Source organism: Bacillus sp. FJAT-45350 (assembly GCF_002335805.1).
Taxonomy (GTDB): Bacteria; Bacillota; Bacilli; order Bacillales; family NISU01; genus FJAT-45350.
The window spans coordinates 1,697,867-2,159,239 of record NZ_NISU01000001.1; the positions used below are offsets into that span (position 1 = coordinate 1,697,867).

The window sequence follows — 461,373 nt, forward strand, 5'->3', positions numbered from 1 at the left end:
TATTCTCATGATCGGTGATGGTATGGGGTTTGGACAGATTGAAATCGCAAGACTACTTGAGCATGGAAAAGAAGGTACGTTATTTATGGAGACCCTCCCCTACTCTGCTTTAAGTAAAACTCATTCAAACGACAATATGGTTACTGATTCAGCTGCAGCAGGTACTGCAATTGCAACTGGTCAGAAAACGAATAATGGAATGGTTGGTATAAATCCAAATGGAAATAAGCTAACAAGTATATTAGCTGAGTTTAAGAAACAAGGCAAAACTGTTGGTATAGTTAGTACTAATTCAGTGACTGACGCTACACCAGCTGCTTTTGTCGCAAATACAACTCACCGATCACATGATGCTAAAATTGCTCGTCAGATTTTTGATAGTCGTATAGATATTATCCTCGGTGGCGGGGCAAAGTTTTTTGAACCAAATGCTCAAAACGGAACTGACTTATTAAAAGAATTTGCTCAAGATGGCTATGAAGTAGTACGTACTAAGGATGAATTGAATCATTATTCACCGAATCATCTTTCAAAATTAATCGGTTTATTTACTTCGAGTCATATGAACTTTATCGCTGATAAAAAGATAAAAAATAGTATTGAACCCACTCTCTTAGAGATGAGCAAAGCAGCGATTGAAACAGGAGCTCAAGACAAAGATGGCTTCTTTTTAATGATTGAAGGAGCAAGAATTGACCATGCCGCTCACTCCGCTGATTTTACAAGTATTTGGAAAGAAACTATCGAATTCGACAAGACAGTCGAATTTGCTGTTAATTGGGCAAAGGAAGATGGCGATACATTGGTTGTTGTTTTAGCTGACCATGAAACGATGGGTACTTCAGCTACAGAAATGATGGATCTTGAGGGATTAAGAAATATTGCTGTTTCAACAGACTACATGGCTAATCAATTCGAAGTTGATAAACAAACAAATACGTATACGAAAGAAAGTATCCGAGATGTATTTCTTGAATACGCAAATATAGAAATAACAGATGCACAAATGAATGAGCTAAAAAGAGCAATTGCTCAACTAAGGAGTTTAAAAGGTGAAATCGTTCCCGAACGATTAGTCGCCTGGGAGCTAGGTAGTATTATTGCCAATCACTACCGAGGAGGAGTGCTTGATAGTCAATATCGAAAAGAAAGCGCTACTAATGGACATTCAGCTAATATGGTCCCTATTTTCAGTTATGGGATAGGTGCTGAACGCTTTCAAGGAGTACTAGATAATACAGATATACCAAAGTTGGTAAGGGAGCTAGCAATTTTAGAATAGGAATTATCGTATTATATTTTTCATATTCGTTGCTTCCCTTTTCGGATGAGACTTGATGATTTAGTCATACTAGCGAAGAATAACTTGTGTGAGGTGAATTGTATGAATTTAAAATCAGGTACATATTATTGGTCTAGCACCTTCCCTGATGCACCGAGCTCTCCTTCAATAAATGAAGATAGTAATTGTGATGTATTGATTGTCGGCGGTTGAACAGACCCTACTTAAATAAATAATAATAAAAACAGCGCCTTGCTCTCTAAATGAGCAAGGCGCTATTCACTCGATTACCTTTATCTCAATAACTAGTGGTAACACTGGTGTTCACAGGAATCTCCCGCTTCAAATTTCGTTAGAATTTAAGCGGTGAGTAGTTCAAAAAAACAATGAAAATACAATTCCGACAAATCCTAATAAAGCTAATACGTACACTGGTTTCACTGGCATTTCACCGTTGTTCTCCATTGCCCTACCGAACATAAAGAACACGAGCGGATGGACGAGGAACGGCATGGAGAAAATGAATGGAATTAATAGTGCTGCATCCATTCCAAACATTCCTTCTTGAGTGGCAGCAAACAATCCAAAATGCGAAATCGCAGAAGCTTGCGCCATAGCCGAATACTCCATCGTAAGTGGACTTAATGTTAAGAAGGCAAGCCCTCCAAAGACCGCACATATTTGCCAACCGAATGAAAATTGCATAAGGGCAGTTACTTCATTTCGGTCCTCCCCATTCGCCTTTCGAAGGTTTTTCAACGATAAGACAGTTAAGAAAATCCCTATTGCAACAAGAATCAGTGACGGTCCAATCCATAGGCTCCCCCGTTCAGCACTTATTGCTAATATAGAAAACACAAACACATGTCCAAAGAATGGAATATTTATCATAATTGGCGCGCGTGTTGCGGCAACTTTACCAAAGTCTCCAGCGGTACAAGCACCCGTTAAACCCGAGTGTGATAACGCTCCTGCCATACCCGGTGCTAGATTTCGTGCATTGGCTGTTCGTGCAAAATACATAAGAAGTGCGATTCCACCGAACATCCATAAGAGTTGACCGAAAAATGCATATACTAAGACTGCATTGATTCCTTGAATGGCAAAAGCATCTCCAATCCGCGAACCACCAATTAAGAAGTTTGCTGCAAGAACTATTGGTATCCCCGCAAACAATAATGACCGTAATGTCGGACCAAACGACCACTTATAAAAAACAGCTCCTAACCCTGCTGCAATCATCATTGCAAAGAAAATTTGTGGTAACGCAATAATTGGAGCAACCACCTGAGCTACATAAAAGGAACCTAACAAAATTCCGATTATAGCTACTATCTCAATAACACCTTTTCTAAGGTATAGATGTTTATTTGAAATTTGTGCTTTATTATCAATCAAGATGATCGAGCCAACTAGTCCAATATAAGCAACAACAGGATAATAAGAAGCAAAAATATCCCCTGTGTTCGTTCCAAGTAAAACACGGCTTACCCCTTCAATACCAAGAAGTAAAAAAAATGCTCGTACGATGAAAAAGAATTGGGTACGACCTGTTCCAAGAAGAAACTCTTCTTCTGAAGTCACAACCATATCATCAGCTTCTAACGGCTTTTTTCCTAGAATTTTTCGTAGTTCTTGTCCTCCAACAAAGAAAGAAACGGTAAGAGCGATAATTGTCGTTTTTGCCATTAAATCAATGAACGGGAAATTTTCAAGTCCTGGTGTAGACACGCCACTTAGTTCGAGTAAATACCCCATTGTTAGTCCAAAAATAACAATAATCAATATAGGTGAATATCTCGTTCCTGCAACAACTGTTCTAGATATAAGAACCATTGGAACTAGAAAGAATAAAATAATCCAAAACTGATTAAGTAGATGTAAACTCGTTAGTTGTTCAATATTCTCCATGTATAAACTCCTCAATTTCTAAAATTACTAGCTGTATAGATAAGAAGTTATCTTACCTTAAATATGATACAGAAACAATTTAATTTTGGGTTACAGTCAGATGTTCCATTTTTCTTTAAATTTTGCCTACTATTAAAATCCCACTAATGCACATTATTAGTCAAAATCGACCAAACTAGGTATACTAATTTTGATTTATTATGAATGGAGGTATTTTCTATGTTAATTGAAATGTGGACAGACTTCGCTTGACCATTTTGCTATATTGGCAAAAGGCGTCTGGAGGATGCCCTAAAAAAAATAGAACACCCTGTAAAAGTCGAATACCGTTGCTTTGAGTTAGATCCAGCAGCGGAACGAGATGTGTCATACAATATGTACGAAAAGTTAAACCAGAAATATGGTATGAGTATTGAGCAAGCGAAGACAAACTGTAATAGCATGGCACAATCGGCGAAAGAAGTTGGCTTAGATTTTCAGTTTGACACGCTGAAGCTAACGAATACATTTGATGCTCATCGCTTAGTTATGTTTGCAACCGCAAAAGGATATATGCATGAAATGACAGATAGAATTCTAAGAGCGTACTATACAGAGTCTAAACATATAGGTGATCATGCTACTTTAATTGACTTGGCTGTCGAAGTTGGATTAGAGCGTGATGAGGTTACAGCAATGTTAGCGAGCGATGACATGAGTGAAGTCGTTCGTAGTGATGAACAACAAGCAGAACAATACGGGATTAGAAGTATCCCCTTCTTTATCGTGAATAAAAAATATTCGATTTCAGGTGCACAACCATCAGAAGTGTTCCACCAATCTTTACAACAAATCTTCGACGAAGACGGTCCTTATACTGTAGAGTAGTTGACGGACTGACAATCCTTTAAACATGCGATTACTGCTTGTTCTAATAGGGATACGGACTTAGATTCCGTTATTACGTCTATTACTAAGCCAAATTTCATGTATAACACTAAATAACTGATTCCATGTCCTATAAATTCTTTTTTTAGCTTAGTTTTAAAACATAACGGATTCTATGTCCTCCAGTTCTTAATCGAAAGCAATGAGCGTAACCGCCACCATCTTTTTAAAGCTCGTTGTGAGTGGATTTCTCACAACGGGGGCTTGTAGCGAGTGAAGCCATTGCTATTATTTTAACTTGTTTTGTCCCAACCTCCTACTAACCATTCTCTGTTCTTCACGTACGTAAGCATATGTTTAGACAAAACAGTACAAACACTTTAAAATGAAACTTGGTAATATATCTCACATTCAGTTATCTTTAAATCGAGATAATTTATCTTAAGGGAGTTGGCAATAATACACTTGATGGAACTCTATAGAGCTCTCTGCAATTATAGTCCTCTCACCTATCAAGGAAAAAAAGGAGCGATTACATTGAAACAAACACTCACAGTTCAAGAAGCAATTGAATCTCGTCACAGTATTCGAACATTCGTTCAGGAACCAATACCAAAGGAAGACATTACGCAAATTTTTGAACTTGTACGTTTATCTCCTAGTGCATGGAATCTTCAACCTTGGCGTTTTCATGTAATTACAGATAATGAACTGAAGGAAAAATTAGAGGCAGTAGCGTACGGACAAAAACAAGTCACTTCTGCCCCTGCAGTTATCATTGTAGAAAGTAATATGGAAGATACACTTGAAAACTTGCCAGAAACTGTTCACCCTGGTCTATCACCTGAACAAAAGGAAGATTCAGTTACTAATTTAACTGGAATCTTTGAAGGAATGAGTGTTGAAGAAAGAGCTCAATGGGCACTTGCTCAAACAAATATTGCGCTTGGCTTTCTGTTAATTAGCATTCAAGGACTCGGATATTCTAGTGTACCAATGCTAGGGTTTGAAGCAGACAAAGTGAAGGAACTGCTAAACATTCCTGCCCACTCAAAACTTGCTGCCATGGTCCCATTTGGTCGTCCAGCTGGCGAGGGACATCCGCATCACCGTTTTGCGCTAGATAAAATTGTAAATTATAAATAAGAAGAAAGGGTTGTTGCACTAATGCAGCAACCCTTTCTTCAATTAATAATCACTTAAGTCAATTTTCTCGACCATTTAACTCCTATCTATTATTATGAAAAAAAGGAGTGTGTGTAAACCAATGTCAAAACTTTTTGAACCTTTCACTTTTAAAGGGTTAGAATTAAAAAATAGAATCGTCATGCCACCAATGTGTCAATATTCAGTAGCAAACAAAGACGGTTCTCCTACTAACTGGCATTTCGTTCACTATACAAGCCGAGCAATTGGCGGAGCTGGTTTGATTATTATCGAAATGACAAATGTGGAAGACCGCGGTCGAATCTCTGATCGTTGCTTAGGTTTATGGAGCGATAATCAAATTCCTGCATATAAAAGAATCATAGACCAATGTCACCAATATGGAGCGAAGGTTGCTATCCAAATTGGACATGCTGGACGGAAAGCAGAGGATGCCCCTGATTTAGTGTCCTGTTCTCCGATTCCTTTCAATGAAAATTCGAGAACACCTCAAGAATTGACTACCGAAGAAGTAGAAGGATTAGTTGTTAAATTCCGTGAATCTGTTGAACGCGCTATTAAAGCAGGCGTTGATACGGTTGAACTTCATGGTGCTCATGGGTATCTTATTCATCAATTTTCCTCAAATTATTCAAATAAAAGAACAGATAAATATGGTCAGGATAAATTTTTATTTGGGGAAGAAATTATACACGCTTTAAAGCGTGTGATGCCAGATAATATGCCTCTATTGATGCGTCTTTCTGCAATTGAATACGTTGAAGGCGGATATGATTTAGACTATAGCACAGAAATGGCCAAGCGCTTCCAGCAAGCTGGAGTGGATATGTTTCATATTACATCTGGCGGCGAAGGACCAATTGGGTCTGTTGGAAAGCCTGGAGTTCACCCCGGATATCAAGTTCCATTTGCAGAACGAATCAAAAAAGAAACAGGAGCTCCAGTTATTGCTGTTGGTAAGCTAGATAACCCAATGTTAGCTGAGTGTACACTTGGAAACGAGCAAGCAGATCTAATCGCAGTTGGTCGAGGCATGCTCAAAAATCCATATTGGGCAAACGATGCTTCCCTACTATTAAATAAGAAACCTCTTACACCTTTTCAATATGAAAGAGCCTATTAATACACAAAAAGCCACAGTAGATTTCATCACCTACTGTGGCTTTGCTTCTTTATCAGTAATTTTAATGACAGCTTCTTCATATTCAACTGAATAAAAAGCTTTGGCAATTCCTTTTTCTCGTACTAATTTTTTTGGAACCGACTTATATTGAACCTTCAAATGAAACTTTCCTTGAAATGGAAAAGAATGAACTGCTACAGTATTCTCATTAAGCCATTGAGCATTTAATCGCTTATTTTCCTTGCTTAAAGTTTCTGAATTTGCCATCCCATTTTGAAACCACGGATGTTCGTTTTCCTTATCTATTCCACGTTCATTCAAGCAAAGATACAATGATAGATCATCGCAAAACTGTAGTAATCTAAAATGCATCAATAGAAGCGCTTCATCAAGTTGAACTAGCTGATTTTTGATTTCTAGCTGTCGTTTGTTTTCTTTCTGTAAAAACTGTAAAACACTCTTATCATTTGACTGCTTGAAAAATGAGCAATAATGCATACTACATAAAAGGGCTGCATAGGGGCTCATTTGTTGAACTTCATCAATTGCTATTTTATAGAAAGCTAATTTCAGTATTAGAGGATAATCGATGAATGAATATGGAACGTGTTTTTCATCATTCCAAATCAGTGTTTCGTCTAACCCTTTCCAGCTCCGATCATGTTCGTATACTGCTAATACAAGTTCATCATAAAAATCAGTAGACTTTAATAAATTTCTATTAAATTTTTTTGCCATTTCACCAGATAAAAAAGCATGATGATGTTGTTCATAGATGATGTATTCGTTTGCTTTTTCACGTAATATCACATAATCACCTCTAACTGTAGACTCCATTTCAATTTTTGACTTTAAAATCAATAAGAGCGTTTAATTTATAAGTACCATTCTCATTCTCTGAAATCTCTACAAAAAACTCAGCTGAACCAAGAACTTCATAATAACCAACTGGAAACTTATTTTTCATAATTTTCTTCATGAAATTAATATAATCTTTATCGTCATTTGAGCCATAGCCACCGCTACCTTGGTAGTATTCCTGTAGCGGTTCTCCTTTGGTTAACGTCGTGCTTAATAATGGTTCGTTCATCGCGTACTCAATTGAATACTCCCGTGTTTTTTCTTTCATCGGAAAATAAAACGGTGATGCTGCGTGATAGATTGTGATTTCTTCTTTGTCACCTATATATTCTAGTTCAGCGTATATCTTTACCTCCTCCCTTTGAAGATACTCTTCTTCTTCTGATACTAGACGATATACAAAGTCACCTTCCACAGTCTCTGAGCTTGAATTTGCAACTACATAGTCATCAGTACCAGAAGTACCATTTTCACGATTCTCTCCTAACCCGCAACTAGCTAATACGAATGTTACAAAACTTACTAATAAAATCATTCTACGCATCTAAATCCCTCCTAATAGGTTAGACGCTAAAAATCAATAGAAGTTACAGCTTTCACAGTGTTTAATAATCTCTTGTGCCGTCAAGAATGAGTACGAGGTGTTTTGTAATGAAATTTATATTAATTCTTGGAAGTATGATTGCCCCTGTGTTAATGGTGTTCATCCAAAAACGATGGTTCGTGTCTCGCTTTATTTTTGATATTATAGCTCTTATTTCATTATTGGTTTTTGGAAATATTGCTTCTACTTCTATATATGAAATCATCAAAAATGAAACAGTGTTCATGACAAATATTCACGGAATACTACTGAAACCTTTATTTTTGTATACTGGATCATACATAGGCGTTTATTTGTTGTATACTATTTTATTAAGGATACTAGTTGATTTGAGAGTAAAAGGATAACTCAGTCTATTATCCTTTTTTTAATATTACATTATATAGCCGCTTTGGAAGACTTCCCTCTTCAAATTCAGTTAAACTTTGAAGCTCGTATCCTTTAGAAAGACTTTGTACCATGTATTTATCGAAGAAGTTAATAATAAAGCCATGGATTTCGAACATGTTTCCTTCTATATGAACACCTGTTTTATACATTGGGTCATTTGTATTTCGCACCGTAAACATATTCAAACCGTCTTTCTTCAAAACTCTCTTAATTTCTTCTGATAAAAAAGCAAGTTCATCATTCGTGAATGCCATGCAATACAGCATATGAGAAAAGCATCCTTCAAAAAAATTATTCTCAAAAGGGAGAGCATCTCTGACGTCGTGCTGTAATGCAAAAATTGAGGAAGAAACTCCTTCTTCTATTGCTTTTCGTTGTATCGTCTGTACCCCACTTTCTGCATATTCAAGTACATATACTTGAAAGCCTTCTGTCGCAAAGTAGAGCGTATCTCTTCCTAAGCCCCCTCCTAATTCTAGAATCTTCGTTATCCCTTCTTTCTTAAATTCCTTTACTGCCTGTTTAGCAGCTTCACTTGGTGGCTCTGACAAAAGTTCTGGATTTTGTGAGCTTCCCCAAAAATTTTCCCAATGGGGATGCTGTAAATCTAGGTCTTTCTTATTTTCCTTTTCCATTGAAACTCCCTCCTATTAACAAAGTTTAAACAAAATTGTAACCTTTTCTGTATCATAACGTCTAACTCTTTGACAAACCAAAATTATCATAAGGGAGTTATCGACATGAAAAAGATTTTACCAATCGTAACAACAACATTAGCCATCGGATTTATTTTTAGCAGTAGTACAGTACTTGCCTCTACACCAATGAATGACAGTACAAAACATCCTATTAACGAAGTACAGCAAGAGATTGAAGCTTCTAATTTTATTAATTTCAAAGGAACCATTACTGATATTAAACAACATCATAATTCGATTATATTAATTGCTGAAAACAAAGACAATTCTTCTATTATGCATTTACCACTTACTGAAGACGTACTATTAGTAAATAACGAAACAACTGAAAGTTTTTCGAAAGACGTTTTTGAAGAAGGATTAGAAATCAGTGTTTATTATGACAAATACAAACCAGTAACGATGATTTATCCACCATCGATACCACCAGAAATTATCGTTATTAATGAAAACAAAATGGGTACAGTTAAGGTTTCTAAATTTGATAAAAACCTAGTAAGCCTAGACAATAAACTTCAATTACATTTGTCTGATGAGACAGTGCTTATTGACCAACAAGGAAAGGAAATAACGGAGGACGAATTGTACTATAAAGAATTGCTTGTTTTTTATACGATTTCTACAAAAAGCATTCCAGCACAAACTACCCCGTCTAAAATCATTGCATTAGATCAAACAAATGAACAACTGTTAGCTGAAGTGCAACAGATTATCGAAGAAGATTCATACTTGAAAGAAGGAACAAGGATGATTCCAATTAGACAAGTAGCTGAGCATTTAGGCTATGAGGTAACTTGGGACAAAGGGGTACTCGTAAGCAAAGAAAATCTTTCATATACAATCTCAATCGGTAAAAAAGCATTTGGTTTTAATCGTAGTTTACGACATTTTGATGTAGCACCAGAAATTATTTCAAGCAAAACATATGTGCCAGAAGAATTTATATATATGCTTTTAAATAAATAAAAGCCTCGAATAGTAATACAAGAAGGAGGACTAAAATCTACCAGTCCTCCTTCTTGTGAATTATCTATTAATTAGTACAACAAGATAGTGCGTTCTAACCTCCAACTAAATTAGCTATTGCAATTAGAAGTACTATACCGACAATTCCACCTATTAGAAACGGCTTTAAGCGTTTCAAATTAATGACTCTCATTCCGTTCCCTCCTCTTGTGTATGACCTGATAATTATACGTATGTACAAGTTTCAAACTATATCACAAAAAATGAGGCTATGTTTGAGGAATAAATCAATTCTTTCATAGCCTCTTTGTATTTATTGATTCGCTACCTTTTCAAAATAAATCCCCTCGTACTTACCCTTTCTGAAGAAGCTTATTAGAATAGTTACAATCGGTCCAAGCCATAAAAACACCGCAAATAAAGCATACTCTACTGTTGACACACCAATTGCAGCAGCTGATAAAATTGCAACCATATTCCAAGGCACTAAACCAGATATTACAAGAGCGGAATCACAGACAACTCTTCCAAGCTCCTCTTTTTTATAGCCAGCCTCTTCCCACGTACTCTTCAACGAACGGCCTGTGAGCATTACAGGAAAAGCTTGATTACACCCTACAATGGCGAAAATGATTCCTATGGATGCTGTTCTTGCAGTATAGCTTGTGAGAGAACAAGCCTTATCAAACATTTTTTTCATAAACACTTTAAACAATTGCGTTCTATCCAGAATTCCGTTCATCATACTAGCAAGCGTTATAAAAAGAAACAGCTGACCCATTGTTAAAATACCACCGCCTCTTAAAATATCTTCTAGCCCTGTACTTGAATGACTGTAACCAAACCCTAAATTTCTTAAAATATCAACAATAGAAAGGTCTTGAAGAGTTACAGCTATAAGAATTCCAGTAATGACTCCCAGTCCTAATGAGAAAATTGTTCGGACCTTTAATAGGATGCTCCCAAATAAAACGACAATCGGTAATAAAGTAACAATCGATATATGAAAGTTCTCTTGTAATAAATTCGTAACAACCATATTCTCAGTTATTCCTTTTGGTTGAATGAAAAAACCAGCTATAAAATAAATAAATGAGGATAAGAAAATCAACAAAAGTGTTGTTGGAAGCATATTTCGAAATAATTTTTTCGGATTAACTTCTACAGAATTAGCAGCTAAATGAAATGCTGATGATAAGGGCGAACAACGGTCCCCAACAAAAGCCCCAGAAACTAGTGCACCTGCCACTAATGCAATTGGAACATCAACCGCAATTGCTACTCCAACGAGAATAATCCCAAGAGACCCAAGTGTACCAATTGCAGTTCCTAGAATAAACGATGTAATAGCCGTAATAAAGAAGGCAAATAACAATATCCAGGTAGGTTCTATCCAATTAACAATATAATATATCATTGTCGGTACTGTTCCACTCATAATCCATGATGGAATAAGTAAAGAGATTAATCCTAAAATATAGATTACTGGTTTTATCCGCTTGAATCCATCATAGCTAGCTACAGTTATTTCTCTCCAAGTATAGCCTTTACATATAACAAGTATAATTACTAACATCAAAGCAACGGCAAATCCAATCACTAATGGGATTTTGAAGATTGCTGCTAATAAGAGACTCGTAATAATAAATAAAAATGTTAAAATAGCGTCCTTCACCTAGTATTCCTCCATAGAATATACTAACAAAAATAATAAGCCAAACGAAGTAACGTCTGACTTAAAATCATACCTATTTATTTTACTCGTTATACTAATATATGACCACACTGAGAGTAGAAATTACTTTCACCCTTTATCTACTTATCCAGGTTACAACATACTCTATCTGTTCATTTGGAATTTCAATAGTAGGTTCCTCTATAATCCATTGACCATCAATCTCTAATTCCTTACACGCTAATTCAAACTGACACATGGCAATCCCCACATCTAAATATTGCATCGTATAACCTAATTTATTACTATAGTTTGGTGTATGCTCAATATAAAAATGACACGTTTTACAGTCCTGTGATAAGACTAGTCTCCATGGTTGCTTATTAGATGCTGATGGTCCAAGTCTGACCATTTCAATTGGCTCACGATAAACACCAGCAGCTTCAGCAGTTAATTTACTATCAAAATTCGTATCACAAAAAAGCTGCTCCCACGGTTTCTTGTTATCGGCCTTAACTACATAACGAAGGGCCTTATCAAATATTCTTTGCTTCTCTTTCGGGTAACCTATAGGTGTTATACAAGGTATAAATTCACCGTCACTAATCGCCAATTCTTTTTCAAATGACTTTCGATTAAAAGTGCCGCCAATCCAGCATGTTCCGATTCCTAACCCTGTCAAATATAAAACTAACTTTTGAAAAGTATAAGCAAATTCTATAAGTGAATATTTATTATTTACAGTGATTCCGACTAAATATGCCCTAGGGTTCTTAATAAACCCATAGGTTCCTAGCTTTAGCCCTTTGTCCGTTACATTATTTGTTACTCCAACAAGCTCTATTTTTCCTTTCGTTCCAAAAGGCCCGATTAAATTCTCTTCCTTTTGAATAAACGTTTGGATCTCCTTACTATGCGTCTCCTTAATCGACTGCACTTCATAAGTCCTTATCGACTGTCGCTTTTTCATCGTTTCAATTACTGATTTAGTCGAGCTCATCTATATCCTCTCCTCCACTGTTCAATAAAGTCTATTATTATAACTATCTTGTAGATTTTTATGAATTGTATTAACAGCTACTCCAGGAAGCTTACTATGCTCAGAGAGGATTTTTGCAGGTGATGGTAGCTTTTCTGTTTCAGCCCATGAACTAGGCTCCCATAATCCAGATCGTATAAAAGCTTTTGCACAATGTAAAAAGCATTCCTCAACTTCCACACCAATCCCTATAAGTGGTCTATGTCCATTTACTTCCATCTTCTCAAGAAGCTTTTCATCTTTTACAATTGTAGCCTTACCATTAACTCTTAATGTTTCTCCTAATCCAGGGATAAAGAAAAGAAGTCCTACTTTGGGATTAGCTAGGATATTACGTAGAGAATCAAGTCTTTTATTCCCCGGTCTTTCAGGTATAACTAAATGCTGTTTATCTAACACTTGAACAAAACCAGGCATATCTCCACGTGGTGATACATCACATCCATACTGATCAGAAGTAGACAATACTAGAAAGGGAGATTTCGAAATATAATCAACACAATGTTTATCTAAAAATGTTATGACCTTTCTTTTTGCTAGTTCACTTGGTAGACCAATCATTAAACTTAGTTCTTCTTCGGTCTCAACAACATCTGAAAAAATATTTTGTAACAACGCACTACACTCCTTCATATAAGAAAATAGCTTTACCCCTTTTGAAGTAAAGCAATTTATTGGTACGTTTTATTTTGCTTCGTATTGGCTTGCTTTTCTATCAATATCCTTTATATACTCGTCTTTCCCAGCAATATAAAGAGTAATATCTGTAGGGTATTCTTTAGCTAGCTTTTGTTTTAATAGACTATACATCTGTGCTTCTTCCGTATGGTCAATCATGTAATTTCTAAATGCTAGATGACGAGTAATTTCTTCGTTACCTTGTTCAAAAATATGAACGTGGTGAGTCCGATTTACTCCACCTTTTGTAAAAAAACGTCTGTTCAAAATTCCAAATTCCCCTAAAGCTTCATACCCTAACTTTTCCATGTCATCTATATACTTGTCAACATTTTCAATTTTCTTCACTTCGACTAACAGGTCAATTACTGGTTTAGCGTATATATTCGGTATCGCTGTACTGCCAATATGATGTATATCTTCAATTTCATTACCAAGAGCTCGCTCAATTTGTTTTCTTTCTTCCTGAAACATCACAGCCCACTCTTGTTTATACGGAACAACTTCTACTTTTCTCATGTTAATCTCCTCCATACTAAAGTAAAATGGAATGAATATACATTATAACATTATTATTACTCTAGTTTCTTCGATTTTTATATATCTTTATTTCAAACAGGAGGTTAACGAATGAAAAAAAGCACCATACTATTTACTTTATTATTCATCGTCACCTTTTTTATATTAACTAGAATTGTAAACTTTGTCAGTATGTCGTTCGTTCAATTATGGTTTACTGACCCAACAGGGATACAATTATTAATCATGATTTCAGTAACCATTTTTCTCTTTCTTGGAACATTCCTTACTGCCAAAAAGCTTACTGACTACTTTAATCCTAGATAACCCTTCTTTTTTTGCAACCAGAATAAAGAAATATTTCATTCTAAAAAAAAATAAGGATACAAATCTATCGCGATTTGTATCCTTATTTAGCGTTAATTCTATTTCGTTGTTTTGAACATAGAGATAACACTTTGTAATTCTTTTGCTAATTCAGCTAAGTTTTCAGCATCACTAGCTATTTGGTTCGCAGAAGCTGCTTGTTGGTCTGTTGTCGCACTTACTTCCTCAGCTCCAGCAGATGCTTGTTGTGTTACTGCTGAAATACTTTCCATGTTACTACCAATCTCCGCACCAAGTCTTTCTAATTCATGTACAGATTCAGCAATTGACTTGTTCTTTGCTAGTACTTCTTCCACAGAAGAAGCAATCTCGGTAAAGGCTTGGCTTGCTTTTTGAACTGTTTGCGTACCTTCCTTTACAACTGCTTCTCCTTTTTGAATGGAGTTAACAGCACGTTGACTTTCATTTTGTGTATCTTTGATTAGAACAGAGATTTTCTCTGCTGATTCGCTCGTTTCACTTGCTAACTTTCGAACTTCATCTGCAACAACCGCAAACCCCTTTCCATGCTCACCAGCTCGTGCTGCTTCGATTGATGCATTTAAGGCAAGTAGATTTGTTTGTTCGGCGATGCTCGTAATCATCCCGATAATATGTCCAATTTCTTTAGACTGATTATCTAATTTTCCAATTGTTTCAGATGTTTCTTGAACAGTGCCATGTACATCATTCATTTTTTCTAATGCCGATTTCGCTGAATGTAACCCTCTTTCAGCAGATTCCTTACTAATAGATGAAGTTACGACTACTTCATTAGTATATTCAGATATTTTCTTTACTGTATCAACCATTGAATTCATTCTGTCTGTTGTACTTGTAACAGAATCAGCAATATCTGTTGTACCTGAAGCTAATTCAGCAATTGTGACTGCTACTTGCTCTGAAGCTTCTTTAGTCTCTGAACTTGTTTTCAATAACGTATCTGATGATTCTTTTACAGTTGTTGAAACATTATTAATTTTATTTAATAGCTCTTGTATCTTTTTAACCATTTTATCGAAATTACTACTTAACACACCGACTTCATCTTTAGAGTGATTAGAGTCAGAGCTTACTGTTAAATCCCCTGATGCCACTTGAGAAGTTAATTCACTTAATCTTTGGATCGGCTTCACTAGACTCCTAGCAAAAATAAACACGATAATTACGCTAAAAATTAAGACAACCCCAGCTGTTACAAATGAAAGCATCGCTAAGTATGAAAGATTCCCTGTAACTTCTTTTACAGGTGCTGAAATCACAAAGCCCCAATTAGTCGACGGAATCATAGTATAATAGGCGTAATTTTCTTGCTCAGTTTGAAATATGCTAGAACCTGTTTCGTCAGCAATTGCCATCGAAACAATGTCTCGCAACTCAGAATTTTCACTTTCTAAAAAGTTTGATTCCATGATTAAGCTTGAATCTGGGTGGGCAATTACAGTACCTTTCTCATCAACTAAAAAGGCATAACCGTATTCACCTAAAGTAAATTCACTTACTAATTGAACAATGTCTGAAATCGGAATAGTTGCAATTAGTACACCTGAAATTGCACCTTCAGAATAAATAGGTGTTCCCATTCCAACTATCATTTCTTCAGTTGCTCTTGATATTAGTGGTTCTGAAATAGTTGTTTCTTCTTTTGTTGCAGCATCTATAAAATACTGTCTATCACCAATATTAAATAACTCTCCCCAATGAACGACTGCATCACCACTTAATTCAGCCAATGCAAACATTTCATAATCCCCTAAACGTTCATATTCACTTTCAAGATATGGAATCACTTCTTCTATTTCCATTGATTGAATAATACCAGTATTAGCTAGTAACTCTAACTCCCTAACTTTTTGTGTAAAGAAATGGTCAATTTCTTTACGTGCATCTTGTAAACTAATTTCTGTTTTATCTGCAAATTCAATTTCTAAAAACTCTTTCGCTTTATTGTGATTAATAAAAGCGACAAGCACCAGGGCAACAACCAATACTGGCAAAACCACGATTAATAGCTTTGAGCGCAAACTGTTCATAACAATCTCCTATCTCCTATTTAATACTTTTTTATATTTATCTATTTACATCTATATAAAATCCCTTATATTATTGTTGTACAAAGGAATAGTGGGCAGATGGAACTAAATTATTAACAAAATTTATATATAATAAATATATATACAGTTATATATCATATCAAATTTTGTCAGAACCTCAAGGGAAATGTAGAAAAAAATTAAAAAAGTCAATTAATTTTATATTTAACAGATGCATAGCCTTATGACTAAGCCATTTATACTATTTTAATATTCTAAAAAACTATCTCAAAAGTAGTAAACTCATTAGCATTGGACAAGTTCGCTACTCATCCTACTCTTATAACATATTTCTCCCCTTAAAATTTACTTCCTTAACTCCATAACCCTCCTTTCGTCTATTCCATTTTTTTCTGGAAGCATACAATGTCATCATGTATAAAACTTAAGGAGGTAGTTTCATGTCGTTTCTTAATACGAAACTAATAGCAGGTGACTTAGAAGCATTTCAATCTGATCCACTTGGCTTTTTAACACAGTTGTCAAAGGAGAACGACGTAGCATCCTTTCGACTTGGTCCCTTCCACAAAGTTCGGCTTATATCAGATCCGAAAATCATAAAAGAAATTCTCGTAACAAAACAAAAATACTTTGTAAAATCACAAGACATGAAAGTCCTTAAGTCTGTTGTCGGAAACGGATTATTAACAAGTGAAAAAGACATTCATCAGCGTCAAAGAAGATTAATTCAACCTGCATTTAAAAAGAACCATATCTCTTCATATGGAGAAGATATGATTCAGACAACTGACGATTACATCCAACAGTGGAAGGATAATGAGCAACGAACGATTTCTGAAGATATGATGAATATAACACTTGGGATTATAAGCAAAACAATGTTTGGCATGCCTTTTAAAGATGGACATAAGCAGATAGGCGTACCAATGGAAACGATTATGCGACAGGCAATAAAAAGAATGAGGACAATTCTCCCTCTACCTTTATGGGTACCAACGAAAAACAATAAGAAATATACTCAAGCCGTAAAATCGTTAGATAATGTGCTATACGAAATCATTAGTGAACGTCGTAAAAACGGAGAACAAAAAGAAGATTTATTAGGAATATTAATGGATGCCAAAGATGAAACAGGTATCAATCAAATGAGCGATAGGCAATTGCGAGATGAACTTATGACAATTTTTCTTGCTGGGCATGAGACAACTGCCAATGCTTTGATTTGGACATTTTATTTGCTCGCACAGAATCCAGAAGCAGAAAGAAAACTATATGAGGAGATTGATGGAGTCATTGGTTCAAGAAAACCATCCCCAGATGATTATATAAACCTATCATATACGCAGAATGTGTTTTCTGAAGCCCTTCGGCTGTACCCACCTGCTTATGTAATTGGAAGGAAAGTAGACAAAGATGTAGAGATAGAAGGACACCATTTTAAAAGAGGAGACATGATTCTCATTAGTCAATATGTGATGCACCGTAAACCTGAATACTTTGAAAATCCAAACTCCTTTATTCCAGAACGGTTTGAAAAGGAGCAACGAAAAAAATTACCAGAATATGCGTACTTTCCCTTCGGTGGTGGTCCACGTGTTTGTATTGGTAATCATTTTGCGATGATGGAAGCTGTCCTAGTTATTGCGACAATTGCCCGAAGATTCCGTTTAAAACTAGCAGAAGAACCCAAAAAGGTAAAGCCTCAACCAGTCATTACACTTAGACCAAAGCATGGACTACAAATGTTTATTGAAGAGCGCATGCAAGATAATTAGACACCTTTTTTCAATATAGGATAAACGTTTATATTTCTCACAATTTCTAGTAGTACGTATACACTATAATATGGTATTTTTTATTTTCTAATTGTACGAAAGGATGATGTCATGATGAGCGATACCCCTTCAACTCTATTTGAACTAATTAAACGTCTAGGTGTTCAAGCAGAAGCTGAAATAAATCAATTTATAAAAAAAGAATTAGATGATAAGGACATTATTCATCTACTAAATAAAGAACTATTACAACACGCTGAACTACGTCGATTGTTCCAACGACTTCAAAAATTATTGTTATCGCAATTACACTTGCCTAACAAAGATGATGTCGCAAACTTATCTAAGTTAATTATTCAACTAGAAGAAAAGATTGATAATTTAGAGGAAAGAATAGCAAATGCCGAAGAAGAGCCTACTTTGAAAGAATATAAACCAATAGAAAGCGCTATAGAAAGTGTTCCTTCAACACCAAGTTTGCCAACTCAGTTAGAAGAAATCAACAAGAAAAAGTTAGAAAAACTCCAATTAATTATGCAACTACCAGATATGATTGGAAAGTTTAAAAATGAATAATCAAGACCGCTGGAAGCAATTCACATCGATTTGGAAAGAGCCAGCTCCCTCAGTCGGACAAACACCTAGGCAAGTAGTATGGAAAAAAAATAAAGCTGCTCTTTATTATTATCGTGCTAGAAACAAAAAATTTCGAACCCCGCTATTTTTAGTATATTCACTTGTCAATCAAGCATTTATTCTTGATTTAGGACCGGGGTCAAGTATGATTGAAGCTTTTACAGAGGAAGGCTACGATGTTTATTTACTAGATTTTGGTATTCCTGGTTATGAAGATAAAGATATTACACTAGATGACTATATAGATAAGTATATAAAAAAAGGAGTACAACGAGCACTCCGACACTCAGGAACAGAAGATATTACGATAATCGGTTATTGTCTTGGTGGTACTCTTGCTACTATCTATGCTGCGATAGCGACAGAACCAATTAAAAATCTTGTCTTATTCGCAACACCGCTCGACTTTAGCGAACAACATTTCGACAGTAGCCTGATTAATGCTTTGAAAAATGGTGACCTCGACCTCAACCCTGTTATTGACTCATATGGAATCATCCCAGGAAAAGCCATGGAGTTTATTCTAAGGATGGTTACTTCACCTATTTTCTACAGTCAATATCTAGCACTATATGAGCGAGCAGATAACCCTGAATATGTCTTACGTTGGCGCCGTTTTTACTCTTGGGTAAAAGGGCATGTTCCATTTGTTGGAGCAACATTAAAGCAATTACTTTTTGACATTGTCAAAGACAACAAACTAATAAATAACAAACTAGTGATTAATCATAAAAAAGTAAACCTTGAACAAATCAAAAGTAATCTATTAGTTATTTCAACGAAAGAAGACCAGCTGATTCCTGAAGCGTTGACTAAATCAATCATGAATAGAGTATCGAGTAAAAATAAAACGTACAAACAAATTAAAGGTGGGCATGCTACGATAGCTTTACGAGGGTCCATTCCTGAAGTCTTATCAAGCTGGTTGAAAGAACATTCATAAAAGAATAGAGCATAGTCTTTTTTCGACTATGCTCATCTTAATACTATACAAGCCAGATATTATTGATTCTTCAATTCTAATGCACGGTCATATATTTCTTGACCTGGATACCCATTCGCTTCCATGTCTTCTATCCACGTTTGTGCAATTGTTCCTAATGCTTCTTCCCAAGGGATCAATTGCTCTTCTGTTAGCTCTATAAACTCTGCACCACTTTCACTAGAAAGCTCTCGCCCTTTTTCACCATCTACGTCAAACACACTACCTGCCTTTTTAGCCATAGTAGCACCTGATAAACTATTAACAATTTCTTTATCTGACTCTGACAGACTATTATAAAATTCTAAATTCATAACAGAAAAGAAAGGTGTTGCTGAGAAATTTCCAACAGTAATATAATCTACAACTTCATGGAAACTATAATTATATAGTGTTTCTAAAGGAGCCATAGCTGCATCAATTGCTCCTCTTTCTAACGCTTCATATACCTCACCCATTGGCATTGATACAGGTATTGCTCCAAGCGCTTCTAATATAGAATTTGCAAGTGGTGAAGGTGAGCGTACTCGTAGACCTTGTAAATCTTCAGGAGTTTCAATTCTATGATTTTTACTTAGGATTTGAGCTGGTTCAGCTGTAAATAAGGAAAGAGGATGTATCTCTTCATGCTCAGCTTGAACTTCTTGAAATTCTTCATACAGTTGCATCATTATACTAGAACCGTGTTCAGCTGATTCTGCTAAAAATGGTAATTCAAGAATAGATACGAGTGGGAATCTCCCTGGTGTATAACCATAAACACTTAAGGCAATAGACACTTCACCAGTTACTGCCATATCATATTGAGATCCTGCTGCTCCTAAGATGTTAGAATCATAAAGCTCATACGTAATTCTTCCATCGGTTTGACTTTCTAATTCAGAACCAAACTCTTCGAATATTACCGTTTGTATAGGATGATTACCTGGTAAAAAATGCGAGATAATTAAGTTATGAGATTCACCAATTGCTCCGTCAGACGACTCTGTCCCTTGTTCTTGCGCTGTATCTTGCATTCCACCACAAGCAACCAACGTCATAAAAGCAAGTAAACAGACAACCATTCCAACTTTCCTACGCATGCAGAAGTACTTCACATTGATTCCCCCTTTTACTTTTCTAATTAGTTGATAAACAAGGTTTGCCCTTGGAATATCTAGTAAAGAAAAAAATATATTTTTTGACTACTTCGAAATTAAAGTGCGGACTTCTTCGTTTCATACTTACATATGTACGCTTTTTCAAACAAACTCAGCTTCCTAGATAAGATAGCGCTTACAAAAGAGAGTGAAATTGAATTCTTTTCTAAGCTTTACCCTTTGCTAATTTAGTTTAATAAATTAGCATTGATATATCTAGATCTATTAATGTCTAATAAAAATTCCTTTTCAAACACTTTTTATCTAATTTTTGTAAAAAACAAAAAAATAGACTGTTGTGCTTACCTTCTCACAACAGTCTATCTCTTAGCTTCTATAGCTCTTACTCTAATGCTTTCTTTAAAGAAAGTGCCGCATGTTCAATACACTCTTTTCCTTTGTCTAACACACCTGGCATCCAGAAAAATCCGTGAATCATTTCGTCATACCGCTTTGTCTCTACTGTGACTCCAGCTTGTTGAAGAAGTTGAGCATACTCTTCTCCTTCATCACGCAACGGATCAAAACCTGCTGTAACAACTAATGCTGGAGGTAATCCACTCAAATCTTCCGCAAGTAGAGGCGAAACATATGGATTTTTCCCGTCATCTGCATTTCGTAAGTAATGGTCCCAGAACCATACCATGCTATCTTTCGTTAATAGATAACCATCTGCATTTTCACGATATGATGCTGTTTCGTACGAATGATTTGTTACTGGATAAATCAACATTTGATAGGCTATGGAAAATTCCTTTTTATCTCTTGCCATTAATGAAACAACGGCTGCTAGATTTCCTCCCGCACTATCTCCACCTACAGCAACACGTTGACTGTCAACTCCGATGGAAGGACCATTTTCCACAACCCACTTTGCAGCTTCATAGGCATCATCGATAGCTGCCGGGAATTTATGCTCAGGTGCCAACCTGTAATCGACTGAAACAACAACACAGTTTGAGCGATTTGTAAGTAGACGACAAGGTACATCTACACCATCAAGGTCACCAATTACCCAGCCTCCGCCATGGTAATAAACTAACGCTGGGAATGGGCCTTCTCCTTCTGGCGTATAAATACGAACCGGTATGTCTCCTCCTGGTCCTGGTATAAACCGATTTTCTACTTTCTCTACTTCCTCAGGCTCTCCTGCTAGCGCGGTAAAATCACTTGTTGCTCTCGCTTCTTCAGGTGTCTGCTCATGCATTGGAGGTGCACCCGCTGCTTCCATTTGTTCTAAAAGAAATTTTGCTTGTGGATCAAGTCCCATAATAATTCCTCCCTCAATCAATTTTATGTTTAGTAGTTTTAAAATTAAAGCCACACCTGATGTAAGCGTTTACAAAAAAATGAATAATTTAATCAAGTATCTCGCTTACTGAAGTGAAAAACCTTCATAACCTTTAGACGCTATGTCATCACATATTTGGCGATATGGTCCATACCCACCAACATATATTTGAAATCCTCTTGCCTTACCAGCGATATTAGCACCTGTATACCAAGAGTCTGTTTTCGTGTATAACGTTTGATCCGCTAATTCCTTACAGTGGTTACTCCACGTTTCTTCTGCTTCAATTGCTGCTTCAATTGTACCAACATTATTTTCTTGCAAATGATTTATGCACTCCATTACCCATTCCACATGCTGTTCAATTGCAGCAGGCATGTTTCCTAATACTGAAGGACTTTCTGGGCCAGTAAGCATAAACATGTTAGGGAATCCAGCAGTTGCTATTCCAAGATAAGTTCTAGTACTTTCTCCATTTTCCCATTTTTCCTTAAGTGAAACACCATCTCTACCACGAATATCTATTTTAAATAATGATCCGGTCATTCCGTCAAACCCTGTTGCAAAAACGATTGCATCTAATTCATACTCTTCATCAGATGTACGAATTCCATTTGGTGTAATTTCCTCAATAGACGCTTTCTTTACATCTACTAAACTAACATTTTCACGGTTATACGTTTCAAAATAATCTGTATCAATGATTGCACGCTTCGTTCCATAATAATGTGTAGGGGTCAATTTCTCAGCTGTCTCAGGATCATGAACTACTTCTTTTATTTTTGAACGGATGAATTCAGCAACAAGTTTATTCCCATCCTCATTCATTAGAAGATCATTATAGGCAAATAAGATCGCCCATCCACCTTTATCCCAAGCTGCCTGTAAAACTTTTTCCCGTTCTTCAGGTGTATCATCAAGCACCGAGCGTTCACTATAACCTGCTGCTAGCCCAGCAACTGATTCTTGGAATTGGCGCCTAATATGACTATAATTGTCCTTTGAATTCTTAATGAATTCTGGGTCATACAAGAAATTTTTCGCTGGTACACTAAACTGTGGTGTCCGTTGAAAAACAGTTAGTTGCTCAGCTTCTTTTGCTATGACAGGTATGGACTGTATACCACTTGAACCAGTTCCAATCACACCAACCCGCTTACCAGTAAAGTCTACTTTTTCATGTGGCCAATGTCCTGTGTGATACCACTCACCTTTAAATTCGTCTAAGCCCTTTATATTAGGTAAGTTTGCAGTAGAAATACATCCTACTCCTGTTATAAAATATTTAGCGGACACTGTCTCACCCTGTTCCGTTTGCACCTGCCATCTATTTGTTTCTTCATCATAATAAGCAGATGAAACTCGCGTATTAAACTGGATGTCTGGTCGTAATTCAAACTTATCTGCTACGAAATTGAGGTAACGTAATATTTCTGGTTGTTCAGGATATCTAGAAGTCCATGACCATTCTTTATAGAGTTCTTCAGAGAAAGTATAATTATAATAGAGACTCTCAGAGTCACAGCGCGCTCCAGGATAACGGTTCCAATACCATACACCACCGACTCCACCTGCAGCTTCGTAAACACGGGTTGTTAAACCAGCTTCTCGTAACCGATAAAGCATATAAAGCCCTGAAAATCCTGCACCAATTACCACCGCATCAACAGATTCAATCGAATTTTGCTGTTCATTTGAAAAAGTCATTAGTATTACCTCCCTTTATCTCTAATCTGTTAAACCTAACTTCACACCAAAAAGAGAGACTATGAACTCTATTACTTTAAAGGTTGACTTCTATGAAATTTTTAAATCTATTTGTATGACCCAACCTTTGTAATTTAATATATTGACTATTAGACAATGTTAGAACGATAAAATAATAATTAACCATTAATATTATTATAAATTCAGATAAACCCTCATTCAGTACCTGAGGGTTTATCTAAGACGTAAAACAGTAATTTTTTATACGTCTATAACTAATTACTAACAGTTCTTTAAACTTTGTAAAATCTAATTGTTATTTATATTAATCTATAAACTTTTCATACCTTGCTTCTTAGCCTCTGCATATACCGTACTTCTCGGAACACCCGTTAGCTTTGCAATGTCGTTGACACTCATACCATTTGTTTTTCTCTCACTAAACAATTCTATTGCACGTTTGACATTTTGCTTTGGCTGACTCGGTCTTCCCATATGCTTCCCTTGTTTCTTTGCCCGCTCTCTTCCCTCCTTAGTTCGCTCTTTAATTAAATCCCGTTCAAATTCACCAATTGCCCCTAGCATTGTAAACATTAGCTTTCCTGCTGAAGTAGAAAAATCAATTTGTTCTTTTAAAAATACTAGTGCGACACCCCTATTAGATAAATCGCTTGCAATATTATGTAAATCTTTTACACTTCTTGCAAGGCGATCTATTTTTGTTACAATTAGCTTGTCACCCTCACGTAAGTAATTTAATGCATCTTGTAGTGCTTTTCGATCCGAGATTGCACCTGATTGTTTTTCCTCAAAAATTTTCTTACATCCATATTCGTTCAATTGCTCAAGTTGGTTTTCTATTGTTTGTCCAACAGTCGACACTCTCGCATATCCAACTAATTCCATTATTATCACTCTCACTATCTAAAATTCTTGAATATTGATCACACTATATAATATAGAGACATTATAGATAACTTTATAGGAATATAGCAAAAAAAAGATCCTCGAATTTCTCGAGAATCGTTCACTTGTCACAATATAAAATTAAGAACTAATTTCCTTCATAAATTGACTATGATGAAGGTCATAATAAAAGCCTTTCTTTTGGAGTAATGTTTCATGGTTGCCTCTTTCAATTATTACACCATTTTCTAACACAAGGATTTGCTCTGCTTGTTGAATCGTATTTAGACGGTGTGCAATTACGAAACTCGTTCTTCCTTTTAATAATTGCTTCAATGCTTGCTGAATTTTCACTTCAGTTACTGTATCGATCGTACTTGTCGCTTCATCTAATATTAAGATAGATGGATTAGCAATAAGTGCTCTAGCAATCGATAAAAGTTGCTTTTGTCCTTGACTAATTCCACCACCGTCTTGATGAAGTACCGTATCGTATTGGTTTGGTAATTTCATAATAAAAGAATGGGCATTGGCGAGTTGAGCTGCGTCTTCTACTTCTTTATCACTTGCTTCTAATTTGCCATAACGAATATTTTCTCGTATTGTCCCTTCAAAAAGAAATGAGTCTTGTAGTACAAATCCTATATGGCTACGAAGACTTTCCCGTTTAATCGATGTAATATCTGTGCCGTCTATGAGAATCTTACCTTCGTCAGAGTCATAAAAACGTGAAAGAAGGTTAATCATACTCGTTTTCCCCGCTCCAGTAGGACCTACTAATGCAATTGTTTCTCCTGGTGAAGCGAAGAAACTAACATCTTTAATCGTGTCAATTTGTTTATCATAGGAAAAACCTACATGTTGGAATTCCACTTCTCCAATAATCTCTCTAACATCTATCAATTCATCCGTATCAGTTTCTTCATTTTCCTCATCAATTACTTCAAACACTCTTTCTGCCCCAGCAATTGCTGATAAAATCGTATTAAATTGATTTGCTAAATCATTAAGTGGGCGAGTAAACTGTCTTGCATATTCAGCAAAGATAACCATGACGCCAATTGAAACAATGCCTTGAATCGCTAAAACGCCTCCTACACCCGCAATAAAGGCAAAGCTTAAGTTATTTAGTATATTCATTAGTTTTGGTATAAATCCTGAATACGTTTGAGACCAGAAACCAGACTCTTTTAACCTTTCATTTTTAACTAAAAAATCTGATAGTACCATCTTCTCTTTCGAAAAGGTTTTTATAATTCGTTGTCCAGAAATTGTTTCTTCAATAAATCCATTTAACTCTCCAAGATTTTTTTGCTGTTCCTTAAATAATTTTCCCGTACGCTTTGTTATCCATTTCATACCCAAAAACATAAGTGGAATAATTGCCATCGTTATAAGAGTTAGTAATGGGCTTAACCAAAGCATGACAATTACGATACCCACTAAAGTAATAATACTAGTAAACACTTGAATAACTGAACTATTTAATGTAGAGCTTACATTTTCAATGTCATTCGTGACCCGACTCATCAATTCACCTTGTTGACGCTGATCAAAAAATGAAATTGGAAGTTTATGCAACTTGCTAAATAACTGTGTTCTTAACAAATGAACTGTATTTTGTGCAACTCTCACCATCCAATAGCTTTGTAGCCATTTAGTGAGTGAAAGAAAAACATAGATGATACCTAATGCAAGTAACAGTTTGATAATATCGCTGTTCTCATTTGTTACAATATATTCATCAATTGTCATTCCAACTAGAAATGGACCAAGTAATGCAAGGAACGAGCTAATGAAGACCATAAAAAGAATTAGAAACAGTTTATTTCTATTTTCAGCAAGGTAACCCCACAACCTTTTAACTGTTCCCCGCCAGTCTTTCACTTTTTGTTTGTTCTTTCCCTTGATACTATTGTCTAACGGTACTTTTTTATGTTGGAAAGGCTTTGCCATTTGCTTAAACATGATGGGCATGCTCCTCTCCGAACTGAGATTTATAAATATCCTGGTAAAGTGAATTAGATAATAGCAACTGTTGGTGATTTCCTTGAGCAATGAGATTTCCATCCTCTAGTAGCAACACTTTGTCAGCTACCATAGCCGTACTTATTTTTTGTGTGATAATCATAGTCGTACACGTGTACCTTTTTAAATTATCTAGCAAACTGGCTTCCGTCTTCAAATCTAATGCACTTGTACTATCATCTAGTAAAAGGATTCTCGGTTGCCTTATTAATGCTCTTGCAATTGAAATTCGTTGCTTTTGTCCACCTGATAAATTAACGCCTTTTTGTCCAACGACTGTTTCATAGTCGTTTGGCATTCTCATGATAGCATCATGAATTTTTGCCATTTTCGCAGCATCAATAACCTCTTCCATTGATGCGTCTTCTTTACCCCATAGAATATTTTCTTTAACTGTGCCAGTAAATAATAAAACATCTTGTGGAACATATCCAATTTGTTTTCGTAAATGCTCTACGGCTATATTTTGTATATCTGTCCCATCAATTAAGATTTTTCCATTCGTAATATCATATAATTGTGGAATCAACTGAAACAATGAAGACTTTCCTGAACCTGTTGCACCAAGTATTGCTACAGTTTTTCCTGGCTCAGCTAGGAATGAAATATTTTTTAAGACAGGTTCTTGCATTTCAGGGTAATTAAAAGATACATTATTAAATTCTATTTCCCCTTCCATTATCGAAGCTGAAGCTTCTGTAGATGAAGCTTTTTCAATCTTAGTATCTAATACTTCTGATACCCGCGAAGCAGATGCCTTTCCACGAGAAAACATCATTATAATCATTGAAAATATTGAAAAAGCTGCAGTGATTCTTGTCGCATAATTGACAACAGCTACCACTTCACCAACATTCGCGTTACCATTTGCCACTCCAATACTACCAAACCATAATACCCCCAAAATACTAAGATTCATGATTAGGAGAAGAAGAGGCATTGTAATTTCCATTAGACGTAAAGCTGATACAGTCTTACCCCTTAATTCATCATTCACATCCTTAAAGCGACCTTCTTCATACTGTCTTCTTAATAATGCTTTAATGATTCTTATCCCTGTCAAATTTTCTCTCATGACCTTATTAACGCCATCAAGCTTGATTTGCACAAGAGCAAAGAGCGTTCTTCCTTTTTTTAACACCCATATAAGGAATAACAAAAGTATTGGTACAGCAATAATTATCATCATAGCAATTTGAGGATTTACTAGAAATGCCATAATCGTTCCACCAAGAACAATTAAAGGAGCTCTTAACATAATCCGTAAACTCATAAATATCATCGTTTGTATTTGAGTAATATCATTCGTCATTCTAGTAATTAACGATGACGTAGAAAATCGATTTAACTGGGCAAATGAAAATGCTTGAACTTTTTCATATAAATGTTTTCTAATGTCGTAACCATAATTTTGACTTACATGTGCAGCGAAAAATGAGTTGATAATCCCTGCAATAAATGCAAAAAAGGACATTCCAACCATAATACCACCCCAATAAAGCACAACCGAAAGATCCTCTTGCATAATTCCATCATTTATTATTTTAGCCATAAACAATGGCTGAATAAGTTCTACTATTAATTCAATAAAAAGCAAGAAAAGTGCTACTATTATAAAAAAACGATAAGGTTTAATGTATGTAAAGACTGTTGACATGAAAACCTCCTCCAAATTCAGAACATCTATTTAACATTATTCATCTAATTCGTTTCATATCCCTTCCCTTCTAATACTAGCGTATGTATGAACAAGTTACTCGAATTCTACCTTAATTTTTTACTTAGGGTACCTTATTAAATATCAACAAAAAGTACCCCTAAGTCATATTACAAATTAGGGGTACTCATCTAACTATATCTTCTGAAAAAACATTCTTATTTGAGTTCCTTCATGTAACTTACTCGCTACTTCAAACTTACCACTCATAATTTCAATAATTTGGATCGCTGCCATCATTCCAAGACCAGTACCTTCTCGACCCTTAGTTGTATAATAAGGTTCGCCAAGTCTGGCAAGTTGTACACTTGTCATTCCAATCCCAGTATCTGCAATCTCAATCATTACTTTATCAAATACCTCTTCTGTCCTTATTGAGAGTGTTCCTCCATCTGGCATTGCCTCAATGCAGTTTTTCGTAATATTTAACAAGCACTGCTGAAATGTTTTCGGGTCTCCTTTAATATAAAAAGGTTGAATATCGGTTTCAATCGTAACACTATTCATATTAAGAAGCGGTGTTATTAAATCTATTGAATGAACTAATTCACGTTTAATATCTAAAATAACATTTTCCTCAGGTGTAGGCTTTGAAAAACTTAAATAATTTCCTATTATATCATTGGCTCTCTCAATTTCTTGGAGAGACAATTCGATATACATTTTCTTTTTGTTTTCGGGTAATTCATTATTATTTAACATTTGCAAAAAGCCTTTCACTACTGTTAGTGGATTACGTACTTCATGTGAAATGCTTGATGCTAGTTGACTTACTACTTCGAATTTTTCTGCTCTAATAATTCGTTTATTGAAATAAACTGTTTCTCTCATAAGCTCTAAAAAATAGATAATACAAATTGTACTTATTAAAAAAATTAATGTGTAGGACAACAAAAAGTACGGACTAATAAATTCTATCGCTATATATACAAGAACTACCAATAGAATTAATGCGATAAACAAAGACAAGCCAATCCCAATAAGGAATCTACCTTTCTTTGTAGCCTTATTAAAGAATCCATATGAAAAAATTATAGCAACTAGTATTATAAATGCAACTAGAGTTGCATTGTAAAACCCTATATCAGCACCACTTGTTAACAAGCGATATGTGAGAGCTACACCGACTAAAATAACACTTGCTTTTCTCCCAATGTAAAGTCCACTAATAATGATAGGTATCCAACGCAAATCCATTATAATCTCGTCGTTCACATAAAAAGGGAATGATATACAACTTATAACAGCAAATGCTGACGAAAATAATTTAATTATGTTTTTCTTATTTTCCGAAGTATGTTTAAAGTTTGTATCTACAATGTGTGGAACAAACAATAGGAATACCACTAAAAAAAGCATGTTTAGTAATAATGGTTCTATGTAATTATGCATTGTTGTGAACTCCTATCAATTCTCTTAACCTAAAGATTCAACGATTCTATTCTTATTTTTAAAAGACAATCTTTATATCTATAATAACCTAGAAATTGTTTAAATAGAAGAATGTTATTCAGAAATATCAAAAAATACCTCTTGCTAGATTTTAATATTTTTTTACTATATAAAAATATGGTATGTGAAATTTTATAAAAGATTGAAAAGTAATCCCTTCGTTATAATAAAAAACCGATCGAACCGCATATATCATCGGTTCAATCGGTCTATTAATTTATTATTCTACAGCTTGAATTCTTTCTACTAAATCTCCAAATTGGCTTCCAAACTTATCATATACTGGTTGAACAGCCTCTCTAAAGCTTTCTACATCAACTTCATCAAATTCAAGAATTTCAAGACCATCTTCTAATACGACTAGTTCTGCTTTTTGTTTTTCTTCATCGTCTGTTGTCATTTTACGTTGAACATGTGCGTATTCTTGACCTAAGCGTACAAACACTTCTTGGATATCAGCAGGAAGTGAATTAAACTTATCTTCGTTCATTATTAGTACAGCTGCAGCATAGTAAAGTCCTACTTCACTTAGATACTCTTGTACTTCATAGATTCCAGTTGAATGGATAACACCGTAAGCATTGTCAAGTCCATCTACAACACCTTGCTGAAGTGAAGTATGTACTTCAGGCCAAGCGATAGGTGTAGGGTCTGAACCTAGTGCACGATAAGTTTCTAACACAAGGTCATTTTCAATTGCTCTCATTTTCATACCTTTTATATCCTCAGCACTACGAACCTGTACTCCATTTGTTATAACGTGTCTCATTCCATTTTCCCAGAATGCTAACCCTTTAAAGCCTGCATTATCAATAAGACCTAATAATTCCTGTCCAACTTCCCCATCAAGAGTATCATAAGCATGTTGATGATTTCTAAATATCATTGGAAGGTCAAGTACTGCTAATTCCTTAACAAAGTTAGATGCAGGTGCAGACGTGTATACTCCCATATCTAATGAACCTAATTGAACCTGCTCAACCATGTCTCTTTCTCCACCAAGTTGTCCACCAGGATAAATTTCAAATTTGACCTGACCATTCGTCTCTTCTTCAATCGCCTCAGCAAGCGCTTCAATTCCAAGAGTATATGAATGTGTCGGCGGTCCAATATGACCTATTTTAATCACAAATTCTTCTCCTGTATTTTCTACTGGGTCTTGCCCTTCACCCGCCGGAGCAGTTGATGCATCATCACTCCCACCACAACCAGTTAACGCCATCATACCGATTACTGCCGTTCCTAAAACTTTAATTAAATGTCTCTTCACTTTCATAATCCCCCTTTTGACTATTTTATATTTTTTTACAATACTAACAAAAATAAAAACTTTGTTTGTACTATAAATTAAAAATTATCATAATATTCAGATTTGGTCAACTGTAGAATTTCTAAATAAAGAAAAATAATTTACAGTTCCAAGATTTCTAATACAGATGTTTATTATACTGATATAATAACTTAGAGTTAACTTTATTCCTCTCGTCCTATGAATGCAATTTTGACGTTAATTTTGTTAACCATTATTTCAACAAACCTAAGCTAATAGCTGGTACGAATGAAATAATAAGTACGTTTACAATTAGAATTAACAAAAATGGGATAATCGCTCGCACGAGAGCTTCATAGGAGGTGTTCCCTACCCTCGCCCCTATGAATAGCGACACTCCAACAGGAGGAGTAATTAACCCAATGGATAAGTTCACAATCATAATAATACCGAAGTGAATTGGATCTAATCCAATCGCTGATGCTACAGGAAGTAGAATTGGTGTTAATATGATAATCGACGCAATCGTTTCCATAAATGTACCAACGGCTAGTAATACTAAGTTAATTATTAATAGGATAATAACTGGTGACGTATCCATTGCAGAGATAAAATTCGCAACTGATTGTGGTACTTGCTCTCGCGTTAATACCATTCCAAATAATCCAGCTGTTGCAATAATAAATAAGATAACAGAGGTTGTCACAACCGATGAAACTAAGATTTCTCTCATTTGTGCCCATTTAATTTGCTTATAAACAAATGCTCCTACAACAAAACCATACACGACTGCAACTACTGACGCTTCTGTAGGAGTAAAGATTCCTCCGTAAATACCACCTAATATAATAATAGGCATAATTAATGCTAGAACTGCTCTCTTGAAAGAAACCCATACTTTCTTTAAATTTGTTTTCTCAAGGTCGCTACCATATCCTTTAATCGTAGTAATCACAAATGCTAAAAGCATAAGAGATACACCGATCATAATACCTGGTAAAATACCTGCGATAAATAATCCACTAACTGAAACTCCAGCAGATACTCCATATAAAACTAATGGAACACTCGGAGGGATGATAATTCCAGTTGTACCAGCTGCTGAATGAATCGCAGTCGCAAAGTTTCGATCATAGCCTGCTTTCACCATAGCTGGGATTAATAGACTTCCGATTGCTGCTGTTGTTGCTGCCGCAGAACCAGATAACGCCGCAAAGAACATACATGCAATGATTGCAACGTGTGCCAAACCACCTTTGACTTGACCTACGATACTTTTCGCAAAGTCTACTAACCTTTCTGAAATTCCACCATGCTCCATTAATTTACCTGCTAAAATAAAAAACGGTGCTGCCATTAGAGGAAATGAATCTAATGACGCAAATAAGCGTTGAGGTAGTGAGATTAAAGGCATATCGGTCATAATAATTAGGTATAATACAGATGCTAAACCGAGAGCAATGGCAATTGGTACACTTATTATAAATAACACTAGTAAAATCACAAATAATAATAAAGAGCCCATACGTTATAGTCCTTTCTTACGTATCTTCATTGATAAGTTCGTTGCCTTTAAGAGACTTCAACGTTACATCTAATAGATTAATGAACATTAATACTCCACTAATTGGAATAACTAGATATGCATACCCCATTGGGAGGTTTAATGCCGCAGATGTTTGCCCCATTTGTCGTTCAACAATTGCTACTCCATGCACGAGCATAAAATAAAAAAATGTAGAACCGCTTATAAAAGCTAAAATTGTAAAGATTTTTTGCAACAGTAATGGTAGCTTTGATTTAAAATACTCAATTCCAATATGTGCACCATGCTGGAAAGCAAAAGATGCTCCTAAAAAAGTAACCCAAATCATTAAATAACGAGAAACTTCCTCTGTCCAAGCATAGGAACTTCCTAAAAGCTCTCGCGAAACAATTTGAAGAAAAATGAGGATAACCATAGTAGCTAACATAACTGCAGTTAGATTTTCAATACTGCGATTTAAGACTCGTAATCCTTTAGACCACATTTTCTTCCTCCTGACAGATAGTGAAGTAAAGCGGGAATAGTTTCCCACTTTACTTGATTAAACTTTTTCTACAGTTATCATTCTTTCAACTAAATCTTTGAAGTGTCCTGTGTTTACTTCAAGGTGATAATGTATTGTATTTGCATTCTATGTCCATTTCAAATCGTTCAGCTATTACACTCCAGCTGCTTCTTCACGTTTCGCAATTCCATTTCGACCTGGGAAGTCAGGAGCGAGTTCTCTAGCATTAGGCATTTTCAGCCATAATCTTAATAAGTGACGTCTGAGGTCTAAATCTTCGTGATCTTCGAACTGAGTACGAGAATGGAAAACTGTATAGTTATTCGCAAATTGTATATCACCTGGTTCAAGCATCATATCTACTCGAATATCCTCATCATGAAGAATCGAATCTATAATATCAAGAGCTTCCACTTCCACTTTCGATAATGGGTGACCTGCATTGTCTTGTGCAATCTCAATATATTTACGTAGGTAACGTGCGCTTAGTTTACTATCGTGGTAGCTAAAGATCGGAGTAAACGCTGGCTCTCCGTCACCAAGATGTTCCATTAGGAAATAACGGTAAAGAATCGCTAAGTACTCTGGATATTTTTCTTGAATTTCATTATAAAGAGTCATGGCACTTGCAAGGCTGCTTAAACCACCTGATTTCGCTTTACGAAGAGAAAGTAATCCGACTACATCAGATAAATCGGCATGATATGGTAGACGTTCATTCGTTTCGTACACACGAACATTTGATGTATCTACTGCTCCAATATTCCTTACATGACCTAATAGGTCACCTTTAATGTTTTGTGAAACTGGAATACCCATATGTAACCCAATACCATAATAAATGATGCTCGCTTGTTCTTCCGTATATTTTTCTACTGGCAATCCGCGAAGTAATAGAAATCCTCTTCCATTTTCTAATTCTTCAACAAAGTAAGCGATTTCATCAACAAGGTCAGGAATCGGGAAGTCCTCCTTAGTAAAGTCTGGTGCTTGGAGTCCCTTTTGCTCGACATTTTTTAAAGCGCTTTCAAGAGAAGCAATCGCTTCTTCTGACCAAAAATATATCCATGATTCGTCTTTTAATAGTTCTTTCCCTTTCCATGCTGACGTTCCTTGTACTTTCCCATTTAACATAACTCCCATAATTCTTCCTCCTTTAATAAAAATAGAAATTTATTATTCTACTAAATCTGGTTGTTCTTTTGTAATACGATCCCATAATGGTTGGAAACTATACCACCCAACGTGACTTGTTCCAATTTGGCCTCGAGTCATTCGAGCTATTTCTGGGTCAATAAGTTTCGGTTGACCTGCTGCCTCGACCATTAATTGAACTTGGCAACATTTTTCCATGGTTATAAACCACCATGCAGCTTCATCCACTGTCTTTCCAACTGTAAGTAATCCGTGACTCTGTAAGATAATCGCTTTCTTCTCTCCTAAAGTAGAAGCTAGTTGTTCGCCTTCACTGTAATCCAAGACGACTCCGTTGTATACATCTAACAAGCCATGATCATCATAGAAAGCACAAGCATCTTGAGAAATCGGATCGAGTAAACGGCCAAACGATGACCATGCCATTCCATAAGTTGAATGCGTATGAGCTACAGCATCTACATCAGGGCGAGCAAGATGGACTTCAGTATGAATCGCAAGTGCAGCTCCGTTAACAACGCCGTTACCTTCTAGAATTTCTCCCTTATGATTGACTAATAATAAATCGGATGCTTTGATTTGGCTAAAATGCATTCCAAATTTATTTACCCAAAAGCAATCTGTAAATTCAGGATCGCGTACTGTAATATGGCCTGCTAAACCATTATCGAAGCCAAATCTAGAAAATAATCGAAAGGACGCGGCTAACCGTTCTTTTCGGTGTTGTCGTTCTTTAGCAACAGTATCAAATATTGGTGGTTTAGGTAATACCAATTCAGCTTTCATTTGTTTAAATGCACCTCCACGTAAAATTCTTCTAAATTATATGATTACATCTAGAACCTGCCAAGCAAAGATGTGTAACCTCTCTTTGCTCTCTTCACTAAAACTTCCAAACAAAACAAATATTTTGTATATTCAGAATTTAACATAGATTTAGTTTACTTGTCAACTGTTAACAGTCAACAATTAAAACTTAAAAATCTTATGATTGCTTCCTCCGCTTTGTTGAGAAAAAATGCTTTTCAAAAATGAATTGATTACTACAGTCGATTTTTTAATATTGTTACTAGTCTAAATTCCAAAAAAGCTACTGATTAAGTTTGTATAACTTTTCAGTAGCTTTATAATAAATCATCTAGGATTTTCTGCTAATTCATACCTTACGATCATTGGAATAAGTGCAACAATAAGCATTAGATACACAAACACGCCAAGTAATGATTGATAGGCTGTTAAGCCAAATGCTGAAGCAAGAACTAAGATAAAGAACACAGGAGGAAAGGCTACAAGTACCGCAACAATTAGCTTTGAATGTTCCTTAACTTTATGCTCTGTACCGCACTCTGGACAAGAGATAGGACGATATCCTCTTAAAAATGAACCTTGTATTGCCTTCCAAGATAAATCATGTTCACATTTTGTACATTTTTGTTTCGACATATATATAAGCCTCCTAACAGACATAACGTACTTGTCTACCATTTTATTATAATGTACTTCAATTCATACTTCCATTATTGTACTACATAATAAGCGGATAATAAGTGACAATACACCAAATTTCGAGGGAATTGAAAAAGTCCAATCTAGACGATTCGAGAAGTGGTAATGGTCCGCACGTTGCGCGCTTGCTATGAGAAAACCACTCATAGCGCGCTTTTTTTTGAAGAGGCAACGGCTTCGTACATTACTTAGAGGCCGCTGAAAAAGTGAAAATCACACTTTTTCAGCGGCCTCCAAATTCAGAGTATTTCTCTAAAAACAAAGCTACCTTCTCACATTAAAGTGATAGGTAGCTTTGTAGTAATAACTATTTTAACAATCCTAAACTAATAGCCGGTACGAATGAAATAATTAATACATTCACTATCAGAATTAATAAGAATGGAATAATCGCCTTTACTAGAGCTTCGTAGGTAGTGTTACCTACCCTAGCACCAATGAACAATGATACCCCCACTGGTGGAGTAATTAATCCAATCGATAAGTTAACAATCATAATAATACCGAAGTGAATTGGGTCTAATCCAATTGCTGTTGCTACAGGAAGTAGGATTGGTGTTAATATGATAATCGACGCAATCGTTTCCATAAATGTACCAACGGCTAGTAATACTAAGTTGATAATTAATAGGATAATAACTGGTGACGTATCCATTGCAGAGATAAAGTTCGCAACTGATTGTGGTACTTGCTCTCGCGTTAAGACCATTCCAAATAATCCTGCTGTTGAAATAATAAATAAGATTACAGACGTAGTGACAACTGAGGAAACTAAGATTTCCCTCATTTGTGCCCATTTAATTTGCTTATAAACAAATGCCCCTACAATAAAACCATAAACTACTGCTACTACAGATGCTTCTGTAGGAGTAAAGATTCCTCCGTAAATACCACCTAAAATAATAACAGGCATTATGAGTGCCAAAAATGCTCTCTTGAAAGAAACCCAAACCTTCTTTAGATTTGTTTTCTCAAGGTCACTACCATACCCTTTAATCGTAGTAATCACAAATGCTAATAGCATAAGCGATACACCAATCATAATACCTGGTAAGATACCAGCAATAAATAATCCACTAACCGATACACCTGCAGATACTCCATATAAAACTAATGGAACACTCGGAGGGATGATAATTCCAGTTGTACCAGCTGCTGAATGAATCGCAGTCGCAAAGTTTCGATCATAGCCTGCTTTCACCATAGCTGGGATTAATAGACTTCCGATTGCTGCTGTTGTTGCTGCCGCAGAACCAGATAACGCCGCAAAGAACATACATGCAATGATTGCAACGTGTGCCAAACCACCTTTGACTTGACCTACGATACTTTTCGCAAAGTCTACTAACCTTTCTGAAATTCCACCATGCTCCATTAATTTACCTGCTAAAATAAAGAATGGTGCTGCCATTAGAGGAAACGAATCCAATGACGCAAATAAGCGTTGAGGTAATGTGATTAAAGGCATATCCGTCATAATAAGTAAAAATAGTACAGATGCTAAACCGAGAGCAATGGCAATCGGTACACTAATTACAAATAACACTAGTAAAATTACAAATAATAATAAAGAGCCCATACGTTATTGTCCTTTCTTACGCATCTTCACTGCTAAGTTCGTTGCCTTTAAGAGACTTCATCGTTACATCTAATAGATTAATAAACATTAATACTCCACTAATCGGAATAACAAGATAAGCGTAACCCATAGGAAGGTTTAATGCCGCCGACGTTTGTCCCATTTGTCTCTCAACAATTGCCATTCCATGCACGAGCATAAAATAGAAAAATGTAGATCCGCTTATAAAAGCTAATATTGTAAAGATTTTTTGCAACAGTAATGGTAGCTTTGATTTAAAATACTCAATGCCGATATGTGCACCATGCTGAAAAGCAAAAGATGCTCCTAAAAAAGTAACCCAAATCATTAAATAACGAGAAACTTCCTCTGTCCAAGCATAAGAACTTCCCAAAAGCTCTCGAGAAACGATTTGAAGAAAAATGAGGATAACCATAGTAGCTAACATAACTGCAGTTAGATTTTCAATACTGCGATTCAAAACACGTAATCCTTTAGTCCACATTTTCTTCCTCCTGGTAGATAGTGAAAGTAAAGTGAGAAAACTAGTTTCTCACTTTACCCCGTTAAAGTTATTCTACTGCATTAATTCTTTCAACTAAATCACCGAATTGTCCTGAGAATTTCTCGTATACTGGTTCAACAGCTGTACGGAAGCTATCTAAGTCAATATCGCCAGTTTCAATAATTTGCATGCCATGTCCAGCTAAAAGTTCTAATTGCTCTGCTTCTAAGTCAGCTGTCATTGAACGTTGAACATCAGCAAACTCAGCACCTAAACGAACGAATACTTCTTGTACATCAGATGGTAAAGAATTGAACTTATCTTCGTTCATCATTAGAATAGCTGCTGCATATTGAAGTCCTACTAAGCTTAAGTGATCTTGTACTTCATACATGTTTGTTGATTCGATTACTCCAATTGCATTATCATGTCCATCTACAACACCTTGTTGGAATGAAGTATAAACCTCTGGCCAAGCAATTGGTGTTGGGTCAGCGCCTAATGTACGATATGTTTCAAGAATCATGTCATTTTCTAAAGAACGCATTTTTAAGCCTTTCATATCTTCAACAGAACGAATTTCTTGCTTATTATTTGAAAGATGTCTCATACCATTTTCCCAGAAGCTAAACGCTTTGAATCCTTGGCTATTAACTGAAGCCAAAATATCTTGTCCAACTTCTCCGTCAAGCGTATTGTAGATATGGTCTCTATCTCTAAATAGCATTGGCATGTCTAATACTGCTAAATCATTAACAAAGTTAGAAGCAGGAGCAGTTGTAAATACCCCCATATCTAATGAGCCTAACTGTACTTGCTCAACCATGTCTCTTTCTCCACCTAATTGTCCACCACCGAAGATTTCAAATTGAACTTGTCCATCAGTTTCTTCAGTAATTGCTTCTGTTAATGCTTCCATCCCTAACGTGAATGAATGTGTAGGGGGTGCAATATGTCCTACCTTTATAGTAATTACTTCACCATTGTTTTCTACTTCAGTTGGCTCAGAAGAAGTTGATGTATCACTTCCACCACCACATGCAGTCAATGCCATAGCACCAATTACAGCAGTACCTATTACTTTAATAAAATGTTTGTTCAATTTCATGACCTCCGCTTTCTTTATCTGTTTTTTTTGAATATTCGCGTTAAAAATTTAACGCTTTATATTTAAGTGACAGACAATACGATATAAGAATATGGTTTACCGCTTGTCTACACTAAAATATCAAAATAATAAAAATATATCCACTAACATTACTAGAGTACTTTTTAAATAGTTTACTACCTTTCATAACTATTATTATCAAATACCTCTGTATAAGAGTTAGCTATTTGTTATGAAATTGTTCTGCAAGTTCGACTTATTTGAAAACCAATGCAAACGCTTACAGACAACACGAAAAAAATAATGAAGCGTTTAGAACAAGGTTAGTAACTTAGTCGTAGTGCAAATTCATAACGTTTTAATAACGTAATTATATCAGTGGGATATACAAGATAGCAAGAGTTTTTTATATATAAAAATAAATATTTTCATTTTTTAAAATAGTATTACTCTCTTAATCTTATGTACTACGGTTTCCTCCTATATATGTTAATGAAAATTATCTCCATTTTTTTACTATGTCGTAATAACAATATTAAAAATAAGGACCAAACCTCATGACGACAGTTCGGTCCTTTTTAAATATCATGATTGATGTTTACATTGCAGTTTATTGTTTTCTAATTAAAAATTATGGCCCTTAATTTTCTTCACAGGATTAATCAATAAAAATCTTACCTGGATTAAGGATTCCATTTGGGTCTAATGATTTCTTAATCGTTTTCATCACGTCATAAGCAAGACCATGTTCTTGACGCTGGTATTTCGCTTTCCCGACTCCAACTCCGTGCTCTCCAGTACATGTACCCCCACGCTCTAGTGCATAGTTGACGATATGAGCATTAATTGCCTTTGCTTCTTCAAGTTCTTTTTCATTCGTAATATCGACCATTAAAAGAACATGGAAATTACCATCCCCTACGTGTCCTTGAATAGCCCCATCTAAAGATGATTCATCTACGACTTTTCTTGCATCAAGAATTGCCCCTGTAAGCTCCGAAACAGGAAGACATACATCTGTCCCCATTAATTTTCTACCAGGAAAACCATGAATAAATGCATAGGCTAGGTTATGGCGAACTTCCCATAATTTATTTCTTGCCTTAGTATCTGTTTCAAATTGAATATCTTCACAACCTAAGTCAGCAACAATTTCTTTTGTAAATTCAACATCCTGAGCTAATCCTGCTTCGTTTCCATGAAACTCTAAAAACAATGTAGGCAGTTCATCATAATCAACTTCACTATACTCGTTAACTTGTCGAATCGAACGAGCGTCCACTAATTCTATTCGAGCAATAGGAATTCCCGCTGATAGAATTGCTGTCACTGAATCAACAGCAGCTTCTACGGATGGAAAAGAAGCTCTTCCTGCCATCACACACTCAGGTATTCCATATACTTTTAACGTTAACTCTGTAATAACCCCAAGTGTACCTTCAGATCCTACCATTAAACCATTTAAACTATAACCAGAAGAAGATTTAGCTGCTAGTCCTCCTGTATGAATAACATCACCATTAGCTAAAACTACTTCAAGATCCCTGACTTGATCTCTCATAATACCGTATTTTACAGAAGTCGTACCACTAGCATTCGTAGAAGCCATTCCACCTAAAGTGGCATCTGCTCCCGGATCCACGGAAAAGAATAATCCATATTTTTTTAGCTCTTTATTTAACTGGTCTCTAGTTACTCCTGGTTGGATTTTCACGAGAAAATCCCCATCCATTACCTCTAGAATTTGATTCATCTGCGACATATCAAGTGAAATTCCTCCATGATAAGGAATTACATGTCCCTCTAAACTCGTACCAAGTCCAAAAGGTACAACTGGAATTTTATGTTCATTTGCAAAAGCAACGACTTTACTAACATCTTCTTTCGTCTTTGCAAAAACAACAACATCAGGTAGGCTCGTAGGATTATATCCCTCATCCCTACTATGTTGCTCTAACATAGTTTCATTTGTTGACACTTGTTCTTCTGGAATAATTTTCTTTAGTTGTGTAATATAATCCATAATCAATTTTCACGCCCTTATCGATATATTAAAATGATAAAAATATCATTAATTACTTACTCGAATACTAGTTTACTATTTTTTCATTTTTCTTGCATTATTTTTATAATTTTGCCGAATTGCATTATTGTATGTTATCCAAATTAAGAAGGACATCCTCCTATTTTACAATAGTCAGACGTCCTTCTTTCTATTTTAAAGTTGGTTAAACTGGTTTCTTGCTATTTTTGTAATGTCTTCGGGGGATTTATACGATAATGATTCCTGCTGTAATGCCTGAAAGAAATTAATATCACTTGTTCCAATTTGTCCTAATGTTAACCTCGGAATTAACCTAGCATGTATAGGTTGTCCCGCAGAATCACGCGTAAAGTTCAGCATCATGTTAAAACTAGCTAGTCCTTGTTCACTTAACGTAGCAAAAATACCTTTTAAACTTAGTGCAAAGTCACGCCAAACTTCTTCAGTACATTCATTAATACTTGTTACCTTTGGAAGGACTGCCATGAAATCATTATGACTTTTCGGAGCAAATGCATGGATCCAGCCAACATGTCCTTTTTCTCCAATCCATCTTTCTCCTACTTCCTTTTCACTCTTATATAACGTTTCGAAATAATCTTCACCATTGTCATTTTTGAAAATTGTCGACAGTTCATTTGTGCGATTTTGATACGTAGTAGCAGTTTCTGAAACGATAATATGCATATGCGGATGAAGAATACTACCTCCCGAATGTGGCAAGTAATTCCAATTAATAGATGCAAACCTTGCCTTAGAATCATTTTCCATCACACGTTTAATATACATTTGCGCAGCAATCAGTGCATCTTTTATCATTGTTTCCGTAAATTCTTCTAACCGAACATAATGTTGACCAGAAAAAATAACGACACCATTGTGCTTACTGTAAGGAAAGAGATTTGGAAATAGTGTTGCTTCACCTTTCGTAATACGTCCGTCTTTTGTAATATCGTTAGGAAAGACAGGAGTCATTTTTAATAAATTTTCTTCACAAAAAGGGCATTTATCCCCACGTGTTTGTTCCGAAACTTCTGTATAATCAGGCGGTGTAAATGACATACCAGGATCAAAAACGATTCTTGACGACTCTTTTGTTAAAGGGTCAAAACGAATTTCCGTTTTTCTTTCTATTGCTTGTCCTTGTCCATCAAAAAAATGAAACCACTCTTCTTTTTTATGTAAATTAACCTTCATTATTATACCCTCTCCTCCCAAAAATTGTTCTCCTAAAATATAACACCTCCGGGCTCAAATGTCAGTAAATTCAGAGTATTAAACAAAAAAGCATCCAAAACAACCGTTTTTATAGAAACGAATTAGAAGAATATTATTTTATTTTAAAAATACCAGAAGAAAAAAGTAGGTTTTTTCGCCATTTTTCGATATTATTAAATAGATAGCTAGATTAGTCATATATTTTTAACAAGTTAAAGGGGTGAAAGGATGCTTTTATTTCTTAGTTTCTGTATCCTTGCATATATAGTAGGTTCGATACCAACAGGAAAAATAATTGCAAAAATGAAAGGTGTCGACATTCAAGCAGTAGGTACGAAGAATATTGGTGCTAGTAATATGTACCTTAGTGTAGGTAAAAAATTAGGTTTTGTTGTTCTTTTAGGTGACCTTGGAAAGGCATTTTTTACACTATATGTTGCTCTAGAATTGTTAAGTTATAATCAAACGATGGTCGTTGCTCTTTGTCTATTAATCGGTAATGTGAAATCTATCTTCTTAAACTTCACTGGTGGTAAAGGGATTGCAACAAGCCTTGGCATATTTATGGCAACACAACCATGGGCTTTATTAATTTTAGCTATTCTCTGGTTTATTGGTCTTTTCTTTAAGAAATCTGTTCTATTAACTACCATTAGTGCTATGATTCTTATTCCTTACCAATTCTCTACACACGGTGAAGTAGCGATGGTCGCCTCGTTCTTAATCATTCTTCTTTTACTAGTAAGGCATAGAGAAAATATTGCAAGTGCAACTGTTGACCAATTAATAGAAGAAAAGAGTAAAACAACTTAATGTTACAATTAACTCATAGCTAAGTACAACAAGCGCGATGACATTCATCGTGCTTGTTTTTGTATAGATGTAAACGTCGTCATACTAACACACCAAGGAAACTAATACCTTTTCGTTGTATTAAAGCATATAAATTATTATTTTACATACCATTCCCCTCCAACACTACTAAATTAAATTTCAATAATTTTCATATTTTGGGTTGCACTATAAAAAATAACCAGTATAATAGGTAACTATAAAATACGATAATTCCTATACACTTTGTAGGGATTACGAAAGGTGGAGAAAAATGAAATTACGTATCATTTATTTGTCTATTTTATTGCTATTTGTTGGGATGTTAGCAGCATGTGGAGGTAATGAAACATCAGCACCTGAAGACAGCTCATCAGTTAATAGTAATGATATTGACGAAGAAGTAGTTACAGTACCTTCATATGAATTAACATTAGCAACTGTTGTATCACCACCACATCCGTGGATTGATATGGCGGAATCTTTTGCTGAGGAAGTTGCAGAGAAAACAAATGGTGATGTGAAAGTAACAATTCATCATACTGGTACATTAGGTAATGATGAAAGTGCGATTGACGAAATGCGATTAGGTACAGTTGACTTTGTTATTGGTGGTGTGCAAAACGCTGCTCCATTCTTACCAGAGTATCAATTATTTAGCTTAAGCTATTTATTCGAAAATATGGACCACTTTGAGGCTGCTATTGCTCATGATAGTGAATTAACACAAAGATACCAAGAGTTACATGAAGAAAAAGGTCTAGATTTCCGCTTACTTTCCTTTGCTGGCGGTGGAACTAGAAATGTTGCTAATAGTGTTAGACCAATCAATACACCTTCTGATTTAGAAGGACTTCAAATGAGATTGCCAGGTTCACCGTTAGAAAGTAAGATTTGGTCTGAGCTTGGTGCTGTACCAACATCTTTACCGTGGAATGAAATTTATTCAGCTTTACAAACTGGAGTAGTTTCTACTTTCGAAAGTACGCTTAGTGGTTATAAAGGAAGTAACTTATATGAAGTTACCGATTACTTAAGCAGAACTGAACATCAATTTATGGTGTCTCATTTCTCTATGAGTCTAGTCACTATTGATAAACTACCTGAAGACTATCTTGATATAGTTAATGAAGCTGCTGTTAATGCAGGCTACTTAGGAACTGAAAAAGGAAACGAATATGATGAAGAAGTACTTGCAGAATTAGAGGACTTAAATGTAGAAGTGAATGAAGTAGATAAAGAGAAGTTTATTGAAATTTTAAAACCTCTTCATCAAGAATTAGCGGAAGATATTAAAGCTGAAGAAGTTTTAGAAATTATTCAACAAATGAATCCATAATTATCCTTCTTTCAGAGGAGAGGGTTTAAATGAATGGTTTAAGAAAAGTTAATAATGTTATCGAAAAAGGACTGATTTCCATATCAGTCCTCATGTTTATAACGTACATAGTATTAATATTACTTCAAGTAGTTGCGAGAAATTATCTGCACATACCTGTTTTGTGGGCTCAAGAAGTTGCCCTATTTTGTTTTTTATGGACGATTTTCTTAGGTGCATCAATTGCTCTTAGAAAAAGAAAACATTATCTCGTAGAAGTGTTCCCAGCAAAAATGAAAAAAACGAATCAAACTCTATCACTAGTAGCTGATATATTAGTTCTTGGATTTATTTACGTTTTAATTGTTGGTGGATTTGACTTTGCAAAAATGGGATTAACAAGGCTCTCTACTGCATTAGAGATTCCCCAAGTTTACTTGTTTGCTAGTATACCTATCGCTGGAGTTGCGATGCTATTCTTTGCAATTGAAGTAATAGCTGAAGATATAAAAATACTATTAAACAAGGGGGAAATTGAATAATGGACCCTTTAGTATTACTGTTGGTAAGTTTTTTAGTTCTGATAGTCATTAAAGTACCAATCGCTTTTGCCCTTGGATTATCATCGATGATTACAATCTTTTACTTGGGCTTACCTATGGCTACAATCATTAATCAGATGTTTTCAAGTGTTAACTCTTTTCCTCTATTAGCCGTTCCTTTGTTTCTATTATTAGGAAGATTAATGAATGATGGTGGAATTACGGATAAGTTGGTCCACCTAGCAAGTTCTTTAGTAGGTCACATACGTGGTGGCCTAGGACATATTAATGTATTAGTAAGTATGATGTTTGCCGGTTTATCTGGTTCAGCTGCTGCTGATACAGCTGGTGTTGGCGCAATGATGATCCCAGCAATGAAACGTGCAAGGTTTGATGCTCCTTATGCTGTCGCTATTACAGCGATATCATCGACGTTAGGGGTCATCATCCCTCCTAGTATTTTAATGGTTATTTATGGAGCTATCGGCCAAGTGTCAATTGGAGCCCTTTTCTTAGCTGGTATTGTTCCTGGTATTCTCATTGGCCTAATGCAAATGGTTTATACGTACATACTAGCTATAAAAAAAGGATTTCCATCCTCACCTAAAACAACTGTCAGTGAAAAAGGAACGGCGTTAATCAAAGCGATTCCCGTTTTATTACTTCCGCTTATTATCTTAGGCGGTATTACTGGTGGAATCTTCACAGCTACTGAAGCGGCAGGAATCGCAGTTGCTTACGGTTTGATTCTGATGATGTTTTATAGGTCTTTAAATCTTAGAAAATTACCTGGCATTCTAGCAGACTCCATTGTGAACTATTCACTACCAATGTTAGCTGTAGCAAGTGCAGGGATTATGGGCTGGTTAATTGCTAGATTAGGTGCACCAGAAATGATTTCAGGTTTTGTTATGAGCATTACAACAAATCCATTAGCCGTATACTTGCTAATTGTGGTAATACTACTTATTGTTGGAATGTTCTTAAGCCCAGTAACAAGCATCATTATTTTTATGCCGATTATTCAAGAGCTAGGCCAGGCCGCACAAGCTGACCCTGTTCATTTAGGTGTAATTGTCATTCTAACGTTATCATTAGGAATGGTTACTCCTCCTTATGGTATTTGCTTGTTAATCGCTACTCAAATTGGAGAAATCAGCGCACCACGAGCGTTTATGGCGATTCTACCGTTAATCGGAATATCATTAGCAATTATCATAGTTGGCGTTCTTTTGCCAGATATTTTCTTGCTACTACCTAAGTTATTAATGCCTGATGTGATGTTATAGATAAAAAGAATTAGAGGGGGTACGACAAATGGACTTGAGGTTGCTTACAAGTACCGAAGAACGACTGCAAGTATTAGAAGAGAAAGTAAAAATTTTTAGCGAAAGAGCATGGAAACATGATACTGAGTGTACGTTTCCACATGAAAATATTAATGATTTACGAGAGATAGGTTATCCTTCTTTAACAGTACCCAAGAGGTATGGTGGATTAGAGGTCTCTCTCCTTGAAATGGTTCAAATGCAAGAGACAATCGCAAAATATGATGGTTCAACTGCCCTTTCCATAGGGTGGCATATGGGAATTGTTAAGCATCTTAATGAACAGCAATCTTGGGATGAAGAGACATATAAAACGTTTTGCGAGGACGTTATTAATAGAGGTGCGTTAATAAATAATGCCGCTTCAGAGCCAGCTACAGGTAGCCCAACAAGAGGTGGTAAACCTGAAACAGAAGCAATAGACACGGGCCAAAAATGGATAATAACAGGGAGAAAGAATTTCACAACAACCTCCCCTGCTCTTGACTATTTTGTAGTTAGTGCATCTATAAAAGGGACAGACCAAGTAGGAAACTTCCTTATCCCGAAAGAAAGCACAGGATTAACCATTGAAGAAACGTGGGATTCGATTGCTATGAGAGGCACAGGCAGTCACGAACTTGTATTAAATGATGTTGAGGTTGAAAAAGATAACTTAGTCGAATACCTCACACCAGGAAATAAGCCAGCAGCGGGATGGTTATTACATATCCCTGCTTGTTACCTAGGAATCGCAAAAGCTGCCAAACAATATGCAATCAAATTCGCAAAAAGTTATTCTCCAAACAGTATTGAAGGTACTATAGCAGACCTTCCATACGTGAATCAAAAAATTGGTGAAATGGAATTACGTGTTTTACAAAGTCAACATTTCCTATATTCAGTAGCTAACAAATGGGATACGCTTAATAATGAAGAACGACAGTTAATGAAACCTGAATTAGGTGCAGTTAAGCATACTGTTGTAAATCAAGCGCTTGAAATTGTTGATTTAGCAATGAGGGTTACTGGAGCTAGAAGTCTATCACAAAAAAATCCTTTACAACGTTATTATCGTGATGTTCGTGCTGGGTTGCACAATCCACCAATGGATGACATGACTATTGGCCTTTTAGCAACAGATGCTATTAGAAGAATCGAGAGCACTTCTTAAAATCTAGAAAAACTTGAATATTATTCTATTACGAGGCTGTCTCAAAAGGTAAAATCCTACCTTTTGAGACAGCCTCTTTAGCTATTACTTTCAAGCCTTGAATTTCAGCTGCATCATATGGAATAAGTGAATAGAAACGGAAAAATTTTTATCCATTATAACTTCACAAGGATGTTCAGATATATAAGCTCTCTTTCTTAGCTAACCATTTAATTAAAAAAGGAAGAGCAAATAATACCCCTAATACTCTCAATATTTGTAGTGTGGCAACAACAGTTGGATCGATTCCTAATGCAGCAGCTGTTGAAGCCATTTCACCTGAACCAGCAGGAACAGTACTTAACAAACTAGTCATAAACCCGAGTGGAGTTATTAAATAAAATATTGTAGAGAGAAACAAGCTCATACCAAAAAATAAGATGATAATTACAACACTCACTAAGCCTATCTTTTTTAATTCTATAAACGTCTTCTTGTCAAACTGAATTCCTATAATTGCACCCATTAACGATTGTGCTATTCCTGTCATAATGCTAGGTACCCCATGTGTTGGTACTATCCATTGCACTGCTATAAAGCCTAGAATTATCGAAAAAACTAATGGAGAACCTGGAAACTTAAATCTTTCTGAAAGCCACAACGTACATACCACTATGGTAGCTATAATAAATATAGAGCTAACAATGAAACTAATTTCAAAATTCTTTTCTGCTATAACAGGAGGCTTTTGAAAGCCATATATTCCTACAATTAATGGAATTATTAAAAGAAAAACAGTAATTCTAGTTGTATGGAAAGCTGCTACCATTCTTTGATCAGCACCATATTCTTTACTTATCGCAATAACTTCTGCAGCTCCTCCAGGTAAGCAACAAAACATCGCAGTATTCGGATGTAAACCTGTGTATTTTTTTAGTATAATCCCGAGTAGCAAACTGCTAAACAAAGTAAGAATAAATATCATAAGAAAAGGACCAATAATATATTGAATGCTTAAGAATTGTTCGGGTACGATCATAAACCCAATAATACATCCGACAATTGAAAGTGCCAATTTAAAGGCATTAGTTGAAAATATGATGTTTTTTACACAAAAAGCCCATGCAATACCTGTAACTAAAGATCCTAAAAGCCAACCAGCTGGAATTTTTAAACTTGCAAAAATCCATCCGATAACTATTGCGGTAATTAGATAAAGAATTTTTTGCATACCCTTCATCACTCCCTACCAACCAATGTTAAAAAGGTTAGCTTTGATTTGATACTTATTTTAAACAAACAAAGGTTGTCTCGAAAGGTTGAGAGTACCTTGAGACAACCTTGAAGCACATTACAAACTTACTAGCTCTTCACTTCTCTATTAATACTATAAATAAGACCTTGTGCATTTAACTCTAGATCTAAATTAAAACAACTTAAATCATCTACTTTAAACCCTTCTTTTGCGTATTTTTGTTTAATAAATTCTTGTAATTTATCTTTAATCACACTTATTTCTACCTCAGGAGAGTATAGTTCACGGACAAGTTTCTCAAATGCTTCAACACCTTCTTTCATTTTTTCAAAAGCAGTTGAAGCAGGTTCCGTTACACCAAAATGTCCATGGAAGATTTTCTTAGGTTGTAGTTTTTCTAGTTTTGCAATTGATGTTAATGTAGCTTGTTTATCAAATTCCGGTGGTGACGCTATCGGTAAGATAAGTTCATGGTCAACACCTGTATATTGCGTTACATATCGAACGCCTACTGTATCTCCGGTAAAAATCCCACAAGAAACCGAATCATAGATTGAAAAGTGATGCCTTGCATGACCTGGTGTATCATAAAATGTTAACGTTCTATTACCACCGAGATGTATTGAATCGTCCTCACCTTTAATCATAATTTTATCCTCTGGAACAGGTATAATCTCACCAAATAAGCTTTCAAACTCATCTCCATATACAACACGTGCCCCAGCTATAAGCCGACTTGGGTCTATTAAGTGTTTTCCTCCTCTTTGGTGTACGATAACCTGTGCATTTGGTAAAGACGGAAGTAATGTGCCAACACCACCCGAATGGTCAAGGTGAATATGAGTCACAATGATATATTCTACCTCATTTGGATTAATACTCAACTTTTCAAGTCCTGCTAGAATAGTAGGTACGCTAAGTGATGTACCAGTTTCAACTATTGCTATTTTTTCTGCTTTTATTACATAACATCCAGTTCGTCCTTCTGTACCTCCCTCCATAAGATCAATAAGACTTATGGAGTCTCCTAGATGGTGTATTATTGGTTCTTCATTTTGCATACTGTCACCTCATATTATTTTTTTAATAAATTGCACAAGTTTAGCGATAGATTATATTAACAATCTTGTTACTTAAAGTTAACACTAACAAGTTACGTATTTACTATATGAATCGCATGCCCAAGAGCTGCTTCTGCTGCTTCTAACCATCCTTCCGATAATGTAGGATGGGGATGGACAGATAAAGCAATATCTTCTACTCTAGCGGCAAGTTCTAATGCTAGCACTCCCTCTCCAATTAAGTTGGAAGCATCAGCACCTACTACATGCATTCCAAGAAGAGTATGAGTATTCGCATCCACAATTACCTCTGCAAATCCACCTGATTCATTTGTCGCTAGTGCTCTACCATTTGCCTTGAAAGGAAACTTTCCTGTCTTCACTACAAAGCCTTGTTCCCTTGCCTCTTCTACAGTGAGACCAACCCCAGCAACTTGTGGTTCTGAGAAAATCACATAAGGAATAAATGATGAATCTATTGCACTAGGAAGTCCACCAATGACCTCTGCTGCTACTACGCCTTGTTTTGAAGCTTTGTGCGCTAAAGCAGGACCAGGTGTTATATCTCCAATCGCATAAATATGAGATAGATTCGTACGACACTCTGAATCTACTGATATTAACCCTCTTTCATCCTTGTTAATACCAGCCTGTTCAAGACCTATTCCTTCCGTATTCGGTAGTCTTCCAATGGTCACTAAAACCTTATCACTCTCAATAATTTCCTCGTTTCCTTTTGAAAAAACATGTAGATGTACTTTTCCATTGTCGATGTTTGCTTCTTCTACTTTCGTAGCTGTTTTAATTTTCATTCCTAATTTCTTAGCATTACGAGTAACTTCTTTTACCAAGTTAGGTGCAACCTGTGGCAATACACGATCTGCCATTTCAATTATTGTTACCTTCGTTCCTAATTTAGCAAAAGCCATCCCCATTTCAATCCCAATATAGCCACCACCAATAATGGACAACGTATCAGGAACTTCTTTTAATTCTAAAGCAGAAGTAGAGTCTAGAGTAAACTCATCATCAACCGTTAAAAATGAAGGAATAAACGGTCTAGATCCTGTCGCGATAATAGCCTGCTCAAACTTATATGTTTCAAAGTCTCCGCCCGTTTCCACACCAATTCGGTTGTCTGAAAGGAAGTTTGCCTTACCTTTAACAACATTAACGCCATTTTTTTCACATAAATGAGCAACCCCTTGGTTTAATTGAGAGACAATTCCTCCCTTCCACTCTTGCCAAACTTCAAGAGCTACAGGCTGTACTTCTCCAGAAAAGTGAATACCCATTTTTTCAAAGTCATTAATTTTGTAGTATTGGTCAGCAGTATGAATAAGGGCTTTTGAAGGAATACATCCACGGTTAAGACAAACTCCACCCAATTTATCCTTTTCAATAAGTGTTACATTTTTCCCTAATTGACCTAGACGGATGGCTGCGGCATATCCACCAGGTCCTCCTCCTATGACAACAACGTCTGTTTCAACTGCAACTTCTCCAACAACCATTTTAGTTCATCTCCATGAATAATAAATTTGGATTCTCTAGTAATTCTGTGATTCGATTCGTAAATTTAACTGCTGTCACTCCATCAATAATTCGGTGATCGAAGGATAAAGACATGTTCATCATTAAGCGGATAACACCTTCCCAGTCGCGAACAACCATACGAGGCTCCATTTTATGTAGTGCCAAAATTGCAACCTCTGGATGATTTATAATTGGGGTTGCCTGCATTCCACCAATTGGTCCTACGTTGCTAATTGTAAATGTACTACCAGTGATTTCATTAAAAGTTAATTTACCTTCTCTTGCTTGTGTAGCTAAATGACTAATCTCACCCGCTATTTGGAAAATACTTTTCTTATCTGCATCCTTTAATACCGGTACAACAAGACCTTCTTTTGTATCTGTTGCAATTCCGATATGGTAATAATTTTTCAAGACAATTTCATTTCTTTCATCATCAATGGATGCATTTAATGATTTAAATTCTTTTAAAGCAGTTACAATTGCTTTAATACAGAATGGTAGGAACGTTAATTTCACATTCTTTTGCTTTGCATACTCTTTAAGCTGTTCACGGATATCCTTTAAAGGCCCCATCTCCATCTCATCTACATGAGTAACATGAGGAATAAGGGTATATGATTTAGTCATGTGTTCTGCAATTTTCTTTCGAATTCCTTTCATCGGAATTCTTTCTTCTAATTCTTGATTACCTACAGTCTTTTGACTTGCTTCATCTTGCTTTGTGTTTGATTGTTTAATAGTTTCATTGCTACTCAATTCTTGTTCCGTTTCTACTTTAGGGCTATCAACAAACAACAGTAAATCTTGTTCAGTAATTCGGCCTACCGGACCTGTTCCAGTTACTTCTTCAAGATCAATTTGCATTTTTCTAGCCATTTGACGTACATATGGTGTCGCTAAAGCGCGAGTAGGACTGATAATAGAAGCAGTACTCTGTGGTGTTGAATTAGCAACAACCTTTTCACTATTTTTAGATTTAGCAGTAGGCTTTTCTTCTCCCACTACTTCTGTTCCTCCCTCTGCTAAGACAGTAAAGATGGTCGTTCCAACTTCTACTACTTTTCCTTCTGGAAATAAGATTTGCTTAACTATACCTGTCACAGGGGATGAAAGTTCAGCATTTACCTTATCTGTCTGTACTTCCACCACTGGCTGATCCTGTGTAACTGAATCTCCTTCCTTCACTAACCAGCTAATTATTTCTCCTTCATGCATACCTTCCCCAACATCAGGGAGTTTAAATTCAACCATACTTTCCCCTCCATTTCCTTCAATTAAATAGTACTGTTTCTTCAATTCCTTTTTTTACTCTCTCTATTGTTGGTAGATAATCATCTTCTAATGTGAACGATGGTACTGGTACATCGTAGCCTGCGATTCGTTTGATTGGTGCTTTTAGATAAATTAAAGCTTCTTCATTAATCATCGAGATAATTTCGCCACCTAGACCTGCTGTTTTGTGCGCTTCATGAACCACGACTGCTCTCCCAGTTTTCTTAACAGACTCTACTATTGTGTCTTTATCTAATGGATATAAAGAACGTAAGTCGATTACTTCACAATTCCATCCTTTTTCAGACTCAATCTTCTTGGCTGCATTTATGGCTTCCTTCATCATAGAACCCCATGCAAAAATCGTTAAATCGCTACCTTCTTTTACTACTTTTGCTTTACCAATCGGAACTCGGTACAACTCTTCAGGCACTTCCTCTTTAGTCGCACGATACAACCTAGTCGGTTCTAAGAAAATGACTGGATCTGGGTCTTCAATCGCTGAAATTAATAATCCTTTTGCATCAAATGCATTACTTGGTGCAACTACTTTTAATCCAGGAGTATGAGCAAAAAAGCTCTCTACACTTTCAGAATGTAACTCAGGCCCTCTAATACCTGCTCCATATGGAGTACGAACGACTAATGGTACAGTAAACTGACCTTGAGAACGGTATCTCATCCGAGCCGCATGAGATACAAGCTGTTCGAACCCTGGATAAAGAAATGCAAGAAATTGAATTTCTACAACTGGGAGTTTACCATTGAGAGCTAAACCGATAGAAGAACCGATAATTCCAGACTCTGCTAATGGTGTATCCACTACACGTGTTTCTCCGTGTTTTTGAACCAACCCTTCCGTTGCTCTAAATACACCACCATTTACTCCGATATCTTCTCCTAAAAGCATGACGCGTTGATCTTCTGTTAGCTTTTGATCAAGTGCTTCCGTAATTGCTTGAATCATCGTCATTTTTCTGGTCATAACCTATTTCACATCCTTTGAGAAGAATTTTTGGAATTCCTCTTTCTGTTCTTGAATATGCCATGGAGTTTCTGCATACACGTGGTCAAACATTCGAACTGATTGAGCTTTTGGATAGTTCTCAGCTAGCTTTAAATTTTCATCAATTTGATTATTAACTTCTTTTATTAACAACTCCTCTTGTTCCTCATTCCATAGACCTTTTTTTGTTATAAATTTTTCAAGTCTTGTTAGTGGATCTCTATTTTTACGCCATTCTGCCGATAACCTTTCTTGGTCACGGTATTTTTTCGGCTCATCTGCTGTCGTATGTGCACCGTAGCGGAATGTCATTGATTCAATTAACGTCGGACCTTCTCCTCTATTAGCTCTTTCAGTTGCTTCCTTAACAGCCAAATATACGGCAAAGATATCATTCCCATCCACACGTATTCCTTTAATATCATACGCTAATGCTCTCTGGGCAATCGTTTCTGAAGCAGACTGCTTTTCGAAAGGTACGCTAATGGCAAACCCATTATTTTGACAGAAGAATATCGTTGGTGTTTTAAGAACACCAGCAAAATTTAATGCTTCGTGAAAATCTCCTTCTGAGGTTGCCCCATCACCGAAATAAGCAATACTTACACTTTTCTCTTCATCAAGCTTACTTGCCCACGCCGTACCCACTGCATGAAGCATTTGAGTAGCAATTGGTACAGATGCAGGAACAATTTTCTTTCCTTCTGGACAAGCGCTACCATCAATATGACCCATCCAATAAAGGAATGTACGATACATATCTTGACCATGTATCATAGTAGCAGCATGATCACGATAAGTAGGAAACATCCAGTCTTGAGCAGATAGCGCCATAGCACTTCCAACTTGAGAAGCCTCTTGACCTTCAAACATAGCGTAGGTACCCATTCTTCCTTGTCTTTGAAGATTTACACATTTTCTATCAAATGTTCTGACAGTTAACATATTTTCATACATCTTTACCATTAACGTTTCATCAATTTTTCCACTTACCGAACCGTTCAGTTCCCCTTCTGGAGTTAATACTTGAAATAAATCATATTTATTTTCTAGCTCATTAATCATTTGCTTACGTGTTAAATTAGTCATTTAAGCCTCTCCCTTCTACTCTACAATTTTTCTTATTCATTGAACGACCACACCTTTCATTAAAGTCTAGCAATTTCTATTATTAATTTTCAGAAAATTCATTTAATGTATACAATCTAGTTTATAAATTTATAATCTAGTCAATTCCATTAGTATATTGACTAGATTATCGTCACAATTCCTAGTAATACCGCAACAAATAATAAAATAATACTTAATCCCCAAATCCAGCACAATGAATATCGAATATGATGTACTAAATCAACTTTTGCTAAACCGATAGCAAGATATGTTGCAGGGATAAGTGGGCTCACATATCCTCCAATCGTCGCGCCTATAATAATCGCATACACTGCAGATTTAGGAGGAACACCATATTGACCTACTACTTCTACAATTAAGGACACGAACGCGAAAAGATACGCATCAGGAGGCAATATGAACAGTAATGGGACTGAAAAGATACCAATAATAATGTGAAGATAAGTTGATAATCCTTCAGGAATAATAGAAAGCAGTCCTATAGTCATTTGCTCAACCATCCCTGTACCATTGATAACCCCTAAAAAAGCACCTGCAGCTAACAAAATCGTCGTTAACATAAAAGCTTCAGTAGCGTGTGCACGTATTCTGTTTACTTGTAAAGCCCCATTCGGATAGTTAACAAATAAAGCGATCGAAAAACTCATCATAAAAACTGTACTAAATGGGATAGATGTTAGAACTAAAGTAATAATCGTAATACTAGTTAAGGTAAAGTTAAACCACCAAAGCTTTGGCCTGACTAATGTACTCATTTCATAATTTTCATCTGATGCTGCAGTAACATGCTGATTACTTACATTCTGTAAATATGTAACTCTCCTTTTTTCTTTGATTCCTAAATAAATTGCAATACATAAGACAAGTATTATTCCTGTAATTTGCACAGGGATTAGTGGTACCCATAATTCACCAGGATCTACTCCTAACACAGCTGCTACTCTAGCAAGAGGCCCACCCCAAGGAACTAGATTCATAACACCCGCACTCAGAGCAACTATTAATAGTAGTAAAAGAGGATTCATTTGTAGCCGCTTATATACTGGCAACAGAGCAGGTATCGTGATTAAAAGAGTTGAAGCTCCTGATCCATCCAGATGAGATACCATCGCAATTAATGCAGTAGCTATTGTTATTAAAATAATATTATTACCTGCCATTTTCTTTAATTTATCTGTTAGAGGATTAAATAGTCCTGCATCAGAAATGATTCCAAAGAAAAGCATGGCAAAAATAAACATAATACCAATATTCATTACTTGCATGAGTCCGCTTTCAATCATTTCACCAATTTCCTGTATACTAAAACCACTAACTAATGCACCTAGTACAGGGACAATAATAAAAACAGGAACTGGGGATACTTTAAACACTAATAATAAAATTATTACAAAGAAGAAAATAGTAAAACCGATATATTCAAGCATTGAAGTTCCCCCATTTTGCGAAATGATTCTAAAAGAAAACATCTCGTAACCATTTGTTATTCATTATTCACAATCATCTAATTTAGTTATTGATTATAACTAAACTATTCTAATAGAACAATACATGGGGATAACAAATGTTAATCCAAATGTCCTATACTTTACTTTGCATTATAAAGTAAAGTATAGGGTATTTATAAACTTCATTGCAATCGCTTTCAATACTTTTTTACTTTTAATTCTAACCCAAGAAAAAGTTTGGTAGGAAGGTTACTAGTTGAGGGAATAAAATAAGTAATCCAACTATGGCTAAGAGCGGGACCAAATACGGTGTAACCCCTCGAACCAATTCTGCATACTTTATATTTCCAACTCTGGTAATTGCAAACAACACCATACCAACAGGTGGAGTAAGTTCACCTATTATTAAAGTAACTACCATAATTATCCCAAAATGTAGAGGATCTCCACCTATCGCAATAACTAATGGTACCAAAACAGGAGTGGCAATTGCGATACAAACAATTGTTGATAAGAACATCCCCATTAACAGTAAAAATATAACTAATAGACCCATAACAATATAATAGTTTTCACTAATGCTAGTTATTAGACTAGCAAATAAACCTGGTACTTGTTCTCGAATTAAAATCCAAGCTAGTACATTTGATACAGCAATCAAAATCATGATAATCGCGCTATCCCTCATCGCACTTTTGAAAATAGAATAAAGCTTTTTTAGAGAGATAGATTTGTAGACGAAACAAGCAAGTATTATCGCATATAAGGAACCAATAGCTGCTGCTTCAGTCGCTGTGAATATTCCTGACAATATTCCACCAACAAGAATAATTGGTGTCATCATCGGTAGGAATGCTTTTCTACTGGTCTCAAAGATAATTTTAAAAGAAGCTCTTTTTTCTGTCGGATAGTTATATTTGATAGCTTCATAAGCAACGAAAATACTTAGTGCAAGCCCCATCAAAATACCTGGAATAATCCCGGCAATTAATAAATTATTTAACGAAACATTAGCTAATATAGCATACATTACTAGTGCAACACTTGGTGGGATAATCGGCCCAATAACTGCTGAAGCAGCTGTTATACTACAAGCAAATTTCGTTGGATAGTTTGCATCTTTCATAGCTTTGATTTCGACTGCACCTAACCCTGCTGCATCAGCAGTAGCAGATCCACTCATTCCAGCAAAGATTACGCTTGCAGCAATGTTTACTTGCCCTAGCCCTCCCCTAAAATGTCCAACAAGAGCTTTAGCAAAATCAAACAATCGGTCGGTAACACCAGACTCATTCATCACTTTACCAACTATTAAAAAGAGCGGTAGGGCAAGTAACGCAAATGAATCCATCCCAAACACAGTCCTTTGTGCTACTGTTGCATCAGGAATTAAAAAAAGTCCTCGCTCTAATACAAAGTAAACTAGTGTCGATAATCCCATTGAAAATACTGCTGGAATGCCTATTAACAGCAGAACTACTAGTGTGATAAGCATTATTATTATAGTCATTACTATTCCGCCGTCCTTTCCTCACCTTTTACATATAAGCCAACATTCCCTTCTCCACTTTTTTCTAATTTACCCGACTTCCCCCCACTTTTAATAAATAAAATAATATGCTCAACGAATTGGTGTATTAAAAACCACAACATTAAACTTGAGGAAACTACTAGTCCTAGGTAGATGACACCTTGAGGTAAAGGAATAAGTGGAAGTTGTACTGCCCATCGATCTACTGTCATTGCGAATCCACCTTTTAAAAAGACTATTACTAACAATAAAGGTAAAAAAGTTGTTACGGCATTGAATGCTGCTTGTGCTCGAACACTCAACTTTTCTAATACAAAATCAATCAAATCGACTCGTAAGTGGTCTTTAAGATATACTGCAAAAGCCATTCCTAACAAAACAGCCCAAATGTTTAGGTAACGTGCAGCTTCTTCAGTCCAAGGTAATGGAGCATTTAATACGTAGCGAAAAAACACTTGTAACAGAACAATAATAAAGAATAAAATCAAAATGCATGTTGCCAGATGTTCTATTAAAGCGTTTACACCTGAGTACAACCGTTTATATGCTTTGCCAATCACTTAGTTCATCTCCTTTACCTTAGCGAACTCTAATCTTGTGCACGAGGAAGCTATTACTAAACTACCTCGTGCATAATATTATTTAATTAATTCATAGCTTTCTTAATTTCATCAAGAATTCCAGGAGCTAAATTATCTTCAATAAAACTTTCTACAGCTGGTACAGCATTCTTTCGAAACGACTCTTTATCAGCCTCAATAAATTCCATCCCTTCTTCTTGCAATAGCTGTATAAAACGCTCATTTTCTTCATCAACTATTTCTGCTACATAAGCTACTGTATTTTGAACAGCTTGTTGTAAAGCTTCCTGTTGGTTTTCGCTTAATTTATGCTCCCAAGCGTCTACACTAACTAACCAAGAAAAGATGGCGTGTGAATGTCCTGTGTCAATTAAATAATCTTGATATTCCCACATTTGTCTTCCAAAAATATTCGTTAAAGTATTCTCTTGTGCGTCTACTGTCCCCGTTTGTAAAGCGGTTACAATTTCAGATGCAGCTATTGGTGTTGGAGATGCACCTATTGCTTGAAAAGAATTAATCCAAGCAGCCATTTCAGGCATTCTAATTCTCAAACCTTTAATATCATCAGCAGAAGTAAATGGCTTATTAGAAGTAACGTAACGTGTACCAATGTTGTGATCACCTAGTTCAATTACTCCACCTACATCTCTATTTAATTGGTCAATTTCGTCTCTAACATCATCTTTGTAACGTTGAACTGACTCAAAATCCTCAAATAGGAATGGAATATTAGCAGCATTATACTTTGGATAGTATAACTCAGCGTGAAGTACCTCAATAGACATATCCAATTCGCCAACCTTTAATTGCTCTAGGGTCTCTCTCCCACCACCAAGTTGACCACCCATAAAAAATTGCATTTCTATTGAACCGTCACTTAATTCTGAAATTTGCTCCGTGAAATATTCACGAATTGCTTTATCAATCCCCGCATCATCGTTAGTAGCAGCAAGTGTAAGAGTGACTGAATTTTCACCGCTATTGTTAGTATCTGATTGTGAATCACCACCAGATGATGTCGATTGTTCACCACCGCAAGCGGCTAACGCAAGTGTTATGAATGTAATAAAAATTCCTAAAGAAAATGACTTTTTCAATTTCATAATTAAACCCCCTAATATAGTTGTTTAGAGCTACGTACCCATTACATTGCAAATATCTTGTTACAATTATCCGTTCTAATGTGACAACCAATTTTATTTGCTTTTTTAATAAGATTCCACCTTATTAAAACGCTTTCAAAAAGTTTTACATTTTGAAATTAGATTTAATGATTAGTAGCATTTTACTAATCAGTTTTAATTACTACCATGAACTTTGTTTCCTATTACTTCCTCATTGTGCTGTCCTAGTTGAGGTCCAATCCATTCAATTCCACCTGGGGTTCCTGAAAGCTTTGGTACAATTCCTGGAACCTTTACTCTTTCTCCTGTTGGTAACGTAACCGTTTCCAACATATTACGAGCTTTATAGTGTTCATCATTTGCAATATCCTCAATACTGTATATTGGACCAGCTGGGACTCCTGCTTCATCAAGTTTTTTCTGTACTTCATTTAAGGACTGTTTTTTCGTCCATTCACTTATGAGGTTATCTAAGAAGTCAACATTATCAGCTCTTCCTTGGTTACTTGAATATTTAGTGTCTTCTCCTAACTCTGGCATTCCCATCGTTTGCATTAAACGTTTAAAAATGCTATCTCCATTAGCACCTATGATGATGTACTTTCCATCTAAAGTAGGATAGGTGTTAGAAGGAGCAATTCCTTTTAAAATAGAACCAGTTCTTTCTCTTACTACCCCCTTTAAATCAAACTCAGGAAGCATACCTTCCATTAGTGAAAATACTGATTCGTATAGAGCTATATCAATTACCTGACCTTTTTGCTCTGGGTCTGAATCTCTTGCTCTTAGTGCCATTAGCGTTCCAATAACAGCGTACAGTGCTGATACTGAATCACCAATTGCTACACCCATACGAACTGGAGGTCTGTCAGGGTCACCTGTTATATAACGTAATCCTCCTATTGATTCAGCGACACTTCCAAAGCCCGCCTTATCTCGGTATGGACCAGTCTGCCCGTAACCTGAAATTCGAGCCATGATAATACTAGAGTTAACCTTTTTTAAATCCTCATAACCAATCCCCCATTTCTCTAGTGTTCCTGGACGAAAGTTCTCAATAATTACATCAGCATCTTTCGCTAGTTCTCTCACTAACTCTTGCCCTTCTTTTTCACGAAGATTAATGGTAACTGATTTTTTATTTCTAGCATGAACGTACCACCACAAGGAAGTACCTTCGTGCATGATTCTCCAATTACGTAAGGCATCTCCTTTAGTAGGGTCTTCAATTTTAATCACTTCAGCGCCAAACTCTGCAAAGAGCTTCCCTGCAAACGGTGCTGCAACAAAATTTCCAAGTTCCAATACCTTTATCCCTTGTAATGGTTTACTCATGAACAATCGCACCTTTCATTTAATCTATAGTAATTAATTTTCAGAATATTCAGTTAATGTATACTGTTTATACCAAAAAAATATTTTTATCATAATTATCCTACAAACTAGTTTCATTTCCCTGTTTAGTATTACGCTTCCTTCTTAATTCTTTCGGAGTTTGCTAGTAATTTAGGGAAATCGTAATCAAATTTTTTTAACATATCTAAATTAACACCTGTATTGATCCCTTGCTTTTCCAAGAAGTCTACCACACTACTAGCTTGAACATTACCTGGAGAGCCTGGTGCATATGGACATCCTCCAAGTCCACCCTGTGCTACGTCAAATATACGAACACCTGCCTGTAACCCTACTAATATATTTGCTAAAGCGTAACCGTATGTGTCATGAAGGTGAAGGCTTAACGTCATATCAGGGAATCTATCCACTAATCGACTACAGTACTCATAAACAAGTTTAGGTGTTGCTTGACCAATTGTATCAGCTAATCCAATTTCATCTACTCCATTTTCGACTAGGCGTTCTGTCACTCTTTCTAGCTCCGAATAAGGCACAATTCCAGCATATGGACATACAAATGCCGTTGCAACCCCACCAATGGTTTTCCTACCTTGACCATTTGCCTTCTCAATAAGCGTTCTAACTTCTTCCAAGGAAGTGTCAGTACTCTTATTTAAATTAGCCTGATTATGATGAGTACTAGCAGAGAGAAAGAAAATGGCGTTATGAATTTTCGTTTTCAAAAATCTATCTAAACCTCTACTATTCGGAACCAATGCATCGTACTCTACACCTTCTACCATCGGTATCCGTTCTGCTAGTTCATCAGCATCTTGAAGAGTTGGAACCCATTTAGGGTGAACAAATGATGTTACCTCTATCCGTTTAAATCCTGCACTTATTAAATTTGTAAGACTATTAATCTTTTCATCCGTTCTTACAAATACTTCCTCGTTTTGAAATCCGTCTCTGATCGTTACATCACGTATTTCTACTTCTTGTGGAAATATCAATTTACTCACTCTCCGTTACAAATTTAATAGTTTCAATTACTTAGAAAAAATCAATTCTCATCCATTAACATATCTGCCCTTGATGATTCAGGGTACTTCGAAATGTAAAATTGGTAATCGGATTTAATATGTTCTCTCATAAGAGTCTCAGCAGCTTTAGCATCTCTCTCGCAGATTGCTTGCCAAATTGCTTCATGTTCATCAGAACCAGTTTCTAGACGTTGTGATGAATTAAGTATAAGATTTCGATAAAACAAAATTAAAGAATTCAACTGATTCATTAATTTTTTCAAATATGGATTTCCACTAATTTCTAAAATCATGTCATGATAACCACTACTTAGCTTTTTCAAATTATGGAGGTCGTTCCCTTCTATTGCAACTTTCATTTCTTTCATTAGCTGATTAAATTGCACTAGCTGAACATCATTAATTCGAATGGCTGCTAGATATGCTGCAGTAGGCTCCAAACTTAATCGGCATTCATAAAGATACTTAAAATCTGAATTGGTAGCTCTATAAACTCTTACCCCTCCACGTGGGTGTACCGTCACTAAACCTTCACTTGAAAGTCGACGAATTGCCTCTCGAATTGGACTACGACTAACTCCAGTTTCTTCTACAATTTTCTGTTCAACCACCCGCTGCCCAGGTGGAATGTCACCGCTTACAATTTTATTGTGTAAATATTCATATACTTGTGTTTGAAGAGTTTGTGATTGATTACTATTATTTATCATTAATACCACACCTATTATTATTATGAAAACACATTAATTATAGCACAATTACATGTTTCTGGTTTCATTTTCCATCATACAACTTCCTCAATAGATATTGCATGTTTAGTAATAGTAAAAGGTAACCCTAACTTTTTTAGTACATTATAACTAATTGAATATTTAAACAATGTATACATTATTACGCACGAGTTAACTTCCCTTCTTAGTTGCTAACCTCCTTTTTCAGAATATTAAAATATTGTATACAAATAGAATAATAAATTAAATACTGCTTTATTGCAAGTGTTTTTATAAAAAAATGAATTTTTAATTTTTTAAAACCTAAAATGTTGTTTAATGCGTGTGAAAGAAATATATCAGTAGGGGGATTTATTATTACTTGAAGTATATTATCTCTAGCTATAAAGGAATAGAGAACAGTCCTCTATTCCTTATATTGGAACACGACTTTTACTTCCCACCTAATTCTACTGCACGCTCATAAATCTCTTGTCCTGCAAACCCTTTCGCTTCCATATCATTTATCCATTTTTCAACTAAATTCTCGACAGCTTTTTCCCATGGTGTTAAATCATTTAATTCAATTAACGTAATCCCTTCTTCATTTATTGTATTAAGTGCACTTTCACCAGAAGCATCAAAGGCAGCTCCGGCTTTTGTTGCGTAGTCACTTCCAATGCTTGAAATTAGCTCTTGGTCAGCTGAAGAAAACTCATTATATGCATCAGTGTTCATTACTGTAAAAAATGGTGTTAACGAAAAATTACCTACAGTTATATAACTGACTACATCTTTAAATGAATAATCATCGATTGTAGAGAGTGGTGCCATAGCTGCATCAACCGCCCCTCTCTCTAATGCTTCATAAACCTCCCCCATTGGCATTGAAACAGGAGTTGCACCAAACGCTTCAAGAATCTCATTTGCTAAAGATGACGGTGAACGTACTCGTAAGCCATTTAAATCTCCTACTGATTCAATCGGTTTATTGGCACTTAAAATTTGTGCTGGCTCAGCTGCAAATAACCAAAGAGGAGTTGTATCACCATGTTCTTCTTGTAGGTCTGAGAATTCGTCATATAAAGTCCAAAGTATGCTTGCACCTTCCTCAGCTGAACTTGCAATAAATGGGAGCTCAACTACAGAAACGAGTGGGAAACGACCAGGTGTATAACCGTGAACACTCAATGAAATCTCCGCCGTCCTTGTAACTGCCATATCATATTGTGATTCAGGATTACCTAATGCTCCTGTCGCATAAATTTCTGTAGTTATTCTGCCATCTGAAGCTTCTTCTAATTCTTCAACAAATGGTTCAACTACATTTGCGTGAATTGCATGCTGTGGTGGAAACAGATGTGAAAAGATTAATTCATGCTCTTGAACTTCCTCAACTCCACTATCATGATTGCTATCCACACTAGTATCTCCGTCTTTTATCGTGCTTTCAGATCCACAGGCAGCTAGCATGAGCATTGTTAAAAAAGAAGCCGAGATTGTAAATATTGTCCTTTTGCTTTTTTTATACATACCTTCTATCCCCTTTTTAATTTACTAGTACAAAGTATAATTAGTAGATTAATTTTATAAAAACATGCTAATATTCATCACACCAAGTACTGCCTGGTCTGGTATAATCGTCCGAGATATTATTTTCCACTCTCCATTTTCGTTCCGAATAATATCTTCACGTTCACCGCATAATTCCTCAATAGTTGATTCAAAAGCTCTGCTTCTCTTAAATAAGAAATAGCTTCTAACCTTATATTCATTAGAGTTATCACCTGGAAACGCGATAATATTACTAATAAAATGCCTTTGCCTAGGAGCAGGGTTTTCAACCCATGCTGATTTTGAATAAAGTCTTTCTGCTCTCGTCGTAAGACTTGCTTTTGTTTCTTCATAATAGCAAAAATCATCAAGCAAGTTTTCTCCCCTCTTGTTATCTGTCGTCACACGAAGAGGCATCCGGTAAACAATCTCTTCACCTAATAAGTTAAGCCATTCCCTATATTTTCGTTGGTCAAGTAAGTGGGCTTCTTGATAGAGAAACATACTTATTTTATGTTGCAATTCATATCCTACAAATTCATCTTGTAATTGGGGGTTCATGTAAGCTTTTCCTCCTTTGTATCTGACGTTTCCTTCGTTAAGAGCTCAAGCCAATATTTATGCATACTCCTTGCTACTGCATCCATATATGCAGAAGGATAAGCCTTACCTGGTCCAATAAAATCCTTATCAGGCTCTACCTCATCAATCCCAATAAGATAGTTTAATATATTGTTGTAGCTTAGCTTTTTATCTCTTGACATTAAGCCTTTATTTGCATCTACAATTCGTGCCCAGTTTTCTGTATCGTCTTGTTCTAACGTTCCAGAGGCACCAAAAGTCGTAACAAATGCCCGATATGATTTATCTTTGTATTCTTGAGGAAAATCTTTATCTATCAAACACCAAACCCAGATTTCAACTTTATCAGGTCCAAGAGGTCGCCAAACCCTGAAATTAATATGGTTGTAACGATTTTCTTCAGATCCATTTACTGATGAGATAAACGATAAATTTGGGAAGACTCCGCCAACAAAGACAGTTGTTTTTTCTAGCAACTCATATTGAGAGGGACTTAAGTTTCTCTGAAACATTGGTCGTAATTCTTCTGGTGTTCCCATAAACGGTACCTTAGATTTCCCTGTTTTGGAGGTGATTACATTAATCCCATGTCCATGCTCTAATACGACTTGATGTCCATATCCTGCATAAAATGGATCAGGTTGAGTTACACCCATTTCTACGACAGAACGATGAGTTGTTTGAACGTGATAAGGATCAGCGGCAAAGTTTTCACTTGTCATTTTCCAGTTAGCCTTTGCTACCCATCGGTGTGGTACTCCTATTACTTCCATACCACTATCACTTCTACCAAGAAAAATATCTAAATACCATTTCATGTCACCTAAATATTCTTCTAACGGCATTGCATTTGGATCCAAATTTGCAAATATCAAACCTTGGTAACTTTCAATTCTAGGAACAGGACGAAGACCCCACTCTGTTTTTTTCATGCTATCTCCATAGATTTTTTCACCTGCAACGACACCGACTAACTCACCATCTAAATTAAAACTCCAGCCATGGTAAGGGCATGTAAACGTTTTCTTTTTTCCGTAATCTTCAGTGCATAGATGAACTCCTCGATGAGGACAGGAGTTAAGAAACGCCTTCACTTCCCCTGACTTTGCTTTGACAACTAAAATAGGATCTTGAACCAACCACCTTGTTACATAATCACCTGGTTCTTTCAACTCTGATTCATGTGCTAAAAACTGCCATGTATATCCAAATACTTTTTCCTCTTCTAACTTGTAAACATCAGGATCAGTAATCGCCCACTGTGGTAGAAACCCTTCTCCCATCTTTTCTTTCAATTGCTGTAAATCCTTGTCTCTCACAATTCGTACCCCCTTTTAATCACTAAATCACACTAATAACCGTAAAATGAATTTTAATATTTTAAATATTCCGTATAATAAATATAGCACTTAGAACTGAACGATTAAATCACATAACCACTTATTGATTTGACAAATCTTATTATTATCGTTAATAACTATCTAAATTTACTAACCAAAAATCCTATACAATCAATAATTAGAAGTATTATTTATAAGATTAATTACTTATCTAGATTTGACAAAAGGAAAGCTCAATCTAATATTGAATTTATTACAGTATAGTTTTTTACTCGGAGGTTTAATAAAATGAATACAATAGATAGTATGAATGAATTAAATCAGCTCTATTTATATGTTCACCGAACTAATGACACTGTTAGGTTACCAGATTGGTCTGTTGATAGAGTCGATCGTCCTTACACTGTATTTTGGTATGTTTTTTCTGGAGAAAAATCTATCAAAGTGAATGATATACAATACGAGGTTCAAGCGGGAGATCTTGTTGTTTTTCCTTCCCAACTTCCATTTGAAGTAATAAAAAATAATAACTCAATTACAATGCACCATTATGATATTGCAATCGAGAACAAGTGGGGGCCATTTAATCTTTTTTCATTATATAAGTTTCCCATTATTACAAACCTAGAAAAAAATTCAATTCCCTCTTCACGTTTACTTCAATTGTGGTCAAAGCTTATTGAACAATGGAACCCAAAACAAATGACTCAGTTTACCCCGACAAATGGGGAAATTACCTTCGATTTGTCAGAAACGATTGATTTACTTAAATTTAATTCTTTATCCATTGAATGGTTTGCTGAACTCTTAACTATCTTAAGCCCATTCTCTGATGAATTATCGCCAACATTTGATTCAAGGCTTCAATATCTCTTTCACTATATAAGCGACCATCTAAGTGAAAAGCTAAGCTTAAATACCCTGGCAAAGCAAGTATACTTAAGTGAAAGTCACTTAAGCCTACTATTTCGGCAAAATGTTAACATATCACCTATGGAATACGTTAGACAGGTTCGAATGCAAAAAGCACGTGAACTATTATTAACTACTAATCTACCTCTAAAAGAAATTACTGAGATTATTGGATTTGATGGACAAAGTCAACTTAGCAGAGCCTTTCGTCAAGCCACTGGATTAAGTCCAAGCATTTACAGGCAAAAAGGCACTTACTTCTAAACTATAGAAGAACAAAGCCCACCAAGCGGAATTTGTTATTCTTTGTTTATACTTTAACTTGTCCACAATGAGTTTATAGTTAAGTAATTAAAAAAGGTCGAAACCCCTAGATTGACTAATGGTTTCGACCTTTACTTATATTTTTGTAAGGTTACTATTTTCAGTTATTACCCAATTCTACCGCACGTTCATACATTTCTCGTCCTGGAAAACCTTTATCTTCCATATCTTTAATCCAATTTTCAACAAGGTCATCCACTGCTGCTTCCCAAGGAGAAAGATCTTCTAACTCGATCATTGTAATTTCTGTTTCCAATGCAATTTTACGTCCATTTGCACCAGAAGCATCAAATGCAGCACCTGCTTTTTTTGCGTAATCACTTCCTATTGTTGAAATTAATTCTTGATCACTTTCTGATAGGCTATTATACGTATCTGTGTTCATTACTGCAAAGAATGGTGTTAAAGAAAAGTTCCCTACTGTAATATAGCTTACAACATCACTGAATGAGAAATCACTTACTGTAGAGATAGGAGCCATTGCTGCATCCACAACGCCTCTTTGTAACGCTTCGTATACCTCACCCATTGGCATTGAAACTGGTGTTGCACCAAACGATTCAAGGATTTGATTGGCTAGTGGAGAAGGTGAGCGAACTCGTAAACCATTTAAATCTTCAACTGATTTAATTGGGATATCAGCACTTAATATTTGAGCAGGTTCAGCTGCAAATAGCCAAAGTGGCGTCGTATCACCATGTTCATCCTGTAACTCTGGGAATTCCTGATAAAGTGTCCAGAGAATATCAGCTCCATTTTCCGCTGAATCTGCAATAAAAGGAAGTTCTACTACTGATACAAGTGGGAATCTTCCTGCTGTATATCCATGTACACTAAAGGCGATATCTGCAGTACCGGTTGCAGCCATATCATATTGATTTTCACCTAGTGTATTAGATGGATAAATCTCACCAGTAATTCTACCATTTGATGCTTCTTCTAAATCCGAAACGTATGATTCTGCTATATTTTTATGAAGGACATGAGAAGTAGGAACTAGATGAGATATAACAAATTCATGACTTTGTTCTTCTACTGCATTACCACTATCGTTAGTTGTATCAGCGTCTGAACCGTCCTCGGTAGTTGTATCCAGTGAACCACAACCTACTAATAGCAACATAACCATCAATGTAAAAAGCGTAACCAAGATACTTTTGTGTTTTAACAATGAATTACCCCCTTTTGACTCTCTAAATATATTTTTATTCCTCTATTCAACATACGATAGTATTGTTTCAATAGGTAGCTTATCAACATCAGGTACCATACAGAATGGCTCTGGATAGCCTACTGGAAATACCATTAATGGGACATATTTATCCTTAGGCTTCTCTAATATATCGCATAAGAATCTATTAGGTGCAGGTGTTTGTGTTAATGTTGCAAAACCCATAGTATGAAGACATGCGAGCATCACACCACACCGAATACTTAGGTCTTCCGTAAGTAATTCTTGTTCGATCCGACTTTCATTATTATCTTTTAACTGTTTAAAAGGAATAATTAAATGAGGGACGACATCGACATGCGTTTTTATCCAACTAGTACCTAAAGGCAATAAATCTACTTTCCACTCTGGATTCATCCGTTGGTCGTATAACTTCTTTGCCTCCCTTTCACATCCAATCCGAATCTCACGTTTTATAGAACCATCACTAACAACTTCATATTCCCACTGCATATCATTTCTTACCGATTTTATTACACTAGCTGCCTCAAGTGCCATATCGATAAATTTCTTTGGTATTGGTTCAGGAGTATAATGTCGTACATTCCTCCTCTTTTTCATTGTTTCATATTGTTGTACAGCAAGAGACTTTATATGATTTTCGTTTATTTGTTCTATACTTCTGTATCCTATCGGTATCGTAACAAAAGCTTCTTCATTTTCAGGGCGATTTAATAATTCAACAGAATTCTTTATTGGTGGGAGTAATTCATAGCTAATTCCTACATGTTTCATAGCTGTAACTAGAATTCCAACAGACAACCCCACTGACTCTGGGACATAATAGTGTTGTTTCTTCTTTCTTTCACCGTCTTCTATTTTATATCCATGGTTTTGTTTATAAACCATTATCCAATGCGGTGCATGATGAGCATTTGTATTATCAAACTTCGAACGTGCCTGTTCGTCAATAGAATGATACAAGTGTTCTTTTATTTCCTCCGAACTAACGATGACATATGACCATGGTTGCATATTTGCTCCTGAAGGCGATGTACCAGCTGTTTTTATTAATAAATCAAGTGTTTCTCTATTAATAGTATTATTAATAAACGTGTTTCCTTCATCTTTCCTATTAATTATCGATAAAAATTCGTTTCCTCTTTTTTCACTCTCTTCTAATGATATTCTATTAAATTGTAGGCGAACTGGCTCAAAATCCTTTGTTTTATGCGTCAACCGTTCCATTGTCTCATCTCCTTCTTATAGTAAATAAATGAATAAAATAAGTCGCCACACAAACCTATTTAATTATTCTGAATCTTGTTAATTTTATTTTAACATGTGGTATAATTCAACAAAAATACAATAAAAGTATTCTGTGTATTAAAAAATTGTATACATGTTTATAAAGGAGGAGAACACCATCGACATTAAACAACTTCGCTATTTTCTAACTATAGCAAATGAAGGACAAATTACTAAGGCTGCCAAGAAACTTCATATGGCACAACCTCCATTAAGTTATCAGCTTAAGCTATTAGAACAAGAAATAGATATGCCTTTATTTGAAAGAAACAAAAAACAAATGGAGTTAACCCCTGCAGGTAAGCTTCTCTATAAAAAAGCACTAGAATTAATCGATAAGTTCGATGAAACAATGGTAGAGGTAAAGGAATTAAAAGAGGGACTAAGAGGCACATTAATCATTGGCTTTGTTAAATCTTGTTTTTCTTACCTTCCAGAAAGAATTCGTCATTTTCAATATAATTATCCCGATGTTAACTTTCAATTAAGAGACGGTGATCCATATTTTATTGGGGAACTATTACGTAATCGAGAAATTGATGTGGGGATAGTTAGAACTCCTCTAGACATGCAAGGTTTTTCAAGTATAGAGCTCCCGAAAGAATCGTTTGTCGCAGTAATACCAAAGGAATGGCGGAAAGACACATTCGATAAAACTATTATGGTTAAAGACCTTGAAAATCTACCATTACTTATATTACAACGTATTAGCGGGGCGGGCTTTTATGAAATGATTAATGAAGAGTGTGAAAAACATGGATTCCTTCCAAATATTATTTGCCAATGTCCAGATTCGAATATCCTTTTAAATCTTGCAGCAAGTGGGATTGGTGTAACAATTATTCCAGAATCAATGATATTACCCTTTCATAGACATAATTTGAATACATATAGAATAGAAGACTTTTCTCTAGTATCAGAAGCTGCTGTCATTTGGTCAAAAGAACAGTATCTATCAAAAGTAATTGCTCACTTTATTGACACCTTTCGGATAGAAAACATTATTTTGCAACACAAATAATTACGACCTGTATTATATCCAAAAAAATAGCACACGCATGTAGCGTGTGCTGAAAAGTATATAAAAAGGGGGTCATTTATTACCCTAATAATACTATCTTTTTATTACAAAAGTGTTAAGAACTCACTTCATTTATATTAAGTATTTACATTTCTTTTTCAAATCAATTTTAATTACTAAAAAGGTTCTTGAAACAAGACTTCTCTTTATAACATCACAAACGTAGAAAGCTTGTAACAACCTACTAGATGTAAGATGTAAGCCATTACAAGCATAACATTATTAATTAATGGTGATGGTCTTCTTCTACAGCCATGGCAATTGCTTTCGTTTCATGAACTGTACCAAATGGATGCTCTGGCGGAGCATAAATGGAGTAAAGTTTAATTGGCTTAGTACCTGTGTTAGTCAAATTATGCCATTTTCCAGCAGGTACCATTATCGCAAAATCATCAGAAGCTCTTGCTTCAAAATCTAATCTGTCTTTGCTATCCCCCATTTGAACAAGTCCTTGACCTTCTTCTATTCGGATGAATTGGTCCAAATTTGGATGGACTTCTAGGCCAATGTCGTCACCTACATCGATACTCATCAAGGTGACTTGCAAATGCTTTCCTGTCCATAAAGCTGTACGGAACGCATTATTTTGCTTCGTAACCTCCTCAATATCAACGACAAATGATGTCGACCCATAATCTTTTATTGCTTCCTTATTTAAAGAACTTAGTCGGGACACATTCTCTTGTTCACCAGTACACACCTGTAAAAAAACATTTCGAACGAGTGGATGCTGAGTAAGCAAACTACTGTTACGATACTCCTCAAACCCCTTTATTTCTTCTTCATACGCCCTTTGTAAACCTTCTCTATAGCTTGATAAAGGAGCTTTGTCGATTTGATAATCTGGCTGACTTCCAGTAAGAGTCGTATAAAGATTACTAAACTGGTTCATATTTATCTTTTTATTTTCTACAGCATGAAGAATGTGTTGTTTATGTTTTTGATTTGGAGCAACATCAGCCAATCGACTGTAAAAATCAATAGCGTTAGCTTCTCTTTTGACTCCATCAGAGATTGCTTTAACTACTTGTTGGTCTTCACCTTGATAATTCCTCGCCATAAATTCTGAGTTATTCATTACAGGATAAACATTAGTGTAATAATGATATGGATATGCATTTGGTACATAATACAAATTTTCTCATTCCCTTCAAATGATTATCCACATATCATATGCCTACGTTTAGAGAATGGTACTTCATCTTTTCTGTCCTTACTTAAATAAGCGCAATGTGTTTCCTATCCTTACTCCAATAGTTTATATCATAGGTTGTAATTATGTATTGCATATATTCTTTTTCCTTTTCAAAAAAGCTGTCACTTAGTGAAATCATTTTCACCTTGTAACAGCTAATAATTATCTTACCTCTTATACTGTAATACCTCTCCAATATACCTTCCAAGTTTCGTTAAGCTTATTTTCAAAGGTTTCTACATTCCCATATATTAACTCCACTAATAGACCTTCAAAAATTGTTATAAATGAACTCGTCGCACCTGCAATACTTATTGAAAGTTGTGGCACCATTGATAATACAGCTTCTATACAATCTTCTAGCCTGTTAAAATAGCTATGGAACTCGGTAATGAGATCTTCTTTGAAATCATTTGGAGGCATGAATGCCATTCGTAGCATAAAATTTACATTGACGTCTTTTTCATTAGTAAATCGTTCTTTTATTGATAAAATAAATTGATAAAGTAATGTTTCAGTAGATGTCGAATGATCAATCTCAAAGTAGTTGTGTATAAATTCTATTTCATCTCTAATTACCTGATTTGTTACTTGAAAAAATAAATCTTGTTTACTTTTATAATGGGTATATATGGATTGTTTCTTTATCCCCACTTCCTCTGCAATAATTGCCAGAGAAGCACCTTCATACCCTCGCTCAATAAATTGATTAAGGGCTACTTGTTTAATTCGTTTTGCAGTCGTCATAATGTTATCACCTTACCTTACGTTCGGTCCGGTTAATTGTATGCAAGATTACCAAATAAGTCAACTATTACCTACTAGTGAAAACTGCATTTACTTATTAAACACACATGAAGGCTTATTTTCTGTTACTAAACCAATAAACTATTACTTATCACTTGATCTATTGAAACAAATTTATAATTCAAATCTTTTGCTACTGGTTCATAAGTGATGTACCCATTACATGTATTAATCCCTCTTTGAATAGATAGATCTTCAATTGCTTTTGTTAGACCTTGATTTGCTAACTTCAAAACGTATGGGATTGTTGCATTTGTTAAAGCAATTGTTGACGTTCTTGGGACTGCACCTGGCATATTTGCTACTGCATAATGAACCACACCATGTTTTGTGTACGTAGGGTTATCATGTGTTGTGATATGGTCTACCGTTTCAAATATTCCACCCTGATCAATTGCAACATCGACAATGACAGCTCCTTCTTTCATCTGTTTTACTACTTTTTCTGATACAAGTTTAGGTGCCTTTGCTCCTGGAATTAGCACAGCACCAATTACAAGGTCGGCTTCCTTACAAGCTTCTTCTATATTAAGTGGGTTTGAAATTAATGTCGTAATGCTTGCACCAAAAATATCATCCAACTCTCGTAAACGTTCTGGATTTAAATCGATAATTGTGACATTTGCACCTAATCCAATCGCGATTTTCGCAGCATTTGTTCCTACAACGCCTCCACCAATAATCGTTACCTTACTTCGCCTAACACCTGGAACGCCAGATAATAATACACCCATTCCACCCTTTGTTTTTTCTAAAAACTGAGCTCCAATTTGAGTCGACATTCTACCAGCTACCTCACTCATTGGTGTCAATAATGGAAGTCGACCGTTAATTTCAATTGTTTCGTAGGCAATAGCTGTTACTTTCTTTTCGATGAGTGCATTTGCCAACTCTGATTCTGCTGCTAAGTGTAAGTACGTAAACAACAAAAGGCCCTCTCGAAAATGTCGATACTCCGATTGTAACGGTTCTTTTACTTTGATAATCATGTCAGCATTATTCCATACCATTTCTGGCTTCTCTACAATAACTGCACCTGCTTCTAAATATTCTTCATTACTAAAACCACTGCCTACACCTGCATTTTTTTCAATAAATACAACATGACCACAATTTATTAATGAAACAACCCCAGCTGGAGTAATTGCTACACGATTTTCATTGTTCTTAATTTCTTTTGGAATCCCAATTTTCACTTCTACTCCTCCTGTCTTAATTTGATTAAATTGAGGATGTCTCAAGTTGTTCTTTTGAAGACATCCTCATAGAAATTTTATTTTGTTTCTACTGTATCTGAAGCTATTTGAGAGGCTGCAACTGTGGACAAATCTAGTGAAACTTCCTCCCTTTCTTGAGATTCAGCTATAAAGATAGAAGCAATAACAAGTAGTAATGCAATCATGTCAACCATTCTTAATGGTGCACCGTAAAATAGCACAGCAACAACTGTTGCTACAATTGGAATAACAGCAGTAGCCATACCAGCAGTACTTGCATTAATTTTTGGTATACCTAGGAATGTAAATGAGTAAGCTAACGCCCACCCAGTCAATCCATAGAAAAACGTTACCCACCAATCTCCTGCAGTTACAACAGCCATATCAAATGCAGCAAATTCGTAAATAGCCATTGGAAGTGTCATCAATAAACCCATTACACATAAACCTGCAGCTAGTGTTAATGGCTGTAATTCAACTGCAAACTTCTTAGCGTAAATAAAGAATAGACTTAAAGACACCACTGCTAATAACATAAAGACAGTACCTAGAAAACTAGAGTCACCACCCGGATTGACACCAGCAATATTCATAATTAGAACAGCAATTATCGCTAGACCTATCGCAACTAACTTCCTAGCATTCAAGCGCTCTTTTAGTAAAAAGTATGCTAGCACCAGAACTACTGCAGGCGTAATACTCGTAATAATCCCAACTGAAATTGCATTTGCATATGTCAGACCATACATCATAAAGACAGTGTATAATGTACACGTTAAAAGGGATTGCATGAAGATTCCATAATAATTCCGCTTGCCTAATTTAAACCACTTTGTTTTTTCATAAAACGATGCTAATGGAACTAAAAGCACAACCGCCACCGCTAGTGTAGCAAATGTAAAAAGCCATACCGGGAATTTCTCCATCGCTCCGTCCCCAATAACAATACTAATTCCAATAAAAGCCATGGATATAATAAAATATATCAACCCTCTATTCATGAATAAGCCCTCCTATTAAAATATTTTCATAAAACCAACAGACAAGAAAGAACGAAAAGTAAGCGCTTTCAAAAATGTAATAAAACGTCACTTTCTTAAGTGAGGATATCCCAAAAGCGAGTTCACTAAAAAAGTGTGGTTTTCACTTTTTTCAGTGGCCTTAAAGTAATGTGCATAACCGATGCCTCTTTTTAAAAGCTTGCTACGAGTGGTTTTTTCGTAGCAAGCGCGATCTGGGAAGCCATTACCGCTTCTTAAATCATCTATTTGGGATTTTTTCATTGGTCCTCAAAAGGTCGTTTTACCTTTTTAAAATCTCATATCAAGTTTATTTGTACTAAAATAAATAGAAAGGAAAATTCATAAATAGTGCCGTATTTACTATAAGGCTTACTTAAGTTAGTTCTACTTCTTACACTTCATACCAATTTAAACCTTTTTCATTTAAGTCTACCCAAACATGTTTTGTTTCGGTATACATATCCATTGCTTGAACACCTAGCTCCCGTCCAAACCCACTTTGTTTTGTGCCTCCAAATGGCGCTGTACTATCAAGCATACTAAACGTATTGACGTACACGGTACCAGCCTTTAACCCTTTTGCCATGCGGTGGGCACGTTTTAAATCATTTGTCCATAAGCCAGATGCTAAGCCATACACCGTGTCATTTGCTTTTTGAAGAGCATCTTCCTCATCTTTAAATCGGATAACAGATAGCACCGGTCCAAAAATTTCTTCACGGGCAATCTTCATTTCATTTGTTACATTCTCAAACACTGTTGGAGTATAGAAATAACCATCACCTGCAGCTTTATTTCTCTCACCACCAGTTACTAATCTAGCACCTTCTTCTAAACCGGATGCAACATATTGTTCAATTTTTTGAAGTTGTTCTAAGGAAACTTGTGGTCCCATTTGAGTTGTTTGCTCTAATGGGTTTCCAACACGAATCGTTTGTGCTTTTTTCACGAATGCATCCATAAATTTATCATAGATACTTTCTTGAACAAACAGTCTTGAGCCAGAAGCACAAACTTGACCTTGAGCAAAATAAATCCCAAACATTGAACCATTTACAGCGTTGTCAATATCCGCATCATCAAAAACAATATTTGGTGACTTTCCTCCTAGCTCAAGGCTAACAGGTTTAAGGTTTTTACTAGCCGACTGCATTATTAGTCTTCCTGTATTTGTTGAACCAGTAAATGCAACTTTATCTACATCAGGATGTGAAGCTAAAGCATCACCTGCTGTTTTACCGTAGCCTGGTACAACATTAATAACTCCATTTGGAATTCCAACCTCCTGAAAGATTTTGACCATTTCTAATATACTAATAGGTGTTTGTTCTGCTGGTTTGATGACGATTGTATTTCCAGCTGCAAGAGCAGGGGCCAGTTTCCACATCGTTAACATTAATGGGAAGTTCCACGGCACTATCGCACCGACAACGCCAAGTGGCTCTTTTAATGTATAGTTTAATCGATTGCCCGGCGAAGCAAGAGTCTCCCCCTGAACCTTGTTCGCAAGCCCCGCATAAAACTCAAGAACATCAATCATTGCTGGCATAGCAATAAATTTTGTTTCATTAATAGGTAGGCCGTTATCCCTTGACTCAACTTCAGCTAACATATCTGCTTTATCCCATAAAGCTTGAGCAGCCTTATATAAGAGTCGCCCTCTATCACCAGGTGCCATATCCGCCCAAGGTCCAGTTTCAAACGCTTGCCTCGCTGCTTTTACAGCACGATCCACATCTTCTCCTTCAGCTTCAGCTATCACCCCATTAACTTCGCCCGTCGCTGGATTAAAGGACTTAAACGTTTTCCCCGAAGCAGCTTCAATCCATTCCCCATTAATAAAAAGTTGATATGATTTCACCATCAATTTTCTCTCCTTCTATAATAAATTTCATTACTTTATCTTTCATACATTCTACAAAATTTGTTTTTCGTAAGCTTTAATAGAATCTGAGAGTTTCTCTATAATTGTTTCCACATCTTGTTTTGTCACTGTAAACGGTGGTGCGATGGCAACAACATTTTGACCTCCAAAAATGAGTGGGCGTAAGATTAAATTTCGTTTCATGCATTCTTCTACGACTGCTGGAGCAGCATACATTCCTGGATCGAAAGGTTTATTCGATTCTGGATCTGCTAATAATTCAATTCCACCCATCAATCCAATTGCTCTTGCTCTAGCAGTAATTTTATGAGTTTCTTCTAAATACTTTAGACCTTTCAGTAACTCATCACCCATCCGTTTCGCGTTACCTACTAAGTCTTCATTTTCAATAATCTCAAGGTTTTTTAATGCGACGGCACAAGCTGTTGGATGTCCGCTATAAGTAAATCCATGAAAGAACACACTATCTGATAGTGCAGCCATCTCATCTCTTAATCCTTCTCTTATCATTACAGCCCCTAGCTGAATGTATCCACTCGTAATTCCCTTAGCAACTGACATTAAGTCTGGTACAACGTTCCAATGGTCAACTCCGAACATTTTACCAGTACGACCAAATCCACAAATAACTTCATCTGTCATCATGAGAATTCCATTTGCATCACATAAATCACGAACTGCTTTTAAGTAGCCTTCAGGTGGGATCTTGATTCCGCCAACTCCTTGAATCGGTTCAAGGATAACTGCTGCAATGTTTTCTGCCCCTTCTTTTTCAATAATTCCTCTTATGCTACGCCCATAATCTGGGTCAGATTTATCTCCCAATTCACAATTTGTTTTATGTGGTACAGCATGTAGAAACCCTGGAGCATTAGAAGTTGTCATATTACCGAATTCAGGGATTCCTGTCGCACTCGTTGCTCCCATCGTGACACCATGATAACCAAGTTCGAAGGCAATGACCTTTGTCTTACTCGGTTGCCCTTTAAGCTTCCAATAATGACGGGCAATTTTAATTGCACTTTCATTCGATTCTGAACCTCCCGAAGTGAAGAAACTTACATTTAAGTCTCCTGGGGCTATACTAGCTAATTTTTCTGATAACCTGATTACAACATCATGTGAGTTATTAAAGAACGAAGACGCATAGGAAAGTTTCATCATTTGCTCACTAGCTGCATCAGCAAGTTCTTTACGACCATATCCTATATTTACATTCCACAGCGAGGATACACCATCAATGTATTGATTTCCTTGTACGTCCTTTACGTGTATACCCTTTCCTTCTGTAATAATAATTGCTGGCCCATTACTTTGCTGTTCTGGAAGCGGTGTTGTCGGATGGAAATAATGTTTCTTATCAAGTTCCTTCAAACGCTCAACATTCACATCATCTTTCATTAAATTCTTCGCCATCATAATCCCTCCAATTAATTGACTCATATTTAATCCTTATAGATTAAATGAAACTAAGCTAACAATATAACTTGTAACCGCTTACAAAATAAAATTAAGATAAACCTTTTCCACCTCCAAAACCAGCAACTGATTTACCGAACGTTCGTAAGGCAACTAACATAAAAGATGGTATATAAACAAGCTATTGATAAACTCTTATTTATATACCAAGTTTCCGAACGTTTGTAAGGTTAATTTTATTGATTATTCTAAATATTGTCAACACCTTTTTATAAAAAAATTACATAACTACCGTCCTTTTTTGAATTCCTTTATCCTAAGCTACTTACATGTTAAAATGGACGACAAATATTGACCTTTGGTAATGTTTTAGGAATGTTTAATTGGGGAATTGCATAATGGTACTACAACAATCATCATGGAGTCGACAGAACTTACATATAATCCTATTTGTATCTACTTATTTCATTATCTCCTTTGTCCATTCCATATTACTGTAGAAAGAGATGATATATATGGAGAACAAGCATGTGAATGAAATATCCTTTCTAAGGGGCATCGCATGTCTTAGTATCGTATTTCTTCACTCAATAGTTTGGGGTGTTGATAATATTGGCTATTTATCAAACCTCTCTACCGATACACAAACTATATTAGATGCCGTTACTATATTACTCTATTATGGGACACCTACTTTTATCTTTATAACTGCCTTCATTTTCGGTTATAACTATAAAGATAAAGAGACAATTTCTTTTGATTTTATTAGAAAAAGAGTTAAATTTATTCTAATCCCTTATATTTGTATGGGGCTCTTTTATTCCTTACCTTTTGTGTTGATATCAGCAGAACAATTTATAACAACGACTTTTTTAAATATTTTTATAGGTGACTTCCACGCCTACTTCGTTTTAATCATCTTTCAATTTTATTTACTGTTTGTTATCGGGAAAAGGATGTTAGACCGCTTTTCACCGCTAAAAGTTATAGTAGTTTCATTAGTTATAAATGTACTCTATTTATCTATTTTTAATTTTACCGAACCAATAAATATCCCGTTTAGTACGTATATTTGGGAACGATATTATTGGGTGCCTTTCCCTGGATGGATCTTTTACTTCACTGTCGCATATTATATTGGGGCAAATTACAAAGTATTTACTCAATACCTGACTAAATTTAAGTATTTTGTTATGTCTGCCCCAATAGTTACTGGACTTCTTCTCATGTCTTTATATTATAGTGAAATTATTACCATCCATAGTTCAAAGAGAATTGATATTTTACTCTACACGATCAGTATCATTGGATTTGCCCTTTATTTTTCAAGAAAAATGAATAGAATTCCTACATTGTTCTTAACAATCAATAAGTATTCCTATGGGATTTACTTACTGCATACTTTTTATCTAGCAGTAATTATTCTTTTATTTAACTTGTACTCCTTTAACTTTGGACTACTAACGATTTTCGTATTGTTTGTCTTTAGTATAATGAGCTCGATACTGACGATTTATGTTTTAAATAAATTCTCATTCGGAAAGTATATTGTAGGGAAGGTTGATGTAACACCGTTAGAATTATCATCAATTTCATCTAAACTCCGAATGAAAATTAATTCTTATTTTGTTAATTTTAAAAGTTAGGGTGATTACATGGTTCGCAATAATAAGAGGAGAGTTCTTCTACTAACAGGACTTTTTATTATGTTAGCCTCCTCTTTAATAGGCTGCAAAAAAAATACAACATCTACAGTAGAGACGACTTGGGAAACTTATGAAACCCCAGAAGAAGCCGGGTTTTCCAGCGAGAAATTAGAAGAAGCAAGATTGTATTATAATTCTCTTGGTTCTACATCAGCAATGGTAATTTATAAAGGGAAAGTCCTTCTTTCATGGGGGGGTGTGACAAAAAAAAGTAATGCCCATTCGGTAAGAAAAAGCTTCCTCAGTGCCTTATATGGTCAACATGTTCAAGAAGGTACAATCGATATTAATAAAACATTATCAGAACTCGATGTAATTGATAATACATTACTTTCAGAACAAGAAAAGCAGGCTAGAATTGTTGATTTATTAACCTCACGTTCAGGTGTATTTTTACGAGCTGGTGAAGAATCATTGTTGATGAGGTGGAACCGTCCAGAGCGCGGCATCCACCTTCCTGGGATTTATTTTTATTATAATAATTGGGATTTTAATGTGTTAGGGTCGATTTATAAAGACCTAACAGATGCTGATGTGTTTACTGAGTTTGAGGAGCGACTTGCAACACCACTTGGAATGGAAGATTATACTCCTGAAGATTCCTATTATAAGTATGAACTAAAAAGGTCATTACACCCTTCTTATATATTTCGAATGTCCACTAGAGATATGGCTAGATTTGGACAGCTTTATCTTCAAAACGGTGTATGGAATGGTAAGCAACTAATCCCGGAGCAATGGATTAAAGAAAGTACATCGCTACATGCACATACCCCTATCTCTCTATATGGGTATGGATATATGTGGTGGGTTGCTGATTCAGGGAAATGGTATGATCGCGGTCTCTATTCCGCCATTGGTCGTTACGGCCAGTCAATTGATGTCGTACCTGAAAAAGAACTTGTTTTTGTACACCGTGTTGATTCCGATAGTTTCTTAAATAGAAACTTATTGTATAAGCATGTGAATAATAGCGAACGTTTGAAATTGTTAGATATGATTTTGGACGCAAAGGTTTCTGTTACTCCACAATAATTAGTTATCAAAAAGAAAACACCCCACTGAGATGAAATCAATGTGGGGTGTTTCTTCTTACTGATTAGTAACCATAACCAACGTAAGAAGCTCCGATGATGATTAATAAGATGAACAATACTACTACTAGCGCGAAACCACCAGTGTGTCCGTAACCTGACATGTTATTCACCCCTTTAATAAGTCTTTAGTGAAGATGACTTCACATGAGTACTATATGCAAAAACGGGTTGATTGTTTGGGCTGTTTAACAATTTCTCTAGAAAATCTTAGTTTCTTCCTATATAATAAGTTTCCAAAAATTGATAACTCTTCAAAAAAAACTGTAGCATTTACCTAGTTCGTGAATAGCTTATAGGTGAATACACATTTTGGAGGAATGATAAAATGCATCATCATCAACAACAAACACACATGCCAATGGCACACCAACATGGGATGCAACCCCAGTACGGATTACCACAGCAACACATGGTGGCTCCTCAGCACGGATTACCACAACAACACATGATGGTACCTCAACACGGATTAGCTCAGCAACCTACAATGCCACATCAACACGGGTTAGCTCAGCAACATACAATGGCCCCTCAGCACGGGTTAGCTCAGCATGGGGTTGCTCAGCAACATGGAATGCCACATCAAATAATGGACCAAGAGAAACATAAGAAACAATTGTTTGATATGTGTAATGATTATCATTTACATTACATGCAAGCACAAACAACAGACGGGCAAATGTATGAAGGAATTATTGAGGACGTAGATGATGATGGTGTCACATTACTAATGCCATATGGTGATGAAGATAATATGGAAAGAGACGATGACACGAACGAGCGACAATTTGGGTACGGGTACGGCCCTGGCTATGGATATGGACCTGGATATGGACCTGGCTTCGGATATGGTTATCCAAGAAGGTTTCGACGATTTAGACGTCGCCGATTCCCATTTTTCGGGCTAGGAGGATTATTCTTCCCACCGTTTTTCTTTTAAAATAGTCTAAGTACTTGTTAATAGAACTAGACAAAATGAGTCCCACTACTTCTTTATAAGGTTATGGATTGAGGACACTGAAAAAACACCAAATAGATGATTCAAGAAGCGGTAATGGCTTCGCACGCGCTTGCTACGAGAAACCACTCGTAGCAAGCTTTTAATAAGAGGGAACGGCTACGCGCATAACTTTAAGGTCATATAAAAGTGAAAACCACACTTTCAGTGACCAAGTCTAATGAATTTTTTAGTGTCCTCCATTTACTTTTTTATTTTAAAACTTACTAAAATTGGGTGCTATCACTATAACGTTTTCTGTGTAATTACATAGTGTAAAGTAAAGAAGATTTGATGTCTTCTTTTAAATATCTTTTTAGGAGGTTTTTCATCATGACACACGGATATACTGGCGGTTTCGCGTTAATCGTAGTGTTGTTCATTCTATTAATCATTGTAGGTTCTGCTTACGTAGGTGTAGGCTACTAATTACCTCACGTAGGTCTAACCTACACGTATCCCTTTAATGATTAGCTTTTCCGAATAAGAAACCTGCTACGGGGCAACCTAGCAGGTTTTTCGTTTGTGTCATCATGTACAAATCCTCTCATAACAATTAAATCTATTAGACCACCCAGCCATTCCCTCTTTTTGATATAGAACATCTTAAACACCCGATACATAGCTAGGGGTGCCCTAAAGGTATGTATCTACCTTTGGAGCACCCCATATTAGGCGATTCTATTTTAATATCCTACACCTGGTCCGAACCCGTGGCCGGGACCGTAGCCAAAACCTTGACCTTGACCTGGACCTGGACCTGGACCTGGACCAAATCCATGACCTGCTCCAAATCCATGACCTGCTCCAAATCCATGACCTGCTCCAAATCCATGACCTGGACCAAATCCATGACCTGGGCCGAATCCATGACCTGCTCCAAATCCATGACCTGCTCCAAATCCATGACCTGGACCAAATCCATGACCTGCTCCGAACCCATGACCTGGACCAAATCCATGACCTGCTCCAAATCCATGACCTGCTCCGAATCCATGACCTGCTCCGAATCCATGACCTGGACCAAATCCATGACCTGGGCCGAATCCATGACCCACACCACCTAATCCTGCACCTAACCCTACACCCGCAGCAGCCGCTGCTAGCGGTAGAAGTACTCTTTGATTACTTGTATCCGCTCTATATCCTGTAGGAACATTTGCATAAGAATAATTTCCGTACATATGATTCATGCTATCTCCTCCTAACATTACATTCTCATTGTATGTAGGGTATATATACTTGAGCATGTACCCATTAAGTTTAAAAAATCTATAATAGGAAAATAAAAACAAAGAGGGTGTATCTAAGGAAAAACCTTTAGATACACCCTCTATCAGTTATTTCTTAGTAACCATATCCTACATATGAAGCACCAATGATGATTAATAGAATGAATAGAACTACCACTAACGCGAATCCACCTGTATGACCGTAACCTGACATTCTAACTCCTCCTCGTTTTTAATTATTGTGAATAACCATCACACAGTCACTATATGCATGAAGGCTATGAGTGTTTGGGTGTCTAACTATTTTGTAAAAAAATTTATAAAAAGCATTTCAAATATGCTAAATTATACAAATAAGGGTAAAATCATTATTTTATATACGATAAACTAGAAAATAAGAATACTAACATTAAGATTGGTGATAGCAATGCATGACATATTTAAATTTAAATTTATGGGAGCCCGTGTTATTAAAACCGGTTTAGCTGTGTTAATAACTGCTTGGATTTGCTTGCTGTTAGAATTACCTGCCATCTTTGCTGTAATTACTGCCATCGTTTCTATTGAAAGAACAGCATCTGATTCGATACGGAAAGGTTTAATTCGTTTCCCAGCATCTGCGATTGGTGCTGCTGTTTCAATTAGTTTCGCTTACATGTTTGGTGAATCAGCTATGACATACGCATTTGCTGCAACGCTAACGATCATTATCTGTAATAGCTTAAAATTACAAGAAGGAGCTTTAGTTGCCGTATTAACTGCAGTAGCAATGGTCCCTTCGATTGAAAGTCAATATTTATTAACATTCTTATCACGCTTAGGAACTACATCGATTGGGTTGTTCATCGCAACAATTGTCAATATCGCAATTTTACCACCAAAATTTACTGGGCTTATCAATACGAAGCTTGATTCACTTTTTATCGCAAGTAGTACTGTGTTAAAAGAATCGATCGAACAGATCCTAAATCAAGAAATTAAATACACGAAGTCCGCTTCAAAAACATACTTAAAGCTAAGAGAAGGTGGCGATGACGTTCTTAAACTCTCTCGTGCCCAAAGACAAGAATGGAAATACCATAAAGTGAAGAAAAAAGACCTAAGAAAATTTTATGACTCTCAAAAAAGACTTAACCTTCTAGAGCGAATCATTCTACATCTCGGCAACTTACAATACATGAATCAAAAAGTTGAATTTACCCCTGAACAAAAGAATCTTATTGAAAACCTTTTAGAATCAATGGTGAAAATTCTTCAAGATGAAAAACATCAAATACCTGATAACCATTATTTATATATTGATGAGCTAGACATCCGATTCAAATATCAGAGTAATAAACAACCAAGTAACCAAGAACAGTTTTACCATCACTTCACACCTATTGTCATCATCTTCTACGAACTACTTTCCCTTCATGATACACTTGAGGAACTAGAGCAACTGGTGAGGAGTGAGTAATTATTAATTATGAGTTATGAGTTATAAATTTAAATTCCAATTAATAAATCATAATTCATAATTCAGCATTCTATAGTATACTTGTTGTTAGAAATCATAATAACGAACATAAGTTTTTGTTTTTAGTGGGAGTGGAATTGATGAACAAGACGAGTAATTTACAACCATTTTTAAAATGGGCAGGAGGAAAAAGGCAGCTTTTGCCTGTATTAAGACAATATCTCCCCGAAGATTATAATCGATATTTCGAACCGTTTATTGGTGCGGGAGCATTACTTTTTGATATAGCACCAAAGGAAGCTTATATAAATGACGTCAATCAAGAGCTTGTGAACGTTTATCAGACGATTCGTGACGATGTTCACAAGCTTATTACTTATTTAGAAATACATGCTGAAAAGCACGGACAAGATGAGAATTATTATTATATAGTGAGAGAATGGGACCGTAATGGAACAATTGAGAACATATCTCTAACTGAACGAGCTGCTAGAGTGCTCTACTTAAATAAAACATGCTTTAACGGCTTATACCGAGTAAACTCTAAAGGTCAATATAATGTACCAAAAGGTAGCTATAAAAATCCTAATATTGTAAATTCAGACGTCCTTTTAACTGTCCATGACTATTTAAATAAGAACAACGTAACAATAACAAACGAAGATTTTGCAAAGACTGTATTAGAAGAAGCGAAAAAGGGAGATTTAGTCTATTTTGATCCACCATATGATCCTGTTTCTACTACTTCTTCTTTTACAAGTTATTCCCAAACGGGTTTTGGAAAAGAAGAACAAGTACGTTTGAAGGATGTTTTTGTTGAGCTTGCAGATAGAGGTTGCTATGTCATGCTTTCAAATTCATATACGGACTTTATTCGTGACTTATATGGACAAGCTAACTTTGAAGCGATTCCAGTAAAAGCAACCAGAAGCATTAACTCGAAAGCTACATCCAGAGGGAAAATAGATGAGGCGGTGATACTTAGCTATGTCTCAAAAGACAAAAAATGATGTTGCGTGGGAGTTTCTTTTTGATAAATATAATATTGTGCAGCGTATTGAGCGAGATGGATTTTATCGTATAGCAGCGAATGACATACGTGAAGTACGCGAACCTCGATTAATGTGTAAATTCGATCATAGGACGAGCTTACCACAACCGTTTAAAGAAACGAAATTATCGATTCTTCCTCTCTCTCGGAGCGAATATGTAATCGGCAACTTCGAGATTTTCGAAAAGGTTAAATACAATAAAGATCAAATTCCTACCCGTGTTAGCATTCCTGATTTTATTGATACAATTAAACGTGATGACTTGTACTCTGAAAGCGCAGCTCTCCATGCAGCTCATGTTTCAGGAATGTTTCAACATGTACTAGAACTAAATAGAAACGCTCCTCTTTTACAAACTGTGTCAGGGAGAATGGGTTCAAAGCATTTCAACTATGAAGTTAACCTTGCTCATGAAGGTTCCTTTTCAATCAACGTAGAGGGTTCTCAAATTGAGATTGATGGAGGATATGAAACGAAAGACTCCTTTCTAATCGTTGAGGCCAAGAAGGAAACTGTGAAGGACTTTAATATTCGCCAATTATTCTATCCTTACCGTGTTTGGAAGAACAAAACGAATAAAAATATTATACCAATATTCTTCACACACTCTAATGACATCTTTAGTTTCTTTGTCTATACATTTGACGACGACCAAGTGTTTAATTCTATTCGCTTACTGAAGCAGCAAGATTTTATTATTGATAACGAGAAAATAACAATAGAAGAAGTCCTACATCTCGCACACTCCACACCCCTTGTCGAAGAAAGAACGGATATCCCCTTTCCACAAGCGGATACATTTGAAAGAGTCGTAGATTTATTAGGGTTACTTTATGAACGAGAAATGAGTCCCAACGATATTGCTGAGAATTACGACTTTAATGGTAGACAATCTTATTACCACGCAGATGCTGGAGTTTATTTAGGCCTCATTGAAAAAGTCAAAAAGAATAGAACCACTTATTTCAAACTAAGTAACAAAGGTCGAAACATTATGTCTATGTCATACAAAGCAAAATATATGTCACTCATCTCTTCTATATTAGAACATGCTCCATTCAATGTTGCATTTCAAGAATGGGTTCCTAACCAGTTCCTAAATAAGGAAAGACGAATCGAGATTATGAAAGAAAATAAAGCAAATGTAAATCCAAATAATAGTACGATTATACGTAGGTCGCAGTCTGTTCAAAAATGGTCAGAGTGGATATATCGATTAACACAAATTTAAAAAATTTTCTCAATATAATTTGATATCTCTGTTTATCTTACCTAATCTTTCAACTTGACCATATTTATATTACTGATATAATAACTAAGGCGTTTACAATTTAATATTACCTTGTCTTTCGATGAGGTAGAGGTGCGAAAACTATAAGTATACAATGTGAGGCTGACAACCATTGACCATTGTAAAAAGGAGTTTTCGCCGAAGCAGGGAAAATGTCAATTTTTTCTGTTGGGGTTGCCTTAAATAAGGGTAACACTGTCATTATGAAGATGAATTTATGTTCATAATGGAGAACTACTGGTCGTGGCAGATTTACTACATTACAGAGTAATGATAGATATGTCTATCACTTCTCTGTTTTTTTGTGTTCTCTATTATTGTATGGATCATCTACACATTGTTAAGGAGGAAGAAAATTGATAGGAACTATTTTTTCATTAATCCCCCCTCTTCTTGCCATTGTGATGGTTCTCTTAACAAGAAGAGTAATTTTATCATTGGGTGTCGGGGTTATATCTGCAGCCTTACTACTTGAGAGCTTTTCTCCGGTTGCTACAGTCTCAACAATCCTTGCTAGTATAAGAGATATTTTCATCTCTGATGGTGGGTTAAATACATGGAATGTCTACATTCTATTATTCTTATTTCTATTAGGAATTATTTCAGCATTTATTACGATTTCAGGCGGAAGTCGTGCATTCGGGGAATGGGCATTAAAGAGAGTCAAAACAAGAGTTGGAGCGCAAATTGTTACAGCATTCCTTGGCATTATCATTTTTATTGATGATTATTTTAATGCATTAGCTGTAGGACAAGTTAGCCGTCCGATTACTGATAGACACCGTGTATCTCGTGCAAAATTGGCCTATATTATTGATTCAACATCTGCCCCAATCTGTGTTGTTTCACCTATTTCAAGTTGGGGAGCATATATTATCGGGATTATCGGGACGATCTTTGCTACACATCAGATTACTCAATATACTGCCTTTTCAGCATTTATTCAAATGATTCCATTAAACTTCTATGTTATTACTGCTATTTTATTAGTTTTTGTTACAGCAATTTTCAATATTAATATTGGTAGTATGAAAAGACATGAACAAATGGCAGTGAAAACTGGTCAAACGTATAATACTGATAAGGGTAAGATTCCTGGTGAATTATCTGAAGACTTACCAGTAAGCAAAAAAGGAACAGTTCTTAATCTGATTGTTCCTATCATAGCACTAGTTATCGGTACAGTTGGAGCTATGATTTATACTGGAATTGAAGGTACTGATGGTACTGCAACCATTCTAGATATTTTCGAAAATACAGATGTAGCAACGGCTTTACTTTATGGTGGTATATTTAGTGTAGTGATTAGCTTTATTTTATTCTTAACTCAAAAAGATTTGTCGGCTGGGGTATCCGGTCTTGCTGTTAAAGCAGGGATTAAGAGTATGCTTCCTGCCGTGTATATCCTTATTTTCGCATGGAGTATCGTTGATTTAATTGGTCAGTTAGAAACGGGTCAATATCTTGCAGGATTAGTAGAGAATTCTAACATTAACATTGGTTGGTTACCTGCTATCCTATTTGTTATCGCTGGAATTATGGCATTCTCTACGGGGACGTCATGGGGAACATTTGGCTTAATGCTACCAATCGCTGGACAAATTATGGCTGTTATCGATGTTTCTCTATTATTACCAGCATTAGCTGCTGTCCTAGCAGGCTCTGTATTTGGAGACCATTGTTCACCAATTTCTGATACAACGATTCTCTCTTCTACTGGCGCAGGCTGTCATCACGTTGATCACGTAATTACACAGCTCCCTTATGCTGTTATTGCAGGAGTGATTTCAGTAATTGGATATATTGTTCTTGGATTAACAGGAAGCATGATAATAAGTTTAGTGACATTATTAGTAACCTTTGTCATCGTCATGATTGCTCTCATTACGTTAACTAGAAAACAATCATACTAAACAGAACAAAATCCACATAGAGGAATTTGTTAAAAGCAATGTGCGAAGCCACTACATGTTTAAAAGTTCAGTGACAAGTGATTTTCTTATCTCTGAACGAGTAGTGCGCGAAGCCATTGCCCTACTTATCCACATTGAAGTATTTTAAAATCGTTCGAGGCCGCTGAAAAAGTGTAATTTTCACTTTTTCAACGGCCTTTAATCGTTCGTAGAAACTTTTTTGTAATAAATGAATTCACAATTCAGACTTTTCAATCCGATGGTGTTATAATCATTTTATTTACTATAGATTAAGAGGAGAATATTTTATATGCAAGTTCAAACAAAAAACGTTACAACGCCGGTACCACAAGAAAAAACAGCATATCGAATTTTACTTATCATAGGTTTTGTCCATCTATTAAATGATGCAATTCAAGCTCTCGTACCTGCAATGTTTCCTATTCTCGTACAATCAATGGGATTAACCTTTACACAACTTGGACTAATTGCATTCGCACTAAACTTAACTTCCTCCCTCATTCAGCCAGTCGTTGGAGCATATACCGATAGAAAACCATCACCGTATGCACTTCCAATAGGACTTTGTTTTACGTTGGTTGGTGTACTTGGAATAGCCTTTGCTCCATCTTTTTGGTTAGTAATGTTATCCGTTATTTTTATCGGCCTTGGCTCTGCTACCTTCCACCCAGAAGGTTCACGAGTAGCTTATATGGCAGCTGGAAATCGCCGTGGCTTTGCTCAATCAATCTATCAAGTTGGTGGAAATGCCGGCCAAGCACTAGCTCCGTTAATTACCGCTTTGATACTCGTTCCACTTGGACAGTTCGGAGCGATATGGTTTACCTTTGTGGCAGTACTTGCCATTGGTCTTTTATTTTATATCGCTAGATGGTATTCAGAACAAGTGACGATTACAGCAAAAGCGAAAAAAACAGCTAAATCAGTAGATAAAAGCCAATCAAAAGTTCATCGCAAAGTAATTCTTTCGGCTATTAGCTTGTTAATTTTTCTAGTCTTTGCACGTTCATGGTTCCATGCTGGAATGACAAACTACTATGCTTTTTATTTAATTGAGCAATACAATCTAACGATTAGTCAGGTACAAGTATATCTATTTATTTTCTTAGCAGCAGGTGCTTTTGGAACATTTGCCGGTGGACCTCTTGCTGACAGATTTGGAAAAAGAAACATCATTATGCTTTCAATGCTTGGTTCTGCCCCGTTAGCATTGTTGCTACCGCATGTAGGTCCAGTACTTGCCTACCCTTTAATTGCTATTATCGGCTTTATTATATTATCTAGCTTTTCCGTTTCTGTTGTCTATGCCCAAGTTCTCGTACCAGGAAAAATTGGTACCGTCTCTGGTTTAATTGTCGGTCTCGCCTTTGGTATGGGAGCAGTAGGATCAATAGCACTTGGAATATTAGCAGATACAATTGGTTTAAGTAATACAATTCTATTTACTGTCGCTCTCCCATTACTAGGAATTGTGACGTTCTTTTTACCATCAGATAAATGGATTTCTGACAATATTTCGTAGCTTGTTAGTTAAATAGTATTGACTTTACGAATGAACAAAGGTAGATTATTATCCATAGAAAACAATTATATACCTATATACCTTTTATTCGCTGAATCATGATGAGCGGGGGAACCATTTCTGACAAACTTAAATTTGTCTTGGGGTGAATCTTTTTTTAGAGGGGATACTCTCAATCCCTAATCCGACAGCTAACCTCGTAAGCGTTACAATTTCTTGAGAGAAAGGTCTAGGTTTAATCCTAAGACCATTCTTATTTGTAGTGGTCTTTTTTTGTTCGATTTTTTCGTACTTATATACGCTTTGAAGGGAATTGAAAGCAATGAGAAAACAATTTGCAGTAATTGGGTTAGGGAGATTTGGTAGCAGTGTCTGTAAAGAATTGTATAACTTAGGTCATGAGGTTTTAGCAATTGATACAAACGATGAAAAAATAAACGAAATGACAAAATATTCTACACATGCTGTTATTGGAAATGGAACAGATGAAAAAGCGCTACAATCAATTGGTATTCGAAACTTCGACCATGTTGTTGTGGCTATTGGAGACGACATCCAATCTAGTATTCTATGTACACTTGTCCTTAAAGAAATGGGTATTGCAAATGTATGGGTCAAGGCCCAAAATCACTATCACCACCGAGTGTTAGAAAAAATTGGCGCAGACCGTATAGTCCATCCAGAAAAAGACATGGGTATCCGAATCGCTCAACACTTAGTGTCTGAGAAAATCATTGATTATATCGAGCTTTCTGAGGATTATAGTATAGTAGAGTTAATTGCAACAGCAAAAATCGCTAACCAAACATTAATCCAATTAGACGTTCGTGCAAAATACGGCTGTACGATTCTAGCTATAAAACGAGGAGAAAATGTAAATATCTCTCCTTTCCCAGATGACAAAATCCTAAAAGACGATATCCTCATTGTTATTGGGCATAAAAATGACTTAAAGAGATTTGAAGAAGAGGGAATGTAGAACAAAGAACGGCTTTAGGAATTTTCCTGAGCCGTTCTTTGTTTAGAAACACATTGTAGTTATTGACTTGACTTGTAGTAAGCTGAGCGATTGTTCTTCTCTTAAAAGCTATACACTTTCCTAGAAGCCTTACTGAAATGACGGGCTCATTTCAGCTCTTTAACGTATCCTGACTTAAATTCTTTTTAGAGGCTACTAATAGATTTGCAACTAGAGCACCTAAAGAAAGATTAATTACCATATTTACAACTGAAGGTACCGCTGCTAATGGATCAATATGATTCATAGCTAATGTTGCTGATAATGCCGTATTACAAATACCCACGTGGAATAAAAGTGCCCGACAGGTTGCTTCAGGAAACTTACAAAGGTATTTTGCAATGAGATAACTTAGCACCATAGGTAGTGCTACTTGTATGAATACAACTAAAAATAGTGATGGTAATGCCCACATATATTGAATAATTGACTCATACGCATTTGATGTAACACTTACGACAATAACTAGTAAAGCAACAACTGAACAAAGTGGAAAAAAAGGACGTATTGATGTAATTTTATTCCCCCATCTCCACTGAAGGAAAACACCTATCGCAATCGGGACAAATACGATATAGACAATATTTAGAAATAACGTCCAAAATGATACCGGAATAAATTGCCCAGCAAAGAGTTGCATTAAATACGGAGTCATAAAAGGAGCAATAAATGTATCAATCGTTGCTAATGCAATACTTAATTCAACAGTACCTCCAGCGAGAAGTGTATATACATTTGCTGATGTACCACTAGGTACTGTACCTGCTAAAATGATCCCAGCTGCTAAGCTAGCATTATCTCGAAAGAAAAGATAGGCTAGCAATACAGAAATACCTACTGTAATCATCCACTTCATTGCCATCCCAAGTAAAAGTTCTTGTGGCTTTTTTAAGACAGCCATAAAGCTATCAAATGATATAGACATCCCCATTAATAAGAAAATAAATGCAAGAGCCCACGGGGTTACACTACCTAAGAATGAAAATAATGATGGAAACACAAACGCAATAACTGAGCAAAGTATTATCCAAATAGGTAGAAATCGTTGTAGTACAAAAATAACCTTACGTAAGAAACTATTATTCAATTTATAATACTACCTTTAGTAGGTTGAACCAATAAACTGAATCCCTTAGTTCTTTCAATTCAACACTATCACCAATTTTCACTGTACTTTCTAGTAACCTACCCGTAACTCGTAATCCATTTTCGAGTTCCACTAAAATAACTTGATATGGCACATCCTTTGAAAATGGATCAGGTGCGATTGAAACAGTCGTATGGGAATAAACCAAACCATGCCCATCAATGACACTTTCAGTCAACTCATTACTTAAACATGCTGGGCATGTATACTTGGTAGGAATCATTTTCTTACCACATGACGTACATGTGAGAACTCTCATTTCCATATCCTACACTCCTTTCTTCGCAAATAGATGGACAGTTGAATAAGCACCGGTACCACCTAAGTTTTGTGCTAACCCAATCTTTGCTCCATCCACTTGATTGGCTGCATTTCCTCTTAACTGAGAGACAATTTGATAGATTTGAGCTACTCCAGTTGCACCAATTGGATGCCCTCTCGAAAGTAACCCGCCACTCGTATTTACTGGAAACTGTCCACCATGTTTTGTTAATCCCTCCTCTACAGCCTTATAACCCTCTCCACGTTTAAAAAATCCAAGCTCTTCAATAGCAATAATCTCAGTCATCGTGAAACAGTCGTGAATTTCAACAACATCAATATCCTTCGGCTCAAGATTAGCTTCCTCATATGCAAGACGAGCAGATTCACCAATCGCTGATATTTGTAAAACATCTGGTATTTCCTGAAGTAATGTAGGTCCTGATGCTTGACCAGATGCTAAGATTTTCACACCTTCATTCCCACGTGTGATAACTATAGCTGCAGCTCCATCCGTTATTGGTGAACAATCAAATAAGCCAAGTGGATCAGTAATCATTCTAGCATTGATAATTTCTTCTAAACTTGATTGTTTTTGAAACTGAGCCTTTGGATTTCCAGATGCATATTGACGGTTTTTCAATGCAACCATCGCTAAATGCTTCTTTTCAGCCCCATACTCATGCATGTAACGATTAGCAGTCACTCCAAAAAACGCAGGAAATGTTAATCCTGAAACACCTTCATTTGTATCGCTGTCCATCGCTGTGTTAATAGCTGTAGTAACTTTTTCCGTTGAAGCTTGCGTCATTTTTTCAACACCGGCTACAAGAACCGTGTCATAGACACCATGCTTAACCATCAAATAAGCTTGTCGAAAAGCAATTCCTCCAGATGCACAAGCTCCTTCGATTTTGGCAGTAGGTACACCTTGTATGCCAAGTTCATTAGAAACAATCGAGCCTAGTATTTCCTGTCCACTTAACATACCACCCATAAAGTTCCCAATATATACAGCATCAATCTTAGGCTTTCCAGCATCAATAATTGCTTCACGACATGCCTCTACCAATAATGATTTCATTGTTCGGTCATGTTTACCGAATTTCGTCATGCCAATACCCGTTACTGATACATCACTCATTTATTCTCACTCCAATACTCTTTCCGTATTTCTTTTTTTAAAATCTTTCCATAAGAGCTTTTTGGTAGTTGTTCAACAAATTGAATGCCCTTAGGCTTTTTGAAGCTAGCTAGATGTTTTTTACAAAGCTCCACTAACTCTTCTTCACTAACTGTTTCATCTTCTCGCAAAACGACATGGGCGTATACTACTTCTCCCCACTTGTCATCAGGTATACCGAATACTGACGTTTCTTTCACCGCCTCGTGCATACTTAGCACTTCTTCCACTTCACGGGGATATATATTGGCGCCACCACTAATAATCACATCTTTTTTTCTATCTACTAAATGAAGATACCCTTCTTCATCTATCCAACCTAAATCTCCTGTATGCAACCATCCATCTTTTAACGTATCCCTTGTAGCTTCTTCATTGTTCCAATATCCTTGCATTACTAATGAGCCAAAGCAAATAACTTCACCTACATCACCTTGTCCAACTTCTTCACCATCATCATTAACAATCTTCATGTCAACAAACGGTCCCGTTGCCCCACATGATAAAGGACGCTTAGAAAGTTCATGTCTAGGCATACATGTAATCGCCATCGGTGCTTCAACTTGCCCATAAGTTTCAACAAATATAGGACCTAGTAATTCGAGAGCCTTTTTAAGCTTTTCCTCAGCAATTGGCGCCCCTGCCATGTTAATTGACTTTAATGAAGCTAATAATGAAGGATCACACGAAGGGTCATGAATCATCAAATTAACCATAGTCGGAACAAGGAAAATAATATTTACTTGTTCCTCATGTATATCCTTAATAAATTCCGGTGGGTTAAACTTTGAAAATACGACCTGCTTATTTCCAAGAATATAGGAGCATTGAGCTAAAAAATTACTCCCGTGGGTCAATGGAGCAACGTGACCAATTACATCTTCTGTAGTAATTTCACATGACATAATTAGAGATAACGCACCAGCAATAAAGTTACGGTGTGATAACATAACCCCTTTTGGGCGCCCTGTTGTTCCTGATGTATACATAATGGCATACAAATCATCTTCTAAGACCTCAACATTTACTCGACTAGAAGAACTAGTAGAAACTAAATTTTCATACTGCTCACCAACGTTTATTACTGGAAGTGATGTTTCTATTGGTTGAATCAGTTCCTTCTCTCCGATAATGATTGACGCACCCGATTGTTCAAGAATATATTCATGCTCCTTCGGGTGAAGTCGATAGTTTAATGGAACTTTCACCAACCCACTGAATGCTACCGCTAAATCAAGCTCAATACATTCATAACGGTTAGACATCAAAATGGCTACCCGGTCCCCTTTAGAAAGTCCTTTTGCTAGTAAGCCATTCGCAATTCGCTGTGCACGATCAGATAGTTCAGAAAAAGTAAAAGATTGCTCTCCAGCAGTAACTGCAACTTTATTAGCATATTGCTTACACGTTTTTCGAGCTAATAAGCCGATTGTTTCCATAACATTTCACCCCTTATTTCTGATTAAACGTTGTTAAACGGAACCCAGCCTTTTCATTAAAAGCTCTTTTTGCTTCCACATTGTCTGAAACATGAATACAAAACTCAATAGTTACTAAGACTGGGTTTTTATTTTTCAAAAAATGGCCTCCTAAAATTGTTCCATCTTCATTAACTATCAATCCATGAAAATGAATATCTAGTTCACCTGACTCATCTTTAGCTATAACCCCTGTACCACTTAATAGCTCAATCGCTCCTACTACTTCCTTCTCTTGACTATATGTTGGCTTCCCTTGAGCATCAGACGCACCATGAATATAGCAAACTTGACTAAGAGAACCCATACATGTAACAAATCCTGAGGTAATACCATGAACTTCACACTGAGCAATCAGTCCAGCTAACAAATCTTCGCCACTAGCTAAACAACCAAACAGTTTTCCCTTTTCTTTGTCGTATACCGAATGACTCGATTGTGTCAATTTTTTCACCTCTACTTAACTTGTAATAAATCTGGTAAAAACGTAGAAATTTGCGGAACAAACGTTACTAACAGTAATACAATTACAGCTGCGAATACAAATGGTAATACTGCTTTTGAAATGTCTCGTAACGATATCTTTGAAATACCACAAGCTACATATAAATTGACCCCTACTGGTGGAGTAAAAAGACCAATAGCTAAGTTCACAACCATGAATACACCAAATACTGTCGGATCGATACTTAAGTGAATCATAATTGGGATTAAAATTGGAACAAATAAATACAGAGCAGAAATTGCATCTATAAAAGCACCTGCAATAATTAAAATTAGATTAATTAATAACAATATTAGAATTGGGTTTTCGGTAATACTTAATAAGCTATCCGCAACGGTTCTTGCAATTCTCTCTTTCGTAATGATATAAGCAAAGACTGAAGCAGAAGCAACGATAAACATAACAACTGCTGTTTGAACCGATGAGTCTACTAAAATATTTTTAAAATGAGGGATTTTAATTTCTCTATAAATAAAGATCCCTACAAATAAACCATAGAATACAGCAACTACTGCAGCTTCAGTAGCCGTAAAAATCCCACCATAAATACCACCGATAATTATAAATGGCATTAATAAGCCCCAAAATGCACTAAAAAATGATTTGATAATTTCTTGAGGCGTTGATTTTTTCCTCGGTTTATATTCAGACGTTACAGATAAATCAGAAAGTCCTTTGTTTTCACGTTTCAGTACATAGTAAGCTGCGAGCAAAAATCCAATTCCAAGAAGGATACCTGGTACTATACCTGCGATAAAAAGACGGCCAATTGAAACAGGTAATCTATCTCCTGCCACAACTGCAAATACAATAAAGGCAATACTTGGAGGAATGATAATCCCTATAGAGCCGGCACTTGCTAATAACCCAGAAGCGGATTCCTTGGAAAAACCATTTTTCACTAGGGCAGGGATTAATATCGTACCTAATGCAGCAACTGTTGCAGGCCCTGAACCGGAAATAGCCGCAAAAAAGAAAGCTACCATAATTGTGACTAGTGCCATTCCTCCTTTGCGATGACCTAATAATGAGTCAGCAAATGCAATTAGACGCTTCGATATACCAGCATACTCCATAATAACTCCAGCTAGGATAAAAAATGGGATGGCTAATAGTGTAAAACGAGCCGAGGAAGCATACATAATATCAGTTAGTGTAGATAGTGCTCTTACACCATCAAATATAAAGAGGGTTGAAACGGATGCCGCTGCTAAGGAAATTGCAATGGGAACGTTAATTAATAATAGTAAAAAGAAAATACCAAACAATACAATTGCTATCATGTTGTCTTCCTCCCCTCTCTTACAATTGTAAGAATTTCAGCCACTGTAACTTGTATTGAACGGATCAAACATAATGCTCCTCCAACAAGCATTCCCGATGAAAAGATCCATTGCGGCCAACCAAGGGCAGGTGATTTTTGATTTAAACTCATTTGAAATTGAATCGTATCCCAAGTGTAATAAACGACCATTGAGAAAATTAAAATACTAATAATTCCAGTGATTGATACTAAAATGACTTTAATTGAATCTTTCGCTAAGTCATATATCAAACTAAAACCAAGATGAGATTTACGATGAATTCCAATTGCAGCTCCTGTAAAAATTAGTAATACAAATAGATTAACAGTCACTTCTTCTGTAAATGAAAGGGAATAGTTGATAAAATAACGGCTTATTACATTAGCAAAGGTAAGAATTGACATTACTGACAAGCTAAATATAACTAAACTGTATTCAAAATATGTAAGTAGTTTACTCATGTTCATCACCTTTTTCGTCTAGGTAGTAATTGAGACAGAAGCTATCGCTTCTGCCTCACAATTTCTTAGTTGCCTCTGAATGCTTCTAGTAACTCTGCACCCCAGACAGACTCATATTCATCATAGATTACTTCTACTTTTTCTCTGAAACCATCTAACTGTTCATCAGAAAGGTATGAAAATTCCATTCCGCTTTCCTTTAACTCTTCAATTAAGTCAGCTGAACGCTCACGGTTTAATTCTTTTTGATAAGCGTTTGCTAAAGCTGCAGCTTCACGTACAGCTTCTTGATCAGAAGGATGAAGTGATTCAAATAATTCTTTATTCATTCCAAGTACAAGTGGATCATATGAATAGTTCCACATTGAAATATATTGTTGAACTTCATTTAAACGAGACGAATGAATAACATCGATAGGATTTTCTTGTCCGTCAATTGTACCTTGTTGAAGTGATGTAAAGACTTCAGCAAATGCCATTGACGTCGGGTCAGCACCTAATGCTCTAAATAAATCAATATACATGCTAATACCAGGAATACGAACTTTTAAATCTTTAATGTCTTCTACATTTTCAATTGGACGAACATCATTTGTGATTTGACGGAAGCCATTTTCACCATAGCCTAAAGGCTCTACACCAATTTCACGTAAAATTTCATTTAATGCTTCTCCACCAGAACCTGCAAGAGCTGCATCCGCTTCGTCTAAATCTGTGAACAAGAACGGTGCACTTACAGCTCCAAAACGCTCATCAATAATTGAATAAATAATTGTTGAGTGATAAGAAAGATCTGTATTTCCACGTAATAACATTTCGATACCTGTTTGTTGATTTCCACCAGATAACTGCTCATCGCCAACAACATCAATCTCAAAACGTCCATCCGTCAGAGCACTTAACTCTTCAGCAAACTTCTCAGCACCTAAGAACCAAGTAGATGCTTCACCTGTAGTTACAGACATGCTTAGGTTATATGTATCTGTTGGTTCATCAGAACTAGTACCATCCTGACTTTCTCCTTGGTCTGGCTCAGCATCTCCACCAGTTGATTGCCCACCACATGCAGCTAAAACTAATAGCATCATAGCAACTAGTAGTGAAAGCCATAACTTTCTTTCTCTCATAATGATTTCCCCTTTTCTAACCTATATTTTTTTAATTATTAGTACAAAAAATATATTGGACTAATAAAATAAATAACAAATAGCAATTTTCAGAGTTTTAAAATTATAATGCTATTCTAACACCATTAAATATCAAGATCTATCTTTTTTACCTTTTTTATGTTGCTTACATTAATTCGCTAGTTTATTTCATCTAATTAAATCTCTTACTACTAATCTACGTTCTACGACTTAAAACTCTGAATCTGTATTGTTTGTTTATATATTTGCCTTGGTCTTCCCCTACTAATTGGCTGTTCTTCTCCAATTATTTTGACGAAATCATTTAATTCAAGCTTACTCAATATTCTCCTAGCACTTCGCAAGGTAATTCCAAAGCCAGTAGCTAAATCATTTGTTGTAAATTTTTTCTCCGTTGAAAACTCTGTAAAGGAAAGTAATTTATTAATTGTACCAACACTCAAACCAGCTTTTTTCGCAATTGCAATTAACTCTGGATCATCGCTTCTTATTGAATACCTTAGCTGAGATTTATCTCCTATTGGACCATGAACATATCCATCTATCTCAACAATAAAACAACTTCCATACTCAATGAACCTTGCCTTTGATAAAGCTTCATGTGCTTTTAGTTCTGCATCATAGGCAGTCTCTCCAAAGCCAATTCCTAAATACGTTTCCAACTGAAGTTTTTGTCGAATTTCTTGTAAAATACTAATTTCTTTGAAATGTTTAGTGATTCTTTCTATTTGACCTCTTGTTGTAATAAAGCGAATCTCACCACTTTCTGACCAATCAATTAACGCTTGTATTTCTTCTCCAAAATCTATTAATAGCTGTTGCAATGCAAGTTTTCGTCGCTTAACTTGATATTCAGAAGTATGGTTATTGTTTGATTCTTTCTGATTCTTCACTCCAATGATCCCTATCGCAATCTGACTTTGAGCATGTTGTAATGATTTCCCTTCTAATATCGCTCGTTCTAATGTATTTCGAATAGAAGATTTAGCTGGTGATATTCGATATACAGGTACGTTTAAGGCTAGTAATTTCTCATAAACAGTATAAACACTAGTAATGGCTGCCTCTACATGGTTATTTGACCATAGATGATAATGGAAGGTAACCAATTCATCCAAGTTTTGATTCGATCCACATTCTTTTGTAAATGTTTTTTCTATACTAATTTCTAATTCTTCTAGACATTCTCTTATCTCAGATTCTGCAGGATAATCAATACTAAATGTAATTGGTTGCTTTGAGCTCACTTTCATTCTTTCAACCATTTTAAAGAGCCCACGATAAATTGATATTTCATTATATGGTACATAAACCATTGGTTTTGTGCCTTGAATTTGATTTTCCTTTAAATAATTTAGAGCTACTAAATAAGGTATCGGTCCACCAAACAGTAGTATATCGTGCTCCTCCATATAGGTGTTTACAAGTTCGATAACATCTTCTGGATTTCGAAATATATCAATAGTAATTTCAATATCATCATACCTCTTAATTATTTCTTTTGTATTCCCCACCATATCAGGCGTGATTATCGCTGCAACTTTTATCATATGTAAAAGCTCCTTTCGATCTACTTATTGTTATAATTTTCAGAATTTTATAAAAGGTCTATTTACGGACATTGTAACAAAATGATAAATGGAATACTATAGCATTAAGAAAAGAAACTTAAAACTGTATTAACGATAAGAAAGGGGGAAAAGAAGTCACGGTGACGAAATGATACTAACTTTAGAAGGTAGTGAAACAAATGGAGAGTTTATTACTTGCCTCTATAATCGTTTTTTTTGCAGCTGTGTTGCAAGCTTGCACAGGCTTTGGATTTTCAATAATGGCCACACCTTTTTTACTCTTTGTATTTGACCCACGGACAGCAATCCAAATCAATATTATTCTCTCAATTGTTATTTCATTATTTATGGTTCCACGAATCGGAAAAGAAGTAGATAAGGTACTTCTAAAGAGACTCTTAATTGGTAGTGTTATCGGTAGTCCAATTGGTATTTTTGTATTTCTATATTTAGATGTTCAACTGTTAAAGCTTATCATTAGTCTACTAATTCTATTCCTTACTGCCTTATTAATCTTTAAATTCACAACGAATCGGACAGCTAAAAAGGATACTATTGGTGGTGGCTTATCAGGATTATTAACAACAAGTATTGGAATGCCTGGTCCTCCTTTACTATTATATTTTACAGGGGCGAATATCGATAAAGCTGTTTTAAGGAGCACTACTTTAGCATTTTATCTATTTGTTTATGTTGTCGGACTAGGAATGCAAATCACCTTTGGCTCTACCTCAAAAGAGATATGGATTTCTTCTCTAATGTTATTACCTGTTACCTTTGCTGGAATTTTTGTTGGTCAGTACGTTTTTCATTATATTAATCAACGAGTATTTCAGTTGATTACGTATATTATCTTAGCAATAACAGGTCTATATTTATTGTTCACATCAATCTAGCGCTTCTTACACTACGTAAGAAGACACTTACTTTTGTAAGCGCTATCATTTTAAATGCAATGAAATTCGTTATTTTTGTAAAGAATTCTTACTAACTAAAAGGAGGGCAGCTTATGCTATAATTTCTTTTATCATAAAACAATATACGTTTCCATTGTTAATTTTCTGAAAATTTTAAATAGTTAGTTTATCATTCCATTAAACAAAAGGGGGCTATAACGTGAGATTTATTTCAAAGTTATTTACTAGAATAGCAGAAAGATATTTGCCTGACGCATTTATTTTCGTTTTTGCTCTTACATTACTAGTATTCATTCTTGGTCTTTTTAAAGGATACGGGCCAGTTCAAATAGCGGACTTTTGGGGTAATGGATTTTTTGATTTATTGGCTTTTACAGCTCAAGCGATTTTAATACTTGTTACAGGATTTGCTTTAGCACATACACCTCTTATCAATAAATGGTTAAAAGCATTTGCTAGAATTCCCAAAAATGAAATTCAAGTCATTATCGCTACTACATTAGTAATGATGGTTTGTAGCTGGTTATCTTGGGGCTTTGGTTTAATTGCGGGTGCTATCGTTGCACGTGAAATGGGAATCGTTCACAGAGGAAAAATCCACTATCCTCTAGTTGTAGCTTCTTCTTATGCTGGATTTCTCGTCTGGCATGCGGGCTATGGTGGAGCAATCCCGACACTAATTGCTACACCTGGACATTTTCTGGAAGACCAAATGGGGATCATTGAAGTTTCGGAGACAATTTTTGCACCGAGTACATTTATTCTATTAGGGATTTTAGCTATCGTTATTCCTACTGCCCTTATTATGATGAGACCTAAAGAAAACGAAGCTAGAATTAGTCTACCAGAATCAGAACTAGCTAAAGAAGAAATTGCTTCTAGTCATGATAATAAAAGCTTAACTCCTGCAGCGAAATTAGAAGAACAACGCTTTATACCTCTTATTCTAGGAATACTTGGTGTATTTTGGTTAGGAGCATACTTTTTCAATGGTGGTACAGTAAACATCAACATTGTCATTATGAGTTTCTTCGCATTAGGACTACTATTAACCCCGAATGTTCGAAGCTACATACATTCATTTGAAGGCGGTGCAAAGTCATCATATGGAATTATTATGCAGTTCCCCTTCTACGCAGGTATAATGGGAATAATGATTGGTACTGGAATGGCAGCTGATATCGCTAACACTTTTGTTACGATTGCAACTGATAAAACCTTACCTTTCTGGGGATTCATTAGTGCAGGAATCGTAAATATGTTTGTTCCATCAGGTGGTGGACAGTGGGCAGTACAGGGGCCAATTATGGTTGAAGCTGCAAATCAACTTGGCGCTGATATGTCAAAAGTTGTTATGGCTGTAGCTTGGGGAGATGCTTGGACGAATATGATTCAACCGTTCTGGACACTTCCTTTATTAGCAATAGCAGGATTAGGAATTAGACACATTATGGGTTATACAGCTTTAATTTTGATTATTAGTGGCGTTGTATTAGGTGCAGGGTTACTTATTCTCTAAACAGCAATAATGACTAAACTATTGGGGTGAAACGTTTATGCATATATCCAAGTATGATGATATAACAAATTTGTCCGCTCTGAATATGGCAGAATTAGTTCAACAAAAAAAACTGTCAGCCGTTGAAATAATTAAAGCACACTTACATCGAATTGATGCTCTCAACCCTACAATTAACGCTTTCTGTACTATATTATCTGATGAGGCTATGTCTGCTGCTGCTGCAGCAGATGAAGCTTTCATGCGCGGGGAGAAAGTTGGCCCTCTCCATGGATTGCCTGTAGCACTGAAAGATTTGACTCCAACAAAAGGTGTTCGAACAACTCGAGGATCAAAATTATTCGAAAACTTCATTCCAGAAAATGATGCCCTTCTTGTAAAAAGAATAAAAGAAGCAGGTGGAATTATTATCGGAAAAACAAATACACCTGAATTTGGTCATAAAGGTATAACTGACAATCAACTTTTTGGTCCAACTCTCAACCCATGGGATACTAAACGAACTGTTGGTGGTTCAAGTGGAGGTTCAAGTGCCGCTGTTGCTTCAAGAATGGTCCCTCTTGCTGAAGGTAGTGATGGCGCAGGTTCAATTCGTATTCCAGCGAGCATGTGTGGCGTTTTTGGATTTAAACCAACTTATGGGAGAATTCCAGATGTTGTAGGTGCATTTTCAAGTCACACCCCCTTTTTCCATAACGGTCCTATTACTAGAGATGTTTCCGACGCTGCTCTATTTTATCAATCAATGGCAGGCGCTCATTATACTGATCCTTTCTCCATTCCAAATGATGAGAATATATTTGCAACATTGAATGACAGTATTAAAGGAATGAAAATTGCCTATAGTCCAAATTTAGGCTATTTCGATATTGCCCCTGAAGTCGAAGCAAGTTGTAAGCAAGCAGCTACTATATTTTCTGAGCTAGGTTGTGTAGTCGAAGAAATTGATATAGGTTTTGATAAAGAAATAGAAAACGACTTTATGATTTTGTGGTGTGGGAAAATGGCATCATTATATGACGACTTAACTGACCAACAACTTTCATTACTAGAGCCTGAGGTAAAAGAGTTAATCATTCATGGTAAACAACTGAGCGCTGTACAGTTTGGAAAAGCGAACTTAGCTAGAGAAAGGGTCTGGGAAAAACTAATAAAAATTCATGAAAAGTATGACTTTCTCATTTGCCCTACTACTGCAGTCCCAGCTTTTCCACTTGAACATGGAGCTCCTACTACTATAAATGGAAATCCTATTAACCCTTTAATCGGTTGGTTTTTGACTTATCCATTTAATTTAACTGGAAATCCAGTTGCTTCCGTACCATGTGGTTTTTCCAAAGATGGTCTACCAATTGGTTTACAAATTATTGGTCGTCATTTAGCTGACTCCTCCGTCCTTCGTTGTTCCAAAAGTTTTGAAAAGCAACTAGCCCTTGACACATTTGTAAAGGACATAGTAATAAATAGATAAGCCAAGTAATTAAGCCGTCTTCGTGTAGCAAGACGGCTTTAGCAAGATTCTATTCTCTTTTTAAAACTCTATAGCAATTAAACTCAATGTTCCTAAATCATAACTACGATGTAGGACTGTAGGTGTTTGTGCAGTACCACTTCCCATAGCAATGAACAATGGAACAAAGTGTTCCGCTCTTGGTACAGCTAAATTCGCATGAGGAGCAAGTGTATGATAGTTGAATAAAGAATCTACGTTTTGTGTTTTGATATTATCGAGTAACCAATCGTCAAATTCATTAGTCCAAGGCTCAACTTCAGTTTGACCCCATTTAAGTAATCGTAAATTATGTGATGTCCCCCCACTTCCGATAACGAGAATATCTTGATTACCAAGCCCACGCAATGCTTCCCCAATTTTATACTGCTCCTTAGGAGGTATATAAGGATTAATAGACACTTGAACAACGGGAATTTCTGCATTTGGATAAAGGTGCTTTAAAATTACCCAAGCACCGTGATCTAAACCTCTCTTTTCATCTCTCTTTGATGCAATTCCAGCACCTTTTAATAATTCTTCAACAATCGAAGCTACTTCTGTAGAACCTTTTGCTGGATATGTTACTTTAGATAATTCTTCTGGAAACCCACCAAAATCATATATTGTGTCGTATGGATCATCCTTAAAGGATATTGTTGTAGTTTCTTGTTCCCAATGCGCTGTAAATAAGACAATTGCTTTAGGTGCGAAACGCTGTCCAATTTGTTGTAATGTCTCAGTATATGTGTTCTCTTCTAATGCTAACATGGGAGAACCGTGACAAATAAAAAGTGATGGCATCATACTTTTACATCTCCTATTTAATGACTTTGATATATATACAAATCTTACAACCACATTATCATATTCCCACAATATCTCCCAACAACTTGCACCTTTCTTCGTTTCCGCACTATTAGGTAAAACTAGACAAAGGAAGCCAAAGGTTGTCAAAGGTTTCGACAAGCAATTAAAAGAATCTATTAAATAAGAGCAAGTATAGTCGACTTGTATCACTTTGAGCAGTTTTATTTAAGAATTGCTCAAAAAGTCATAGAATTTACAGAAAAAAGGAGCATGATAGTATGAGAACAAAACGTAGAGATGATTGGAAATCACATTGGAGAAAATATAAACATTTATATAAAGGAAACCGTAATGAAAGAAGAAATAAATGGAGAATAAAATGGGATAACCGTTTTAAAGCTAGTTAATTGAACTACTCACCGCTTAAATTCTAATGAAATTTGAAGCGGGAGATTCCTGCGAACACCAGTGTAACCACTAGTTATTGAGCAAGCTCTACCCGTAGTCCCTACGGTGAAAACAAAAAATATCTTATGTGATAGACCTACCACGCGCCCTACTTTTGCTTGGTTTTCACAACTTCGGTATGCGTGGAATGGATTGACCCTTCTTTGAATAAGCTTTCACTAATCCACTACTTAAGTATTTTTTAATTTCCTGAGCCACTAAAAAAGTGGAGACAGAACCTGACGTTCTGCCTCCACTTTAATTTTATCTTAGTTAATTAATTTTCTCCCATATATTATCGTTATATAGACGCTTGTCCTGTAAAATCAATTTTCCTGTGTGGTTTAAATTAACATCAACATTTATATTTCTTAATGAATCTTCGTTTAGTACAAATGGACCTTCTTTGTTTAACTTCTTCCACAGCTTTACGTCTCTACGATAAAGACGTTCGCGCAACTGATAGACATCTGCGCCAATTTTCAATCCTTCTAGATAAGTTTTTCTTACTTCTTCTTCTACTTCTTTCTTAATCCTTACCTTTACTTCTTCCTCAGTTATTGGCTTTATAACTTCTGATAAATTAGCCTCAAATACGAGATCTAAATCAAAAAACACTTCCCCATTTTGTTCTGTATACGTCACTTCTATATCAGGACTTATTAATGACGCAGTAGTTTTAGGTCTCTCATTATCGCCAAGAGCAACCCCAGAACGAAACGTTTCATCCTGTACCCACCGATAACCTGTAATCTGCTCTGCATCAAGCAATCCTTTATATCTTCCTTGTTCTATTACAAATGCTCCGTTGATTGAATACTTTTCTTTTGATTCTGTTTCTTCATAATACAACTCATCTGAAATTGCCAAGTTCGGCAAAATAAGAGTTGAGGCAGGTTCTTGAAGCCACGCAAAAAATCGATTCATCCGAACTCTAGGAATCATTGAACTTTGTTCAAATGTCGGTGTTGGATCATGTAGCATTGTTTGTAATGGTGAAAGTTCATACATTGATGTAACCGAAAAAATATCCATCATCGACTCTTCTGTCCCAAATACCCATGGTGTATAACGGAACTCTGGATAACGTATAAGAATATCGAGAGTATCACCTACTTCTCTTTTAAAAACACTTTCTGAAATAACTATCGCAGACATATGTCCCCAGAAAATACGTTGCTGCGCTTCTTCATAAATTTGCGATAATGCTAAATCAAGTGTCTCACCTGTACCGCGCCCTATCCAAGGTGGAAACTGGGCAGAAGGTTGTCCTACATCTGCTGCGGCAATTGCAGCAAAGTCAATAAATTGAGTATAGGTAATAAATTCCTCTGACTCTTCGTCATAGTCAACTCCTATTGCAACAACATAGTACATTTCATTCATTAATTTTGCATCCCAACAGCCTGTAAGTAGAAGTAAACTAATTAATATAACCGAAAAGCTCGTTCGTGAAAAAGGAAAACTCATGACGATTCCCCTTTTCTCGTTTGATCTTTCGTGTTCATGTTCGTAGGTCTTTTCTTCATCATAGACCAAGGTAAGCGTCCAAAGGTTGATAAGAAATCCTTAAAATTCGTTGTACCACCAGTTGATAAATAAGGAACATTAAATGACGTTAGTGTCGATAGATACCATAGAATGGAAAAAAGACTAATAATAAACCCAAAAATCCCTAGAAATGCGGCTAAGAAAAAGGAGTATAAACGTAGAATCGTTACTGTTCCATTCAATGACTGATTAACTAGTGTAAACGTACCCACTATTGATAAAGCAATTACAACAAGCAACGTTGCTGAAGCTAATCCACCTTGAATTGCTGCGTCACCAATAATAAGCCCACCAACAACCGCTACCGTTTGACCCACAGGCTTTGCCAGTCGAACAACAGCTTCCCGAAAAAGTTCCAAGAAAATTAACATCATGATTGTTTCAAGGGAAGTTGGAAAAGGGATTCCGTGCCTTGATAAAGCAACAGTTGTTAGAAATTGAAATGGTACCTGCTCTAAATGAAAGGTCATAATTGCAACCCACAAGCTAGGCAAAAAGATAGCTAATAATAACCCTAAGAACCGAAGCATAACCTCCATCGTAACAAAGTAATATGGGGTATGTAAATCTTCCGGTGTTTTTAATAACATTGTAAATGTAGCTGGTGCAATTATTCCATTTGGTACACCGCTTATAAGAATTGCAAACTTTCCTCGAGTTAGACAATTGACAACATAGTCAGGTCTACCTGCAAATTCACATAACGGAAAAATTGAATAAGGTGAATCTGCAAGTAGTTCTTCTAGTATGGAACTAGAATCTAATACGTCTATATCAATATCATTAATACGCTTCCTAGCTTCCTCGATGAGTGTAGGATCAACAACATCCTCTAGATATAACAAAGAAACCTTTGTTTTACTACGCTTTCCAACAATAAATGTTTCATTATACATACTATTTGTTCTTAGTCGTTTTCTCACAAGAGCCACGTTTGTGCTTAAGTCTTCAGTGAATCCATCTTTAGGACCACGAATGGAAATTTCCGTATTCGACTCTTCTGGTGTACGGTTTGGTTCTTCCGTAATTGTTAAAAAGAAAACTCGTTTACTATTTTTAAAATAAAGAACGAGCTCTCCAGAAAAAACATTGTAAACGAGTTCTTCCATTCCCTCTTCTGAGCCTAGAGCACGTATTGGTAAACGTTTTTGAAGCTGCTGATAAAACTGATAATCATTATTTGAATCATCAATGACAGCCTCAATATCAGGTAAAATAAATTGACTTAATTCCTTTGAATCCGCTAAACCCTGACAATAAATGACTAGAACGGGCTCATCAGATTTTCCAAGCATGTAATTATGCGTAATGACATCTTCGCTAGAAGAAAAGGTATTTATCATGTTTTCTTCTGTTAGTTTTTCAGGTAATAGTTCTCCCCCACCCTTTGTCAGAGTAGCACCTTTGTCTGTTTTACGTTGTTGTTTACGTAAGCTAGAGAGTCTGCTCGTGATTTTCATTTGCACTCCCCCTTTTTTTCTTAGATGCAAATTGACATAGTAGAAGTAGTACAAGCGTAAAGAGAAGAACGAACCCAATTACTATTGGATAAAACCAGTTCATTAATAAATTTAAAAACATCGGGTCACTTATTGGAAAGTAAGTCGAAATGATAAAAATCAGTGCAATACCTGCGATTACTTTTGTACGATGTCTTGATTTTTCTTGTAAAAATATATCACCTAATAAAAACAGTAGAAAAGAAAGACGAATAAATGCCCCAGACATCCACTGATAAAATGAAAGTACATCTAAATGGTCTACATATTCTCCCAATGTTAATAGTCTCCACTGCTCAAAGGCAGGGTACCGTTGTTTCATCGCTTCAGCAGGTCCAAATTCCGTAATCGCACCTATGGTAGGACCTAACGTAAGACCTATTAAAATAAGGCTTAGGATAACGAGATGAAAGAAGCGGATTTGTCCCTTTACTTTGTGTTGAACTAATAGGAGCATTATCATCTCAGCTAACCCACCAGTCACATAGATCATTCCGTGTAAGATAGGATTCCAGCCGTGCTCAACTATGGGAAAAAGCAATGAATGATCTTTTTCTGGCATGTTTCCTCCAGCTACAAAAAAACCAAAGATTACGACAAACGGGAGTACGACAACACCTGACATTATAAGGGGTTTCAAACCAGATTTAGCTACAAGAAAAATAAGTATTAAAAATACAAATGCGACGATTGTATTTGGTGTATATAACAAGTAAGATAAATCAATCCACATGACTGTATCTCGAAAGGTAATATAAAAGTTAAATGCTATGTAAATCAAAAAAGGAGCCATTACTATAATAGCAACAATATTTCCATATTTATTTTTCAACCAGTCAAACAATTTTTCTTGACCGAGCTTCTTTATTACAACAAGTAATACTACGAGCCATAAAATTACTGGAATAATGGACAAAAGGATCGCCAACCACGCATCTCGAGCCGATGCATTTAATAAAAGAGGAATAATGATAACGTGATTTGTAAGGCCAGTAGATAAAGTAAAAATAATAAGAATATGACGAACATTGAAAGACTGACTTGTCATAGCAAAGCTCTCCTCAACCTAAGACATCTTTCAATTAGTCTTTGGAAAACTTTCCAAAATATACTTTTAAATAGAAAATGATTAGTGATTAGTGATTAATGGTTAATGGTTATTTCAATTATGAGCTGAAAACTCAGCTATATTAATTAATCATTAACAATTACCAATTAGCAATTAATTAACCATTACCAATTAGCAATTATTAATGAATGAATATTCTCTCTCATATTATCGAACAATACAGTCAGGAATAATGTGGTGGTGAGTGAATTATGGATGAAAAAACATTAAAGTGGTGGCAATTATCCTTATTAGGTATTGCTTGTACAATTGGTACAGGTTTCTTCCTCGGGTCTGGGGTAGCTATAACGATGGCTGGTCCTTCTGTCATTTTTGCTTATATTATTGCTGCAATTGGTACATATATCGTATACGAAGCACTAGCAAAAATGACGGTAGCTGATCCTCAACAAGGCTCTTTTAGAACCTATGCCAAGCAAGCATATGGTCGATGGGCAGGCTTTACGAGTGGTTGGGTTTATTGGCTTTCTGAAATGTTAATTATGGGGAGTCAAATGACAGCATTAGCTATCTTTTCACGTTTTTGGTTTCCTGCGATACCATTGTGGGTGTTTGCCGCTGGTTATGCAGCTCTTGGGATTCTTGTCATTTTAGGTGGGTCTAAAGGCTTTGACCGTGTTGAGAATTTGCTAGCTGCGCTTAAATTTGCTGCAATTATTATGTTTATTATCTTAGCTGCGCTAGGATTATTTGGTCTATTTGGTAAACTAGGAACTGACCTAGCAATCCCACGCTCATATGAAGGCTTTTTTCCAAACGGGATTACAGGTTTCCTTCCTGCACTAATCTTTGGTTTTTACGGTTTTGCCGGTATTGAAATTATTGGACTTTTGGCCATGCGCTTAAAAAATATGGATGATGCACCTAAGTCGGGGAAAGTGATGCTTGCTTCACTAACCGTGATTTATGTGATGTCAATAGGACTAGCATTAACTTTAGTATCTTGGAAAAATTTCAAAACAGATGAAAGTCCATTTGTAACAGCCTTAAACCTATTTAACCTTCCATTTGTTCCAGATATATTTAATGGTGTTTTCATTATCGCGGGATTTTCTACTATGGTAGCTTCGTTATTTGCTGTCATAAGAATTCTTGTCACATTATCAGAGGACAAAGATGCACCGAAATTTTTATCGAAAAAGCTCAAAAACAAGATTGCACTGCCTGCCATACTCCTGACTGCAGGCGGTATGGGCGTTTCGATTATATTGGCTGTGTTAATTCCAGGTCGAATTTACGAATACATTACAACTGCAGCTGGACTTATGCTTCTATACAATTGGTTTTTTATCCTTGGCTCTTATAACCGATTATTTAAAGTCACAACTTTTGATAAAGTAAAACGAATTATTGGTTTTATTTTTATTTTATTGGCGGTATTTGGGACAGTGTTCCACCACATCAGTCGTCCAGGCTTCTTTGTAAGTATTTTATTCATATTCATCATTGGTCTAGTAACTTACATTATGACGAGAATATGGAAAAAGGGAACTGAAAAAAAAGACACAGGATCTTTATTTACCAAAATAAAGCAATAGCAGCTTGAATACCGAAATAGATACCAAAACCAATTAATGATAATCCAGAAACAACAGATATTCCTGTAAGCAGTCTATTTGTGAGATACTTACGTAGACTGCTTGCAAATCCAGCCATCGTTAAATCCCAAATTGTAATACCGATAAAAATTGCTGCACTGTACATTATGACTTGACTCGTCCCATATTTAGTCACCGTATTCGCTAGAATAGACCCAAAAATTCCTAACCAAAATAGAATTGTCAATGGATTAAATAAAGACATGAAAAAACCAGAAAAAAATGATTTTAGATGGGACTCTTTCCCCCTAGCTAATGTATCTTCCTTTGAAACTTGCGAGGCGCTAAATAGACTTTCAATACCTGTATAAACTAAAACGAAGAAACCAAATATCCATAGAAATGTCTGCATGAAAGGGATTTCAAGAAAATGTACAACCCCAACAAACACAAGTAGCATATATATTGCATCAGCTACAGTTGCCCCTAAGCCAACTAACCACGCATGGAAGAAACCATGCTTTATCCCTCTATCTAATTGAGCTGCATTAACAGGTCCGATTGGCGCAGCCAAAGACAAACCCAAAAAAATATAACTAAGAAATATCGCCATATGTTCTAGCCTCCAAAAGCAAAATTAAGACAGGACAAACCCACCGCTTGTACAGTCTATTCAGCTGATTTGGAATTTACTACTCAGATTTATATAACTTATTTCAAAGCAGAAGAATTGAAAAAGGATAGAGTTGCTTTACGAAGCCCCTTCTATCCCTGTGTATCTACTATTTTTCATTCTCCATCTCAAGTTCAACCTTTTTTCCACCTGCATTCAAATATGTGAGCACTTCTAAATCTGGTTTGATTTTCACTAAGCCCTGTATGTATGGCTTTACTAAGTCTTTAAAGTCTTCTAGTACACCGTCTTGTTCGACAAGTGCAAATACATAAAGCTTTTTCTCATCAATTAAAAAAGATAAATAGCCAATCGGTTCGTTTCTATCTGTAACTATATTAAGTAACTGAGCCTCTTCCTTAATAAACTCTGGGGAAAAATATATATCCACAAAAAACCCCTCCTATATTCAGTAATCATAGGAGTAGTATCCCTCAGTATTAAGTATCATATTACATTTATTGATAGTGTTTAATTATTTCTTGAAGCTTTAAAGCCAGTCCCATCTTCCCTTCCACTTTTAGGTTGCCTGTCATAAAACCCATTGTCGTATTAAAATCCCCTTTCAACAGTTTAGAAAAATTTTTATCCGAAAGAATTAACGTAACTTCTGAATCATTCGGAGTCCCTTCTACGACCTCTACTTTCCCATTTTCTAAGACAATTTGGAATTGACCGCTTTCCTTAAGATCAATTTGATAAGCTCGGGCTTTCTCTCCTTCAATATAAACTGGGTTTGCGTTAATTTTTTCCGAAAGTGTGATCATTTCTTCTTTTACTGACATTATATTATCCCCTTTTTTCGCGATATTTTCTAACTTTTTTAAATAGTAACACAACAATAAATGAATTGTCATTCATTATATTATTAAAACTACATGTCACTTGCTCATAACATGATTAATTTAGATGAATATAATATTTCAAGGTGTGTCTTAGAGGAGGTGGCTACCTTTGAGTAATATAGAAAAACGTCTAAGCGAACTTGAAACGAAGAATGAGCAACTTCGAAAATGTGTTAAAGCTCTTGAGAAAAATGCAGAAGAAAAAACTGATGAAAATGCTGTAAAGGTACTAGTTGACGAATATTTAAATGACAAAAATGTCCTTACTGAGAACCAAATAGATTCTATCATTGAAAAAATACTCACTGATAAAAAATATATGACAGAAACAGAAGTACACAATCTAACAAAGGAAACACACTTAACAATTCTAAGGTGGGTAATTGCAACCGTTTTAAGTGCCGGTGCAGTTACTTTTGGTTTCTTAAGAATATTTTTATAGCAAGAAGCCTACATTTAGCTTGCTAATAGTAATAAGAGGAGCTGCCACTTTTAAGCCAAATGACTATCTTCTTGTCATTTGGCGCGCAGCTTACATAGTCATTACTCACTTACGACTTTACTGACTTACACACTTGTTTAACTTTCCCTACTCTCAAAATGAGTTTCTGTAAACAAATTTCTCCCTCTATTTTCTTAGTTATAGATATTTCATATTTGCACATGATAAGACAAGATAGTTAATTATTGGAGGGCCTTTATGGTTACTTTTGGGACATTTCTTACCTTCTTTTCATTTACCTTTCTCGTCCTATACCTAGACACACAACTTTACGACGTATCCTTTGTACAAGCGCTACATTTGATGCTTGATGTACATATGAGTTTAGGAAGAGTCTACCTTTATGGGGCAGTTGCTATCGGAATTGGAGTAGCTTTCGTAGTTGACTACCGACGAAAAAAATCTCAAAGTCAATAAGTTGATCCGACCAATATTTTTGCTCGCTACAAAAAAGGAGGAGCAACGAGGTGAAACCTGTTTTAGTAGAAAAAATTAATTTATGGCAACTTTTCATACTCATTGTTCTGTTTGAATTAGGTTCAGTGTTAGTTGTTGGTGTAGCGTTTGAAGCGAAACAGGATGCTTGGATTGCCATTCTACTTGCAACCTTTATTGGAATTGGACTCATCCTTTTATATATTTTCATTTTATCTCTAGAGAAAGAAAAGAATTTATTTGAGATTATAGAGCTTACGATTGGTAGAATACCAGCTATAATCATCAGTTTCTCCTATGTACTTTATTTTCTATATATAGCATCGAGAGTATTACGAGATTTTATGGAACTAATAATCACTTTTATTTTTCCTAATACTCCAATTGAGGTATTGGCGCTTTCCTTTATGATTGTTGTGATCTATGTCATATATTTAGGGATTGAAGTATTTGCCCGAACAGTAGAAGCATTTCTACCTTATATCGTTATTTTCCTTATTCTATTTATCATTTTTTTATTTGCTTCTAATGAGATTGAATTCAATCATTTACAGCCTGTAATGGCTGAAGGGTTTCCACGAATTTTTGATGCTATTTTCCCTGGCTTAATTGGTTTTCCATTTGGAGAAACAATTGCCTTTACAGTAATCATGGCGCATGTAGCAAAATCAACAAAACTACCGAAAGTTGGCATCCTTGCGATGATTGCATCCGGGCTTAGTATTACCTTAATTACAATGATTGACCTTACAGTACTCGGGGTCGCAATGACAGAAAGAGCTAGCTTCTCTCTCGTGAATGTAGCAAGGGAGATATCTCTTTTTGACTTTATCGAAAGAATAGAAGCAGTAGTAATCTTTGCCATTTTGATTGGCGTCTTTATTAAAGTTGGCATATTCTTCTTTTGTGGTCTTAAAGGGTTAGAGTATATTTTTTCTATTCCTTACCGCCACTTTACAATTCCTATCGGTATGATTGTTACATTATTCTCCATTCTTATTGCTGCTAATTACGCTGAGCATATTGAAGAGGGAATACAATTTGTCCCACTCCATATGCATATGCCATTTCAATTAGGCTTTCCCGTTGTATTAGCAGCACTTATTTTTTGGACTAAAAAGAAAAAAGGGGGAAAGGTGAATGCTTAAAACACTTTATCTGAAACGAAAAATCAGAAATAAAATAGTACAAGCATCTCTCCCTTTTCCAAATAAAAAAGTTACGATTCACTCTAATATTGGTGAGATGAAAAAAAAGCTAGAGTCTACATTTGGAAAAACATATGATTTTATGATTGAACATATTGAGGTTGGTCATAAAATTGGAATTATTTGTTATTTAACATCAATGACTAATTCAAATACAATTGCTGAAAAATTAACTGTACCCTTAACTAATTCGATAAACAAAGAACATAACATACGCTCGGAGAAAGATTGGTACGATTTATTCCATACCGTATTCCCTGGAACGGACCATCAGATTATTGAATACGAGAATGAAGTCTATGAACAACTTCTAGATGGGAAAATCATACTTCTCTTAGATGGATTATCTAAAGCACTCTCGATTAAAGTCACAACCTCAAACTACCGTTCAATTGAAGAACCTAGTACTCAAACAATTATTCGTGGTCCAAAAGATGGCTTTGTTGAAGATATTGAAACAAATGTAAGTTTAATTAGGAGAAGAATAAAAAACCCTTCGTTACGCTTTGAACAATTTGTGATTGGCTCAGAAACACGAACCACAGTCTATATTAGTTATATGGAAGGAATCGTTAACCAAAGCATAGTAGAAGAAGTAAGAACAAGATTATCAGATATTAATACAAATGCCATCTTTGAATCTGCAAATATTGAAGATTTTATTACTGATAAGTCGTTAACACCCTTTCCGTTACTTTTTAATACTGAAAGACCTGATGCTATAAGCGCACATTTATTGTCAGGTAAAATTGCAATTATTGTTGATGGGACACCATTTACATTAACTGTACCCTGTGTTTTTACTGATTTTGTTACATCACCGGAAGATTACTACCAGCCCTTTATGATGGGAAGTCTCATACGCGCTGTTAGATATCTTGCTTTTTTTATAGCATTATTATTGCCAGCGGTTTATGTAGGAATTATTACGTACCATCACGAGATGATACCAACGGAACTCCTTATTAGTCTTGCTACTCAACGAGAAGGTATTCCCTTCCCTGCTGTTATTGAGGCATTACTGATGGAGGTCACATTTGAAATATTACGTGAAGCTGGAATCCGAATGCCACGAGCTGTTGGAGGAACGATTTCAATTGTAGGTGGTCTAGTTATCGGACAAGCTGCTGTAGATGCAGGGATTGTCTCTAACATTATGGTCATAGTCGTTGCATTAACAGCGATATCAAGCTTTGTCTCACCTGTCTATTCATTTGCTATTGCCACTAGACTATTACGGTTTATCTTTATTCTACTCTCTGCAGTATTAGGCTTATATGGGGTTTTGCTTGGACTTGTTCTCATGGTTGCTCATCTTGCTAGTCTACGTTCATTTGGAGTTCCTTACCTGGCACCAGTAGCACCAATGATTCCTCATGACCAGGAGGACGTATTAATTCGTCTTCCTGCTTGGATGATGAAGAAACGTCCAGAATTATTGAGAACAGAAAACAGCGAAAAACAATCTAACGCCGAATCGCCAACTCCTCCTCCAAACGGAGGTCGTTCCTGATGAAAAAGCCGTTCTTCATATTGATTTGTGTTACTTTGCTACTGTCAGTTGGATGCTGGGATCGTTATGAACTTAACGAAACCTCAATAGTAACAGGGATGGCTATCGATAAAGGTGAGAACTATAAGTACAAATTAACATTGGAAGTATTAAATATTACTGAGCTCGATAGAGAGGCAACAGTAAACCATAGTGCATCCGTTGTCTATAGTGAAGAAGGAGAAAGTATAGGTGAATTAATTAATAAGATGAACACAGGATATACAAGAAAGATGAACTTTTCACATATGCGAGCTGTTGTTATTAGTAAAGAAATAGCGAAGGAAGGTTTATTAGATTTCCTTGATTTTATGGAACGCTATCAAGAAATGAGAAATGACTTTAACTTTATCGTTGCCCAAAATACATCAGCTGAGGATGTTTTAAAAATTACGTACCATCTACAACGACTCTCTTCTTTTAAACTGAATACACAGCTACAAGCTATGGTTGAGGAATGGGGTGGTGATCCTGATATACGACTTAAGGATTTTATAAGGGCCTTACTTTCCTCAGGAAAAGAACCAGTATTAGCTGAAGTTAAGGTAGATGGTTCGATTGAGAAAGGTAAATCCATAAATAATATGGCAAAAACTGATCCAGATACAATGGTGCTTCTTGATGGACTTGCTATATTTGAAGGAGTTGAGTATAAAGGAGTTCTTCCATTAAAGGATGCTAGAACGTATTTAATTCTACGAGATAAACTAAACAAAACATCCTTCACATTCTCTTGTAATGAGAAAAACAAAATGTCAGCCGTACGTGTCTATAACTCTAAGACGAAAATTAATGCAAAATATAAAGATGGTGTTCCCTACTTCGATATCAAATTTGACTTTGACTCTCGATTAGAATCTAGTCAATGTGGTTCAGATTTTTCGAGTATTGAAACATACATTGAATATGAAAAAAGCTTAGCTAAAACCGTTAAAAAAGAGCTCAAAGAATCGATACAAAGAGTTCAAGAAGAGTTTGGAATAGATAGCTTTGGTCTAGGTACAGAAATGGAACGACAAGACTATCATAACTTTAAAAAAGTAGAAGACCATTGGAATGATGAATTTGCAAGAGCAATAATCAATATAGATGTCACAGCAAAAATACGTCGCACAGGTTTAATGACAAAATCCTTTTTACATGAATTAAAAAAATAGTAACCGTCCTCATTTGAGTGGCGGTTACTATTTAATTTACAATATCCAACTAGTAAATAGATACCGAAGAAATAATATATAGTATTTAATACATGAAGACTACTTTCCTTACATATAAATTTATAGGATGAATAGTTACGTCTGAACTATTTTCGTGGAAGGAGTAGTGTTATGCATCAAACTTATGAAATTAGTCCATGGGAGGAACATTCCTTCTGGTTGGAGATACTAGAGGATCATGCTTATTTTGTACAGGATCATCTTGCTGCTACTGAACAACAATATATAGATATTGCACAGCAATATATTCAAGCCTTTGGAATGTTATGTCAGCGACTTTCTCAAATTGACCGACACGCTTCCTATCAATCAAATGAGTTAATAGAATTTTCAAGAGAATCAAATAAAATCGTTTTTGGTTATTATCAATTTGAAGGTCAGATGCAAAGCCTCAGGGTACAAAACAAAATAAACCTAAATCTTTCACCTAGCTATTTAAATGGAACATTAAGTGAAAATCAAGAGTACTTACGCATCCTTAACTACTATTCAAATGGTCAAGACTTTCCTCCACTACCACTAGTGAACCTCTTAGATTTATGGCTAGAAGACCACTTAGGTCACGCAGTCCTACTGAGAAATGTTATTGATCCGGTTGAACTAAGCATTACTAATCAAACGGAACGTTTTATTACAATCTATCAGGGTTTTATCGTTCAAAATCAACAAATGAAAAGCTTATTACGCTTCTCTCCACCAGGTATACCAAGACAGCAACGTCTTTCTAGAGACATTGGTAAAACGACAATTGAAATGTATCATTTTGTTAATGAGGTCATTGGCATGTATAAGGAGACAGAGGTTTTATCAAGAACTACTCTCCGCTTCCTAGAGCACCACATTCCAGAAACATGCTACTTCATAAGGAAGCTAAGCTTGTTTGCTCCAGAGATACGACCACAAGCAATGGAGTGCCCACTTACTAAACCGTCCTTTTGTTAAAGTGCTAGGGGGGACTTTGATGAAAAGTTCCCCTATCTTACTAGATTTATATATGTTTGTAGATATAAAATTACTATACGCACTTTTCTTATTTCACACTTCCAAACCCCTTTAATTTCACATTAACTTGTACATCAATTTCAGCAGTAGGGTACACTTCTCTCCAGTTCAAATTCAGCCATTCCTGATAGCTTAGATTGTTCCGAACATACTGTCCTACACCTAAAGCATCTGTTCTGTTCGTTTGCATCTCTTCTATAAGTGTATTACTTATTGTCCTAATTTTTTTTGCTAGCTTATTCTCAATTTCTCGCTGTACATCGTCATTAGCTAAACTTAAATAACCTGTGTACTCTTCAATTGCATCCTGTACTTCCACCTCAATTTGAATTTTTGTTGGAGACAATGGTTTTATTTTCCGTTTTGATTCTAAAGTTGTAAAAGATATAAATAAATAATCTTCTTTCTCTTCCTGCTCTAATTCCATTTCAAATGTCAGGTCACCTCCTACATAATCACCATGGAGCATCTTAAAGATACGTGAATCTTTTGGATTTACTGTCATAGCCATTTGATCGTGTCTATATAAAGCAATTCCATCAATGATTATCTCACCTTCCCCCATTTTAATAATAGGAGTAATGGGATCAATTCCATCATCATAATAATCCCGAGTAAAATAGTGCAATGTTGTGTCTACAGTTGTATTAGTTTTTGCTTCCTTTTCTATCAGGTCGTATATATATCGGCTTGTCCTTGGATGCTTAGGGAAGTCTTCTAATAACAGCTCTTTCCCACTACCATTGATTGTAATAATTTTTACATTTAATCCAATTGCATTATCTCGCTTTAACGTATCCATCGTATCATGAATACCTTTCTCAGCTAGATTCATGCTAAATAAAGCTGTTCTTAATTGTCCACTGACTAATATCCGATCTGTCTTTCTTGATAATCTAGCTTTAGCCTCTTTACTCGTATGACCAATGGTTGTCAACACTTCTCTGTCTTCTTTTGCCGTAGGTGTAATCTGAGGAAGTGCCACTGTCATCACTAACACTCCCGCTTCCTCACTGTCCCTTTCTTCGTTTAGCTCATAGGCCACACTATGAATAAATCCCAATTCTTCAACAATTCTTTGTTCAGCACATCCTGTCACACAAATCACTATGATGAAAACAAAAAGACATTTAAGGAGATTTCCCATCTAGGCTTTCCCCCTTTTGTTTACGAGAGCTTCGAGCCAATAAATATAAAAGTAATAACGGCAATCCAGCAGCTATTACGATTTCTGGAATTGTAATGATGTTCACAATTTCATCTATCTCTCTTTTTATTTCCGGAACTAACGCGACCATAAATGTAACGACAACCAAGATAAAAAGTAACAAATTGTCCTTTGTTTTTTTAAAAAGTCGTTTTAAAATTTCTAGTGAAACCCAATAATAAAACACAATAGTAACTAAAATTTTTAATAAAAACACACTAAATACAATGCTTTCTATCCGTTCAATCATTGGTGTCTCCATGTACTTCAATATATTTAACGTAGGATACAGTAATTTATTTAATTGTTGAAAACTATAAAAACCAAATCCGGCAAAACTAACTGTCACATAAATAAACGTCGTAAATAAATGGCCAGTAATTATAGCTTTAGCAAATTTACCATCCTGTTGAACATACGGAATTAAAAAAAGGACAAGTTCAAAGCCTAGAAACGCAGCATACACCTCTAGTCCCTTATGTAGTAAATTCAGATTTCCCTGAAATAAAAAAGGTGTGAGCCTTACAAAACTAAATTCCGGTAGTATAAGGAATATTAAAAAGATTGTCCATATCGTCAAAAAGAAAACAACCAACGTTACTTTCGCAATATCATATACTCCCTTTGTCAATAAATAGAAAGTAGTTAGTAAGAAAATTGCTAATAAGAAATTAGGATTCACATCAGGAAACATAATCGTTTGTATTAGTAATACATAATTTTTCCCGACAAAAGCTGCAATGAGACCATACATGACTATCATGAAGACAAAAAAAGGGTACAAAATAAACTTCGGAAGACTCTCTTCTAATATTTGTAGAGGAGATTGTCCTCTTGCTTTTTTCTCTACAAGGATAATTAAGTAAATATTAACGAGGACAATTCCTGATACAATAAACAACCCTACCCAACCATTGGTCCCAAAGGCTTCTGCGACTAGACGGGGGAGTGAAAATAAGACGACCCCAGATTGAATTAGATAAACGATAACGGCTAGTTGGGTGAAGTGAATTTTTTCATGCATTGAAATCGTATCCTTTATTGTTTCATTTTTGTTCTAACTTCATTTTCCGTTCTCGTCTGCGTTGGTCTTTTCTTTACTAACCAATATGGTCCTCGAATAATCGTATCCGTTAAGCCTTTCCAATAAAATGGAGAAACAGGAAATAGATAAGGAGTCTTCAAGCTTGTTAGCGTCGTTACGTGAATGATTGTGAAGGCTAGACCAATCATAATTCCAAACAATCCAAGAAAACCAGCTAAGATTATTAAGCCGAATCTCACTATTCTAATCGCATTACTCATGTTATAACTTGGTAGAACAAATGATGCTATCGCTGATGTTGCGACTGCAATAATGAGGATGTTACTTGTCAGACCTGCATCCACAGCTGCTTGGCCGATAACTATTCCGCCAACAATCCCAATCGTTTGACCTACCTTTGTTGGTAGTCTCGCCCCCGCTTCACGGAGTAATTCTATCGTAAGCTCCATCAATAATGCTTCAAATACTGGTGGAAACGGAACCCTTGCTCTTGATTCTGCTAATGTTATTAATAAATCCTCTGGTAATACCTCATAGTGAAACGTAATAACCGCCACATATAATGCAGTTAAAGTGATTGTAATAGCAATCGCTATCCCTCTTAAAAAACGTAAGGCCGTACCGATTAACCAGCGTTGGTTGTAATCATCTGGCGATTGAACAAACTCAAAGAAGTTTGTTGGCGCCGTTATTACAATTGGACTACCGTCAAGTATGACTGCCATTTTTCCAGCTAGTAATTTGGAGCGAACAACGTCTGGTAGCTCCGTATTAAAGTACTGAGGGAAAAGTGAGTCTGGTTTCTCATCGATTAATTGAGCTAGCATATTTGTATCAAATACCGAATCCATCTCGATATTAGTAATTCTTGTCTTTAACTCTTCTACTAGAGAGTTATCTACAATTCCCTCAATATAAAGAACATAAGCAGCTATTTTTGTAACCTCACCAACAGGTATTTTTACAGTCTTTAATTTCGGACTTTTGATTCTTTTACGGATTAATGAAATATTCGCTGTCGCCTCTTCTACAAAAGCATCATGGGCACCAACGATGACCGTCTCTGTCTCACTTTGACTTACCGCCCTTGATTCAGGACTATATAAGTTGTAGTAGTATGCTTTATTTTGAAAGAATAGAATTACACTTCCATTAAGTGCTTCATCTGTTAGTTCTTTCATTGATTTTGCCTTGGTGATACTCTTTTTCTTAATCAGCTTGACTACATCCTCAGGTTTTTCTAATGTGGTAATAGGCTCTATAATCTCCATCTCTAATTTTTGTCGATCAATGATTGCAGAGAAATAGAGAACAGCTACTTCATTATTAAAGTACTGCTTATGCTCTAAGTCTGCACAATCACTAAATATATAGAGTAATTCACCTAGTGATGGTTCAACCTCGTCATAATTACTGGTCTCTGCTATTGATTCTTGATTCGTGTTTTGAACATTTTTTTGTATTTTTGATAATCGTTTAAAGGACATAGTAAAAACCCCTCATTTAGCTAAGCAGATACGTAATCTTACTTTTTACTAAAAGCAGGGGCAATATACTATTATTTCCATGAGGCTTCACTCATGCTTGGTTCAGATTCTTCAAATACAAGTTTACTAAACCATAAAGCAAATCCTATGTTTATAAAATAAATGACTGGTTTGTATTTGTATCCCTTTTAAAGCGAGACAACTATATAGTCAAATAAATACGCAAACCCTATATTAGAGAGTAGTAAAATGAATAAATTCTTCCTATCCTTGTTTTTGGAGAAGCTATAAATGAGTAAAACAGTATGAATGATGATTAACAAAATAAAAGGATACTTATTAAATTCCCTCTTACGCTTATGCATAATCATGGCCCTTCATTTGTGCTCCAATTACATTTTCGGTAAACTCTTTACCTTTATGAACTTTTAAAATACTTTGTCCATATTCTAAAAAATCCGAAATTTCTTCTTCTGATAGATGGTCTACCGCACAAGGAAATTCCTTCATTTCACTCACTAAATTCACTATCTCCAGTAATACCTCTTCTCCTTTAGTTAAAAGAGAGACATATTTAAATCTAGGCTTGTCTTTATCAACTGTTATTGTGATCAGCTCTTTTTCCAGTAATGGTTTGAGCAATCTCGTAACAGTAGAATTATGCCAGCATCCAAGTTGACTAATCTCAGTTGGGGTTAGCTCACCTTCACTCGTAGATAGTAAAAATAAAATATGCTGCTGTGCTGGTGTAATATTAAATTGTTTCCCTACCTTCTCCCATTTTTCCTCCATACAAAAATACAACGCTCGAATCATTAATAATAACTGCTGCCTTAACATTAGCCTCATAACTTTCTCCACCCACTTGTATTTACAATTGTACTTACAATTAAAATGTTGTCCGTCAAATAAAATATTATTCATTTCATAATAATTTGCCATAAATTGCGAAATGATATAAAAGATTTGTACACAAAACCAAAAGAAGGAGTTAGAAATGGCGACTTTATTTGATACTTATTTAGGATTTTTACCAAGACACTCAGTACTTTGGGTTTCACTAGGAACTGCTCTTTTTGTTCTAGTCATGCAAATTATCATGCAAAAGCTTAACAAAATTCTTGAATTACCATACATGAAGCAAAAGAACCAAACTGAACGAAGAAAACTAATGAAGGAAAAACAAAAAGCGGAAAGCTCAAATTCTTAATTACATTAGATAGAGTGAAGTATTTAGAGGGGGACTGAAGATGAATCAACCAGATCAGTATCAAATAACCCCGTTAGAAATGGCAGTTGTATTAATGTCGATGATTACCGGCGTTGGGATTTTAACAATTCCACGTAGCTTAACATCTGCTTTAGAAACCCCCGATGGATGGATTTCTATTATTATAGCCGGTATCATCTTCATGTTTATAGTTTATCTCTTTGTTAAATTGCAGCAACAGATACCCGGTCAAACTGTTTTTACCTATCTAGAACAGGGAAAAATCGGAAAATGGTTTGCTTTTATTCTTACACTCGGATTTGCTATTTATTTTATATCGTTATTAGCATTTGAAGCGAGAATTTTAGCACTTGTTGCAAAAATGTATTTACTAGATCAAACTCCTTCAGAAGCATTGGTTGCAATTATTTTATTAACAACTACTTACGCCGTAACAAAAGGCGTTCAAGGAGTTGTTCATCTCTGCCTGATGTTTACACCAATTATCTTATTACTTGGATTTGTCATGTTACTTGCAAACCTACCGAATGTAGAATTCGAGCGTATGCTACCGATAATGGGTGAAGGTATCACACCTGTTTTGTTAGGATTGTCGGAGATATCATTATCCTTTTTAGGTGTTGAACTCTTACTATTCTTGATGGTCTATATGAACAAATCCAAGGTTCGTGCATTACCATTTAACCTTTCTATTGGACTTATTACAATTAGTTACGTATTGACATTTATGGTTGTTGTTTCAATTTTTGGAGTGAATGGTTCACAAATCGTTACCTTCCCGACTGTTGAAGCCGTAAAGGAAGTGGAAGTACCTGGAGCCTTCTTTGAACGCTTGGAATCATTAATGATTACCATCTGGATAATGACTATCTTTAATACGATGACTGTTGCGCAGCTTTTACTAGTTCACCTACTAAAAGATAAGCTCATGACTAAGAAAAAAAAACTAGTATTACCTGTTGTTGTGTTCCTTACATATCTCATTGCATTTATCCCTAATTCTATTGCCGACCTATTTATGATGGGTGATTGGCTCGGTTACTTGGGGGTTGGGTTAATCTTTTTTAGTCTTGTTGTTGGCTTTTTAACTATATTTTTTAGAAAGAAAAAAATAGTCACTCAAGACGCAAAGGGGGTGTAGGATGAAAAAGACAATAATTTTTACACTATTAATCGTTCTTACCAGTTCTTTTCTTATCAGTTGTTGGGACATGACTGAAATAGAAGAAATTGGGTTTGTGATGGCTATTGCACTTGACCCTACACCAAATGAAGAAAAAAAACTAAAAGAAATAGAAAATGAAACGGGAAAGACCATAGGACGAAAGGGTGAGCATGACCAATTATTTAATGTCAGCTTCGATATAGCGATACCTAGTAGAATTGAGGCCCAAGAAGGAGGTAGAACCGGCCGTGCTTTTTTCACTAAAACAACATCAGCATTGACGAACTTTAAAGCGGTAAGACAACTTAGTACAAGAAGTAGTAGAAGACTGAACTTTGAGCACCTTAAGGCAATCATCATTAATGAAGAACTAGTTAAGGGAAAACCAATGCTTGAACACTTAGGTGATTTATATATACGTGACCATGAAATGAGACGACGAACCTTTATGTATATTACAAATAAAGAAGCACGAGATGTAATAGACAATAAGCTTCCCCTTGAGGAATTAATCGCTGAATCCATCGTCAGTATTAATGAGAATCACCGTGCTGCTTCCTCCATGATTCCTCCTACTACAATTGGTGACGTAGCAATAAATATCACAGGGAATAACAGCTTTTTAATTCCTCGTATTATCCCTTATGAGGGAGAATTGAAAATTACTGGTGGAGCTGTTTTCCTTGGAAAAGAGAATATTATGCTCGGATGGCTAGGGGAAGAGGATATTAGTGGATATAACTGGGTTATAGGAGAAGCAGGAAATTCAATTATAGAAGTCCAGTACGATGAAGATGAAGCAGAATTATTTGTATTTGAAACAATTACCGCATCATCTACGGTAAATTACGTACGGGATAACGGCAAAGATATATTCAATGTTCTAATACGGGCTGAGGGATCACTAGCTGAAAGCTGGTTACATGATGTTGAATTTAGCGATGAAGAAGTAATAAAGGAATTAGAAGAAAAAATAGAAAAAGCAATTGAGAGAAAAGCTATTCGTATATTAGATAAAATGCAAAACGAATTTCAATCAGATATTTTCGGATTTCATAAGAAAGTAAAACAAAAACAATACCCCTATTGGAAAACGGTACAAGATAATTGGGACGGTGAAAATAGTGTTTTCCAAGAAGCTGAAATCAATGTGAAAACTTCGGTCAAAATTCGACATTACATGCTCAATGAAGTGCTTGAATAATTTTGCTTTGGAGGTGATTTCTTGTATAAAAGACTATTTAGGAAGTTGAATGCAAATAAAGTCCGAGCAAATAATGAATACGAGTTTACACTTAGCCCTCAAATTGAGGAAACCGTAGCGTCCGTGAAGAGTATCATCGGAGAAAGTGATGATATTGTTCAACGAAAATTCTTAATTGGTAAGAAGTTTAAAGCAACTTTATTCTATATAGATGGCTTAGCTGATGAAACTGCAATTCAAGAAAATATCATTAAACCTCTTATCTACTTTTCAGAGGAAGGTATAAAGAATTTAGATGAAGAACAAACACTTCTGCAATATCTAGAGAACGAAGTCGTTACATTTGTAGAGCTTTCTGTTGTAACATCATTTGATTCTGCCATGCTTCCTTTTATGTCTGGAGAAACCCTCTTAATTATTGATGGGATCCCTAAACTAATTTTATTTGAAACTCGTAGCTTCAATCAAAGAGCGATTGAAGAACCTGTGAGTGAAATTACTGTCCGTGGTCCACGTGATGGTTTTAATGAAGTATTGCATACGAACGTTATGTTACTTAGAAGGAGAATCAGAGATCCTAACTTAACTATTCAGTTTGGACAATTAGGACGAAGATCAAAACATGATTTCGCACTAGTTTACCTTAAGGGGGTTACAAATGAAGATTTAGTTGAGGAGATGCGCTATCGTATTTCATGCATAGATACAGATGATGTAGCTGAAACAGGTAACCTCGAACAATTTATTGAGGATAGCGTCTGGTCTCCCTTTCCTCAGCTACTGAGGACAGAACGACCTGATAAAGTTGTGTCACATCTACTGAACGGTAAGATAGCTGTTGTTATGGATAATACGCCCTTTGTATTATTGGCTCCCGTAACATTTGAAGAATATTTTAAATCACCAGAAGATAATTACGACAGATGGCACATCGGTACACTATTACGAACTTTACGATATATAGCAGCTTTTATTGCCATATTTCTTCCTGCACTTTATATTGCAATGGTTTCATACCATCAAGGAATGATTCCCACTACACTAGCACTATCCATTGCTGGTTCACGTGAAGGTGTACCTTTTCCTGCATTTATTGAAGCATTTCTAATGGAAGTAACGATTGAATTGCTACGTGAGGCAGGAGTTCGTTTACCAGGGCCTCTAGGTCAAACGATAGGCATTGTCGGAGGCCTTGTCATTGGTGATGCAGCTGTACGAGCAGGTATCGTTAGTCCGATAATGGTTATTGTCGTAGCTCTAACGGTAATTGCTTCTTTTGCGTTACCTGCATACAATATTAGTATCACATTTAGAATGATACGCTTTGGAGTTATGCTCGCAGCAGCTAGTTTTGGCCTTTTCGGGATTGTAATTATGTATATTTTAATTAATACTCACTTAGTCGGTTTACGAAGCTTTGGTAGTTATTACACATCTCCCTTCGCTCCTTATCAGTTTTCAGACTGGCTTGATTTAGTTATACGTGCACCAGTATCGTTACAGAAAAAGAGACCTGCTGAGCCCAAAACGAAAGATACGAATAAGCAGGCTTAACTATGTTTTTGCTCAAAAATAATGCTGTGCAATTATCCATTGCACAGCATTTTTCTGCTTATTTACTTGATTCTGACTCTTCAGAAGAAGAATGTCCCTCTTCTTTTTCAGCAGCAACTTCTGCTTTTGCTGCACTCGTAGCTTGATCAAAATTTGCTACGTTTCCACGAGATACATAGCTCTCTAACATCGCTTTCAAATCCATACCTGTACTTTCTTTCAAGCTTTCCTGTAAACCTAGCATTGTTTTGGTTACATTGTTTGTTATTTTTGTGACACCTCCACTTGAATCTGAACCACCCATATCTATGACCTTCATTCCTTCTATTTTAGAAAGTGGTTGGGCAATTTCATGTGCGTACTTAGGAAGCATATTGATAAACATTTCGAGAACAGCTGCTTCTCCGTATTTCTCCATCGCTTGTGCCATTAGCTCTTTCGCTTCTGCCTCTGCACGTCCTCGTTCTCTAATAACTTCCGCTTCAGCAAGACCTTTTTGCTTCTCTATTGCAGCTTTTGTTTCCCCATCAATACGAGATTTTTCAGCTTCTGCTTCCGCTTTTGCTTTAATATCATACGCATTTGCGTCAGCTAACGCTTTACGACGCTTCTGTTCTTCTAGCTCCAACTCAACCTGTCGCTGACGTTCTATAAATTGAACCTTCATCTCTTCTTCTTTTACTTGTTGTGCTAATTTTGCTTTTTCTAACTCATAAGACTGCTCTGACTTTGCTCTTGCACGTTCTGTTTCTTCTTTAATTTGCGCTTCTTTAATATCCTTTTCTTTCTTAGATTCCGCAATAGCTGTTAAACGGATATTCTCTTCCTTTTGTGCTTCCTGGTCATTTTTCGCTTTGTAAATGCGTGTTTCCTTCTCAGCATCCGACTCTGCCATTTCCGCTTTCTTACGTATTTCAGCGATACGCGGACGCCCTAAATTATCTAAGTATCCATTTTCCTCATCTGTATCTCGTAAATCATCTAACCCAAAGGACGTAATTTTGAAGCCCATATTATCTAGTTCTTTCTGTGCAATTTCTTGAACCTGTAGATTAAAGGATTCACGATCATTATTAATCTCTGTTACAGTCATCTTTGAAAGTATTGCACGTAAATTCGTGCCAAGAACCTTTGATACTTCATCCTCAATTTCAGATTGCTTCTTCCCTAAAAACTGCTCAGCGTAATTCGCCACACCAATTAATGTGTCAGATATTTTCACTGACGTAATCGCATCGGCAATAACTGGGACACCTTGTGAAGTATACACTTTCGGTGTTGTTAGCTTAATTTGAAAGGAATTTAAATCTACTGGTGTACACGTTTGAAATAGCTTTAATCGAATCCCACCACCACGAACAATTTTCAAGCTTCTCCCATTGTCATCAACAAATATTCGTGAGTCATTCTCTGGATTACCTAAATTGGGTCCTGTAATAATGAGAGCTTCATTTGAACTTGCCGTCTTATATCGCTTCTTAAAAATGAAGAATCCAATCCCCGCACCAATCAATAATAAAAAAACTAAGATTCCAAGGACAATTAACCAAATAATGCCCATCATAAAAACATCACTCCTAAATAAAATTCAAGGGAAGCTCAAATGTAAATTCTCCCCTTGTTCTACTAATATCTACGAGCCAAAACTCAAAAAGTTTCATTTCTTTTAATATTTATTCAAATTTTTAGAGAAATACCTAGACAAGCGTCGAATCTTCTTTTTTTCCGTTAGCGTTGTTACTTCATAAAACTACAATAAAATTCGGTATGTGAAATTTATTTTTCTTTATCAATACCAATAATCGCTAATAAGAACAAGTGTATGATCATGTGTGGTGAACTTCGAATGCTGTACGAATTCCTGATTCAACTGCCCCTTCAATCCAAGCAGGACTAGTCGAAGTGTGCTCCCCTGCAAAGTGAATCCTTCCTTCTCGATTTGCGATATAAGGTGAAATTCGACTTATATCTTCATTTTTGAAGAAAGAAAAGCCACCTGATATATAAGGGTGTTGCATCCAACTAATTGAAACCCCCGTTGTAAATTTATCATATACGACATTCCCATGTATTTTCGCTAGAACATCCAATAAATTCTGAACTCTATCCTCTTCTATTTGACTATCCCATGGTAATGAATCAGCACCTAATGTATAACTTCCTGTAATTATTGCAGGACCTGCTGTTCCTAGTCCTTAACCCGGATAATATGTAAATCTACTTGGAAGATCTGTTATTGTTTGACCACCAAACATTCCTTCTTTTTCCCAAAAGCGCTCTTTAAACTCTATCCCGACTTTTGTTGCTGGTAAATAGCGGTGGTTGCGTATTGCTCTCCATTTATTATTTGTAAAGTACTGTCTATAACACTTAAAATGTTATATTCCGAAATGCCTTGGATATTAGACAAAACCTTTATCTTTTCTGCAGCACCAGATGATAATTGTTTACCGTATGGATTGTGTAGAAAAAAAGTGTCAGTAGAGTACGAATCCAATTCGCGTACCAAATCTTTTTTTTCTTAAACGGTCATTGACGAAAGGAACGGTGTAAGGAGCTCTTCAATTAATTCATTTATGGTTTTTCCCTGTTCATGAGAGTCTAGCCGATATCCAAGAGAATCTGGATTTTGTTCATAAAAAAATCTACTTGTCTTATACCCATTGACATAAATTACATCATTTAAAGTAGTACTTATGAAAGGATGAGTTTTCAACTTATGTTTTTTAATGTACTCCCCAACCAGCTTATGATTAGTTGAAATACGAAAAGCACCCGCATCAAAATACAGGCCTTCAGAGAAAGGTTTACGAATTGTAAAGATTCGTCCCCCTACTCTTTCATCTGCTTATAAAGTTACATTATGTCCAGCCTCTTTTAACAAGGATGCTGCAACTAATCCAGATATTCCTGCACCTATAATGATTACTTTTTTTGGATACGATGTTTTTTCTAATCCATTACGAATCACCCTCGTCATATCCTCTAGCTTCAAATGCATACGCATTCTCCTCCTTCAATTAAGTCGTAACAAGATAACAAATTGTCTATCTTGATTATTTATATGAAAAGAAGAGCACTAATGAACAGTAAGATCCTGAACAATCAATAAACTAATCAAAAATCCCCCTTAGTTTTCTGATACATTTTCAGTACCGATTACTAAGGGGGATTTTAATTACGGTTAAACTCCATTGAAATTTCTATTCTATTGTAAATACTTTCGTTAATCTTGTTAGTTCAAATAATTCCTTAACGTCACCTTTTAGGTTTTTGATCGTAATGTCTCCACCGTTTTGAACCGCTTTTTTCTGTATTCCGATTAATACACCAAGACCTGAGCTATCGATATAGGTTACTGGCCCTAAATCAACAATAAAGTCTTTATGCCCCTTTTCTAAATAAGGCGCGAGCTTTTCTCTTAAAATTGTTGCACCTTCTACATAAACCTTCCCTGATAAGCGTACTTGAACAACTCCATTTACTACATTTATTTCTGGTAACATTCTCTTATCCCCTCTCTTACACTCTAAAGCTTTCGACTGTTTCTTTTAATTCTAATGCAAGGGCACTAGATTGTTCAGCACTAGCAGCTACCGTTTGCATTGAGGCACTCGATTGTTCTGTTGCCGCCGCTACTTCTTCTGCATTGGCAGCAGTGTTCTCAATAACACTTGCTAAACGATTTATTACTTCTATAATTCTTTCAGACGTTGCCACTTCTGAATCTGTCACTTCTTCTATTTCTTTGATTTCTTTTACAGTTTGATCGACAGCTGAGAGAATATTCTCTAATGCTTTTCCAGCACTTGTTACTGAAATAACACCTTCGTCTACTTCTAACCGGCTTTGCTGAGTCACTTCAACTGCATTTTTTGTGCTTTGTGACACTTTACTTACCAACTCTGCAACCTGGCTAGCACCACGATTTGATTGTTCAGCTAGCTTACGTACTTCATCAGCTACAACTGCGAAGCCTTTCCCTGCTTCACCAGCACGAGCTGCTTCAATTGCAGCATTTAAGGCTAGTAAGTTTGTTTGGTCAGCTAATTGTGTAATCGTATCGGTAATGACACCAATTTCCTTTGAGTATTTATCAAGAGTGGCAATCATGTCTTCTGTTTCTTGAGTTTTTAACTTAATTGATTCCATTCTAGCAATCGTATCATTCACAGTTGCAGTACCTTCATTTGCAGCAGATAAGGTAACTCTCGAGCTATCTGTAGCAGAATTCGCCTTTTGCTTTGCAATTTGAATTAAAGATGATAATTCAAGTAAAACAGTTGTAGCATCAAGTGTTGATTGATTTCCTTCCTCTGCATCAGCTGCAACCTGTTGCGTATTTGTTGAGATTTCATCAATTCCAGCTGTTACTTGTTCACTTGATGCAGCTAGCTCCTGAGAAGTTGCTGCCATATCGTCTGACGCTCTTTGGACCGTTGTAACAATTTTACGAAGGTTAACCGTCATATGATTGAACGTACTTGCTAACTCACCAATTTCGTCTTTGTTTTTAACGATTATATCTTCTCCTGTTAAATCCCCATTAGCCACTCTATTTGCCTTATCAACTACCTTTTGAATTGGCATTGTAATGTTTCTTCCTGAAATAACCCCAATTGCGATAGATAAAATAATCGCAACCACAATAAAGATAATTAAGATGATAAGTGCATTATCGTAGGCTTTTTGATTCTTACTCATAATATCTTCTGCCACAGATAGATTAACAGTCATTAAACTTTCAAGATTTTCTGAGGCTGCTGTAAATGGAACTCCACCAGCTGCAAGACCTGCACTAGCACCCTCAAAATTCCCACTTCTAACTAGAGCTATATTACTTCTTACAATGTCACTAAACGCATTCCAATTTTCTGTAAATTCTTCAAAAACAACTCGTTCATTTGGATACATATGTTGTTCATCATAATGTTTAATATATTCTTGAATTTGTTCTAAATTGCTTTCAGCCCTATCAACAAAGGATTCATCTTCTCTTAATACAGAAGAAACCATATTTACCCTTGTATTTTCTGCTAGCCTACCAATATTGGCTACATCTCCCATTGATAGAAGTCGTTCTTCATACATTGTTTCACCGTTTTTATTCGTTTGGCCTATTGCGATGATTGCATAGACTCCTAGCCCAATTAGTAGCGCTACTATTACTAAATAAGATAGGATTAACTTAGCTGTAATCTTCATTATTAACTCTCCTTGTTTTCTTATATCTTACCTTCTTTAACTAGCTTCCTTTACTAGCATCACTTCAGTTCCTTGGCGATTAAATATCATATAATCGGCAGCAGCATCCATAATCAGAAGACCTCTACCACTTTCATCATAGAGCTTTTCATCAAAAAGATTTTCTTCAGACTTTCTTAGTTTTTGTAATTGCTCATTGCCTGGAAACCCTTTACCGGCATGCATGACCCTAACGATACATTTTGAGTTTATGTTTCTTATTTTTAAAGTAATTGGACTGACTTCTTCATTAGCATTTCCGTGTTTTATCGCATTGTTTATTGCTTCATTTACGGCGACTTCCATTAGAAAATGATTATCTGGTAAAGACTTTTTTATAAATTCAGCTAATGACTCACGAATTTTTTGATATCCCACAAGACCTGAAAATTGTACTTCAAAATGCTCCAATGTTCCGCCCTCCTTTTTTAGAATCTATTTAATCTCAATACATACTGCTGAACAATCATCATGACAACTTTCCAAATGCGTTAGTTCATATAAGCCCTTAATAGATTCTTTCATTGTCGGTCGCTTAACAAGAAAGTCTTTAGGCAGAATATCTAGTAAACCATCACTTAAAAAGAGGAAATAATCTCCTTTATTAATAGGTACAGTTTGTTGCTCAAACGATACTTCACTCAAAATCCCTAGGAATGTACCCTTTACTTTATGAACTTGACCACCATTATTTGTTTTTGATCCAAAGTAATTAATACCTGCAGCTGTATAAGTCAATGACATTGACTTAAAGTCAATTTCGAAAAAAATTGCAGCAACAAATGAATCATCACTAAAATATTTTAGCGATTCCTTATTTAACCATTCAATCTGTTTATTCAAAGGTACATTCATAGCAGTCATTTGATGAAACAATACCCGTACAGCAGAGGATTGAATTGCTGTTGATAAACCGTGACCCATAAAATCCATCACAAAGCCCGTAAGCTTTTGCTCGTGTCTATTAAACAAGTAATCGTAGAAATCACCGCTCACATATCGTTTCGGTCGATATATAGTCTTAATTTCAAACTGATCCTCTGTAAGCTCGGATGGAAGTAAGTTCTTTTGAATTTCACCTGTCAAAATGACATCCTTTTTTAGCTCTTCTTCCTCAGTGATGTCTACAAAGACACCAATAAAGTTCATGATCTTTCCTTTATTATCTTTAATAATATTAATTGTTAAGTGCTGACAATAAATTTCTCCGTTTTTTCTCCGATTCCAAATTTCACCTTGCCAGCTTTCTTCACTTCGTATTGCTTGCCACATTTTTATATAAAAATCTCGTTCATGAATTCCTGAGCTTAAAATATTTGGCTTTTCCCCAATTACTTCTTCCGGTACATATCCAGTCACTTTTGTAAAAGCCTCATTTATCGATAAAATCTTCCCACGTTCATTAGTGATTACAATTCCATCTCTAACATTTTGATAAGCTTTATCAGCAAGTAGTAAATCTCGCTCTGCTTGTTTTTGTTTCGTAATTTCCCGACCGATAATAAGCAAACCCTTTCGCGACTTTCCAGTTCCATACATTGGTATTTTCTTTATTTGATAAACATGTTCCTTATGATCGCTATCACAAATTGCTATCTCAAATTGAATCGTCTTTCCTTCATTCCAAGCTCGTTTATCTGATTCCTCACAGGTTAGAAGCATTTCATTCGTAAAACTTTTACTAATAGAAGCAATCTCTAAAGAGCACTTCCCCTTATAGTCATCTTCATTCAACTGGAATAATTCAAGACCTGACTTATTTACTTTTACCCAGCGCCCTTCACCATCTTTATGGATCAAAACGTAAGGGATAGTATGAAATAGTGTTGTTACATTCACTTCGGCAGTTTCCAAATTTCTTCAACCTCCCTCTATAAATATTGATATATCAACGGTTTGACCCGTTTGTGAGGTGTCAAAAAAATATTTTTCGACACGGCCTCTAACAGTAATTTAAAATTATGTGAAACTATTCCAATCTATGGGTGCGCTACGCGGTCACTACTGGATATTAATGTAAGTAGCGTTGAAGAAATATACGATGCACCATGGATCTCTGCGTAGCTTATGATGACGTACCCTCCCATGTCTCTGGGCATCTGTGTGCCTACATTCCTTCGTTCGGTCTAGTCATAAGGCAGAGGCTAGCGAAGCTCCTTTAGGGACTCTAGGTCGAATGGTGAAAATAGTGCCAGCTTCTCCGTGTCATCCAATTGTCTAGTTCATTCAAGGAGATGCAGACTACATAGCCTCTTCGAGACTAGGTACATCCCTCATCATTCTTTGTGCATCGAATGCTTTATGCTTCGTACTGATTCCATGTAATACTTTTAATAGTTTTCCGCAAAGGACCACAATTGATTGTTTCTTTCGTAACGGGTTGACTGTGCGATTTGTGTAATATTCATGTAGTTTACGAAAGGCTTCGTTATGACGGATCATTGGCATCATCACTCGAAACAGGAGGGCGCGTAGCTTCCTTCTGCCTCGTTTAGAGATACGTTTTTGACCTTTGTGCTGCCCAGACGAATTTTCACGCAATGTGAGTCCCGCGAGTTTGATAAGTTGGCGTGGATCCTCATAATGTGAAAAGCTGCCGATTTCAGCTAATAGATCAACGATGGTAGTGTCTCCGAGTCCATTAACTGTTGAAAGCCATTCATATTCTACAGACGTTTTGACGAGCTCAACTAAGCTTTGGGTGATGCTTTCAATTTCTTGTTCTAATTGGTGATAACGTTGAACGAGTGTGGCAATTTCAAAACGGGCCATCTTACGTCCTTCTGTTACTCCAATCGAGTGAGCTGCGACTTCAATGAGACGCACAGCTTTGGGCTTCTGAGGAGATTTCATCCCCTCTACTTGACGATACATCACAAGTAATTCATCAGGTTGTTTTTGGTAGAGATCACTTGGGAATGGCGTACATTCGAGTACGGCCAAAGCCATCTTTCCGAAAGAGGGAAAGACTTGAGTGAATTCAGGAAAATAGCGGTCCAACCAGCGAATCATCATGTTTTTAACGGCTCCCAGTTCCTCCGTCAACTTACTTCTAAACGTTGATCCGACGCGAAGTTCAGCTTCGACATCTTTTAGAATACGAGGATAACTAAAACGTCCGTCTTTTAATAGTCGAGCAATCACTAGCGCGTCTTTACGATCATGCTTTGTAGGCAGATTGTCATCTAACTCCTTTGAACGCTTAACGTGCATTGGATTGGTCATGACAAGCGGAATGCCTCGTTCCTCAAGAAAGTAGGCTAAGTTTAACCAATAATGGCCAGTTGGTTCAATTCCTACTAGAACTTCTGTTTTTCCATGCTCTCTTAATGCTTTGAGAATTCGATCATAAAATGACTCAAACCCTTGATGTGACTGTGTAATAGAGAATGATTTCTGGAGTATCCGTCCACGGTCGTCAACAAAGCAGGAGAAATGTGTACGCTTTGCGATGTCGATTCCGACAACGAGGGTTTCTTCAGTGACTTGATTTATTTTCTGATTTTGTTTAAAATCCATTGTGGAGTCCTCCTTGGTTACTAAATTAGGGGTCAATTCGTCCAGATTTGACACCCCGTATCATACCAAGAGGGCTCTTTTTTGTTCAAGTCCCCGAAAAACCTTCTAACAGGAATGCTCCTTTCTAGTAAACATTTATTTATGTGCTATTAACATTCATTTATATGTATAGTTCAATTATAAATATTTCCAACTATTACACTGTGATTTTTATCACTTTTTGGTCTTCATTAGCAAAAAAAGTTCTAACAAATTATAGTCAATAGTTCCTAGTTTTTATTAAACTACAAAAGAATTATACACATTGTACAGTGAAAATCATATAAAATTCCGAAAGTCTAATTTCAGTCTAAAAACTGATATATTTTAATATTCAAAGTAAAAACTTCCTATTTTCATCAAATTTTCGTCAAATACTTACCAAAGATGGAAGAATATTATTAGAACTACTTTTCAGTTAAATTATCCAATGTTATGATAGACACATGTAAAATAAGGTAAGAGGTGTAAAAATGATAGGACAAAAGCACTTCAAAAAAATAGTCGATCACATTCCAACAAGTTGTGCTTTACTACAAATGATTTATAGCGATAAAAATGAAATATGTGATTACCAATTTTTATACACAAATCAAATGTTTTTGAAACATTTTTCACTAACAGAAGATGAAGTTAGCGGAAAATCTATCTCAGAATGTTTAAGTGATATAAATATAGACACAGCTTTTGGCCCTTGCGTAACGGACAATACAGAATGTACTTACCAAGTTATAATTGACCAACGACCATTTCAGCTAAAATCTATCTTACTAGAAAAGGATATTATAGTTACATATTTTCATTTAGAAGAAGTTAAAAATAATCAGCTTAATCTCACACCTGAGACGATTAGTAAAATGCAAACATTTCTAGACCTTATTCCAAATCCACTCTTTTTTAAAGACTCTAAAGGAGCTTATACAGGGTGCAATAAAGCTTTTGAGATTTTTACCGGAAAAAAAAAGGAAGAGACGCTTGGAAAGACGGTCTATGAAATTAGTACGAAAGAAATTGCTGATGAGTATTATATAAAGGATAAAGAGCTGTATGATAGTGGAGGAACACAACGGTATGAATGGAAAGTAAAGGACAAGGAAGGTAACACTAAAGAAGTTCTCTTTAACAAAGTTGCTATTCCTGAGGGTACTGGGAATGCAAAAAGTATTGTAGGCGTTGTCTCTGACATTACGGAGATAAAAAAATACCAAAAACAACTAGTACAAGTTATTAATGAAAGAGCAAAAGTAGAGCAATCGTTACGAAGAGCAAAAGAGGAAGCAGAGCGAGCAAATAATGCGAAATCAGAGTTTCTATCTACGATGAGTCATGAAATCCGCACACCGATGAATGCAATAATTGGAATGGCAGACCTTCTAGAAGAAATAGTAGAAAAGGAAGAAGCCGTTTCGTATATTAAAACATTGAAGAACAATGGGAAAAACCTATTAAATATTATCAATAATGTTCTTGATTTATCTAAAATCGAAACTGGTCATATGAGTATTCTTGAAGAAAATTTTAACCTATACCAAATAGTTGAATCCATAAGCGACACATTTAAGTTTTTAGCTGAGAAGAAAAATCTAGCACTCTACACTACTATCTCTGATAGTGTCCCAGAGATGATCAAAGGTGACAAATCAAAGATCGAGCAAATCTTCGTGAATCTTGTCAGTAACGCGATTAAGTTTACTGATGAGGGTCACATTACAATTGGAGCCAAGGCTTTAAATGACGGGGATAAAGATGTTCTTATCTTTTCTGTTGAAGATACAGGTATAGGAATAGCACCTAATAAAAAGAAGTATATATTTGAGTCCTTTACCCAAGTGAATAATCCTAACTCTATGCTTTATAGTGGTACGGGATTAGGCCTATCGATTTCACAAAAGCTCGTCAATTTATTAGAAGGACAAATTTGGGTTGAAAGTAAGTTAGGAAAAGGCTCTACGTTCTACTTTACAATACCACTAAAAAAGGTAAAAAATAGTCCTACCTTTACTAATATTCTTACTCTAAAAACAAAAGGTAAGCTTTATACGCAAAACACTGAAACAAATAAACAAAAACGCATTCTACTTGTTGAAGACTATTTAGATAATCAGTTACTTATTCTGGCATTTCTTAATAAAAGTGCGTATGAAGTAGATGTAGCGGAAAATGGATTAGTTGGCTTTCAACAATTTGTAAGAAATGATTATGATGCAATCTTAATGGATATCAAGATGCCGATAATGGATGGGTATACTGCCACAAGAAAAATTAGAAATTGGGAAAAGTCCAATGGTAACAAACGTATTCCGATTTTTGCAATTACTGCTCATGCTTTACAAGGAGACAGAGATAAGGCACTCGAATCAGGCTGCGATCACTACCTTACAAAGCCAATTAAGAAACAAGTGTTACTAGATGCCCTAGATAGTGTTTTATTTAATAAAAATAAAAGCTAGAAAGCCCGTGTTCGGAGCTATTCTAGCTTTTTCATTATCATCCATTGAAACTTGTATATTTAATTAATTCATTTAATAGAATCTTCTTCTTAATCGGCTTTGTTAGATGAGCATTGCAGCCCGCTTGAATACTTTTAAGCTCATCCCCTTTTAATGCATGAGCGGTTAATGCCAATATAGGTGTAGGCTCTACTTTATTTTCCATTTCCCATTCTCTTATCTTTTTCGTTGCAGTATAGCCGTCCATGACCGGCATTTGCATATCCATAAATACCACATCGTATTTATTTTCAGTAAATAGCTCAAAGGCTTGTAGGCCATTTTCTGCTAAATCGACTTTGATATAGGAATGTTTCAAATATGCTTTTATCAGCACCTGATTATCTGGAGAGTCCTCTACAAGTAGTACATCGATTTTCTCTTTATTGAATGCTTCATCACTGCCTAGTTTTTTCATTTTATTTAGCTTGTATAAGGGTTTGCTCGACAAATCTATATGATGATTATTCTTATCGCTGTTTTTTAACATGATATGAAAAGAGAACGTGCTTCCTTTTCCGAGTTCACTTTCCACTGTTATCGAGCCCTCCATTTTTTCAATAAAACTTCGTACAATCGTTAAACCAAGACCAGTTCCCCCAAAACGTCTTGTAGAAGAATTATCTACTTGAGTAAAACGCTCAAAGATTGAATCAATTTTATCTTTTGGAATCCCGATACCTGTATCTTTAAAGATGAAACGAACAGACACTTTGTCACTTTCTTTTATTTCACTTGCATCTACTGTAATGGAAACTTCCCCTTCTTCGGTGAACTTAATTGCGTTTCCTAATAAATTGGAAACAATTTGCCTTAATCGATCACGGTCTCCAATCACAAAAACAGGTATCTTTTCTTTACCACCTAAATTTAAGTCTAAGCCTTTTTGTTGTGCTTGATAAGAAAAAATATTAACAACTTCATCTAATAAGCTTGGAAGATTAAATTCCTCCTCTTCCATCATTATATGGCCTGCCTCAACCTTCGATAAATCTAATACTTCATTAATTATACGTAGGAGGCTCTCACCTGATTTTTTGAAAATATTTACAAATACTCTTTGTTCTTCTGATAATTCAGTATCAATTAACAAATCTGCCATTCCTATTATCGCATTCATTGGAGTCCGTATTTCATGACTCATCATCGCAAGGAATTCTGACTTTGCTTGTGATGATACTAACGCTTTATCTCGCAAGCTTTTTAACTCTTCTTCAAACCACTTACGTTCTGTAATATCAATCCCTATTCCTAATAGATGTAAGCCTTCTCTCGTTTGTAATGGTAGTTTCACAGTATAGAACCAACGTAGGTCCCCTGTTAAAGCGTCTGGTACTGGTTGAACTTGGACATACTCAGGTTCACCAGATTCTATTACTTTTCTCTCGACTTCCTCAATCTTACTAGCTTCCTCCCGCATCGTAGGAAGGTCACGAACAGTTTTTCCTATAATTTGTTCATTTGTCAGATTAAAAAGATTGGATGTTGCCTGATTCACAAGAGTATATCTTCCATCTGTATCCTTTACAAAAACAGGATGAGGGATTGTTTCAATTATATTTGATAATAGATTGTCTTTGTCTTTAATTTTCTCTTGAGCTTCCTTCACTTGGCTAATATCTTTAGCAATCCCCAATATCCCAATCGTGTTACTTTCTACATCTTTTAAAGGTGTAATCGTTAGTTGAACCGGGAATAATGTTCCATCTTTTCTACAGTAATTCACTTCCTCAACAAAGGTTTCATTACGTTCTAGTAATCCTTTATTAAACTCTTCAATTACATTATCATAATTTACTGCTAGGTGTTCAGCCTTCTTTTCTAAGTCTTCTTTCTCATGAAATAAATTAGGAGTATGTTTGCCTATTACTTCATCTGCTTTATAACCTAAATACCTTTCGCCCCCCTTATTAAACGTTTGAATTAATCCTGTTTCATTAGTTGAAATAATCATACTATCAGCACTATTTAAAATCGCCTCTTGGATGTGTGTGACATGGCTTAATTCCTCTGTCATCGAGGCAGCTAAAAATTCTGCTTTCCTCAACATTTGTGACATAGAACGAATGACTAGAAAAACAAGGAGAGTAATAATAAAGCCGGCAAGTAATATGAAATAAGGTAATTGATGAATTAATCCTATGTTAAGAGCAGACGTGCTAGTAAAATCAATTGTCCATGTTAAATTTGAGAATGGGAATTCAACTCTTTTATTAAACTCATTTGTTAAACTAGTAGATTCCCCTTCATGTTCTAAGTCCATGCTATATAGTAATCTCTCTTGTAGTTCTTCTACAGTAGGATGAGATTCTATAACTCCATCATATATAGTAAAGTGCACACCAGTACTCAGTCTATTAGGTAATTTAGATGCTATTAATTCTTCTATGTAGAAAGCACCCAATACATTTCCAAACCATTCTTCTTTCACTTCACCATTTGACTCTACTATGTCATATACTGGTGCATAGACAATATATCCTGGTCCACTATCTCCCCCATCAGTAATTAATGTAATTTGAGAAGTGGCAGTGATATCACCAGTCTCTTTTGCTACTAGCGCGGCAAATTTACGCTTCTCCTCTGTGAAATGGTCGTATCCAATTCCAACACTCATATGCTTAGAAGGGGCAACAAATTGATTTAATAGATACTCTTCGCGCTCACCCTCGGGCCAAACATCGTAAACTTGATTATAATCGGATAATAATTCGTCATAATAATGTGCAAGGGACTCTTCATCATTAATGTATCTAGCAAAAGAGATGACATGAATTCCTGGATATTGCTCAAATAAATCGGAATGGTTTAAATAGCTTTTCCATTTCTCGTACGTAACTTCCTCAGGATCACTAGCGCTAAAAAAACTTTTGTGGTGTAGCAAGACATCATTATATGTCATGACTGTTCTTTCTAATTCATCTATCACGCGTTCTATTTCATGATTAAATCGTTCTTCCGATTGAGAATATAAAATATCATGGGTAATTTTTGACAGACTTGCTGTTGTTACTAAAAGAGTTACTATAATAATAACCATAGATGTACGATTACTAAGTAATTCTATCCATTTTCGTTTTTTCATTCATAGTTACCTTTACTCATATCGTATCTCGATAGTTTGTAAGTAGTCCTCAATTGATTTGATGTGAGTCTCTATTTCTTCTACTTGCTTCTGTTTTGCAGATTTTTCTAATTCGAAGCCGACTTCCGATATGAAATCAAAGCCGTATCCTGAGCCAAATCCTTTCATACTATGACCAATAATACGAATCGTTTCAAAGTCGTTAGCACTTAAAGATTCCTTTAGCTTAACTAAATCATTTTCCCTATTCATTAAAAATCCAGGTATAAGATCTTCTAGGTCACTGTCTACTATTACAATTATTTTATTCTCCATCATTTATCTCCCCTTACCTTAAATCAAGAATTAACAGGTATCTTACAAAATCTCTTTAACTTTTTTCATACCTGTCACTCTATTTCTACCAGTTTCTTTCGATTTATAAAGTGCTTTATCAGCCATTTCTATCAGAAAATGAGTAGAAACGTCCATTTCATTACTAGTAAATGATAGTGTCGATACACCAACACTAACTGTCACTACATTGCTAATTAAAGAAGTCTCATGCGGAATTCTACGACTCTCAATATTCGCTCGTAATTCATCTCCAAGCTTCAATGCCTCTTCATAACAAACATCAGGCAAGACTATGACGAACTCCTCGCCCCCGTAACGAGCAACTAAATCGGTTGGTCGCTTTAACGTCTGCGCTAGAGTCTTAGCGATCGTTCTAAGGCAATCATCCCCTTCCAAATGACCATACGTATCGTTATAATACTTAAAATGGTCAATATCAAGCATAATAAGAGATAAGCTAGACTGATTCTTTTTTGCTCTAGCTAGTTCCGTAGTATAATACTCATCAAACTTTCTTCGGTTTGCAATTCCCGTTAGACCGTCAAACATTGAGAGTTGTTCCAGTAATTGATTTACCTGTTGTAATTCTTTATTTACCTCCATTAACTGCTTCTCTTTTAATTTCCTTTTATCCATCTCTTCTTTTAATCTAAGGGCAAAACTTATTCTTGCTTTTATTTCAATTGGATCAATTGGCTTTTTTATAAAATCCATTGCACCAGCATTAAACGCCTGTTCTAGTACAGTTGATTTCCCTAGACCTGTGACCATGATGATTGGTATGTCCTCCAATTTATCATGTTCCTTTAGAAGCCTACATACTTCTATTCCATCCATTCCAGGCATAACGATATCAAGTAATATTAAATCGACGGAAAATTCACTATCCGATTTAAGTAACTCTAAAGCCTGTGATGCAGTTTCTTTAAGTATGACGTTATAATAGCCTTCTCTGTTCAAAAATTTTTTTAGTAATAATCGACTATCTAAAGAGTCGTCTACTATTAATATTGTTGGTTCCATCTTTACTCCCCCAAGAACAACCATTCTAATTATTTAGCTCTTTTTCTCTAGTGGATATAAGTTCCATATCCAATTATATATTACCATTAAATATGTAATAATTTGATAAAATACTTAGAAAAATGTTGATTTTTTTGTCAATAGTATTGAATGTAAAGGTTTTGAATCTTTAGACATACATTATATTTTGCGAAAAATGTGACCATACTGAACATATATGGGAGGTATGTGTCTTGTTTACTTTTTCAATCCCTTCATTAAAGTTTCGTTTTATCGCAATCAGTTTATTAATTTTATCCACTATTGATGCTGTGTTTACTGATATCGGTTTGCGGATGCTTCTAATTGAGGAAGCTAATCCAATTGTACGTAGAATTTATGAGGATAGCTTATTAGGTTTTTATTTTATTAAAATCGGGCTACCAGCTGCACTAGTTTGGTTATTACCACGTGCTCCTTCAACAAGATTAGTCAATAGTACATTAGTGGTTGCGCTCATGCTTTATTCATCGGTCTTTCTCTACCATCTCGTTTGGTCTACATATGCATACGTCTTATATGCAAGTTAAGAACAAAACTAGCAAAGCCGAATTTCTTGAAACAATGTGCGAGGTCATTTCACTTCTTTGAATTACACTTTCCCCCATCAATAAAAGGTCTAAGCGGAAAAGGTTATCTCTCTTTTCTACTTAGACCTCTTTTATAGTAATCAAGCTATTCACTTCCATATAACTACAACCGGCACTTCAGTAAGAGGTAATTTTTTTACTTTTATAGGATAGGTTATTACCTGAGTTACAAACTGATCTGGTGCAGGTTTCTCCTCAGTGGCATAAATAATAATTTTATCAGGTCGATAATCGATATGGTCAATAACAATTGAATAACCACCTGTTCTCCTTTTTCCAAGTGCTAAAACAGCGTATGAATAACCTTCATCACTGCAAATACCACATCCACCTTTCTTTTTAATGTCATTTATTATTTTATCAACACATTCAGGAAATTTTCTCACACCTTTCCCTCCTTTCAACCGTATTGTACAATCAGTAGTAACGATAACTTTGTGTAGGAAGTGACAGCATTGATAACATACGACCCAAAAAATAAACAATTGCTTACAGAATCTTGCAAGCAATGCCCAGAGCCCTATTTCACACCTCAGCTCACAGAAATACCTCGAGTCGGCTGTTGCAGTTATAGCCCTATTTACTCCTTGTTTGATATTCATAAGATGCTACAAAATGGGCTTGAAGAGTTCCTAATCGAATCGATTTACAACAATTCAAATCATACAATTAATCCATACGAAATTATCATTCACGCTAACGTTCATCCGAAATTTAAAGAGCATGAGTTAACAGGTAAGAGTAAAATACAAATAGAAGATATAAAAATTAATTATTCAATCTGTCAATTTTTCCAAGAAAAGAAAGGGTGTACGTTAGACCCGCTTTTAAAAAATTATGTTTGTCGTTCGTTTATATGTCCCACTGTTGAAGACTTACTGCCTAAAGACCTTATCGCAATAGTTGAAGAAGGAACTACTTCCATAACAAAAGAAGTTCATCAGTTTAACAGTCTTCATAAGCAAATATTAAAGGAACGAAAACTAAATTTCCAAACAGATTTCACTATGACTTGTGACTACCTAAAATCTTTATAAAAAGCACCTTTTTATCTTAAGACCCTTATTCGGGTCTTTTTTTCGTTTTTATTATATCTATGTATGAAACAAGCTTGCTCATTCCATTTTAAACACATAAATTATTCTGTTATAATACAACTATTTTTTATAGGCCCATTTTTATATAATAACGTTGACTAAGGTTAATAATTGTTATAAAGCAACCTAATATAACACCTACTGTTATATTACAGTTTTAGATAAGGGGAGAACGCCATATGTGTCAAATGGAAAAGTATCAACATGCATGGTCATTATATTTAACTAGTTGTGAGAAACATGGAATTACATGTAATATTGATTATTCAAGTTTCGTAAATTCATTGACAGTAGAACAAGTTGAGCAAATGTTCGAACACTCACTACAGCAAATAAACTAAAAACGAGGTATCTATTATGAACGCTCTCACCGACGTAGAAGTCAAAACGTAAACCGTCTGTTTCCTAATTAAAAGAGGAAATAGACGGTTTTTTTAGTGCAATTATAAATTATGAGTGATTCCAATTCATAATTCATAACTCATTACCCATAATTAAATTAATTGCTTTCTTCATTAATGATTGTTATCTTCTTATATATATTCGTAACGGTTACGCTTTATTAGGAGGAGGACAGGCAGTTGAATTGGTTATTTATTGGTATCATTCGCTTTTATCAAAGATTTATTTCTCCACTAAAACCACCAACTTGTCGTTTTTACCCAACTTGCTCTCATTATGGGCTAGAGGCCTTTCAGCGGTTTGGACCGTTAAAAGGATGTTGGTTAACAATTAAACGGATTCTAAAATGTCACCCATTCCACCCCGGTGGTATTGACCCTGTACCTGAAAAAGAAAAATGTAGTTGTAAAGAAGGTGAACAGAAATGAAGAAAACAGAGATAGTCATTCTATCCGGATTTTTGGGTAGCGGAAAGACTACATTATTACAACAATTATTAAAAGAAGAAAAACATAAAGACTCTCATGTCGGGGTTCTCATGAATGAAGCGGGAAGTGTATCGATCGATTCTACAGCCATTCCCGACTCAACTCCATTAAAAGAATTACTTAGTGGCTGTGTCTGCTGTTCAATCCAGAGTGCTCTTGAACCACAATTATTAGCTTTGTGTGAAGAATATACTCTAGATAAAATTTACATTGAAACGTCCGGTGTCGCTCATCCAATCGAAGTCCTCGATGGCTGTCTGACACCTACTGTTGCTGAGGTGGCAACGGTTAAAGGAATTATTACAACTGTTGATTTAATGAGGTATACAAACCAAAAAAAAATTAGTATTAAAATGAGAAAACTATTGAAAGAACAAATTAAACATGCTGATTTTCTATATTTCACAAAAAAAGAGTCTGTTACAGAAGAACAACAACTTGATATCCTTGCTGAGATAAGGGAAATAAATCCTCATAGTATACAGCTTACAGACCCTAAAGAACTCTTTACTCTGGACTTCGCTCTACATAATAGAAAACAATCTAATGAAAAGCTTCATGTGGAGAAAGACCTTCACATTAAGACATTTGTCTACCATTTAGAAACATCGCTTATGAAATCAGAATTTATTGAGTGGTTAGAACGATTACCATCCACCATTTACCGTATTAAAGGTTTTCTTTATTTAGATGATGACTTCTATTCAATACAATATTCATTTAGTATGCCTACATTAGTAAAGGAAACTCGTGAATTTCCTTCAAATCTTGTATTTATTGGTGAGAATTTAGACACTGATAAATTAGATAAAGAATTAAAACAACTCGAAAAATAGAGGCTGGGACAAAAGGTCTGTTTTTGGAGGCCACTGAAAAAGTCCAATCTAGACGATTCGAGAAGTGGTAATGGCTCCGCACGTTGCACGCTTGCTATGAGAAAACCACTCATAGCGCGCTTTTGAAAAGAGGCAACGGCTTCGCGCATTACTTAAAGGCCGCTGAAAAAGTGAAAATCACACTTTTTCAGCAGCCTCTGTTTTTGACCTTTTGTCCCAGCCTCTAAGCAATCAGCGGAGTAGCTACATCTTTTAAAAGGCTTGAAAAGGGGTTTGTTTCTCCTTTCAAGGCGCCGTAGCGAACGGAGCGATTGCACCCTCTATTGAAACCTTGTGTCCAAACCTCTATTTTTCACCTTCAAATTAATAACTGGTAGTATATGGATAATTTTACTTATAACGAATAATTCATATGTTTTTTACCATAATAAGAGACAGAAGTACATTAAACGGGAGGAGTACCTTAAATGAAAAAAACTATCCTTTCAATAATAACGCTTTCTTTAATCTGTATATTATCAATTGGTTGTAACGGAAATGACCAAGCAAATGATATTGCCCAAAGTATTGAACGGCAGAATACAGAAAAAAGAACTACAGTCATTGAACCACCTAGTGTAAAGCAACAAAATAAACAACGTGTAAATGTTCCACAAGAAATGGAAGAATACGCTGATGAATTTGGTTATTATCTTGATCAATTTTACTTGGCGATTGATGAAATGAGAACATTCTTTTTTGAAGACCGAAATAATCAAAAAAGAGTAGATGAATCCCTAACGTTAATTCGAAGCATTAATGAACACGCCGACAAAATCCTTCATCTACGTACACCTCACGAATTTGAAGGACTTCATGAAGTACACATGAGTGCGTTAATTGAACTTGATTCGCTCGAAGATGAGCTCGCATCTATTGATGTTAATAATGAGAAACAAATCCAGATGGCAAGGACTTATTATGAGAATACTGTCATCTCTCTTAAGCAAATGCAAAGAGAATACAAAGAAGTGTTGGAAGAATTCGGTATCAACTAGGAATATAAAAAAATCTTTTAAATGCATTGAGGTTGGGTCACAAGGTCAAAAGCGTCCTTGTGTCCCAGCCTCTATTCACGTTATCTAGTAGTACCATCTAGGTTATCAATAATTTCACTCCATGCTGCACCAATACCTTCAAATGGCTCAGCCGTACTAAACCCTTTTTTCAAAGCTTTAATACGATTTGCATTTAATCGGTCAGTTGCAATATATATATTTTCCAAGCTCATGATTTTGGATAAATCATTTCGTAATTCTAATTCAAGCTTTTTTCGATTTTGCTCACTCGACTTTACACCGACTAATGTTTTATTATCTATTGTGATTACATGTACTTCATGTACATTGTTAAAAGCAAGTAAGCGGCTTTGGATAACACTCTCTAAATCATTCTCCTGTTGAATTGTTATTCCCGATTTCTCCATATGTGGCTTATCACTCATCATACGCTTATCGTGTAACAGTCCTGGACTATTTGTTAATACTCTTGAGCCTACACGATTTGTCCCTTGATTTGGCATACTTAAATTTCTCTCACCCGAAATATTAATATTTTTTCTTGCAATATCTTCACTATACTTTGTTCTTCCCTTAGGAGTTTCATCAATAACCATCATATCTGTTAAGGGGCCCTCCATATAGCGTACTCGTTCTGTTCCATATCCACTAAAACCTTCATTTTCGTTAGCATTTGCCCCCATGATTTGCTTCTGCTCTAAAGAGCAACCAGAAAGTAACCCTACGACAAGTAAACTTGATATAACTGTATAAACGATTCTCATGGTAACCAAGCTCCTTTTTCATTTCTTTTATTTATAGCTTGTGACATGTCGACTTTTTTACTCAATCAATATTTGGGAGAATTAAGTGATAAGAATCGCTAATAAATTAATTACTTTTCACATTGTCAATTGACTAACTTTTACTTGACTATTATTTTACCCCTACTTTTCTGTTTTTGTCGTTTTACCACTATTATTGGGAGAAATACACTAAAATTGGTAAATAGATTCCCTTTAGTTCATGCTTTATGTATAATAACTTTTGAATTCAAGATAATTTAATATGGAGTGGTCATGGTGATAATGCTCGCAATCGAAGCAAAACGACATCAGATGTTAACCTATGCAAAGAAATACGGATTCACATCTGACAAAACTGTTCAATGTAGTCAAGAATTAGATAAACTTTTAAATATGGTGCAATGCAATTCACAATCTAAAATATAAAAACATAGATAAAACTCTCTACTTATTTTTTTAAAAAGTAAATATTCGTTCACATTTATTAGTACTTTAGTATATAATTGACTTAGCACTATGGAGAGGTTACTTAATAATTAGTTGCAATTGTATCTAGAGCTAATTTAAGGAGTGAACGAACATGAGTATAGAAACAGCTAAAATATCCAAAGATGAAATACTTATGAGATTAAAGGTGTTAGATGGTGTAGATGTATCTTCTGTCACAAAGTATGAGATCGAACGTATCCTCAAAAGTGTTTATCGCGTTGGTTTTGCCGATGGACAGCTTGAATATGAAAAAGAGATTAAGCACAAAAAGGCTGAATCAACAGTGTAGTCGCTGATGATTCAGCCTTTTTCTCTGCACTTTGGAATTATTTATATAGTAATTAGCGGTTGTGCTCAAAAGGCTTTTGAAGGATACGACTTAAGTCTGATAAAATTCGAATGCCATCTTTACGACCTTCTTCATGAAACGCTCGTCCATTTCGTAATTCTCCTTCTAAATAACGTACTTCATGAAATCCTTTTTCATCATTAACAACATAAATCTCTTCTGCTGTTACTCTTTTTGAAACGATTTCATTAATCTCTTGCTTCACTTTTTCTTCTTCTTGATTTGAAATAATACCTACGATTACTGTTCGTTCATGAATGACAACACTTGCATCTTCTACCCCATCAACATCTTTAATTTCACTCGTTAATGCATTTAAAATATCTCCGTCTACTCGTTCTTGATATAGAATATTGTCCTCTCTCGTGTTCGTTCCTCTACCTGTCATACTTTTTGCTACCATTCCTGGCTGACGACGAAACTTAGAACGCTCTTCTAACGTATTTGGCCGAAACTCCAATGGTTCTGTTTCAAGAGCCGGCTCTCCTGAAATCTCGACCCCTCTTGCTTCATCAGTTGGACCACAACCTGTAAGCACACTTTGAATCGCCAGAAACACAATAGCAAACACTACATATAAGAGCTTATATTTCACGATAACCTCCCCTTTCTATTTTGAGAGCACTGAAAAAATGCGTCCCTCACTTTTTCAGCGTTTTTCTCGAATAGGCTATTTTAGACTTTTTCAGTGGCCTTTTCTATTTTTAGGTTTACTTACATCATTAAAAAATAATCTTGTTACTTAAAGGAAATTTTCCTAATAACCATTGCAATCAATAATAATATTTGTTAAGGTAGACACACAAATCAATATTCTTTACTTCAAAAATTGAAGTGAGGATAGAGGTGCAAAGACCATAAGTAATTAATCTGAGGATAATGAGGTCCGTTGATGATTTATGAAAGGGGGATTTGCCGAAGCCAAGAGATTCTCATTTTTCTTGAGGCTGGTTTTGCATTTAATAAATGCAGAACTGTCATATAGCGTTTTCGCTATATGGAGGGCTATCTCACGCATGGAACATTTCTATGGAAATTCCAAGCGGTAATGAGGCTCTCATTACCGCTTTTTTGCGTATTCCTTTAAAAAAGGGACAAATTAGAGTAGCTCTATTCAATATGACACAACGAAATGTAGTCAATACTATCGATCAACTTACTTGAATAGAGGGGGAATTTAACATGTTCTTTGGAAATGTAGTAACTGCTATGGTGACACCTTTTGATCAGGACGGAAACGTAGACTTCCAAGCAACAAAAACTTTACTTAATCACTTACTATCAAATGGGACTGATGCTCTTGTTGTTGCAGGAACAACAGGTGAATCACCAACATTAACAACTGAGGAAAAATTAGAATTATTTCAATTCGTTGTAACAAACGTCAATGGAAAAGTACCTGTTATCGCTGGTACTGGCTCAAATAACACTGCTGCTACAATCGCTTTAACGAAAAAAGCGGAAGAAATCGGTGTAGATGCTGTTATGATTGTTGCACCGTACTATAACAAGCCTTCTCAAGAAGGAATGTATCAGCATTTCAAAGCTATTGCTGAGTCAACAAACTTACCAGTGATGATTTATAATATACCTGGACGTAGCGCTGTAAACATCTCTGCTGAGACAACAATTCGCTTATCCAAAATTGAAAATATTGTATGTACGAAAGAAGCTAGTGGAGATTTAGATGCAATGTCTACAATCATCCAAGAAACTGATGAGAACTTTAGCTTATACAGTGGAGACGATAGCCTAACATTACCAGTTCTTTCTATCGGTGGCACAGGAGTTGTATCTGTTGCTGCGCATGTAATCGGAAACGAGATGCAAGAAATGGTAACTAGTTTCCATGCTGGTGACGTGAAAAGAGCGGCAGCAATTCACAGACATACTTTACCGACAATGAAAGCTTTGTTCACAGCTCCAAACCCATCACCAGTTAAAGCTGCACTTGAAATGAAAGGTGTTCCATGTGGTTCGCTTCGCCTACCACTTCTACCGTTAAACGAAGAAGAACGCCATCAACTTCAACTTGTTGTACAACCAACAATGACATTTTATGTAAGCTAACTTATATGAACTAAGCTATTGCTCATGTGGCAGTAGCTTTTTTTGTAGTTGGAAAGCACATCCTCCCCTCAATTCATCATTCTTAAATCATAATTCATAATTAATATTGTAGTTTTCTCCCCCATTTCTTGGTAGGATATAGATGATACATACTATAGTTTTTATTCTATAATATTGATTAAGGGGGATTGTAATATATGTTTACAAAAGGGGAAAAAGATGCAATATATAAGGTTATTGAACATCGCCGTGATGTAAGAAGCTTCAACGACAAACCAATTCCAGAAGATGTGGTTGAACGTATTTTAAAAGCAGCTCATGCAGGCCCATCTGTCGGCTTCATGCAGCCTTGGAATTTTGTTATTATTACTTCTGACGCAGTGAAAGAAAAGCTAGCATGGGCTGCTGATAAAGAACGACGGGCATTAGCCATTCATTTTGAAGATACCCGCCAACAAGAATTTTTAAACTTAAAAATTGAAGGATTAAAAGAAGCGCCTATTACGATTTGCGTTACATGTGACCCAACACGAGGTGGGTCTCACGTTTTAGGTCGTAATTCAATACCAGAAACAGATGTCCTTTCGACTGCCTGCGCAATCCAAAACATGTGGCTTGCAAGCTGTGCTGAAGGATTAGCAATGGGATGGGTAAGCTTTTATAAGAAGAATGATGTGAGAGATATATTAGATATCCCTCCACATGTGGATCCTATCGCTCTAATGTCACTTGGGTACACTGACCACTATCCTGAGAAGCCAATCCTAGAATCAACAGGCTGGGAAGAACGTCGTGAACTAGAAAAACTTATTTTCCAAGATAAGTGGGCCCAAAAGCGATAATGTTTGATTATAAAAAACGCGTTGAGCAAAATGATATCATGTGCTCAACGCGTTTTTTATGTGTTTTTTATAATTGTTATGATAATCGGTCTGACAATTCGTTATTTATATAAAATGATGAATTTTCCCGAGGCTTTCAGACACTGAATCAGTTATTGCCTTATAAACATTAATAAACTAGGCCTTTACACCCTATTAACGGAACTGTTGTCCTATTACTTCCTAAACAATTGCCTTTTTTCAATAATGAAGGAATTGCTGTCCAAAAAAACTTAGCACTTTCCCTATCATGCTGCTTGCTTTTTCTTTACCTTTCTTAAAATCTTATCATCAGCATATCCAGTACCTAATAAAACAGCGAATACGATAATAACAAAACCAATCATCTGAACAGGCATTATTTGCTCACCAAGGAAAATAGCTGAACTCACTAACCCGAAAAATGGAACAAAATTATTAAAGACAGCCGTTTGACCTGCCCCAATCCGTTGTATAGCGGAATTAAACAGAATATGGCCGATAGCAGTTGCTACAATAGCTGATGCAAAGAAGATTGCCCATACATATCCAGGTGTGTTTACTACACTTCCTAATCCACCTGGTTCTAGTACTAAACTTATAAGAAATAACATAGAAGAACCGATGATTAACATAATACCTGTCATAAATTTCGAATCTATTGTTGCTGTTGCTTTCTTTATATAGATAAAGCTCAGAGCTTGGACAAGCATTGCTAGAAAAACAAATAAATCACCGTAATTAATTGAACCTACTCCCCCACTACCATTCAAAATGATAAGTCCAACACCAACAAGACCAAAACAAATCCCTACTAAACGTAGACGTGTTAACTGATCATTTAATAGCAATAGGGCAAAAAGTGACGTCGTTAATGGTAATAAAGCTAAAATTAGAGATGTATTAGATGCGGTTGTCATTGATAAACCAATCGCTAAAAATAAATGATGACCAACGACTCCTAGTAACGTCGTAATAATGGTAACTTTCCATTCTTTTTTCGTTAAAGGACGAAATTGCTTTTGAAAAAATAAAATTGCACAGACTACAAGTCCAGCAACAAAAATACGTAATGATTGCATCGTCGCTGGTGGTAAATACTCAACTAACACCTTTAACATAACAACATTTAAGCCCCATATAACCATAACAAAGCCGATTAAGCCATATGTTAAAATTATACTTTTTTCATTTTTCATATACTCTCACCTTTTATACCACACTGAAATTTTGTAAAACCAAGAAGAAAGCAAGTGTGCCTACTCTATCATAGGACAACTTGCTTTCTAATGCTAATAAAGAGTGTTAGCGATTTTTTTGAATAAGGAAAGAGCTCATACCAAGTATCCTCTAATAGTCTTCCTTCAATAAACAATTTCCATTAATCAGCAAATCATTACCCTTTTTTTTAAACAGTTCTCGAGGGAAGTTAGTAAGCAGCTCACAACCATCTTCTGTAATTCGAATGGACTCCGTTATTTCAACTCCATAATCATCATACCAGATTCCAGGCATTAGGTGGAATGTCATGTTCGGCTGTAAAATTGTTCTATCTCCTTTGCGAAAACTCACGGTATGCTCTCCCCAATCAGGTGGGTAGCTTAACCCGACTGAATATCCTAATCTTGAGTCTTTATGATGACCCCTTTTTGCAATCGTTTTGCTCCATACAGCTTCTACCTCTTCAGCTGCCATACCAGGTCTAATAGCTGTAACTGTTTCATTAATACCTTCTAATACGACATCCGCTAAATCAGTTACCTGTTTAGGTGATTCCCCAAGTGCCACTGTACGTGCCATAGGCGTATGATAACGCTGATAGCAACCTGCAATTTCTATCGTTAAGAAATCCCCATTTTGATATGGCCTCTCCGTCCAAGTTAAATGAGGGCAACTCGTGTTACTTCCCGTTGGTAGCATCGGTACAATTGAAGTGTAATCACCGCCATATTGTGATGTACCACTTATTTGAGCATGATAAATGCTCGCTGCAACATCGCATTCACGTACGCCTATATCAACTGTATCATAAGCGCTCTGCATTGCTTTCTCAACAATCTTTCCTGCTTTTTTCATATAAGAAATTTCTTGGTCAGACTTGATTAGACGAACCCAATTGACAAGCGTTGTTGTATTTTTAAAAGAAGCATTCGGTAAGCCTTGTTTCAATCGTTCGTAACATAATGCAGTAAAATAATGTGAGTCCATTTCAACACCAATTGTTCTTGTCGCCTGACCGATTTCAGTTAATATATTTGCAATAAAATCCATCGGATGCTTATCTGCTGTTTGGACAAAATGGTCTGGATATGGGATAGTATGGTTTTCATCTAACCAGGTGGTTTTTTGAACACTATTTGCATCCATTTCTCTACCAATCCATATTGGCTGGTCTTCATCTAAAATGACGACAAGCATTTGATGTACATAAAATGACCAGGCGTTATACCCCGTTAGGTAATTCATATTTGATGGGTTTGAAATAAGAAGCACATCAATTCCGTTTTCTATCATTTTTCTTTTTGTGTCATTTATTCTCTTTCTATACTCTAACACCGAAAACATGATTATCCACCCCTTTCTTCTGCTCCTACTGATAAGATATTCGTCCTCTAGCAGTTATGAGCTTGGTCAAAAAACTAGATCTCTCAAATTTTCCGCCTATTCCTTAAAAAATGAAAGAATGCCTATTATTCATTTGATAACTTGAAGCAGACAACCTTCTGTTCGGTCATTTCCTCAATCGCAAATTTTACACCTTCTCGACCAATTCCTGATTGTTTCACTCCTCCAAAAGGCATCGCATCTACTCGAAAGTCACTACTATCATTTACAATCACTCCACCAGCTTCAATTCTATGAATGGCTGAAAAGGCATGCTCTAAATTCCTTGTAAATATCCCAGCCTGAAGTCCATAGCTAACATTGTTAGCTCTATCAATTGCTTCATTTAAATCAGATACCTTATAAAGTAAAACGACAGGACCAAAGATTTCTTCTTTTGCAATCTGGCACCCTCCTGGAACTTCAGCTAAAACAGTCGGTTCATAAAATGCACCGTTTCTTCTTCCCCCGGTTAAAAGTTTAGCCCCGGCATCGACCGCATCATTTACCCACTCTTCAACTCTTTTCGCTTCTTTTTCAGTAATAAGAGGTCCCATATCTGTTGTTTCATTCAGCTTTTCACCCATTTTGTATTGCTTTGCTTCTTTCACATATTGCTCAACGAAGCTATTATAGATTTCTTCTTCTATATAAATTCTCTGTACACCGATACAGTTTTGACCTGCTGCTGTGAAAGCTCCATCAACTGTAGATGGAATGGCCTTAGATAAATCCGCATCCTTTAAAATGATGGTCGGTGAATTAGAGCCTAATTCCATTGCTAGCTTCTTTACACCGGCTTTTTTTGTAATCTCTTCACCTGTTGAATAACCACCAGTAAATGATATAAGACGAACAGCTTTATTTGTGATAATTGCATCACCAATTTCTCTACCATGACCAGTTATAACAGAAAGTATTTTTGTCGGAAGACCAGCTTCTTCAAATGCTTCTGCAAGTAAGAATGCACTTAGTGGTGTTAACGTGGATGGTTTCACTATAATCGAATTCCCAGACGCAATTGCTGGACCTACCTTATGAGCAACTAAGTTTAATGGATCGTTGAAAGGGGTTATAGCTGCAACAATTCCTATCGGAAAACGATAGTAGTAACCAACTCTCGTTTCATGCCCTGGCATTTGTGAAAAGGGAATCGTTTCCCCATGGATTCTTCTAGCCTCCTCAGCACTTATACGAATCGTTTCAACACAACGCCTAACCTCTGATTTAGCTTCTCTAATTGTTTTACTTCCTTCGAGAGCGATTGTTTCCGCAAAGTAATCTTTCTTTTGTAAAATAATCTCTGCTGTTCTTTGTAGAATTGCGATTCGTTCATGAACTGATAATTGTGCTGAGACGACAGCTCCTTCCTTAGCTGATTCAATTGTTGTTTGAACATCTTCTACAGTGGCAGCAGGAACAGTCGCAAGCAATTGGTCATTTTCTGGATTTCGCACTTCGATTTTCCGACTACGGTCAACCCAATTCCCACCTATTAACATCTTCTGTGCAACAATTTGCATGCTCATCGACTTCTACCACCTTTCTTTTTTAATGATGAGTTATGAGTTATGAATTGCAAATTTAGAATTGGATGTTTTCATTTACCATTTGCAATTTGCCATTTGCCATTTGCCATTCGTCATTCGTCATTCGTCATTCGCAATTAATAATTGCCTTTCTCAAGGTTGATTAAGTCAATTAAAAGAGCGAAGCCTGTTTCTGGTATTCCGGCACCGGCTCCTACTAGAGTGATAGGTCCTGAGAGATCACATTCATACGTAATTGCATTTGTAGCACCTGATATTGATGCTAATGGGTCATTTAATGGAATTTTTTCTGGTGCAACGCTTGCCCGGACCTTTCCTGCTTCGTTTTGAATCTTCCCTATGAGCTTCCAGCGTTTATTCTCTTCCTTTGCTTGATTTATGTCATCTAACGTTAGCTGACTAATTCCTTTACACGATACGTCTTCTTTTTTTAGCGGGATTCCCATTACAACATTTGCTAGAATGACGACTTTATAAAGGACATCATAGCCTTCAACATCACTTGTCGGGTCTGCCTCTGCATAACCTAATTTTTGCGCTTGCCTTAAGGCATCCTCATAGGCGATTCCGCTCTCCATCTCCGTTAGCATATAATTCGTTGTTCCGTTAAAGATACCTCGAATTTCGTTTATTTCGTTACCTACTAGAGTTGTAAGCGGCATTCGAAGCGCGGGTGTTCCACTCATAACCGTCCCTTCAAATAAAAGTTGAACCCCATTCTCTTTCGCTTTTTCTGATAGCTCTTTATATGCTAAAGCGACAGGACCTTTATTTGTCATAACGACATTCTTGCCATGTTCAAAGGCTGTTTTACAATGGTCAATTGCTGGTTGACCTGTCTTAACATCTGTATACGTTATTTCCACAATCGTATCAGCGTTTGTTTCTTTTATTGTTTGGATACTGTCTAAATCTCGAATCAAACCTGGTTCATCTGTGTAATTTGAAAGATTACCAGTTTCTTTGACTGTTTTCATAAGCTTATTTAAGTCCAATCCCTCAGGTTGATAGAGAGCCCCTTTTTTTATATCAGTAACAGCTACAATTTGAACATCTACACCTAATTCACTTTCTAGCATCGGTTTTTTCGTACGTAGGATTTCAACAAGTCCCTGACCAACACCACCGAATCCAACTAATGCAACCTTCTGAGTCATCTTCATCCCTCCTAAGCACAATCTATCGTTCTTTCATAGGAAAATGATAGTCTCCTTGTAAATACCGCTTTACTGTTTCAGTAAAAATTGCCGTACCAATAGGTAAAACACCTTCGTCAATATCAAATAACGGTGTGTGTAGACCTCTTTCCCTTCCGTCTCCAGGACTCGCGCCAAGAAAGAACATTAATCCAGGTATCTTTCTTGTCATATAACCAAAGTCCTCTCCACCTAATCCATAAGGCTTTTCATGAATTGAGAAACCAGGAAGAATATCACGAATCGTTTTCTTCACCCAACTTGAAACGATTGGGTTATTCTGTAGTGATGGTTCACCATGATTGAGAAGGAGGGAATAATCACCACCTAATCGTTCTACTATTGATAATACTCTGTCTATTTCCTTCGTTATTTGTTTTCGGGCAGTATCATCATACGTCCGTATCGTTCCCTTTATCTCCACTTCTTCTGGAATAATATTATTTGATGAACCTCCAATAACTTCGCCTATACTTAAAACTGCCGGTGAAAGTGCAGATGTTTTTCTTCCTACCAAACTATATAAAGCAGGGAGGATGTTTGAAAGTAACCAAATTGGGTCGAGTGTTTGCTCGGGATACGCTGCATGCCCACCTCTACCTTTAATCACCGCCGTAAACGTATCTACATTTGCCATTGCCGTACCGTTAAATATTTTTACATTACCAACCTTATAGTCTGGGTCCATATGGAGAGCAAGCACTGCGTCTACATCATCCAATACTCCTGCTTCTATCATATAAGGCGATCCAGTTAAACCACGTTCGTCTTCTGATTCTTCCGCCGGTTGAAAAATAAATTTTACCGTTCCTTCAATCTGACTTTTCTTAAAAGCCTCAGCAAGTAACGTAGCAGCACCTAAAGCAATCGTTGTATGGGCGTCATGCCCACATGCATGCATGACGCCTCGTTTTTGTGAACTATATTCACAGCTGTTTCCTTCCACAATTGGTAGAGCATCGATATCGGCTCGAATTGCAATTGTTCGCCCGTTTCCTTTTCTTAATGTGGCAACAACCCCTGTTGGTAAACCCGTTGCCTCTCTACCAGATTGAACCTCTATTCCATCTATTTTTTTTAAAATAGAAATGACCTTTTCAGACGTTTTATATTCTTGAAAGCTTAATTCAGGGTGCTGATGGAAGTGTCGCCTCCACTCACTTAATTGTTGCTGAAGTTCGTAAGCCGCTTTTACTGTCATATTTTCCATCCCCCTTGTTAAGCTTATTTAATATGGCTAAGTGCCTGCTCTAAATCAGCAATTAAATCTTCTTTTTCCTCTATACCCGCTGAATATCGAACTAATCCTTCTGGAATACCCAATGCTTTTCGTTCTTCAACCGTACATTCTATATGACTAGTTGTTCTTGCCGGCCCTACTGTTGTTTCTACAGCCCCAAGGTTAGCAGCCTTGTTAGCAAATTCAAGCTTAGGCATAAACTGTCGTACAGAATCAAGACCACCTTTTACAGCAAAACTAAGCATTCCACCGAATCCAACCATTTGTCTCTTTGCGATATCATGATTTGGATGGGTTTCAAGTCCAGGATAAAAGACTTCTTCTACCTTATCGTGACTTTGTAAATACTTAGCTACGGCTAGAGCATTCTCTTCTTGCTTTTTAATTCTTAGGTGAAGTGTTTTCATCCCTCGAAGTAACAGGTAAGCTGCCATTGGGTCAAGACTCGCTCCATTTATTTCACGATAATGATAGATTTTGTGTATCAGATCTTCATCACCACAAGCGACACCACCAAGAGCATCCGCATGACCTCCAAGGAATTTTGTTGCACTATGAATGACTAAGTCTGCTCCTAATTTCAACGGATTCTGATTGATTGGAGTAGCAAATGTATTATCAACAAATACGAGTGCACCGTTCTCTTTTGCTACTTTAACCATCCGCTCAATATCTGTTATTTTGACAGTTGGGTTTGTCGGTGTTTCTAAATAAAGAATCTTACAACCCTTGCGTACTTCTTTTTCAATCTCTTCATGATTACCAGTTTCACATAATGTTACGTCTATGTTTAAACGAGGGAGAAACTCAGAAAATATTTTATTGGTACCACCATACGTATCTTTAATAGAGACAACACGATCTCCTGGAACTAATATTGTTAAAAGAGCATTGCTAATCGCAGCCATTCCCGTAGAAAAACTTGTAGCCGCTTCGGCTTCCTCTAAATCTTTCACTTTATCCTCAAAGGCTTGAACGGTAGGATTGGTATTTCGACCATATATGTGTCCTTCTCTCTTTCCAATAGCAACTTCGAACCACTGGTCAATATCATCGTATCCAAATGCCACACTATGAACGACTGGTACCTGTGTCGCTCCATGTACTAAATATTCCTTCTCACCAGACCATACTGAACGAGTTCCTTTTTTGACAGAAGAATCTTGACGTCGTTGCATGAATACCACCCCTTTTATTTAATTATGAGTTATGAGTTATGAATGAGTCCAACTCGAGCCTCATCATCTTCATCACACTTTATATTCTTATAATACTCCTCCTTCCCTTAGATTCCATTCAACAAACTGTATGAAAAATTTAAGTCTCTATTAGTCAAGATTTCTTAATATTATTAGATCAATTTACGTATCGCTTAACATTGCAGATTAAAAAGAGGTGGTTCTAAAAGGTCATTTTACCTTTTGGAACCACCCCGAATCATATGCGAAGCACAAGGGTTACTACTTTGCTATTTAACAAGTTTTTCGACGGATATATTTTATATTAAGTTACCGGTATTTCTTCTGTTTCACTGTTTGATACTTCATTTCTCATTTGTTCGTATTGATGGATTGCCCAATACAACTCTTCATCTGTGTATAAGGATAATTCAGGCTTTTCCATTTACATCACTCCTCGTATATTAATCTAAATACTTTTGTGAATAGTATGCCCTAAATTTTCAAATTTATTTTTATAAACAGAAAATCCTCTAGGTTATTTTCAAAAAAGGGAACTGTAGACATTTGCCTTAGAGCCCTTTATTAGATTTTTAAATTAAATTATATAACCTCGCTCACGATTTTAGTTACCGTACATATTATGTATCTCGTAACAAAAGTCTGTCAGTCACTAGAAATGAGTTTATTTTAGAAAGGATGTAATTCGATATGGTACATGAGAGAGTGATAAACAAACTGAAGTCTGTGACTTTATTTGTATTCGCTGTAGCAACTATATTTTTTTTATATAATTTATTAGCAATGAATGCCTCTTACGGTTATAATTCACAACAAATTAGCGAAAAGGCTCAACTTAATAAACTAAATCATGAACAATACCTTTTATCAGAGGAAATCAAAAATTCAACGTCCATGGTCGTCACCGCATCGAGTCTAAACCTTCGTTCAGAACCAGGAATACATGGTGGTATTTTAGCGTCAATGCCAAATGGTAGTGAGGTAGAGACTACATCAGAGGTAATCGGCAATTGGATTGGAATATCGTACGAAGGAATTAAAGGCTTTGCTAGTTTGACGTATCTTTATGAACATGAACAAGAAGATGTAATCGAGATGGAAGTAACAGCTTCCGCTTTAAATATACGTTCTATGCCAAGTATACAAGGCGACATTCTAGAGACAATGCCAAATGGTACTGTAATTGAAACTAATTATGTAGATAACAGTAATTGGGTAGCGGTATCTTATAACGGAGTAAAGGGTTATTCAAGCTTAACGTACTTAATGGAACGAGAAGCTATAGAGAATGAGCCTGAATCTGATGAATCTGCAACAAATGGTACAGATGAAGATAGTAGCACTACTCCACCAGAACAAAGCTCTTCACTAGAAGGAATCTCCATTGTAGTTGACCCAGGTCACGGTGGTGAGGACCCAGGTGCAACGTCTGGTGAATTTATTGAATCCGAACTTGCCTTATCTGCCTCTGATGTTTTACAGGCAGAATTAGAAGCTAGAGGTGCAACGGTCATTATGACTAGAACATCTGACGTATTCTTAGAACTTGAAGAGCGTGCTGCTTATGCCGAAGAACATGACGGAGAAATCTTTGTAAGTATTCATTTAAACCAAACCGGAACTGGAGAAGCTAACGGCACAGAAACATTTTATAATAGTAGTCAAAACCCTTTCCCGGAAGAAAGCCAGCAGTTAGCGCAGAGTATTCAAGATGAATTAGCAGCTTTACCAACGGATAATCGAGGAATTAAAGAAGAAGTGTTTACTGTTTTAACCAGCAATTCTGTTCCAAGTGTATTGATTGAATTAGCGTTCTTAGATAGTCCAGTGGATCAAGAATTTATCTTGGATGATTCATTCTTTGAAGATGCAGCAGCATTAATTGCCAATGGGGTTGAAAATTATTTCGGTGTTAATGATTAGAAGACAACATTAAATACAATGAAGAATGACCACGCTTTTAGATTTTTTCTAAAATGTGTGGTCTTTTATGGTAAGTACGATTGTTTTCCCTTCGATTTTTAATTCCTATAAGATACATTCTTCAATCATTTTCTATAAGTTTTTTCTATAGTCTCAATAAAAGAGACACCTTAATAGTAAAACAACAATTCATCAATCATAATCCCACTCGCTATCCATAATATATATAAAAGGATAAGTACGTTATGGGGGTGAGTTGTCGATGCCTTTGACCGTCAAAGACATTCTCAACCTTTCTGTTATGAAAGAAGCGGTTGTTCGAAGTGGAAATGAAATAATAGATAAACAAAGTGTTGATTGGGTATCAGTAATTGAAACCCCTGTTGAGAATTTTGTGCGAAGAAATGAATTTGTTTTAAGTACTGGAATTGGATGTGGTCAAGACAGTAAATCGATGGTTAACTTCTTAGAGGAAATCATGGAAGCAAACGCTGCTGGGCTTGTCCTTTCACTTGGAAGATTTATCAAATCAATTCCTTCTGAAGTAATAAAATATGCAGAGGACCATCAGTTTCCGATTATTGAAATACCATGGGAAGTAAGATTTTCTGATATCATTCATTCTTCTCTACAAAAGATTCATGAGCATGAAAATAATACAGTTAAATATTCAGAAGAAATTCGTAATCGACTGTTAAGTCTTATACTTCAAGGGGCTAGGTTGAATCAAATCGCTAACTATGTTCATGACACTCTTTCCCTACCAATAATTATTGCAGATAAACGCGGGGTCATTAAAGGGCAAAGCAAAGGAACAAAAAATTTAGCAAAGGAATGGAACACGTATATTGAATCGACCATAGACCCCGAAGCGTCCGGAAGCTATGAGCTTTCACCAATCAATACAACACCATTGATCCAACACTTACAATTAGGTGACCATGATGTTTTACAAATGAGTATCTATTCTGCTAGTGAATTGCAAGGTTATATGATTGTATCCAGCCAAAAAGATGCTTCAAATGCGTGGGAACGAACGAATATCATCTATTTATTAGAACATGCAGCAACAGCCGTTGCTCTTTGCTTTTTACATGAAAATGCTGTCAAAGATACGGAATCTAGATTACGAGATGACTTTGTTTGGAGTTTGGCAAAAGGGCGCTTCTCTTCATGGGATACCGCTCTCTCAAGAGCAAAATCATTAGGGTACCAAATTCAACTTCCCTATCTTTGTATCATTGGAAATCCTGAAAATCTGTCTCAGCTCTATCAAAAAGAAAAAAAACAATTTACTTCCTACGACCATTGGCTCCAAGGTCTCATTCGAACATTAGAAGAAGAGGTCCATGACTCAGCATGTAAAATGAATCAAAAAGTGATGACCACGTTTCAACGGGATGAACTCGTTATTTTCTTAGAAGTATTAGATGATAAAAGTAATGACAGTGCCTTTAAGTTTTTATTTACATTTGAGAAAAGAATCTCTGCATTAGCACCGTCGATTATTTTATCATGGGGAATTAGTAAACAATACGGTTATCAATTATTCCATGAGAGCTTTCAAGAGGCACAAAGAGCTCTATCTATCGGTAGACGGCAAAAAGGACCGGGACACCAAAGTACGTATGCCGATACAAGAATTGACCGGGCACTTTATGGATTAGTTGAAAGTGAAGAACTGAAACAAATTACCTTTTCAACTATTGGTTCCCTTATCGATTATTCAAATGAGCGTGGAATTGATTTAATTCACACATTCATTACCTACAATAAAAATAGAGGCAATGTGAGCCAAACAGCAAGGCAACTAAATTTACACCGTCAGTCTCTCCTTTATCGACTAAGAAAAATAGAAACTTTAACTGGCTGCACACTAGATGACCCCGATGACATTTTTCTAATTGATTTAAGTATCCGGTTGTGGACATACGGAATACAAGATTAATTCGCAATAGCTATGATTGTTTTTGGTCGTATTTGGCAACACTGGTAATGTACCAAATATGAATGGAGGTTTTATATGGAAATCAATATGAGTCGTGAGGATGTACTAACTGAAATTGAAAAATTAACAACTAGTGGTTCAAACTTAAAAAAGAAAATTATAAAAAAGGAAAACCCACAACTAATGAGAAGTGCCCTACATTATTTTCCCGACTGGGAAAGTGCAATAACATATAGCACAGGTCGACTATATAAATTTTGAAGAAGAGGGTGGCCCAACGTTGGGTCACCCTCAAAGTAATTTACTAAGTGAAGAGCGCTACTTAGTCAGTTTTCTACGAGTGTCAGCCGATATTCATTGTATCTCATCAAAATGGGACCTTAACCAATTTCCACCCGCTTGTTATAGAATCTCTTACTAATTCAAATGAAAATTGTTCTACTGACTCACCCTTCCCTTCTTCTTTCACTTTATATTTGACTACCTCTTTATAAACTAGTGGTTCTTTTAAAGAAATTTTGTCTCTTTTAAGTATTCTAATGGACTCAGTTCTATTGATTATTTCGTTGTGACTTTCTACGGTTCCACTGTGTATTAAGTTAAGTAAATCATAATCCCTTTGATTTATAGCTACAAAAAATAACTCCACTATATCTTCAGCTTGTAGTTGTTTCACATATGAGTTCAGTATGCCTGCTGCTTTGTGAACCATAACTTGATGTGAAAGGTCCTCGCTCCTAGACGTATGAGTCGTACTACCTTTCAAATGTATACAGAAGTGGCCTGGAAATCCGTTAGCTAGAGCTCCTCCTCCATGTGGCATCCCATGCATGGAAGCTGCTATTATTTGATTGTTGCAATGAATAAGAACAGCTCTTCTCTTCCAGCTCCACTTTCCATTATAAATCTCTTTCATTATCTTTGTGTCTTTCTTCGTCAAAGGTTGTACATCAGCGTGATTACTCCCTGCCCTTCTTTGGACATGGAAACTTAAACCAGTTTCAAGATCGGTAATCTTAAATTTCGAGTACCTTGGTATGAGTTCTTGTCCTTCTTCCCAGTACATTAACTTTCCAAAATGTTTACTATCCAGAGCCTGAAAATATGTACGCAATTTGCGTTCGAGCTCAGATGGAATTTGGATTTTTTCTTTTCTTTGTATATCATAGAGCTCTCCTCGGTAATCAATCATATAAGTTTTAATCATACCTTTATTTTCAAGCAGTAAGTAATGATTAGACAGAGGAAGTTCCGTTACTTTTCTTCTTGATTTTAAAATTATAATTGATTGAAATAATTCATCAGACTCGATCGTTAATTCAGATTGAAACAAAGATTGACTTGATGACTTTACGATAAAAGTCAATTGAGCTTCTGAATTGTATGCAAATATAGATGCTGTAGGTAATATACTAATGATTAGTAGTAAAATTAATATTCTCTTCATTCTATAATCCCACCTGTTAAGCGAATTGATAATAAAACGATACATAGTTAGATATTTGCAACAACTACGAAATATAAACTGAATATTTTAAGATAAAATAAAAACAGGCACTGAATAGAATTCTTTTCAGTGCCTAACATTAGTATTAATTTTTTACTATCGGTAAAAAAAGTTTAAACTCTGTCCCTTTTTCTATCTCACTATGTACAGTAATATGTCCATTATGTAGCTCAATGATTTTGTAAACAGCCATCATACCAAGCCCTGTACCTTCTCTACCCTTTGTAGTAAAGTAAGGCTCACCAATTCTTTGGAGTTGTTCTTTAGACATACCTACCCCATTATCAGAAATGACAACAGCAAATTTATTTTCATGATGCTCCGTTATAATCGTAAGAGTACCACCATCATGCATTGCCTCAATACAGTTCTTCATAATATTCAAGAAACACTGCTGAAGAAGTTGCTTGTTTCCTTTTACTAAATGAGAATCGATTTTAATTCTCAATTCGATTGAGTTTAATATCGCAAGTGAAAAAACAATGTCCTGGACTCCATCAAGTACATCTCTAATGTTCAGTATCATCATATCTTCGGGATAAGGTTTGGCAAAAGTAAGGTAATTAGTGATAATTTCCGTCGCTCTATCAATTTCTTTCAACGATAAATCAACATACATATCTTTCTTTTCTTCTGCTAAATCTGATTGCCTCAGCATTTGTAAAAATCCTTTAACAACTGTGAGTGGATTTCTTACTTCATGAGATACACTTGACGCTAGCTGACTTACTATTTCTAACTTTTCCGCTTTAATTATCTGTTGATTAATTGAATTACTTTCACTTATATACTCAAAGAAGTAAATAAACAAAAAGATACTGACTAGATGTAAAACAACGAAAGCTATTCCAAAGTACAAACTAATCGAATAATCAAATACAAGGTTAAGTAGCAATAAAACCGTAATTGCAATACACAATAGAATGCTGGCTCCTATTGAAATTTTAGTTTTCAGCGATTTATTGGTAAATTGTTTATGTAGAGCAAATACGAATAGTAATGTTAGAACTCCAATTATGATTGCAGTATAAAAGCCTGGACCTACTCCACCTAAAATATACCGGTATAATATTGATACAAGCACTAGCGTGACAGTCGCTGTTCTTCCTAGATACAGACCAGCTCCAACGATAGCAACTGCACGTAAGTCCAAAATTAGCCCCTCGCCAATATGAAATGGGAATGTCATACAGCCTATTGTCGCGACGATCGCAGAAAGTAATAACAGTATCTTTCCAGCTTTTGCTGTTTTATTATTTATTTTAGTACGAACCAGTTGAGGAACAAATAACAAAAATACAATTAAGATAAGCATATTTAATAATAATTCTGACATGTAAGTATTCATAATTTTATCCTCTACTTCTTCTGATTTGAATTAAATTAAATTAAAGTAAATATTATTTTCAGATAAAAGTTTTATTTCCAATAATTATATATTAAACCATTAATCATAACTAGATAATAACATAAAATAAAGTAGCGAATTATAATAATTATGTATTTTTACAAAAGTAAAAAAAATAACCCTTCTAAAATTTAGAAGAGTTGATGTTTATAATCCAGTTAAATGTAAGTAAGCAAACAAACCAATAATGTAAGTAGCTATACATGAAAATCCGATACTGAACAATATAAATGCCTTTTGTTTCTTATTTTTTAAGACATTATAAATTCCAAACGCCGCAAAAGTCCCAGCTGTAAAAAACAGAGCAACAGCTGTTAATACTATGATCATTTCTCTTTCCATATTGTTGGCTCCAATTCTACTAAAATAATTCCCCTCGAACTCTAATCAAGACCTAATTTTGCAAGAATTGCGTCTATAGGTATCCCGTCCTCAGTACTCACTTCACTAAAATCAAGTTCTCTTAAATCTCGAATCGGTACTTCTACTTCTGAATTCTCTATATTTACAGGACGTTCATTACTTATAATATTTTCAGAGTTCCAGTTCACTATTAGCCCGTCATGGGCTTTTTCCATATCAATTCGTTCAACTGTCGAAAGGTATGACGCTGGTTTAGGTGGGGGTTTTGATGCAACTAATTGAAAGATAACGACTCCCCATACGAGCAGGAAAGTCAATGCAGCAAGAGAAACAGTAACCCACTGTTTAATCATCAAGAGGTTCCTCCATCTAGGTATCATTTCTATAACGCTACTATTATACCATTAGCTACGAGTTTGTTCTAATCTATTTCAAAATCGACTATAAACCTCCATATTTAGTAAGAAAGAGTAAGCGCCTTATCTTAAATAAAACTCACCCGGAAATGTAACCTTCCAAGTGAGGTTTCAATCAATTTTAATAAATTCTCTTATAAGTTATTTAAATGTTTTCCAGTCTAAATTACTTTCTTCAAATAACTGTTCGAATGTTTTGTTTTTCTCTTGTTCTTTTCTTTCTGCTATCTTTCTTTGCCTTTCAACTTCTTTCTCTTGCTTCTCTTGCTGCTCTACCATTTTACTTGCATGTTTTAATTTTTCAATACTTTTTTTATCTAATCTATCCTTTAACTCCAATTGTCCTGTGTCTTGGCGTTGTGATTGTTTAGCTGTGTTTTTTCGTTTCTTCAATTGAATCTCTCCTATCTCTTATGATTATATAGTAAACTGAAATTTATTTTCCTTATAGGAATTATTATCATTTTTAAAAGTTCGTTCAATATAGGTTACGTTTCCATCCTTCCCTAATAAGTAAACCGTTGATGAACGAGTACCGTAACCATCACTCTTAATCATTATCGACGACAGCATTCTTTCAAGCTCTAATGTAATACCTGTATTTGGTAGGTATTCATCTGGTGCTCTTCGGTCATCAGCTAATACTGTAAAAAGTGAATTTATTAACGATTCCTTATTCCTGATTTTCATCGACTTTTCTAAACCCTTTTTCCCTTCCTCAACCTTAGGCCAAGGAGTATTAAGAGCTGCATTACTTAAACTATGAATTCCAGGTGTAACTTCCGTAATTCTTCCTTGTCTATTTGAAAAATAATATAATGAGTTAGGTAAGCCTACTAATAAATTAAAGCCATTATACGCATGCCCATTATCTTCCACTTGTTTTAAGTAAGATAAAGGTGAGATGTCTTCTTTTAAATAAGTTGAAACGAGTTCCCCACGAGAACGAGCCTGGTCTATTTCACGTAAATCACGGACGTTTGTTACTGCCGCAAACCTTCCTTCTTTAGTAACTCCCATCCACGTACCTGACTTCTCTATATCTCTTCCTGCTAAAAGATTGGGTGCTTCTTCCCAAAAAGTAGCTGATAAAGTAGGACGAGCGAAAAATTCATCTCGATTTGCTGCTATAATTAATGAATAGTCCTGATGAGTATCGTAAGCAAAAAGTACCAAACACATGTCTAACACTCCTACACACTTTTAATATTATTATAAACGTAAAATTAAATATTGAAAAACAATTCATTTACTTATGTAGGCTCTAAAAGTTTCTCAGAGATAATGAAGAACAAGCTTTTTGACTAAACTCTTGAAGTAGCTACTAAATCAGGATATAATTCAGACAAATTATGACAGTGTTGATTTTAATCGAAATGGGGCGACTAGTATGACAGAACCTAAAAAAATAACAGCAGAAGAACGTGCACAAAATTATATGAACCAATTTAAGCAAGAAAATAAAATGGACGACTTTCTAGAATCAGTTAGTGGACTTGGTGAAGATGTCCAAAAGGATGCTGGAGAATCTCTAGAAGCTTTAAAAAAGCCTGTTCAAGAAATGATGTCGAACAAAAACAGCTCACTTCCAACACAATTACATCAATTAAAAGAAGTAGTAGCTGATTTAGAGCCTAACTATCTGAAAGATGGTAACGTGAAAAAGTTTATCAACCGTTTATTCAGAAGAAACCCAATTCAACAATACGCCCAAAAATACAAGACAGTTGAATCACAAGTTGACCAAATTGTAGAAGGCTTGTTAAGTGGTAAAGATAGATTACAAGAAGACTCGCTCATGCTTAAAGAATTAAAGGTAGTAGCTAGACAACGAATAACTGCTCTTGAGGAGCAAATGGAAATAGGACATGCATTAAATGACATGCTAGAAAAGGAAATGACGGAGGAACAGTGGCGGGATAACCCAGCCCAAATTCAAAAGGGACAACAAAAGGTCATATCAAGAATTAAAAACATGTCCCAAGCAGTTATGGTCTTACAGCAGTCCATTGCTTCAGTTGATTTAATCATCGAAAACAATGAAAAGCTAGAAGAAGCCATTTTTAACGCAATAACTATGACTAAGAACATCATCACCGTGACTGCTTCGATTCAGTTAGCTTTAGGAAACCAGCAAAAGGTCATTCGTGCCGTGAAGAATGTCAATGAAGCAACAGAGTCGATGCTACTTTCAAATGCACAAATGCTAAAGCAAAATTCAGAAGATACGCTGAAAACTTTGGAAGAACCTGCAATTGCTGTTGATGCATTTAAAAAAGCTTATGAAGATGTTTTTTCTGCTATCCAACTCACTGAACAGTCAAACGAACGTATTATTACAAGTGGCAAGAAATTCATAGAAGAAATGGACACTTTGAATAAGGAAATGAAAACTAAACTATTGAGTTAAGGGTACTCTTTAAATGTTTATTCTACAGTGAAACTGCTATCCTTTTTCCCTACTCTACATTCAATCCAAATAAGGAGAGAACTACAAATGTTTAGGCAATTTATTGAACTACCATGGGTTGAAAAGTTTTTACCTGATAAACACAAACCTGTAGATGAACGCCTTCTCTCAGATGAAATAAGTTCAGAACTTATTTTCTCAGGAGAACAATTAATAGATTCGGTTATTAATAAATCTGATGGTCAAAACAAAAATCGTACAATTACAAAGAAGAATGACAAGCGTTTCAAAATCACTTTAAAAATTTCTAAGAAACGGATTAAAATTATTTTAATGGATACTGGCGCTTCCACCGCACCTATAAAAAAGCGTATACAAATTGAGTGCTTCCGTAAATACTTTAAATCAACAAATGGTATCGGAAAATGTAAAGAAGCATCAATTAATTATATTGATTCAAAAAAAACATTTGTGCGCAGCGTTAGAAAGTCATCTCACTTGCAGTCAATTTTCTATAAAATTGATATGCTAGACGACGCATTAATGGGACAATTGATTAACGATACATCATCGACTCAGGTGAAAACACTTAAAACCGGAAGTGAAGAAGGACAATTAATTTTAGAATTAAAACGAATAACGAATCATAAATCTACATTAGGTCTTGATCCATTACTCGAAAACAAAGTAAGCCGAATTTTAAAAGAATCAGAAAAGCTATTCCCGGACTTTTCACTACTTGATATTGAAGAACGGCATATTGTTAGGAGAATGCTTCGTGAGGATATACCAAATCTTATACACACGTACCTATCTCTATCACCGAAGAATCAACTATTACAAAAGGAACAAATTTTTATTACATTATCAAAAATGGAATTAACGATTATCTCCTATGTCGAACGAATGGAAAAAGCACAAATCCAACACCTAGAACATCTGGTCAAATTAAACAACTTGCGCTATCCAACAGAGAAATAACTGCTAATTGTAGATTGTTAGTTGCGCGGCTTTAAACATAAAGTCGCGTAATATCACTAATTGACATTAACCATTAACAATTATCCATTTTTATTTATCCCCATTCATAATTCATAACTCATAATCAATCATAATTGCATTTTGCAATCGTTTTCTCTACACTTTCTATAAAGGGGGAATACATATGAATTCTAGAAAACCAATTAAGATTGATGACCGTATTCATTTAATTGATGGGTTTGACTTAGATATGCCGTCAAGAACAGGTTCTTACGTGATTCAGGAGGACAAATTAACATTAGTAGAAACAGGTCCTAGTAACTCAATTCCTTATATTTTAAAGGGATTAAATGAATTACAACTTGACCCAAAAGATATCGAATACATTATCGTTACACATATTCACCTTGACCATTCTGGTGGCGCAGGCTTACTCTTAAAGGATTGTCCTAATGCGAAAATCGTTGTACATCCTAGAGGGGCTCGTCACCTTGTAGATCCAAGTCGTTTAGTACAAGGAGCAAGAGCTGTATATGGTGAGGATTTCGATCGTCTATTTAGCCCAGTTCTTCCAATTGCTGAAGAGAAATTACTAGTAATGGAAGATGGAGATACATTACAAATTGGTGAAAACTGTACGTTAACATTCTATGATACACCAGGTCATGCTGACCACCATTTCAGCATCCACGATCCTATAAGTAACGGTATCTTTACTGGTGATACACTCGGTGTACGCTATGAAGAACATCGAGATTTAGGAGAGAAGTTATTCCTCCCTTCTACTTCACCTAGTCAATTTAAACCTGATGCCGTTCTTTCATCACTAGAGCGTATTAAAGAGTTAAACGTTTCTAAAATTTATTTCGGTCACTTCGGTGCAGAATCTGATGTGGAAGAAGTATATAGACAAATTGAGCATTGGCTTCCAATTTTTATGGAAGTTGGTCAAAAAGCAGTAGATACTGGGCAAGATTATAAATGGACAGCTAAAGAATTAGTCACTCTTGTCCAAAAAAGTTTACATGAAAAAGGTGTCCCAGATGACCATCCTATATATGGAATTTTAAGCTTAGACATGGAAGTTTGTACAATGGGAATACATCTTTACATCGAGAAGCTAGCTAAACGAGCAGATAAGTAAGCAAAGGAGCTTGTAATAAGGACTAATCCTTATCACAAGCTCCTTCTTTTATTATTTCTTTGCAGTTAAGTGGCTTTCAATAGCATTTGTTACTTCAAACACAGTATGAGAAAGCTCATAGTTCTCAAATGCATGTTCACATTTTTCTTTGTAATTTAACTCTTCATCATAGTGACTCATATGCTCTTCAATTACTTCAGGAGTATCTCCACGTTCTTCTTGTCGTTTAATAACAGTATCTCTATCAGCATATAAGAAAATACGAATGACTTTATCTCCATATAGTTCTTTAAGTATGTCAGCACCATGATTATTTAAAACAATATAAATACAACCATGTTTTGAGAAGCTTTCTTTTACATCAGCTTCTTTGATTCCATAAAGTTGGCCATTAATTTCAACCTTCTCAATAAACTCATTATTATCGTATGCTTGTTTGAAATCTTCTCTAGAAAGATAATGATAATCTACATCTTCAGTTTCATAAGGACGTTTTTTTCGAGTTGTTGATGATACAACACCTTCCATATTAAGTGTGCTACCAACAAGCTTCGCAATCGTTTTTCTTCCGGAACCGTCTGGACCTGTAAAAACAAAAATCATTTCCTTTTCATTTAGATTATACATATACATTCCTCCCAATCATATCTATTACATCAGAATATACTGAAAATTCAACTGCGATATAACCACTGCTATTACACAGTGGTTATATTATATTATTTCTCTAAAATTTTTACAATTCCTTCTTTATTTATAACTTTTATTAATGTATTTTATAGGACAGTTACAAATTGGTCAATTTTACAAATTTTTAATATGTTTTTAATTGGCTCTGATGCATTAGAAATGATTATTTCAGATTCCTTAGAAAGGGGATGTAGCCACTTGATTAATAAGCTCACTCCAGTTGAATCGATAAATCTCACATCGGATAAATCAATTTCAATCTCCTTCGCTTTCACTTCAAAATCTTGTTCCATTATCGTAATCTCCAATTCACGAGCAGTTTCAAAATTAATATCCCCCTGTACAATTACAGCAAGCTTCGAATCCTCTTTATTTATAAATTCAATCATTCTAGTATGACTCCTCTCAAATTTAATCCCGTAAAAAAACAACTGTAGCAATTCTACCGGTACTATCATAAAAAAACTCATGGCAAATTTGGTCGATGAACAACAAGCCTCTTCCACCGATTTGATTCGCGGATGGTGCTTCACTTGGAACGTTTTCCTCCCATTTAAAGCCCTCTCCATAGTCCTCAATTACTAAAAAAATCTTGTTATTATCCCAGTTCACTTCTACATCAACTTTTTTATTCTCATTTGTACTAGAATGTACAATTACATTACAGAAGATTTCCCACATAGCTAATTTAAAATTGTAATAAAGTAAGCTAGTGTCATCTAACTTTATCTGTTCATTTACTTTTTCTAATATATTTTCAACATGACTAGAAATATTGGAGTTAGTTAATACATTACATTTATATTTAATCATTGCTTTCATCTTTCATGAATAATTTTATCAAATCATCTAAGTACGGGTGTCTATATTCGCCTTGGTGTTCTAGACGATATAATTGACTCCATAATGAGTTGTAGGTTGAACGATATTTATGTGATAATGTACGATCTTGATGACTTCTTTGTATGTGCATTAACCTCCATTTAGCGTAATTTCGTTCGACATTAAGATTTTCTATTTGTCCGATGTCTATTCGAATTAATTGCTCATTTGATTCATGAAGTAATACTTCTGTCATTTCCTCTAATGAATTAAATGTACGTTCTTCATATTTAAGACGAATAATATTCTCCACAATTACACCTACTTCCTTTCAGTGATTCAGCAAAATTAACGGAATTTACTACTTAGCTCACTATTTAAGTAACTTAATTCCTCTGCCATATTGGCAATGTTTTGAGATGCTTCTGAAATTTCTTGGAATGTTTCTTTAAATTCCTTAACAAAGCCACTAAATTTTTGAATTCTCTCATCACTTTCCTGTACACCATTTACAGAACGATCTAATACATCAATGATTCGTTGGTTCATATCACGGAATGTACTCGTTTGGTCAACAATTTTAATAAAGGCGTTCTCAAAATTTGCAGTTTTATCCTGAACCATTGTTATTTGTTCCTGGATATGATCTAGCGCCTCTTGTGTTTGATTTGCTAATTTACGTACTTCTTTAGCAACTACAGAGAATCCTCGACCTTGTTCTCCTGCTCTTGCCGCTTCAATTGTCGCATTCAAAGAAAGAACATTTGTTTGATTCGAAATATCACGTATAACTTTAACAACCTGACCAATTTTCGTTGAGCTCTCTGTCAATTCAGTTGTTAAATTTTTCGTCTCTTCAATAGTCTTCACAATTCTGTCAACTTCTGTTAGAGCAGAAGATACATCGTTTTTACCTGCCTGAACTTGTTCTATCATTACTTGCGATGTTTCCTGAATTTCATTAATTCCTGTTAGCATCGTTTGTACGTGTTTCTCTTTATCCTCTATAGAAGAAGTTGTTTGTTCAGCATTAGCCGCTAACGTCACAGAAGAATCATTTAGTCGGTGTTGTAATTCCTCAACTTCATTTAGTTTCATCATTGACGAAGTGTAGGATTCTATATATGTGTGTATCGCAATTTGCATATCGAAAGAACATAGCTTTAGAAATGAATGATAAAGCTCTTCAATTTCTTTTGTATTTGACATCTCTCGGTTTAATACGGAAAGAACACTATTTTGAATAACTGTATATGCTCCAATGTACCACTCCGGGAACAAGTTGATTCTATTATGTACATTACCAATTACCTTACGTCTGACTACATAATCAGAGCCTACTTCACCAGATACCATGTCCAAAATATATTTTTGTAACGTTAACTTCAATTTATCAATAGAAGAATTAGTATCAATGATTTGTAATAAATGTGGCATCGTACTTAAACGTCCATAAAATTCGTCTACTATTATTTCAGCATTTTTTTCAAAAACAGGACGAGCATTCGCTAATCGTTGAATATCTTCCGCTTGTAAATTCACGAATTGTAATTGAGTACGTTCATTACTATCTAATAATTCTTGAAAATGTTTTTTTACAGTGTCAGATAACGAGATTGATGAATTAAACTCTACGCTAGATGATGGTGTAGCTTTTCCTTCCTTTTCAAAAAAATTTACTGATCCTTTTTCATTTCCAAACAACGAACTGAATGGGCATTTAGTCATAGTCATTTCCCCCTATTACTTAATTAACCGATATACACAATTTTATGTCATTCTATATGTAAATCTCATATTTTTTCTGTTTTTCTAGAATATAAACTTTTCAAAGGATAGTTACATTTTCCCTTTTTACACTACTAAAAGCCTATGTATAATGATATTATATGATACATCGTAAACAATGAAAATAGATTTTATAAAAAAATACCTTAATACGTATATTGGCTAATGAAACGACCAAAGATAAACGATTGAAAAACATTAAGATATTTTAGTACTATCTGTGTAAACAATGGAAAGCATTTGAAAGGACGTACTGAAATGAAAATTATGATAGTGGACGATTCTCGTGATGACCAAATCCTAATTGAACATTACCTAAAACAAGCTGGTATTGACCAATTAGTATTCTATAGTTCTAGTTTAAAGGCATTTGAAGCATTAGAGTTATGGGATAGACAAAACAGTGAAAGTAAATTTCCTGATTTACTTTTAGTAGATATTATGATGCCGACAATGAACGGTTTAGAGTTTTGTCAAATTATTAAGCAAAAGCCTAGGCTTGCAGAGATCCCTGTCATTGTTATGACTGCTAGTGATAAAATCTCTTATTTAGAACAAGCATTTGAAGTTGGTGCAAGAGACTTTATCAAAAAGCCTCTTAAAAGAATCGAATTACTATCAAGAGTAAAACAAGCCTTTAACCTTTATAAGGAACGTATAAATCGCGAAAATGCGGAACAAAAATTATGTGATGTATTAAATGATTTACAACAAGATATCTCAATAGCTAAGCAAATCCAGAAAAACATGCTTGGCCGAGCGTTTTCAAATCAGTCTTTATCTATTGATGCTCGTTTTATTCCTTCAACAGAATTATCAGGTGATTTGTATTATTGGGTACCCATTGATAAACATAAATACGGATTAATTATTTGCGATGTTCGAGGTCACGGTATCCCTGGTGCTCTTATCAGCATGTCGATTCGCTCTCTTCTTTATGGATTATTCACAAGAGTAACCGAGCCTGTTCAAGTTATATCAGAATTAAATCGACACATGTACCGTCTCTATATTGCAGACGACCCTGATAGGTTAATATCTTATTATTTCACAGCTATTTACCTATTAATTGATACAAAAGAAAAGAAAATAGAGTATAGTAATGCAGGTCATCCACCTGGTTTACTATTCAAACCAGATTCTACTCATGAAGTACTAAATATTGGTTCACCTCCTATTGGACTTCTTTCAGATATCATCATTAATAAGGGAGAAATTCAGTATGAAGTAGGGTCTACAATCTTTTTATATAGTGATGGATTAACCGAACTGCCAGACAATCGAGAAATTGATGGCGTACAATTTTTGTGTAATATCGTCAACAAAGAAAACCTTGATGATCCGCAATTATTAGACTTAATGATCGAACATCGATTACAGGCTTCGAGTACAGAGGATGACATTTGTCTCATTTCCATTAAACTACAGTAACATAGACTTGCAGAATCACGCTATTTTTGACTATAATAATACTATCGTATAATGTCGAACAAAGTCCAAAAGTGAGGGTTTTCATGAATCGTAAACAAGCACACACACTAATTGGAAGTTACGTTCTAATTGATGAACAAACAGAAGGTCAATATATTGGTACATTACTCCAAGTTATTGCAGAGCCAAGAAAGCCTTGGAAGGGAATTGTAAAGGTCGCTTCTATTCACACATTACCTTTACAAGAGTTAAGTCCAGATGGGGAGTTCACTCTACAAGAGCCTTTATACAAAGAAAACGAAGAAATAGAAGTAACAGGATCTAAAGTAATGTTTTTCGAAGATGAAGTAGAGACTTATCAAGAATCTCTTATCACTTCACTTACAAAAGAAATTGATATTCAAAAAGACCAATTGAAAATTCTTTCATCTCTACTAACGTATTTACAAATGTTAGACCCAGAGAAAGCAGAAGAATACCAAAGGTTCTTTACTTCAGATGACGACCCAGAAATCAAGGATACTAACTATGTTTACTACTTATTAAATGAAGTAAAAAACCAGGTAATGTTATATGACGAAGACCAAGAACAATACTTGGCTCTAGAAGGCTGTCCTTTTGAGTTTGAATTATATTATGAAAAACAATGGAGAAAGTGTCATTATATATCTGGTATGGAATTTCAGCTAGAGAATGATGAAGTAATTGAGTTATCTCCTGATGTAATGCTACGTCTAGAGAAACAACAATTTGAACCATATCATCTACTAATTAATGAACTTGAAAAGCCAGCTTTAGAATCATTAGAAAAAAGCTTACAATCTTTCAAAGTATCACATGATGATGTTGTACATTGTCAGAACTCATTATTACTTCAGTTGCTTCACTCTACAGAGAGTAAGCAATTTAAGGGTGTAAACTTCATTACATTCCAAACAAAGCAGCAAACTGTTGTTGTTCAACACCACTATGAACGTACTCTTTCGGAAAATGACAATGATGATGTATATGACCGTTTTGAATTCACTACAGACAAAGGACAACGATCCATTGTCACATATACAAATGAATTTTCAACGAGAGATAAAAATTAATCAAATCAAAGTCCGAGTAGCGATAATTATTGATACTAAGCATTTAAAAAAGCAGTAACCATTGAGTTGGTTACTGCTTTTTTTCATCGTAAGAATACCATTGTAGTAATTTTTCACTATCAATACTATCAATATCCTGAACTTCAAAGGTTTTTCCAGAGATTGAGGCTAATACGGAAACTCTAAACGTAGCTAGCCTTTTCATGCGCTGAATAGGTGATTGGTCTGAATCCACCGCTTGAATCTTCTTTCTTGATACAATGACAACCGTTTGATTGAGCTTTCGACTTCGTAACCAGACAAATTGGTCAGACTTGCTGAACCCAGCATCTTTATACTGCCAATAACCTAATAAACTAAAAAGAGGTACAAGGGCAAATAAATATACACCAAATGGCAGTAACCAATAGACAACCGCCAAAACTATTACAGGAAGAAGAAGGTTTCGAGTCTGATAACGTAACCAAGCACGTTTAGGTACCTTTGTTATTTCTGTTTCAACTGGGTATTCAGGAATAATCTCTCGAAATGCCTCCTCTATCTCCTCTGCTTTCAACATAGGAAACAAAACAGTAGACATTTGTTCCTCATTCCTTCCTCCACCACCACTCTCAACATAAACAGAAACATAACCAAATGGCTGACGGAAAATACTCCTCACAATTCTGATTGCGGTAATTCTATTTGTATGTAACGTCAATTGTCTCTTCTCAAGAAATCCTCTAGATATGACAAGCTCATTGTCCTTTTTAGTGATATTAAAATCACTATATTTAAGGACAGTCGCAATAATTGAGATAATCCATGCTATGACAAAGATGATAAAGAGCAATATAAAAACAAGAAAATAGCCTCCTCCGTCAAAAACAACAAAGGTACGTTCGTAAAAGCGCTCTGAAACAAATTGCTCTACTTGTGTAAATATTGCAATGAGTGCTGATAATACAATGCCAACACCACCTGATGTAAGTGCCATATAAATCAATTTCTTTGTCGATAGTTTCCAGAATGCATCCGTTTCCTTCTCTATCGGAAGAACTGCATCGTCAAGTAATTCCTCATTCTCTTCTTGAGTCTCCGGCCTCTTTAATAACTGTTCTCTGAGCTCCTCGGCTTCTAGCCTCGTTATTGCAATTAATTGAACTTCCGGCTCTCCACCGCCACCAGCTGTCTCAATTCGTACCTTTACTAATCCAAACATTCTTTGAAGTACACCTGCTACGATATCATAGCTTTGAATCCGTTCTTTCTGTATCGAACGTTCCCTTTTAATGAAAACCCCTTTACGTATATAGAGCTTCCCGTCACTGAATTGATACCGAAACGTTATCCAATAGAAAATTCCGTAAATAAAGGCACCTACCAAGAAGATAACCATAAAAATTAATGGCTGAAAAAAACGATTTGGACTCGTACCACCAATGAATAAAGTAATGAGGATAGGAAAAATAAGTTCTTTTAACAACGATAAAAATGATACAAAAATAGCAAGTGGGTGTAACCTCTTTGAATTAATCATCCGTATCAGCTTCCGTCGCTAGTTTTGAAATTTGGTCTCTTAGATTCTCAGCAACTTCTACAGTTAATGCTGGAATTTGATGAACAGTTGCTGCTGTAGAAATCGTTACTGCGGCTAGTTTGTATTTTCTCATGAGTGGACCATGTTCAGTGTCAACATGTTGTACTCGATTCATCGGTATAAGTGTTCGTCTAACAATTAACACACCATATTGGATGTCTACTTCCTCATCAAGTACTTCATACCTCCATCTCTTCCACCTTATATGTGGTAGGACAAATACATAAAAGATAAAGAACGTAATATAAAATAGTATAATCGCCCACAGTCCCCAATTGGGAAGTGGTAAATACCGCGTTAAAAAATAATAACCGACAGGGAGAACAGCTACAAAAAGTGCTTCTATACTCGCTCTAATTTTCCAAAGTGGTAATGCCTTTCTAGAAATGACTTGACTTGGTACAGGACGCAAACATATTCACACCTTCCGTTAATCTTCATCAGTAACGTAAATCAATTCAACCCCTAATTCTTGAAGTAAAGCTAGTACCTGTTCATTTAATTCATCGTCGTATAGTAATCCAAGTGACTTCACTAGCTCTAGCTCCGTTAAATGACCTTTTTCTGCATCTTCAATCAGTTCAACAATATCATCTAATCCTCGTTTTTCTAGCTTATTCAAAATTTCTTCTTTCATGGTTACCATCTCCTTCACACTTTTTACATGCTTATATATTTATTATTTTACAACATTGAGAGTCTCTTTTAAACAGGAAGCACCCCTTATATCAACTCAGATAAGCCTTTTACTATTTCGATAAAGGGAGTTTGATCATTGTAATTTCGAACAATCTCGAATTTCTCATTAATAAGAATTGTTGTAGGTACACCCTCACATTGAAACTGATTATATACCTTTGTTCCCTCATCAACTAAGGTCGGAAACTGGTATTCTGCGCCTTCAAGAAATGTATTTGCATCTCGCTCATTACGCTCTCTTCCCGTTACATTTATTGTAAGAAACACAAGTTTGTCCTTTGCCATATTCAAATACAACCGATTTTTTTGTTGTAAATCTTGCAATGAATCAGGACACCACGATGTCCAAAACGTCAACATGATTGATTTACCCTTAAAGCTGCTTAAAGTCACATCTTCATTTGTCCTTATTTCCTTTAATGTAAAGTCTAGTGCCATGATGTCCCCCTCTTTATGATGAGGCCGATGAAAAAGTGTGATTTTCACTTTTTCATCGGCCTTTACGAATCGTCTATATTGGGCTTTTTCAGTGCACTCCTTTATGATGAAAAGGGGTTGTGCCAAAAGGTAAAATTCGACCTTTGGCACACCCCCTAAGCAATGTGCGAGCCGCTACATTTGTTGAAAGTCCGACTTTAATTTGGTTTCTTAGAGTCAGACAAGTAACGGATTGAGACATCTCTAATGAAATTTCAACATTTGAGATACCCTCTCCTATTTACAATATTTATCGAATCCTTGAAGAATATTATCAAGAATTTCTTCTCTTTCATATGATTCAATTTCTTCACGTGGAATAAAGTGTACAACTTCTTTACCTTTTAATAATGCCATAGAAGGTGAAGAAGGTGCATACCCATCAAAATAGCTTCTCATTTTTGCGGTAGCTTCCTTATCTTGTCCTGCAAAGACTGTAACCATGTTATCTGGTTTAGCATCATGATTTAATGACGCAACTGCCGCTGGGCGAGCCAGTCCGGCAGCACAACCACATACAGAGTTAATCACAACAAATGTTGTACCTTCTGCACTCTCCATAAAAGACTCAACCTCTTCTGCAGTCGTTAATTCCTTATATCCTCCTGCTGTTAGCTCTTCTCTCATCGGTTTTACAACCTGACGCATATAATCATCATAATGCATTGACATATATATTTATCCCCTTCCAAATAAACTAGCTTCTAAACGCTATCATACTATAGTTATTGAACAAAAGGCAAAAATAAGAATTGGTGTAATCATTGCTTAGATTAGCCATAAAAAGAAAACCACTTTTTTCATTTGAAATCCTAGCCCATTCTAAGATGGCAATGGCTACGCTCACTGTGCGCTATACTATGAGAAAACCACTCTTAGTATGACTTAAAAGATAACAGTGGTTCTGTCATTAATTTAATAAATAATAAAAGCAAATTCAGCATTTTTCATTTGAAACATCCTAACCCATTCTAAGGTGGCAATGGCTTTGCTCATTGCTTAAATCAATAATAAAAAGCAAAAACCGGCTATTTATTATTGATTTAAAACGGGAAGAAGTATGGGATGGCGAACATCATTACGATGAACAAAACAATTTGTAGTGGTACACCTATTTTTACAAAATCAATAAACTTATACCCTCCTGCAGTCATTACTAATGCATTTGTTGGTGAAGCGACAGGAGTAGCAAATGCCATACTTGCCGCTACTGATACTGCTAATAATAGTGGATAAGGACTGACACCCATTCCTATAGCAGCCGTAATTGCAATCGGTGCAAATAAGACTGCGGTAGCTGTATTACTAATAAACTGACTAAAAAACATAGTCGAAAAATAAAAGCCTGCCATAACAGCTATTGGACCATATCCTCCTAATGAATTAACAAGAGTATCAGCTATTAGCTTTACACCACCAGTTTGTTCAAGTGCTGTTGCCATAGGAAGCATTGCCCCTATCAAGATTACACTTTCCCAATTGATCCTACCATAGGCATCATCCATATTGCGCAAACATCCCGTAATCACCATTAATACTGCTGCAATAATGACGGCTGTTACAGCTGCAACAATTTCAAAGGTCATCAGGGTAAGCATAAACAACATAATCGCACCTGCAATTGGTGCCTTTCCACTAGCTGCTGCCATACTAGCATGCTCGTGTGGTTGACCAACTACTACTACATCACGGGTTTCCTTAGCAAGTAATTCAATATCCGTCCATGCCCCTTGAACTAATAGTGCATCTCCGAAACGGAGCTTTTTTTCTGACATATCTTTGAGTAGATAATCCCCTTTACGATTAATACCAACAATATTTAAGTTGTATTTTTCACGAAATCCTAATGAAGAAACTGATTCATTAATTAATGAGGAATGTGGAGTAAGCAAAACTTCTGCTATGCCTAATTCTCTTGATATTAATTTTGTAGCATCTGTTGATTTATCAGTAACAATTTTTAACCCTAAGTCAATACACAGTTTATCAACTAAAGCATGCGCCCCTTGTATGTAAAGATAATCATGTTCTTGTAAAATACTTGTCGGCCCAGCCATTTCAAGATACCTCATTGGCAAAAGCTTAGAACCATCCTTCGATTTCCTCTCAATCTTAAGCACAGCAAGATTATATAGAGAAGGTAACCTTAAATCCGATAGCATTTTACCGACTACAGGTGAACCTTGTAAAACTTTGACTGTATACAGTTTATCTGTAATTTTATAATCATTCACTAGTTCCTTTGGAGAGGTTTCCTCATCTTGCTTTTGTTTCTTTTTCATATCTTGCTTAGGCAATAAAACTCTTCCAAATGTCATTAGAAAGATAATTCCTGTAACTAAAGCAACAATACCAATTGGTGTAAAATCAAAAAATGACAAACGCTCATAGCCAAAATCATGAAGTGTTTGACTGACAATTAAGTTCGGAGGTGTTCCAATTAACGTAAGTACACCACCTAAACTACTTGCAAATGCTAATGGTATTAAAAATTTAGCAGGGCTTGTATTCATTTTTAACGCTAAACTAACGACAACTGGTAATAGTACAGCAACTGTACCTGTGTTACTCATAAAAGCACTTAATATCCCTACAATAACCATAAGCATAAATAAAAGCTTTACTTCACTATCTCCAGAAGCCTTCATTAATACATTCCCAGCCATTTCTGCCAAACCTGAGCGGAAAATTCCTCCACCAACAATAAACAAACCTGCAATCATGATAACAACAGAATTTGAAAATCCAGCTAACGCATCTCCAATTGAAATAATCCCTGTCAATACTAGAGCTAATAAAGATAATAAAGCAACCAAGTCAGAACGAATTCTACCAACCATAAATAATGCTGTCGTTACTAACAAGATAATAAATGTAAGAAGTAATTCAGTTTCCAAATAAGTCCACCTCAAAATAAATATATAGTGGGAAAAAGGTTATCCCAAAAGATAGATTACCTTATGGGACAACCTTTATGCTCTAAATAGAAATTTCTCACTATTTTTTACTTTATACGTATGATTTTGTCTTTAACGTTTGATTCGCTGCTGCAAGTGCAGCTCCTGGCTGAAACTTAAATCCTTGTTCTTGTAGTACATCTTCAAGTGCAGCTAGCGCAAGACTTACTCGATTTTGTTGTGCATTATACCCCATCAAGCCGATTCTCCACACTTTTCCTTTCAATTCTCCTAAGCCGCCACCAATTTCAAGACCATATTTTTCAAGTAATCGTTTACGAACTGCCACATCATCTACTCCATCTGGAATACAAACAGATGTTAATTGGTGTAAGCGATACTCCTTATCTACTAATAGAGACAGGCCCATTGCCTCTAACCCATTATGAAGAGCTTCTCCATAAAGCTTATGACGATTAAAGACATTTTCAACTCCTTCGTCAACAATCATTCTTAACGATTCACGTATTGAGTAGACCATCGTAATTGGAGCTGTATGGTGATACGAACGCTCATCCCCCCAATACCCTTGAATCATTGATAAATCTAAGTACCAACTTTGAACTTTTGTTTTACGATTCATAATTACATCAACAGCACGACTACTCATTGTTACAGGAGCAAGTCCTGGAGGTGCACTTAAACATTTTTGAGTTCCACTATAAGCCGCATCCACCTTATTAGCATCAATATCAGTTGGACAACCACCTAAAGATGTAACCATATCACAAACAAATAAAGCATCATAATTATGTACAATTTTGCTAATTTCCGCTAATGGCTGACGAACACCTGTAGATGTTTCTGCATGAACAACAGCAACAAGCTTAGTATCAGTGTTTTCTTTTAAAGCTTCTTCAATTGCACTAGCAGGAATAATTTCTCCCCAAGGAGCTCTTACTTCAATAACTGTTGCCCCACAACGACCAGCTACGTCCGCCATTCTCATACCAAATAATCCATTAACCCCGACAATAACCTTGTCACCTGGCTCTACTAAATTAACAAATAACGTTTCCATACCCGCACTACCTGTTCCACTCATTGGAATAGTTAATTGGTTATCCGTTTGGTACACTTCACGTAATAACCCCATTGTTTCATTCATCAGCTCTAAAAAAGCAGGATCTAAATGACCTAATAACGGTGTAGACATCGCCTTTAATACTCGTGGGTGAACATCGCTCGGACCTGGACCCATTAATACTCTTTCTGGTGGTGTTAACTCTTTTACCATGTAATTCACTCTCCCTAAAATATTTTCTACATAAAAATTTCCATAACTACTGTTAGAATTCCACAAAAACAGAAAAAATCCTGTTTTTCTACAATTACATTTTCTTTAATTTTGTTTATAGAATATTGAATTTTGCTAACTATATCTATTCTATTTATTTAGCACAAACAATTGCCCAATAAACCAAAATAAAGACGTTAATGATATTATCCTCATCAACGACTTTATAGTTTAATTCAATTTTATTGTAGAACTGTTAATAAGAGTGTTATCGTAAGAACACTTATCGCAGTAGTTACGAGTGTGATACTAGAAACTAATTTAGGCTCGGAATTAAATTGGACTGCATACATCGTCGTGGTCGCTGCAGCCGGCATAGCAGCTGAGACAATTAATACATTTACTAATACTGGGTCCAATTCAAACGGTGATAAAAGTATAATAATAAATGCTAATATAGGAGAAATCACTAGCCTTGTTACCGTACCATACGTAATCTTACCCCAATCAAAACCACTCCATTTAATCTCTGCTAGCTGCATCCCTAAGATCAACATAACCGTAGGAATTGTAGCAGCTGCAACTAAATCAATTGCACTCATAAAGTTCGCTGGTACAGAGACTGAAGTGAGGTTCATAAATAAAGCAACAATTACGGCATAAGTAGCAGGCATTTTCAAAACAGATTTGAAGGCATAGGATACAGAAGCTTGCCCTCTTGCCGCATAATAAATTCCGTAAAAATTCATAATAATTGCCTGTAAAACCATGAAAGAAATCGAATACGCAAATCCTAATTCTCCATAGGCAAATAATATAATTGGTGCCCCGTAATTTCCTGAATTCATAAATGCCGTACTTAAGATTAATCCACTTTCAGTTGACTGGTCATATTTCTTTATTTTTACATACAATTTGTTAATAAATATAATTCCATAAAGAAGGACCATTGAAAAGATAACCATATACAAATAGTTAAAATCTAAGACTGCATCATAAAACACATTAAAAATTAAACAGGGGGTCATTATATATATCGCTACTGTTGATATTGACTTAATGTCCATTCTCTTCCACTTTTGGACAACATACCCGACGACAAATATTAAAATTACTGGTAAAACTACATCTATAAATATACCCATAAACGTCATCCTTCTATTTTGTTGTGTATTTTTCTATACTCAATACGACTTCATTTATTGAATGACGTATTAAACTATTTTAGTAATTTAATAATATCTTTAAATATTTTTCCTTCCGCTACTTTCATCAATTCGAATAAGCACATTTCCGTACTAGTTATCTTCGCTCCACCATCTTGCATTCTTTGTAAGCCAATTTGCTTATTTTCATAGACTCTAGAAGAAACCGCGTCACTTACTACCTCAACAGCAAAATTATTCTCTAACAAGCCCATAACCGTTTGATATACACAGACATGAGCTTCCATTCCGACAATAAGCAACTGTTTTCTATTTAAAGCTTGAACCGAATCGATAAATTGTTGATTTAGACATGCTCCAAAGCTTATTTTTTCAATCGGTTCTTCTTCTAATAAACTAGCTACCTCAGGTATTGTTTTTCCTAACCCTTTCGGATACTGCTCTAATACGATTATAGGTAAGTTCATAGCTCTTGCACCTTGAATCATAATCTGTACGTTTTTAATAAATTTTTCTTTGTCATGCATCATATGCGCTAATTTACCTTGAACGTCAATAACAACTAAAGCAGTATTCACCTTAATTAACATGAAACAACCCCCAGACCATTAATAGTTTATCATAAATACATGTTAAAACTCTATAAAGTGAGACATACATATATTGGGATAATATCCTTTTCAAAAATAATTTATAAACACATGGCAAATGCCTATACAACTATTCCCTCATTACATAGTGTATGTGTGTAAGGTAAGTAAGATTAACTAAACAACTTAAGGAGTGTTACTTAATGACACACCAATACCGCAGTGGCTTTGCGTTATTAGTTGTATTGTTTATTTTACTAATCGTTATTGGTACGGCTTATGTATAAAATTAAATGCGATTAGGAATAAAAATTTATATAGCCAACTGCATAATTAAGTAGTTAAAAAGCAAAGGCATTGCCTTTGCTTTTCTTGTTTACCTTTTTAATACCATTTGGTTTTGAATCTCTCGAATTTGCTGCCTATACCGCTCTAAGTCAGCCTTTTGTTCAGGAGTTGCACTTCGATAAATATTATCTAATTCCTCATCAATTTCATTAAGACTTTGCTGAGCTTGGGAGTACTGAACTGGGTCTCCTTGTTGCACACGATGCGATTCCATTAATTGCTCTTCAGCAAACTCCATTGTTTCAGTTGCTTTTTGCATATATTCAATAATTTGTTTATGAGTAGCCATACCATTACCTCCTTGTTGCACCGGAATGGTATTAATGTTTGTTTATCTTCTGCTCTTTATTCTTCATATTCAAATGGAAAACAAAAAAATCTTCTGCAATAAACGTATTTTCAAAAAAGGATTTTGCTTCCTTTTCCATTTCCAATTCTTTATTTTGATAACGAGAACTAATATGAGTCAAAATAAGAGTAGATACGTTTGCTTTCTTTGCTATTTCAGCAGCTTCCTTCGTTGTGGCATGTCCAAATTGACAAGCTAAAGATGCTTCGTCAACACAAAAGGTAGCTTCATGTATGAGCACATCTGCATTATTTGCTAATCTCATCGTTGCATCACATTTTCTTGTATCACCAGCTATTGCAACGACTCTCCCTGGAATGGACGGACCAATAAAGTCAGCTCCGTTAATAATACGTCCATCTTCGAGTGTAATAACTTCACGATTTTTTAATTGTTTATATAAAGGACCAGGCTGAACACGAGCTTTCTTTAATTTTTCAACATTTAATTCTCCTTGTTTATCTGCTTCAATGATTCGATAGCCAAGGCAAGGCATTACATGGTCTAACGAGTAAACTGTTACTGTAAGCTCACCATCCGAAAAGATCTCACCTTCATGGTTATCATCAATTTCAATAATTGATAACTCATACATAAGGTGAGTATTAGATATTCGTATTGTTGTCTCAATAAATTCCTTAATCCCCTTAGGGCCGAAAATGGTTAGTGGCGTTGTTCCACCTTGAAAAGATCGACTTCCTAACAAACCTGGTAAACCGAAAATATGATCACCATGTAGGTGAGTAATAAATATTTTATCTAACTTACTCAATTTTATTGGAGAAGATAATATTTGCTGTTGTGTTGCCTCTCCGCAATCAAACATCCAAATTCGGCCATTTTGTTGTAAAAAACGAATAACCGTTGAACTGACATTCCTTTTTGTTGATGGCACACCAGCACCAGTACCTAAAAAATGAATCTCCACACTTTTTCCTCCAAAAACAAATTTTGAACAATCCTGTTTAGTATATCACTTCGTATATTACAATCAAAAGTCAACTGGTTTCAAACAGTTCTAGATTACTTGGAAGTTCATAGTGTGACTAAAGAATGTTGAATAAGTTCCCTATCATTCATAACAACTAAGATTAACAAGGAGGAGAAATGAATATTGGGTGTTTTAAAAGATTCCGCCACAAAACTACTTGTATCTTCTGTAGTTCTCTCTGGTATTACTTCTACACCGGAAGCATTAACCAATAATCCCGAACCTGGATACGTTACTGAGATCGATGGTTTCTTTGGTTCAGGAACTAGAAAAGCTGTTATCTTGTACCAGCAAGCTCACAACCTCAAAGTTGATGGTATTGCTGGAGCGGAAACGATTGGGCAAATACTTAGTGATCAAGAAAAGGAAAGCTTCTCATCAGAACAAAAAACTACATCATATGAAACGACTACAACAGAGAACACTTCATATGATAATGAACGAGAATCAGATCAATCAATTTCTCGAAATGTGATTGATACAGCGAAAAACTTAAAAGGAAGTCCATATAGATGGGGGGGCACCTCGCCTAGCGGATTCGATTGTAGTGGCTTTCTTCAATATGTCTTTAAAGAACACGGGAAAAGTGTTCCAAGAAAGGTTAGTGATATTTGGAAAACCGCTGGCTCTGTTTCTTCGCTCAAGAAGGGTGATTTAGTATTTTTTTCAACTTATAAGTTAGGACCATCTCATGTTGGAATATACTTAGGAAATCAGACATTCATTCATTCTGGGTCTTCCACAGGTGTGACAATAAGCAATATGGATTCAAGCTACTGGGGACCTCGTTTTATCGGAGCAAAACGATTATAAGAGGTAACAACATACTTAACAAAAAGAAGTCACAAAGGGAGACCTTCTCCTTCTGTGACTTCTTTTTCATCTATTTTGACAATGTCATTTCTTTTTCTCTTTCTCGGCTTTCAACATGTTCAGTTGTTGTTTTCATAGGGTTCTTTTTGTAACGACCTATAATGTAACTTGGAATCATAATCGCTAAAATAGATAATAACCCATTTTGCCAACCAACCATCTGTATCGCAGTTAAAATAATTATAAAGTCAATCACAAAAATCGTGACCCCGCGATTAATTTTTAACTTCTGATCTAGATAAAGGGCCAATATATGAATTCCTCCAATAGAAGAGCCATTGTTCAGTACAAAGGTAACACCAATCCCAATTAACAAACCAGCAATAATTGTCGCCATTAAAATAGGAAGTGCTGTACTTTGAATAACTAGTAACAGTTCTCCAATGATTGAAATAGCTGTAATCGCTAGCAAACTATAAAACGTAAACCATTTTCCTAGACTTTTAAATGAAATAATAAAGAAAGGTAGGTTCACAATGAAAAACCAAATACTCCAAGATATCTCGGTAGAGTTCGTTAATGCAGTTGCTATACCCGCTGTACCACCAAAAGTTAAATCATAAATATAAAGAATATGTAGCCCTAATGCAGTTAGTAATAAACCAACCATAATTAAAAAGACTCGCTTCGCAACATCCAACAACGTATTCCACCTCCGTCCAAAACATTATTCCACACTTAACAATAATGGAAAAAAAGGAAATCGTCAATGCATATAGCTGTATTTTTATTCATTTGAAAATTCTGAAAAAACGGCTTATATTTATTCATTTCCTTTAAAGTTCAAAAGTGTATATACAATTTTTTATACAAATCTAGATACTACAACTTTTTCATAATAAAACATCTTATCACTTGATAACATAAAACTCAGGAAAAAACTTCTGAGATTTCATTCTTTATGTGATTTTTATCACTGAACACCCATAACGAAAAGGATAAGATACAAATAGAGAAATAATTAAATTAACTTATCCGGAGGGGATATTATGTTCTGTCACCAATGTGAGCAAACACCAACAGGGGGCTGTCAAATTGTTGGAGTTTGTGGAAAGAATGAAGATATTGCAAGTTTACAAGATACGATTGTTTTTGCCTTAAAAGGAATTGCTGCATATGCAACTCACGCAAAACAACTTGGATATACAGACCCAGATGTAGATGCTATTACACATGAAGCATTATATCTAACACTTACAAATTCAAACTTTAATATGCAAGAACATATTGATATGGCACTAAAAGTAGGTTCTTCTGCTGTTAAAGTAATGGAACTATTAGACAAAGCTCATACTTCAAAACTAGGTATTCCTGAACCTGTAACTGTTACACAAAACAAGGTTGAAGGAAAAGCAATCATTGTTACTGGACATAATTTATTCGCCCTTGAAGAGTTACTAAAGCAAACAGAAGGCAAAGGAATTAATATCTATACTCACTCAGAAATGCTTCCAGCTCATGGTTACCCTGCGCTGAAGAAATACTCACATCTAAAAGGAAACATCGGTAAAGCATGGTTTGACCAACGTCGTTTATTTGAAAAATTCCAAGGGGCTATTCTTGCGACAACAAACTGTGTAATGCCAATAAAAGGAAGTTACGCAGACCGCTTCTTCTCTTATGAAGTAGCCGGCTTAGAAGGTGTACAAAAAATTCAAGGGGAAGACTTCAGTCCTTTAATTGATAAAGCACTTTCTTTACCAGATGCTGATATGGAAAGCGACCAAATCTTAACGACTGGCTTCCATCATGAAACAGTCATTGGTATCGCCCCAGAAATCATTAGTGCAGTAAAAGAAGGAAAAATCAAAAGATTCTTCGTTATTGCAGGTTGTGATGCACCTGGTCCAGGAGGAGAATATTACCGTGACTTAGCAACATCATTACCAAACGATACAGTAATCATGACAACATCATGTGGTAAATTCAGATTTAATGACCATGACTTTGGAACAGTTGCTGATACAGGCATCCCACGCTATATTGATCTCGGTCAGTGTAACAACTCTGTTTCTACTGTAAAAATTGCTTTAGCATTAGCTGACGCATTTGGCTGTGAGGTTAATGAATTACCTGTTAGTATCGTTTTATCTTGGTTTGAGCAAAAGGCAGTTGCCATCCTTCTTGGATTGTTCAGCTTAGGAATTAAAGATGTTCGAATCGGACCTAAACCTCCCGAGTGGATTACTCCAGGCGTATTAGGAGTATTACAAGATGCCTTTAACCTTCAATTAATTAGCACTGTTGAAGAAGATATGAATGACATGCTTTCTCTAAACTAATTTGATATCCATTATCCATCAGTGTGAACCCCCCCTCCACTGATGGATAACTTTATAAAGCACTTCTGCTACTAAGAGGGAAGTGCTTTACTTTTTTGTGTCTTCAAAGAACTACTAGTACCACTTCAAATATTTTAGTTCGTTATTTTCAATACCAATACATACTGTCCGGGTTTTTCAATGCTTGTCCAAGCAACCCTTCCCCAACATAAAAACAACTTCCTATTATAGGAAGTAGAGAGTATTTCACTATACTAGCACCTATCATTAACCCTCGTTATAGGATACTAGTATATTTAATAGTAAATAATACAAAAAGAGCGTATGTAGTATTTTTATCTACTACATACACTCAATATTACTACCATTGTTTTGTTGTTTGTAATAAATCATCAGAAACCGATGCAATTTTTTGGGATGCTTGAGCAATTTCATTAATGATTTCAGTAAATGCCTCAAGATCACTTTGAATTTCAGCATTTTTGTTTCTAGTATCTTTCATTTGGGATAAGATTTCTACAAATGATTCTTCAGTAACCTTCATATTTTGGTTACTTTGCTCAACGTAATTATCTACTTTTGTAATGCTTTCATTGTTTTTCGCAATTTGAAGGTTCGTTTTTTCAATAAGGCGTTTTACACCTTCAACTGATTCATTCGTTTGTTCAGAAAGCTTACGTACTTCTTCTGCTACAACAGCAAAGCCTTTCCCGTGTTCACCAGCTCTAGCTGCTTCAATCGCTGCATTTAATGCAAGTAAGTTCGTTTCATTTGCTATGGATTGTACAATCGTCACGATATCTTTAATTTGATTAGCTGTCTGCTCAAACTCTTTTATGTTTTTTGTCATTTCTTTCGTTGTAATTTGAATATCTTTAATATTTTTGCTTAACCACTCGATTTGTTGGTTTCCTGTTTGTGCACGTTCTTCCGTTTGCCCAGCCAATTCTGTACCTTGACGTGACTTATTTGCTACCTCTTCTGTTTGTGCAGTTACTTCTTCAATCGATGCATTCGTCTCTTCTGCAAGTGCTGCTAAACTAGTTGACGTGTCATCCATTAATAGTTTTACTTCATTCTTTGTTTGCTCTTCTGCTTCGCGTAGCTGTATAATTTCTGCGTCATATGCTTCTAGCACGAGTTGTTGCTCAAAACTAATTAGCTTTGTTACAGCCTTAAAAGCAATCAATATATCTTCTGGTGCTTGCAAGTGGTTTTCAATTATTTTTACAAAGCCATTAAGTAAGTCTTGATATGCACAAATATACCATTTTTGCTCTAAACCTATTCGAACATGAGCCTTCGCAATTCTAATTCTTGTTTCTATAAATTTCTCGTCGATTACCCCTTCAAACATTTCAACTAAATGAGTACGTAGTGTACCTTGAAGTCGTTCTACTGTCGAATTATCTTTAATAATCTTCACTAACACTGGTGATAAGGCGAGTCGCTCATAAAATCTATCAACAAGTGATAATACATTCTCTTCTATAACCGGCTTTAATTCCTTTACAATCGCTAAATCTTCAATAGTTAATGTACTCATCTGAATTTGCTTATCTAAGTCAGAATTTGGTGTAACTTTTAACTTTACAGAATTTTTGTGAGCTTGACTTCTTTCTATTAAACTTTCACGATGGACACTATGTCCATTTACTTTACTTCTAAAAAAACCCAATTTACCCAAGGTGAAATCCCCTCTCATATTCAAAACCGTTTATAGTTCTAAAAATTCATTCTCTTTTATATTTATAATAATTATATCTGATCCTGTCGAATTTTAATAGTGCTCAACCTATGATTTGTTAGGAATAAATAACGTTATCAGATTATAACGATAACCAACAAAAAGACACCAATACAGAAAGTTTTTTCACAAAACCTAGTATCAGTGTCTTTCAACGTTATCTTATAAAATTACAAACTTTAGTAAATTAATTTATAGAATTAAGTCATCAATAACTTCAACTAATTTTACAATTTCCGGCTTACTGACTTGAGCATCAGCTCCTACAACATTTCCTTTATGCTGTAAATCATCAGTAATTAATGATGAGAAAATAATAACAGGTAGTGCACCGAGTCTACTATTCTCTTTAATACGCTTTGTTAGATGATGTCCATCCATCTTAGGCATTTCTAAATCAGTAATAACAATTTCTACATGGTCTTTTAGATTAATACTATCGTTTGATGCAAGTGATTCTAAATAGTCCCATGCTGCTCTTCCATCATCAAAGAACCGAACATCTTTATATCCAGCTTCAGATAAGGTATCTTCTAATAGTTTTCTTAGGATTGCTGAATCTTCAGCTGCCACGATTTTCTTATTACTTCTGTCTCTTTTCCCAAGAGTTTTAAGTTGTCCTACATTAATCCCTGATTCAGGGCTAATATCCACAACTATTTTCTCATAGTCTACTAGCAGAATCATTTGATCATCCATTTTAACAACACCAATTGTTGAACCTTGTAATCCTTGTGATAAATCAGTTGGCTTTTCAATTTGTTCCCATGAAATTCTATGAATACGTGAGACAGAATGCACATGGAAGGCAACCTTCATTTGATTTAATTCAGCTACAATCAGCTTATCCTGTTCAGGATTTTCACTAGGTGGAAACCCTAGTGACTTGGCTAAATCAACTACTGGTAACACTTCATCACGTAATCGAAGAATCCCCTCAATATTCGGATGACTATTTGGCATTTTCGTAATTGGTAATGGATTAATAATTTCTCTAACCTTTATAACATTTATTCCAAAAATACCCGTTCCTACAGTAAATACAATAACCTCTAGCTCATTTGTACCACTTTCTAATAAAATACCTTTACTAATATCTCCAGTCATTAAGAGTCCCCCTTAAAGAAACACATCTAAACATAGTTTTAGAATACCATTTTTTTGCTTTTTCGACTATAGTTTTAAAAAATTGAATCGCAAAAAGGTTAACTAACAGGTCGTATTCCTCCATGTGAGTTAACCTTGTTTACTATCTAGTTATAAGCTGTTTCTTAGATTAATAAATTAAATAGATTTTCATTCTTATTAATTTCGTTATAATCAAAACCTTTTTTATCTAGTCGTTCAATTAATTGATGATAATGCTCATCACACTTTAACTCAATTCCAACTAGAGCTGGTCCATTTGATTTATTATTTTTCTTAGTATATTCGAAACGTGTAATATCGTCTTCAGGACCTAACACATCTTGGATAAACTCACGAAGCGCCCCAGCTCTTTGAGGAAACTGAATGATAAAGTAATGTTGAAGCCCCTCATAAATAAGAGAACGTTCTCTCATTTCCTGCATCCGACCAATATCATTGTTTCCACCACTTACGATGCAAACAACTGTCTTTCCTTTTATGTCGTCTTTATAAAAATCTAAAGCAGATATTGGCATCGCACCAGCTGGCTCTGCGACAATCGCATTCTGATTATATAGCTCCAAAATTGTTGTACAAATTTTCCCTTCAGGCACTAAGATGATATCATCTACTACGCTCTGACTAATTTCAAAAGGTAATTCTCCAACTTTTTTTACTGAAGCCCCGTCAACGAACTTATCTATTTTATCAAGAGTAACAACCTTGCCCTTTGCCATGGATTCTTTCATAGCAGGTGCTCCTTTTGGTTCTGCACCGATAATTTTTGTAGATGGACTAATACTCTTAATATACGTGCCAACACCAGAAATCAGTCCACCACCACCAATAGAACAAAATAGGTAGTCGATTGGTTCTTCGATATCATTCATGATCTCCATTCCAACCGTTCCTTGACCTGCTACGATTTTTTCTTGGTCAAAAGGATGAATAAAAGCCATGCTGTGTTCATTACAATAATTCATTGCTTCATTAAATGAATCGTCAAATGTATCTCCTGTTAAAATAACATCTACAAACTCTTTACCAAACAACTTTACCTGATCTACCTTTTGACGAGGTGTCGTTGTTGGCATAAATATTTTCCCTTTAATTTGTAATGTTTGACATGAATAGGCAACTCCCTGTGCATGATTGCCAGCACTCGCACAAACAACGCCATTTTCCAACTCGTCTTTCGAAAGACTACTAATTTGATGATATGCCCCTCTTATTTTAAAGGAACGAACAACTTGAAGGTCTTCCCGTTTTAAGTACACATTGCACTGATAACGTTCGGAAAGCACTTGGTTTTTTTGTAAAGGTGTATGTACAACCACATCTTTTAATGTTTGATTTGCAATGATGATGTCTTCGATATGTATTTTAGCCATTATCTTAATCCTTTCACTCTTGTCCCTTATAGGACTACTGATATTATTGAAATATCTGATTTTTTGATCACTTTCATATCTTATCATAACGAATACTTAGATAAAAGGTATTATTCTTCCCCTACAAAATTCTATATTGTTCACAAAAAGGTTTAAAACTACTCCTATTAGAGACTCTATTACTGTTGCGAAAAATGAATTTGAAAACTATAATGAAAATGTTGGTACTCATGATTGTTATCATGTATTACTATTTAAAGTGAATTAACAAGAGCAAGGGGGTTTGACCATGTTCAAAAAGCTATCATTTTTAACACTAGTTTTAGCAATGCTAGCACCACTTTCAGCATTTGCAGCAGGTGGCGGTGGTGAAGAAGCTGCACACGCTGAGCCTTCAGGAATGTTGTATACAATTTTAGTTGTATTTTCAGTAGTAACTCTTATTGGCATGATTTTTCTTAACGTTAAAGATCATGGATAAGTTGGTAGTAGCTTCTACTACATAAAAAATACTGAGCCACGTCGGCTCAGTATTTTTTGTTTATCTCGTTCTTTGAATTTTACATAAGCATATTTACACTCATACCCGCCATATCCATACCCATGCGTTGGACAGCAAAATAGGTTTGTTGCATTAGTTGTGTTTTTTGTAAATCCATTACTGAACGAGCAATATCTGCATCCCTCATTCGAGATTCTGCAGCTTGCTGATTATCACTAGCAACCTGACTTACTCTTGTAGCAAGTGAAAGAGTTCTTCATTATAAACTTTTTCTTGTTGTTGACTGCACATTATTCCCTCTCCCTTCCTTTAGATAAATGGAAAAACTTCAATTAATAATCTGAAAATTCATCAATGGTAAAAACCATGTTATTATTATTCACGCACATGTTATTTCGACAAATACTTCGAAAAAACCTTTGTGGTTTATTTTTCATATGTAGATTTTTTATGACAGGAGTTCACTTTATGACGTGGGACATTTTAAACATCATCGGAACAATTGCTTTTGCCCTCAGTGGCGTCATAGTTGCAATGGAGGAAGATTATGATTTAATGGGTGTATACATTTTAGGGTTGGTTACCGCTTTTGGAGGGGGAGCAATTCGAAATTTATTAATAGGAGTACCCGTCTCAGCATTGTGGGATCAAGGAAATCTGTTTGTGATAGCGGTTATAGTTATGACAATTGCATTTATACTACCATCATTATGGGTACATCATTGGTTAAAATGGGGACTTTTCTTTGATGCACTTGGCCTAGCAGCCTTTGCTATTCAAGGTGCTTTGTATGCAACTGACATGAATCATCCTCTTAGTGCCATTATTGTAGCTGCTGCTTTAACAGGTACAGGTGGTGGAATGATTCGAGATGTACTAGCAGGAAGGAAACCGCTCTTTCTTCAAAAAGAAATTTATATTGCATGGGCGATGCTAGCAGGTCTTGTCATTGGGCTCGGCTTTGTAACTTCAGCACTCGGAATCACCATTCTTTTTGTTAGTATTGTTGCTTTACGAATGCTTTCCGTTTTCCTCAATTGGCGCTTACCACATCGTAAGTTGAAATATAATACTGATACAACTAATAGTTTTGATTAGACCAAACAGTAAAAATACAAAAAGAAGCCGGGACAAAAGGTACCTTTTGTCCTTTTGTCCCAGCCTCTAAAATATCTATTTATTAGGAGCCTGGAACATTCCTCACTTTACTTGAGGGATGTTTTCTATGTTTTCAGGATATGTAATCCAGTCGCTCCAACTACCTAGATATAATTTTACATTAGAAAAACCTGACTCCATCAAAGCAACAATGTTTGGACATGCAGTTACACCTGAACCACAATAAACGATAATTTCCCTATCATCTGTAAGTTCAGTAAACCTCTCCTTTAATTCACTATTTGATTTCCAATAGCCATTTTCCTGAAGATTATCTTTCCAATAACAATGTGCCGCTCCAGGAATATGACCTGCTACCTTGTCTACAGTCTCTTCTATTCCCTTATAGCGCTTTTCCTCTCTTGAATCCAAGAGCTGAATTCCTTCATTCCCGATGATTTTTTCCTTAATCTCATTAGCAACTGTAAGCATTTGTTCCTGGACATTAACATTGAATCTCCTTTTGTCCACATGAGGTATCTCGTTTGTGACCGGAAGACCTTTATTCTTCCAATGCTGTAAGCCCCCATTTAATATATATACCTTTTCATGACCTAAGTAGCGTAATAACCACCAAAATCTAGAGGCAAATGCTCCTGCTTGATTATCATAGGCAACAACTGTTACTGATTCATCAATACCAGCTGCTGATAGCTTTTCACTCAAGTCTCCTAAATCAGGTAATGGGTGCCTTCCCCCATGCTTTCTCACCTTACCAGATAAGTCGGTTTCTAAATCAAAATAAAAGGCATTAGGCAAATGCTCCTTCATATAGTGCTCGAATCCCGCAAGAGGACTTCCTAATTTAAAATTACAATCAATGACCCTAACATCCTCTTGATTCAAATGCTCGTCTAACCAATCCATCTCTACTAATATTCCCATATAATCACCCCAGTTTAGTTGCTAATAAAATTAAAATGACACCCGTACTTATTTATATATATCTGTGCAAAGTAGGGAAAAATCACGTTCGAAGGTTCCATTGGAATAACTTCGAATAGTTAGAATTTTCTTCATTTTATCATTTCAAATCAAATTCTGCTAGGTGTGATTTAATAAGTTGCTATTATCTCGGGCTTATTAATGAAAAAATATGCAAAAGAGAACGTTTTTTTACCTTTTTATCAATCATCGGCATTGTTTCTTCAATATCCAGTTGGCTACTTTCTAAAGAATTTTCAATAGAAGTTACTCTTTCATCAATACTCTTAAGCATGTTCATCATTTGCTCAATCTCATCACGATGACGTAATATTTGATAGCCTACTACTTCGTCAGCTTTCAACTCTAACCTTTCCTCTAAACGCTCTATCTTTTCCATCATATTCTTAATTTGCTTTTCATATTGGAAGGTCGATACTCTTTCTTCTCTCTTTACTTCAATTGCTTCATTAGTAGATGAATTCCCAAGCTGTACTTCTCTCATTCTTTTGCCTTCGTTTAGTTGAGTCTTAATATCTCTTAGGATTTCTACCTGTTCCTTACTGAAAGTATAATGCCCGCTTTCATTTAATTCACATTCAACATTGAAATGTTTAACCCATCTTTGCACCGTTGTTGGATTTACCCCTAATAGCTCCGAGACGTCCTTCGTTTTTAATACAGATTCCATGTAAATCCCCTCCAAATAAATTTAGATAAGAACTAATTCTTACTTTTTCTTTTTTTTCCTACGTTACTGACAAAACTAGAAGTGATTCGTCAAAGAAAGTGTCAATCTCCTAAAAACAGGTTAATTGAGGAATTATTTGTAACCAATACTCGAATTGAATCGATTGTCGAATTCAGCAAATACTATCTCTGAAGTGTTTGATTACCTATCTATATTGGAGGGATTCATAATGGCAAAAAATCGAAATGCAAAAAAACCGAAACAAGAGGCACCAAAAAGTCAGCAACGAGCAAATGCACCAGGCTATGGTGATAAAAAATTAGAAGGACCAAACAGTCCGGCTGAATAAAGCTCTAAATTTTTTTTAGGCCAATGCTAAGAAGCTCTCTCTCTCTTGGCATTGGCTCATTATTTTCTATATCTTCTCTTCATCAAACAATTTTTTCGGTAGTAAAAATTCCTCAATTCTCATCGACACATACAATTCCTTTTGTTTAAGTAATACATTAGTTGTCATCTCATAATCTTTTGTTTCTTTAATCGGGGTAAAGTAATCGTTCACTACATGTTCATCCACTTTTTCTGACCAATCTTCAAGTTGATGTCGTTCATGATGGATACTAGGAAATATCATACGTAGTATGGGACTTGTTTTTTTTGTTGACCATTTTACATACTTTTCATAATCTCGTCTTGAGCCTGTATGTGTAACCTTCGACAAAAATTGATGAAACTGTCCACTCTCTTTTGAATGAAATAATAGCCACGCTAACCTCTTTCCAAGGTCTATTCGTTTCTTTATTTTTATAAAATCTTCCACATAAAAACCATATAATTTTCCAGCCAGTGTAGGGAAAATAACATTGCTAAGGTGCATTTGCTCCTGGATATTATAAGGAACAGAGTGAAAAACCTTTTGATAGTGATGATGTTCAATGACTGGTTTTTGAATTAAGTTTTGTTCATTAATAATTAGTGCCGTACGGAGCCGCTCAAGCCCTTGAAACTTCCAGAAATTCTCCCACTCTTTCACCATAAATTGAGAAACATGAAACTCCTTTAATAAATGAAAAAAAGGAACATTGTATTTTTTGGATGCTTCATAAATTAGTAACTGAGGAAAGGCATCTGAAAAAATGAGCCAATTAGCACGTTCATACGTCATAAATAATTCGTTTCTAAAATTTCTTGGTATCATTCTTCTGAACCAATTACTTTCTAAATCTGTCATACTCCAACCAGCATTTCTCGATACAAAACTTGCTAATAAGGCCCACTGGATTTCATTATGTCGTTTAAAAAAGCTCTGATAAAATACGGTACGTGAAATGTTATCGATATTTCCTCTTCTAACGATCCTGCTAATATAATTTATTAATTTTTTTTCACTTGGACAAGTACCCAACATATTCACCTCCACCTGTGCATAGAGTTTATGGTCGTATGTATGTGTATACTATATTTTGTAAGTTCCTTTACATAATGTTTCATAAAGCTGATATTGTAAATTCCCCGATTGATATGATATGATCTAGTGATGAGATTTTCTCTCATTCAAGTTTAGTTGTTATACAAAAGGACGGTGATGATGTGCCAGTTCGGTATCCAAACGGAAAAAAGTTTGTCCCAAAAAGTACGACAAATAAAAAGAAACCAACAAAACCGTTGAGTTATAGTAATCGTGGAATGTCACTTGAAGAAAGTATTAATGAATCTAATGAATTTTATTTAAGTCGTGGAATGGCAGTTATTCATAAAAAGCCAACTCCCGTACAAATTGTTCAAGTAAATTATCCAAAACGTAGTGCAGCTGTAATTAAAGAAGCTTATTTTAAACAGCCGTCAACAACAGATTACAATGGAGTTTACAAAGGAAAACACATCGATTTTGAGGCGAAGGAATCTAGAAATAAAACATCGTTTCCATTAAAAAACTTCCATGACCATCAAGTGGAACATATGAAAAATGTACTACAACATGATGGCATATGTTTTGTCCTACTTAGCTTTTCAAATAATCAAGAAGTCTATCTATTAGACGCTTCACATATCATTGACTGTTATGAAAGACAACATATTGACCGAAAATCAATCCCAAGGTCTATCATTGAAGATTGTGGGTATCTCGTAGAAACTGGCTTCCACCCACGCATTGATTATTTAAAAATAGTAGACCAAGTATATTTTTAACATTAAATTACATTCTATACATCTTTCTATCGATACTTTTTATCATGCTCTATAAGTGTGAGTTTCTATTCTGATATTCCTTAAGGATGATAGACATTTCTCTACACCTTATATCGAACTCCTCTTACATTAGAAAGGAAGAAAACAAAATGTCAGAACAAAATATGAATAGTAGACAAGGTCGTCGGAGAGCCAAAGAACAGTCAAATGCTAAATCAAAACGTAAACCTAGTGGCCTCCTAAAAAAAATACTTCTCTCAGGTTTAATTATGGCTGTAATAGCAGTAGTTGCAGGTGGAATTACATTATTTGCGATGATTAAAGATGCACCACCACTTGACCGAGAGCTTCTCATGTTCTCACAACCGGCTGAGATACTTGACCAAAATGATGAAACAGTGTCCCTATTACAAGGAACTGAAAATAGGGTAAACGTCAGTATTCATGATGTCCCGCAAGTTCTTGAAGATGCTTTTATCGCGACTGAGGATGTTCGTTTTCGTGAGCATTTCGGCTTAGACGTTCGTCGTATCATGGGAGCTATTGGTGCCAATATTACTGGGGGTTTTGGAGCTGAAGGGGCAAGTACGATTACACAACAGGTAGTGAAGAATGCCTTCTTTACATTTGAAAAAACGATTACTCGTAAAGTACAAGAGCAATATTTAGCTGTTAAATTAGAACAGCAATATTCAAAAGATCAAATTTTAGAAATGTATTTAAACGTGATTTATTTTGGTGAAGGTGCATATGGAGTTCTTCAAGCTTCAAGATCATACTTTGGAAAAGAGTTAGAAGAATTAACAGTTGAAGATGCAGCGCTTTTAGCTGGAATTCCTCAAAGACCTAATCACTTTAATCCATTAAAAAATCCAGAGGGTGCTGAAACTAGAAGAAATACTGTTATTTCTTTAATGGAACGTCACGGAAAAATTACAAGCTCAGAGGCTGATTTAGCAAGAGCTGTTTCTGTTGAAGACCAATTAAACCCAGCTGAAAAAGCGTCATATCCATATGAGTCATTCCTTAACCTCGTATTATCTGAGGTAGAAGACATGGAAGGAATTTCAGCTACAGATTTATATACGGCAGGCTTAAAGATTTACACGACTTTAGACCAAGATGCACAAGCTCATGTTGAAAGAGTTCTTCAAACAGATGAACTCATTAACGGCTACCCTACTAACGAAGATTTCCAAGCAGGGTTAACACTACTTGATACACAAACAGGTGAAATTAAAGCTATAGGTGGCGGACGTCAAAATACAGGTGTTAAGCGTGGATTTAACTATGCTACTGACATTAAAAAACAACCTGGTTCTACAATAAAACCTGTACTTGATTACGGTCCTGTTATTGAACACCATCAGTGGTCAACTGGTGAAATTATCATTGATGAACCACATACGTATAATGACCATGCAAAAACTCCTGTCCGAAACTACACAAGGAGCTATGAAGGTCCCGTTACAATGAGACGAGCATTAGCGAGGTCATTAAACGTACCTGCGATTAAAGCGTTACAAACAGTTGGTACTAACCAAGCACAAGCATTTGCTGAAGGCGTTGGAATACCATTTGATGAAAAAATGACAGAAGCATATGGGATTGGTGGTTTTAAAACAGGTATCTCAACATTAGACTTAGCTGGATCTTACCAAGCATTCGGAAATGAAGGCCAATATATAAAACCACATACAGTTCGAAAAATTGAATTTCCTGATGGACGAATCATTCATACAAACCCTGATTCTGAAACAGCAATGCAAGATTACACTGCTTATATGGTAACTGACATGCTAAAATCTGTTGTAACAGAAGGTACAGGGACGATTGCCAATATACCACAGCTACACCTTGCCGGAAAAACAGGTACAACAAACTTTAGTACTGAAGACCAAAGTACGTACAACATACCAAGTGGTGGTGTTCCAGATGTTTGGTTTGCTGGATATACGACTAGGTATACAGCTGCCGTATGGACTGGATTCGATAGAAAAGGTCAAGGTAATTACCTTAGTGGGAATGAACGTCGCCTAGCGCAACAAATTTTTAAAGCAGTCCTAGAGGAAGTATCTAAAGGAATTGATACTCCTGACTTTAGACAACCACCTTCCGTCGTGAAAGTGGGAATTGAACGAAGCACTGGTTTACTACCAAGTGATTTCACACCATCAAGTGAAATTGTTTATGAGTTATTTGTAAAAGGTACAGAACCGACTAGAGTCTCTGAATCCTTCAATCAATTAACAGCTCCGTCAAACTTAACTGCTGGTTACAATGAAGACACCGATCAACTTATCATGAGTTGGTCATATCCTGAAGCTGAACAAGGTAACGTCTCTTTTAGAGTATCAGCAAGTATTGATGGCGGTGAATTTACAGCATTAACAATTACTAACGATATGCAATACATTCTTTCTCATCCACAATTAGGGGCAACGTACCGACTACGAGTTACAGCAATTTCAGATGATGTTAGTGGCTTAGAGAGTGACCCTGTTGAGGCGAATGTGTCAATTCCAGATATGGAAATAGACATTCCTGACCCAATTGAAGACGTAGAGCCTATAGAAGAAGAGGAAGAACCTCAAAGGCGTGAAGAGGAAGAACCAATCGATATCATTCCTGATTTAGGAGAGCCGCTTGAGGACGAACCAGATGATAACGAAGAAGAACCGCAAACAACTGAATAATGTAAAAAGTGCTAGCTCATATATGTGAGCTAGCACTTTTTATTGATTCGTTTTGAAGAACTTCAGTCGATTGTCGGTTAACTATTCACCGAAACCCGTCTTATAAAACAGTTACTATTTCTTTTGCTTCAGTTTCTAATGATTGCTGTTCACTTTCATTAAACATTGCTTCAAATCGAGTGACTTCTTGCTCTAAACCTGTTGCTAAGCGATCTTTAATTTCTTGTTCCGCTTCTTGACAACGTAGCTCGATTTGTTTCGTAACATTGTTAACAACCTGTTCAATCGATTGACCCGCGAGTGAGGTACCTTCTGAAATTAGATCATCTTTCAATGTTCTAATGGCTCTATTTTCAAAGAAATCTTTCTTTGATTTAAAGTACGAACGATACTTATCCGCTTGAATCGGAATAAAAGCTTCTAAATTGCCTAATTCAATAGACTCAACCTCTATTTTCTCTTCACAATAAAGGTGAGGTAATTCATCTCGTAATTGAATAAGTTGCTCCTTTAACCATCTGGAGGAACGGTCACTTATACGTTGCTCAAGTCGAATCATAGTTGCTTCTAGCTCTTGCTTTAAGAAATACTCACCTAAACCTCTCCAGTCTTTGATGCCATTCGTTAATTGTTCATGCTGTGCCTTCTTACTTGAGCCTGTAATTGTAGCTACATTCACGGCATTTGGGAAGTAATCATTTAGAACAAATTTAATACGTTCTCGTAAATAGAGCATTAATTGTTCTTGCTCTTGAAGTACATCTCTTACAACTGGTTGGAAAGACACTTCTTCAATTGTTTGCTTTAATGAGCTAACTCTTGTTTTTAACTGATCATACTGTGCTTTTTGCTGTTCTTTTTCAGCATGAATGAACGTTAAACTATCATTAATCTTGTCTTTTAATTGAGATAATTGCTCACCGATCATTTTAACGCTTAACTGTTTAAGGTCTGCAATCGTTTGTTGATAGAACGCTTTTTCAAATTTAGAGAATAACGTTTCCTCTATACTCTCATCCTTCTTCGCTAGCAGACCCTGTTTACTTGATAAGTGATATAAACGTGGTGATTCTATTCCATTCATTTTTAACTGGTCATACACGTGCTTACGAACCCCATTCAGCTCTTGCTCTGTTGAAGCTAAATCCGCAGCATTAATTACAAAATATAATTTATCGTGACGATAGCTTTCGTTCACTTTCCCCATCTGCTGTAGGAAGTATTGGTCAGCCTTTGAGAATGCATGATTATAATAAGTTAAATAAAAAATAGCATCTGATTGACGTAATTGTTTGAAGGCTACATTTGTGTGACGTCCATGAATCGAGTTAACCCCTGGAGTATCAACTAATATAATTCCTTGCTCTGTAATTGGACAATCATAATAAATTGTTACCTTTTCTAATAGACAGGCATTTTCCTCTTTTGCAACAAGATTGTTCATTTCTTCATGCGAAACAGAAAATTGACTTCCTAATTCCCAATCTGTCTTCGATAAACTATCGCGAATAGTCACTAGATAGTCCGCATAAGTCTTTTGCCAACTTGTAATAAAAAGCTTCATGTTGGGCTTCCATTTTAACAGTGAATCAATTGAAAGCTTTTCTTCTAATTGCTCACTTACTGAGAGAATCTCTTGTTCAAGCTGTTCTCTTGACTTCACATATACGAGAGCCGTTCCACTTGGGTGTTCCTCAGTCGAGCGTTGGACTGTATTAACCGTTGCAGTTGTCGGATTTGGCGATACTGGTAAAATTGCATCACCAAGTAATGCATTAGCAAAGCTCGATTTTCCTGCACTGAAAGCTCCGAATAATGAAATAATAAATGTTTGATTTTCATAACGATTTATACGATTTAATAACTGTTCACGCTCGTGCTTTAATACTGTTTTATCTTGATATTTTTCTAAATATTGTTTAACATTTTGAAGCCATTGAAGCGACTCTTCCTCTGAGAAATTAGTTGTAACCTCTTCTCTAACTTCTTCCTCCCATGTCGTATCAATGACACTTTCCTCTGGTAAAATTACATTACCAAAGCTATCTGGCTGTTCTTTCGGATAACTCTTTTTCAAAGATTCAGTAATTGCTTTTTCAAACTGACCCTTGTCTTCACTATTTGCATAAAACGACTGAAGTAATTCAACTTTATCGTCAAACTTCTTACTAGTTTCCTTGATTTTCGTTACATATGCTTCAATTTTCTTGAACTCTTCTAGTTCTACTACGATTCGCTCTTTCTCCTCATCCCAATGCTTTCTCATTCCATCCTTTTGAACCTCAAGTAGATGACGAGCATTTTGCTGTAGCTCCTTGGTTATTATCTCTGTAAGCTGTTTTGTGAATTGAAATACATAATCTCTACTTGTATTTTCAACCTTAACATTGTTTATAAAAATCTCAGGCTTTACCTCATACGATATATCTTCATAAGCCTGTTCAAATTCATCTTTATTCGATAATTTCAAGCGATCAACTTTATCGAAATAGCTTCGCATGTGGAAGATTAATAAGCTTTTAACTTTATCCTGTAGGTCAGCTAGTACCTTTCGTAGGCGTTCATCTTGTTCTTCCTTTGTTTTCTTTTTCGCAAATAATAAACCTACTTTAAAACCTGGCTGCATGCTTTCGAGCCAATTTCGCGTTAAATCAGTTGTTGTATATGGGAATAGCGTTATATTCTTAAACAGCTTCCCGATTTCGAATGCGAACTGTTCTTCTAATAGATTAGGGGCATTTTCAATAGCTTCTAATTCCGCTTCTAATTTTTCTCGCTTTTCTAAATCATCTTGTGCATAGCCTTCTTGCTTCATTTCTTCAACAATTGTGTCTACTTCTTCAAGCTTTTCATCAATAAAACGACCTTCAACCGCTTTCATTAAACCGATTTTTAAACGTTCTTCAGATAATGAAATTAACTCTCCACTGTTATACAAAAGACCTTTCATTTGTCTTTCGAATACATTGAATTGATTTAATGGATGATTAGGGAATTTCATCGTTGTAAAATACATTCCTAAAAAGTTAATTTCCCATCTTCCAAATACATCCTCAATCGACTGCTGAAACTGAGCTAAAGGTATTTCTTCCTCGTTATGTTTATCTATCTGATTAATGATAATAAAAATAGGCTTCTTTTCTTTCGATAATTGCTTTAAAAAGTAAAGATTTGTCTCCGATTGAACATGATTATAATCCATCACGTAAACAATAAGATCAGTTGTATATAATTGCTCAACAGTAACTGCCTGATGAGAATCATCAGTAGAATCAACACCTGGTGTATCTAAAATTGTTGCATGGTCACCTAAGAATGGTAACGGTGCTGTTATCGTCATGCTACTGATTTCTCGACCATTCATACCCCATTCCCTTACATTTTGCCATGGGATTTCTCCTTCCCATACATTCGATTCTCCACTTTCTGCTTCAATTGCAAGTGCTAGTTCACCATTTTTAATCCCAATAATATTAGCACTAGTTGGAATAGGGCTAGTAGGCAATACTTCTGCACCTAGTAACGTATTTAAAATTGTTGACTTTCCTGCAGAGAAATGTCCACAAAAAGCAACTTCAAATGTTTTATTATTATCTTTTTGTTCTAGTTTTTCAAGACGATACTCCTCTTCATCATTAAATGATAACTCTCGTCTTGCTCGTTGAATTACGTCATCTTTCACTATTGTCATTTTTATTGCACCTTCCCTTATTTGTGTACATACAAGTGCGTGGTTGATCTAATAAACACGACTTTCTAAACAATCTCTACTATATCGAATTTTCAGTCAAAAGGAAAGGATGCTCTATCCGAGTGGACTGAAAAAGATTTTTTCTTTTTCAGTCCACTCGAAGTAATAAGCAAAGCCGCTGCATTTTTTTGAAGTTTCACCTGTGCAACGTGCAAAGCAATTACTACCTTTCCTAATTGACTACATTCAAACTTTTTTCATATACTTTTCTTCTCGATTAAAAGAACTTTATAGAATAGTTTTTCACTTTCCTCAAACATTGCTTTTAACTGAACAAAAGAGTGAAATAAACTTGGGTTCTTCAATATAAATGAAAACCTTTCTACTACATTGACTGGTTTGTGTTGAAGCTGTTCTAGTTCTCTTTCCCATTCCTTTATGCCATTTACCGACTGATTATTTAACCAATGAAGATATTGAATAAACAAAGTAATACTATGAACCATTGGCACTATCGCTTTTTTACGATCTCTTTTTTGAAAGTAAGTAGTTAACACTGAATGGTTTTCTTGCCAAATTTGAAGGATAACTTTCAGTGAAGTTTCTTTGTCTTTCCAAGGCTTTTCCTCATTATTACCAATATAAAAGTTGATATCATCATAGAATAAGTCATCCATCAATCGTTGTTGTAAAGGTAGTCCCTTATTAAGTTGAATTTTGTCCCCCTGCTGATAGAATGGTTCTAGACAAAACAGTTCAGGAACAATTATCTCCTCACCCATGTAATCACCTCTTCTTCATCCGTTTTTTGCCTTCACGACAAATGTCAAGTAGTGGACATATCTCACATTGAGGAGATTGAGCTTTACAATGATAGCGTCCGAAGAAAATTAAGCGATGATGCGTATCTGACCAACGGTCCTCGGGAATTTTTCTCATTAAAGTTTCCTCTACTTGAAGGACGGAATCTTTCCATCGACAAATCCCTAGTCGCTTTGAAACTCTTTCAACATGCGTATCAACAGCAATTGCTGGCACGCCATAGGCTACTGACATAACAACATTGGCTGTTTTTCGACCTACTCCAGCTAATTTCACTAACTCCTCACGAGTATTGGGAACTTCGCCATTATGCTCTTCGATTAAAGCCTGTGATAGTTTTTTTATATTCTTAGCCTTACTACGGAACAATCCAATTCTTCTAATATCCTGTTCAAGTTCTTCTAATTCAACGTGAACATAATCCTCTGGCTGTTTGTATTTAGCGAATAAGCCAGGGGTTACTTTATTGACAAGGGCATCTGTACATTGAGCTGACAAAACAACTGCAATGAGTAACTCGAATGGATTACTATGTGTTAATTCACATTCTGCATCAGGAAACATTTCTGTCATTGTATCTACTACTTCATTGATTTGTTTTATTGTAAGCAATGCGCTTTTCTCCTTTTATAAAATAAGTAAAGCTGTCTCAAAAGGCTTGTCCATACCTTTTAAGACAACTTCTTTATTGCTCTAGCCAGTTATAGGTAGGGAAGGAGTTTTCTTTTTCTGTTGTAGCCTGTGGCTTCCTTCCCTTTTGTTGATATTTACGGAATTTTTCACCATAAGCACGTGCTTGTTGAACTGTTTTGATTCCATTCTTACTCCATTCAAACAATATGCGGTCAATATATCGTAGGCTTAACTTCCCAGCGACAACAGCTTCCTTTAATGCAGCTTTTATTAAAGCTGGAGAGTGATTGTCCTGGTCAAGCCACATTGTTAACGTTTCACATTCCATTGGAGAAAGTGGTCTACTTAATTCGCGTTCAAACATCGTAAACACATTCAATTCCTCTTCTTGTTTTACCGCTTTTTCCGCTTGTTCTTCTTGCCCATGCAAATGAAAAAGTAGCTGCTCCCATAATGGTTCTAACGTATATGATTCCGACATGACTCCTTCTTCTTGCAACTCTTTTAAAGCAAGTAAGTCACGTTTTAGTAGCTGATTCAGTATTTGTGCACATTTATCAGGAGAATGTGTCATTCGTCTCGCTAAATCATCAGGGGTTGGAAAAAGATACCCTTCCTCTAAAAATGTATGAACATGTAATAATACAACGAGTTCCTCTTCATTTATTCCTAAATCACTATAATGGATAAGCAAAAGCTTAGGGATGGATGTGTGACCTGATGCCATCCAACTCACCATAAATTTCTTGTTCATATGCAAACACCTCACCCTTTATTATACCATGTTTAGCTCAAATACAGGCTAAAAAATGAATATAGTAACAGATTCACGTTGGATTTTTTGCAAAACGTTCTTTTGATGGAACAACGAGTGAAGCCACTAATTATTTAAACGAAACAACTAGTTTTCTTAGCCCCAAAACGGTTGGACTCAAGCCATTTTGCGCTTTGAATATTGATTTTTTGTTTCATATTAGCCAAGAACTAAAAAACCTCCACAGAGGGAGGTTTTTAGTATTATGGATAAAGACGGTTAAGTAAACGTGGGAAAGGAATTGTTTCCCTTACGTGCTCAGCACCTGAAATCCAAGCAACTGTTCGTTCAAGACCTAAACCAAAACCTGAGTGTGGTACTGAACCATATTTACGAAGCTCCACATACCATTTATAAGCTTCTTCATCTAATTTATGCTCTTTTAATCTTTGCTCTAGCAAATCTAAATTATGAATACGTTCCGACCCACCGATGATTTCGCCATACCCTTCAGGAGCAATTAAATCTGCACACAGAACAACATCCGGATTGTTCTGGTCAGGCTGCATGTAGAATGGCTTTAGTGAAGTTGGATAATGTGTGATAAACACAGGCTTATCATAACTTTCTGCAATCGCCGTTTCATGTGGTGCACCGAAGTCGTCACCCCATTTGATATCATCAAAGCCTTTTTCATGAAGGAACTTTAGTGCATCGTCATAGCTAATTCTTGGGAACGGTGCAGTTATTTTTTCTAACACAGACGTATCTCTTCCTAATGTTTTTAATTCTAGCTCACAATTCTTTAAAACTGATTGAACAATATACGATACATATTGCTCTTGTACTTCTAGATTGTCTTCAAATTCAACAAATGCCATCTCAGGTTCAATCATCCAAAACTCAATTAAATGGCGTCTTGTTTTTGATTTTTCAGCACGGAATGTAGGTCCAAATGAAAATACTTTTCCAAGAGCCATTGCCGCTGCTTCCATGTATAGCTGTCCTGATTGTGAAAGGTATGCATCTTCATCAAAGTATTTCGTAGCAAATAGCTCAGACGTACCTTCAGGTGCACTACCTGTTAAAATAGGTGGGTCAACCTTAACAAATCCTTCTTTGTTGAAAAATTCATAAGTAGCTCGAATAATTTCATTACGGATTTTCATATTTGCATGCTGTCTCTTTGAGCGCAACCATAGGTGACGATGATCCATTAGAAATTCAGTACCATGTTCCTTTGGTGTAATTGGATAATCAACAGCTTCATGAATAACATCCACCTTCGTCACTGTTAATTCGTATCCAGAAGGTGAACGTTCATCTTTCTGTACAACACCTGTTACATATAATGAACTCTCTTGAGTTAGATTTTTTGCTTGTTGAAATATTTCTTCTCCAACATCACTTTTCACTACAACTCCTTGAATAAAGCCAGTCCCATCTCGTAATTGCAGAAAAGCAATCTTTCCACTTGAGCGCTTATTTGCAAGCCACGCTCCGATAATGACCTCTTGTCCGACAAATTGTCCAACATTCCCGATTGTCGTTTTCACACTTTTCCCTCCATGTGATTCATTCTATGTATATAATATTTCTCAATATACAATTATACAACCTATTAAAAAAGGAAGTCAATTTAGTGACAATTATGAATAATGAATGATAAGTTATAAATTAAAATCAGTAACATTTATAAATAAACCCTAATAATAAAATAAACATACATTATACATTCTAGCTTTTGATTTTACATTCATCATTCATAACTCAGAATCCATAATTAAAAAAGCTCTAGCAGAATAATTTAAATTTCTGCTAGAGCTTTTTTAATTATTTGCTTTTCTTTTCAATAAAACGTTTAATTCTATCTAGAGCCTGTTCGAAATTATCTAGTGATGTAGCGTATGAAAGACGTACATTCTCTGGTGCACCAAACCCCGAACCTGGGACAAGAGCTACTTTCTCTTCTTCTAATAATGCTGATACCCAATCATCAACATTGTCATAACCGCACATTTTTGCAGCTTCAATTGCATTCGGGAACAGGTAAAATGCACCTTTAGGCTTAACGCAAGAGAAACCAGGAATTTTAATAAGTTGCTCATACACTTTGTTTAAACGCTCTTCAAATGATACACGCATTGTTTCAACAGAGCCATCATCCTCTGTGTACGCCGCAATCGTTCCATATTGAGCATTAGCTGTTGGATTTGATGTACTATGACTTGCAAGGTTTGTCATCGCTTTGATTACTTCAACATTACCTGCTGCATACCCAATACGCCAGCCTGTCATTGAATGTGATTTAGAAACACCGTTAATTATAATCGTTTGTTCTTTTACTTCATCTGACAATTGAGCAACCGAAACATGTTTAGCTCCATCATAAACTAATTTCTCATAAATCTCGTCAGAAACGATAAGAATGTCTTTTTCTAAACAAACCTTCGCAAGCTCTTCCATTTCTTCTTTAGAATACATAGAACCTGTTGGGTTACTTGGTGAATTTAAAATAAATGCTTTTGTTTTTCCAGTAACAGCTTGCTCTAGCTGTTCTTTTGTTACTTTAAATTCATTGCTTTCTTTCCCTTCGATATAAACTGGATTACCACCAGCAAGCTTAACTTGCTCAGGATAGCTTACCCAATAAGGTGTTGGGATGATAACTTCATCACCTTCATCTAGAATCGCTTGGAATAGCGTATAAAGTGCATGCTTCGCACCAGAACAAACAATGATTTCACTCTGACTATATGTAATTCCTTGGTCTTGCTTAAATTTCTCGATAACAGCCTCTTTTAACTTTGGAAGACCGCCTGCTGGTGTATATTTAGTATGTCCTTCCTCCATTGACTTAATTGCTGCATCAATTATGTATTGTGGTGTATTAAAATCCGGTTCACCAGCTCCTAACCCAATAACATCATGTCCTTCTTCACGTAGGGCTTTTGCTTTTGCAGTAATCGCTAACGTTGATGAAGGTGTTAATGTTGACACTCTACTAGCTAATTTCATGTTATTTCCTCCCCATTTGAATTTAATTATTACTATAAGGGTTGTTTGCCTTCAATTCAACCTTTTTATCAGACAACTTAGTTAATTATGAATTACGATTTATTAATTATGAATGATAAAAATACATAATTATATAGCCAAAAAAGAGTGTAACTTTTTTAACTTATAACTCATAACTCATAATTCATCATTGCCTCCTCAGGCTGTATCTCTTCACAAACGTCCCATTATCAAAGGTAATATAGTGATAGGCGTAACGGTCTTCGTTATCGATGTACGCAATTTCATATACAGGCAATTCACGCTCCACACCTAAGCGAATTGATACGAGCTTGTCCAGTGGTAATTGTTCATTAGCAAACTGAATGACTTGTTCTTTAGACCATCCATCATCTACCTTTTTCGTTACTATCTTTTCCCTGTCTTCACGAATCCAAACGATAATATTTTCCTCTTCCTCATTCATCCCAAAAATGACTGTATAAGCATCACTGCCGAAATAATGTTTAACATCATTAACTATACTTATTTCTGTGTTCTCATGCGCAAACTGAACTAGTTCCTCTTGACTTTCTACAAGGGGTGCTCTAACTATTATATAAAAATAACTAGTTAACCCAATGATAGCGAGCAGTAGGATTAAACTACCTAAAATAAACCATTTTTTCATCCAATCACCTACTATGTACGATAAATGGTGAACACCATTTTCGACGTATCACTTTTATCTAATGCCAATCCAAACATTACATCACTTCGTTTAAGTGTACGGTTAAGAGCATCAACAATTTTGTATCTGTCTTTTGACTTTTCAATTTTCACTGTCGATAGTACATCCATTTTCTGTTTCATCAATTATTCCTCCGCCTTATAAAAAGTTCTCCCTGAATGGTCAAGATTTACTAATCATAGTTAGCAGGAACTAACCAATACTAACATTATCGCTCACCAAAGGAGGGATTGAGCGTGCAAGACCATACAATTCTTATCGAAAGGAACACGTCTTCAACTGCCGAACAATTCCAAAAGGAAAAGCAGTTATACGCCCTTTCGTCCAAAGCACGTCCCACAAAGCTAGAAATATTGAATTGCAATGTAAGACAAACCCAATTCCCTATCCTATTGAATCGTGATTAAAACCAATTTGCTGTGTAAGAAAACAAAAAAATATTCCACCTCACACCTCATAAGATCCTGTACTTACCCTACAGGGTCTTTACGCTTGTATTCGATTATATTGTTTATTTGCTTCAAAGATAATCCTTTCCTCATCAACAGTCAAACAGTTTCTATCTTTCATAAGTTGTTTCCCTTTCACATAAACATCACATACATCAGCACCAGAAGCTGAATACACTATGTGTGAGATAATATGTTCTTTCGGTTGGAGATGTGGGTGTTTACTTGGGTCAATTGTAATAAAATCAGCTTCGTTTCCTTCCGTTAATGAACCTATGTTATTATTCTGAAGAGCCTTTGCACCATTCACTGTTGCAAACTGTAGCGCCTCTGTTGCAGTAATTACCGTTGAATTATATGTATTACCTTTATGTATTAATGCGGCCATTCGTAGTTCTTGGAATACATCGAGATTATTATTTGAGGCAACACTATCAGTACCAAGAGCAACAAGTACTCCCTGTTTTATCATTTTTGGTATTGGTGCGATACCTGAACCTAATTTCAAATTACTCATCGGATTATGTGAAACAGCTACATTATTTGAAGCCAAAATATCAATTTCCTCATCATTAACATGAACCCCATGAGCAATGAGCGTAGGCATAGAAAATACCCCCAAAGAAAGTAAGTGTTCAACTGGACGAATTCCATATTGAGCAATATGGTCTTCAACCTCTTTTTTAGTTTCTGACAAGTGAATATGAATTGGAAGCTCGTTCTCCTTTGCTTTCTCAACAATCATTTCAATAAATGAAGGAGGACATGTATAAGGGGCATGAGGAGATAACATAGTTTGAATACGTCCGTCTGCTTGACCTCTCCAATTTGTCGCAAACGAAACTGCCTCGTCTAGTTTCGCCAGTTGCTCTACTTCTGAACATAAACCTATCATACCACGAGTGATTACAGCACGTAGACCTGACTCATCTACAAGATTTGCTATCTCATCTAAAAAGATATGATACATATCAAGAAACGTCGTTGTCCCTGTTTTCATCATTTCTAATATGGCAAGAGAGCTCGCTGCTTTCACTGATTCCTTATCGAGCTTCGCTTCCATCGGCCACATTTTTTCCTTAAGCCAACTTTCTAATGGTAAATCGTCAGAGTAGCCTCGTAATAAACTCATTCCAGTATGTCCATGCGTATTTATAAGTCCTGGCAGTACCCATTTCCCATTTAAATCAACTAAAGTCGTATCTTTGTCTATCGTATCTGGTAAACCTTCACCAATTTGTTTAATCTTATCTCCTTCAATATGAAGAAAACCATTATAAACATCAAGATTACTGTTCATTGTAACGATAACGCCATTATAGTATATAACTGACAATTCAATTCTCTCCCTTTAATAGCTTCGCAGGTTGCGTGCATTACATTAAGGTCACTGAAAAGGTGAAAAACTACACTTTCTCTGTGACCTTGAAAACGCACTTTTTTAGTACATTTATATAACTACCCTTTCGCATGTTTACATTAGGTTATTACCACCAACCCTTTTTAGATATTGGTGCGATAATTTCCTCTTCTTCCTCTGTATGAACAGTTAAAATTTGATAATTTTCAGACGTACACTTTATAGAAATTGATCCGTTTTTACTTGTTTGGTAAATATCTATCCAGGTTTCTTGAAGACGTTCCAAAACGGTTTCACTTGGCCGAACACCCATTTTATGAAACAGTATCGCAATTTGCGGGTCTACTTCTTTTAAAAACTCTTGTGATGTTCCAAAAGGACTACCAAAGTCAGCTACTTTCAATATAGCCGATTTAAGTGAGTATTGCTCTGCTAACTGCCTTTCAACTGCTTCATTAGCCACTCCCATATAAAGTGTCCGTTGTTTTCCATATGTAAAGGAAATAACAAAGGCTTGTTCACTATTACCCTCTTCACCCGCATAATAAACCTCAGTAACTAAATTAGGAAGTAGCTCTCTTTGTACCCCAACATCCCATCCTTCAATAATGTCTCCATTCACCTGAAATTTGCTTTTTAAATCTTCCTCCAACCCTTTAGGAACAATTATTTTATTAACTGAGTAATTTGATAGTAACCAGGAAACATTCCCGATATACTCTTGTTTATTATTTACTAATACAAGAGCGTCTATCTCTTGAACGTCATAGATATCTAGCCTTCTTGCTAACTCCTGCTCTGATGATTTCTCACCTGTTCCTATTAAAATTGCTCCACCTTTACCAGATTGAATCAAAGTTGCCTCACCATTTGTAATATCAAAGTATGTAAAAGCAACTTCCTCATCAGTCAAATTTAAATCAACTTCAACCTTATCAACGTCACCAACATTTTTTGCTACAGGTTCGTATGCACAACCGAACATAATAAGCATAGAAAAAATGCATACGAATCCCGATAGAATCATACGCATAATGATCCCCTCCCATTTTCACTTTGCACAAATAGTCTACGACAAAAAGAGGAAATTTATGTTCCCTTTTGCAATGACTTACAAATTAAAATATTCTGGAGGAGATCTCTAATTGTATTAAAGCCAGTCTTTAATATCTTCAATAAGATTATTCATTGTCCCTTCTTGAACCTGCAATGGAGGAAGTGATTTGATGAACGAAGATCCATACCGTGTTGTTATGATTCGCTTATCCAAAACAATAACAACACCCCTGTCATTTTCCGTTCGAATTAGACGTCCAAAACCTTGCTTAAATCGTAAAATTGCCTGTGGTAAGGATAAAGCCATAAATGGGTTTTTCCCCTGTTCCTTAAGCATTTCTGATTTTGCTTCTATTAAAGGTTGATCTGGTGGTGAAAATGGTAGCCTTACAATGACTAAGCAACTCAAATCTTCCCCAGGTAAATCAATTCCTTCCCAGAATGTACTAGTTCCAAAAAGAATAGACTTTTCATGTTGCTTAAAGGTTTTCATTAACTTCGCTCGAGAGCTACTATTAATCCCCTGTCCAATTAGAATAAATTCCTCATCCTCCTGAAGTAATGATTTCAGCAGGTAATAAGCTTGTTTTAACATATCAAATGATGTAAACAAGACAAGCATTCTACCATTCGTTATTACGGCAACCTTTTTTATTTTATGGACGATGTCTTCAATAAAGACTGAATCATCTACTTCTTTAATATTCAATACATCTTGTGGTATATAAAGCTTAGCTTGTTTTTCATAATCGAATGGAGAATCAATCATCTTTGTCATTGGTCCAAAGTCTTCTAAACCAAGACGATCGATTAAGTAAGAAAACGACCCCTTGATTGTCAATGTAGCTGATGTTAAGACTACACTTTTTTTATTAGAAAAGAATTGATCTGCAAGAATTTCTGAAACATCAACCGGCTTACTATATAAATAAGTTGCATTTCTAGCGCCCTTGGAATCTACCTCAACCCAATACACAGACTCCGGATCATGCTCTAATAATAGTTGTTCTAATTTATCACGTTCTTCGTATACTTGATCAACCATTCCTGAAAGACTTGTCAAAAATCCTTTTTCTTTTATAGAACTTCGCTCTTTAAAAAGCTCAGCTTCAGCAAGCATTGATTTTACTAATAAGGAAAAGTCCTTACAAATCATAATTGTTCGGTATGAACATTCAAGAATCGCCTGCCAGAGTGGGTCTTCTTCTTCATGAGAATTAAATCTATAGCTAATTCTTCCGACTTCAGTTTTCGATATGTTTCTTTTATTTAATACATAAGAGCGTATCATTCGAAATAGCTCATCTAATTCAACTCTTACTTCATCCAACTTTTCGTCAATTTTATGAAACATAGTCTCATTCTTTTGAACACTGTATTTAATAAAAAGGTCTTTCACTCTATTTAAACTATCTCCACTCGAGGACTTACCGATACGGTTCAGAAGATGAGAAAATGAAACATAGTCACTATGTAAACCTAAATGGTCACTTGCCGATTCTTCAAAATGATGAGCCTCATCAATAACTGCAAAAGAATACTTCGGTAAAATAGAATGACCCTGTGCCAGGTCTGTCATCACTAATGCATGATTGGTAATGATTAAGTCAGACTGCTCGGCATTTCTCCTTGCTCGCTGGTAAAAGCATTTCGTAATCCACGGACAGTTTCGCCCTAGACACGTACTCGCATCACTTTTCACTTGATGCCAATAGTTCCGACCACCGGATGGTAAATTTAACTCTTCAACATCTCCATGTGTTGTCTCAGTTAACCAAACTAGAATTTGCCCTTTGGATAAAATTGTATCGTAATTATCATTTGTATGGTCAGCTAGGCTTTGCTCAAATTTACGTAAGCATAAATAATGATTTCTTCCCTTTAACAGAGAAGCTGTAACGTTAAAGGGAGCAACTTTTTTTAATAAAGGAATATCTCTTTCAAGTAACTGCTGTTGCAAAGGAATCGTTTTTGTACTAATAATAACAGACTGTTTCTCTTGTTTTGAGAAAAAGGCCGCAGGCAATAAATAAGCCAATGATTTACCTGTCCCAGTCCCAGCTTCAATTAATAGGTGCTGCCTTTCACGAAGTGCTTCAGCGACCATTTCACTCATTTCTTCCTGTCCATCACGTCTTTCGTACGAACCGAAGGCTTTTGCTAAAGAACCTTCTTCACCAAATATTTGTGATTGATACGTTTCAAAATCATCGGTAGTCTCAACATGTTCTCGTTTAACCTCAAAAGGCTTTCGAAAGGCAAGCTGTCGATAATGTTCAATTTCATCGTTTGTTTCTGTTTTTGTTAGTTTATCCCTTATAATACTTATAACAATATCTTCAATATCACTAATCAAATATGAGGTTAGCGGCTCTAATTGTTGTAGTGTTAATAAAGGTAATGATTGAAGCTTTTCTAGAAAGAATAATAATATTTCACCAGTAACTTCTGCATCACTATCTGCTTGATGAGGTCTTTCGTGTGTTATATTTAAAGAGGTAGCTAATTCATTTAACTTATATCCATTTTGCGAAGGCAAAAGAAGACGAGCCAACTCGACAGTGTCGATAAACTGGCCCTCAAATAAAGATAAATTAACTAATTCTAGTTGTTTCTGTAGAAATGATAAATCAAACGCAACATTATGCGCTACAAAAACTGAACCTTCTAACATCGAAAGTAATTCTGGTACTACCTCAGCAAATGATGGTGCATTTATAACCATATGTTCTGAAATCCCAGTTAACCCTTGAATAAACTGTGGTATAGGTTGCTCTGGATTTACAAATGTGGATAGTCGTTCGACAATCTCACCATTTTCTATGGCAACTGCTCCAATTTGAATGATACGGTCCCCTTTTTCTACAGAGTGACCAGTTGTTTCAATGTCAACGACAACATACCTTTGTTTAAGCATTTCTCCACCTCATCGTACAAATCCAACCACAGCTTCATTTTGTTATCTGTTATTAATGAATTTTGTGAACTCGCTCAATCAATGGATGATTCAATATTGATTTACTACTTCCCATTAATACAGCTTGTATTTGTTGATGTTCACCCCATGTCTTTAGTAACCATAAATAAGAAATGAAGATGTTTACATCGGTCGGATTCCTTTCTATTAATGCAGTAAATAATTCTTTAGACTTTGAACGTTCATCTAATAATCCATAATTCCATGCTAATCCATGATTTACGGTATGATCTGTATACCCTAAAGTAACTAAGCGCTTATAACAATGCAAGGCTGCAAGATAATAGCCCAGCCATTCAAATTCATATGCAAGAGCTAGTAGGAATTCTTTTGTTTCTGCTATTTGTAATGCAGACATCCAAGCTTCAAACGCTTTTGTTGGTTGCTCCAACATCGAATAACAACGCCCTAAATAATAATAAGATTCCCCATCTTCTCCTATTAGCTTAATCGATTTCTTAAAATACGGAATAGCTAAATGAGGTTCGTCTAAATTATAGTGGCACATTCCTATATTATACACAACATCAGAATTCATTGTAAGTGACAGTGCTTTCTCATAAAATGTTAACGCCTCATCAAATTGTTGATGCTGAGAATGTAAACAGCCAAGACCAACATATGCAAAATGCTTTTCAATCATAGATGGGCGTAAGTGTAGTAAGTATAGAAATGTTTCTTTAGCTTGATCAAATTTATTCGTATATAATTGAGAAAACCCAATATATAATTGTAATAATTCTTGATGTTTCCAAAATTTGTTTTTCTCTTTCTGGAATTCAACAATTGCATGATCAAACATATTCAGTTTGAAATAAGATGTTCCTTTCGATGTATACGTTGTTACACTTTCATCAACATCATCTATTTCCTCTTCAAGTAAATTCACTTTCTCTTCCATCTCTGCCCATGTATCTAGTGCAAATTCAGTGGCTGTATGAAGCGTTTTTAACTGCTTCTGTTTCTCTTCATCACTTATATATTTATGGGTCTGTTTTAATGACTGGTAAACAGTTTCCCATTGCTTCCTCCATTGTTCCATAAAAAAATCCCCCTCTCATTGGGTCTTTAAAAACAGTCTTCAACCAATAAGAGGGGAATATGCATATTATAATACGGTAGAAGCTGGCTCCGTACCTAACATTTCAACGATTTGATTGTTCTGATCCATTATCGCGACCTTTGGCTCATGCTGTGAGCGCTTTTCTTCAGCAATCATTGCATATGAAATGACAATAATTACATCATCCTTTTGAACTAAGCGAGCTGCTGCTCCGTTCAAACAAAAAACCTTGCTACCACGAGGGCCTGCAATTACATACGTTTCAAAACGAGCACCATTATTATTATTTACAATTTGAACTTTTTCATTTTCTATAATATCGACAGCATCTAATATATCTTCATCAATTGTAATACTTCCAACATAATTTAAATCCGCTTCAGTAACTCTTGCGCGGTGAATTTTTGACTTCATTAGTGTACGAAACATTCTTATTTTCCTCCCTCAATTTAAACAGCCTCTTAGCGGCTTTTCTCTACTTATTTAAAACAAGCTCTATACGTCAAATGTCAAATTGTCAATCAGCCTGGCGCTTGAGTATTTGAGTGCTACGGCAATAATAATTCTGCCTTTAAGCTGTGTAATTTGTTGTAGTTCTGGGTATGTTAACACTTGTACATAGTCTAATTCTCCACTTGTTACGTCAACAATAGATGTTATTATACTTTGAACAACTGTCTCTGTGTTAGATTCACCCTGTCGAATCATATCCTTAGCCTGTAAAAGGCTTTTATAAATAACTGGAGCTTCTTTGCGCTCCGTAGTTGTTAAATTTACATTTCTAGAGCTTTTTGCTAAACCGTCCTCTTCTCTTAATGTATCACAAGGAACGACCTCTACTGCTAAATTAAAATCGCGAACAAGCATTTCAATTACGGCAACCTGTTGAGCATCCTTCATACCAAAATAAGCACGCTCAGGAGTAACAATATTAAATAATTTTAATACAACAGTTGCTACACCATCAAAATGACCTGGTCTGCTCTTCCCGCATAGTACATCTACTCCTTGTGTAACAGCAATTTTCATTGCAGATTCGGAAGGATACATATCAGCTACTTGCGGGAAAAATAAAATATCTACGTTTGCATTTTCAGCCAGTTGTTTATCTCTATCAAAATCCCGAGGATATTTATCGAAGTCTTCATTAGGACCAAATTGTAGAGGATTAACAAATATACTCATGACAACGATATCATTTTCTTTCGTCGCACGATCTACAAGGCTCAAATGACCTTCGTGTAAATAACCCATAGTCGGCACAAACCCAACGGTTTTTCCCTCTTTTTTAAAAGAACCGATTAGTTCTTGTAACAATCCAATTTCGGACACAATTTTCATTTATTTTACTCCCCCATACAAATGACCAAGCTGATCCTCACTCATTGTAAAGGTATGTTTCTCTTCAGGAAAGCTAGAATTTTTCACTTCTTTTACATATTCTTCAATTGCCTGATGAATGATAGGAGTAATATTGTTATATTTCTTTACAAACTTAGGAACAAAGTCGCCACCATAGCCAATCACATCATGGTAAACAAGTACCTGACCATCAGTTTGAGCACCAGCACCAATTCCGATCACTGGAATCGTTAAAACTTCACTAATATATTCAGCAATTTGCTTTGGAACACATTCTAAAACGAGAGAAAATGCTCCCGCTTTTTCAACTGCTTTTGCATCTTCAATTAATTGCTTCGCACTATCCGCATCTTTCCCTTGAACACGATACCCACCTAATACACCTACAGATTGTGGTGTTAATCCTAAATGAGCTACAACAGGGACGCCTGCATTTGTAAGGCTTTCAATAGTTGATATAACTTCTCCATTGCCTTCAAGCTTGACTGCATGAGCACCCGCCTCCTGCATTAAGCGACGAGCATTTGCCATCGTTTCAGAAAGGGACCCATGATACGTAAGAAACGGCATATCCGTTACAACAAATGTATCCTTAGCACCTCTGCGTACAGCCTTCGTATGCAATACCATATCGTCCAATGTAACAGGTACAGTTGAGTCATACCCTAAAACAACCATTCCTAACGAATCTCCAACAAGGATAATATCAACCCCTGCACCTTCTACAATTCTAGCTGATGGTGCATCATACGCTGTAATCATCGCAATTGGCTCTTTGTTTTTCTTCATTTTAGTAAAATCTGTTGTTGTCTTCATTCACGTTCCTCCTTTTCATATCAGAGGAAGATAAATAAACCGACATAATAAAATCCTTCTCTCAACAAAATGGAAAGAAGGATTGTACATACAAAATAACGGTTTAGATCATCCCTCTGTCCTAGTCCCTCATGGATCAAGGCAGAAATTTCTTTTTTTGAGAAAACCATCTAAAGTGATTTTCATAGGTTAAACTTGCTAATGCTTTGAACCAGAAAGAGTGTCATATGGTGTAGTTCCAACAAGGATACTACCCAATAGCTAGAGTATAACAAAAATGATCTAATTTGTGACAATCTTTTTTTAAAAGATTGTTTTTTTACCTTTAGATATTGCAATAAGTGCAGTTCTTATAATTTCTACTTATCGAAAATAAAAGTCATTTCAAACCTTTTAACTCAACTCAATATCAGCTGAATAGATAGGATGAATCGTTCCTTGTGCATCTTCAAGAAGAAGAACACCGTCATTCGTAATCCCTTTGGCATAGCCAATTAAAACACCTTTCACTGTTGTTGCTTTTATTTGCTTACCTAAACTAACTGCATAGGATTCCCAAAGTGGTTTAATAATGTCAAAGCCATGTTCAAGGTATTTAACATATAAACTTTCTAGCTCTTCAAAGATAGAACGAATTAGTGCCGCACGATTTATTTCTTCATTCTTTTCAATACATAATGATGTAGCAATATCACGAATATCTGACGGAAACTGTTCACGTTTGTGATTCACATTAATTCCTATCCCGATAATAACCGAATGAACACAATCTGGTTCTGACTGCATTTCAGTTAGGATTCCGACAATTTTTTTTCCTTTTAACAAAATATCATTAGGCCATTTTATTTCACATTGAAGCCCTGTTGCTTTTTCAATACCTTGTACTACAGCAACTGCTGCTAGTAATGTAAGCTGAGGTGCTTGTTGTGGTGGAATTTGCGGACGTAAAATCAAACTCATATATACGCTTGTCCCCATTGGAGAATGCCAAACTCGCCCGAGTCTCCCCTTCCCCTTCGTCTGCTCGTCACTAATTACGACATGTCCTTCAACAGCGTTTTCTTGAGCAAGACGGTGAGCAAGCTCTTGAGTTGAAGTTACCGACTCCTGAAACGTTATCTCTTTCCCAATCGTATTCGTATGTAACCCAACTTTTATTTCTTGTGGTGAAATCGAATTTGGTCTACTGACGATTCTATATCCTTTTCGCGGAACGGCCTCTAACTCATAACCAGACTTGCGCAATTCTTCAATATGCTTCCATATCGCAGTTCTTGAGCACCCTAATAATTCACTAATTTTCTGTCCTGATACAAATCCATCCTCATGCTCTAGTAAAATTTCTAATAATTTTTGTCTCAATTTACATCCCCCCTTACCTTCAATAATTGTAGGATTTCACTGCGGTTATTGCTGATTTTATTAGATATAACAGCTAACTCTATAAATTGTATGGAATCCTCAATCCATTTACCAGGTACCCTTTGAAATTCTTTTTGTAAGTCATTTCCATTAATGACTAATTCACTTCTGTTTTTTATCGGCAATTGGTCATAGCGAGATATTAAATCCACTGACGGTTCCCCTAGACCCAACTGTGATTTAATTTTCTCCACAGATTGAATTGTTTTAATACCATGCTGATATAAGTCATAATCACTCCATTTATTGGTCATAATAAGAAGAGGTAGCATTTCTCCAACCTTTTTTTGAAGCTTGTTTGACTTTTTGATTATTGTAAGATATTCTTTCCAATTATCTTTCGCAAAGAGATATGTAAGTAAAGTCCAGAACTCTTCTTCATTTGAAAATACAGATGAATCTAAATTACTTAACCATTCTAACCCTTCTACATGTAAAAATGGTATGTATTTATGTAACCCTGTTTCTTTTAGTAAAAGAAGCCCCTTAGTTACATAAGAGCCAGCCATCATTTTCTCAAACTCAGTCACAACTCTCTCAATTGCCACACTATTGAGAAGATAACTTAGCTCAGTTGTTGTTACTTTTGTTTCTGAATGAAGACTAAATCCTAGCTCCGCCACAAAACGAATTCCACGTAAAAGCCGTAAAGGATCTTCTGTAAATCGCTTTACCGAATCACCTACTGAGCAAATCAATTGTTGTTCTATATCACGATGACCTTCAATCGGGTCTATTAATCTAAAGTCCTTATCCATTGCAATAGCATTCATTGTAAAATCACGATGATAAAGGTCCTCTTCAATCGTAATTTTCTCGCTAGCACTAAAATTACTCGAACGATAACTAGTTACTTCAAATGTCTCCTCATTAAACTTAACTATGACAGTACCATGTTCTTTCCCTAATGGAATTACTGAAGAGAAAATTCTAAGTACCTGATCAGCTGTCGCAGAGGTAGCAATGTCTATGTCGTGAATCGGACGGCCTATTAAATAATCACGCACAGACCCACCAACAAAATAAGCTTCATGTCCGTTTTTTTCTAGTTTCTCAATAATATTGATACCCGATTGAAAGTTCTCCTTCATAATATCCGCCCTTACTCTAATGCTTTTTCATAAACATTTTCATAATGCTGAACGATTTTGTCTGAATGGAATTTCTCTTGAACTTGTTGTAATGATTTTTCCGACATCTCTTTATGTAGACTAGAATTACTTAATAACTCAATCGCTCGTTTTGCTATACTATCAATATCACCAACTTCACACGTGAATCCAGTTTTATGATTTAATACTACTTCAGGAATACCGCCAATATTAGTCCCAATGACAGGAACACCACACGCCATTGCTTCAAGAGCAACTAGTCCAAAACTTTCTTTTTCTGAAAGTAGTAGCATTAAATCACTAATTGATAAAATTTCAGCCACTCGCTTTTGATTACCAAGAAATAAAACTCTCTCTTCAATGCCATATTCCTTAACTAGTCGACATGCAACTGTAAGCTCAGGACCATCACCAATGAGTAGTAGCTTTGCTGGTATCTGTTCTTGTATTTTCGCAAAGCTTTTTACAATATCCGATACGCGTTTGACTGGTCTAAAATTTGATATATGTACAATTACCTTTTCATTCTCCTGTATACCATAATCCTTTTTCAACCCTGTCGATTCCTTCTTGAAATACACTCGTTCATCTATAAAATTATATATAGTTTCAATTTCTTTTGTTGTATCAAGAAGAGAATGGGTTTCCTTTCCTAAATCATCTGAAACCGCAGTCACTGCATCTGATTGTTCGATAGCAAAACGTATTAATTCACTTAAAGACGGATCATAACCGAGCACTGTAATATCTGTTCCATGTAAGGTCGTCACAATCTTCAAATGGTCCCCTACCATTTGCTTTGCAAGATAGGCACAAATTGCATGTGGTACAGCATAGTGTACATGCAATAAATCTAGATTTTGCCTTTTGGCTATCTCTGCCATTTTACTAGCTAACGTTAAATCATATGGAGGATATTGAAAGACTGAATACTGATTTACCTCTACTTCATGGTAATAGATATTTGGGTAAACCTTATCTAGACGAAAGGGCACACTTGAAGAGATAAAGTGTATCTCATGCCCTCTTTCAGCTAATAATTTCCCAAGCTCAGTTGCAATAACACCCGAGCCCCCTACTGTTGGATAACAGCTTATTCCTATTTTCCACTTCTTCATTTTCTCTCTCCTAATAAATCGTGAATAAGTAATGGTTCATTTTGTATAAAACCTTCCCCAAATTGTACAGAGACCATTTTCCCAAACAGCTTTTCACGAGATTGAACGGTTTCTATATACCCATTCGTTAATGGTGTATCAACCGATTGTTCCGTTTTGCTAAACTGACTTTCATATGCATGCAAACTAGCTTCCTTCACACTCATGTATTCTGAAATATCAATAATGAAGCTGGGCCTGTCAAAACCATTGATCATATAATGAAACACCTGCTTCACACGATGCGGAGGTAAAGTAAGTGAATCTATGTATTTTCGAATTCCTGCATTAAAAACCGCCTCTTTGACGATTCGTGCACATTGACCATGATCAGGATGACGATCAATTTCATATGGGACAAACACGAGTTTAGGCTGATATTTCCGAAGCACTGACACAACCTGTGATAATTGTTCGCTATCTCCCGTTAATCCTCGATCAGGAAACTCTAATTGAATACGTCTAGTTAGTCCTAGTATTTCGGCAGCTTTCTTCGCCTCTTCCTGTCTTTGTTCGACTGTTCCATTCGAAGATAATTCAGCTTTTGTTAAATCACAAATTCCAACTTTATAACCTTCCGCTGCATATTTAGCAAGTGTGCCTCCCATTCCGATTTCCACATCATCAGGGTGAGCACCGAATGCTAAAATATCTACTTCGTCTATGTGGTGTTCCATATTACGAGTTTCCTACTTTATTTGTAAATTTACGCCACTCAAACTCCCCACGACTTAAACCATGAATAAGAATTTCAGCAGTTGCCATATTCGTCGCTAATGGAATCGAATGTACATCACATAATCTAATTAGTGCCGTAACATCCGGCTCATGTGCTTGTGCCGTTAAAGGGTCTCTAAAAAAGATAATCAGGTCAAATTTATTTTCTGCTACAAGTGCACCAATTTGTTGGTCACCACCAAGTGGCCCTGATAGAAAGCGTGTAACGTCTAATTTAGTTGCTTCCATAATTTTTGTCCCTGTTGTACCAGTAGCATAGAGCTCGTGCTGTTCTAAAATATGTTTGTAGGCTAATGCAAACTGGATAATTAAATCCTTCTTCTTATCATGAGCGATCAAAGCAATCCTCATTGTCATCACCTACTCAATAATATTTTCTAAACCATACACCAACGTATCAATCTTCATAACCGTCTCAACAGATAATCGAATTCCTGGCATGAAGGATGAACGATGAATCGAATCGTGACGAATTGTTAACGTTTGTCCTTCTCCACCAAAGAGTACAGACTGATGAGCGACAAGCCCTGGCAAACGGACACTATGTATGCGCATCCCCTCAAAATCAGCTCCTCTTGCACCTGCAAGCTCTTCCTTTTCATCCGGGTGTCCTTGTTGTTTAGCTTCTCTTACTTCCGAAATTAACTGGGCCGTTTTGATTGCTGTACCTGAAGGAGCATCTAATTTCTTATCATGATGTTGTTCGATAATTTCAATATCCGGTAAATATTTTGCTGTCATCTGTGAAAACTTCATCATTAAAATAGCTCCGATTGCAAAGTTAGGAGCTATAATTGCACCTAATCCTTTAGATTCTGAAATTTGACGGAGTTCAGTTATGTCTTGATCGGTAAATCCAGTTGTTCCAACGACAGGACGAACCCCATTATCAAATGCTATTTCCATATGCTTACGTCCTACTTTTGGTGTTGTTAAATCAACAAGTACATCAGCTTTGTTTTCAGTAAGACATTTTGACATATCCTCATAAATTTTCACTGGTAAAGCCGGTTGACCTTCGACTTCTTCTAAAAGCTTTCCACCATTTCTTGAATCAACCACAGCCACTAACTCAAAGTGTTCTGTTTCTGATACCATTTTTACTGCTTCTGCTCCCATTTTTCCTCTTGGTCCTGCGATTACTACTTTAATCATTTTTTCAGTCATTGTCTTATTCTCCTTCTTCTATTCTAGTCCAACGGTCTTTATCACGTGTTCTAAATTTCTCCATTACTAAATCAAAAGCCTCTTCTAAATCAATATTTAGTGAGTTAGCGAAACAAATAAGAACAAAAAAGAGATCACCCATCTCCTGCTCCATTGAACGTTCTTCTTCGTCAGACTTTTTTGGTTTTTCTCCATAGTAATGATTAACTTCCCGAGCAAGCTCCCCTAACTCTTCTGTCATTCTTGCAAGCATTGCTAGCGGGCTAAAATACCCTTCTTTAAATTGACCTATGTGTAAGTCAACTTCCTTTTGTAAATCCTCTAAGCTTCGACTCTCTCTAGACATTTTGATCACCTCACCTCTTCACTATGACACATAACATGTTTCTAGTTTGAATTAATCGTCCAGTTATTGCATACTCTACTTGTTCATGTTAGCTAATTAGAGGAGATTTGACAAATATTTATCTAGTTTGCTGATAATTTTCTTATCTATTATAATATAATCTGCACTATGTAGTACCAAAAGGGTAAAATATTTCATAAAGTACTGCCTAAAATATAAATATTAAAAAATTTAAAGGACTTGGTTAAGATGCCGTATCGTTTAAAGCTCAAAAATATTATTTTTATTTTAATTGGGTCAGCCATTCTATCTTTTGGTTTAGTCTATTTTAATATGCAAAATAACCTTGCTGATGGTGGATTTACTGGAATTACACTTATCTTATTTTTTATCTTTAATTTTGACCCTGCTATTTCTAATTTACTATTAAATATCCCAATATTTTTTATAGGTTGGAAGATATTAGGTAAAACTACATTCATTTATACTCTCATCGGTACATTAGGAGTTTCATTATTTTTATTTATATTTCAAAAGTACGAAGTCGTATATATCCCTTTACACGACGATCTTACTTTAGCAGCCTTGTTTGCTGGTGTATTTATCGGTGTAGGTCTCGGGATTGTGTTCCGTTATGGAGGTACGACAGGTGGAGTCGATATTATAGCCAAATTAGGATTTAAATACATCGGCTGGAGTATGGGTAAAACAATGTTCATCTTTGATGCTTGCGTTATTGCTTCATCGCTATTTTATTTAAATTATCGTGAAGCGATGTATACGCTACTAGCTGTCTTTATCGCTGCAAAAGTAATAGACTTTATGCAACAAGGAGCGTATTCAGCGAAAGCATCATTTATTATTTCTGATAAAATACCAGAGATATCTTCTGCCATTTTAAGAGAAATGGACCGAGGAGCTACTGTATTAAAAGGAAAAGGAAGCTTTACTGGCGTAGATAAGGATGTACTATACTGTGTTGTTGGTCGAAATGAGCTTATGCGTTTAAAAAACCTAGTCGAACGATACGACCCACATGCCTTTGTGACAGTAAATGATGTACAAGATGTGATTGGAGAAGGATTTACACTAGATGAGAATAAGAAACCGATAGAACCATGAGTATTAGAACAATGCTGAATTATGGATTGTTAGTTATGAATTAATGTACAAAAATAGCTAATTGCCATTTTGTTTTGCTTTTCTCATTCATAATTCATCACTCATAACTCGTCATTAATAAGAAAAAGAGAAATCCAAATGGATTTCTCTTTTTCTTATTAATCGTCGCTGTTCATTCCGATATACATTAGTATGAAACGAACTAGCTCTAGAAGTGCAACTAGCGCTGCTGCTACGTATGTTAATGCTGCTGCATTAAGTACTTTTTTCGTGTCACGTTCTTCCTCATTACGAATAACTCCAGATGATACTATTTGATGCATGGCACGATTTGATGCATCGAATTCAACTGGTAGTGTTACAAGTTGGAAAAGAACTGCTGCTGCCATTAATACAATACCTAGTAAAAGGAAGCCAGAACTTCCTAACAATATACCTGCTAAAATAATAAAGAATGATGCGTTTGAACCAAAGCTTGCTGCTGGTACTAGTGCTGAACGGAAACGAAGGAATGCATATTCTTCAGCATCCTGCATTGCGTGTCCTACTTCATGAGCTGCTACTGCTGCACCAGCAACTGATGTGCCATGATAGTTCTCCGTAGAAAGGCGAACCACTTTAGAACGCGGGTCGTAGTGATCAGTTAATTTCCCTCCAACCTCTTCTATACGAACATCATAAAGTCCATTTTCATCCAAGATTTTTCTTGCTACTTGTGCACCTGTCATACCTGAAGAAGCAGGTACTTGTGAATACTTCTTATAGGCTTTCTTTACTTTCATTTGAGCCCAAATAGGTAGACCGATAATAAGTGCAAAATAAATTAAAATTTCCATACTGACGTTTCACCTCGATGTACACTTTTTCCTATTATATTATATAGATAATCAAGAAAAGTCAATGTTAAAGCTTTTTTGGGGAAGACACCTATTCATTTCTATCTTCTACCTTTACCCTCTTCTTTTCAGCCTTATACTTTTTGTACCCAACATAAGATAATGAAGTTAGAATCATACCTCCTATTGTTAGCATAACCCAAAGTAATGAAGGATCTGCACTATCTTTTTGAACTCTTTCATACATTTGAATGAAGTCCTCTTCTAATGAATCTAAATGCTCAATTCTGGACTTGTCAGCAATAAATTCAGTACGGTAACGATTAATAAATTGTATATGTGCTTCAATTCTTTGAAATTGGTGAGGCTGTAAATCTAACATGATCGCAGGTCTAATCATTTGATATTGTCTTAAAAACTGATTCGTTTCATGTTGAAATGCTTGTGAATCTCCTTCTTTTGCAGCTTGTCTCATTTGTTTAATTGACTTCATTACCATATCTTGTGAGTTTAGCCAAAGTGGATTGTGTTCAGTCGTTAACGCATCAATCGCTAAACGTAATTCCATTACTAATAATACTCTTTCGTCTTTTCCTAATGAAACCGCATTTACAGCACCCATCGCTTCATTAAAACTGTTTGTTACGACTCTTAAATCATTCATCGAAATAGATGTATCATCAAAATTAATAGAAAGAAATTGTTTCGAGAAATAATTCATTAATTGCTTAGCTTCTTCTAATTTTTCTTCTCGTACAAGCTGCAATATTTTATCTGACGTCTGATTCAGTTCTTTCCATTTATTTTCATCTACTCCATTTTCAGCACTAACAGAAAAATTCATTGATAAAATAAGTACTATTGCAAGAATTAACGCACGCATACAACCGTCCCTCCTCTTTCTTCTAATCTATTCCTATGAAGAAATGGACAAGAGTAGACCAGAAAAGGGACAAGTTTTTTAATATAATAAGTCGCTTTTTCTTTACACTATATCAAGCTTTAAACGTTCCTTCCTAACTCCTAAAAGATAAACAATTGCTAATGAAAATATACTCAACCAGAATGTAAAGTAACCTATATGTGCTACATACTCATTAAGACTACTTGAAACCCATGGATGCATCATATATACATAATCAATTACATCATTATGAAGAGTCCATACAGCGACTACTAATAAATGCCACACTTTTATCCGATAAAATGGCGCATACAAAACTGCCTGTAAGGCCATCCCAAAATGTGAAGCAATTAACATATAATTTTGCCAACCTAATGTAGCACCAGCTACACCAGCTGCTACATTCATAACAACAGCCCATAGCCCATACTTAATTAATGTAACTGCCGCTAACGCCTCTAGTAATCCTATATTTCTTCCAGCAAGAAATGCCAAAATGACAAATAAAAAGAACAAACTTGCCGTTGGACTATCAGGAACAAAAAGTAGAAAATGTGAGGGCGTAATGGTCAATTGTCCTACATACCACCAGTAGCCATAGAGTGTCCCAAAAAAATTAATGATAAATAATGTGGCTAATACCCATCTCTTTTTAAAAAAAGATAAAACAGAAGTCATTTTTTCTTTTCCTTTCTTAGAACACATATTCAACCATCTTTAAAAAATTAATCGTATTTCTATTCTTTCTTATGAACATTGTCTCATACTAAAATATGTAAAATACTAGAAAAGAAGGCTAGTAAAAAGAGCTGACTATAAAGTCAGCTCTTCCTCTTATTCTGCCGGATCGTGTCCGTCATTTTCGATAAATTCCGCTAAGACTCTTAGCTCTTCATCAGAACCACTGAAAGTACCACCTGGCATTGTACCGCGACCATTAGTTACGATATCTACTACTTCATCCGCCGTTAAGCCAGTACCAATTAAAGTTGGATAAGATCCACCTTCCATTTGGTTACCATGACAGCCTATACAAGCCATCTGCTGTGAATAGATTTCAAAACCATGTGCAGATTCATCAATGTCTACTTCAACAATCGCACCTTGTTGTGCTGCTGCTTCCCAGTCATGCTGGTCTACAGATTCCCAAGTTAAGTAAATTGTCGCAATAACTGCAAGAAGCATTAAACCACTTGCAATTGGACGTCTTCCTGGTTTTCTTTCTTTCCCAGTATCTAACCAAGGTGCTAATAATAGCGCACCAAAAGCTAATCCAGGAATAACTACAGCTCCAATTACAGTATAATCACCAGCTGCATACGGATATTTTAGAAGCTGATACAAGAATAAGAAGTACCAGTCAGGAAGTGGGATGTACCCTGAATCCGTAGGATCTGCCATACGCTCTAAAGGTGCAGGATGTGCAACCGTTAAAATTAAATAACCGATCAAGAATACGGCCCCTACCATCCATTCCTTTAAAAGAAAGTTTGGCCAAAAAGCTTCCGTTTTACCTGGATACTCAGAGTAATCCTTTGGAATATTTGGCTTTCTATTGTTCGCAGTTACACGAGAATCTCCTACGAACTTCATACCTTTTCCACGATGCATCGGTTTCCCTCCTTTATTAGATTATCTTAATTTTATAGTGGTCCAGAAATACCTTGCTTACGAATCATGAAGAAGTGAGCCCCTAGTAACCCTAATAGCGCCCCTGGTAAGAAGAATACATGAATCGCAAAGAAACGTGTTAATGTTTGCGCACCAATAATTTCTCCACCGGCTAAAAGAGTTTTAGCAAATGGTCCAATTAGCGGTACAGCTTCAGCAATTTGTAAACCTACAACTGTTGCGAAGTAAGCTTTCATATCCCATGGTAATAAGTAACCTGTGAAACCAAGGCCTAACATTACGAAGAAAATAAGTACACCTACAACCCAGTTTAATTCACGAGGCTTTTTATAAGATCCTGTAAAGAATACACGTAACGTATGTAAAAACATCATTACGATTACCAAACTAGCTCCCCAGTGGTGCATACCACGTACAATTACACCGAATGCTACTTCATTTTGTAAGTAGGCAACCGATTGGTAAGCATTAATAATATCTGGTACATAATACATTGTTAAAAACATTCCAGATAAAATCTGGATAACAGTAACAAAGAATGTTAACCCACCGAAACAATACACAAAAGCAGAAAAATGATGTGCAGGGTTAACATGCTCTGGAACTTCATGGTCAGCAATATCTCGCCACATAGGCGTAATATCCAGACGTTCGTCTACCCAATCATAGATTTTTTGTAACATTAATTACGCCCCTCCTATACTTGTGGATTTGCTCTTCCTAAATAAATTGTTCCATCCTGCACTTCAAGGTCAAACTTGAAAAGTGGTTGTGTTGGCGGTGTTCCTGGAACATTCGTCCCGTCCATTTCAAAGGCACCATAATGACATGGGCAGAAGAAACGGTTAGGATTATCTGCATTTACATCCCAGTCTACTGTACAGCCTAAATGTGTACAAACTGGTGATAACGCAATAACTTGGCCATCTTTTTCATAGATCCAAGCAGATCTGGTTACATCAGACGTGTACCAAGCATCAACTTGTTCAAATGTAAAGTCAAAACGTTGTGGCTCATTCGTAATATCACTTACTTGAGCAACAGGTACGAAATCTTGATCAGCACCAACCTTTAAAGCTGGGTCTAAAGCAAAACGAGCCATAGGCATTAACATACCGGCAGCCATGAAGCCACCAACACCTGTTAGTGTGTAGTTTAAAAATTGACGTCTTGAAACTTTGTGTTCTTTTTCGCTCACTATCTTTCCCCCCCTACGTTGTAAGTTAAGTCCATCCGGACTAAATTAACACATATTATACTAGGACATACCCATGATAGCCTAATTTAACTTCGACTGTCAATCTTTTGACGAAGCAATTAAGTCCGATTTTATATCGTTTTACCTATTTTGCCACTTGTTTGTCAAAATAGGTAGAAGCTGCTTGATTTGATCTGATATTGTTTGTACCTTATATTGCTGTTCCATGTGTTCTAAAGGGATTGTCGGAAGCCATAATAGCATGTCCTTTAAATCTGACTCTACTGCTTTCCATTCTGAATCCGATGTTAAATAGACAATATGAGATACGCCATTTTGTTCTAATTCATTACTCCATTTTAAAAGCCTCATTATTCTTTCTTCCTGAGATTCAGATTTCAAATATGTAAAGGAAGGGAATTGAATTACTCGACCTCGAAACTGCCTCTCTAACTCATCAGTTATTATTGAAATAAACTCCCCCATTGAAACAGTAGACTTAACATCTTTTTCCCATGAAATAGGTACTAATGGAATTAATGCAGTATCTACATATTCTTTCGCTTGCAAATACATATCAATCTCTTTTGCTTGCCACTTCATTAGCCACTCTCCTCGTTTCTTATATATTATCTAAATCCACTACTATTCTATATGAAAAAGGAAGGGGAATACAAATTGAATTATGAATTATGAGTTATGAGTTATGAATTGCTAATTGCTAATTGCTAATTGCTAATTGCTAATTGCTAATTGCTAATTGCTAATTGCTAATTGCTAATTGCTAATTGCTAATTGCTAATTGCTAATTGCTAATTGCTAATTGCTAATTGCTAATTGCTAATTGCGCGGCTGATAAATCAGCCGCGGCAATTAGCAAAAGCTGTTTCTAGCTTTGCTAGAACATCAAAAGCCTTTAATTTGCAATTTGCAATTCTACATTAATTAACCATTTACAATTAACCATTCACCTTTCACAAATAAAAAAGCCCCAGGTTCCCCGAGGCCACTGAAAAAGTCTCTATATTATAAAAAAAAGATATAGTACCTCAAAATTTGAGAGTGCTATATCTTTTTTACTGTATAATTAAATTATCAAATTCGAGTGGGTGGATACATTGATTCAACATCAACAAGTAAATTTAAGTCCTTATATGGCGATTTATGACATAGTCGTACCGAAAGATAATGTTTTGAGAAAAATAAATGACTTAGTCGATTTTTCTTTTGTATATGAAGAATTAGTAGATAAATATTGCCTTGATAATGGGCGTAATGCGATCCATCCTATTCGCATGTTCAAATACTTATTATTAAAATGTATCCACAACGTATCCGATGTTGATATTGTCGAACGCTCAAAATATGATATGTCATTCAAATATTTTTTAGATATGGCGCCAGAAGATCCAGTTATTGAGCCAAGTTCCTTAACGAAGTTTCGAAAACTGCGATTAAAGGATGTAAATTTATTAGACATGCTAATCAATAAAACGGTTGAGATCGCAATCGAAAAAGAAATTATAAAAAGCAAATCTATTATTGTAGATGCTACCCATACCCAGTCTCGTTACAATCAAAAATCAGCCAAAGAAGTGCTGGTTGATCGGTCTAAAAACCTAAGAAAGACGATTTATCAAGTAGATGAAACAATGAAAAGTAAATTTCCAACCAAGACAACATCAGATGTATTAGAAGATCAAATTGAATACTGTGAAAAGCTGATTAAAGTCATTGAAAAAGAAGAGGTTATTTGTGAATTCCCCAAAGTAAAAGAAAAATTAAACCTGCTTAAAGAAACTGTGGCTGATGATATTGAACATCTACAATTATCCAAAGATGAAGACGCAAAAACAGGACATAAAACAGTGGACTCCTCATTCTTTGGTTACAAAACACACATAGCCTTAAGCGAAGAAAGAATTATTACTGCGGCTGTTGTTACAACTGGAGAAAAGAATGACGGAAAGCAATTAGAAACCTTAATTGAAAAAAGTATGGAAGCTGGTATGGAAGTTGATACTGTGATTGGTGATGCCGCCTATTCAGAAAAAGGGAATATTGAATATACAAAAACAAACGAAATGAAGTTAATAGCTAAACTCAACCCTGTTGTCACACAAGGTAACCGAAAAAAAGAAGACGAATTTGAGTTTAATAAAGATGCTAGTATGTATGTTTGTAAGGCTGGACATATGGCTATTAGGAAAGCACGAACTGGAAAAAAAGGTGTAGCCACAAATCAAACACACACATATTACTTTAATGTAGAAAAATGTAAGGTATGTCCTATAAAAGAAGGATGTTATAAAGATGGAGCTAAAAGTAAGACTTATTCTGTGAGCATTAAATCGAATATACACAAAGAACAAATAGCCTTTCAAGAAAGCGATTATTTTAAAGAAAAATCAAAAGAAAGATATAAAATTGAAGCAAAAAACAGTGAATTAAAACACCGACACGGGTATGATGTAGCATCATCTTCGGGTCTTATTGGCATGGAACTACAAGGAGCTATGTCGATATTTACAGTTAATTTGAAAAGGATTTTGAAGTTAATAGGTTAACTAAATGAAAAATTTAGCTCTACATAAAATAAAAAAGAGACGAATACACCCATTTAATGGATATAATTTCGTCTCTTTTTTATTTCTCATTCTTTCGTCTCAAAAAACGGAAGTTTTTCAGTGGCCTCGGTTCCCCCGAGGCTACTCTTCATTTAACTGCTTTGTTAGTTTATAAAATTTGTCCATATCATTTTCGTCTAAGGCTTTATCTATTTCTTCCTTTAAACGTTGTTTTGTATAGTTTGTTGTGACCTTGTCCAAAAACATTTCCGCTACAAGACCATCTACCGTCGTCATTTCATGATGGTCTGGAATGAACGGATTATCTTCAAGTACCGCAATGTAATGGGGATTTGTTCTTGAACCTTGAAAATTCAACTGAATATAAATAGGTTCTTCATTGTTTAATCGAATATCATGAAAAGCTTTTTCTGCATCCATCGATACATGCTGTTGCTTATGAAAGCAAAAGGCTACATTATCTACATCAGTAGTAGAAATAAGTAATGCTCGTGGACAATATTCAGCTTTTTCAACAAAATGAACATTTTCCATGATTCCATCATCACTTACTAAATAATTCAACAGCCACGCGCATTCTCTACGCTTTAATTGATATGCATTCAAAAACCACCTAAGAAAATCTTTCTTTTCAATGACAGAAATAATGCTACTCATTACAATCCCTCCCACATCAAAAAATTTCTCATGTCTATAGGCTATACATTAGAAGAAGGTAAGGGATGTAGCCTAAATAACTCTCAGACTACATACAATCAAGCTGTTTAAAAACTTCTTTTCTTCAACAACCTCTATGTAAGTAATTCGTTGTTGTATACTATATTCCCTTTATTTAATTCCACTTTTTCAATAGAATAAACTTATAAAACAACTTTTTAGTAGTTCTGTTCTAATTCTGTTATAAACTCACTTATATGAATACGACCCTTATCTAGAGTAAGTGCTTTAGTAAGTTCTACTATTGCTCTGTCCCTCTCACCCATCTCTAACAAAAAGTGACCGTACTCTTCCAAAAAGTCTGGGTCGTGTTGGAATTGACTTTGTATTTCTTCATAAATGACAGAAGCTTTTTCATAATCATCCTCTTCTTTAAGAGCACTAGCTTCATACCAATCGAGTAAAGGATCCGTCTCACCAAAATCCTTAATATGAGAAACTAATTCTAACAAATCTTCGTATTTCTCCTCATGCTTCAAATAAGCTGCTAATGTTCTCACTGCCTCAAAATGAGAAGGGTTTATCGCGATTACTTTTCGTAAATAGTCTTCCCCTTTTTCAGGGTCTTTCATTTTAAACGATAATTTACCTGCATGAACATATAGCTCTTCATTATACTCATCGACCTTCAAACCGTCTTCTAATACAGTCATCGCTTTATCTAGGAAGTGCTCAGCCTCATAAGCTTTGGCTAAATAAGGGTAAAGGCTACTAAATTCATGGTCCATTTCCTTGACTATCTTAAATTGTTCAATCGCTAACGGGAACATTTCTAATTGATAGGCAGTATAAGCGTAACCAAATACAGCAGACATCTCTGTTCTTTCCTTAAGTCCCTTTTCATAATACCCCAATGCATCCTCAAATTGACCAGTTGCACTATACGCCTCTGCCAAACACAGGTTAATACTTACATGCTCAAATGTTTCTCCAGATTGAAGAACTTTTTTAAAGAATTGAATACTTTTGTTATAGTCTCCACGTTCTAAATAAAACTGTCCTAACCCGTAAGCTATAATGGGCTCTTCTGGTGCAAGCTTTGATGCAAATAAAAGCTTTTGTTCAGCTACTTCATCTAATCCTTGCATTTGATATAAATCAGCAAGTAATAACTGTCCTTGTAAAAATGCTGGGTCTTCCTCTTTAATTTCAAGAAGCATTTCAATCGCTTCATCTTCTTCCCCAAGGTCAATTAATAACTCAGCTGCAAATGCATATAAACTTCCCTCATCTGGATAGAGCATTAACAATTCATCAATTATATTTTTCGCCTTATCGATATGTCCTAATTCAAAATATGTTTCAGCAATTGTATATTTTGTATCGTGATTTGCATCTTGTTCAATGTTTTCTAACATTGCTAATCCTTTTTCTACTTCCCCAGCCTCAATTAATTCAAATACTTTGTTTACTTGCTGCATCAAAGTGCCTCCCCATCGTTAACATCTAAAATGAATGTATCACAACATGTATACCTGTTCAAATTAGAGGCATCTTAGTTGGTTAGTTGGATGACACTGTAATTAATTCCCTATAAAACAAGACTTCAAACAATCAGTATAAATTTTTAATAAAAAAGAGCATTTTTATACGCATCTTCAATCGTTACAAAATGTCCGGGCAATTGTATAACATATTCCTTACCAAAACCTGGCTTAGCATAAATTCTATTGCCAGCCTTTACAATCTTTCCACGAATCACAACCACTTCTGGGTTTTCTTCTTTACCATATTTAAACTCTTTTTTACTGTACAAATTATAGTCAACATCACTCCCAGTAATTAGCTCGCCTTTAATAGGGAAAAGGCCCATTCTTTTAATTAATCTTTTTGGGTAAGGAGTTAATTCATTCGGAAGGAGCTCAGATGTAGGAATGCGGTATGAACGGGACAAGCTATACCACTGCTCTCTTAATCGTCGTAGTTCCTTTGATTTTAATTGAAGGGAACTGTAATCAGGAATAATTAATATTTGATAGTTTAGCATTGCTTCTTTTAAACGAGGCCATTGAATCTCATTTAACTCATCAATGGATTCTAATTTTACAGTAATCATTGGAACCTTTTCTCGTTTGCATTTCCTAATGAAGGTGGGGGTCAGTGCTTTCGCTCGAGTGGAAACACATACGACAAAATCAATACTACTATTTATCATCTTATGTCTTGCCTTTCGTATACTTTCTTTCAATTGGCTTTCATAACGTACATGACTAAATGTTATAACTGTAGTGCACCCTTTAGAAATTAATAATTCCATGCGCTTCTTATATTCGTCCCATTTAGAAATTTCTAATATAGTTAAATCATGCATAATATGTCCAGGAGTTAAAATAAAACCTTCAGCGTTCACTCTTAAATACTTTAGTTTATCCATACTTTCATTTACATAAGAGACTGAGGAATCCTGAATAAAAAAACTTTTCTTTCTTACAAAATCTTCTTCCTGCTTCTCCACTCTATCCAAAATGTATTCCATGGCCTTTTTCCCTCCCTAGTATTTTCAACTTAGCTTCTATGGCAACCTAAAATCTCTTTATAGAGACAAGCTATGCTATAGGATAAGAGAAAATGACAAAAAAAAACGCCTAACCAGAAAACGAAAACGCTTTCATAATCAGGCTTAGCAAGATGCTAAAAGTGTATTAGTATGGATAGGAGTGGAGAGAAACCATACGCTTAATTTTTATTATAAACTTTTCCAACAAAAAGTCAACGATATATTCAGAAATTTTAGTTATGGATTAAATTTCAAAGTGACACGGCTAATTACTCAGCCGTGTCCGAAATTTATTTATCCAAGCTTTCCAGGTGTTCAAAAAATGACGGATAAGAAACTGCAATCGCTTCACTGCCTTCAATAGTGACTTCTCCATCTGTTAAACAACCAGCAACTGCTAATGTCATACCAATACGGTGATCGCCGTGACTGCTAGTTACCGCTCCAGTAAGAGACGATCCCCCTTCGATGATCATTCCATCATCAGTTGCTCTAATCGATGCACCTAATTTTTTTAATTCACTTACGACCGTATCGATTCTATTCGTTTCTTTCACCTTAAGCTCTTCCGCATCTTTTATAATCGTTTGACCTTCAGCCTGTGTTGCTAACAGGGCAATAACAGGAATTTCATCGATTAATCTTGGAATGATATCACCACTAATCTCTACCCCTTTTAAACTAGATGTTGAAATCTTTAGATCAGCCACCGGTTCACCATTCGCCGTTCTTTCATTTGTGATTGTTAATGATGCTCCCATTTTTTGCAGTACATCAATAATACCTGTTCTTGTTGGGTTAACTCCTACATTTTTTAATGTAATCTGACTATTAGGTACAATAGCACCTGCCACTAAGAAAAAGGCCGCTGATGATATATCACCTGGCACAATAACATGCTGTGCTGTTAATTCCTGTCCACCTTGAACAGAGACAGTCAACCCATCCCTCTCGACAGTAGCACCAAAGGCTTCTAGCATACGTTCAGTGTGATCCCTTGAAAGATGTGGTTCTGTTACTTTCGTTTCTCCAGTACTGTTCATACCTGCAAGTAGAATCGCTGACTTCACTTGCGCACTAGCTACTTTGGATTGAAAGTGAATTCCTTTTGTATTACCGCCACGTATGGAGAGAGGGGCTAAATCTCCTGAGTTTCTACCATCAATTTGCGCTCCCATTTCTCTAAGAGGAACAGTTACACGAGACATAGGTCTCTTACCAATTGACTCATCCCCAATGACAACTGAATGAAAAGGCTGTGTTGCTAAGATTCCAAGCATTAATCTTGTTGTGGTCCCTGAATTTCCAACATCTAAAATGTCACAAGGCTCCTGTAAGCCAAACCAGCCTTTTCCTTCAACTGTTACTCTGTCTTCTGTCTGCTCAATTGATACTCCAAGCTTTCTAAAACAAGCAATTGTACTTAAACAATCTTCTCCAGGTAAAAATCCTTCAACCGTAGTTGTTCCATTAGCAAGAGCACCAAACATGACCGCCCGATGAGAAATCGACTTGTCCCCAGGAACATTTAATTCCCCTATTAGCCCTTGTTTGGCTTTATTTACTGCTTTCGTTACCATCTTAGACTCACTCCATTATATATGTCTCATATAATTCTTTTTCTAAAATGTTCTTACCTTCATTCCTATCCTCTGATGAGCGGAAACTTAGGCGAAGAACCCCCATGATATCTTCTCTAGTTTCGATGATACGTATATTTGTAATACTTATATTTGCTTTTGCCAAAATACCCGTCACATCGGAAATAACACCAGGGTGATCAGGTACATCGACATACAAATCATAAAAGGCTGGAATAGCCCCTTTCTTATGTATAGGCAATCCATCACGAAATTGCTTAGCTTCTTCAAAGTATCGATGTATATTTTCGTCATCCGATTGCTCTATTAGCTTTTGAACATAGCTCATTTCTCCCTGCCATTTTTCTAATAGGGAAAGCAAGCTATCTTTGTTATGGAGAAGTATATCTCGCCACATTACAGGACTTCCCGATGCAATACGTGTAATATCACGGAATCCCCCCGCAGCTAACCTTGAAACAAGTGGGTCTTTCTCTTCTATTTTCGCAACTTGATGAACGAGGCTTGCAGCAATAATATGAGGAAAATGACTAACCGCACCTGCTAAATCATCATGCTGCTCCGGTGTCAATTCAATGAATTTTGCCTTTGTGCCCTTCAGCCAATTTTGCAGTTGGATGACTCTTCTGCTATCAGTCTCTTCGGTTGGCGTTAATATATAGAAGGCATTTTCAAATAAATGAGCTCTTGCAGCTTCTACACCACTTTTATGTGAACCAGCCATCGGATGTCCACCAATAAAGCAAATGTCTTTCTCTTCAAGGCATCTTGATTTTTCAAATATACGCTTTTTTGTACTACCTACATCAGTAATAATCGCTCCAGGCTTTAAGTCAAACGTCATTAATCGTTCTAACAACTGTTCTGTTTTTGTAACAGGTGTAGCTAAAATAATTAAATCAGCATCCATCACACCATCTTTAATCGAATCTGCAACTTCATCAACGACCTTAAGAGATAAAGCCATCTTCACTTGGTGTTCATCTATATCATAACCTGAGATGACAACATCATGCTCTCTCTTAATAGCTAAAGCGATTGAACCACCGATAAGTCCTAAACCAATAAAAAAAACCTTACGCTTTGACACTCCATATCCCCCTAACCACTCTGTTCTTGATAGGTTATCCAAAAAGTTCGGGAAGAAGCTGATTCGTTAAGAATCCCAGCCCCTCTCCCGTTGTCCTCCTTTTTGAACATATATGAAAATACTAAAAAGGAAAAGTGGTCCTTTTTGAGCTAACTCTTATTGAAGATTTATTATTGAGGGGAAACCGTAGCTTCTTCTAATAGACGAGTTAGTTCATTAATAATTCCATCGTTTTCTTCTTTACTACCTACTGTAATTCGTGCACATGTCGGGAAGCCTAATGCTTCTCCAGAACGAATAATGTACCCTCGGCTTAATAAATAATCAAACACCTCATTACCCGGACGTTCAAAATCAATTAAAATAAAGTTTGCTTGTGTAGGGTAGTATTTAAGATTATGCTTTTCACAGAAATCAACATACTGCTTAATTCCTTCTACATTTTTATCATAACAATCTTTAATAAACTCTTGATCATCTAATGCTGCCATCGCTGCAACATGCCCAAACGACGTTGTATTAAATGGCGGGCGTACTGGATCAAGCAACGAAATTGTAGACGCTTGTGCTACGCCAAACCCTACTCTTAATGCAGCTAATCCATATGCTTTTGAGAAAGTACGTAATACCATTAGATTCTCGTACTTTTCAATAAGAGGAATTGTCACTGGAAAATCCTCTGCAGTTACATATTCATAGTAAGCCTCATCAGACACAACTAATACGTGTTTAGGAACTTGCTCTAAGAATTCTAGGAACTCCGTTTCGTTTACATACGTACCAGATGGGTTATTTGGATTACAAACCCAAACAATACGAGTATTTTCATCAATTGCTTCTAACATAGCAGCTAAATCATGTACCCCATCTTTTGAAGGGATTTCGCGAATTTCTGCACCTTCTATTACTGCATTTAATTTATATTGGGAAAATGTTGGATATGCTGTAACTGTATTCAGTCCTGGTCGTAAAAACGTACGACATAAGAATTGAATAATTTCATCTGAACCATTTCCAAACACTAATTGTTCTTTTTTTACACCGACAAATTCTGCCACTTTATCACGTAATTCACCTGCATAGCCATCAGGATATAGTGCAGTATTTGATACAGTATCACTAATTGCCTTTTGTGCTAATGTAGATGATCCGAACGGGTTTTCATTTGACGCTAGCTTCACTACTCGTTCAAGACCGAATTCACGTTTAACTTCTTCAATTGGTTTTCCTGGCTTATAAGATGGTAAGCCAATTAGTTGTTCTTTTGCTTTCATAAACTTTAGCACCTCACATATAGGATGTATGTGTCCAAAAAAGAAAGACAATTGTAAAGGGCAGCTTAGGATGTATTCACGTATACTCTAGTAAATTACTAGTCTTAAAAATACAAAACCATTAAACTTAGCTTTATTGCCAGAATTTTTTGAACTTCTTATTTAAGTATTCTACCATTATATGCTATGTTACGAAGAAATCAAAGACTCAATATATCTTTTTATTTTTAATAATCCTTCTTTTCTGTTTTTTTCATTTATTAACAATTCTTTATTCTGTTCAACAAGCCGAATAATCGCGCTTCCAACTATGATTCCATCACAATACGGAGCTAATGCTTCCACTTGTTCTCGTTTACTTATTCCAAAACCAACTGCAATCGGAGCAGTTGAATGTTTACGAACTGTCGATAAAAAGTCATACACTTTATCATCAAAATGATCCCTTACACCTGTTACTCCTAATGAAGAAACACAGTATAGGAACCCCTCGGCTTGCGATGCAATCATTTCAATACGAGCATTAGATGTGGGAGCAACGAGGGATATATATGATATTTGGTTATCGTGACACATCTGACGTAGGCTTTCACTTTCTTCATGTGGTAAGTCAGGAACGAGCAGACCGTCCACTCCATACTTTGCTGCTTCCGCAATAAACCGTTCTTCTCCAAATTGAAGGAGAGGATTATAATAAGTAAAAACTACGACAGGTATTGTTAACCCTCGTTCTCTCATTTTTGGTACAAGACCCATCGCATTTTCTAGAGTTGTACCATTTGCTAGAGCTCGTTTTGCCGACTCTTGAATGACTGGTCCATCTGCTAAAGGATCAGAATATGGGATTCCTAATTCAATTACGTTTGCCCCTGCTTCCTCAAGTATGAGAGCTAACTCAATCGTCACATCAGGATGAGGATCTCCAGCCATTATAAATGGTATAAATAAATTTCGCTGGTCTTTCACACATGCTTCAAAACGTGGATTACTCACTTTGATCACCTCTGAAATGCTTCATTAATGTATGAACGTCTTTGTCACCACGACCTGATAGACAGATTAGAATGGATTCACTAGGATTTAGTTTAGGGGCTCTTTTAAATGCTTCTGCTAATGCATGAGCTGATTCAATAGCTGGGATAATCCCTTCTTTTTCAGATAATAGTTTCAGAGCGTCTAATGCTTCTTTATCTGTTATTGACTCATATTTAACCCTACCAGTGCTTGCTAGGTGAGCATGCTCTGGTCCTATTCCAGGATAATCTAACCCTGCTGAAATTGAGTATGGTTCTATAATCTGTCCAACTTCATCTTGAATTAAATACGTCAGAGAACCATGAATAACTCCTTTGCTCCCCTTCGTAATCGTAGCAGCATGTTCAGTTGTATTTACTCCCTTTCCAGCTGCTTCAACTCCAACAAGTGAAACAGGGTCTTTTAAAAATGGGTAAAACATGCCAATCGCATTACTTCCTCCACCTACACAAGCAATTATCTCAGTAGGCAGTACTCCTTCAAGCTCGATAAATTGTTTTCTTGCTTCATCACCAATAATGCGTTGAAATTCACGAACCATTTTCGGATAAGGATGTGGCCCTACTACAGAACCAATTAAATAGAAGGTATCATCTGCGTGAGACACCCAATAACGAATTGCCTCATTTGTTGCATCCTTTAACGTTTGGCTTCCTGATGTAGCTGGAATGACTTCTGCACCTAACAACTCCATCCGAAACACATTTAATGCCTGTCGTTCCATATCTTCTGCACCCATAAAGACTTTACATTCAAGACCAAAACGAGCAGCAATTGTCGCTGTGGCAACACCGTGCTGACCCGCACCTGTTTCAGCAACAATTTTTTTCTTACCCATACGTTTAGCAAGAAGCGCTTGCCCCATTGCATTATTTAATTTATGTGCACCTGTGTGAAGAAGATCTTCCCTCTTTAAATAAATTTTTGCACCATTGAAATGATTGGTCATGTTTTCAGCAAATGTTAAAGCCGTTGGACGACCGGCATATTTAACTAAATGATCGAGGTATTCGCTTTGAAATTCCTCATCATGTAGAACTTTTTCTAGCTCCTCTTCTAATTCAGTTAACACGTTCATTAATGTTTCAGGAACGTATTTTCCACCAAACTCTCCAAATCTCCCATATTTATCTGGATAAATTATGCTCATGTTCAGTAATCCTCTTTTCTATCTCTGTCATTTTCACACTACTTTTTGAACCGTCTTCTTCAATTCCACTAGAAATATCAATTCCATCAGGCTGATACGCTACAAGCTCGTGAACATTCTCACCATTAATGCCACCTGCAATAAATACAGGTCTATTTAAATGGATTCCTTCATCGATATATGAAGGTATATGACTCCAATCAAAGACTTGACCAGTTCCACCCCATTGATCTTTTACTTTACTATCAATAACATAGGCAGAAACAAATGGTGCATATTGTTCCATCGTTTGCACAGCCTCTTCATCATGATGAATCACTTTCCATATTGGGAGATTTAATTTCTCTTTTAATTCTCTTACTACTGAAACTGTTTCATTACCGTGACATTGAATAATATCTAAAGGTATTTTTGAGATAACATTCTCAATTTCTGAAAAAGTTGCATTAACAAATAGCCCTACAAGCTTCTGCTCTGGTCGTAGCTTTACTTCCGCTAGCCAAGTAAACAGTTCTAGCGGAGTTACTCTTCTCTTACTCTCAGCAAAGACAACACCAATGTAATCAGCATTACTTTTTACAACATGTTGTAGGTCCGCTAACGAATGGTTCCCACAATACTTAAGAAGTGGTCGCAATTGGCTCCCCTCCAAACAAATGAACAATCCCTTCTTCTGGGGAAGACGCTCTCATCAACGATTCACCGACTAATACTGCATTTCCCTTCGCTTGAATGACTCGATCAATGTCCCTTCTTTCATGAATTCCACTCTCGCTTACAAAGAGACTCCCCTCAGGAATGTATCGACTCATTTTTTCAGTTTGTGCTAAATCTGTTTGGAACGTTTTTAAATTACGATTATTTACTCCAATAATTTTCGGTGTAAAGACAGCTAATGTCTCTTCTAGTTCTTTTTCTGAATGGACCTCGACTAAGCATTCCAGTCCTTTCTCATAGGCCATTTCGTATAAATATGATAATCTTTCAGCTTCAAAGATTCCTGCAATTAATAGGATCGCATCTGCACCAATACGAACACTTTCTTCTATTTGAATTTCACTAATAATAAAATCTTTTCGCAAAACAGGAAGTTCTACCTCCTGTTTTACCACCGTTACATAGTCTCTATGCCCTTGAAAATACTGCTCATCTGTTAGAACAGAAATCGCATCCGCTCCACCTAGTTCATAGCTTTTGGCTATTTGAATTGGATGAAAATCCTCTTTAATGATTCCTTTAGAAGGAGATGCTTTTTTTACTTCAGCAATTAACCCTAGCTCTCTATTAGGGTTAGCTAAATGGTCATAAAAGGAAAAGTGAGGTACATCAATCGACTCAGGTAGTTCTATTTTTTCTATTTCAGTTAATTTCGTATCAATTATTTTATTAAGCATGATTTATCTCCTGCCTTTCTACTTGCAACCTTTGAAACTGCTCAAACACTTTTCCAGATGTTAGTGCCTCTTTCGCAAGCTGTACCCCTTCTTTTAATGTTTCGACTTCGTCAGATACATATAAGCCTGCTGCTGTATTTAAAAGAACTATATTAGTTGCTGTTTCGTTTCCTTCTCCATGAATAATCGACTCTATCATTCTTGCACTTTCTTCCGTTGATTGTACCTGGATATCTGATAGTGGGCCTCGTTTCAAACCAACCTCTTCAGGAGTGATTGTATACCTTTCAATTATTCCATTTCTTAGCTCAACTACGTTTGTATGAGTCGAAATGGAACATTCATCAAGACCTTCTCCACCAGTCACAAGCATCGCCCTCTTCGTTCCTAGTCTTTGGAGAGTACTTGCCATTTTTTCTGCATAATTTGTATCAAAAACACCGATTAACTGCCTATCTGCATTGGCGGGGTTTGTCATTGGTCCTAATAGGTTAAATATCGTTCTGAAGCCAATTTCTTTTCTTGGTGTCACTGCATGCTTCATTGCATGATGGTATAAGGGAGCGAATAGAAAGCACATTCCATTACTCTTTAAGGCAGAAGCTGCTTCTTCTGGACTTCCCTGAATAGACACACCGAGGTTTTCTAATACATCTGCACTCCCACTTTTTGATGAAACTGCACGATTTCCATGTTTGGCTACCTTCACTCCCATAGAAGATAAAACAATCGCCGTCACTGTAGAAATATTAAACGTTTTTGCTTTATCTCCCCCAGTACCACACGTATCAATAAGCTGCCCCTCTTGATGTGGAATTGTCGTCACATGACTTTTCATTGAACGTGCAAACCCTGTCATTTCATCTACTGTTTCGCCACGGAACCTAAGAATCGATAGTAAGCTAGAAATTTGACTTGGTGAAGCCTTCCCCGTCATAATCTCATCCATAATTGTCTTTGCTTCTACTTCTGTTAACGTAGCCCCATCAATACATTTCGCTAAAATCTCTTTAAACATGAGAAGTCACCTCCTCTTTTTCTCCAAACATTGCCTCCGCCACTTGAATTGCTTTAATAAGTGCTTTTGCTTTATTTCTTGTTTCTTCATATTCATTTTCAGCAACAGAGTCAGCTACTACCCCCGCCCCCGCTTGAACGTATGCTTTTTTATTTTTTATAACCATCGTTCTAATAGCTATACAGGAATCAATATTGCCGTCATAGCCTAAATATCCAATAGCTCCTGCATAAATGCCTCGCTTAGTAGGCTCAATCTCTTGTAAAATTTCCATTGCGCGAATTTTAGGTGCTCCTGATACTGTTCCTGCCGGAAAAGAAGCCCCTAACACATTGATAGGATGAACATCATTCGCAATTTCGCCAGTAACTTTTGAAATAATATGCATAACGTGTGAAAATTTACCAATTTCGAGTAATACAGGTGTTTTCACAGACCCATATTTAGCTACTCTTCCAACATCATTTCTTGCAAGGTCAACAAGCATAAAATGTTCAGCCCGCTCTTTCTCATCTGCTAGTAGTTCTTTAGCTAATTGTTGATCTTCTTCTTTCGAATTGCCTCTTGGTCTTGTGCCAGCAATAGGATGAATTTCAATATGACCATCCTGCACTTGTACAAGACGTTCGGGAGAACTACCTACTATTTCTAAGTTATTTATTTTTAAATAAAACAAATAAGGTGATGGATTAATCATTCGTAATACTCTGTATATTTCAAGTGCATTTACAGTAATATCAACCTCAAACCTTTGGGATAATACGGCTTGAAATATATCGCCAGACTTTATATACTCTTTAATTTTCCCTACATCAGAAAGGAACTTTGAACGTTCATAATTGGATTTCACTCGTGAAAAGTCCACTTCAGCAGAGGTTGTTGGTGGAGCAAATAGCTTATGCTCTTCCCCTCTCGTTGTGATTTTCGCCACAATGTTGTTAATCTTTTTCGTTGCCGCTTGATATATTTCTTCATGATGTGATGTGCTTTCTCCACTAATGCGTGGTTGAGTCACAACATACATTTCTTTATTGATGTGGTCATAAGAGATGATTGTTTCACAGAATACGAAATGAATATACCCTTCATCAGCTACCTCGTCAGTCGCTAAAACAGGCTCAATTTTTTCAACAGTATCATATGACATATAACCAACAGCTCCACCTTTAAATGGAATAGGAACATCAATTGGTTTTACATTTACATAAGCTAATGCTTGATCAAACGTATCTTGAAAATGCTCGCCTTCATAAATTCTTTGTTTGTCCTTTGTTTCAAGAACATACCCTTCTCCATGTTCATATAAGTAAAGAAAAGGATCTAAACCTATAAAAGAGTATCTTGACCATGGAGACTGTTCATCCTTACTTTCAAGTAAGAACGTAGCCTCATTTTCTAGCTGTTGAAAAATTTGAATGGGTGTTAACGTATCTGCAAAAAAATGACTCACGACAGGAACCGTTTGATAGGATTTGGCATCCTCACAAAAAGTCGATAATGAAGTTTTAAACATTTAATCTCACTCCCTATAAAAAATAGTGGAATGAATTAAAAGAAGAGGAAGGTTAGTAGTACATATCTATAACATTATTATTAATTAAAAAACCCTAAGACAAAATAAGGCCTTAGGGTAGTAAAATTCTATATCTCTACCTCAGCTAAAGCTCTCCTCAACTAATCCATTCTCAGCTCAACTCTAATTTTCAATTGCTTTCAACTAGTATATTTCACTATTGAAATGCCCTCTCTAACTATACGCTCTATAAACTCACTAAACTCTGCTCTCAAATTACTAACTCGTAAATTATGTTTATAATAACGTTAATCTTGCTCTTTTGTCAATTGTAAATCTGGTCTTAGTTTCACCGCGTCTTCTAAATAAATATGCTGCACCTCTTGTTGAGTACGCTCAGTCTCTACAGTCATTAGGATTCGAACACATTTCTCAAGACTCCCTGGAACGGGAATTTCTAATGAGCATATGACAGGAACATACGTCCACTCTTTAAAGCGACGTAATGATTTAGCAGGAAATGTAGAATCAAGATCATGTGTAACAGTGATTAATACATGCGCAACATCTTCTGCCTTAATATCATTAGCTTCTATCATTTTATGTACGAGAATCTCAGTTGCATCTAGTATTGTCTCTTCTTCATTTACTTTTACAGTCGTTGCTCCACGAATACCTCTAACCAACTTACTGTACCTCCCCAACTTCTTCTTTTAATAAAGCTAACAGGTCCTCTTCACTGACAGCTTTAATCTCTACTACCCCTATTTGTTTAAGTAACACCATACGGATAACTCCATTGTGTACCTTTTTATCTTTTTTCATTGTTTCTAGTAATTGCCCTGCAGTTAGTCCCTCTGGAATTGTTACACGGAATAGATAAGTTTTGAACCATTCTTCAATCTCTTGAATGTTCAAATTCGTTTGAAATACTCTTTCACTTAACTTCAAGGCAAATATCATACCAATGGCTACAGCTTCCCCGTGAGTAATTTTTCCATACCCTAATTCAGTTTCAATAGCATGTGCAAGAGTATGACCAAAATTTAAATAGGCTCTAATACCAGTTTCCTTTTCATCTTCAGCAACAACTTCAGCTTTTACAGAAATTGATTTCTTTAAAAGCTGTTCTGCCTTTTCACCTTTAATAACAGAGAAGTTCTCAATATTGTCTTGAAGCCATTGATAGAGTTCTTTATCCCAAATGAATCCATGCTTTAATACTTCAGCAAACCCCGAACGCCATTCATGCTCTGGCATGCTTTGTAATGTTTCAATATCATAAATGACTGCCTCAGGCTGGTGAAAGGCACCGATCATATTTTTTCCTAATGGATGATTAATCGCAACCTTTCCTCCAACACTACTGTCATGAGCTAACAAAGTAGTTGGCACTTGTACGAAAGGAATTCCTCTCATATAAGTCGAAGCAACAAAGCCTGCTAGATCTCCAACAACGCCTCCACCTAATGCAATGACCAATGAATGACGGTCTAACCCCTTTTCTAAACTATATGTCATAATGTCATAGTAGTTTTGAAAAGACTTTGATGCCTCACCACTCGGAATGATAAAATCAACAACGTCAGAATAGTTTGTTAACCCTGACTTAACCTCTTCTAAATATAATTCAGCAACAGTTGAGTCTGTAATAATCAAAATAGATGAAATCGAGCTATGAACATATTTCTCAAGCTGTTCCCCTAGGCGAAAACGTAATCCTTCGCCAATGACAACAGAATAGGTTTTAGAAGAGGCAGAAACCTCAACATGCTCCATTAGAATGACCTCACTTTTTCATTGTGACGTTCAATATTCTCTCCAATTTCATCAATTTGGTCACTACCGAACTTCTCTAGTAGTGCTGAAGCTACTTCCCATGCTACAACTGCTTCAGCTACAACTGCAGCTGCAGGTACTGCACAGCTATCTGAACGTTCGATACTAGCGGCAAATGTTTCTTTTGTATCGATATCTACACTTTGAAGTGGTTTATATAATGTTGGTATTGGCTTCATTACACCACGAACAACAATCGGCATCCCATTTGTCATTCCGCCTTCTAGGCCACCTAAGTTATTCGTACGTCGGCTATAACCTTTTTCTTCATCAAAAATAATTTCATCATGAACTTCACTACCAGGTCTACTAGCAGCCTCAAAACCGATCCCGATTTCTACCCCTTTAAATGCATTAATGCTCATAACAGCACCAGCTAGTTTACCATCAAGCTTTCGATCATAATGAACATGACTGCCTAAACCTACAGGCACCCCTTCAATGACAACCTCCACAACTCCACCGATGGAATCTCCTTCTTTTTTCGCTGTATCAATTGCTTCCATCATTTTTGTAGAAGCTTCATTATCTAAGCATCGGACAGCAGACGCTTCTGAACGTTCTTGTAAATCTTTCACAGAATTATACTCTGTGTTTTCCGCCTTAATTCCACCAATTTCAAGAACATGACTAGCAACTTCAATACCAAAAGTTTTCAAAATCTTTTTAGCAACAGCACCAGCAGCAACACGAACTGTCGTTTCCCTAGCAGAAGAACGTTCAAGTACGTTCCTCATATCACGGTGACCGTATTTAATAGCTCCATTTAAATCTGCATGTCCAGGACGTGGTCTAGTAAGTTTTCTCTTTACGTCTTTCTCTTCTTCCTCAGTGATTGGGTCTGCTCCCATAATCTTTGTCCAGTTTGTCCAATCTTTATTTTCAACAACTAATGCAATAGGAGCACCTGTTGTTTTACCATGTCTCACACCACTTAAAATTTGAACCTGGTCCTTTTCAATTTGCATACGGCGACCACGACCATGTCCACCTTGACGTCTAGCTAAATCTGTATCGATATCCTCCCTTGTTAATTCTAACTGGGCAGGAATCCCTTCTAATATTGTTGTAAGTTGTGGTCCATGCGACTCACCTGCAGTTAAGTATCTCATCCAACTCTCCTCCTCTTTCTCCCTCACTAAGCTTGTTAACATCTCTTTTTTAATCACAAGTATTCTTTAGCGCTTTTATGTACTAAATCATAACATATATTTTTGTGTTTGTCTTTTTAATTGTAAGAAAAATTAGTTTTTAAATAAAAAACGACAAATTATGTTATAACTGGTATATATATCTCTGTAATATATATAATTGTACCCTATGAAAGAACATTCATAGGGTACATGGACTTGTCATTGTAAATTAATTTATACTTTTCGATAGAAAAAAGTATCTTCAGTATCAAAAGAATAGGTCATCGGATTAAATATTTGTTCCGTACTTCCTACGAACAAGACGCCACCTGGCCTCAAAGCCTGGCTAAACTTATGATATAATTCATGCTTTGCTTCCTCAGTAAAATAAATCATTACATTTCTACAGACAATTAAATCATAGTTTTGGTCAAATCGATCACTCAGTAGATTTTGTTGCTTAAAGGATACTGTGCGTTTAATTTCATCGTTTATACGGTGTCCTAAGCTTTCCTTTGTGAAATATTTTGAAAGCATTTCTCTTGGTACATCCTTTAACGAACGATCCGTATACAGACCAGACTTCGCTCTCTCTAGTATTCCCTTATCTAAGTCAGTAGCTAAAACAGACACTTTGTTTAACGGCATGAATTTTCCTAGAATCATTGCAAGTGTATATGGCTCTTCCCCTGTCGAACAAGCAGCGCTCCACACTTTTAATCGATTATTCTCTTTATATAATCGCGGTAGAACTTTATTCTCTAATACTTCCCAACGCTTCGGATTACGATAAAACTCCGATACATTAATTGTCATACGGTCAAGAAACTCTTCAAAGAGGTCGTCTTCCTTTGTCATCGCTTGAAAGAAGCTAGAAAAGTCACTATAGCCTCTTTTTTCTCTAAGTGATTCTAATCTTCTTTTCATTTGCGCTTCTTTATATAATGCTAAATTAATCCCTGTCTTACGCTTTATATTTTCGATAAACTTAGTATAATCTTGCTCCATTACTTGTTGGCTCCTCTATCAGTAACTGTGTACTCTATTATAAATTTATTATCTTTTTATCATATTTTTTCCGTTACGACTATACTATTCGTAAAAATTCATTATAAACTACATAGACTTCAAGCTAGTAAGTCTATTTTAGCATTAATCTGAAAAATCGTCTCAAAAAAAAGAAAAAAAGAAGGATTTTGAAAATAAATTTCAAAATCCTTCTTCGTATTTAGGAGATATGTGTTTCTCTTTCTCTCCATAAAAGATATTACTAAATTATAACTCTTAAACCCACTTGCTAATTGTTTTTTCGTATGTGTTAAGCTCAACTTCGTTAAAGAAAATACCGATTTCTCTTTCAGCACTTTCTGGAGAATCAGAACCATGAATTACGTTCATAGCAACTTGTACACCGAAGTCACCACGGATAGTTCCAGGTGCAGCATCAGCTGGGTTTGTAGCTCCCATCATTGTACGAGCTGTAGAAATTACATTTTCACCTTCCCAAACCATAGCAAATACTGGTCCAGATGTAATAAAATCAACTAACTCTCCGAAGAAAGGACGCTCTTTGTGCTCAGCATAGTGAGTTTCAGCAGTTTCCTTAGGAACTGTCATTAATTTAGCAGCAACTAGGTTAAAGCCTTTCTTCTCGAAACGAGAAACTACTTCACCTATTAAATTACGTTGTACTCCATCTGGCTTAATCATTAAATATGTTTTTTCCATTTTAAAAAACCTCTCTCTCATAAACTTTACTGTTATGTAAATTGTGCCAAAGTGATTATACCAAAGATAATTACGATTCGCAATAATTGACGAAAAAAGCGGTTTCATCAGCGGAATTTAGTTGAGTAATTTACAACTTAAGTTCCAACTTGCTTAGGTTATAATCAAAAGCTTTCGATCAAAATTTTGATTATAACCTAAAACTTACGACAACCAATATATTTCGCAATTTCAATTAAGTAGCTTTTTGCATCAATATCGGGTAAATCTTCAATTGCTCTATACGCCTTATTTAAATAACTATCACTTATTTCTAATGAGTACTCTATTCCGCCTGACTCTTTGATTGCTTCAATTACATGGTTCATATCGACAGCCTCGATAAATGGGTCTTCAAGTGTTTCAATAATCATTTTCTTTACTTTAGGCTGATGATGGATTGCGTACAGGGCTGGCAATGTCACATTCCCTTGAAGTAAATCACTTCCTGCAGGCTTTCCTAACTCTGCCTCTGTCCCGATAAAATCAAGAACATCATCTGTTATTTGGAAAGACATACCTACATTATAACCAAATGAATAGAGTTTAGACTGTACATCTGTAGTTGTCCTAGAAGCAATTGCTCCTAGTTGACAGCTTATCGCAATTAACAAAGCTGTCTTTCGTTTTATTCTTCTTAAATAACCACGAAAATGCTGGTTCCAATCATACTGATCTCTAATTTGTTCTACCTCACCGATACACATTTCAACCATTGCTTTCGATAAGAAACGATGTATATCAGGGTTTTCAAAGGACACTGTTTTCTCGATTGCTCTAGCAAAAAGATAATCACCTGTATACATTGCAACACGATTATCATATTTTGACTTAATCGTCCTTTTTCCACGTCTTAATTCAGCGTCATCAATAACATCATCATGTACAAGGGATGCCATATGAATTAATTCTAATGGAACTGCGATATTTTTAAGAGAATGTATATTATAATTTCCAAATTTTCCCGCTAACAAAACAAAGACAGGGCGTATACGTTTACCCCCTGCTTTAAGAAGATGCGTTGAAGCTTCACGAAGCACTTTATGCTCTGCCTGCAGTGTATGTTCTAATTCCTGTTCAATTATCTCTATATCTTCTTTCAATTTTAAATAAATATCAGCTAAATTCATCTCTTCCACCCTAGGTTAAATAGAATGACAGTGGTCTAATGAATCCCATAAATAGATAGATTCTACCTTTTTCGTTAATAGACCCTGCTCATAGGCAAGCTTATAATAGTAACGTAAGCCTTCCAATTGCCTCATTTCTAAATCATAGCATAATCCAGCAAAATATTCATTCCAAAATGAGCTAGATCCCCCGAAGAGATTTCTAATTTCAGTAATCATCGGCTGAAATTGATCATGCTGACTTTTCTTTTTACTCATTAAAAATTGTTCATATAACGCTTCTAATAAAGCTCCTTGATTTTCAATAACTTGATTCCTAACTGCGAAAACAGCATACGTCATTGGGAAACCAGTGTGTTCATACCAGAGCTGTCCTAAATCATAACGATATATATCTTTCTCATGATTCCACTTCGTTACAATTGCATCGTCTCCAATTAAAAGGCAAGCATCATGGTCAAGCATCATTTCATGAAAATTTGGTTTAGTCACATGATAGTCTACTTGATATTGATAAAAATGATGAAGAATAACCTTCAATAAATTTATCGATGTCGCAGAACTAGAGGTAAGCGCAATCTTCTTTTCGTTTAATTCTTCTATAGGTACCTTTGAAAACAAAAAGATAGAACCTACTTCTCGATGAGAAGAAACCGAAAGATTCGGCAGAAGATGATATTTATCAAAATGCTCACCATATGAAAACGAGGAGATACCACCTACATCCACAACTCCCTTAGACATTCCTTCATTTAATTGCGATGGAATCTGTGGTACAAAGCTACAGCCATTTTCAATTAGCTTGTTCCGTTCTAGATAGTAGTATAAAGGTAGAATGTTTGTATATGAAATTTCACCAATTACAAGGGTCATTATTTATCCCCCCAACGAGTAAAAAGAGTGTGTTCTACACCAATATTGTCTAACGCTTTACCAACAACGAAATTTATCAAATCATCCATCGTTTCAGGTCCATGGTAAAACCCAGGCATGGCCGGTAATATTTTTGCTCCTACTTTTGACAGCTTAAGCATATTTTCTAAATGAATTTGATTTAATGGTGTTTCTCTCGGGACGATTAATAATGGTCGTCCTTCTTTTAGCATTACATCAGACGTACGCTCCAATAGATTCCCTGATGCTCCTTGAGCAATACCAGATAACGTTCCCATTGAACATGGAATGATAATCATACCATGGTTTTGATAAGACCCACTTGCAATTGGAGCAGTATATTCATGAAGGGGATGATAATTAAGTCCATCCCCATAAGTACGAAATTGCTCGTCAAGTACAGCTTCTCGATTCGTAATATCAAGGCCTAACTCTTCTCTAAATACAATCCATCCTGCATTTGTTATAATTAAATGAACCTTATAGTTTGCTTTAAGAAGTTGTTGAACAAGACGAATACCATAGATAGACCCGCTTGCACCTGTTATTCCGACAGTCACTATACCTGTATGTTTGCTCATAATAAGATATCTCCTATCGTAAATACTAGCATTACTATTGCCAATATACCGTTCATAGTAAAGAAGGCTACTCCTACCTTGGATAAATCATTAGGTTTAACAAGGGAGTGCTCATAAAGCATTATCCCCCCAGAGATTAAAACCCCTATTAAATAAATAATCCCAAGTGGCATTACAAAAAAGAGTGAAACTAGTGCTAGAAAGCTCACTACATGAAATGATTTCGCCATATTTAACGCCTTGGCAATTCCAAAATAACTAGGAATAGAGTAAAGACCATTTTCCTTATCGTAATCGGCATCTTGACATGCATAGATGACATCAAATCCAGCTGTCCATAAAGCAACACCTAAGAACAATAGCATAGCTTCCCATGTAAGTGTTCCTGTTGTTCCTACCCAACCACCTAAAGGAGCTAATCCAATTGTTACACCTAAAATTAAGTGACATGCCCATGTAAATCTTTTTGTGTATGAATAGATAACTAAAAAGAAAACAGCTACAGGTAACAGATAAACAGCTAACATATTCAATTGGTACGCAGAATAAAACAATAAAGCAAAAGATACAATAATAAAAAGTAATACTTCTGCTTTTGATACTAATCCTGCAGGTACCGCTCGGTCAGCAGTACGTGGATTATGCTTATCTATTTGAGCATCTATTACCCGATTTAAGGACATTGCAGCACTTCTGGCACCAACCATAGCTAGTGTTATCCAAACCCATTGACTTAGAGTTGGCAAGTGTCCATTAATAATAACACTTCCTAGTATTGCTCCAAGAAATGCAAATGGTAGAGCAAATAAAGTATGTTCGAATTTAATCATTTCTAAGATAATTTTAATTTTCCTAATCACAATACGTCTCCACTTCTACTTCTTTTCGTTTGATGGCTTACTTCCCATATGCATCGCAGCGACACCTGCTGAGTAAGACTTTACCTCTACATCTTGAAAACCGGCTTCCTCAAACATAGACGCAAGCTTATACCTATCTGGAAAGGACATCGTAGATTCTTGAAGCCATGAATATTCTTTATAGCTTTTAGCAATTAGCTTACCAAAGATGGGCATAATATGACGGAAATAGATAAAGTAGACTTGCTTGAACACCGGAGTCGTCGGTTGAGACGTTTCTAAACAAACTGCTTTTCCTCCCGGCTTTAAGACCCGATTCATCTCCTTTAATACTTGCATGTAGTCAGGGACATTTCGAAGTCCAAATCCAATCGTAACAAAGTCAAACTGATTGTCTTCAAATGGTAATTCCATTGCATTGCCGTGTTGAAGCTGAATATTTTTATATCCACTCGACTTTACTTTCTCATCACCGATTTTTAACATGTTTTTACTGAAGTCAAGTCCAATCGCTGAACCATTTGTTCCTACTGCCTCAGCTAAAGCAAGTGTCCAATCAGCCGTACCGCAACATAGATCAAGCGTTTGGTCATCTTGTTGTACATTCATTCTCTTCATTGTATCTTTACGCCACGCCTTATGTCTTTGAAAGCTTATAACTGAATTCATCAAATCATACTTCTTATAAATTGATTCAAATACTTGATGAACTCGTTCTTCCTTCGTTTGACTCATCCCTCTACCCTTCTTCCGCTACTTTTTCTCTATAATCTGAATTTACTATCTCATCCAACTGTTCATTAAGAAGAGCATTTATCTGTTCGTCTTTTTCTGCTAATGCAAGGAGATTATAATGGGTTTGAGAAATTTTATGAGTAAGAAAATCAGCAACCAATTTTTCATCTACTTGATTAATTGATTGTACAAAAAAATCCTGTTTTATCCCTATAATAATGGCACTATCCTTTTTCTCTAGCTCCCATTGTTCCCTTTCGTGCAATAGCCTCTTTAGTAAAAAAAACTCGCTAATCGCTTTTTTCCATTCTAAAAGTCCAAAATGCTCTGCTATATTTTGTAACAAAGCCGAATCGATCGAACGCAATTGACTAATTGCTTGTTCGAATGTTAAATCTTTATTCTGGTATACAAACATTTTCGATTCATGAATTTCTTGTATAGACTGACTAAAAACTTTAATCATTTGTATTTGTCCACTGTCAGCTAATAAGTAATAATACAAACTACTATAATAATCCCCTGCTAACACACTTAATTGTCTGTTTTTCTTAACGTAATCAGAATTAACTTTGTGTAGTGAGACTTCTTCATGTGTTTTCAGAGCACTATCTACTAATAGCGTTGAGAGGGCAATAGCTTTCATATCTTTTTTCTGTCTTAACTCTTCATCTAGCATGGCATATAAAAAACAAAGCTTATCCTCATCAACACCTGGTCCTGGGATATACCTTTGCAAAAAAGAATGTTTAATAATTGTGTAAAATTGTTTCTTGCATTCAATTACTTTTTCATTGAAATGATGTAGTCTAACCATTAAACTTCCCCCAAACACAGTTACTATTAGTTAGATCGATTTTTCGTTATTATTATAGCACAAGTCTAAAAGCACGAGAAATAATTCCTGTTTCAACAACAAGATAATGGAAAAAAAGATTTATTCCTAGACACTTTCATAAAAGTAGAAAACTCATTAGAGGTTGTCCTAAAAGGTATTACCTTTTAAGACAACCTCTAAAATAAAGAAAAGCAGGCTGACCTGCTTTTAGACTTCAGTATCTATTTCACCATGACTTGTTTGAATAACTGCTTTACCACGTACTTTTACTGCAGATGTATGATCTGTAAACTGTGCAATCATCACTTCACCTTTATCAAGTTTTTCAGAATGGTGAAAGCGAGTATCTGAACCTCTTGTAAGCCCAATGACATTTACGCCATCTTCTTTAGCTTTAATAACAAAGAAATCTTGATTAGCCAACGTGAATTCCTCCTTAATCTATATCGTTTAATTCTTATCCTAACTATTACGTATTCACGATTGTTTGTCAATTTCATTTATGGCGATTGTTAAAAATGTTTCTCTGACTTATAGCTAGGAGGAATTCGGTTAGCATTACCCTTTTATGAATGAAAGAACTTCAGCTCTAGCAGGAGCATCGTCTACAAACACACCTCGTACAGCTGATGTTACTGTTGTTGCACCAGGTTTTTTCACACCACGCATCGTCATGCACATATGTTCTGCTTCTACGACAACAATAACACCGTGTGGATCTAACGTTTCCATTAGCGACTCAGCTAAAGTTGATGTAATTCTCTCCTGTAATTGCGGGCGCTTTGTAACAGCTTCAACTGCTCTAGCTAATTTACTTAAACCTGTTACCTTACCTCCACGAGGAATATAGCCAATATGAGCTTTCCCAAAGAAAGGTACTAGATGGTGTTCACACATAGAGTGGAACGAAATATCTTTAACAAGTACTAGCTCTTCATGGTCTTCCCCAAATATTGTAGCAAAATGTTCTTTTGGGTCTTGATGTATCCCTTGGAACACCTCTTCATACATTTTTGCTACACGTTTTGGTGTATCAAGTAATCCCTCTCGGTTAGGGTCTTCACCGATTGCTTCTAATATCATTCGTACTGCTTGTTGTATTTTATCATGGTCTACCATAATTTATATTGCCTCCATTCGACAAATTTCTAAAACATCTATAAGATTTTATCATAAGATTCTCAATTAAAGCAAAAAAAGAGGGGCTACAAAAGGGATTTTCCCTTTTGTAGCCCCTCAGCACATGAAATCATACACATATGTATTATTTTACAGCGTCTTTCAACGCCTTACCTGGTTTGAAAGCTGGAATTTTTGACGCAGCAATTTCAATTTCTTCACCTGTTTGAGGGTTACGACCTTTACGAGCTGCACGTTCTCTCACCTCAAAGTTCCCAAAACCAATTAACTGTACTTTGTTACCTTCTTTTAACGTATCAGTAATCGCATCTAATACAGCATCAACAGCGTTAGTTGCATCCTTCTTTGATAATTCAGTTGCCTCTACGACTGCATTGATTAAATCTGTCTTGTTCATTACGATTCACCTCCCCTCGATAATGAAGTACTTTATACCACGTGTGTTCTAGAAAACACCCTCTTATAAACCGTAGAGAATCATGACTCAAATCCCTTTACTACGGTTATGGTAAACGATCATCACTTATAATTCAACAGTTTTTGGTAAGATAAGACCTTTTTCCCCTCTTTTTTCCGGGTTTTGTGCTCTAGAGAACGTAAAAAGTTGGGTTTGTCCCAAGCTAGTTCCCTAATGAACAATATGCAAAGCTGAATTTGTAGCCTTACTAAGTCACCACCTAAGTATTTTATAGTTACCTGGTAAGTAAAAAAACTACCCTACTTTTGAAAGTAAGGTAGCTTTTTCTACTTATAATATAATTGCAATTAATCCGCCTGAGCCTTCGTTTATAATTCTTTCTAGAGTTTCTTTCAGCTTATAACGAGCATTTTCTGGCATTAATGATAATTTTGCTGAAATTCCTTCTCTTACAATTGAGTTGAGTGAGCGTCCAAAGATATCTGACTCCCATATCGATAATGGATTTTCTTCAAAATCTTGCATTAGATAACGTACGAGTTCTTCACTTTGCTTCTCTGTCCCAATTATCGGAGCAAATTCAGACTCTACATCTACTTTAATCATATGAATTGATGGTGCTACTGCTTTCAGACGAACACCAAATCTTGATCCTTGACGGATAATCTCTGGCTCATCTAAGCTCATATCCGTAATCGTTGGAGCTGCGATACCATAGCCTGTTTGTTTCACCATCTTCAGCGCCTCAGCTACTTGGTCATATTCTGCTTTTGCATGAGCAAAGTCTTGCATAAGTTGTAGTAAGTGGTCCTTCCCTCTAATTTCCACACCTACTACTTCTTTTAAAATTTCATCATATAAATAGTCAGGTGCATACAAATCAATTTCTGCTACACCCTGCCCCATCTCAATTCCAGCAAGACCAGCACTTTCAATAAAGTCATATTCTCCAAATTGTCCTACGACACGGTCGACATCACGGAGACGTTTAATGTCGTTCACCGTATCTCTAACTGATTCTTCATAGCTCTTACGTAACCAGTGATCCTCACGTAATACCATTACCCAACTCGGTAGATTTACGTTAACTTCATGTACAGGGAATTCAAATAATACTTCTCTAAGTACATTATGAATATCATGGTCAGTCATGCTTTCGATACTCATTGAAAGTACTGGAATATCATGCTTCTCTGCTAAGGCTGAACGTAATTCCTCTGTTTGTGGATTATGAGGATGAACACTATTTACAATCATGATAAACGGCTTACCAACCTCTTTTAACTCATCAATTACTCGTTCCTCTGATTCAATATAATCCTCTCTAGCAATGTCCCCAATAGAGCCATCAGTTGTTACTACAACACCTAGAGTAGAATGCTCTTGAATTACTTTTCTTGTACCTATTTCTGCTGCCTCTTGAAAAGGAATTGGCTCTTCATACCAAGGAGTATTAATCATTCTTGGACCATTTTCATCTTCATACCCTTTAGCACCTGGTACAGCATAACCAACACAATCAACTAAACGAATATTAACATCTAAACCTTCATCCACATGAATCGATATCGCATTGTTTGGAACGAATTTAGGCTCAGTTGTCATTATTGTTTTTCCTGCTGCACTTTGTGGTAGTTCGTCTTGAGCACGAGCTCTATCAGCCTCATTTTCAATATTTGGAATCACCACAAGTTCCATAAATTTTTTAATGAAAGTTGACTTACCAGTACGTACAGAACCTACAACTCCTAAGTAAATGTCGCCACCTGTACGTTCGGCGATATCCTTGAAAATATCAACCTTTTCCACGTGATCCCCTCCCGATCAATGTATAATTTTAAAAATTCACCTTTAACTCCGTTTTAACTAGGACAATACTATACATATGATGTTGTCCACAAAATATGACTAATGAATATAAATGCTTTTACTAGAATCCTTTTATACTATCGAAGCAAAGTGAATTTCTATTACTAATAATATTCAGGAACACAAAATGCCCCTTCCTTTTGTATGTATATGAAAAAGAAGAGGCATTATCACTATTAATTTAAAAAAACTAATTTAATTTTACTAAGGTAGAAAAAACATATACTCTGGTTCACCAGCTTCATTTATCGTATAAGGAAAACTAAATACTGGTACAAACGGTGAATCTTCGACTAAAATGGAACGAATATCGTCCCCATTTTCAAAAGAATGGTTTTCTTTTTGGAGTAACGCCATATTTAAGTCAATTTTATAATCGATTAATATATTCCCTTTATTATCCAGCAATAATGGAACAGAGTTCTCAAAATAACGAGTACGAACCCTAGGGTACTCATCATAATTTAACTCTTTATAGTCAATCGTAAACAAACCTACATCCACCATCTCATCTACAGGCGGAAATTGATGGCGGCGTATGTAGTTATTTAAACGAGTTTGAAAGTCTTGAACTTCTCTCATAACAGCTAAGTCAACCAACTTCACCTCTGGAGCTTCTTCAACATTAATTAAAACGTATTGAAAAACTCCTCCATTCTCAAAGGAATTACCTGGTGCTTGCTGTAAATACCTTGGGACCAGCTGACGAAAATCTACTGGATATTTTTGGTAGATAGGAGTATTCATATCACGAGTCTTGATAGGTAATACTCCATGATCCTGCTGGAACTGATTAACTGCCTGCTGAACAGAATTTAACTGATCTGGGTATGCTATTTGATTTTCAGCTCGTTGGTCATTAGGATAAAGACAACCACTTAACATAGTCATGACCATTAACAAGCTTATACATTTGATTGCTACCTTCATTTCATAAACCTCCATAACGAAACAGGTTACCGTCATATTTACTTTTATATACGGTACTGCTTGGATAGCTTGTCTCTATACGTTTTTGCTTTAAACCGCAGTAGGACCACCAATAACAATAATAAAAACTATGAGACCAGAAATTACTAAACAAATAAAAGAAATCGTCAAAACTATCTTCTGTATAATCCCCTTTAACTTCGCACGACTAAATAGCGCAGTTATGGCAGATACAAACATAAGCCCTAGCGCTATAAATGAAACCCACATATTTAACATCGCTTGTGACATCGTTCCCTTACCTCCTTTACTATCAGTCAACATTATATCATACAATTTTATAAAGAATAAAAGGTAAGCTTGTCCAATGGGTGAACTTGTCATTAATTATGAGTTTATAAATTAGAAGTTACTTGCTGAACACCCTCTTGTCTGTAAAAAACAAAAAAATAGTTGGAGAAATAGGGGCAACATTCTCCAACTTGACTAAACACGTTCCTATATCTACAGCCTCAGTTTGATAGTCCGTTCTTTACACCATATGCTAAGTAGCAAGATGTTGCTTGAGCATATGCCTAACTTCCTATTTTTTATCAAACATTTTTGCAAGGGTTGCGAAATCAAGAGGCATGTTATTGTTAATAATCGTTTCAACGATTTTGTCTTCCTTTTCCTTTGAAACCGAAACATTTGCAATTTGAGAAACTTGAGATATTAGTTGACGTATTGTATCCTCATCTTGTAAATCAGATTGACCAACTGAGTTAGCAATCTGAAATAAGTCTTCTTGTTTAATATTCGTCTTTTCCTCGAGATTATCGAAAAAAGAATTATTATTAGACAAATGAAGTCCTCCCTCACTAATGGTGTCAACATATCCTATGCGACCACTAGTTAGGTGTGCCTGTTTAAAGCTAGCGAATAATAGGATTACCCCTTCACTATCTTTACTAAATATCTACTTCTCAGACAGGATTGATATTAAATCTTCCACTTCATGTTTTCTTCCACGCTTCATTAATTCTTTCACAGCATCCTCTGGAACTTTCCCTTCAAATAAAACCTGGTATAACACTGTTGTAATTGGCATATCGACTTTTACTTGCTTAGAAAGATGATATGCAGCTTCAGTCGTTCGAATTCCTTCTACAACCATTCCCATACTACTTAACACTTCCTCAAGAGGTAACCCTTTTCCAAGCATGTTACCAGCACGCCAATTTCTACTATGTACACTTGTACAAGTAACAATTAAATCCCCTAAACCAGAAAGACCAGCAAATGTTAATGGGTTGGCTCCAAGCTTTATTCCAAGTCGAGCAATTTCTGCCAGCCCTCTTGTCATAAATGCAGCTTTAGCATTATCCCCAAAGCCTAATCCATCAGTCATCCCAATTCCTAATGCAATAATGTTCTTCAATGCTCCGCCAATTTCAACTCCAATTAAATCAGCATTAGTATACACTCGGAAATGCTCATTAATAAATAGGTCTTGGGCAAATTCAGACGCTTCATTTAACTGTGAAGACACTGTTACAGTTGTAGGCTGTCTACGACAAACTTCCTCAGCATGACTTGGACCCGATAATGTTACCACTGCTTTTATGTACTTTGCAGGAACTTCATCTTCAATCATTTCAGAAATTCGCTTAAACGTCCCTGGTTCGATTCCCTTACTAGCATGGATAATATGAACTTTTTTCGTAAGGTATGTTCCTATTTCCTTTGAAACCTCTCGAATTGCCTTTGTTGGTACGACTAAAACAATTGATTCAACTTCGTTAACAGCTGATTCTATACTTGATGTCGCAACGATCTTTTCTGAGAGAGTGATATTTGGAAGATATCTACTATTTGTATGCTGTTCATTTATTTCTTGGGCTTGTTCCTCTCGACGTGCCCAAATTTTCACTTGATGATCATTGTCCGCTAATACAATGGCTAACGCTGTGCCCCAGCTCCCTGCACCAATGACTGCTACCTTCGCCATTATCTCAACTCCTTATCATTAGGTCGTTTTTTCTTTCTTACCAATCTTATTTTCCGTTCCTTGAATTAATCTAACAATGTTTGTTCTATGTCGCCAAAATGAAAGAAGCGCAACAATACATGCTAGATAGAAATATGAGATAGGATATTGATAATAATCGAGAAAAATAAATGTAAAAATAGCAGTAAACAAAACAAATAATAAAGACCCTAATGAAACAAATCTTGTGATGACAATAGTTAAAATAGCTATAATTCCTGCAAGTAGTGCTGGTATAAATACAATGGTGGCAATCATACCAATTGTTGTTGCGACACCTTTACCACCTCGAAACCCATGAAACAATGGCCAGTTATGTCCAATAACAGCAGCAAATCCTGCTAAAACAGGAGCAATACCTGGTCCCTCTATCGATAAAGCTATAAGTACGGCTACAACCCCTTTAAGAGCATCTAAAAGAAGAACTGTTACAGCCGGTCCCACCCCCAAAACTCGTAAGGTATTTGTAGCGCCTGCATTTCCACTTCCATGCTGACGAATATCTACCTTTTTAATTTTTTTAGCAATAATATAACTAAAACTTATCGAGCCTAGGAGATATGAAATAATAATTGATAATATAATTCCCATAGTTTCTCTCCCTTTTTAAAGCTAGTTAGAGAGGTTGGCTATATAACCAACCTCATTTTACATATAATACATACCCAATCGTTATGGTCCACTCATTTCATCAAAATAAGACAAAAAGCAGTCCTAACACTTTATTGGTTTAATCATTTTTTTTACGTGCGAAGATTTTAATTGGCGTACCTTCAAATTCAAACGTATCACGTAAACGGTTTTCTAAGAAGCGTTCATATGAAAAGTGCATTAATTCTGGTTCATTTACAAAGAAGACAAACGCTGGTGGTCCAACAGCCACTTGTGTAACATAGTTAATTTTTAAACGCTTTCCTTTGTCAGTAGGTGTTGGGTTCATTGCTACGGCATCCATTATGACATCATTTAATACATTTGTTGGTACACGTAAATTGTGGCTTTCTGATACTCTTTTGACCGTTGGAAGAACATGTTGTAAACGTTGCTTTGTTTTTGCAGATAAAAATAGAATTGGTGCATACGTCAAAAACAAGAAGTGATCACGAATCTTCTGCTCGAATTTCTGCATTGTTTTATCATCTTTTTCAAGTGTATCCCATTTATTTACGACAATAATAACGGCTCTACCTGCTTCATGAGCATAACCAGCAATTTTTTTATCTTGCTCAATAATTCCTTCCTCAGCATTAATTACAACAAGAACAACGTCAGAACGTTCAATCGCTTTTAACGCACGAAGAACACTATACTTCTCGGTTGTTTCATATACTTTTCCACGTTTTCTCATCCCAGCAGTGTCAATTAGGACATAATCTTGTCCATCTCTTGTAAATGGCGTATCAATCGCATCTCTAGTCGTACCTGCGATATCACTAACAATCACTCGCTCTTTCCCAAGCATCGCATTGACTAAAGAAGATTTCCCTACATTCGGACGTCCAATTAATGAGATTCTAACAGTATCCTCATCGTAATCATCCTCTTGCTCATCAGGAAAATGCTTAATTACTTCATCTAGAAGATCCCCTAATCCAAGTCCATGAGAACCTGATATTCCAATTGGGTCACCAATACCAAGTGAATAAAACTCATATAGCTGTTCTTGCATATCCGGATTATCAATTTTATTTACACCTAGTACAATCGGTTTTTTTGAGCGGAAAAGGATTTTAACAACTTCTTCATCAGCACTCGTAATTCCTTCACGACCATTAACAATAAAGATAATTACATCTGCTTCCTTTATTGCTAATTCAGCTTGCTCTCTCATTTGATTTAATAACGGTTCATCACCAAGTTCAATTCCACCTGTATCAATTAGGTTGAAATCACGGTTTAACCATTCTCCTGAGCTATACAGTCTATCTCTTGTGACACCTGGCATATCTTCAACTATCGCTACTCTTTCCCCAACGATACGATTAAAGATAGTTGATTTCCCTACATTCGGGCGCCCAACTATTGCAACAACTGGTTTTGGCATGACGTACACCCTTTCATCTTCTCTAATTATATTTTAAATTTTTTACTGTATGTCCATTTTTAACTTTCAGAGGGGCATAATGGCGGTTCAAAACCTTTTAGCTCCTCAAAGCAATAATTCTCCTCACTGTTGTTCCAAAAGCACCTTGGTTATAGCGCCTTACAATGAATAGAAGAATTGCACGACCCTTTTTAAAATTAACATATTTATCAAATTATCGGGATAAGTCTGGAAACATAGCTAATCTATTCTAACAAAATACCTACTAAACGACAATGTTATTCCGCTCTAGCCACTAAAATCTTTTAGCCTGCTGACGTTTTCATTATAACGATTCACATAAAGTTCAAGCCTTTTTACAACGTACTCTAGTACTGACCAACAAGTGATTAATAAAATTGCTATTGAAAGTATATCAAAATAGAGTAAGCTTCCTATGTTCATGTTTACAAACATATCTTTCATAACAAGTGAAAGAATCAAATCCCCATGTCCTGTTCCTATCAATACAGTTGCTAACCGCACTGAATTTTTTTTAATAAGAGCAATGACTAAAAGCGCTATCATCATTCCTATCATCCAGCTTTGATGAAACATAATAATAACGGGGTCATAAATCCCAAATAAATGAAAAGATACGTATAATAATGTACACATTAAGCAAACGATAAATACAAATAGTTTTTGGGTTCGTTGAAAAGTTCCTATTAATCCATAGCCAATGAATAAACAAGTTATAAAAGCAAGATGAAAGCTAAACCCTAAAAAAGTAATTGAATATTGTACAGATATTATTAAAAATAATATAGTTAGTGATAATCTTGTCCGCCTTTTTCCCTTTTCCATAATAAACGTACAGTAAAGCCAAAACATCCAAGAAAACCAGTAAAAGAAAATACCATCCATCAATTTTCACCTCCATTTTTTAAGCGTCCACTATCAATTTCCGAGTTATAAGCTTCTCCTTTCATTATTGAACATTTTTTTAGAAGCTAATCATTTTTTTACAATTATTACAACATGTATGTCGACTTAAAATGGAGGAAAACTAACAATTGAAGGAGGGATGACGAATGGGTAAGGACAGACAAGAAACGAAGCTAAGAAAAGAAGGAAAAGTTGCAAGTGACAGAGACCAAAGCTTGCATTATGGTGGCGCTACAAAATTAGAGGGGCCAGATGAAGCAAGGAAAAGACAAAAGTAAGAGATTTGCCCATACAAAAAACACCATAATAAATGGTGTTTTTTGTATAATTATGTAGTCCTTTTATTTCATTCGTTCAGACATCATTTTTGAGGCTAATCCTCTTTGTTCAAGCCAATGGTGTGTATCCCCATTTATGACAATCGGTGCTTTTTGAAGCTTAGCTATTGTTGTCGTCCCTAATGCAGTCATAATCATCTTCATATCTTCATGAATTTCTTGGATTTGTGTAGTTAGTGCTTCAATTCCTTCTTCCATCATAATCTTAAGGAAATAGCCAGCAATTCCAGTTGCTGAAGCACCTAAGGTAATCGCTTTGACAATATCAAGCGCATTTTGTAGACCGCCCGAACCTATTACTGATAATGTTGGTGCACTAAGTTTTGCCTCAACTATCGAAGAAGAAGTAGAAATACCCCAGTCATTAAAGTATTCTAGTTTTTTTTGCCTTCTTTCATTTTCAATTGCCGAGAAATTTGTTCCACCAAAACCACCTACATCAAGGATAGAAACCCCGACATCGGCTAATTGCTTAGCTGTGTCACCACTCATCCCAAATCCAACTTCCTTAACAATGACAGGAACGCCAACCTTGAGAACGATATCTTCAATACGCTTAATTGCATCAATAAAGGAACGGTCTCCCTCAGGCATCACTAATTCTTGTATTGTATTCAAATGAATTTGAATGCCATTTGCTTCAATCATATCAACAGCACGTTTTGCTTGGTCGACCGTAGCTTCGCTACCTAAGTTACCGATAACAATCCCATTTGGATGTTGCTCACGTATCACTTTATAAGATGGGATTTGTTCAGGTTCTTTAATTGCAGCCATTTGAGATCCTACAGCCACAGCTAAATTACAGCTAGCGGCTACTTTTGCTAATTGCTTATTTATCTCAACAGTTTTTTCTCCGCCCCCACCAGTCATTGCGTTGATAAAAATAGGCGAACTCAAATGAAGTTCGCCTATTTCTGTAGAGAGGTCTACTTGTTCAACGCTGCTATTCGGTAAGCTGTTATGAACAAATTGAACATCGTCAAGTCCATGAGTACGCTTTTGACCAGTAGTAATTGCGTGTTTTATGTGTTCTAGCTTCCTAGTAGCCCTGCTCTCATTCATCTAAATCACCTATTACTTATATTTTTTTAATTGGTCACCTATCATATCACCTAATGAAAAGCCTTTATGTTCTTCTTCATTTCTTTCATACTCTTGATACTGCTGTTGTTGAATTGATGCATCATCTTCTAATAATTCACGAATGCTTAGTGAAATACGTTTCTCATTCATATTTACATCTAACACTTTTACTTCAACTGTATCGCCTTCTGTAAGAACTTCACTTGGTGTTCCAATGTGACGATTAGCAATTTGAGATATATGAACAAGTCCCTCGACACCTGGTGCAACTTCAATGAAAGCTCCAAAGGAAACTAGACGTTTAACTGTACCTTCGACAACATCACCTTCTTTAAACTTCCCTTCAATAGCTTGCCAAGGTCCTGGTAACGTATCCTTAATTGAAAGGGAAACTCTTTCGTTATCTACATCAACTGAAAGGACTTTCACCTTAACTTTGTCCCCTTCATTAACAACTTCTGAAGGTGTATCAACACGTTGGTGTGATAATTGCGAAATATGTACAAGTCCATCAACACCACCAATATCAACGAAAGCTCCAAAGTCCGTTAGACGCTGAACTGTACCTTCAATGACGTCACCTTCTGAAATCGTGTGAAGTACTTTCTTTTTACTTTCTTCAACTTCAGCATCTAATACAGCACGTTGAGATAGAATTAATTTTTTATTTTCTCGATCAATTTCAACTACCTTTAAACGAAGGGTACGACCTTTGTAATCAGAAAAATCTTCAACATAATGACGCTCTACTAATGATGCTGGAATGAAACCACGAACACCTACATCCACAACTAATCCACCCTTAACAACATCAGCCACTTCTACTTCCATAACTTCTCCTGATTCAAACTTCTGTTGCAGCTCAGTCCATGCCTTTTCAGCTTGCACAGCACGCTTTGACAAGACCAGCTCATCATCTTCTGATTTAATGACCTTTAATTCTACTTCATCACCTTCAGATAATACATCACTAACCTTTTCAACGTGTAGGCTTGAAAGCTCACTAATAGGAACAATGCCATCTACTTTAAAGCCAACATCAACTAATGCTTGTTTATCTTCTACTTTTGATACCTTACCTGTAACTACTTCTCCTACTGCAAAGGACTTCATTTCAGTCAATTCTTGATTCATATCTTCCACCATTGATAATAGCCTCCTTCTACCCGAATTAACGGGAACATCTCACATGATTTATATAGTCTTCTTTCACTAAAGCGAAAGAGATTAAACAAGTTAAGAGTTTATACTCGGTGCTCTTCAATTAAGGAACGAATGCCCTCCATGATGTACTCAGTTGCTTCATCCGCTGATTTCTTTAGTTCTCTATATTCAGTAAAGTCTAATGGTTCCCCATAAACTAATTTAATTTTATTAAACTTCTTAAAAGGTCCTATGATTGCACAAGGTAATATAACAGCATTAGTGCGAAGAGCAAAAAATCCCGCACCTGTTAGGCCTTTACCAAGTTCTCCATCTTTACTTCTCGTACCTTCTGGAAATAGACCGAGCATATTATCTTCTTTTAAGATTGCTAGACCATTTCTAAGGGCTTGTTTATCGCCCATTCCTCTTTTGACAGGAAACGCTCCAACTTTAGGTAACAAACCTTTTAACACTGGGATATCAAAAAGCTCAGCTTTCGCCATAAAGTTTATCGGTCTTTCTATAAAACAACCAAGAAATGGAGGGTCTAAGTTACTTATATGGTTGCAACATAAAATAACGGGACCTTCCTTAGGAATGTTATCAGACCCTATTACTTCCGGCTTATAAAAAGAACGAAGATACGTTCTGAATATTGTTTGTCCAAATACATATGTATCCATAAATCTACTTCCTTTTTTCAGCCAACTGAAGAATTGTTTGTACTACATCTACTATCGACATTGAGGTTGAATCAATTTCAATCGCATCTTCTGCTTTCCTTAAAGGTGCAATCTCTCGATTTGAATCTTTCTCGTCTCGTAGTGCAATATCCTTCTTTAGTTGCTCTAAATCTGATTGATAACCCTTTTCTAGGTTTTCCTCATGACGCCGTCTAGCTCGTTCGTCTACAGTAGCATTTAGAAATACCTTTAGCTCTGCATCTGGTAGCACATGAGTCCCAATATCTCTTCCATCCATTACCGCACCACCAACTGAAGCTAATTGTCGTTGCTGAATTAACATAGCATCTCGAACAACTTTATGACTAGCAACAAGAGAAACATTATTTGTAACGTCAGTTAAGCGAATTTCTTCGGTAACATTAACATCATTAATGAAAACGTCCGCTGTTACTCCTTTTGTTGTAAGCTTAATAACAATTTCGTCCAGTAAAGGTTTGAAAGTAGCTTCATCTTCAAGATTAATCTGACTTTCTAACGCTTGATACGTAATCGCTCGATACATAGCGCCTGTATCTATATAGACATACTCAAGCTTCTTTGCCACTTCTTTTGCTACTGTACTTTTCCCAGCACCTGCTGGACCGTCAATCGCAATATTTATTCTTTTACTCATTTCACACCTCATTAAACCGAGAATGAGCAAATGGAATTTATCTATTTATTCACACAATATCATACCATATTCAGCTTAGATGGTCTAATTTAATCCATTTGTTCAAACCCTAAAGTTTTTATCTAAATTACGACTTTTTTCGCTTAGCCGCTACTTGCTTTTCAAAGCAAAAACGAATCACTTTTTGTCGGTCTTGCTCGCCGATTGTAACAAATTGAAGAGAAGCTCTCTCTCTTGTCTCAGGAAATTTCTTAAACACTCGTACAATTTTACATACTGTTTTAACATAGTAAGTTTCCCCTGATTGCATAGGTAGTACGAGCCAACAGTACAATTCGCCCTCATGAGGAATTTTTTTACCCGGTGGTATTACAATTGCAGCACCACCCCCACTTATGTCAAGAGTAATTGTTGTAAACGGGTCAAACTCATTAACTTTGGGGTGAATCGCAACATCTACTGAGGTATCAACCCTTACATAATTACGCCTTTGAATTCGTACATAGTTTTCTTTGCCTGGGTCCTTCAATAATAGTGTTGGCACTTGCCCTTTCTGTCTCCCTTGAATTTCTGTTTCAAAAGAGTAAACAGCTTGGTCCTTACCGACAAACCAGGCACTAAATTGGGTTCCTTCAAAAAAATAACTTATTTTTTTTGTTTCCTCACTTACTGGATAATCAATAACAAACTTGTCCTTTTGTAAATCGACAAGCCTGGATTTAAATCTCCGTGAGCTTAATTTATCTTTATTATGATCCTTTTCATTATTTACTTCTTCTTTTAGTTCAAGAAAAATAGTTGTCCCAATCTCAATCAATCGAAAAACTTCCTCCCCATTTTTATATGGTTAGTCCACTAATAATAGTTCCCAAAAAAAGTGGGAAATGGTCTCTATTGATTATTATGGCATGAATTTAGAAAAAGAAGAAGCAATAAATACGCTTCTTCTTTGAAAAAATTATGAGGTTTGATAGATTGGTTCTGCTCTGTCAAGCTTCTCTACATGTTCTTCATCACCGTTTTCTGCATTAATGAAGATACGATATGTATCATCGTTAATAACACCATAAAACTCGTAACAAAGAACTTCATCTCCAATGTCATTTATGATCACAGCGAGATGATCTTCCATAACTTCTAATTTTCCATTTAAGTAATCTCTAGCTTCTTCTTTCGTAATACTTGGTTGACTAAGGTCACGGTCATCTTTGTGGTTTAATAAATAGTCTTCACCTTCGTATCCGATAACAACACCATCGTCTAATGCCACTTCAATCACAATATGATCAGCATATATGCGAACATTATCATCTAAGTAAGCAAATTCGAACACTCCAATTGAATCATATTGCTTACTATCAACAAGTTGCATACCTTGAATGCCATTTCTCTCTAAAAATTGTTTTGCATTCTCAGAAGCTTCGTTTAAACTTATGTTTTGTTCAGCAATTTCACGATTCTGCAAGAACCATAGAACATGTCCACCACTTTCAGTAATGTCCATATAATAATGTGTTTCATGATCAGGGTCATCAATCGTTAAGCTATAAGCTTTATAAGCTAATCCATCTCCCGTTTCAGCAACGTGTACCTCTACATTTTCATCAATACCAATAAATTCTAATCCTTTTTGTCTCGCTTCATCGGCATTGATTGTTTCACCATTCAATCTTTCTGCCAGGTCCTCATCATTATAAACATCCATTTGTGAAAAGCCCGCTCCCCATTCGGTTTCGCTATAGCCCGTCACCATCTCGTTTACGTGTTCAAAACCGTTTAATACTGTATTATCAAGAGGCTCATTCATTGCTTGAACTTCTTTGTCAATATCTAACCAGCGTAAATCGTTTTGTAATAAATTTGCTTGTGCTCTCCGCAACTCATTTTGAACATCTGAAGACATGTGATACAAATGTTCTATTGTGTTATATTCCTCAGACGTTAATGGTTCCGTTTCCAAGTCCCGTACCGCTGTTTTATAACTAAATGTACCTACATCATCTAAAAACTTTTTCGCTTCGTGTAATTCCATCATCCCTATTGGTAACTGTCCGATTTCACTTTGAGCTAGTGAAGTTACCCTCCAAATATCAGCAAGCTTAGGTGAGATATGCTTTTTCGTATTCATCGCTAATACCGCACCTAAATCATCATCTAACTGATCCATATGATATACAAGTGAGTGAAAGGCACGTTGATAACTAGCCTCTACATTATTTGCCAGCACTACATTTTGCTGACTTTCAGAATATCCCCAATACCCAGTTGCAATTATTCCTAGTGCTAATACTCCAATTAAGATAGAACGAATCAATTACTTCACCTCCAACCTATTTAGCAAATACATGTTTCCCAATTGTTTTAATTTGCGGTCTTGACCAAATCCAAGGTGACCTCGCTGTAGAAGGGTTAAAGAAATACAATGCATGCCCAGTAGGATCCTGACCATTTACTGCATCTAACACTGCTCTTCTTGCTTCATCACTTGGATTGTTATAAATCGTACCATTAGCAACTGGTTCAAATGCACGTGGTTCAAAAATAACTTCAGAAATTGTATTTGGAAAATCTGAGCTATTTACCCGATTTAAAATAACAGCAGCTACCGCTACCATACCAACATATGGTTCACCCCGTGATTCAGCATGAACACACTGAGCCATAAGTTGAATGTCATTATCACTCATACCACTTGGTACATTTATTGCCTGCTCAATTGTTGGCTCGTCATCTCCTGGTGCAACAGGTGCCTCTTCAGCTGGTACTGGCTCCTCCGGTGTTGGTGCAGGCTCCTCTGGTGCAGGCGCTGCTTCTTCCGGAGTTGGCGTAGGCACTTCTGGAGTTGGTTGAGCTTCATCAGGCACTGGCGCTCCTTCTTCTGGTGCTGGTACTCCTTCTTGTGGTGCTGGTACTCCTTCTTCTGGTGCTGGTACTCCTTCTTCTGGTGCTGGCGCTCCTTCTTCTGGTGCTGGCGCTCCTTCTTCTGGTGCTGGTACTCCTTCTTGTGGTGCTGGTACTCCTTCTTCTGGTGCTGGTACTCCTTCTTCTGGTGCTGGCGCTCCTTCTTCTGGTGCTGGCGCTCCTTCTTCTGGTGCTGGTACTCCTTCTTCTGGTGCTGGTACTCCTTCTTCTGGTGCTGGCGCTCCTTCTTCTGGTGCTGCATCTCTCTTAGCTACACCCGTCCTGCTACCTTTTTCACCTTTTTGATTTTCTAGCGGTACGCCACCGTAATGAGTAAATTTTCTTCCTTCTCGTAGTGCTTGGTGAACAAATTCTTTATTAAAGTCCGTGGACCTCTCTAGCATATCTTTCATTTGTGGACCTACTAATCCATCAACATCTAATCCAAACTCTTCTTGGTATTTACGAACACTCCAATATGTGCTCCAGCCATATACTCCGTCAATTGTCCCATCGTAGAAACCGTTATACTGAAGTCTTGACTGTAATTCGACCACATCGTCGCCTGTTGCTCCTCTTTGAACAATTTGTTCAGAAAATGCTCCAACAGGTTCGCTTCCTAATACAAAAAAGAAATGACTCATACATAGCAAGATTATCATTGGATACATCCATGCTCTATGTTTGTTGCTCATGTTGCTTACCTCCTTGAGCTCTTTTTTAATGATTTTCACAGTGATTTGACCTTTTACCTATGATTGTCACTTTCGTAGTTGTATTGTTTGTAGTCATCCATTTTTTATACAAAAATACCATAAAATTATGAGTTATGATGGATGAGTTTTGAATTAGGAAAGAAAAAATCTCCGAGATGAAATAATTTTCATCTCGGAGATTTTTTTAAAGTTCTTTCAATTCATAACTCATAACCCATCATTCATAATTAACTTAGAGTACATTAAAATATCTTCCCTCAGGATGGGCAAAGACCATTGCTGTTACTGATGCTTCTGGTTCCATCATGAATTCTTCTGTTAGACGAATGCCTATTTTTCCTGGGTCAATGAGTTTAAATAGTTTCGCTTGGTCCTCTAGATTCGGACAAGCTGGATACCCATAGGAAACACGAACTCCTTGATATTTAGCTGAAAATCTGTCTTGCATCGTGAAATCAGCTGGGTCTGGGAAGCCCAATTGATCTCTCATTAATTGATGCACTCTTTCAGCAAAGCCCTCTGCCATTTCAAGAGCAATCGCTTGAATTAAGTGGCTATATAAATAGTCTCCATTTTCTTTCGCTTGTTCAGCTAGTTTCCTTACCCCTTTCCCTGCTGTTACAGCTAAGAAACCTACGTAATCCATTTCATTTGAAGTAACCGGACGCAGATAATCAGCTAAACATAAGTAAGGTGCTTGATGTTGTCTTGGGAATGTGTAACGCTCGATTTCAGTTTTTTCATCTTCTGGACTATAAATGATAACGTCATTTCCATCAGATTGAGCAGGGAAGAATTGATACAAACCATGCGCTGAAAGTCGACCACTGACTTTTGCATCGGCAATAATGCTTTCTACTTTGTCCTTTAACTGAAGAGCTTTTTCATCTCCCTCATCAAGAAGGCGACTCACTTTCCCTTGTAAACCTAGATGCTTACCTAGTAGCATTTGAAGATTAATGTATGGCTCTAAATGTGATATTTTATAATCCTTTAATACGTGAGGCTTAAAATCATTCGGTTTAAAGATAGGAGCTGTTTGAGAAACATTTGAGCGAATCCCTTCATCTACTTTAGCCTTCACCTGATTGTCAACTTGTTCTGCTGTTGCTGATTTTCTTTGCTCTTGCTCTTCTAGTAACTTAGCGCGCTCATCTTCTTTAACTAATTTATTAGCTAAATCTAAGCCGTTCATCGCATCCTTTGCATAAAGAACAAGTCCATCATATTCAGCGGAGATTTTATTATCAGTAAACTTTCTCGTTAATGCAGCACCACCTACTAAAATAGGAATGGAGATACTTTGTGCTCGTAAATCTTGAGCAGTTAATACCATCTGTTGTGCTGATTTTACTAATAGTCCAGATAAACCGATGGCACTTGGATTTTCACGTTTTACTGCTTCTATTAACTCATTAGATGTTACTTTAATCCCTAAGTTTACAATTTTAAAGCCGTTGTTTCCTAAAATAATCTCGACTAAGTTCTTTCCTATGTCATGAACGTCGCCTTTAACAGTTGCTAAGATGATCTTTCCTTTGCCGTTGTCATCCTCTTTCTTCTCCATATGAGGTTCTAGAAATGCAACAGATGCTTTCATCACTTCGGCACTTTGGAGTACTTCTGCAACAATTAACTCATTATTATTAAAGAGACGTCCTACTTCATCCATTCCAGTCATTAATGGTCCATTAATAATATCAAGTGGTTCATCATAGGAATCTAACGCTTTTTGTAAATCATCAAGTAAACCATCTTTTGTTCCCTCTACAATATAATTCGATAGCCTTTCTTCTAATGTAAGGTTTGATTGTTCAACTTTCTTCTCTACCTTTTTCCCACGATAAAAAGCGGTAAATTCTGCAAGAGTTTCATCCGTTGTCTCATATAAAAGAGTTCTTGAAAGGAGCTTCTCTTCATCAGAAATTGAAGCATAACGCTCAAGCTTTTCTGTATTTACGATAGCATAATCTAAACCAGCTTGAGTACAGTGATATAGATAAACTGCATTTAAAACTTCACGTCCTACTGGTGGTAAACCGAAAGAAACATTACTTACACCGAGTATTGTTAAACACTCTGGTAACGCTTCTTTAATTAAACGTATTCCCTCAATGGTCGCTTCTGCAGAACCTATATACTGCTCATCACCCGTTCCAACTGGAAACACAAGTGGGTCAAAAATAATATCAGTAGGTGCAATTTTATATTTATTTACAAGTAAGTCATATGAGCGTTTCGCTACCTCAAGCTTCCTTTCAGCTGTTACTGCCATCCCATCCTCATCAATTGTACCAACGACAACCGCAGCACCATATCGATGAATTAAAGGGGCTACCTTTTCAAAACGCTCTTCTCCATCCTCCAAGTTGATAGAGTTAATTATAGCTTTACCTTGTGAATATGTTAAAGCACGTTCAATGACTTCATCATCAGTTGAGTCAATCATAAGAGGTACCTTAACTTTGTTTACAACAAATTTCAGGAACTCTTCAATATCTTCTAGTTCTTCGCGGTCTGGGTCAGCTAAGCAGACGTCGATTACATGAGCTCCTCTTTTAACTTGAGCTCTTGCAATTTCAGAAGCTTCTTCATATAATCCATCCGCAATTAGATTCTTAAACTTTCTAGAGCCGATAACATTTGTTCTTTCACCAACAAATAACGGACGCATCGAATCATCATATACTAATGGCTCAATTCCTGACACAGCGTGAGGATGATTCTTTTGAGGTTGTCTCGGTTGATAGTTCTTCGTCATTTCAACTATTGCTTCAATATGCTCAGGCCTTGTACCACAACAACCACCAACAATATTTAACCAACCCTTCTCAGCAAAAGCAGTTAATTTTTGTGCAAGCGATTGTGGTGATTCATGATAGTTCCCTTCTTCATCAGGTAAACCCGCATTAGGGTAACAACTTACATATGAAGTAGCTAACTCAGATAATGAACGAAGATGATCTTGCATAAACTCAGGACCAGTCGCACAGTTTAAACCCACTACTGTCGGCTTCATATGCTCTAACGACAAATAAAACGCCTCGATATTTTGCCCAGCTAAAGTCGTACCCATTGGCTCAATTGTACCCGAGACAATTAATGGTAATTTTTTACCTGTAGAACCAAACGCACGATCAATCCCAATGTAGGCGGCTTTAACATTTCTCATATCCTGACTTGTTTCCAATAAAAGTAAGTCGACTCCACCATCCATTAGAGCTAGTACCTGTTCCTCATAGCAATCAGCAAGCTGGTCAAATGTAACACCACCTGTAACAGACAAAGACTTCGTTGTCGGACCCATTGCACCAGCAACAAAACGAGGCCATTCGCTTGTTGAATATTTATCTGCAGCAGCACGAGCAAGCTTAACTGCTTCGATGTTAATTTCTTTCGTTAAATGCTGAAGGTCATAATCCTCTAATACAATGCTCGTGGCACCAAATGTATTCGTTTCAACAATATCTGCTCCTGCAGCAAAATACGCCTCATGAATATTTGTAAGTACATGAGGAGCTGTAATGTTTAAATATTCATTACAGCCATCATAATCATCCCCACCAAAATCCTCAGCGGTAAGGTTTGATTGCTGAAGCATTGTCCCCATTGCACCGTCTAATACTAGTATTTTTTTTTGTAATTGTTTTTCAAATTCTGTTATTGTATTACTCATCCTTTAATCGGTCCTTTCTTATGTCAAAAGCATGTTCGATGGTCACTTTGTTGTAAGTACACCGACTTTTTCATGGATATACTTTGTTAATTCAACTGTCATTCCGTAACGTAAAAACGGTGTAATAAGATAAATTCCGTGGAAATGTTTTAACGCAACATCGATTAACGACTTTGATAAATCTACCCCTTCTTTTTGAGCAGCTTCTCTATTATCACCATGTGTAGCCATTCGAGCTCGAATCTCATCCGTTAACTTTATACCTGGAACTTCATTGTGTAAAAATTCTGCGTTCCTTGAACTTGTTAAAGGCATAATTCCTATATAAATTGGCTTCGTAATATGCTTTGTCGCATGATAAACATCAACAATTTGTTCTTCACTATAAATAGGCTGAGTCATAAAGTAATCCGCACCTGACTCAATCTTCTTTTCCATTCTTTTAACTGCCTTATCTAAATGACGAACATTAGGGTTAAAAGCGGCCGCAACAGAGAAATTCGTTTTCTGACCTAACGACTTCCCTGAAAAAGAAATACCTTCATTAAGCTGTTTAATTAACTGTATTAAATCAAAAGAAGTTAAATCATATACAGATGTCGCTCCTGGAAAATCACCTATTTTTGTAGGGTCACCAGTAATTGCTAACAATTGATCAATCCCTAATGTATGTAAACCCATTAAATGAGACTGAAGACCAATTAAATTTCTATCTCTGCACGTAACATGAATTAGAGGACGCGCCCCTACTTGGGTTTTTATAATTGAGCCTAATGCCATATTGTCAACACGTGGCGATGCTAATGAATTATCTGCCATTGTTACAGCATCAACACCAGCTTCTGTTAATTTTTTCGCTCCTTCTACAAATCCTTCAATTGAAAGTTGCTTAGGAGGATCTAGCTCGACAATGACGGAATGACGCTTTCTAACAATTTCATGTATTGGCTCTTCTGAATTATTCTTATATATATTGATTTTTTCTGGCTCTGAAGAAATAACGACCTTTTCTTCAATTGGTGCTTTTCCTTTTAATGCTTGAGCCATTGCTTCAATATGCTCTGGCGTTGTACCACAACAACCACCTAATAGTCGAATCCCTTGCTCACGGAACTTTAACGCACTTTCTCCAAAGTAGCTAGGGTTAGACTGATAGAAAAAGCGTCCATCACGGTAATCTGGCAAACTTGCATTTGGATAAGCAGACAAGAATGCATTATCTAGTAATGGTACCTCTTCGAAGGATCGAGTCATATGGTAAGGTCCCATACGACAATTTAAACCAACTACATTTGCACCGACATTCGCCAATTGAGTTAGTGCACTTGAAATCTTCATTCCATTGTGTAGTACGCCAATATCCCCTAAAGATACTTGAGCTATTATTGGAATATCTGTCATTGTTCTAGCTATTTTTACAGATTCAAAAATTTCTTCAAAGTCGTAATAAGTTTCAAGAAGTATTCCATCTGGTGTTTCTTCTAATAAACTATCAAGCTGGTTTACAAAACTACTTTTAATCTCCTCTAAAGCCCATGCCTTCTTCTGAATTCCTCTAATTCCACCAATAGTACCTAGAACGTAGCTTTGATTTTTGGCTGCTTTTTTTGCAATGTTAACTGCTGCACGATTAAGTAATTTAACCTTATTATCGAGTCCATATTTTTCTAATTTAATTGAGTTTGCCGCATACGTATTTGTTTGAATAACATCAGCACCAGCGTCAATGTAGGCACGGTGAACATCAAATATCTTCTCTTCTTGAGTAATGTTTAATTCTTCATAACAATTATCGACACCTTGAGCATACAGAAGCGTACCCATGGCTCCATCACCAATTAAGATTTTTGATTGTAAGTCTTTTAATAGGTTCATATGTTTCGCTTCCCTTCGCTCTGTTCAAAAACTAGTAGCAATTGCCTTTGATTGTCCAAGAACAATCTTTTTTCTTTTTTATACTTTCTGACTAATTTTCTCGAAAGCTTGTTTAAAGTCTTTAATAATATCTTCTGTTTTTTCTAAACCTACAGATAAGCGTAGCAACCCTTCAGAAATCCCTCGCTTCTCACGTTCTTCTTTAGGCATTGCAGCATGGCTCATTGTTGGTGGATATGACAAAATTGATTCAACAGCACCGAGACTAACAGCAAATACAGGTAGCTCCACTTGCTCTACAAATCTCTTAACCGCATCTCTATCACGCAATGCAAATGAGAGAACAGCCCCAAAACCATCCGCTTGTTCCTTTTGTAATTGATGACCTGCGTGCTTTTGTAAACCTGGATAGTAAACAGTTTCTACCTCTGGCACTGTTTCCAACCATTCTGCAATCTCAAGTGCTGCTTTGGATGAGTGCTCCATTCGAACATGCAGAGTCTTTAAGCCACGTAATACTAACCAGCAATCTTGAACTCCAAGTACACAACCAAATGAGTTTTGTAGGAATGCTATCTGTTTTCCTAGCTCTTCATCTTTTACAACTGCTAAGCCTGCGATAACATCACTATGACCACCGATGAATTTCGTTGCACTATGTAATACTACATCTACACCAAATTCAATTGGTCTTTGTAATGCAGGAGTTAAAAACGTATTATCAAGGAATGTTAAGCAGTTATACTCCTTAGCAATCTGCACCAGTCCTTTAATATCCGTCACTTTTAACGTTGGGTTTGAAGGAGTTTCAATATATAGTAATTTTGTGTTTTCTTGAATATTGGTTCTTACTTCATCAAGGTTCGTCATATCAACGAACGTAACTTCTATCCCTAGTCGAGGTAATACTTCTGTGACAAAACGAAATGTCCCGCCGTATACATCACTTGTAATTACTACATGGTCTCCCTTCGATAAAAGCATAAAAGCAGTTGAAATTGCTGCCATACCTGATGCGAATGCAAAACCACGAGTGCCTCCCTCTAACTGAGCTATTGTCTCTTCTAACACTTCTCTTGTCGGGTTACCCGAACGTCCATAGTCATATTGTCCAAATGTATCAAAATCAAATTGATGAAATGTTGATGCATGTTGGATCGGGACACTTACTGCGCCGTTATGTTTATCAACCTTATGGTTATTATGCAATAATTGTGTTTGAAAGCTATATTCATTACTCATATTTATTAAACTCCCCTTATTTGATATTCTCTTCAACGTATGCAAATGCTTGTGCTAAATCTGCTATTAAATCCTCGACAAATTCAATTCCTACTGAAAAACGTAATAATCGATTACAAACACCATTCGCTAAACGAACTTCCTCTGGTACATCTGCATGTGTTTGAGTTGTAGGATATGTCATTAAACTCTCTACTCCGCCAAGACTTTCTGCAAATGAGATAAGCTTTAATTGTTGAAGGAAAGGATTGACCCAGTCCTCTTTCTTAATACGGAATGACATCATGCCCCCTCTGCCCGGGTACAAAACATCAACGACACTTTCATGCTGTTGTAAATATTCTACAATCGCCTTGGCATTTCTTTCATGCTGTTCCATTCGTAATGCAAGAGTTTTCATTCCTCTAATTAATAGCCAAGAATCAAATGCACCCAATGTACCACCCATGCCATTAAAGAACATAAACAATCGCTCACAAAGCTCTTCTCCTTTAGCGACGATTAAGCCTGCTATTACATCGTTATGCCCACCTAAATATTTAGAAGCACTATGAATCACAATATCTGCTCCTTCTACTAATGGCTGTTGTAATAGGGGTGTGTAAAATGTGTTATCAACGATAAATAATAGATTATACTTTTTTGCTATTTTTGCTAAAGCTGAAATGTCCGCTTCCTGCATTAGTGGATTAGTAGGTGTTTCGATAAAAAGAGCTTTCGTTCTCTCATTAATCTTACTTTCAAATGTAGCCAAATCCCGTGGGTCACTATAGCAAAACGTTAAGCCCCAGTTATTCCAGCCTTGCTCGAATAATCGATAAGTGCCTCCATAAAGGTCTTGCGAGGCAAGAATTTCATCTCCTTGTTTAAACAATGAAAGGACCGTTTGCACCGCTGCCATTCCTGAGCTACAGGCGTACCCTCTATCTCCATGCTCTAATTTCGCTATAGCATTTTCTAATACTTCCCTTGTCGGGTTTCCTGTTCTAGCATAATCATATCCAGTTGACTCACCAATTCCTGTATGACGATAAGCTGTTGAAAAATAGACAGGTGTGTTAATTGCTCCTGTACGCTCATCTAGTCTGTTTCCGATTTGCACCAATGTTGTCTCTAATTCTTTTCTGTTCATGTTCAATCTTCCTCCTATCCAATTATGCCACTCTATCTCTTTACAATAAACTCATAATACTCAGAATCTTAAATAAATATTTGTATACAAAAAGGAAAATTAAACACACAATGCGCCTTTTCTTTTAAAAAGGAGTAATTTTTCATTCCTGATTATAGAACAAAATTTGCATAGCTGAATTTGTTAAAAATATGCTTTCACTTATCCACATTGAAATATTTTAAAGTTCCTAAGCAACAAAAAACCCTTCCTCTTAAAATAAGAAGAAGGGTTTGTCATATAACTGGCTTCTTCTTATCTTTCAAGCTGGCTTTAAAAACGCTTGCTGGATTTAGCACCTGACCAGTTTCGGCTGGTTGCTGAGACTTCACAGGGCCATGTCCCTCCATCTCTCTTGATAAGAATGTTCTAACTATTTAATTGGTTGATATAAAATTACACTAAAAAACTGTTTAATGCAATAGTAAATCGATAATTTTTCTCACTTTAACGCAGAAATGTTTTATAAGAGTCAAATGTAGCTTGTAAAACATTTACACAGTTTAGGTGTTAAAGAAAAATAACCCTCACTTATTCAGGTGTTGCATCCACTTCTAAATTGTTTTCGTTTCCACAAATACAACGTTTGAAGCCAGTTTCATATCCACCCTCACTGTTCGGCTTCCCTCGTAAAATATACTTTTCACCACACTCTGGGCATCGAATAACAACACGATATCTATCGGCTCCCATTACAAATCCCTCCTTACAAAACTTGACGCTCGTTTGCTTGTTTTACTTTTGATAGAGCCAGCCACCATAAAGCTATCATCAACGGTATCATCGTATAGATAAAGATGTCTGCTGATATGATTAGTATGTAATCATATCCACCATGAATTAATATAGGGATTACGAGGGATAAAATAAGCCATTTATTTTTATCCAACTCAAACCTCGCCCTTCCTAAATAATAACCCATCATTACTCCAAAAATTGCATGACTAGCAACTGGCAGCAACGCTCTACCTAAAGCTGTCTCAATTCCATACGCAAATAAATAAAATAAATTTTCTGCTGTTGCAAAACCTAGCGATAGTGATACACCGAATACAATCCCGTCATAAGGCTTGGTAAAGTTCCCATGTTTATAAGAAACAAAAAACAAAAGAAACCATTTAAAAAATTCCTCAATCAAGCCGCTTAAAATAAAAGCTTTATAAATAGGAGCAAGGAAAAAGCCTTCTTCAATAAAAGCATATTGTAGAACCATAACAGGAAACACTAATAGTATTCCCATAATAAAGCTTTTTGTAACTTGACCTATTGTTTGTAAGCCGTAACCATTCCTCAAATAGAAATAACTAAGAAGTGCTAAACCTGGTGCGGCTGCGGCTGTAATTAAAGACAGCACGTAAATTCCATTCCCCTCTATTATTTTCAATTGTAACATGTCATATTTCTTAATAAAAGTTTATACAATAGAGCCGTATTACAGGTAGAAACCCGACATGGTGGTTACCCTTGTAAGATAATATTTGCTAAGTTTATTATTTTAAAGTAACGTAATTATATGGTAATAATGGAACATGGTCAACAAAAGAAGCTATATAACAAGAGGTGAAAATAAATGAAAAAAATACTGATTATACACACTGGTGGTACGATTGCAATGAAGGAGGACGAAACTGGTTCTGTCAAACCCAACACAGAAAACCCCCTCTTTTCTACTATTGATTCTATCTCAGATAAAGCATCTATCATTGTCGATGACTTTCTTAATATTCCTTCTCCTCATATGACACCTACTCATATGGTCGATTTAGCAAATCGAATAAAAGAAAAAATAGCAAGAGAAGCGATTGACGGTATAGTTGTAACTCACGGTACAGATACGTTAGAAGAAACTGCCTATCTGCTTGATTTACTTGTTCATACGTCCATACCAATCGTCATTACAGGTGCGATGCGCTCGAGTAATGAGCTCGGCTCTGACGGACCACATAATTTAATTTCTTCTATTCAAACAGCTAGTAATTCAGAAGCTCATGGTAAAGGTGTACTCGTAGTTTTTAATGATGAAATTCATACGGCAAAGAATGTAACAAAAACTCACTCTAGTAACATTTCAACTTTCCAAAGTCCTCAATATGGACCAATTGGGATAGTCACAAGAAGAGGAGTCTTCTTTCACCACACCCCATTGAAGCGAGAATGCTTTCAAGTAGATAAACTGACAAAGAAAGTCGCACTATTGAAGACATATGCTGGTATGACAGGTGATATCATAAAGGCAATTGCAGACACAAAGATAGATGGACTGATTATTGAGGCTTTCGGTCAAGGGAATGTCCCACCTTCGATAACAACAGAATTAAAAGAACTTGTAGAAAAAGAGATCCCTATCGTACTTGTTTCTCGCTCCTATAGCGGAATTGTACAAGACACGTATGGATATGAAGGAGGGGGTAGAAAACTGAAAGAAATGGGCGTAATTTTCACAAACGGCCTAAATGGTCAAAAAGCAAGGTTGAAGCTTATGACAGCACTAGAGACAACGACTAACCTGGAGGAATTACAGGAGATTTTTTTACGCTAAAATAACTTTGACATAGTTTTCAAGAAGCATAGTATATGGAACTTCTTAAACATTCTTAAGAGCACACTATTCCAAACGAATAGTGTGCTCTATTTACACTCGTTCTTTAATTGCCTTTGCGATCGACTCTCCATGAAACCGTCCATTTTCTATGAAAATTTCATTTGCATTATTACCAGCTGCGATAACACCAGCAATAAAAATATTTTCTACATTAGTTTCCATCGATCCTATATTAAAAACAGGTCGGCCTGTTTCCTCTTCTATATCAACACCAATTGACTTCAAAAATTGATGGTCAGGATGGTATCCAGTCATAGCAAAGACAAAATCAGCCGGGGCTACGCGCTCTTCCCCAGCAACTGTATAAATAACTTCGTTTTCCTTTATTTCTATCACATTTGCTTCAAAATCCATTTTAATAAATTCGTTATTTAATAACGATTCAAACTCTGGTAGTATCCATGGTTTAAGACTTTGTGAAAATTCACTTCCTCGGTAAAGAACGGTTACTCTCGCTCCCGCTTTCTCTAATTCAAGCGTAGCATCAACAGCTGAATTTTTCCCACCTATAACTACAATATCCCTATCAAAGTATGGATGAGCTTCCTTAAAATAATGAAAAACATGTGGTTGGTCCTCACCAGGGACTCCCATCACGTTCGGATGGTCATAATAACCTGTTGCAATAACTATGTAGGTCGCACGGTAACTATCTTTTGAAGTTCTAATAACAAAAGAAGTATTACTTTCTTTTGTTATTTTCTCTACCTTTTCAAATGGATGAACTCGAATGTTCTTTCTCCTTACAACATCACGATAGTAAACTAGCGCTTGGTTTCTTTTTGGCTTTCGTTCCTCCGTTACAAAAGGAACTCCTCCAATTTCTAATTTTTCACTTGTACTAAAAAACGTTTGATGTGTTGGGTAACGATAAATTGAACTTACTACATTATCTTTTTCTATCACTAAAGGGTCGTACCCTTGTTCCATCAATGATAGTGCAGCTGCTAAGCCACAAGGTCCTCCACCTACAACAATCACTTTTTCTTCTTTCATACAATACACTCCTTGATAAACTCTCTCCCCAAATTTTACAGTTCTTTCACCAAATTTGCCAGGAAATACGTATAGGGGATGTCATCCTACCTCTATATTGACATCCCCTGGCTTTATTATTTTTTAAATGATAACTGAACAAATGTTTCAATCATTTCCTCGTAAGATAAACCATACTCTCGAGCTGCATCTGGATACAAACTTGTTGGCGTCATTCCAGGTAATGTATTTACCTCTAATATTACCGGCTCTGTACCATCAGTTGGTACAATAAAGTCAACCCGAGAATAGACATCACAACCAAGAGATTGATGTGCGAGAACAGCATTTTTCTGTAAAGATTCTGTTACTTCCGCTTTAAATTGAGCTGGAACTATATGCTCACTCATTCCGGGTGCATACTTCGCTTCATAGTCATAGTACGTATTTTTTGAGACAATTTCCACGACTGGTAATGCCTTTTCTTCCCCTTTTTGACCAAGTACCGCCACTGTAACTTCTCTTCCTGAAACAAATTCCTCCACTAGAACCGTATCATCGTGCTTAAATGCCGCTTCTATTCCTTGTTTTAGTTCTTCTTGGTTGTTAGCAAACGTAATACCAATTGTAGATCCTTCTTGATTGGGCTTAACAACTGCAGGAAAAGGAAAATTAATTTCTGCTGCATCTTTTTTATAGTTGTGTTTATATAGAACTCTTTCTTTAGCTACACGAATTCCTTCTCTTTGGAAGAAGTGCTTTGCTTTCGCCTTATCCATTGCTAAAGCTGAGCCAAGAACCCCTGACCCTACATACGGTAATCCGACCATATCTAATAGCCCTTGAATTCGACCATCTTCACCGAACCGCCCATGTAATCCAATATACACAATATCAACATCTAATGATAAAATTTCATTTATTCTATCGGGGTGAAAGTCAATACCAATTACATCATGACCTTTTTTCTCGAGTGCTGCGATAATACCTTTACCTGAGGATAAGGATACCTCTCTCTCAGCAGACGTTCCACCATATAGTACAGCTATTTTCATAAGCTTAATCACTCCTACAGACGATTATGTATTCATTATATTCGCCTACTTCTATCTTGGTACATTGTTTACATTATAACTTTGTACTAGATAACGGTAGACACTTACCTTATATAACCAAAAGGCTACTGATATCTTATCACTTTTACAGCAAATAGAGAATCCGCAATCACTACTAATAACTCCATAAAAAAATACCGATATAGTGACTTCAACGAAACCAGCTTATCGGTATTACGTACTTTTTTATTTTTTTCGATTAATAAACGTGTGATAGGTACGGTATATCGCCTCTAGTTCCATAAGAACCTTACCGTATTCAAATACCCGATAGGATGTAATCGTTGAAGGGTTTCCAAATTCAGCAAGAATGGCGATTAATGACTCTTCGTTAATGCCATAAATATCATGCTCATCAAATCGTAAATAAAATTTATCATTAAATGAAATAAGTGTTCCAGCAGTAACGCCGAATGGATATAATCTTGATGCTAGCCCAATTATATCTTCAAAATTTTCAAATTCATAAAAGATTTCATCGCTTTCATCAAGAGTTACTTGCATCTCTATATATCCATCATCATAGTCATCGTCAATATCCTGTTCTTCTGGATTCCCCTTTGTTACGATTATTACCATGCCTTGCGCTGGTAACGAAAACACTTCTACAGCCACTGGGCCATCTGCTTTAAAGCCTAACTCATCGTTAGCTTCAAGCATTAAATCTCTAAATAAATCATGAACCTTAGGTACATCGAGCCATAAATCTTCCTTTGATAAGCCTCGCTCACTTAGGTCATCATACGTTAAGAAAATCTTTATTTTATCAACGTCTAAACGTTCCAACCTCATACATGACCCTCCCTTAGCGGTAACCTCGATAATTCGAGAATTAACCCCTTGGTCCTCTTCTAATTACTCATAGGATATGTGAAACTCTACTTAATGGTTCATACTTTACAATAAAAAGGGCAGGAGGGAATGTTAATGATAAATTATGAGTTATAGATTATGAATTTCATTAACAAATAGTACTTCCCTTACAGTAATAAAAACTTAGATAGCCACTGTTCCCATTCTTCCTTTGTATTACCAACCATATATTTTTTATAATCTTCTTGTTGCTTTTTCGACAGGGCTTTTAGAGCTCCTCCCCCAACACCAATAACAACTTCAGAGAAATTTTCATCAACCATATCGATTAACTCAATAGTTTCCTTAAGATTTTCAACCATTGTACAAGAAGTAAAGAAGAACTTCGCCTCTACCTCTTCTAATACAAACTGAACATCTTTCTTCGGAACTCCAGCTCCTATATAAATCACTTCAAACCCCTTTTGACGTAAATAAAGCATAAAAATGAGTAGACCGATTTCATGTGTCTCATTTGGGCCACAGACAGCAACTACCTTGGGCAGAAAACTATCAATTGGATAGCCATGAAACACATTGCCTATTCTTGTACGTAAAAAGGCGGAAATATAATGCTCATGAGCTACGGTTATTTCACCGCGCTCCCACATATTACCGACTTTTACCAAGAGTTTTCCTAGTATATCTACAGCTACCTTTTCAATACTAAATAAACTAAATGCATGGTTAAGCAACTCCTGAGCTTTTGATTCCTCGAACTTCAGAAGCGCAGACAAAATATCATCTGCCATTTTTACTGATTTATCATCAAAATGAGCTTCTACATTTATATCCGATGTGAATTCACCTTTTTCCATAAGACCAACAGCCTGTCCAATAGTAAACCCTTTATTCACTTTATCAATTAACCATTTTAACTTAGAAACATGTTCATCTGTATACAAACGATGACCAGCTTGATTTCTGACAGGCTCAATAATTTGATACCTTCTTTCCCACGCACGTAAAGTACCTGCCTGTATTCCAAGCATATTAGAAATAGCTTTAATATTATATTTGCCCTCATTCGATGCCATAATTTTATCCCCCAGCAGGTATAATGAATGTAATTAGATACTTCTTGTATAATCTCTTTATCATATCCTACAAGAAAATTATATAGGATAAACACACATCGTGTAAATTTTGTACAACTTATGAATAAACACTCTATAGGAGTCGTCTCAAAGGGGAAAAGTGACCCTTTTGAAGACTATTTTAAATACTCCAATACTTTATTTATCTTTTTTCGCTCTTAAGGTTAGTAAATGTGTCTCAGATGGGGCTCCTAAACGAAAAGGAACTCTTGTCGTACCATAACCATTACTATTTAAATGTAGGAAATTCCCATGCTTCTTTAACGAGCCAACTTCTCCAAGTCCAAATCCCCAAAACCTAATCTGGCCACCGTGCGTATGGCCAGATAATAATAATCCAATTCCATCATCCTCTGTAATCTTATCAATGATCTCCGGATTATGACTAACTAATAACCTAAAGCTACTATGATCACAATCGGAAAGTGCATAGTCTAATCGATCTCTTTTATGTCCAACATCATCTACTCCAAGCAGATAAATTTTTTCATTTTCCATTTCTAGAGATATAGCTTTATTATCTAATATCGTTACATTTTTCTCCAATAAGAGAGCATCTAAACTCCTAAAGTCACCTTCATAATCATTGTTCCCCCAGACAAAGTAAGTCGGGGCTATAGAACGCAGTACTTCTATATTCTTTTTTACCCTATCGAAAGGAACCTTCTTTTCAAGTAGGTCTCCTCCTATAACGATAATATCGGCTTTTCCGCGTATTTTCTCAAGTATCTTTTCATTAATTCTTCTAAAGTGAATATCAGAAATAAAAAAAACCTTCATCCCATCAAATGACTTGGGAAAGGCATCTGGAAAAAGTTCAAACATATTCACTCTATTTCGGTGTGCTTCAACGAACATATAAATAGTGATGAATACACAAATTAAAATTCCAACTACAATGAATATCATACCATTGATGTACCTCCTGAGATGAAAGTTCTCAGCCTTGAACTTTATCCTTTTCTTTTTTCAAATCAGCGTCCATTATACCATAAAATAGGGAAAGTCCTAAAGCGAATAGGGCTACCCATATTTGTAGAAAAAAAAGAATGGCAAAGCTAATAAGTAATAGAAACGTAATTTTTTTATCATACGACTTCAACTGCCGATTGCCCTTAATTTTATGATAATAGGCTTTCGTTAACTTTCTTATTACTACAGAAAAACATAGAAAACCGACGATAAAGGCGATAACTGAACCAAGTAAGCTAAAAGGCCCAAATACCAATTCAGCAAAAATTAGTGAGACTGTGAATTTTTCAGGCACTGGAAAAGAAACCATCGCGATCGTCACCCCAAGTACCCCCACCATAAGAAAAAGGATGTTACGGTCTAGTTTTCTTCTCATCTGTATCCCTCCATAGTAACTATACATTTGTACATTTTATTCATTTCCTATATCGATATGCAGTTGTAGCTAAATTGAAAACACTAAGGTAAAAAACACCATTGATATTTGTGTGAGCATGATGTATTATAGCAATATAAGAACAAGCTGATTTGTTCGTATGAATAATAAAGTTTTAACCTTTAAACTGTAATAGGGAGTTTTAATCGAAGCTCGAATGACAAACCTCTGTCTATATGACAAGGAGGGCACGCAGGAACGCTTCTGCAAACACCCACTTTTAGGAGTGGTGGTTTTAAAACTTTATTATACCAATCGTACGGCAAAACCGGCTCTAAATTATAACATTTCAAACCAGCTCCCTAATGGAGGCTGGTTTTTTTATTTTATGCCTTCCTTTACTAGCAAGAGATACACATTTGATTATTTTACTAGAATCTAGCTACCTGTCCGTACCATTTTTTCAATATAGTAATACCTTTATAGTAAGGGAGGGTATCAATTGAATAAAGAAGAAGCGTTAGAGATTATTGCCCTTTTGGATCAATTGGAAGAAAAACTAAAAATGACGTCGTACAATAATTTACTTGTCGGGATTATAAATACAAGAAATCGTATTATTAATGACTACCTAGAGTAGTTTTGATGCGGGGATTCCAATTTCAATTCACTATAAACAATAATATACAAAAAGAAGTAAAGATAGTTCAACTTCCTACTACCTCCTCTTTTAAAACAGAAAAATGCTAGGGTCTATTTTTCCCTAGCATTTCTTACTATATTGCCTTACACTTTAAATTTATTTACTTCTTCTTGTAGTTGTTCAGCCATGTTCGCTAATTCCGATGCACTTGCTGTAATCTCCTCAACAGTGGCTGATTGTTCCTCTGCTCCGGCTGCAACTTGTTGGGAGGAAGCTGCTGATTCTTCTATAATACTTGAAATTTCCTGTATAGATTGTAAAACATTTTCTGTGTTTGATTTTAATCGTGTAAAAATTTGTTTTGTATCTTTTGCCCCTGCTTCTGTTTCTTCAGCCTGTTTTACAATTACTTTAAGTGAATCTCCACCTTTGCCGATTAACTTCACTTGTTCTTCAACTGAAAGTAAATTCTTCTCCATCAAGTTTACAGCAACAGATGTTTCACCTTGAATTTCTTTTATTATTTGTGTAATTTCACCAGCAGATAGACTTGATTGCTCGGCTAACTTACGCACTTCATCTGCAACAATCGCAAAGCCCTTACCATGCTCACCAGCACGAGCCGCTTCTATCGCTGCATTTAATGCAAGTAAATTTGTTTGGTCTGAAATATTTGTAATAATTGTAATAATGTCACCAATCTTCTCAGAGTATTCACCCAAAGCGTGAACAGAACTTGACGCAGAAGATACAATTTTACGAGTTTGGTCAATTTGATTGATTGCTTCAACTATTGAACGCTCTCCATCTCGTGCAATCGCTGTAGATGTTTCAGCATTATGTAATGTTATATCTACATGATTGTTTCCATTCTCTACTTCTTTCACTGACTCTTCCATCATCGTTAAAATTGATGATGCATAATCATTTTGCTTAATAACCCCTTCAGACACTTCATTAATTGTCGTAGCAATTTGTGTTGAAGACTGTTCTGTTTGTTCTGCACTTGCAGCTAACTGTTGTGAAGAAGAAGTCGCATGCTCTGCGCTCTTCATAACATTTTTTACAATTGAACGAACATTACCTACAAATTGATTTGTAGCAGTAGCCAATTCTCCAATTTCATCTTCACTATCTACCTTTATTTCCTTTGTTAGGTCCCCACCACTTGATGCCAATACATTTAACTCATGACGTAGGTGATTAATAGGTTTACTCATTCTAGATGAGAACCACAATGAAAGAAGTACAGTTACTAAAATAATAGCTGTAGCTATTGCTATTATGTCATTACGCAATTTATACAGTTCAGTAAAAGCCTCTACTTCATCAACCTCAATCACCAATCCCAAAACTTGTTCACCAATTAATACTGTTCCCACAGCCCCTAAAACTGGATTCCCAATATAGTCTGGATAAATCCCATTAAACTCAAATGTCAAATCACGATTTCTAATAGGTTCACTAAGTACACCTACCGCCATCGTATTAATCGTTACGTTCATTGCGGCACCTTCTGTATAATCACCTAATCTTGTATCTGTATATAATAAACCTTCTTCGTTAATTAAATATGCGTCTCCACTTTGACCAATTCTATGAATCTGATTATGTACAAGATTTGATATTAATTGCTGATCAAGTAAGATATTAACGGTACCAACAAAATCACCACTCGTTCCATTACTATAAACAGGTGTAGCTAGAATTTTTACATTTGAACCATAGACATCTGAATAGAATAATTCAGACCAAAATTGTTCCCCCTGCAACGAATTGATGAAATAATTTCTATCTGAAATATTTGTTCCTTCAATTCCTTTTTCAACTGTCGCATATGTTACGACACCAGATTCGTCAGCTATAAATATATTAGTAAATTCGTATTCTTCTAAAGTCGTAGTTAAAATTCGGTCCAATTCATTGTATGAGCTTTGTCCTTCACCAATCGTTTCATCTATCATATGTAACTCGGCTATCTTTTCATACAATGAACTTGCCATGACTTGCCCATCACCAGCTCGTTCCGAATAATAATTATTAATTTTTGATTTTGTTAGCTCAAGAAATATTTCATTACCTTTTATTACCTCAGTCGTCATATTATTCTTCGCATCATTGTATATCAAGGTACTTATACCCACTAATGGTAGGAACGATACGAAAAACACTAATACTAAAAGCTTATTCCTTATTTTCATTCTCTTCCACATAGTACTTCTCCCTTCCTATTTATCTAGTACCAGTACTAGGAATTTCTTATCACAATAAAATACTATACCTATTTTACTGTCCTTTGGAAAGTAATTACACTCAAAAAAATTAACTACCTATAGAAAAACATATAAAAAGTCTACACCAGATCAAAAAAGCCCATAGCAAATTGAACTGCACCCCAAAAGTTAGAGTTAGAATCTGACTTCTGGGGTGTATTTTTATGGCTAAATATAGTGAAGAATTTAAATTAATAGTAGTAATAGAGTATCAAGAAGGAAACCTATCATATGTCAACTTGGCAAAGAAACATGGGATGCGAGATAGCACTGCAATACAAAAATGGGTAAAAGTATACGAAAAATTTGGAGTGGACGGTTTGATGAAGAAGAATAAGAATCAAACTTATTCTGTTCAATTTAAACTGAATGTTATAAGCTTTATGCAGAGAACAGGTTCTTCAAGGACAGAAGCTGCCCTTCACTTTGGATTAACAAACCCTTCTACAGTTAGCACATGGAAGAAAGCTTTTTTGGAAGGTGGTCCTGAAGCCCTGGTTGGAGTGAAAGGAATGAAACCTTTGTCTGATAAAGCTAAGGATAAAAAAATCAAACCTACTGAAGAGAAAGAAATGACATATGAACAAGAATTAAAAAGAGAAAACGAGCTTCTTCGTTTAGAAGTAGAATACCTAAAAAAGTTGCGAGCTTTTCAGATGGATCCGGAGGGCTATCTCGAAAAGCACAAACAGCAATATCATTCGAACTCAAAGAAAACTACCGATTAAAAGATGTTTTATATGTGGTTGGTATTCCTGAATCATCGTACCACTATCATGTAAAGCGAATAAAAGAAGTGAATCCCGATCAAGAGCTTGAAACATATATTCAATCTATTTTTGAAGAGAATAATGGTAACTATGGTTACCGTCGTATCCATTTAGAATTGAGAAACCGTGGGATTGACGTAAATCACAAGAAGGTTCAACGTATAATGAATCAACTTGGACTCAAAGGAGATAAGTTCAGACGAAAAACACGCAATTATAGTTCTTACAAAGGGAATATCGGTACAATTGCGAAGAATCGTATTAACCGTCGTTTCTTTACAAATGTGTGCCATCAAAAATTAGCAACAGATATCACAGAATTTAAATGTTTAGATGGAGTGAAACTGTATCTGAACCCCATTATGGATATGTGTAACGGTGAAATTCTATCGCATGGGATAAGTATGCGCCCGACCTTAGAGCTTGCACTTGATCCTCTCGATGAGGCTCTTGAAATTGTAAAGGGTTCAAAGTATAGAACAACGATACATTCTGACCAAGGTTGGCATTATCAACATAAAAAAGTGGGTTAAAACGCTCAAGAAGAACAAAATATTTCAGAGTATGTCACGAAAAGGAAACTGTCTAGATAATTCACCTATGGAGAGCTTTTTCGGCTTACTAAAACAAGAGATGTATTATGGAGAAGCAAAATGCTCATATGAAGATTTAAAAAAGAGAATTGAAGATTATATTTTTTATTATAATACCAAGCGTATAAAGCAAAAATTGGCTGGTATGAGTCCGGTTCAATACCGCATCCACACCAACCAATTAGCTGCTTAAAATAAAACTCTAACTTTATGGGGTCACATCACAAGCAATATAGCTAGAGCATAGGCTTTTCTTTGAATTAAGATTATATAGGGAATTTTTCCTTATTAGAACTTGTTACTTTAACAAGTTCACGAGTATTTTTCTCCACTTCTATAGGGTTAACTATTTTTCTTGCAACACCAGTTCGTATCGCTGCCTCTGCTACAGCACTTGCTACAGCGGGGGCAACCCTTGCATCAAATGGTGCAGGAATAACATAATCATCAGTTAAATCTTCTTCATCTATTAAATTCGCAATAGCATATACAGCCGCAATTTTCATTTCTTCGTTAATATCAGAAGCACGTACATCTAATGCTCCTCTAAAAATTCCTGGAAAAGCTAAAACATTATTTACTTGGTTAGGAAAGTCCGAACGCCCTGTTCCTATTACTTTCACTCCGACACTCTTAGCAAGTTCTGGCATAATCTCAGGTGTTGGATTTGCCATCGCAAAGATTATCGGATTATCATTCATCTTCCTTACCATCTCTTCTGTCATTGCTCCTGCAACCGATACACCAATAAATACATCTGCATCCGTAAGAACTTCTTCAAGTGAACCTTCTTGACGGTTATTGTTAGTGTAACGAGCAACCTCTTCCTTCATGCTATTCATACCATACGCTCTTCCTTCATATATAGCACCTTTAGAATCACACATAATGATGTTTGATACACCTAACTCTTTAAGCAACTTAACAATCGCGATACCTGCTGAGCCAGCTCCATTGATAACTACTTTAATTGATGTAAATTCTTTATTCACTAGTTTAAGAGAATTCAACAATCCGGCTGCTGTTACAATTGCAGTTCCATGTTGGTCATCGTGGAACACCGGAATATCTAATTCTTCCTTTAGTCGTTGTTCTATAACAAAACAGTTTGGTGCAGCAATATCTTCTAAGTTGACCCCACCAAAAGTCGGTGCTATCGCTTTTACTATTTGGATTATTTCTTCAACTTCCTTTGTATTAAGACAGACTGGGAAAGCATCTACACCTGCAAATGTCTTAAATAGAACAGCCTTTCCTTCCATTACTGGGAGAGCTGCTTCCGGTCCAATATCACCTAACCCTAAGACAGCAGTTCCATCAGAAACAACAGCTACTGTATTCCCTTTAAACGTGTAATCATAGACAAGTTCCGTGTTTTCAGCTATTTCCTTAGAAGGTTCTGCTACCCCTGGTGAATAAGCAAGACTTAAATCTTTAGCATTTTCAACTGGTACCTTTGACGCTACACGAAGCTTCCCTTGATTTTCCTTATGCAGTTTTAACGCCTCTTCCCTTAATCTATCCAATTCTCTTCACTCCATTTTTTTGTTTTTCATCTAAATTTTTCGAAATTTTATATTATTGTATTATAACAGCATAAAAAATGCAACCTTCTGTAGTAAAACAATATGAGATTGTACTATAATGGACCCGTTCATTACTCGTCCTAATTTTAGAAACATAGTAGATTTTTTACACATTACTTAAAAAGGCTGACTCAAAAGGTAATTCACCTTTCGAAACAGCCTCTTACAAGTTATCACTGACCCTTTTTAAATTTTTAATAAGTTTTTCTTGCCTTATGTATAATTCCTGCGCTTCTTCAATCGATACCGCTTGAAAACAAACAACATCTCCAGGTACTAATTGGGCAATGATTGATAAATCACTAGTTATAACTGCACCAATACGAGGATATCCTCCAGTTGTTTGACGATCTGCCAACATAATTATCGGCTGGCCACTAGCCGGTACTTGTATAGTACCAAAAGATATCGCGTCCGAAAGAATATCAGCTCCTCCTTCAAGCTCAATCCGTGAGCCATGAAGTCGCATTCCCATCCGATCATTATCTTTCGTAACCTCATATTTTGACTTAAGAAATATACGTTTTCCCTCTGCTGTAAAAAACTCTAAATCAGGTCCTAATACCACTCTTACTTTTTTCTTAGCTTCGTATGTAGGTCTGTAGTTATTATGAAGTATCCTACCTTTTATCATCGCATGTGAGATTTTTTCTTCGTTTCGATAAAGAATATCACCTTTGATTAAGCTTCTACCATTAAATCCTCCTAGTACTCCTTTTGTGTAGGTAGAATGACTTCCTAAAACAATAGGAACAGATACCCCACCTGAATTACAGATATAAGCCCTTGCACCTGAAATTCTTTTACCAAAAGAAATTTTATCCCCTTTATATACGATAATCGACTTCCACATATCTATTCTTTTATTATTTACCATCGGTGTAAAATTACCACCACAAATAGCAATGACAGCTGACTCTAACACTTCTAACATTGGTCCTACTAGGGTTATTTCTAGTACTGGAGCATAAGGCTCATTTCCTACTAAAATATTACCTATTCTACTAGAGTAGGGATCAACCACTCCTGAGACAACGATTCCATGCCTTTGGTAGCCAACCCTACCTTGATCTTGTACCGTCGTCAGTAATCCACCCTTGATAACACGAAATAATAACTTATCCATCAGAATACCCTACCGCCTTTATCATAATTCTATGATTGATTAACTCTTTTCTTAATTCTTTTGCAAAATCTAGCGCACGTAATGAATCACCATGGATACAAATTGTATCTGCTTGCAATTGAATACTCCTTCCGTTTGTTGCTTCCGCACTACCTTTTGTGACCATATCGATCACACGTCTAGCCGCAACGAGTGGATCATCAATAAACGCATCTTCTCTAGAACGCGGTGTAAGGGAACCATCCTCTTGGTACGTACGGTCAGCAAACACCTCATTGGCTACTTGTATACCAATCCTCTCACCAGCTTTCGTTAATTCACTATTTGATAAGCCATACAAAATTAACTCAGGTCGAAAGTCATAAATCGCTTCAGCAATTGCTGTCGCAATTTTACTATCCTTTGCTGCCATATTATATAGTGCACCATGGGGCTTAACATGTTGAAGAATTGCTCCATTCACTTTAACGAAAGCATCCAGAGCACCAATTTGATATAGTATAGAGTTATATACATCCTTTGCATCTACTTGAATAATTCTTCTTCCAAAACCTATTAAATCTTGTAAACTAGGATGGGCTCCAATTGACACACCTTTGCTCACTGCTAACTTTACAGTTTCAGACATAATATTGTGATCACCAGCATGATAACCACAAGCAATATTTGCTGAAGAGACTAAATCGAGAACGTATTCATCTTGACCTATTGTATATGTACCAAAACTTTCTCCTAAATCACAATTCAAATCTACTTGTACACTCATCTTATTCCTCCATACTGTATTCTTTTATTTGATATGTTCCATTCTCTACTTCTTTTTGTATATCATAATATTGCTGAACTGAAATTGGAACGAACGTAACATAATCACCAGCCTGAAATAATACTGGCCGATTTCTATTACTATCAAATAGTTTCACTGGAGTTTTTCCAATAATTCTCCATCCTCCAGGAGTATCTAATGAATAGATTCCAGTTTGTGAGCCTGCAATTCCTACCGAACCCGCCTCAACTCGTTCTCTAGGAACCTTAAGTCTTGGTGTCGCTATCCTTTCAGACATTCCACCTAAATAAGGAAATCCAGGACTAAATCCAAGCATGTAAACAAGATAACTTGGTTGTGAGTGCAATCGTACAATTGTGTCCTTGTCGATGCTATGGAATTTTGCAACCGTCTCTAAATCGTAACCAAACTCCTTATCATAACAAGTAGGTATTAGGTAGTTAGTAGCCTTTGGTATTTGATTCTCCACTCGAACACCTTCTAAACTTTCAATATATTCAATTAATTCATTATATGTAATCACGCTTGGATTATAAAAAACCGTAACTGTTGTATATGCAGGCACCCATTCTATAATCCCGTTATTGTTTTCCTGCTCTAGTAAAAAGCAAAATCTACGTATCTTTTTATTTACCTCTTTACATATCATCGTACCAAATTCAATACGAAGGGCACAATCTCCTAAGCATTTATATTTATTTACTATATTCATTGAAAATACACCTCATCTAACATCTAATCTAGTATGTTGATTGTAGCACACTATATTCCCCCTATAGTATGGGTGCTCCCCATTAACTTGAAAGCACCCATTTCTTTTGATAATTACTATTTATTCGTTGTAAAAACCATCAAATTCAATCATACCGTCCCTAGGGATATCCGTGCCCCTGCCGTGATATTCATTAATCATCGCATCTACCATTTCTTCTTCATTCGTTGTTACTTCGTATTCAAGCGTAAATCCTTCTTCTGCATTTCTTACTTTTTTATGGTCTTGCTCATTGCTAGGAAGCTTTTGTTCTTCTCGTTTTGTCATATTTCCACTCCTTTCAAGATGTCACACTTATTTTTTTCAAGTATTATAAAAAAATACCACCCAAAAAAAGCTAACAGCTTTAACGGTTAGCTTTTTATACTTTATTATCGCTTTGAAAATAACAACGTTATCCATTCATTCGTCTGTTTTCTTACAATTAACCTACACGTTGCAAATAAGTCCTTCACCTTGTCTTCGTTCCACTCTACAATCCCTGACACTAAAAAATTGGTACCCTTGTCTAACAGTTTATGTTGTTTAACTAGTCCAACGGTTTCATTAGCACCAATATTAATAAAAATCCAATCATGATTATCTTGAATGATATCATCGTGTTGTAGCAAATCAGCTTGGACTATTTCAATAGAAGAAACACGATTCAGTTTACTTTGATGCTCTATCTCACGTTCCACAGGTTCAATGTCAACCGCGAGAATTTTTTTTGCACCTTTTAACGCTGCTCCAATACTTAAAATCCCCGAACCAGTCCCTAAATCAAGGACAGAAACTCCTTCATCCATATGTTTTATTATCATTCTCAAACAATCCTGTGTCGTTTCGTGAATTCCTGTCCCAAAGGCACCCTGTGGATCCACTTTTATCACTCGTTTATCATCATACTCATTTACTGAATCAGGATAAACAATAACCCAACCGTTTCCTAAATCAATATCCTCGAAGGATTGTTCCCACCCTTCATCCTTTATCACTTGATAAGCTACCTCTTTCTGTCCAAACGCTATTTCTTTTTCAATTAAACCAAAATACGTCTCAGGTAAATTGGGAACCTGCCCTTCTTCAGCATAGATTTTTAGGTCTATTAACTCTACTTCCTTCCTATCAACACCGTATCCATTATCATCTTTCGTAACCTCAAAAGGAATATCATAATATAAGTAGGTAATTCCAACTGCATTTAATTTTTCAACATAAAAATCAACTTTGTCTAACGGCACACAGACGACAAACTCATGAAGCATCCACACCATTCCTTCTGTCATTATTTTTTGGGGACTATTTTATAAATTTCTCCACTTTCAAAAAGCATAATTACTTCTCCAAGCCATTCATAATATTTTTCTGCACTTTGCAATCTTTCTAAATCATTCTCTACTTCCTTTAATAATAAATTATCAGAGCTCGTTTCTTTTAAATCAAGTAATACTTCTCTAAGATTCTTTAATTCTGAATGGTTTGAATCGACTCCTTCTCTCCATCGATTAACAAAAACAGCTGAAAAAGACTTATACCAATCTTCTTCTGTTTGATATAAATCCTTTCTCACTCCTTTTTGCCAAACTCGTTCCACCATTTTTGCTTCAGATAAAGCTCGAATTCCCGTACTCATACTCGTCTTACTCATCCCTAGCTGTTCACTCATCTCATCAAGTGTAATTGGTGAATCCGCAAAGAAAACAGTACCATACAGGCGACCGATTGTTTGATTTATACCATATAAGTCCATATTTTTTGACATTTCAGAGATAAAACGATTCCTAGCATTAACAAGCTTTTTCCACTCATTTGAGTTAGAATTTTCCATCTTATGTCGTTTCCTCCTTAGGCTACTTACTTATTTGATTTTAACAAAACTATGATTTGAGTAAAAGCGTATTCACAACATACCATACATGAGGATATTGGAGGATTATGCCGAATTCACTTAAATCATTACGTACAGTTAAAACTGTACGTAAAATATGAATAGATTATACCGTTTATAAAGTTTGAAGGAAATGTTTAACAAGGTTATAGTTAGTAAGGATTTAAAAAAGCGTTGAAGTTAAAGAGGTGTAAAAACATGTCTACTATAAAAGTAGAAGGTCTCACTAAGGTTTTTGGAAAAAAACCTCAACGAGCCATAGAGCTTTTGAAGCAAAGTAAAACAAAGGATGAGATTCTGAAAGAAACAGGAATGACCGTAGGTGTGAATCAAGCTTCTTTTGATGTAAAAAGTGGTGAAATATTCGTCATCATGGGACTTTCAGGAAGTGGAAAATCAACATTAGTACGTTTGTTAAACAGACTAATTGACCCGACTGAAGGGAGCATTTGGATTGACAACGAAGACTTAGCCCAAATGGATGAAAAAAAATTGCGAGAAGTCAGACGCAAAAAAATGAGTATGGTGTTTCAAAAATTTGGACTCTTCCCTTATCGTACCATCCTAGAAAATGTTGAATACGGATTAGAAGTTCAAGGTGTAGATAAGAAAGACAGAAAAGAAACTGCCAGCAAATCGTTAGAGCTTGTTGGACTTATGGGATATGAAGATAAATACCCAAGTGAACTTTCAGGTGGTATGCAACAACGTGTTGGTTTGGCTCGTGCATTAGCGAATGACCCCGATGTTTTGTTAATGGACGAGGCATTCTCAGCCCTCGACCCACTTATACGAAAAGATATGCAGGATGAACTGTTAGACCTACAAGAGACAATGCAAAAAACAATTATCTTTATCACTCATGACCTAGACGAAGCATTACGTATTGGGGACAGAATTGTGATTATGAAAGATGGTTCTATTGTACAAATTGGAACACCTGAGCAAATTTTAACGAATCCTGAAAATGATTACGTTGAAAAGTTCGTTGAAGATGTAGACCGTTCAAAGGTATTCACAGCTAGCCATGTTATGATGCGCCCTGAAGCAGTAAATATTGAAAAAGAAGGGCCTCGCGTAGCCTTGAAAAGAATGAAAGAAGCAGGGATTTCATCTATCTATGTAACAAAACGTAATAAAGAATTATTAGGCATTATCCATGCGGATGATGTATCAAGGTTAGTGAAAGAAAATGTAGATTCAGTTGAAAGTATTATAGACGAAAATATCCCACACGTGACGTCGGATACTCCATTATACGATTTAATGGACGTAATATCTATGAGTCGTGTACCACTTGCAGTCGTTGATGACAACAAGTTAAAAGGAATCATTATAAGAGGCGCTGTACTCGCCGCTTTATCTGGAAGTGAGGTGAATTATGATGGATCTACTACCGAAACTTCCATTAGCTGACTGGATTGATGCCTTTGTTGATTGGCTTCATAATGCTGAAATGATATTTAAAGGAATTGATAATGTAATAGGTTTTATTGTTGATTCATTAATTGTAGTATTATCATTTATCCCTGCTCTTCTCTTTATTATTGGGCTAGCAGCGATTGTCTATCTATTAAACCGTAAAAAGTATGGATTACCTACTTTTATTCTGTTTGGATTACTGTTAATTGATAATCTTGGATTTTGGAATGATATGATTTTAACTCTTTCACTAGTGTTAACAGCCGCATTAATCTCAGTCATTATCGGTGTTCCAATTGGTATTTGGATGGCGAAAAACAAAGTTCTAGAAAATATACTAACACCTATTATGGACTTTATGCAGACAATGCCAGCCTTTGTCTACTTAATTCCAGCTGTAGTCTTTTTTGGAATTGGAATGGTTCCTGGTGTAATCGCATCTGTTATATTTGCCATGCCACCAACTGTCCGACTAACAAACCTTGGTATTCGTCAAGTATCCACTGAACTCATTGAAGCAGCAGACGCATTCGGTTCTACTCCGAGGCAAAAACTGCTTAAAGTTCAATTACCTATGGCGAAAACAACAATTATGGCTGGTGTAAATCAAAGTATAATGCTTGCGCTATCTATGGTTGTTATTGCATCAATGATTGGTGCGAACGGATTAGGTGTAAAAGTTTTCTATGCGGTTGGACGAAATGATGCAGGTGGAGGATTCGAAGCTGGTATAGCACTTGTTATATTAGCAATTATCTTAGACCGTATTACCCAAAGCTTTAACAAACAAAAGGGTTCAATTGCTTAACTTTAATTTTAATTTTTGGTAGTACCTCTATTTACTTTAGTAAATAGAGAGAAAATATATAGTAAACAAAAAGGAGAAGGTCATTTATGAAGAAATTTTTAAAACGTTTAAGTATGGTAGCAGGTTTATCGCTAGCATTAGTAGCAGCAGGCTGTGGAAACACAGAAGAAACAGGAAGTACAAATGAAGAAGGAACTACTGGAGACGATGCAGTCGAGGAAGTAGTAGCATCTATCGGGGAGCAATTAGATTACACGATTACGGGTATTGACCCAGGTGCTGGTGTAATGGCAGCAACAGAATTAGCTATGGAAGAGTATGGTTTAGAAAACTTCGAATTACAACCTAGCTCGGATGCTGCAATGACTGCTGCATTAGGTGCCGCTATTGAAAACGAGGAAGCAATTGTAGTTCCAGGTTGGACTCCTCACTGGAAATTTGCAAAATATGATTTAAAATTCTTAGAAGATCCTAATGGTATTTTTGGAGAATCAGAAAACATCCATACAGTAGCACGCATTGGTTTTGAAGAAGATTTACCAGAAGCATTTGAAGTGTTAAGTAATTTCTACTGGACTCCAGAAGAAATGGGTGAAATCATGATTGCTGTTAATGAAGGACAAGATCCTGATGATGCAGCTGCAGAATGGGTTGCAAACAATCAAGATAGAGTTTCTGAGTGGACTGATGGTGTAGGAACAGTTGACGGTGAATCTATTACTCTAGCTCTAGTAGCATGGGATTCAGAAATCGCTTCAACTCATATGATCGGTAAAGTCCTTGAAGATATCGGCTATAATGTAGAAATCAGCCCACTTCAACCGAATGGTATGTTCCAAGCAATCGCTGGTGGAAATGCAGATGCGATTGTTGCAGCTTGGTTACCATTAACTCACCAACATTTTATGGAAGAACATGAAGGTAACCTAGTTGACCTAGGAATTAACTTAGAAGGCGCTAAAACAGGACTAGTTGTTCCAGCTTATATGGAAATTGATTCTATTGAAGATTTAAATAACTAATACACAACCCCCCTTATATATTAAATGCCACTATCCAATCATAGCAAATGGATAGTGGCATTTCTTGTCTATTCAACTGAAGGTAAGTATATCTCTACCTTTGTTCCTACCCCTACTTCACTGGTGATCTCAAACATTCCCTCATGCTGTGAAATAATACGTTCACATATCATCACTCCAAGACCTGTACCTGTCTCTTTCGTGGTGAAGAAAGGGGTTCCTAATTTCGCTAATACATCTGCTGGTATTCCTTCCCCATTGTCTTCAATAGTAAGTGTTATAAACTTATCAGTTTGGTCAGATATGACAAGTTCTATCAAACCCTCGCTCTCAATTGATTCCATTGCATTTTTTAAACAATTGATAATAACTTGTTTTATTTGATTTCGATCACATAGTACATTTGTATCTTTTGTATCGTTCATAAGTTTCACGTTGATTTTATATAAAAATAACTGTGATTCAAATAATAGAAAGACTTCATTTACTATTTTCGATAATTCGCACTTTTCCTTTTTGGAAGTATGAGGTTTTGATAAGACAAGTAATTCACTAACAATTTGATTAATCCTCGAAATCTCTTCCTTCATAATTGAACCATAATGTTTTTTCGACTTACCTTGTTCAATCAATTGAGTGAACCCAGAAACTACTGTAAGTGGATTACGAATTTCATGAGCAATTCCTGCAGCCAATTGTCCAACAACAGACAACTTTTCAGAATGCATTAGCTGCTCTTCCGTTTTCTTTTTTTCAGTTATATCTCGAATGACTGCTGATACTGCAATCATCTCTTGGTCCGGACCGATAATAGAGAAAACAGACATCTCAATATGAATAAGTCCACGTCCCTTTCCTATATCAATCATTTCATACTGTTCTATTCGTTCTCCATTTTCTACTTTGTGAATAATTTCTTTTAAAAATCGAGGCCCTTCAAATGTAAAAATCGGTAGAAACTTACCAACTATTTCTTCCTTCTTCATACCATACAAACGTTCAAAAGAAGGATTTACAGTTTCAACCTTTCCTGTTAAATCAAATAAAATAATTGCTTCATTTGTTTGTTCATATAGAGAAGTTAAATAAGCTTCTGTTGATTTTAGTTTTCTGTTTGTACGCTCTTCATTTTTTACAGCCTTATTCCATAAATCCTTTGTAAACCTCGTATGAAACAAAAAGAAAATAACCATTAACAGTGAGAATAAGATGAAATAAATCAAATCAAACGGTTCTATGCTAAAGAAAATTTGGTCATATTTGGTGAAAAATAAATAGCTTAATATAAAAGTAGAGACAATCCCGCCATAAATAATCACATAAAAACTCTGGTACAAAGAAATCAAAATAACTCCAAAAAATATGAAAATATAATTAACAAGATATGGATATTCAAGATTGAGATAAAATAAGTAAGCAAAAATACCTGTTACTACAACATACATTGCGAATAATGGCTTATTGAAAAAATACACAACGACATATAAAACTGCGCATACAACTAAGCCAACAGGTGGCCAAATTGATGAGAAGGTTGGATCAAAACCAAAATAGACTATTGTCATTAATAAATAAAATAAAGACAATATATGAACAATAAGCTTATTTCTTTGCTGAATTAATAGTAATTCATTTTTCATTGTCATTATGTTTCCTCACAATTTCATTCTTACTAAGATTCTAACATTATTTATAGTATCATAATAGAGTCTGTCTTTTGCATAGTAAAACTACTACTCTAATTTTGATTTAATTTCTATTCACTGTATTGGTACAGCCTATTTTAAACAAAAAAAGAGTTAGCTATTGTTTTAGAAACAAATAGCTAACTCTTTTTTTGGATTATTCAACGTGTCTTAAGCACTTATCACATTGGTGCATATATGATTCTGCTTGCTCTTCAATTATTTCTCCACAGTCTGTGCACTGCTTTGGTGGTAAATTTCTAAAGAATTCTGTACTTGGTGTCATGTAAATCGCCTCCGAATTTTTTTATCGTTGTCTTTGTTATATTCATTGTATTATAACAACAAGAAAAGATCAACACTGTTTTGGAACAAATTTGGCCTATTTTTATATTTTCTTATACTTTGTATTATAACAGATGGTAAATATATGATATTAACGAATTTTTTTGAATAAGTTGTACTATTTTTATTACAAAAAAAGAAGCTAGCTGTCCATTACGGAGGCTAACTTCTTTTCTAGTATTTATAATAGATTATTGTGATTTATCTGCAATAACATACAAGGAGTATGCTGCTGCTACACTTAACATAAAAATCAGTAACGTAAATCCAGTAATTGCTCCAAGCTGTCCAATAGTTACCATAAGGAACCACCTCTACTTTATTATTTGTACTTTAATTTTACACCATTATCCCTCTGGAATCATCCAATATATTGTTATTTTTACATGATATTTTAATATTTTCATAAAAATGTCATTTGTAACATTTCTACTGTTAAAATCATATATACTTACTAAACTAATAACAATTATAATAATACAGAATATTTTCAATTCACTGTTTACTTTAGTGCGCATACGTGCTACAGTGATAATTGTAAATGACCTCTTATTTTTCTCTCTTTGATGAAAGCCTTAATGGCTTTCTCTTTTTTTTGAATCTATTTTTAGCTACCATCGCATTTTCTCATCTAATCCAGTAACTAGAACTATATTACTAAATAATAAGCATTTAAAAATCAGGAGTTATTTATTATTGAAAATTCAATTAACTCAACTTATACTTATAAGTAAGCGCTTTCAAATAATAATATTGAAATGGAGTTGATTAACTTGAATCTGTATAAGGTGTTAAAGAAATCCCTTACTTCTCTAGAAGATATTGAGTTTAATCATAAATTTGGTTTACCGATAGAGGTGTTTTGCCCAAAGGATCGTCGTACAGTTGCATTTGGCCGTATTGAAAACTTAAATGTAAAAGGTGTCCAAATTAATGGTGAAATTTTTAACATTGAAGAAAATGCCTTTTTCGGACACCGCTCGATAAGTGCATAAGGACACCTAAAGTCAGGTGAACAAATCCCACCTGACCTTAGGACTCACTTATGAAACAAATTTATATCGTATTCCTTTTCCATTACCTCAAACACATGATGCCGTTTCTCCCACATTTCCTTTGTGTCCCAAAGCTCCGGACACCTTTCTATTACTTCATATCTTAAACTCTCGAACTCTTTTTCAGCCTTATCGAACTTTTTCTTTGCGTACCTCATTTGAATTAGACAGACCACAATAATTCCTATATAGACAAAGACGAATGGGTCTTGCACAAGGGAATGAAGAATTGTTGTAAAATACACAGTATGGTTCACCTTCGTTAAATAAAGGTAAACTCCCCCAATTAAAATACAAGCTAATGTGGTTAGCGATGTAGCATTTAATAACTTCTCATATTTCGATTCCTTATTTTTTTTCTTTATTAATGATGTCAATACTTCCTTAATGACTGGAGAAAGAGATTCCTTAGGAAACTTCCATTCTTTAAATTCTCCCATATTGCTTTCACCTCATCATGACAAACTTCTCTTACCATATATGTATGTCCCATCACAGGCAATTAGACTACCTTCTAGCAATTTTATAGGGGTGGTTTAAAAGGAACCAACACAATACAGAAAACCTCATTGTTTTTATTTTAATAAATTTCGTATACACTAGAATGGACTTAATGTACATGGGGGTATATTACATGAATATGTGGGACGAGAAATTTAAAAACGAAACATATGTATATGGCACTGAAGCAAATCAATTCATTCAGAAAATACATCAAAAGCTAGTACCTGGGCATATACTTGCTATTGCAGAGGGTGAAGGTAGAAACGCTGTGTTTCTTGCAAAGGAAGGTCATTCTGTTACAACCTGGGATTACGCTACATCCGGATTAGAAAAGACAAAACAATTAGCTAAACAAAATGACGTCAACGTCGAAACAGAGCTTATTAATTTATTAGAGGCAAACTGGGAGAGCGAAAAATGGGATTCCATTATTAATGTTTTTGGACATTTTTATGAAGATGACCAATATACAATTTTATCAAATGTGAAAAAGGCTTTAAAAAGCGGTGGCACGTTTGCTATGGAAGTGTATTCTACAGAACAGCTTGCATATGGTACAGGAGGCCCTAAGGATGCAAAGATGCTTTATAAGCCAGAAGCCGTTCTTCAGTTATTTAAAGACTGGTCTATCATACATTTCTTCTATGGTGAAGCAATAAGACATGAAGGAATTTCTCACACTGGAAATTGTCACGTTATTCAGTTATTAGTAAAAAAACCTTAATTCTAAAAAAGCTCGTTTGCCTTTTATTCAGTGGGTCAAATGAGCTTTTTAGATATTATAAATGATTACGTAAAGATTTTCACAAACGTTTTCTTTAAAATGAGAATCTATCAATCCAGTATTGTGATGTAGCAGCTAAAATAACGACTAAGAAAAATAATATTAGAAGTAAACGAACGATAGGAAACTTTATCTTAATTTTCGTTTGTTTCGTTTGTTTCTTTTTATGAACCTCTCTTCTTGGAGGTAAACTACTAATTTCATTTGCTGATACCTCTTCTTCTACTTGAAGTACTTGTTTTCGAAGGTCCTCAGCTTGGTCCAAATGAGTTGGTTTTGACAAAGTTATCACCTCTTTAGTTAGCAATCAGCCTATCTCTCTTTCAAACCCTTTTTAGAGGATGTAAACATAATTAAAAAGCCGAGAATGAAATCGATAAGAAAATGAATAAAGATCGTCACTAATAAATTACCAGTCAATAAAAAGATGTATCCTAATAAAAAGCTTAGCATGATTGTTACAATAAATAAAACAATTTTTGACAAATATCGAAAATGTATTAAAGCAAATAATAGACTGGCAGGAATATAGCCAATATTTGATTGCAATACTCCTCGAAATAAAAGTTCTTCTGATATAGCCACTATTAGCGCAATTATAAAAATATGAAAGACTGAACGCTTAGCAAACACCCGCTCATTAATTCCACCATCATCAAGCATATCTTTTGGAAAAATTTTTAGTAGTAATAAATCTACGATAACAACAGCTACCGCTACCGCTCCCCCAATGACAAATATTTGATAGGGATTCCAATGAAACATCGCAAAGAAATCACTTACATCGTCAAAGAGCCATACAGCTAAGCCAATAGCAAGAAAAAGCATGATTAACTGCGTAGCATAAAGATTCTTTAATATCTCTTTATCAGTCATTTGTTCAATTAATTTTGCTTGTTTATTCATTCAATCAATCCACTTCATTTTTGATGTAAAATCCTTTTTAATTGGTCACTCCAAGATAAAGCTCCTAATTTTGGTTGTCCAACCTGGTCGTTAGCTCTATAAAATCTTTCAATCTCAAAACCACAATTATCACAACAAATATCTTGGCTATCCAAAAGAGTTTCTGAGAACAGTTTTAATGCTTCAGCTCTACGACAGTCTGTTGTCGTTAACCATTTTTCCATTTCATTCCGTTTGATTTGTTTCATTTCAAGTCGGTTTTCAATTATTTTATAAATAACACGTGTTATTTCTTTTTCTTTCCCTCGAATCTTCAATTTACCATTTATAAGAACTTCAAAGGACTCTAATTGGTATTTAATAAAGCGCCAAGTCGTTTCCTTTATAGAACATACGTTTACTATCATATCCTCAACATTCTTCGTAAGTACAGTTTCCTCTTGTTCATGAGTCACTAAATATTCTAATACAGCTACTAGCTCAGTTTCAGTAGGTAGTTCTTGTGATATTAATAAGTCAGGAAGCCTTCTATCTTCATCGCTATAAAAAACAATCGCAACACTTTCTTTCCCGTCTCTTCCTGCACGTCCAATCTCTTGCAAATACGACTCTACTTGTATTGGAAAATGGAAATGAACGACAAATCGGACGTTTTTTTTATTAATTCCCATTCCAAAAGCACTTGTACAGCAAATAATATCAAGTTGATTGTTAAGAAACTGTTGTTGGATTAACAATCTGTCTTCTGTTTCAAGTCCTCCATGATAATAAGCAACACGCCCTACTTGTTCATTCAATAAATGAGACGCTATTTTTTCAGCCCATTTACGACTAGAAAAATAAATCATCCCTGGGCCTTGCAGCTTCTTTATTAAATCTGTTATCGCTATAATTTTGTCATTAGTTGTATTTACCCTTTGAACAGATAGTGCAATGTTTTTACGGTCAACTGATTGTATATGCTTACTAGGTTCATGTAAGTTAAGCTGATTACATATATCCGCTTGGATATCCTTAGTTGCAGTCGCCGTTAAAGCAAGGCAAGGTGGATTTTCAAGCTCATTTCGTACATCAGCGAGCTTGAGATAATCTGTTCTAAATTCATATCCCCATTGTGAAATACAATGAGCTTCATCAACAACAAATAGTGAAACTTTTCTTTTTCTTAAGGCATTCACTAACTCTAATGATTGTAGAATTTCTGGAGAAACATAAATAATTTTATACTGTGACAGGTTTTCAAGTATGTATTTTCGTTCTTTATAATCCAGAAAACTATTAATGGCAACAACATTTTTAATACCTTCACTTTTTAGCTGTTGTACTTGATCTTCCATTAATGATAAGAGTGGCGAAACAACAACTGTTGACCATTTACTTAAAATAGCCGGGAGTTGATAACAAATCGACTTCCCTGTACCTGTTGGTAACATCGCTAATACGTCTTTCCCTTTTAAAACATCAATAATAATTTCCTTTTGCCCAGTTCGAAATTGAGCATGGCCAAAGTTTTCAAAAAGCTGCTTTTCTAAATTCATTCTCTCCCACCTGTCTTCGTGAGGACTAATCGTATCATAAAATAATCATACCCATTAGGTAAACGTTCTTTAATTTTTTTTAGACGAGTTGATTTAATTTCATTTATTACTGAGAGTATTTCTTTTTGCTCCTTTTCAGAAACGAAGGATTCAATTGCGAAGTTAGGAATGGCAATTGACATTTCTACAAAATGATCTTCAATTGTATTTTTCTTCAATCTACGAAACTGCGCTATAGCTTCTATATCCATTCCATTTCTCCAAAGTAAATACGTTGCTTTGGCTGTTTCGGTCAATTTAATCGGACTAATTAAATCTTTATAAAACGAAAATAATAGTGGGAATTTCGCTTGGTTTTCGTCTATGACCTGTAGTAATTGATGAATGATTGCCATTAGTCTTACATCGATTGTTGATTTTTCCAGTCCTAATTGTTGGGCTATCTGCTCATTTGTCATGCCTATTTCTGTTGCACTAGTTAATTTTCTAACAACAATTTCAGCATCATTCACTTCTAGAGTAGAAAATAGTTCGTTTAATTCCTTAAATAAAGTTGTAGCAACCAACTGTCTATTCTTTTCAATGGTAAGCTTTCGTTTTACCCAAAATAGAATTCTCTTATCTTGAGTAACTGGAATAAAGGAATGATTATGACCTAAGATATTTGATAAACATTGTATAAAAAGCGTAAGTCGTAGCCAAAATGATTTTGTTACACGTTTGTACTTCCATCCATTTAAATGGTAGATAAACGGTATTGAATATAATCCTTTTGTCAACGCATCTTCACCTTTATCTGTTACTTGATAATAATCCTCTTTAACCAAGATAATCATTTTTTTCCTTTCTAACTCATATATATGCTTTAAAAAATCTTCTCTATTTATTTTTGATATGCTACCAAATAAGAATAAGCATTCAAACAAATGTCCATCCTGTATTGTCTGTACTGACGTCTTTCCTTGAAGAAGATGATATACACCAAAAATTGAACGTTCTCCCTTAACGAGATTGAGGGTGTATAAAATGAGTATCTTGTTTATATCCATAAAACCTCTCCTTTGGAGAAAATGACATGGGACATTTTTTAATAAAAAGATATCCTATCTCTATTTTATCAAATATAGAAATTAAGTAGTTGTTTATTTCTTTGAAAGTCGGGTATTAATAAATTGAAGGAATCCTTGTATGATAAGAATTATCATTATAGATAATTGTTGAAAAGTTTTAGAATCAGCTATACAATATGAAATAGGAATTGTATTCCTTATATAAAGCTTAAGAACATTTTCTACAGATTCTTATTATACATAGGTTTGATAGGGTTAATACAATTCACCAATAACTAGGAGGTTTTTAATATGGCAAAATACACAATTGTAGACAAAGATACTTGTATCGCATGTGGAGCTTGTGGAGCATCTGCTCCAGATATTTATGATTACGATGATGAAGGTATTGCGTTCGTAACACTTGATGACAACAAAGGGATTGTTGAAATTCCTGATGTGTTAATCGATGACATGCAAGACGCTCAAGAAGGCTGTCCAACTGATTCAATCAAAGTTGCTGACGAGCCATTCGACGGAGATGCTCTTAAGCACGACTAATATAAAATTACCCCGCTAATTCATTTTTTAGCGGGGTTTTTTCTTTATTAAATATCATGAAGAATCTTTATTTTTCCATCTACAGTTGTAATTTTCCCTTGTTTCTCTAACTTTTTCATTTGTCGTGTTATCGTTTCTCTAGAAGCTCCGACGATGTTCGCAATTTCTTGATGAGTTAATTGCAAGCTTTCGTTATTTAATGCTTTCATCTGTTTTAATGTAGCAAACAAGCGTTCTTCAACATTTAACGACAGCATCTCATTTAATTTTTGTTGTAAAAAGTTAATCTTTTTACTCATCATTTTAATCATACGGAATGCCAAGTGTGGATTTTCTTCAATAAATCGTTCGAATGCTTTTATTGGTATCGCTAGCACTTCCGCATCTTCCTTCACTTGTGCTGTTCCAGGATAAGGTCTTTCATCAAAGAAACCTGTATGAGGGAATACCTCTCCATCGGAAAGAATATTAATTACCCTTTCATCTCCTTCCTCAGTTAACTTACTGATGAGGATGACCCCTTTTTTTAAAACAAACAAATGGGTTCTTTCACTTCCTTCAGTAAATAAATATTCCTTATTTTTGGCATGTCTCACCGTTGACTCTGATAAAAGTGGTGATATTTCTACTTCTGTTAACCCTTGAAAAAAATCTAATTTACTTAATAAGTTAATCCAATTAGCCATGAAATGGACAACCTCCATAATCTTGGTTATTATGTGATCTAAGTCACTGAAAGTTTGCATCTGTTATTCTAAAATTAGCATTGTACTTAAGTGAGACAAATACCAAACACTCTAGGAGGAATTATATTATGTCATTGTACGAAAAATTAGGGGGAGAACCCGCGATTACTAAAGCAGTTGAAATTTTCTACACGAAAGTATTAGCAGATGATACAGTTAACCACTTCTTTACAAATACTGATATGGACAAGCAACGTGACCACCAAGCAAAATTCTTAAGTTTCGCTCTCGGTGGTCCAAATAATTACGGTGGTCAAAGCATGGCAAAGGCGCATGAAGGAATGAACATCCAACCTGAGCACTTCAATGCAATTGCAACACACCTTACGACAACTCTTCAAGAACTAAATGTCGACCAAAGCGATATCGATGTAGTTATTAATAAAGTTGGAAGTCTTGCACCTGACATTATGCACAAATAAAATTATTAGAAAGAGCGACCATAGCTATAAACAAGGCTGCTGAAAAAGTGTGAATTTCACTTTTCCAGCAGCCTTTTCAAGTAATCAGCGAAGCCGTTGCATCTTTTAAACCTTGCTATGAGTAGTATTTTCAGAGCAAGCGCGCAACGTGCGGAGCCATTACCGCTTCCTGAATCCACTGTATTGGACCTTTTCAGTAACCTCGCTTTAAACCTTTGGTCGCTCTTTTTTATCAGGATAGAGCATCTAATCCTTACATATGATAGCGTATTATTTATCTTTAAATAGACCTTTTTCAACACCTACGATATGTTCCATCATCTTATCAAATGCCTTCTGCTCATCTTGAAACTTCACTGCTTCATACACTTGCAAATGCTCCTGATATAACTGTTCCATCTTCTTCTTTTCTGAATATAATAATAGCTTTCTTGCTTCTCTCATCGATTGCTGCATCGCATCAGATACAGTTTCTACCAATTGCTCGAGCATATTATTCTTTGTTGCAGCAACAATTGCCATGTGAAAGTCAACATCTGCTTTTTCACCTATGTTTCCATCACCTTCTGCTTCTTTCATCTCAACTAGTATTCCATTGAGTTTTTTCAAGTCTTCTGGCGTACGATTTTTTGCAGCCAAAGCAGCAGCGCCTGTCTCGATTATCTTACGTATTTCAAACAATTCACGTACGTCTTCCTTTTGCATAAATTCAACACCAGGAATTGCTTTTGTTAAGTTAATATCTACCTTTTTAACAAATGTTCCTTCACCTTGTCGCATCTCTACAAGACCCATGGCTTTTAAGGCACTTAGTGCTTCTCGGATGGCAGAACGTCCTACATTGAAATCTTCTGCTAGTTGCTGAACTGAGGATAGTCTGTCACCTGGCTTTACTTCACCACTTTTTATCATTTCTAATAAATTTTCAGCTACAATTTCATATATTTTTTTAGGTTTAACATGTTTAATTGCCATTAAATACACCCTCTTATATCCGAAAGACACTTCCATTTAGGTATATGTCTCGCATATTAGTTCAATATTTAAATTGTACAGAGAATGTCAACAAATAGCAACAATAATACTACTCAATTCAGCACTAGCACCTAATATGAACTAATACTAGATTGTAAGACCTTCTAACGCTAATAAAACGTTATTAGACCATATTTCAGAAAAAGATGTAAATGGTAATGGATTCGTACCGACACCAACTTCTACAGTAAATCCAGGCCGTCTCATCTCTTGAATAAACCAATCCTTATACCCTCCATCACTATCTGCCGTATGAATCGGTGCATAAGAGCTTGCTAGAGAAAGTCTTGTTACCATTTCTTCGCTTTCCTTTGGCTCCAAATGACGATATCCCCAAAAGATCATTTGTCCTTGAGAATGAAAGGCAATTACATGAGCAAAATTCTTTGATAATGTTAGCTGGTGTACCGCTTGTGATTCTGGTTCGGTTAACGGTCCTTTACCACTATAGTGACGGGACCATGGCTTTTTAGGACTTTCATCAGCCTCCTTCTGCCATCCAGCTGGCCACTGATGATTTAAATCTACCCCTCGAATATTACTCGACCAATGCTCAAACCGTAATGCACCTTTATTAATTTTGTTCACTGTTTCATAAAAAGGATGATCTTTGTATATTCCTTGTTGAACCAACTCAACTCCATCTGGATTCACTAATGGAACGATATATAAAGTGATATCAGATAGAATTTTACTTACATTATATCCATGTAATTGCTCATTTTCAGTTGCTGACTCTACTACTTCTTCTAAAAATGTTATCAAAAATTTAGTTGTGAGCCATTCGTTCGCATGCCAACCACCAGAATAGAATATTTCTTTCTTACCTGTCCCTATTTCAAATACATACAAAGGCTGCCCCATCACAGATGTTCCAATTTCTCTTACATTTATTAATGAAGGATATTTCTTTTTTAAACGAAATGCATCTTTCTCCAAATCAGTCGGTCCATATTCAGCTACACACGTATATCTAGAAGAATACTTCCCAGAAAAACTACCTTCCCGTGGTATCATAATCTCCTCTTTTGGTTGAACGTAATCTAACTCGTTCTTTATATGATGATTTGCTATTACTAACTCTATAGGCCTTATACCATGTTTCAACGCAATTTTTGAAATTGTATCTCCTTTTTGAACAATGTACGATTTCATTTTCTATCCCTCCTCAAACTAACTTTATGAACATATTCACGAATAAAGAATTCATTTGACAGAATGGTCTCAATATGATAAATTATCAAACAATTACTAAAACTTAAATACTATGATGAAGAATGAAAAATTGTTTCTACTACCAGAGAGCTAGTGGTTGCTGTGAACTAGTGTAGAGCTTTTTTGATAGCACTTCTGAGTAGATGTACTGAACGATGTTACTCTTACTATTAGTAAGTACATACGGCTAAACCGTTATCTTTGGAGAGATCCTCTCCCTAAGGTGTGTACAGTGATGTATACACAAACGAGGGTGGCACCGCGGTTAATAATCCTTCCGCCCCTCACGACAATAACGTCGTCGAGGGGGAAGGATTTTTTATTTTAAACGCTTACATTTTGGAAGGGTGTGAAGAAAACGAAAAATTTTTAGTACAAAATACTATGAATTCTCTTTTTTATTTACAAACACGAACTAATTTGTGTTACTATAATAAAAAAATAGAACATTACCCAAAATAAACGAACGTTAATTAGTGTAATTAGTGAATTGTATGTCTTTATTATATTTTTTTACTATATAAAATAGTTTAAATAATATTTTATTCTTTATTACTTTAGATGATAAAATAGGAGAGTGGAGAAAAATGATGCAACAAGTTACAGTTGAACCTACAGAAAAGAAAGGGAGTAAGAAAATGTATAATATTCTCGTTTCAGATGCGATGAGTAAAGAAGGTTTATTACCTTTGTTAGAAAGTGATAACGTAAATTGTGTAGAACAAAACGTAAATGAAGTCGAAGGTTCATTAGATGAATTCGACGCTATTTTAGTAAGAAGTGCAACTACAGTTACTGCTGAAGTAATGGATAGAATGCCGAATCTTAAGATTATCGCTCGTGCTGGTGTAGGTGTCGATAATATTGAAATTGACGAAGCTACGAAACGTGGGATTGTTGTTGTTAATGCTCCAGATGGTAACACAATTTCAACAGCTGAACATACATTTGCAATGATGGCTTCTTTATCTCGTAACATCCCTCAAGCCAACCAATCTATTAAATCTGGAAAATGGGATCGTAAAGCATTTCAAGGTTCAGAGCTTCGTGGTAAGACACTTGGTATCGTAGGATTTGGTCGTATCGGTACTCAGCTTGCAATTCGTGCAAAAGCTTTTGAAATGAACTTATTCGTATTTGACCCATTCTTAACAAAAGCACGTGCTGAAAAGCTTGGTGTACAAACTGCTACTCTTGATGAAGTGTTAGAAAACTCTGATATCATCACTGTACACACACCACTTACAAAAGAAACTAAAGGTCTTTTAGGAATGGAAAACATCGCGAAAACAAAGAAAGGTGTTTTTCTAATTAACTGTGCTCGTGGTGGAATTATTGATGAAAGAGCATTACTTCACTTTTTAGAAAATGGTCATGTAGGTGGGGCTGCACTTGACGTATTTGAAGAAGAGCCTGCAAATGAAAATGACTTATTAGCATTTGATAATGTTATTGCTACACCACATATTGCTGCTTCAACAAAAGAAGCACAATTAAATGTTGCAGCACAAGTATCTGAAGAAGTATTACGTTTCTTAGAAGGAAACCCAGTAAGTAACTCTATTAACCTACCTACTCTATCTAAAGAAGTTTACGACAAAATTGCACCATACTATGATTTAGCTAAAACAATGGGTAACATCGCATCTCAAAGCATGCGTACTCCTGTACAAGAAATTGAAGTATATTATGGTGGAGATGTAACAAACTTAGAAACTTCAATTACGACTCGTAGTTTAATGGCTGGTTTCTTAAATGCTCGTGTTGATGCACCAGTAAATGATGTCAATGCTTCATTAATTGCAAAAGAACGTGGTATTAGCTACGGTGAGAAACACTTAAGTAACGCTTACGGTTATGCTAATATCGTTCATGCAGTTGTACATGGTGAAGATCGTACATTCGAAATTAAAGGAACATATGTAAAAGAATACGGTCCACGTATTGTAAGTTTAAATGGATTTAATGTTGACTTCTATCCAGCTGGACACCTTATCTACATCCAACATACAGACCGTCCAGGTGTAATTGGTAATATGGGGCAACTTCTTGCAAAACATAACGTGAATATAGCTACAATGCAAGTTGGTCGTAAAGAAGAAGGCGGAGAAGCAATTATGATGCTTGCTGTAGATAAAAATGTATCTCAAGAAGTATTAGATGGCCTAAAATCAATTGACGAAATCATCTTCGCAGATAAGATCGAACTATAAGCGAAACGACATTAGAAATATAACTCTAATAGCCAAATGGGACTTACGTCCATTTGGCTATTTCTCTACTTTTCAACACGTAAAACCATTCCTGGATAAATCATATCACTCATTAACTCGTTAGTTGTTTTTACCTCTTTTAACGTCATTCCTGATTCCGATACAATTTTTGATAACGTATCACCTTTTTTCACAACATACATATTTTCATCGAATGAATGAATTGTAAGAGGCTGTCCAATAGTTAAAAGCGTAGAGTCAAGTTCATTCCACTCGATAAGGTCCTGTACGGACACCAGATACTTGTTAGCAATCCCCCACAAAGTATCTCCATCGATAACACTATATACATAGTCTGATTCAATTTGAGTTTCTTCTATTAATATTTCATCGAGTACATCTTCCTCGTTCACTTCTTCAATGGTATCGACTACTGAATACCGCATTGATAACACTTCTTGATACTCTAGTTCTTTAACCTCTATATCATCTTTCACTACCATACTTTGCTCTTCATAGAGAACAAGCATCGGATCAATAGCATTTGTTTTATCAATATTCCAATTACCCAAATGTACTTCAAAATGCAAGTGATTACCTGAAGAGCGACCTGTGTTTCCGACAGTGCCAATTACTTGTCCTTGTGTAACAAAATCTCCTTCTGACACATCTCTTTCATGCATATGTGCATAGACTGTCTCTAATCCAGTTGGATGCTCAACAAATACAACATTACCATATGTATCCGAATAATAAGAGCTAGTCACAACCCCATCATCTATCGATTTTATCGGTGTGCCTTCTGGTGCTGCTATGTCCATACCATAGTGCTTTCCATCTCTAGTTCCAAATGTATCTGTTATATCTCCAACTGTTGGCCAAATGAGTGAGTTTAGTAAATCCTCTTCTACTTTTGCGCTTGCAAATGATGTGGTAGACCCGATAAATAATATTCCAATAAAAATAGCAAGAATCATTGCTATCATTAGTCGTCGAATATAGTCGGTCATAACTTCCTCCTTAAACTTGTACAAAGTTTTTACATTGTTATACTATGGAAATCACTATAAAATTATTACAAATTTTTTTAGTCAATCATTTATCTAAGTGTTAAAAAGGAATTAATTTTCCTTTTTAACACTCTCTCGTATTTTATAGATTTAATTTCTCACATATAATTCTTCTTTTTCCTTAGCTGCATAAACCTTTACATCAATCTGACCTCTTTCTAGTGACACATCTGTTCTTAATAAAATAGGAAACTCATATGGATTTTTAAATACAAAATCTGGACCTCCCCAAGAAACTGTTGCATCACGATTTGGGGGTACATATCCAATATTTCTTGAATGAGCATAACGCTCTACAACTTCTAATCCTGCCTTGTCAATTGCATTAAATAACGTTGATGATGTTTGACAAATTCCTCCACCTACTCCCATGACAAATTGTTTATTAACAATTTCCTTTGCTTCCTGATAACCTCGTTCTCTCGTTCTCTGCCCTACAACTCTGTTAAAAGAAAATTCATCACCAGGACCTAATACATGATGTTGAAATGCTTCTGAGGATAACCGTATGTTTTCTGAACGACCACGTACACCCGAATTGAAATATGTTGTAAATTCACCGATTACAACTTCAGTAATACCGTCCAAATCCTCAACGGCAACTGTTGGTAGTGTCTCATATATAGGTAAGACGACTTCATTCTCTGAAAAAGAAAGGTCTAATAGTGTCTCCACTAGCTCACTTTCAGACAAAACAATCTCATTTTGGCCTTCAACTAATTCACCATCTTCATTCACCGTTGGATTTCTCATTGGTTGGTCGATACCAGAAGCGAGATTTCTTGCAAAGCTATTTAAGCTATCTTCATTAAGCTGCCTATCCTGAGGATTATATCCAAAGTCATTAAGTAATACGTAAATTGACTCACCTTTTCGTTCATCCACTAAAATAACTTCCCATTTTACCGGCACCCTATACTCTAATTCTGTTTCAATCTTTGCATGTGAACCACTAATTTTTTCTTCCGCCTCTCCCCCTTGCGCCTGACAACCTAAAAGTAATAAAACAAAACCACATGTACAAAGAAGTTTTTTCATTGTTAGCCCCCTTCTTATCAACCTCCATTTGTAAATTTATGAGAATTTTCTATATAAATGAGTAAGATAGCTTGTCCAACAAGAAAAATATTTAACGTCATAATCCAACAAAAAAAAGACACATACATGTATGCGTCTTTAGCAATATTATTTATCTTCTTTTCTTTTCCCATTCCTAAATACAAGCGCACTTCTTTCATATTCTACGTCTTTAACTCCTAAACGAGCATTCACCACTCTTGCAATCGCAAAGAAGTAATCTGATAATCGGTTTAAATATTTTAATACAATTGGATTCGTTGTAGAATCTCGTTGTAATCGAGTAACATATCGCTCAGCTCTTCTTGTTACTGTTCGACAAACATGAAGTGTGGCTGATGCTTGTGAACCCCCGGGTAAAATAAATCTTTCAAGCTCAGGAGCTTCTTTAATATACTCATCGATTCGTTCTTCTAAAAACTGAACGATATCTTCTTTTGCTTTATATGGCCTGTCTTCAGTCGCTTGTAGCATTGCCAGATCTCCACCGCAATCAAAAAGCTCATGTTGAATTTTCTCTAACTCAGCAATAATATCAGAAAAAACCTCTTTATCAAGTTGAGAAATCGCTTGACCTACGAAGCAATTCACTTCATCTGTAGTTCCATATGCAATGACACGCGTGTCATCTTTTGCTAAACGACCTCCTATTACACTCGTTTTTCCTTCGTCACCTGTTCTTGTATATAGCCTCATCCTATTCCCTCCCATTTTTTAAACACTGATTTATACCATACCAGATTGTATCAACTCGACTTGCTCTTGTTACAATGTCTTGATAGCACCAGCCTACCATGTCTCTCCATACTCTATCTTCTTGATCAAGAGGAACAATTCCTTTACAAATATCATTCCCTACTAGTACTAACTGACGACTAATATCTTCCTCTTCCCACTGCACCCAACTTGATAACAGCTTTTGAAAGCGTTCTCTGGCATTCTCGTGTGGAAGTAATATTTTTATTAGCTCTTCTATCTGTTCTATAACGAGGATTTTACTGGCAGGAAAAGTTTCCAACATAGAAACAGTGTTATTGCTTCCATTATACCAAAGGGAATCTCTTCCTGCGTCGATTTTATAATATTTCTTTACCCACTTCCTTTTTCCGTTGAAGGCGCCACCTGTAACGAAGTGCATCTCATTCCTCTCCTTAAATGCTCTCTTTCACAAATCAATGTATAGCCACAACCGAAGCCCACAGACCAATTCCAGAAGCCTTTTGACTTAGGAGCATATTTCTCTAATAATGTACGTATCGTACCACCATGGCAGATAATAACAACAGATGTTATTTGTTTCATTTCTACTAATGATATGAGCCTTTTCCATCCTAATTCAATACGTTGTTGAAATTGTTCTAAACTTTCACCATTAGGTGGTTGGACATGAATAGGGTTGTTAATCCATTTTCGATATGCAGAATCATTTTTAAGCTCTTCATATGTTTTTTTCTCCCAATCCCCGAAATGACATTCTCTAAAAAATGTTGATGTTTCTATTGATTGACCAGGATATAAAATCTCTGCTGTTTCTTGACACCTTTTTAAATCACTAGTTATTAGGAGCTCTCCAACTGGGTAGTTATTTTGAATTAGCATCTCTAATTCTTTTCTTCCTTTTAAACATAGCAATTCATCAGTCCACCCAAGATAACGCTTTTCTTGATTACTTTTCGTTAAACCATGCCGAATGAGAGTAATAGCCACACTGTTAGCCATAAAATTGTTTCACTCCCCTCAACATGTGCTCCAATTGTGTCTCCTGTTATCCCACCAAAATGATAAGTATAAAAATTATGACTGATGAAAATAGCGAGTAACCCTATTACAATTAAGAGGAAAAAGGACAATATAACAGACTGATTAAATACAATTATTAAAAGAAAAATACTTGTTATCCAAACCATATGACTAAGTAAAGTAGAGGTTCCTGTCATTTGTTTTACGACAAATCCCATTCCTTCTTTTCTTGCTAGATTTCCAAAATATAAGTTGATCCCAATAAACCATCTTGAGAGAAAAGGGAGAAGAAAAAAGAATATCCATACATGGCTTCCCGCTAAATTAACTGCTTCATAAATTAAGAGAAAACGCCAGCTTAGTAAGAAAATAACAGATAAAACAGCAAAAGCACCAACTCTTGAATCCTTTAGAATTTCAAGTTTCCGTTCCTTATCTCGATGAGACAAACAAGCATCACTCACATCCATCCAACCATCTAAATGAAGTCCACCGGAATAAACGACTGAAAAGAATAACAGCCAAAAGGCGATCATTAATGTAGAAAATGGCGAAAATTCAACTAACGCATATGCTTGAATCGCCAGTAATGCTCCTAGAAACAGTCCAGTTAACGGATACATGTGAACTGACATTTTGCCTCTTATATCATCCCATTGTGCTTCTCTCTTTAATGGAAGCACTGTTAGAAATTGAAAGGCTAATGTTATCCCATCTAGTAGGATACTTGCCCTTTCCTTAATTGACATTTTGTTTCGTCCAATTCTCTAAAGTAGATAGGAGGTACTCTACATCAATTGCTTTCTCTACATGGTCAGCAAGCCGCTCATAAGAAAGATCTCTTTCCCCTTGCAAATTCCTGTTTTCTCTTAGCGTTAGACCCTTCTTTTCACGAAGACCATTTAACCAATAAGTTCGCCACTGATCATTGTGAAAAAGATGGTGAAAATATGTACCAATTATTTGGCCACCATCTAGATAAACACCTTCCTCTTTACCATTTACCATGAGAAATGGCTCTGTATCCTTTTCTAAAAAACTTGTTTGTCCTAGATGAATTTCAAATCCTTTAAGTTTCTCTATACCATTCACAGGCCTTACTAGGTTTCCAGTTGAACGTATAGTAGTTTTTTTATCTTGAAAATAAGTGAACAGCGGTGCTATGTTCAAACCTTCAACTGTTGCTCCCTTCACACCTGTATCTGTCCCTGCCTTGTCAACTAACGTTTTCCCTAGCATTTGATAGCCACCACACAATCCAATCAGGTGTACTCCTTTAGTAACACAACGTTGAATCAATTCTGCTAATCCACGATCTTTTATAAATGCGAGATCATGAAAAGTGCTTTTTGTACCAGGAATGATAATGGCGTCAGGAGTCCCTAATTGATTTTTATCTGAAACAAAGCGAATTGAAACATCGTCCTCAAAACGAAATGGCTCTAGGTCCGTATAATTAGAAACGTACGGGAGATCTATAACAGCTATATCAATTTCACCTTTACTGTTTGTAAACTGGTTTTTCATTGATAAGGAATCTTCTCCTTCAATTGTTAAATCACCGATATGCGGAACAACACCTACCACCTTGACACCCGTATTTTTCTCAATCCATTCTACTCCTGAAGCAAATAAACTTTCATCACCACGAAACTTATTAATAATTACACCAACGACACGGCGACGTTCCTCTTTCGAAAGTAAGCTTAACGTCCCCACAATACTAGCAAACACACCACCTCTATCTATATCAGCGACGAGGATAACTGGTACGTCTGCTAATTCTGCAACTTTCATATTCACAATTTCTCTATCGTTTAAGTTAATTTCAACTGGGCTGCCTGCTCCTTCGATTACAAGATAATCAAAGTTTTTTTCGAGTTCAGTTAATGATTGTTTGATTGTCTCTATCCCTTTTTCATAGAATACTTGACGATAGTCCTTACCAGAAAGGCTTTCATAAGAGACTCCGAATCGAACTACCTCCGAATCACGATCACTTCGAGGTTTTAATAGAATTGGATTCATATAAACTGATGCTTCTACCTTTGCAGCTTCAGCTTGAATACCTTGAGCACGTCCAATTTCCTTTCCATCAATTGTCACATAGGAATTGTTAGACATATTTTGTGATTTAAAAGGAACAATCTTCATTTCTTTACGGGAAAATATCCGGCAAAGTGCAGTACACAACACACTTTTTCCTACGTCAGACGAAGTTCCTTGTAGCATGATTCCTTTCACCTTCATTCCCCCTTATTAATTTTTTCACTAGTTTACTATTTTTTCACCATTGGAATACCTGATTGAATAAGGATTGCTTTATTGGCAATTGAGACAATATATTGATGTAATCTACCGAGCAATTCTAAATAAAAGTAAGTACCTTTATCCCTTGCTGGAATATCTTGAAACAGTTCATTTGAAACGATGATTATCTGATTAGGTTTATCTTGGAGCATTTTGAACGTATTAGATAGGCGTTGTTCTAGTTGGTCTCGAAAACTATTACAACGCCATTTTTCCTCACCTTGTTCCCAACCAATAAATAATTCATTACTTATTAGATTCGTTAAGCAATCAAGTAACACAACATCATCCTTATGAATAAAGGGAAAAACAGTCTCAATATATGTTGGAACTTCCCACGTCTTCCATGACACATGACCTAACTCTCTAGAATGTTGGTGAGCTTTAACCCGTTTCTTCATTTCATCATCATAGGGGGTACTCGTAGCAATATAATGAATTTGATTAATACCTGTATCTCCTTTACACGCAAGCCTTTCTGCATAGGAGCTTTTCCCACTTCGGACTCCACCTGTCACAAAAGTCAACATCTCAATTTCCATTCCTTTAATATAGATAGAAGTCTATTGTTTTCCTCATGTGTTTTCACAGCTAAACGGATATAACGTCCATTTAAAACAGGAAAATTATAAGTATGTCGTGGAATAATACAATGATTAATAAGAAATTGAATGAGTGGTTGCAAATCTTCATTCTTTCCTTTTTCTTTTAGTAGATAATAGTTAACTTGCGAGTTTGAAACCTCATATCCAATTTTTTCTAATTCAAATTGAAGACGAGTTCGTTCATTTTTTATGTATTTGGCCGTTTTTTTTACATGTTCCTTATCATCTAAACATACTAGTCCTGCTTGCTGTGCTAAACCATTTATACTCCAAGGTTGCTGGAGCTTCTTTAGGTTCTTGATCCACTCTTGATTAGCAAGCAAATAACCTAACCTTAGACCAGCAATGCCGTACATCTTTGTCAAAGAACGTGATATTAACAGGTTCTCATAGGATGGTAGCATGTTTGAAACAGTTATATTCGAAGTTGAAAAATCATAGAAAGCCTCATCAATGACAACTGTAACATTGTTGCTTAATGCCTGCTTAAATAAAAGTTCTAATTTTTGACGTTCATATGTAACTCCTGTTGGATTGTTTGGATGACATAAAAATAGTAAATCTATATTTTCTAGTTGATTGATTAATTGTCCTATATTAAAAGTCCAATCATCAGCATTAAGAGTAAAGGATTGTACATTACAATCAAACGCTTCACATGCATCCCGATACTCAGTAAATGTCGGTTCTATAATAAGTACATTCTTATTACGAAAATGATTGGCAATTAAAAAAATAATTTCGGCAGCACCATTTCCAACTAATACTTGAGTAGAATCAACATTTGCATGGTCAGCAATTGCTTTTGTTAGTTTCTCTGAATTTGGATCTGGATACTGATCAATATTCTCAATGTATTGCTCCCAAGTATCCTTTAAAATTGTAGGAAAACCAAGTGGGTTTGTATTCACACTAAAATCAATCGAATCTTCCTTCATCTCCATCCCTAATGCCGAAACAAATTGATTTGGATTAGCTCCATGCTTTGGTAACTGCAAGTGCCACACCTCCCACTAACCATAGTAATACGACATAGCTTATTACAGTGCGAAACATAATCGTAATTGTTTTCTGAATGTGTATTGTTCGTAACCGTTCCTCAGGTCGACCCATTTTGGTCCGATTTGAAACCATTCCTTTATATGTATTTCTTCCACCTAATTGAACACCTAAAAGGGACGCTACCGCTGCTTCTCCCCAGCCACTATTAGGGCTTGGATGCTTCTTTGCATCATGGAATAAGATTTGAAAACAGTCCTTTTTTGTATGTACGGAACAGCTCTTATTAAATAGAACCATCAATATTCCTGTCATACGCGCTGGTAACCAATTAAGAACGTCATCAAACCGAGCAGACGCCCAACCAAATTGTAAATATCGTTCGTTTTTATAACCGACCATTGAATCACATGTATTTACCGCACGGTATACGAACGCAAGGGGAGCGCCTCCGATTAAGGCAAAAAATAAAGGAGATGTAACTCCATCACTTGTGTTTTCGGCTACTGTTTCAACGGTCCCTCGAACAATTTCACCTTCATTTAAATTTTCTGTATCACGACCAACGATATACGAAAGCTTTAATCTTGCATCATTCATATTCCTTTGTTTAAGAGGAATAGCCACATCTTCCGCAGCCTCTTTGAGCCCTTTTGCAGCAATCGTTAAGGAAATGAGAACGGACTCGACAACAATACCAACAATCGGGTGAATAATATAAGCAACGATCGTAAGACTTAGTACGACGATAAATGTTAAGAAAATAACAAGAATGAGAAAAAGAATTCCCTTTCCCTTTTTATTTGACCCTCGATTTAAGTGTTTCTCAAGAAATGAAATTAGCTTTCCAATTCCAACTACAGGATGAGGAAGCCACTTTGGATCGCCTATCAAACGGTCGATTATAACTGCTAACGTTATTGCTACTAGATGATAGACAATCATACAATTCCTCTTCTTACTTTGTTTTTCTTTATCGCCTGTACCGTAGCATCATAGACAGCACGACCGATTTCTTTACCTAGAGGTGTTATAGTACCTGCATATTCATAAATAGTTCCTGATTGTGTTGCTGCAATAAGTAGACTATCTGTTGATGTTCCGGTTGCAACGGTACCTGTAACAGGGTCTTTAATTTGTTCGTCATGCATCGCTTTTACCTTTGCTTCAGTCGCAGTCATCATTGCTTGAACGTAAGCAGCATCAGGTAACTCTCCCTCAATTAGAACCCAAGTATTAATTGTCCCAACTGATACAGTTTCAGCACTTTGCAAGTATGCCTTTGAAGCATCAACTGCATTCCCTACTCCAGCAGTTACCATAACAAACAAGGATATATCATTTGAATTTACTTTTACAAAGCTAGCATCCTCTAAATAAGCTGCTGTCATCATTCCAACAGCTTCCGCATCATCAATGTCATTACTTCTCAAGTATTCCTTGAATTCTTTCTCAACACAGTCACAATTATAGTCTTTAGAAACATGTCTATTTACAAAAAGTGAATACCAACCAAAACCGGCTCCAATAACCGCTGAAGAGAGAACTTTTAGTGGTAATGATGTATCAATACGAATCATTTCACTCGTTTTCGTCACCTTGAATTCATCGATAAGCGACCGTTCAGTTTGTTGATTAGGCTTTGGTACTAACGTTATTAGCGGACGAGGAACTGAGGGATGTTCTTTTCGACAAATATTCGCTTGATAAACTTCTTGCAATTGCCCCTCTTCCATCACATGAACTGGACGATTTAGTGCTACAGTTTCTCCTTTATCTAAAAGAAGGATTCGATCACAATAAAGACTCGCCATATTTAAGTCATGCAAAATTGAGATGACCGTTAGCTGATGCTCTCGAGACCATTCTTTTAATGAGTCTAATAGACTCATTTGAAAGGATATATCTAAATGGTTCGTTGGCTCATCTAATAAAAGTAGCTTTGGTTCTTGTGCCAGGGACCGAGCTAGTAATACACGCTGACGTTCTCCACCACTTAACTCTAAGAATGATTTATCACGAAACTGGTAGACATCCGTTTGTTTCATCGCATACTCAATCATTTTTTCATCTTTACTAGATGAAAAGTGAAACATACCTTTTTGATATGGGTAACGTCCTAAAGCAACGATATCATAAACAGAATACGTAAATGCAGAATCAGAATGCTGTGGAAGGACAGCCATTGTGCGCGCTAACTCTTTTGATGAATAATCCACAATAGCTTTTCCATTAATATGTATTTGCCCTTTTTGAAAGGGCAAAGAACCACTAATCATTTTTAATAACGTCGTTTTACCACTCCCATTTGGTCCGAGGATTCCAAAGATCTCTCCTTTTTTTACCTCAAACGAGACATTCTCAATAATTGATTCCCCACCATATCCACCAGTAATAGTATGAACCTTTAGCATGAGTCCTCCTCCTTTCAGCTATAATCCACGACGTTGCCTTAACAGAAGTAACCCAAATACAGGCCCTCCAATAAGTGCAGTGATGACCCCTATCGGTAATTCAGTAGGAGCAATAATCGTCCTTGCTACTAAATCTGTTAAAATGAGAAACCCTCCACCGATTAACATTGATAGCGGTAAAAGATGACGATGGTCTGCCCCCCATATTATCCTTACTAAGTGAGGAATAACTAGTCCAACGAAGCCTATCGTACCCGAAACCGCTACTGCACTACCAGTTAAAATCGAAGCTCCAGCCAAGATCATGATTTTTCGCTTTTGTATGTTAACTCCAAGATGCCTTGCTGTTTCTTCTCCAAACGCCAGTGCATTTAATTCTCGAGTATTAAAAAGAAGCAGAAAGAATCCTATTAAAAAGAAAGGAATAATTAAGCCAACATAACTCCACCCTCTCATTGCAACACTACCCATGAGCCAGCTAATAATTTGTCTTAATTCGTCACCGGTTAAGGCAATCATTAATGAGATTAGGGAGCCAAGAAAAGAACTTACGATAATTCCGGCTAAAATTATCGTTTCAGCCGACATTGATTTTTGAACAAGTCTAGCAAAGAAAATAACGAATAGTAAAGTTAAAAAACCGAAGAAGACACTAATAATAGGTAAAGTAAATGCTCCTAAAAAAGGAATTGTGATTCCAAAAAACAATACAAATACAGCACCTACAGCTGCTCCAGAAGAAACCCCTAATGTGAAAGGGTCAGCTAGAGGGTTTTTTAAAAAACCTTGAAATGCTGCTCCTGCAAGTGCTAATGAAGCGCCAACTATCATTGCTAGGAACACTCGTGGAGCCCTGATTTCAAGAACGATATTTGTAAGTAATGGCTCTACCTCCACATTTAATGGAACTACCACATTTACTAGAATCAAAATGATAGTAGAAAAGGGAATCGAAAGACTCCCCTTTGCAATACCGATTAAGATTGATAAAAATAAAAATGATAGTGCAATTAAATAGGACAGGAACTTGTTATTCTGCAAAAACGTCTGGATAGATACGCGTTGCAAGTTCTTCTACTCCTTTTACTAAACGAGGGCCTGAACGAGTCACTTGATCTGGATCAACATCGTAGATACGATCATTCGTAACTGCAGTCACATCTTTCCAAGCAGAACGTTGTTTAATTTGTTCACTTGGATTTTCAACATAATAACCATAAGTAGTAACAATTACATCTGGATTGAAAGCAACAGCTTCTTCTTCAGTAAACATTGCCCAACCATCAACTTCACTCGCAGCATTCGTTGCATTTATCATTTGTAACATCTCATCTAAAAACGTACCTTTTCCAGTTGTATAAATTTCTGGAGCAGGTGAAACTTCAACCCAAACCTTTACCTGGTCATTTACTGAAATAGCACTTGCCTTAGCAGCTATTTCCTCGAATGTTGCTGTCATCTCTGAAACAATTTCCTCTCCTTTATCAACAGCACCCGTCACATTGGCAATCATCGCAATTGCTTTGTATACATCATCAATTGATGTTGCATCATTTACAACTACAACTGTTACACCAGCATTTCGTAGTTGGTCTAACCCATCTGCAGAGCTATGTGCGCCTGATGCATGAGAGATAACTAGATCAGGTGTAAGTGAAAGTAGCTTTTCAACATCGAACTCCATTCCTCCTACACTATCAACTTCTAACGCTGCTTCAGGGTAATTACACCAATCAGTTCTTCCTACTAAATATTCTCCCTTATCAAGGGCAAAAATAGTTTCCGTAATGCTAGGAATTAACGAAACAATTCGTTTCGGTTCTTCTTCAATCGTTACTTCATTATCCATTGCATCTGTTAGCGTTAATGGGAATTGGTCTTCGTCCCCTTCTCCCTCAACAACATCTTCTTGTTCAGTTTCTATCGCTTGGTCTTCATCTGGCGCTTCTACAGTTGTATCTGTTGTGTTACAACCTACTAGTAGAATAAGTGTAACTAGAAGAGCCATAAGTATTGTTAAACATTTCTTCAAATTCTCCATCTCCTCTGTTTTTCTTGAGTTTGTAGTTATGAACTAAAAGGTAAAAAAATAAAGCCCTATGACGAGGACTTTATTTGCAGAAAGTATAGACAACTTATAAAAGTAGTTTCTATCCAACCTGCTTCACCTTTTCCTCGAAGGATTCACAATACTTTAAGGCAGGTCTCCTGACTCATACTATAACGAAACTTTCCCCTTCCCATCAAAAGACAGTGGTTCATTGAAAGATTCTAGTATTTACAGTGGCGGGACCGTGTTGGATTTTCACCAACTTCCCTATTAACACTTATTATAAGTGACCTTAAAGAATTTATTATGTAGTTCAACAACGAATTACGTCTCAATTATACACAATTTTTTGTATTTTGACAGTGTTTTCTCCTAAACTTTTAAGTGAATTTTTCTCATTACAATGCTGAATACGTTCCTTATTAAAACAATCGTAGAATGAATCTCTTTTTATTTATGTCAAAATAGGTAGTTAAACACTACTCTTATTCAGTTTATCATACAATAAGTTATAGAAATTTAGTCCATCTTTTTCTTTGCTCCCACTACAATACAGTATTTTTTAGTTTCCTTGCTAAACAAAAAAGTGTTAAAGCTAATCAGCCTCAACACTTTGTAATTTCTATGCTATTTTTTCTGCAAAATTCTCCCCAAACAACTTGCAAGTTTCCTCATCTTCATCAGGACTTAATTCTATTTTTAACCCTGGTAATACTATTACTCCATTTTTTTCGGCTACCATTGCTTCAAGTAAATCTACCGCACCGCAAAATTCAGGATAAGAGGTATCCCCTGTTCCAAAGATAGCAAATTTCTTTCCTGATAAATCAATACCTGCCATTTCTTCATAGAAGTCCAAAAACTCATCAGGCAATTCACCGTCTCCCCATGTATAAGCTCCTAAAAGTACTGCATCATACCCCTCTAATATACTTGTATCGCATTCCATAACTTCTTTTTTAAAGACTTTAACACCTTTGTTCTTCAATCCCACTTCAACTAAATCCGCAACAGATTCAGTATTACCAGACATGCTCGCATAGATTAATAATGCTCTTGACATATAAAATCATCCCTTCAATTATTAATTTAATTGTGTTGTATTTGTACACATCCCAACAAAAATGATGGGATGTGTACAGTGAGAGCTTTTTGTTTCATACATTCCTGCAATGACATACTGTTCTTTATTAGACGAAAGAGTACTTTCCATTCCATTTCCCCCTCATAAATAATCGTTAATGAAAATCATTTTCAATAACAACATTTTAACGATAACGATTATCATTGTCAATGGTTTCTTTAAGACTTTAATAACATAGAGTAAATATTTCAAAAAAAAAAAAGAGATTTACTTAAAAACCGTAATGGCCTTTTAAATAAATCTCAATTAATCCTCATTGTTACGTATGAAACAATGATTTTCGCTCTATTTCTCTTTATTCTTCATTATATCGAGGTAAAATAAAGGAAAATGTCGTTCCTTCATTTATTTTGCTATGAACAGAAATTTGTCCACCATGAGCTTCTACAATGTTTTTCACTATCGCTAGACCTAATCCTGTACCAGCTCGTCCACGTGTTCTAGCCTTATCTGCTTTATAGAATCGTTCAAACACGAATGGTAAATCCTCTTCTGGGATTCCTGAACCAGTATCTTTTACATCAAACTTAATTTCATTTTCATTAGCCGATACTGACACTTTCACACTACCATTTTCCTCAGTATGACGAATCGCATTAGAAATTAAGTTTGTTAAGACCTGGTCTATCCTGTCTGGGTCAATAAAGCCTCTTATTGACTCACCTTTAATATCTGATTCTAAGTAAATCTTATGCTCTTTTACTAACCCTTGGAACTTACGTAGTACTCGTTCTGTATATTCACTTACATTGATATCTTCCTGATTCAATTGAATATGACCAGCTTCCATTCTTGCCAAGTCTAGTAATTCATTTACTAAACGCCCCATACGTAATGATTCATCATAAATAATTTGAGCGATTTCTTTCTTTTCCTCATCGGACTGAGCAATATCATCAATAATTGCCTCACTATACCCTTGAAGCATGGAAATAGGCGTGCGTAATTCATGGGAAACATTCGCGATAAAATCTTTACGAAGTTTATCTAAGCGACGTTCCTCAGTCATATCTCTAATAACAGCTACAGCACCACGAACGAAGGTGTCATCATAAAGAGGTGTCATCAATATAGCCCAATTTCGTCCTTGTATAGCTACTTCCGTCATTTGTTCTTTTTCTAGAGCAACAACTTTTTGAAACAGCTTTTTAATTGCTTTAGGTAAATCATCACCATTTTCAGGTAGCATCCCTTGTTCAAAGTACCATGATTGAATAAATACATCTGCCGGAGGATTTGTTACGACAATTTCGCCTTTACGATTTAACGTAATAACTCCATCTGCCATACTACTTAGAATTCGTGAGAGCTGTTCCTTCTCTTGATTCAATGCCATTAAATTTTTATTTAATTCTCTACCCATTCGATTAAAAGCAATCGCTAATTGACCAATTTCATCCGTTGTAAGTATAGGTACTTTCGTATCAAATTTGCCTTCTGACACTTCAAAAGAAACTTGCCGCATTTTTCGTAATGGAGACGTGATACGCGTTGAAAGAAAGAAAGCAAAAATAGTCGTTAATACAATCGCAACTCCTGCTGAAAAATAAATAATTCGTTTTGTTTCAGCTGTTGTCTCTTTTATTGCTGTTAGAGATTGATATAAATAAACTGCTCCCATATCTCCAAACAGATTATCAATCGGTACTCCAACAATCATGACTTCAGTATGAACTTCTACCCCATCTTCATGGAATGGAAAATCTCCTTGTGTCATAACCGTTGAATCTCCTTCTAGTGCTCTCGATAATAGTGGGTCTTCATAAAAAGTCTCGATCGGCAAATTAGCGATCGAGTCTCCATTTTTTGAATACCAGTGATCCTCTCTACCAATAATGACAACCTTGGTATCATAGGCTTTTGCAATCATCGAAATCGTTGAAAGTGCAGCTTCTCTGTTTCCATATTCCTCTAGAATTGTCGCTATCATCGACGCATGATTCATTAAATGAGATTCAGCTTCACTTACATGAAATCGTTCGAAGAATTGCATAAGCAACACCATTAAAATAGCTAGTACGACAGAAACTAAAAATAAAATTGTAAACCAAAGCTTCCCTACTACACTTCTCCAAAACATCATTCTTTCGCAGCCTCAAATTTGTAACCAACACCCCATACAGTGGAAATCATACTAGCTGCCTCAGGTGACACACGGTTAAGCTTTTCACGTAGTCTCTTAATATGTGTATCGACTGTACGTAAATCACCAAAGAAATCATAATTCCATACATCTTTCAGTAATTGTTCACGAGAGAACACTTTGTCTGGTGATTGAGCAAGATAATATAATAGTTCATATTCTTTAGGTGTTAAGTTAATCTCAGAGCCATTAACACTTACACGATGAGCGTCATTATCAATCGTCAGATGTTGAAAAACAAGAACATCTTTAGCCGCTGTATCGGTGTGTAAAAACTTCGTAGAGGACGAACGACGTAATAACGCTTTCACACGTAACACGACTTCTCTAGGACTAAATGGTTTTACAATATAGTCATCTGTTCCTGCTTCAAAGCCTTGAACACGGTTCGCCTCTTCACCTTTTGCTGTTAACATAATAATGGGAGTTGCTTTTGTCTTTCGTAACTCCTGACAAACTTCTATTCCGTCCATACCGGGCATCATGATATCAAGTAAAATTAAATCATATTCATTCTCAAGTCCTAACTTTACTGCTTCTTCACCATTTTCAGCGTCTTCTACATAATAATTTTCACGTTCTAAATACATACGTAGTAAACGACGAATTCTTTCCTCATCATCAACAACTAATATTCTAGCCTCTTGCTCCATAACTCTACCTCCTCTATATAAAAACAATACATCATTATTCGACATTATCATATTTTATTGTAACAGATGTCATACCCTTTATGAATAAAAAGAGTTGCCCTAAAAGGAAGGCTGCTGAAAAAGTGCGATTTTCACTTTTCCAGCAGCCTTTTTAAGTAATGAGCGAAGCCGTTGCATCTTTTAAAGCTTGCTATGCGTGGTTTTCTCAAAGCAAGCGCAACATACAGGAGCGATTACTGCTTCCTGAACTCACTATATTGGACCTTTTGAGACAACTCTTTAGTAATATTATTAGAATATATGGCACTTTTTTAAGCGTACGAATGTAGCCCTGCGATAACTAAGTTAACAAATATTAAGTTAAACATGATGATTGCAAACCCGATAACACATAACCATGCAGATCTCTCTCCATGCCACCCTCTTGATAAACGTAAATGAAGATAAGCGGCATAATACAAGAATGTAATAAGTGCCCACACTTCTTTCGGGTCCCAACCCCAAAATCGTGTCCAAGCAATTTGTGCCCAAATCATTGCAAATATTAAACCTCCGAGAGTAAAGACTGGGAAACCAATAGCAATTGCACGATAACTAGCTTCATCTACCTTTTCAGGACTAACTCCTTTTAATAACGGTTGTATTGCAGCCCCTATTGGCTTTCTTAAGATTAAACGTAATAGCCAATATAGGACAATACCTGATAATAATGACCAAATAACCGTATTTAAATCATTACTCTTCATCCATTCAGGCATATATACAATTGGAGATATAGCATTATCCGTCATTAATTGTCCCTCATTAGGACCTACTAACGGAGGAAGTGTATAGACCATTTCAGCCTCTTGGCCAAATTCATTCGTATAGCTGAATGTAGCCTCATAATTTAAAGCATTGAATGCATAAGCTATTACGATATACCCAAAAATACTAACTAATGAGTACATAATAAATTCTAATGAACGTGTTTTTTTATTCTTTTGTTTGTAATCAATCGTACGAACCAAATAAACAAGTCCAGCAGCAAAACCAATAGCTAGAATACCTTGACCAAGTGCTGTAGTAATTACATGAATCTTTAACCAATAACTTTGTAATGCAGGTATAAGTGGCGCAACTTCCTGCGGAAACAAAGAAGCGTACGCAATAATTAACATTACAATTGGCATTGTAAATAGACCAATTACATTTGAGCGATAGATTGCATATATAATAATAAATGCAAGTCCCATCATTATTCCTAAGAACGTTGTATATTCAAACATATTACTTACTGGTGCATGACCTGCAACCATCCAGCGTGTAATGAAATAGCCCATTGCAAATAAGAAACCAATGATTGAGAAAATGAATCCAAAAGTTCCCCAACGATTCCCTGTCATTTCACCTTGTTTATCACGCCATTTTTTCCCAGTTACAGAAACGGCGAAAAAAATCGTTGATGCTAAATATAAGAAAAAGGCAATTAACAAAAGGTTGCCACTTAAAGCTGCCATTTACATGTTCCTCCTTAGGAGTTATTCTCCTTCTCTTTCTCTTCTTCTTTCTCTTTCTTAATAACTTGGTCGACTGGTTTTGTAATGTTTGTACCTTCAATTCCTTTTTCAATATCGCCCATTAATGCCGTCCAGTTTTTATTTGTATGACCTGCGACCCACACCTCATTATTAATTCTTTGAATCCAAATTCGGCGATGTGCCCAATATGATCCTTGAACTAATCCAATCATAAAAATAACTCCACCAGCGATGATAATTCCTAACGTGTTATCCTTACGAACTGTGAGAGCAGTTACGTTTTTTGTCGTAATATCAGCAAAGCTCATACGGTAATCATTTTCTCCAAACGGTTCAAGATTTTGACGTATTGCTACAAAGCTTACTTCTCCTTCTTCTGGATGTTCTGGAGTTATCATTTCAAAGATAAAGGCAGGATTATCAGGAACTCTCGATCGAGTTGCAGGATGACCTTGATCATTAAAGAAATAATCAGGAAAGTATTGCAATAATTTTACTTTATACCCTTCTCCAAGATCATACTCTGTTTCGGGGTTTGATAAGTTAACGTCTATTCTTCCAAATGTATCTCCAGTCTTTTTTTGCTCTAAACGAAAGCTCATTTCGTGGAATTCATTTAACTTATAATCTACTTGATAAAGTGCAAATCCATCAAACTTAAATGGTTGATTTACTCGGATATTATGGCGATCTACTTCTACTAATTCTCGTTCCTCACCAACTGTCCCAGCCTCTTGTCGTTGATAAAGAATAGCATTTGTTTGGTAAGTTTGAACAACAGGACCTTGATTTCTTTCAAGAGCATCTCTAAATCTCTCATCCTCTTCATCATATAATTCAATAATAAACTGCTCATTCTTAAGGTGATATTCCCCCTGTGTACCAGGGATAACAGCAGTTTCCCCTTCACGAACCCAAACAAATTCATCAATATACATTCCTGGAAAGTATCTCAGCATACAACCAATTAAAAAGATAATAAGACCTACATGATTTACATAGGGACCCCAACGAGCAAAGCGTCCCTTTTCAGCAACAATGTTTCCATTTTCTTCAGAAATATTGTATTTTTTGTCTTTCAATTGCTTTACAGCCTTCTTAATATCCTCATCAATATCATCGACTTTAGATACACCAAAAATTCGCTGTCTTTCCATAAAACCTGAATGTCTTGTTACACGTTGTTTCTTAAGTGCACGATACAATGGCACAACACGGTCAAGACTAGCTATAATTAACGAGATACCTAATGCCGCTAGTAACAGCATGTACCACCAAGAGCCATATAAGTTATGGAATCCTAACTGATAATAAATCTGACCAGCAATTCCATACTCTTCATAGTAATATACAGCTGGGTTTACTAATGGTGGGATATAAAATTGTTGAGGGAATATAGTCCCGAGTGATGATGCTACCAACGTTAGAACAATGATCCATACACCAACTTTTACCGATGAAAAGAAATTCCAAATCTTATCAATAAATGTTCGATTATATGTTTGTGAACGTCGTGCAACTCCTTCATAACGCATATTTAGTAACCCTTTTTTCTCCTCTTCCACTAAAGGTTTACCGCACGATTCACAAATGACCGTTCCATATGGATTCTCATGACCACATTCGCACTTGAATTTATCCATTTGAACACCCCATTTATCTCTTCTATTTAGGAGGCTAAAAACTAATAGTGTATTAGCGTATCTTTGTCCTATCTAGGATTTAGGTACAATTAACTCCATGAAGTCTTCTACTTGCCTTTCTGTCATACCACCAATATGAACCTTTTGTACTTCACCATATTCATCAATTAGTAACGTTGTTGGTAATGGGCTAACCCCATAAGCATCTAATACATTTCGTCCTTTATCAATTACGATAGGAAAAGTTAGCTTATACCTGTCAACAAATGTCCGTACTGTCAGCTCTGGTTCGTCGACATTAACTGCAATAATTTCTACCCCTTTATCCTTATAAACATTATAAAGATTCTCCATATAAGGCATTTCTCGTTCACATGGTGGACAATATGTTCCCCAAAAATTAAGGAATACACCGTTGCCTCTTAATTCTGCTAATTCTATACGCTCACCATTTAAATCTGTTAAAACAAAATTTACTGCTTCGTCACCTACACGAACTGTTGACCTATCAGCAAAGAAATTAGAGTAGAACGTATAACCTAAAGCAATTGCAATAACAGCTAAGATTGATGTTCTTACAATTAGCCTTTTCTGCTTCATTTCTATCTCCCCTTATAGTACAAAACTACGTAATAATGTATTACTAATAACTATTATAACGTTGTAAAGGTTGCTATAATAAGTCGTTTTATGACGTTTATGTGACAGCTAATTCACGCAATTGCTTCACTTCAAATGGAGTTAATTTTCTCACATCACCTGGATTCAGTCCTTTAGCAGTTAAGAAAGCAAATTGTTCTCTTTTTAATTTCTGGACTGGATGTCCAATTGCTTCAAACATTCTTCTGACTTGACGATTTCTACCTTCATGAATCGTTAATTGAACAATTGATGTATTTTTTTTCTTATCCACCGATAACACTTTTACATTAGCTGGTGCTGTTTTACCGTCTTCAAGATGGATACCATATTGAAGTTTCTTTAATTCTTCACGTAGAGGAATCCCTTCAACTTTAGCAATATATACTTTATGTACCTTGTGCTTAGGATGCATAAGAATGTTCGCAAACTCTCCATCATTCGTGAGAAGAATAACACCAGATGTATCATAATCAAGTCTTCCTACAGGATACACTCTTTGCTCAACTTCAAGAAAATCTGTAACTACTGTTCTTCCTTTATCATCATTCACACTCGAGATAACACCTGTTGGTTTGTATAGCAAAAAATAAACCGGCTCCTCCCGGTCAATTGGAACTCCATTCACTTCAACTTTATCCTTATTAGGTGTAACTTTAACACCTAGCTCACGAACAACTTGCCCATTAACCTTTACCTTTCCTTCTACTATTAAATCTTCTGCTTTTCTTCTAGACGTAATACCTGCTTGAGATATTACCTTCTGTAAACGCTCCATTTTCTCACCTCGTTAACAATGATATACTCACCACTATAAATTCTCAAGCAATTGATTTAAGTATTCGACAGTTTTACATAATGCTGCAATAGTATTGACATAACTTAGCAATTTTAAATATTTATTTTGCAATCTACTAAAAAACAACAAAAAAGCAAAGACTTGTATAGTTCTTTGCTTTCTCACTGTTATGTTTATATTTTTCAACTAGTGGCTAATTCTTACATTACTGCTCCAAATACTAACGTAACAATAATAATAGATGCAACAATTCCCACTACATCTGCTAAGAGTCCAACCTTTAACGCATCACCCATTTTCTTAATTCCTACAGCTCCAAAATAAACTGTTAAGACATAAAGCGTTGTATCTGTACTACCCTGCATTGTAGAAGCAAGTCTACCAATAAAAGAATCAGGACCATATGTAGCTATCAAATCAGACGTCATCCCCAAAGCGCCTGTCCCAGAAATCGGACGAATTAATGCTAGTGGTACAATTTCTGATGGTACTCCAATTGCTTGTAATCCTGGTCTCATTAGATCAATTAAAAAATCCATCGCACCTGACGCTCGAAAGACACTAATTGCAACCATCATCCCTACTAAATATGGAATAATTGAAACCGCCATTCCAAACCCTTCTTTTGCCCCTTCAACAAATGTTTCATATGTCGGAACTTTTCTAAAGGTTCCATATAATAGAATAAATGCGATAAGAAGAGGGATTATCCATATTGATGCAACTGTAAGCCAAGTCAAGATTATCTCCCCCTTCTTTTCATCCGTCTATAATAAAAATATCTATCGATCAAAATTGCTCCAATAGTAGAGCATGCTGTTGCCATGATTGTCGTACCTACAATTTCTGTTGGAGATACTGAATCATAGCTCATTCTGATCGAGATGACAGTTGTTGGTATTAACGTAATACTTGCCGTATTTAATGCAAGTAGCGTAATCATCGAACGGCTAGCTTCATCACTATCTCCATTTAGTCTCTTTAATTCTTGCATTGCTTTAATACCCATCGGAGTCGCTGCGTTACCAAGTCCAAACATATTCGCTGTCATATTGGACAAGATATAACCCATTGCAGGATGATTACTTGGTACTTCTGGAAATAATCTTCTCGCTATTGGACGCAATAATCTTGCTAACACATCTAGCATTCCTGCAACTTCTGCAATCCTCATCATACCTAACCAAAAAACTAGAATACTAATTAGACCAAAACAAATGGTGACCGCTTCTTTCGCTCCTGTAAATATCGCCTCATTTACAGCCTCCATCGTGCCATTAATAGCCGCAAATCCAACTCCAATAACAAGCATGACCACCCAAATGATATTAATCAATTTGTTTCACTCCAATAGTGAAGAAAAATATTTCTTTAAACTTTTGAAAGAACCCTTTCTTCTCATCTTCATCTCCTTCTGGTGTAATATAATGAAGCGGAACATGCCCTATATGATTGCCACTAACACTAATTGTTATTTTCCCGATAGGCTGTGGAAATCCACTTGTACTCCATTCGTGATTTTGTGGTGGACGATATAATGTTATATCTTTCTTTACAGCATCTGCTTCATTTGCTGACAGCGGATATTCAAAGGAATAAGGTGCATAAACTTTGTCACGATAAAACTCGTCTTTAATGCCCTTAACTAATCCCTCTTCTACTAATTGTTTCACCTCGAATGAATCAAATGCCCAATTAAATAGATTCATATGATCATTCCAATCACTAGGTGCATTTAATGTGACAACAATTAGATCCATCTCATCTTTCGTAGCTGTAGAAACTAATGTTCGTTTCGCACGCTTCGTATACCCTGTCTTCCCACCTGTAGAATGCTTATATAATTGAGTTAATAAGCGATTTTTATTTTGCCAAATTCTATCCCACTCTTCCTCTTCTTGCGGAGCCCTGTAGGATTTAGTTGATGATACTTCTCGGAAAGTTTCATTTTTCATTGCGTATTGAGTTAAAATCGCCATATCATAAGCGGTTGAGTAATGTTCTTCATGGTCATCAAGACCATGAGGGTTATTAAAAACTGTCCGAGACATACCAATTTCCTTTGCCTTTTCATTCATTAAATATATGAAGCCCTCTAGACTCCCCCCTACATACTCTGCTATTGCGACTGCTGAATCATTACCTGAGCGTAGCATTAAGCCATACACAAGGTCTTCAAGTGGTAGCTTTTCACCTGGCTTTAAATACAGAGATGAACCTTCCGTACCAGAGGCGTTATTTGAAACTGTTACTTCCTCCTCGAGCTTACCCGACTCTATTGCTAAAATCGCAGTCATTATCTTTGTAATTGAAGCTATCCTCATTTGAGTGTGTTCATTTTTCCCATACAAAACTCTTCCAGACTCTTGTTCTATCAAAATAGCTCCTTGTGCTGATATGGAAAAGTTTTTCGCTTGAAATGAAGTCGGAAACATAGAAAATACTAAGAGAAATAAAAGTGAAATACTTAGAAGCTTTTTTATTTTTGTCACCATACCAAACCCCGTCCTATAGTTTTGTTTTGTACAAGTTTATGCGTTAACCTTGTCCGTATGATTAAAATTTGTATAAATAGAGAGGAAGGACTTGGACTAAATTCTATTAGTGTATAAACTTTTATAGATTTGATAGGTGTTGGTAAAAAGTAGAGAGGATTAAAAACAATTATAATTAGTGAGGTTTATTAGCTTAATGAAGTAATCTATGCTTCAATCAACAATAGAATGGACGGACATAGTTCAAACTTTAAGATACTTCCCCGATATAAACCTATCTACCCATCATACTGAAAAGTTTAAAATAAGACTTAAGAAGCTTTTTCAGTGGTCTTCATTAAAAAGAGGTTGTATCAAAAGGTAAAGCTCACCTTTTGATACAACCCCTAAGCAATATGCAATACCTAGATGCTTTGAAATTCGTACATTCATTGTTTGAAATGATAACAAGTAGTACGCGTGTGATTTCTAATGGATTTTTCATTTTAACTGCTACTATATAAAACCTATTGTAAGTAAGGCTTAAGCTTATTTAGTACTTCTGTCATGTCTTGGGCATTTTTTTCATACATCTGTTTTACTGACTGAGAATCTGTTTCTAAAGCAAATTTCTCTAAGTCCGCTTGACATTTTTTTATCGATGCCATTAGCATTTGCTTTTCAACAGGCTCCGGTACCTGGATCTTATCATCGAACAAATCAACTGTCACTTGTCCAAAGGAATCAACCTGTCCCAAATAAACATTTTCAATTGCTACGCCCATTTTATCTAACTCTACTTCTAACCAATTTCGATTAAAACCAAGGGTTGATAGTGGTTCGTCTAGAATTTTCCCATCCATTACAACTGCTTCGGGTTGTTTAATGGGCGCTACAGGTACTTGCATATCTGTAGGTGTAAGTGGTTGGTAATCTTTCTTTAATAGGACATTTATATCTCCACTTGGCTCTAACACAGCAAATTCCACATCAGCAACACGGAAAACATTTTTTGCTCGCAATTGGCTCAATAGTTCATCTGTTGAGTATCGTTGCTTCTTTAAGTTATCTTCCATTATTTTACCATCTTTTATAAACGGAATGCCTTTTCCAGCAACTATATTTCTAAATGTCTTGCTTTTCATTGAGAGAAGCGATATACAAAAAGGAACAAACGTCCATATAAATAATGCTACTAATACATATGCCACTGGAATCGCTAACTGAATCGACCCAACCGCTACAATAATTGCTGCTACAACAGCCGAGATGAATTCAAAGTAAGTAAAATGAGAGATAGCTTTCCTCATAAATAGCTTTGCAGCAAATAACACAATGACAAGACCAACAAATGAACGCAATGCAACTTCTAACCAACCAGGCAATTTAAAACCTCCCTTCAGATTAATTATGAATACTAAGTTATGAGTTATGAATTTAAAGAACATATACATATGATATTGGAAGGAATACGTTAATACTTCATTTAGACGCTCTTGAACTTCCATTCATAATTCATCACTCATAATTCATAATTACATTAAAACCCTTTATACTGTGGTTCTTCTCGTTCTAAATCACCGACACGATTTTCTACTTCTCCAATTACTCTTCTTGTAATTAAACAAGTGTCTCGAAAGACTTGTTGTGCTTGGTCGTTTTCTGCTTTAAGAGCCATACTATTTAATGTTGCTTCAATCCCTTTTAATGTTGAGACACATTGCTTAACTTGTGAAGCTACAGTCATAGTTTATCCTCCATCTACCCTTTTGGTTTAAATACTAATGAAGCTAAAAATCCAAAAATAATCGCAGCTGAGATACCAGCACTTGTGACTTCAAAGATACCTGTGATAATACCAACTAGTCCACTTTGTTCAGCCTCAGCCATTGCACCATGAACAAGTGCATTACCAAAACTCGTTATCGGAACAGTCGCTCCTGCCCCAGCAAAGTCAATCAAAGGCTCATACAATCCAAAACCGTCTAAGACAGCTCCAGATACAACTAGAGCACTCATTGTATGAGCAGGAGTTAACCTCATAACATCCATTAAGATCTGACCAATAACGCATATAATACCACCAACGACAAAAGCCCAAAAGAAAATCATTCCTGCTCCTCACCTCCTGCTTCAATTGCTACAGCGTGAGCGATACACGGGATTGTTTCTTTTTGTTGAAAGGACAGTGGAGATAGTAAAGCACCTGTTGCAACAATAAGCATTCGCTTAATTTCTCCCTTTTTCATACGGTTAAGTAGATGTCCATACGTAACTGCTGCTGAACACCCAGAACCACTACCTCCAGCAAGAACAGGCTGTCCTTCACGATAAATCATTAAGCCACAGTCCTGAAATTGCTCTCTAGTAATTCCATCATTATGCTTCTTCATAAGATCAAAGGCAATTGGTAAGCCTATATGCCCCAAATCACCAGTAGCAATTAAATCATAATGGTCTGGTTTAATATTTAAATCACGTAAATGAGCTTCTATCGTATCAACAGCTGCCGGTGCCATTGCCCCCCCCATATTAAATGGATCGCTCATCCCCATATCAACAACACGACCAATTGTAGCAGAAGTAATATATGGTCCATTTCCTTTACTTGATACTACAGCTGCTCCTGATGCTGTAACAGTCCATTGGGCAGTAGGGGGCTTTTGCGCTCCGTACTCTGTCGGATAACGGAATTGCTTTTCAACAGCTGAATTATGACTAGACGACCCTGTTAACACATAATTCGCTCCACCACCATTAACGATAAACGCACTAAGAGCAAGACCTTCCATCGAAGTAGAACATGCTCCAAATAAACCGATATACGGAGCTTCAATTGTTCGACAAGCGAAACTAGTCGGTGTAATTTGGTTAATTAAATCACCAGCAATTATATATTGAACATCCTCTTTAGTAATATAAGCTTTCTCGATTGCCTTTGAACAAGCTTCTTCAAATAGTACCTTTTGCGCTTTTTCATACGAGTCTTGTCCTAGCCATAAATCTTCATGTAATGTGTCAAAATCGTTTGGGATATTACCGTTTGCTTCAAAAGGTCCACCAACAGTTCCTGTAGAAATAATCGATGGTTTTTTATCAAATCTCCAAGTACGGTGTCCTACTAACATCTTATAAGCCTCCCCATTGAACTAGGATGGTCTTAATAAACGCTATGACAAATGCGGCTACAGTACCAAATACAATGACTGAACCAGCTAACTTAAACATGTTACCACCTACCCCAAGTACATATCCTTCAGTTCGATGTTCAATCGCTGCTGATGCTACTGAGTTAGCAAATCCAGTAACTGGTACAGCTGTTCCAGCACCAGCAAATTGGGCAAAACGGTCATACACTCCAAATCCAGTTAATAATATTGACAGAAAAATAAGGGTTGCTACCGTTGGATTTCCTGCTGTTCTCTCTGTAAAATCAAAAAATGTAAAATAGAATGTTTGAATAAATTGACCAAATAAACATATTAATCCACCAATAAAAAAGGCTCGAATACAATTTTTTAAAACAGGTCGTTTCACTTCATGTTCACTTGCAAATTTTTGGTATTCCTGTTGAACGGGTGTTAAATTTTTCTTTTTTTGGTCTGACATCGTCATTCCTCATTTCTTTATTGTTTACCCTTTCATATCCTCTTCTAATTTCGTTAATTTTTTCTCAAGTTCTTCTTCCTTTATTGAGCTTGCTTTTAACCTTTGTTCTAATTTTTCCAATTCCATAAAAATCTTTTTATCAGTTGAAAAAAAAACTTTTTCATCTGGAAAACGTTTATTTACTCTTTCATATCCAGTTTTTCGAATAGATTCAAGACGTAATCTATCAAAGTGCTTCACTCTTGGTGCGACATAAATTTTGTCATCGTAAACCACACCTTTCACTTCTAGTACTTCTTCCATTGCAAGTACGACCTTCTTAGCATTATCAGCATTTGTTTGATCTACTAGAGCTTGCTGTCCAATTTGAACAGGTGGTACTTCTTGTGCTTGCATTCCTGTTCCACAGCCACTCACCATACTTGTTAAGTAAAGGAGTATCAATGTTGTAATTAGTTTCCTCATCATGAACCATTCCTATCTGATGATGTTATAGTTGTTAGTATTATGAAAAAGACTGTGAAAATTTATGTACTAATATAATTATCCGTCCAAATAAAAATTACCAAATGAAACGATGGCGGAAAGAAACAAAGACGCTGGAGTAGTAGTATTGGCTTCCCACGATGCACCGCTTTGAGAAAAAACAATCATAGCAGGATTTAATAGAATGTAGAGATTTCGCGCATTACTTGAAAAGCACTAAAAAAGTGAAGTACCTACTTTTCCAGTGCTATTTGATAAACATTTGATAAACAGGTTGTCTCAAAGCCTTGTTTACAACTTTGAGACAACTTCAAATAAGCCTTGTTTCTTATTCTACTATGGATATTTACCTCTAAAGTAAGACTAGAACAAAGGTATAATATTCTCTACAATCGTAGTAGTATACAATTAGTTTTTGTATTGTGGCTCTTCTTGTTCAATTTCTTGCATACGAGGTGTGATTGTGTCTACAATACCTTGTGTTTGCTGAGCCATATTTTGGAACATTTGCTTTGCTTGCTGATTTTCAGTTTGTAAAGCAAATCCCTCTAAGCTTGCTTGTGCACTTTTTAAGCCTGCTAATGTTTGTTTCATTTGGCTTGCTACTGTCATTGTTGATGTCCCCCTAATAAGTAATTTAGTGTAACTGGTACGCTATTAGCATGGATTATTATCTTCTTTTTATAATTAGTGATATATGGAAATTCGCTAAAATTGTTTAATCAAACAGAAAAGAACTGCCTCAAAATGTTCGTTCTCACCTGAGCTTTAATAAAAAACTTTATTGAGAGAAGGAGTATAGATGGAGAATATATTTATTGCAATACTTGGCCTAGTTCAAGTAATAAGTTTGATAGTTCTAATTGTTTTTGTTAGGCAAAATCGAAATCAGTATAAACAACAGCAACAAATGACAACAGAACTTCTTAGAAAGCTTGAAAACATACAAGCAACAGAAGCATTAGAGAGGGATGAGGTTAAAAGAGAAGAATGGCAAGCATATGTAACGATGAGGGCTCTCGATGTACTTGAATCTTTAGATAAACAGCAAAAGGGTTTACATGCAAAAGCGATTGAACAGGCCCCGACAGACCATGGCTTAACTGATAAAGAACTCTTGTTCACCTTTAGTACTCAACAATTAGAAGCTATATTGACTTTCTGGAAACTTTTCAATGAATACAAGATAACGTTCTGGTTAACCGAAAAGAAAAAAATAAAGAACGTATTTAAAGAAAAAGACGTCCTTGATATTCAAGAAAATTCAAAGAGGTTAAAGTATCAGTTAGACCATTTATTTCAACAACTAAAAAACAACTCAAAGTAAACCTTTTAGTTTTTGAGGTTTATTTTGGTTACTTTTGCAAATGATATGTGTATCTAAAAATCGATTTAACAATCAAAGGACGTGGATATCAATGAATAAGAAATGGCTTGTCACTTTCTTGTTGGTACTAAGTCTTATTGGATGCCAACAAGGTGGAGAGGGGGGAGCTTCAATTCAACAGATAGAAAAGGAATCAAGAGATCCTGACAAAAACGTAGTGCTTGTCATCATCGATTCAATGACGGGTTCCTTAGTAGACAATACGGGTGAAAGAGGAACTGTCCCGGCTCTTGAATTCTTAATGGAAAATGGTCAGTACTATAAAGACTTAGTTGCCCCATTTCCCTCCATGTCTGTTGTAATTGAGAGCTCTATCATTACGGGTGAGTCACCTGAAAATCACAGGATTCCTGGTTTAGTATGGTACGATCAACGTGAACAACGGATTGTTGATTATGGTTCGACTATCGAAAAAATGGTCAAGCTTGGGATGAAGCAGGCATTAATTGATTCTCTTTACCATTTGAATAATACCCACTTAAATCCTCATTCAATAACCATCTTTGAGGAGTTACAAAATAGGGGTTATACAACCGGAGCAGTTAATACTGTTTTATATAGAGGAAATACAACTCATGATATGAACCTACCACCACTTTTAGATGATTGGCTACAAGTAAATGGTTCAATTCAGACAAAGGGACCTGATCTACTAGCATTTGGTACAGCTGTAAAACCAAAAGTAATTCAATCAAGAAACTTACCGGACGGCGTCACTCAGCGTTTTGGTTTAAATGATGAATACTCAGTTGAAGTCGTAAAAGAGTTAATTAAAAATGATGAACAACCAGACTTTTTGTTTGTCTTTTTACCTGACTTTGATAAAGAGGCTCATATTAACAGTCCACACTATCGTGTTGGTTTCGAAAGAGCAGAGCATTACTTCCAAGAGATGCTTAATAGCTATGAAAGCTGGGATAAAGCTCTAGAGGAAAATATTTTTATCGTTATTGGGGATCACGGACAAGATAAGCTGTTAGCAGACGAAGCACGTATGGCTATTGATTTAGATGCAATCTATGGAGACTTTATCATCCCAGACTTAATGGACGATATTATCCCTGGAGATGTCGTCTTAGCAAATAATCATCGATCGGCCTATGTATATCCAATTGATAATGAAGATATGCTACCTCGCTTGGGAGAAATGGCGATGATGGACAAACGAATCTCCTTTGCTGCATGGGAAGAAGACGATTGGATTTATGTCATTTCACCTGATTATAATGATGGCATGAGATTCCAGCCAATTGGGCCGTGGACAGATCGTTATGACCAAACATGGACAATTGAAGGAAATCGAGATGTGCTAACTTTACAGCTTGAAGAAGATAATCAGATAGTAAAATATGTTGACTATCCAGACATTCTGAATCAAATTCAAAGTGCTCTACACAGTCAAGATACGCCTGCAGTAGTTCTTAATGCAAAACCTAGTTATACGTTTAAATCTGAGGGAGCTCCACTTCATGTTGACGGTGGTGAACATGGAGGTGCACACAAAAATGACACATTAGCTGCAATGATTATTGCTGGAACTGATGAGGAACCTCCTTATCTACGAATGGCTGACTTAAAGGAATATATCCTTCAATTTTTTGAAGAATAGTACAAGCAAATTCGAAAAAGCGTGGTGGATATCACTATCCACCACGCTTTTCATATTAGTATGGTTGCCACTTAATCTTTTTTGCCTCATTAAAGCGTTCGTTTACACTGCTCCAACATACAACATTCCACCAATTATCTACATATTGTTCTCGTTCATTTTTATATTGTAGATAATAGGCATGCTCCCACACATCTAATACTAATAATGGAATAACATCCCACTGACTAAGGTTTTGATGTTTTTCCGCTTGTAGAATTTCAAGCCTGTGGGCGCGGGGAGCCCAGACAAGAATGGCCCATCCTACTGCTTCTACAGCTTTTGCTGCTTCAGAAAAATGCTTCTTAAAGCTATCAAAACTTCCAAAGTCACGAATTATTTGTGTAGCTATGTCTCCTGATGGTTCTCCCCCACCTTTTGGACTCATAATGTTCCAGAATATCGTATGCAAATAATGTCCAGCACCATTAAAAGCTGCTTCTCGCTCCCAGTGCTTAATTAATTCAAAGTCATTTTTCTTTCGAGCCATTTCCATCTTTTGTTCTGCTTTATTTAATCCATCTACATAGCTTTGGTGATGTTCTGAATGGTGTAACCTCATAATTTCAGCTGCTATATAAGGCTCTAATGCATCATAGCTATACGGTAAAGGAGGTAACGTATGCTTGCCAATTGGAACAGGTTTCATACCTACTGGCTCCTTCTTATTTTTCTCAGCACGATTAGTTGATAATGATTGTGTAATCTCTTCCCATTCTTTATGGATCACTTTCGCATCATCATAGACATCAGACCAACTAATACGCTCTTCCTGCTCTTCATCAATCACTGATAAAAGTTTTGAGACCATTTCTTCAAAACTTTCTTTTCGCTCTTTACCAAGACTACCTTCAATTTCTGTACCGTATTGTTCTAATACTAGCATCATATCTGTCGCCCATTTTCTCAGTTCAATTAAATATTCAGATGACTGCTTTTGCTCTTCCATATCATTTCCTCCTTACAATATCAATCGTTTTACTATATGTCACCACAAGCCCTAATTGTTACTAATTAAAATTTAACGTTACGTTGATAAATTTGCATTCACATTGGTCTTTGATTAAAAAAGGAAAAGTCAAAGTTCTAGTTAACAATATAGGCTCCTGTTGCATAAAGTATCGTGATACTAAAGGAGGTTATTTGATTGCAAAACTTCACAGAAGCCGCACTTTTTGAACACCGTTTTTGGTTACAAATTCTAGGAGACCATGCAAGATTTATACGGGACACATTATCACCACTTGAAGAGGAAAAAATCCAAGAGGCACTAGCATTTATTGAAGTTTTTGACCAGATACTCCAATATTCACAACAGTCATTAACTAATCAACAATTGAAAGGTTTAACACAACAAGCATACGAACAAGCAAAAGAAATTAGACATTACAAACTCACTATAATAGAAGAACATTTAGTAGGAAATATAACGATTGAATTACCACCAACATTTTTAAATCATATGGTAAACGAAGTAGATGAGTACTTACGTATTTTACCTTTTTTATTGGAAGAGAAGCATCCACCAATTTGCCACTCCCTCCACCATCACTTAGTCTGGCTTCTAGATGCAGCTGGTCATGCAGATGCGATTACCGGCTCATTAGATTTAGTAGAAAAGAAGTTAAGCAAAAGAAGTGAATACTATACAGAAACATTTGAACACTTTTATATCAAAGCGGTAGAAATGGCGGGATACTTACGCGCAAACGTTCATAAATTTCCTGCTCTTAACCGTTTTAATGAGCAAGTTGAGCTTGAGATAAGTTTATTTAAAGCATTTCTAGATGAAATGGAAGAGTTAGAAATGACTGATAGAGTTCTCAGTACTTTATCACCATTAATGGCTGATCATATGGCACGTGAAGAATGCTATTACCTTACAAAGCTTGCAGAATCATCAGACCTATCTCAACCGGACTGTGATCCAACTTCTCCTAGATCTGAATATTAGCTTAACGTCAACTTCTAAGAGAAAATCATATAAAAAGAAGGGCTCCTAGACATAGGAACCCTTCTTTTTACTACTTATTTTGATTGCATCATTTTCGTTTTAAAGTCTGTTTCATAATACTCTAATTCTTCACGTATTGTTTGAAACGGACCTTCAATATGACTGATTACTGTTTGTAATGATTCAGGTACACTCTTTGAGAATTTAATAGCGTTCTTACCTGTATAGGCTGAACGACTATCTTCATACCAATTATCAATACGAGGATTAAAAAATTCCTCTACACAATTATGATAAACCCAATATAAAGTCTTCTCGGCTGCAGGCTTTCTAAATGTCTTACCATTTAATATAACTTCACATGCCTGCTTCCCTTCTTCACTAAAAACTAATACACGTCTAAGAGATGAAAGCAAAGATTTAAAATATTCTTTGTCGCTATCTTCTACCTCATTTAGCATTACAGTTATTGTTACATTGTCTAAGTACGTACTTACTTTATCGCAAATTGTTTCTAATGTATCATATGTTTGTGAAAGTTGATTTTCAACTAATGAATTTCCCACTCACAATCACCTCCGAGTTCATGTTATTACGAAAAATATCTCTTCTAATTCTATAATACGATATTTCACTTAAAAAGTCCTTAATTATATTCACAAAAAGTTCATAAATTATGTATTACAGTTGTATTATAAGTTTTTAGTCTATTAGAATATTAGCTACTTCTGCTGCGCCCTTTGATTCCAACTCTTCAAACATTTGGCTAACTTTATCGTAATTTACCCCATGAAACATCTGCCCAAACTCTTTTTGATCATTTAGATAAATTCGTTTCTTTTCTTTATACCCTTGATTTTTTGCAAGACACACTAAAGCTACAATATCTTTAAACGTAACTTCTCTTGCCCCAACAGTAAAAATAGGATCAGACTCATATGGAGTAAAATCACTTACTAATTCATCAAAATATCGAACATATAACAAATTAAATTCTTTCTCCTGACCACCATCCACATAACGAACAGTTGAACGGTTGAAAAAGTCTTCAGAAGTATTTGGCTTTTCCTTCTCTAATTCTTTCCCTTCAGCTACTATAATTTGCATAAAGACCCCTCCCATAATGGAAACATTTTCTCTAATCATTATAAATAAATCTCCTACTTATTACTAGTGCAACAATAAATCAACATTTACATATCTCCTACATTGTTTGGGGTTCTAGGCTTTCTTCAAATTTTCTAAAAAAGAGATCTGCTTCGTCCTCTACTGAATCCTCGTCAATCATTTCTGGTAAAGGAGGAAGTTCCTCAATTGTATTTAATCCAAAATAGTCGAGGAATTCTTTCGTTGTCCCATATAAGATCGCACGACCAACACCATCTAATCTTCCAACTTCCTTAATTAAATATTTAGACGCTAATGTTTGAATCGCCTTCTCTGCCTTCACACCACGCACTTCCTCTATATCGACACGTGTGATAGGTTGCTTGTACGCAATAATCGCTAATGTTTCAAGTGCCGCTTGAGATAACGTATTATGTGTTGGCGATTGTGCCAGCTTTTGAAAATAAGAAGCATGTTCTGGCTTAGTTGTCATTTTAAAACTCCCAGCCACTTCAACTATACGCAATCCTTTATTTTTAATTCTATAAGAAGCCATCAAATCAAGTAAAGCATCCTTTGCAATTGTTTCCTCAACCTCAAGAACATTTGTAATTTCTTTAATACTCATTCCTTCATCACCAGTGACAAATAAAAGTCCCTCGATGATGGCCTTCATTTCTGCTAATGTCAATGGACCTTCCCCTCCTCATAGCTGCTTATCATGATGTCAGAAAAATTCCCTTCTTGTTCGCATCGGATTGCATTCGTTTTCATTAATTCTAATAAAGCTAAAAAGGTAACAACTACATGTGACCGCTCTCTTGATTGAAATAAGAAGGAAAAGCTTTGTTTACCTGGTTTTGCTCTTAAATCTTCCATTATTTCTCCCATTCTTTCTTCAATTGAATACTCCTGACTTTTAATCGTTCTTTCAAGTGGTTTATTCAAAATCTTTCTTTTCAACATTTTTTGATAAGCATTCACCATATCATAGAGAGACACACCTGATATTGACACTTCATTCGTTTCTTTTTCAGAAAGGTATGGTTCTAAGTCCGAGGGAGCTTTCATATGGACAAGAGACCTTTCTTGCTCCTTTTCCTTTAACTCCTTCGCTGCTTCTTTATATTTTCGATATTCGATTAGTCTATTCATTAATTCCTGACGAGGGTCTTCTTCCTCTTCGTCAAAAGAATAGTCGTCTAATAACTCTTCCTGTTGCTTTGGGAGTAGCATTGAACTTTTTATTTGAATTAATGTTGCTGCCATCACTAAATATTCACTAGCAACATCGAGCTGAAGCTCCTGCATCGTATGTATATAATGCATGTATTGGTCAGTAATTCTTGCTACTGGAATATCATATATATCTACTTTTGCTTGATTTATTAAATGTAACAATAAATCCAATGGTCCTTCAAATGCGTCTAACTTGACGTTATATGGATTAATCATAGGGCTAATTCCTTTATTCTCATTCTATATTGCTAATGGGGATTATATCATATTTGTACGACACTATGATAGAGGCCACAGTCTGTAACGTGCATAATGATATACGTTTATGATACACTTTTTCTAGGAGTTGATATTATGTACGTCAAGGCTTACATTGATTATTTAGTTTACTTTAACGGATATCGTGATTACTTTGAATGTCATGAGGTGCTTGAAGAACAGTGGAAGGAAGATAAGGAACATAAGTGGGTAGGGCTAATCCAGTTAGCCGTTGGATTATATCACTTTCGTAGAGACAATACTGTCGGTGCGTTACGTATGCTTAAAAGCTCTAAAAAACTTATACTATCCTACGAAAAAGAAATATCAAAACTACTTATAGATACTAATCAACTGATAAAAGAATTAGATGAAGTTATAGTAAGAATAGAAACCTCTAAACCATACAAGGACATCACTATTCCATTGATAGATGTCAATCTATTCAAAAAATGCGAAATTCTTTGTACTGAAAATGGCTATTCATGGGGAAATCCTAGTAATCTTCAAGAAGAATACCTTATTCACAAGCATACAAAAAGAGATAGAACCGATGTAATATCAGAAAGAAACAAACAATTAGAAGTCAAACGGCAGAAAAAAAGTAAGACTCTTAAGAAATTTGATAATTAAAAATGACACCATTCGCATCACATTCTACTCAAACATATAGCATCACATTGTTTAGGGGTGTCCCAAAGGTAAAAATTAACCTTTGGAACACCCCATTAATGATAATGTCTTAGCTTTCTTTTTCTAACTCATGCTGACACGACTCATAAAAATCAATCGTGTCCTTGTTAGGTACAATTTCACCTTTTATTTTATCTTTCAGTGCTTGAAGCATCCTCGTACCGATTCCTTCGTCTCTAAATGATGGATTTACACTTAAGTGCTGCAGTTGAAAAGAACCGTTATCTAACTGTTGAATCCCAACAACCCCAACGATATCATCTACTTTCCACAGGAAAAGCTTCCAAGATTCATCAGACTCATATCTTTTCATTGTTTGTTGTAGCTTTTTTAAATCCTTTTCACTTGGCATATAAGAAATTAACCCCATCGCTATTTTCTTATGGCTTTGTTTGTACGTGATTAACATAAACATCCCTCATTAATTACAAATTGCCTCAACATTTTCAAGAGCTTTATTTGATAATTTGAGTATTCATATCGTTAATTTGTTATTCTAATTTATTATACTTCATTATCAATAGGTAAAAATCCTTTTTATTAAAATTGTTTTTATATTTTATGAACCAAACAAGTAAATGTTCACAACTTTTACTTGTTTGGTTAAAGGCAATTTATATTCAAAAATAATGAAAGTCTCAAAAGGGCCCTCCTCTTGAGACTTTCTTGTTCATTATTCGAATGAACGACCTAAGTTTGCCATTTCTATCGCTGCTGTAGCAGCATCCCAGCCTTTATTCCCAGCTTTCGTACCAGCTCTTTCAATCGCTTGTTCAATTGTATCCGTCGTTAATACTCCAAAGATGACTGGCTTTCCAGTTTGTAGAGCTAACGTAGCTACCCCCTTAGCAACTTCACTACAAACAAAGTCAAAGTGTGGTGTAGCTCCTCTAATTACTGTTCCTAACGTAATAACCGCATCGTATTTATTTGTATCAAGCATTTTCTTTGCAGCAAATGGAATTTCAAATGCACCAGGTACCCACGCTACATCAATACCTGCTTCGTCTACTCCATGGCGTTTAAGAGCATCCTCTGCTCCACCTAAAAGCTTACTTGTAATAAATTCATTAAAACGTCCAACAACAATCCCTACTTTTAAGCCTGATCCAACTAAATTACCTTCATATACTTTACCCATTATATGTTCCTCCTTGTGTTTGAAACGAATTTTTTATGTACTAACTTCCTGTTTCGAATACTTATTATACTTGCTACTACTAGGAGAGATTTTAACACTCCTAGTAATTAGCAATGCTTACAACCGATTATAGATGAAGCATATGACCTAGCTTTGTATTCTTTGTTCGTAAATATTTTTCATTGTCTTTATTATGTGGCATTTGAATCGCTACACGATCGACGACCTCTAGACCATACCCTTTTAACCCTGTTATTTTTCTAGGATTATTTGTTAAAAGCTTCATTTGTCTTATTCCTAAATCACGTAAAATTTGAGCTCCAATTCCGTACTCACGTAAATCTGGTGGAAACCCTAACTTTTCATTTGCTTCTACTGTATCGTAACCTTCCTCTTGAAGCTTATAGGCTCTCAACTTATTCATTAAACCGATTCCTCTACCTTCTTGCCGCATATATAGTAATACGCCACTACCAGCCTCTTCAATTTGTGTTAAAGCGGCGTGTAATTGAGGCCCACAATCACAACGATAAGAACCAAATACATCACCTGTTAAACATTCAGAATGAACACGAACAAGAGTAGGTTCATCTTGAGAAATTTCTCCTTTAACAAGAGCTATACTTTCTTTCCCTTCGATTACATCCGAAAATCCAATCGCACGAAATTCACCAAATTCAGTTGGGAGATTAATTTCTACTTCTCTTTTCACAAGAGTATCTTTACGATGACGGTATTGAATTAAGTCTTTTATTGTAATCATTTTCAAATCATGCTCATCAGCAATTTTTCGTAAATCTGGTACTCGAGCCATTGTTCCATCAGCATTCATAATTTCACAAATAACACCTGCTGGCTTTGAGCCTGCTAATCGAGCTAAATCAACTGCAGCTTCTGTATGTCCAGCTCTTCTTAAAACACCACCGTTTTTTGCAACAAGTGGGAAGATATGACCTGGGCGTTTAAAATGATTTGGCTTTGCATTCATATCAATTAGCGCTTGTACAGTATCTGAGCGTTCTTTCGCAGAAATCCCTGTTGTTGACGTATGATGATCAATGCTTACTGTAAATGCTGTACCATGCGGATCTGTATTATGATCCACCATAGGGACTAATTCTAGTTCGCGCGCTCGTTCTTCAGTAATTGGTGCACATACAAGGCCTCTACCATGTGTGATCATAAAGTTTATCACTTCTGGAGTTGTTTTTTCTGCTATTGATACAAAGTCCCCTTCATTCTCACGGTCTTCATCGTCACAAACGATAACAACATTCCCCTGAATTAGTTCATATATCGCTTCCTCAATTGGATCAAACATGATTTCCACCCCTTCTTTTTAACTCATTATTTTTATTTAAAACCGTGCTCTTCTAGAAAACTCGAAGTAATATTACTTTTATTTGCATTGTTATCAAAACGACGAGAAATAAATTGCTCAATATATTTACCAATTACATCACACTCTAGATTAACAATATCCCCTATTCCTTTTTCACCCATTAACGTTTCCGTTAAAGTATGTGGAATAATCGATACAGTAATTGTATTGTCTGTTACACCGAACACTGTTAAACTTGTTCCATCAAGAGCTACAGACCCTTTTTGAATGAAATACTGCCGTAATTCTTCCGGCACTTTAATTTCAAAGTAAACAGCGTTATCTAACGATTTTTTGCTAACAATCTCACCAACACCATCTACATGACCAGAAACAAAATGTCCTCCGAAACGACCATTTGCTGCCATTGCTCGTTCTAGATTAACCTTTGAACCTCTCCCTAACATTCGTAAGCTTGTATTTTTTACTGTTTCAGGCATTAAATCCACAGTAAATTCTGAGGAGGTAAAGGATGTAACCGTTAAACAAACACCGTTCACAGCTATACTATCACCTAAGTTCGTGTCAGTTAACACTTTCTTCCCTTTTATCGTCATCACAATCGAATCGCCTGTTTGACTCATTTTTTCTATTGTTCCCAATTCTTCAATGATTCCTGTAAACATATTATCCCCCCTCTTTACGACTTAGTGATCATTTCCGAAATTATTTTTATATCTTTTCCGATTCTTTCAATTGACTTTATTTCTAGGTCGACAACTTCATCCATTGTCGAAAAACCAGCTCCAGCTACCGATGTAGGAGCTAATCTACCACCAATAAACTTTGGAGCAACATACGTAATGATTTGATTAATACAATTTGCAGCTACAAAGCTACCGTTTATTTCCGCACCACCTTCTACAAATAAAGAAGAAATGCCACGTGAACCTAAAAGTCGGAGTAGCTCTCGTATTTCTATTTTTTCATTTGAGATCCTAAGTACTGTTACACCACGTTCAACTAACTCTCGTTCCTTTTCAGTATTACTAGAAGAGGATGTTACAATCCATGTATCTGCTTCTCCATCAGTAACAACATTTGCATCAAGAGGTGTTCTAAGATGATGGTCGAGAATAATTCGAATTGGATTTTTCCCACCATGTGGGAGCCTTGTAGTTAATGACGGATTATCAGCTAGTACTGTCCCAATTCCTACAAGAATGCCGTCATGTTGATGTCGGTATAAATGGACATCTTCTCTTGCCTCACTACCTGTAATCCATTTACTCTCTCCTGTATATGTTGCCGTTTTACCATCTAGACTTGTAGCAGATTTCATCGTTACATAAGGCATTTTTGTTTGAATAAAATGGTAAAAAACTTTATTTAATGCATCTGCCTCTTCTTTGAATAATCCAACTTCTACCTCTATACCTGCTTGTTTAATTCGCTCAATTCCTTTTCCCGCAACTTTCGGATTAGGATCAACTGTTGCAATAACAACTCGCTTTAGTTCTTTTCTAATAATTAAATCTGCACACGGCGGCGTTTTTCCAAAATGGCTACAAGGTTCTAACGTAACATATATTGTAGCCCCTTTTGCCTTTTCCCCTGCCATCTCTAATGCATTAACTTCAGCATGAGCTTCACCTGCTTTTAGGTGTGCTCCCATACCAATAATTTGTCCATCCTTAACAACGACTGAACCAACCAAAGGATTAGGCGTTGTTTGTCCTGCTGCACTTTGAGCCAATTGTATTGCAAGCTTCATATAATCTTTGTCATTCATGAGCCAAGAACCTCGCTCTCTCGATTGCACTTATATATGTTATGTTATTTTATCACAACAAAAAGCCCCATTAGAAATCTCTATGGGGAAGAAAAGCATTTAAAAGTAGGCAACTCAAATAGCCCTTTAGAAGACAGACTTCACCTGTCACTCTTACCTTTCAAATAACTTGCTCTCCTTCTCCCATCCAGACTTTAACTGTCGGCCCTGGAGTTGCACCAGATCCACCGCTTTTCAAAAGAAAACCGGGTCACGGACTAAGAGGTATTACTACCTCATCACCGCCGGTAGGGAATTTCACCCACCCCCGAAGGAAATTATTATATTGTGTTAAAGCACTATCTTACTATCATTCTATTAAAGAAATATCCTTAATTAAAGGAATAATACCATTTACCAAAGAATAATGCAAATATTCAACATCAATCTCTATTTTTGTTGAAAACTGTTGTTCTATTTCTGCCATCAGCTTTAGACTGATAAAGGGCAGAATCAGCTCTTTCTATTATCGTTTTTGGGTGGATATCATCTGACTGAAAACTAGAAACACCTAATGAAATTGTAATTGGTTTTCCTGATGGACTTGGTGTTTCTGCAACTTTAATTCGTAGACGTTCAGCAATAAATTCAGACAATACGTTTTGTATATCTGTAACTCTTTTATGTGATTGAAAGAGTATTTAACGACAAAAAAGCCCACTATGAATTCGCACTCATAATGGGCTTGCTTAATATAATTATTTTACTCTTCCCAAACCTTGACTTCACTCATTACGTCTCCTTGTTGGATGCGTAATACTGTATCCATACCTTCTGTTACTTTACCAAAAACTGTATGAACACCATCTAAATGTGGTTGTGGCTCATGAACGATGAAGAACTGGCTTCCACCAGTATCTTTACCTGCATGTGCCATTGAAAGAGAACCAGCCTCATGCTTATGAGGGTTTCCTTCTGTTTCACATTTAATTGTGTAACCAGGACCACCAGTACCATTACCTGTTGGACAACCACCTTGAGCAACAAAGTGTGGAATTACACGATGGAAAGTTAAACCATTATAATAACCTTTATTAGCTAATGTTTCAAAGTTTTCAACTGTTCCAGGCGCTTCCTCTGGGTATAGTTCAAACGTGATTTTTTCTCCATTTTCAAATGCAATACTACCTTTTTTCATTATGTATACCTCCTAATATTAAAAGCTCGTCTTATTGTACTACAAACTATATGTAAAAGTGAAATAAGAAAGACAACTTTAATATGTATAGAAAGTAATTAGCTATAGTAGCTCTTCCTCACAGTAAAGAACAAAACCGCAAAAGCGGTATTTGTTTGAAGCAATGTGCGGAGCCACTACCTTGTGTTGAGCTTAACAGCAAGTGCTTTTCTTGCTGTTAAGCGTGTAGTGTGCGCAGCCATTGCTCTTTTTTGATTATCCACATAAATGTATTTTTAAGTTTCTAAATCATTAAAAAAGATGAAAAAAGGTATAATTCATCCTTTTCTCACCCTCGTTTTATCCTATTGGAGCTTTAAACTTTGTCCTGGAAAGATCGTTGATGTTGTTAAATTATTAATCGTCATTACTTCAATAATAGACATATTATACTTTGTTGCTATGAGCCATAATGATTCACCAGCTTGAACAACATGAAGTTTTTCAGTTGTCACAGTTGTTGGCTTTTGAATAAATAATGATTGACCTGGATGAACTACAGTACTAGTTAATGAATTCCAGACAATGATTTGGTCGATACTTACACCATATGTACGACTTATCGTCCAAAGGCTGTCACCTGGTGCAACTGTATGAACGTTCATTTTCGTGTTTGGACTCTGGCTAATTTGATTCGGCCCAACAATAGTTAATTGTTGTCCTACAAAAATTGTATCTGAATTCAACTGGTTCCATTGCTTTAGCTGTTCAACTGTTATTTGATGACTTCTAGCAATGAGGAATAGTGTATCCCCTGCTTTTACCGTATAAGTAGTTCCTGAGTTTGAAGAATTTTCATTAGATATTACACGAGTTGCCGAAACAAATCGTGCTTCCCAATAAGGTGAAAATGGACGAGTAATATGTACCCCTTGACTTGAAGAAGCATGAATCATTTCGTTGCTATTCATATAGACTCCTAAATGATTAATTCTTCCATCAAAGTTTGTGTCATAAAAAATAAGATCTCCTTTTCGTAAGTCCCCTTTGCTTACTGCCGTTCCAACTCGCGCTTGATCTTGACTAACCCTTGGTAAAGTAATCCCATGTTGGCCAAAAATATAGGCTGAAAACGAAGAGCAATCAAAGCTTGACGTATTCCCGAGTGGTGCTCCATATTGATATGGTGTTCCTATGTATTGCTTTCCTGTTTCTACAATTCGGTCTGCTACATTTGATGCAAACGCTTTCGTAGGAATGAAAAGTACAATAAGTAGAAGCAAAAGTAGTTTTTTCATGATGTCTTCCCTCCTAACTGAATCATACTGCGAATATTATCCAACTTCACTAGTAGATTACTAGGGAAAAAACGTATAATTGGTAATAATCTAGTAAAAGCTCCATTTCTGTAAATCTAATTCCATTACCTGAGTTGATTTGAACAGAAAAAAAGACAGTATTACGAGGTTGTCATTACCTGTAATACTGTCCTCTATAAAGTTAGCGAATTGACTTGTCTAGACGAAGTAAATCTTCATATGACTCACGTTGAATTGCGAGCTTCGCTGTTCCGTTTTCCACAAAGACAACAGCCGGTCTCGGGATACGGTTGTAGTTATTTGCCATCGAATATCCATATGCTCCCGTACAGAAGACAGCCAAAATATCTTCATGTTTTGCTTTAGGAAGTGGAAGATCCCAAATAAGCATATCTCCACTTTCACAGCATTTACCCGCAATGGAGAACTTGCTATCAGCTTCATCTAATGCACGATTTGCAAGAATCCCCTCATACTCCGCTTGATATAATGCAGGTCGAAGGTTATCACTCATACCACCATCAACTGATAGATAATGACGAACCTCTGGAATTTCTTTTTCAGAACCTACTGTATAAAGAGTCGTCCCTGCATCTCCCACTAATGATCTTCCTGGCTCAATCCAGATTTCAGGTACATCTATACCTAATTGATTAGATTGTTCTTTCACAGCATCAATTGTGGCATTCACATAGTCTGAAACAGGAAGTGGCTTATCTCCTTCGATATAACGAATACCGAATCCACCACCTAAATTTAATACTTTAGGGATATAATTTAATTCTTCTTTCCATTTCTTCACGTGAGTAAAGATTTTTTCGACAGCCATCACAAATCCTGTTGTTTCAAAAATTTGAGAACCAATATGACAGTGAAGACCTAGTAACTCAAACTGCTCTTTGTCTTGAATTCGTTTAATCGCTTTATCAACCTGACCACTTAATAAATCAAAACCGAACTTAGAGTCTTCTTGACCAGTCGAAATATAATCGTGAGTATGCGCTTCTACACCAGGTGTCGTTCGAAGTAATACTGAAATTTTCTTTTGATGACGTTCACTTGCTTGCTCGAGTAAGTCTAATTCGTAGAAGTTATCAACGACGAAGCAACCAATTCCCGCTTCAACAGCAAAATCAATTTCTTCCTTGCTCTTATTGTTTCCATGAAAGTGAATTCTCTCCATTGGAAACTTAGCCGCAACAGCTGTATATAACTCTCCTCCAGAAACAACATCTAAGCTTAGTCCAAGGTCATCAACTAACTCTATCATAGCAATGCAGCTGAACGCTTTGCTTGCGTATGCAACTTGAGCTATTACTCCTTGCTTTTTAAAAGCCTCTTGAAATTGATGTGCTCTTTCTCGAATTAATTCCACATCATACACAAATAAAGGCGTACCAAATTCATTTGCTAACTTCACTGTATCAACTGAACCTATTTCTAAATGCCCAAGTTCATTTATTTTACTAGTACCATGTAAAAACATATTCTTCTCTCCTTAATAATGTTCATTAGAAAAGCAGCTAATGTATAAGGAACACTAGCTGCTATATAGAATATAGAAAGCAATAGTAACCTCAAGTCATAAGAATAGTACTCCACTATAATAAACACTATAGTGACAGTCCGTTACTTATTTAGTAACGACCCAGCAATAAAAGATTGTGGCATCCTCTTTCACTTCGGCAAGTTGACCTTCCCATTCGCTTCACAGTTACCACAAACTCCACAAATGTACTTTTTCACCTTGCACCTCTACCCCATCGTTTTGACGAGGCTATTCTTTATTTGGAATGTCAATTATTATCCCACTCTAACACAAAGAAGAATGAGGAGCAAGCCTCATTCTTCTTTCAGTATTACGATTGTTTAATTGGATCTTTAGGACCAACAATACTTGGTCTCTTTTTAATATTAGGTACTGATGTACGTACAAGTATTTGCCAGAATGCAGCTGGATCAAATGGTAGGAATGGCCACATATAAGGCTTATTTAATGTTTTAATGCTAACTAATAGAAGGAAGAAAATCGCTGTCGCAATAATAAAGCCGGGTGCTTGGAAAATAGCAACGACAATGAGTAGTAATAAGCGAACGACTTTCAACGCAATCCCTAACTCATAACTCGGTGTCGCGAACATCCCTATTGCTCCTAGTGCAACATATAAGATAACTTCTGCTGTAAATAAACCAACTTGAATGGCTATATCACCAATTAATAATGCAGCTACTAACCCAAGGGCGGTTGCTAATGGAGAAGGTGTATGGATCGCAGCCATCCTCAAGAGCTCTATCCCAATTTCAGCAATAAATATTTGAGCAAATATCGGTACATTTATGTCATCATTGGGACCAATAAAATCAATCGCCTCTGGTACCATGTCTGGTGTCATAACCATTAATAACCACAAAGGTAAAATGAATAATGAAATAACAATACCTGCAAAACGAACCCATCGTAGAAACGTTCCAATAGCAGGTGCTTGACGATATTCTTCCGCATGCTGTACATGGTGGAATAACGTTGTAGGAACGATGATAACACTCGGTGACGCATCAACGGTAATAACGACATGACCCTCTAATAAATGTGTAGCTGCCACATCAGGGCGTTCCGTATAACGAACAAGCGGAAATGGATTAAAGCCTTGTTTTACTATATACTCCTCAACTACCTTGTCCGCCATCGTTAATCCATCAATATTAATTGCTTTTAGTTCTTTTTTTATAATATCTACTAAATCTGGATCAGCGACATCTTCTAAGTATGAAATACATATATCCGTCTTTGAACGTTCTCCTACCTGCATAATTTCATTTCGGTAACGTTCATCCCGAATTCTACGTCTTGTTAATGCCGTATTTTGAATGATGTTTTCCGTATATCCATCACGAGCACCTCTTACAACTCGTTCAGTATCAGGCTCGTCAGGTCCTCTACCAGGATAGCTTCTAACATCTACAACAAAGGCTTCGTCTTCCCCTTCAACTAAAATAAATATGAGTCCTGAAAGCATTTGTGAAATGGCATCGTCTAACGTATCAACAAACTCTACTTGTACATGTGTTAGATGATTTTCAATCGCCCTCTTCACATTGTCTGGCTTTTCTTCCCTTGAGTCGACGAGCATTAATTCTCTTAGTACTTCAATGATATATTGAATATCACATAAACCATTTGTAAAGTAAATTTGGATTTCTTTATCAAAGATCGTTAATTTTCTTACCCCGACGTCAAAGCTTTTCCCAATTCCAAGCCTGGACTTAAGAGCAACTTCATTCTCTATAATTTTCTTTGAAATAGGCTGTTTCATTTTCTCTTGCTGCTCACTCATGATTTCCGCTCCTTTCTAAGATAATCTCCACTGCTTTCCTGGTGATGGGAGCGCCTTTTTCCGGGACATCTTGACCAGCCATCTTTCCAATATCACCGACACCTACAACAATAGGTATGTTCATTTCGTCCAATATATATACAGTATCTCCATCAATTCTACCTATTTCCAAATCTTGCAATCCGTTTTTGTCAACTCCATACTCAGTTAAGTTTCCATACCTATCAATGCTTACATCTACCTTCGTCCATTCCGAGAAATGTGTCGTTGACGCAACAGCAATTGCACCAAGTACTTCTATTGATGAATCATTTGCTACATAGCGCATAGCATGTTCACCTGGCCCTTCCCGTTGAAAGCCACAATCATCAAACATAACTAGAACAGGTTCAGTAGGAGCTTTATGAATCAGCTCTACTAACTCTTCACCTGATAACCTTGAAGGGTTCCCTCCTGAGCTCGTTATACAACGGCCACCTATTTGTTTTGCAACGATTTGAACTGCATGTTTCGCTGATTGATCGCCGTCCGTAATGAGAATGACTCGCTTTTTTTCACTCACTACTTTCACCCCCTCGGTTTGAATACAATTGCTACTAAAAAACCAAATAATATTGAAGTAGAAATCCCTACAGATGTAACCTCGAAAATTCCCATCCCTACTCCTAAAAATCCATATCTCTCTGACTCAGCCATCGCCCCGTGAACGAGTGAATGTCCAAAGCTAGTGATTGGGACGGTTGCACCTGCCCCGGCAAAGTCAATGAGCCTATCATACAAATGAAATCCATCTAAAAGTGCTCCGGCAACAACTAAGGTACTCATCATATGAGTTGGCGTTAGCTTCAGGACATCTAGTAAAAGTTGACCTACAATACATATAGTTCCACCAACAACAAAGGCAATTACATATTCCATCATGAATCTATCACCTCAGACTCTAAAACAACTCCATGAGCAATACATGGAATCGATTCCTTTTGTTGCATCATTGTAGGACTAAGAAGTGCTCCTGTAGCGACAACAAGCATTCGTTTAATCTTGCCTTTTTTCATTTCATTCACCAAATGACCATATGTAACAACAGCAGGACATGCACACCCACTGCCTCCAGCAAAAATATTTTGATCTTGGCTGTAAATCATCACACCACAGTCTTGATAATTATTATGGAGGCTAATCCCTTGTTCTTTTAATAACATTTTGACAATGCCACTACCAACTCTTGATAAATCTCCTGTCACTATTAAATCGTAGTCTTCTGCTTTTCTACCTGTATCCTGTAAATGAGCAACAATTGTGTCGCAAGCTGCTGGAGCCATAGCTGAACCCATATCAAATGGATTTTTAATTCCTAAGTCAACAACTTTACCAATTGTAGCCTCACGTATTTTTATCCCTAATTGACCTGGTTTTTTGCTTATTAAAGCTGCTCCTGCTCCTGTCACTGTAAAAGTAGAGGATTCTGGTCTCTGTCCACCAAATTCAGTAGGATACCTGAACTGTCGCTCAGCAGTGGCATTATGACTACTCGTTGCAGCTATTATTTTATTTGCATAACCACCATCAACTAAGACTGATCCCATAGCTAATGTCTCAATAGCTGTTGCACAAGCTGAAAACATTCCTAAAAAAGGAATTCCCATTGATCTAGCAACATAATTCGAAGTCACATTTTGATTTAATAAATCTCCTGCAAGAAAAAAGTCTATTTCTTTTTCTTTGAGATTTTGTTTTTGTAAACATGAGTCAATTGAATCCATTAATAATTTTCGTTCAGCTAGTTCCCAGTTGGCTTCACCGCAATAGAGATTATCATAGCTCGTATCAAAATCTTCTTTTAACGGCCCTTCTGATTCAATTGGACCTACAGCTGTACCCGTTGAAGTGAGATAGATTCCGTCTTCGAATCGCCATGTTTGATTACCAACGAGCTTCACATCGCTCTGCCTCCTTTGTTAGCTAATTAGCGTTTGAACAAGTAGTCTTGTGAGTCCTACTAAATAAGCTGACACAACACCAAACACAATAACCGCTCCAGCAATTTTGAACATATTCGAGCCTATCCCTAGAACAAGTCCTTCACTTTTATGCTCAAGAGCAGCGCTTGCAATCGCATTAGAAAAACCGGTCACCGGAACAGCTGAACCAGCACCTGCAAATTGACCTAACCTATCATAGACACCTAGTCCTGTTAGAAGCGCCGCTAGTAAAATAAGCGTCGCAATCGTAGGACTTGTAACTGTTTTTTCGGTAAGGTCAAAGACTCTAATGTAGAAATTTGATATTCCCTGTCCTATTGCACAAATGGCTCCGCCTATTAAAAAGGCTTTAAGGCAGTTTAGAAGATAGGGTGTCTTCGGTTGATATGGCTTTATTTTCTTTTGATACTCTTTTATTTTTTTCTTCTCAGCATCCACATTCTTCACTCCTTTTACATATCAACGAAATAAATCCAGTGAAATAAAGACCCACATATTTTCCCTAGAACTATCGCCATTAATAAATAAATTATTTTCTCAGCTACACCTATTCGCTTTGCAAGAATTGGAAATACGTTTAGTACTTCTGTCAGCGCGGCTGCAAGTAACCCTATAAACATCCCGGAAGCAAGACCAGTTGGGATAAGTAGAACTCTCCATAAATATAAAATAGAATCTTGTAAACTTACCCACGCTCCTATTAATGCGCCGATAATTATCGCTGCTTCATAGTAATGAATGAACTTACTTGTTTTTGATAATTGTGTAAGTCTTGGCACAATTCCTAATACTGTTAGAAACGCCACAAACCCAGCTCCAACTGCGAGCCCTCCAGAAAGTCCAACAAACATGATTAAAAACGATTTAATCACCATGTAACTTGGTTTCACTTTCACTATTTTCATGAGAAATAATGTATTGGTCTAGGTTTTGTTCATAATTGAACATTTCAACTTCAAGAGGGCTTGGTTCTTCATTCAATCGTTTACGAAATATATGATTAAAGAACAAAATCATACCGAGACCTAATCCTATTGAATACGGTATTTGAAATAGCAGTGGTTTAGGGTTTTCTTCACCTGTGATTGCCATATGAATTTTTTGATGAACCTCTTGCATACTCACATCTTCATGAAAATTCATAATCGCTAAACCTGCCCCTACAAATAACAAAAACCATATGAGGAGAAAATAAACGAGTGCAATTTTCTTTTTCTTAAATATGACTTGTAAGATTGCTTGTGGTGGACCTATAGATTGTACTTCTGTCCCTTGTCTTTCTCTCTGAATAATACGAATAAGCTTCATTACATCAATGACTACAAAATTTTTATCTTCCACTGTAACTTGATGAATCGGTAAACGAACGATAAAATCTCGTAAGTCTTTATCTGTAATGACCTGTGCAACATCCCCAATAGTCACTCGTTGATTAGGTACAACTTGAACTCGATGCCTCATGCGAAGGTACACGGTTTTATTCATTCAACAAGCTCCCCCCAATTGCAAGAAACGTTTTATAAAATAATGGAGAATGGCTAATGGCGAATTTGAATACCATATTCCTCTATATTTTCTAGTTAGGTTTAGTATGGTTAAATAGTGGATTTTCATTCTGAAAGAAAGGGGGAAAATCAATTGTTAATGTGTAATTGTTAATTTCTAATTTTTTAAAGCTTTCTTTCATCCCTAAATTCCCAAAATATTTTAGCTCTCTTAATTAACCATTAACAATTACGTTTGCTAAAAAAAAAAAAAGCAAACGTGCAACTATAAGTCGCCCATTTGCTCTTTAATTTGTTCCAATATTTTCTTTTCGAGGCGTGAAACTTGGACTTGCGAGATGCCGAGTCTGGATGCTACTTCTGATTGGGTTTGGTCTTGGTAATACCGTAGATAGACTATTAATCGTTCTCGTTCTTCTAGATGACGGATTGCTTCTTTTAAGGCAATTTTATCAAACCATTTGCTTTCCGAGTTATCAGCAATTTGGTCTAAGAGTGTGATTGGGTCACCATCATTCTCGTACACTGTTTCATGTATAGATGATAGAGAACGACTTGCCTCACCAGCAAAGACCACTTCCTCTGGCGTGATTTCTAATTGCTCTGCAATTTCATTTACGGTAGGAACACGTCCAAATTTTTTTGAAAGATCGTCCTTCACCTTACGTATTTTGTTTCCTAATTCTTTAATGGACCTACTTACTTTCACTGTTCCATCATCTCGAAGGAAACGCTGAATCTCACCAATAATCATTGGTACTGCATAGGTGGAAAACTTAACATCATATGATAAATCAAATTTATCAACCGACTTAATTAAGCCAATACAACCAATTTGAAATAAGTCATCTGGCTCATACCCACGGTTTAAGAAGCGTTGAACAACACTCCAAACTAACCGTGTATTTTTATTAACAATTAAATCTCTCGCATCTTGGTCACCAGCTTGACTTTTTTCGATTAATTTCTTTACTTCGTCATCTTTTAGATAGGCATCACTTTTCTTACCTTTTACCTCCACATCCATAAGCAGAACTCCCTTAATTGCACATTGCTTTACTTTTTGATAGATGCTTTTTCAAATAGACAGTCGTCCCCATTAAAGGCTCCGAAATGACTTTAATTTCGTCCATGAAATTTTCCATGATCGTAAAGCCCATTCCTGAACGCTCTAATTCTGGTTTCGTTGTGTACAATGGCTGTCTAGCTTCGTCCAAGTCATTAATTCCTACACCTTCGTCTTTAATTGTTAATTCTACGATTCCATTATCTAAACTAACTGAAATATACACCATACCGTCTTGTTGGTTATAATAACCGTGAATAATTGCATTTGTTACTGCTTCAGAAACAACTGTTTTAATTTCTGTTAGCTCATCCATCGTCGGGTCAAGTTGAGCAACAAATGCACCTACAGTTACTCTCGCAAAAGATTCATTTTGACTTAAAGCAGAAAATTTCATTTCCATTGCGTTTTTCATATTACGCCACCCCCAACGTTTCTAAAGCAAATTGTTCACTTTCCTCGAGTCTGACAATCTTAAATAACCCAGACATCTCAAACAATCGCTTTACCGTCGGAGAGATTGCACAAACAACCATTTCTCCACCAATATTTTTCACTTGTTTATAACGACCTAAAATAACACCAAGCCCTGAACTATCCATAAAAGATAATTGTTCTAAATTTAATACAATATGTTTTAATTCGTTTTGTTCAAACTGTCTCTCAACTTGTGTTCTTAAGTTTTCAGCTGTATGGTGGTCCAATTCTCCTTCCAAACGAACTAGGAGAACGGAACCTTTACATTCAAGATGAACCGATAAACTCACCAATCTTCACTCCCTCTATGTTTGTTTCGGCGCCAAGAAGAAGACGCCCTTTATTTTCCTGTATGAGAGAGTTTCGATAAACAGAGGGGTCAGTCCTGCTCGCTGACAAAACTAGTGCTTTTTTGCGAAAACTAGTCTAAATTCGCAAACATAAATATTTAGATTTTGAAATTAATAATTCATCAATCATAATTAATAATTACATTAGTTCCCTGCTACCTTACCAAACGTTCGTTTAAATAGTTGCCACCAAGTTGCAGCTTCCACATCTTCACTAGCGACTAACGTAGTTTCTGATAAAACTTTTCCTTCTTTTTCAATCACTAAAGAACCAATAGGCTCACCTTTTTTAATTGGTGCTTTCAAATCTTCTTTCAGTTCAACTTTTTTTGTAGCATCATCTATTTTTTGGCCCTTTTTAGTTAAAATTGAGACAGGCTCGCTCGTAACAGCGGCAACTATTTTTTTCTCACCTTTGCTTACTTTTACTTCAGCAATTTCTTGATGACGCTCATATAAACTATGAGTCATATATTGACTGAAAGCATAATCAAGCATTTCAGTTATTTGGCTATTTCTCTTTTTCGGTGTTGGTGCGCCCATAATAACACTAATAACTCTCATATCATTTTTTGCTGCTGTCGCAGTTAAGCAGTATTTTGCTTCACTTGTAAACCCTGTTTTCAATCCATCAACACCTGGGTAAAAACGGACTAGCTTGTTTGTATTTACTAACCAAAACTCATCTTCAGTACCTTGACGAAGATAATCTTCATAGATTCCTGTGAATTTTGTAATTTCTTCATATTTCAATAATTCTTTTGAGATAAGTGCCAAATCTTTCGCTGTTGTATAATGATTTTCAGCCGGTAATCCGTTTGAATTTAGGAAATTCGTATTAGTTGCCCCTAATTCCTCTGCCTTTTCATTCATCATACGAACAAATTCTTCCTCGGATCCTGCAATATGCTCTGCCATTGCAACAGACGCATCATTACCAGAAGCAACAGCTATCGCTTTTAACATATCGGATACTGTCATTTCTTCACCTGGCTCAAGAAATACTTGTGAACCCCCCATAGATGCAGCTCGTTCACTCGTTCTTACTTTGTCATCCCATTTAAGCTGTTCATTATCGATAGCTTCCATAATTAAAAGCATCGTCATAATCTTCGTCATACTAGCTGGAGGAAGTGGTTCATCACTATTTTTTTCAAATAGAATCGTACCAGTATCTCTCTCCATTAATATAGCCGATGAAGCATCTGGAGCTAATTGGACCCCTTCTGTTGCTCCTACTGTTGGTACAACAAGTGTGAAAATAAACATTAGCGTAAACAGACTAGCCCATAATTTCCTCATATCGCAAACGACCTCCATTGTTTTTTTATTATATTGTTCTTTCCAATTCTAGATTTTCTATACATGATTTTTCATTTAAAAGTAATTTTTACCAAATATGTTCACTCAGTAATATGTTGAAGCTACTACAACCAAAACAAAATAAGAGTCAAGGAATCCTTACTCTCCTTGACTCTTATTATTTTGAAACATCCTGGCCTATTCTATTGTGGTAATGGCTTCACTCACTATGCGTCATAATAGGAGAAAGCACTCCTAGTATGACTTAAAAGATTACAGTGGCCCCGCTCATTCCTTTATTTAATTTCGTCATATATAAGTGTTGGTTTAACCGTAGCATCCTTTGTAAATGAATAGGAATTTAAAATGATTTCAACGACATTTTGAACGTGTTCCGTATTACTATGAATGGTTGCTATCGTTTCGTTTTCTTGTACTTTATCTCCAATTTTCTTTTCGAGCATAATACCCACTGCTAGGTCAATTGTCGAATCTTTTGTTACTCTCCCTGCTCCAAGCATCATCGCACCTATGCCAATTTTATCTGCAACAATAGATGAGACATACCCATCTGTAGGTGATTTCACTTCAATCTGATACATCGCTTTCGGTAACTTTGTTGGATTATCAACAATCGTTGGATCCCCACCCTGTGATGCTAAAAATGTACGGAGTGTATCTAACGCTTTTCCTGATGAAATTAGCTTCTCTAGCTTCTTTCTAGCCTCTTCAACTGAAGAAGCCTTTTCAGCTAGATACACCATATGGCTGCCTAACGTTAAACATAACTCTAATAAATCCTCAGGACCATTTCCATTCAACGTATCTATCGCCTCTTTTATTTCAAGAGCATTCCCAACCGCTTTTCCAAGGGGCTGGTTCATATCAGAAATTACGGCCATTGTTTTTCTACCTAGGTGATTGCCGATTTCCACCATTGCTTCTGCAAGCTCACGAGATTGGTCAATTTCTTTCATAAATGCTCCTGAACCAGTTTTTACATCTAATACAATCGCATCCGCACCAGAGGCAATCTTTTTACTCATAATCGAACTAGCTATGAGTGGTATCGAATTGACGGTCGCAGTAACGTCACGTAGACCATAGAGTTTTTTATCTGCAGGTGTCAAATTGGCACTTTGTCCAATAACAGCTACTTTATTTTGATTTACAAGGTCAATAAATCGTTCATTTTCAAGTTCAACAGTTAAGCCAGCAACTGATTCAAGCTTATCAATTGTTCCACCGGTATGTCCAAGCCCCCGACCAGACATCTTTGCAACTGGCACACCCGCTGCAGCGACTAAAGGAGCTAAAACGATGGTTGTTGTATCACCAACTCCACCTGTAGAATGCTTATCAACCTTTATCCCACTAATCGCAGACAAATCAATTTGATCACCTGATTCAACCATTGCCATTGTTAAAAAAGAACGTTCTTCTGTAGTCATTCCTTTAAAGAAAATTGCCATTGCTAATGCTGACATTTGATAGTCTGGAATTTCTTCATCCGTATACCCTTTTATAATAAATTTAATTTCTTCATTAGATAGCGCAAGTCCATCACGTTTCTTTTCAATTAAATCAACCATTCGCATTCCTATCACACCCTTCTGAAGAAAAGCTGTATTACTATTTTTGCTTTCACTTAAATATCCTTCAAAAAACTCTTTCCATGCTTTGGCACATTAACTTTGAAGTTATCAGCAATTGTTGCACCAATATCTGCAAATGACGTTCTAACCCCTAAATCTTTCGCTTCATTTTGTCCTTTGTAATGGACTAGCAGTGGTACATACTCTCTTGTGTGATCTGTACCTGGATGCGTTGGGTCATTTCCATGATCCGCAGTTATAATTAGTAAGTCCTTATCTCGTAACCTGTCTAAGACTTCTTTTAAACGACTGTCATATTCTTCTAAAGCTTGACCGTATCCAATCGGATCACGTCTATGCCCAAATTTAGCGTCAAAGTCGACTAAATTTAAAAAGCTTAAGCCTGTAAAATCTTTTTCGAAAGAATTTATGATTTTATCCATACCATCATCGTTAGAAATTGTACGGATTGCTTCTGTTATTCCTTCCCCATCGTATATATCAGAAATTTTCCCCAGAGCAATTGAGTCTAATCCACCGTCTTTCAACTCATTCATTACCGTTCTACCAAAAGGTTTTAACGCATAATCGTGGCGATTCGCCGTTCTCATCCATTCCCCTTGGATACCTAAAAATGGTCTAGCAATAATTCTACCAACCATATATTCTGGAGCAAGAGTTAACTCCCTTGCTTTTTTACAAATCTTATATAGTTCATCCAGTGGGACTATTTCTTCATGTGCTGCTATTTGAAGGACTGAGTCTGCTGACGTATAGACAATCAAAGCACCAGTATCCATATGCTCCTTACCTAACTCATCTAGAATTTCAGTGCCAGATGCAACTTTATTTCCAATAATTTTTCGACCAGAGAATTCTTCTAACTCTTTTATTAGTCCATCCGGGAACCCATCAGGAAATGTTCGAAAAGGCTCCTTAATATGTAAACCCATAATCTCCCAGTGACCTGTCATTGTGTCTTTTCCATTTGAAGCCTCTTCCATCTTTCCAAAATGAGCGATTGGTGCCTCTACTTTCTCTATTCCTTTAATTTCGCGAATATGACTTAGACCAAGTTTCGCCATATTTGGCATCTTCAGTCCATTCATTTTTTCTGCGATATGTCCTAACGTATCAGATCCTACATCGTTAAAATCAGCAGCATCAGGCGCTTCTCCAATACCTACAGAATCTAATACAATTAAGAATATACGGTTAAATCTATAGTCAGACATAAAAATCCCCCTACTGTTGTTTGTTATTATTACTATACCCGGAAATTCAGTTATGAATTATGGGTTTCGAATTGCAAATTACCGCGGTTGAATATATTCACCCGCGGCATTTATTTAATTCTATGTTTTAAATTAATCATCACTCACTACTTCTTTGCTCTTTCAAATTAATGACTAATAATTCATCATTCATAATTGCCTTTTATATCACGCTCTCGGATGGAAACTAGAATACACATCTTTTAGCCTTGCCTTTGTTACATGAGTATAAATTTGTGTCGTTGAAATATCCGCATGTCCTAACATTTCCTGAACTGCTCGTAAGTCTGCCCCATTTTCTAATAAATGTGTAGCAAAGGAATGTCTAAGAGTATGGGGGGTTAATTCTTTCTCGATATTAGCTTTTATCGATAATTTTTTTAAAACTTTCCAGAACCCTTGTCTTGATAATGGATTTCCGTGGTGATTAACAAATAAAATATTATGGTTCTTTTTCTTTAGAAGCTCTGGTCTTGCTTCGTTTATGTACTGAAGAACAATCTGATTTGCGATGTTACCAATAGGAATGATTCTTTCCTTTTTCCCATTCCCATCGCAGCGAATAAAACCCATATTCAAGTGCATATCCTCCAGCTGCAAAGAACAAAGTTCAGAAACACGAATACCAGTTGCATATAATATTTCTAACATAGCTTTATTGCGAATATCAAAAGAAGTATTTCCATCTGCCGAGTCTAATAGCGCTTCTACTTCTTTCATAGTCAATACTTTTGGAATTTTCTTTACTGCTTTTGGTGATTCGATATGTAATGAAGGGTCTTTCTCAGTAACCCTTTCTCTTTGTAAAAATTGATGAAATGCTCGTATCGAGGATATCGTCCGTGCAATTGTTGTATCAGCTCGCCCTTTATCTTTAATAAAGTATAAATAATTCATAATCGTTGACCGTTCAATTTGATTTACAGTTTGTAATTGCTCTACATTCTTAATGTATTGTTCATATTGTGTTAAATCTCGACGATACGATTGGATTGTATTTTGAGAACGACCTTTTTCAACACTAGTATAATGAAGGAAATCTTGTATATGATTCTCCAAAAGAGTTCCCTCCTACATAAAAGTTGAGAATGATAGTTACTCACCGAAATGATAGAAAAGCATTAAACGGTCAACCCAAGTTGACTCTGTTTCTTCCATCTGAAATACCTTGACTGCTCGCCCTTGCGGCTCATCGTAACGGTGATAGCTTTCATATTCCTCACTAATCCATAGAATACCATAATAGAACATAAGTGTGCATCCCATAAATAATATAAACACTTTACATGTATTCCATACAAACTCAAATAATGAGCCCATATCATAACCTCCTAAGTAAAAAGCTAGTCCTTTTTAAAATGTATGCCAAAAAGTGACTAGAATATACTAGGAAAGTGCAATTATTAGTGAAGAAATATCAAGTTGGATTATAGACTGTGTGTTCTACTTGCAAATTTTAATTCTCACAAAAAGAAAAAACCTCTCATCTGAAAGGTTATTGTTGTTGTTCTTCATCCTCTTTATGGTTATCGATACAGCGGTGGCAAATCCCATGGAAAGTTAGTCTATGGTCTTTTATCTTAAAATTAAAGTCTCTTTCAACAATTTCTTCAACATCCCCAAGTAAGTCGTCTTGGATTTCGTCAACTGCACCACAGTCAATACAAACTAAATGATGATGAAAGTGAGCTGCCCCTTCTTGACGTAGGTCATACCTAGATACACCATCACCAAAATTTATTTTATCAACGACTTTTAATTCATTTAAAAGCTCTAATGTACGATAAACAGTAGCCAAGCCTATTTCTGGCGCCTTCTCTTTAACTAGTAAATAGACGTCTTCCGCACTCAAATGATCTTCCTCATGTTCTAGTAGAACTCGTACGGTTGCCTCACGTTGTGGGGTTAACTTGTAGCTTTGCGAATGCAATTGCTTCTTTATGCGTTCTATTCGTTTCTCCATCTGTTATTGCCCCTCCCCTTATTTCCTTTATATTATATTCATTTCAAATAAGGGTGTCAAATGATAGTCATTATCGCAACAAAATTATAATTAATACTATTTAATAATAATTACCCCATTGAACTTATTACAATTCTCATTAATACTGGAGAGACATACGCTTCAAAAGCTGAAGCTATCGCAAGAACTGCCCCAACACACAAAATCAACATAGAATACCGTAAGAATTGAGGAAACACTGGTTCATTATTTCTTTTAATAAACTGGTTACGAATCATTTTAAGAGAAAAGGCAACCGCTGCTGTAGCAGTGATAATAAATGCTGGAACAAGTAGAAAATTCTGTGGCATGACTGAAACGAACGAAAGTAGAAATCCTGTCATTCCCATTTGATTGACAAGAAATCCAACAGTAAAGCCAACTACAACTCCCTTAAGAAATAAAAGAATTAATATAACAGGTAAACCAATAATTGAAAGTCCTAATATCCACATTAAGCCAACATACTTAGCATAATGGGCGAAACTAGCACTAAACATTGCTGACGCCTGTGCAAAATGACCTTCTGACACTTGTCCGAAAAACTGATTCAAATACATATATAAATCGTTTCTTTGCGCTAAGCTCAAACTATTAACGACAATTGCCCCAAAAACGATACCCATTAAAAATAATACAATCGTAAAAAGATAGATAGGCCGATTCTCTTCAATATGAATAGCAATTGCCTGTCCTATTCCATTCCTTTTCATTATCTGCACCCTCCCTAACGCTCTTACTTAACTCTATGAGTCCAACATGAAATCTATGACCTGAAGATAAAATTAAAAATAAGGGTGCTTAAATAATGGATCTTCTCTCTACTACTATTACATTTTACTAGATTGATAGACTTCATAATAAGAAGGAATGTGTTAGTTAACTAGGAATTATCACCTTGAATATACATTTACATTTGAAAAAAGGTCGAGGATGGTTATTCCACCTCGACCTTTCCGTAGCGACCAGCACCTCCAAATTGAATGTGTAGTTCGCCGTTTCTAGCTTTTATAATTCGTTTAGCAACTTCCTTTGTACATACTTTTTCTAACTCTTCCAATGTTGCATCATGAATTATACTCATATCTGTTCCAAATTTGTTTCTTAATTTCTCCAGAGTTTTAGGTCCTAACTTTGGAATATATTCTAATGGTATTTGATGATGGTATGGAGGTCTATTATTATCTACTTTCTCACTAGTTAATTGACCGATTCGTTGTAAAACTCCCATCGTATATCTTTTATATCCACAAATCGAACAAAGAAAATCATGTTTATTACTCTCTTCATATACAGGAGTAAAACACGCCTCACAACTAGTAAAATAATATTTCCCTAGTCTAGGGTCAAGTCCGTAGTTTGCTACCACTCCTCTATTATCCTGAAGGAGTAATGCTTTTCTTAATTCCGAAAAAACCGGTTCCCTCATACGAATAATCTGATACTCACGAGCAATTTTTTCAAGGGAATGTGCATCTGAATTAGATAGAAATGGAACTCGCTTCAACTCTTCTATGTTTTGCACCATATTTGTATCAGAACTTAAGCCTAGCTCAATTGCATCAATCATATCCGGATCAAATACTTCTGATAAACTAGTTTCCACACCTTTACCATATAAACTCTTATGCGGGGTAAACACGTGAGCAGGAATAAAGAGACCATTAAGTTCTTTAACCTTCTTCTGTAATACAATCCCCTTTTCATAAATCCGTTGTGAACTTAATGAAATGTTTTTCATTCGATCCTTTAGCCACTGACTAAAATGTTTTAGTTGTTCTAGATAGGGAAAGTAGACTAATACATGAATAGGACCTTTGCAAGTTTCATCATATACTTCAAGTTCTGAACCTAAGAACAGGGTTAGACCATTATAATGAATGCCACCCAATTCATGCTCAGTTGCGCTATCATTTAGAAGAGCTTCAAGTTCAGAAATGACTTCTGGTACATGACAGTCAATTATACCGATGCAATCTAATCCTTTCACATTACATGCAAAGTCTAATACTGCTTTTAATGTCAATGATTTAGCTGCTGTTATTTTCACAGGTCGATTTGTTTCAGTTCTACCTATATGGATATGCAAATCAACGTAATAATCTTTCATTGAACTCATTTTAATTTTATTTAAAACTTCTCAATTTTAAATATTGAATTGCATAAGCTGTTTTAGCATCGTATATCTCTTTGGACTGAATCATTTCTTCAGCTTGGGCAAGTGTTGCTTCTATCACTTCTACAAACTCATCATCGTCTGTTTCTTGCTTACCAGGTAGAAGTTTATCAGTAAAATACAAATGAACAATTTCATCTGCAAATCCAGGTGATGTATAAAATGAAGTAACATGTTCTAATTCAGCTGTTGTAAAGCCAGTTTCTTCTTCTAACTCTCGTTTTGCACAATCAGCAGGGTCTTCATTTGCCTCAAGTTTACCAGCAGGAATTTCAACGATTACCTTTTCGAGAGGCTTTCGAAATTGACGAATCAGAAGAAGCTTCCCTTCAGGGGTTAAGGCAATAATTGCTACTGCACCGGGATGATTAATAAGCTCACGTTTGCTAGTTTTTCCATTAGGAAGTTCAACTTCATCAATTTTCAGGTCAATGATACGTCCTTTATAAACTGTTTCTGATGAAATCGTTTTTTCAAATAATGAATCTGACATTTTTTATCCTCCAGTACTAATCATTTTTATCTTACATATAGTCTATCATAGCATGTCCAAAAGATAGAATTATTTCAAAAGACTGTAAGAAGTATTTCGATTCACTACAAAATACTTCTTAAAAAATTTTGAGGGGGAAACAACAATGAAAATTTATGTGAAAGAAAATGGGATTACGTTCGCAGGAAAAGCATGGGAAATAAAGGCTGCATTAAAAAAATATATGACGACCTATGAAACGATCAAAGAATGGACAAACCATAATGAAACTAAAATGTATCAACCTGCTTCTAAATAAAAGATAGTAGCTACGAAGACTCCATAAAAAAAAGCAGGGTCATCAAAATAATCTCTGCCCATCGTTTTAATCGTAATCGGGTACTCTTTTACAAATTGTTCCCATTTCCGTAGAAAAGAATCATCTATCCTTTTCCAAATAATGTTGTGTTTATTATTCACTAAATTACTCTGTTCTTCTAAATGTACACGCCATTCTTCCTTTAAAAAAGGTAATGGCAGAATACTCTTTGGATACGTAAAATCCTTTAATGGTAATAATGTATGATGACTTATCCCAATATGGCGTTCTCTTTCGTCCTTAAAAGAAATTCGTGGAATCCAAACAGGTATTCCACCTAAAGCTCCTACAATATTTGCCCAATCTGCAAGTACTGTGCCACTAAATCCATACTTTGTTCCAGTTCCAACAACACCTGGTCCTAACGATATAATTATCAGATCGCTATTTAGTTTTTCTACAGCGAATTGTAATGCCGTTTGCAAATTTACAGCCTCGTAATCTCCACCAAATGCTTGCCCGATTGTAATCGTGTCAAAAAGCTTATCTTGCTTTAACTGACGAATATGCTCACTAATTGCTAGTGGAATTGCTGCCTGATCACTAATAATTACGGTTATTTTCTTGGTTGGATCTATAACTTTAACTGTTGAATAGACAATAGGAATCATGCTATGAAGCTCACCAAGTAAAATCTTTTTTCCATCAAGCTTGCATTCCTTTTTAAAAATTTGATGGTCGGGGCTTTCTTGAGCTTCTACTGACAAGACACTATGTTGACTTGGTAAATACCTTGCCTTTATTATATGACCAACTTCTTCACGTTCATAAGGCGCTGAATCAAGACTAGCTTTTACAATATCCCAGCCCCCCGTACCTAACGCCAAATGTACTGCCGTATGATTAACAATTACTCTTTTGCCATCATCAGTTCTTTTTTGAATTGCTTTGTAGAGCATTGCCTTTTTTGCTCCGTCAGATGTTTCTAATAATTGTATATTATCATCCTCAAAGAGAATCTTTTTTACTTCTACAACAAGCTCCTTATACATAAAGTCCCTCCAGAATAGAGATGACGTTCAACTACATCCATATTCACCTTTTTAACAAATTAGTATACTTAGTATGTGCTATATTCTTTAGGCTACCGACCTTTGATTGTTACTTCATCCATTATCACCGAATCATCTAGAAATAATAACTACAAAAGGAAGTTACTCATGTAGAAATCAAGCAAATAAAAAAAGAGCAAGTAAAGGACACCCCTCACCCACTCTTAGTCTAGCATCTGTAATAAAATCGACTCTAGTCCTTCATAGTTAACTTCCCCACGAATTACTTGCTGAATCACACCTTCTCTATCAATAATATACGTCGTCGGAAGGGCAGATATCTGATAATCATCAGCAACTTCCCCATCTACATCAATTACAGTAGGAATCGTAACATTCAAATCAATCATAAATTCATCCATAGCTGTTTTTGTTCGTTCATATTTATTCATATTAACACCCAGTACTGTAACACCTTTATCTTGATAGTCATCATAAAGTTTCATCAAATCGGGCATTTCTTTAATACATGGTGGACACCACGAAGCCCAAAGGTTCATTACTATAATATCTCCATGAAAATCCTCTAATGAAGCTTCCTCGTCTGTTCCCCAAACAGGAAGAATAAAATCAGGTGCTATCATCCCTTGCTCTGCCCCTACTTGATATTGAGGCTCATTTGTTATAACTAGGAAAGCAACCAATGCTCCAGCGATTAATAATACTATCGCACTTATAAATCTACTCTTGCTCATATAAACCTCCAACAGTTTAAATTACGAATATAATATTAGTTATGAATTAAAAGAACTTGAAAAGATAATTTACCTTATCGACAATATCACTTTGTAATTCTTAATTTTCTAATTCTTCGTCTAAATTTGCGAGTTCACTTGATTTTACCATTCATAATTACCTTAAATTATACCTGTGTTTAATTCTGTAATACAATGATGTTGCTTAGATTGACACATTTAGAAGAAAAATCAGTTCTTTATTAATCTAATAAGTTTTGCTAGAATGAATTAGCGTATGAGCTTATTTATCGAAAGGAGTATGTTATGTCAGTTATTGAAGCATTAATCTTCGGTATTGTTCAGGGAATAACTGAATTTTTACCGGTATCTAGTACAGCACATATTGTTATTACACAAATGGTTTTTGGATATACGTTTCCTGGGCTAGCTTTTGAAATCTATTTACATATTGCTTCAATCCTAGCAGTTATGATTTATTTTCGCAAAGATATTGTTGCGGTAGTTACAGGTTTTTTTGCATTTTTTAAAGAACGTTCAAAGGAAAATAAAGTTCATTTCTTTTTTGCCATTTATATTGTAGTGGCAACAATGATTACTGGTGTTTTAGGTATGATATTAAGTGATTTTGTTGGAGATACAATGAAGACACCTATTTTCATATCAATAGCTCTAACAGTAACTGGATTTGCTCTTATTTTTATTGAACGATTCCACAGATACGGCTCTCGTACTGATAAAGATATGACATTTGTTGACTCGGTAATCGTCGGTCTTGGTCAGACATTAGCTGTATTCCCTGGTATTTCACGCTCAGGTTCAACCCTAGTTGTGTCACTATTATTAGGTTTGAATAAAGAAACGGCTGTAAGATACTCATTCTTATTATCTATTCCCGTTATATTAGGATCTACTGTACTAGCATTTGATGAATTAGGGTCAGGAATGTTTTCATCTATCGGAGCTCCAGCATTGATTGTTGCATTTATTTCTACATTTATCTTCTCTTGGTTAGGAATTGTTTGGTTAATTGAATTCTTGAAAAAGAGTAAGCTTATCTACTTTGCAATCTATTGTTTTGCTGTTGCGATTTTAGTCTATCTATTTATTGACCCAACAACAGTTATTGATGTGTAATTTACTCAAAAGAAAGGCGAGGATGTTAATTAACATCCTCGCCTTTCTTTTGCAATTAGTTATTGACACTTTCTTCAAACGATTCTCTGAGCTTCTCTACTTCTAGTCCATGACCGATAATGATAATGCAAGGGTCAATTTTTTTATCTTGTTGTATTTTCGAGAGGTGAAGTTGCCCCGATGCGTATTGAAATTGAAACGGTCTTGGTGTTTCAGTTAGTTGTACAATCCCCTTGGCCCTCACAACAGTGTCTGGTAATTGCTTTAACCACTTTTCTAGCATTATTCTGTCAATTACTGAAATGCCGTCAAACTTTATTGCTTGAAATAAATGTGGATGGTCGTGTTCATGTTTATGACTGCACCCTTCATGTTGCTCATGTTCAGGCCCATCACAACATGAATGTTTGTACTCTTCTTTCAAGTGCATAGAAGTCGTTTTCATTCGCTCTTTTAACAGAACATCTATTCCAGCTTTACCATAGGATGCTTCAACCAATTCTGCACTATTAGATATTTCTGTGATTTTCTTTTTTACCTTTTTTAATTTGTTCTGGTCAACTAAATCTACTTTATTAAGTATTGTTAGTGTACTATTTGTTACCTGTTGCTTAAGTACTGTACGTATATCCTTTGAGCTTGAGAAAATACTTTGATACTCAAGGAACCTACTCGCATCAATTAAACTAATTACTGATTTTATTTCTACATCATTGATTAACTGTGGATGTGTCAAAGCCTCAATTACTTCTGCCGGATTTGCCACACCTGTTCCCTCTATTAATAACACGTCTAATTGATTGTTATCTCTTTTGTACATTTGAATGAATTGATCTAGCTCGTTTGTTAAGTCATCTTGTATTGTGCAACAAATACAACCATTTAATAGTTCAATCATTGGAGCATCATCTTGAAATAAATCTTTCTCTACATTGACCTCTCCTAGCTCGTTCAACACAACCCCAGCGTTTAATCCTTTTTGTTTATAATACTTTACAATATCAGTAAGAACCGTTGTTTTTCCACTACCTAAAAAACCAGTGATCAAATAAACAGGAATTTTACTAATGCTCATTTAACTTCCCCCAACGTGATAGTTTATCTTAAACTACTTTTAAATTACTTACATCTTATCAGAAATACAACAAAGAACACAAATGAGAATCATTCTGATTTAACTTTTAATATCTATGTTTCATCTATAAAAATATGTGTTAAAATACTAGGTAGCTCAATAACTTTTATGAAAGAGGTAAACATAGCGATATGAGATTAAAAGAAATGCTTACATCTATAGCGAAAGATTTTACCGGCGTACTGTTGCTCGCATTCTTTCTCATTCTATTCTTCAATATAGAAACTTTTAAAAATGGGACTAGCTTTATCGACAATATCCCTAATTCTTGGTTTACTGTAAATACAATCTTTCTAAGTATTATTATTGAAGCCTTCCCATTTATATTACTTGGAGTGTTCGTATCCGCTTTAATTCAAATTTATGTTTCAGAAGATACAATTAGGAGATATCTTCCTAAAAATGCGTATGCTGCCCTTGTTCCAGCTGCTATTCTTGGAGCAATCTTTCCGATTTGTGAATGTGCGATTGTTCCAATCGTAAGGCGACTGATAAAAAAAGGGATGCCATTACACGTAGGTGTTGTATTTTTAGTGGCTGCTCCAATATTAAACCCAGTTGTAGCAGCATCAACATTCTATGCCTTTAGAACAGACTTAACGGTGCTTTATTCAAGAATGGGACTAGCTTTCATTTTAGCAATAATTATAGGTGGAATACTTTATTTAATTTTCAAAAATAGTGACCAGCTAAAATGGACAACTGAGGAACTTAAGGGATATCAACCAGTACAAATTGTTACACCAACAAAAAAGATGAATCGTTTAAAGCAAACTGCTTATCATGCTGTTGATGAATTTTTCTTTATGGGGAAATTCTTAATTGCTGGTGCGTTAATTGCTGCCATGTTTCAAACATTCCTTGACCGTCAAATTTTATTAGCTATCGGTTCAAATGAATGGACATCTACTGCTGTCATGATGGCTTTTGCTTTTATTTTATCATTATGCTCCGAAGCCGATGCCTTTGTAGCCTCTTCATTCGGAAGTACTTTTACAACAGGCTCATTAATTGCATTTCTAGTATACGGTCCAATGATAGACTTAAAGAATACTATTATGTTACTAGCTCTATTTAAGGTCCGTTTTGTTTTAATCTTTATCGGAGTTGTTACTGTTACTGTGTATATCGCAGTCATGCTGTTGCAATTCTTCATTCTGTAAAGAGGTGAGTTATCTTTATGAATAATAATAATCAAGATTTAGGCTTTCATGCTTATATTCGTGGCATCATTTTAATTGGTTTTGCCTTATTATTAGTAGCTTTCATCGTAACAGGGAATATTCGATTTTATATCGCCCCTAAAATGATGCCCTTTATCTACTTTGCTACCGGTACTTTTATCGTACTAGGTGTCATCCAAATTATTCGTAGTACGAAGAAAGGTCAAGAGGAAGAAATGGATTGTGATTGTGGTGCAGACCATTCGATGGGGGGCTCACGTATTACTAAGTTAATCATCTACTCTATTTTTGTTATACCTATTGTTATGGGCTTTGTCTTACCTGATAGAGTGCTAGATAGCTCAGTCGCTGCCAATCGAGGTATTCAATATGGTGGAGGACTATTGACTAAACCAGTAGCTCCTGCTAGTGGTGAAGGGTCTACATCTAGAGCTGAGGCATTTTTAGAAGATCCTGATGCGTATTTTGATGGACTTGAGGGTGATGATGTAGAAAATCATTTTTCTGTGGAAGATTTCTATACAGAAGAGGGATTCAACACGTACTATAAAGAGTTGGCAGAAGAACTAAGTAACGTTGACCGATTAATAATAGATGACGAAAACTATTTAGACATTATGACAATGCTAGACATCCACCTTGAAGAATTCATTGGAAGAGAAATTGAAATGTTAGGATTTGTTTACAGGGAACCGGAATTTGAAGATAATCAGCTAGTTGTCGCTCGCTTTGCTATGACTTGTTGTGTAGCTGATGCATCAGTTTACGGGACAATGATCGAAACAGAAGATGCCAATATGTTTGAAAATGATACGTGGATTCGCGTTTCAGGAACATTAGACCAAACTGAATACAATGAATTTGCTATCCCTCTCATTCATTTACGCGAGTTTGAAATGATTGATGAACCAGAGCAACCTTATGTATTTCCTAGTTTTAGATAAAATCAACTACTGACCAACGTCGAGAGCACTGTGAAAAAGTTTTTCACAGTGCTCTCAGTATGTGGAGAACTGATTACCTATTTTAAAATGTTTCCGCAACAAAAAACATGGTGACTCGTCAAAAGAGCACCATGTTTTAGAATAATACTATTCTTGTTTTTCTAGTAATAACTTTGCTTCATTAACATCCTTGTCTCCACGACCAGAAATATTGACGATAATAATGTCGTCTTCTTTCATTTGTGGAGCTACTTTGGTTGCATAAGCCACAGCATGAGCACTTTCTAATGCGGGAATAATACCTTCTGTACGAGCTAATTGTTGAAAGGCATCAAGTACTTCTGCCTTTGAAACTGTATAATATTCCGCACGACCCGATACTTTCAAATGACTATGCTCTGGACCAATACCTGGGTAATCTAATCCAGCAGAAATTGAATGGGTTGGTAATGGATTCCCTTCTTCATCCTGCAGACAAAGACATTTAAAACCATGGATGACTCCAGGTGTCCCCTTTGTTAAACTTGCAGCTTCCTCAGGTTCAATACCAACTAACCGAACTTCGTTTTCAGAAATGTATTCAGAAAACGAACCTATCGCATTACTTCCTCCACCACAACATGCTACAACCATCGTTGGTAATCTACCTTCTTTTTCAAGAATCTGTCTCTTAGATTCCTTACTTATAATCGATTGAAAATGATGAACCATCGTAGGGAATGGATGTGGTCCTACAGCTGACCCTAAGAGATAAAATGTATTTTCATAGTTTTCTATTAGATCATATAACGCTGCATCTACCGCATCCTTAAGTCGACCTTGCCCTTTATGAACGGGGATCACTGTAGCACCTAATAGCTCCATACGGAATACATTTAACTCCTGGCGACGAGTATCTTCTGCCCCCATATAAATGATACATTCCATACCTAGCATAGCACAGGCTGTTGCTGTTGCTACACCATGTTGGCCGGCACCCGTTTCAGCGATAATACGGTGTGCACCCATCTTTTTTGCTAGAAGGATTTGCCCAATTACATTATTAATCTTATGAGCCCCTGTATGATTTAAATCTTCACGTTTTAGATAAATTTTAGCTCCACCAAGGTTTTTCGTTAATCTCTCAGCAAATGTTAGTGGATTTTCACGACCTACATATTCCTTCATGTAATAGTCGTATTCTTTGATGAATTCTGGGTCATCTTTGTATTTTAAGAATGCCTCATCTAATTGTTCAAGCACTTCCTTTAGCTGAGGAGGAATAAAACTACCTCCAAATTCACCAAAATATCCTTTTTCTTCTGCCTCTACTCTGCTTAGCTCAACTTTACTCATCTAAAAACTCTCCTTTTGTCAATATATTTAGATAATTTCAATTTTACCAGTTTTACTTTTTTCGATCAACAACAAATTAATGATTGCTTACACCTAATTCAGCCTTAGGTTTCTGCTGAATCACAACATCAATCTCATCCTCATGTTTCATTAAGTAGTAACGGACACTATCAATCAGTGCATACCAACTTGCTTCAATTATGTTGCCAGATACACCAATCGTACTCCACTTTTCTTTCCCATCTGATGACTCCACTAATACTCGTACCTTCGAAGCAGTTGCGTCAGCTTCATCAAGGACACGCACCTTATAATCTGATAGATACATTTTTTCAATAACTGGGAAAAACTCGATTAAAGCTTTACGTAAAGCATGATCTAGTGCATTAACAGGACCATTTCCTTCTGCTGCTGTTAGGACCATCTGATCGTTAACACAGATTTTCACAACTGCTTCCGTAGTAAAAGACTCAGAACGATTTTTTTCAATTAGGATTTTAAAATGATCTAACTTGAAATAATCTTTCTGTTCACCCAACCCTCTTTTTACTAACAATTCAAAGGATGCTTCAGCAGCTTCATATTGGTAGCCATGATGCTCCATCTCTTTGATTTTTTCTATAATTTTCTTAGATACAGGATTGGACTTATCTACATCTAAATTCCATTCTTTTGCTTTAAATAATAAATTACTTTGACCTGATAACTCTGATACAAGTACACGGCGTTGATTACCAATTAATTCTGGTGCAATGTGTTCATATGTTTCAGGAGACTTAAGCACAGCACTTACATGCATGCCTCCTTTATGAGCAAATGCACTTTTTCCAACAAATGGTTGATTACTAGGAGCTACTTGGTTCGCAATTTCATGCACATATTTAGAAATTGATGTTAAATTGCGAATACTCTCTTCTGATATACAGGAGTAATTCATTTTTAATTGAAGATTAGGAATAACCGAAATTAAATTTACATTTCCACAGCGTTCTCCGTATCCATTAATTGTTCCTTGAACATGACAAGCACCAGATTGAACTGCAGCTAATGTATTAGCAACTGCTACCTCTCCATCATTATGACAGTGTATACCAACTTGAATTGATACGTTTGCAACGACATCCTTCACAATTTCAGCAACTTCATGTGGTAATGAGCCTCCATTTGTATCACATAAAGCTACACAAACAGCACCTGCTTCTTCGGCCTTTTTAATTGTTTGCAACGCATAGTCACGATTACTCTTATACCCATCAAAGAAATGCTCTGCATCAAAGATTACTTCAAGCCCCTGTCCCTTCAAATACTTAACAGAATCAAAAATCATGCGCAAGTTTTCTTCTAATGTTGTCTGTAGTGCATCAGTTACTTGAAAATCCCATGTCTTACCAAAGATAGCAACTGCCTTTACTCCACTTTCTAGTATTCTCTGTAGGTTTTGATCATCCTCAGGTTTGATCCCAATTCGACAGGTGCTACCAAATGCAGTAATTTTTGCATTTTTTAGTTGTAGATCTTTTGCTAATGCAAAGAAATTCATATCCTTTGGGTTACTTCCAGGCCAACCACCTTCTATATAATGAACACCAAGCTCATCTAACTTCTTGGCAATCTTTAGCTTATCACCAACTGATAAACTAACCCCTTCACCTTGTGTTCCATCTCGCAAAGTAGTATCGTACAATAACACTTGCTTCATACGAATAAATCCTCCCACTCTCAATTAAACTGCTATTTTTTTATCTATCATAAAAGAAATGATTTACTATAATATTGCATTAAAGTATAGCATAGCTTTTTTCAAATGACTATGTCATTGTTAGAAAATTTAGATAAAGTAAACGAAAATTAAAAAATCATTATATGCAATAGTGCCATCTTTATTAATTCAAATTTTCTTAAGAGACGTGACAATGAACAGTTATACCTTATGAATTTAACTTTATTTTATAGTTTTGCTCAACTTTTAATAGAATTAATTAAGTACACAACAAAAAAACTGAGCACAGGAAGCCTGCACCCAGTTACTTATGTTCTATGAGCATGAATTCACCTTTATACCTTTTCAACTATTGTTGCTACCCCTTGGCCACCGCCAATACATAATGTCGCTAGCCCATACTGATCATCTCTTCGTTGCATTTCATGAAGGAGAGTTACAAAAATCCTTGTCCCACTTGCACCTATTGGGTGACCTAGCGCAATAGCGCCCCCATTAACATTTACTCTTTCTTTCGCAAACTCTAGCTCTTTTCCAACTGCTAATGATTGCGCTGCAAAAGCTTCGTTTGCTTCGATTAAACCAATATCAGAGAGTGTTAGATTTGCTTTTTCAAGAGCTTTTTTCGTTGCTGGAACTGGTCCAATACCCATAATCTTCGGATCAACACCTGAACTTGCATTTGCACGAATGATAGCAAGTGGCTTTACTCCAAGCTCATCTGCTTTTTTTCTGCTCATAACAACAACTGCTGCTGCTCCATCATTAATTCCTGAAGCATTTCCTGCTGTCACGGTACCATCTTTTTTGAATGCAGGTCGAAGTTTTCCAAGGTTCTCAGCCGTTGTTCCCGCCTTGACATATTCATCCGTATCAAAAATAACTGGATTTCCTTTACGTTGAGGAATTTCAACAGGAACAATTTCCTCTTTGAACTTCCCAGCCTCAATAGCTGCAGTAGCCTTCTCCTGACTCCAAGCAGAGAACTCATCTTGTTCTTCTCTTGATAAACCATATTTATCACATAAGTTCTCAGCCGTTGTACCCATGTGAAAATCATTAAAAGCACACCATAACCCATCATGAACCATGCTATCAATTATTTTTTGGTCACCCATACGATAACCATCTCTCGCACCAGGAGCTAAATATGGAGCCTGACTCATATTTTCCATTCCACCCGCTACAACAACTTCAGAATCTCCTGAAAGTATCGCTTGAGTTGCTAGGTGTATTGATTTAAGGCCCGAACCACAAACCTTGTTTATTGTCATCGCAGGAATAGCTTCAGCAAGTCCTGCTTCAATAGCAGCTTGTCTAGCTGGATTTTGACCAAGTCCCGCTTGAAGAACATTTCCCATGATAACTTCATCTACTTCGTTAAAATCAATCCCCCCACGCTTTAATGCTTCAGAGATTACAATTGCCCCTAATTTCGTTGCTTTCATACCTTTTAAACTTCCACCAAAATTCCCAATCGGCGTTCTGACAGCGCTTACAATCACAACTTCATTTTGAGTCATTTTCTTATCTCCTTTTCTTCTATTCTATTAATGAAATATTCGTTCATTTATGAGCAATTGCTCAGTACTCTTATGGAAATTATACATGTTTCTACTATATATGTATAGAAAAAGTTACATATAATTTAAAATATTAACAGGAACATCCTTAACACTGTTTACGTAGTTGATTAAAAAGATCGCTTCTTAAATCACTGCTAATTATACTGAAAATTCACAAATATGCTTCTCTTTTTACAAAAACTTACTGAAAATACGAACGAAATAGATTTCGAATAAAAAAAAGTTCGTAAATTAATGTTTTTCTCTTACATTTTCTAAATTACAATGCTATAATCACTTCATTACAACATGAACTCGTATAATCGTGGGAATATGGCCCACAAGTTTCTACCGAATCACCAGTAAATGATTCGACTACGAGTGAAGCTATGATAATGAGATTATTTCTGTACTTTTGCTCAAATGTCAAACTTCACTCTTTTTTTACGGGTGATATTGATATTTGAGCTTTTTTATTTTATAGCCAATTAGGAGGATTTTTAAAAATGGAACGACTTAAGCAAGAAATTGAACAAAAAGGGACTGTATTACCTGGTGGAGTATTAAAGGTTGACGCATTTTTAAACCATCAAATTGACCCTAATTTATCTTTAGAGATTGGAAAAGAATTTGTTAGACGTTTTCAAAATAAAAAGATTAACAAGGTAGTAACAATTGAGTCTTCTGGAATTGCACCAGGTTTAACTGCAGCTCTAGAGCTTAATGTTCCCCTTGTCTTTGCACGAAAAAAGAAATCACTAACAATGAATGAAAATGTTTATAAAGCTAGTGTCTACTCATATACCAAAAACGAAACGAATGACATTACGATTTCAAAAGATTTCTTATCTGCAGATGACCATATTCTTATTATCGATGACTTTCTTGCTAATGGTCAGGCAGCACTTGGACTTGCAGAAATTGTGAAGCAAGCAGGTGCAGAAGTTGTTGGAATTGGTATCGTAATTGAAAAGTCATTCCAACCTGGTAGGCAAACACTGATCGAAGCTGGCTATCAAGTCGAATCACTTGCAAGAATTCAATCATTAGAAGATAACAAAGTATCCTTTCTAGAGGAAGAAACAGTTACTAACTAACAAATATTTAGTATATAAACAGAAAAGAGGAAAAGTAGATGTCAACAAAAGTTGTAAATTATCCATGGTATAAAAAAGAGGATACAGATGCTTTCTTTGCATTATTTCAAAACAATTTAGCAAACTTTGTAATAATTGCTGTGACAATGCTAGGTATGGGCTTCCCTGCAAGTATCGTATTTGGAAAAGTTATTCCTGGTGCTGCTGTTGCCGTTATTATTGGAAATCTATATTATGCGTATTCCGCAAATCGTCTTGCTCAAAAAGAAGGTCGAACGGATGTAACAGCTCTTTCATATGGAATTAGTACCCCTGTTATGTTTGTGTTTTTGTTTGGTGTACTATTACCAGCCAATGCGATTACTGGCGACCCTGAATTAGCTTGGAAAATCGCTGTGGCTGCTGCTTTTATTAGTGGTTTAATTGAAGTACTCATTAGCTTTACAGGTAACTGGGTTCGTAAGCACATTCCTCGTCCTGCTATGCTTGGTGCTTTAGCTGGGGTTGCCTTAACATTTATCGCTGGTGAAATGCTGTTCATGACATTTGAACTTCCTGTTGTGGGACTAGTTGTTTTAGCAATTATTTTAGTGGGTATTATTGGAAAAATTGCAATGCCGTTTAATATTCCTTCTTCTTTATTTGCTATCATTATCGGTACAGTACTTGCTTTTGTATTAGGCTATTCGAATACAAGCCAAATTTCAGAAGGACTAGCTCACCTTGGTTTTTATCCTATCTTACCAACGCTTGCTCCATTTGAGGGAATTGGACTTTTATTTACAACTGCAATTGCATTACTAGCAGTTATTCTTCCTATTACTCTATATAATGCGATTGAAACTATGAACAATGTTGATGCAATGGCAGCTGCTGGTGACTCTTACGATGTTCGCGAATGTCAAGCAGTAGACGGTGCAGGTACAATGGTTGGAGCTTTATTTGGTGGTCTTTTCCCTACAACTGTATATATCGCAACAGTTGGCTCAAAATGGATGGGAGCAGGTCGTGGATATAGTATCTTAAATGCGATTGTCTTTGCTTTTGCAGCAATGTTTGGTTTAATAGCAGCTATGTCAGCCATCATTCCAGTTGCAGCAATTGCTCCTATTCTAGTATTTGTAGGTGTGTCTATGGTTTCTACAGCATTCCAAGCAAACGCTGTGAAATACTTCCCGGCTGTTGCGATTGCAATGCTACCATACTTTGCAAATTATGTAATGACTAGATTTAATAATAATGCAGGTGAAGTTGTTGCTGGAATCTCTGAAGGTACCGTCCCTTTAGGCCAAGGAGCTATGTTTACTGCAATTATCCTTGGGGCTATTACAGTGTTTATTATTGATAGAGAGTATCATAAGGCTGTTATCTTCTCTCTTATCGGTGCGGCATTCTCCTTCTTCGGCTTCATGCATGCACCTTCACTAGGAATTAATATGGCGTTTGACTTTATGATTGGATATATTATTGTTGCTTTATTCTTTGTCTACTGTGCATTCACAGTTGGTAAAGAAAATACGAAGGATGGATTGCCTGATACCACTTCTAAAGCAGCATAAAGAACAAAATCCCCATAGCGGAATTTGTTCAAAGCAAAAAAAAAGGAACTAACGATTAGCTTGATTGCTATCGTTAGTCCTTTTTCATTATATTTCTTCCGTTACATATTCACAGTATTTTCATTATTTTTTGATCCAACTATCGAACGCCAGCCTTCAATTGCTAAGAAAATACATAAAATGAATAAGATAGATGATGCTACTGCCAACATATAATTGCCACCAATGAAGTTATTGTACATCATAAGCCCTAAAGCTGAAATCGTAACGATGAACATGACAATCATAGGAATGATAACATAAAATGCCTTTGCACCAGTTTTGATTAACCATGTTGCTACCGCTAATAACGCTAATGCCCCTAGCATTTGGTTCGCTGCTCCAAATAAAGGCCATAACGCAGACCATGTACCAGATAAAGCAAGTGCACCAGCTCCAACTAAACCTGCTGCTGTCGCTGTATGGTTGTTTCTAAATATTGTTGTTCTATCTTCGCCTAGTTCTTGAATTGCATAACGTAAAAGTCTTGTAGCCGAATCTAATGTTGTTAATAAAAACGCTGAAGCTGTTAATGCTGTAAAGGTAATTGCTGTTGATTCTGGAATACCCCAATGAGACATAAAATATCCAATCCCTGCAGAGAATGTTCCAATTGGACCTCCAAGAGCATCCATTCTTGCAGCAAAGTCCGCTTGAGATAAGTACGCGACAGACCCAATTGCAACGATTGCCAAAAATCCTTCTAACAACATTCCACCGTATGCAATAAATTTACCGTTCTTCTCATTATCTAATTGCTTTGCTGTTGTACCAGATGATACTAATGAATGGAATCCAGAAATAGCTCCACATGCAATCGTGATGAATAAAATTGGGAATAAGAATCCTAATTGAGCATTATAAAATCCAGTATAAGCAGGGAATTCAATAGTTGGCGCAGCTAGAATAATACCAACTGCCGCCCCTGCAATCATTCCATACAATAAAAATGAATTTAAATAATCACGTGGCTGTAGTAGAACCCATACAGGTAAAATAGAAGCAAGATAAGCATAACCTAATAATATGAGAGACCAAGCCGTTGCAGGTAGTGAGATTGGGAAGTTAATTCCTACCCATATACACCCAAGCATTACAGCGACACCTATAATACTTGCTCCAACTAAATTCATTCGTAATTGGTTGATAATAAAACCAAAGATAATTGCAACACCTAAGAATAGAACAGATGCAGTTGCTGCTTCAGGAACAGAAACAAACGTGTTCGCTACTAAAATAATAAATACACCAACAATTAAAACTAATGTTGCAATAGAAAATGTTAAGAATAAGACTTGTCCTCGATTTCCAATATACTCTTTAATAATTCCACCAATTGACTTTGCCTTATGACGAATCGATGCTTGAAGCGATGTATAATCATGTACACCACCAATAAAAATACTTCCGATAATAATCCATATAACTGCCGGTAACCAGCCAAAAAATGCCGCTGTTAAAGGTCCAACGATTGGTCCTCCACCCGCAATTGTTGCAAAGTGATGCCCAAGTAAAACTGGCTTCTTCGCAGGTACGTAATCAATCCCGTCATACATTTCGGTTGCCGGTGTCTTTCGATTAGGGTCCACTTTCATTTGCTTTTCTAAAAAACGTCCATATGTGAAATAAGCTACTAAAAATATAATTCCAGAGATTAATAATAAAGTTAATAAGTTCATTGTGTTTCCTCCTCTAAACAATGAGAAAATACGGTCATAAATTCTTTTCCTTTACGATGAACCGTTATTTCCTTGTCCGCTACTTGAACAACTGCGATATAAACCTCTGCCCAGCCATTCATTCCCCATTTGATAAATTTCATCTTTCTTTTTTTCTTAGCCAACTTCTTTACTTCATCTGTGACTTCTTGGTTCGTGACGATTACACCAATAAAGATTGTCGACATATGTTCACTACGGTCAGGTACATAGGCCCCTATATGTTCTACTATTTTTGTTTCTAATGATTCAATATCTTCTGATGTTACTACTTCTTCTTTTTTTAATGTGAATACAAATTGTTGATTTTCAACTCCCCATACTTTGACGCTTTTTGAACCAAAATACTTTTCATCACTTCGATGATATTCAGCTCTAAAATCAATAGGAATATTACTAAGACTCTCATCTCGATACACATTAAACTGCGTTGTATACTTGTTTGCTACTTGTTGTATATATTGTTCCATAGCTTGTACATTCATTTTCATCACCTAGAATCGTTTTAATCCTGTTGCTTTCAATCCCTTTAATAAACCAAAACCTGATAGTGCAATAATAATTTTTCCATTCTTAAAATTCAGACTTTTTTCAATGTAGATATCAATTCCATCCTCATGGTGCTTATGAAAACGTTTTTCTTCACTTGGTCTATTTAAAGTTACTTCAACCTCTGCTGCTCCTCCAATACAACATTTATTTATCGTTTCATACAACGAAAGTTGAGCAACTCCTCCTCTATCTTTAATATACTTTTTAGCTTTACTGTCGATTGTCACTTCGACATTATTCTCCATGACTTGAATCAAACCTCCTTTCCCATATCTTATAATATTACTATTATTTAAAATATTCAAATAGTTTTTTAAATAATTTTAAAATAGTTATAAATACGTATAAAGAAAAACCGTTCTTACTTGTAAATAAGGGAACGGTTTTTAGGACTTAATAGTTTAAAAATTGTATATTAAATGCATCTTCATGAAGAATCTCAAAACGAAATCCTTGTTCTGCTAGTCCTTCAATAATTCGAGGTAATGCTTCAGTAGTCGTTGTTTTAGCTGGACTATCGTGGAAAAGAACTATAATTTGGTCATGATTTTGACTATTCCCTAACACAGCATTTACAATTTTATTTTTATCTACTATACTAGCAGAAGCATCTATTGAGTCAACATTCCAATCAAAATAAACATACCCTCTACTTTCAAGTTCTTGCGCTATCTCTTTCATCACATTTTTTCCACCATGACGGTGGCTCACTGTATTGTTCGAACCACCAGGAAAACGTACGAGCTTCGTATCTACACCAGTAACGTCAAAAATAAATTTCTCCCATTGTTGAAAGTCCTCAAAAAACGCATCAACTGATTGATAGATTTTACCGTAATTATGGGAATATGTATGATTACCTATACCATGTCCCTTCTCAACAATTTTTCTAAGTAGTTCATGTCCAGCTTCCGTTTCATTCCCTATTGGAAAAAACGTTGCCTTGATTTCATATTCATCTAACGTGTCTAGTATGATTCTCGTATTCTCTGACGGACCATCATCAAAGGTAAGATAGGCAACCTTCCCTTCTTCTTCTATAACTACAGGCTCATTATATTGTCCTAGCTCTTTCTCTAATTCTTCTATTTCTTTTTGTAACTCTTCTAATTCATACTTTAGTCGTTCATTTTCCTTTACCACTTCAAAGCTCTTTGAATAATCACTCCTTTGTTGTGATGCATAGGTTGTTTTTTCCCACGTATAAAATAATAAAAAGCCACAAAGAAACACAACACTTATTACTAATGCACCTGATTTTATCTTACTCCCCCCAATTTGTACGACTTATTATTTTATATGTGGTAACAGTTTGTCCTAGTCGGTTTAAAATTGGAATTTATTTGGATACATGGAGAAAGGCGGTAATAAATTTACACAATAAAAAACAACACCTTATAATGTATAATGACATGCTAAGTGTTGTTCTCATTAGCCAAGAACTATTTAATAGCTCCAGCTACATCATATAATTCGAGATTTATTTCTGTTGGAACTCCTTGAGCAAGCTTTGCTAATTCAGAACCTAAATAAGGTCCAGCCGTTAAACCAGAAGCTCCTAAACCATTAGCAAGGTACACACCTTCATAATTAGGAAGAGACCCAATGACTGGTAAAAAGCCTGGGGTATACGGTCGAAACCCTACCCTTGTCTCAATTAAAGTACTTTCAGCCAAACCTGGAGCAACCATTAGAGCCTTATCAAATATTTCATGTAACCCACCTGCCGTGACTCGATTATCAAACCCCTTGTCATCCTCATGGGTTGCTCCAACAACAATGTGACCATCTTCAAATGCTAATAAATATTGATTATTAGGAGGCATAACAACTGGCCATTTATTGGTATTCGCTCCTGTCAACTCTAGATGAACAATTTGCGCTTTCTGAGGTGATACTAGAAACTCTATTCCTACCGCTTCAAACAACTCTTTCGCCCAAGCACCACCAGTGACTATTACCTTTTCAGCAGATAGAATTTGATTATTTATTTTTACACCTGTAACATTATTACCTATTACATGAAGGGTTGCTTCACCATAAATAACAGTAGCTCCAATTCCTTTAGCAACATTAATTAGAGCATCACGAAGAGCTCTCCCATTAACACGAGCACCTCCACTAATATGAATTGAACTATATTCTTCTGATAAAGGCGGAAACAAAGCTTTCGTTTCAGCTGCTGATAACCTAGTTATTTCACCAATTTCTGGAGCATCCTCACGTCTTTTATATGCTCGTTCCATCATTTTCTCTAGCTTTTCCTCATCTGTGTGGAGACTAATTGCCCCTACTTGTTGATATCCTGTATTTTTTTCACCTAATAATTCCATTTCTTTAATGAGTTCTGGGTAAAATCTAGCACCATTTTTGACTAATTGATACCATGCCTTATTTCGACGTTGGGTCAGCCATGGACAAACGATCCCTGCTGCTGCATCTGTTGCTTGTCCTTTGTCCTCTCTGTCTACTAAAGTAACCGAGTGTCCAGCTTTTGCAAGATGGTATGCGGTTGATGCACCTAGAATCCCTGAGCCTATGACAATATACGATTGCATTTAAACACCTTTTCCATTTCAAGATTTTTCCTATGTAATATCCTTCTATAATAAGTATACATTTAAATACTATATAGATAAATTAACCTTATCAAGTTTTAAGACACATATAAAGAATTAACCAAAATAAGTGCCTATTACCAACCATTGCTTAATTTAAATACATTCAGCAAATTGGTCGTAAGGCACTTATCAAAAAATACTATTTTGTATTCTTCTTCTTTGCAGCTTCTTCTCCTTGGCTGTAGACTTCACCTGCAAATTCATTATCAGGTGAATTACCTAATGGATTTACACTTTGAGCCCCTGGTACTTGAGGGTTCTTGTTTTGCTTACCTTGTCTTTTTGACATCGTCTCATTCACCTCCCATTATGTAGTTGTTTCCTTATCTTAACTTCTGATTCCATAAAAAAACAAAAATAATAAGAAATAAATTTTGAAACTACTGAAAAGGTCCAATATAGTGGGTTCAGGAAGCAGTAAAGACTGCTAGAAAAGTGAAAATCACACTTTTTCAGCAGCCTTGTAAATTTTTCTTTTTCATTAATATGGTAAACAATTTCATTACTCATCTTTTTCGAGTTTTCTGCTAATTTTCTAACTTCATTAGCTACAACAGCAAAGCCCTTTCCCTCATCCCCTGCACGTGCTGCTTCAATTGATGCATTTAGTGCAAGTAAGTTATTGTAAACATCATCTAATTTAGCATCTATGTAGTATTTCAATCGTTTTAATTCGACTTTCATTAGTCCCATAAAAAATAGCAACTAAAATTTCAGTTGCCATCTCATTACACATCTATTCAAATCAGTTATTTCTCGAAGCTGCGTCTCCTCGAAATTTTACAGCAAGTCCCACAACTACTAATGGCAATCCTAGCATAAATAGAGTTAAGTTTGTCGTAACACCGCTTAATAGTAAGCAAACGGCACCTAATCCTCCAAGCACTAACGTCAGAAATTTATAATCCATAGTATCAACTCCATCACATTCGTTTCTTTAATAGTACCATTGTTACTTCGATAAATCTTTAATTTTTTTGAATTTTCCAACTAATTTTTCGCCTACAGGTTTTGTAAAGGTATAAAAACGAGTTATTAACGCAATTTAATAAGAAAAAATCAGTTAGGAGAAATCAAATGAAAGCTGTTACTTATCAAGGTATTAAAGACGTAAAGGTAAAAGAAGTAGCTGATCCTAAAATAGGAAAAAAAGATGATATATTAGTACGTATTACAAGTACAGCGATTTGCGGATCTGATTTACACCTTGTTCACGGTATGATACCTCAATTTCCTGAGGATTATATTATCGGACATGAACCTATGGGAATCGTTGAAGACGTTGGGCCCGATGTGACAAAAGTTAAAAAGGGGGACCGTGTCATAATTCCTTTTAACATTGCTTGTGGAGAATGCTTTTTCTGTAAAAATGAGTTAGAAAGCCAATGTGACAATGCAAACCCTGATAATGAAGCTGGGGCATACTTTGGTTATTCAGGGCTTTATGGGGGATATCCTGGTGGCCAAGCCGAGCTATTACGAGTGCCATATGGTAACTTTGTACCTTACGTCGTTCCTGAAGATTGCGAATTGGAAGATGAAAAGCTTTTGTTTTTATCAGATATTATTCCAACTGCATGGTGGGGAATTGAGCAAGCAGAAGTTAAAGATGGAGATACCGTTATTATTTTAGGATGTGGACCTGTTGGACTACTTGCTCAGAAATTTGCTTGGATGAAAGGAGCAACGCGCGTAATTGCAGTAGATTACGTTCAGTATCGCCTTGAACATGCAAAAAGAACAAATAATGTTGAGGTATTTGACTTCACCCAATATAAGGCATTAGGCTCACATCTAAAGGAGATTACAAAAGGTGGAGCAGATGCAGTAATTGATTGCGTTGGCATGGATGGTAAAAAAACGGCAGTTGAAATGATTGAAACAGCTCTAAAACTGCAAGGTGGAGCAATGGGCGCCATTCAACTAGCCAGTCAATGTGTCCGCAAAGGTGGTATCGTAAGTATCCTTGGCGTATATGGATTGCGGTATAACATGTTCCCACTTGGAGATTTCTTCTCTAGAAATATAACACTGAAAATGGGACAAGCACCTGTTATTCATTTTTTACCCGATCTATATAAGAAAATTATTAAAGAAGAATTTGATCCAACTGATATTATCACACATAAACTACCTCTATCAGAAGCTGAACACGGATATGACATTTTTGATGAAAAGCATGATGACTGTATAAAGGTAGTATTGAAGCCATAAGAAAAAAGATACGTTAGAAGGGTGTTTCCTTGCTCTAACGTATCCTTTTCTTTTTATTTATAAAACTCAATTACTCCTTCAAAAATCGCCTCAGCTGCTTCTTTATGGAATTTCTCTGTAGACATTCTTTTCGCTTCTGCCTCATTTGTAATAAAGCCTAACTCAACTAATACACTTGGCATAGTTGTATGACGAATTACTTGAAAGTTTGCTTCTTTTACTCCACGATTATTTGTTTTTAATTTTTTTATTAGTTCTTTTTGTATTTTTTCAGCTAATTCTTTACTTTTTGTATTTGAGTGATTTCGATTCCAATAAGTTTCTGTACCATGAGCTGCTTGATTTCCAGCAGCATTGGCGTGAATACTTATAAAAGAATCTGCTTTTGCATTATTTGCTATTTCAACACGCCTAGACAATTCAATAAAAGTATCATTTGACCTTGTCATGACAATCTTTGCTCCTGCCTCTTCAAGCATTTTTTGAAGTTCTAGACCTGTACGTAATACAATCTCTTTTTCCATTACACCAAAAGCAGTTGCTCCTGGATCTTTACCCCCGTGACCTGGATCAACAACAATCGTTTTCCCAGCAAGCTTTCCATTAGTATTTTCATTCTTTTTGTCTGGTTCCTCAACCGTTCCTTCTTCAATCGCTAGAAACCCTCTATGTACATACGCATATGTATTGGCGTAAATAATTTTTGCCCAATCTCCTTGATGCTCTACTATATTTACTGTTGAACCTTTTCTTAAACTATCTATTATATCAAACTCAGTTCCTGGACCTTTTCTCACGTTTAAAGTTGTAGGCTGAACTTGTCCAATTGAAACAAGCTTATCAATTGAAGGAGACTCTATCGGCGATACTTCAGTTTTATCTTGAGTTACTTGTTTTGTACGGTTAATTGTAACTTCTTTCGTTGCCTGGTCCCAATGTACTTTAGCACCAAAAGATTCTGAGAAGTATCTAAGCGGTAATAATGTACTCGAATTCACTATAATAGGTTCTGGATTAACAGCTTTAGAAGTACCATTTACTAAAACTGTATTGCTGTTAATAGTAAATAAAATCTCTGTACCATTATCTTTCGCTAGTACTTGTCTCGTATTCCCTAACCATTGGACCTCAATACCTAACGCTTCTCCTAATACTCTAAATGGAACCATCAAACTATTATCCTTCAATAGGGGTTGTGTAGGTAAAACCATTTCCTCATTATTCACAAAAATTCTGTTTGATTGATTTGTAGACTGATTGTTTAATTGAATATGATCACTATGAACAAATGCATCTTGTGAGTTATATTTAATTTTATACCATTCACCATTTACTGCTTGTTCAATAATTTGCACTTTAAATTCCTTTGTTAATTTACCAAGTAATTCTCCGTTAGTAGAAGGTGCAGATCTAACATTGAGGATGTCTGCTTTTACAGTACCTTCTTGAAAAGATGATGAAACATATTGTGCTGGAAGTACGACTGATAGCGCAATTAAAAAGCTTAAGCCTAACAGCCAAAGTCTATGATACTTCATTTCAATTCCCCCTACCATTTTATAAACCGACATTTTTCCTTATTATAGCATTCATTCAGTAATAATGGATGTAACTTTTGTCATAAAGATACGAATAATGTCCCAGTTTTGGTGTGTGAATTACAAAGCCGCACAAGACTTAATTGTCTTTGTGCGACTCCCATCTTTTAACCTATAGGATATCTAGCTTTACTAATAGAGCTAATAATATTTGTAGCAACACTTGGATGTTTAAAGCTACCTGTGTGTCTGTTGTTGTAATATCAACTTTTTGTGAGTTTTCAATTACTATTTTTTGGTACGTTTCCTGTCTTATCTTTGACGATTGTAATAAATCTTGTGTAATTTGTTCTGCTTTTTCGCTACTAGCTACTGAAATGCTAATAACAATAGCAATCGCTGCTTGTAGCGATGCCTGAAGTGATAATGCTGCCTTAGTATCTGTTGTATTTACAGCAATGTCACATGAATCTTTAATGTGAATTAACTCATCTGATAATTGAATTTCTTTATTAAAATGTTCTGCACTTTGCTCAGCAAATACATTTCTGCTACTCATATTTAATTCCTCCTTTAGTCGGTCTACTTTAAACTATGTCAAAAGTACAGTACATGATTGGACAGACGCATAGGGCGAACGTTTATTTTTCTGGACACAAAAATAGAAGATGCCTCAGTTCATCGCTCCAGAGACACCTTCTTTACTTTATTTGCATTTCTAATTTGTTCGATAAGATTCTAAAAATAATTGAAACTCTTGATAATCAATTGGTTTCGAAATGTAATACCCCTGAATTTCATCACTTCCTTTTTCAGTTAGGTAGGAATATGCTTCCTCTGTTTCAACGCCTTCCACGACTGTTTTTATTTTCAACGCCTTTGCCATAGTAATAATCGCTGAAATAATTTCTTTGTCTTGATGGTCATTTTCGATATTTTCTACAAAAGAACGGTCGATCTTTAATTTATTTATACTAAATTTCTTTAAATAGCTTAATGAAGAATAACCAGCCCCAAAATCATCTAATGTAATCGTAATTCCTTCTTGCTGTAGCTGCTTCACTTTCTGGATACTCGCTTCAAAGTCATTCATAATATACGTTTCTGTAATTTCAAGCTCTAATAAATGAGACGGCAACTTTGTTTCGACTAATAGTTGTTTTATTTTCTCTACAAAATTAGGTAACTCAAATTGTAAAGATGAAATATTGACTGCAACCTTAAGCTCTACCCCATTATCATAAAGTCTTTTATTATCAAGACAAGCCCTACGTAAAACTACATCACCTAATCGATGAATCAATCCCGTTTCTTCTGCAATTGGTATAAAATCTAACGGAGGAATTAATCCTCTTTCAGGATGTTTCCAACGAACTAATGCTTCCATACCTTCTATTGCTCGTTTTTTCCCTGCTACTTTCGGTTGATAATAAACAAGAATTTGCTCATCTGTTTTTAATGCTTTCCTTAATTCGTGCTCAAGGGTTGAGTTCTCTTTAATATTTCTCTCTATTTGCTCATTATATAGGACAAACTGAATATCCTGTTGAATCTCTTTAGCTTCATACATAGCAAGTTCACTTTGCTTTACTAAGCTATCAATATCATTTGCATTATCGGGATATACACTAGCACCAATACTTGTAGAAAGGAAAAATTCATGATCATCAACTTGGAAGCTCTCTTTAAACAAATAATCAATACTTCTAGCGTATGTTGTCACGTCATTTTCATTTTGATAATCTACTAGAAAAATAAATTCATCCCCACCCCAATGATAAATATAGGAGATATTTGTTTTTTCCTGTAGCCTCTTTGCTACATCTTTTAACAGTTTGTCACCAACCGAATGACCAAAAGCATCATTTACATGCTTAAAGCGATTTAAGTCAATCATGTAGAGGAAAAATTTTCTTCTCGGATCCTTACAGAATGATTGAAAGTCCAAACACAATTTTTCCTTATTAGGTAGTCCTGTTAATGAGTTATGATAGGCTAAGTATTCAACAACCCTTTCAGATGCTTTTAGCTCCGTAATATCGTTAGCAGAACCGATTAATTCGACAACCTCTGTTCCACTTTCATTGTAGATAGGAGAAAGGATTGATATAAGATCATGGCCTTTATAATGAAAATGAAAGGAATGTTCTTCACCTTGAAAACACTTTTCATAGTTGTCAATTAGCTTGTCGGCAAACTCCGTTGTATATATATCATACGGTGTTTTTCCGTATGTATTTTCTGTCTGTAGATCTAGCTTCACAGCTAGTTTTCCCTCAAACATCGTATATACGAAATTACCAACTTCATCTTTTACGACTTTAAAAACAATATTATGGAGAGAGCGCATCGTACGTTTAAAGTCCCTTTCTAGCGCTTGGCGTAAATGAGTCTCTGTGTTATTTACACGTATAGAATAGAATCCTATTATATTTCCGTTACTATCCCGATATGGAATGATTGTTGTATTCAGCCAACAATGCTTCCCTTCTTTTGTCTTATTTTTTATTTCACCAGTCCAGACTTTCCCATTCAAAATTGTATGCCACACATTTCCGAAAAAAACTTTATCATGATAACCTGAATTTACTATATTATGACTACTTCCAATTAGCTCTTCCTCAGAAAAGTTAAACACTGAACAAAAGGCTTGATTTACATAAATAATAGTACCATCTAAATCAGTAGCAGAGATGACAAAAGAACGATCAATTGTCTCAGATAAGAGTTCATAATCTTGTGTGATTGCCTTTAATGAATCTCCTAAAGTAACTACATTTCTTATTAGCTCATTTACAGAGCGTTCATGCTCACAGTCTTGCTTTTCTATTAAAGAATATAGCTCTTTCACATAATGATATGGCTTATTCTTATAGATTTTATTGTGAAGCACTCTGTCCCCTCCCCCCATGAACTATTACTTCTATTATAAACTATATGAAACTAAAAGTTATAAGATTTTGATTTTTCTAATAATTTTATTTTCCATTCTTAGTTCACTACAAATCACTTTAGAATTAAAGCATAATAATGCTTTGGTCCATGAACCCCAATTGTTAAATTTGATTCAATATCCGCACTTTTACTTGGTCCTGTAATAAAATTCAAAGAAGAGGTAGCCCGTTCTCGAATCAACGGAAATCCTTCTCCCATTCTCGTAATAAGCTGTTCAGCTTTGACCACAACAATATAAATAGGAGGCAACAGGCTAACTGATCTTCCTTTTCTTCCATCAGATAGTAGCGCAACTGTTCCAGTATTTGCTATTGCAAAGTCTGCTGTCGTTATTCCAACCTCACAATACTTTGCTATGTTTATATTTTCCTCTTTTGTTTTCTGTTGATTCCATATATGTATCTCAGCTTTTCCTTGTGTAACTTCTTCCACTTTTATTTCATTAAGCAATGGGTCATCCCACTGTATAATCGACGTTGCCTTGTGCACTTCTAGAATATCCTTTATGTAGTGTCTAGCCTCTTCCTTATTAGCAACAGAGTATGCATTCCCGCCGACTTCCTTTACATTTTTTATAAATAAAGCGACTTTTTCTTCAGTTGTTTGAATCGAATCTTTATAATAAGAAGGTGCACCTTGTTCATAGGTAGCTACAGTACTTTCTTCGGTTCTCCCTAATTGGTTTCTTATCTGCTGAAAAAATCTTTCCTTCTTCATAGCTTACCTCCTGACTCTTTCCATCTATCTCTAAATGATTTCTTTACTGCCGGGAACGATTTTGATTCAGTCCAATTTTTTAAAAAAGGTAGATTATCTTTAAACTCTTCATTAGTAAGGAATGGCCTTTGCATCATAAAACCTGATTTTGTACTTAAATTATAAAGAGTAGGTGAACTAAATGTCTTCCCGTAAATCTGAAAGGCTAACTTTTCTACTGGAGATACATATCCTTTTTCTACATTCCGATGTCTGAGTTTTACTAGCATATCATGGAGTGGTATTTTCACTGGACAGGCTTCATGACATGCACCACATAAACTAGAAGCATACGATAATTCAGCAGCTGCTTTTGAGTCTTCATTTAATAAAGGTGTTAGAACCGCCCCAATTGGTCCATTGTATACTGACCCATAAGAATGCCCTCCTACTTGACGATACACTGGACATGCATTAATACACGCTCCACAACGAATACAGTTCAATATTTCCTTAAATTCAGGATCATTCAATTGCTTCGACCGTCCATTATCCAAAATTATTACATGCATCTCTTTAGGGGCATCAACATCTCCTTCTTGCTTCGGGCTTAAAATTGACACACCAGTGGAAATCTTTTGTCCTGATGCGCTTCTCGTTAACAAATTAAGTACGACTTCAAAATCGTCCCATGTAGGTACAATTCGCTCCATACCCATTAAAACAATATGTGTGTCTGGAAGAGTAGTAACCATTCTTCCATTCCCTTCATTTGTTACAAGTGAGATCGCTCCCGCTTCTGCAATCGCAAAATTACAACCCGTAATCCCAATATCCGCTTCTAAAAACTTATCCCTAATAACCTTCCTTGCAAAAGCAACCAAATCAGGTGGATTAGCAGGAATTTCTTCATTACTTATATTTGAAAAGAGTTCTGCCACCTGCTCCTTCGTTTTGTGAATCGAAGGGCCAATGAGATGAGAAGGATGCTCATTTGCGAGCTGAATTATGTATTCTCCTAAATCTGTTTCGACAACTTCCACACCATCTTGTTCTAACGCTGTATTTAACTGTATTTCCTCAGTGACCATTGACTTTGCTTTCACCACTAATTTCCCATTTTTACTTTTTACAATTTGTAATACTTGCTCTACTGCTTCCTTTGCATCCTTTGCAAAATAAGCTTGTCCACCTTGCTTTTCAAATTTATCAACAAATTGAGCTAAATAAACATCTAAATGATCAATCGTATGGCTCCGAATATGACTACCTCTCGTGCGCCACTCTTCCCAATTTCCAAACTCCTCTGCTGCATGAAGCTTTCGATTCTTCAACCCTTCCGTTGCAGTCGCAACTGCCTTTCTGACACTCTTATCCTTTAATTCCTCTTGCACTCGTTCCTTCATTGAATTCTCATAGTATAGTGTCATGTCCTCACCCCTTCATCCAAAACTTGAGCAATATGCATGATTCCCATTTCTTGTCCAAGTCGATTCATTCTTCCACCGATATTCATTAAACAGCCCATATCAGCACTTACTAGAACCTCAGCATCTGTTGATAGTACATGCTCTACCTTTTCATTCACCATTGCCACTGAGATATCCGGCATTTTCATTGCAAATGTCCCACCGAACCCGCAGCAATCATAGCTATAAGGTAATTCTACTAGCTCTACACCACTTACATTTTTTAGTAGAGTAATCGGCTCATCCTTAACACCCAATAGTCGTGACATATGACAAGAAGAATGATATGTCACTTTCTTTTCAAATCTAGCACCAATATCATCAACCTTTAAAACGTTAACTAAAAATTGAGTAAACTCATATGTACGATTGATTAAATCATTCGCTCTCTCTTGCCAAACTGGCTCATCCTTAAACAATTCAGGATAATAATGATGAACCATTCCTGTACAAGACCCTGAAGGAAGGATGACATATTCACTGTTTTCGAATACCTCAATTGTATGTTTCGCCACATCAATCGCTTCTTTCTTGTAACCACTATTAAAAGCAGGCTGTCCACAGCATGTTTGTCCCGCTGGAAAGTCCACCTCTACATCTAACTTGTTTAACACTCTAACAACACTTTCTCCTACCTCTGGAAACATGTTATCTGCAAGACATGTTATAAATAATGATACTTTCATTATTTTCCTCTCCCTCTATTAACTTACATTATTATACAATTATAATGAATAAGTTCCTTTTTTATCTAGTATTTGCTACCATCCTTATAAAATAGTATAGAATATTCTGAGAAATAATTATATGTAAAAAGGGAATTTTTTTATCATGTTAAACAAAACGCCTACTCGAAAGTAGACGTTCTAATAATCATTATCTTTTTATTTCCACATTATATTCCTTCAACCAATGATCCATTTGGATGAAGTGTGCTAAAAGTTGTGGTCCTGTCATGAGCTGCCCAAACCATGGAGTTTTAAATGATTGCCCTCCACTTTCGGCAATTTCACGCATACGGTTTCGGTCGATTAATTCAAATAATAGTGAATCCTTTTGATTTAGAATAGTAAGCATTTCTGACTTTACTAGATTCGTGTAATGAGGATTGTGTGTTTTGGGATATGGACTTTTTTTACGATATAGGACTTCGTTTGGTACGATTCCCTCTAACGCTTTACGTAAAATCCCTTTTTCCATCCCATCTAGTTGTTTCATCTCCCAGGGAATATTCCACACATATTCGACGAGACGGTGATCAGCAAATGGTACACGTACCTCTAAGCTCGCTCCCATACTCATACGGTCTTTTCTATCTAGCAATGTGGTCATAAACCAGATGATATTTAAATAGGATATTTCTCTTCTTCTTGCCTCTTCCTTATTGTCATTCTCAAATCGTGGAGTTTCTTCAATCGTTTCTCGGTAGCGCTCGTGAACATACGATTTAAGGTTTAAACGCTTCTGCCACTTATCATTTAAAAGTTGCTCTCTTTCTTCCGTTGAACGCATCCAAGGGAACCCATCCGTATACATGACAGCTGGGTCATGAAACCAAGGATATCCTCCAAAAATCTCATCTGCACATTCCCCTGAAAGACTGACAGTCACATCATTTTTAACTTGCTTACAGAACCAAAGGAGAGAAGAATCAATATCGGCCATCCCTGGTAAATCACGCATATTGACAGCTTCCTTTAAATATCCGGCTAAATCATCCATTGATATGACATGATTAGTATGAACTGTTTTTAAGGCATCTGATACTTTTTTAATCCACGGACCGTCTGAGTTAGGTTGAAAGTCATTTGCTTTAAAATATTTGTCATTATCAGCGTAATCAACAGAATACGTTCTCAAATCTCCTCTATTTTCTTTTTCAAACACACTAGATGCTATTGCAGTTAATGCGCTTGAATCAATTCCCCCAGACAAAAATGTACCAACTGGCACATCAGAAACTAGCTGACGTTTTACTGTATCTGTTAGTAGCTCACGAACATGTTCAGCTGTCTCATCTACACTGTAGGGATGCTCTTTACTTTTTAGTGTCCAGTAGCGAGTGATTTTTGCTCCATTTCTATCGTATAGCATTGCATGTGCTGGTCGTAACTCGTTGATTCCATCAAATACTCCATGACCTGGAGAACGTGATGGGCCTAAGCCTAATACTTCAGAAAGTCCTGATTCATCGACGACTGGTTTGATATCTCTATGTGCCAACAGTGCCTTTAACTCCGATGCAAATATTAATCGACCATACTGAACTGTATAAAAGAGCGGTTTTACACCTAGTCTATCTCTTGCTACTAGGAGACTTTCATCATGTTCTCCCCAAATTGCAAAAGCAAAAATACCATTTAATTTCTCTAAACAGCTGAACCCCCACTCAATATATGCAGTTAAAAGTACTTCTGTATCTGAATGACCTTCAAAGCGGTAGCCTCTCTGTAATAACTCGGTACGTAGGTCTTCCGTGTTGTATAATTCTCCATTGTAAACTATTGTATATTCTCGGTTTCCAACTTTACGTGACATTGGCTGTATGCCGCCTTCTGGATCAACAACCACTAACCTTGTATGCCCTAGAGCTACGTGATTCGATGACCAAATATTCATATCATCCGGTCCACGTCGTGATAGCGTCTGTGCCATCTTCTTTACTTCACGCTCTTCTTTCCTCATATTTCGTTGCCAATCAATCCATCCTGTAATACCGCACATCTATATCACCCCTTATGGGAAATTATTTTAGTTAATAGGCGTTTAGCCATATCCCATTCTATTCAGGGGTGGTTGTTTGTGTGTTTTATTTTTATTTTCTTACAATAGTAAGCGCTTTATTTTTGAAATGCATAGCTATACCAGCCACCTTCAGGAATAGCTGACCATCTCTTCCGAAGATGAAAACCTTGTTTCTCGGCCATACTAATTAACTCTTTTTCAGTTGGTAGTGGAAACATATTTTTATGGGCTGACATAAAGCTATTAAAGGCGGCTGAAAAAGCGTTTCTTCCCTTTGACTTATTTATTGGTGTTGTAACGATAACATAGCCACTTTCATCTATGACTTGTGCCATTTTTTCAAATAATAGGTGTCTATCGGAGAGAGAAAAGTAGTAAATAAGATTATTTACTAATACTAATTCCACTTGATATTCCTCTACCTCCATATCTCTTATATCACCCTTTAGTACCTCTACGTTACAATTACTCAACCTTTCTTTTGCTTTTTCAGCAACATGAGCATCTGCTTCAATCCCAATAAGATCCATATTCGGACTTTTTCTATAAAGACGTTGAAGGTAGCCTCCATATCCACAGCCTAAGTCCATTACCGATGTTATGTTATTTTTCTTAATCAAACGATGTATTTTAGGAAAAATAAGTTTTTCTAATATCGTCGACGTTTCTGCCACCATTCCACTATAACTATTATTTTCATAACTGGTTTGCTCCGGTTCCTTTAACAAGTTTTGACAGGATAATAGAGTTGGAATGTGAAGCTCTAGCATTTCCTTTACTAATGAACCAACCTCTTTTGGGCTACTAGCTGTAAAATAGGTTAGCATCTCTTTTGTTGCCTTTATTTTACCAGCCCTTTTTTTCTTTAAATGGCCAATTGCTAAGCCTACCTCTACCCAGCGTTGTAATAACAGAGGAGCTAAACCATGTTCCTTTGCTACATCTTCTGGTTTATCTCCTCTTGAAAAATACTCAAACAAATGCATCGTAAACCCAATATAAGCATGCCATGTTGGCAAGAATGGTTCGTTCTTCTTCATCCATTTTCTTGCTTTTAATAATCTCTTCCATTCGCTTAACACTCTAACACTCCTCTCATGACCCTAACCAAGGATAATCTTCTTCTTTCTGAAAATAATAACGCTTTTGTTTTTCTACAATCTGGCTATTCTTTTTGTATAAAAAATCTGTTGGAGATATATTTGATAGTCCTAGTCCTGAAATATTCATTACTTGCTTAAAGTGAAGGAGTGAATTTTTCTCTAGCATAGAAAGCCCTTTTATCCTTACCTTTTGCCAAATCGAGTGAGGATAGGAATAGGCTAGTCCTCCATAGTAACTTAACTTTGATAAGTATTCGGCTCTCGGCTTTCGAACCTTCTCAAACCAATGTAATTCTCTAGCGTCTAACCTTTCTGTTTTGTGCATCCAAATTAATAACTCTCCTAAAACATCACTATCTTGTACCGCTAGGTTCATCCCTTCTCCGGCCATCGGATGGACTGTATGAGCAGCATCTCCGATAATTATTTGATTACCATTTGTATAGGAGTTCATTGTAAAATGGGCTGGAATCATAAGCTGTATTTGTTTCCAGTTTTTCACCTTATCAACATAGCCTTTCATTTCTGGCATGATTTGATGATAGGCTTCATGAAACTTATGAATCCCTTCTTTCCTCCACCTTCTCCACGTGTCTGGAGCTATTTTCAACACTGTTCGTACTTTCTCATCCGGTAATAGAAATAAACCTAAAAAATCACTTTCCGTTCCATATATAACGGACTCTGTTAGCTCAGGAGGTCGCTGGAAAGACACTGTTAAGAATTGATGATTATGGTGGTACTCCTTCTTCTTTACGTTCCAATGCTTTCTTACTCGAGAGCCTCGCCCATCTGCACCAATGATAAATTCTCCTTTTACTTCCCTTTCTCCACTTTTCGTTTTTATCCGGACAACTTTCTGCTCCTCTATCAAACCAACATACTCTGCTGGCTGACACAGCTCAAAGGAAGAATACTCTTTTGCTTTGTCATACAAAAGCTGTCTAATTTGTTCATGAGGTACCATCATCGCATAATGATACGGATGATCAAGAATATCGTATCTCATCTTTCCTGTATAAATTTCTTCACTTTTACTGTTACTTGTTTTGAGCTCTTTTATCCGAACATGAGGAATTCTTTTTCCAAGTATGTCCAATTTATTTCCTACCCCTATACTTTCAAATATTTGTAGACTTTTTGGTTGAAGTAGCTCTCCTTTATATAGCGGATACTCACCTTCTACCTTCTCTACAAGAAGCACAGAAATATTATGTGGTACAAGCTTTAATGCCAACGTTAGTCCCGCAACACCCCCACCTATAATCACCACTTGATAATGTTTCATCTTTGACACCAACTTTTTTAAGATTTATTTCTCTTTTCCCGGTATCTTTTTATAAAAACATTAGTTAATTCTAATACAGGTAATCTATAAGAGCATGTTCAAAAAGTAGTAGCAATGGCTTCGCACGCTGTGCTCCTTGCTTCGAGTTTGTTCAAAAAGGTAAAATCCGACCTTTTTGAACAAACTCTATAAGGAATAATTTTGGCAGAACTGCTCAAAATGAAGATATGTTTTATGAAGATACGAATCGAGGTGACAAAAAAATGAATTCACAACGCGCACAAGAAATTGTAGAATCAATGAAGGAAGTTGAAGTTCTTTTCAATGGAACTCCTGTATGGATTCAACACGTGGACAAAGAAAAAGATACCGCACGAGTATACAAAGAACAAAATCCTGATGATGAAATGACTGTTCCTGTTGAACAGCTTGTCGAACATTAGATAGAAGAATGAATTTTGAAATCAAAAGAGGCTGATTAAGAGGAGCAACTCCTCTTAATCAGCCTCTTATAATTCTTTTACAACCCTTCACGTTCACGTATATGTACGAGTAAGTTCCCACAGCTTTCATCAACTAATTTATAAACTTCATCAAAGTTACCAGTATAATAAGGATCTGGAACATCAGCCGTTTCGTTTTCGAGTAAGAAATCAAGAAGCCTAGCAACCTCTCCAGTCTCGTTGTTTCCCGCCAAACGGTGCAAGTTCGCTAAATTGTCAGCGTCCATCGCGATAATATATTTGAATGACTGCAAATCTTCATTCTTTACTTGCCTCGCCTTCATTCCACTATAATCAATTGTATACCTATCAAGAATATCTCGTGTTCCTTCATGAGGTGGTTTGCCTATATGCCAATCCCCGGTTCCCGCTGAATCAATAAAAATTTTACTTTCTAATCCCACACTTTTTACTTTTTTCCTAAAAATCGCTTCTGCCATTGGGGAGCGACAAATGTTCCCTAAACAAACGAATAACACACGTATCATTTCTATACCCTCTCTTTTTAACATCGTCTTTTCCAAAATAATAGCCTAAACTCGTTTGCTATTCAACATCTATAAAATGAACAGAAGCTTTTCATACAGTTAATTTCTTTTAATAGGCTCAAATATATATGTTGTTTTTCCTAAGTATCGATAATCAGCTTGGTCTTTTCTTCTCCATCCTCTTGTTATTAACTTTTTACCTACTATATGGTTAAAAAAACCATGCCCTATAACGACAATTGATGAGCTTTCCTGTAGTTTGTTCATTAACTTTGATACTGCTATTTCAGCTCTCTTATTTGTTTGTTGTCGAGATTCACCATTCCCTGAGTAGCCTAACATCCAAAGAAAGCGACAGAATACGGTCCAATATTTCGGCTTCATTTTTATCCATTTTAACTTCAAAGGAATTGGAATTTCTGCTTCACGAAAGGTTTGATCGCTTACATACCTTTCTAACCCTATCATCTTAGCAGTTTCCATTGCACGATTTCGATCACTCGTAATGATATAGCTATCTTGTTCCACTAAAAGTCTAAGTTCGGCTGATAAGTCTTGATTCTCTTCAATTCCGGCTTGGTCATATTCCTTCACCCATTCCTTAAAATCCTTTACTACCATTTTATTTTCCATTGGACAATTCGTTTTTCCGTGACGAATTAGGATAATTTCAATCATCATCACTTCCTCAATTCTAGTTATCATACTATTCTATGAGGAGTTGACTATCCCTGTTCAAACAGACAAAATTCAATCCTTTTTTTCTTACTTTTATATTAAAAAAGCCCTTCTCTGAGGTGACTCTCGAGAGAAGGGCTACGTTTTCTATTTCTTATCTATATGTTTTTATCATTTGTTTAAATGAAAATTTCTTGGTGTGTTTCTTTTACCTTTGTCAAAACCGCTTCAATTGATGGGTAGTCTGTTCCAATTTGATACTTTTCTACATTACGTAAAGAATGCTCTTTTTCACCACGGAAAATTTGGACAACTTCTTCTGTACCCATCTTTTTTGTTTGGAGAGTTTTCCCTACAAAAACGGCATCGTTGTTTTCGAACTTTTCATAAACAACATAAAAATCTTGCTTTACTTCTCCAACAAATAATTCTTTGGTTTCGACTAAGTCATGAACGATCACGTTCTCTTCACTTCCTATTCTTAAAATGTTTTAGGTCTTACTTGTTACTTACTATACACTGATCTTTGTAAACTTTCACCAGTAGTATTGTGAAGCTTTTGTTACAAAATAATGTAAATGATTGCTCCCTTTAGATAACTGTGTATTCTAATTTTTTCAAACCTTCACGCACCTCCAGCTAACTAAAAGAGCTTGCTTTACAGCCCCACATTATCCTTTTGAACAGCTGCTTACTTATTATATGAGCATGGCTCACTCATAGAACTTTTATTCATGGAAATTTATATCAATAATTTGATTAAATAATAGCGTTGAACTTTCTTCAAATTTATCAAAGATGTGAATCCTTTTATTCACCCCATCAATCCGAGCAATCGTACCAATGAGACAATGAAAATCGTATTGGTGATAATAAGTAATCGCCACAGAAGATTTATTTTCTATTGCCATTAAAATAGTTTCATTCATTTCTTCTAGCTTTTGCGGGTCTAGCTCTGGCTTTTCCTTACGCTTCATTTTTTCTTTTAATTCTCTCAGTAAACTGACATGCTCTGGAAGCATCATCGCTGTCCATTTGATTGTCCCACGATCACGTAACATGTTCTTCAACTCCTTTTTCTTTAACTCTTACGCCTTATGCCCACCTAGTAATGTACTACGATGGCGCGCTGTTCCACCTTTTGTATAGGAGACCGCTCGTAGTAAGGAAGTAGAACCATATTTCTCTCTTATTGAATCCATTACATAGCTTAAATCCTTTTTCTTTGGCTTTGTATCATCAAAAATACTAAGCTGTGTATAAGAATCGCTACATACATTTGAAAGAGAGATTGTAATTTGTCTAACTACCTCTCCCCGGTAAAAGGTAGCAAGCAACCTCAAACAAGCTTCATATACCTCTAAAGTTAAATTCGTTGGCTCGGCAAGAGATAGAGAGCGTGAAAAGCCTCTCCCCTCCTCTGTCTTGCTATAACCAAGACCAAGAGTGATCGTCCTTCCTGCTTTACTTGCTTGTCTTGCTCTCCTTGTCACTTCCTCACACATTTCAAGAACGACACATTTAATTTCTTTCTTATCTTTGTAATCTCGCATGAGCATTTGCCCTTTTGCATAACTTATTTGTCCTTGTATAATCGGAGCACCTAAATCAGATAAATCAATGCCCCATGCATGGTAGTAAATCTGATTTCCCATCACACCAAACTTCTTCTCCAGTTTTTCTAACGGATAATTAGCCAACTGACCAACTGTACGAATCCCTAAACGTTGTAAATTCCTTTCCATTCTAGAGCCAATGCCCCACATCTCACTTAATGGAGAAACTGGCCAGAGCTTTTCTTTTACATCTTTAAATCGCCACTCTGCCACTCCTTCTCTCTTCGCCTCTAAATCAAGACAAAGCTTGGACAATAACATATTTGGCCCAATCCCAATCGAGCACGTTAACCCAAATTCCTCTAACATGTCCTGACGAATCTTCTCCGCTAATTCTCTCGGACTGCCCCAAAGTCTCTCAGTTCCGTCTACTTGAAGAAAACTTTCATCAACGCTATATGTATGAATGCACTCCATTGGCACATATCGATTGAAAAAGGCAGTAAGCTCAACAGATGTATCTAAATACATCGCCATTTGAGCATTGACAACCTGAATTCTTGGGTCCTTTGGAATTTCAAATAGTCGACTTCCTGTCTTTATATGATAATCTTTCTTGAGCTTCGCCGTAGCTGCTAATACGACACTTCCCTGTCGCTTTGTATCTGCTACAACAGCTAAATAACAAGTTAATGGGTCTAATCCCAAGGCAAGTGCCGAACAGCTAGCATAAAAGCTTTTCATATCAATACAGAGAATATTGCGTTCTTTAATCCCCCGATACATCTCCACAGCCTCACCCCTCAAAAGAACATCTGTTCCTATTATACAAATAAGTATATAAGAATATACGTTCTCATTCAAATAGAATTTCAAGATTGTGATTAATTACCATTAAATAATTACATTTATGGAAGTTCTACTGGTACATACTAAAATTGTTAAACCTAACGAGGAGGAAACATAATGGAACATTACCACGTTGCACATCTGAACGAAGAACAATTACAGCAAATAAAAGGACTAGAAAAAGAGCTAGATGTAATTTTAATCGCTTATGATGACGAAGAGGAAACAACAACAAAATAGTTTCAGAAAGGCTCAACAGTATACTTGCTGTTGAGTTATACATAATAGATAGTAAAGTTTCCCGTGTTATACATCCTCTATTTGTCGATTTTGGTAAAAATATTAAAGTTGGGTTATTATATTTAATAAGACAAAAAACAGTGGGGAATTTTGATTATGAAATACTTTAAACCAGATTATGAAATACAACATTTTTCAGAGCTAACAAAAGAATGGCTAAATGAAAGAAATATCAAAGCAATTTTTTCTGACTTAGATAGTACGTTAGCTATCCACGACCATGAACATGGTAGTGAAGAGTTAGGACATTGGATAGAAATGCTGAAAGAAAATAATGTCACGCTATTCATTGTCTCCAATAATAGTCAGGGAAGAGTAGACCGTTTCGTAGCACCTTATGGAATCCACGGACTTGGTATGAGTGGAAAACCTGGAATTACAAGAATTGAAAAGGAAATGAACAAATTAGGTGAAAAAAGTGAGACAAGCCTCTTCCTAGGAGATCAAATCTTTACTGACGTTTGGTGTGGAAAGCGCCTTAACATGACAACTGTACTTGTTCATCCAATTGGAAGAGAACATGAACCATGGAATATTACACTTAAGCGAAAGCTGGAGACGTTAATTAAGAAGAGATGGAAATAAGTAGAATCTAAGCAAGAACAACAAGATCGAAAGGACAGATGATACATGATGTACGTATACAACTGCTATGCTGGTACACATTCATCAGCCCTTGCAGCTGCCTATCACTTAAATAAGATTCCTCATGACCGTATACCAACAAAGGAAGAAATACTGGGAATTGATATCTTTAATAAACTTACTCCAGGAGACTTTGGTCGAATTATCTATCACGGAGAAGATTCAGAAGGACATAAAGTTTACACTGTAGGAAGAGGTCGCTCGAAAGAATTAATTCCTGCACTGAAAGAACTAATGACGATCCTTCAGGAGAATGGGAAGTCACAGGAAAAGGTCATCTTTTCAAATGCGTCACCTACAGTGCCATTAGCAATGACATTTGGTGGTCTCTTTTCTAGGAGATTTCATATAGATTTTATCGGTGTCCCTCTCCTCGTAAAAGGAGCCAAGCAAACTCACAAAAACATCGCTAAGCTCGTACATCATACAAAAAAGGTAGCAAAAGAATCAAAAAAGCAAGTTGAAATACTTGAAAATAAAGAGCTTGAAGTTAATAAACTTTAAAAAGGTTGCTTCAAAGGGATTCAATAATCCTTTTGAGCAGCCTTTTTCGTTAAAGATAGTCAAAACCAGTAAAAGAGTCTTTATCATAAAAGATAAAAATTTTCCATAAAATACAAATGTATATTCTTATTTTCAGATAAGTGTATAGTATTATAATAGATGACATTTCATCTATTGCACCATAAGAGCTTCCTTATCGTGTTCTTCCAGTCGGTTTATATTTCTCAAGTTACAGTCGGAACGCTAACCGACAGTAGAACGGGATAAAAACTACTATTGGGAGGGAAAGAAATGAAAAAAATATTATTTTCTATCGTAGCCGGGGTATTGGCCATAACCATGCTAACTGCATGTGGAGAAATCCAAGAGGAACACGTACCTGACCAAGAACAAATCGATCGCGCAGCTGGAAACGAGTAAGCTTTAAGAAGCTAAAAGTTCTACGGTGGATCACACCAACTTACCGATTATAGACGGAAAGGAACGTTCTACTACTATTTAACATACAAATCAAAAACCCACTAAATCAAGGAGGGTTTTAAACTTTTATATAATTCTTTAAAACCCTCCAAACTTCATCTTAATGCCTTCCATTCATAACTCATAACTCATAATTTATAATTTATAAATAACTCTCCTCATTGCACAAAACACAATTCTTCCTTAATATAAAAGAAAGTTAAACATAAGGAGCCCCTCTAAGATGATTGATAAAGCCTTTTTACAAAAGAAAATCAAAAAAATTATGACAAGCTATGTTCAAGACCCGACTGTTCAGATTAGCGAAGAAGAATTAAACATCCTTATAAAGAACTTCCACAAAAAAATGGAACAAAATCCAAACGAAGATATACACTACCTTCTTCATGATGTTATTTACGACTATCTAACAATCAACTACTTTTGATAAAAACTTTTGCCACCAAGTTTCTCAACTAATGAAGGAAAGAGTTGATAAAGCCTTGATCCAATATTCATCCAATAAGGGAGATTTACTTCTCTCTTTGGTTTTATTAGTAGTGAAAGAATCTTCATAGAAACATAGCTTGGTTCAAGCATAAACTTCTCAATATTTTTTACATATGTCCCCTCTTGGTCAGCTCTTGTAAAAAAAGGTGTCCGAATCGGTCCTGGATTAACAGCACTTACATGAATATTCGTTTCGTGTAACTCCATTCGTAAGCTATTTGTAAAACCGAGAACAGCATGCTTAGTTGCCGCATACACACTAGACTTTGGTGTTGATATTTTCCCTGCTTGCGATGCAATATTAATAATATGTCCTCTATTCTCCTTCACCATTTCAGGCAAAACCGCCTTTGTACAAGCCATGAGCCCAAGTACATTGACATCAAACATCTCCTTCATGTCTTCTAAATCTGCATCAAGAAAAGTTTCAAATATAGCAAAACCTGCATTATTAATAAGAGCATCAATTTTTTTATGCTCGCTAACAACTGTTTGGAATGTTCCATGAATATCTCTAGGTGAACAAACATCCAATGTATAGTAATATGCTTTTTGATTATAGGTAGTTTCAATAAACTGATGTAGTTCCTGTAACTTTGCAGTAGAACGAGCCATAAGAATAGGTATCGCCCCTGCCCTTGCAGCATCAATTGCAAGTTGCCATCCTAGTCCACTCGATGCACCTGTGATAACAATTACTTTATCCTTTAAATCTAACTGACTCAAAAAATCACCCTTTCTCTTCATCCGAGTTAATTATATCATGTACAATAAAGAGCTAAACTCGATCGTCCCTTGACGAAAAAGTCAGATAACTTTATAATAATTCCAAGAAAATACGTAAGCGTAGATTGGGAATAGTAGACTCAGAACATGTGTAAAGAGAGTAGAATTCAGCGGCTGAAAGATTCTACCACCTCTGTCGAATCGAACCTGCCCTTGAGCTGTTAGGAAAACCTAACCGACTTCCCTCGTTACGGGAAAGCAAGCGGGCAACCACAATATGTGGTTGCCAAAAAAGGTGGTACCGCGGATACAACTCTTCCGTCCTTTTTCATAAAGGATTGAAGGGTTTTTTTTATAGAAAAACTGAAAGCAGTTTTTCTATGGTGCAATGCGCGAAGCCTATGCCTGTTTTTACAGTTAAACGACAAGTGAATTTCTTGTCTTGTAACGCGCACAGAGCGGAGCCATTGCCCTTCTTCGATTAAAACTGTCTTAGCTTTTTATTCTATAAAACCAAGCTCTAAGTCAACATGTTATACAATAGATGCATAAAAAGAGGGATTTACATGGGAAAACAACGAATTGTTGTAAAAATAGGAAGTAGCTCTTTAACCAATGTCCATGGTGGACTATGTGAAGAAAAATTAATTGAACATGTTTCAGCACTAGCCAAGCTAAAAAAAGAAGGGCATGAGGTTGTTCTTATCTCGTCAGGTGCAGTAGCTGCTGGATTTACAGATTTAGGATATCCTACTCGTCCAGTTACAATAGCAGGAAAACAAGCAGCAGCAGCCGTTGGTCAGGGACTTCTTATGCAAGGCTACTCTAAGCACTTCCGTCAGCACGGTATTGTAACAGCACAGCTTTTATTAACAAGACATGATTTTGCCAATCAAGAAAAATACAACAATGCTTACTCTACTTTATCGGAACTATTAAAAAGAGATGTTCTACCAATTATCAATGAGAATGATTCAGTTGCTATCGACGAATTAACATTTGGAGATAACGACATGCTGTCTGCACTCGTAAGTGGTCTCGTCCACGCTGACTTTTTGATTATTTTAACTGATATTAATGGATTGTACGATGATAACCCTCGGAATAATCCAAAGGCGAAAAGATATACCTTCCTACCGGAAGTAACAGAAGAGCTATTAAAAATGGCTGGAGGTGCTGGTTCCAAAGTAGGAACTGGCGGGATGCGTTCTAAAATCGAAGCTGCAAAAACAGCTCTTTCATTAGGCGTTAAAATCTTTATTGGCACAGGTGAAGGTGAAGAAAAGCTCGTTGATACAGTTGCCGGCAAAGGAGACGGAACCTATATCGGCATTACTGGTCCATCCTCTATGAAAAATAAAAAGCAATGGATCGGGATCCACTCAAGCATCTCAGGTAAAATTCAAATCGATAAAGGCGCTGAAAAAGCCGTTGTTAGTAATGGAAAGAGTCTCCTCCCTGCTGGTGTGAAGACAATTGAAGGGCAGTTCACAGTTGGCGAGGTTGTCGAAGTAATAAATGAAAAGAAAGAGCTCATTGGGAAAGGTCAAGTTAGCTTTTCATCTGAGGAATTAGACATGATAAAAGGTCTTTCAAGTAAAGAAGCAAAAACAAAAACAAATAAAGAACGTGCTGAGGTCATCCACAGAAACAATTGGGTAACCTTAACAAAGGAGAAGATGATAAAATGAGTGAATTAGTTCAAAAAGCAAAACGGGCACAGGAAATTACAACTGCCTTATCTGTTTGTACAACAGCTCAGAAAAACGAAGCTCTATCGTTAATCGCTAAGCAACTTCTAGAAGAATCTGCGTACATTATAGCAGAAAATGAAAAAGATTTAGCTAACGGTAGAAAAAATGATATTGGGGATTACCTATTAGACAGACTTACTTTAAATGAACAACGTATAAAAGATATGGCAGAAGGACTAGAGCAAGTTATCGAATTACCAGACCCAGTTGGAGAAGTTATGGAAGATTGGGAACGACCAAATGGATTACAAATTGAAAAGGTACGTGTTCCATTAGGAGTTATCGGGATGATTTATGAGGCACGTCCAAATGTAACAGTGGATGCATCAAGTCTTTGCTTAAAAACTGGAAATGCTGTTCTGTTACGAGGTAGCTCATCAGCAATTCATTCAAATATAGCAATTGTTGCGGTCATTCACCGAGCTCTTGAAAATAGCGAGGTGCCTGTCGAAGCAGTACAGCTTCTTGAAGATACGAGCAGAGAAACTGCTGCGAAGATGTTTACACTTAATGAATATATCGATGTACTTATTCCTCGAGGTGGGGCTGGTTTAATACAAACGGTTGTAAAGAACGCTTCTATTCCTGTTCTCGAAACTGGAGTTGGCAATTGTCATATATATATTGATAGTGATGCAAACAAACAGATGGCAATTGACATTGCAATTAATGCAAAAACACAACGTCCTTCAGTATGTAACGCTGCAGAAACAATCCTTGTTCACCAAGACTGGGCAAATCAACACCTACAAGACCTACTTTCTGAACTAAAAGAAAAAGGTGTTGAAATCCGTGCGAATGAAGCAGCTCGGAAGATAGATGAAAACCTACTCCCTGCCACTGATGAAGACTGGGCAACAGAGTATCTTGATTTTACAGTAGCTTTACGTGTAGTTCCTAGCTTAGAGGAAGCAATTAAACATATCCAAACATATGGCACAAAGCATTCTGAAGCAATTATTACAGAAAGTGCCGAGAACACGGAAACCTTCTTTAAGTATGTTGATGCTGCTGCTGTCTATCACAACGCTTCTACTCGCTTTACAGATGGATTTGAGTTTGGATTTGGAGCAGAAATAGGGATTAGTACACAAAAGCTTCACGCTCGTGGACCAATGGGATTACCAGCTTTAACATCAATGAAATATATAGTTCGTGGAACAGGACAAATTAAAGGGTAGGTGAAACGAATGGTAAACGAAAAGCAAATCGTATTTGTCGGAGCCGGCTCAATGGCAGAATCAATCATTGCTGGATTAATCGCTGATAAAATCGTATCACCAGAGCAAATTACTGCTACTAACCGTCAAGATACAGACAGACTTAACCACTTGAAAGCAACATACGGCATACATGTAACAACTACAAAAGAAGACGCTATAAATGGAAAAGACATTGTCGTTCTTGCTATGAAACCAAAAAATGTTGTTGAAGGTGTTCGCGACATTAAAAAGTTTACTAATAAAGAACAGCTATTTATCTCAGTACTAGCTGGTACACCTACTGACTATATTAGTGAATTACTTGGACATCATTCACCTGTTATTCGTACAATGCCAAATACATCAGCAAAAGTCGGTGCGTCAGCCACAGCAATCTCTGCTGGAAAATATGCATCAACAGACCATGTTTCCCTTACAGAGGAATTATTTCAAGCAATCGGTACAGTTACCGTTGTTCCAGAGGAAAAACTAGATGCAGTTACTGGGCTTGCTGGGAGCGGACCTGCTTATATTTATTATCTTGTGGAAGCAATGGAGCAAGCTGGAGAGGACATTGGTTTAGAAAAAGAGGAAGCCAAAGAGCTTATCGTACAAACCATTCTTGGGGCTGCCAAACGACTTCAATCAACATCAAAAACATCAACAGAGCTATATGAAGAGGTCATGAGTCCAGGTGGAACAACAGAAGCTGGCTTAAAGGTTCTTTCTGAATATAAATTCCAAGAAGCAACAACAAATGCAATTAAACGAGCAACTGAACGCTCAAGGGAACTCGGACGTATTTTAACTGACACAACAACGAAATAGCTAACAGAAAAAAGTCCTATAATGAGAAGAAACTCTCATCATAGGACTTTTTCAAGTTATTCTTGGATTTACCCTAGTACAACACACTATACAAATTCTAATATAAATACATATATTTCTATTTTTGTATTTGTTTTACCAATCTACTATTGTAAAATTTAAGAGACTATACAAATTAATGGTTTCACATACTATGTCTAGTATCAAGGTACTAGTAGCTTGAATTAGCGAGTTTTTAATCTATTAGATTCGCAGTACATTTTTCATCGTTTCAATTAATTCTCTTTTTTTTATTGGCTTACTTAGGTGAAGATCACAACCAACATCTAATGATTTTCTTTTATCTTCTTCTAAAGCATACGCTGTTAACGCTAGAATTGGAGTGTGGTGTCGATGTTGTACTTTTTCCCACTCACGTATCTCCTTAGTCGCTGTATATCCATCTTTTACTGGCATTTGCATATCCATTAAAATAAGAGCGTACTTATTTTGCTTGGCTTTTATTACTGCTTCCTCACCATTTTCTGCAATATCAATAACATAAGGTTCCTTCTTTAAGAATGCTAGAATTAGTTTACGGTTATCTTCCACATCTTCAACTAATAAAAGCCTAGTGGAATTTTGTTTCTCTATCGATAAAGGAGACGTATCAACTGTTGATTTAATTGTAGTAACGTTTGTTTTTAATAGATTAGACTGAGAGAAGGCTTGATTTAGCTTCATAAACAACTCTGCTTTTTTTATTGGCTTAATCATATACCATGTAATGCCTAGAGATTGGATTTGTTCCATCTCTTCCTTCCGATAATCAGATGTAAGCATAACCATTGGTGTACCTTCAATTTCACGTTTTTTAATTAAATGCTCTGCCATCTCCAACCCACTCATGTTTGGCATAAGATTATCTATTAATAAAAGCTCAAAAGCCTGATTTTCCTGCTGTGCTTTACGAATCATCTCAATACCCCGTACTCCGTTACTAGCCTCAAATATCGAGAAACCATGTGGTTCAAGCATTTTTTTTATAATTAGACGGTTCGTATGATTATCATCTACAACTAATACTTTCAATCCATCAAAAGAATGTAACTTACTAGGAATCTGTTTGTCATCTTCTACTAGACTATCCTCAAGTTCAACAGTGAAATAGAACGTCGTCCCTTTCCCTTTTTCACTTTCTACCCATATTTCACCACTCATCATTTCTATAATTCTCTGAGAAATAGTTAAACCTAAGCCTGTACCCGCATATTTTTTCGTTGTTGATGAATCCACTTGATAGAAACGATCGAATATTGAATTTAAAGTGTCTTGGGACATCCCAATTCCAGTATCGCGAACTTCAAATATAATATTTCCAGACCGATTTCCTTGATATGGTGAAACAGAAACAACTACTTCCCCATTCTCTGTGAATTTAAGCGAGTTTCCAACAAGATTAGTAATTACCTGCTTCAGGCGTTCTCCATCACCGATATATGTCCGGGTAAGATCGACACTAATATCGTAAACGATTTCAAGTCCCTTTTTATGTGCACTTAAGAAAAAGATATCGACTGCCTGTTCTACTGCGTCACTAATTGAAAAAGGTCCATTCACTAAATTCATATGACCTGCTTCAATCTTTGCCAAATCCAGAATATCATTAATAATAGTTAATAATGAATTTCCTGATTTTTTAAAGATATTAATGTATTGCCTTTGCTCTTTCGAAAGCTCACTATCACCTAAGAGCTCTGCAATACCTATAATTGCATTTAAGGGAGTTCGAATCTCATGACTCATCGCAGATAAAAACTCACTTTTCGCCTGATTCGCTTGCTCTGCTTCTTTTTTAGCTTGTGCTAGCAATTCTTCTGTGTGCCTTCTTTCTGTGATATCAACTAAAATACCGTTAAAAATAATATTTCCGTCTGTTGATTTTACTGGTCTTGCAGTACCTTGCCACCATTTTAATTCACCTGTTGTCTTTTTCACTAGGCGCCCTTCAAAGTTCCAGGAAGAGCATGAGGTGGTAGCATCATGAAGTGATTGAAAAAAGCTTTCTTTATCACTAAAATAAACCGAATCGAATACCTGCTCCATATCCTCAGTTACTTCCCGCGCCTCATAACCAAAAAGTTCTTTAATTTTTGGACTAATATAGTTCATTTGCCAACTTCCATCATTCTTTGCAATTGATTGAAAAATAACCCCAGGTACATTGACAACCATATCCTCAAATTTGGTTTCACTATCTTTACGTTTCTCTTCCTCTTCAAAACGTTTAATAGTAGCTCCTAGACTACTCGTCATTAAGCGAAGAGCTGCATCATTCACATTTTTCCAATCAGTCTTAACAGCATCCATAATCCCAAGAAAGCCCCATAACTCCTGCCCTATACTAATAGGTACTAATTGATGAGAAAGGACATTTTTATTTTCTAATCGTGTTTTCGTTGCTTCAGGGAGCTTTTCAATTTCAAAATTGACAATTTCTCCTGCTCTCAAAAGATTAATCTGTTTTTCCGTTCCAGCCTTTTTTATTACAACATTTTGTTCGTCTGAATGGTGAATCGTTGGAGAAACTCCCTCAGCTACCCATTCATAACGCATACTACAGGCTGGTTCATTTGTTTCAGGATGTGTATGGATTTCAAAAATAAATATTCGCATTGCACATAGTGATTCTCCAAGGGCTTGTAGTGCAAAGTTCATTCCTTCTTGTATATTTTCTGAAACTAGCAATTGATTTGATGCTTTTCCGACTCCACTTAATAATTGTTCGTATTGCTTTAATAGTTGTGTTGATTGATACTGAACCATACGTCCCCTCACCTTAATTTACATTTTTTATCATTAATTTGATTATACATGAATTTATGTTGTAAGTATTTAGCCAACCACTTTCTATAACGATAAAATAAAATGTAAAAAGCCATCCCCAATAGGATGACTTCTTTACGCGTTTATTAATGTTGTTTTAAAATCCAATTAACCCCACTTAACCCTGATAAAATCGCACCTTCAACTTTTCCTCGTTTAAAAATATCTCCTGTAAATACTACTGGAGCAGGTGTTACTGTACCTAAATACTCCTCTGGATGTAAAATTTCAGGCTTTGAATATAACCAACGCATTAACTGCCTTTTTTCAATGATTTCACCCTCACCCAGTAAAGGCTTAACTGCTTCAATCAGCTCATCTAAAATTTCTTCACTATCTCTTTCATAATTGTATTTAGACCATTGTTCAGAGCCATGTATTGTTACAACTGTAGATTCTGAGATTCCTTTTTGTTCATTATCTCCAATGAACGCTAGCATACCTTCACCTACTTGAATCCCACCTGGACTAGGAATAGTTGTTCGTTTATCTAGTGCCACAATTGCACATAAGCAAGGATAATAAGATACATCATTCAGCTCTTTGATCACTTTTTTCTCAAGCTTTACACCACCCGCTTCAAGTAGTTGCTGCGATTGTGGAACAGGAGCGGTTAATATTAGCTTGTTAGCTTTGTAAGTAACCTCTTCACTGCAACTAGTATCAATTGCAGTTACTTTCCAACGTCCATCTATTTCACTAATTTTTTCTACCTTTTGACCTACAACTGTATGTAAATCCTTTGCAATATCCTTCATAAGAGCATTCATACCATTTGTTCCAACATATCGAGGATATCCATCGTGTTCAACAGCAATTGATTTCCCTTCCATTTGATGAAATCCATTTGACCACACGTTAATTAAATCTTTCTCTTTCCAATTTTGTACAAGTGTCTTCATTGTTTCACTTCTTGCCGTAAAAAACTGAGCACCGTGGTCAGCCTTACCACCAGCAATTCGGCGTGTCGCCATGCGTCCCCCTACACTTCTCCCTTTATCTAACACAATGTAGCTAATTCCTTGTTCCTTACATGTTTGTGCTGCCATTAAACCTGATAGACCAGCCCCAACAATAAGCACCTCAAATTGATTATTCATTTTTTACCCCTCTCATCCATTGGTAAATCAAGATCTTCTAAAATTGTAACAGATCAACATTAATGGTCAACTAATAGTCATACAACTAGAAAATGTGTAGAACCATTTTGAGAAATTTACCTTTATCTATTAATAAAAATTTAGTATTATTAATAGTGTTGTCTATTAATATACTGATTCTATGAATCATTAGGAATAATGCGTAACTAGTTAAGGAGGGCATTAGATGGAAAATGAAAATAAGCAAATACAGCCTTCTAATAAAAAGAACACTGCTTCAGAATTCTGTTTAAAAATTGTCAATCATGCTGCTTTCTCAGCAACAGTTATAACACTAATTCTTATAAATGCGATTGTTGTTGGTTTAGAAACTTACCCAAATCTTTATCAAACACACATGGAATGGTTTGAATATGCCGATAGAGTCCTATTATGGATATTTACAGTTGAAATAGCTTTGAGATTAATAGCTACAACACCGACCAAAAAGTTTTTTACAAATAGTTGGAACTGGTTTGACTTTATTATTGTAGCAAGTGGACATATTTTTGTAGGAGCACATTTTATTACAGTGCTTCGTATACTACGTGTTCTTCGTGTATTGCGTGCAATATCAGTCATTCCATCCTTGCGCCGTCTAGTAGACGCGTTATTATTAACAATTCCTGCTTTAGGAAACATTCTTATTTTAATGAGCATTATCTTTTATATTTTTGCTGTTACTGGTACGATGCTATTTGCAGAAGTTGCACCCGAATATTTCGGTAACTTACAACTATCCTTATTAACACTTTTCCAAGTAGTTACACTAGAATCATGGGCAAGTGGAGTTATGAGACCGATATTTGAACAGCTTACTTGGTCTTGGATTTATTTTGTACTCTTTATCCTAGTTGGGACCTTTATTGTCTTTAACCTCTTTATTGGAGTTATTGTAAGTAACGTCGAAAAGGCAAATGAATTAGAACAAGCTGATATTAAAAAGGCTGAAAAAGATGAGAAGAAACAAGAAATGGCAGATTTAAAACAAGAAATACGTGAATTGAAGGAAATCGTTTTACGGTTAGAGAAAAAGCACTGAGCAAAAATTTGCTCAGTGCTTTTTTTGTTTATACTTATTGAATGCAATTCTCTTTACAAGCTCCGAAGAATTCTTTATATAGTTCACTAACTGCGCGGTCAGCGTCCTCTTCATGAACACCAAATACTAAACTAACTTCTGATGATCCTTGGTTAATCATTTCAATATTTGCTTCAGCTCGGTAAAGTGCATCTGTTGCTCTTGCTGCAATACCAACTGTATTATGCATGCCTTCACCTACGATCATAATCATCGCAAAATCACGCTCGATGAACACGTCATCAACCTCGAGCTCAGTTTTAATACGTTCAATGATGCGGTGTTCTTTTTCACCATCTAATTGAGCCTGTTCAAGGATAACTGATGTATCATCAATCCCTGATGGAATATGCTCATATGAGATACCTTCATCTTCAATAATTTGAAGTAAACGACGACCAAATCCAACTTCACGATTCATTAAGTATTTACGAACGTAAATTGTACAGAAGCCCGAATCACTCGCAATACCGATAACTGGATTCGCTTCATATTCACGCTCAGCAATGATCATTGTTCCTCTGGCACTCGGATTGTTTGTATTCTTAATACATACAGGAATCTTCTTACGGAAAGCTGGGATTAATGCTTCATCATGGAAAACAGAGAAGCCAGCATAAGAAAGCTCTCTCATTTCACGGTAAGTCATTTTCATAATTTCTACAGGATTTTCAACCACTTTCGGGTTTGCTGCGTAAACTGAATCTACATCAGTAAAGTTTTCATAAAGTTCCGCATCAATACCCGCTGCTAAGATTGAGCCTGTAATGTCTGATCCTCCACGAGGGAATGTCACGAGAGTCCCCTCAGGTGAGTAGCCAAAGAAGCCTGGGAAAATAAGAATTCCTGATTGCTCTCTTAATTGAAATAAATTGTCATATGCCTCTGGTAGTACTTGAGCATTTCCTGGTTCATCACTTACTAGTAAACCTGCCTTCAGTGGGCAAATATAGTGAGCTTCAATTCCACTACTTTGCAAATAGAATGCAATTAATTTTGCATTGTTATCTTCACCACTCGCTTTGATTAAATCCATAAACTTCCCTTGATTTGTTGTATCAAAGCTTAATCTTTCTTTTAAATCCGCCTCAATTGTTTCAATAATCTCATGAGATAGCTCTAAGCCCTTGGCTATATCTGCATAACGACCAACAACAGCTGCTAGTTCCTTTTCTGTGGATGCACCACTTAAGTGAGCTTCTCCTAATTGTATTAATAAATCCGTTACTTTCGTATCTTCGTCACTACGCTTTCCCGGTGCAGAAACGACAACTACTTTTCGTTCTGGATCGTCTGTAATAATCGCTGATACCTTTCTAATTTGTTCCGCACTTGCTACTGATGAACCACCAAATTTTGCTACTTTCATCTCTTCTCCCAGCTCCTATAATGTTTTATTTTAAAGTTTGTGAATACTCAAAAAAATCTCTTGGTATTGAGTCTAATTCGCTAATGTGTACAACCTTTGTCTCTATATTATATTGCACAACTAAGACAACAAATTAACTCCTAACAAGCGTCGGACTCACTTCGCACTCGAGCTCCTTAAGTTGTTTTAAATTTACCATAGGGAAAATTTGTTTGCAAAGCTTCATAATAAGCCTTAATTGGGTTGTGCTGGTATATATCCCCTTCAGACTAACTGACAACGATATCGCTTAAAATTATCCTTATACAGTTACAATCACTCTTAAATGATCGAGATATGGCACAACTCCTTTTCTAAAACAGATTAAATTTTATATTCTCTTTATTTATACTAAACTTCTTAGTAATTTTCATTATTTTTTAAAAATTATATCTATAATCTCCTTTTCTAAAGCAATAAGTATAGAAATCAACCTTTCTCAAAAGAATAATGGCAAGTAAAGTAAAAGACAGGAGTGAAGAACAATGAAAACAATTTCTCTACAAGTAGAAAAAATGAGCTGTGGTAATTGCCTTACAACTGTAGAAACGGCAATTAAATCAGTAGAAGGTGTAAATGAAGCAAAGGGAAGCTTAGAGGAAAAGACAATTAAAGTTCAATACAATGAAGAAATAGCGGATGTATCAGACTTTGTCGAAGCCGTTGAGGAGGTTGGTTATATCATCATATAACTCACTTCACTGTCAGACGTATCCTTTCAAAGTTAAATTAAGAAAATATTGTACATCCATTCACATTTACACAAAATTTTTCCTTGCTAGTATTCTTTCAATCTGTTAGGATAATATTGTAAATGAAGAAACGGGAGCTTGAGAGTAACAAGCTGAGAGGATAGCTGACACTGCTATCGACCGGGAACCTGATCTAGGTAATGCTAGCGGAGGGATTATTCTTAGGAATACGTCTATCTATTCGACCGCTTGCTAGCGGTCTTTTTGTTTTTTGACGACGTATCATCATAGTGTTTTACTGTGTAAATATCCTAAAACCCCCTCCTCCTGTCTAGATGGTTCAAATTATTTTGAACAATATGAAGGAGGATTTTTTTATGTCTATGAAAGAAAAAAATGTATCATTGATGCCCCCATTCCCAAACAGTACAAAGGTGTATGAAACAGGTTCAAGAGAGGATATTCGTGTACCTTTCCGTGAAATCAAACTGAGCCCAACTGTACGAAACGATATTGAAGAACAAAATGAACCTCTACGTGTATACGACACAAGTGGTTTATATACAGACCCTGATCACATTGTTGATGTTCGTAAAGGATTACCTCAATTACGCCGCAACTGGATTCTAGAGCGTGGAGATGTAGAAGAATATGAAGGAAGAAGTACGAAACCAGAGGATAATGGCTTTCAAACAGAAGAACGTTCATTTGAAGTAGAAAGATTTGATACATCACACCGAAAACCAATCAGAGCAAAAAAAGGAAAGAATGTTACTCAACTTCACTATGCAAGAAAAGGTATTATTACTCCTGAAATGGAGTTTATCGCAATACGTGAGGGACTAGAGCCTGAATTTATTCGCTCTGAAGTTGCAAATGGACGTGCAATAATACCTGCAAATATTAATCATCCTGAAAGTGAGCCTATGATTATCGGACGTCACTTCCATACAAAAATCAATGCTAATATTGGAAACTCTGCCGTTACCTCTTCAATCGAAGAAGAAGTAGAAAAAATGACATGGGCAACTCGTTGGGGTGCTGACAATATTATGGATTTATCAACAGGTAAACATATCCATACAACAAGAGAATGGATTATCCGCAACTCGCCTGTTCCAATTGGAACAGTGCCGATTTATCAAGCACTAGAAAAAGTAAATGGCATAGCTGAGGATTTATCATGGGGAGTGTACCGTGATACATTAATTGAGCAAGCAGAGCAAGGGGTTGACTACTTTACGATTCATGCTGGTGTCCTCCTTCGCTACGTTCCAATGACAGCTAGCAGACTTACAGGTATCGTATCAAGAGGAGGTTCTATCTTAGCTGCATGGTGCCTTGCACATCATGAAGAAAACTTCTTATATACTCATTTTGAAGAAATCTGTGAAATTATGAAGACATATGATATTGCTTTCTCACTAGGTGACGGGTTACGCCCTGGGTCAATTGCAGATGCAAATGATGAAGCTCAATTTGCTGAACTTGAAACTTTAGGTGAATTAACAAAAATTGCTTGGGAGCATGATGTACAAGTAATGGTTGAGGGACCAGGTCATGTACCAATGCACAAAATCAAAGAAAACATGGATAAACAGCTAGAGATTTGTAACGAAGCACCATTCTATACATTAGGTCCATTGACAACCGATATTGCACCCGGCTATGACCACATTACATCTGCTATTGGTGCAGCAATGATTGGTTGGTTTGGAACAGCGATGCTTTGCTATGTCACACCGAAAGAACATTTAGGACTTCCTAATAAGGAAGATGTACGTGAAGGAGTTGTTACATACAAATTAGCAGCTCATGCAGCTGATTTAGCAAAAGGACATCCTAATGCTCAAAAAAGAGATGATGCTCTTTCAAAAGCTCGATTTGAATTCCGCTGGCACGATCAGTTTAACCTATCACTTGACCCAGAAAAGGCAATCTCTTTTCATGATGAAACATTACCAGCAGAAGGAGCAAAAACAGCACATTTCTGCTCAATGTGTGGTCCCAAGTTCTGTAGTATGAAAATCACTCAAGACATTCGTGATAAAGCAGAAAAAGAAAACTTCACAGTTGAGAGCGTAGAAAAAGAAATGCAAAAGAAATCAGAAGAATTTCGTGAAAAAGGCAGTACGATTTATCAATAGGTTTAAACCCCTTTAGCCTTGACTAAAGGGGTTTTTAAAATCATTTTTTAAGACTGCTCTGCTGGCGTTTCGCCTGCTCCTGGTGTTTCATCTGCTCCTGGCGTTTCATCTGCCCCTGGAGTTTCATCTGCTCCTGGCGTTTCATCTGCTCCTGGCGTTTCGTCTGCCCCTGGAGTTTCATCTGCTCCTGGCGTTTCGTCTGCCCCTGGAGTTTCATCTGCTCCTGGTGTCTCGTCTTCTACTTCATCTTCAGGTACATCAATATAGCCCTGTTCAGCAAGGTTTCTAACTAAAGTAGCCATTTGTGCTCTAGTCATTTCTTCGTTAGGTGAAAACGTACCATCTGGTTTACCTTTCATAATGTCATGGTCTCTAACCCACTCAATATCTTCAGTAAACCATTTTTCTTCTTCAACATCTGGAAAGTGACCTTTAAATGGTCTTTCCCCACGTGCAACACCTTGAGTAGTTCCAGGCGCTTCCATTATTCTAGCAGTACCTTGACCAGTACCACTTATACCATGAGTACCTTGTTTACTATGAATAGTAGATCCTTGGGTACCTCTATTAGTTACTCCATGATTAATTGTTTGGTGCTGTGGTGCTGTTGGAGCTCCATGAACACCTACTCCAGTTGTTCCCTGTGTACCATGAGTACCTTGTGCTCCCATATCACCACAACCAACTAAGCTTCCTGCAATAAATGTTGCTGCTGTTAAAGTCATTAATGATTTCTTCATATTTTCATCCCTTCTTAATTTAAATAGTGTTCTGAAAAAATTAAAATACACTAACTTCTCTAACCGACACTGTCAACGAATTTAGAATAAAAACGTAAAAAGAACTTTTCATGGTTACTTAATACGCAATTTTATTTTCATTAACGCATGCCTGCTTCAGGTGTTTGGTCAGGTACTCTGTTTCTTTCCCCTGCAGGAGATAAGACATTGTTACGTTGTTCAATTGGACCTTCATGAGTCCCTCTCATTAAGCCACGATGACCATCAACATTTCTTTGTCCCATTTGGCCTTCTATACCTGGTCGACCTAATCCAGGGTCATGAACTCCAGGGGTACCACGTAAAGTAGGATCAAATACTCCCGGTGTTGTTCCTGGACGGTTCATCATTGGATCGTGAGCACCTGGAGTTACTCCTCGATCAAGATGGGTTGGTGCATCCTGTCGTTGCATGTTCATATTTTGACCTTCTACACCACCAGTTCCACAACCAACTAAGCTTCCTGCGATAAATGTTGCTGCTGTTAATGATAAAATTATTTTTTTCATATTTTCATCCCCTCCTACGCTATATGTTGTTCAGAGAGAAGAAAAATACTCTGACACATCTAACCAATAGAACCTAAGAATATGAAAAGCAACACATTAAAAAGAAGATGTTCCAAAAGGAAGGCTTCTGAAAAAGTGTGATTTTCACTTTTCCAACAGTCTTTTTTACCTTTTAGACATCTTCGAAGCAATGTGCGAAGGAGCTACTAAGATGGGTTTTCTCAAGTAAGACGAATAGCGTTCCCAATTATTGCCCGAGTTCGCTCTAAAAAACCCTTTAGCAATATATGCCAAAGGGTTAAATACAACACATAGCCTGTTATCTAAATCCACCAGCAGTACCAAGACGCAAACCTTGTTGTCTCTCTCTCATACTACTTTGGTCTTCTTGACCCATTCTTGTCCCGGTCGTCCCAGTCGTTTGTCCTTCAATACCAGTTCTCCCTAAGTCTTGATTATGAGCTTGTGGTGTTATCGGGTGTCGTGATTGTTGAGTATAGGGTTCAGTTCGTCGCATAATTGGATCGTGTGTACCTGGTGTTGCTCCACGGTCAAGTTGGGTTGGTGAATCTTGACGTTGCACGTTTACATTTTGACCATCTACACCAGCAGTACCACAGCCGACTAAACTTCCCGCTATAAATGTTACTGCTGTTAATGATAACAACATTTTTTTCATATTTTCATCCCCTCCTACGCATTAGAATGGTACGAAACGTAGGAATTTACACAGACAGTATCATCCAAGGAATGAATGATTACTCAATAAAAAAGAAATAGTAATAAACACACATTATTTAAATACTCGCTTTATCATCGTTAAAGCACCTTTTGTCGTATGGTATCTTAATGGTATATCAAATTTAGATGTTTGCTTGAGTACCCCTTTTTGATGAGAAAAAGTATCAAAGCTAAATTTACCATGATATGCACCCATACCACTTTCTCCTACACCACCAAATGGTAAATGAGGAGTGCCAAGGTGATAAATCGTATCATTAATACATCCACCACCAAAGGACAAATCGTTTAGTATACGTTTTTCAGTAGCTACATTCTCAGTAAATAAATAAAGAGCAAGGGGGTTTTGACGTTCTCTAACTATTTCAATGACTTCATCTAAGGAGCCATATTCAAGAATTGGTAAAATTGGACCAAAAATTTCATCCGTCATGATCGGTGAATCAAGGGAAACATTCTCAATAAGTGTAGGTTCTAAGAAACGTTTTTCTCTTTCTGACTGACCACCATAGACAATGTCTCCATTGTCTAAATATGCTATTAAACGATCCAAATGACGCTGATTAACAATCATTGGATAATTAGAATTACTGATAACATTTTCACCGTAAAATTCTTTTATTGCTTTTTTTAGCTGTACTACTAATTTTTCTTTCACATTTTTTTGAACAAGTAGATAATCAGGAGCAACGCATGTTTGCCCGGCATTAATAAATTTTCCCCAAACAATGCGCTTTGCTGCTATCTCGAGCTTTGCATCATCATGAACAATGGTAGGGCTCTTCCCCCCTAATTCAAGTGTTATGGGTGTTAAGTATTTAGAAGCTGCTTCCATAACAATCTTTCCAACCGCTACGCTACCAGTAAAGAAAATATAATCAAAACGTTCCTTAAGTAAAGCTTCACTCGTCTCCACTGCACCTTCTACTACAGTTATATAGTTTTCTGAGTAAGTCTCTTTGATAATTTCTGCGACAATTGCTGATGTTTCTGGAGTTAATTCAGACGGCTTTATAATCGCGCAGTTACCAGTAGCCATTGCTCCGATAAGGGGTGCTAATGCTAGTTGAAAAGGATAATTCCAAGGGGCAATAATAAGGACAACTCCATACGGTTCAGGATATATATAACTATCCGACCCAATATGTGTTTTTGGTGTACGAACTTTTTTAGGCTTAGCCCAATCTTTTATATTCTTTAGAACATCGTTTATCTCATTATATAAATAACCTATTTCTGTCATATAGGCCTCAAACTCTGACTTATTTAAATCGTTTCTCAGTGCATCAATAATTTGCTTTTCATTTTTCTTTATTACTTTTTTCAAAAGCTTTAGTTGTTTTATACGAAAAGAAATATCCTTTGTTTCCCCAGTAAAAAAATAATTTCGCTGATTCTCAATTAGTTTAGAGGATGATTGCATCATTATTGCTCCTTTCAATACTAAAACGATCCTTTTTAATCAATAAAAGCTGTAGTAGTATCATTATACCACCACAGCTTTTCAACATATATTACCATTGACCGTATTTTCCCCAAGCAGGGAGTTTCATTCCTAATATTTGAAAAATGACTGGTCGAGATTCTGCAACAAGAGAATCCGATGTACAAGCACTCTCAGGTTCGTATCCTATCGCCTTAGCATGTGCTAACGTTGTTTCTTCAAGAAAATTTGTTAACTCTGCTTGATCAAAGCAAGGAGGTGAAGCATACACTTTTTTTGTATGATCAATAATGATTCTTGTATTGTCAGGTGCAGTTGGTGTTGTCTGAACCGCAAAGCCTGTAATAAGTAATAAAGTAATCAATCCGATAACGATGTATGCAATGTATTTCACTATATTCCCTCGTTTCTCTATGAATAGGTGTTTACAACTTAAGCATCAAACCCATTACTAGTTTAATAGAGGAAACGTAAAAAAAGCAATAAAGATACTCTATCAGTATGATTATTTATATAGAGCTTCTACTAAAATTTCAAGAGCATATGGTGCACGAACACCCTCAGCAGCAGCAGATAGTGGCATAACTATAAACTCTTCTTCTTGAATAGCTGTTACTTCAGTAAGTGCTGGATGGTTTAGTAGTAGATTCCTTTTATCATCAGCTGATGTCTCTCCGTAGTCAACTATGACAATGACATCTGGATTACGCTCAACTACCTCTTCCCAGCTTACCTCTGCCCAGTTTTTCTCTACATCACTAAAAATATTTTCAGCACCAGCCATTGTAATTAGCGTATTTAAAAAGTTTTTAGCCACAGTAAATGGAGTTGTATCACCACTATCATAAACAAAAACTTGCTTTGGCTCTTCATTTGAGGGAATACCTTCCTTCACAATTTCTAACTCATCCTTCATTTCTCTGATCAAACTTTCGCCTCGTTCCTCGACTCTAAAAATTTTAGAGATGTTTCGTATATCTGTAAATACATCTTCTATTGTTGGACCTACATTACTAGAAGACTGATGCAAATAAGCTTGAACACCAAACTCCTTTAACTGTTCAACTGTTCCGACATTACCTTCTCTAAAGGCACTTGCCCAACCTGCATAAGCAAAATCAGGCTCAGCAGCTAAAAAGACCTCTTGTGAAGGATATTGATCTGCTAAAACATCAATAGCTTCATATGCAGCTTGATACTCTGGTAAAATCTCATCATCAAGATATGCTGTTCCAATCATAAAATCCTCTAAACCTAAAGCGAGCATTACTTCTGTTACATGCTGATTCAATGTCACTGCTCGTTGCGGTACCTCTGAAAACGTAAGAATTTGCTCATTATTTTCAATCTCTACTATATCCGTTTCCATTTCAATTTCTAAATCTTTTACCTGTACTTCCTGCTCAGTCGATGTTTCCATACCACTACAAGCTACCATCATCGATATTACGACACTAGCAACTAACCACTTTCCTCTTTTTAAAATTTTCATTTTTTTCCTCCATGTACTTTTTTCGATTTATTAGTCATTGTGTTAGATGAATATAATAACTGGATTTGACCCGTAATCGGATGAGTAATAACCGTTGCATCAACTTGAAAAACCTCTTTCAGTAAACTCTCAGTCAATACCTCACTCGGACTACCAAAAGTAATCACCGTTCCTTTATCTAACACATAGATAACATCACAATATGCAGCGGCTAAGTTCAAATCATGTAAAGCTGCCAAAGTAGAAATGTCAACTCTTTTTACAACATCTAATATTTGAAGCTGATGATGAATATCAAGGTGGTTTGTCGGTTCATCTAAAATAAGATAGTTAGCATTTTGAGCAAGGGCTCTTGCAATCATGACCCGTTGCTTTTCTCCACCTGATAAGGTCAGAAAACTTCTATCTCGATACTCTGTCATACCTACTTGCTCTAAAGCATGATCAACTAGTTGATGGTCACCTACCTTTTCAGATTCGAAAATCCCTTTATGGGCATGCCTACCCATAGAAACAATTTCTATAACTGAAAAATCAAATTGGACATGACTCTCTTGACCAACAACAGCGATATTTCTAGCAAATTCTCGATGAGTAAGCTGAAAAATGTTAGCACCTTCAAAATGTATTTCACCTAATTTTGGTTTATTAATACGATATATTGTTTTTAATAAGGTGGATTTGCCACTACCATTAGGCCCAATTATCCCAACAAACTGGCCTTTTTCTAACTGTAGCTTGATATTGTCGTTTATTGTTTTATCTCCAATAGTTACTGTTACATTATTTAGAGAAATCATCAGGTACCACCGCCTCCAAATGAATAAGTACTTCGTCGAAGGAGCCAAATAAAGAAAGGACCGCCGCATAGTGCCGTAACGATTCCAATTGGAAGTTCTTGAGGAGCTACTACCATTCTCGCTATGACATCTGCCCAAATTAAGAAAATAGCTCCTACTAATGCACTTGCCGGTAACACACGTCGATGGTCAGATTTAATTACTAAACGAACAACATGAGGAATCATAAGCCCGATAAATCCAATCGCACCACTAACAGCCACCATCACACCAGTAAGGAGGGCTGTAATAACAATGAGAACTTTTTTGAATCCATCAACGTTTACACCTAACGTAGAGGCACTTTCCTCTCCCATAAGTAAAATATTTAGTGAACGAGACTGGATCATTAAATAAATAAAGCCAACGATTAAACATAAAAAAGGAATCATTAAATTATTCCACTTTGCACCAGCCACACTCCCCATCATCCAAAACATCGCGTCTCGAATTCCTTCTTCTCTAGGAGCTGAAATTACAATATAACTTGTAACTGCTGAAAGCATCATCGAAACCGCAATCCCTGCTAAAAGAAGTCGTACTGTAGAAATCTTTCCATGTACCTGTGCTAATAAAAACACGAGCAGTACAGAAGATAACGCACCTATAAAAGCGGCTATTGAAAGAGCGTATTGTCCGAATATTGTAAAAACCCCCATAACAATAACAAGTGTAGCGCCTACAGATGCTCCTGATGAGACACCTAATATAAAAGGATCGGCTAAAGAATTTCTTACTAACGCTTGAATTGCTACACCAACTATCGCTAAACCAGATCCTACTATTGCAGCTAAAAATACGCGTGGAAATCTAAGCTCCCATACAATCTGTTCTTGAGCTCGAGACCAATCTTGAGCAAGCCCCAAATCAAAGATTGATATCTTTGAAAGAGCAATCTTCCAAACTGTTAATGGTGAAATAGTAACTGGGCCAAGCATAATTGATATAGTCATGCTTATAAGTAAAATACCAATTAATAAAAAGATGAGTACTGAGAACGGTATAGTCTTTTTCTTTTCTAGTTCTTTCGGTGTAAAATTTCCTGCTGATATATTGTTTGATTTCATCTTTACTACACTACTCAAATTTTTCCTCCTGCCTTTTTCACAAAGCCCATTAAACAATAATCATTACGATTTACATTACAGTTTTAATCTTTGTTTTAATCAAACCCTATATAATTTTTCGGTGAGAGAATGTATCCCTCACCGAAATTCAATTAATTCTTAACAAATTCAGCTTCAAACCAGTTCATCTGCTTACGAACATTCACAACTTCACCAACAAGAATAATTGCAGGATGAGAAATTCGTTGTTTCGTCGTTTCTTTTACTATCGTCTGTAATGTCCCAGTCACTGTTCGCTGCTCACATGTTGTTCCCCATTCTATAACTGCTACAGGTGTTTCATTAGGTCTTCCATGAGAAATAAGCTTTTCACATATTCGAGGGAGATTTTTCATACCCATATAAAAAGCTATTGTATCGATACCTGTAGCAAACGCTTGCCATTTCTGCTCACTAAAGTCATTCTCTTTTAAATGACCAGTGACCATTGCAAAGGATGATCCGTGCTCTCGATGAGTCACGGGGATACCAGCATATGCAGGAGCTGCAATTCCAGCAGTGATGCCAGGAATAACTTCAAATTTTACACCTAACTTAGCTAAGTGAGATGCTTCTTCCCCAACACGACCAAACACACAGGGGTCTCCCCCTTTCAACCTCGTAACCACTAAGCCCTCCATCGCTTTTTGACCAAGAAGTTCATTAATTTGCTCCTGTCTTAGCGTATGGCTTTTTGGAAGTTTTCCACAATAGATATATTGAGCATCTTGTTTAGCATATTGCAATAACTCTTCGTTCGCTAAGCGGTCATATACAATCACATCAGCTGCTTCTATGCACTCCTTTCCACGAAGTGTAATCAGCTTGGGGTCGCCTGGTCCTGCTCCTACTAGATACACAATTCCTTTCAAAAAAACACCTCCTCTAGTAAAAGTAACTTAATTTACTGTTCATACTATTTTTTCTCTATTCCCAAATCTGCAAAAGTCGCCATTTCATTAAGCATATGTGTCGCTGCCACTAATAAAGGATAGGATAAAGCAGCGCCTGTTCCCTCACCTAATCGTAAGTCCAATGACAATAACGGCTTTTTATGTAAATAAGTAAATATTGCTTCATGTCCGGGCTCAACAGATTGATGACTTATGATAAAATGCTCTTTTACTGTTGGACAAAGCTCATAAGCCACTAACGCTGCAGCAGAAGAGATAAGCCCATCAATAATTACCGGAACTCTCCTTGAGGCAGCAGCTAATATAACTCCAGCTAGAGCACCAATTTCTAGCCCTCCAACTTTTGCAAATATTTCTAAAGATGTTGATTCCGAACTAATTTTTCTATTATGTAACGCTTCTTTAATCGTAGTAATTTTTTTACTATAACCTTCTTCATCTAACCCTGTCCCGTGCCCAACAATCTCTACTACATTTGCTCCTGTATAAGCTGAAATAAGCGCACTACTTGAAGTCGTATTTCCTATACCCATCTCCCCTATAATAAGGAGATGGTGCCCTTCATCAATAAGTCGTTCTCCTTCCTCAATCCCTACCTCAATTGCACGAATTGCTTCACACTCTGTCATTGCATCTTCACGATAAAAATTATTTGTGCCTGATTTGATTTTTTTTACAATTACCTCAGGGGCTTCGATCTCCCCATTGACCCCAACATCAAGAACATGTACAGCAGCACCGATTTGTTTTGCAAACACATTAATTGCAGCACCACCATTTATGAAATTATGAATCATTAGCTTTGTCACTTCTTGAGGATATGCCGAAACTCCTTCAGCCACTATGCCATGGTCTGCTGCAGCAATAATAACTGCTGGAGAGTGAACAGTCGGTCTTTCCTTATCAGTTATCCCTCCAAGTTGAATTGCAAGCTCTTCAATTCTTCCTAAGCTCCCAACTGGCTTTGTTAGCTGGTCTACATGCTCTTTAACCGCATGCATTACTTGCTTGTTTAATGGTTGTATCTTTTGAATCACTTTATTTAATTTATCCATTCTTACTTTTCCCCTTTTCTGTACTGCTCACATGAAGCAACAAATCGCTCAGCAATTTTTACATTTGAAGCAAAATGAATATGAGTATAGCCAGCCAGTAAAGACGGTGCCCCATAATAGCCTTCTTCTCCTTCTTTTCGAAGAGCCTTTACCCGATAAGCTTTCGTTACTTTTTCCTTCTCTTCAAAGGTTGAATAATGAAACTCATGTCCTCTTGCTACTTCACTTTCACGTAGTATAACTGAATCATGAATCGCAGTTACTTCTCTGTAACCAAGGGCAACCAGTCTATCTTTCATGACAACATTACCTGGAATGACACCAACCATTGGATATGATTTTCCATTAGTTGTTGTTAAAGAGTCTGTTAAAAACATATACCCCCCACATTCAGCAAAAGTAGGTAGACCATTTGTAACTGCCTGCTTCACTTGCTCTTTTAATTCAGTCATGCTAGCAAGCTCATCGGCAAATTCTTCTGGAAACCCTCCACCTATATAGAGTCCATCAATATTTTCTGGCAAACTTTCCCCATTTAATGGGCTGAAAAATACTAACTCGGCACCAGCTTGTTCAAGAAGTGTAAAATTCTCTTGATAATAGAAGTTAAAGGCTGCATCATGAGCAACTGCAATTCTCACTTTTTTCTCTACTGAGGTAGACTTTGAAAATAGGCTGTTTTCTATCTTAATCGTTGGAGCATGTTCAGCGATTTTCATTACCTTATCCAAATCTACTCGTTCCGCAATTACCTCCCCAAGATCGTCAAAGAATCCATCTAGTTCTCCTCGTTCAATCGCTGGGATTAACCCTAAATGACGCTCAGGAATAGACAAGCCATCCCCTTTCAAGAGATAACCAATAACTGGTATTCCACATTCTTGTTCGATCGCTGCCTGACAAAGCTTAGAATGCCCTTCACTTCCTGCCTGATTTAAGATAACACCTGCAATCGTAACGTTCGGATCAAGCAATTGATAGCCTTTAACAATTGCTGCAGCACTACGAGCCATACTCGAAATATTAACTACAAGTATGACAGGTGCATCTAATAATTGACTAATTTCAGCTGTACTTCCCGTGTTACTTAGAGGGCTTTTACCATCATAAAACCCCATAACACCTTCAATAATTGAAAGGTCTGCTCCTTCACTCGCTGTTGCATAAATATCCTTTACAATCTCATGATTAAGCATCCAGCTATCAAGATTACGTGAATTCCGACCTGTTACTGCTGTATGATAGCTTGGATCAATGTAGTCTGGGCCACACTTGAAACCTTGAATAGCAAATCCCTTTTTCTTCAACGCTGCCATTAATCCTATCGTTATCGTTGTTTTTCCTGCCCCACTACTTGTTCCTGCAATGACGATTCTACGTTGCACATTCATCACCCTTACTTCGGTCTATTTTACTGCAATTGAAATTGTGACATTTCCACTTTTCTTTTTCTCTAGTACAAGTTCATTTGTACCTGATGCGAGCATGGCGGCTGGTTCGCTTACACCATATGCACCAGTATATTTAAATACTGTGTCAGAAGGGTTTTTCATCGGCATTTTATTAAGTTCAGCTGGTGTATAAAAAGTAAACATCCAACCCATTTCATTACATACTTCTAAAAGACCTTCCTCATCTTTTTTCAAGTCTATTGTAGCGATTCCTTTAACTGAGTGAATGGAAATGTTGTTTTCTATTAATGTTTCATTAATTACTTTCTTGATTTCATTTTTACTAGTTCCTCGATTGCAACCAATTCCTAAAAGGACTGACTTAGGTCGGTAAACAACACCATTTTCTAAGAATAGTTCCTTTTCAGCTTCTGATAAAATACGGTGAGTAATTAGTAAGGCAGCCTTAAAGCTTTCCCCTTTCGCTGCTTCTAGAGAATCTACTAGTTTCATATGCTTTGGAAGTTCTCTATCATGCTTCCACCAATTTCTTTCACCAGATTCCTGAATAATAACAAGACGTTCCTCGTTTACAACTGATGCACTTACTGGAGTGACATGAGTTTCATCCTCAATTACCCAACCGAACTCTCTCCCAAAAATATCTACAGGAATTGTCTTTTGTACATCTGAAGCTGTTGTAATCACTGGGCTTGCTTCTAAGTACTCGGCTACTTCTCTTGTTAAATCATTTGCACCACCAACATGACCAGAAAGAACACTTATCGCAAATTCTCCTTTATCATCTATTACGACAACAGCAGGGTCTGTCTTCTTGTCCTTTAATATTGGAGCAATCATTCGAACAACTGCTCCCAGTGAAATGACCATTATTATTCCATCATAGCGCTCAAACAACTCAGGTAATTGTAAACGAACAGATCCTTCAAAAAGAGTAATTCCTCGTTCTTTTTCATCACCATAAGCAAATTTCTTCATATAATAAAGATCTGCTGACGGCATGTTGCTAGTCAGCGTTCGAATTTTCTCAACACCATGCTTTGTAATTGCAACTAGAGCTACCTTATCCATGAGAAGGTTCACCTTTTCGATATCCATGAGTAAATGATTTATCATAAAGCTTTGATTCGTACTGGCGGTCTGTTAACAAATCAGGATTTACAGCTTTGCTAATAATCACCATTGCTTGTTTTCTAATTCCTTCCTTTCTCATTGTATCATCTAATTCAGCTAGCGTTGTTCGTACAACCTTTTCATCAGGCCATGATGCACGGTACACGACTACAACAGAGTCTTCTTCCCTCCAGCCTGCTTGATAAAATTCCTTCACTACTTTTTTAATTAAAGTTGCGCTTAAGAATAGACAGACTGTACATTGGTGTTTTGCCAAATCATATAGCTTCTCCTTATCAGGCATTGGAGTGCGCCCCTCTGCCCTAGTTAAAATCACAGTTTGCGTTAAATCTGGGACTGTTAACTCTACACCAGCAGCTGCTGCAGAGGCAAAAACAGAACTAACACCTGGAATAATCTCATAGTCAATTCCCTTTTCTTTAAATCTAACCATTTGTTCAAGTATTGCCCCATAAATAGCCGGGTCTCCCGTATGCATCCTAGCGACACTTTTTCCTTCTTTTATGTAACCTTCAACACATTCTACAATTTCATCTAAACTCATCCCTGCGCTTTTTAATACAGTTGCTTCAGGCTTAGCCTCCTCCATTAAAACTGGATTAACAAGAGAGTCAGTATATAAAATTACATCCGCATTCCTAAGAATTTTTAAGCCCTTTACTGTGATTAAGTCTGGATCCCCAGGTCCTGAACCTACTATGTACACCTTTGTATCTAGTTTCATCTTTTTCACCTCATTTTCTAACAAGCATTAATGTTAAGTATTCTAATTCAGCATGGCGTAATTCTCGTACATCTTTGCAAATAAACTCTTCCTTTGACGTTACCTTTGTAACAACACTAGCTTTGTCTACTAGATTTAGTTCTTCTAATAGCTCAATCATCATTGGTAGAACCTTTGCTACCTTTATAAAAATCATACCTTCATGTTCTAGTAATGCTTTTTTCATCCGTTCACGGTCTTCAGTTGCTGGAATAACCCCAGTCCAGTCATCTCCATCTGCTAGAGGAATGGCTAGCTGTGCTGCTGCCCCGTTAATTGAAGAGATTCCAGGAATGACTTTCATGTCTACTTCTGGATGTAATTCATTCATTAAACGGAACATATGAATAAATGTACTATAAAGCATCGGGTCTCCTTCTGTAACAAAAGCAACATCCTTACCGTCACTGACACAACGAAAAACTTCTTCGACAATAATATTCCAGTCTCTATCTAGAACATCCTTATCTTTTGTCATTGGAAAAACGAGTCCAAGCATTTCTTTCTTATCAGTATCTATGTACTGTTCAATAATTTGATAGGCATAGCTCTTACTTCCCTTTCTTTTTTTAGGGAACGCAATTACGTCAGCTTCCTTCATTATACGATAAGCTTTAATCGTAATAAGCTCTGGGTCACCTGGGCCTACACCGACACCATACACTGTTCCTAGCGTCATTTTTTATTCCTCCTTATGTCTTGCGGTAATAATATAAATTGGATTTAACCCTTCAAATCGGTTCATATGTAAAATTGGTTTACTACGCGAAATTTGTGCTAATGTTATGTTTGTTTCCATTTGTAATTGTTTAAATGCTTCAGTTGCTAGATACAAAGATTCAATAGTGACTGCATTCAATACAATTCGTCCACCTTGCTTTAGGCGCTTTGTACATATTTCTAGAAGTTCCCTCATTTCTCCACCTGTTCCACCGATGAATATAGCATCTGGATCAGGAAAGGTTTCTAGTCCCAAAGGTGCTTTATTATGGACTACTGTCAGGTCGACTCGAAACTTCTTCATATTTTCAAAACAATTTTCTAAATCGGCTTCATTCTTTTCAATGGCATACACTTCTCCGTATCGGGCAATTCGTCCAGCTTCAATTGCCATTGAGCCTGTACACGTACCAATATCCCATACAATGCTTTTTTTATGTAATTGCAGCTCACCTAAGCTAAGTACACGGATTTCCTTTTTCGTTATTAGTCCTTTATCTGGCTTCCGTTTCTTAAATTCGTGATCGGCAATTCCGAGTGACCAGTTTCGAGCTATCTTCGTTCTTTTCAATATAACGACATTGAGAGGGTGAGCTTCATATTCACTCATGTCCTGAAGCGTCATCCATGTAGCTTTTTCTTCTGTCCCACCTAAGTCCTCTGCAACAAATGCCTCATATTCGTTCATTCCAAATGATAAAAGATAGTCTGCTAGTTTTGACGGTGAATTCGTTTCGTCTGTTAATAGGCAAACCTTTTCCTTACCATCTACTTTTTGAGCTAGGCCCTTCATACTTCGTCCATGAATACTAAGAAATACAGCATCTTGCCAACTTTCTTTCATTTTTGAGAAAGCTTGTTGGATAGAGCTTAAAGCAGGGTAGATTTCTACATTAACCTTTTTGGCTAAATAAGAGCCTATTCCATAAAAAAGAGGATCTCCAGAGGCTAAGACAACCGTTTTCTTCGGATCACTTTTTAATCTATCAAGTACTGTTTTTAACCCTCCCTTCAGCACGAGCTTCTCACCTTGATAGTGGGGGAAGAACTGCAAATGCCTGTCCCCGCCGACTAATCGTTCACTCGTTTCAATCCAATCTCGATAGAGTGGGAGTAAGCTCTCAGGTCCTTCTCCTGTTATTCCAATGATTTTGATCGACATATCACGCTCTCCCTTCCTAGCACTTCATTTTTCATAGACATAATGATTGTCTCAATTTCCATCTCGGACTTTATATGTTGTAAACATTCATGTGATGCATATCGACATAGGCTTGAAAAAAAGCTATTATAGCCATTTTCATACATTAACGTCCCAACCTGAGAGGCTGTATTCGCTTCTTTAATTTCGTCAACTAAATCAAATGGAACACCTGAATTTTTTGCTACATCTGCTAAAAAGTTAAAATCTACAGGTGCACTTTTTGAATGGACCATCATTACCCCTTGAGCTACCTTAGAAAACTTCCCCATCATACCCACAAGAGTAATCCGTTGAACCTTTTTCACTTTACATTGTTTGACGGCAAACCCAACAAAGTCCCCCATTTCAATAAAAGCTTCCTCAGGATGATCCGGATATAGCTCCATTGCATATTTTTCACTACGGCCACCTGTAGTCAGAAATAAATGATTACACCCTGCTTCAACCGCTACATTTATTGCCTGTGCAACACTGGCTTTATAAGCAGATGTAGAAAAAGGTACAACTGTCCCTCTTGTACCTAAAATCGAGATCCCTCCGATAATTCCTAAGCGGGCGTTAAGTGTCTTTTTGGCTATTTCCTCTCCATCTGGAACCGAAATAATAACCTTAATACCTTTTTCTACACAGTATTCTTCTAAAATAGCTTTTGCCGTTTCAGTGATCATTTTTCTTGGAACAGGATTAATCGCAGCTTGTCCAACAGGTACTGGGAGACCGGGCTTTGTTACCCTCCCTACTCCAACACCACCATCTAGAAAAATACCAGGATTATTTGAAAGAAAAACAGACGCATTAATTACTGCTTTGTGTGTTGCATCTGGATCATCACCAGCATCTTTAATGACCGATGCCTCTGCTTTGTTTTTTGTGAATTGAATTGATTCCATTTGGAAGGTAACTGTCTCACCCATTGGCAATAATATCTCCACTTTTTTAATTTCTGTTTGCTCCAAAAGAGAAAGTAACGCCGCTTTCGTAGCTGCCGTTGCATTTGCACCGGTCGTATACCCATGTCTCATCTCTTTTGGGTCTTTTTCTTCCTTTTGCTTCATTTCTTATCCCTGTTTCTCAGCAATCAGTGACAATGCATTAATCGCCGCAACTGTAACTGGGCTTCCACCTTTACGACCGATATTCGTAATAAATGGAATATCTAGCTTTGCAAGCTCCTCCTTAGACTCAGCAGCTGATACGAAACCAACTGGCATACCAACAACAAGACCTGGCTTTGCTTCCCCTGTTTTCACTAGACGAATTAGCTCTAATAGAGCAGTAGGCGCATTTCCAATTGCAAAAATTCCTCCATCTGCTTCCTTTACTGCCTTTCTTGTTGCAATAATTGCTCTCGTTGTATTCAATCGCTTAGCTTCCTCCATTACATCTGGATCTGATATGTAAACATGAACACTACCTCCAAATTTTTCAAGACGAGGTTTGTTGACCCCAACTTGTACCATTTGAACATCAGCAACTAGTTTTTTCCCAGCACGAATCGCTTCTACCCCTGCATGAATCGCATCTGGATGAAAAACCATACTTCTACCAAGTTCAAAATCTGCTGACGCATGAATCACTCGCTGTACAACAGGGTATTGCTCCTCTGTAAATGAATGCTCTCCTAGCTCTTCCGTAATCATTTCAAAGCTTTTTCCTTCAATTTCCTGTGGTTGTACTGTCAATGGTTTAAATTCAGTATTAAAATCCATTTTGTCACCTCATACTTTTCATTGTTTTTAGTACATCATCAAATGTATTGCAAACTGTTCCATAATTCATTTTCGGACGTTTTATCATAATAATTGGTATCTCCAAATCCTTTGCCGCTTCTACCTTTTCATCAACAGAACCTACTTTTCCACTTTCTTTCGTTATCATTAGCGTTACATTGTATTGAATATATAACGCTTTATTTAACTCTTTTGTAAAAGGACCTTGAATTGCTACAATGTTTTTTTGCTCTACGCCTAGCTGTTCACACTTTTCCATATTATCTTTTCGAGGAAGCATTCTTGCTATGAGACGAACTCCCTCAATACGATGTAACGTTTCTGTAAAAGTCTGTAGTGTTTTACTTCCTGTTGTTAGCATGATGACACCACGTCTTTTTGCTGCCACATTAGCTGCTTCTTGATAAGAATCCACATAAGTAATTTGATGATTATTAGACGTATAACTCGGGCGCTCATACCGTATATATGGAATATTTCCTTCTACTGCTGCATCAACAGCATTTTTTGAGGCTTCCTCCGCAAATGGATGAGTTGCATCAATTATCATATCTATCTTTTTCTCAACAAATAGCCCTATCATATCTTCCTTTGTCAATCTACCAACTAAAACATCAATCCCTAGATTTTTCAGCGCAATTGCTCCATTTTCAGTAACGACTGTAGCTAATGTTTCATGGCCTACTTCCTTGATTTTCTTTGCCAACTCTCTCGCATCACTAGTACCAGCTAAAATTAAAATCATTCTACATCTCCTTAGCTATGTGTATGATGGTGATGGTCATGATGGTCATGATCGTGGTGGTGGTGATGAACATCCATATGTTCAAGTGCATGTAATCGGTATGGACACATATCACAGTTGAGCTTCGCATCTCCTTCTAAGGCTTCCATGGCACGATCGATAAAAATTGTTTTTAACTCTGGATGAAAACCAAAATATTCCGTCATCGAAAAAGAAATATCAGGATAGTTCTTTGCAAAAGAGTCTAGTTTTTCATTCATTCTGTCCATTAAAATTCCGGTAAAAAAGAAATATGGGACTATATATAGTTTTTTTCCACCTAATTTAATCGAACGTTCAACTCCTTCTTCAACAGTAGGAGTTGTAACACCAATAAAGGATAGTTCTACAGGTGTCATTTCTAATCGTTCATTCAGAAGTCTGCCAATCTTATAAAGTTCACTATTTGCGTCAGGATCGCTACTTCCTCTTCCGACTAATAAAATACCTTTATCACGTTCATTTGCATCAAAACCTGCTGCAAGTAGACGACTTCTAAGAATTTCAAACAACTTATCATGAACTCCTATTGGACGACCATACGAAAATTCAACATCTGGATATGTTTCCTTTGCATGATCTATCGCTTCAGGAATATGAATTTTTGAATGACCAGCAGAAAAGAACATCATCGGAATAAGCGCTACCTTTGTTGCTCCTCTTTCCACACAGCGAGCAATCCCTTGTCCAATAGTCGGTGTAGCAAACTCTAAAAAGGATGACTCCACAATTGGTACATCTAAATCCCCTTTCATAGATTCAATAAATTGAAGAATTTGCTCATTCCCCTCTTGCTTCTTACTACCATGACCAATAAATAAAACTGCTTTCATTTTCTTCTCCTCCTTCAAGTTAATCTCCACAAGCCATATCTACTAAAACTTGCTCAGGCATTTCTTTGAACGTAAAACCTTCAATCCTTTGAACTCTCTTAAAGAATTTGTGGAACCTTTCATTTGGCAAACCACGCTCACGAAAATCCTCAACAATGCGAGAAACGATATCTACAATTTGTTCTGCTGTTAATTCTTCTGCTACCAATTGTCCTACTTGTGCATTACGACCAGTTGTTTTTGCACCTAAGAATAAGTCAAAACCTTTTCCTCTTCTAAAAATAATTCCAATATCATTTGTTGGTGCGCTATAGCACGCCATACCACATCCATTAAATCCGATATTTAATCTCTTAGGAACACTAATACCTCCTAAAAGATGTTGAAGCTCTTCCACTTGAGGAATGGAATCCTTTTTATCACCATCACAAAAGTCACAAGCCTTTATATTAACAACATCTCCAATTGGATGAAGTAAAAGCCCTTCCTCTGTTAACTGATTGATAATCGTATTTGAATCTGCTGTTACGACAGATAATTTAAGCTGATGATCAGGTGTATATTCAATAGTTCCTTTTTCTCCAACAACATTACCTAAAACAAGCATTTGCTTTGCAGAAAATGCTTTATTGGCAATGCCTGGAGAAACGGAAAATTCAAACACAGAATCTTGCTTAAATACGTTATCTGATTCTTCCACTTCTTGTTTATTTTCTGAATATGAATTACCTAGCTTTGTTAACGCTTCTTCTGCTAATTCAACAGAAGATATTTCTTCTTGTTCGACTAAAGCTTGGCCCTGATGCAATGCCCAAGGCTCTGCTTCTTCTTGTAAACGTTGGTGAGGCTTCAGCTTTTGGTCGTCTGCGTTCAATGTATACTTTCTTTGATATCCTCTAGGTGTAATCATTTTGCCGTCGTATAAGAAGGTTGAATTATTACCAATAACGACTGTCGTCAGCATACCAATCTCATGTTCAAGCATATTTTCTAAGTCTGTAATGACGATTTGTTGTCGTTCACGATACGCACTTTTCACTAATCCAACAGGTGTATTTGGGGAACGATGCTCAAGTAAAATTTTCTGTGTTTCTTCGATTTGTCTCGTACGTCGTCCACTTTTCGGATTGTATAAAGCAATAACAAAATCAGCTTCTGCAGCAGCCTTTACCCGTTTTTTTATTAATTCCCATGGGGTAAGATGGTCACTTAAACTAATCGTACACGCATCATGCATGACAGGAGCCCCTAGTAAGGAGGCACAAGAGTTAATTGCTGATACACCAGGTATGATTTCTACTTCAACTCCCGTTTCCTCTTTCCAACCTTTTTCAATTAATACTTCATATACGAGTCCAGCCATTCCATAAACACCAGCGTCACCACTTGAAATCACCGCCACTTTTTTTCCTGTTTCCGCTTGACGAATCGCCTCCTGTGCTCGGCTTACTTCTTCCGTCATCCCAGTACGAACAATCTCTTGTGTCGTAAGTAACGGACGAATAATATCTATGTATGTGTTATAGCCAATGATTGAATCGCTCTCAATTAAAGCCTCTTTTGCTCGGTGTGTCATTTGTTCCTCACTACCTGGTCCAAAACCAAGCACAAGTAATTTTCCTCTTTTTTTCTCACTCATAAAATTACACTCCCTTCAAATTTAATTAAAACTATAATAGAACTTACGCACACTCATTTATTTCTAAAACATGATACTTTCCTTTTAAACAACAACAAAAAAAGCACCCCCAACTCTGATTAGATAAGAGTTAGAGATGCCTATATACAAAATTGTATGTAGCTGCAAATACAATGAAAACATAAGTAGACAAGGAATTTGCTCCCTAACACTTCCCCATCTCCCGTAGGTCAAACAGTGTCGATAGAAAAGGCAGGTTTCCTGGCTCATAGTATACGTTCTCTACCCTTCCCATTCATTGAACAGTGGATATATAAGAGAACAACCTATTTTACAGTGGCGGGACCGCGTCGGACTTTCACCGAACTTCCCTCTTACGAAGATTTGCTAAAATCTTCACCTTTTCCCTATCATTATGTAGTTATCTTGTTACTAGATTATAGATTACTTGGTTTTTTGTCAATACTATTTCAAAATTTCTGTCGAATGTGAAAAGACAAAGTGTATTTTCGCCTGAGTTTATATGGACTTACTTATATGAAAAAAGCACCCAAAGAATGGATGCTCTAACGGACACTTGATTTTAGTTCTTTGACTTCTTTCTCGCTTTCAATAACTTTCATTGTCAGTTCATTTAAAATTGAGGTAATTTCTGAGTTATCCCCTACTCGAGAAGAAATAGCTGAAATTTGATTTTGTAAAATTTTTTGATTTTGTTCAATGTCGTCTAATCGATTTGTTACTGTTCTGAATTTCTCGTCTAATAATTCTGAAATTACATATACTAATTTGTTTTCTTCCATTTGAATCCCCTCCCCATAACAATCTATATTATAACAGGAAGAGTCTCCTTTAGAAATGTTAGAGTTTAGCTTATCAAGTCGAATGTATAGACTTTCTTACTAATTAGAACTACTTAAGAAGACTTATAGAGGTTGTTCAAAAAGAACAACCTCTATGCAATGAGCGTAGCCGCTGTATTCTTTTAAAAGCCTTGCTAGGAGTGATTTTCTCCTAGCAAGGCTCACAGCGTGTGAAGCCATTGTCACTACCTTTTGAACATGCTCTTATAGAACTTACTCCCAATAATTTTTTCTTCTATAAAAATCATAAATATCCTTTTCATATTTTCTATCTATAGGTTGATCAGGAAAAAATTCAGGGCTATTTTTCACTTCGTCTTTTGTTATATTCACACGAACATGCTTCGCTGACCAATTAATTTCCTCAATCCAATCTTTTGCAATAATAACATTTCTTGATGGGAGCCATTTTACTGTATCGACCATGAAATAGCGTATTGTCCAGGTTTTATCTTCAATTATCATATCTTTCACCTGTCCAAATTCATCATCCAAAGCAAAGATACCATAACCAGTCACAGCACCAGTAATTTCTTTTACACTTCGTAAGTGATGATTTACTTCCGTATCGACATATTCTTTTTCATAATCAGATGATAATGTAGCTAAATCTCTAGCATAGCTACCATGACCCCAAACTCCTAGTGGCGACCAATAATACGGGTAGCCAAAATAATGATGGTAATCTAGCTCCATTTGCTTTGATACAGGTCTAGCAAAATCAATATCAGGACTATTTTTCACTTGCTCTTTAGTTAATTCAACATAAATAATTTCATCCTCTATATTTACTTTCTCTACTGAAATAGGTGATAGTAATACTTTACCACCAGGAAACCATGGAATCGTATTAACAACAATATACCTTACCGTCCATTTTTCATCTTCAAAATAAAAATCGTCTATTTTACCAACTTCGCCGTCCTTTGCCATAACCGTAAATCTTCTTAATAGATTTTCATACAAAAACATCGGAATACCTCCCTAAATAATTACTATTACTATCTATTTATCTAGTAACCGAGAAAGCCATTGATTAAACTTCATACAAAATTAATGGCAAATTATGAATTTAAAATTTCAGCATGAAAACTAAAATAGACGTGGATAGTTTATTATCCACGCCTAACTAACATCCTCTATTCATGTTTGGTTATTTTTATATACAACAATAATTTGCAATAAAAGTTCTATTGCTTTTACGCTTCTGCCAACGCATTCTCTTCAATCTCAAATCCTAGGTCTTCAATAATATGATGGTCGTCTATTACTTCTTGTCCCTTTGTCGTTAAATAGTCGCCAACAAAAATTGAATTCGCTGCATATAATGCTAATGGTTGCAATGTACGTAGATTCACTTCACGACCACCTGATACACGTATTTCTTTAGTTGGATTAATAAATCTCATTAGCGCTAAAACTTTTAATGACTTCATCGGCTTTGTTCTAGAATAGTTTTCTAAAGGCGTTCCTGGAATGGCATGAAGGAAGTTTACCGGAATTGAGTCGGCGTCAATATCTCTTAACGCATAGGCCATTTCAACAATTTGCACATCTGTTTCCCCCATTCCGATAATCACACCAGAACATGGTGATAATCCTGCTCCTTTCACATCTTCAACAGTCTGAACACGTTGATCATATGCATGAGACGATGTGATATTACCGTGATTATCTTTATGAGTATTGATATTGTGATTGTAACGATGAACTCCTGCCTCTTTTAAACGCTTTGCCTTATCTTGATTAAGAATTCCTAAGCAAGCACAAATCTTTAGAGGCATTGTAGAAGTAATTTCTTTGACTGCATCTATTACTTGCTCTAATTCACCATCTGTTGGACCTCTTCCACTTGCCACAATACAATATGTACCAGCTTTTCTATTCATCGCTTCTTTCGCACCTGCTAGTAGAGTCTCTTTATCTAGCAATGTATACTTTTCAACTGGTGCACTTGAAACAGTAGATTGGGAGCAATAGCCACAGTCTTCAGGACACAATCCACTTTTGGCGTTAATAATCATATTTAGCTTTACTTTTTTCCCATAGTATTGCTTCCGTACACGAAAGGCAGCTTGCATAATCGGAAGTACTTCATCGTCATCTGCTTGTAAGACAGTAACACCCTCTTCAATTGATAGAATTTCTCCATTTAAGACTTTGTCCGCCATTTGCTCCCAACGATTTTTTGTATTTGTTATAGACATTCGAACACCCCTTCGTTAACTTTTTATAATATAAAGTTAACATTTAAAGTAGAAATTGACAATAGTTTTTGAACAATTCCAATAACAACTAGTAAAAAAGAGCCATGAAGCAATGTTTCTACACATCTACTTCTTGACTCTTCAGATTTTGTAACCATATTTCAAATTGTTGTTGACGTTTCTCTTTACAAATTGGCAACTCATCTATTAATTTTTTTAACAAAAGTTTACGATGCTTCTCTAGTTTTAGTTCCCTTAAAACTTTTTTTCTAGCTTCAAAAAGAAATTCGAGCTCTTCTTCCACATTCTCATCATAAATAGTAGCTAATTCATCCTTAATTTTCTTTGCTAGACTTGGACTTGCTCCGCTTGTAGAAATCGAAATAGCTAATTTTCCCCTTCTCATAACAGCTGGTACATGAAAATCACATTTTTGGTCATCAATCATATTCACTAGTTGAGTTTCCTCAGCTGTATGAAAAACTTTTAGATTTACTTCTCGGTTACTTGTTGCGGCAAAAATAAGTGTTGCACCTAGTAGGTACTCTTCTTTAAAAATATCTTGAATCCATGTTATGTTATCTTCTGTGAGAAAATTTTTCAATTCATTACAAAGCTCCGGAGAAACTATCATTATATTTGCTCTAGTTTCAAGTAACCCCTTCACCTTTCTAAAAGCAACTCGACCGCCCCCGATGACAACTATCTTTTTATTTTTTAATTTTAGGTTGATTGGATAGTCATACACAAGCAGCCCTCCGCTAACCGACAAGATGAACGATTTTCATTATATACACATGCTGTGCCATTTAATCCTTCTTTTATTCGTTTCTTCAGGACATTTACCAATAATCGATGATAGCCTAAGTAATTGCATAGCTGAATATCTTTATTTTCCGTAAGTTGTTTGATAGATTGTATCTTTTGTTCCATTCGTTTCATCAAAATACCAGTAAATAATAAATAAGGGATGACAATTATTTTCTGTTGGCTTCCACTCACTACTTTTGTTAAGCCTTCATCAAAGTTCGGTCTAGTAGCAGCTAGATAGCAGATTTCAACCTCTTTAACAGGATATTGCTCCCAAATGAGGCGAGCGATTTTTGCTAAATCACTATTTGCATCTGAATCACTGCTTCCTCTTCCAACTAGTAGAACTGACACTTCTTGTCTTTCCTCAAATGTAAAGCTATCAGAAACAGATAATCCGCCTTCAATTAACCGATCCCCTACTATATCAATCATATTTTGTTCTACGCCTAATGGTTTACCATAGGTGAATTTAATATGAGGGTATTTTTTTTTCGCCTCTTTAATTTCAATTGGTATATCCACTTTTGCATGACCGGCACTTAAAAGAAGGACTGGAATTACCGTGATTGCTGTAGCCCCTTTAGACATACATAGTGCAATTCCCTCTTTTATAGAAGGTTCTGCTATTTCTATATAACAATGCTCTTGTATCGGAAAATCGATTACATTTTTTACTCTTTCAATAAAACTTTCGAACTGATAATTTCCTTCTTTTACTCTACTACCATGTCCAACGTATAAAATAGCTTGCACGACTCTCACCTAACCTATCGTTACTACTGTAAGTGCAGAAATTAGAGCTTCTACAGTTGGTTCTTCTAATTTGTGGTCAACGTTTATCCCTAACTTACCTGCAGCGTCCGAGGACTTTTCACCAAATGTAATTACCTTCTTATCTTGGAAGAAGGATAATGGTTCACTATACAGTTCAGCAATTTTTTCTAGTAACGTTGGTATAGATTCAGCACTTGGAAAAACGATCGTATTAATTCTTTTATCTTCATCAAGTAATTTAAATGTTGTTGATGATTGACTCACATACTCTATTTTATGTGTAACCAAATAGTCAAATGCATTTCCCCATTTTTCAACTAGCCTATCCATTTTAGCTACAGCTTGCTCTTCCCCTATAACAAGAAGCTTTGCAGGAGTCGTTAATGTCTCAACTAGATGGGCTATACAACCAAAAGTCTCTAATGCTCGTAATGACTTTACTGATCCACCATAAAAATCAGCCTCAATCATGCGAATATCAACTTTATAGTATGATAGTGCTTTAAAAAACTGATTTACACTTTCTGGAGAGGTAAAAACAATTTGGTTATATTGAGTAACCTTTTCAATTACTTCTTCTGCTTGTTTTTCTTTTATCTGTGATTGCAATATAAAGCGTGGGAACTCAAAGACCTCTGCCCCATTTTCAATCAATGCTGGAGCTAACTTTCCTTGTTCAGTTCCTGTTCTAGCTAATAATATGTGCTTCCCAAAAAGCGGCTTCTTTTCAAACCACTGAAGTTTTTCACGAAGAGAGACAATATCTCCAACAAGAGTTATCGCAGGATTTTGAAAATTCAATTCCTCTACTTTCCTTGAAATAGTTTCTAATGTTCCCTCTAACGTTTTTTGTCTTCCATATGTTCCCCATTGAATCAATATAACAGGGGTTGATGGTCTACGACCGCAGCTAATTAATTGGTTTGTAATATAATTCAAATTACCTATCCCCATATAAAAAGCAATCGTATCTACTCCCTTAGATAATGACTCCCAATCAATTGTTGGCTTTCCTTCTTCAGATTTGTTATGACCAGCGACTACTGCAAAAGAACTCCCGTGTTCTCTGTGTGTCACAGGGATACCTGCATAAGTACTTGCTGCGATACCAGCTGTAATACCTGGTACTATTTCATACTCAATATCATTTTCTGTAAGAGCTTCTGCCTCTTCACCAACTCTTCCAAAAACACAAGGGTCTCCACCTTTTAAACGAACAACGACTTTACCTTCTTTACCTTTTTCAACTAATAAATCATTTATTGCTTCCTGGCGTACTATGTGACGATCAGGTAATTTCCCACAATAGATAAGTTCAGTATTTGCTGGAGCATACTCTAACAGGAGCGGATTGACAAGACGGTCATATAAAATAACGTCAGCTTTCTTTATGCACTCGAGTCCTTTAACTGTAAGTAATTGAATATCACCAGGTCCTGCACCAACTAAATAAACTTTGCCATTTTTCATCTAACAGTCCTCCTGTTCACTTATCCCGACTTTTTTTATATGTTTTATAAGTATATAAGAGAAAAGAATAATTTACAATATAGAGTTGAATCATGAATCTTTACATAGCTTAAGGGATGTCCCAAAAAGTATACATTGGGACATCCCTTCTAAACTAACGCATTATAGACCAAGTTAATTTCTCACTAGGAAATTTGTCTCAAACTCATGAGCTGGCAGTGGTTTACTAATGAAATATCCTTGAATCTCATTACAATTATGTTTTCTCAGGAATTGAAGTTGCTCTAAATCCTCAACCCCTTCAGCAATCACCTTTAAATGTAAACTATGAGACATGGCAATAATTGCTCGTACAATTGAAGAATCACCTGTTTTTGTAATTTCATCAACAAAAGATTTATCAATTTTTAACGTATCAATCGGATAATCCTTTAAATAGCTTAAAGATGAATAACCAGTCCCAAAGTCATCTATAGATATACTTATTCCCTTTTCACGAATAGAGTGTAACTTATGATTAACAAACTCTTTCTCGTGAACTGCAATGTTTTCTGTAATTTCTAACTCTAAATATTGTGGGTCAAGATTAGTTTCTTTTAATATCATCTCAATATTTTGAACAAGTCCACTTTCTTGAAATTGACGGACAGAGAGATTAACAGATACTCGTATTGGTGCGTAGCCTTTCTCCTGCCACTGCTTGTTTTGTATACATGCCTGTTTAATGACCCAATCACCTATAGGAACAATCAGACCTGTTTCTTCAGCAATGGGTATAAATTCAGCAGGTGAAACAAAACCAAGTTCACTATTTTTCCAACGAAGTAAAGCTTCCATCCCGATAACCTGTTCCGTAGCTACATTTACTTTCGGCTGATAGAATAATTCAAGTTCATTGTTCTCGAGAGCTTTCCGTAAATTTTTCTCGATTAATACTTCCCTACTTATCGCACTATCCATATCGGAAATATAAAATTGGAAATTGTTTTTACCTTCTGCCTTTACACGATTAATCGCAATATCAGCCTTTTGAGCTAATTCTTCTATAGTTTCTCCATCTTGTGGAAAAACACTAATTCCGATACTACATGTCGTAAAGTGATCATTGCGGTCCAAGCGAAATGCTACATCAAGAGCACTTAATATACGCCTAGCTAATTGTTTAATCTCTTCACAAGTTACTGTACTTAAGGAAATGATAAATTCATCCCCACCATATCGTGCAATAATATCCTCTGGACGTAAACTATCTTTTAATCTTGCTGCTACAGATTTTAATAATAAGTCCCCGTATCTATGCCCAAATGTATCATTAATCATTTTGAAACGATCTAAATCAATACATAAAATAGCCACTTGCTCATTATCTTTTTCTGCCTTTTTTAGTATTTCAATTAATTTGTGTCTAAAATAACGTCTATTAGGAAGTCCTGTTAACTCATCATAATAAGCTAAGTAACGAGCTCTCTCTTCAGCCTTTTTACGCTCAGTTATATCTGTACGAATCGAAACATATTGGTATGGCTTTCCATGTTCATTCAGAAATGGAACGATTGTTGTATGTACCCAATATTGTTGCCCATCTTTTGCCTTATTTTTGACTTCACCCTTCCACACTTTGCCATTGGCGATTGTCTTCCACATCTCAGCAAAGAATTCTTTTGGATGATAACCAGAATTTACAATTCGATGGTCCTGCCCTAATAATTCACCTCTAGTATATTTTGAAATTTCACAAAACTTATCATTCACATAACGAATGGAACCATTAGGCTCTGTTACAGCAATAATAGATGATTGATCTAAAGCGAATTTAATATCCTTTAATTCCTTTAATGATGTTTTAGAATCGTATTCCGCCCGTTTACGTTTTGAAATATCCTTCATCATTAAAAGAATACCTATAAAGCTTCCATCCCCATCATATAAATGAACAGAAGAAAAATTAATATCAATTAACAGCCCACTTCGCTTTTGAAAAATTGCTTCTCTACCTTCAATGACTTCCTCTGATTGAAGTGTTTCTAAAATGATTTCATTTCCATCATCATTAAAAAAAACAGGGAAATATCGACCTAATATCTCTCCTTCACGCCAACCAAACATTGATTCTGCTCCGTAGTTCAACATCTTCACTTCACCATTAAAATTTATAACGATAATGGCAATTGGTGAAGATTGAACAAGG

453 protein-coding genes, 1 other RNA gene, 8 pseudogenes, 10 riboswitches and 2 other annotated features (2 of these 474 only partly in view) are annotated in these 461,373 nt (G+C 36.0%); of the genes and pseudogenes, 109 read left to right on the plus strand and 353 right to left on the minus strand.

The annotated features are described in order from the left end of the window. Positions 1-1,282, plus strand: the 3' portion of a protein-coding gene (locus CD003_RS08610) for an alkaline phosphatase (protein WP_257008278.1). Its footprint begins 107 nt before the window's first position; the window shows 1,282 of its 1,389 coding nt (coding positions 108-1,389); its start codon lies off the left edge, out of view; the stop codon is at positions 1,280-1,282. 375 nt (positions 1,283-1,657) lie between these two features. Here CD003_RS08610 and CD003_RS08615 read toward each other — a convergent pair whose 3' ends face one another. Further along, entirely contained in the window at positions 1,658-3,193 is a 1,536-nt protein-coding gene (locus CD003_RS08615; RefSeq protein ID WP_096200724.1) for a hypothetical protein, read from the minus strand. A 264-nt stretch (positions 3,194-3,457) separates the two neighbouring features. Here CD003_RS08615 and CD003_RS08620 point away from each other — a divergent pair, with 264 nt between their 5' ends. The 3 genes from CD003_RS08620 to CD003_RS08630 all read left to right on the plus strand — a co-directional run bounded on the left by CD003_RS08620 (position 3,458) and on the right by CD003_RS08630 (position 6,350). Next, the gene (locus tag CD003_RS08620) at positions 3,458-4,060 is read left to right on the plus strand and encodes a DsbA family oxidoreductase (RefSeq protein ID WP_096200725.1); all 603 of its coding nucleotides are present in this window, start codon (positions 3,458-3,460) and stop codon (positions 4,058-4,060) included. A 537-nt stretch (positions 4,061-4,597) separates the two neighbouring features. Further along, positions 4,598-5,206: a nitroreductase family protein gene (locus CD003_RS08625; protein ID WP_257008279.1), complete on the plus strand. Its 609-nt coding sequence runs from the start codon at positions 4,598-4,600 to the stop codon at positions 5,204-5,206. Positions 5,207-5,327: 121 nt separating this feature from the next. After that, on the plus strand, positions 5,328-6,350 hold the full coding sequence (locus tag CD003_RS08630; RefSeq protein WP_096200727.1) for an NADH:flavin oxidoreductase/NADH oxidase: 1,023 nt from the start codon (positions 5,328-5,330) through the stop codon (positions 6,348-6,350). A 30-nt stretch (positions 6,351-6,380) separates the two neighbouring features. On the opposite strand, the gene CD003_RS08635 is transcribed toward CD003_RS08630, so the two are convergent. Together CD003_RS08635 and CD003_RS08640 are read right to left on the minus strand one after the other, a co-directional pair. Next, positions 6,381-7,160, minus strand: coding sequence for a DUF3891 family protein (locus tag CD003_RS08635; protein ID WP_257008280.1), 780 nt, complete (start codon positions 7,158-7,160; stop codon positions 6,381-6,383). 28 nt (positions 7,161-7,188) lie between these two features. Beyond that, the gene (locus tag CD003_RS08640; RefSeq protein WP_096200728.1) at positions 7,189-7,755 is read right to left on the minus strand and encodes a hypothetical protein; all 567 of its coding nucleotides are present in this window, start codon (positions 7,753-7,755) and stop codon (positions 7,189-7,191) included. Between the two features lie 107 nt (positions 7,756-7,862). Here CD003_RS08640 and CD003_RS08645 point away from each other — a divergent pair, with 107 nt between their 5' ends. Next, the gene (locus CD003_RS08645; protein WP_096200729.1) at positions 7,863-8,162 is read left to right on the plus strand and encodes a transposase; all 300 of its coding nucleotides are present in this window, start codon (positions 7,863-7,865) and stop codon (positions 8,160-8,162) included. A gap of 9 nt (positions 8,163-8,171) precedes the next feature. Here CD003_RS08645 and CD003_RS08650 read toward each other — a convergent pair whose 3' ends face one another. Beyond that, the gene (locus CD003_RS08650; protein ID WP_096200730.1) at positions 8,172-8,840 is read right to left on the minus strand and encodes a class I SAM-dependent methyltransferase; all 669 of its coding nucleotides are present in this window, start codon (positions 8,838-8,840) and stop codon (positions 8,172-8,174) included. 105 nt (positions 8,841-8,945) lie between these two features. Between CD003_RS08650 and CD003_RS08655 the strand changes: the two genes are divergently transcribed. After that, the gene (locus tag CD003_RS08655; RefSeq protein WP_096200731.1) at positions 8,946-9,869 is read left to right on the plus strand and encodes a copper amine oxidase N-terminal domain-containing protein; all 924 of its coding nucleotides are present in this window, start codon (positions 8,946-8,948) and stop codon (positions 9,867-9,869) included. 313 nt (positions 9,870-10,182) lie between these two features. Here the strand turns inward: CD003_RS08655 and CD003_RS08660 are convergent, their stop codons facing one another. From CD003_RS08660 to CD003_RS08675, 4 genes are all read right to left on the minus strand, one after another. Continuing rightward, on the minus strand, positions 10,183-11,544 hold the full coding sequence (locus CD003_RS08660; protein WP_096200732.1) for a Na+/H+ antiporter NhaC family protein: 1,362 nt from the start codon (positions 11,542-11,544) through the stop codon (positions 10,183-10,185). 136 nt (positions 11,545-11,680) lie between these two features. Then, on the minus strand, positions 11,681-12,544 hold the full coding sequence (locus tag CD003_RS08665; RefSeq protein ID WP_096200733.1) for a nitroreductase family protein: 864 nt from the start codon (positions 12,542-12,544) through the stop codon (positions 11,681-11,683). Positions 12,545-12,565: 21 nt separating this feature from the next. Then, positions 12,566-13,198 (minus strand): pyridoxamine 5'-phosphate oxidase family protein, encoded by a 633-nt coding sequence (locus tag CD003_RS08670; protein WP_373558536.1) that lies wholly within the window; start codon positions 13,196-13,198, stop codon positions 12,566-12,568. A 69-nt stretch (positions 13,199-13,267) separates the two neighbouring features. Beyond that, positions 13,268-13,780, minus strand: a complete 513-nt coding sequence (locus CD003_RS08675; RefSeq protein WP_096200735.1) for a GrpB family protein — start codon at positions 13,778-13,780, stop codon at positions 13,268-13,270. 111 nt (positions 13,781-13,891) lie between these two features. Between CD003_RS08675 and CD003_RS08680 the strand changes: the two genes are divergently transcribed. Beyond that, entirely contained in the window at positions 13,892-14,107 is a 216-nt protein-coding gene (locus CD003_RS08680) for a hypothetical protein (protein ID WP_096200736.1), read from the plus strand. 98 nt (positions 14,108-14,205) lie between these two features. Here the strand turns inward: CD003_RS08680 and CD003_RS22620 are convergent, their stop codons facing one another. Continuing rightward, positions 14,206-15,159, minus strand: coding sequence for a methyl-accepting chemotaxis protein (locus tag CD003_RS22620; protein WP_373558562.1), 954 nt, complete (start codon positions 15,157-15,159; stop codon positions 14,206-14,208). Further along, positions 15,151-16,179 (minus strand): annotated as a pseudogene (locus CD003_RS22625) (cache domain-containing protein); the annotation flags it as partial. The gene CD003_RS22620 and the pseudogene CD003_RS22625, both read right to left, overlap by 9 nt. 461 nt (positions 16,180-16,640) lie before the next feature. Between CD003_RS22625 and CD003_RS08690 the strand changes: the two are divergent. The 3 genes from CD003_RS08690 (at position 16,641) to CD003_RS08700 (ending at position 19,554) form a co-directional block, all read left to right on the plus strand. After that, entirely contained in the window at positions 16,641-17,975 is a 1,335-nt protein-coding gene (locus tag CD003_RS08690; protein ID WP_096200738.1) for a cytochrome P450, read from the plus strand. 111 nt (positions 17,976-18,086) lie between these two features. Next, the gene (locus CD003_RS08695; protein WP_142302860.1) at positions 18,087-18,551 is read left to right on the plus strand and encodes a hypothetical protein; all 465 of its coding nucleotides are present in this window, start codon (positions 18,087-18,089) and stop codon (positions 18,549-18,551) included. Further along, positions 18,544-19,554: an alpha/beta fold hydrolase gene (locus CD003_RS08700; RefSeq protein WP_096200740.1), complete on the plus strand. Its 1,011-nt coding sequence runs from the start codon at positions 18,544-18,546 to the stop codon at positions 19,552-19,554. The genes CD003_RS08695 and CD003_RS08700 overlap by 8 nt, the downstream gene beginning before the upstream one ends. A gap of 59 nt (positions 19,555-19,613) precedes the next feature. Here CD003_RS08700 and CD003_RS08705 read toward each other — a convergent pair whose 3' ends face one another. The 18 genes from CD003_RS08705 to CD003_RS08790 form a co-directional block, all read right to left on the minus strand. Next, on the minus strand, positions 19,614-20,690 hold the full coding sequence (locus CD003_RS08705; RefSeq protein ID WP_257008281.1) for a TRAP transporter substrate-binding protein: 1,077 nt from the start codon (positions 20,688-20,690) through the stop codon (positions 19,614-19,616). A gap of 385 nt (positions 20,691-21,075) precedes the next feature. Beyond that, entirely contained in the window at positions 21,076-22,002 is a 927-nt protein-coding gene (locus tag CD003_RS08710) for an alpha/beta hydrolase (RefSeq protein WP_096200741.1), read from the minus strand. A 105-nt stretch (positions 22,003-22,107) separates the two neighbouring features. Beyond that, positions 22,108-23,730, minus strand: a complete 1,623-nt coding sequence (locus CD003_RS08715) for a flavin-containing monooxygenase (protein WP_096200742.1) — start codon at positions 23,728-23,730, stop codon at positions 22,108-22,110. A gap of 330 nt (positions 23,731-24,060) precedes the next feature. After that, positions 24,061-24,636 carry a recombinase family protein gene (locus CD003_RS08720; protein ID WP_096200743.1) on the minus strand — a complete coding sequence of 192 codons (576 nt, stop codon included), beginning with the start codon at positions 24,634-24,636 and terminating at the stop codon, positions 24,061-24,063. 141 nt (positions 24,637-24,777) lie between these two features. Next, positions 24,778-26,604, minus strand: a complete 1,827-nt coding sequence (locus CD003_RS08725) for an ABC transporter ATP-binding protein (protein WP_096200744.1) — start codon at positions 26,602-26,604, stop codon at positions 24,778-24,780. Further along, on the minus strand, positions 26,597-28,321 hold the full coding sequence (locus CD003_RS08730) for an ABC transporter ATP-binding protein (protein WP_096200745.1): 1,725 nt from the start codon (positions 28,319-28,321) through the stop codon (positions 26,597-26,599). The genes CD003_RS08725 and CD003_RS08730 overlap by 8 nt, the downstream gene beginning before the upstream one ends. A gap of 195 nt (positions 28,322-28,516) precedes the next feature. Next, the gene (locus CD003_RS08735; RefSeq protein WP_096200746.1) at positions 28,517-29,773 is read right to left on the minus strand and encodes an ATP-binding protein; all 1,257 of its coding nucleotides are present in this window, start codon (positions 29,771-29,773) and stop codon (positions 28,517-28,519) included. A 280-nt stretch (positions 29,774-30,053) separates the two neighbouring features. Further along, a complete protein-coding gene (gene dctP, locus CD003_RS08740) occupies positions 30,054-31,103 on the minus strand; it encodes a TRAP transporter substrate-binding protein DctP (protein WP_373558537.1) in 1,050 nt (349 codons plus the stop codon). 253 nt (positions 31,104-31,356) lie between these two features. Continuing rightward, entirely contained in the window at positions 31,357-32,628 is a 1,272-nt protein-coding gene (locus CD003_RS08745; protein WP_096200748.1) for a TRAP transporter large permease, read from the minus strand. Between the two features lie 16 nt (positions 32,629-32,644). Then, positions 32,645-33,133 carry a TRAP transporter small permease gene (locus CD003_RS08750; RefSeq protein ID WP_096200749.1) on the minus strand — a complete coding sequence of 163 codons (489 nt, stop codon included), beginning with the start codon at positions 33,131-33,133 and terminating at the stop codon, positions 32,645-32,647. Between the two features lie 174 nt (positions 33,134-33,307). After that, on the minus strand, positions 33,308-34,297 hold the full coding sequence (locus tag CD003_RS08755; protein WP_096200750.1) for a TauD/TfdA family dioxygenase: 990 nt from the start codon (positions 34,295-34,297) through the stop codon (positions 33,308-33,310). 33 nt (positions 34,298-34,330) lie between these two features. After that, the gene (locus CD003_RS08760) at positions 34,331-35,095 is read right to left on the minus strand and encodes a class II aldolase/adducin family protein (RefSeq protein ID WP_096200751.1); all 765 of its coding nucleotides are present in this window, start codon (positions 35,093-35,095) and stop codon (positions 34,331-34,333) included. A 348-nt stretch (positions 35,096-35,443) separates the two neighbouring features. Next, entirely contained in the window at positions 35,444-35,752 is a 309-nt protein-coding gene (locus CD003_RS08765) for a TIGR04104 family putative zinc finger protein (protein ID WP_179295490.1), read from the minus strand. 370 nt (positions 35,753-36,122) lie between these two features. After that, complete coding sequence (locus CD003_RS08770) at positions 36,123-37,394, minus strand: TRAP transporter large permease (RefSeq protein WP_096200753.1); 1,272 nt, start codon at positions 37,392-37,394, stop codon at positions 36,123-36,125. A gap of 16 nt (positions 37,395-37,410) precedes the next feature. Then, positions 37,411-37,899 carry a TRAP transporter small permease gene (locus CD003_RS08775; protein WP_096200754.1) on the minus strand — a complete coding sequence of 163 codons (489 nt, stop codon included), beginning with the start codon at positions 37,897-37,899 and terminating at the stop codon, positions 37,411-37,413. A 67-nt stretch (positions 37,900-37,966) separates the two neighbouring features. Beyond that, the gene (locus tag CD003_RS08780; RefSeq protein WP_096200755.1) at positions 37,967-39,007 is read right to left on the minus strand and encodes a DctP family TRAP transporter solute-binding subunit; all 1,041 of its coding nucleotides are present in this window, start codon (positions 39,005-39,007) and stop codon (positions 37,967-37,969) included. A 658-nt stretch (positions 39,008-39,665) separates the two neighbouring features. Beyond that, positions 39,666-41,030, minus strand: coding sequence for an FAD-binding oxidoreductase (locus CD003_RS08785; RefSeq protein ID WP_096202303.1), 1,365 nt, complete (start codon positions 41,028-41,030; stop codon positions 39,666-39,668). Between the two features lie 195 nt (positions 41,031-41,225). Further along, the gene (locus CD003_RS08790; RefSeq protein WP_096202304.1) at positions 41,226-42,248 is read right to left on the minus strand and encodes an HIT domain-containing protein; all 1,023 of its coding nucleotides are present in this window, start codon (positions 42,246-42,248) and stop codon (positions 41,226-41,228) included. A 249-nt stretch (positions 42,249-42,497) separates the two neighbouring features. Here CD003_RS08790 and CD003_RS08795 point away from each other — a divergent pair, with 249 nt between their 5' ends. From CD003_RS08795 to CD003_RS08815, 5 genes are all read left to right on the plus strand, one after another. Continuing rightward, the gene (locus CD003_RS08795; RefSeq protein ID WP_096200756.1) at positions 42,498-43,082 is read left to right on the plus strand and encodes a glycerol-3-phosphate acyltransferase; all 585 of its coding nucleotides are present in this window, start codon (positions 42,498-42,500) and stop codon (positions 43,080-43,082) included. Between the two features lie 292 nt (positions 43,083-43,374). Continuing rightward, on the plus strand, positions 43,375-44,439 hold the full coding sequence (locus CD003_RS08800; RefSeq protein WP_096200757.1) for a TRAP transporter substrate-binding protein: 1,065 nt from the start codon (positions 43,375-43,377) through the stop codon (positions 44,437-44,439). Positions 44,440-44,468: 29 nt separating this feature from the next. Continuing rightward, on the plus strand, positions 44,469-44,960 hold the full coding sequence (locus CD003_RS08805) for a TRAP transporter small permease (protein WP_096200758.1): 492 nt from the start codon (positions 44,469-44,471) through the stop codon (positions 44,958-44,960). Further along, positions 44,960-46,249, plus strand: a complete 1,290-nt coding sequence (locus tag CD003_RS08810) for a TRAP transporter large permease (RefSeq protein ID WP_096200759.1) — start codon at positions 44,960-44,962, stop codon at positions 46,247-46,249. Before CD003_RS08805 ends, CD003_RS08810 begins: the two co-directional genes overlap by 1 nt. Before the next feature lie 28 nt (positions 46,250-46,277). After that, positions 46,278-47,441 carry an acyl-CoA dehydrogenase family protein gene (locus CD003_RS08815; RefSeq protein WP_096200760.1) on the plus strand — a complete coding sequence of 388 codons (1,164 nt, stop codon included), beginning with the start codon at positions 46,278-46,280 and terminating at the stop codon, positions 47,439-47,441. 175 nt (positions 47,442-47,616) lie between these two features. On the opposite strand, the gene CD003_RS08820 is transcribed toward CD003_RS08815, so the two are convergent. The 16 genes from CD003_RS08820 to CD003_RS08895 all read right to left on the minus strand — a co-directional run bounded on the left by CD003_RS08820 (position 47,617) and on the right by CD003_RS08895 (position 65,881). Further along, positions 47,617-48,651: an AbrB family transcriptional regulator gene (locus CD003_RS08820; RefSeq protein ID WP_096200761.1), complete on the minus strand. Its 1,035-nt coding sequence runs from the start codon at positions 48,649-48,651 to the stop codon at positions 47,617-47,619. A 131-nt stretch (positions 48,652-48,782) separates the two neighbouring features. Next, positions 48,783-49,736, minus strand: a complete 954-nt coding sequence (locus CD003_RS08825; RefSeq protein WP_096200762.1) for an MBL fold metallo-hydrolase — start codon at positions 49,734-49,736, stop codon at positions 48,783-48,785. A gap of 92 nt (positions 49,737-49,828) precedes the next feature. Continuing rightward, positions 49,829-51,250 carry a dihydrolipoyl dehydrogenase gene (lpdA, locus tag CD003_RS08830; protein WP_096200763.1) on the minus strand — a complete coding sequence of 474 codons (1,422 nt, stop codon included), beginning with the start codon at positions 51,248-51,250 and terminating at the stop codon, positions 49,829-49,831. 1 nt (position 51,251) lies between these two features. Beyond that, a complete protein-coding gene (locus CD003_RS08835) occupies positions 51,252-52,526 on the minus strand; it encodes a dihydrolipoamide acetyltransferase family protein (protein WP_096202305.1) in 1,275 nt (424 codons plus the stop codon). 19 nt (positions 52,527-52,545) lie between these two features. After that, positions 52,546-53,532: an alpha-ketoacid dehydrogenase subunit beta gene (locus tag CD003_RS08840; protein WP_096200764.1), complete on the minus strand. Its 987-nt coding sequence runs from the start codon at positions 53,530-53,532 to the stop codon at positions 52,546-52,548. A gap of 3 nt (positions 53,533-53,535) precedes the next feature. Beyond that, a complete protein-coding gene (pdhA, locus tag CD003_RS08845; protein ID WP_257008282.1) occupies positions 53,536-54,642 on the minus strand; it encodes a pyruvate dehydrogenase (acetyl-transferring) E1 component subunit alpha in 1,107 nt (368 codons plus the stop codon). Between the two features lie 161 nt (positions 54,643-54,803). Beyond that, positions 54,804-56,111: a CitMHS family transporter gene (locus tag CD003_RS08850; RefSeq protein WP_179295491.1), complete on the minus strand. Its 1,308-nt coding sequence runs from the start codon at positions 56,109-56,111 to the stop codon at positions 54,804-54,806. 241 nt (positions 56,112-56,352) lie between these two features. Beyond that, on the minus strand, positions 56,353-57,642 hold the full coding sequence (locus CD003_RS08855; protein ID WP_096200766.1) for a TRAP transporter large permease: 1,290 nt from the start codon (positions 57,640-57,642) through the stop codon (positions 56,353-56,355). Between the two features lie 2 nt (positions 57,643-57,644). Then, on the minus strand, positions 57,645-58,223 hold the full coding sequence (locus CD003_RS08860) for a TRAP transporter small permease (protein ID WP_096200767.1): 579 nt from the start codon (positions 58,221-58,223) through the stop codon (positions 57,645-57,647). An 86-nt stretch (positions 58,224-58,309) separates the two neighbouring features. Further along, positions 58,310-59,350, minus strand: coding sequence for a TRAP transporter substrate-binding protein (gene dctP, locus CD003_RS08865; RefSeq protein ID WP_096200768.1), 1,041 nt, complete (start codon positions 59,348-59,350; stop codon positions 58,310-58,312). A 195-nt stretch (positions 59,351-59,545) separates the two neighbouring features. Further along, on the minus strand, positions 59,546-60,706 hold the full coding sequence (locus tag CD003_RS08870) for a CaiB/BaiF CoA transferase family protein (protein ID WP_096200769.1): 1,161 nt from the start codon (positions 60,704-60,706) through the stop codon (positions 59,546-59,548). 131 nt (positions 60,707-60,837) lie between these two features. After that, the gene (locus CD003_RS08875) at positions 60,838-61,722 is read right to left on the minus strand and encodes a hydroxymethylglutaryl-CoA lyase (protein ID WP_179295492.1); all 885 of its coding nucleotides are present in this window, start codon (positions 61,720-61,722) and stop codon (positions 60,838-60,840) included. 50 nt (positions 61,723-61,772) lie between these two features. Further along, positions 61,773-62,462, minus strand: coding sequence for a GntR family transcriptional regulator (locus CD003_RS08880; RefSeq protein WP_096200771.1), 690 nt, complete (start codon positions 62,460-62,462; stop codon positions 61,773-61,775). Between the two features lie 453 nt (positions 62,463-62,915). Then, positions 62,916-63,995 (minus strand): TRAP transporter substrate-binding protein, encoded by a 1,080-nt coding sequence (locus tag CD003_RS08885; RefSeq protein ID WP_096200772.1) that lies wholly within the window; start codon positions 63,993-63,995, stop codon positions 62,916-62,918. Between the two features lie 54 nt (positions 63,996-64,049). Further along, positions 64,050-64,577, minus strand: a complete 528-nt coding sequence (locus tag CD003_RS08890) for a 3-phenylpropionate/cinnamic acid dioxygenase subunit beta (RefSeq protein ID WP_096200773.1) — start codon at positions 64,575-64,577, stop codon at positions 64,050-64,052. Continuing rightward, positions 64,574-65,881, minus strand: a complete 1,308-nt coding sequence (locus tag CD003_RS08895) for an aromatic ring-hydroxylating oxygenase subunit alpha (protein WP_096202307.1) — start codon at positions 65,879-65,881, stop codon at positions 64,574-64,576. The genes CD003_RS08890 and CD003_RS08895 overlap by 4 nt, the downstream gene beginning before the upstream one ends. A 345-nt stretch (positions 65,882-66,226) precedes the next feature. Between CD003_RS08895 and CD003_RS08900 the strand changes: the two genes are divergently transcribed. After that, positions 66,227-67,114 carry a helix-turn-helix domain-containing protein gene (locus CD003_RS08900; RefSeq protein ID WP_096200774.1) on the plus strand — a complete coding sequence of 296 codons (888 nt, stop codon included), beginning with the start codon at positions 66,227-66,229 and terminating at the stop codon, positions 67,112-67,114. Between the two features lie 160 nt (positions 67,115-67,274). On the opposite strand, the gene CD003_RS08905 is transcribed toward CD003_RS08900, so the two are convergent. Beyond that, positions 67,275-68,345 carry a TRAP transporter substrate-binding protein gene (locus CD003_RS08905; protein ID WP_096200775.1) on the minus strand — a complete coding sequence of 357 codons (1,071 nt, stop codon included), beginning with the start codon at positions 68,343-68,345 and terminating at the stop codon, positions 67,275-67,277. Positions 68,346-68,387: 42 nt separating this feature from the next. Continuing rightward, positions 68,388-69,593, minus strand: a complete 1,206-nt coding sequence (locus CD003_RS08910; RefSeq protein WP_096200776.1) for a nitroreductase family protein — start codon at positions 69,591-69,593, stop codon at positions 68,388-68,390. A gap of 154 nt (positions 69,594-69,747) precedes the next feature. Between CD003_RS08910 and CD003_RS08915 the strand changes: the two genes are divergently transcribed. Further along, positions 69,748-70,674 (plus strand): LysR family transcriptional regulator, encoded by a 927-nt coding sequence (locus CD003_RS08915; RefSeq protein ID WP_257008283.1) that lies wholly within the window; start codon positions 69,748-69,750, stop codon positions 70,672-70,674. 286 nt (positions 70,675-70,960) lie between these two features. Here CD003_RS08915 and CD003_RS08920 read toward each other — a convergent pair whose 3' ends face one another. The 6 genes from CD003_RS08920 to CD003_RS08945 all read right to left on the minus strand — a co-directional run bounded on the left by CD003_RS08920 (position 70,961) and on the right by CD003_RS08945 (position 78,276). Next, positions 70,961-71,869, minus strand: a complete 909-nt coding sequence (locus tag CD003_RS08920) for a cupin domain-containing protein (RefSeq protein WP_257008284.1) — start codon at positions 71,867-71,869, stop codon at positions 70,961-70,963. Between the two features lie 234 nt (positions 71,870-72,103). Then, positions 72,104-72,676 (minus strand): TetR/AcrR family transcriptional regulator, encoded by a 573-nt coding sequence (locus CD003_RS08925; RefSeq protein ID WP_096200777.1) that lies wholly within the window; start codon positions 72,674-72,676, stop codon positions 72,104-72,106. 128 nt (positions 72,677-72,804) lie between these two features. Beyond that, positions 72,805-73,932, minus strand: a complete 1,128-nt coding sequence (ald, locus tag CD003_RS08930) for an alanine dehydrogenase (protein ID WP_096200778.1) — start codon at positions 73,930-73,932, stop codon at positions 72,805-72,807. Positions 73,933-74,009: 77 nt separating this feature from the next. Continuing rightward, positions 74,010-74,954, minus strand: a complete 945-nt coding sequence (locus CD003_RS08935; RefSeq protein ID WP_096200779.1) for a DMT family transporter — start codon at positions 74,952-74,954, stop codon at positions 74,010-74,012. A gap of 412 nt (positions 74,955-75,366) precedes the next feature. Further along, positions 75,367-76,839, minus strand: a complete 1,473-nt coding sequence (locus CD003_RS08940) for an aldehyde dehydrogenase family protein (protein WP_179295493.1) — start codon at positions 76,837-76,839, stop codon at positions 75,367-75,369. 51 nt (positions 76,840-76,890) lie between these two features. Next, positions 76,891-78,276: an aminotransferase family protein gene (locus CD003_RS08945; RefSeq protein WP_096200780.1), complete on the minus strand. Its 1,386-nt coding sequence runs from the start codon at positions 78,274-78,276 to the stop codon at positions 76,891-76,893. A 518-nt stretch (positions 78,277-78,794) separates the two neighbouring features. On the opposite strand from CD003_RS08945, the gene CD003_RS08950 reads away from it, so the two are divergent. Both CD003_RS08950 and CD003_RS08955 read left to right on the plus strand, forming a co-directional pair. Further along, on the plus strand, positions 78,795-79,925 hold the full coding sequence (locus CD003_RS08950; protein ID WP_179295494.1) for an acyltransferase family protein: 1,131 nt from the start codon (positions 78,795-78,797) through the stop codon (positions 79,923-79,925). A gap of 9 nt (positions 79,926-79,934) precedes the next feature. Then, positions 79,935-81,020 (plus strand): serine hydrolase domain-containing protein, encoded by a 1,086-nt coding sequence (locus CD003_RS08955; protein WP_096200782.1) that lies wholly within the window; start codon positions 79,935-79,937, stop codon positions 81,018-81,020. A gap of 64 nt (positions 81,021-81,084) precedes the next feature. Here the strand turns inward: CD003_RS08955 and CD003_RS08960 are convergent, their stop codons facing one another. Continuing rightward, positions 81,085-81,183 (minus strand): YjcZ family sporulation protein, encoded by a 99-nt coding sequence (locus CD003_RS08960; protein WP_096200783.1) that lies wholly within the window; start codon positions 81,181-81,183, stop codon positions 81,085-81,087. A 224-nt stretch (positions 81,184-81,407) separates the two neighbouring features. Here CD003_RS08960 and CD003_RS08965 point away from each other — a divergent pair, with 224 nt between their 5' ends. Both CD003_RS08965 and CD003_RS08970 read left to right on the plus strand, forming a co-directional pair. Next, positions 81,408-82,019, plus strand: a complete 612-nt coding sequence (locus tag CD003_RS08965; protein WP_096200784.1) for a hypothetical protein — start codon at positions 81,408-81,410, stop codon at positions 82,017-82,019. Positions 82,020-82,409: 390 nt separating this feature from the next. Beyond that, on the plus strand, positions 82,410-82,505 hold the full coding sequence (locus CD003_RS08970; protein ID WP_096200785.1) for a YjcZ family sporulation protein: 96 nt from the start codon (positions 82,410-82,412) through the stop codon (positions 82,503-82,505). A gap of 257 nt (positions 82,506-82,762) precedes the next feature. Here the strand turns inward: CD003_RS08970 and CD003_RS08975 are convergent, their stop codons facing one another. After that, positions 82,763-83,269 (minus strand): hypothetical protein, encoded by a 507-nt coding sequence (locus CD003_RS08975; protein ID WP_096200786.1) that lies wholly within the window; start codon positions 83,267-83,269, stop codon positions 82,763-82,765. A gap of 154 nt (positions 83,270-83,423) precedes the next feature. After that, positions 83,424-83,522: a YjcZ family sporulation protein gene (locus CD003_RS08980; protein WP_096200783.1), complete on the minus strand. Its 99-nt coding sequence runs from the start codon at positions 83,520-83,522 to the stop codon at positions 83,424-83,426. Positions 83,523-83,735: 213 nt separating this feature from the next. On the opposite strand from CD003_RS08980, the gene CD003_RS08985 reads away from it, so the two are divergent. The 6 genes from CD003_RS08985 (at position 83,736) to CD003_RS09010 (ending at position 91,545) form a co-directional block, all read left to right on the plus strand. Next, positions 83,736-84,767, plus strand: a complete 1,032-nt coding sequence (locus tag CD003_RS08985) for an FUSC family protein (RefSeq protein ID WP_096200787.1) — start codon at positions 83,736-83,738, stop codon at positions 84,765-84,767. A 140-nt stretch (positions 84,768-84,907) separates the two neighbouring features. Next, positions 84,908-85,777 carry a DNA adenine methylase gene (locus CD003_RS08990; protein WP_096200788.1) on the plus strand — a complete coding sequence of 290 codons (870 nt, stop codon included), beginning with the start codon at positions 84,908-84,910 and terminating at the stop codon, positions 85,775-85,777. Next, on the plus strand, positions 85,755-87,050 hold the full coding sequence (locus CD003_RS08995) for a type II restriction enzyme (protein WP_096200789.1): 1,296 nt from the start codon (positions 85,755-85,757) through the stop codon (positions 87,048-87,050). Before CD003_RS08990 ends, CD003_RS08995 begins: the two co-directional genes overlap by 23 nt. Positions 87,051-87,169: 119 nt before the next feature. Further along, positions 87,170-87,355, plus strand: a riboswitch (Lysine riboswitch). 111 nt (positions 87,356-87,466) lie between these two features. Continuing rightward, positions 87,467-89,023 carry a Na+/H+ antiporter NhaC family protein gene (locus CD003_RS09000; protein ID WP_096200790.1) on the plus strand — a complete coding sequence of 519 codons (1,557 nt, stop codon included), beginning with the start codon at positions 87,467-87,469 and terminating at the stop codon, positions 89,021-89,023. A gap of 310 nt (positions 89,024-89,333) precedes the next feature. Next, positions 89,334-90,566: an MFS transporter gene (locus CD003_RS09005; RefSeq protein WP_096200791.1), complete on the plus strand. Its 1,233-nt coding sequence runs from the start codon at positions 89,334-89,336 to the stop codon at positions 90,564-90,566. 79 nt (positions 90,567-90,645) lie between these two features. Further along, a riboswitch (cyclic di-AMP (ydaO/yuaA leader) is annotated at positions 90,646-90,787 on the plus strand. 101 nt (positions 90,788-90,888) lie between these two features. Continuing rightward, the gene (locus tag CD003_RS09010) at positions 90,889-91,545 is read left to right on the plus strand and encodes a potassium channel family protein (protein WP_096200792.1); all 657 of its coding nucleotides are present in this window, start codon (positions 90,889-90,891) and stop codon (positions 91,543-91,545) included. Positions 91,546-91,696: 151 nt separating this feature from the next. Here CD003_RS09010 and CD003_RS09015 read toward each other — a convergent pair whose 3' ends face one another. From CD003_RS09015 to CD003_RS09055, 9 genes are all read right to left on the minus strand, one after another. Continuing rightward, on the minus strand, positions 91,697-92,671 hold the full coding sequence (locus CD003_RS09015; RefSeq protein WP_096200793.1) for a bile acid:sodium symporter family protein: 975 nt from the start codon (positions 92,669-92,671) through the stop codon (positions 91,697-91,699). Between the two features lies 1 nt (position 92,672). Then, positions 92,673-92,996 carry a Zn-ribbon domain-containing OB-fold protein gene (locus tag CD003_RS09020; RefSeq protein ID WP_096200794.1) on the minus strand — a complete coding sequence of 108 codons (324 nt, stop codon included), beginning with the start codon at positions 92,994-92,996 and terminating at the stop codon, positions 92,673-92,675. Positions 92,997-92,999: 3 nt separating this feature from the next. Beyond that, positions 93,000-94,136 carry a thiolase domain-containing protein gene (locus tag CD003_RS09025; RefSeq protein ID WP_096200795.1) on the minus strand — a complete coding sequence of 379 codons (1,137 nt, stop codon included), beginning with the start codon at positions 94,134-94,136 and terminating at the stop codon, positions 93,000-93,002. Further along, on the minus strand, positions 94,133-95,614 hold the full coding sequence (locus tag CD003_RS09030) for a class I adenylate-forming enzyme family protein (protein ID WP_096200796.1): 1,482 nt from the start codon (positions 95,612-95,614) through the stop codon (positions 94,133-94,135). Before CD003_RS09030 ends, CD003_RS09025 begins: the two co-directional genes overlap by 4 nt. Before the next feature lie 13 nt (positions 95,615-95,627). Next, positions 95,628-96,098 carry a PPC domain-containing DNA-binding protein gene (locus CD003_RS09035; RefSeq protein ID WP_179295495.1) on the minus strand — a complete coding sequence of 157 codons (471 nt, stop codon included), beginning with the start codon at positions 96,096-96,098 and terminating at the stop codon, positions 95,628-95,630. Positions 96,099-96,109: 11 nt separating this feature from the next. Next, positions 96,110-97,441 (minus strand): TRAP transporter large permease, encoded by a 1,332-nt coding sequence (locus tag CD003_RS09040; RefSeq protein WP_096200798.1) that lies wholly within the window; start codon positions 97,439-97,441, stop codon positions 96,110-96,112. Further along, positions 97,438-97,923 carry a TRAP transporter small permease gene (locus CD003_RS09045; protein ID WP_179295496.1) on the minus strand — a complete coding sequence of 162 codons (486 nt, stop codon included), beginning with the start codon at positions 97,921-97,923 and terminating at the stop codon, positions 97,438-97,440. The genes CD003_RS09040 and CD003_RS09045 overlap by 4 nt, the downstream gene beginning before the upstream one ends. A 65-nt stretch (positions 97,924-97,988) precedes the next feature. Beyond that, entirely contained in the window at positions 97,989-99,050 is a 1,062-nt protein-coding gene (locus CD003_RS09050) for a DctP family TRAP transporter solute-binding subunit (RefSeq protein WP_096200800.1), read from the minus strand. Positions 99,051-99,274: 224 nt separating this feature from the next. Beyond that, the gene (locus CD003_RS09055; RefSeq protein ID WP_096200801.1) at positions 99,275-100,621 is read right to left on the minus strand and encodes a transcriptional regulator; all 1,347 of its coding nucleotides are present in this window, start codon (positions 100,619-100,621) and stop codon (positions 99,275-99,277) included. Positions 100,622-100,821: 200 nt separating this feature from the next. Here CD003_RS09055 and CD003_RS09060 point away from each other — a divergent pair, with 200 nt between their 5' ends. The 3 genes from CD003_RS09060 (at position 100,822) to CD003_RS09070 (ending at position 104,549) form a co-directional block, all read left to right on the plus strand. Next, entirely contained in the window at positions 100,822-101,538 is a 717-nt protein-coding gene (locus tag CD003_RS09060) for a sulfite exporter TauE/SafE family protein (protein ID WP_096200802.1), read from the plus strand. Between the two features lie 220 nt (positions 101,539-101,758). Then, positions 101,759-103,078, plus strand: a complete 1,320-nt coding sequence (locus CD003_RS09065; protein ID WP_096200803.1) for a short-chain fatty acid transporter — start codon at positions 101,759-101,761, stop codon at positions 103,076-103,078. A 37-nt stretch (positions 103,079-103,115) separates the two neighbouring features. Continuing rightward, a complete protein-coding gene (locus tag CD003_RS09070; protein WP_096200804.1) occupies positions 103,116-104,549 on the plus strand; it encodes an amidase in 1,434 nt (477 codons plus the stop codon). 60 nt (positions 104,550-104,609) lie between these two features. Here the strand turns inward: CD003_RS09070 and CD003_RS09075 are convergent, their stop codons facing one another. Then, positions 104,610-105,374, minus strand: coding sequence for a DODA-type extradiol aromatic ring-opening family dioxygenase (locus tag CD003_RS09075; protein ID WP_096200805.1), 765 nt, complete (start codon positions 105,372-105,374; stop codon positions 104,610-104,612). A gap of 281 nt (positions 105,375-105,655) precedes the next feature. On the opposite strand from CD003_RS09075, the gene CD003_RS22270 reads away from it, so the two are divergent. After that, complete coding sequence (locus CD003_RS22270) at positions 105,656-105,784, plus strand: hypothetical protein (RefSeq protein ID WP_257008285.1); 129 nt, start codon at positions 105,656-105,658, stop codon at positions 105,782-105,784. 313 nt (positions 105,785-106,097) lie between these two features. Here CD003_RS22270 and CD003_RS09080 read toward each other — a convergent pair whose 3' ends face one another. From CD003_RS09080 to CD003_RS09090, 3 genes are read right to left on the minus strand one after another with little or no spacing between them, the layout of a single operon-like run. Next, the gene (locus CD003_RS09080) at positions 106,098-107,294 is read right to left on the minus strand and encodes a Ger(x)C family spore germination protein (protein WP_096200806.1); all 1,197 of its coding nucleotides are present in this window, start codon (positions 107,292-107,294) and stop codon (positions 106,098-106,100) included. Next, positions 107,291-108,835 carry a spore germination protein gene (locus CD003_RS09085; protein WP_096200807.1) on the minus strand — a complete coding sequence of 515 codons (1,545 nt, stop codon included), beginning with the start codon at positions 108,833-108,835 and terminating at the stop codon, positions 107,291-107,293. Before CD003_RS09085 ends, CD003_RS09080 begins: the two co-directional genes overlap by 4 nt. Beyond that, positions 108,810-109,922, minus strand: coding sequence for an endospore germination permease (locus CD003_RS09090; RefSeq protein WP_096200808.1), 1,113 nt, complete (start codon positions 109,920-109,922; stop codon positions 108,810-108,812). Before CD003_RS09090 ends, CD003_RS09085 begins: the two co-directional genes overlap by 26 nt. 272 nt (positions 109,923-110,194) lie before the next feature. On the opposite strand from CD003_RS09090, the gene CD003_RS09095 reads away from it, so the two are divergent. Next, a complete protein-coding gene (locus tag CD003_RS09095) occupies positions 110,195-111,541 on the plus strand; it encodes an amino acid permease (RefSeq protein ID WP_096200809.1) in 1,347 nt (448 codons plus the stop codon). On the opposite strand, the gene CD003_RS09100 is transcribed toward CD003_RS09095, so the two are convergent. From CD003_RS09100 to CD003_RS09110, 3 genes are all read right to left on the minus strand, one after another. Continuing rightward, positions 111,522-112,154, minus strand: coding sequence for a LysE family transporter (locus CD003_RS09100; RefSeq protein WP_096200810.1), 633 nt, complete (start codon positions 112,152-112,154; stop codon positions 111,522-111,524). The genes CD003_RS09095 and CD003_RS09100 overlap by 20 nt on opposite strands. Positions 112,155-112,323: 169 nt before the next feature. Further along, positions 112,324-112,605 carry a hypothetical protein gene (locus CD003_RS09105; protein WP_096200811.1) on the minus strand — a complete coding sequence of 94 codons (282 nt, stop codon included), beginning with the start codon at positions 112,603-112,605 and terminating at the stop codon, positions 112,324-112,326. Positions 112,606-112,672: 67 nt separating this feature from the next. Continuing rightward, positions 112,673-112,999, minus strand: a complete 327-nt coding sequence (locus tag CD003_RS09110) for an SCP2 sterol-binding domain-containing protein (protein WP_096200812.1) — start codon at positions 112,997-112,999, stop codon at positions 112,673-112,675. Positions 113,000-113,168: 169 nt separating this feature from the next. Between CD003_RS09110 and CD003_RS09115 the strand changes: the two genes are divergently transcribed. From CD003_RS09115 to CD003_RS09140, 6 genes are all read left to right on the plus strand, one after another. Continuing rightward, the gene (locus tag CD003_RS09115) at positions 113,169-113,501 is read left to right on the plus strand and encodes a hypothetical protein (protein ID WP_096200813.1); all 333 of its coding nucleotides are present in this window, start codon (positions 113,169-113,171) and stop codon (positions 113,499-113,501) included. Between the two features lie 258 nt (positions 113,502-113,759). Beyond that, positions 113,760-113,978 (plus strand): hypothetical protein, encoded by a 219-nt coding sequence (locus CD003_RS09120; RefSeq protein ID WP_096200814.1) that lies wholly within the window; start codon positions 113,760-113,762, stop codon positions 113,976-113,978. Between the two features lie 50 nt (positions 113,979-114,028). Then, on the plus strand, positions 114,029-115,144 hold the full coding sequence (locus CD003_RS09125) for a GerAB/ArcD/ProY family transporter (RefSeq protein ID WP_096200815.1): 1,116 nt from the start codon (positions 114,029-114,031) through the stop codon (positions 115,142-115,144). Further along, entirely contained in the window at positions 115,137-116,717 is a 1,581-nt protein-coding gene (locus CD003_RS09130; RefSeq protein ID WP_096200816.1) for a spore germination protein, read from the plus strand. The genes CD003_RS09125 and CD003_RS09130 overlap by 8 nt, the downstream gene beginning before the upstream one ends. Then, positions 116,717-117,913, plus strand: coding sequence for a Ger(x)C family spore germination protein (locus tag CD003_RS09135; protein WP_096200817.1), 1,197 nt, complete (start codon positions 116,717-116,719; stop codon positions 117,911-117,913). Before CD003_RS09130 ends, CD003_RS09135 begins: the two co-directional genes overlap by 1 nt. Before the next feature lie 171 nt (positions 117,914-118,084). After that, entirely contained in the window at positions 118,085-118,915 is an 831-nt protein-coding gene (locus CD003_RS09140) for a DUF2935 domain-containing protein (protein ID WP_096200818.1), read from the plus strand. 88 nt (positions 118,916-119,003) lie between these two features. Here the strand turns inward: CD003_RS09140 and CD003_RS09145 are convergent, their stop codons facing one another. The 4 genes from CD003_RS09145 to CD003_RS09160 form a co-directional block, all read right to left on the minus strand. Beyond that, positions 119,004-120,122 (minus strand): Ger(x)C family spore germination protein, encoded by a 1,119-nt coding sequence (locus tag CD003_RS09145; RefSeq protein WP_096200819.1) that lies wholly within the window; start codon positions 120,120-120,122, stop codon positions 119,004-119,006. Further along, a complete protein-coding gene (locus CD003_RS09150) occupies positions 120,106-121,206 on the minus strand; it encodes a GerAB/ArcD/ProY family transporter (protein WP_096200820.1) in 1,101 nt (366 codons plus the stop codon). Before CD003_RS09150 ends, CD003_RS09145 begins: the two co-directional genes overlap by 17 nt. Positions 121,207-121,220: 14 nt before the next feature. Beyond that, positions 121,221-122,714 (minus strand): spore germination protein, encoded by a 1,494-nt coding sequence (locus tag CD003_RS09155; protein WP_096200821.1) that lies wholly within the window; start codon positions 122,712-122,714, stop codon positions 121,221-121,223. A gap of 357 nt (positions 122,715-123,071) precedes the next feature. Next, positions 123,072-123,563, minus strand: a complete 492-nt coding sequence (locus CD003_RS09160; RefSeq protein WP_096200822.1) for a MarR family winged helix-turn-helix transcriptional regulator — start codon at positions 123,561-123,563, stop codon at positions 123,072-123,074. Between the two features lie 148 nt (positions 123,564-123,711). Between CD003_RS09160 and CD003_RS09165 the strand changes: the two genes are divergently transcribed. Genes CD003_RS09165 through CD003_RS09180 form a run of 4 tightly spaced genes read left to right on the plus strand, consistent with a single transcriptional unit; the run spans position 123,712 to position 127,868 of the window. After that, on the plus strand, positions 123,712-123,924 hold the full coding sequence (locus CD003_RS09165; RefSeq protein ID WP_096200823.1) for a hypothetical protein: 213 nt from the start codon (positions 123,712-123,714) through the stop codon (positions 123,922-123,924). Between the two features lie 40 nt (positions 123,925-123,964). Then, positions 123,965-125,086, plus strand: a complete 1,122-nt coding sequence (locus tag CD003_RS09170) for a GerAB/ArcD/ProY family transporter (RefSeq protein ID WP_096200824.1) — start codon at positions 123,965-123,967, stop codon at positions 125,084-125,086. A 1-nt stretch (position 125,087) separates the two neighbouring features. Next, positions 125,088-126,314, plus strand: coding sequence for a Ger(x)C family spore germination protein (locus tag CD003_RS09175; RefSeq protein WP_096200825.1), 1,227 nt, complete (start codon positions 125,088-125,090; stop codon positions 126,312-126,314). A 21-nt stretch (positions 126,315-126,335) separates the two neighbouring features. Continuing rightward, positions 126,336-127,868, plus strand: coding sequence for a spore germination protein (locus tag CD003_RS09180; protein WP_096200826.1), 1,533 nt, complete (start codon positions 126,336-126,338; stop codon positions 127,866-127,868). Between the two features lie 58 nt (positions 127,869-127,926). Here the strand turns inward: CD003_RS09180 and CD003_RS09185 are convergent, their stop codons facing one another. From CD003_RS09185 to CD003_RS09215, 10 genes and pseudogenes are all read right to left on the minus strand, one after another. After that, positions 127,927-129,429: a flotillin family protein gene (locus CD003_RS09185; protein WP_441296621.1), complete on the minus strand. Its 1,503-nt coding sequence runs from the start codon at positions 129,427-129,429 to the stop codon at positions 127,927-127,929. A 265-nt stretch (positions 129,430-129,694) separates the two neighbouring features. After that, a pseudogene (locus CD003_RS22275) lies at positions 129,695-130,204 on the minus strand (flavin monoamine oxidase family protein); the annotation flags it as partial. A 185-nt stretch (positions 130,205-130,389) separates the two neighbouring features. Then, positions 130,390-130,704, minus strand: a pseudogene (locus tag CD003_RS22280) (FAD-dependent oxidoreductase); the annotation flags it as partial. 12 nt (positions 130,705-130,716) lie between these two features. Next, a complete protein-coding gene (locus CD003_RS22285) occupies positions 130,717-130,869 on the minus strand; it encodes an NAD(P)-binding protein (protein ID WP_257008286.1) in 153 nt (50 codons plus the stop codon). 202 nt (positions 130,870-131,071) lie between these two features. Next, complete coding sequence (locus CD003_RS09195; RefSeq protein ID WP_096200828.1) at positions 131,072-131,374, minus strand: STAS domain-containing protein; 303 nt, start codon at positions 131,372-131,374, stop codon at positions 131,072-131,074. A gap of 16 nt (positions 131,375-131,390) precedes the next feature. Then, positions 131,391-132,338, minus strand: a complete 948-nt coding sequence (locus tag CD003_RS22630) for a methyl-accepting chemotaxis protein (RefSeq protein WP_373558563.1) — start codon at positions 132,336-132,338, stop codon at positions 131,391-131,393. After that, positions 132,333-133,073, minus strand: a pseudogene (locus CD003_RS22635) (MCP four helix bundle domain-containing protein); the annotation flags it as partial. The pseudogene CD003_RS22635 and the gene CD003_RS22630, both read right to left, overlap by 6 nt. 36 nt (positions 133,074-133,109) lie before the next feature. Then, on the minus strand, positions 133,110-133,523 hold the full coding sequence (locus tag CD003_RS09205) for an ATP-binding protein (protein ID WP_179295497.1): 414 nt from the start codon (positions 133,521-133,523) through the stop codon (positions 133,110-133,112). A gap of 24 nt (positions 133,524-133,547) precedes the next feature. Next, complete coding sequence (locus CD003_RS09210) at positions 133,548-134,966, minus strand: PAS domain-containing protein (RefSeq protein ID WP_096200831.1); 1,419 nt, start codon at positions 134,964-134,966, stop codon at positions 133,548-133,550. 387 nt (positions 134,967-135,353) lie between these two features. Beyond that, on the minus strand, positions 135,354-136,631 hold the full coding sequence (locus tag CD003_RS09215; RefSeq protein WP_096199813.1) for an IS110 family transposase: 1,278 nt from the start codon (positions 136,629-136,631) through the stop codon (positions 135,354-135,356). A 512-nt stretch (positions 136,632-137,143) separates the two neighbouring features. Between CD003_RS09215 and CD003_RS09220 the strand changes: the two genes are divergently transcribed. After that, a complete protein-coding gene (locus CD003_RS09220) occupies positions 137,144-139,120 on the plus strand; it encodes a PAS domain-containing hybrid sensor histidine kinase/response regulator (RefSeq protein WP_096200832.1) in 1,977 nt (658 codons plus the stop codon). A gap of 37 nt (positions 139,121-139,157) precedes the next feature. Here CD003_RS09220 and CD003_RS09225 read toward each other — a convergent pair whose 3' ends face one another. From CD003_RS09225 to CD003_RS09235, 3 genes are read right to left on the minus strand one after another with little or no spacing between them, the layout of a single operon-like run. Continuing rightward, complete coding sequence (locus tag CD003_RS09225; protein ID WP_096200833.1) at positions 139,158-142,244, minus strand: CHASE domain-containing hybrid sensor histidine kinase/response regulator; 3,087 nt, start codon at positions 142,242-142,244, stop codon at positions 139,158-139,160. 12 nt (positions 142,245-142,256) lie between these two features. Then, the gene (locus tag CD003_RS09230) at positions 142,257-142,559 is read right to left on the minus strand and encodes a hypothetical protein (RefSeq protein ID WP_218838249.1); all 303 of its coding nucleotides are present in this window, start codon (positions 142,557-142,559) and stop codon (positions 142,257-142,259) included. Positions 142,560-142,601: 42 nt separating this feature from the next. Further along, on the minus strand, positions 142,602-143,603 hold the full coding sequence (locus CD003_RS09235; protein ID WP_096200835.1) for a GGDEF domain-containing response regulator: 1,002 nt from the start codon (positions 143,601-143,603) through the stop codon (positions 142,602-142,604). Positions 143,604-143,836: 233 nt separating this feature from the next. On the opposite strand from CD003_RS09235, the gene CD003_RS09240 reads away from it, so the two are divergent. Beyond that, the gene (locus tag CD003_RS09240; protein WP_096200836.1) at positions 143,837-144,172 is read left to right on the plus strand and encodes a DUF5658 family protein; all 336 of its coding nucleotides are present in this window, start codon (positions 143,837-143,839) and stop codon (positions 144,170-144,172) included. Positions 144,173-144,321: 149 nt separating this feature from the next. Here the strand turns inward: CD003_RS09240 and CD003_RS21840 are convergent, their stop codons facing one another. Then, positions 144,322-144,618, minus strand: a complete 297-nt coding sequence (locus CD003_RS21840; protein ID WP_179295498.1) for a protease complex subunit PrcB family protein — start codon at positions 144,616-144,618, stop codon at positions 144,322-144,324. 69 nt (positions 144,619-144,687) lie between these two features. On the opposite strand from CD003_RS21840, the gene CD003_RS09250 reads away from it, so the two are divergent. From CD003_RS09250 to CD003_RS09265, 5 genes are all read left to right on the plus strand, one after another. Then, positions 144,688-145,269 (plus strand): hypothetical protein, encoded by a 582-nt coding sequence (locus CD003_RS09250; RefSeq protein WP_179295499.1) that lies wholly within the window; start codon positions 144,688-144,690, stop codon positions 145,267-145,269. 239 nt (positions 145,270-145,508) lie between these two features. Further along, complete coding sequence (locus CD003_RS21845; RefSeq protein WP_179295500.1) at positions 145,509-145,670, plus strand: hypothetical protein; 162 nt, start codon at positions 145,509-145,511, stop codon at positions 145,668-145,670. A 240-nt stretch (positions 145,671-145,910) separates the two neighbouring features. After that, complete coding sequence (gene yidD / locus CD003_RS09255) at positions 145,911-146,159, plus strand: membrane protein insertion efficiency factor YidD (protein ID WP_096200839.1); 249 nt, start codon at positions 145,911-145,913, stop codon at positions 146,157-146,159. After that, complete coding sequence (locus CD003_RS09260) at positions 146,156-147,055, plus strand: CobW family GTP-binding protein (RefSeq protein WP_096200840.1); 900 nt, start codon at positions 146,156-146,158, stop codon at positions 147,053-147,055. Before yidD ends, CD003_RS09260 begins: the two co-directional genes overlap by 4 nt. Before the next feature lie 467 nt (positions 147,056-147,522). After that, positions 147,523-148,092 carry a hypothetical protein gene (locus CD003_RS09265; RefSeq protein ID WP_096200841.1) on the plus strand — a complete coding sequence of 190 codons (570 nt, stop codon included), beginning with the start codon at positions 147,523-147,525 and terminating at the stop codon, positions 148,090-148,092. Positions 148,093-148,172: 80 nt separating this feature from the next. Here the strand turns inward: CD003_RS09265 and CD003_RS09270 are convergent, their stop codons facing one another. Beyond that, positions 148,173-148,877 (minus strand): YhcN/YlaJ family sporulation lipoprotein, encoded by a 705-nt coding sequence (locus tag CD003_RS09270; RefSeq protein WP_096200842.1) that lies wholly within the window; start codon positions 148,875-148,877, stop codon positions 148,173-148,175. A gap of 303 nt (positions 148,878-149,180) precedes the next feature. Here CD003_RS09270 and CD003_RS09275 point away from each other — a divergent pair, with 303 nt between their 5' ends. Both CD003_RS09275 and CD003_RS09280 read left to right on the plus strand, forming a co-directional pair. Next, on the plus strand, positions 149,181-149,324 hold the full coding sequence (locus tag CD003_RS09275; protein WP_373558564.1) for an aspartyl-phosphate phosphatase Spo0E family protein: 144 nt from the start codon (positions 149,181-149,183) through the stop codon (positions 149,322-149,324). 154 nt (positions 149,325-149,478) lie between these two features. Then, the gene (locus CD003_RS09280) at positions 149,479-149,676 is read left to right on the plus strand and encodes a hypothetical protein (protein ID WP_096200844.1); all 198 of its coding nucleotides are present in this window, start codon (positions 149,479-149,481) and stop codon (positions 149,674-149,676) included. Positions 149,677-149,728: 52 nt separating this feature from the next. Here the strand turns inward: CD003_RS09280 and CD003_RS09285 are convergent, their stop codons facing one another. Continuing rightward, on the minus strand, positions 149,729-150,331 hold the full coding sequence (locus tag CD003_RS09285) for a YhcN/YlaJ family sporulation lipoprotein (protein ID WP_179295501.1): 603 nt from the start codon (positions 150,329-150,331) through the stop codon (positions 149,729-149,731). A gap of 238 nt (positions 150,332-150,569) precedes the next feature. Continuing rightward, a riboswitch (Lysine riboswitch) is annotated at positions 150,570-150,752 on the plus strand. 166 nt (positions 150,753-150,918) lie between these two features. On the opposite strand from CD003_RS09285, the gene dapA reads away from it, so the two are divergent. Both dapA and bluB read left to right on the plus strand, forming a co-directional pair. After that, complete coding sequence (dapA, locus tag CD003_RS09290; RefSeq protein ID WP_096200846.1) at positions 150,919-151,806, plus strand: 4-hydroxy-tetrahydrodipicolinate synthase; 888 nt, start codon at positions 150,919-150,921, stop codon at positions 151,804-151,806. Positions 151,807-152,003: 197 nt separating this feature from the next. After that, entirely contained in the window at positions 152,004-152,648 is a 645-nt protein-coding gene (bluB, locus tag CD003_RS09295; protein ID WP_096200847.1) for a 5,6-dimethylbenzimidazole synthase, read from the plus strand. Between the two features lie 287 nt (positions 152,649-152,935). On the opposite strand, the gene CD003_RS09300 is transcribed toward bluB, so the two are convergent. The 6 genes from CD003_RS09300 to CD003_RS09325 form a co-directional block, all read right to left on the minus strand. Then, complete coding sequence (locus CD003_RS09300) at positions 152,936-153,865, minus strand: DMT family transporter (protein WP_096200848.1); 930 nt, start codon at positions 153,863-153,865, stop codon at positions 152,936-152,938. Between the two features lie 151 nt (positions 153,866-154,016). After that, on the minus strand, positions 154,017-155,231 hold the full coding sequence (locus tag CD003_RS09305; RefSeq protein ID WP_096200849.1) for a M24 family metallopeptidase: 1,215 nt from the start codon (positions 155,229-155,231) through the stop codon (positions 154,017-154,019). Positions 155,232-155,356: 125 nt separating this feature from the next. Further along, positions 155,357-156,799, minus strand: coding sequence for an aldehyde dehydrogenase family protein (locus CD003_RS09310; protein WP_096200850.1), 1,443 nt, complete (start codon positions 156,797-156,799; stop codon positions 155,357-155,359). A 137-nt stretch (positions 156,800-156,936) separates the two neighbouring features. Then, the gene (locus CD003_RS09315; RefSeq protein ID WP_096200851.1) at positions 156,937-157,977 is read right to left on the minus strand and encodes a homoserine dehydrogenase; all 1,041 of its coding nucleotides are present in this window, start codon (positions 157,975-157,977) and stop codon (positions 156,937-156,939) included. A gap of 22 nt (positions 157,978-157,999) precedes the next feature. Beyond that, on the minus strand, positions 158,000-159,217 hold the full coding sequence (locus CD003_RS09320) for a M20 metallopeptidase family protein (protein ID WP_306453946.1): 1,218 nt from the start codon (positions 159,215-159,217) through the stop codon (positions 158,000-158,002). A 23-nt stretch (positions 159,218-159,240) separates the two neighbouring features. Beyond that, positions 159,241-160,434 (minus strand): cystathionine gamma-synthase family protein, encoded by a 1,194-nt coding sequence (locus tag CD003_RS09325; RefSeq protein ID WP_096200853.1) that lies wholly within the window; start codon positions 160,432-160,434, stop codon positions 159,241-159,243. A 711-nt stretch (positions 160,435-161,145) separates the two neighbouring features. Here CD003_RS09325 and CD003_RS09330 point away from each other — a divergent pair. The 3 genes from CD003_RS09330 (at position 161,146) to CD003_RS09340 (ending at position 164,587) form a co-directional block, all read left to right on the plus strand. Beyond that, a complete protein-coding gene (locus CD003_RS09330; RefSeq protein WP_096200854.1) occupies positions 161,146-162,378 on the plus strand; it encodes an N-acetylmuramoyl-L-alanine amidase in 1,233 nt (410 codons plus the stop codon). Positions 162,379-162,640: 262 nt separating this feature from the next. After that, on the plus strand, positions 162,641-164,326 hold the full coding sequence (locus CD003_RS09335) for a PucR family transcriptional regulator (protein ID WP_096200855.1): 1,686 nt from the start codon (positions 162,641-162,643) through the stop codon (positions 164,324-164,326). Positions 164,327-164,401: 75 nt separating this feature from the next. Then, positions 164,402-164,587 (plus strand): hypothetical protein, encoded by a 186-nt coding sequence (locus CD003_RS09340; protein ID WP_096200856.1) that lies wholly within the window; start codon positions 164,402-164,404, stop codon positions 164,585-164,587. Positions 164,588-164,693: 106 nt separating this feature from the next. Here CD003_RS09340 and CD003_RS09345 read toward each other — a convergent pair whose 3' ends face one another. From CD003_RS09345 to CD003_RS09370, 6 genes are all read right to left on the minus strand, one after another. After that, positions 164,694-165,773 (minus strand): hypothetical protein, encoded by a 1,080-nt coding sequence (locus CD003_RS09345; protein ID WP_096200857.1) that lies wholly within the window; start codon positions 165,771-165,773, stop codon positions 164,694-164,696. 145 nt (positions 165,774-165,918) lie between these two features. Then, complete coding sequence (locus tag CD003_RS09350; RefSeq protein WP_096200858.1) at positions 165,919-167,181, minus strand: ATP-binding protein; 1,263 nt, start codon at positions 167,179-167,181, stop codon at positions 165,919-165,921. A gap of 207 nt (positions 167,182-167,388) precedes the next feature. Then, positions 167,389-167,583: a hypothetical protein gene (locus CD003_RS09355; RefSeq protein WP_096200859.1), complete on the minus strand. Its 195-nt coding sequence runs from the start codon at positions 167,581-167,583 to the stop codon at positions 167,389-167,391. Between the two features lie 41 nt (positions 167,584-167,624). Continuing rightward, a complete protein-coding gene (locus tag CD003_RS09360) occupies positions 167,625-167,957 on the minus strand; it encodes a hypothetical protein (protein WP_096200860.1) in 333 nt (110 codons plus the stop codon). Positions 167,958-168,161: 204 nt separating this feature from the next. Further along, the gene (locus tag CD003_RS09365; protein ID WP_096200861.1) at positions 168,162-168,413 is read right to left on the minus strand and encodes a YqkE family protein; all 252 of its coding nucleotides are present in this window, start codon (positions 168,411-168,413) and stop codon (positions 168,162-168,164) included. A 24-nt stretch (positions 168,414-168,437) separates the two neighbouring features. Further along, positions 168,438-169,202 carry an NRDE family protein gene (locus CD003_RS09370; RefSeq protein ID WP_096200862.1) on the minus strand — a complete coding sequence of 255 codons (765 nt, stop codon included), beginning with the start codon at positions 169,200-169,202 and terminating at the stop codon, positions 168,438-168,440. 256 nt (positions 169,203-169,458) lie between these two features. On the opposite strand from CD003_RS09370, the gene CD003_RS09375 reads away from it, so the two are divergent. From CD003_RS09375 to CD003_RS09385, 3 genes are all read left to right on the plus strand, one after another. Beyond that, entirely contained in the window at positions 169,459-170,430 is a 972-nt protein-coding gene (locus tag CD003_RS09375) for a toxic anion resistance protein (protein WP_096202311.1), read from the plus strand. 87 nt (positions 170,431-170,517) lie between these two features. Further along, positions 170,518-171,411, plus strand: a complete 894-nt coding sequence (locus CD003_RS09380; RefSeq protein ID WP_096200863.1) for a hypothetical protein — start codon at positions 170,518-170,520, stop codon at positions 171,409-171,411. A gap of 184 nt (positions 171,412-171,595) precedes the next feature. After that, positions 171,596-172,555 (plus strand): MBL fold metallo-hydrolase, encoded by a 960-nt coding sequence (locus CD003_RS09385; RefSeq protein ID WP_096200864.1) that lies wholly within the window; start codon positions 171,596-171,598, stop codon positions 172,553-172,555. Positions 172,556-172,606: 51 nt separating this feature from the next. Here the strand turns inward: CD003_RS09385 and CD003_RS09390 are convergent, their stop codons facing one another. The 6 genes and pseudogenes from CD003_RS09390 to CD003_RS22645 form a co-directional block, all read right to left on the minus strand. Next, a complete protein-coding gene (locus CD003_RS09390; RefSeq protein ID WP_096200865.1) occupies positions 172,607-173,182 on the minus strand; it encodes a guanylate kinase in 576 nt (191 codons plus the stop codon). A 149-nt stretch (positions 173,183-173,331) separates the two neighbouring features. Then, positions 173,332-173,634, minus strand: coding sequence for an STAS domain-containing protein (locus CD003_RS09395; RefSeq protein WP_096200866.1), 303 nt, complete (start codon positions 173,632-173,634; stop codon positions 173,332-173,334). Between the two features lie 22 nt (positions 173,635-173,656). Beyond that, positions 173,657-174,058 carry an ATP-binding protein gene (locus CD003_RS09400; protein ID WP_179295502.1) on the minus strand — a complete coding sequence of 134 codons (402 nt, stop codon included), beginning with the start codon at positions 174,056-174,058 and terminating at the stop codon, positions 173,657-173,659. After that, a complete protein-coding gene (locus CD003_RS09405; RefSeq protein ID WP_257008288.1) occupies positions 174,051-174,380 on the minus strand; it encodes a hypothetical protein in 330 nt (109 codons plus the stop codon). Before CD003_RS09405 ends, CD003_RS09400 begins: the two co-directional genes overlap by 8 nt. A gap of 35 nt (positions 174,381-174,415) precedes the next feature. Then, positions 174,416-175,213 carry a methyl-accepting chemotaxis protein gene (locus CD003_RS22640; protein WP_373558565.1) on the minus strand — a complete coding sequence of 266 codons (798 nt, stop codon included), beginning with the start codon at positions 175,211-175,213 and terminating at the stop codon, positions 174,416-174,418. Next, positions 175,190-175,801 (minus strand): annotated as a pseudogene (locus CD003_RS22645) (protoglobin domain-containing protein); the annotation flags it as partial. The gene CD003_RS22640 and the pseudogene CD003_RS22645, both read right to left, overlap by 24 nt. Before the next feature lie 312 nt (positions 175,802-176,113). Between CD003_RS22645 and CD003_RS09415 the strand changes: the two are divergent. Both CD003_RS09415 and CD003_RS09420 read left to right on the plus strand, forming a co-directional pair. Next, a complete protein-coding gene (locus CD003_RS09415; protein ID WP_096200869.1) occupies positions 176,114-177,286 on the plus strand; it encodes a PP2C family protein-serine/threonine phosphatase in 1,173 nt (390 codons plus the stop codon). 83 nt (positions 177,287-177,369) lie between these two features. Continuing rightward, entirely contained in the window at positions 177,370-178,380 is a 1,011-nt protein-coding gene (locus tag CD003_RS09420; protein WP_096200870.1) for a DUF2777 family protein, read from the plus strand. Positions 178,381-178,450: 70 nt separating this feature from the next. On the opposite strand, the gene CD003_RS09425 is transcribed toward CD003_RS09420, so the two are convergent. The 9 genes from CD003_RS09425 to CD003_RS09465 form a co-directional block, all read right to left on the minus strand. Further along, positions 178,451-179,899, minus strand: coding sequence for a PH domain-containing protein (locus tag CD003_RS09425; protein ID WP_096200871.1), 1,449 nt, complete (start codon positions 179,897-179,899; stop codon positions 178,451-178,453). Further along, entirely contained in the window at positions 179,892-180,371 is a 480-nt protein-coding gene (locus tag CD003_RS09430; RefSeq protein ID WP_096200872.1) for a PH domain-containing protein, read from the minus strand. Before CD003_RS09430 ends, CD003_RS09425 begins: the two co-directional genes overlap by 8 nt. Positions 180,372-180,389: 18 nt before the next feature. Beyond that, positions 180,390-180,596 (minus strand): hypothetical protein, encoded by a 207-nt coding sequence (locus CD003_RS09435; protein WP_096200873.1) that lies wholly within the window; start codon positions 180,594-180,596, stop codon positions 180,390-180,392. An 86-nt stretch (positions 180,597-180,682) separates the two neighbouring features. Next, on the minus strand, positions 180,683-181,096 hold the full coding sequence (locus CD003_RS09440; protein WP_142302863.1) for a TlpA disulfide reductase family protein: 414 nt from the start codon (positions 181,094-181,096) through the stop codon (positions 180,683-180,685). Positions 181,097-181,372: 276 nt separating this feature from the next. Beyond that, positions 181,373-181,807: a BrxA/BrxB family bacilliredoxin gene (locus tag CD003_RS09445; protein ID WP_096200875.1), complete on the minus strand. Its 435-nt coding sequence runs from the start codon at positions 181,805-181,807 to the stop codon at positions 181,373-181,375. 371 nt (positions 181,808-182,178) lie between these two features. Further along, positions 182,179-184,032, minus strand: a complete 1,854-nt coding sequence (locus CD003_RS09450) for an SLC13 family permease (RefSeq protein WP_096200876.1) — start codon at positions 184,030-184,032, stop codon at positions 182,179-182,181. A gap of 112 nt (positions 184,033-184,144) precedes the next feature. After that, complete coding sequence (locus CD003_RS09455; RefSeq protein ID WP_096200877.1) at positions 184,145-185,329, minus strand: pyridoxal-phosphate-dependent aminotransferase family protein; 1,185 nt, start codon at positions 185,327-185,329, stop codon at positions 184,145-184,147. A gap of 242 nt (positions 185,330-185,571) precedes the next feature. Continuing rightward, positions 185,572-186,474: an AEC family transporter gene (locus CD003_RS09460; protein WP_096200878.1), complete on the minus strand. Its 903-nt coding sequence runs from the start codon at positions 186,472-186,474 to the stop codon at positions 185,572-185,574. 74 nt (positions 186,475-186,548) lie between these two features. Further along, positions 186,549-187,085, minus strand: coding sequence for a hydrolase (locus CD003_RS09465; protein ID WP_096200879.1), 537 nt, complete (start codon positions 187,083-187,085; stop codon positions 186,549-186,551). Positions 187,086-187,288: 203 nt separating this feature from the next. On the opposite strand from CD003_RS09465, the gene CD003_RS09470 reads away from it, so the two are divergent. After that, on the plus strand, positions 187,289-187,372 hold the full coding sequence (locus CD003_RS09470) for a YjcZ family sporulation protein (protein ID WP_096200880.1): 84 nt from the start codon (positions 187,289-187,291) through the stop codon (positions 187,370-187,372). Between the two features lie 89 nt (positions 187,373-187,461). Here CD003_RS09470 and CD003_RS09475 read toward each other — a convergent pair whose 3' ends face one another. Together CD003_RS09475 and rnz are read right to left on the minus strand one after the other, a co-directional pair. Then, a complete protein-coding gene (locus CD003_RS09475; protein WP_096200881.1) occupies positions 187,462-187,722 on the minus strand; it encodes a DUF2524 family protein in 261 nt (86 codons plus the stop codon). A 31-nt stretch (positions 187,723-187,753) separates the two neighbouring features. Further along, positions 187,754-188,710 (minus strand): ribonuclease Z, encoded by a 957-nt coding sequence (rnz, locus tag CD003_RS09480; RefSeq protein WP_096200882.1) that lies wholly within the window; start codon positions 188,708-188,710, stop codon positions 187,754-187,756. Between the two features lie 186 nt (positions 188,711-188,896). Here rnz and CD003_RS09485 point away from each other — a divergent pair, with 186 nt between their 5' ends. Further along, a complete protein-coding gene (locus tag CD003_RS09485; protein ID WP_096200883.1) occupies positions 188,897-189,586 on the plus strand; it encodes a C40 family peptidase in 690 nt (229 codons plus the stop codon). 70 nt (positions 189,587-189,656) lie between these two features. Here the strand turns inward: CD003_RS09485 and CD003_RS09490 are convergent, their stop codons facing one another. Further along, positions 189,657-190,286, minus strand: a complete 630-nt coding sequence (locus tag CD003_RS09490; RefSeq protein ID WP_096200884.1) for a YitT family protein — start codon at positions 190,284-190,286, stop codon at positions 189,657-189,659. A gap of 349 nt (positions 190,287-190,635) precedes the next feature. Between CD003_RS09490 and hcp the strand changes: the two genes are divergently transcribed. Then, positions 190,636-191,928, plus strand: coding sequence for a hydroxylamine reductase (gene hcp, locus CD003_RS09495; protein ID WP_096200885.1), 1,293 nt, complete (start codon positions 190,636-190,638; stop codon positions 191,926-191,928). Between the two features lie 361 nt (positions 191,929-192,289). Here the strand turns inward: hcp and CD003_RS22650 are convergent, their stop codons facing one another. The 4 genes and pseudogenes from CD003_RS22650 to ilvA form a co-directional block, all read right to left on the minus strand. Further along, positions 192,290-192,988, minus strand: coding sequence for a methyl-accepting chemotaxis protein (locus tag CD003_RS22650; RefSeq protein ID WP_373558566.1), 699 nt, complete (start codon positions 192,986-192,988; stop codon positions 192,290-192,292). Between the two features lie 69 nt (positions 192,989-193,057). Beyond that, positions 193,058-193,633 (minus strand): annotated as a pseudogene (locus CD003_RS22655) (protoglobin domain-containing protein); the annotation flags it as partial. Between the two features lie 234 nt (positions 193,634-193,867). Further along, positions 193,868-194,782, minus strand: coding sequence for a chemotaxis protein (locus CD003_RS09505; protein ID WP_096200887.1), 915 nt, complete (start codon positions 194,780-194,782; stop codon positions 193,868-193,870). Positions 194,783-194,946: 164 nt separating this feature from the next. After that, positions 194,947-196,194, minus strand: coding sequence for a threonine ammonia-lyase IlvA (ilvA, locus tag CD003_RS09510; protein ID WP_096200888.1), 1,248 nt, complete (start codon positions 196,192-196,194; stop codon positions 194,947-194,949). Between the two features lie 289 nt (positions 196,195-196,483). On the opposite strand from ilvA, the gene CD003_RS09515 reads away from it, so the two are divergent. Beyond that, positions 196,484-196,675: a hypothetical protein gene (locus tag CD003_RS09515; protein WP_096200889.1), complete on the plus strand. Its 192-nt coding sequence runs from the start codon at positions 196,484-196,486 to the stop codon at positions 196,673-196,675. Between the two features lie 79 nt (positions 196,676-196,754). Here the strand turns inward: CD003_RS09515 and CD003_RS22290 are convergent, their stop codons facing one another. Beyond that, positions 196,755-196,883 carry a hypothetical protein gene (locus tag CD003_RS22290; RefSeq protein ID WP_257008289.1) on the minus strand — a complete coding sequence of 43 codons (129 nt, stop codon included), beginning with the start codon at positions 196,881-196,883 and terminating at the stop codon, positions 196,755-196,757. 281 nt (positions 196,884-197,164) lie between these two features. Between CD003_RS22290 and CD003_RS09520 the strand changes: the two genes are divergently transcribed. Continuing rightward, entirely contained in the window at positions 197,165-197,794 is a 630-nt protein-coding gene (locus CD003_RS09520) for a trimeric intracellular cation channel family protein (protein ID WP_096200890.1), read from the plus strand. Between the two features lie 102 nt (positions 197,795-197,896). On the opposite strand, the gene CD003_RS09525 is transcribed toward CD003_RS09520, so the two are convergent. From CD003_RS09525 to CD003_RS09535, 3 genes are all read right to left on the minus strand, one after another. Further along, entirely contained in the window at positions 197,897-198,733 is an 837-nt protein-coding gene (locus CD003_RS09525) for a sulfurtransferase (RefSeq protein ID WP_096202313.1), read from the minus strand. Between the two features lie 190 nt (positions 198,734-198,923). Then, on the minus strand, positions 198,924-199,469 hold the full coding sequence (racA, locus tag CD003_RS09530; RefSeq protein WP_096200891.1) for a chromosome-anchoring protein RacA: 546 nt from the start codon (positions 199,467-199,469) through the stop codon (positions 198,924-198,926). Positions 199,470-199,884: 415 nt separating this feature from the next. Beyond that, positions 199,885-200,877 carry a DUF2515 family protein gene (locus CD003_RS09535; protein ID WP_096200892.1) on the minus strand — a complete coding sequence of 331 codons (993 nt, stop codon included), beginning with the start codon at positions 200,875-200,877 and terminating at the stop codon, positions 199,885-199,887. Positions 200,878-201,059: 182 nt separating this feature from the next. On the opposite strand from CD003_RS09535, the gene recU reads away from it, so the two are divergent. Both recU and CD003_RS09545 read left to right on the plus strand, forming a co-directional pair. Further along, on the plus strand, positions 201,060-201,659 hold the full coding sequence (gene recU, locus CD003_RS09540) for a Holliday junction resolvase RecU (RefSeq protein WP_096200893.1): 600 nt from the start codon (positions 201,060-201,062) through the stop codon (positions 201,657-201,659). 149 nt (positions 201,660-201,808) lie between these two features. After that, positions 201,809-204,355, plus strand: a complete 2,547-nt coding sequence (locus CD003_RS09545) for a PBP1A family penicillin-binding protein (protein ID WP_096200894.1) — start codon at positions 201,809-201,811, stop codon at positions 204,353-204,355. 100 nt (positions 204,356-204,455) lie between these two features. Here CD003_RS09545 and CD003_RS09550 read toward each other — a convergent pair whose 3' ends face one another. The 8 genes from CD003_RS09550 to CD003_RS09585 all read right to left on the minus strand — a co-directional run bounded on the left by CD003_RS09550 (position 204,456) and on the right by CD003_RS09585 (position 214,125). Next, entirely contained in the window at positions 204,456-208,046 is a 3,591-nt protein-coding gene (locus tag CD003_RS09550; protein ID WP_096200895.1) for a dynamin family protein, read from the minus strand. A 257-nt stretch (positions 208,047-208,303) separates the two neighbouring features. Then, positions 208,304-208,828 (minus strand): YpoC family protein, encoded by a 525-nt coding sequence (locus CD003_RS09555; RefSeq protein ID WP_096200896.1) that lies wholly within the window; start codon positions 208,826-208,828, stop codon positions 208,304-208,306. A 4-nt stretch (positions 208,829-208,832) separates the two neighbouring features. Next, the gene (nth, locus tag CD003_RS09560; RefSeq protein WP_096200897.1) at positions 208,833-209,480 is read right to left on the minus strand and encodes an endonuclease III; all 648 of its coding nucleotides are present in this window, start codon (positions 209,478-209,480) and stop codon (positions 208,833-208,835) included. A gap of 73 nt (positions 209,481-209,553) precedes the next feature. Then, positions 209,554-210,255, minus strand: a complete 702-nt coding sequence (locus CD003_RS09565; protein WP_096200898.1) for a DnaD domain-containing protein — start codon at positions 210,253-210,255, stop codon at positions 209,554-209,556. Positions 210,256-210,518: 263 nt separating this feature from the next. Next, positions 210,519-211,811: an asparagine--tRNA ligase gene (asnS, locus tag CD003_RS09570; protein ID WP_096200899.1), complete on the minus strand. Its 1,293-nt coding sequence runs from the start codon at positions 211,809-211,811 to the stop codon at positions 210,519-210,521. Between the two features lie 277 nt (positions 211,812-212,088). Next, on the minus strand, positions 212,089-213,273 hold the full coding sequence (locus CD003_RS09575; protein WP_096200900.1) for a pyridoxal phosphate-dependent aminotransferase: 1,185 nt from the start codon (positions 213,271-213,273) through the stop codon (positions 212,089-212,091). Between the two features lie 187 nt (positions 213,274-213,460). Continuing rightward, positions 213,461-213,943, minus strand: coding sequence for a cell wall elongation regulator TseB-like domain-containing protein (locus CD003_RS09580; protein ID WP_096200901.1), 483 nt, complete (start codon positions 213,941-213,943; stop codon positions 213,461-213,463). Positions 213,944-213,954: 11 nt separating this feature from the next. Further along, positions 213,955-214,125 (minus strand): YpmA family protein, encoded by a 171-nt coding sequence (locus CD003_RS09585; protein WP_096200902.1) that lies wholly within the window; start codon positions 214,123-214,125, stop codon positions 213,955-213,957. Between the two features lie 114 nt (positions 214,126-214,239). Between CD003_RS09585 and CD003_RS21850 the strand changes: the two genes are divergently transcribed. Further along, positions 214,240-214,410: a hypothetical protein gene (locus CD003_RS21850; RefSeq protein WP_179295504.1), complete on the plus strand. Its 171-nt coding sequence runs from the start codon at positions 214,240-214,242 to the stop codon at positions 214,408-214,410. Positions 214,411-214,489: 79 nt separating this feature from the next. Here the strand turns inward: CD003_RS21850 and CD003_RS09590 are convergent, their stop codons facing one another. The 14 genes from CD003_RS09590 to CD003_RS09655 form a co-directional block, all read right to left on the minus strand. Beyond that, positions 214,490-215,788, minus strand: coding sequence for an amidohydrolase (locus CD003_RS09590; protein ID WP_257008290.1), 1,299 nt, complete (start codon positions 215,786-215,788; stop codon positions 214,490-214,492). A 151-nt stretch (positions 215,789-215,939) separates the two neighbouring features. Further along, entirely contained in the window at positions 215,940-216,845 is a 906-nt protein-coding gene (locus CD003_RS09595; protein WP_096200903.1) for a ComEC/Rec2 family competence protein, read from the minus strand. 117 nt (positions 216,846-216,962) lie between these two features. Next, complete coding sequence (gene dinG, locus CD003_RS09600; RefSeq protein ID WP_096200904.1) at positions 216,963-219,785, minus strand: ATP-dependent DNA helicase DinG; 2,823 nt, start codon at positions 219,783-219,785, stop codon at positions 216,963-216,965. A 52-nt stretch (positions 219,786-219,837) separates the two neighbouring features. Further along, a complete protein-coding gene (locus CD003_RS09605; protein WP_096200905.1) occupies positions 219,838-220,887 on the minus strand; it encodes a tetratricopeptide repeat protein in 1,050 nt (349 codons plus the stop codon). 66 nt (positions 220,888-220,953) lie between these two features. Beyond that, positions 220,954-221,337, minus strand: coding sequence for an aspartate 1-decarboxylase (gene panD / locus CD003_RS09610; RefSeq protein ID WP_096200906.1), 384 nt, complete (start codon positions 221,335-221,337; stop codon positions 220,954-220,956). 66 nt (positions 221,338-221,403) lie between these two features. Beyond that, positions 221,404-222,249, minus strand: coding sequence for a pantoate--beta-alanine ligase (panC, locus tag CD003_RS09615; RefSeq protein WP_096200907.1), 846 nt, complete (start codon positions 222,247-222,249; stop codon positions 221,404-221,406). After that, positions 222,250-223,086, minus strand: a complete 837-nt coding sequence (gene panB / locus CD003_RS09620) for a 3-methyl-2-oxobutanoate hydroxymethyltransferase (protein ID WP_096200908.1) — start codon at positions 223,084-223,086, stop codon at positions 222,250-222,252. It abuts the gene before it with no gap. Positions 223,087-223,479: 393 nt separating this feature from the next. Further along, positions 223,480-224,448, minus strand: coding sequence for a biotin--[acetyl-CoA-carboxylase] ligase (locus CD003_RS09625; protein ID WP_096200909.1), 969 nt, complete (start codon positions 224,446-224,448; stop codon positions 223,480-223,482). Next, positions 224,445-225,599, minus strand: coding sequence for a CCA tRNA nucleotidyltransferase (locus tag CD003_RS09630; protein ID WP_096200910.1), 1,155 nt, complete (start codon positions 225,597-225,599; stop codon positions 224,445-224,447). Before CD003_RS09630 ends, CD003_RS09625 begins: the two co-directional genes overlap by 4 nt. An 11-nt stretch (positions 225,600-225,610) precedes the next feature. Further along, on the minus strand, positions 225,611-226,738 hold the full coding sequence (gene bshA / locus CD003_RS09635) for an N-acetyl-alpha-D-glucosaminyl L-malate synthase BshA (RefSeq protein ID WP_096200911.1): 1,128 nt from the start codon (positions 226,736-226,738) through the stop codon (positions 225,611-225,613). Beyond that, a complete protein-coding gene (gene bshB1, locus CD003_RS09640) occupies positions 226,735-227,454 on the minus strand; it encodes a bacillithiol biosynthesis deacetylase BshB1 (RefSeq protein ID WP_096200912.1) in 720 nt (239 codons plus the stop codon). The genes bshA and bshB1 overlap by 4 nt, the downstream gene beginning before the upstream one ends. Position 227,455: 1 nt before the next feature. Further along, entirely contained in the window at positions 227,456-227,866 is a 411-nt protein-coding gene (locus CD003_RS09645; protein WP_096200913.1) for a methylglyoxal synthase, read from the minus strand. 9 nt (positions 227,867-227,875) lie between these two features. Further along, complete coding sequence (dapB, locus tag CD003_RS09650) at positions 227,876-228,682, minus strand: 4-hydroxy-tetrahydrodipicolinate reductase (RefSeq protein WP_096200914.1); 807 nt, start codon at positions 228,680-228,682, stop codon at positions 227,876-227,878. A 4-nt stretch (positions 228,683-228,686) separates the two neighbouring features. Further along, on the minus strand, positions 228,687-229,028 hold the full coding sequence (locus CD003_RS09655) for a nucleotide pyrophosphohydrolase (RefSeq protein WP_096200915.1): 342 nt from the start codon (positions 229,026-229,028) through the stop codon (positions 228,687-228,689). Positions 229,029-229,277: 249 nt separating this feature from the next. On the opposite strand from CD003_RS09655, the gene CD003_RS09660 reads away from it, so the two are divergent. Continuing rightward, entirely contained in the window at positions 229,278-230,150 is an 873-nt protein-coding gene (locus CD003_RS09660; protein WP_096200916.1) for a YitT family protein, read from the plus strand. Positions 230,151-230,308: 158 nt separating this feature from the next. On the opposite strand, the gene CD003_RS09665 is transcribed toward CD003_RS09660, so the two are convergent. The 7 genes from CD003_RS09665 to CD003_RS09695 all read right to left on the minus strand — a co-directional run bounded on the left by CD003_RS09665 (position 230,309) and on the right by CD003_RS09695 (position 235,323). Continuing rightward, on the minus strand, positions 230,309-230,986 hold the full coding sequence (locus tag CD003_RS09665; protein WP_096200917.1) for a zinc metallopeptidase: 678 nt from the start codon (positions 230,984-230,986) through the stop codon (positions 230,309-230,311). Positions 230,987-231,077: 91 nt separating this feature from the next. Further along, complete coding sequence (gene ypjB, locus CD003_RS09670) at positions 231,078-231,869, minus strand: sporulation protein YpjB (protein WP_096200918.1); 792 nt, start codon at positions 231,867-231,869, stop codon at positions 231,078-231,080. 102 nt (positions 231,870-231,971) lie between these two features. Beyond that, complete coding sequence (locus CD003_RS09675) at positions 231,972-232,568, minus strand: DUF1405 domain-containing protein (protein WP_096202315.1); 597 nt, start codon at positions 232,566-232,568, stop codon at positions 231,972-231,974. Positions 232,569-232,724: 156 nt separating this feature from the next. Next, a complete protein-coding gene (locus tag CD003_RS09680) occupies positions 232,725-233,501 on the minus strand; it encodes a menaquinol-cytochrome c reductase cytochrome b/c subunit (RefSeq protein WP_096200919.1) in 777 nt (258 codons plus the stop codon). A 32-nt stretch (positions 233,502-233,533) separates the two neighbouring features. Then, positions 233,534-234,205: a menaquinol-cytochrome c reductase cytochrome b subunit gene (gene qcrB / locus CD003_RS09685; protein WP_096200920.1), complete on the minus strand. Its 672-nt coding sequence runs from the start codon at positions 234,203-234,205 to the stop codon at positions 233,534-233,536. A 14-nt stretch (positions 234,206-234,219) separates the two neighbouring features. Continuing rightward, on the minus strand, positions 234,220-234,720 hold the full coding sequence (locus tag CD003_RS09690; RefSeq protein ID WP_096200921.1) for a ubiquinol-cytochrome c reductase iron-sulfur subunit: 501 nt from the start codon (positions 234,718-234,720) through the stop codon (positions 234,220-234,222). 141 nt (positions 234,721-234,861) lie between these two features. Further along, positions 234,862-235,323, minus strand: coding sequence for a YpiF family protein (locus CD003_RS09695; RefSeq protein ID WP_096200922.1), 462 nt, complete (start codon positions 235,321-235,323; stop codon positions 234,862-234,864). Positions 235,324-235,838: 515 nt separating this feature from the next. On the opposite strand from CD003_RS09695, the gene CD003_RS09700 reads away from it, so the two are divergent. Continuing rightward, positions 235,839-237,287: an IS1182 family transposase gene (locus CD003_RS09700; protein ID WP_142302866.1), complete on the plus strand. Its 1,449-nt coding sequence runs from the start codon at positions 235,839-235,841 to the stop codon at positions 237,285-237,287. Positions 237,288-237,428: 141 nt separating this feature from the next. Here the strand turns inward: CD003_RS09700 and CD003_RS09705 are convergent, their stop codons facing one another. The 34 genes from CD003_RS09705 to CD003_RS09870 form a co-directional block, all read right to left on the minus strand. After that, the gene (locus CD003_RS09705) at positions 237,429-237,965 is read right to left on the minus strand and encodes a ReoY family proteolytic degradation factor (RefSeq protein ID WP_096200923.1); all 537 of its coding nucleotides are present in this window, start codon (positions 237,963-237,965) and stop codon (positions 237,429-237,431) included. A gap of 218 nt (positions 237,966-238,183) precedes the next feature. After that, on the minus strand, positions 238,184-239,446 hold the full coding sequence (locus CD003_RS09710) for a tetratricopeptide repeat protein (protein WP_096200924.1): 1,263 nt from the start codon (positions 239,444-239,446) through the stop codon (positions 238,184-238,186). 146 nt (positions 239,447-239,592) lie between these two features. Beyond that, positions 239,593-240,501 carry a hypothetical protein gene (locus CD003_RS09715; RefSeq protein WP_096200925.1) on the minus strand — a complete coding sequence of 303 codons (909 nt, stop codon included), beginning with the start codon at positions 240,499-240,501 and terminating at the stop codon, positions 239,593-239,595. Positions 240,502-240,812: 311 nt separating this feature from the next. Further along, entirely contained in the window at positions 240,813-242,102 is a 1,290-nt protein-coding gene (gene aroA / locus CD003_RS09720) for a 3-phosphoshikimate 1-carboxyvinyltransferase (RefSeq protein ID WP_096200926.1), read from the minus strand. Positions 242,103-242,109: 7 nt separating this feature from the next. Further along, positions 242,110-243,213 (minus strand): prephenate dehydrogenase, encoded by a 1,104-nt coding sequence (locus CD003_RS09725; RefSeq protein ID WP_096200927.1) that lies wholly within the window; start codon positions 243,211-243,213, stop codon positions 242,110-242,112. A gap of 170 nt (positions 243,214-243,383) precedes the next feature. Further along, positions 243,384-244,487: a histidinol-phosphate transaminase gene (hisC, locus tag CD003_RS09730; protein WP_096200928.1), complete on the minus strand. Its 1,104-nt coding sequence runs from the start codon at positions 244,485-244,487 to the stop codon at positions 243,384-243,386. A 189-nt stretch (positions 244,488-244,676) separates the two neighbouring features. Further along, complete coding sequence (trpA, locus tag CD003_RS09735; protein ID WP_257008291.1) at positions 244,677-245,480, minus strand: tryptophan synthase subunit alpha; 804 nt, start codon at positions 245,478-245,480, stop codon at positions 244,677-244,679. Beyond that, positions 245,473-246,672: a tryptophan synthase subunit beta gene (trpB, locus tag CD003_RS09740; RefSeq protein WP_179295505.1), complete on the minus strand. Its 1,200-nt coding sequence runs from the start codon at positions 246,670-246,672 to the stop codon at positions 245,473-245,475. Before trpB (CD003_RS09740) ends, trpA begins: the two co-directional genes overlap by 8 nt. Then, on the minus strand, positions 246,650-247,309 hold the full coding sequence (locus CD003_RS09745; protein ID WP_096200929.1) for a phosphoribosylanthranilate isomerase: 660 nt from the start codon (positions 247,307-247,309) through the stop codon (positions 246,650-246,652). Before CD003_RS09745 ends, trpB (CD003_RS09740) begins: the two co-directional genes overlap by 23 nt. Next, positions 247,293-248,066: an indole-3-glycerol phosphate synthase TrpC gene (trpC, locus tag CD003_RS09750; RefSeq protein ID WP_096200930.1), complete on the minus strand. Its 774-nt coding sequence runs from the start codon at positions 248,064-248,066 to the stop codon at positions 247,293-247,295. Before trpC ends, CD003_RS09745 begins: the two co-directional genes overlap by 17 nt. Further along, on the minus strand, positions 248,059-249,084 hold the full coding sequence (trpD, locus tag CD003_RS09755; protein ID WP_096200931.1) for an anthranilate phosphoribosyltransferase: 1,026 nt from the start codon (positions 249,082-249,084) through the stop codon (positions 248,059-248,061). The genes trpC and trpD overlap by 8 nt, the downstream gene beginning before the upstream one ends. Further along, the gene (trpE, locus tag CD003_RS09760; RefSeq protein ID WP_096200932.1) at positions 249,077-250,597 is read right to left on the minus strand and encodes an anthranilate synthase component I; all 1,521 of its coding nucleotides are present in this window, start codon (positions 250,595-250,597) and stop codon (positions 249,077-249,079) included. The genes trpD and trpE overlap by 8 nt, the downstream gene beginning before the upstream one ends. Positions 250,598-250,905: 308 nt before the next feature. Beyond that, entirely contained in the window at positions 250,906-251,283 is a 378-nt protein-coding gene (aroH, locus tag CD003_RS09765) for a chorismate mutase (protein ID WP_096200933.1), read from the minus strand. Position 251,284: 1 nt separating this feature from the next. Continuing rightward, on the minus strand, positions 251,285-252,376 hold the full coding sequence (gene aroB, locus CD003_RS09770) for a 3-dehydroquinate synthase (RefSeq protein ID WP_096200934.1): 1,092 nt from the start codon (positions 252,374-252,376) through the stop codon (positions 251,285-251,287). Beyond that, positions 252,376-253,548, minus strand: coding sequence for a chorismate synthase (aroC, locus tag CD003_RS09775; protein WP_096200935.1), 1,173 nt, complete (start codon positions 253,546-253,548; stop codon positions 252,376-252,378). The genes aroB and aroC overlap by 1 nt, the downstream gene beginning before the upstream one ends. A 255-nt stretch (positions 253,549-253,803) precedes the next feature. After that, positions 253,804-254,577, minus strand: coding sequence for a CheR family methyltransferase (locus CD003_RS09780; RefSeq protein WP_096200936.1), 774 nt, complete (start codon positions 254,575-254,577; stop codon positions 253,804-253,806). A gap of 276 nt (positions 254,578-254,853) precedes the next feature. After that, the gene (ndk, locus tag CD003_RS09785) at positions 254,854-255,297 is read right to left on the minus strand and encodes a nucleoside-diphosphate kinase (protein WP_096200937.1); all 444 of its coding nucleotides are present in this window, start codon (positions 255,295-255,297) and stop codon (positions 254,854-254,856) included. Between the two features lie 197 nt (positions 255,298-255,494). After that, positions 255,495-256,466, minus strand: a complete 972-nt coding sequence (gene hepT / locus CD003_RS09790; RefSeq protein WP_096200938.1) for a heptaprenyl diphosphate synthase component II — start codon at positions 256,464-256,466, stop codon at positions 255,495-255,497. Between the two features lie 15 nt (positions 256,467-256,481). Continuing rightward, positions 256,482-257,339, minus strand: a complete 858-nt coding sequence (locus CD003_RS09795; RefSeq protein ID WP_096200939.1) for a menaquinone biosynthetic enzyme MqnA/MqnD family protein — start codon at positions 257,337-257,339, stop codon at positions 256,482-256,484. Next, on the minus strand, positions 257,339-257,941 hold the full coding sequence (locus CD003_RS09800) for a UbiX family flavin prenyltransferase (protein ID WP_096200940.1): 603 nt from the start codon (positions 257,939-257,941) through the stop codon (positions 257,339-257,341). Before CD003_RS09800 ends, CD003_RS09795 begins: the two co-directional genes overlap by 1 nt. Beyond that, on the minus strand, positions 257,938-258,804 hold the full coding sequence (locus CD003_RS09805) for a UbiA-like polyprenyltransferase (RefSeq protein WP_306453960.1): 867 nt from the start codon (positions 258,802-258,804) through the stop codon (positions 257,938-257,940). Before CD003_RS09805 ends, CD003_RS09800 begins: the two co-directional genes overlap by 4 nt. 12 nt (positions 258,805-258,816) lie before the next feature. After that, complete coding sequence (locus CD003_RS09810) at positions 258,817-259,536, minus strand: demethylmenaquinone methyltransferase (protein WP_096200942.1); 720 nt, start codon at positions 259,534-259,536, stop codon at positions 258,817-258,819. A 4-nt stretch (positions 259,537-259,540) separates the two neighbouring features. Further along, positions 259,541-260,353: a heptaprenyl diphosphate synthase component 1 gene (locus CD003_RS09815; RefSeq protein WP_096200943.1), complete on the minus strand. Its 813-nt coding sequence runs from the start codon at positions 260,351-260,353 to the stop codon at positions 259,541-259,543. Positions 260,354-260,581: 228 nt separating this feature from the next. Then, positions 260,582-260,797, minus strand: coding sequence for a trp RNA-binding attenuation protein MtrB (gene mtrB / locus CD003_RS09820; RefSeq protein WP_096200944.1), 216 nt, complete (start codon positions 260,795-260,797; stop codon positions 260,582-260,584). 135 nt (positions 260,798-260,932) lie between these two features. Further along, positions 260,933-261,493: a GTP cyclohydrolase I FolE gene (gene folE, locus CD003_RS09825; protein ID WP_096200945.1), complete on the minus strand. Its 561-nt coding sequence runs from the start codon at positions 261,491-261,493 to the stop codon at positions 260,933-260,935. A 145-nt stretch (positions 261,494-261,638) separates the two neighbouring features. Beyond that, positions 261,639-261,911, minus strand: a complete 273-nt coding sequence (locus tag CD003_RS09830) for an HU family DNA-binding protein (protein ID WP_096200946.1) — start codon at positions 261,909-261,911, stop codon at positions 261,639-261,641. A gap of 351 nt (positions 261,912-262,262) precedes the next feature. After that, positions 262,263-263,741, minus strand: a complete 1,479-nt coding sequence (gene spoIVA, locus CD003_RS09835; protein WP_096200947.1) for a stage IV sporulation protein A — start codon at positions 263,739-263,741, stop codon at positions 262,263-262,265. 264 nt (positions 263,742-264,005) lie between these two features. After that, the gene (locus CD003_RS09840; protein WP_096200948.1) at positions 264,006-264,731 is read right to left on the minus strand and encodes a hypothetical protein; all 726 of its coding nucleotides are present in this window, start codon (positions 264,729-264,731) and stop codon (positions 264,006-264,008) included. Positions 264,732-264,821: 90 nt separating this feature from the next. Continuing rightward, positions 264,822-265,022 carry a DUF2768 domain-containing protein gene (locus tag CD003_RS09845; protein WP_096200949.1) on the minus strand — a complete coding sequence of 67 codons (201 nt, stop codon included), beginning with the start codon at positions 265,020-265,022 and terminating at the stop codon, positions 264,822-264,824. A 292-nt stretch (positions 265,023-265,314) separates the two neighbouring features. Beyond that, positions 265,315-265,575 (minus strand): stage VI sporulation protein F, encoded by a 261-nt coding sequence (locus tag CD003_RS09850; RefSeq protein ID WP_096200950.1) that lies wholly within the window; start codon positions 265,573-265,575, stop codon positions 265,315-265,317. Positions 265,576-265,689: 114 nt separating this feature from the next. Then, positions 265,690-266,721, minus strand: a complete 1,032-nt coding sequence (locus tag CD003_RS09855; protein ID WP_096200951.1) for an NAD(P)H-dependent glycerol-3-phosphate dehydrogenase — start codon at positions 266,719-266,721, stop codon at positions 265,690-265,692. 18 nt (positions 266,722-266,739) lie between these two features. Then, entirely contained in the window at positions 266,740-267,351 is a 612-nt protein-coding gene (gene plsY / locus CD003_RS09860; protein ID WP_096200952.1) for a glycerol-3-phosphate 1-O-acyltransferase PlsY, read from the minus strand. 139 nt (positions 267,352-267,490) lie between these two features. Further along, on the minus strand, positions 267,491-268,804 hold the full coding sequence (gene der / locus CD003_RS09865; RefSeq protein WP_096200953.1) for a ribosome biogenesis GTPase Der: 1,314 nt from the start codon (positions 268,802-268,804) through the stop codon (positions 267,491-267,493). A gap of 288 nt (positions 268,805-269,092) precedes the next feature. Beyond that, positions 269,093-269,710 carry a YphA family membrane protein gene (locus tag CD003_RS09870; RefSeq protein ID WP_096200954.1) on the minus strand — a complete coding sequence of 206 codons (618 nt, stop codon included), beginning with the start codon at positions 269,708-269,710 and terminating at the stop codon, positions 269,093-269,095. A gap of 167 nt (positions 269,711-269,877) precedes the next feature. Here CD003_RS09870 and CD003_RS09875 point away from each other — a divergent pair, with 167 nt between their 5' ends. Then, positions 269,878-270,009 (plus strand): YpzI family protein, encoded by a 132-nt coding sequence (locus CD003_RS09875; protein ID WP_096200955.1) that lies wholly within the window; start codon positions 269,878-269,880, stop codon positions 270,007-270,009. A 63-nt stretch (positions 270,010-270,072) separates the two neighbouring features. Here the strand turns inward: CD003_RS09875 and fni are convergent, their stop codons facing one another. The 13 genes from fni to prsW all read right to left on the minus strand — a co-directional run bounded on the left by fni (position 270,073) and on the right by prsW (position 286,595). Continuing rightward, positions 270,073-271,134: a type 2 isopentenyl-diphosphate Delta-isomerase gene (fni, locus tag CD003_RS09880; RefSeq protein ID WP_096200956.1), complete on the minus strand. Its 1,062-nt coding sequence runs from the start codon at positions 271,132-271,134 to the stop codon at positions 270,073-270,075. 12 nt (positions 271,135-271,146) lie between these two features. After that, positions 271,147-272,301: a 30S ribosomal protein S1 gene (gene rpsA / locus CD003_RS09885; RefSeq protein ID WP_179295506.1), complete on the minus strand. Its 1,155-nt coding sequence runs from the start codon at positions 272,299-272,301 to the stop codon at positions 271,147-271,149. A gap of 98 nt (positions 272,302-272,399) precedes the next feature. After that, positions 272,400-272,984: a lysophospholipid acyltransferase family protein gene (locus CD003_RS09890; RefSeq protein WP_096200957.1), complete on the minus strand. Its 585-nt coding sequence runs from the start codon at positions 272,982-272,984 to the stop codon at positions 272,400-272,402. Between the two features lie 4 nt (positions 272,985-272,988). Beyond that, positions 272,989-273,660, minus strand: coding sequence for a (d)CMP kinase (gene cmk / locus CD003_RS09895; protein ID WP_096200958.1), 672 nt, complete (start codon positions 273,658-273,660; stop codon positions 272,989-272,991). 127 nt (positions 273,661-273,787) lie between these two features. After that, positions 273,788-274,477: a flagellar brake protein gene (locus CD003_RS09900; RefSeq protein ID WP_096200959.1), complete on the minus strand. Its 690-nt coding sequence runs from the start codon at positions 274,475-274,477 to the stop codon at positions 273,788-273,790. Positions 274,478-274,618: 141 nt separating this feature from the next. Next, positions 274,619-275,974, minus strand: a complete 1,356-nt coding sequence (gene ypeB, locus CD003_RS09905) for a germination protein YpeB (RefSeq protein ID WP_096200960.1) — start codon at positions 275,972-275,974, stop codon at positions 274,619-274,621. A 16-nt stretch (positions 275,975-275,990) separates the two neighbouring features. Then, positions 275,991-277,256 (minus strand): cell wall hydrolase, encoded by a 1,266-nt coding sequence (locus tag CD003_RS09910; protein WP_257008292.1) that lies wholly within the window; start codon positions 277,254-277,256, stop codon positions 275,991-275,993. A gap of 253 nt (positions 277,257-277,509) precedes the next feature. After that, entirely contained in the window at positions 277,510-280,953 is a 3,444-nt protein-coding gene (metH, locus tag CD003_RS09915) for a methionine synthase (protein WP_096200961.1), read from the minus strand. Between the two features lie 42 nt (positions 280,954-280,995). Further along, complete coding sequence (locus CD003_RS09920) at positions 280,996-282,828, minus strand: bifunctional homocysteine S-methyltransferase/methylenetetrahydrofolate reductase (protein WP_096200962.1); 1,833 nt, start codon at positions 282,826-282,828, stop codon at positions 280,996-280,998. Positions 282,829-282,906: 78 nt separating this feature from the next. Beyond that, positions 282,907-284,070, minus strand: coding sequence for a cystathionine beta-lyase (gene metC, locus CD003_RS09925; RefSeq protein ID WP_096200963.1), 1,164 nt, complete (start codon positions 284,068-284,070; stop codon positions 282,907-282,909). A 16-nt stretch (positions 284,071-284,086) separates the two neighbouring features. After that, entirely contained in the window at positions 284,087-285,202 is a 1,116-nt protein-coding gene (locus CD003_RS09930) for a methionine biosynthesis PLP-dependent protein (RefSeq protein WP_096200964.1), read from the minus strand. A gap of 291 nt (positions 285,203-285,493) precedes the next feature. After that, a riboswitch (SAM riboswitch) is annotated at positions 285,494-285,606 on the minus strand. Positions 285,607-285,772: 166 nt separating this feature from the next. Continuing rightward, positions 285,773-285,934, minus strand: a complete 162-nt coding sequence (locus CD003_RS21855) for a hypothetical protein (protein ID WP_179295507.1) — start codon at positions 285,932-285,934, stop codon at positions 285,773-285,775. A gap of 13 nt (positions 285,935-285,947) precedes the next feature. After that, the gene (prsW, locus tag CD003_RS09935; RefSeq protein WP_096200965.1) at positions 285,948-286,595 is read right to left on the minus strand and encodes a glutamic-type intramembrane protease PrsW; all 648 of its coding nucleotides are present in this window, start codon (positions 286,593-286,595) and stop codon (positions 285,948-285,950) included. 216 nt (positions 286,596-286,811) lie between these two features. Between prsW and CD003_RS09940 the strand changes: the two genes are divergently transcribed. Then, positions 286,812-287,780: an asparaginase gene (locus tag CD003_RS09940; protein ID WP_096200966.1), complete on the plus strand. Its 969-nt coding sequence runs from the start codon at positions 286,812-286,814 to the stop codon at positions 287,778-287,780. Between the two features lie 93 nt (positions 287,781-287,873). Here CD003_RS09940 and CD003_RS09945 read toward each other — a convergent pair whose 3' ends face one another. From CD003_RS09945 to CD003_RS09970, 6 genes are all read right to left on the minus strand, one after another. Next, positions 287,874-288,839 carry a YpdA family putative bacillithiol disulfide reductase gene (locus CD003_RS09945; RefSeq protein ID WP_096200967.1) on the minus strand — a complete coding sequence of 322 codons (966 nt, stop codon included), beginning with the start codon at positions 288,837-288,839 and terminating at the stop codon, positions 287,874-287,876. 116 nt (positions 288,840-288,955) lie between these two features. Next, positions 288,956-289,873: a D-alanine--D-alanine ligase family protein gene (locus tag CD003_RS09950; protein WP_096200968.1), complete on the minus strand. Its 918-nt coding sequence runs from the start codon at positions 289,871-289,873 to the stop codon at positions 288,956-288,958. A gap of 246 nt (positions 289,874-290,119) precedes the next feature. Continuing rightward, the gene (locus tag CD003_RS09955; RefSeq protein WP_096200969.1) at positions 290,120-290,725 is read right to left on the minus strand and encodes a genetic competence negative regulator; all 606 of its coding nucleotides are present in this window, start codon (positions 290,723-290,725) and stop codon (positions 290,120-290,122) included. Between the two features lie 188 nt (positions 290,726-290,913). Continuing rightward, positions 290,914-291,822 (minus strand): MerR family transcriptional regulator, encoded by a 909-nt coding sequence (locus tag CD003_RS09960; RefSeq protein WP_096200970.1) that lies wholly within the window; start codon positions 291,820-291,822, stop codon positions 290,914-290,916. Positions 291,823-292,020: 198 nt separating this feature from the next. Continuing rightward, a complete protein-coding gene (locus tag CD003_RS09965; RefSeq protein ID WP_096200971.1) occupies positions 292,021-292,791 on the minus strand; it encodes a metallophosphoesterase in 771 nt (256 codons plus the stop codon). Positions 292,792-292,822: 31 nt separating this feature from the next. Continuing rightward, the gene (locus CD003_RS09970; protein ID WP_096200972.1) at positions 292,823-293,230 is read right to left on the minus strand and encodes a hypothetical protein; all 408 of its coding nucleotides are present in this window, start codon (positions 293,228-293,230) and stop codon (positions 292,823-292,825) included. Between the two features lie 141 nt (positions 293,231-293,371). Here CD003_RS09970 and ssrS point away from each other — a divergent pair. Beyond that, a non-coding RNA gene (ssrS, locus tag CD003_RS09975) (6S RNA) lies at positions 293,372-293,569 on the plus strand. A gap of 163 nt (positions 293,570-293,732) precedes the next feature. Next, a complete protein-coding gene (locus CD003_RS21860) occupies positions 293,733-293,870 on the plus strand; it encodes a hypothetical protein (RefSeq protein ID WP_179295508.1) in 138 nt (45 codons plus the stop codon). A gap of 146 nt (positions 293,871-294,016) precedes the next feature. On the opposite strand, the gene CD003_RS22825 is transcribed toward CD003_RS21860, so the two are convergent. Continuing rightward, positions 294,017-294,928, minus strand: a complete 912-nt coding sequence (locus tag CD003_RS22825; RefSeq protein WP_441296622.1) for a methyl-accepting chemotaxis protein — start codon at positions 294,926-294,928, stop codon at positions 294,017-294,019. Between the two features lie 30 nt (positions 294,929-294,958). Next, positions 294,959-296,086: pseudogene (locus CD003_RS22830) on the minus strand (cache domain-containing protein); the annotation flags it as partial. 224 nt (positions 296,087-296,310) lie between these two features. Between CD003_RS22830 and CD003_RS09985 the strand changes: the two are divergent. The 3 genes from CD003_RS09985 to CD003_RS22665 are packed head-to-tail and all read left to right on the plus strand — an operon-like array spanning position 296,311 to position 297,702. Next, positions 296,311-296,874, plus strand: coding sequence for a helix-turn-helix domain-containing protein (locus tag CD003_RS09985; protein ID WP_096200974.1), 564 nt, complete (start codon positions 296,311-296,313; stop codon positions 296,872-296,874). Continuing rightward, on the plus strand, positions 296,775-297,449 hold the full coding sequence (locus CD003_RS09990; protein WP_096200975.1) for an IS3 family transposase: 675 nt from the start codon (positions 296,775-296,777) through the stop codon (positions 297,447-297,449). Before CD003_RS09985 ends, CD003_RS09990 begins: the two co-directional genes overlap by 100 nt. A gap of 31 nt (positions 297,450-297,480) precedes the next feature. Further along, complete coding sequence (locus CD003_RS22665; RefSeq protein WP_096200976.1) at positions 297,481-297,702, plus strand: IS3 family transposase; 222 nt, start codon at positions 297,481-297,483, stop codon at positions 297,700-297,702. Positions 297,703-297,775: 73 nt separating this feature from the next. Here CD003_RS22665 and CD003_RS10000 read toward each other — a convergent pair whose 3' ends face one another. The 7 genes from CD003_RS10000 to CD003_RS10030 all read right to left on the minus strand — a co-directional run bounded on the left by CD003_RS10000 (position 297,776) and on the right by CD003_RS10030 (position 303,590). Beyond that, entirely contained in the window at positions 297,776-299,035 is a 1,260-nt protein-coding gene (locus CD003_RS10000) for an NAD(P)-dependent malic enzyme (protein ID WP_096200977.1), read from the minus strand. 223 nt (positions 299,036-299,258) lie between these two features. Continuing rightward, positions 299,259-300,221: a biotin-dependent carboxyltransferase family protein gene (locus CD003_RS10005; RefSeq protein WP_096200978.1), complete on the minus strand. Its 963-nt coding sequence runs from the start codon at positions 300,219-300,221 to the stop codon at positions 299,259-299,261. Beyond that, positions 300,214-300,987, minus strand: coding sequence for a LamB/YcsF family protein (locus tag CD003_RS10010; RefSeq protein ID WP_096200979.1), 774 nt, complete (start codon positions 300,985-300,987; stop codon positions 300,214-300,216). The genes CD003_RS10005 and CD003_RS10010 overlap by 8 nt, the downstream gene beginning before the upstream one ends. A gap of 1 nt (position 300,988) precedes the next feature. Then, positions 300,989-301,720: a 5-oxoprolinase subunit PxpB gene (pxpB, locus tag CD003_RS10015; RefSeq protein WP_096200980.1), complete on the minus strand. Its 732-nt coding sequence runs from the start codon at positions 301,718-301,720 to the stop codon at positions 300,989-300,991. 120 nt (positions 301,721-301,840) lie between these two features. Continuing rightward, positions 301,841-302,047, minus strand: coding sequence for a hypothetical protein (locus tag CD003_RS10020; RefSeq protein ID WP_096200981.1), 207 nt, complete (start codon positions 302,045-302,047; stop codon positions 301,841-301,843). Between the two features lie 104 nt (positions 302,048-302,151). Beyond that, positions 302,152-303,027 (minus strand): 50S ribosomal protein L11 methyltransferase, encoded by an 876-nt coding sequence (locus tag CD003_RS10025; RefSeq protein WP_179295510.1) that lies wholly within the window; start codon positions 303,025-303,027, stop codon positions 302,152-302,154. A 20-nt stretch (positions 303,028-303,047) separates the two neighbouring features. Beyond that, the gene (locus CD003_RS10030; protein ID WP_096200983.1) at positions 303,048-303,590 is read right to left on the minus strand and encodes a GbsR/MarR family transcriptional regulator; all 543 of its coding nucleotides are present in this window, start codon (positions 303,588-303,590) and stop codon (positions 303,048-303,050) included. A 258-nt stretch (positions 303,591-303,848) separates the two neighbouring features. Here CD003_RS10030 and CD003_RS10035 point away from each other — a divergent pair, with 258 nt between their 5' ends. The 3 genes from CD003_RS10035 (at position 303,849) to CD003_RS10045 (ending at position 306,902) form a co-directional block, all read left to right on the plus strand. Continuing rightward, positions 303,849-305,066 (plus strand): quaternary amine ABC transporter ATP-binding protein, encoded by a 1,218-nt coding sequence (locus tag CD003_RS10035; RefSeq protein ID WP_096200984.1) that lies wholly within the window; start codon positions 303,849-303,851, stop codon positions 305,064-305,066. Continuing rightward, the gene (locus CD003_RS10040) at positions 305,035-305,880 is read left to right on the plus strand and encodes an ABC transporter permease (RefSeq protein WP_096200985.1); all 846 of its coding nucleotides are present in this window, start codon (positions 305,035-305,037) and stop codon (positions 305,878-305,880) included. The genes CD003_RS10035 and CD003_RS10040 overlap by 32 nt, the downstream gene beginning before the upstream one ends. Before the next feature lie 86 nt (positions 305,881-305,966). Then, on the plus strand, positions 305,967-306,902 hold the full coding sequence (locus CD003_RS10045) for a glycine betaine ABC transporter substrate-binding protein (RefSeq protein WP_096200986.1): 936 nt from the start codon (positions 305,967-305,969) through the stop codon (positions 306,900-306,902). 68 nt (positions 306,903-306,970) lie between these two features. Here CD003_RS10045 and CD003_RS10050 read toward each other — a convergent pair whose 3' ends face one another. After that, positions 306,971-308,548: an ATP-binding protein gene (locus CD003_RS10050; protein WP_096200987.1), complete on the minus strand. Its 1,578-nt coding sequence runs from the start codon at positions 308,546-308,548 to the stop codon at positions 306,971-306,973. Between the two features lie 196 nt (positions 308,549-308,744). Beyond that, on the minus strand, positions 308,745-308,873 hold the full coding sequence (gene yhfH, locus CD003_RS10055; protein WP_179295511.1) for a protein YhfH: 129 nt from the start codon (positions 308,871-308,873) through the stop codon (positions 308,745-308,747). An 832-nt stretch (positions 308,874-309,705) separates the two neighbouring features. On the opposite strand from yhfH, the gene CD003_RS10060 reads away from it, so the two are divergent. Continuing rightward, complete coding sequence (locus CD003_RS10060; protein ID WP_096200989.1) at positions 309,706-309,927, plus strand: hypothetical protein; 222 nt, start codon at positions 309,706-309,708, stop codon at positions 309,925-309,927. 44 nt (positions 309,928-309,971) lie between these two features. Here CD003_RS10060 and CD003_RS10065 read toward each other — a convergent pair whose 3' ends face one another. Then, a complete protein-coding gene (locus CD003_RS10065; protein ID WP_096200990.1) occupies positions 309,972-310,427 on the minus strand; it encodes a DUF2663 family protein in 456 nt (151 codons plus the stop codon). A 194-nt stretch (positions 310,428-310,621) separates the two neighbouring features. Here CD003_RS10065 and CD003_RS10070 point away from each other — a divergent pair, with 194 nt between their 5' ends. After that, complete coding sequence (locus CD003_RS10070) at positions 310,622-311,215, plus strand: class I SAM-dependent methyltransferase (RefSeq protein WP_096200991.1); 594 nt, start codon at positions 310,622-310,624, stop codon at positions 311,213-311,215. A gap of 94 nt (positions 311,216-311,309) precedes the next feature. On the opposite strand, the gene CD003_RS10075 is transcribed toward CD003_RS10070, so the two are convergent. The 4 genes from CD003_RS10075 to CD003_RS10090 are packed head-to-tail and all read right to left on the minus strand — an operon-like array spanning position 311,310 to position 314,768. After that, positions 311,310-311,558 (minus strand): hypothetical protein, encoded by a 249-nt coding sequence (locus CD003_RS10075; protein ID WP_096200992.1) that lies wholly within the window; start codon positions 311,556-311,558, stop codon positions 311,310-311,312. Positions 311,559-311,587: 29 nt separating this feature from the next. Beyond that, positions 311,588-312,181, minus strand: a complete 594-nt coding sequence (locus CD003_RS10080) for a CPBP family intramembrane glutamic endopeptidase (protein WP_096200993.1) — start codon at positions 312,179-312,181, stop codon at positions 311,588-311,590. A 14-nt stretch (positions 312,182-312,195) separates the two neighbouring features. Next, positions 312,196-313,719 (minus strand): RecQ family ATP-dependent DNA helicase, encoded by a 1,524-nt coding sequence (locus tag CD003_RS10085; RefSeq protein WP_096200994.1) that lies wholly within the window; start codon positions 313,717-313,719, stop codon positions 312,196-312,198. Then, positions 313,716-314,768: a helix-turn-helix domain-containing protein gene (locus CD003_RS10090; RefSeq protein WP_096200995.1), complete on the minus strand. Its 1,053-nt coding sequence runs from the start codon at positions 314,766-314,768 to the stop codon at positions 313,716-313,718. The genes CD003_RS10085 and CD003_RS10090 overlap by 4 nt, the downstream gene beginning before the upstream one ends. A 312-nt stretch (positions 314,769-315,080) precedes the next feature. Between CD003_RS10090 and CD003_RS10095 the strand changes: the two genes are divergently transcribed. Continuing rightward, positions 315,081-315,329: a ferredoxin gene (locus CD003_RS10095; RefSeq protein WP_096200996.1), complete on the plus strand. Its 249-nt coding sequence runs from the start codon at positions 315,081-315,083 to the stop codon at positions 315,327-315,329. 47 nt (positions 315,330-315,376) lie between these two features. Here the strand turns inward: CD003_RS10095 and CD003_RS10100 are convergent, their stop codons facing one another. Continuing rightward, positions 315,377-316,015, minus strand: a complete 639-nt coding sequence (locus CD003_RS10100) for a Crp/Fnr family transcriptional regulator (RefSeq protein ID WP_179295512.1) — start codon at positions 316,013-316,015, stop codon at positions 315,377-315,379. Positions 316,016-316,143: 128 nt separating this feature from the next. Here CD003_RS10100 and CD003_RS10105 point away from each other — a divergent pair, with 128 nt between their 5' ends. Then, positions 316,144-316,497, plus strand: coding sequence for a group I truncated hemoglobin (locus CD003_RS10105; RefSeq protein WP_096200998.1), 354 nt, complete (start codon positions 316,144-316,146; stop codon positions 316,495-316,497). Positions 316,498-316,767: 270 nt separating this feature from the next. Here CD003_RS10105 and CD003_RS10110 read toward each other — a convergent pair whose 3' ends face one another. Together CD003_RS10110 and CD003_RS10115 are read right to left on the minus strand one after the other, a co-directional pair. Next, positions 316,768-317,472, minus strand: coding sequence for a FadR/GntR family transcriptional regulator (locus CD003_RS10110; protein WP_096200999.1), 705 nt, complete (start codon positions 317,470-317,472; stop codon positions 316,768-316,770). A gap of 147 nt (positions 317,473-317,619) precedes the next feature. Beyond that, a complete protein-coding gene (locus CD003_RS10115) occupies positions 317,620-318,687 on the minus strand; it encodes a M14 family metallopeptidase (RefSeq protein WP_096201000.1) in 1,068 nt (355 codons plus the stop codon). Positions 318,688-318,790: 103 nt separating this feature from the next. After that, positions 318,791-319,035, plus strand: a binding site (T-box leader). Positions 319,036-319,385: 350 nt separating this feature from the next. Between CD003_RS10115 and serA the strand changes: the two genes are divergently transcribed. Next, the gene (gene serA / locus CD003_RS10120; RefSeq protein WP_096202321.1) at positions 319,386-320,960 is read left to right on the plus strand and encodes a phosphoglycerate dehydrogenase; all 1,575 of its coding nucleotides are present in this window, start codon (positions 319,386-319,388) and stop codon (positions 320,958-320,960) included. A gap of 65 nt (positions 320,961-321,025) precedes the next feature. On the opposite strand, the gene CD003_RS10125 is transcribed toward serA, so the two are convergent. From CD003_RS10125 to CD003_RS10270, 31 genes are all read right to left on the minus strand, one after another. Continuing rightward, a complete protein-coding gene (locus tag CD003_RS10125; RefSeq protein WP_096201001.1) occupies positions 321,026-321,970 on the minus strand; it encodes a M23 family metallopeptidase in 945 nt (314 codons plus the stop codon). Positions 321,971-322,120: 150 nt separating this feature from the next. Further along, the gene (locus CD003_RS10130) at positions 322,121-323,068 is read right to left on the minus strand and encodes a VanW family protein (protein ID WP_096201002.1); all 948 of its coding nucleotides are present in this window, start codon (positions 323,066-323,068) and stop codon (positions 322,121-322,123) included. Positions 323,069-323,215: 147 nt separating this feature from the next. Beyond that, positions 323,216-323,803, minus strand: coding sequence for a cob(I)yrinic acid a,c-diamide adenosyltransferase (locus CD003_RS10135; RefSeq protein ID WP_096201003.1), 588 nt, complete (start codon positions 323,801-323,803; stop codon positions 323,216-323,218). A 1-nt stretch (position 323,804) separates the two neighbouring features. Further along, positions 323,805-324,245, minus strand: a complete 441-nt coding sequence (locus tag CD003_RS10140; protein ID WP_096201004.1) for a bifunctional adenosylcobinamide kinase/adenosylcobinamide-phosphate guanylyltransferase — start codon at positions 324,243-324,245, stop codon at positions 323,805-323,807. After that, positions 324,197-324,826 carry a histidine phosphatase family protein gene (locus tag CD003_RS10145; protein WP_096201005.1) on the minus strand — a complete coding sequence of 210 codons (630 nt, stop codon included), beginning with the start codon at positions 324,824-324,826 and terminating at the stop codon, positions 324,197-324,199. The genes CD003_RS10140 and CD003_RS10145 overlap by 49 nt, the downstream gene beginning before the upstream one ends. Then, complete coding sequence (locus CD003_RS10150) at positions 324,784-325,596, minus strand: adenosylcobinamide-GDP ribazoletransferase (RefSeq protein WP_096201006.1); 813 nt, start codon at positions 325,594-325,596, stop codon at positions 324,784-324,786. Before CD003_RS10150 ends, CD003_RS10145 begins: the two co-directional genes overlap by 43 nt. Continuing rightward, positions 325,586-327,091, minus strand: coding sequence for a cobyric acid synthase (locus CD003_RS10155; RefSeq protein ID WP_096201007.1), 1,506 nt, complete (start codon positions 327,089-327,091; stop codon positions 325,586-325,588). Before CD003_RS10155 ends, CD003_RS10150 begins: the two co-directional genes overlap by 11 nt. A gap of 35 nt (positions 327,092-327,126) precedes the next feature. Beyond that, positions 327,127-327,687, minus strand: a complete 561-nt coding sequence (locus tag CD003_RS10160) for a bifunctional adenosylcobinamide kinase/adenosylcobinamide-phosphate guanylyltransferase (RefSeq protein ID WP_179295513.1) — start codon at positions 327,685-327,687, stop codon at positions 327,127-327,129. Next, positions 327,681-328,760, minus strand: a complete 1,080-nt coding sequence (gene cobD / locus CD003_RS10165; RefSeq protein ID WP_096201009.1) for a threonine-phosphate decarboxylase CobD — start codon at positions 328,758-328,760, stop codon at positions 327,681-327,683. The genes CD003_RS10160 and cobD overlap by 7 nt, the downstream gene beginning before the upstream one ends. Further along, on the minus strand, positions 328,735-329,706 hold the full coding sequence (gene cbiB / locus CD003_RS10170) for an adenosylcobinamide-phosphate synthase CbiB (protein WP_096201010.1): 972 nt from the start codon (positions 329,704-329,706) through the stop codon (positions 328,735-328,737). Before cbiB ends, cobD begins: the two co-directional genes overlap by 26 nt. Then, a complete protein-coding gene (locus tag CD003_RS10175) occupies positions 329,703-331,175 on the minus strand; it encodes a heme ABC transporter ATP-binding protein (protein ID WP_096201011.1) in 1,473 nt (490 codons plus the stop codon). Before CD003_RS10175 ends, cbiB begins: the two co-directional genes overlap by 4 nt. An 18-nt stretch (positions 331,176-331,193) precedes the next feature. Further along, on the minus strand, positions 331,194-332,243 hold the full coding sequence (locus CD003_RS10180; RefSeq protein ID WP_096201012.1) for a FecCD family ABC transporter permease: 1,050 nt from the start codon (positions 332,241-332,243) through the stop codon (positions 331,194-331,196). After that, complete coding sequence (locus CD003_RS10185) at positions 332,206-333,207, minus strand: helical backbone metal receptor (RefSeq protein ID WP_373558538.1); 1,002 nt, start codon at positions 333,205-333,207, stop codon at positions 332,206-332,208. Before CD003_RS10185 ends, CD003_RS10180 begins: the two co-directional genes overlap by 38 nt. A 149-nt stretch (positions 333,208-333,356) precedes the next feature. After that, positions 333,357-333,535, minus strand: a riboswitch (cobalamin riboswitch). Between the two features lie 312 nt (positions 333,536-333,847). After that, positions 333,848-334,288 carry a flavodoxin gene (locus tag CD003_RS10190; RefSeq protein ID WP_096201014.1) on the minus strand — a complete coding sequence of 147 codons (441 nt, stop codon included), beginning with the start codon at positions 334,286-334,288 and terminating at the stop codon, positions 333,848-333,850. Between the two features lie 21 nt (positions 334,289-334,309). Then, a complete protein-coding gene (locus tag CD003_RS22295; protein ID WP_257008293.1) occupies positions 334,310-334,438 on the minus strand; it encodes a hypothetical protein in 129 nt (42 codons plus the stop codon). A 226-nt stretch (positions 334,439-334,664) separates the two neighbouring features. Further along, a complete protein-coding gene (locus CD003_RS10195) occupies positions 334,665-336,452 on the minus strand; it encodes an ATP-binding protein (RefSeq protein WP_096201015.1) in 1,788 nt (595 codons plus the stop codon). Beyond that, positions 336,449-337,165 carry a response regulator transcription factor gene (locus CD003_RS10200; RefSeq protein WP_096201016.1) on the minus strand — a complete coding sequence of 239 codons (717 nt, stop codon included), beginning with the start codon at positions 337,163-337,165 and terminating at the stop codon, positions 336,449-336,451. The genes CD003_RS10195 and CD003_RS10200 overlap by 4 nt, the downstream gene beginning before the upstream one ends. Positions 337,166-337,476: 311 nt before the next feature. Further along, the gene (gene ccsB / locus CD003_RS10205) at positions 337,477-338,664 is read right to left on the minus strand and encodes a c-type cytochrome biogenesis protein CcsB (RefSeq protein WP_096201017.1); all 1,188 of its coding nucleotides are present in this window, start codon (positions 338,662-338,664) and stop codon (positions 337,477-337,479) included. A gap of 14 nt (positions 338,665-338,678) precedes the next feature. Then, the gene (gene resB / locus CD003_RS10210) at positions 338,679-340,328 is read right to left on the minus strand and encodes a cytochrome c biogenesis protein ResB (protein WP_096201018.1); all 1,650 of its coding nucleotides are present in this window, start codon (positions 340,326-340,328) and stop codon (positions 338,679-338,681) included. Between the two features lie 72 nt (positions 340,329-340,400). Continuing rightward, positions 340,401-340,928 carry a thiol-disulfide oxidoreductase ResA gene (gene resA, locus CD003_RS10215; RefSeq protein ID WP_096201019.1) on the minus strand — a complete coding sequence of 176 codons (528 nt, stop codon included), beginning with the start codon at positions 340,926-340,928 and terminating at the stop codon, positions 340,401-340,403. Between the two features lie 97 nt (positions 340,929-341,025). Further along, entirely contained in the window at positions 341,026-341,745 is a 720-nt protein-coding gene (locus CD003_RS10220; protein ID WP_096201020.1) for a pseudouridine synthase, read from the minus strand. A 221-nt stretch (positions 341,746-341,966) separates the two neighbouring features. Beyond that, positions 341,967-342,512, minus strand: coding sequence for a spore maturation protein (locus CD003_RS10225; RefSeq protein ID WP_096201021.1), 546 nt, complete (start codon positions 342,510-342,512; stop codon positions 341,967-341,969). Next, positions 342,509-343,102: a nucleoside recognition domain-containing protein gene (locus CD003_RS10230; protein ID WP_096201022.1), complete on the minus strand. Its 594-nt coding sequence runs from the start codon at positions 343,100-343,102 to the stop codon at positions 342,509-342,511. The genes CD003_RS10225 and CD003_RS10230 overlap by 4 nt, the downstream gene beginning before the upstream one ends. Then, positions 343,095-344,261 (minus strand): D-alanyl-D-alanine carboxypeptidase family protein, encoded by a 1,167-nt coding sequence (locus CD003_RS10235; protein ID WP_096201023.1) that lies wholly within the window; start codon positions 344,259-344,261, stop codon positions 343,095-343,097. The genes CD003_RS10230 and CD003_RS10235 overlap by 8 nt, the downstream gene beginning before the upstream one ends. Before the next feature lie 506 nt (positions 344,262-344,767). Continuing rightward, positions 344,768-345,625, minus strand: a complete 858-nt coding sequence (locus tag CD003_RS10240; protein WP_096201024.1) for a DUF421 domain-containing protein — start codon at positions 345,623-345,625, stop codon at positions 344,768-344,770. Positions 345,626-345,780: 155 nt separating this feature from the next. After that, positions 345,781-345,987 carry a DUF1657 domain-containing protein gene (locus CD003_RS10245; protein WP_096201025.1) on the minus strand — a complete coding sequence of 69 codons (207 nt, stop codon included), beginning with the start codon at positions 345,985-345,987 and terminating at the stop codon, positions 345,781-345,783. A gap of 14 nt (positions 345,988-346,001) precedes the next feature. Then, positions 346,002-346,352, minus strand: coding sequence for a stage V sporulation protein AE (gene spoVAE / locus CD003_RS10250; protein ID WP_096201026.1), 351 nt, complete (start codon positions 346,350-346,352; stop codon positions 346,002-346,004). After that, entirely contained in the window at positions 346,349-347,368 is a 1,020-nt protein-coding gene (spoVAD, locus tag CD003_RS10255) for a stage V sporulation protein AD (protein WP_096201027.1), read from the minus strand. The genes spoVAE (CD003_RS10250) and spoVAD (CD003_RS10255) overlap by 4 nt, the downstream gene beginning before the upstream one ends. A 1-nt stretch (position 347,369) precedes the next feature. Continuing rightward, on the minus strand, positions 347,370-347,849 hold the full coding sequence (gene spoVAC / locus CD003_RS10260) for a stage V sporulation protein AC (protein WP_096201028.1): 480 nt from the start codon (positions 347,847-347,849) through the stop codon (positions 347,370-347,372). A gap of 24 nt (positions 347,850-347,873) precedes the next feature. Then, positions 347,874-348,317, minus strand: coding sequence for a YhcN/YlaJ family sporulation lipoprotein (locus CD003_RS10265; protein ID WP_096201029.1), 444 nt, complete (start codon positions 348,315-348,317; stop codon positions 347,874-347,876). Positions 348,318-348,743: 426 nt separating this feature from the next. Further along, complete coding sequence (locus tag CD003_RS10270) at positions 348,744-348,947, minus strand: DUF1657 domain-containing protein (protein WP_096201030.1); 204 nt, start codon at positions 348,945-348,947, stop codon at positions 348,744-348,746. Between the two features lie 190 nt (positions 348,948-349,137). On the opposite strand from CD003_RS10270, the gene CD003_RS10275 reads away from it, so the two are divergent. Together CD003_RS10275 and CD003_RS10280 are read left to right on the plus strand one after the other, a co-directional pair. Then, positions 349,138-349,662 carry a hypothetical protein gene (locus CD003_RS10275; protein ID WP_096201031.1) on the plus strand — a complete coding sequence of 175 codons (525 nt, stop codon included), beginning with the start codon at positions 349,138-349,140 and terminating at the stop codon, positions 349,660-349,662. A 91-nt stretch (positions 349,663-349,753) separates the two neighbouring features. Beyond that, positions 349,754-351,331, plus strand: a complete 1,578-nt coding sequence (locus CD003_RS10280; RefSeq protein WP_179295514.1) for an alkaline phosphatase family protein — start codon at positions 349,754-349,756, stop codon at positions 351,329-351,331. A 55-nt stretch (positions 351,332-351,386) separates the two neighbouring features. Here the strand turns inward: CD003_RS10280 and CD003_RS10285 are convergent, their stop codons facing one another. Then, on the minus strand, positions 351,387-352,319 hold the full coding sequence (locus tag CD003_RS10285) for a superoxide dismutase (protein WP_179295515.1): 933 nt from the start codon (positions 352,317-352,319) through the stop codon (positions 351,387-351,389). A gap of 198 nt (positions 352,320-352,517) precedes the next feature. Between CD003_RS10285 and CD003_RS10290 the strand changes: the two genes are divergently transcribed. Then, entirely contained in the window at positions 352,518-353,324 is an 807-nt protein-coding gene (locus tag CD003_RS10290; protein ID WP_096201033.1) for a DUF2935 domain-containing protein, read from the plus strand. A gap of 74 nt (positions 353,325-353,398) precedes the next feature. On the opposite strand, the gene CD003_RS10295 is transcribed toward CD003_RS10290, so the two are convergent. The 4 genes from CD003_RS10295 to CD003_RS10310 all read right to left on the minus strand — a co-directional run bounded on the left by CD003_RS10295 (position 353,399) and on the right by CD003_RS10310 (position 355,886). Then, the gene (locus CD003_RS10295) at positions 353,399-353,890 is read right to left on the minus strand and encodes a DUF3907 family protein (RefSeq protein ID WP_096201034.1); all 492 of its coding nucleotides are present in this window, start codon (positions 353,888-353,890) and stop codon (positions 353,399-353,401) included. Positions 353,891-354,026: 136 nt separating this feature from the next. After that, the gene (locus tag CD003_RS10300; RefSeq protein WP_096202323.1) at positions 354,027-354,431 is read right to left on the minus strand and encodes a hypothetical protein; all 405 of its coding nucleotides are present in this window, start codon (positions 354,429-354,431) and stop codon (positions 354,027-354,029) included. A 97-nt stretch (positions 354,432-354,528) separates the two neighbouring features. Further along, the gene (gene scpB, locus CD003_RS10305) at positions 354,529-355,122 is read right to left on the minus strand and encodes an SMC-Scp complex subunit ScpB (protein WP_096201035.1); all 594 of its coding nucleotides are present in this window, start codon (positions 355,120-355,122) and stop codon (positions 354,529-354,531) included. Next, positions 355,119-355,886, minus strand: a complete 768-nt coding sequence (locus tag CD003_RS10310; RefSeq protein ID WP_096201036.1) for a segregation/condensation protein A — start codon at positions 355,884-355,886, stop codon at positions 355,119-355,121. Before CD003_RS10310 ends, scpB begins: the two co-directional genes overlap by 4 nt. Before the next feature lie 138 nt (positions 355,887-356,024). On the opposite strand from CD003_RS10310, the gene CD003_RS10315 reads away from it, so the two are divergent. Further along, positions 356,025-356,561: a DUF309 domain-containing protein gene (locus tag CD003_RS10315; RefSeq protein ID WP_096201037.1), complete on the plus strand. Its 537-nt coding sequence runs from the start codon at positions 356,025-356,027 to the stop codon at positions 356,559-356,561. 109 nt (positions 356,562-356,670) lie between these two features. Here CD003_RS10315 and CD003_RS10320 read toward each other — a convergent pair whose 3' ends face one another. The 28 genes from CD003_RS10320 to CD003_RS10455 form a co-directional block, all read right to left on the minus strand. Then, positions 356,671-357,030 carry a GNAT family N-acetyltransferase gene (locus CD003_RS10320; protein ID WP_096201038.1) on the minus strand — a complete coding sequence of 120 codons (360 nt, stop codon included), beginning with the start codon at positions 357,028-357,030 and terminating at the stop codon, positions 356,671-356,673. Between the two features lie 264 nt (positions 357,031-357,294). Then, the gene (ribH, locus tag CD003_RS10325) at positions 357,295-357,762 is read right to left on the minus strand and encodes a 6,7-dimethyl-8-ribityllumazine synthase (protein WP_096201039.1); all 468 of its coding nucleotides are present in this window, start codon (positions 357,760-357,762) and stop codon (positions 357,295-357,297) included. 127 nt (positions 357,763-357,889) lie between these two features. Further along, positions 357,890-359,083: a bifunctional 3,4-dihydroxy-2-butanone-4-phosphate synthase/GTP cyclohydrolase II gene (locus CD003_RS10330; RefSeq protein ID WP_096201040.1), complete on the minus strand. Its 1,194-nt coding sequence runs from the start codon at positions 359,081-359,083 to the stop codon at positions 357,890-357,892. 32 nt (positions 359,084-359,115) lie between these two features. Next, positions 359,116-359,769: a riboflavin synthase gene (gene ribE, locus CD003_RS10335; protein WP_096201041.1), complete on the minus strand. Its 654-nt coding sequence runs from the start codon at positions 359,767-359,769 to the stop codon at positions 359,116-359,118. 14 nt (positions 359,770-359,783) lie between these two features. After that, positions 359,784-360,875, minus strand: coding sequence for a bifunctional diaminohydroxyphosphoribosylaminopyrimidine deaminase/5-amino-6-(5-phosphoribosylamino)uracil reductase RibD (ribD, locus tag CD003_RS10340; protein ID WP_096201042.1), 1,092 nt, complete (start codon positions 360,873-360,875; stop codon positions 359,784-359,786). Between the two features lie 171 nt (positions 360,876-361,046). Next, positions 361,047-361,194: riboswitch (FMN riboswitch) on the minus strand. A 103-nt stretch (positions 361,195-361,297) separates the two neighbouring features. Next, on the minus strand, positions 361,298-361,510 hold the full coding sequence (locus CD003_RS10345) for a diguanylate cyclase (protein ID WP_257008294.1): 213 nt from the start codon (positions 361,508-361,510) through the stop codon (positions 361,298-361,300). A gap of 107 nt (positions 361,511-361,617) precedes the next feature. Continuing rightward, entirely contained in the window at positions 361,618-362,052 is a 435-nt protein-coding gene (locus CD003_RS10350; RefSeq protein WP_096201044.1) for a peptidylprolyl isomerase, read from the minus strand. Positions 362,053-362,396: 344 nt separating this feature from the next. Next, a complete protein-coding gene (locus tag CD003_RS10355; protein WP_096201045.1) occupies positions 362,397-363,329 on the minus strand; it encodes a LysM peptidoglycan-binding domain-containing protein in 933 nt (310 codons plus the stop codon). 202 nt (positions 363,330-363,531) lie between these two features. Further along, on the minus strand, positions 363,532-364,836 hold the full coding sequence (gene lysA, locus CD003_RS10360; protein ID WP_096201046.1) for a diaminopimelate decarboxylase: 1,305 nt from the start codon (positions 364,834-364,836) through the stop codon (positions 363,532-363,534). Positions 364,837-364,933: 97 nt separating this feature from the next. Further along, a riboswitch (Lysine riboswitch) is annotated at positions 364,934-365,116 on the minus strand. Between the two features lie 93 nt (positions 365,117-365,209). Then, entirely contained in the window at positions 365,210-366,685 is a 1,476-nt protein-coding gene (locus CD003_RS10365; protein WP_096201047.1) for a spore germination protein, read from the minus strand. Continuing rightward, a complete protein-coding gene (locus tag CD003_RS10370) occupies positions 366,678-367,247 on the minus strand; it encodes a stage V sporulation protein AE (RefSeq protein WP_096201048.1) in 570 nt (189 codons plus the stop codon). Before CD003_RS10370 ends, CD003_RS10365 begins: the two co-directional genes overlap by 8 nt. A 5-nt stretch (positions 367,248-367,252) precedes the next feature. Continuing rightward, complete coding sequence (gene spoVAE, locus CD003_RS10375; RefSeq protein WP_096202324.1) at positions 367,253-367,603, minus strand: stage V sporulation protein AE; 351 nt, start codon at positions 367,601-367,603, stop codon at positions 367,253-367,255. Then, positions 367,603-368,625 carry a stage V sporulation protein AD gene (gene spoVAD, locus CD003_RS10380; RefSeq protein WP_096201049.1) on the minus strand — a complete coding sequence of 341 codons (1,023 nt, stop codon included), beginning with the start codon at positions 368,623-368,625 and terminating at the stop codon, positions 367,603-367,605. The genes spoVAE (CD003_RS10375) and spoVAD (CD003_RS10380) overlap by 1 nt, the downstream gene beginning before the upstream one ends. An 18-nt stretch (positions 368,626-368,643) precedes the next feature. Beyond that, positions 368,644-369,105, minus strand: a complete 462-nt coding sequence (spoVAC, locus tag CD003_RS10385) for a stage V sporulation protein AC (RefSeq protein ID WP_096201050.1) — start codon at positions 369,103-369,105, stop codon at positions 368,644-368,646. A gap of 14 nt (positions 369,106-369,119) precedes the next feature. Next, positions 369,120-369,542 (minus strand): stage V sporulation protein AB, encoded by a 423-nt coding sequence (locus CD003_RS10390; protein ID WP_096201051.1) that lies wholly within the window; start codon positions 369,540-369,542, stop codon positions 369,120-369,122. After that, a complete protein-coding gene (locus CD003_RS10395; protein ID WP_096201052.1) occupies positions 369,532-370,152 on the minus strand; it encodes a stage V sporulation protein AA in 621 nt (206 codons plus the stop codon). The genes CD003_RS10390 and CD003_RS10395 overlap by 11 nt, the downstream gene beginning before the upstream one ends. 285 nt (positions 370,153-370,437) lie before the next feature. Further along, a complete protein-coding gene (gene sigF, locus CD003_RS10400; RefSeq protein WP_096201053.1) occupies positions 370,438-371,199 on the minus strand; it encodes an RNA polymerase sporulation sigma factor SigF in 762 nt (253 codons plus the stop codon). 13 nt (positions 371,200-371,212) lie between these two features. Continuing rightward, entirely contained in the window at positions 371,213-371,653 is a 441-nt protein-coding gene (gene spoIIAB, locus CD003_RS10405) for an anti-sigma F factor (RefSeq protein WP_096201054.1), read from the minus strand. A 1-nt stretch (position 371,654) separates the two neighbouring features. Further along, entirely contained in the window at positions 371,655-372,005 is a 351-nt protein-coding gene (gene spoIIAA, locus CD003_RS10410) for an anti-sigma F factor antagonist (RefSeq protein ID WP_096201055.1), read from the minus strand. Positions 372,006-372,209: 204 nt separating this feature from the next. Beyond that, the gene (locus CD003_RS10415; protein ID WP_179295516.1) at positions 372,210-373,367 is read right to left on the minus strand and encodes a D-alanyl-D-alanine carboxypeptidase family protein; all 1,158 of its coding nucleotides are present in this window, start codon (positions 373,365-373,367) and stop codon (positions 372,210-372,212) included. Between the two features lie 296 nt (positions 373,368-373,663). Further along, complete coding sequence (locus CD003_RS10420; RefSeq protein WP_096201057.1) at positions 373,664-374,965, minus strand: pyrimidine-nucleoside phosphorylase; 1,302 nt, start codon at positions 374,963-374,965, stop codon at positions 373,664-373,666. Positions 374,966-375,015: 50 nt separating this feature from the next. Next, entirely contained in the window at positions 375,016-376,197 is a 1,182-nt protein-coding gene (deoB, locus tag CD003_RS10425) for a phosphopentomutase (protein ID WP_096201058.1), read from the minus strand. 207 nt (positions 376,198-376,404) lie between these two features. Further along, entirely contained in the window at positions 376,405-377,295 is an 891-nt protein-coding gene (gene xerD, locus CD003_RS10430; protein ID WP_096201059.1) for a site-specific tyrosine recombinase XerD, read from the minus strand. Positions 377,296-377,331: 36 nt separating this feature from the next. After that, the gene (locus CD003_RS10435; protein ID WP_096201060.1) at positions 377,332-377,556 is read right to left on the minus strand and encodes a YqzK family protein; all 225 of its coding nucleotides are present in this window, start codon (positions 377,554-377,556) and stop codon (positions 377,332-377,334) included. Positions 377,557-377,731: 175 nt separating this feature from the next. After that, on the minus strand, positions 377,732-378,199 hold the full coding sequence (fur, locus tag CD003_RS10440; protein WP_096201061.1) for a ferric iron uptake transcriptional regulator: 468 nt from the start codon (positions 378,197-378,199) through the stop codon (positions 377,732-377,734). Positions 378,200-378,309: 110 nt separating this feature from the next. Beyond that, on the minus strand, positions 378,310-378,951 hold the full coding sequence (spoIIM, locus tag CD003_RS10445) for a stage II sporulation protein M (RefSeq protein ID WP_179295517.1): 642 nt from the start codon (positions 378,949-378,951) through the stop codon (positions 378,310-378,312). 224 nt (positions 378,952-379,175) lie between these two features. Next, positions 379,176-380,348 (minus strand): endonuclease Q family protein, encoded by a 1,173-nt coding sequence (locus CD003_RS10450; RefSeq protein WP_096202326.1) that lies wholly within the window; start codon positions 380,346-380,348, stop codon positions 379,176-379,178. A gap of 16 nt (positions 380,349-380,364) precedes the next feature. Further along, on the minus strand, positions 380,365-380,907 hold the full coding sequence (locus CD003_RS10455; protein ID WP_096201062.1) for an NUDIX domain-containing protein: 543 nt from the start codon (positions 380,905-380,907) through the stop codon (positions 380,365-380,367). Between the two features lie 145 nt (positions 380,908-381,052). On the opposite strand from CD003_RS10455, the gene mciZ reads away from it, so the two are divergent. After that, positions 381,053-381,205, plus strand: coding sequence for a Z-ring formation inhibitor MciZ (gene mciZ / locus CD003_RS10460; protein WP_096201063.1), 153 nt, complete (start codon positions 381,053-381,055; stop codon positions 381,203-381,205). Here the strand turns inward: mciZ and CD003_RS10465 are convergent. Together CD003_RS10465 and CD003_RS10470 are read right to left on the minus strand one after the other, a co-directional pair. After that, positions 381,187-382,257 (minus strand): DUF3866 family protein, encoded by a 1,071-nt coding sequence (locus tag CD003_RS10465; RefSeq protein ID WP_096201064.1) that lies wholly within the window; start codon positions 382,255-382,257, stop codon positions 381,187-381,189. The two genes, mciZ and CD003_RS10465, sit on opposite strands and share 19 nt — an antisense overlap. 224 nt (positions 382,258-382,481) lie before the next feature. After that, positions 382,482-383,012, minus strand: coding sequence for a TlpA disulfide reductase family protein (locus CD003_RS10470; RefSeq protein ID WP_096201065.1), 531 nt, complete (start codon positions 383,010-383,012; stop codon positions 382,482-382,484). A 306-nt stretch (positions 383,013-383,318) separates the two neighbouring features. Between CD003_RS10470 and uppP the strand changes: the two genes are divergently transcribed. After that, a complete protein-coding gene (gene uppP, locus CD003_RS10475; protein WP_096201066.1) occupies positions 383,319-384,149 on the plus strand; it encodes an undecaprenyl-diphosphatase UppP in 831 nt (276 codons plus the stop codon). A 55-nt stretch (positions 384,150-384,204) separates the two neighbouring features. Here uppP and CD003_RS10480 read toward each other — a convergent pair whose 3' ends face one another. After that, complete coding sequence (locus CD003_RS10480; protein WP_096201067.1) at positions 384,205-385,224, minus strand: CobW family GTP-binding protein; 1,020 nt, start codon at positions 385,222-385,224, stop codon at positions 384,205-384,207. 191 nt (positions 385,225-385,415) lie between these two features. On the opposite strand from CD003_RS10480, the gene CD003_RS10485 reads away from it, so the two are divergent. After that, entirely contained in the window at positions 385,416-386,447 is a 1,032-nt protein-coding gene (locus tag CD003_RS10485; protein WP_096201068.1) for a permease, read from the plus strand. A gap of 17 nt (positions 386,448-386,464) precedes the next feature. Next, the gene (locus tag CD003_RS10490; protein ID WP_096201069.1) at positions 386,465-387,412 is read left to right on the plus strand and encodes a TIGR03943 family putative permease subunit; all 948 of its coding nucleotides are present in this window, start codon (positions 386,465-386,467) and stop codon (positions 387,410-387,412) included. A 147-nt stretch (positions 387,413-387,559) separates the two neighbouring features. On the opposite strand, the gene trpB (CD003_RS10495) is transcribed toward CD003_RS10490, so the two are convergent. From trpB (CD003_RS10495) to CD003_RS10505, 3 genes are all read right to left on the minus strand, one after another. After that, positions 387,560-388,747, minus strand: a complete 1,188-nt coding sequence (gene trpB, locus CD003_RS10495; protein ID WP_096201070.1) for a tryptophan synthase subunit beta — start codon at positions 388,745-388,747, stop codon at positions 387,560-387,562. A 76-nt stretch (positions 388,748-388,823) separates the two neighbouring features. Beyond that, positions 388,824-390,446, minus strand: a complete 1,623-nt coding sequence (gene cimA / locus CD003_RS10500; protein WP_096201071.1) for a citramalate synthase — start codon at positions 390,444-390,446, stop codon at positions 388,824-388,826. Positions 390,447-390,802: 356 nt separating this feature from the next. Continuing rightward, positions 390,803-391,990 (minus strand): acetyl-CoA C-acetyltransferase, encoded by a 1,188-nt coding sequence (locus CD003_RS10505; RefSeq protein WP_096201072.1) that lies wholly within the window; start codon positions 391,988-391,990, stop codon positions 390,803-390,805. A 337-nt stretch (positions 391,991-392,327) separates the two neighbouring features. After that, positions 392,328-392,430, plus strand: a riboswitch (purine riboswitch). A gap of 108 nt (positions 392,431-392,538) precedes the next feature. Between CD003_RS10505 and CD003_RS10510 the strand changes: the two genes are divergently transcribed. After that, the gene (locus CD003_RS10510; protein WP_096201073.1) at positions 392,539-393,129 is read left to right on the plus strand and encodes a xanthine phosphoribosyltransferase; all 591 of its coding nucleotides are present in this window, start codon (positions 392,539-392,541) and stop codon (positions 393,127-393,129) included. Between the two features lie 38 nt (positions 393,130-393,167). Continuing rightward, positions 393,168-394,688: an NCS2 family permease gene (locus CD003_RS10515; protein WP_096201074.1), complete on the plus strand. Its 1,521-nt coding sequence runs from the start codon at positions 393,168-393,170 to the stop codon at positions 394,686-394,688. A 101-nt stretch (positions 394,689-394,789) separates the two neighbouring features. On the opposite strand, the gene CD003_RS10520 is transcribed toward CD003_RS10515, so the two are convergent. The 8 genes and pseudogenes from CD003_RS10520 to CD003_RS21865 form a co-directional block, all read right to left on the minus strand. Further along, positions 394,790-396,406 carry a carbon starvation CstA family protein gene (locus CD003_RS10520; protein ID WP_096201075.1) on the minus strand — a complete coding sequence of 539 codons (1,617 nt, stop codon included), beginning with the start codon at positions 396,404-396,406 and terminating at the stop codon, positions 394,790-394,792. Then, positions 396,403-396,930, minus strand: a complete 528-nt coding sequence (locus CD003_RS10525; protein ID WP_096201076.1) for a hypothetical protein — start codon at positions 396,928-396,930, stop codon at positions 396,403-396,405. The genes CD003_RS10520 and CD003_RS10525 overlap by 4 nt, the downstream gene beginning before the upstream one ends. A gap of 9 nt (positions 396,931-396,939) precedes the next feature. Then, the gene (locus CD003_RS10530) at positions 396,940-397,242 is read right to left on the minus strand and encodes a CC/Se motif family (seleno)protein (protein WP_096201077.1); all 303 of its coding nucleotides are present in this window, start codon (positions 397,240-397,242) and stop codon (positions 396,940-396,942) included. Between the two features lie 148 nt (positions 397,243-397,390). Next, positions 397,391-398,140 carry a polysaccharide deacetylase family protein gene (locus tag CD003_RS10535; RefSeq protein ID WP_179295518.1) on the minus strand — a complete coding sequence of 250 codons (750 nt, stop codon included), beginning with the start codon at positions 398,138-398,140 and terminating at the stop codon, positions 397,391-397,393. A 299-nt stretch (positions 398,141-398,439) separates the two neighbouring features. Continuing rightward, complete coding sequence (locus tag CD003_RS10540) at positions 398,440-399,555, minus strand: NAD(P)/FAD-dependent oxidoreductase (RefSeq protein WP_096201079.1); 1,116 nt, start codon at positions 399,553-399,555, stop codon at positions 398,440-398,442. 202 nt (positions 399,556-399,757) lie between these two features. Further along, entirely contained in the window at positions 399,758-399,907 is a 150-nt protein-coding gene (locus tag CD003_RS21515; RefSeq protein WP_142302869.1) for a small, acid-soluble spore protein L, read from the minus strand. Positions 399,908-400,127: 220 nt separating this feature from the next. Further along, positions 400,128-400,239, minus strand: a pseudogene (locus tag CD003_RS22300) (methyl-accepting chemotaxis protein); the annotation flags it as partial. Between the two features lie 124 nt (positions 400,240-400,363). After that, positions 400,364-400,528, minus strand: a complete 165-nt coding sequence (locus CD003_RS21865) for a hypothetical protein (protein WP_179295519.1) — start codon at positions 400,526-400,528, stop codon at positions 400,364-400,366. Between the two features lie 167 nt (positions 400,529-400,695). Between CD003_RS21865 and CD003_RS10550 the strand changes: the two genes are divergently transcribed. Further along, positions 400,696-401,832 (plus strand): zinc-dependent alcohol dehydrogenase, encoded by a 1,137-nt coding sequence (locus CD003_RS10550; protein WP_096201080.1) that lies wholly within the window; start codon positions 400,696-400,698, stop codon positions 401,830-401,832. A 53-nt stretch (positions 401,833-401,885) separates the two neighbouring features. Here CD003_RS10550 and CD003_RS10555 read toward each other — a convergent pair whose 3' ends face one another. The 9 genes from CD003_RS10555 to CD003_RS10595 all read right to left on the minus strand — a co-directional run bounded on the left by CD003_RS10555 (position 401,886) and on the right by CD003_RS10595 (position 413,626). After that, positions 401,886-403,370, minus strand: coding sequence for an N-acetylmuramoyl-L-alanine amidase (locus CD003_RS10555; protein ID WP_179295520.1), 1,485 nt, complete (start codon positions 403,368-403,370; stop codon positions 401,886-401,888). Between the two features lie 172 nt (positions 403,371-403,542). Then, a complete protein-coding gene (locus tag CD003_RS10560) occupies positions 403,543-403,929 on the minus strand; it encodes a spore coat protein (protein ID WP_096201082.1) in 387 nt (128 codons plus the stop codon). A gap of 159 nt (positions 403,930-404,088) precedes the next feature. Beyond that, positions 404,089-406,263, minus strand: a complete 2,175-nt coding sequence (locus CD003_RS10565) for a sensor domain-containing protein (protein WP_179295521.1) — start codon at positions 406,261-406,263, stop codon at positions 404,089-404,091. 113 nt (positions 406,264-406,376) lie between these two features. Continuing rightward, positions 406,377-407,042, minus strand: a complete 666-nt coding sequence (locus CD003_RS10570) for a LutC/YkgG family protein (RefSeq protein ID WP_096201084.1) — start codon at positions 407,040-407,042, stop codon at positions 406,377-406,379. After that, entirely contained in the window at positions 407,039-408,451 is a 1,413-nt protein-coding gene (locus CD003_RS10575) for a LutB/LldF family L-lactate oxidation iron-sulfur protein (protein WP_096201085.1), read from the minus strand. Before CD003_RS10575 ends, CD003_RS10570 begins: the two co-directional genes overlap by 4 nt. Continuing rightward, complete coding sequence (locus tag CD003_RS10580; RefSeq protein ID WP_096201086.1) at positions 408,448-409,176, minus strand: (Fe-S)-binding protein; 729 nt, start codon at positions 409,174-409,176, stop codon at positions 408,448-408,450. The genes CD003_RS10575 and CD003_RS10580 overlap by 4 nt, the downstream gene beginning before the upstream one ends. Before the next feature lie 190 nt (positions 409,177-409,366). Next, positions 409,367-411,214: an asparagine synthase (glutamine-hydrolyzing) gene (gene asnB, locus CD003_RS10585; RefSeq protein ID WP_096201087.1), complete on the minus strand. Its 1,848-nt coding sequence runs from the start codon at positions 411,212-411,214 to the stop codon at positions 409,367-409,369. A gap of 116 nt (positions 411,215-411,330) precedes the next feature. Further along, a complete protein-coding gene (locus CD003_RS10590) occupies positions 411,331-412,317 on the minus strand; it encodes a class I SAM-dependent methyltransferase (RefSeq protein WP_096201088.1) in 987 nt (328 codons plus the stop codon). A 13-nt stretch (positions 412,318-412,330) separates the two neighbouring features. After that, on the minus strand, positions 412,331-413,626 hold the full coding sequence (locus CD003_RS10595; protein ID WP_096201089.1) for an FAD-dependent oxidoreductase: 1,296 nt from the start codon (positions 413,624-413,626) through the stop codon (positions 412,331-412,333). 263 nt (positions 413,627-413,889) lie between these two features. Between CD003_RS10595 and CD003_RS10600 the strand changes: the two genes are divergently transcribed. Next, positions 413,890-414,069: an H-type small acid-soluble spore protein gene (locus CD003_RS10600; RefSeq protein WP_096201090.1), complete on the plus strand. Its 180-nt coding sequence runs from the start codon at positions 413,890-413,892 to the stop codon at positions 414,067-414,069. A 77-nt stretch (positions 414,070-414,146) separates the two neighbouring features. Here CD003_RS10600 and CD003_RS10605 read toward each other — a convergent pair whose 3' ends face one another. The 5 genes from CD003_RS10605 to CD003_RS10625 all read right to left on the minus strand — a co-directional run bounded on the left by CD003_RS10605 (position 414,147) and on the right by CD003_RS10625 (position 417,637). Then, complete coding sequence (locus CD003_RS10605; RefSeq protein ID WP_096201091.1) at positions 414,147-414,617, minus strand: low molecular weight protein-tyrosine-phosphatase; 471 nt, start codon at positions 414,615-414,617, stop codon at positions 414,147-414,149. A 99-nt stretch (positions 414,618-414,716) separates the two neighbouring features. Next, positions 414,717-415,295 carry a histidine phosphatase family protein gene (locus CD003_RS10610; RefSeq protein WP_179295522.1) on the minus strand — a complete coding sequence of 193 codons (579 nt, stop codon included), beginning with the start codon at positions 415,293-415,295 and terminating at the stop codon, positions 414,717-414,719. Between the two features lie 179 nt (positions 415,296-415,474). Then, positions 415,475-415,756, minus strand: a complete 282-nt coding sequence (locus tag CD003_RS10615) for a hypothetical protein (RefSeq protein WP_096201093.1) — start codon at positions 415,754-415,756, stop codon at positions 415,475-415,477. Positions 415,757-416,023: 267 nt separating this feature from the next. Then, positions 416,024-416,356 carry a YolD-like family protein gene (locus tag CD003_RS10620; protein ID WP_096201094.1) on the minus strand — a complete coding sequence of 111 codons (333 nt, stop codon included), beginning with the start codon at positions 416,354-416,356 and terminating at the stop codon, positions 416,024-416,026. A 27-nt stretch (positions 416,357-416,383) separates the two neighbouring features. Then, positions 416,384-417,637, minus strand: a complete 1,254-nt coding sequence (locus CD003_RS10625; RefSeq protein WP_096202327.1) for a Y-family DNA polymerase — start codon at positions 417,635-417,637, stop codon at positions 416,384-416,386. Between the two features lie 180 nt (positions 417,638-417,817). On the opposite strand from CD003_RS10625, the gene CD003_RS22305 reads away from it, so the two are divergent. From CD003_RS22305 to CD003_RS10640, 5 genes are all read left to right on the plus strand, one after another. Beyond that, positions 417,818-417,940, plus strand: coding sequence for a hypothetical protein (locus CD003_RS22305; RefSeq protein WP_257008295.1), 123 nt, complete (start codon positions 417,818-417,820; stop codon positions 417,938-417,940). A gap of 156 nt (positions 417,941-418,096) precedes the next feature. Beyond that, positions 418,097-418,585, plus strand: coding sequence for a YqeG family HAD IIIA-type phosphatase (locus CD003_RS10630; RefSeq protein ID WP_096201095.1), 489 nt, complete (start codon positions 418,097-418,099; stop codon positions 418,583-418,585). Between the two features lie 45 nt (positions 418,586-418,630). Next, entirely contained in the window at positions 418,631-419,149 is a 519-nt protein-coding gene (locus CD003_RS10635; RefSeq protein ID WP_096201096.1) for a DUF3189 family protein, read from the plus strand. 291 nt (positions 419,150-419,440) lie between these two features. Further along, entirely contained in the window at positions 419,441-419,569 is a 129-nt protein-coding gene (locus tag CD003_RS22310; RefSeq protein WP_257008296.1) for a hypothetical protein, read from the plus strand. Positions 419,570-419,852: 283 nt separating this feature from the next. Continuing rightward, positions 419,853-420,056, plus strand: a complete 204-nt coding sequence (locus CD003_RS10640) for a YqzH family protein (RefSeq protein ID WP_096201097.1) — start codon at positions 419,853-419,855, stop codon at positions 420,054-420,056. On the opposite strand, the gene CD003_RS10645 is transcribed toward CD003_RS10640, so the two are convergent. Then, positions 420,047-420,844: an SDR family NAD(P)-dependent oxidoreductase gene (locus CD003_RS10645; protein WP_257008297.1), complete on the minus strand. Its 798-nt coding sequence runs from the start codon at positions 420,842-420,844 to the stop codon at positions 420,047-420,049. The genes CD003_RS10640 and CD003_RS10645 overlap by 10 nt on opposite strands. Positions 420,845-420,956: 112 nt before the next feature. Next, positions 420,957-421,173 (plus strand) — a binding site (T-box leader). Positions 421,174-421,410: 237 nt separating this feature from the next. Here CD003_RS10645 and proB point away from each other — a divergent pair. The 3 genes from proB to proC are packed head-to-tail and all read left to right on the plus strand — an operon-like array spanning position 421,411 to position 424,628. Next, positions 421,411-422,535: a glutamate 5-kinase gene (gene proB / locus CD003_RS10650; protein ID WP_096201099.1), complete on the plus strand. Its 1,125-nt coding sequence runs from the start codon at positions 421,411-421,413 to the stop codon at positions 422,533-422,535. Next, positions 422,532-423,779, plus strand: coding sequence for a glutamate-5-semialdehyde dehydrogenase (locus CD003_RS10655; protein ID WP_096201100.1), 1,248 nt, complete (start codon positions 422,532-422,534; stop codon positions 423,777-423,779). Before proB ends, CD003_RS10655 begins: the two co-directional genes overlap by 4 nt. A gap of 9 nt (positions 423,780-423,788) precedes the next feature. Beyond that, positions 423,789-424,628, plus strand: a complete 840-nt coding sequence (proC, locus tag CD003_RS10660; RefSeq protein WP_096201101.1) for a pyrroline-5-carboxylate reductase — start codon at positions 423,789-423,791, stop codon at positions 424,626-424,628. A 243-nt stretch (positions 424,629-424,871) separates the two neighbouring features. Here proC and CD003_RS10665 read toward each other — a convergent pair whose 3' ends face one another. Then, the gene (locus tag CD003_RS10665) at positions 424,872-427,433 is read right to left on the minus strand and encodes a PAS domain-containing hybrid sensor histidine kinase/response regulator (protein ID WP_096201102.1); all 2,562 of its coding nucleotides are present in this window, start codon (positions 427,431-427,433) and stop codon (positions 424,872-424,874) included. A 146-nt stretch (positions 427,434-427,579) separates the two neighbouring features. Next, on the minus strand, positions 427,580-428,593 hold the full coding sequence (locus tag CD003_RS10670; protein ID WP_096201103.1) for an NAD(P)/FAD-dependent oxidoreductase: 1,014 nt from the start codon (positions 428,591-428,593) through the stop codon (positions 427,580-427,582). Positions 428,594-428,819: 226 nt separating this feature from the next. On the opposite strand from CD003_RS10670, the gene CD003_RS10675 reads away from it, so the two are divergent. Further along, entirely contained in the window at positions 428,820-429,674 is an 855-nt protein-coding gene (locus tag CD003_RS10675) for an ion transporter (protein WP_096201104.1), read from the plus strand. A 34-nt stretch (positions 429,675-429,708) separates the two neighbouring features. Here CD003_RS10675 and CD003_RS10680 read toward each other — a convergent pair whose 3' ends face one another. Continuing rightward, complete coding sequence (locus CD003_RS10680; protein WP_096201105.1) at positions 429,709-431,082, minus strand: aspartate kinase; 1,374 nt, start codon at positions 431,080-431,082, stop codon at positions 429,709-429,711. Positions 431,083-431,606: 524 nt separating this feature from the next. Between CD003_RS10680 and CD003_RS10685 the strand changes: the two genes are divergently transcribed. Both CD003_RS10685 and thiC read left to right on the plus strand, forming a co-directional pair. Beyond that, positions 431,607-431,813 carry a heavy-metal-associated domain-containing protein gene (locus tag CD003_RS10685; RefSeq protein WP_096201106.1) on the plus strand — a complete coding sequence of 69 codons (207 nt, stop codon included), beginning with the start codon at positions 431,607-431,609 and terminating at the stop codon, positions 431,811-431,813. A gap of 120 nt (positions 431,814-431,933) precedes the next feature. Next, positions 431,934-432,045: riboswitch (TPP riboswitch) on the plus strand. A 145-nt stretch (positions 432,046-432,190) separates the two neighbouring features. Continuing rightward, positions 432,191-433,960, plus strand: coding sequence for a phosphomethylpyrimidine synthase ThiC (gene thiC / locus CD003_RS10690; RefSeq protein ID WP_373558539.1), 1,770 nt, complete (start codon positions 432,191-432,193; stop codon positions 433,958-433,960). Between the two features lie 47 nt (positions 433,961-434,007). Here thiC and CD003_RS22085 read toward each other — a convergent pair whose 3' ends face one another. The 27 genes from CD003_RS22085 to CD003_RS10825 all read right to left on the minus strand — a co-directional run. Then, a complete protein-coding gene (locus CD003_RS22085) occupies positions 434,008-434,700 on the minus strand; it encodes an S-layer homology domain-containing protein (protein WP_096201107.1) in 693 nt (230 codons plus the stop codon). Between the two features lie 140 nt (positions 434,701-434,840). After that, entirely contained in the window at positions 434,841-435,248 is a 408-nt protein-coding gene (locus tag CD003_RS10700; protein WP_096201108.1) for a hypothetical protein, read from the minus strand. A 319-nt stretch (positions 435,249-435,567) separates the two neighbouring features. Beyond that, a complete protein-coding gene (locus CD003_RS10705) occupies positions 435,568-435,927 on the minus strand; it encodes a hypothetical protein (RefSeq protein ID WP_096201109.1) in 360 nt (119 codons plus the stop codon). A 114-nt stretch (positions 435,928-436,041) separates the two neighbouring features. Continuing rightward, complete coding sequence (locus CD003_RS10710) at positions 436,042-437,412, minus strand: aldehyde dehydrogenase (RefSeq protein ID WP_096201110.1); 1,371 nt, start codon at positions 437,410-437,412, stop codon at positions 436,042-436,044. 91 nt (positions 437,413-437,503) lie between these two features. Next, positions 437,504-437,827, minus strand: a complete 324-nt coding sequence (locus tag CD003_RS10715; RefSeq protein WP_096201111.1) for a hypothetical protein — start codon at positions 437,825-437,827, stop codon at positions 437,504-437,506. Between the two features lie 111 nt (positions 437,828-437,938). Beyond that, positions 437,939-438,925, minus strand: a complete 987-nt coding sequence (locus tag CD003_RS10720) for an ABC transporter substrate-binding protein (RefSeq protein ID WP_096201112.1) — start codon at positions 438,923-438,925, stop codon at positions 437,939-437,941. Continuing rightward, positions 438,922-439,725 carry an ABC transporter ATP-binding protein gene (locus CD003_RS10725; RefSeq protein WP_096201113.1) on the minus strand — a complete coding sequence of 268 codons (804 nt, stop codon included), beginning with the start codon at positions 439,723-439,725 and terminating at the stop codon, positions 438,922-438,924. The genes CD003_RS10720 and CD003_RS10725 overlap by 4 nt, the downstream gene beginning before the upstream one ends. Continuing rightward, entirely contained in the window at positions 439,725-440,768 is a 1,044-nt protein-coding gene (locus CD003_RS10730) for a FecCD family ABC transporter permease (protein WP_096202329.1), read from the minus strand. Before CD003_RS10730 ends, CD003_RS10725 begins: the two co-directional genes overlap by 1 nt. A 215-nt stretch (positions 440,769-440,983) precedes the next feature. Further along, positions 440,984-441,742, minus strand: a complete 759-nt coding sequence (gene cobA / locus CD003_RS10735) for a uroporphyrinogen-III C-methyltransferase (RefSeq protein ID WP_096201114.1) — start codon at positions 441,740-441,742, stop codon at positions 440,984-440,986. A gap of 44 nt (positions 441,743-441,786) precedes the next feature. Then, a complete protein-coding gene (gene cobT, locus CD003_RS10740; protein ID WP_096201115.1) occupies positions 441,787-442,839 on the minus strand; it encodes a nicotinate-nucleotide--dimethylbenzimidazole phosphoribosyltransferase in 1,053 nt (350 codons plus the stop codon). A 2-nt stretch (positions 442,840-442,841) separates the two neighbouring features. Further along, on the minus strand, positions 442,842-444,230 hold the full coding sequence (locus tag CD003_RS10745) for a cobyrinate a,c-diamide synthase (protein ID WP_096201116.1): 1,389 nt from the start codon (positions 444,228-444,230) through the stop codon (positions 442,842-442,844). A gap of 15 nt (positions 444,231-444,245) precedes the next feature. After that, the gene (locus CD003_RS10750) at positions 444,246-445,322 is read right to left on the minus strand and encodes a cobalt-precorrin 5A hydrolase (RefSeq protein ID WP_257008298.1); all 1,077 of its coding nucleotides are present in this window, start codon (positions 445,320-445,322) and stop codon (positions 444,246-444,248) included. Beyond that, complete coding sequence (gene cobM, locus CD003_RS10755; RefSeq protein ID WP_096201118.1) at positions 445,315-446,109, minus strand: precorrin-4 C(11)-methyltransferase; 795 nt, start codon at positions 446,107-446,109, stop codon at positions 445,315-445,317. Before cobM ends, CD003_RS10750 begins: the two co-directional genes overlap by 8 nt. A 10-nt stretch (positions 446,110-446,119) precedes the next feature. Next, entirely contained in the window at positions 446,120-446,827 is a 708-nt protein-coding gene (gene cobI, locus CD003_RS10760; RefSeq protein WP_096201119.1) for a precorrin-2 C(20)-methyltransferase, read from the minus strand. A gap of 3 nt (positions 446,828-446,830) precedes the next feature. Further along, on the minus strand, positions 446,831-448,030 hold the full coding sequence (cbiE, locus tag CD003_RS10765) for a precorrin-6y C5,15-methyltransferase (decarboxylating) subunit CbiE (RefSeq protein WP_096201120.1): 1,200 nt from the start codon (positions 448,028-448,030) through the stop codon (positions 446,831-446,833). Further along, positions 448,006-449,127, minus strand: a complete 1,122-nt coding sequence (locus tag CD003_RS10770; protein WP_096201121.1) for a cobalt-precorrin-5B (C(1))-methyltransferase — start codon at positions 449,125-449,127, stop codon at positions 448,006-448,008. The genes cbiE and CD003_RS10770 overlap by 25 nt, the downstream gene beginning before the upstream one ends. A 3-nt stretch (positions 449,128-449,130) precedes the next feature. Continuing rightward, positions 449,131-449,781: a precorrin-8X methylmutase gene (locus CD003_RS10775; RefSeq protein WP_096201122.1), complete on the minus strand. Its 651-nt coding sequence runs from the start codon at positions 449,779-449,781 to the stop codon at positions 449,131-449,133. 4 nt (positions 449,782-449,785) lie between these two features. Further along, positions 449,786-450,547, minus strand: coding sequence for a precorrin-6A reductase (gene cobK, locus CD003_RS10780; protein WP_096201123.1), 762 nt, complete (start codon positions 450,545-450,547; stop codon positions 449,786-449,788). 11 nt (positions 450,548-450,558) lie between these two features. Beyond that, positions 450,559-451,419 carry a sirohydrochlorin chelatase gene (locus CD003_RS10785; RefSeq protein WP_096201124.1) on the minus strand — a complete coding sequence of 287 codons (861 nt, stop codon included), beginning with the start codon at positions 451,417-451,419 and terminating at the stop codon, positions 450,559-450,561. Positions 451,420-451,438: 19 nt separating this feature from the next. Continuing rightward, positions 451,439-453,058, minus strand: coding sequence for a precorrin-3B C(17)-methyltransferase (gene cobJ, locus CD003_RS10790; protein ID WP_096201125.1), 1,620 nt, complete (start codon positions 453,056-453,058; stop codon positions 451,439-451,441). 234 nt (positions 453,059-453,292) lie between these two features. Then, positions 453,293-453,477, minus strand: a riboswitch (cobalamin riboswitch). A gap of 147 nt (positions 453,478-453,624) precedes the next feature. Then, positions 453,625-453,861, minus strand: a complete 237-nt coding sequence (locus CD003_RS10795) for a hypothetical protein (protein ID WP_096201126.1) — start codon at positions 453,859-453,861, stop codon at positions 453,625-453,627. A gap of 273 nt (positions 453,862-454,134) precedes the next feature. Next, complete coding sequence (locus CD003_RS10800) at positions 454,135-454,893, minus strand: PRC-barrel domain-containing protein (protein ID WP_096201127.1); 759 nt, start codon at positions 454,891-454,893, stop codon at positions 454,135-454,137. A gap of 227 nt (positions 454,894-455,120) precedes the next feature. Continuing rightward, on the minus strand, positions 455,121-456,092 hold the full coding sequence (gene bioB, locus CD003_RS10805; protein WP_373558567.1) for a biotin synthase BioB: 972 nt from the start codon (positions 456,090-456,092) through the stop codon (positions 455,121-455,123). Between the two features lie 154 nt (positions 456,093-456,246). Further along, positions 456,247-456,876 (minus strand): precorrin-2 dehydrogenase/sirohydrochlorin ferrochelatase family protein, encoded by a 630-nt coding sequence (locus CD003_RS10810; protein ID WP_179295523.1) that lies wholly within the window; start codon positions 456,874-456,876, stop codon positions 456,247-456,249. After that, positions 456,852-457,694 (minus strand): sirohydrochlorin chelatase, encoded by an 843-nt coding sequence (locus CD003_RS10815; RefSeq protein ID WP_096201130.1) that lies wholly within the window; start codon positions 457,692-457,694, stop codon positions 456,852-456,854. Before CD003_RS10815 ends, CD003_RS10810 begins: the two co-directional genes overlap by 25 nt. A 9-nt stretch (positions 457,695-457,703) precedes the next feature. Next, positions 457,704-459,185 (minus strand): uroporphyrinogen-III C-methyltransferase, encoded by a 1,482-nt coding sequence (gene cobA, locus CD003_RS10820; RefSeq protein WP_096201131.1) that lies wholly within the window; start codon positions 459,183-459,185, stop codon positions 457,704-457,706. Positions 459,186-459,359: 174 nt separating this feature from the next. Next, positions 459,360-461,373, minus strand: partial view of a sensor domain-containing protein gene (locus tag CD003_RS10825; RefSeq protein WP_096201132.1) — the 3' portion only. It continues 62 nt past the right edge of the window; 2,014 of the gene's 2,076 nt are visible here — the last part of the coding sequence; its start codon lies beyond the right edge, outside the window; it ends in the stop codon at positions 459,360-459,362.

Excerpts from the sequence above, each read along its gene's own strand:
- CD003_RS08615 (WP_096200724.1), bottom strand. The coding sequence starts at position 3,193 with ATGGAGAATATTGAACAACTAACGAGTTTACATCTACTTAATCAGTTT.
- CD003_RS08630 (WP_096200727.1), top strand. The coding sequence starts at position 5,328 with ATGTCAAAACTTTTTGAACCTTTCACTTTTAAAGGGTTAGAATTAAAA.
- CD003_RS08640 (WP_096200728.1), bottom strand. The coding sequence starts at position 7,755 with ATGCGTAGAATGATTTTATTAGTAAGTTTTGTAACATTCGTATTAGCT.
- CD003_RS08645 (WP_096200729.1), top strand. The coding sequence starts at position 7,863 with ATGAAATTTATATTAATTCTTGGAAGTATGATTGCCCCTGTGTTAATG.
- CD003_RS08650 (WP_096200730.1), bottom strand. The coding sequence starts at position 8,840 with ATGGAAAAGGAAAATAAGAAAGACCTAGATTTACAGCATCCCCATTGG.
- CD003_RS08655 (WP_096200731.1), top strand. The coding sequence starts at position 8,946 with ATGAAAAAGATTTTACCAATCGTAACAACAACATTAGCCATCGGATTT.
- CD003_RS08665 (WP_096200733.1), bottom strand. The coding sequence starts at position 12,544 with ATGAGCTCGACTAAATCAGTAATTGAAACGATGAAAAAGCGACAGTCG.
- CD003_RS08675 (WP_096200735.1), bottom strand. The coding sequence starts at position 13,780 with ATGAGAAAAGTAGAAGTTGTTCCGTATAAACAAGAGTGGGCTGTGATG.
- CD003_RS08680 (WP_096200736.1), top strand. The coding sequence starts at position 13,892 with ATGAAAAAAAGCACCATACTATTTACTTTATTATTCATCGTCACCTTT.
- CD003_RS22620 (WP_373558562.1), bottom strand. The coding sequence starts at position 15,159 with ATGGTTAAAAAGATACAAGAGCTATTAAATAAAATTAATAATGTTTCA.
- CD003_RS08690 (WP_096200738.1), top strand. The coding sequence starts at position 16,641 with ATGTCGTTTCTTAATACGAAACTAATAGCAGGTGACTTAGAAGCATTT.
- CD003_RS08695 (WP_142302860.1), top strand. The coding sequence starts at position 18,087 with ATGATGAGCGATACCCCTTCAACTCTATTTGAACTAATTAAACGTCTA.
- CD003_RS08700 (WP_096200740.1), top strand. The coding sequence starts at position 18,544 with ATGAATAATCAAGACCGCTGGAAGCAATTCACATCGATTTGGAAAGAG.
- CD003_RS08710 (WP_096200741.1), bottom strand. The coding sequence starts at position 22,002 with ATGGGACTTGATCCACAAGCAAAATTTCTTTTAGAACAAATGGAAGCA.
- CD003_RS08715 (WP_096200742.1), bottom strand. The coding sequence starts at position 23,730 with ATGACTTTTTCAAATGAACAGCAAAATTCGATTGAATCTGTTGATGCG.
- CD003_RS08720 (WP_096200743.1), bottom strand. The coding sequence starts at position 24,636 with ATGGAATTAGTTGGATATGCGAGAGTGTCGACTGTTGGACAAACAATA.
- CD003_RS08725 (WP_096200744.1), bottom strand. The coding sequence starts at position 26,604 with ATGTTTAAGCAAATGGCAAAGCCTTTCCAACATAAAAAAGTACCGTTA.
- CD003_RS08730 (WP_096200745.1), bottom strand. The coding sequence starts at position 28,321 with ATGTCAACAGTCTTTACATACATTAAACCTTATCGTTTTTTTATAATA.
- CD003_RS08735 (WP_096200746.1), bottom strand. The coding sequence starts at position 29,773 with ATGCATAATTACATAGAACCATTATTACTAAACATGCTTTTTTTAGTG.
- CD003_RS08745 (WP_096200748.1), bottom strand. The coding sequence starts at position 32,628 with ATGGGCTCTTTATTATTATTTGTGATTTTACTAGTGTTATTTATAATA.
- CD003_RS08750 (WP_096200749.1), bottom strand. The coding sequence starts at position 33,133 with ATGTGGTCTAAAGGATTACGAGTCTTAAATCGCAGTATTGAAAATCTA.
- CD003_RS08755 (WP_096200750.1), bottom strand. The coding sequence starts at position 34,297 with ATGGGAGTTATGTTAAATGGGAAAGTACAAGGAACGTCAGCATGGAAA.
- CD003_RS08760 (WP_096200751.1), bottom strand. The coding sequence starts at position 35,095 with ATGAAAGCTGAATTGGTATTACCTAAACCACCAATATTTGATACTGTT.
- CD003_RS08765 (WP_179295490.1), bottom strand. The coding sequence starts at position 35,752 with ATGTCGAAACAAAAATGTACAAAATGTGAACATGATTTATCTTGGAAG.
- CD003_RS08770 (WP_096200753.1), bottom strand. The coding sequence starts at position 37,394 with ATGGGCTCTTTATTATTATTTGTAATTTTACTAGTGTTATTTGTAATT.
- CD003_RS08775 (WP_096200754.1), bottom strand. The coding sequence starts at position 37,899 with ATGTGGACTAAAGGATTACGTGTTTTGAATCGCAGTATTGAAAATCTA.
- CD003_RS08780 (WP_096200755.1), bottom strand. The coding sequence starts at position 39,007 with ATGAAATTGAACAAACATTTTATTAAAGTAATAGGTACTGCTGTAATT.
- CD003_RS08785 (WP_096202303.1), bottom strand. The coding sequence starts at position 41,030 with ATGGATTATATTACACAACTAAAGAAAATTATTCCAGAAGAACAAGTG.
- CD003_RS08790 (WP_096202304.1), bottom strand. The coding sequence starts at position 42,248 with ATGAAGGTTAATTTACATAAAAAAGAAGAGTGGTTTCATTTTTTTGAT.
- CD003_RS08795 (WP_096200756.1), top strand. The coding sequence starts at position 42,498 with ATGCTTTTATTTCTTAGTTTCTGTATCCTTGCATATATAGTAGGTTCG.
- CD003_RS08800 (WP_096200757.1), top strand. The coding sequence starts at position 43,375 with ATGAAATTACGTATCATTTATTTGTCTATTTTATTGCTATTTGTTGGG.
- CD003_RS08805 (WP_096200758.1), top strand. The coding sequence starts at position 44,469 with ATGAATGGTTTAAGAAAAGTTAATAATGTTATCGAAAAAGGACTGATT.
- CD003_RS08810 (WP_096200759.1), top strand. The coding sequence starts at position 44,960 with ATGGACCCTTTAGTATTACTGTTGGTAAGTTTTTTAGTTCTGATAGTC.
- CD003_RS08815 (WP_096200760.1), top strand. The coding sequence starts at position 46,278 with ATGGACTTGAGGTTGCTTACAAGTACCGAAGAACGACTGCAAGTATTA.
- CD003_RS08820 (WP_096200761.1), bottom strand. The coding sequence starts at position 48,651 with ATGCAAAAAATTCTTTATCTAATTACCGCAATAGTTATCGGATGGATT.
- CD003_RS08825 (WP_096200762.1), bottom strand. The coding sequence starts at position 49,736 with ATGCAAAATGAAGAACCAATAATACACCATCTAGGAGACTCCATAAGT.
- lpdA (WP_096200763.1), bottom strand. The coding sequence starts at position 51,250 with ATGGTTGTTGGAGAAGTTGCAGTTGAAACAGACGTTGTTGTCATAGGA.
- CD003_RS08835 (WP_096202305.1), bottom strand. The coding sequence starts at position 52,526 with ATGGTTGAATTTAAACTCCCTGATGTTGGGGAAGGTATGCATGAAGGA.
- CD003_RS08840 (WP_096200764.1), bottom strand. The coding sequence starts at position 53,532 with ATGACCAGAAAAATGACGATGATTCAAGCAATTACGGAAGCACTTGAT.
- pdhA (WP_257008282.1), bottom strand. The coding sequence starts at position 54,642 with ATGACTAATTTAACACGTAAGCAAATGATTAATGAGCTAGAAAATAAA.
- CD003_RS08850 (WP_179295491.1), bottom strand. The coding sequence starts at position 56,111 with ATGCTTGAATATATCGGTTTTACTATTTTCTTCTTTGTAATAATTTTA.
- CD003_RS08855 (WP_096200766.1), bottom strand. The coding sequence starts at position 57,642 with ATGACTATAATAATAATGCTTATCACACTAGTAGTTCTGCTGTTAATA.
- dctP (WP_096200768.1), bottom strand. The coding sequence starts at position 59,350 with ATGAAATTGAAAAAGTCATTTTCTTTAGGAATTTTTATTACATTCATA.
- CD003_RS08870 (WP_096200769.1), bottom strand. The coding sequence starts at position 60,706 with ATGAGTAAACCATTACAAGGGATAAAGGTATTGGAACTTGGAAATTTT.
- CD003_RS08880 (WP_096200771.1), bottom strand. The coding sequence starts at position 62,462 with ATGATAAATAATAGTAATCAATCACAAACTCTTCAAACACAAGTATAT.
- CD003_RS08885 (WP_096200772.1), bottom strand. The coding sequence starts at position 63,995 with ATGTATAAAAAAAGCAAAAGGACAATATTTACAATCTCGGCTTCTTTT.
- CD003_RS08890 (WP_096200773.1), bottom strand. The coding sequence starts at position 64,577 with ATGAACCCCCAATTACAAGATGAATTTGTAGGATATGAATTGCAACAT.
- CD003_RS08895 (WP_096202307.1), bottom strand. The coding sequence starts at position 65,881 with ATGGGAGAAGGGTTTCTACCACAGTGGGCGATTACTGATCCTGATGTT.
- CD003_RS08900 (WP_096200774.1), top strand. The coding sequence starts at position 66,227 with ATGAATACAATAGATAGTATGAATGAATTAAATCAGCTCTATTTATAT.
- CD003_RS08910 (WP_096200776.1), bottom strand. The coding sequence starts at position 69,593 with ATGGAACGGTTGACGCATAAAACAAAGGATTTTGAGCCAGTTCGCCTA.
- CD003_RS08915 (WP_257008283.1), top strand. The coding sequence starts at position 69,748 with ATGTTTATAAAGGAGGAGAACACCATCGACATTAAACAACTTCGCTAT.
- CD003_RS08925 (WP_096200777.1), bottom strand. The coding sequence starts at position 72,676 with ATGACGACTGCAAAACGAATTAAACAAGTAGCCCTTAATCAATTTATT.
- CD003_RS08935 (WP_096200779.1), bottom strand. The coding sequence starts at position 74,954 with ATGAATAGAGGGTTGATATATTTTATTATATCCATGGCTTTTATTGGA.
- CD003_RS08940 (WP_179295493.1), bottom strand. The coding sequence starts at position 76,839 with ATGGTGAAATCATATCAACTTTTTATTAATGGGGAATGGATTGAAGCT.
- CD003_RS08945 (WP_096200780.1), bottom strand. The coding sequence starts at position 78,276 with ATGGCGAAGAATTTAATGAAAGATGATGTGAATGTTGAGCGTTTGAAG.
- CD003_RS08950 (WP_179295494.1), top strand. The coding sequence starts at position 78,795 with ATGGAGAACAAGCATGTGAATGAAATATCCTTTCTAAGGGGCATCGCA.
- CD003_RS08955 (WP_096200782.1), top strand. The coding sequence starts at position 79,935 with ATGGTTCGCAATAATAAGAGGAGAGTTCTTCTACTAACAGGACTTTTT.
- CD003_RS08960 (WP_096200783.1), bottom strand. The coding sequence starts at position 81,183 with ATGTCAGGTTACGGACACACTGGTGGTTTCGCGCTAGTAGTAGTATTG.
- CD003_RS08965 (WP_096200784.1), top strand. The coding sequence starts at position 81,408 with ATGCATCATCATCAACAACAAACACACATGCCAATGGCACACCAACAT.
- CD003_RS08970 (WP_096200785.1), top strand. The coding sequence starts at position 82,410 with ATGACACACGGATATACTGGCGGTTTCGCGTTAATCGTAGTGTTGTTC.
- CD003_RS08975 (WP_096200786.1), bottom strand. The coding sequence starts at position 83,269 with ATGAATCATATGTACGGAAATTATTCTTATGCAAATGTTCCTACAGGA.
- CD003_RS08980 (WP_096200783.1), bottom strand. The coding sequence starts at position 83,522 with ATGTCAGGTTACGGTCATACAGGTGGATTCGCGTTAGTGGTAGTTCTA.
- CD003_RS08985 (WP_096200787.1), top strand. The coding sequence starts at position 83,736 with ATGCATGACATATTTAAATTTAAATTTATGGGAGCCCGTGTTATTAAA.
- CD003_RS08990 (WP_096200788.1), top strand. The coding sequence starts at position 84,908 with ATGAACAAGACGAGTAATTTACAACCATTTTTAAAATGGGCAGGAGGA.
- CD003_RS08995 (WP_096200789.1), top strand. The coding sequence starts at position 85,755 with ATGTCTCAAAAGACAAAAAATGATGTTGCGTGGGAGTTTCTTTTTGAT.
- CD003_RS09005 (WP_096200791.1), top strand. The coding sequence starts at position 89,334 with ATGCAAGTTCAAACAAAAAACGTTACAACGCCGGTACCACAAGAAAAA.
- CD003_RS09010 (WP_096200792.1), top strand. The coding sequence starts at position 90,889 with ATGAGAAAACAATTTGCAGTAATTGGGTTAGGGAGATTTGGTAGCAGT.
- CD003_RS09020 (WP_096200794.1), bottom strand. The coding sequence starts at position 92,996 with ATGGAAATGAGAGTTCTCACATGTACGTCATGTGGTAAGAAAATGATT.
- CD003_RS09025 (WP_096200795.1), bottom strand. The coding sequence starts at position 94,136 with ATGAGTGATGTATCAGTAACGGGTATTGGCATGACGAAATTCGGTAAA.
- CD003_RS09030 (WP_096200796.1), bottom strand. The coding sequence starts at position 95,614 with ATGGAAACAATCGGCTTATTAGCTCGAAAAACGTGTAAGCAATATGCT.
- CD003_RS09040 (WP_096200798.1), bottom strand. The coding sequence starts at position 97,441 with ATGATAGCAATTGTATTGTTTGGTATTTTCTTTTTACTATTATTAATT.
- CD003_RS09045 (WP_179295496.1), bottom strand. The coding sequence starts at position 97,923 with ATGAGTAAACTACTTACATATTTTGAATACAGTTTAGTTATATTTAGC.
- CD003_RS09050 (WP_096200800.1), bottom strand. The coding sequence starts at position 99,050 with ATGAGAGAAAGAAAGTTATGGCTTTCACTACTAGTTGCTATGATGCTA.
- CD003_RS09055 (WP_096200801.1), bottom strand. The coding sequence starts at position 100,621 with ATGATAAAAGTTGCAGCGATAATCACGCCTGATATGGTGGGGAATACA.
- CD003_RS09060 (WP_096200802.1), top strand. The coding sequence starts at position 100,822 with ATGGAGAGTTTATTACTTGCCTCTATAATCGTTTTTTTTGCAGCTGTG.
- CD003_RS09070 (WP_096200804.1), top strand. The coding sequence starts at position 103,116 with ATGCATATATCCAAGTATGATGATATAACAAATTTGTCCGCTCTGAAT.
- CD003_RS09075 (WP_096200805.1), bottom strand. The coding sequence starts at position 105,374 with ATGATGCCATCACTTTTTATTTGTCACGGTTCTCCCATGTTAGCATTA.
- CD003_RS22270 (WP_257008285.1), top strand. The coding sequence starts at position 105,656 with ATGAGAACAAAACGTAGAGATGATTGGAAATCACATTGGAGAAAATAT.
- CD003_RS09080 (WP_096200806.1), bottom strand. The coding sequence starts at position 107,294 with ATGAGTTTTCCTTTTTCACGAACGAGCTTTTCGGTTATATTAATTAGT.
- CD003_RS09085 (WP_096200807.1), bottom strand. The coding sequence starts at position 108,835 with ATGAAAATCACGAGCAGACTCTCTAGCTTACGTAAACAACAACGTAAA.
- CD003_RS09090 (WP_096200808.1), bottom strand. The coding sequence starts at position 109,922 with ATGACAAGTCAGTCTTTCAATGTTCGTCATATTCTTATTATTTTTACT.
- CD003_RS09095 (WP_096200809.1), top strand. The coding sequence starts at position 110,195 with ATGGATGAAAAAACATTAAAGTGGTGGCAATTATCCTTATTAGGTATT.
- CD003_RS09100 (WP_096200810.1), bottom strand. The coding sequence starts at position 112,154 with ATGGCGATATTTCTTAGTTATATTTTTTTGGGTTTGTCTTTGGCTGCG.
- CD003_RS09110 (WP_096200812.1), bottom strand. The coding sequence starts at position 112,999 with ATGTCAGTAAAAGAAGAAATGATCACACTTTCGGAAAAAATTAACGCA.
- CD003_RS09120 (WP_096200814.1), top strand. The coding sequence starts at position 113,760 with ATGGTTACTTTTGGGACATTTCTTACCTTCTTTTCATTTACCTTTCTC.
- CD003_RS09130 (WP_096200816.1), top strand. The coding sequence starts at position 115,137 with ATGCTTAAAACACTTTATCTGAAACGAAAAATCAGAAATAAAATAGTA.
- CD003_RS09135 (WP_096200817.1), top strand. The coding sequence starts at position 116,717 with ATGAAAAAGCCGTTCTTCATATTGATTTGTGTTACTTTGCTACTGTCA.
- CD003_RS09140 (WP_096200818.1), top strand. The coding sequence starts at position 118,085 with ATGCATCAAACTTATGAAATTAGTCCATGGGAGGAACATTCCTTCTGG.
- CD003_RS09145 (WP_096200819.1), bottom strand. The coding sequence starts at position 120,122 with ATGGGAAATCTCCTTAAATGTCTTTTTGTTTTCATCATAGTGATTTGT.
- CD003_RS09150 (WP_096200820.1), bottom strand. The coding sequence starts at position 121,206 with ATGCATGAAAAAATTCACTTCACCCAACTAGCCGTTATCGTTTATCTA.
- CD003_RS09155 (WP_096200821.1), bottom strand. The coding sequence starts at position 122,714 with ATGTCCTTTAAACGATTATCAAAAATACAAAAAAATGTTCAAAACACG.
- CD003_RS09160 (WP_096200822.1), bottom strand. The coding sequence starts at position 123,563 with ATGAGGCTAATGTTAAGGCAGCAGTTATTATTAATGATTCGAGCGTTG.
- CD003_RS09165 (WP_096200823.1), top strand. The coding sequence starts at position 123,712 with ATGGCGACTTTATTTGATACTTATTTAGGATTTTTACCAAGACACTCA.
- CD003_RS09170 (WP_096200824.1), top strand. The coding sequence starts at position 123,965 with ATGAATCAACCAGATCAGTATCAAATAACCCCGTTAGAAATGGCAGTT.
- CD003_RS09175 (WP_096200825.1), top strand. The coding sequence starts at position 125,088 with ATGAAAAAGACAATAATTTTTACACTATTAATCGTTCTTACCAGTTCT.
- CD003_RS09185 (WP_441296621.1), bottom strand. The coding sequence starts at position 129,429 with ATGGGCATTATTTGGTTAATTGTCCTTGGAATCTTAGTTTTTTTATTA.
- CD003_RS22285 (WP_257008286.1), bottom strand. The coding sequence starts at position 130,869 with ATGCATTTGAAGCTAGAGGATATGACGAGGGTGATTCGTAATGGATTA.
- CD003_RS09195 (WP_096200828.1), bottom strand. The coding sequence starts at position 131,374 with ATGTTACCAGAAATAAATGTAGTAAATGGAGTTGTTCAAGTACGCTTA.
- CD003_RS22630 (WP_373558563.1), bottom strand. The coding sequence starts at position 132,338 with ATGACGGTTAACCTTCGTAAAATTGTTACAACGGTCCAAAGAGCGTCA.
- CD003_RS09215 (WP_096199813.1), bottom strand. The coding sequence starts at position 136,631 with ATGGATTTTAAACAAAATCAGAAAATAAATCAAGTCACTGAAGAAACC.
- CD003_RS09220 (WP_096200832.1), top strand. The coding sequence starts at position 137,144 with ATGATAGGACAAAAGCACTTCAAAAAAATAGTCGATCACATTCCAACA.
- CD003_RS09225 (WP_096200833.1), bottom strand. The coding sequence starts at position 142,244 with ATGAAAAAACGAAAATGGATAGAATTACTTAGTAATCGTACATCTATG.
- CD003_RS09230 (WP_218838249.1), bottom strand. The coding sequence starts at position 142,559 with ATGGAGAATAAAATAATTGTAATAGTAGACAGTGACCTAGAAGATCTT.
- CD003_RS09235 (WP_096200835.1), bottom strand. The coding sequence starts at position 143,603 with ATGGAACCAACAATATTAATAGTAGACGACTCTTTAGATAGTCGATTA.
- CD003_RS21845 (WP_179295500.1), top strand. The coding sequence starts at position 145,509 with ATGTGTCAAATGGAAAAGTATCAACATGCATGGTCATTATATTTAACT.
- CD003_RS09260 (WP_096200840.1), top strand. The coding sequence starts at position 146,156 with ATGAAGAAAACAGAGATAGTCATTCTATCCGGATTTTTGGGTAGCGGA.
- CD003_RS09265 (WP_096200841.1), top strand. The coding sequence starts at position 147,523 with ATGAAAAAAACTATCCTTTCAATAATAACGCTTTCTTTAATCTGTATA.
- CD003_RS09270 (WP_096200842.1), bottom strand. The coding sequence starts at position 148,877 with ATGAGAATCGTTTATACAGTTATATCAAGTTTACTTGTCGTAGGGTTA.
- CD003_RS09275 (WP_373558564.1), top strand. The coding sequence starts at position 149,181 with ATGCTCGCAATCGAAGCAAAACGACATCAGATGTTAACCTATGCAAAG.
- CD003_RS09280 (WP_096200844.1), top strand. The coding sequence starts at position 149,479 with ATGAGTATAGAAACAGCTAAAATATCCAAAGATGAAATACTTATGAGA.
- dapA (WP_096200846.1), top strand. The coding sequence starts at position 150,919 with ATGTTCTTTGGAAATGTAGTAACTGCTATGGTGACACCTTTTGATCAG.
- bluB (WP_096200847.1), top strand. The coding sequence starts at position 152,004 with ATGTTTACAAAAGGGGAAAAAGATGCAATATATAAGGTTATTGAACAT.
- CD003_RS09300 (WP_096200848.1), bottom strand. The coding sequence starts at position 153,865 with ATGAAAAATGAAAAAAGTATAATTTTAACATATGGCTTAATCGGCTTT.
- CD003_RS09305 (WP_096200849.1), bottom strand. The coding sequence starts at position 155,231 with ATGTTTTCGGTGTTAGAGTATAGAAAGAGAATAAATGACACAAAAAGA.
- CD003_RS09310 (WP_096200850.1), bottom strand. The coding sequence starts at position 156,799 with ATGAGCATGCAAATTGTTGCACAGAAGATGTTAATAGGTGGGAATTGG.
- CD003_RS09315 (WP_096200851.1), bottom strand. The coding sequence starts at position 157,977 with ATGACTCAGAAGGTTGCATTAGTTGGATTCGGTGGTGTTGGTCAGGGA.
- CD003_RS09320 (WP_306453946.1), bottom strand. The coding sequence starts at position 159,217 with ATGACAGTAAAAGCGGCTTACGAACTTCAGCAACAATTAAGTGAGTGG.
- CD003_RS09325 (WP_096200853.1), bottom strand. The coding sequence starts at position 160,434 with ATGCAACGACGTCAAGATTCTTCTGTCAAAAAAGGAACTCGTTCAGTA.
- CD003_RS09330 (WP_096200854.1), top strand. The coding sequence starts at position 161,146 with ATGGTACATGAGAGAGTGATAAACAAACTGAAGTCTGTGACTTTATTT.
- CD003_RS09335 (WP_096200855.1), top strand. The coding sequence starts at position 162,641 with ATGCCTTTGACCGTCAAAGACATTCTCAACCTTTCTGTTATGAAAGAA.
- CD003_RS09340 (WP_096200856.1), top strand. The coding sequence starts at position 164,402 with ATGGAAATCAATATGAGTCGTGAGGATGTACTAACTGAAATTGAAAAA.
- CD003_RS09345 (WP_096200857.1), bottom strand. The coding sequence starts at position 165,773 with ATGAAGAGAATATTAATTTTACTACTAATCATTAGTATATTACCTACA.
- CD003_RS09350 (WP_096200858.1), bottom strand. The coding sequence starts at position 167,181 with ATGAATACTTACATGTCAGAATTATTATTAAATATGCTTATCTTAATT.
- CD003_RS09355 (WP_096200859.1), bottom strand. The coding sequence starts at position 167,583 with ATGGAAAGAGAAATGATCATAGTATTAACAGCTGTTGCTCTGTTTTTT.
- CD003_RS09360 (WP_096200860.1), bottom strand. The coding sequence starts at position 167,957 with ATGATTAAACAGTGGGTTACTGTTTCTCTTGCTGCATTGACTTTCCTG.
- CD003_RS09370 (WP_096200862.1), bottom strand. The coding sequence starts at position 169,202 with ATGTGTTTGGTACTTTTTGCTTACGATACTCATCAGGACTATTCATTA.
- CD003_RS09375 (WP_096202311.1), top strand. The coding sequence starts at position 169,459 with ATGAACCAATTTAAGCAAGAAAATAAAATGGACGACTTTCTAGAATCA.
- CD003_RS09380 (WP_096200863.1), top strand. The coding sequence starts at position 170,518 with ATGTTTAGGCAATTTATTGAACTACCATGGGTTGAAAAGTTTTTACCT.
- CD003_RS09385 (WP_096200864.1), top strand. The coding sequence starts at position 171,596 with ATGAATTCTAGAAAACCAATTAAGATTGATGACCGTATTCATTTAATT.
- CD003_RS09390 (WP_096200865.1), bottom strand. The coding sequence starts at position 173,182 with ATGTATAATCTAAATGAAAAGGAAATGATTTTTGTTTTTACAGGTCCA.
- CD003_RS09395 (WP_096200866.1), bottom strand. The coding sequence starts at position 173,634 with ATGATTGAATTTATAAATAAAGAGGATTCGAAGCTTGCTGTAATTGTA.
- CD003_RS09400 (WP_179295502.1), bottom strand. The coding sequence starts at position 174,058 with ATGATTAAATATAAATGTAATGTATTAACTAACTCCAATATTTCTAGT.
- CD003_RS22640 (WP_373558565.1), bottom strand. The coding sequence starts at position 175,213 with ATGCAAATTGCGATACACACATATATAGAATCCTACACTTCGTCAATG.
- CD003_RS09415 (WP_096200869.1), top strand. The coding sequence starts at position 176,114 with ATGAAAATTATGATAGTGGACGATTCTCGTGATGACCAAATCCTAATT.
- CD003_RS09420 (WP_096200870.1), top strand. The coding sequence starts at position 177,370 with ATGAATCGTAAACAAGCACACACACTAATTGGAAGTTACGTTCTAATT.
- CD003_RS09425 (WP_096200871.1), bottom strand. The coding sequence starts at position 179,899 with ATGATTAATTCAAAGAGGTTACACCCACTTGCTATTTTTGTATCATTT.
- CD003_RS09435 (WP_096200873.1), bottom strand. The coding sequence starts at position 180,596 with ATGAAAGAAGAAATTTTGAATAAGCTAGAAAAACGAGGATTAGATGAT.
- CD003_RS09440 (WP_142302863.1), bottom strand. The coding sequence starts at position 181,096 with ATGGCACTAGACTTTACATTAAAGGAAATAAGGACAAATGAAGATGTG.
- CD003_RS09445 (WP_096200875.1), bottom strand. The coding sequence starts at position 181,807 with ATGTCAATGCATTATGATGATTATATGCGTCAGGTTGTAAAACCGATG.
- CD003_RS09455 (WP_096200877.1), bottom strand. The coding sequence starts at position 185,329 with ATGGTAAAAGAGTTAACACCACCAGAAAGAGTATTAATGGGTCCAGGT.
- CD003_RS09460 (WP_096200878.1), bottom strand. The coding sequence starts at position 186,474 with ATGGGTATATTTATAGATGTAGTTTTACCAGTAATTTTAATATTTGTC.
- CD003_RS09465 (WP_096200879.1), bottom strand. The coding sequence starts at position 187,085 with ATGTTAATTAAGGTGAATACTGCTTTAGTTGTTATTGACGTTCAAGGT.
- CD003_RS09470 (WP_096200880.1), top strand. The coding sequence starts at position 187,289 with ATGACACACCAATACCGCAGTGGCTTTGCGTTATTAGTTGTATTGTTT.
- CD003_RS09475 (WP_096200881.1), bottom strand. The coding sequence starts at position 187,722 with ATGGCTACTCATAAACAAATTATTGAATATATGCAAAAAGCAACTGAA.
- hcp (WP_096200885.1), top strand. The coding sequence starts at position 190,636 with ATGTTCTGTCACCAATGTGAGCAAACACCAACAGGGGGCTGTCAAATT.
- CD003_RS22650 (WP_373558566.1), bottom strand. The coding sequence starts at position 192,988 with ATGGATGACACGTCAACTAGTTTAGCAGCACTTGCAGAAGAGACGAAT.
- CD003_RS09505 (WP_096200887.1), bottom strand. The coding sequence starts at position 194,782 with ATGACTGGAGATATTAGTAAAGGTATTTTATTAGAAAGTGGTACAAAT.
- ilvA (WP_096200888.1), bottom strand. The coding sequence starts at position 196,194 with ATGGCTAAAATACATATCGAAGACATCATCATTGCAAATCAAACATTA.
- CD003_RS09515 (WP_096200889.1), top strand. The coding sequence starts at position 196,484 with ATGTTCAAAAAGCTATCATTTTTAACACTAGTTTTAGCAATGCTAGCA.
- CD003_RS22290 (WP_257008289.1), bottom strand. The coding sequence starts at position 196,883 with ATGAGGGATGCAGATATTGCTCGTTCAGTAATGGATTTACAAAAAACA.
- CD003_RS09520 (WP_096200890.1), top strand. The coding sequence starts at position 197,165 with ATGACGTGGGACATTTTAAACATCATCGGAACAATTGCTTTTGCCCTC.
- racA (WP_096200891.1), bottom strand. The coding sequence starts at position 199,469 with ATGGAATCTGTATTAAAAACGAAGGACGTCTCGGAGCTATTAGGGGTA.
- CD003_RS09535 (WP_096200892.1), bottom strand. The coding sequence starts at position 200,877 with ATGTTGGGTACTTGTCCAAGTGAAAAAAAATTAATAAATTATATTAGC.
- CD003_RS09545 (WP_096200894.1), top strand. The coding sequence starts at position 201,809 with ATGTCAGAACAAAATATGAATAGTAGACAAGGTCGTCGGAGAGCCAAA.
- CD003_RS09550 (WP_096200895.1), bottom strand. The coding sequence starts at position 208,046 with ATGACAATAGTGAAAGATGACGTAATTCAACGAGCAAGACGAGAGTTA.
- CD003_RS09555 (WP_096200896.1), bottom strand. The coding sequence starts at position 208,828 with ATGGGTGAGGAGATAATTGTTCCTGAACTGTTTTGTCTAGAACCATTC.
- CD003_RS09565 (WP_096200898.1), bottom strand. The coding sequence starts at position 210,255 with ATGAACAAGAAATTTATGGTGAGTTGGATGGCATCAGGTCACACATCC.
- CD003_RS09575 (WP_096200900.1), bottom strand. The coding sequence starts at position 213,273 with ATGAAATTAGCTAGTAGAGTGTCAACATTAACACCTTCATCAACGTTA.
- CD003_RS09580 (WP_096200901.1), bottom strand. The coding sequence starts at position 213,943 with ATGAAAAAATGGTTTATTTTAGGTAGTTTAATCCTACTGCTCGCTATC.
- CD003_RS09585 (WP_096200902.1), bottom strand. The coding sequence starts at position 214,125 with ATGAAACAGAAAATGGATGTACTATCGACAGTGAAAATTGAAAAGTCA.
- CD003_RS09595 (WP_096200903.1), bottom strand. The coding sequence starts at position 216,845 with ATGCGTATGATTCTATCGGGATTCGTATGCATTTTTTCTATGCTTATT.
- dinG (WP_096200904.1), bottom strand. The coding sequence starts at position 219,785 with ATGCTTAAACAAAGGTATGTTGTCGTTGACATTGAAACAACTGGTCAC.
- CD003_RS09605 (WP_096200905.1), bottom strand. The coding sequence starts at position 220,887 with ATGGAACAATGGAGGAAGCAATGGGAAACTGTTTACCAGTCATTAAAA.
- panD (WP_096200906.1), bottom strand. The coding sequence starts at position 221,337 with ATGTTTCGTACACTAATGAAGTCAAAAATTCACCGCGCAAGAGTTACT.
- panC (WP_096200907.1), bottom strand. The coding sequence starts at position 222,249 with ATGAAAATTGTGTCCGAAATTGGATTGTTACAAGAACTAATCGGTTCT.
- panB (WP_096200908.1), bottom strand. The coding sequence starts at position 223,086 with ATGAAGACAACAACAGATTTTACTAAAATGAAGAAAAACAAAGAGCCA.
- CD003_RS09630 (WP_096200910.1), bottom strand. The coding sequence starts at position 225,599 with ATGAAGGAGAACTTTCAATCGGGTATCAATATTATTGAGAAACTAGAA.
- bshA (WP_096200911.1), bottom strand. The coding sequence starts at position 226,738 with ATGAAGAAGTGGAAAATAGGAATAAGCTGTTATCCAACAGTAGGGGGC.
- bshB1 (WP_096200912.1), bottom strand. The coding sequence starts at position 227,454 with ATGGAACACCACATAGACGAAGTAGATATTTTAGCATTCGGTGCTCAC.
- CD003_RS09645 (WP_096200913.1), bottom strand. The coding sequence starts at position 227,866 with ATGAGGATTGCTTTGATCGCTCATGATAAGAAGAAGGATTTAATTATC.
- dapB (WP_096200914.1), bottom strand. The coding sequence starts at position 228,682 with ATGACTGAAAAAATGATTAAAGTAGTAATCGCAGGACCAAGAGGAAAA.
- CD003_RS09655 (WP_096200915.1), bottom strand. The coding sequence starts at position 229,028 with ATGTCTAGAGAGAGTCGAAGCTTAGAGGATTTACAAAAGGAAGTTGAC.
- CD003_RS09660 (WP_096200916.1), top strand. The coding sequence starts at position 229,278 with ATGCCGTATCGTTTAAAGCTCAAAAATATTATTTTTATTTTAATTGGG.
- CD003_RS09665 (WP_096200917.1), bottom strand. The coding sequence starts at position 230,986 with ATGGAAATTTTAATTTATTTTGCACTTATTATCGGTCTACCTATTTGG.
- ypjB (WP_096200918.1), bottom strand. The coding sequence starts at position 231,869 with ATGCGTGCGTTAATTCTTGCAATAGTACTTATTTTATCAATGAATTTT.
- CD003_RS09675 (WP_096202315.1), bottom strand. The coding sequence starts at position 232,568 with ATGACTTCTGTTTTATCTTTTTTTAAAAAGAGATGGGTATTAGCCACA.
- CD003_RS09680 (WP_096200919.1), bottom strand. The coding sequence starts at position 233,501 with ATGCATCGTGGAAAAGGTATGAAGTTCGTAGGAGATTCTCGTGTAACT.
- qcrB (WP_096200920.1), bottom strand. The coding sequence starts at position 234,205 with ATGTTACAAAAAATCTATGATTGGGTAGACGAACGTCTGGATATTACG.
- CD003_RS09695 (WP_096200922.1), bottom strand. The coding sequence starts at position 235,323 with ATGAAGTGGCAAGCAAAAGAGATTGATATGTATTTGCAAGCGAAAGAA.
- CD003_RS09705 (WP_096200923.1), bottom strand. The coding sequence starts at position 237,965 with ATGAGTAGCATTATTTCTGTCATTGAAAAGAAAGATTTTCTTAGGTGG.
- CD003_RS09710 (WP_096200924.1), bottom strand. The coding sequence starts at position 239,446 with ATGCAGCAAGTAAACAAAGTATTTGAATTAATTGAGGCTGGGGAAGTA.
- CD003_RS09715 (WP_096200925.1), bottom strand. The coding sequence starts at position 240,501 with ATGGAATACATTTTGGATAGAGTGGAGAAGCAGGAAGAAGATTTTGTA.
- aroA (WP_096200926.1), bottom strand. The coding sequence starts at position 242,102 with ATGGTAACGAAAGCAGTAAATAAAGCCAAACAAGGGCTAATAGGGGAA.
- hisC (WP_096200928.1), bottom strand. The coding sequence starts at position 244,487 with ATGAAAGCAAAAGAACAACTAATTGGCTTACCATCTTATAAGCCAGGA.
- trpB (WP_179295505.1), bottom strand. The coding sequence starts at position 246,672 with ATGAGCATAATTTATCCAGATAAATATGGGAGATTTGGAGAGTTTGGT.
- trpC (WP_096200930.1), bottom strand. The coding sequence starts at position 248,066 with ATGCTTAATAAAATAATTGATACGAAATTAACTGAAATAGAAAAAATA.
- trpD (WP_096200931.1), bottom strand. The coding sequence starts at position 249,084 with ATGTTTAAAGAGATTTTAGCGAAATGTATTGATGGGGCTACGTTAACA.
- trpE (WP_096200932.1), bottom strand. The coding sequence starts at position 250,597 with ATGTTTAAAACTTCATTATCGACTTTTTGTGAGGATGCCAAATCCTAT.
- aroB (WP_096200934.1), bottom strand. The coding sequence starts at position 252,376 with ATGGAGCATGTTGAGGTTTCTGCCTCTTCTAAAACCTATTCTGTTGTC.
- aroC (WP_096200935.1), bottom strand. The coding sequence starts at position 253,548 with ATGAGATACTTAACTGCAGGTGAGTCGCATGGACCACAACTTACAACA.
- CD003_RS09780 (WP_096200936.1), bottom strand. The coding sequence starts at position 254,577 with ATGGAGCAAGATTATACTAAGTTTATCGAAAATATAAAGCGTAAGACA.
- ndk (WP_096200937.1), bottom strand. The coding sequence starts at position 255,297 with ATGGAAAAAACATATTTAATGATTAAGCCAGATGGAGTACAACGTAAT.
- hepT (WP_096200938.1), bottom strand. The coding sequence starts at position 256,466 with ATGAATTTAGCTGATATTTATTTAAAATTGAAAGAAGATATAGAGATA.
- CD003_RS09795 (WP_096200939.1), bottom strand. The coding sequence starts at position 257,339 with ATGACCCTTGTAATTGGTGAAATTTCATATACAAACATTCTACCTTTA.
- CD003_RS09800 (WP_096200940.1), bottom strand. The coding sequence starts at position 257,941 with ATGAGCAAACATACAGGTATAGTGACTGTCGGAATAACAGGTGCAAGC.
- CD003_RS09810 (WP_096200942.1), bottom strand. The coding sequence starts at position 259,536 with ATGAGTCAAACGAAGGAAGAACGAGTTCATCAAGTATTTGAATCAATT.
- CD003_RS09815 (WP_096200943.1), bottom strand. The coding sequence starts at position 260,353 with ATGGTTAGACTACATCATTTCAATGAAAAAGTAATTGAATGCAAGAAA.
- folE (WP_096200945.1), bottom strand. The coding sequence starts at position 261,493 with ATGGTAGACCATGATAAAATACAACAAGCAGTACGAATGATATTAGAA.
- CD003_RS09830 (WP_096200946.1), bottom strand. The coding sequence starts at position 261,911 with ATGAACAAGACAGATTTAATCAATGCAGTCGTAGAGGCAACTGAATTA.
- CD003_RS09840 (WP_096200948.1), bottom strand. The coding sequence starts at position 264,731 with ATGAAGGTAGCAATCAAATGTATAAGCTTGTTAATGGTCATGACTATG.
- CD003_RS09845 (WP_096200949.1), bottom strand. The coding sequence starts at position 265,022 with ATGTCACAAGCGATGTTAAATATGTGGGTTTCATTTATAGCGCTAGGG.
- CD003_RS09855 (WP_096200951.1), bottom strand. The coding sequence starts at position 266,721 with ATGGCGAAGGTAGCAGTCATTGGTGCAGGGAGCTGGGGCACAGCGTTA.
- plsY (WP_096200952.1), bottom strand. The coding sequence starts at position 267,351 with ATGGGAATTATATTATCAATTATTATTTCATATCTCCTAGGCTCGATA.
- der (WP_096200953.1), bottom strand. The coding sequence starts at position 268,804 with ATGCCAAAACCAGTTGTTGCAATAGTTGGGCGCCCGAATGTAGGGAAA.
- CD003_RS09870 (WP_096200954.1), bottom strand. The coding sequence starts at position 269,710 with ATGGATGGTATTTTCTTTTACTGGTTTTCTTGGATGTTTTGGCTTTAC.
- CD003_RS09875 (WP_096200955.1), top strand. The coding sequence starts at position 269,878 with ATGGGTAAGGACAGACAAGAAACGAAGCTAAGAAAAGAAGGAAAAGTT.
- fni (WP_096200956.1), bottom strand. The coding sequence starts at position 271,134 with ATGAATGAGAGCAGGGCTACTAGGAAGCTAGAACACATAAAACACGCA.
- rpsA (WP_179295506.1), bottom strand. The coding sequence starts at position 272,301 with ATGGTGGAAGATATGAATCAAGAATTGACTGAAATGAAGTCCTTTGCA.
- CD003_RS09890 (WP_096200957.1), bottom strand. The coding sequence starts at position 272,984 with ATGGATACATATGTATTTGGACAAACAATATTCAGAACGTATCTTCGT.
- cmk (WP_096200958.1), bottom strand. The coding sequence starts at position 273,660 with ATGAGTAAAAGAATAAATATTGCGATTGACGGTCCAGCAGGTGCTGGG.
- CD003_RS09910 (WP_257008292.1), bottom strand. The coding sequence starts at position 277,256 with ATGAGCAACAAACATAGAGCATGGATGTATCCAATGATAATCTTGCTA.
- metH (WP_096200961.1), bottom strand. The coding sequence starts at position 280,953 with ATGAGTAATACAATAACAGAATTTGAAAAACAATTACAAAAAAAAATA.
- CD003_RS09920 (WP_096200962.1), bottom strand. The coding sequence starts at position 282,828 with ATGAACCTATTAAAAGACTTACAATCAAAAATCTTAATTGGTGATGGA.
- metC (WP_096200963.1), bottom strand. The coding sequence starts at position 284,070 with ATGAGTAATGAATATAGCTTTCAAACACAATTATTGCATAATAACCAT.
- CD003_RS09930 (WP_096200964.1), bottom strand. The coding sequence starts at position 285,202 with ATGAACAGAAAAGAATTAGAGACAACATTGGTGCAAATCGGAAACAGA.
- CD003_RS21855 (WP_179295507.1), bottom strand. The coding sequence starts at position 285,934 with ATGGGAGCCGATAGATATCGTGTTGTTATTCGATGCCCAGAGTGTGGT.
- CD003_RS09940 (WP_096200966.1), top strand. The coding sequence starts at position 286,812 with ATGAAAAAAATACTGATTATACACACTGGTGGTACGATTGCAATGAAG.
- CD003_RS09945 (WP_096200967.1), bottom strand. The coding sequence starts at position 288,839 with ATGAAAGAAGAAAAAGTGATTGTTGTAGGTGGAGGACCTTGTGGCTTA.
- CD003_RS09950 (WP_096200968.1), bottom strand. The coding sequence starts at position 289,873 with ATGAAAATAGCTGTACTATATGGTGGAACGTCTGCTGAGAGAGAGGTA.
- CD003_RS09955 (WP_096200969.1), bottom strand. The coding sequence starts at position 290,725 with ATGAGGTTGGAACGTTTAGACGTTGATAAAATAAAGATTTTCTTAACG.
- CD003_RS09960 (WP_096200970.1), bottom strand. The coding sequence starts at position 291,822 with ATGGCATCGAATGAGGGCAAATATAATATTAAAGCTATTTCTAATATG.
- CD003_RS09965 (WP_096200971.1), bottom strand. The coding sequence starts at position 292,791 with ATGATATTCATTGTAGTTGGAATTTTAATTTGTGTATTCATCACTATT.
- CD003_RS09970 (WP_096200972.1), bottom strand. The coding sequence starts at position 293,230 with ATGAGAAGAAAACTAGACCGTAACATCCTTTTTCTTATGGTGGGGGTA.
- CD003_RS22825 (WP_441296622.1), bottom strand. The coding sequence starts at position 294,928 with ATGAAGAGCGCAGAGCATGCGACTTCTTCTTCACAACAGTTAGCTGCA.
- CD003_RS09985 (WP_096200974.1), top strand. The coding sequence starts at position 296,311 with ATGGCTAAATATAGTGAAGAATTTAAATTAATAGTAGTAATAGAGTAT.
- CD003_RS22665 (WP_096200976.1), top strand. The coding sequence starts at position 297,481 with ATGTCACGAAAAGGAAACTGTCTAGATAATTCACCTATGGAGAGCTTT.
- CD003_RS10005 (WP_096200978.1), bottom strand. The coding sequence starts at position 300,221 with ATGGATAAGTTATTATTTCGTGTTATCAAGGGTGGATTACTGACGACG.
- CD003_RS10010 (WP_096200979.1), bottom strand. The coding sequence starts at position 300,987 with ATGAGTGTACAAGTAGATTTGAATTGTGATTTAGGAGAAAGTTTTGGT.
- pxpB (WP_096200980.1), bottom strand. The coding sequence starts at position 301,720 with ATGAATATAGTAAATAAATATAAATGCTTAGGAGATTGTGCCCTTCGT.
- CD003_RS10020 (WP_096200981.1), bottom strand. The coding sequence starts at position 302,047 with ATGACAAAACGAGAAGAACAAAAGCTTCCTAGCAATGAGCAAGACCAT.
- CD003_RS10025 (WP_179295510.1), bottom strand. The coding sequence starts at position 303,027 with ATGCTTCATGAGTTTGTCGTCTGTGTGCCGTTAGACAAAGTTGATTTT.
- CD003_RS10030 (WP_096200983.1), bottom strand. The coding sequence starts at position 303,590 with ATGGAAAATTCTAACTCAAATGAGTGGAAAAAGCTTGTTAATGCTAGG.
- CD003_RS10035 (WP_096200984.1), top strand. The coding sequence starts at position 303,849 with ATGTCTACTATAAAAGTAGAAGGTCTCACTAAGGTTTTTGGAAAAAAA.
- CD003_RS10040 (WP_096200985.1), top strand. The coding sequence starts at position 305,035 with ATGGATCTACTACCGAAACTTCCATTAGCTGACTGGATTGATGCCTTT.
- CD003_RS10045 (WP_096200986.1), top strand. The coding sequence starts at position 305,967 with ATGAAGAAATTTTTAAAACGTTTAAGTATGGTAGCAGGTTTATCGCTA.
- CD003_RS10050 (WP_096200987.1), bottom strand. The coding sequence starts at position 308,548 with ATGACAATGAAAAATGAATTACTATTAATTCAGCAAAGAAATAAGCTT.
- yhfH (WP_179295511.1), bottom strand. The coding sequence starts at position 308,873 with ATGACACCAAGTACAGAATTCTTTAGAAATTTACCACCAAAGCAGTGC.
- CD003_RS10065 (WP_096200990.1), bottom strand. The coding sequence starts at position 310,427 with ATGGGAGAATTTAAAGAATGGAAGTTTCCTAAGGAATCTCTTTCTCCA.
- CD003_RS10070 (WP_096200991.1), top strand. The coding sequence starts at position 310,622 with ATGAATATGTGGGACGAGAAATTTAAAAACGAAACATATGTATATGGC.
- CD003_RS10080 (WP_096200993.1), bottom strand. The coding sequence starts at position 312,181 with ATGAATAAACAAGCAAAATTAATTGAACAAATGACTGATAAAGAGATA.
- CD003_RS10085 (WP_096200994.1), bottom strand. The coding sequence starts at position 313,719 with ATGAATTTAGAAAAGCAGCTTTTTGAAAACTTTGGCCATGCTCAATTT.
- CD003_RS10090 (WP_096200995.1), bottom strand. The coding sequence starts at position 314,768 with ATGGATATAAACAAGATACTCATTTTATACACCCTCAATCTCGTTAAG.
- CD003_RS10095 (WP_096200996.1), top strand. The coding sequence starts at position 315,081 with ATGGCAAAATACACAATTGTAGACAAAGATACTTGTATCGCATGTGGA.
- CD003_RS10100 (WP_179295512.1), bottom strand. The coding sequence starts at position 316,015 with ATGGCTAATTGGATTAACTTATTAAGTAAATTAGATTTTTTTCAAGGG.
- CD003_RS10105 (WP_096200998.1), top strand. The coding sequence starts at position 316,144 with ATGTCATTGTACGAAAAATTAGGGGGAGAACCCGCGATTACTAAAGCA.
- CD003_RS10110 (WP_096200999.1), bottom strand. The coding sequence starts at position 317,472 with ATGGCAATTAAACATGTTAAACCTAAAAAAATATATGAAATTGTAGCT.
- CD003_RS10115 (WP_096201000.1), bottom strand. The coding sequence starts at position 318,687 with ATGAAATCGTACATTGTTCAAAAAGGAGATACAATTTCAAAAATTGCG.
- serA (WP_096202321.1), top strand. The coding sequence starts at position 319,386 with ATGTATAATATTCTCGTTTCAGATGCGATGAGTAAAGAAGGTTTATTA.
- CD003_RS10125 (WP_096201001.1), bottom strand. The coding sequence starts at position 321,970 with ATGACCGACTATATTCGACGACTAATGATAGCAATGATTCTTGCTATT.
- CD003_RS10130 (WP_096201002.1), bottom strand. The coding sequence starts at position 323,068 with ATGAAAAAACTTCTTTGTACATGTGGTTTTGTTTTATTACTTTTAGGT.
- CD003_RS10135 (WP_096201003.1), bottom strand. The coding sequence starts at position 323,803 with ATGAGGCTATATACAAGAACAGGTGACGAAGGAAAAACGAGTGTAATA.
- CD003_RS10140 (WP_096201004.1), bottom strand. The coding sequence starts at position 324,245 with ATGCACTTCGTTACAGGTGGCGCCTTCAACGGAAAAAGGAAGTGGGTA.
- CD003_RS10145 (WP_096201005.1), bottom strand. The coding sequence starts at position 324,826 with ATGGCTAACAGTGTGGCTATTACTCTCATTCGGCATGGTTTAACGAAA.
- CD003_RS10150 (WP_096201006.1), bottom strand. The coding sequence starts at position 325,596 with ATGTCAATTAAGGAAAGGGCAAGTATCCTACTAGATGGGATAACATTA.
- CD003_RS10160 (WP_179295513.1), bottom strand. The coding sequence starts at position 327,687 with ATGTTGACTTTTGTGACAGGTGGAGTCCGAAGTGGGAAAAGCTCCTAT.
- cbiB (WP_096201010.1), bottom strand. The coding sequence starts at position 329,706 with ATGATTGTCTATCATCTAGTAGCAATAACGTTAGCAGTTATAATCGAC.
- CD003_RS10175 (WP_096201011.1), bottom strand. The coding sequence starts at position 331,175 with ATGCTAAAGGTTCATACTATTACTGGTGGATATGGTGGGGAATCAATT.
- CD003_RS10190 (WP_096201014.1), bottom strand. The coding sequence starts at position 334,288 with ATGTCAAGAGCATTATTAATCTATGCGAGCATGTCTGGTAATACTGAA.
- CD003_RS22295 (WP_257008293.1), bottom strand. The coding sequence starts at position 334,438 with ATGGAAAGTACTCTTTCGTCTAATAAAGAACAGTATGTCATTGCAGGA.
- CD003_RS10195 (WP_096201015.1), bottom strand. The coding sequence starts at position 336,452 with ATGATGTTTTGGAGAAGTGTAGTAGGGAAGCTTTGGTTTACAATTTTA.
- CD003_RS10200 (WP_096201016.1), bottom strand. The coding sequence starts at position 337,165 with ATGGAGCAAGAGGCTAGAATATTAGTTGTTGATGATGAGGAAAGAATT.
- ccsB (WP_096201017.1), bottom strand. The coding sequence starts at position 338,664 with ATGGCAGCTTTAAGTGGCAACCTTTTGTTAATTGCCTTTTTCTTATAT.
- resB (WP_096201018.1), bottom strand. The coding sequence starts at position 340,328 with ATGGATAAATTCAAGTGCGAATGTGGTCATGAGAATCCATATGGAACG.
- resA (WP_096201019.1), bottom strand. The coding sequence starts at position 340,928 with ATGAAGCAGAAAAGGCTAATTGTAAGAACATCAATCTTAGCTGTTATT.
- CD003_RS10220 (WP_096201020.1), bottom strand. The coding sequence starts at position 341,745 with ATGGAGCGTTTACAGAAGGTAATATCTCAAGCAGGTATTACGTCTAGA.
- CD003_RS10235 (WP_096201023.1), bottom strand. The coding sequence starts at position 344,261 with ATGGTGACAAAAATAAAAAAGCTTCTAAGTATTTCACTTTTATTTCTC.
- CD003_RS10245 (WP_096201025.1), bottom strand. The coding sequence starts at position 345,987 with ATGACTGTAGCTTCACAAGTTAAGCAATGTGTCTCAACATTAAAAGGG.
- spoVAE (WP_096201026.1), bottom strand. The coding sequence starts at position 346,352 with ATGATTTTCTTTTGGGCTTTTGTCGTTGGTGGTATTATATGCGTTATT.
- spoVAD (WP_096201027.1), bottom strand. The coding sequence starts at position 347,368 with ATGTTAGTAGGACACCGTACTTGGAGATTTGATAAAAAACCATCGATT.
- spoVAC (WP_096201028.1), bottom strand. The coding sequence starts at position 347,849 with ATGTCAGACCAAAAAAAGAAAAATTTAACACCCGTTCAACAGGAATAC.
- CD003_RS10265 (WP_096201029.1), bottom strand. The coding sequence starts at position 348,317 with ATGATGAGGAAACTAATTACAACATTGATACTCCTTTACTTAACAAGT.
- CD003_RS10270 (WP_096201030.1), bottom strand. The coding sequence starts at position 348,947 with ATGACAGTAGCAAGCCAAATGAAACAAACATTAGCAGGCTTAAAAAGT.
- CD003_RS10275 (WP_096201031.1), top strand. The coding sequence starts at position 349,138 with ATGGAGAATATATTTATTGCAATACTTGGCCTAGTTCAAGTAATAAGT.
- CD003_RS10280 (WP_179295514.1), top strand. The coding sequence starts at position 349,754 with ATGAATAAGAAATGGCTTGTCACTTTCTTGTTGGTACTAAGTCTTATT.
- CD003_RS10285 (WP_179295515.1), bottom strand. The coding sequence starts at position 352,319 with ATGGAAGAGCAAAAGCAGTCATCTGAATATTTAATTGAACTGAGAAAA.
- CD003_RS10300 (WP_096202323.1), bottom strand. The coding sequence starts at position 354,431 with ATGCAAATTATAGTAGCTGAAGGGAAAGAATTAGAGAAGGAAAAGCCA.
- CD003_RS10310 (WP_096201036.1), bottom strand. The coding sequence starts at position 355,886 with ATGATTAATCCATATAACGTCAAGTTAGACGCATTTGAAGGACCATTG.
- CD003_RS10315 (WP_096201037.1), top strand. The coding sequence starts at position 356,025 with ATGTACGTCAAGGCTTACATTGATTATTTAGTTTACTTTAACGGATAT.
- CD003_RS10320 (WP_096201038.1), bottom strand. The coding sequence starts at position 357,030 with ATGTTAATCACGTACAAACAAAGCCATAAGAAAATAGCGATGGGGTTA.
- ribH (WP_096201039.1), bottom strand. The coding sequence starts at position 357,762 with ATGGGTAAAGTATATGAAGGTAATTTAGTTGGATCAGGCTTAAAAGTA.
- CD003_RS10330 (WP_096201040.1), bottom strand. The coding sequence starts at position 359,083 with ATGTTTGATCCAATTGAGGAAGCGATATATGAACTAATTCAGGGGAAT.
- ribE (WP_096201041.1), bottom strand. The coding sequence starts at position 359,769 with ATGTTTACAGGAATCATTGAAGAATTGGGAACAATAGAAAAAATGAGT.
- ribD (WP_096201042.1), bottom strand. The coding sequence starts at position 360,875 with ATGAATGACAAAGATTATATGAAGCTTGCAATACAATTGGCTCAAAGT.
- CD003_RS10350 (WP_096201044.1), bottom strand. The coding sequence starts at position 362,052 with ATGAAAAAAGGTAGTATTGCATTTGAAAATGGAGAAAAAATCACGTTT.
- CD003_RS10355 (WP_096201045.1), bottom strand. The coding sequence starts at position 363,329 with ATGAAAAAACTACTTTTGCTTCTACTTATTGTACTTTTCATTCCTACG.
- lysA (WP_096201046.1), bottom strand. The coding sequence starts at position 364,836 with ATGTTTTTACATGGTACTAGTAAAATAAATGAACTTGGGCATTTAGAA.
- CD003_RS10365 (WP_096201047.1), bottom strand. The coding sequence starts at position 366,685 with ATGAGTGAGCAGCAAGAGAAAATGAAACAGCCTATTTCAAAGAAAATT.
- spoVAE (WP_096202324.1), bottom strand. The coding sequence starts at position 367,603 with ATGGAATATGTAATTGCCTTTGTTGTTGGTGGAACTATATGTATTGTA.
- CD003_RS10390 (WP_096201051.1), bottom strand. The coding sequence starts at position 369,542 with ATGGTGATTAAATCGTTTTTAATCATGTTTGTTGGACTTTCTGGAGGG.
- CD003_RS10395 (WP_096201052.1), bottom strand. The coding sequence starts at position 370,152 with ATGAATAAAACCGTGTACCTTCGCATGAGGCATCGAGTTCAAGTTGTA.
- sigF (WP_096201053.1), bottom strand. The coding sequence starts at position 371,199 with ATGGATGTGGAGGTAAAAGGTAAGAAAAGTGATGCCTATCTAAAAGAT.
- spoIIAB (WP_096201054.1), bottom strand. The coding sequence starts at position 371,653 with ATGAAAAACGCAATGGAAATGAAATTTTCTGCTTTAAGTCAAAATGAA.
- CD003_RS10415 (WP_179295516.1), bottom strand. The coding sequence starts at position 373,367 with ATGAGGAAATTATGGGCTAGTCTGTTTACGCTAATGTTTATTTTCACA.
- CD003_RS10420 (WP_096201057.1), bottom strand. The coding sequence starts at position 374,965 with ATGCGAATGGTTGATTTAATTGAAAAGAAACGTGATGGACTTGCGCTA.
- deoB (WP_096201058.1), bottom strand. The coding sequence starts at position 376,197 with ATGTCTGACTATAGATTTAACCGTATATTCTTAATTGTATTAGATTCT.
- CD003_RS10435 (WP_096201060.1), bottom strand. The coding sequence starts at position 377,556 with ATGGGCTCATTATTTGAGTTTGTATGGAATACATGTAAAGTGTTTATA.
- fur (WP_096201061.1), bottom strand. The coding sequence starts at position 378,199 with ATGGAGAAACGAATAGAACGCATAAAGAAGCAATTGCATTCGCAAAGC.
- spoIIM (WP_179295517.1), bottom strand. The coding sequence starts at position 378,951 with ATGAAAAGGAATGGAATAGGACAGGCAATTGCTATTCATATTGAAGAG.
- CD003_RS10450 (WP_096202326.1), bottom strand. The coding sequence starts at position 380,348 with ATGAAAGATTATTACGTTGATTTGCATATCCATATAGGTAGAACTGAA.
- CD003_RS10455 (WP_096201062.1), bottom strand. The coding sequence starts at position 380,907 with ATGTCAGATTCATTATTTGAAAAAACGATTTCATCAGAAACAGTTTAT.
- mciZ (WP_096201063.1), top strand. The coding sequence starts at position 381,053 with ATGAAAATTTATGTGAAAGAAAATGGGATTACGTTCGCAGGAAAAGCA.
- CD003_RS10465 (WP_096201064.1), bottom strand. The coding sequence starts at position 382,257 with ATGTATAAGGAGCTTGTTGTAGAAGTAAAAAAGATTCTCTTTGAGGAT.
- CD003_RS10470 (WP_096201065.1), bottom strand. The coding sequence starts at position 383,012 with ATGAGCAAGAGTAGATTTATAAGTGCGATAGTATTATTAATCGCTGGA.
- uppP (WP_096201066.1), top strand. The coding sequence starts at position 383,319 with ATGTCAGTTATTGAAGCATTAATCTTCGGTATTGTTCAGGGAATAACT.
- CD003_RS10480 (WP_096201067.1), bottom strand. The coding sequence starts at position 385,224 with ATGAGCATTAGTAAAATTCCTGTTTATTTGATCACTGGTTTTTTAGGT.
- CD003_RS10485 (WP_096201068.1), top strand. The coding sequence starts at position 385,416 with ATGAGATTAAAAGAAATGCTTACATCTATAGCGAAAGATTTTACCGGC.
- CD003_RS10490 (WP_096201069.1), top strand. The coding sequence starts at position 386,465 with ATGAATAATAATAATCAAGATTTAGGCTTTCATGCTTATATTCGTGGC.
- trpB (WP_096201070.1), bottom strand. The coding sequence starts at position 388,747 with ATGAGTAAAGTTGAGCTAAGCAGAGTAGAGGCAGAAGAAAAAGGATAT.
- cimA (WP_096201071.1), bottom strand. The coding sequence starts at position 390,446 with ATGAAGCAAGTGTTATTGTACGATACTACTTTGCGAGATGGAACACAA.
- CD003_RS10505 (WP_096201072.1), bottom strand. The coding sequence starts at position 391,990 with ATGACTCAAAATGAAGTTGTGATTGTAAGCGCTGTCAGAACGCCGATT.
- CD003_RS10510 (WP_096201073.1), top strand. The coding sequence starts at position 392,539 with ATGGAACGACTTAAGCAAGAAATTGAACAAAAAGGGACTGTATTACCT.
- CD003_RS10515 (WP_096201074.1), top strand. The coding sequence starts at position 393,168 with ATGTCAACAAAAGTTGTAAATTATCCATGGTATAAAAAAGAGGATACA.
- CD003_RS10520 (WP_096201075.1), bottom strand. The coding sequence starts at position 396,406 with ATGAACTTATTAACTTTATTATTAATCTCTGGAATTATATTTTTAGTA.
- CD003_RS10525 (WP_096201076.1), bottom strand. The coding sequence starts at position 396,930 with ATGAATGTACAAGCTATGGAACAATATATACAACAAGTAGCAAACAAG.
- CD003_RS10530 (WP_096201077.1), bottom strand. The coding sequence starts at position 397,242 with ATGGAGAATAATGTCGAAGTGACAATCGACAGTAAAGCTAAAAAGTAT.
- CD003_RS10540 (WP_096201079.1), bottom strand. The coding sequence starts at position 399,555 with ATGCAATCGTATATTGTCATAGGCTCAGGGATTCTAGGTGCATCAACC.
- CD003_RS21515 (WP_142302869.1), bottom strand. The coding sequence starts at position 399,907 with ATGTCAAAAAGACAAGGTAAGCAAAACAAGAACCCTCAAGTACCAGGG.
- CD003_RS21865 (WP_179295519.1), bottom strand. The coding sequence starts at position 400,528 with ATGGATTATAAATTTCTGACGTTAGTGCTTGGAGGATTAGGTGCCGTT.
- CD003_RS10550 (WP_096201080.1), top strand. The coding sequence starts at position 400,696 with ATGAAAGCTGTTACTTATCAAGGTATTAAAGACGTAAAGGTAAAAGAA.
- CD003_RS10555 (WP_179295520.1), bottom strand. The coding sequence starts at position 403,370 with ATGAAGTATCATAGACTTTGGCTGTTAGGCTTAAGCTTTTTAATTGCG.
- CD003_RS10560 (WP_096201082.1), bottom strand. The coding sequence starts at position 403,929 with ATGAGTAGCAGAAATGTATTTGCTGAGCAAAGTGCAGAACATTTTAAT.
- CD003_RS10570 (WP_096201084.1), bottom strand. The coding sequence starts at position 407,042 with ATGAAGAAGGAAAGATTTTTTCAGCAGATAAGAAACCAATTAGGGAGA.
- CD003_RS10575 (WP_096201085.1), bottom strand. The coding sequence starts at position 408,451 with ATGACACTATACTATGAGAATTCAATGAAGGAACGAGTGCAAGAGGAA.
- CD003_RS10580 (WP_096201086.1), bottom strand. The coding sequence starts at position 409,176 with ATGAAAGTATCATTATTTATAACATGTCTTGCAGATAACATGTTTCCA.
- asnB (WP_096201087.1), bottom strand. The coding sequence starts at position 411,214 with ATGTGCGGTATTACAGGATGGATTGATTGGCAACGAAATATGAGGAAA.
- CD003_RS10595 (WP_096201089.1), bottom strand. The coding sequence starts at position 413,626 with ATGAAACATTATCAAGTGGTGATTATAGGTGGGGGTGTTGCGGGACTA.
- CD003_RS10600 (WP_096201090.1), top strand. The coding sequence starts at position 413,890 with ATGAATTCACAACGCGCACAAGAAATTGTAGAATCAATGAAGGAAGTT.
- CD003_RS10605 (WP_096201091.1), bottom strand. The coding sequence starts at position 414,617 with ATGATACGTGTGTTATTCGTTTGTTTAGGGAACATTTGTCGCTCCCCA.
- CD003_RS10610 (WP_179295522.1), bottom strand. The coding sequence starts at position 415,295 with ATGATTGAAATTATCCTAATTCGTCACGGAAAAACGAATTGTCCAATG.
- CD003_RS10620 (WP_096201094.1), bottom strand. The coding sequence starts at position 416,356 with ATGTTACGTGATCGTGGGACAATCAAATGGACAGCGATGATGCTTCCA.
- CD003_RS10625 (WP_096202327.1), bottom strand. The coding sequence starts at position 417,637 with ATGTATCGGGGGATTAAAGAACGCAATATTCTCTGTATTGATATGAAA.
- CD003_RS22305 (WP_257008295.1), top strand. The coding sequence starts at position 417,818 with ATGGAACATTACCACGTTGCACATCTGAACGAAGAACAATTACAGCAA.
- CD003_RS10630 (WP_096201095.1), top strand. The coding sequence starts at position 418,097 with ATGAAATACTTTAAACCAGATTATGAAATACAACATTTTTCAGAGCTA.
- CD003_RS10635 (WP_096201096.1), top strand. The coding sequence starts at position 418,631 with ATGATGTACGTATACAACTGCTATGCTGGTACACATTCATCAGCCCTT.
- CD003_RS22310 (WP_257008296.1), top strand. The coding sequence starts at position 419,441 with ATGAAAAAAATATTATTTTCTATCGTAGCCGGGGTATTGGCCATAACC.
- CD003_RS10640 (WP_096201097.1), top strand. The coding sequence starts at position 419,853 with ATGATTGATAAAGCCTTTTTACAAAAGAAAATCAAAAAAATTATGACA.
- proB (WP_096201099.1), top strand. The coding sequence starts at position 421,411 with ATGGGAAAACAACGAATTGTTGTAAAAATAGGAAGTAGCTCTTTAACC.
- CD003_RS10655 (WP_096201100.1), top strand. The coding sequence starts at position 422,532 with ATGAGTGAATTAGTTCAAAAAGCAAAACGGGCACAGGAAATTACAACT.
- proC (WP_096201101.1), top strand. The coding sequence starts at position 423,789 with ATGGTAAACGAAAAGCAAATCGTATTTGTCGGAGCCGGCTCAATGGCA.
- CD003_RS10665 (WP_096201102.1), bottom strand. The coding sequence starts at position 427,433 with ATGGTTCAGTATCAATCAACACAACTATTAAAGCAATACGAACAATTA.
- CD003_RS10670 (WP_096201103.1), bottom strand. The coding sequence starts at position 428,593 with ATGAATAATCAATTTGAGGTGCTTATTGTTGGGGCTGGTCTATCAGGT.
- CD003_RS10675 (WP_096201104.1), top strand. The coding sequence starts at position 428,820 with ATGGAAAATGAAAATAAGCAAATACAGCCTTCTAATAAAAAGAACACT.
- CD003_RS10680 (WP_096201105.1), bottom strand. The coding sequence starts at position 431,082 with ATGAAAGTAGCAAAATTTGGTGGTTCATCAGTAGCAAGTGCGGAACAA.
- CD003_RS10685 (WP_096201106.1), top strand. The coding sequence starts at position 431,607 with ATGAAAACAATTTCTCTACAAGTAGAAAAAATGAGCTGTGGTAATTGC.
- thiC (WP_373558539.1), top strand. The coding sequence starts at position 432,191 with ATGTCTATGAAAGAAAAAAATGTATCATTGATGCCCCCATTCCCAAAC.
- CD003_RS22085 (WP_096201107.1), bottom strand. The coding sequence starts at position 434,700 with ATGAAGAAATCATTAATGACTTTAACAGCAGCAACATTTATTGCAGGA.
- CD003_RS10700 (WP_096201108.1), bottom strand. The coding sequence starts at position 435,248 with ATGAAAAAAATAATTTTATCATTAACAGCAGCAACATTTATCGCAGGA.
- CD003_RS10705 (WP_096201109.1), bottom strand. The coding sequence starts at position 435,927 with ATGAAAAAAATGTTGTTATCATTAACAGCAGTAACATTTATAGCGGGA.
- CD003_RS10710 (WP_096201110.1), bottom strand. The coding sequence starts at position 437,412 with ATGCAATCATCCTCTAAACTAATTGAGAATCAGCGAAATTATTTTTTT.
- CD003_RS10720 (WP_096201112.1), bottom strand. The coding sequence starts at position 438,925 with ATGAAAATTTTAAAAAGAGGAAAGTGGTTAGTTGCTAGTGTCGTAATA.
- CD003_RS10725 (WP_096201113.1), bottom strand. The coding sequence starts at position 439,725 with ATGATTTCTCTAAATAATGTAACAGTAACTATTGGAGATAAAACAATA.
- cobT (WP_096201115.1), bottom strand. The coding sequence starts at position 442,839 with ATGGATAAATTAAATAAAGTGATTCAAAAGATACAACCATTAAACAAG.
- CD003_RS10745 (WP_096201116.1), bottom strand. The coding sequence starts at position 444,230 with ATGAATGTGCAACGTAGAATCGTCATTGCAGGAACAAGTAGTGGGGCA.
- CD003_RS10750 (WP_257008298.1), bottom strand. The coding sequence starts at position 445,322 with ATGGATAAGGTAGCTCTAGTTGCAATTACAAAGCATGGTGTTGAGAAA.
- cobM (WP_096201118.1), bottom strand. The coding sequence starts at position 446,109 with ATGAAACTAGATACAAAGGTGTACATAGTAGGTTCAGGACCTGGGGAT.
- cobI (WP_096201119.1), bottom strand. The coding sequence starts at position 446,827 with ATGACGCTAGGAACAGTGTATGGTGTCGGTGTAGGCCCAGGTGACCCA.
- cbiE (WP_096201120.1), bottom strand. The coding sequence starts at position 448,030 with ATGTCGATCAAAATCATTGGAATAACAGGAGAAGGACCTGAGAGCTTA.
- CD003_RS10770 (WP_096201121.1), bottom strand. The coding sequence starts at position 449,127 with ATGAAGCAAAAGGAAGAAAAAGACCCAAAAGAGATGAGACATGGGTAT.
- CD003_RS10775 (WP_096201122.1), bottom strand. The coding sequence starts at position 449,781 with ATGGATTTTAATACTGAATTTAAACCATTGACAGTACAACCACAGGAA.
- cobK (WP_096201123.1), bottom strand. The coding sequence starts at position 450,547 with ATGATTTTAATTTTAGCTGGTACTAGTGATGCGAGAGAGTTGGCAAAG.
- CD003_RS10785 (WP_096201124.1), bottom strand. The coding sequence starts at position 451,419 with ATGAAAGCAGTTTTATTTATTGGTCATGGTAGTAAGAAGCAAGAGGGG.
- cobJ (WP_096201125.1), bottom strand. The coding sequence starts at position 453,058 with ATGAGTGAGAAAAAAAGAGGAAAATTACTTGTGCTTGGTTTTGGACCA.
- CD003_RS10795 (WP_096201126.1), bottom strand. The coding sequence starts at position 453,861 with ATGGAAGAAAACAAATTAGTATATGTAATTTCAGAATTATTAGACGAG.
- CD003_RS10800 (WP_096201127.1), bottom strand. The coding sequence starts at position 454,893 with ATGTTTTTGTATGAAAATCTATTAAGAAGATTTACGGTTATGGCAAAG.
- bioB (WP_373558567.1), bottom strand. The coding sequence starts at position 456,092 with ATGGCGGACAAAGTCTTAAATGGAGAAATTCTATCAATTGAAGAGGGT.
- cobA (WP_096201131.1), bottom strand. The coding sequence starts at position 459,185 with ATGAAAAATGGCAAAGTTTATTTAGTTGGTGCAGGACCTGGTGATATT.